Below are 374,486 nucleotides of genomic sequence, written 5' to 3' on the forward strand. Positions count from 1 at the left end.
ACGATTCTGGATGAAGCGTTAACGCATGGTCTGGATGCGATCATTTTGACCGAGCATTTTAATACGCATCGCTTTGAAGAGGTATATGGAACGCTGGATCGTCATTTGCCATGTAATGGACATTATTATGAGCGCGAAGGCTTTCGCATTTTTACAGGGATGGAGGTCGATGTTGCTGAGGGAGGGCATATACTCATTAGCGGTGCGAAGGATGCGCTATTGCAAGTTCGTCGCTCGCTGGAAGGGCATACGTCGCCAGAGCGTTTTATTTCACTGGAAGAGCTGTTCAATCTGTGCCATCCTGCCGGGTTAATGGTCATTGGGGGGCATCCGTTCCGTTCATCTAATCATCTATATCATGTAGCACCTCAGCTGCTTCGACGCTTTGATGCGTTCGATCTGAACGGTAAGGATCTGCATGAGATCGGTATTCAGGAAAATATCGCCAAAGTGCTAACGCTTGGCGAGCAGCATGATGTGCCTGTTGTGGCAGGCAGCGATGCGCACCAGATGTTTCAGGTGGGCTGCGTATGGAATGAGCTTCCGGGTAGCTATGAAACGGTTGCCGAGATTCGTGAAGCGATTCGCGCTGGCAAATGCACGCGCCATATCGCCCCATCGCTACATTTACAGGTTCGTGCAGCGAATGCGGTGAAGAAGCTGCTCAAAAAGAAAGTCGAGGTTGTCGCTTCCCTGCATGAGCAGGTGTAAGCGAAGTAGGATAGAGGTATAGAAGTAAGTTAGCAGTATAATCAGGAATAGGCAGAGGTAGAAACAGAAGATGTCCGGTATAAACGTTTTTCATGCTGTAGCAGGGAGGGGCATCGTATGGGCTTGACGTTTGATCATGTGAAGCTATCTCGCAGTCATCAGCGAGTAGCGGATTATATTTTAAAAAATATCGAAGGCATTCCGTTTATGGTCGAGGAGGATATCGCTTCCGCATGTGAGGTGAGCGTATCGACCGTCTCCCGTTTCTGGGCAGAGATCGATTGCCGGAACCTGAAGGAATTCAAGCATCGGGTGAAAAAGGAAGGGCTGGTGTCGCCATCGCTTAAATTGCAGGTTGCCTTTGAGCGGATGGAGGAGCAGGGGAGTGCGGCAGCGCAAATGCTCGATACCCTGCACTATGTACAGCAGACAGCAGAGCGGCTCGATCAGCATGAATTTGATAAAGCGGTGCGAGCACTCGTAGAAGCTGGCACGATTCATGTGTATGCGCCGGGCTCAGCACGCTCACTGGCTACCTTACTGGAATTTCGGTTGACCCGATTTGGTAATCGGATACGTATGATCGAGCATGGCGGACATGAGCTGCTGGAATCGCTTATTCATATGCGTAACGGGGATACGTTGGTGCTGTTTGGCTTTGTTGCCGAGTCGCCTGAGCTGGCTACGCTGTTCGATTATGCCCCACAGTGCGGCTGTCGTACACTACTCATCACCGATCTGGCTGTAAGTGATATGCGGCAAAAGGCGGATATTACGCTATACAGCGCCCGTGGCGAAGTATGGGAATTCCATTCTATGGCAGCACCATTAATACTGCTGGAATCGCTTATCGTCGCTGTTGGCAAATCGCAGGAGCAGCGTGCGCTACGACATAGCGAGCAGCTTCATCGTGTCCGGCGTCAGTATAGTAAATGGCTACCGAAGCGGGTTTGAAGTTTACCTTGATCACAGGTGATCGGGTAGCTCCATCAGAATAACTTGATTAGAACGAAGCGATAAGTATAGCCCGGTCTAGTTTAATTTAGTTTAAGATTTTATTTGTAACATGCTAATAAGCAAAAATAAGTACAGCGATATGTTTTATTCGTTCCACTCTACTTGTTTTATACCTATTGGATGATAAGAAATATGATCGGAAAATGTAAATAAGTAGTCATTCAGCATGTCATACAGGGTAGCACAGGCATAGATCGTATACGCCGTGTTACCCTTTATGTTGTTAAGCTGTGTACTCCAGCTCATCGGAGTGTAAGTTGTAGTATAATGGCATATCGTATACGTTTGTCGTACATAAGTTGGAGGAAGGAGAATGCAGAATGGATGAAAAGCTAACGTTGAAGCAGGCGGTTGCGCAGGTCATGGAGGCGCAGGCATTAACGGATTATGTTAAGCACTTGCCTGCACGCGATATGCGTAGTGACAAGGACAAGCTCCAGACGTTGAGTGAGCTGGGCTGGTTATTATATGCAAAGGGAGAGCATGATGCTGCCTTTCAGATTGCCAAGCCGCTGGCACAGGTTGCATTTGACGGTAATTATAATCGCTGGACATGGCTGGAGCATGCCAATGTGCTGCTCGCTCTAACTGCACCAGAAGAAGAGAAGGAAGCGGCAAGGCAGCACGCTATTCATGCGATTGAGCAGGCCGTACGTACAGGTGACAAGGATATCGTGGAGGTAAAGAAGGATGTGCATAAGCGTTTTCTAAATGGAGATACGTTAGATACGGATAGTATTCAGCGCAGTATAGACGAAGGGGATCGTGCAGGTGAAGCTGCACGACGACTGATCCTGCTGAAAAATCTATGTAAAATCGAATTGCTAGGCGGCTCGAAAGCCTATTCTGCCGAACGGGCTGCACAGGAGGCAGAAGCTCAGATTCAAGCGATTCGTGAGATTGAAGCGGAGCTTGGATTGTTCAAACTATCTCCATTTGCTTGATAGCTAGTAACAGCCAGAGTCGGAGTGATGAATTCGGAGTGATGAATAAGGTACTTGATTCGTAATCACCATGATTCGCAACTAGCAGTATACTGTATACGATCAAGAAACCGTATACGATCAAGACACCCATCTTATAATGAAAAGATAAAACGAGAAGATAATGAAAAAAGCCCTCGTTCGATGCAGAAATGATACGCATCGCGCGAGGGCTTTCATTTACTCCAGCATGTAGAAATGGCATGGAAAATATCATGCACACTGATCAAGCATGTATACTCATTCATTCAAAATGAAATATTACATCGAAGCATACTGTACGATGACCGCTTCACGCGTGTCTTCATCATAAGATACCCATAATTCATCGCCCGGCTGAACACCGTACAATGGCTCAATCGATTGCTCAATCCGGTACTGCTGTCCATCACGCTCAGCGATAATGCTGGCAAGTGGACGCTCGCCTGTCGTACCGTTATAGATCACACGCTGTACTTTTACACTGCCCTGCTTACCTTTGAGCAAACGCAATTCGCGTGCAAATTCATGTCGATTCACACTGACTGGTATTCGCATACCATTGCGCATGACGGATACCGTCTGATCTGGCACGAACAGGCTATTTACTCGTGATACATTACGATCGCCTGCATGGATCGATACATTCATCAGCATCAGCTCACGGTTGTCCGCACGTATATTCATACGCTCAAAGCTAACCAGACTGGCATCCAGTGTAATCTGATCCTGTTCGTCGTGATTATTCACGCTGCTGCCGTATCGATACAGGCGTACAACATCACCGATGCGAACTAACAGCACTGGCGTGTACGGCTCATAGGTGAAGCCAGGCGCCTGTACAACTGGAATACGATGGACTCGACCTTCAGCCTCCACATGCAGAATCAGCACATCTGCACGGCGTATCATGCCCTGGCGTTCGATTCGTTGCAGGGTAGCCTGTCGAATAATTTGTGGCTCCGCTTCACGATTGCCTGCGTTCATGCCGGGAACCTGATCATTCTCCGTAACGAAAATTGCTTTATCACGCTTCGGATCATAGCTAATCATCACCACGTCACCAACCGATGGTGCGTTCAGATAGGAGACGACCTTGGTCACATCAAGTGTACGCAGTCGACCCTCGTGTTGAAATTCAACAGTAAACTGTACAAGCGGCTGTTCATTAATGCGTGTACCTGTCTCCTTCATACGCAGAATGGTCGCATCGTATACAATACCGCGTTTTAATCGGCGTTTATGTGTACTGGAGGCGATTTTGATAATGACAAAAGGTAAAGCTAGCGTCAGAAACGGAACAAACAACCAGACAATCCAGTTGATCACGAGCGGGCCGCCCTGACGAACATAATCCCAGAAGCCGCGTAATGTTGGCGTGTGGCTGTCTGTAGCTCCGCTATGCCCGTTCAGCTGCCATGCTTTGGCGTCTACATTGCTAAGCTGTTTGGATTGCCCGGTCTGAATATTCATCCAGCCGCCAGACTTGCCCGTATACGAATAATAGACCGCAGCGCTATTGGCTTCTTTATAAAATTGCATTTGCCCACTGGTGATATCTTCAAGGCTCAAATTACGTATAAGCGCGGATACATCTGAGGCTTTCCCGGTGACCTCATTGTACACATAAGCACTGATACGTCCTTCATCTGGATTTTTGGCAGTAGAGCCTGTGATTAGTACCTCGTCTTCATTTAATAAAAATCCATTCGCTTGATACAGCGGTTTAGGGAGAGACAGTAATTTTTGCGACTGACCATCTGCTGATTGAAGATAGGGTTGCTTTGGATAATCGCCACTAATCACAACGGCAGAGCGTCCGCTACGACCGAGTTGTTTTTGGAAATATTGCTCTGCCTCATCCTCTAAGTCAAAGCTCGCCTGGTCACTGTTCGGCTTGTAATAAACGAGTAGAGCACCCTTATCGGTCAGAACGCCGCTGATATAAGCAGTTGTACTATCCGCGAGTGTTGCTTTATACATCGGTACCATCGCACCAGAACGATCCAATGTGCTCTGAATGATATCTAATCCAGTCACACGTTTGTTCTGTAGACTGGCAAGCTGATCAAGTGAGGCATGCACATATTGGCCCCCTCGAATCATCGCAATTGCAGGTGGCGTGCTACCATTCGAATTCGAAGCGTCAGCAGAAGCGAGGAGAATCTGTCCACGCCAACTTATAGCACTGCTGGTTAGAAAACCACTCTCTACTATAGACTTGTTTATAATGTTAGAGTATGTAGAATCCGGGTTGAATTGATAAGCAAGAATATGATCCTGCAAATCTTTAACTGCTATAATCGTCTTTCCTTGCTGGTAAGCGATGACCGTTTGACGAAACATATCTGAGTCTAATCGGGCTACGCCGTAATATGCTGTACCCTCGCCATTATAGATATGTACGAGCATGTCATCATCAGACGAATCATCCATCACGGTGAGCACCTTTGTACCGTCATTTGAATATAGCACCTGTTTGACATCCGACACCCCATTACCTGTGGCATCCGGGTCATACATTTTACTAAAATCAGACCAGACGGAAAAGCTGAGAATGATAGCTGGAATAAAAAAGATTAATGTAAATAGGACTAACGATTTCTTCACGTCGTACCTCCTGCTACTGGATTGAGCACAGAAAAATGTATTTATCTATTTATTACATAAACGCCATACCTGTCTATCGTAACATAGTTTAAACGAGTGACTCCAGCGGTCACCGTAAGATGTGCAGACCAGGTATCCAATCCTGGTATGGTATGTCAAATAAGCACGTAGACTTATTTCATCATCGTATACACGAAAATCCTGCAAAAGATTAGGCGTTCGCAATCGATTGTGTTAGTATTAGGGCAGAAACACACGAGCCCTGACGGGCGACAGAGAGGAACTGAACACATTGAGTAACGAAATGCACGACCAGAACGAAGAGCAACAACTGCATACCTCCCCGGAGCATGACAGCGTGGATGAAGTCGCTGTACCTGTTACAGGTGGCTATGAATTGCCTGAAAACTACAGCCAGCTGAAAAAGGATGCACATCGCCAGGCAGACTGGAAACGTCGTCTGCAAGCAGCACGTGAATTGGGACAATATTCGCAACCCCCTGTAATTGATCTGCTCCAGCATATGCTTCAGCAGGACCCGGTTACAGCTGTACGCGAGGAAGCATATACACAGCTGCGTGAGCTGGGCGTAGAGGTTGAGATGCCAGAGCGTCCGAGCACGGAGCTGTTCAACCATATGACCAAAACACTGATCCGTATCAAAAAGAGTCTGCCTGCGGATCACACGTATGAGGATTTCAAAGGTAAATTTAGTCGCATGCGTGCAGACATCTATGATGCGTATGAAGGCGAAAAGGGTGACGAGTTCGATAACTGGCTGCGTGGTCGCTGGGAATCGCTCGATCTAACGGTAAACCCTAAGCGTGACCGACCAAAATCGGCTCCACGCGCAGGTGGCAAAGCCGCTGCACCAAAGCGTCAAAAGCGGAAATAATCGCAATATGATGGACACTACTAACTATATTCCAGGCGAAAAGGAGACTATTATGGCTATTCACATTCAAGTGCAATCCACTCCCAATCCAAACGCAGTAAAAATCAATGCAGATCGTACGATCTTTGAAGGTACAGGCAGTACATCCGTTAAAGCAGGCGACACAACAGAGCACGCTATTGCTCAAGCGCTTGTGCAAATCGATGGTGTAGACAATATTTTCGGTATGCGTGACTTCGTAACCGTGAGCAAGCTGCCAGATGCAAGCTGGGATGATATTATGCCACAGGTAGAGCGCATTTTCGAAGAAGCATAATCGCCATGTCATCATGGTTGTTCAGGTAGAAACAATGAATCCGCCTTTGAACGCTGAGTCTGGTGATTGATCTACTATGCAATACGTATACGGTTATCACATAGCATGATTGGCGATAACGTATGAATAGAAGGATAACATCAGAAAATAGCCTGATCGTATATGCGGTCAGGCTATTTGTGTGCGCTCAAAACAGTATTCCTCCACGAAACTCTGATAACATGTAACGATCAATAATGATAAAAATATCAGTTTTCGCGTATTGCTTGTCTAGCAATTTCGCTGTATATCTAAGTTGGATGTGTTTTCAAGAGGTAACGAAGCGACCGATGAACAGCCAGTGTATACGATCTATTTATGCAATAAACGGGTTACACTTATCGTTTTCGCAACAGATATAGTCACAATGCATGGAGTCGATGAATCGAATCAAAACGTCGTTCAAACTATAAGGAGGAACTATGCAATATGTAGCTGCATTTATCCTATCGTTTGTATTTGTGCTGATCAGTATTCCAATGGTACGCAAGTGGGCGATTCGTATTGATTTTGTAGATAAGCCTCGTCCAGATAATGAGCGTAAGCTTCATAAAGAACCTGTACCGCTGATGGCGGGCATTGCCTTGTTTGGAGGCTTTGCGATCTCATACATATCCTTTATGAATGCAGGCACATGGAAAATGGCAGCTGTATTGATTGGTGCAGTACTTGTACTGGGAATTGGGCTGTTAGATGACTGGTACAAGGTCAGTCGTCGCGAATTCCCCGCATTGCCGAAAATGCTTGTACAGCTTGCCGCAGCACTGATCGTGTATATGGCAGGCATTCGTTTCTCCGGCTTTTCCAATCCATTTAATGATCAGTATATTTTGCTACCGGACTGGTTGCAGCTTGTGCTAACACTGCTATGGATTTTTGGAGTGACTACAGTTATTAATTTTACAGATGGAATGGATGGTCTGGCAGGAAGTCTGGCAACGATCTCCGCAGTGACGCTGTTCATCGTAGCCATGGCGCAGGGACAATCCGATTCAGCTATTATGGCGATCAGTCTGGTCGGTGTAGGCATTGGATATTTGCGTTATAATAAGCCGCCAGCAAGGGTGTATATGGGGGATTCGGGTGCGACTTTCCTCGGCTTCATTCTGGCGATTATTGCGCTGGATGGTGCGTTCAAGCAGGCGACCTTGCTGTCATTGTTTGTACCGATTCTAGCGTTGGGCGTGCCGATTTTTGATAATATTTTTGTAGTCATTCGTCGTATGCTGAGAGGGCAACCGATCTATGAAGCCGATGCGACACAGATTCATTATCGTCTGCTGTCGAGTGGGCTGAATCAGCAGCAGGTATTGCTCGTACTGTGCCTGATCAGTCTATGCCTGAGCCTGTCGTCGATTATTCTGATGCTGCTACCTGTGTAGTTGAATGATGCAATAATGTAATAAAGTAAGGCGAACCGAATCTAAAACAGTTTTGCTGCAATGCTAATCGAGAGTCTGTCTGCTCATATGCCTGATGTGGCATGCGGGTAGACAGACTCTTTTGCATATCAGGGTCAGGGATAGGAAATTCATGGAATACCTGTTACACTAAAACAGAGCAAATAGGATGCCAGTCTAGCGTATCGTACCGAAGGAGGGGCATACACAGAAGCGGTTGTTACTGAAGAAATGACTTGACCACTACATACTAAAGGAGCTGTAAATTATGGGTTTTTTTGATAAATTCCGTCGTAAAAAGCAGTCTACCGAACCAACATCATCACAGAACACCGAGCAGGAGAATGGGCATAAGCTTGCAGATGCATCAGCGACAACTAACCAGCCAAGCGCTTATGGATATTCTGCTGCCAATGCGCCCGAGCCGGCTGTAGCTGTAGAGCAGAGCAATCTGCCAGAGCCTGCAAGCATGCTGCTTGGCTTCGTATTGCTTGATCGTGCAGAGTTTAATGCTGAGCAAGTGATCACGAATATGCGTGAAGATTGGGGTATTCAGATCGAAGGGCTGGAGCCAGATGATAATATGGTGTTCCAGTTAGCCGATATGCAGATTGCGATTGCTTATATGCCAGGCCCGATTCCAGATCGTGAGGTTGAGGAAACGTGCAAATATAATGTACTGTGGCCTGAGGGTGAACAGGTAGTATCCACGCATCAAGCGAATGTAATTGTAACCGTTATGGGAATCACAGATCCGCTTATCGGTCATGCCCTGTTTACGCAACTTACTGCCAGTGTGTTGAAGCTGGATCAGGCGATCGCGTATTATGCACCACCGATGGTCATGTCGGCAGAATCCTATCTCGAAGGAGCACAGATGCTGAAAGATCAGGAGCTTCCTGTACAGCTCTGGGTGTTCCTCGGTCTGTATACCAATGAAGACAGAACAGGTAGCTGCGCGTACACCGTCGGCTTGAAAAATTTTGGTAAGGATGAGATGGAGATCATCAATTCTAAGGAAGAGCTGGGCGATGTGTTCGAGCTGATGCTCAACATCACCACCTATGTGGTGGGCAGCAATGTAGTGCTACAAGACGGCGAAACGCTGGGCTATTCGGCAGAGCACAAGCTACCACTCGAACGCTCTAAAGGCGTAGGGGTAGAAGGAGATAGTATTAAGATCGGGTATTGATGGAAATGAGTATTCGTGCATAGAACCGATAATAATGCTACAGCCTAGTATCCAGTAGTCAGCGAAGTAGCATAGCTATATTCGCAGTAGCTATTCAGTAATGGTTTAAAGTAGAATTCATATGTATAATCTCAGACCACGTCATTCTGCAATGGATGATGTGGTTTTTTACATAAAATGTCTGTATAGATAGGCTTATATAAACGATGATAGATGAAGCTATGCATAATCAGGTAAGGGAGCAAAGTTATGGTGAAATGGATAGGAAGACTGTTATGCAGCACACTTGTATTGAGTATGGTATTCACAACTAACACGCCATTAATTTACGGCGAAGGAGCAAACGTGACGCCAAGCCCAGCAACCCCTCAAACGAAGTTGGAGCAAGCGATCACATCGGTAAAGGTTGCAGATGGTAAGGGCAAATGGAGTACGGGTAGTTATCAGGTGCAGTTTGTGAAAAATTCTGAGGATTTCCCTTACATTGAATCCATATTTCCTGACCGTTCTGGCGAGCATATGATTATTACATATCTAACAGATATCACATCGTTTGAAGATGGAGTACCACTAGATGGAATGCTCAAAATGGCATCCATTCAGATAAAGGACGGTAAAAAAATATGGGATGCCTTGATAGATGATAAACCGTTATGGAATCCTATAAGCCAAGTTGAAGCGAATGGAGAAATTCTGCTATCAACTAGAGATGATAAAGGGATTTACTTGCACGCAATTGATGAAAAGACGGGACATATTACTAGAGTTATAACGCAGGCTACTGCCTTGAAAGACTCTGCTATGCGCTGGAAATACTGGCTAGTTGGAAATAATCAGCTACTGGTATCATACGCTGCGAATAATCAGTCAACACTTCGTTATTTTGATGCTAATGGTGTATTAATTAAAACACGCATCATTAAAGGGATAGCTCGTGATGCGAATCAAAACCGTATCGTAGTCACTGATGGATCGTCAGATCATTACACTTTGCGTGTACAGGATCATCATGGGCATGATGTATTTAATCACTTAATACAAAGTATCGGTTATTTCTCGCATGTCTATTTGTTGCCTGATTCATCAGTAGTATTAGAAAATCAAGGAACAAAGAATGGACGAAATCTATACCATCTGACCCAGTATAATGCCAAAGGAATACAGCAGTGGGATGATAAAATACTGGATGAGTCATTTTCTTCTTTTGTGAGCGAAAATCAGCTAGTGGGAATTTTTGAATATCAAAAGAAAATAGTTCTATTAAGTAATAAGGGCAAAGTAATTAAACAATTAATAAATAAAAATGATGCAAATACGTGGATGGTAACTAGCAATAAACAAGTGCAATTCATTGGTGAAGATCATCATATACGAATCGCTGATCTTAAAAATTTGAACTGGTTAGCTGAAATCACCTATAGTAATGATGAATCTGCAATCAATTGGCTGGATAGACAACCAGTAACATGGCTTAGCAAGCAGCAACTAGCAATTTACGATAGCCAGAATAAAATCATTTCTGTCATCCGCATTACGAGCAAATAACTAAACCATATCCCCTACCATAGTTTCCACCATCGTTAAAGCTATGAATTAATCCATATACAGCTGACAACACTCAAAGAGCCGTGTGATCCCATCTGGAAACAACACGGCTCTTTGTTATGCAACTCCAACAAGTTTAATTAATCATATATCACAGAAACGTCATTATAAGCTCCAATACCTTAAAGAGAAGCAAATCGGCTCTACAGTAATAAACCGCTTATTTCCCGGTAGCTCTGCTTTCCGCCATCTGCCCTTTAGCTTGATTACTACCAGCCTCAGCACGGCGCGAACGAAGCATTCTCCATCCCGTCAACAGTGCCGCCACCAAACAAATGCTTGCCGAAACAACAAAAACAACGTGCATTCCCGTCAGGAAAATGTCCGGTCGATCCGGAATCAATCCAGTCACACGGTAGCCAGCCTGACCGCTCATTACGCCGAATAGCGTACTCGTTGCTACGGTAATCCCAACGACCATACCAACATTACGAATAAGCGAATTCACACTGCCTGCAATGCCGAGCTGTGTTTTGGCAATACGCGACATAATGAGCGAATTGTTCGGCGATTGAAACATCCCCGTACCGATCCCGAGCATCGCCACCCATGTACCGACGATCGGAATCGGGCTGCCTTGATGCAGGCGCGCCAGTCCGAATTGAGCAACCACCATCACGATCAAACCTGCAAATGTCAAAATCTCTGAGCCGATACGATCCGATAGCGCGCCGCTCAATGGGGCGATAATCACCATCATAATCGGAAACAGCATCAGCAAAAATCCAGCCTGAAACGGCGACAGCTGCAAAATGCTTTGCGTATAAAAGGGAGCGATAATATTAAAACAAAAATTTGATACAAATACGAGAAACCCGCACAGAATACCGAGCGAAAAGAGCGGATTACGGAACAGACCCAGCTGTAATAAAGGCTCCTGCTTTCGCGCCTCTACCCACAAAAACACACCAAGCAATAGCGCTGCCACGATAAGCGAGCCGATAATACGCCCATCGCCATAACCAAGCTGCTGCCCCAGCAATAACCCTGCGAACAGAAATAAAATAAAGCCTGTAAACAGCCCCGTCCCTGCCTTATCGATCCGTGCACCTGTTTTCACCATATCAGCCGGAAGCAGCTTCCAGCCAAACGCAATCGCAATTAAGCCAATCGGTACATTCACCCAGAAGATCGATTGCCAGCCGAGTGTAGACAGCATCACACCACCCAGACTTGGTCCCGCAATACTACCAAGGGAGACAAAGGTACCGACTAACCCCAGTGCCTTACCGCGTTCGGTCGGTGGGAAAATATCGGTTACAATCCCCTGACTATTCGCCATCGTCATCGAGGCACCAATCGCCTGAATAACACGCGAGACGAGTAGGAAGGTAAGGCTCGTGCTAAAGCCACATAATAACGATCCGAGTAAAAAGATCATCATGCCTAGCTTGAAAATTCGAATTTTGCCGATGCTATCTCCGAGCTTTCCAAAAAATAAAATCGCTGCACAGATCGCCATCAAATAGCTCGTCGTTACCCATTCGGTCTGTGCTATAGGTAGCTTCAATGACTCTGAGATTGTCGGTAGCGCAATATTCACGATGCTGCCGTCCAGTGTGGACATAAAGGTAAATAAATTCATTACAATTAGAATAATCCAGCGTCTGCGCTGAATGTCTGGATTATCCTGATACGTACGTCGTTTTGCCGCTTCCTCCATCGGTAAACCACCTCATTTATAAATAGTTGCGTGCGCAACCATGTTGATAAATTGAGTATAAAGCGAAATGGTTGCGTCTGCAACTAATTTGATGTATATTTTTTGATACAATACTAGATAAGCTTATAGTTCATATATCCAGAGTTGCCGCGATCAATCATCTGACTTTGAATGTATAATGATAGCGGCGACCAGACTCTGAACGATAGCTGCATATTACCCCGGTGATATCGTCCGGTAGAGAAGGTGTACACGCATGAAAAGGGATTCGATCGGCAAGCTGATCTCGTATATTAATCGACTTAATCAGAAGCAGCTCGCGCGTAGCTTTAAACCGCATGGCATCGGTAGCGGTGGGCATCATAGCTATTTAAAAGCGATTTTGCAGCGTCCCGGTGTGAATCAGGATCAGCTAACCAATGATCTCAAATTCGACAAGGCTACGACGGCGCGCTCCGTCCGACAATTGGAGCAGGAAGGGTATATTGAGCGGCGTGTTGATCCGAATGATCGGCGTGCCTATTTGCTCTATCCGACCGAGCGTGCCAGGGCATTTGAGCCGATATTGTATCAGACACTACAGGATGCCAATGAGCGATTAACGAGCAGCCTAAGCGCTGAGGAAAAGGAGCAATTATGGCAATTGCTCAACAAAATGTACCATAGCAATAACGAGTAATTGATATCCCTTTATAAAAAGCGATTGACATGGTGTAGGGGCATCATATAATATGGCTGTATAAATAAACAACGACTAATTACAAGCGAAGCACGCTTAATGTCCTTAGGGCATTTTGCGTGCTTTTTTTGTTGTTCATGTCTATCGAAAGGAGCAAAAAGGGGTGGAGATGATGCTAAATGAAGCGGAACGACTGATCTTTGCTCGCAAGCGTAGAAAGCTGTCACAGGGTGAGCTTGCCAGACAGATCGGCTCGTATCAGACGCGTATTAGCCGACTGGAAAATGCTCAGAGTAAGCCAACCGAAGAGGAAAAGCTACTCATTCAGCAGGTACTCAATACACCGATCTGGGCACTAGCTGCTGGGGAATGAGCAGCTGTTGATCTGTCAGTCGTGAAGTAGAACCGTAAGCCATTCGCTTGAACGTCGCAGAATGTAACCGAAACGAATGGAACGTAATGGCGCCTGAAATGAGTGTAATCAGAACTTTAATCGTATACCCGTAGTCGAATGATGTTAGCAAGAACTTATAGGATCATCTAGCTATATCGCAAGTGAATTGAGCTTTAGTTAAGGAGTGTTAGCAACGTGTCCATTATTCGTTTTCGGATGAAAAATAAGATTTACGCTGGTTTGATCGGCGGCTTGATCGTAGCGATCTTATCATCGCTCGGATACATATTTCTGATCAATTATCAATCCAAGCAGCTCAAAATGATCAAGGCAGAATATGAGGTAGAGCTTACGAGCGCGCAGCAGGCATTGCAGGAGCAGCAAGCGATTTCCAGCAAAATTGTAGTGACGATCGGCGACCTGAAGGCAGGCGATATCATTAGTAGCAAGCAGCTAACGACTGCATTTGTATCTCGTCAGGGCGCACCGACCAATGCCATCGCTGATCCCAAGCAGCTGATCGGCAAAGTTATCAAAATTGATGCAGGCAAGGGCACCGCACTTACGCCAGCGATGGTATACGCGGAAGGCGCTACACCAAAGGATTTGAGGAGCCGCGAGTATAGCGTTATGGAGCTACCAGGTAAGCTGAAAAAGGGTGACTTTGTCGATGTGCGCATCGGTTTCCCAAATGGTAGTGATTATATCGTGCTATCGAAGAAAAAGGTCGAAGACCTATCCGGTACAACCGTATGGTACAACATCAATGAATCCGAGCTACTGGCGATGAGCAGTGCGATCGTGGATGCGTATTTGCAGGGTGCACGATTGTATGCCATTTCCTATGCTGATCCGTACATGCAGGAGAAAGCTATTCCGAATTATCCTGCCAATATCGATGTGATCAACCTGATCCAATCCGATCCGAATGTACTTGAAAAGGCGACACTACAGCTGAGCAAGGAAGCACGGTCTACACTGGATATGAACCTGGGTCGGATGAGTGAAGCAGACAAGGCAAAGGTCAGTGGAGCAGCGGTATCGCAGACCTCTAGCGAATCCGCAGCAGATGCTGCAAGTCGTATAAGCAATGGAAATAGTGGTACGTACACGCAGGATTCGGTCGTGTCTGAAACGCCAGCCCTGCAATCCTCACCGTCAGCTTCGTCGACCAGTCCCGTTACAGACCCAGCGGCGCAGGGCACGGATGAATCCAAGCCATCAGTTGATATTGTAACGCCGATCGAGCCCAAGGCAACGCCGGCTTCAAGTAGCTCAGCTACAAGCTCCAGCGGCAGTCATACGGATCAGAAGGCACAGGATGTATTTGAACAGCCATTAGTCAAATAAAACAGGTAACATCCACGATCCAGCCGATCGCTGATAAGGTACAGAAGGAAAATCACGATATAGCGTACAAGCGTGAAAGCGCCTGTACATTATCCAATGCTGAAGGAGGATTACTATGAAATACTCATTGTTTCTTGGCTCTGCTGATATTAGTGATTTGCTTATCTATTTGAGCAAATTCCTGCAAACGGCAGGTCGCCGGGTACTGCTGGTCGATGCCAGCACAGAAGGCTTTATTCGTTACAATACACCGATCGTTGCCAATGGCGAGGGGGTATCTGAATATGATGAATTTGATATCGGCTATGCGTTCACCACCTTTGCTGAGATGAAGCATCAGCTGGATCGGGAGCAGCAATACGATCATGTGCTTGTGTTATGCTCGCAGCCTGATTTTATTCGTATGGATGATCTGGAAAGCTTCAAACAACGATTTGTCGTGATGTCGCCAGAGCGCCGTTCGCTTGAAAGGGCGATGGAGTTAATGAGCTTGATTTTGGCTAAGCGCGATGCGACACAGCCGCGAGTGCCATTTTGCCGCTTGTTTGTTCAGCAGGTGGATAGTGGATTGGCAGAGGATTATATGGAGCAACTGCTGGGCTGTCTGCCGATCGTATTTGAAGAAAGCTCATTTACGATTCCGTTTGATGAAGCGGATTATATGCAGAAGATTGTGAATCAAAATAGCAATACGGTCAGCATTAAGCGCATCTCTCGTCCACTGCGCACCGCTATTCAGCAGATGGCAGGGAATGTGAGCGAGCTGGACAATCAGGAGCTCAAAAGCTATACGAAAAAATTATCGCGGAGGAGTCAACCGGTATGGGGAATGTAATTGCGTTCTGGGGAGCGCGTCCAGGGCAGACAGGGAATTCCTCGAATCTGGTTGCATCGGCGGCGATGCTGGCGCTCGACTATGTGAGCATCGTGCTTGCTGGACATACCCAGTATGGCGGTTCACTTGTGGAGGATGCTTTTCGCAGACAACAGCGTACACTGGATGCGATGTCGATTGCTTATTCATCGAGCGGTATCGATTCGCTTGAACGGCTGGCACGCTCCGGTCAATTGACAGGCAGTACGATGAAGGATTACACCCTTCCTGTATTTAGCGGCTCGCTCGATCTACTGCCTGGCACGAATAAGCCGGATGCCGACCTGTTTATACGTATGCATGAGGTGGCTGCTCCGATCTGTCAGGCGGCACGTAGCGCTTATGATCTGACACTGCTGGATGCGGGTAGTGGCACTGGTCATGCGCTGAATAAGGCAGTAATCGCCCATGCGGATCTGGTGGTCGTCTCACTTAGTCAAAACATAAGCCTGCTGCGCGAGTTTTTCGAGCAGACGCCCGAGCATCTGGCAGACAAGCCGTATGTGTTGGTTATCGGGCAATATGATCCTGCTTCCCAGCTAACGATTAACAATATTCGGCGATTGTTCAAGCCAAAGGCACCTCTGTTTGCTTTGCCGCATTGCACCACGTACATGGATGCTTGCAATGAACAGAAGGTGGTTGAGTTTTTCCTGAAACGTAAGCATGTGCAGCGGGATCAGCCGGATTATACGTTTATGCAATATATTCGCAAACTGAATAAGGGCTTGTTCGAAGCGCTTGAGGTAGATTCGAATATGTATGCGAAGGAGGCTTGATGATAGGTGAGTAGTATCGATCTGAGCTTGTTGATCAACCGAGCCTGCATCGGGCTTATCGTACTGATCCTATTTGTACTCGTTTATTTTAAGCTGAGCTATAAAGGTGAAGATCGCGAGCGAAAGGATAAGTCCAACAATAAATATACATTGCCTGAGATTATCGGCTATGTCAAAGCGGCACTAAATGAAATGACCTCTGCTTCGCTGGATGATCTCGGTCTGTCTGAGGAAGAATATAATCGCAGACTGAATCAGCGAGCCACATTAATCAAGTCGCTCAAGGACTGTACGCACGGTGATCTGAATGCGAAGACCTTTGTGAAAAGCACGATCTTTGATCTGTTGCTCAAGACGTATGATTTTACCGAGGACAATATGAACGGGGTGATTCCTTTTCATCATCCGCTTGCGCTGACCAGTCAGGAAAAGTTCGATATTATGCTATATCAGTATAAAGCGATGTACGGACTACAGGGATTATCGCGTCTGCTAGAAGAGCATCGATTAGCTGAGCTCAAGCATCGACCGGATGGAGGCGGCTCAGGCTCGTACGTGATCACAGCAGCCGAAATTGACGAAGCATATGATCAGTTCCGCAGTGTGCTGCATTTTGAGGATAAGCTACACATTATCGTACAACGCGTCTATCAGACATTCAAAGGATTCAGTGTAATTGATGAAATTCGCGATATGAAGATTGATGGCGTGAGCGGTGGGGTATCCGGTGTGCCGGTCAGTCAGGTGGAATATGATGATGACTTTTACGATTTTACATCGGCGATCAATGAGCAATCGATTCCATTTAGCCATGATAGTGTGTGGATTTTTTATCGTGGTAAATCGGTACATCTGGAGTTTCTTACCTTTGGCACAGAAGCTGAATTGAAGCGAGTATGTCAGAACATCTATCGGTATAATAATCCGGGGCAACTGTCCGAGGCGAATGGCTTTAAGGTCAATGAAATGAAGGATGGGAGCCGAATTGTCGTTGTACGTCCGAGCTTTGCTGAATCCTGGGCATTTTTCGTACGGAAATTCGATCCGGCTTCTGCGACACTGGATCAGCTCATTACGGATCGCATTCCGAATCATGATCTGGTCAAATCACTGCTGATCTATCTGATGAAGGGTGGGCGCATCGTAGCGGTTACCGGAGCACAGGGTTCGGGTAAAACGACGCTCTTGATGGCGCTCGTTGCCTACATTAACGAAACGTTCACATTGCGTATTCAGGAGATGTCATTCGAGCTACATCTGCGCAAAATCTACAACAAGCGTAATATTCTGACGTTCCGCGAAACTGAGACGGTAACCGGACAATCCGGGCTGGATGTGCAAAAGAAAACGGACGGAACGGTTAACATTCTGGGTGAGGTCGCAACCGATGAGGTGGCAGCCTGGATGATTCAGATGGCACAGGTCGCCAGCTTGTTTACGATTTTCACGCATCATGCGAAGACGTTTAAGGATCTGGTGTATTCGCTTCGTAACTCGTTACTCAAACAGGGTATTTTCAGCAATGAGAAGACGGCAGAGGAACAGGTTGTGCGGGTACTCAACTTTGATGTGCATTTGCGTAGAGATCCAGATGGAACGCGTTATATCGAGCGTATTACCGAATGCGTCGTGCTGGATGAAGAGGAATATCCGACCAGCTTTCGCGAGGCAAGACGCTCGGATGAACGATTTACAGCGATGATGGAGAGTATGACAACCTACTTCCAGCGCTCCACCGGACGTAAAGTCGGTGAAGGGCGCAATATTATCGAGTATCGGGATGGTCAGTATGTCGCGGTGCATCCGATCTCCGAGCTGAACCGACAGCAAATGCTGGAGATGATGGAGCCTGCCGATCAGCTTCGATTCAAGCAATTTATCGCTGAGAACTGGGGTGGCATAGCCGTTGACGCTTCTTAATGTATTAACGTATGTGTTAATCGGTTCTGCATTTGGCTTTGTCGTGCTGCTGGCTGCCTTCCAATATGTACAGCGCAAAAATCGGCAGAACGGCCATGCCGAAATGTATAAAACGTATCTCGATTATGTAGGATCAGGACGCTCCAAGCGAATTCGCCAATACAATCATTTTTTACAGCAATCCTACCAGGCCTATATGCGAGTACCGCTGCTGCGTGCCTACATTATTCGAGTTCGTAAGCGTCTGCAATCGATTCATTCGTATGATGAATTTTCTATGCGCCGTGAAACGATGAAGATTGTGTTCGTCACACTGGCGATTGTATCTCTATTTATCCTGACGCTGCTGTTTATGAATAAGGATCTTACCTTTATGTTCATGATTGCACTGACGGCGCTGGTGATGAATGGCATGCTGATCGATGCCTTTGTGAATCGGGTGGAAAATCGGCTACTCGTGCAGCTCAAGTCGGTCATGGACGATGTGCGTCACAGCTATCAGCAGCATGGCATGATCGAGGAGGCACTGCATGATGCGTCTGAAGCCTCCACCCATGAAGCCTCGCTCCATGCGAAAAAGGTATATGAGATTCTCGTAGCCGCAGAGCCGGAAAAGCAGCTACAAAGCTACTATCAGGCGGCACCAAACCGATTTTTAAAAGCATTTGCCGGAATTTCTTATCTGGTCAAGGAGTTTGGCGATAAGACGGTAGAGGATGGCTCGCTGTATTTAAGCAATATGAGCAAGCTGACAGGTGAGATTAATCTGGAGCTACTCAAGCGTACCAAGCTGAGCTATTTGCTAAAAGGCTTAACAGCGATTGCCATTGCTCCTATTTTGTTCACGAAGCCGATTGAGCTATGGGCGAAAAATAATTTCCCGATCATGGAGCAATTTTACGACAGCAAATTTGGCTTCTTTTTCAAAATCGTAATTTTTGCGGTCATTTTACTGTCGTATATTCTGCTCAAAAAGCTACAGGATCAGCAGGAGGGCATCTATCAGGCCAAGGTACGCAAAATATTATGGGAGCAAAAGCTGCTTCAGCTTCGTCCAATCGAGTGGCTGGTGCTGCGTATCATGCCAGCCAAGCGAACGACAGCTCATTTTCGGATTCGTACACTGCTCAAGGATGCGAATGCAGGGACACCGCTGGAATGGCATTATCTCCATCGGATGGTGCTGGCAACAAGTCTATTTGCGATTATGCTGTCATCGTTTCATACGATGCATTCGATTACGATTCGCAATATTCTGACCGCACCGACGCAAAATGAAACGATGTTCGGACAGCTTTCTGCCGATGAGCTGGCTAAGGCGAAAGAGCTGACCGATTTTGATACCCGGATTATTCATCGGCTGGAGGGCATTGATCCTGAGCAACTACCGGAACGAATTATGCAGGAGGTGTATACGGATAATCCGCAGGCTGGCAATAGCTCGCAATTTCTGACAGCAGTAGATCGTATCGAAGGTAAAATGCGTGTGCTGCAATCGGAATATTTTAAATGGTATGAGCTGGTGCTGGCATTGGGAATGGGCTATATCGGCTATCTGATTCCATTCTGGATTTTACTATTTCAGAAAAAGATTCGTTATATTGATATGCAAAATGAAGTGGAGCAGTTTCATACGATTATCACGATGCTGTGTCAGATTGATCGAATGTCCGTTGATATCATACTGGAGTGGATGGAGCGATTCTCGACGATTTTCAGAGAGCCGCTACATCGGGCGGTGCTCGATTTTGAGAGTGGAGCTGAGCAAGCGCTGGAAGCGCTCAAGCAGAATGCACCGTTTGTGCCATTAGCTCGCACGATCGACAAGCTTATTTTATCGGTGGAGCGCATTCCGATTCGAGAAGCCTTCGACGATCTGGAGCATGAGCGCAATTACAATTTTGAGAAGCGTAAGCAGGATTATGAGCGCATGATCGAAACGAAATCAGAATGGGGTCGCATCATCGGCTTTGCTCCGATGGCGGCACTCACATTTATTTATCTCGTCTTACCGTTCATTTATATGAGCTTTGAGCAGATGGGTGCCTATTATCAGCAGTTAAATCAATTGTAGAAATAACCAATCATAGGGCGGTATAGCATACGCAGCTGCCCAGCAATTCCAATTCAACATATTAAAGGAGCCAAACCATGAATAATGCATCAGCAGCTTTAAAAGTAGCAGCAGGACTTTTCCTTACCATCGCTTTGATCACAATCGTCGTTGTGCTGTTTATTAGCGCGCAGGAAGCAACCAAGACCGCACAGAATAATTTTTCTGGCATTCAAAAAGAGCTGGATCAAACTCAATATGCGGTGTACGACAATACGAATATTTCAGGTAGCCAGGTCGTGTCCTCGCTACGTAAGTTTAAAGATCAAGGTGGATTCGGCATCATGGTGAAAACAGGTAAAAACCCGAATGGGAATTGGTATTTTAATGAAGTGAATACGACTTCTTCTGTCGATAGTGTGGATTACGGTTCGGTGAATAAGACCAAGCCATCCGGTAGTCTGTCAGATGCAATGGATCAAGCGTCGGGTAACTACATTAACCCAACCGGAACATTCAAAAGCGAAATTATTCGCGATCGCAGTAATGTCGTTCGTGCGCTAGTATTCAGTCAGAACTGAACGTAGGAGTAGCAAGTGATCTAAGCAAACAGTAGCACTAGATGAGATGATACGAATGAAGCAGGCTAACACAATCTCGATGTATACCATGCGGGCAGTAGCATACGCTACCGTCCGCATAATCTAGTTAAAGGAAATGATGGCGCTATGGGAATTGGAGAGCATGCGAAGACCGCATTGTGGCTTGGAGCAGGCATGTTATTATTTATCATCTGTCTGTCCGCAGGCTCACGCCTATTTCAGACAACAACCGGTATTAATGCCAAAGTGTATACATTAATCAACACAACCGATAAAAACCAGCAAGCTACATTAAAAATGGAAAGTGACTACACCTGCACCGGAGCTGAGGTTGTTCAGACGCTCTATCAAATTCAAGAGCTAAATGCGACTGTTCTAGTGAATGGACAGCGATTCGACAGCAGTATGGACCCGGATGAAATGGATGTATCTCATATAGATGTGAATCGTACGTATCACCCGACCTATGTACGGGACACGCAGGGGCGATTAACGCTGCTTACCTATGACGCAAGCTGAGGGAGGAACCGAGCATGAGTAATGCAATTATGAAAATTTTTGCCGCTTTGCTAGCACTGCTGCTGATGGGCATATGGCCGATTTATACGGCATACAGCTCTCAGGATAACAGCTCGCAGATCGTGGCGCTGAATGCAGTGACTCGATTCGTGGATAGCGTGCGCGATAAAGGCTATATTACGCCGACGATGATGCAGCAGTTTAAAGACCAGTTATTTTTAACAGGCAATACCTACGATATTCAGATGGAGCATCAGCATAAGCGCTACGATCCAGTGTATGACGATGATGCTAATTTTAAAAATACATATCAGGTGCATTATGAAGGCTACTATAACAGCCAGATTGAAGCGAAGTTGTTCCCGGCTGGTAACGATAATCCAGATGATCCAGTACGAGTGTACAAGCTGAGTCAGGGAGATTTTTTCAGTGTGACTGTGAAAAATACGAATCGCACAATGGCTACCCTGATGGGAGATATGCTATTTGGTGGGGGAAATGCACCGAATGAGAAGATCGTAATTCCGTATGGAGGGATGATCTTAAATGAAGATTACTAATCTAGCAGTGATCTTCGTGCTGATCCTATTATTTGTATTTGTGAAGAATAATCTGGATCAGGAGGACAATCGCAATAATCTACAGCTACAGCTTCGGTATAACAAGGCAATCGATACAGCAACACAGGATGCAGCTCATGCGCTTATTACCAATGCGAGCCAGCTTGCGGAGAGTCAGTATCAGTCTACCAAGCAGGTACGGATCAATAAGGAAGCGGCGGCAGATACATTTTTTCATACGATGTATTTGAATTTTAATGTGGCAACTGATCCGAATGGTCAGCAGGTGTTAAACGGTTATATTCCCGCCCTGATGGTAGTTGGGTACGATGGCTACTATGTATATCAATTTGAAAAGTATCAAAATGCGGAAGGACAGACGGAGTTTCGCCATGTATGGAGTCCCAAAAAGCCGTATGCGTACAAGGACGAGCAAAATAATACCTATGCGTTCACACTGGACGACTATGTTACGATGCACCGTGCAGCAGATGGAAAGTGGCTACATGGTTTTCGCAGTGAGCTACAGGAGCAGACCAATGTGAAGCTGCTTGAGGATCCTGCTACCTTTGATGCGATGCGTCGTACAACGATTGTGAATGCACTTCAAGATGATCTGGAGCATACGATTAATCGCTACAATACCGATGCGAAGCGTTATGGGATATCCTATACCTTTACCGTTCCATATATTTCGCAGGAGGATTGGAATAATACGATTAACGATGCAGGGGTACTTGCCTTTGTACAGGGCATTCCGCTAGGTAGTCAATATTACAATAATTATGCGCTCGGAGGGGCAAAGATCGTGAAGACCGATACGTTTAATGGTGTTGTTGCGGACGGGCGTAAATATTATTTTCCAGCGCGCTCCTGCCAATCATCGTATGCGACCGAGGAAGTATTCACGTCAGCCAAAGAAGCCGCAGCGAATGGATATTTTCCTCTGAATTGTACTATTGGTAATTAACTTGATTCTTCCGATATAAAGTAAGATGCCTAGAAATTAGCGCATTATTTATTATTTGCCTATGGTAAATACATAAAACAAATAACGCATCGGAATGAAAACTACTATTAACAGGGGGATTTACAATGAAATTGAATGTACTGAAAAAAACAATGCTGTCTGTGGTGGCAAGTTCGTTTATGTTTGGCGTTTTGCCTGTCTATCATGAAGCTCATGCTACCTACAATATTACAGTTCCAACGCAGCAGGTGGAGGTATTGCTGAATGCTCGTAAAATGGCTTTCCCAGATGCGAAGCCATTTCAGGACGAGAATAGCGCTGTGATGGTGCCGATCCGCTTTATCTCGGAGAAGCTGGGGGCGAAGGTCGGATATCAACAAAGTAAAGGCAAGCAGACGGTTACGCTGAAGACGGATAAGCATAGCGTGACGTTGACTGTCGGTTCTTCAACGGCTGTCGTTGATGGAGAGAGCAAGACGTATGACAGCAAAATCATTGTGAAGCAGCAGCGGACGTATGTGCCTTTGCGGTTAGTGAGTGAAGGGTTGGGGCAGTCGGTGGATTGGGATCAGGCGGGTAAATGGGTGTGGATTGGAAGTAAGGATGTGCCGACGCTGGAGGAACTCAATTTGAAGAAGAATCCGATGTCGATGGTGACGAAGTATTTTGATCAGCGTAATGATGGTTATTTTTTGGATAACATACTCGGAGATCCTTACAAAAATGTGGTCATTTTGAAGCAATCAGATTTACCAGTCAAACTCGTTGATGGAACTTTATTTGATGTACAGCGTGTAGAAGTAGATGGGGTTCCGACTATACGAAATCGTTCTGATGAGTCAAACTTTCATATGGGCTATTTAACAAAAAAGCAAGACTATCGTAATCGTTCTGCAATTGATCAATTAAAGACTAAGAACGCAGACGGTACACGATTTAATTATTTTAAAATTGAATCTTGGTATGATTCTTATCTCGGAATTGTTGACCAGCAACCTCTAGCACCTAAAGATTTTGATTATTTCTTAATCCAATATGCAAATAATGATTCAATGGTTCTTCTTGAGAATCCATGGAAACAATAAGATGAAATATTTTACACGTTGGATACAACGTTATAAAAGTTATGTTTCTGTCGGTATGATCCTATGCATTATATGTAATCTTCTTACTCCTTCAAATTTCCTGTTAAATGCTGCTGAAGAATCTCAATCGGTTACACCTTTAAAATATTATAAAGACAAAGATCCCGATACCACAGAAGCGAACTACAGATATTTTGTTGGTATGATGTACTTCGATATGTGGAAAGGAACGACTTGGGATAATGGGCTAGCGCCACAACGGGGGGATGTAGGAGAAGCTGAACAAAATTATGCATTCAATTTTCCGAATCGCACTGTAAAGAGTATACAAGCGGTAGTCTTTAATCCTGAAGACCCTGATAATAAAGATCAATTAGCGTTGTTGCCAGATAATGTAGATCAGAAAAGTTTATTATTGGGATTTTTCGAAGGATCTCGATCAGATGATTGGAAGGATTATAGATCATATATTAGTAATACCACGTCAGATAATGCCATCAGTTTTCAACCTAGTATCTCCGGTATTGGTACAGATACAGCTAAAGTTCCTATTAAACTAAAGATTGGTCTAGATACCAAATCAGGAACAGAACAAGATATTACTTATACTTGCGGTGATCGCTGTAACAATGGTGTAAAAGGTCACCGCATCTACGCCGCCGTTCTCTTCAAAATCGAACTAGCCGCTGACCTCAGCGTCTACTACAAAACGGTGGATGGCAAGTCACTCAATGACATTTTCCCACCACGCATCGAAGAAATGAAGCCAGGTAAGCCATATACATTTGAGCCACCAACACATGAAGGCTATACATATGTAGGCTATAAAAAAACAACAGACGGTAGTGATCCATCGAAGTTTAAAGACATTTCAGAAGGCAATCCACCCAAGCTAGAACCCTACAAAGGAAATTTCGAGCAATACCGGATCTATCAATATTACGAGGTTGGACAACCCTGTCAGCCCGGCCAAACGAATGCAGACAACGAAAACTGTGATGACCCGGACTTGCCCTCGGATGGCTCAGGTGGAATGGGGGCTTGTGAGTACACCATCCTACCACCAACGCAATCACAGGAAGTAACTAAAGGACTGATGAATCCAGAAGCTGCCGGTCATATTTTAGGTGACGATCGCGCGAATGGGCGTCATTTTGATGCAACGAAAGGCATTCCAACAAGTGAGAACCTATACGCTAATGCATGGGGCTATGATTACTTATTCCAGCACAAATTCGGTGAAATGCAAGGAAAGATTAAGTACGATTGTGAAGTGAAAGTACGTTATAGTCTGAAATGGAAAGAGAAAAATAGTAAAGACCAGTGGAAGACGAAAACCGCAAGCGAATCTAAAACATATACATTTGACTTTACCCGAGATTATTCGTACTGGCAGATCAATCAACTACAAGTTTTGGGCATTGATTCTGCGAAGCTAAATAACTATGCTTTGCCAGGTGGCTCTGTCACACTACAAGTAGCCAATTATACACCACCTGCTTTGACCACAGAAGCCAGTACCGAAACGAAGGATCATGTTCGCCCGGCAAAGACGGGTGATGTTAGTTATAGCCCTGGTACAATCGATGGAGGACGAAACGGTCGCCCATCCGTACCTAATGATCGTAGTAAGCTCAAAAGTATGGCTGAAGGCAAAACAGACCAGCCTCAAGTTCGTAATGATGCGATTCAGTTTAGCTATAAGAACAAAGATACTGAAGTCATGAATGGGGATTGGGTGAAAGCAACCACAGTTGCACCTAAGGAGATTCCTGCACCAACGAAGATTCGCTCTTACAAAGATGGGGGTGAACAAGTATTGTACAAAGGTTCCCAGCTCATTAATAAGCGTCTCGTGAATAAAGCGAATACGCCATCGAGCGGAACGATTTTCTATACCATGCTAGAGAGCAATGTCAATGGCGAAGGCGACCAGAACTACACCATCAATGGCATCAATAGCGTGACCGTACATACCCCTGTCGTCGACTATGCCTCCGTTTCAGATGACAAGACGCATAACCAGAAAACTGTCCCAAGCGCGGATCGCATGGCGCTCATTCTGAATCGTCCGTTTACTGTGCGCATTCCTACCACTGGACAGCATCTGGATGTCAATGCGTATCCAGGCTACGGCAAACGAGACTATGCTAAGTATTTCAAAACGAAACAGGTCTGGTTTCCGTTCGATGTGTACAGTGCGGATCACAAAACATTCTATCCCAAGCAAACGTGGATCGATATTCCTGTCCAGCAGCTCGATACGGTATTCCAGCTCCCCGTCTGGATCGATGAAGGCAACTACACAATCGCGTTTCGCACTATCGCTGAAAATGCACCGACCAGCTTCACTGCGCAGCAGGATGCCAATACCGATCTGACTCACCATGTCGCCAAAGATACGGTCGATGTCGAGGTGATCGGACGATTGTACGATTTTCATGTGACCGATATTGCGGACTTTGCCTGGGAAACGGTATTCCGCCAGGCGGTCGGTAGTCCAGTATCAACCGGACGCTCCTACTGGGTTGGGCCAAACGGTATCGATGGCGAGCCACGTGGCAATACGCGTCCGTATGTCCTGCCGATCCTGCGCGGCAGTCATCCGCAGCCCGGCTCGAAAAACGTCACCGTCAAAACGGGCTACCATTTCAAATTCGATCTGAAAACGATGGGAAATATGTTTGGGGATCGGGATGCGATCCAGCTCACGCCGAGCTTTTACTACCAGGATCGGTCGGCAGCGACGGCACCGGAGCGTATTCCTGTCGATCTGTATTACCATTCGGACAAGCAATCGTTTATCCGCATTGGCTCTGCCGCTGATGTCGAGCGCAGACAGGTGACGCTGAATCAACGGCTGCGCAATGTACCGATGGCTGACCTCAAGCAAACCGCGACATCGATCTATGAACTAACGAGCGGCTGGATGATCTCGAAGGAGCAGTATCTGGCTCAATTCTTAAAACGAGCGGGTCAACCCACCTACACTGGGGGTTATGATATTCAGATTCTGCCGTCTCCGCTACGCACATTTATCCAGTCACCAGCGCGCCCAGCGAACGCTTCGGCGACACCTGCACGCGTGAATGCGAGTGTGCAGCAGTGGTACGGGGAATACAGCCTGCCTGCACGTGTATATGCTGTCCCGAAGGGAACCGATTTAGCCGCGTATGGACGTAGTCATGTACTGGATGAGAAATCACCGATCTTTTTGAAGCAGGGCTTTATTGTGGTCAATTTGGATATCGAGTCGATTGTAAATGGTGATACGACACGTCCGCACCTACAATACATCCATGCGCCACTGAGCAACCAGTGGTGGCAGCTGGAAGGGTATGACGGCACCGAAGGGAAACGGGATCATCTGATGACCGATCCATATGGCGTATCGTATGAAGTAGCAGATGGCGATGTATTATTTTATGATACGGATCGTAGCACATATGATGATTACACAAGCCGTGGTACTCATTAATAGAATGCAAAGCCGTATTAAGCATGGATGAGACTAAGCAGATTAACAGCATCAAGAATATTAAAAGTATTAAAGGACTAAGAGCATCAACAGAACTAAAAGCACTAAAAGCACTAAAAGCACTAAAAGCACTAAAAGCACTAAAAGCACTAAAAGCACTAAAAGCACTAAAAGCACTAAAAGCACTAAAAGCACTAAAAGCACTAAAAGCACTAAAAGCACCTATCACCTTATACGCCAAAACAGGCACTTTCTTAGGGCTAATCCCAAGAAAGTGCCTGTTTTATATCAAAAAACAAAACAACTACTTATTCGTCACCTATCCTAAATCGTGCTACCTATCACGCCTATGTCCCTCAACTATAAATCTATTCACTGTACATATTTCAACCCTATATACCTTACCTGCACCTGTACCGCACCTGTACATACTACTGCATACTTCCCTAATTATATTTCACTTACTTCCCCAGCCAGTACGCCAGCACATACAAGAAATAAATATGAGCAGGATAAAATACATAGAATAAATATTTCATATTACGACCCTTGGTACCATTATATAATGCAATTGGAATTGCGGCGAAAACCATCATCCATTGAAATTCGGCAAGCAGCTCAAAATGGCTCATCCATGCGATAAATACGGATACAGCAACGAGTGCAAGCACTTGCCACGAGCGTTTATAACGTAGCAAATGGAATAGAACGCCTAAAATAATAAATACATATCCACCTTCAACCAGTGTTGGTACGGGGATCAACAGATTGCCATACATGAACAGATTGAAAAACACGGGATTGCCAATAGCTGATGAAGTAATGAACTGCATAGCAGCCTGACTCAGAACGATAGGAAGGATAAATGCGATAATCGCTGCACCCATTTGAGCATATTTACGTGCCTTGATCGAATTAATGAACCAATCGATCACGAACATATAGAGTACAGCTAAAAATAGCGTACCAAAGATGTTGTTAATCAGCACATGTTCAGATGGAAGTTGACGCTGAATAATCATACTCATGATGCCCATTAGCACATAGCCAATATATAAATGCAGCATGTACTTCCATTTACTGCGTGTGTAATAATATCCCTCTGCACTTGCAAACAGGAAGATCGGCGCTACAATACGTCCGATCCATGTAAACCAGATGGGAACATCATTCGGGAAAAATTGATGAATGTGATCGAATACCATCAGCAGTATACCGATAAGCTTGAGCTGAAAGCTGCTCAGACGAAAAGTCGAACCCGTTAAAGCCGTTAATGTAGACATAGAAAAACCTCCATATTCGATAAATAACTAAACTCAGATCATTAGAACTCCCAACGCCGGAGTAGTTCTGTTTCATGAGCTCAGCATATCGAATACGGAGGTTGCTTCCCATCGAATCAGCTTAAAAACACCTTACAGTTCAGTAAGCTAGCGTTCGCTGTCATGTTGTTATTGTATAGCTATTGTCATCTGTGCATATCGAGTATCCTTGCTTTTTATGGCTATATTGGAATTCTACCGGATCTGATTTGCCTCGTACGATCTCCGCAGTGCATAATTTATTACGCATTACGCATTACGCATTACGCATTACGCATTACGCATTACGCATTACGCATTACGCATTACGCATTACGCATTACGCATTACGCATTACGCATTACGCAAGCAGTCTGATCTTTGGACATCAGCTGCGAGATTATTTAAACGTAATCGATTGATGCATCGCATCCCATGCATTCTGTCCAATAATCCCCAGGCGCCACAGGGCGACCCCTTTTAATTGATAGCGTTTAGCAAGTCCAATCTTAGCATTAACGCTGCTAGCATCCTCACTACTCAGGGAGATGCCGAGCATCAGCTTCGATGCGTCTGTATTTTGCAATGCCATCAGGATCGCATCATTCACTTTATCCATCGGCTCTGGACTTTTCTTATCGGTATAGTCGTACGCCATAATAATCAGGTCATCCGCCATTGCGCCCAGCTGCTTGTAATCATAGCCTGTATACGAGCTGTTGAGCGGATGCAGGGCAAGTGTAAGCTTCAATCCTGCTTGATGCGCTTTGGTCGATAGATTTTTAATAAAGGCGTTATAGTCACTGCGTGCTTTTGCCTTGTCTCCACTCCAGCCCAATCCTTCAAAATCGAGCAGAATACCTTTGAATCCTTTTGAGCTCGCCGTATCGATCATCGCTTGAATCGTACGATTTTGGAGCTCCTGATTTTCCAGATTACGAGTCAGCTCGCCGTGGCCGTCAACGGCGTATACCATCAGATACGGAGTGGTACCGTTAGCAGCGGTATTTTGAATGATCGATTCTGGTGTATCGGCTCCAGCAGCCTGAGGCCATTTGTATTCGGTGCTTGTAGTAGAGAATTCGCCATCGGTTGTAATCCGGCTCCAGCCATACGCGACCGCATTGAAATCGGGCACGAACGCACGCTCATCGTAGGACGAGATCGCATAGAAGCCCATTGTATACATATTCTTGATCGGTGAAGTGATGGCTACGGTTCGTGTGGAGGCGTTCCAGTTTACGCTGGCTCCGAATTGTTGACTAAAAAAGCTAAGAGGGATCATCGTTGTATTACTAATCGTTTGCGGAGCGACAGCAAGTGATACGTTCGCGCCATCGACAACTGCGGTTTTGCTATTCATCGTAAGTATAATGTTCTTGGTCTTATTCTGATTTGTTGCTGTAGCGGTAATCGTTTTAGCTGCCTGATTCCAGCTTACCTTTACACCAAGTGCTTCTGAGATGGCGCGGAATGGAACGAGTGTCGCTCCATTTTTAATAACGGGCGCTGTAGGAAAAGGTAATGGATAGCCGTCTAACATAATGTTCGTAGCGGGTGTAGCCGCTTCTGCGGCAGGCAAGGAGGCAGCAGGCAACGTAAACGAACCTGCACCAAGGATACAAGCGAGCGACGCAGTGAGTAACCATTTTTTCATCATAAACCTCCTGTTGATATGGGATAATAAAGAATAGAGCAATTCTCTTCCATGTTACTGTCTTTAGTTTACCAGAACGAGCACCAAGAGGAATTATACAAATCCTGATAATTATGTCATAATTGATATTTTTATGAGAAATGGAGGAGAAAAGAATCAGAGGCGATACACATCTTTTGACCTCACTTTGTATCTATACGAACCAATTTGATTTTTTTGCATACAAAATAGTTCTGAAATCGAGTACACTTATGAAGTGTTAAAAGTATGTAAACTGGTGGAAAGCTAGCCACCAGAAGGAATCGGATTGTAGGCATTTAAATTTAGAGACATATCGGTTATATTAGGATTAGGGTACACTGGTGTTCGGGCATGATGTCGATCCATGCTACTATTTGATACCAAGACGATCCGCTGATTATGAAAGTATAGATGTGGTCCCTATCTTTCGGAAAGCAGATCGTAAGGACAAACGGAAATAAAGCTTGACCCGAAACCTATCATCAATGCAACCCGGAATCTGTGCTGTCTTTCGAAAGGGTATAACCGTACTTCTGGAAAAAGAGCCGTTATGCCGGGGAATATATGGACAGATGAAGAACATGATTAGAATACTGCTACATCTGCATCCTGGTATGTACCTATCGATCATCACGATCAGACACCATACTGTTCGTGAATGAATGTTAGATGGAGTAAGACAGATCGGCTATGTGGATAGCGATCATTTCATTATAAAAGTATATTGTATTCGGTAATAATTCAGACATCGTGTATGCGCTGAGATTAGGCCGAAGCCTGGGCATGACTAAGCCCGGCTTCGGTCTATTTTTTTTACAAAGGAGGTCGACGAGATGGAATCCAAATCGATGTTATATATTGGCCAGGATCCAATCAATCTCCAACTGGTTCGTTACCTGCTCAGTAAAAAATTCCCCCATATTAAGCTGATTCAGGTAGGCAGCAGTGATGAAGCGATGTCGAAGCTAGGGGAGGATTCACCTGCACTGGTGCTGGTTGATATTCAGCTTCCGATCACGGAGGAATACACCATTCCAGATAAGCTAAAACAACAGGCTGATCATGAATCTACTCCAATCTGGGCAGTAAGTGGTTGTGTGATGGAGCAGGATATTATCCGTGCGTATCGATCAGGGTTTGACCGATATTTTACAAAACCTCTTCACCTGCTTAGCTTTACTCATCATCTGCGCCGAGAACTGGACGGATGATCTTTACAATCGATACATGTCGCAGGCGATATCGTGATTCTCTTATCCATGTCTGCTCCTGCTCATGTAAGGTTGGTCTCGAAGCAATCCGTTACGTATTCCGACTCTTTAAAATGTGGAGTGTATAAATCATTGAATGCAAAAAGTATAATCACACAAGCGACCAGCTATACTACAAAGCTATTACGCAATCGTTTTGGCAAGGGACCGGAATCGGTATCGATTCATCTGTGCAAAAATTGCGTAGTCTTTCATTTGAAAAATTTTATTAGCCCGGTGGAAAAGTTTCTAATTAGTCAGGAGGAGGAGCAGGCTTTTCGCTATACGCGTGACCTGATCATGAAATCACTACTGCCTGAACTACGAAGTTTTCTCCAGCACCAGCTTCATATGGATGTGATCGATTGGTACTATGACTGGGGGCTGCATCATGCCTCCGGTGTTATTGTAGCGCTGCTAGGTCCAGAAACTTCACCAGCTACAGACTACAAGCACAAGCAGATCATCCACCAGCAGATCATCCAGACGACAAACGCCTTACAGAAGCCGCCGGAATATATCGATTCCTGGTGGGTGAATACGCGTATGCTGTTTATTTTCCGGCGTGGAACGACGATTTTGCTGGAAAAGGAATTTATCGCCCTCGGGTATGAGCAGATGCTGCGCGTGACGAAGGACAAGCTGGAGAAAAGGCTGCTGGAAAAGCAAACCAATATCGAGCAGATTGTCGGCAAAAAAATCGCTGATCTGTATGTGGATTGGAATTTTGAGAAGGATCACAGTATGATCATTTATTTATTTGAAGACCATATGACAGCAGAGCCTGTAAGGCAGGAAGGATAACGATCATTACCTGCCACTGATATACGACTATGGTTGTAGATCAAGAGACAGCTAAGGGGTACGAATGCAACATTTTGCCTGATTCCGAGTTCCAATATCGTCAATTGACTGTTAGTAGGGTATATTGGCTATAATACATGATTCCATGCGCATCCTTAATTTCAGCATGAGACACACAGAATGTATACGATATTATAAATGGTGGTGTACTCGTTTTGAAAACTAGGGAAATGATCAGTCAGTCGACGTCTTATGTAACCAAGTTGCTTCGTAGTCGCTTTGGAAAAGGACCACAGTCCGTGAAGATTGTATTGTCAGAGCGCTGCATCGTGTTTCAGCTTCGTAATTTTATTAGTCCGGTGGAAGATTTTCTACTTGTGCACAATGAGGAGGAAACCTTTCGTTATACACGTGAGCTCGTTATGAATGCGGTACTGGAAGACTTGCAGACATTTCTGCAACAGGAGCTTGGGCTGCCGATTAGCGATATGTACTACGATTGGGGCGTACATAATGCTTCGGGTATGATTGTAGGACTACTGGAGGTTGATTCAAGCGATAAGGCTCCCAATTATGATGGAAAGGAAGCCTTAGAGCGATCGTTATCGGATATTCTGGAAGAAATCCAAAAGCGTCCAGAGCATATGGATTCCTGGTGGGTTGATGCTTCGACTCTATGTGTGTATCGCCGTGGAATCACAAAGCTGATTGAGCTGGAGCTGATCGAGCTAGGTCATTTGGATCTGCTCAAAACAGCCAAGCGTCGATTGGAAAAGCGATTGATTGCACAGCATGTAGACACTCAGAAGCATATCGGTAGATCGCAATATGAGCTTTATCTGGATTGGGATTTTGGCAGAGACGATGGTATTATTTTATACATTTTCGAATAAAGGATGGTATCAGCAGGAGCGCATGGAGCATCGATCAGCCGTAGATTGGTTGATCGAGCCATCCTATATATAGCAAAAGGCGGCGTGGATTGTTCCACACCGCCTTTTTGTTGTCATTCTATAGTTGCTAGATCAAGCTACTTGTTATGCAAACGACCTATTAAGCAAATTGCTTCGGATTGGAGCCAAAACGGTTGTCTCCTGGAGTGCCTTCCAGACACAGGAAGATAAGCAAAATAATCGAGCCAACAAATGGAACGAGCGCAATCAGAATCCACCAGCCACTGCGATCCGTATCATGCAAGCGACGAACGACAACGCCCAGACCTGGCAGCAATACAGCCAGAGAGTACAGACCGGACAGTACGCCGTTGATACCCATCAGAGATTCCAGCAAATACAGCACCAGGATGATTGGAATCGAAATCAACACATACATCCAGTATTCCTTACGTCTTGCTCTTCCTTGGAAATTCACATAATCCTTCAAAACCTTTAGATACCAGTTCACTTACTGTTCCTCCTACAATATATGTATTTAATTAAAGCACTACATTTATACCATACAAATCCAGTAAAGTGAATGTTTATTTAGGTTGATATTACTTTTATTTACAATAAATCTGGTATACAAATAAAATCAGTTATTTGGTCCTACATCGTATTTGCATAGAAAAGTAAGGCAGCCACGGATTTTGAGGCTGTTCTAGTACGGAAGACATCCAGCTACCACGACTGATTCCTAGCGAAGTCAAATGCTTGCATTTTCGTTTGTAATTAACGCTGGTCAAAGCCTATTTTCGTGATACAATACTTAAAGTCTATGCACGACCATGTGAATCAGGAAGGATCGTACAACCTATGAATCAACCCCCGTTTATTGCCGTTGAAGGCCCGATTGGTGCGGGTAAAACAACGCTGTCCACGATGCTATCGCAGGAGCTTGGACTGCCGATTCTCAAGGAAATCGTAGAGGAAAATCCGTTTCTCGGTAAGTTTTATGAAAATATCGACGAATGGAGCTTTCAGCTTGAGATGTTTTTCCTGTGTAATCGTTACAAGCAGCTCGAAGATACAGGCATCCAGTATATTGCCAACAATCAGCCGGTCATTTCCGATTATCATATCTATAAAAATATGATTTTTGCCCAGCGTACATTAAAAGGTGTCAAACGCGAAAAGTATCGCCAAATCTACCATCTGTTAACCGATGATCTGCCGAAGCCGGATGTGATCGTCTATATCCGTGCGAGTCTGGATACATTGCTACGACGGATTGCCAAGCGTCAGCGCTCATTTGAGCAAGGCATGGATACCGCTTATTTGGAGCAATTGATCCTTGATTATGATGAGGCGATGGCCGCCATTGCCGAGCGTGAGCCAGATACGACGATTATTACGATCGATGGCGACACGATTGATTTTGTGGAAAACAGGGAGCAATTCGATGAGATTGCTACCCGCTTAAAGGAGCTTATACATGAACGAATACAACATACCTGAAAATGCGCTGATCACGATTGCTGGTACGGTAGGCGTCGGCAAATCGACACTCACGTCAGCGCTGGCAGAACGCCTGAATTTTAAAACATCGCTAGAAAAGGTCGATCATAATCCATATCTGGAGAAGTTTTATCATGATTTTGAGCGTTGGAGCTTTCACCTGCAAATTTATTTTCTAGCTGAGCGCTTCAAGGAGCAAAAGCAGATTTTTGAAGCAGGCGGCGGCTTTGTACAGGATCGGTCGATCTATGAGGACACTGGTATTTTTGCCAAAATGCACGCGGACAAAGGTACGATGTCGGTTACCGACTATGAGACGTACACGAGCCTGTTCGAGGCGATGGTGATGACCCCATACTTCCCGCATCCTGATGTGCTGGTGTATCTGGAAGGTAGCTTGCCGTCCATTCTGAACCGCATTCAGCTGCGTGGACGTCAGATGGAAATTGATACTGATCGCTCCTACTGGGAGCAGATGCATGGACGTTATGCAAAATGGATCAATGAATTTACTGCTTGTCCGATTCTGCGTCTGAATATTGACGAATATGATGTGAATGATCCTGCTTCGATGGATGAGATTCTGCGCCAGATCAGCGTTGTGATTGCAGATGTGCGTGCGGAGAAGAAGCTGCATGTGACAGGCTGAGTGAGCCGATAAGCGATGAAGTGAATAAACGATTAAGGTATAGACCATTAGTAGCGTACAGCGCTGCAATGGTCTATTTTTATTGTACATAAAAATGAAATAACAAGACTAATTTACCGCTTATTATAGATTTATCCAATTTAGTGTATAGTTCCAAAGTCATGAATATTTATATATGTAATATTTATGTATTGATTTATATAGCAAGCAAATGATAGGATGCAGAGGTCTAAACGGCTTGTGAACCCAGTATCATAGGACGAGCTGTTGTAAGACCAACGAGGAAATAGAATAGGGGTAGTACCGTACACACGGTACTAGGAAGGAAGGTATCCATTGAAATTTGCCAAAAAGTTTGCCCTCGCAGGGGCAGTAGTCTGGATGATGATCGGCATAACATCTGCCTATGCATCCGACAGTAGCAGTACACAGACCGAGAGTACATACAACTGGGTAGCAGGTCCAAAGAAAGTAGAAATGGATGATATTGCTTCGCTGGATTTGAGTAAGGAGTTTTACTTTTTAAATGGTGATGATACTAAGAAGATGACGATCGATTCTAATGATGTTCCGAGCGGTCAGGAGATCGGTAGTGTATTTCCAGCGAATGATAGTCAGAGCTGGTGGGTACTGTTTGAGTACAACGATTCCGGTCATATCGCCGACGATGAGAAAAATGATATTGATGCTGATGATCTGCTGGATAGCTATCGTCGCGGCACGGAAGAAAACAATAAACAAGTGCCAGCAGAAAATCAGCTCCAGGTCATTGGTTGGGATCAAGCACCAAAATATGATGAGGCTACACGTAATCTGACCTGGTCACTGAAGCTACAGAATTATCAGAATCAGCCTATTATTAACTATAATTCTCGTATTCTGACACGTACCGGGTACATTTCCGTGATTCTAGTTACTGACCCGGGTAATATGGCTGCGGATCGTCAGATTCTGGAACAGCAAATTTTGCCCAAGCTAACTATAAAAAGTGGCAATACATATACAGACTTTGATCAGTCGATTGATCACGTATCTGAAATGGGATTGACCGGATTGATTGTAGGTGGCGCCGGACTGGTTGCTGCTAAAAAATTAGGTCTGCTGCTTTTGTTGAAAAAATTCTGGTATGTGATTGCAGCTCTAGTTGTAGCTGCTTTCGGTTGGGTAAAGCGTCTGTTTACGCGTTCACGTGAACGCAAGCAGGACTCGCCTTATCATTCTTCCGATCCGGGCAATAGCCCTTCGGATAATGGAGGAAACAACAACAATACTTCGCCGACGGTCAATTTGCATAAAGATGCTACAGAGCATGAGCGCAATGATCGTAACGACCGTATGAATGGTTAACACGAGCATCTAGAATTCAAATGCTTTGAATAACGGGCTTGAATAAAATAGCTGGAATCAAAAGGTACGTCAATTCAACCACAGTATCGTCTCTTCATATAGAGACTGTACTGTGGTTTTTGTTTATGTTCCCATTTAACAATCGAAAAGCTGGAGTTAAGTCGTGTTAACAAGCGATAGCGTTTCAATATTGAAAGCGTCATCCATCCAGTACATTCTTCCCTTGAAAAGCGTATACGGTGGCTATAGAATACAATGATCACCGTACGAAGGAATAAATGGAGCACTATTCTGCATCGATTGATCTAGGAAAGAATAAACATTCATTATGTATTTTACACTTGCATCGTATATCGAATGGAGGACACGTATGGAGAATTTAGCTGATATTTGCTGGCAAGTATGCTCGCCAGAGCTACAAGCTGTATTAGTAGACCCGCAGGCTTGTGTAGTGGAAACGCTGGTACCTGGCTTTGAAGCGCAGGTATTTAAGCTATCTGTGCAGGGGCAGCATTATGTGCTCAAGCTGTGGAACGAGCAGTCTAATCCAGATATTAAGCGGCAATACGATGTACTATCGATGTTATACCAGCATAAGCTAGCTGTATCCTGTGTATACGGGTATGGTACATATCATAATCAGGCTGTACTACTTACAAGCTATGATGGAGAACCGATTCGTAAAATAACGACCCCTCATCTGTCACTGCTGGCGCGTGAGCTTGCCCATTTGCATGAAATTCGTATCGATGCGATGCAAGGCGTAGCTATCCCAACATACGGGCAGAACAGTTATTTTTATAGTGGAATAGATAAGCATTCCGAGTTATCCGCTCTACTTCATACGCTGATTCAGCATATTGAGTGGCGAGAGCCATCGATCATTCATGCTGATTATCATCCCGGCAATCTCGTATATGATGGTGAGCGGTATACGATTATCGATTGGACGAATATCCAGCTACTGGATGCACGTCTGGATCTCGCATGGACGCTGCTCATGTTGAGATTATATGTTTCAGCACGCTATGAGCGTGTGTTTCGTCAGGCTTATCTGGAAGTGCGCCCACAGGCGGAGGATCAACTGGATGCTTTTACAGCGTTAGCCTTTTTACGCTGGCTTATGCAGTATGAGAAAGGCCATACCCCGAAGCTGCCTGCCGCACGCAAGCGAGCGCAGGAGCTGGTGCAGGACAATGAATGGCTACAGCCGCATAGCGCCTTAATTGCCAGATGGATAACAACGTAGATACAGGTATAAATTATAGAGAAGAATAGCTCACAATAATCGCAACTGGAGGCGACGATATGACAATTTTTGATCCCCTGTATTATCCTTATCCTTCTCAACGCAATGCGGTATACGCAAAGCATGGTATGGTAGCGACTTCGCAACCGCTGGCGGCGCAGGCAGGTCTTGATATTTTGAAAAAAGGTGGCAATGCTGTCGATGCAGCGATTGCTACGGCTGCATGTCTAACGGTCGTAGAACCAACGTCCAATGGCATTGGCGGTGATGCGTTCGCACTGGTATGGATGAAGGATGAGCTGCACGGTCTGAATGCGAATGGGCCAGCTCCACAATCGATCTCCGTTGAAGCTGTTCAGGCAGCAGGTCATCAGCAGATGCCTACGTATGGCTGGACACCTGTGACTGTACCCGGTACGCCAGCCGCCTGGAACGAGCTATCCCGTCGATTCGGACGTTTGCCGCTGACAGAGGTGCTGGCGCCTGCGATTCATTATGCAGAGCATGGCTTTCCGATCTCGCCAACGCTGGGCTATTATTGGGAGCTGACATTCAAGCGATTCAAGGAGACGTTGCAGGATGAAGCTTATCAGGGCTGGTTTGATACCTTTGCTCCAGATGGACGAGCACCGCATATTGGAGAATTATGGCGTTCGCCTGGACATGCTGCGACGCTGCGAAGTATTGCCGAGAGTGGGGCGGCTTCTTTTTATACGGGCGAGCTGGCAGAGCAGATCGATGCTCATTCCCGACAATATGGGGGCTATTTACGAAAAGAAGACCTGGCTGCCTTTCAACCTGAATGGGTAAAGCCGATCTCGGTTGAGTATAAAGGCTATGAGGTCTGGGAGATTCCACCAGCAGGGCAAGGCTTGATCGCACTGATGGCGCTGAATATATTAAAAGGCTATTCGTTCGCCGAGCGGGATACGGTGCAGACGCATCATCGGCAATGGGAAGCGATGAAACTCGCTTTTACCGATGGACTGAAATACATCACGCAGGAGGATAAAATGACCGTGCTTGCCGCCGATCTGCTATCCGAGTCGTATGCGCAAGAGCGGCGCTCGCTGATCGGTGAAGAAGCACTACAGCCAGAGCCAGGCAAGCCGTCTGCCGGTGGCACAGTCTATCTGGCAACAGCGGATAATGAAGGCAATATGGTGTCGTACATTCAGAGCAACTATATGGGCTTTGGTTCCGGGATCGTAATTCCAGGTACAGGTATCAGTATGCAAAATCGAGGACATTCCTTCTCGCTGGATGCGGCACATGATAATCGACTGGAGCCGGGCAAGAAGACATACCATACGATTATTCCAGGCTTTTTGACTCGACACAGTCGCGCCGTCGGTCCCTTTGGCGTCATGGGTGGCTTTATGCAGCCACAGGGACATGTGCAGGTTGTGATGAATATGATCGATTTTGGATTGAATCCGCAGGCGGCACTGGATGCGCCGCGCTGGCAATGGCTGGAGGGCAAGACGATCGAGGTAGAGCCATCCTTCCCCGACCATCTCGCTCAAAGCTTGATGCGTAAAGGTCATATCATTCGACGCGCCAATAACTCGGGTGGATTCGGACGTGGACAGATCATTATACGGGATGAACAAAATGGCGTGTTGATTGGCGGCACCGAATCACGTACAGATGGCGCTATCGCTGCATGGTAGCAGGAGAGCTGTATAGGAATAGGATAGAGAATACGCTAATTTTCATACATGTTGATCCGTTTAAATAAGAACAGCTTCGATGGAAATCGAGGAAGGATTACTATTTTCTAGTCACGAAATTTATAAAGGCTTCTGTATGATTCAGTACAAACCAAGCTCAAAGCAAGCACAGTCAGGACGTAGCGCCTTCTCCATGCTTGCTCATCCAGCTATCCAGCTGTTTGGCCAGCCATAGTCCAGCACCAAGGAAGCAGACAACCGGTAATAGAAGCCATGGATGCTCGATATAGCTGTCCAGATCCGAGCCGATATACGAAACGGCAAAGATCATCACCGCGCGTCCGGTTGCGGAAGCGATGAGAAACGAACGTAGCGAGATTCCGCTCAAGCCAGCGGCAGCATGCATCACGGTGAAGGGACCAAACGGCAGCAGACTGAATAAAAATAAGTACCAGAAGCCATTCTTTTCGATCCACCCCAGACTTTTACGCATACTTTTACGTTCAGCAATACGCTGAATGAATGACCAGTGCGATAGCTTACGTACAAGCACAAATACGGTTACAATGCCGAGCATGACACCGATCCAGGAAAAGATGAAGCCGTACCATAGCCCGTTGGCAGCGGCATTCACACCGATGACGGCAAGGGTGGGCAATGGTGGAATGAATGACAATAGAAATGCCATGGCAATACTGATAAGCGGCCCGAAGGAACGATATTGCTCCACCCAGTCTGCCATGTTGATCTCTGCTGTCGGTGTTAACGTTGCGAGTAGGTTCATATCCATTGCGGCGTTCTCCTTTTCATAATATATAGCCCTATTACCCGTTCAGGACGAACACGATAGCAGAAGGAAGCATCGAAATAAAAGAGATGACTAGCATAAGCTGTGATGATGCTAACCAAATGAAAAGGAGCAGCTCATAGAGTCTGCTCCTTTTCACTGAAAAAGGCTTCGATTTTGCGGCTAATGATCAGGCAAACGACGATAAAGAGTACCACTAATGCGATATACCACGGCTTTTCCCAGTATAGCTCCAGATCGGCACCGATAAATGAAACAGCGAACACCATCAAGCCGCGTCCGAACAATATCGCGATCAAAAACGAGCGGAACCGAATGCCACTCAGCCCAGCCGCTATATTGAGCATCGTAAATGGCCCGACTGGAAACAGACTGAGCAGAAATACGTACGTAAATCCATGCTCTCTGATCCAATGGCGAGTGCGCTCGACTCGCGGCTTATTCACAATGCGTTGAAGCAGATGATGCTCGGATAGCTTGCGTATGATCAGAAAAGCGACCAGAGAACCTGTAATAATGCCGATGTACGAATACAAAAAGCCTAACCATAGCCCATATACAGCAGCATTCACACCGAGCACTACAATAGTAGGCATCGGGGGAATAAATGATTTAAGAAACGGAATCAATATACTAATCAGCGGCCCGAGTGACCGATAATCATTCATCCACCGTTTTAAATTGTCCTCGTTAATATAAGATAGCCATTCCGATATTGAAAGCTCCATTCTTTTCTGTACTCCTTCATTCAGCATTCTGGCTTCTGCCATAGGGGGATATCGTGTACAATTGCTCTTATTATAGCTGATTTGACGTTTGCCGAGACGATAGAGAATGGGCGAACTTGAGGCAATTTGAGTGAGGGACGGTTGGACTGCGATAACAGCAACAGGCAATGGACAATATACAAAAGGAATGATTGAACATGCATATTATTATTCAGTTGTCGCGTCGGCTAATAAGGATGCGCAAGTCTGTGCTTGCCTTTACAGCGTTGCTATTCATTATGCTTAGCTCTGGTATTGCTTATGCATTAGAGCCGAATACATTTGGACACTGGTTCAATGCGCTCTACTGGGTGCTAACGACGATGGCTACTGTGGGCTATGGCGATTATTTTATGGAAAGTATACCGGGGAAGCTATTTACCATTTTTCTGTATATTTTCGGAATTGGCTTACTGAGCTTGATTATCGGTAAAATTATCGATTCGATGGGTGAATATAATCGCAGAAGGGATGCGGGCAAATTGAGTTATAGTGGTCAGGGGCATATCATTATCATTAACTGGAGCAAAAAAGCACATTATGCGATCGATGAGCTATTTTCCAGTAATCCAAAGCTGGATATTTTGATTATCGATCAGCTGGAGAAGCATCCGTATGATCATCCACAGGTGCATTATGTGAAGGGCGATCCGACCAGAGAAGAAACATTGCTTCAGGCAAGCATTGCCACCGCACAGTCGGCGATTATTTTCGCAGATTCACGGATTGATGATGCTTCACTTGTAGATGGAAAATCGCTGCTTGTTGCTTCCAGCATTGAACGCACCGCTCCACAAGTACATACAACCGTTGAAATCATGCTGGAAAATCATATTCAAAACTTCCGCCATGTGCATATTAATGAATTTGTGTTATCCCATGATGCGATCTCACGGCTCGCCGTACGATCAGCTCTGCATGAGGGCAACAATGATATTATTAATCAGCTACTGAATCGTCGCTATGGAGAGGATCTGTTTCAGGTGGAGGTGCGTCCGCAGTGGCATACGTATGGAGATGCCTTTCATGCGCTACTGGCGGAAGGAGCTACGCTCATTAGTGACCGTAACGATATGACGATTAACCGCAAGCTGGATCGGCCGATTCCAGCAGAGGCGAAGCTATTCGTGCTTTGCGATGATGCGACCCATTTGAGAATTAAGGTAAATTACGCGAATGAGCTGCAATAATATCAGATCAGAAACATCGAGTAAGAGCAATTTTATTATTTTAGCTATTTACGAATAACGTTGAAGCAAGTATACTTTAGGAAATCAATACTTCGTGAGGAAGCACCTCGCAAAAGGACGATATGTCTTTTTTGCGGGGTGCTTTTTTGCGTTCCACTACAGTCGGGGAGTGAGCAGGTTGAGGAATAAGGAGGAGAACGATTGAAGCATATGATCAATAAAATGATAGCGACGACGCTTAGCATAAGTATGATATCCGGCCTACTGCCCTTATCATCCGCACTGGCATCAACTGCACCCCAATTCACAGCAACGTATCGTACAGGCGATCATGTGAAGCTGGAATGGTCAGCAACGATGGCAGATGCCGATGTGATCACACAGTCTGGATTTGAGAATCAGAATGAATTTGACGTGAAGGCTGGTGGGAGTGGTACAGCAGGCGGGCAAAGTCAGACGAGTGAGGATAAATTCAGCGGCAACTATTCGCTCAAGGTAGCGGATACGCTGGGCAAAGGAAATGCCTACTGGTATCCTTCTACCTCGGCAGATAGCTCGCGTGTGTATCTGGGAAGAAAATACGGCATTCCGCGCGGAACACCGCTATCAATCACCTTTAAGGCGAAGGCGCTGGGGACGAATGGATGGATTCAACCCTTTATGGCAGGCGGCCCGGGTAAAAGTACCTATCCATTGAATCATTTTCCACAGTATTATCCCGATATCAAAACACCGATTCACTTTACTGCACCTGTACGAGCAGGAGATACGTCGTTTACGGTGGATCGTATTGACGAGCTGAATAAAGAGTTTCTTAGACGGCAGTCTCAAAATTCATTAATGACGCTGGCAGATCGCTCCTCGACGAATTATGGCATTGGAGCGACCTACATTCAGCGGGTGGATGTTGCGAACAAACGAGTATATTTATACCCGAATCTACCGTTTCGTTCCAGCTTTGCCGCAGGAGATGATGTTGTATCGATGTACTGGGAGGATAATGCCTTTATCGGGCGCTCGCTGATTGCTAACGAAGGCTGGAAAACGTACAGTACGAACGTTATCGTCTCGACCGATACCGACATGGAGTATGAGACACGGGGAATGGATGCGATCTTTGATACAGTCGCACCAGGCACGGTATATCTGGATGAGTTTAAATTTGGCTATGCACAGCTAGTTGAATTGTATCGAGATGGTCAATCGCTGTATAAAGGATATTTGTCCGATTATGAGGATACTGGAGCTGTAGACCGGGCTGCACCGCAAGTACCGGAGCATATAGCTGCCACACCCAATAAGCAGACTCGCCAGCTGGAGCTGTCATGGAATATGGTGTCTGATATCGGCACCACGTATAGCTATCAACTGAAAGGCTATCCTCGCAATGAAAGTGCTACAGTACTGTCTACAGCACAGACGATTACCGTTACTTCTGGCATCAAAGGCTATTCGGTAGTTGTCGATACGAATCCAACGACACAGCCCTCAGGTCAAGTCACAACGACAGCAAATCGTTGGTCAACCGCGATGCCGTCTATACGCTCTTATGTTCATATTGCCGCTGTGGATCAGCAAGGAAATGTATCGCCTGCTGTCCATCTTCCGATTGTAGATGAAGATCAGCCTGTATTAACGGTCACGCCTTCTGTATCTGGCTGGACGACAGGCAATGTGGAGCTGCGTGCAGTGGCGGATGATGCGACAACATGGGTTCGTCAGGTGAGCACACCGGATCGCATCGTGTCCGGTTCAGCCGCTTCTTTTACAGCTACAACGAATGGTAGCTACACCTTTTCTGCGGAGGATTCATTTGGTAATTCTACGCAAACGACCTACACGGTGAGTAATATTGATCGGCAAGCGCCGGAGATTTTGTTTACACCGGGCAGGAGAGAGTGGTCGGCAGAGCCTGCTGAGGTAAAGGTGAATATAAGCGATACGCAGTCAGGTATTGATCCGGATCGCATTCGATATTCGTGGAGTCAAAATAAGAATATCGACGATGAGGAGCGAGAATGGCATACGTCATCGTCAAGCTCATTTACCGTCCCGATTACAGAGGAGGGCGAATGGTATTTGACCGTGCAGGCATCGGATCGAATGGGCAATAACGTGACGATGAGTACCGATCATATACGTTTGCAGCAAATGCCGACTACGCCACTATTAAACGGACGCACTCTTAGCAGCAAGCAGATCGAGCTGGAGTGGCAACAACCAGCTATGGGCTGGACAGATGGACTTCGATATGAGCTGGTCAATGAAACGACAGGTCAGCGACAGGAGCTGGAATATCCAACAGCTAGCTATATCGAGTCCGAATTAACACCAGGCACAAGGCAAAGCTATCGTATTCGTGCGCTCAACCATACAGGGACAAGCGACTGGTCAGAGCCGACCGTATTGTATACACGTCCAGATTTACCGGAGCAGGTCAGTGTCAGTCTGCAAGGAAAAGACTTTACACGCGCGCAGGTGAATATTCAGTCGGTAGCATCTGCGGATGCATATCATATTACATTTACAGATAGGACGACGGGGACAATTACCGCACAACAGACGGTAACGGGTACTACTTATGCCAGTGTAGGGCCTCTCGCGCCAAACACGCTCTATGATGTGGCGGTAACGGCTGTGAATGCAGGTGGAGAAGGCATGGCGAAGCATGCAAGCTACCTATCCTTGCCAGCGGCGCCATTTGGATTCGATAGAGTAGCCGCTTATGAACATGAGATTGAATTAAAATGGACAACGGTGACTGGAGCGGTATATGCAGACTTGCAGCGCAATGGACAATCGGTCAGCAACAATACGTATCTGTCAGGTGAGCTGGAGCAATATCGAGATATAGAGCTGCCTTCTGGCACCTTATTCAACTATGAGCTAGCACTGGCGAATACGACGGGATTTGGCTATTTTACGTATTTACCAGGCGTATGGACGTTACCGGGTCGCGTCGAAGCACTCCATTCCAGCGAAGCATCGGATACAAGCCAAACGCTACAATGGCAACCTACACGCGGTGCAACTGGATATCGATTATATGTAGATGGACGCTATAGCGATACCGTAACAGACACAACGTATACGTATCGCGAGCTTGATCCTGGCAAAGTATATACCTACACAGTCGAGGCAATCAATGCTAGTGGTACAGGTACGGCGGCGATACTCACAGCTACTACACGACCTGCTATACCAGACGGAATTCGTATCACAGATCAGACGGAACACGGCTTCAATGTGCATATGGAGCCTGTCCGCGGTGCGAATAGCTACCGTTTGCAGCTCAATCAGCAGACGTATCATAGTTCCAACGGAACATTTGCGATTACAGGCTTGCAGGCAGGCAATGCATATAGATTCCATGTACAGGCAGGCAATGATGCTGGTTATTCTAAAGCGGTATCGTTACAAACCATCACCTTACCACCTGCTGTAGAGGGTGCCCGTGTGAAGTCTAACGAAGCTGGTCAAATTGTACTCGATTGGCAGCCTGTTCAGGGTGCGAGCTATTATGAGATCAGTGATATGACAGGTAAGCTTCAGGGCATCGTTAGTCAGCCAGGCTATCATGTAAAGCTACAGCCGGGTGAATGGGCACGCACGACGATCACACCTGTAAATGATAGTGGACGTGGTCAAGCTATCACAGTGGATTATCGTGCAATACCGGACGCAGGAGATATCCTCCCCGAGCAGCTTGTGCAGATTGGACAGCGCGGTGTAGAGGATGTATTGATTCACTGGGATACAATTCCTGGTGCTGATGAATATCATCTGTATGCACCGGATGGGGGGAAGGTAGCTACAGTAAGCGGCAGCACATATGCGCTGTTGACTGGTTTAGATAGTGCAACTCGGTATACCAACTATACGCTTCGAGCTGCCAATAACGGCGGCGAAAGTCGTAGCTATCCCGTGCCCGTATTCGTCACTCGCCCTGATCCGAGCTTTACCCTTTCAACATCGGATAGTCGGCATCGTGCGACGATCACACTGACAGCGAAGGATGGCGCAGAGCAGTATGCGATATCGTCAGCCACAGGTAAGCTATTGTTCAAGGGCAAGCAGAGACAATGGGAGATTCAATCACTTCGTGCAGATACGAATTATACATTCCTTGTATGGAGCGAAAATGAAGCTGGTGATCGCTCGGCGCCTGTTCCGGTTCGCATACACACCAGTCGGGATGGACAGATTCCCGGACAGCTTGGACTTGTATCTCCACATAACGCTGGCTCATTAACTTCAGATCATAGTAATTTAGACAACAAGGCAGATGTTGTAGTCGATATGTATAAGCAAAATGTGGATACCGAGCCAGCGGAAACGACAGGAACGATTGATTTTGCAGAGGCTTCACCCGTTCGTAGCGATTTTACGGATACGCGTAACCATTTTGCTCAATTTGAAATTGATCAATTGGCAGCGCTCGGTATTTTAAAAGGGAAAACATCAACGACCTTCGCACCGGAGCTGGGTGTTACACGGTCAGAGTTCATGTCGATGCTCGTGCGGTTAGTTTATTCTGCTGATCAAATGAAAGCCGAAGCTCATAATGAAGTGGCATCGCTACCTTTCCGTGATGTACATGCTCAGGACTGGTATGTACCAGAGCTAGCTATTGCTTATGCGAATGGCTGGATTAGCGGAGTGAGTAAGACTCAATTCGCCCCGGATCAGATTATCACTCGCGAACAGGCTGCCAAAATCCTGGCACATGCGTTGCAAACGGTAGGAGCATCTGGTGAAGTAGAGTCTGCTGCCTCATCCGTTCTACTAGCTACGACAGTAGCCGATGATTATACAGATAGCGAGCATATTGCGGATTGGGCAATGATTCCGGTTCAGCAGCTTACAGCGGCACATTTACTGCAAGGCTATCCGACAGGCACATTCCAGCCACGTAAGTCGCTCAATCGTGCAGAAGCGGCATTGATGCTATATCGTTCGATGAATGGATTGCTTCATAGCCGTTCCTAAATCGTTATTTCTAGACGGAAATAGAACTAACGCTATGATTATGTAATAAACAACGAGGTATGAATACGCTGAATATGCGTAAAAAATCAGCTCCTATACAATAAGCAAATAGAAATAAACGCATAAGAGATATATTTTCAATACATTGCATATGACCGTTATGCAGTCATACACATAATAAGGCTTCTAAAGCGATCCCCGATTCCTTGCTGATCCTGAGAAACGCAATCTTCCATATTAGATATGGGAGATTGTGGCTCTGAATTAGTAAAGGGATGTGGGGATTTTGTATATGACTCGCAGGTGTTGCCATTCTCAACCAGCTGAATAACGGGTATACTAGGTTCAACAAGCATGAGCCAGGCCCCTGTCCAGTGAACAAGTATAGGCGACACCTGCTTTTCCTTTACATAGTTGATTGTCTGTCTCCTTACTATTCGCATTATTACATGCGACTAGCTGCGCTATGTATTCATCATGCGCAAGCATAGGGTAACGTCTTGCTCGCTCCGTCCTATTCGTTGTTGAAGCAAGCAGCCGATCAGGTCTGCCTGAACTCATTTGCAAATCATTGTTGAAAAGGAGCTTGTCCCATGACGAACGAATTCAAGCCTGTTATCGTAAAACACGTTGTCATCGGCGAAGGCGCGCCTAAAGTGTGTGTACCGCTGGTTGGCCGGACGACCGAGCAATTGCAGGAGGAAGCACGCTTTTTACAAACGGCTGATCTGGATGTAGTGGAATGGCGCGTTGACTTTTTTGAGCATGTTCATCATATTGAGCGTGTGCGTGCAGCATTACTGGAGATTCGTGCCTATTTGCCATCTGTGCCGTTGATTTTCACCTTCCGTACGAAGCAGGAAGGCGGCGAAACGGATATGGCGATAGATGAATATGTGCAGCTCAATCAATCGCTGGCTGCTTCCGGTCAGGTGGATATGATTGATGTGGAGCTCTTCATCGGCGATGAGCATGTGCGCGCCATTGTAGACAAAGCACATCAGCATCACGTACCGGTAATTATTTCAAATCATGATTTTGTAGCTACACCACCTAAAGAGGAGATTATTGCACGTTTACGCCAAGCACAGGAGCTGGGTGGCGATCTGTTAAAGCTAGCTGCGATGCCTCAATCGCCTGCGGATGTACTCGCTCTGATGGATGCGACCTATACGATGAAGGAGCAGTACGCGAAACGTCCGCTGATTACGATGTCGATGGCAGGGCAGGGCGTAATCAGCCGATTGGCTGGTGAATTGTTCGGTTCCGCCCTTACATTTGGGGCAGCAAAGCGCGCATCCGCTCCCGGTCAAATCCCGGTATCCGAGCTACGCAATGTGCTGAATTTATTGCATAATCAGCTGTGATGTAACAAGGCTATGGATAGTCATATGTACCAATCAAAGCCCTCACAACAGGAATCAGAATCGTCATAGCTTTCCTGTAATATCATGCCTCGTATCCTCCATACTATACATGTCTTATATCCTCCACACCTATACTGTGGAGGATTTTCCTTATTTCGGCATGTATAATACAAATAAACCAGCACGACTCTAGCTCAAATGAAGGTCTCAAGTCAAAGTTTCAAGTCACGCTTTGAATTAAAACCTCAAGTTAAAATCTCGAATCAAAGTTTAAAATTAACGTTGGAACGCCTCAAATTAACATCTGAATGTCTTGAATTAACGTCATAAGGAGATGAGATTGCTCTTATCATTCAACAAGTGTCATTCAATGGTTCCAGCTGAGAAAGGAAGGTGAATCATGTATATTGTGTCTTCGTACAAGCAGGTGTGTATAGTAGAAGAGCTAGACGCATGGGAGCAGCAGTATAATGTGAAGTTGCCGCAGTCGTATCGTGAATTTTTATTGGGATATGGTCAGGGAACGTATACTAATCTATGGCATATAGAGATGCCTGATGCCGAACGGTTAAAAGAATTTGCGGAATATGGGCTATGGGAGTATGAGCAGGAGAGTCCGATTACAGCAAGTCAGCTGACTGAATGTATCGTCATCGGCAGCACAATTGACGGGGACATGCTGGCACTACATCGTGATGTGGAAGGAGGGTTCTGGCTACCGCGTCACTCCGAGCAGATTACGGCTGTATCGTGGCAGCAGTTGCCGTGGGAGGATTTTATGAAGCAGGAGCTACGGCGGTTATATGGAGACGCTTATGATTCAGCTGCTCATAAAGCCTATTTTGAGCCGTGGAATGGACGACAGCAGCATGAATTTTTGATGCTACGTAGTGAGCATGTCATGGAGCAGGATGCATCTGCGATTGAATTTGCCAATACGCTAGAAGGCAAGCAGGCCTATTTGCGCAAGATTGCAGCGAAGCTTGCTGAGCAGTATGTGCCTGACTTGAACATCCAGACGCCGTATACGGGCAAATTATTTTATCGAGCGCTAGAGGGTTATGTTCGCTTTAACTATGCGCATGGAAATGAAGTTGCCTTATTTTACGAGCCATCTCCAGTTGATGCAGCAAACGGTACATTCCTAGATCAACTTCGTCAGCAGCTCCATGCCGCAGGAATCGAATAATTAGACTTTAAAAATAAGAACAAATGTTCTATAATGAATGTATATTACGTTGTGAATGAGCAGATACACGAATGAGAAGGAGGTCATCTTATCGTTTTGCTTCCTTCTGCGTCGTTTGCTTTCCATCTGTCCTATACATCTTATGCTGGATATGCCGTATGTGTCCTGTAGACCCTGTTACACATGCTGTAGTCGGATGATCATATTCTGGCTTTAGACCTAATGAACAGCACGAACCTATACTTAGCCTGATGTATGATTAATTCGTCCGCAGCCTCATCTGTATATACACAAAGGAGGCTTCATCTGATGGCAATTACGATTGATGATCAATACATAGACAGTCTTGCTCCTAATGCAGCAGCGGCGAAAAATGGTCGAGGCTTATTACAAAAAAAGAAATTGGTAGCGCTCTATCGTACAGCCGATGATACGTTAATTTTTGGCGAATGTGCGGGTAGCGGAAAAAGTAATTATCAATGCTCCGTCGATTTTATTCAGCAGGATAAGCCTGTATCTCGTTGCACCTGTCCAAGTCGCCAGTTTCCATGTAAGCACGCGCTGGCGATTATGTATGCGTATGCGGCAGGAGAGACCTTTAATGAGGCGCCAATTCCTGAGGATATCGCGAGTAAGCGTGAAAAGTTAGAAAAGCGTGAAGAGAAAAAGGAAGAACGCGAGCAATCGGCATCCACACCAGCCGAATCAGCACGTAAAAAAACCGCCAGTAAAAATGCGCTGAAAAAGAAAATTCAAGCGCAGCTGGACGGACTCGATTTATTGGAAAAGTTAACGTTATCGCTTGTACGAAGCGGTCTGGGTACAGCAGATAAGCAGGTCATCAAAAATATTAATGATCATGTAAAGCAGATGGGCAACTATTATTTGTCTGGTGCGCAAAATGAACTTCGTCGTCTATCTCTACTGCTAGCAGATAAATCCGATCCAGAACAGCGCTATACGGCTGAAGTAGAACAGCTGAGTCGTATTCAAGCCCTTGTGCAAAAGGGGCGTGCTCATTTGCAAGCACGTTTGGAAGACCCGGAGCTAGCGCTCGATACCGATTCACCTATCGAGGAATGGCTCGGACATACATGGCAGCTAGCTGAGCTGGAGCAGTACGGCTTGAAGCAGGAAGCTGCGGAGCTGGTACAGCTTGCTTTTGTAAGTTATGACGATGCTGGACGACAGGAATTTGTTGATCTGGGCTACTGGATGGAGCCGGATAAGGATACGATCTGGCGTACGTTCAATTATCGTCCTTATCGTGCAGTGAAGCATTTGCGTGAAGAGGACAGCTACACCGGTAGTGTGCAAGTGAACGAATGGTATCGTTATCCAGGTGATCTGAATCCGCGTATTCGCTGGGAAGGTGAAATTCCGAATAGTCTACATGCAGACCTGCTTGCACGCGTTCGTCAGCAGGCCAAGCGTAGCTATGCCGATGCCATCAAAACGGTGAAGAATCAATTGAAGAATCCACTCGCCGATGCACATCCTGCCATGCTGCTGCATGTGAAGTCAACGTATAAGGGAAACAATGGCGAGCTATATATTACAGATGAGCAGGATCAGCAATTACTGCTTGGGAATGTGCAGGATCATAGCTTTCCGATACCAGGCACCACCGCGCTCTTACCTTATATCGCGCAGGATGGATTGCACGATGCCGTTTGGCTAGGTGTATTCCAGCATCATGTGGATACGGGACAGCTACTCTTTCAGCCCTTATCGATGATTGGCGAGCAGGAGGTCATTCGCCTGCTGTACTGAACCATTTGGCTTGAGCGGTTGTGAAGCTGATTTTCCCATAATCGATTGTGAGTAGGAGAATCAACAGGATTAGGCTAGAGCATGCATGACCGCATGACCCTTCCATTTCAAATTTGATCAGGCTGTTCATTGATCGACATGTTGAATACCAATAGATGAGTACGATACTAAGGATACGGAATGCACAAGGAGGAAAGGCTATGAGTACAGCATTACTTCAAGAGGTGTATCAGGAGACTCGACGTTTATATATAGCAGGCAGCGATCTAGCAAAGGATGATTTTAGATTGAATCGGCTGCTGCCTAGATTACAGCAGTTGGGTGAACGTTCACCTGTATTTAAGCGAATCGGTGATGGAGTGGCGACATTACTGGCAGGCTCCTCTACGTCAGAAGGTGAGGACTCCGCGACGCAATTACAGCGCCTTACCCTGCTCGTGTTATCTGTACTGCGTACACAGGGCAGTGCAGCGAGTACATCGGAGCAGGCAGAGCCTCTATCAAGTGAGGACATTACACTGCGCACTCGATTGACGTATCGTCAGCTTGCTCCCGTGCAGCAGGCATTGACGACAACAGGTGGCGGTCGCTATGAGATTGTGAAGCATGCGTGGAAGGAAAGATATTTTGAGGATGTGCGCCTACTACCGCTTGCTGTTGACGCACTGGCTGATCCGTATTCGGATATTGCTGAGTTAGCAATGAACAGCATATTGCCGGGTTATGGGAAGCCTGTTTTGCCGTATTTGATGGATGGCTTTGACCCGCAGGGCGGCAAGCTGGAAGTACGTAAAATGAAGGCGATTCAGGCGATTGCAGGTGCGGAGTATGCAGACTTTTATTTTCAAACGGCTGAAACGACCAAAGGCGATATGAAAGCTACCGCGATTGCTGGATTGGCAGGACTGGAGCAATATTTGCCTCATCTGCTGGAATGGAGTAAGGATAAGAAGAAGGAAGTGCGTGCTGTAGCGTATACTGCGCTCGCTCAGATCAGTGCGCCTGAGGCACAGGAGGTACTATTTACTAATTTCTCCGACGCAAGTCGTGATCTGGATCTAGTCGTAGATGCGTTACTCGTAAACATGCAGCCCGAACTGGCAAAACGTCTACATGCTGCGGCATGGGAAGCGCTGGAGGCAGTAGCATCGCACCCACCGAAAGATGAAGCGGTACAGCATTACAATAATGAATTAGCGGCGCATTTTCGCGTCTGGAATCATCATGATCAAGAAGCACTGCTGGAAATGTATCGGTTTATGGTAAAGCATCCTAAGCCGTTCCAAAGTATGGTGAGAGCGGATAGTTATCATAAAACCACCTTGCTTGATGAGGCTGCTGCTACGCTTGCACATAGTGGAAATAATGATGATGTAGAGTTGCTTTATCAACTGGAAAAGGTATATCCGCATTATATTCTCCGTGTAGCTAACGCTGTACATCGTCATCGTTCACCACAGGAATTTTATGAGCATTTTAGTCAGGGGCTTGGTGCTGCTAGTCACCGTGGAGGAAGACATGCGACGCCTAATAGCGCGCGTATCTTTGAATGGATGGAAGAGCAATTGGTGAAGCACGAGGATAGCGAGGTCGAACTACTATACAGTGATGGCGAGACGCATCGTTATGATCTGTGGTTTCATACATTTTTACCGCTGGAAGAAATGGAAGCAAAGTGGGATCCGCGCTGGTTAGATATTATGCTAGCTCATCATCAGACGGTGCTTGTCGCAGCGTTCGCAAGACCGGGCGTACAAGAGGTAGAGGAGCTGCTCAAGGCAGCACTGATTGAACGTGGTGATTTAACTCATCGCGATGCAAGTTTATATTTTCGTGCATTGCATCGTTTAGGCATGTCCACTAATGAACTGCGGAAGCTTTTCTGGGATGTGATGGAAAGTAAAAAGGGTAGTGCAAGTAACACGGTCGATCCATTTATTATGCGTCTGATCAGTCAATTCCCAGCGGAAGATATTGAGCGTTTGGAACAGCTCATTCCAGATAGCGATGAGAAAATTAGAGGCAAATTCCGTTATACAGCAGCTTCACAGCTACGCGCAGTCATTCAACAAATGAAGGAGATGAAGGCATGAGCAACACGGAGGCTTGGAATCAGGTACTAAGACAACCGGCAGAGCAGCTATATGCACACGAGCTAGAGGCATTGAAAAAAGCAGATAAAGGACATGTGCCACCCGGCTGGAGCATGTCGCCCCAATCCGTACTCACCTTTATTACCGGAGGAAAAGCGGGCAAGGTCGATATTACACCGAAATATATCGGGAACCGCCGTTTGGTGGAAATGGCGATTGCGACATTGGTAACGGATCGTGCGCTATTACTTATCGGCGAGCCGGGTACAGCCAAGTCATGGTTATCCGAAAATCTAACGGCTGCGATCTATGGACATTCTGGACTGGTCGTGCAGGGAACTGCGGGAACAAGTGAGGAGCATGTGCGGTATTCATGGAACTACGCAATGCTGCTGGCTAATGGCCCAACCCAGCAGGCGCTCGTGCAAAGTCCAATTATGCGTGCGATGGAAGCTGGTGGCATCGCTCGCTTTGAAGAAATTTCGCGCTGTGCGTCAGAGGTGCAGGATGCGTTAATCTCGATTTTGTCCGAAAAGACGATCTCCGTGCCGGAGCTTGGTCAGGAAATGCAGGCACGTAAAGGCTTCTCCATCATTGCGACCGCAAATACGCGTGACCGTGGTGTGAATGAGATGTCGGCGGCACTCAAGCGTCGTTTTAACATTATCGTATTGCCTGCACCGGATAGTCTGGATACTGAGGTGGAGATTGTGAAGAAGCGGGTCGCTGAGATTGCTTCTGCTTATGAGCTACAGGCAGCGGTGCCGACAGATGATGCGTTACATAAAGTCGTTACGATTTTCAGAGAGCTACGTCAGGGTATGACGCTGGATCGCAAGGATAAAGTTAAATCGCCAGCAGGTGTGATTTCTACGGCAGAGGCGATCTCGCTTCTGACCAACAGTATGTCGCTCGCAGCGAGCTTTGGCGGTGGAGAGATGACGGATGAGGATCTGGCAGCCGGTCTACAGGGGGCAATCGTCAAGGACGATGATAAGGATCGGGTCGTATGGCAGGAATATCTGGATCATGTAATGAAAAAGCGCGGTGCAGAATGGCGCGGGCTATATCAAGCCTGCAAGGAGCTGAACGGGTGAGTACGACGACGGTAGCGGATGTGCATGTATTTGGTGTGCGCCATCTGTCCCCGGGCGGTGCTTACCATCTACTACAAACGCTAGATCGTATACGTCCAACGGCTGTATTGATTGAAGGGCCAGCAGATGCGACCTCCGAAATTCGGCATCTGGTCGCAAAAGGCACCAAGCCACCGGTAGCGATTCTCGCATTTACCGATGAGCTACCGGTTCGCACGGCAATGTGGCCACTCGCGTCGTATTCACCAGAATATCAAGCTATGCAATGGGCAGCAAAAAATGGCGCTGAAGCGGAATTTATCGATCTACCCTCCTCGATTATGATCGCTATGGATGAACAATATGAGCATGGAGATCGACGTGACAATAGCTTGGGAAATCCCGATAATTTGGATGCTGATGCTGATGCTGATGCTGATGCTGATGCTGATGCTGATGCTGATGCTGTGACAGCAGATGCAGAATTGACGAATCCAGCCGATCGAGAGCAAACCGAGCCTTCTAAGTTGCCAACCGAGACAGAGCAGCATCGATCCGAAGAACCGGACGGAGGACTCGATAAAGTACAAGGTGATAATACGGAGCATCCACTGGATGCGATGTACGAACGCATTGCCGAGCTGTCTGGCGAGCCTGATTATGATTCCTACTGGGAGCGTTATTATGAGCACCAGCTAGGTGCGGATTCGTATGCGAGCTCGATTGAGCTGTTTTCAACAGAGCTTCGTCAATGGTCAGAAGAGGATGAGCGTCCCTTTGCCAAACGTGCCTTTGCTTATCATGCGGTCAGAGAAGCGTATATGCGGCGACGGATTATGGAAACGATAGAGGCAGGGCATGATCCTACACGTATCGTTGTCGTATGCGGCTCGTATCATGCGTCTGCGCTGCAAATTAGCGAACAGCTACCACCGATGAGTGATGATGAGCTGAAACGGCTACCCCAGCGCTCAACTCGTCTCACGCTCATGCCCTATTCCTATTATCGCCTGTCCTCATTATCTGGTTATGGTGCAGGGAATCACGCCCCGCATTATTATGAGCTGATGTGGAACATGATGCAAAAGGAAGCACTGCATGAGCTTCCGCATTATTATCTATCTGGTGTAGCTCGTGAGTTACGCGAGATGGGCACCTATCGCTCGACTGCCGAGGTCATCGAAGCTGTACGTATGGCGCAATCGCTAGCATCGCTACGTGGTGGAGCACAGCCCGTGCTGGGCGATCTACAGGATGCTGCACGTACATTGCTGGGTCAGGGTGAATTATCTGTTGTGGCTGAGCCGCTAGCGAGGCTGAATGTAGGCACATCGATCGGACAGCTTGCAGAGGGAGTGAGCCAAACGCCGATTCAGGATGACCTCAATCGGCTGCTCAAGCAATTAAAGCTTACACGCTACAAAACAGCGGTCGCAGCAGAGCTTGCGCTTGATCTGCGTGAAAATCGCCGTGCTAGCTCGGAAGCGTCTGCATTTCTTGATCTGCGCCGTTCCTTTTTACTGCATCGCTTGCGTCTGTTAGGTATCGACTTTGCTAAAAAAGCAGTCACACGTCAGGAGCAGGCGACATGGGCAGAGCAATGGGTATTACAGTGGTCGCCGGAGGTTGAAATTCAGGTTATTGAATCAACGCTGCTCGGTGAGACGGTAGAGGTTGCCGCAGGCTATCGTTTTCAACAGCGATTGGATGAATGTAGCACATTAGAAGAAGCCTCCAAGCTGATCGCGATTGCGATTCAATGCGGTATGATCGCTCAGCTTGAGCCGGCAAGACGTGTGCTACAGCGGCTCGCTGTTGATAATCGAGATGTATTGCAGATCGCAGCCGCCGCAGGCGAGTTATCCCGTATGATCCGATATGGCGATGTGCGGCGTGTGGATACGTCTCCGCTAGTGCCGCTGCTGGAACAGCTCTTTTTCCGTGGCTGTCTATTCTTGACCGATAATTGCAATTGTAAGGATGAGGTTGCTACATCGATGATGGGAGCGATTCATGAGCTAAATGTGATCAGTCAGGAGCATGACGAAGAGGTAGATGGAGCGCTCTGGCTACAGGAGCTGGGCGAGCTGATGCGGCGTGATGATCTCAACGCGCGTCTGTCAGGCTTTGCGTGTGCGGTGCTTATGGAGCGGTCAGCGATTGATCAGCAGGATATCGCTTCGGAAATGGCACGTCGTTTGTCACCGGGTGTACCAGCAGAGCTGGGAGCGGGCTGGTTTGAGGGTCTGTCCGGACGTAATCGCTATATGCTATTGTCGCGTCTGAGCTTATGGCAGCAGCTGAGCGACTATATGGATGGACTGGAAGATGAGCACTTTATGCGTGCGCTCGTATTTTTGCGTCGTGCGTTCAGTACATTCTCGGCTGCGGAAAAGTCGCAGGTGGCAGAGCTACTTGGTGAGGTATGGGGCATTCATGCTGAACAGGTAGCAGAGCTATTGACTGGTGAGCTGGAGGAAAAAGAAGAGCAGATGCTGGATGATCTGAATGAGTTTGATTTTGATGATTTTTAAGTGAGATGAACACAACGAGTTCTCATTTGTAAATATATATTGTGAATGCTATGAATAGATGCACGCCTAAGCTTATCCGCCTAAAGCATAACTGCTTACGAATGCTAAACGGAAAGGAGTTGAACACATCGTGAAACGAATCGGTTATACAGCAGCTGTAGAGAGTCAATTGATCCAGCCTCGATTATCGGAGGATGATGGAACAGTTGCTGGGTCATCAGGCGAGCGTATATCTACACAGGCATCGTCCGCATCAACCGAATCTAGCTCATCACCGGATTCCCCTGTATCACTCCCATCAGAGTCATCTCAGGATTCTGCTGTATCCACGCAATCAGGGTCATCGCAGTACTCCAATATGGCTCCAACTGAAGCAGCCACAAAACGATTGGCTCGCTGGCGCTTGATTCTAGGCACAGCGGCTGAAGAGGAGTTGAATACATTACGGCAATGTGTATCGCCGGATAACCCCTTATTATCTGGTGATGAACGTGTGATGGATGCAGCACTGGCGGCTATTTATGATGAGACAGGCGGCACAGTTGCAGCTGGGCAGTCCAATAGCTCGCATACGACGTCCAGAGGAGCAGGTAGTGGTGCTTCGGCTCCAGTATTATCACGCTGGCTTGGCGATGTGCGGACATTTTTCCCGGACGATGTCGTATCGATTATTCAGCAGGATGCGATGGAGCGTAAAGGCTGGAAGCAGCTTTTGTTTGAGCCTGAGGTGCTTGCGCATGTGAAGCCTGATATTGCAATGGTCGGTACACTGATGGCGCTCAAGGGCAAAATTCCGGAGCGAACGAAGGAAACGGCACGTCAGCTGATCGGTGCGGTCGTAGAGGATTTGAAAAAACGGATGGAGAGTAATCTGCGACGTGCCGTGACGGGTGCGCTGAATCGTCGCCAGCATTCTCCTTTACCTTCGCTGAGTGGGATTGACTGGAAACGCACAATCCAGCGTAATCTCAAGCATTATGATGTAGAGCATAAGCGGATCATTCCTGAAAAGTTTTATTATTTTGACCGTGCGCAGCGTAGTAACGAGTGGAAGGTCATTATCGATATTGATCAGAGTGGCTCGATGGCGGATTCGATCATCTGGGCATCGGTCGTCGCGGCGATCTTTGCCAGCCTGCCATCACTGGATACGCGGGTCGTTGCCTTTGATACATCGGTCGTCGATCTGACGGAGCAATGCAATAATGATCCAGTCGATATGCTGTTTGGTATTCAGCTAGGCGGTGGTACAGATATCGACAAATCCGTTTCCTATTGCCAGCAATTCATTGAAGAACCGAAGAAAACATTGTTTATTCTGATCTCCGATCTGTACGAAGGTGGCAATCAGAGTCGGCTTGTGCGGCGGATGCGCGAAATGCGCGAATCCGGTGTGAAAACGCTCTGTCTGCTGGCGCTATCGGATGATGGAAAGCCCTTTTACGATGCAAATATAGCGAAGCGTTTTACCCGTGATGGCACGCCAAGCTTTGCCTGCACGCCGAATCTTTTACCCGCGCTAGTAGAGGGGGCGCTCAAAAATCAGAACCTGTCGGAACTCGTGCAGCGTCTTGGCGTGAAGCTGGACAGCTAAGCTCCTTTTGTTTACGAATGCTCCAAATCGTGTAACCAATGGGTAGAGCTGCTTTTCGAGGAATGATCGGTTCCCGGCAAAGCACAGCATGAAACTACACTTTGGAAACGATGAAGGAGGCAGCATTATGTACCCGGATCTGGCAGGCAAAACAGTAGTCATTACAGGCGCAGCAACTGGTATCGGTCAGGCGATTGCGCTTCGTTTTGGACAGGAAAAAGCAAATGTGGTCATTAATTATCATAGTAACCATGATGGTGTAGAGGAGACGATTGCCAAGATTAAGGAAGCTGGCGGTCAGGCGATCGATGTGCAGGGAGATATGTCGAATGAAGAGGATGCACAGCGCATCGTTCAGACGGCACATGATACCTTTGGCAGCATGGATATTATGATCAATAATGCAGGGATGGAAAATGAAGTGCCTTCCCATGAGCTGTCCGTGGACGATTGGAACAAGGTTATCAATGTGAATCTGACCGGTGCTTTTCTCGGTAGTCGTGAAGCGCTTCGGTATATGCTGAAGCATCAGATTAAGGGCAGCATTATCAATATGTCGAGTGTGCATGAGATTATTCCGTGGCCGCACTTTGTGCACTACACTGCCAGTAAGGGCGGTGTGAAAATGATGACGCAAACGCTGGCGATGGAATATGCACCGCATGGCATACGAGTGAACGGTATCGCACCAGGCGCGATCAATACCCCTATCAATGCGGAGAAGTTCAAAGATCCGGAGAAAAAGGAAGCGGTGACCAAGCTGATTCCAATGGGCTATATTGGTGAACCGGAAGAAATCGCTGCTGTCGCTGTATGGCTGGCATCCTCCGAAGCAAGCTATGTGACCGGGATTACATTGTTCGCGGATGGCGGTATGACGAAGTATCCTTCCTTCCAGGGCGGAAACGGCTAAATCGGAGGTGCGATCATCATGAAGCATGAAGTCGATGTGCAGGATAAGAGTACAGCGCAGGAGCAGCCATCGATTCACTGGTATCCCGACCCAGAGGAGGTACTGGACAATCCAGCGCTCTCCTGCTATTTTCTACCGCTCGTCTCCTTTGATTATGAGCATCTGCAAAATGGGCAGATGTACCGGATTCACCTATTCGGTATAGAAGGATTACCGTGTGTTGCACCCGATCGGTATGGTGAGCCGCATGTATGGGGCTTTGCCTATAATGATGGCAAATATCGCTGGCTCGGCGATACCGCCGTATTTGGTGGTATGAATGTGCCTGAAGTCTATGCGTGGCTATTACAGGACTTTGACCGCAACTGTGAATATTATATGCATGAGCGGATGAGTGCAGATGATTATGTCACAGGTGCGCAGACCGCGCTTGCGAGTATTGCGAACTTTGATGCTCATGCCTATGCGCATAGCGTATACAGCTACATGTACACACGTATTCATTACCAGCGGACAGGGCAATTTCGGCATATGGATGAGCTAACCGGTCAGCGACCAGCTAGCTTCGGACTTCGCTCAGAGCGCTGGCTTTTAGATCATCTGGAGGCACAGCAGCTGGGCAGCTCGGTACTGGCTGGTTTGACTACAGTGGAGCGTAATCGCTATGAGCTGGAAGCGTCGATGATTGTAGGTGGAGCGGAACGGTTTCATTTTATGGATAGCAGTCAGGGTGCGGTAGTAGCTGCACTTGATACCGAACGCCAGCATGTCTATCTGTTGCAATAAAAGCATGAACAAAGGATAGAGTTGCCTTCATGATTATGCTATGATGATGCTGAGGTGAGTGCATTGACGACAGAACAAAATCAACCATCGTCCACTGAGGAAGCAAGTCAGTCCAAGAAGCTGAGTCAGGCTGAAGCAGCCAAGCGTCTGCTGGCACAAAAGAAGCAAAACCAGGGTAAAGGTGCAGGTGGTCTACAATCAACAGGTACGAAAAAGATGACCAGCCAGATGACCAAAAAAGTAAACAATCAACGCAAAAAGATGGGGACGTAATTGCTCATTCCATTTTGCGTTTGCCGAATATCGTATTCGGATAAGCTGTACACATAAGGCAGTACACAAAGACCCTTTGCAGCGCTCACTGGAGCCGAAAGGGTCTTTTTATCTGTTTACCTGTTTTGTCATGACTGTTATGTTTGTTATGTTTGCCATGGCGAAAAGGTGATTTTATCTATATAGCGAGGTCATCATGGTATGATGATACGAGTGGCTACACCTACACAATGAACACGAAAGCAGGGGACGCTAGCGTATGAAAAATATACTGGTTACGGGCTACCGGGCGCATGAGCTGAATATTTTCAACCAGAAGCATGAAGGTATCCCATATATCCGGCAGGCGATTCGAAGCAAGCTCGTTCCGCTGCTGGAGGAAGGCCTGGAATGGGTGATCACGCCGGGACAATACGGTGTCGATCTGTGGGCATGTGAGGAAGCGATCGAGCTGAAAAAAGACTATCCGCAATTACGGATTTCGATCCTATCTGCATTTGCCAGTCCAGAGGAACGCTGGAGCGATGATAAGAAGGAATATTATGAGGGCATTTTGAAGCAGATTGATTTTCATGGTGTGGTGAGTAATCGCCCCTATGAAGGCATCTGGCAATTCAAAGCACGGGACGAGCTATTATTTCGTAAAACCGATGGTCTTATTCTGGTATACGATGAGGATGCAGGGGAAGGAAGTCCGCGCTTCTTCAAGCAGGAGGCACTACGCAGACAGCAGGAAAATGGATACCGCTATATTAGTATCAGCTCTGAGGATATTCAAAGCCTTGCGGACGAGCAGCGAATGGAGGAGCAATTTGATGAGCCGGAGCAAAATGCTGAATATAGTGTGGAAGGCTTTACCGATGAGATGGTGAGCAAGGAGGAATAGAAATGATCGGAATTAGTGCATGTCTGATCGGTACACCTTGTCGATATGATGGAGGCAGCAATCTAGTTCAGGCGCTGGAAGAATTGCTATCTACCGGACAGGCTGTCGTCTTTTGCCCGGAGGTGCTTGGCGGTCTGTCCACACCACGCGAGCCAGCTGAGATCGTAGGCGGAACCGCAGACGATGTATGGGCAGGAATAGCACGCGTTGTGACGACTACTGGTGTCGAGGTGACCGAAGCATTCAAGCAAGGCGCCTATATCGCACTGGAACAAGCACAGCAAGCGGGTGTAACTGTAGCTGTGCTGAAAGCGAATAGTCCTTCCTGTGGCAGTCGGATGGTGTACGATGGTACCTTTAGCGGAAATAAGATCGATGGAGCGGGTTTAACAGCAGCACTATTTCGTCGCCATGGCATACGTGTGCTGGATGAAGGTGAGCTTGCTTTGGAGCCGACGCTTTTAGCTGGAAGCTAACACAAACGAGTGAACTATTGCGCGTCTGTACCGCCTCCTATCAATAGTCACGATTTGTTCAATTTTAAAATAAACAGGGACAGAGGTCGAAATAGACTCTGTCTTTTATTTTCGTTGTTATATGAATTTTAAAGGTAAAAACATAACTAAAAGTGGAAAAGTAAGGTGATCTAGATCACATCACCTCCCATTGTGCAGCAGTATACTAAACATATAAAAAGCTCCAATTTTAGATATTAAAGATTGTGAAATATATAACGTAGTTGTGGGATATTTATAGATGCTTCGACGCTTTGAACACAGAATGAACCACATTATAGAACAAGCCACAATGTAGATCAATTACAACACCACTATAAACGCAATGGGGGAATTGCAATGACAGCAACACGCGAACGACTCGTCCTGATCGGTAATGGTATGGCAGGGGTAGCGACACTGGAACAGATCATCAAGCTGGGAGGCAACTACGAGATTACCATTATCGGTAGTGAGCCGCATCCAAACTATAACCGGATCATGTTGTCTTATGTACTGGAAGGCAGCCAGACGATTGATGATATCGTACTGAATAGCCGCGAATGGTATGCAGAGAATGGCATTACCCTGCATACTGGTGTCACCGTGACTGCGATCGATGCGGACAATCACTGCATCATCACGGATAAAGGTGACCCAATTCCATATGACAAAGTCATTATCGCTACCGGTTCTAGCTCGCTGATTCTACCTATTCCGGGTCATGATAAACAGGGCGTAGTCGGATTCCGTGATATTGCAGATTGTCATCAGATGATGGAAGCCGCTGCGACTTATCCGAAAGCCGCAGTGATCGGTGGCGGATTGCTCGGTCTGGAAGCTGCAAAAGGTCTGGTCAGTCTGGGTATGGATGTTACGGTTGTGCACCTGATGAATGATCTGATGGAGCGCCAGCTGGATTCGGTCGCTGCTGTGATGCTGAAAAAGGAACTGGAATCACAGGGCATCCAATTCAAAATGGGTGCACAGACTGCTGAGCTACAAGGTGGCGAGCGCGTAGAGCGTCTGCTGTTCAACGATGGTACTACACTGGAAGCGGACTTTGTCGTGATGGCAGCAGGGATTCGTCCGAATACGGCAGTAGCGCGCAATAGTGGAATCGAAACGGAGCGCGGCATTCTCGTGAACGACTATTTGCAAACATCGATGCCTAACGTCTATGCTGTCGGCGAATGTGTACAGCATCGCGGCAATTGCTACGGGTTGGTTGCTCCATTGTTTGAACAGGGCATGGTGCTGGCAAAGCATATTTGCGGATTGGATACACAGCCGTATGAAGGCTCGACTGTATCGACCAAGCTGAAAATCTCCGGTGTTGATGTGTTCTCGGCAGGTGTGTTTATTGAAAATGAACAGCAATCGGTTATTACCGCTCGCGATGATTGGAAGAAGACGTACAAAAAAATTATTTTACAGGATAACATCATCGTCGGCGCAGTATTGTTTGGCGATATTAACGATTCGGCACAGCTGCAAAAGTTAATTCGTGATGGTGCGCCGATGACAGACGAGCTATATGCGGAGCTAATGGGCACAGGTGGTTGCAGTCATGGTAAGAAAAAAGCATCGGTCGAAACGATGGCAGATGATGAAATTGTCTGCGGCTGTAACGGTGTCACCAAGCTAGATATCGTCAGTGCAATTCAGGATAAAGGGCTAACGAGCGTAGACGAGATTAAAGCATGTACGGGTGCGACTCGCTCATGTGGTGGCTGTAAACCAGTGGTAGAGCAGATTCTGCAATTCGTACTTGGTGACGGTGCAACTGTAGCTTCAAGTCAGGGCATCTGCGGGTGCACAACTCATAGTCGCGACGAGATCGTTGCTGCCATTCGCGACAAGGGCTTAAAAACGATCAAAGAAGTCATGAATGTGATGGAATGGAAAAATCCAGAGGGCTGCTCGAAATGCCGTCCAGCTATTAACTACTACCTCGGTATGATCCATCCGGTAGAATATCAGGATGAAAAGGAATCGCGCTTCGTAAACGAGCGTATGAACGCCAATATCCAGAAGGACGGTACGTATACCGTTGTTCCACGGATGTATGGTGGCGTAACGACACCGGAAGACTTGAAAAAGATCGCCGATGTATCGGTCAAATATAATGTGAAAGCTGTGAAAATGACAGGCGGACAGCGGATCGACCTGATCGGTGTGCAAAAAGAAGACCTGCCGCTCGTCTGGGCAGAGCTGGATATGCCATCAGGCTATGCATATGCCAAATCGCTACGTACCGTTAAAACCTGCGTTGGTTCGCAGTTCTGCCGCTTCGGTACACAGGATTCGATGGGCATGGGCGCATCGCTGGAACAGCGATTTGAACGTCTCGACTTCCCTGCCAAATTCAAAATGGCAGTCAACGGCTGTCCACGTAACTGCGCTGAATCGTGCACCAAGGATATCGGTATCGTTGGTAACGATGGCGGCTGGGAGATCTTTATCGGTGGTAACGGTGGGATCAAAGCACGTCTGGCTGATTCGTTCTGCAAGGTTAAAACTGATGAAGAGCTGATCGATCTGTGCGGCGCGATCATTCAATACTACCGCGAAACTGGTAAATACCTCGAACGCACCTCGGAATGGGTCGAACGTATGGGACTGGATCAGATCAAGGCTGCTATTCTGGATGATACGGATAACCGTCAACAATTAATCGAACGCGTCAATATCGCATTGGCTCAGCTTGAAGACCCATGGCAAAAAGTGCTGCATGATGAACCAACACGGACAGCGCTATTTGGAACGAAAACAAACGTATAACGCAAAAGGAGGCTGAACACTATGAACATGACCCAAACATTTTATCAAGCAGGCACACTGGATGAATTCCTGAGTCGAATCGGACGCGTAATCATTCTGGAAGGACGGGAAATCGCTGTATTCCGCACCTCTGATGATCATGTCTTTGCACTCGAAAATCGTAACCCTCATCCGAAAGGTGGCCCTATCGCCGAAGGTATCGTATCCGGTCACATTCTGTACGATCCGCTATATGATTGGCAAATTGATCTGAGTACTGGAATGGTACAGGCGCCTGATGAGGGACAAGTTCGGACGTTTCCGGTCAAGGTTGAGCAAGGAATGGTTTGGATTGGATTGTAAGGTTGGATGAATAGGTACACGTATTAAAATGTTCGTCGCAGCAACCACTCCAGGCAGAGAACATGCCAACGACCTCCGGTTAAGCCGGGATACTCCGAATAGGAAGAAAGCAGATGAAACGGTAAGATATTTTGCTTTGCAAAAATCCCTTTTCATGGAACCCCGTGTTAGAAGATCACTAACACTAGGCATCCCGGCTTAAAGGTCGGTCTTTTGACATCGTTCTCTGCCTTCCGTTCTGTGCAAGGATCGATTGCTGATTGTGGTTAGTTACTTCATTTTTTTAGTGTCAGCGCATAGAGTGAGTAACAGTTATTTTATAAGATTCGAATAGCATGTTTAGTTATAGCAATCTTATAACAAATGTAACTGAAGCTAAAAAAACTAATGTTTACTGCTAGTTTTACAACTTCTCGATGCGAAAAGCACTGAACGGAGGGGAGGAAATAAGGGGAAAGGACGACTTACCGTGTTAGCGACTTCCTAACACAGGATTCAATGAAAAAGTGAGTTTTGCAAAGCAAAATATCTTACCGCTTTTGGAGCTCAGGAATCTACATTTTACTCCTACTCCGTAGATTTCTGTGCGAGACCAGAGTCCGTCCCCTTATTCCTTCCCGGAAGTGATGTATGCCAACGCACCATAGTTAATAAACAAAAGAACAAGTAACACAATAACCCGGACGCAAGCTGCTTTATCCCTCAGGGACATAGCAGCCTGCGTCTTTTCTATTTCTCTGATCCAGTTCTCTGATCAAGCCAAGCCCTCGCTAAAAATTTTCACATCATCCCTCCGAACGATTCTCCTCAGCAGTACCTCGGACAATCTTCATCATCCCTTCACCAACTAAACCACCGAAAATTAGTGACACAGCAGATCACTTTGCTTATAATGTAGCAGGAGTGTAGGCTATAACAGATATGATAAAATAGTAATACACTTTGACGGGATGCCACATCATTTGATATACAGTAGCAATGGACGGCAGGAATAGCACCTCATCGGTCCGGGTTGAGGCAGAGGAGGGAGAGCGAATGATTACGCTGGAAGGCGTGAGTAAATATTTTGGTTCGGTTGGTGTAGGGCAGGCAGCGGTGCAGGAGATCGATCTGCATATCGAGGCTGGCGGCATTCATGGCATTGTAGGCAGTAGTGGTGCCGGGAAGTCGACGCTGCTGCGCATGATCAATATGCTGGAGCGACCAGATGCAGGACGCGTTATCGTCGCTGGTCAAGAGCTGACGGCATTATCAGAGCGGAAGCTACGGGAAGTACGGCAAGGGATCGGTATGATTTTTCAGCAATTCAATCTGGTGCATAATCGCAATGTTAGCGGCAATGTAGCCGCGCCGTTAGAGCTTGCTGGTATGAAGGGAATCGAGCGTAAGCTCCGTGTTCATGAATGTCTGGAGCAGGTAGGCTTGCAAGATCGGCTGAATGCGTATCCAGCGCAGCTGAGTGGTGGGCAACGTCAGCGGGTAGCGATTGCTCGTGCGATTGCGAATCGTCCGCAGGTACTGCTATGCGATGAGCCTACCTCCGCACTCGATCCAGCGACAACAGCAGGCATTTTGCAGCTGTTAAAGCAGATCAATGAGGAGCTGGGCGTTACGATTGTGATCGTTACACATGAGATGGATGTGGTCAAAAGTATCTGCCACACGGTGTCCGTCATGGAGCACGGACGCATTACGGAGAGCTATTCGCGTGCACAGCATGGCTTTGCACCTGCACCTGACTATACATTGTCATATCGCGAACAGCTACTCGGTCAATCGGAGTCTACCGAGCAGGGCGGTGAACCAACATGAGTGGATCACGAACACTTGGAGAAATGCTGGAACGGTATCAGCATGAAATCTGGCGTGCAATCGGGGAAACGTTTACGATGGTCGGCATTTCGCTTGCCGCGGCGATATTGATCGGTTTGCCACTTGGCACACTGCTGTATCTGACCAAAAAAGGACAGCTGTATGAGCAACCTGTACTGGCAGGTGTGCTGAACACCTTTGTTAATGTGGTGCGCTCGTTTCCATTTTTATTGCTCGTTGTCTTTTTGATTCCGTTTACCCGGCTTGTCGTCGGTACGTCGATCGGTACAGAAGCGGCATCTGTGCCGTTGTCTATTATTGCGATTGCGTACTATTCTCGTCTGGTAGAGCAGGCTCTACTGGATGTGCCGCGCGGGATTGTCGAATCGGCGCGAGCGATGGGAGCGTCACCACTACAGATTGTTTTTAAATTTCTATATGTGGAAGCACGTTCTGGTCTGGTGCTTGGACTAACGACATCGGCGATCAGCTTTATCTCGTATTCAACGGTTGTTGGTATCGTGGGTGGCGGCGGCATTGGTGATTTTGCGATTCGTTACGGCTACCAGCGCTTTGAAACGGATGTAATGGTCTACATGATTATACTGATGATCATTCTCGTGCAGGGCGTTCAGTTTATCGGTAGCCTGTTAGCACGTGTATTGGATAAGCGTTGATGCATGGATACGCGGCCTATTAGATTCGACGTAACGAATAACAAGCTTTTTGATTTTAATGATAACAGTGTCACCTTCTGGATCTACTCACTGGTGACTAATCTCAACTAACGGAGGAACAACATGAAAAACAAACAGGCACTATGGATGGTGCTCATCGCGATGATGCTATTATTAGCCGCATGTGGCGGTCAATCTAGCTCTACTACGAATGAGGCTGCAAGCTCTAGCGAAGCAACAGGTACAACGGAAACTACGCTCAAGGTGGCAAGTCTGATCCCGCCGATGACCGATATGCTCGATATTGTAAAACCATTACTGAAAAAAGACGGCATCAATCTGGAAGTTGTCGTGTTGTCGGATAATGTACAGCCTAACGATGCGCTGGCGAATAAAGAGGTCGATGCGAACTTCTTCCAGCACGTACCGTATATGAACCAGTACAACCAGAGTAAAGGTGCGAATCTAGTTGCGATTCAGCCTGTATACGATGCAATCTATGGCGCCTATTCCAAAAAGTATAAGAGCATTGACGAGCTGCCAGAAGGTGCGGTAATCGCTATTGCGAACGATCCATCCAACATCGGTCGTTCCCTGCAAATGCTGGCACAGGCAGGCATGATCAAGCTCAAAGACGGCGTGGGCATGAATGCGACTCAAGCCGATATTACCTCCAATCCGAAAAACTACAGCTTCAAGGAAGTCGATCTGCTCATGCTGGCACGTATGTACGATGAAGCGGATCTGGTAGCGATGACACCTGCGTATGCGAAGCCGCTTAATCTGACTCCAGTTAAGGATGCACTCGTTACTGAAAAAGCGGATTCGACCTTTGCGATCACACTGGTGGCGCGTGAAGATAATAAGGATGCTGAGCCTATTCAAAAGCTAAAGCAGCATCTCGCAGGCCCAGAAGTGAAGAAGTTCTTGCAGGATAACTATGCCGATATTGCTGTACCTGCTTTTTAAAATTGTTCCTGTACGCCTGATCCGTCAGGTAGCACTCTATTGAAAACTCAACCTCAAAAAACCTGTCTGACCCTCATAGGGAACGGCAGGTTTTTTTGGTATGCTCTGCGTTATGTTCTACGCCATGCTGATGCCTATCTCGCGCTATCCTTCTGTATTTTTACACAAATCGTGATTGGAATTTGAAGAGAGTTTGTGCTGATTCGTTAAGCTAAAGCGATAAAACCAAGCATCATACAGAAAGGATGGGAATCGACGATGAACGATATGCACATTCATTATATGCACTTCGTTAGTCAGCTGGAGCGTCAGTGGCAGGAGCAGATGAACAACAAGCCGCAGCAGTGGAAAGTATCAGAGGGGCTAGCTGCCAAAATTAAAGAGGATGGAACGATGAATGACTTTTACGGATATACCACCGTTATTCCACTCAGTGCTTCAGATCGGCAGCGTTGTGAGCAGGCACAGCAGATTTTGCTTGAACGGCTACCTGATCGATTCGTAGCGCTGTTGCCAGAGACATTTCATCTAACGATTCATGCGCTGAGCAATGAACGAAATACGAGCGGAGGCGTAGAGCTCGTACGGCAGCGTATGAACAGGGATCAACCACAGATCGAGCAGACATTTCGTGAGATCGCGGAGCGTTATGCTGGTCGCCATATTGCGATGCGCGCGCTGGGTGTAAGTACGAATACACGCGATGTAGTGAGTATCAAATATGCACCCGAGGCTGCTGACGATTATGCACTGCTGATTGATCTGTACGAGCGCATCCGTGAGTTATCACCGGAGCGGAGCATGTATTCGCCACATGTATCGCTATGCTACTTCCGGCTGGACGGCTTACAGTCATCGGAGATTGATCTACTGTACGAGACGATGGCTGAGATCAATCGCAGCATCAAGCTGGATATCGTGCTGGAGGTCGATCAGCTAGTGTATCAAATGCATCGGCATATGAACGATTTTCCAGCGATCTTTGCTGTGCACGATTTTGTGGAATAATAGATCTACCTGGGATTGCCTAAAGATCGAGTACGCTTCACAACTCCACGTTGACTACTGCTATCGCTACGAGAACAGACTACGAGAATATGTTGTTTATGAGAGCGGCTGTGCCTACTGTACAGCCGCTTTGTTGCGACTCATGTATTACTCTTGTGCACTATTCACGTGCACTACTCACGTATTCGCTACATCCCCGTTGAATTGTTCTTATGAAGCTGTGGCCGTTGACGCAAATGGAACGGGCGTTTATCAAGCAGGTATCCAGCTTCGCAGCAACGGAGTCATGCGCGCTGCGAGTTGAAGCGGCGTTTCACGTGATTCTTTTGGCTCGCTGCTCCATTGCAAGGTTGCACCATACAGTGACCAGCTGATCATAGTAGACAATGTGACTTGTTGTGCAGCATCCTGTTCTGGCAGATGAGCTGTTAATTGTTCCAACATGTATTGCTGAATTTGAAGCTTCATATTCGTTTCGACTAGCGAACGAAGGGAAGCAATATTTTTCGGACATTTGGTACCAGAATACTCGTGAAATTGACATAGTGCGCAGATCAGCGTCGTCAGCGCTTCCGAAGTCAGCGCTTCCGAAGTCAGTGCATTTTGCGGGTCGATGCCTTTATAAAGTAGCTGGATGAGATGGGTAGATATCATATAATCCAGCAGCTCGTATTTGTCGGTGTAGTGCGTGTAAAAGGTAACCCGATTGATCGTCGCGTGACGTGTAATATCACTCACCGTAATCTCATGAAATTCTTTGGTTTGAAGCAATTCCACAAAAGCCTGATGAATCAATTGGCGAGTACGCCTTACACGCGGATCGTGCGGATTGGGTTTAGCAGAAAGGGACATCCTACATACCTCCTGTATGAACTAAAATGGCAGAACCAAGCGATAAACGACAGATTCTAGAATATGAGACTTAAACGACACATTGGAGATTTTGTTGGTTGTATCCATAAGTTCACGCCTGTACAATCAGGCATATACCTCACCCGGTAGCATGCACCGGGGAAGGAATTGTTTTATCTCATAACTTACTTTTATATATTTATTTCCTAAAGATAATGAATATAGTATAACCGAAAACATCATTGGAGGTTACGATAAATATGAATTTCACTGAAAATAATATGCAATCCCAACCAAAGCAAGATGTAGCACCATTGTTCCAATCGCTCAAGCTAGGCAAGCTGGAGCTATCCAGCCGAATTGTGATGTCACCGATGGCGCGCGGATTCTCGCCAGATGGTGTACCCGGCCCGGAGGTGGCGGATTATTATCGTCGTCGTGCGGAGCAATATGTAGGTCTGATCATTACAGAAAATGTCTCGATTCCGCATCCTACCGCCAATCAGGACCCGGCAAACAGCCCCGACTTTAATAGTGAAGCTGCACGGGCAGGCTGGAAGCATGTCGTGGATGAGGTGCATCGGGTTGGCGGTAAAATTATACCTCAGCTCATTCATGCAGGGATCGCTAGAGAGAATGTTCCGCAGCCCGCAGGTGCAGCGCCATCGATCAGCCCATCCGGTCTGGATGTGTATGGTGAGGTAAAAGGGGAGCCGATGACGCTCCAGCAGATTCGTGAAGTGGTGCAGGCGTTTGCCGATGCAGCGCTACAGGCGCAGCAGCTTGGCTTCGATGGTATCGAGCTGCACGGGGCACACGGTTATCTGATTGACCAGTTCCTATGGGAAACGACCAATCAGCGGACGGACGAGTATGGTGGAAGTATCGCCAATCGTGTTCGTTTTGCAGTGGAGATCGTGGAAGCGTGTCGCCGTGCAGTCGGTCCAGACTTCCCGATCGTATTCCGATTCTCGCAATGGAAGTACCCGGTGTATACGGCGAAGCTGGCATATGATGCAGAACAGCTGGCAGAAGTGCTGCAACCGTTGGCAGCGGCAGGTGTGGACATTTTCCATGCTTCCACACGTCGCTTCTGGGAGCCAGCCTTTGAAGGATCACCGCTCAGTCTGGCAGGCTGGGCCAAACATATCACAGGCAAAGCGGTTATTACCGTCGGTTCGGTCGGCTTGAAGCAGGATTTTACCGAATTCTTCGCGGCTGGTGCCAGTGCGGACCAACAGGGGAGTATGAGTGTGCTGACAGAACGATTGCAAAGCCACGAATTCGATCTGGTCGCTGTGGGTCGCGCCTTGCTCGCTGATCCAGAATGGGCAGCCAAAATACACGATGGTCGATTAGATGAGCTCAAGCCATTTCAGGCAGAGGCGGTCGGCAAGCTATATTAATACTGATCGAGCAGGGATGACATGGATCGCTGATGGATATAAGGGGTGGATAGTGAAGTGTTATCATTCACCACTCACATCGTTGCATAATGATGAATGTAAATAAAACGTCCTAACTGCAATAGTATTATAAAAAATCTCTGTACTATAATAGTCACTGCAATATAAAAGCGTCTGTACTATAAAAATCTCTATATTATAAAAATAACTACACTACAACAATCTCTACACCACAGCAGTCACTACATTATAAAAGCCGCTATGTCCCTTACCCATATAGGAGAGGACATAGCGGCTTGATTGCATAATAGATCTATTTTTATTTGGCATAATTCCTGCTATAGCGGCGAAGCATTCTGTGCCTCTTGCACCGATACAATAGCCCTCCGCCTGCGGCGCTTCCGCTTATTACCACCGCCAAGCTTCCACTCCGATACGACCACACCAGCCAGCACCAGACCGGCTCCAATATATCCTTTGACTGACAGCATCTCATGCTCGAACCAGTAAGCAAATAACGCGGCAAATACCGGCTCCAGGGAGAAGATGAGCCCTGTCCGGGTTGGTGTTGTGTATTTCTGAGCGATCGGCTGTACGACAAAGCCAAATGCGCTGCATACGACGCTTAAAGCCAGCACTGCCAGCCACCCGTCACCTGTATGGGGCAAGGTAGGGGTCTCGAAGATCAGAGAGAAGATCAAGCCGTACAATCCAGCAAAGCCAAGCTGCATAATGCCCAGATTCAGCGTGCTTCTCGTCAATCTCGCCGCTGCGCCAGTGATCAAAATATAGCCCGCATAGCAAAGCGCCGCCAGAATACAGAGCGCATCGCCGGGATGAATCGCAAGCTGTCCGTTCAGCGTTAACAGTCCAATACCCACTACGGCAAACAGCACACCGACAATCTGCTTGCCAGCCAGTGCACGGCGAAAGAGTAGCCAGTACAAAATTGGCACAAAAATCACGGTCAGGCTAACGAGAAAGCCCGCGTTTGAAGTTGAGGTCGTTTGCAGACCGAACATAATAAACGCAAACACACCAAACAGGCATAGTCCAAGCAGCGCGCCATATCCAGTCGTGCGCCAGTCCAAATGCCGTAGCTGACGAAAGAAGATTAGAGCCGTTAAAATAAATGCCAATCCAAAGCGCAGCGCGATCAGATTGTATGGGCTGAGCGAGTCCATCCCCATTTTCATAAATAAATACGAGGAGCCCCAGCAGAGCGTGACCGTGAAAATCAGTAGGTCGGCTCGTGATTGCTTCATGTTGAATCCATCCTTTACGATCGCATCCTATTCAAGATACCTGTATGCTCCGGATTCATACTGGTATCAAGATCATGAAATCAGTATAGTACAATATAGATACAAGAATATTGAATGTTTGTAATGGAATACATGAGGAAATGTAATGCAAATGAACCATCATGAGAGTGAGCTACGATAAGAGTGAGCGATTAGAAGTGAGATAAGGAAATACAGTGTTAATTAGAAAAGTACAATATGCGATTGGAGCTGTGAGGCAAAGGCTGTACGGCAAGATTGAAAGCATACTGAGGAGAGTGCAACGGTTGAGTATTCATAAATATGAAGTATTGCTCAAAGTGGTCGAGCTGGGCAGCCTAACACGAGCCGCAGAGGAGCTTGGATTCACTCAGTCCGGGGTTAGCCATATTATTCACGGGCTGGAGCGTGAATTCGGCTTTCCCTTATTGCTGCGAGATCGCTCCGGTGTTCGCCTGACGACCAATGGAGAACGGGTGCTGCCACCGATGCGCGAAACGGTGAACTGGAATGAGCAGCTCAAGCAGGTGGTATCCTCGATTCATGGATTAACGTCCGGTGTGATTCGCATCGGTACATTTACAAGTGTGTCTGTACACTGGTTGCCAGGCATGATCAAGGATTTTCAGCGCGATTATCCGGGCATTAGCTTTCGACTTGTAGAGGGTGACTATGAGGAGATTGAGGATTGGCTCGCTGCTGGAGAGATCGATTGCGGATTTATGACATTGCCAGCTAGAGGGAGCTTTGAGATTGTACCGTTGCGACAGGATCGGATGCTGGTCATCGTGCCACCGGATCATCCGCTGCGGCAAGCTGCACACTTTCCATTAGAGCGTATTGGAGAAGAAGCGTTCATTATGCCACGCGAAGGCTCGGATTATGATGTGAGGCGTGTACTGGAGCATACCGGCATCACGCCTGATGTACATTTTGTGCTGGGTGATGATTATGCGATTATTGCTATGGTCGAAAATGGACTCGGCATTAGCATTTTACCGGAGCTCGTATTACAGGGGCGTGACCACAACGCCGGGATGCTGGAGCTGGAGCAGCCAGCTTTTCGCTCGCTGGGTCTGGCGGTACAGTCGATGTCCAAGGCATCTCCGGCGACCCGGCGCTTTTTGCAGTATGTAGAGGACTGGGTACAGAGTACAGACAAAGAAAGCCGAAATGAATGAATCGTAATGGTTGAGGGTACGATGGTTACGAGCGAGCTGAGCTATGTTGTAACGAGCATAGCTCGGCGTATTTCATGTAGCGTGTATTTCAGTGTAGGCTCGCATGGGCACATATGAACAATGGGCTTGATGACGATGTTACATAGTAATGTTAGATTATCACGTTCATGATAAACTCCATTTCCGACCGTTCGACTGCGTTTATTTGGTCATAAACTATGTTATAATGGAGTCCGACTTCCAATGTAAGCGTTATTTTAAAAAAGGTATGTAACGATGACCTGCTATTGGCATCAGGGTACATATTATCGGTTATGCAGGTGATCTGTTGATCAAAAACGTATTTTGCAGGAGGTATAACGATGGCTCTTGGAACAAGCATGATTATGCGTTTACAAATGGACAAAACACAGGTGAGCTTTGGTGAAGTGGCAGGTGCGATTGGTCAAAACGGCGGCGATGTGGTTGCTATTGACGTGATCCATGCCAGTCCAGAGAGCACAACACGCGACCTGACAATTAATTTACCGGAAAATGTACGCGAAAGCATGCTACAGGCAGTTGGAGCGCTGCCAGGAGTCAAGGTCGTCAACGTATCAGATCGGACGTTTCTAGCGCATCTGGGCGGTAAGATCGAGGTTCAGCCGAAGTCTCCCGTCAAAAACCGGGAGGATCTGTCCCATGTGTATACACCGGGCGTAGCGAAGGTGTGCATGGCGATTCATGAGGATCGGCAAAAGGCATTTTCATTGACCGTTAAACGTAATATGGTAGCGGTCGTATCCGATGGTACAGCGGTGCTTGGACTGGGCGATATCGGCCCTGAAGCAGCAATGCCTGTTATGGAAGGTAAAGCGATGCTGTTCAAGCAATTTGGTGAAGTGGATGCTTTCCCGATCTGCCTGAACACGAAGGATACGGAAGAGATTATTCAAGCGGTAAAATGGCTGGCGCCTGCCTTTGGCGGCATCAACCTGGAGGATATTAGCTCACCACGCTGCTTTGAGATTGAGCGCAGATTGAGCGAGGAGCTGGACATTCCTGTATTCCACGATGATCAGCACGGAACGGCTGTTGTAGTGCTGGCAGGTTTGCTGAATGCACTGCGTATCGTTGGTAAAGAGCTAGAGACAGCAAAAATTGTCGTACTTGGTATCGGTGCAGCCGGTGCAGCTTGCGTGCGAATGCTGCTGTCAGCAGGCGCGAAAAACTTGATCGCCGTTGACAAAGAAGGCGCGCTTGTACGCGATGAAGAATATGCACACGAGATGTGGAACTGGATTGCAGCCAATAGTAATCCGCAACAGGAACGTGGTAGTCTGAGCGATGTGATCCGCGATGCAGACGTATTCGTGGGCGTATCCCGTCCAGGTCTGCTGACCGTCGATCATCTGCATACGATGGCAGATGATCGTATCGTATTCGCGATGGCGAATCCTGATCCTGAGATCGATCCAGAGCTGGCAGAGCCACATGTACGTGTACTGGCAACCGGACGCAGTGATTATCCGAACCAGATTAACAATGTACTGTGCTTCCCTGGCATTTTCCGCGGTGCGCTGGATTGCCGCGCATCGACGATCAATGAAGAAATGAAGGTTGCTGCTGCACGCGCGATTGCATCGGTCGTTAAGGAAGATGAGCTGAATGAGCTGTACATCATTCCAGGTGTGTTTAACGAGCAGGTCGTACAGGAAGTAAGAAAAGGCGTCATCGAAGCTGCGATTAAAACAGGCGTAGCCCGTCGTACACCGCCAGAGTTCCGTTAATCGCATTCTCTATTTAGCGCAGGTAAGTATGGATCACAAGTAGTGATCATAGAGGATAAAAGAAATAGCCGCTATCTGTTGTTATACAGCAGGTAGCGGCTATTGTTTTGGGTAGAGTAAAGCTGATTGGATCGGCAAGCAGAAGCAGTGACATGGTCATACTCACCAAGCGGATTGATATTGTAATGAATTCTATAAGAGCAGGTATACGTATTTGAATGGAAGCCGAATGAGCTATACTTATTTGTTAATTAGCTTGCTCAAATCGTACGTCACAGTACGTTTACCTGAATCGAATAGTGGATTATATGTGAAATATAGCGTGTTCCCAACACGCTTTTCGTAGGTTAGTCCGTCGCCGCTACCCATCGGGCCACCACCAGAATCGATGTCGACGTTTTGCTGCTCTGCGGATGATAGCACTTCCTTATACAGTACAACACTTCGACCGCTACTGCGATCAACGGCAGCCAACTGATAGTCATGACTGTTACGGATGAGCATCATATCATCGTCCATCGCTTCGATACTATATTGCTGATCCGCGCCTTTGTTACCTAGCTTGGTCAGATCGAGCGTCTCCGCGACATTGCCTGTACCATCCTCAATCAAGCGTAGCTTTTTGCCATCATTCATTAGAATCTGACCATTGTACGTATCAATCAGGTCGGATCTCCCCCAACCGAAATCAGCATGATTCTGACGAATGAGCTTACCCTCCTTGAACAGTAACTGATACGTCTCACTATTAATATGTGGCTCGCCATAGGAATTACTTATACTGAACAGCACCAGCCCTTTGGGTGTCGAACGAATTTTAAAATCCACCCAGTCCAGATCGCCTTGAAGCGAGGCGATTTTAACAGGCTTGCCTTTGCCATCCCAGGAAAATACATTACCGCCGCCTTTTTCAATCGCATAGGTCATACCATCGTAGGAGGTAGAGACAACATCGTATTTTTTTAGATTTTTTGCTGTAACCACTTTCGTTTTGGCATTGTAACCGACATACGTACCGCCCAGTGCTTCTACAGCGAATTTGAATGGAACATAGACGCCAGGTTCTTTACTATCCTTTTCTTTTTTAAAATAAGCAGACTGGCTCATCGTTACGATTTTGCCGTCGACTACTGCTGTTTTACTGCCATCGCGTACGCCTATTTTCTTCAACCAGCCATTGAAGCCAGCGCGCTTGCCCGTAGCATCAAAATTAGATTCCAGTCCATAATTACTGGCAAGATAGTTGAGCTGTACATATAATGTGCCATTGCGCATATAGGCAGAATCTTGATATACACTTGAATATTGATCTGTTTTTGTAATGATCTTGAATTGGTAGCTGCTACCTGCTGCTGCTTGAGCTTGAGGTGCTGCCAGTGGAGAAAACAACAATGTAGCGGAGAGTAGAAGAGCTGTGTAAGATTTTTTGTTCATCATTAGAATCAGATCCTTTCTTGTAAAATAGTATCGTATGCACTGAAATCGAGTGGTTACTTTAGTTGGTTAAGATCATACGTGACGGTTCGTGGCGGATCGCCATTTGGTGAAGCAAAGGTAAAATAAAGCGTGTGGCCTACGCGTTTTTTGAATGTTAAACGGTCAGCACTCATAAATTGAAGGGCATCGGGAAGCGACTCTTCGACGACTTTCTGTTCGTTTGCGGATAACACTTGCTTGTACAAGAGAGCGCTATGCTCGGTATGAATATTCGCTATACTAAGCTCAAAATCATGTGCGTTACGGATTAGCAGCATATCGTCATCCATCGCTTCGATACTATATTGCTGATCTGCACCTTTGTTACCAAGCTTGGTCAGATCGATCGTTTGTACTACATCGCCACTACCATCCTCAATGAAACGTAGGATGTGACTATCGTTCATCATGATCTTGCCTTTATACCTGTCCATAACATCGGTATTGCCCGGACTATAGTCTGCATGGTTTTGACGAATGAGCGCTCCATTTTTGTAAAGGAACTGATAGACTTCACTATTGAGATGGGGCTCACCGTAGGAGTTACCGATCGTGATCAATAATAATCCGCCTGGTGTTGTCTCCACATCGATGCCCGATGCATCCAGATTAGTATGTAAAGAGAGAATCTGGACGGGTTTGTTCTTGCCATCCCATTTGTATACAGCACCATCGTTTTTATCGGCGCCGTACATGATGCCATGATGCGTAGTATAGATGAAATGAGGTTCCTGCAAATTTTTGGCTGTTACTGCTTTTGTTTTGGCATTGTAGCCTGTATATGTACCACCTAAGGCTTCGATTGCAAATTGAAATGGAACATAGACGCCAGGCTGCTTGCTATCTTTTTCTTTTTTGAAATAAGCGGGTTTGGCCATCATTACGACTTTACCGTCGACAATTGCTTTTTTACTGCCATCACGTATTCCTATTTTCTTTAACCAGCCATTAAAGCCAGCGCGCTTGCCCGTAGAGTCGAAGCTGGCTTGAATCCAGTAACTGTCTGCTAGAGAATTGAGCTGTACATAAAGGGTGCCATTTTTCATATACACACTGTCTTGTTGAAAATACGTTGATGGTTGACCTGCTACATGAATCTCGTAATGATAATCGCTTGTAGGAGCGGCATGGACTCCATGTATGGCAAGCGGTGAGACGAATAGCGCTGATGCTAACAGGAAGGAAGCGCAGGATTTTTTATATACCAATACACTCGACCTCTTTTCTACAATTCTTATGAATATATCTATATTTCTAGTACAGCCTGCTTTATTATGGACGAAAGAATATTTAAAAAGTTGCAAAATATGGAAGAATGAAGGGAGGACACTATCATGACTATCCGACGACCAGAGCCAGCTGATATTCATGCAAGGCTGGAAGCACAAGCACCTGGTGAGCCCTCTGCAAGCCAGCGTTCCATCCCTTCCCTATACACTTCACAAGCCAATAGACAGCATTATTCTAATACGTTAAAAACAGAAACAGAACCGTCCACAATCATCGCTAGCGTATATGGAAGCCAGCTAGCAGATAGCGGCTATCGTCCGCAATTTTACGCGTATTACTATAAGCAGTGGCAACATTATGAAATGGACTATCATCGGCATCACTCGACAGAGATTATGTATATGATTTCTGGCACCTGCCGAATCGAGTTATTACCAGCGGATGCTGAGTTAAAGGCGCAGGATACTGCACAACCCGAGGTGGTAGAGCTACAGCGTGGTCAATTTATCGTAATTGATGCGGATGTGCCGCATCGATTGATCGTAGGCGAGCAGGCCTGCCGAATGCTAAATCTGGAATTTGGATTGCGGCTGCAAGCTATACAACCGTCCTCACAATCGCCATCGGACACGACTATTTTGCAGCAGCTCGTTCGTCAGGAGGAGGAGCTTGCAGCATGGATCGGTCAGCCACAGCAGCACAGCGTATTATCGGATCCTGAAGAGGTCTATTACACGCTCAAGGCACTTGTACTGGAGCTGGATCAGCGCAGTATGACCTCTATGCTCAGCGAGCTACTCTTTGCACAGCTGCTTGTACGTATCGCCAGACTATGGCGTGAGCATGAGCAAAGCCGTCTATCGCAAGGAGAGCGCTATGTGCGTCAAAGCATCGAATTCATGCGACAAAATTATGATCGTAGCATCCGAATGGAGCAGATTGCCGCCGCCGTTAACGTGCATCCAGGCTATCTGCATCGCGTATTTCGCAAGCACACCGGTACAACACCGACCGATTATTTGAATACGCTTCGTATGGAGAAGGCTATGATGCTACTCGGTAGCACCGATATTCCGATTGCCGAAATCGCCGATTATGTGGGCGTATCGAGTCGGCAATATTTTCACCTGCTGTTCAAAAAGCATACGGGTCAGACACCTGCGGATTACCGCACCCATATGGAGCGCACGAGATGGAATATGGTGTCGCAGGAGCAACCGGAAGTATAGCTTTTGTATAGCTAGTCCTGCTCCCAGCTCCAGATATGTAGGCTGTATGACATAGAGCATTGAGCAGACATGGGCTAAAGCTTGAAAATATTGAATTTATACCGAAAAAGCACCGAGCAGGCATGACGCATGCAGTGGTGCTTTTTTGTTGCTTGTGGCTGCTAGAGTATAAAATTTACGAGGCACTTTTGAATCAAGGTTAGGATTTTGGACAGCTATGCTAGCAACTGGTGATGATATTGATAACGCTTTACTTTTGATCGCTATTACAATAAAAGCAATCCCATGCTAGCTGCATATGCTGGATAGCAAGCGATATCCGCTCCACTCAGTGTATTGAAAAATGTGGATGCCCAGCGATTCACACAGCATTGTCTCGACGAACGAGAATGGATCAGTACGGCATAGGGTTGAGCATATTACACGCTGGATCAAAATGATAACCCATAATGGAGGGGACACAAGATGTCATTTAAAGTAGCTTTTGTCGGTGCAGGAAGTATCGGTTTTACACGCGGTCTGTTACGCGATCTACTCGCTGTGCCCGAATTTGCTCATATTGAAATCGCATTTACAGATATTGCTCCGCACAATCTCGATATGGTCACCCAGCTATGTCAGCGCGATATTGTGGAAAATGGGCTAGATATCACAATTCAATCGACCACAGATCGCCGCGAAGCTCTGCGGGATGCGAAATATGTTATCTGTACATTTCGCGTAGGAGGTCTGGAGGCATTTGCAACGGATATCGATATTCCGCTCAAGTACGGTGTCGATCAATGTGTCGGTGATACGTTATCTGCGGGTGGAATTATGTATGGTCAGCGCGGCATTGCTGAGATACTGAATGTATGCCGTGATATTCGCGAGGTGGCTGCACCGGATGTACTCCTGCTCAACTATTCGAATCCGATGGCGATGCTCACCTGGGCGTGCAATACCTATGGAGGCGTGCGTACGATAGGGCTCTGTCATGGCGTACAGCATGGTCATCATCAGATTGCTGAGGTATATGGTCTGGATAAAAAGGATGTCGATATTATCTGTGCAGGCATTAACCATCAGACCTGGTATATCCAGGCGTCTCACGAAGGTCGCGATCTCACAGCAGGATTGCTGGAAGCCTTTGAACAGCATCCCGAATACAGTCGTACTGAGAAGGTACGTATTGATATGCTACGTCGTTTTGGTTATTACAGCACAGAGTCGAATGGTCATCTGAGTGAATATGTATCGTGGTATCGTAAGCGTCCAGAGGAAATTGTTGATTGGATCGATATGAATAGCTGGATCAACGGTGAGACGGGTGGCTATCTGCGTGTATGCACGGAGGGACGGAACTGGTTTGAGACGGATTTCCCGAACTGGATGAAGGAGGAGCCGAAGCGCTTTGTCGCAGAGGAGCGCAGTGAGGAGCATGGCTCGTATATTATCGAAGCCTTAGAAACAGGGCGTGTCTATCGTGGACATTTTAATACGGTCAATCGCGGTATTATTAGTAACCTGCCTGACGATGCCATCATCGAAGCGCCGGGCTATGTGGATCGAAACGGCATCTCCATGCCTGTTGTAGGCGCACTGCCGCTCGGCCCGGCAGCAGTGTGCAATGTGAGCATCTCGGTTCAGCGTCTGGCTGTAGAAGCAGCGGTGCATGGAGACGACCAGCTGCTGCGTCAGGCATTTATGATGGATCCACTCGTGGGCGCGGTATGCAATCCACCGGAAATCTGGCAAATGGTGGACGAGATGCTGGTAGCTGGTGAAGCATGGCTGCCACAATATACCGATGCGATTGCAGCAGCCAAACAGCGTCTACAGGAAGGCCCATTGCTGACTACTCGTGAATATACAGGTAATACACGTCTACAGGTCAAAACCGTTGAGGAAATGCAGCAGGATCGCGAAGCAGCTAACCGTAATGCAGGTGAGGCAGATAAAGGGAAAGAACGCGAGAAGATTCAGCATTAAAACGTGAGAAGGTTTTTAAGAAGGTTCATCATTCATGCATATAGTCAGAATGAAATTCAAATGAAGTATCATATGAAAGAAGATAGTTTCAAGCAGCCCCAAACGAGAGCGGTCGGTGAGGTTATCGCATGAACGACAATTCATCGGGATACTACCTACAGCCTTTCGATGGGGCGTTATTTCTATCCCCTCCATAATGGATGTTCAATGCGAACCATCTATTTCCTCTAAGACAGCAAGAGTAGAAAAGGTAACTATCATCTCTAAATAGGTGCATCAATCGCTCCATTGTGAGTGGAGGATGCGCCTATTTATAATGCAGCGCAAATATATGATATAACCGATCAGAATAATGCTATACACCTGCGGCTAGAATCGTTACGCTTGATAAGTAGGTAGAATGGTGAAATAGATAGAGTAGTGGCAATCCTAGAGCAGATCGGTCAGATTAGGGTATAATGATGGGATACAGCTCGGTTTCATTCAGCTGTAAGCGTTCTACCCTGATGTTAGATTTGTTCTCGATTCAGCCCGTACAAGATGAATTTCGACAGGAGGTTATGCAATATGTCTCAACCGAATGAACGCAAGCTAAAATGGGGTGTGGTCGGAACCGGCGGCATCTCTAACAAATTTATCGCGGATTTACCTTTTACGAGCAATGGTGTTGCTTATGCAGCCAGCTCTCGTAGTATGGAAAGTGCGGAAGCCTTTGTACAAAAATACAATATGACCCGCGCGTATGATGATTACGACAAAATGCTGGAAGACCCGGAGCTAGATGCTGTCTATGTGGGGACTCCGCATCCGTTACATAAAGAAAATGTGCTCAAAGCGCTGCATGCAGGTAAACATGTACTGTGCGAAAAGCCATTTACGATTAATGCCGGTGAACTGGAAGAAATGATCGCCCTTGCTCGTGAAAAGAAGCTGTTCCTGATGGAAGGCATGTGGACACGCTTCCTGCCGCCACTGCGCAAGGTACGCGAATGGATTCGTGATGGACGAATCGGCGAGGTGCTGCTCACTAAGGCAGAGTTTGGCTTCCGCATGCCATGGGAACCGGAGCATCGCCTGCTAAATCCTGAACTGGGCGGCGGTGCATTACTCGATACCGGTATCTATCCGGTATCGTTCGCATCGATGATCTTCGGCGCGCAGCCCGAAAAAATTGTTAGTACCGCGCATATGGGAGAAACGGGTGTAGACGAGCAATTCTCGATCATCCTTGGCTATTCCGGTGGACGTACGGCGACATTAAACGGCTCGATCCGTATCCTATTACCGAATGAAGCGTATATTCACGGCACCGAGGGATATATTCATATCCCGCAATTCCTGTTCAGCCGTGAAGCTTCGCTATATGTAGAAGGCGAAGAAGTCGAAACATTCACCGACGACCGTGAATGCGAGGGCTATGCCTTCGAAGCCGAAGAAGCCGGTCGCCTTATTCTGGAGGGCAAGCTCGAAAGCGACGTCATGCCACTTGATGAATCGCTGGCGATTATGCGTATCCTCGACGAGGTGCGCGCTCAGTGGGGCTTCAAATACTCATGGGAATAACATAGAACTATACCAAGCAGCCTGCCATTAGCAGGCTGCTTTTTCGTAGACATAAAAATGCACGCCACAACAATATGCAGGTGAGAAATATAAATAACCTCATGCATGAAAAAAAGTCGGCATTAGCACAGAGCGAAGGCAAGGCAATAAGGGAAAAGGACTCCTTACCGTGTTAGCGATTTCCTAACACGAGGTTCAATGAAAAGTGATTTTTGCGAAGCAAAATATCTTACCTCTTCAGAGGGACGGGAATCTACATTCCTTCCTAATCCAGTAGATTCCCGCGGCTCCACCCGAGTCCGTTCCCTTATTCCTTGCCTGAGCGGTTGCAGCATCCCAGACCATTCACTGCCCTTCTTCATATTTTCACTACAAAAAAATCCAACAGAATATGTACATTTTTTGATACACCCTCTCTAAATCGGTTGATATACATAGTAGACTCTGTATGGCTTAACATTGCTCTAACCTAAATTTACAAACTCAGGCATTTTACCATGGCATCTCCAGCGAGCATGTAACAGGTATCGTTCAGCTTGCCAGAAGGTGCCAGAGCAATCATTCCATTCAGTAGACGACAATCGATTATTCAGAGTGAGGTGTATCAACATGACATTAGTGAACAATAACATGTACAAATGGATTAGCTGGCTGCTCGTAATGGCGGCAATTGCGGTGTACGTTCTGTTTCAGACGAGGGGAGCAGTACTGTCAGGCATGGCGCTATTGATGGCTGGGATTGTGATCGGACTGTTGACCTTGCCACGCCCACAGCGTATTTCGTTTACGATGTTTTATGTAGTGGCCGTGCCGATCATTTATTTTATTCGTGCATTTATGTAAGCGATCCACAAATAATGGGATTTTTTTAATTGATAATCGTTCTCATTTTAAAATAAAGATGCTATACTATTCCCGTACAGAAGCGGCGCTGAATAAACAGTCCATGCTATAATCGACTGTTCATTCAGCGCTGCTGTGTGTCTGAGCCTGATTACCGAGTCGGCTCAAGCCGTTTAACCGCTCGTATTCAAGCTGGAGTAATACAGCGGTAGAAGAGGGGGAATCATACATATGCTACGTCGTTTTTTTGCTTATTACAGGCCGTATAGAGGACTGTTTATACTGGATTTTGGCTGCGCAGTCGTGGCGGCGCTACTGGAGCTAGCTTTTCCGATTGCCGTACAGCGAGTGATCGATGATCTGCTGCCTGGTGGAGACTGGTCGATTATTTTGTGGGCGTGTGCAGGCTTGTTCGGTATTTTTTTAGTTAGCTCGATTTTGCAATATATCGTGACGTACTGGGGGCATAAGCTGGGAATTAATATTGAGACGGATATGCGCAAGAAGCTGTTTGATCATATTCAGCGTCTGCCATTTCGCTTCTTCGATAATGCCAAGACCGGGCATCTTGTCTCGCGTATGACGAGTGATCTGATGGATATCGGGGAGATTGCGCATCACGGGCCAGAGGATCTGTTTATTGCGATTATGACGCTGATCGGTGCCTTTATTTTGATGGCCAATCTGAATCTGGAGCTGGCGATTCTCACATTTATCGTCATTCCATTTATGATCTATCTATCGATCTTTTTCGGTAGTAAAATGTCGCGTGCCTTTAACAAACTATTCGGCGATATCGCTAACTTTAACGCTCGTGTAGAGAACAATGTGAGCGGTATGCGTGTCGTGCAGGCTTTCGCTAATGAGGAGCATGAGATTGCTCAGTTCGCTACAGATAACGGAAGCTTCCGTCGCACGAAGCTGCTTGCCTATCGGATTATGGCGTGGAACTCGTCGATCAGCTATATTTTGATCAAGTTTGTATCGTTATTCTCGCTCGTATGTGGGACATGGTTCGTGCTGGAGCGTGGTATGACGTATGGTGACTTTATCGCGTTTGTATTGCTGTCGAATGTATTTTTGACACCTATCAAGCAATTGAACTCGGTCATTGAGACATATCCGAAAGGGATTGCTGGCTTCCGTCGCTATGAGGAGCTGCTTAATACAGATACTGAGATTCATGATCTGCCGGGTGCTGTGCCTGCTCCTCCGCTCAAGGGAGCGATTCGCTATCGTGGCGTGACCTTCGGCTATGAAGGCAAGGAGCCTATTTTAAACAATATTAATCTGGATATTATTGCAGGTGAAACGGTCGCGCTGGTGGGGCCATCCGGTGCGGGGAAAACGACGTTATGCAGTCTATTACCACGCTTCTATGATATTCAGAGCGGAGAGATTAGCATCGACGGTATGGATGTGCGGCAGATGACCTTATCCTCACTACGGACGCAGATTGGTATCGTACAGCAGGATGTGTTCCTGTTTGACGGCACGATTCGGGAAAATATCTCGTATGGTAAGCTGAATGCGACCGAGGAGGAGGTCTGGCAGGCAGCACGCCGTGCACAGCTAGAAACCTTGATCCAATCGTATCCAGAAGGGCTGGATACGATCATCGGTGAGCGTGGTGTGAAGCTGTCGGGTGGACAGAAGCAGCGTCTGTCGATTGCACGTATGTTCCTGAAAAATCCGCCGATTCTCATTCTGGATGAAGCCACTTCAGCGCTCGATACGGAAACCGAAGCAGCGATCCAGCAGTCGCTGAACGAGCTGGCTGTTGGGCGCACCACGTTAATCATCGCGCATCGTCTGGCTACGATTAAGAACGCCGACCGCATTATCGTCGTGACACCGGAAGGCATTGCGGAGCAAGGCGCACACGATGAGCTGATCAGCGCAGGCGGCGCGTATGCACGATTACATGCGGCACAGTTTGGAGCTTGAGCTGGAAGGGTAGCATCACAGAATAGATGATCTAAACAGCCTTGCTAATTCGATTGGAGTTAGCAAGGCTGTTTTTGAAGGGAGTTTTATGAAAAAGCGCTGGTGGATCATGATTGTAGTTCTAATAGTAGTGATGATTTCTTTTGCAGGCATACAGCTGAAAATCAACCACTTAAAAGAAGACTTAACCAACTATTTAATTCAGCAGCAAAACGTAGAAGCGTCCAACATTTTAAGTATAGATACGAAAATAGGCAAGCTACCGACATTTCCGATGTATGTAACGTTTAAGGATGAACCTGACCGAACCTACACCTACACGGATCGCGGCGTGGGGCAGTGGACTCAAATTTTCCCGAATGAGGATGTGATCCAAAAAGGAGGACAGTTTAAGCATTGGGAAGGGGTAAGCAAATAACATCGCTCTATTTTATAGTAAATAATCAAAAAACCTGTATCCGTTGAGTAGCAAACGAATGCAGGTTTTTTGGTTTGAATGAGTACATATACATAGCCAAATACACAGCCACATATAGTAACCTATAGCAGCATATAGCCGCATACACAGCGATATACTCAGCTAGATGCTGATTTAGCCTTTTAGCGTGGCAGATGCCTTAGAAAATTCTCATGCGCGAATCCACGTACCTGTTCCTCACTATAATGCTTGAGCAACTCATCGATCACACGCTGCGATTGTCCAGCGTGCTCCAGATCCTGAACATGGTAAGCAATGCCGTCAAAGTCTGAGCCTAGACCGATATGCTTTACTCCACCTAGCGAACAAAAGTGATCAATATGCCGCAGCAGATCAGTGATACTTACAGACTCCTGCTCACTAATGAAATATGGACAGTACACCACATGAATCATCGCGTCACGCTGGAACATCGCCTGTGCCTGTGTATCCGTGAGATTACGCGGATGATCCAGAATCGCACGTGCATTGGAATGGGAGGCAAAAGGATACTTCGCTACCTCCAGCACATCCCAGAAGGCACGCTCGCATAGATGGCTCACATCGGTCAGTATCTGATTGCGGTTGAACATGGTCACCAGCTCGCGCCCAAATGCAGTCAGCCCGGCTCCACGCTCCTCAAGCGCCCCATCTGCCGCTAGATTGGCAAAGTTCCATGTCAGACCAACCGAGCGTACTCCGAGTCGATACAGAATATTCATCTTTTTCAGATCATTACCGATCGGGTCAACCCCTTCTAATGTTAACAGGGCACCGATCTGTCCCGGCTGTAGCGCGGCAATATCAGACCACTTGGTAATATGTACCATATTCGGATGCTTGTCTAGCACTTCGTCATAGAAATAATGCACCTGATCGAGCGCATTTTGGAAGCGAAGCGGATCAGGTAGCTCCGGGTCAACGAAAATTGCAAAGCCCTGCATCCGTACCTCACCTTCCTGTAGCCGTGCATAGTTCGTATCCAGCTCCGGTGCATCGCTATAGCTAAGCGTACCTCTGGACTCCACGATTTTGTATAGAGCATCACAATGAAGATCGAAAATATGCATCATCATTGCTCCTTTCGTTATGAATTTGCATCTTATGTAGGTACCACACTAAAATTACTTTACATCATACGCCACTCGATAGATAAAGTACAGGCGAGTAGTGGGTAATCATACAGCAGGTAAGTTATTTCAAGCTATTTTAAAAGCAATGTCTGTCTGCTGGAAATGTCTATATTTCTAGCGGCAGGCTGCCATACGATTGAGGTGTACGATGGAAAAGAAAAAGGGACGTATACGGTCATTTTTGCAAAAGGTATTCGACCGTGATCAGGATGGACGTATTCAGTGGGCAGAGGTATATCTGGCGGTTGCAGGTGTGTTTCACCGTGCGCTAGTCGAAGTGCCCCGTAGACGTGCTGCTGTACGACAACAGAAGGAGGATCTGCCTGTATCCCGTATTCGCGAAATTCCGTTGCTCGCAGGCGATATCATTTACACGCCAAGCTCGGAATCGACGTATTATGCAGGTCATATGGGAATCCTCGGAACGGATGGACGTGTATATCATGTGCATCCATTTGGCCCGGTATTCTCGGATACGGTGGAATGGTATGTGAAGCGATTTTATGCAGGTGATCGTTTTATTGTGTTTCGTGCACAGGATGAGGGTGTTGGAGCGGAGGCAGCGGCATGGGCAGAGCAGCATGTGCACACAGTAACCGCCTATCGTTTGAATACCGGAATGGACGATATCGAGCATAATTATTGCTCCAAATTTATCGACCAAGCCTATCGGTTCACATCCGGGACGGATATCTGGGGGAAAGGGAAGCGCAAATTACGTCATGGTTACCTGTATCCCTTTCAGATCGTCAAGTCCAGGCAGCTTCATATGGTAGGGAGCTATTATCGTGAATAGCTGTTCTATCGACGATCTATTATCTTCAAATGAATAGCTCGGTAGGGATCGCATCATGCATCGTGTAAGGAAGCTAGATCCTATAACTAAAAAAGGTGCATAAGATCGCCGAGTATAAGCGATCTTATGCACCTTTTCGTTATAATTCATTGATACCCATACATTCATTCCATATAGGTATGACGATGATCTACAGCCCATGCTGCACAATATGTCATCTATAAAAAAGCAACCTGATTTTTCCCAAGTGCCTTCGCTTGCATTAATGCTTCCTCACCGCGCAGGATCAGGTCCGTCGGATGCACCAGTGGATCTGGCATCATCATCACGCCACCTACACTGACCGTGATAAATCCGCTGTTCGACGAGCTTCCGGTAGGAATTTGTAATTCCACCACACTGCTGCGAATATCCTCTGCGAGCTGGACGACACTATCTTTATCTTTCCCACGAACCTGTAGCATGAATGTACCGCCACTGAAGCGAGCAATCTCTGCGTCACAGCGTGAACTGGTCACATTCAGTACGTCTGCTACCCATTGCACGCATAGATCGCCACCATTGAGTCCGTGGATCGCATTATATTCACGCAGATCGTCAATATCGATGAGCAGTAGGGACACCAGCTGTTCTTCCTGGATCGCGGTATACCAGTTATCCATCAATATTTTCTCGAATGCCATCCGGTTCGGCATATCGGTCAGCGGATCGGTTGCCATATAGCTTTGGAGCTGATCACTCATCACGGTATAGGCTTCGGAGACGCCGATATCCTGCGTCGATTCACGTGCAATGATCATCACGGAAGGCTTACCGCCGTAGCTGATTGCTGCCAGCGTAATCTCCAGCTTGAGCGAGTCGCCGGATGTGTTTTTGAAGCAGGAATTGTTGGAGATCATATGAATCAGATTTTGCTCCAGCTGATTCAGGTAGTGGATCATATCGTCCTTGAACTCATCCTGCACGAATTGCAGGAAATCAAGCCCGGTGAGCTGCTCACTGGATTCCATGCCCAGCAATACCGCTGCCTCATGATTGCAATAGATGATATTGCGATGCGTTAGGGTGAAAAAGGCTACCGGTGACATTTCCATCAGCTGAATATAACGCTGTTCATTGCGGCGTAGGGTGCGAGCATCCTGTAGCGCCTGCTCCTCCATTTCGCGCAACTGATTTTCCGTTTGACGATGCACGATTGCTTTTAGCTCTGGCAAAATATTCAGTTCCTTCGGCTGCCATGGCAATGACGTGGACTGCACAACCTGACGCCACTTTTCAAATGATTTGCGTGGAGACAGACGGAACCCATCGTTTTCCTGAATGACGGCTTTGGCTGGATCGCCTGCCCATTCTACAATTTGTAGCACTTCGGGACGGAACCAGATGATATAATTGTGAAGTCCTGGCGAGATAGCAAGATAGAGCGCCCCGGATGCTTTTGCCTTATAGGCTTTGGCGGGTTCATATTCCAGACTGAGTCTGGAGGACGAATAGATGTAGTCGCGTGAACGACTGCCCATCCAGCCTGCTAGCTCACGTACCTGTCCAGGCTCTGGCGTTACTCCATATAGCAGTAGCTTATCCTGATAGCTCACAGCCGCACCGGAGGCGCTCATCAGCGCAAGCAGGCTATGTTCCTCATCATGCAGCTGCTCGGCAACACGGATCGAGTTCATACTGCCGGTGAAGATGCTGGCAATACGCAGAGCCGTTTTACGAAGCTGACGCTCGGATTCATAATCGTCGAGCTGCTGTCGCTGATACAGCTCGTTCGAGAAGAAGGCACCGAGGAAGTTGCACAGATTGCGTTTACGATGCGAAATATATTTAGGTGAATAATGGTGACATGTAATGAGTCCCCATAGCTGATTGTTATGAATAAGCGAAATGGTCATCGTTGCGCCCACACCCATATTGTGCAAATACTCAATATGCAGTGGGGAGACGCTACGCAGAACCGATAAACTCAGGTTCAGCGGCTTGCCAGTCAGCGGCTGTGTTGTTGGAACAACCTCTACCGGCGTATAGTTCACATCGACGATCAGACGTAGCCAGTTCCGCAAATATAGCTCACGCGCTTGCTTCGGAATGTCAGATGCCGGATAGTGATGTCCGAGAAATGGCTCCAGCCCTGCCTGCTTCGCTTCAGCGATAACTTTACCATTCCATTGACTATCGAATTCATAGACCATGACCCGATCATAGCCGAGCATGTCACGAATCTGATCGGCGGCAGCCTGGCTCGCTTCCGCACGACTTGTCGTTTGCTTCACACGACCGAAGAACGTCTGAATCCATTCAAATTCATTGCTGATCATCGATTCGTCCTCAGCCGGGCATTCCATTTCAATAATGATCAAGCCTTCGCTCTCATGCAGTACCGCATAGAACTCAACCATCTCACCATTCACTTCCACATTGATTTCAATATATTGAAGATCAGACGTCGCTTCTGCTGTCAGATCACCGCTCATTAGCGAAAATAATTGCTCTTCACCAATGACCGATTCTAGCGGTTGTCCGAGTAGCTCGTTAGAAGGGCGACCGAGCAGCTGATCGGTATTCGTGCTACACTGAACGATCTTATGCTCGCTATCTCGAGTAACGGCAAGCAATACGCCATGTGGCTGAATACGTCCGGGAATATGAATCGGTTCTTTATCGCAATTCGTCAGATCGATTGGTTCGCTTGTAATGAAGTTTCCATCTGTCAGCAGTGTACGATTAAGACGCTGGTTGTTATTACTTGCATCAGACATATAAGATGGGCCTCCATTCTCATGTTATGCGTTACATTAGGCATTAATCCATTGCTGGAGCAGATCGAATGTCTCGCGTGCAGAATGAACAATCTCATGTCGACTAGCATCCGATTGACCGTATTTTAAAATAAGCTCGCGGAAGCTCAGCCATTGATCTCGTGTCTGCTGACCATAGCCATTAAAATAAGAGATGCCCGCTTCCGGCTCTACTGGCAGGAACTTCATCAATTGCTTCGTAATAATCTGGCCGCCAAGTGTAGAGCCCTCGATCACATAGAAAGAGCCGATCAATCGCTCTGCTGTTGAGATGTCAGGCAGATTAGTACATAGAGGAAGCTCGGATAGCTGCGCTGAGGTTAGACCGAGATGCAGCAGATCACTTTCTAGCAACGCGGTTTTGCCGCGAATATCCATATCCAGTCCAAGCTCGGTTGGCAATCCAGAATGAATTGCACGTTGCTCCAGCGGCTTCAAAAAGCCATAAAACAACTGTAAATATTGTGTATACTGTGGCAACGTCATGCTCTTGTCCATCATGGAGCGAGCATAGCTGTTATTTTCAATCTGTTGATGGGAATCCGCGGTATCTACACGCAGACGCTCCAAAATATCGGTGCTCATGGTTTATCCATCCTTTACTGATCAGGGTTGTTCATTTCAATTAAACCGTCTTCACATCGATACGTATGACGCCAATGACAAAAAGGGCTGTATTCTATTTTATCACGCGAACAGAGCTGGGTAGTAGTATAGTTTTTAAATATCTCACCTACTGCTCTATTCAGATACATAAGGAACTACTATAAATTGGATGAAAAGAGTAGTCAATACGGTGTGTGTAGCAGAACGTACCATATAATGAAAGCAAACGCAAATGATTGGAAATGTATTACTTGTTTGAACAACTCTCGATGAAAGTGAAGAGAGAGTAATGCTAAAAGTAAAACTGGAACAACCAGCGCAAAACTGAACTAATGCTAAAATCCAAAGAAGCCCCACATTATGCTGCTCGTAGACGGATCGTATCCGACTCGAAGCAGTATAGCGCGGGGCTGATTGGCATGTATATAGCATGTGTGTAGCTTGCGAGCGCTACTCGTCTATGGTTTACATAGGCTTCAGGAGATTCGAAGGTAGCGTACACCTCGTATAAGCACCTTTTCTATGATGAAGGAGATATCAGGCCTGCTGACCTGGTCAGTGCTGGAGCAGAATCGCGAATGAGCACATGCGTCTGCATATGAGCTGTGTAATAGGGCTGCTGCGGATGACGAATGCGGGAGAGCAGCATTTCCGCTGCACGCACGCCCATATCACTGCTATAAATATGCACTGTGGTCAGATGCGGCTCAACGATGCGCGATTCAGTGGCATCATCGAAGCCGGTAATACCAATATCGCGTGGTAGTGATAATCCGCGTGCCTTGAGCGCCTTCATCAGCCGTACAGCGATAAAGTCGTTGGCACATACAAATGCCTGCGGCCATTGCTCCAGCTGTTCCAATCGGTGTTCCATCCAATCAGTTTCGAAAATAAAATAGCGATCATCATCCAGAATACATAGCGCTGGATCAAACTCAATCTCCTGTTCGAGCAGCGCCCGGCGATAACCGAGCCAGCGCTCGTAGAAGCTTTTGCAATGATAGCGATCGCCGACAAAGCCGATACGCTGGTAGCCGTTATCTAATAGCTGCTTGGTCAGTCGGTAAATGCTATGTTCATTTTCCATCAAAAGAACATCGGCCTGGAAGCTGGAATAATCGGTAGTAGCAGCGCAATCGATAAAGATCGCTGGAATGCCGAGTCTGGTGATCATCTCACTGTAAGCGGCATCAAAAAGCTCGATACATACGATTCCATCCACAGCGGTGCTGTCAAAGTTGTTAGGCAGCTTGCCTGCATCGCGCTCATCGTCGCGCACGATATGAATGGATAGATTATAGCCTTCGGAGCTAATTCGTTTCTCCAGTCCGCTGATCAGCGCGGAGCCAAAATGGGAGGTGTTGGGCATATTAGTGGTTAACAGCGCAATATTTCCTGTCTGCCGAGGAAGTAGATTGTCTGTTTCCATATAAGCGAATTGCTTGTATTTCAGCTCGATTGCTTTTTGAATCACCTTTTGCCGGGTGTCAGCAGGAATTGAGGGATGGTCATTGAGTGCCTTGGAGGCGGTATTGCGCGAAATGCCCAGTGCATCGGCAATATGCTGAATGGTTGTTTTTTCTCGAGTCATCGTCCGTATCCACCTTTGTATTGTTGGGATGGGCAAGCAGGGATCAGGCTATTCCGCTCATCTCATTGCATAGTTTGAATATAAAGCAGTTTACACACAAAAGCAATTATAGATGCACAAATGTAAACTTAATTTATACAAATGCACACTTATAAGTTGTATTTTCGTCTCTTTATTTTTACATTTTATATTGACATATGAACAATTAATTTGTTAAATTGTAAATGAAAAAAGCGACAAATGAATGCTGACTATTGTAAAGGTAGCCGTTTGCTGTAGCATGGGCTATTGCTGAAGCAATTATGTAAGCGATTACTTTAATTCGTAGGCAAGGCTACTTTGACGACATTGGCACGCATCGCGTCATTCATCACAATGAAATGGGGGAACATGAATGGAAAGCTCCGCCAAAGTAGGGAAACGGCATACCGGGCAGACACTACTACATGAGCGTCGCACTAGTAGGGGAGTGTGGGCACAGCTGAAGAAAAATCGATTTCTGTATTTGCTTCTTACGCCTGCACTCCTGCTAACACTGATTTTTAAATACGGCCCAATGTACGGGGCGGTTATCGCATTTAAGGATTTTAGCCCGATTCGGGGAATTTGGAATAGCGAATGGGTCGGGTTCAAACACTTCGAGAAATTTCTTACTTCACCCAACTTTGAGACGATTTTTATGAATACGCTTAAATTGAGTGCTTACGGGCTCATCTGCGGCTTTCCGATTCCGATTTTGCTAGCGCTGATGCTCAATCAGATTCGCCGCCGCGGCATCAAGAAGAATATTCAGCTGTTTCTGTATGCACCTAATTTTGTATCGGTCATCGTCATTGCCGGAATGCTCTTCATTTTCCTATCGCCCACAGGTCCGATTAATCAGGTGGTGAGCTGGATTACCGGATCGCCGATGATGTTTATGACCGATCCGGAATATTTTCGCTGGGTGTACATTTTATCGGATATCTGGGCAACGGCTGGCTGGGCATCGATCATCTATGTAGCTGCCCTTGCCAATGTGGATCCAGAGCTGCACAATGCCGCCAGTCTGGATGGAGCTAGCCTGTTGCGACGTATCTGGCATATCGACTTGCCTACCATCAAGCCCATCATGGCAATCGTGTTCATCTTAGCAGCGGGTGGCATTATGTCGATCGGCTTTGAAAAGGCATATCTGCTACAAACGTCGATGAACCTGCCTGCATCGGAGATCATTGCAACATATGTGTACAAGATCGGTCTACAATCTGGCGATTATGCGTATTCTGCCGCGGTTGGGCTGTTCAACTCGCTAATTAATGTCGTGCTGCTGATCGGCGTGAATATGATCGTGAAGAAGCTGAATGACAATCAGGGGCTGTATTAATTGCAGCCGGATTTATTCATGAAGGGAAGGAATGCGTATGCTCATTCAAAATTCGCCGTTTGATCGGTTTATGCTGGTATGCATGAAGCTGTTTCTGCTACTCGCGGTGCTGGTGGTCGTTGTTCCATTTGGCTATATTATCGTCGCTTCGTTTATGGATCCGACGGTGCTGCTGAATCGTGGGCTGTCATTTCATCCAGGCGATTGGAGTCTGGAGGGATATCGTAAAATTTTGAGCAATGAAGCGATGATTCGCGGATTTTTCAATTCGGTCTGGTATGCCGCGGCATTCTCGATCATTACGGTACTCGTATCGATCGGTGCAGGCTATGCGCTGGCAGACGACTCACTCGTTGGGCGTCGTACCGTCATGACACTGCTGATCATTACGCTCTTTTTCGGGGGTGGCTTGATTCCTACGTACCTGCTGATCCGCGAACTGGGAATGCTCAATACACCGTGGGCGCTACTCATTCCGGGGGCGGTCAATGTGTGGAATATCATTCTCGCACGTACCTTTTTCAAAGGCATCTCACGTGAGCTAAAGGAAGCGGCGAATGTGGATGGTGCGTCTGACCGGATTATTTTCACCAGAATCGTACTGCCGCTGTCCAAGCCGATTATGTTCGTGCTGGCGCTGTATGCCTTTGTTGGGCAGTGGAATTCGTACTTTGACGCAATGATCTATCTGGAGGATTCCAGGCTGTTTCCACTCCAGCTCGTGCTACGCTCGATTCTGATCCAGAATCAGGCAGCACCGGGCATGATCGGCGATCAGCAGGCGATGGCTGAGCTCAAACGTCTATCTGAAATGATCAAATACTCATCGATTGTTATTTCAAGCTTACCGCTCATCGTGATGTATCCATTCTTTCAGAAGTATTTTGAAAAAGGCGTGATGGTCGGCTCGCTCAAATAAGCGTTGGTCTAAACCATACAAAATAGGCACTTCATAATATGCCGGTATGACCGGAGGAGGCTACGATCCATGAAAAGAGTCACATCCAGCAAACGAATCTACAGCGCTATCGGTATTCCCGTTCTTGCACTGGCATTACTCGTTACGGGTTGCGGAGGGGAAGCAGCTCAGCCGCAGAAGACAGCGGACGGCAAGCCGATTTTGCATATTCTCACGTCCAGTTCTCCACTGGCACCTGCTGATCCGAACGATAAGCTGGTCGTGCAGCGTCTGGAAAAGAAGACAGGCGTGCATGTGGAGTGGACGAGCTATACAAGCGACGTATTTGCCGAAAAGCGCAATCTGATGATTGCGAGCGGTGATCTGCCCGATGCGATCTTTGCAGCAGAATATAGCGATTATGATCTGCTCAAGCTGGCAAAGGACGGTGCCATTGTACCGCTCGAGGATTTGATCGATCAGTATATGCCTAATTTTAAAAAGGTACTCGCAGAGCGACCGGAATATCGGACAATGATCACTGCGCCGGATGGACATATTTATTCGTTCCCGTGGATCGAGGAGCTAGGTAAGGATAAGGAGCGCATCCAATCGGTGGATGATATGCCGTGGATCAACAAGGAATGGCTAAACAAGCTGAATTTGAAGATGCCTACGACAACAGACGAATTGAAGCAAGTGCTGACTGCCTTCAAAACGCAGGACCCGAACGGCAATGGCAAGGCAGATGAGATTCCACTTTCGTTTATCGACAAGCCGGGCGGCGAGAATCTGACCTTTCTGTTCGCTTCCTTCGGACTGGGTGACAATCCCGATCATACCGTTGTGACCAATGATCATAAAGTGCTGTTCACTGGTAATCAGGACGGCTACCGACAGGCGATCAATTATATTCATGATCTGTACAAGAGTGGCTTGATCGATATTGAATCGTTCCAGCAGGATTGGAATACGTATCTTGCCAAAGGCAAGGATGATCGGTACGGCTTGTATTTTACATGGGACAAGGCAAATATCACTGGAATGAATGATAAATACGATCTGATGCCGCCGCTTGCAGGGCCAGATGGCAATGTGAATGTAACGCGCAACAATGCACTGGGCTTTTTCCGTGGCAGCATGGTCGTGACCAGCAGTAACCAGCAGCTCGAGCAAACCGCCAAATGGGTGGATCAGCTGTACGAGCCGCTCCAATCCGTACAGGATAACTGGGGAACGTATGGCGATACGACCCAGCAAAATATTTTCCAGCTGGATGAGCAAAAGCAGATGCTGAAGCATCTTCCGCTAGAAGGCTCGGCACCAGTAGAGGTGCGCCAGAAGACAAGTATCGGTGGCCCGCTGGCGATATTGAGTAATTATTTTGGCAAATATACAACGATGCCAGACGATGCCAAATGGCGGATGGATCTGATGAAAAAAGTGCTGGTGCCTCATATGAAGGCAGATTATACGTATCCTAATGTGTTTTTCAGTATCGATGAGCTGGATCGTCTATCTACTATTGAAGCTGATCTGTTCCCGTATATGCTACGCAAACGGACAGAATGGTATCAGAACGGTAAGGCAGATCAGGAATGGAACGAGTATACTCAGGAGCTGGATCGTTTAGGATTACAGGAGTGGCTCAAAATTAGACAGGACGGATACAACCGCAGTCTACAACAGAATGGAGAGTGATTATATGTCTTTGCAGCTACAAAATGATTACCGGGGTGCGTATCATTTCTCACCTGCTCGCGGCTGGATGAATGATCCGAATGGCATGGTGTACTGGGACGGCGAATATCATTTATTTTTTCAATATCATCCATTTGGTAAAACATGGGGACCGATGCACTGGGGACATGCCGTATCGCGCAATCTGGTGCACTGGCAGGAGCTTCCGGTGGCGCTGGAGCCAGATGAGCTGGGGACGATCTTTTCCGGTAGTGCGGTTGTCGATTGGAAGAATACGACCGGGTTCTTTCCAGAGGAGCCGGGTCTGGTAGCGATCTTCACCCATCATAGTGAATTGCCCGGACAATCGGTATGCCAGAGTCAGAGCCTCGCTTACAGTCATGATCGCGGAAGAACATGGCATAAGTATCCAGGCAATCCCGTGCTAACGCATGAGAGCAGACCGGATTTTCGCGATCCTAAAGTATTCTGGTATGAGCCAGATCACTGCTGGGTAATGATTTTAGCCTGCGGACAGACGGTATCTTTGTATCGTTCACCGGATATGCTGCAATGGACAGAAAGTAGTGAATTTGGTGAAGGGATTGGCTGTCATGATGGGGTATGGGAATGTCCGGACTTATTTCCGTTGCCCGTGCAAAATGGTGCAGAAGGAGAACAAAGCTGGGTGATGCTTGTGAGTATCGGCGATGATGGCATCCATCCAGAAGGCTCGCGCACACAGTATTTTACCGGGCAGTTTGATGGTACATCCTTTATACCGGATAAAGCTTCACAGCAGGTGCGCTGGCTGGATTATGGACGGGATAACTATGCAGGTGTGAACTGGTCGGACATTCCAGCGGAGGATGGACGGCGGCTATATATTGGCTGGATGAGCAACTGGCGCTATGCCAATATGACTCCAACAGGCGATTGGCGCGGAGCGATGACGATCACGCGTGAATTATTGCTGGAATATACAAAGGATGGACAATTGCAGCTACTTCAGCGTCCTGTGACCGAATTGGAAGCCTGTCGCCAGCCATTATTACAATTCGATCACGCCAGACTGGAAGAGGTAGAGGCAGCACTAACCTCCTTACATTTACGCAGCTATGAACTGCATATCATCTTACCGGCTATCAGCTCAGCACAATGGGAGGTATTGTCGGATGGGCAACATCGCACTGTGATCGGTGTGGATGCAGACAGAGGTATAGTATTTATCGATCGTACCATGTCCGGTGATGGGACTTTTCATGAGCATTTTGCTGGACGACATGAAGCCGCTTTGTCGACTACAGAGGATGTCCGTGAGCTACGTATCTTTGTAGATCGTGGCTCAGTGGAGGTATTCGCTGATGGAGGGCGCACCGTACTGACGGATCTCGTATTCCCACCTGCTGGTGCAGACCGCTTGGGTTTAATGCGTGCCACCAATGAACCGAATCCGCCTGCCTGGATGTCGGTTGCCGTCTATGATTTGTCGATAGATAGGTAGCGGCAGCACAACCCGACAAAATAACAGCAAGCATCACACTACTGCTTCACGTAGACTTACGATGATATACAAGTCCATGAACGTAGACCATGCTTCAGGGAGGCGGAAACTTGGATAGCGAACAGCGCAAGATAGGTCATGCTAGCAGGAACGATGCCAATGGCAGAACGCAACCCCGTACCGGTGTCTTATTAGCAAATAAAAACATCTCATCTAAGAAGAGCAGCATCGCTATACGCAAATTGTGGACATTGCTATTCGCCATCGGTTTGTATAGTGGCATGATGGCTACAGCAGATGCGGCGGACTTACCGCAGTCAGGAGCGAACACCATGACACCTACGCATTCGTCGACATTAGCGGCAGCTATGGCTCCCGAGGGTGAAACGGCGACATGGAATTATAATTTAACAGGTGAATATACGGTAGGCGATGCCACATGGGCATTGGATCGACGTGGAATGAGAGGTACAGTATCAACGGGAGGTATGGGCGGTATGCGATTATACGCCCAGCCGACCGGGCAAGATATGGTGCTGATGACGGATCTGATACCGGTGGACGATCCCACACCTATGCAGGCAGGCGTAATGCTTCGTACTGATGAGCAAGGACAACAGGGTTATCAAGTGCTTCTTATTCGTAATGCTAACCGCGTCACTGCACGCTTGCAGCAGCCAGATGGAACAGTAATCCAGCAATCACAGCAGAGCTATCCGAGCGAATCCGGTGTGAAGCATCGACTGGAGCTGCATGTGAAGGGGAGCCATTTGCAGCTGTATGTCGATGGCTATGCACAGCCAGCGCTGGATACACAGCAGCTAACAGCAGGCGCGGATGCGGGGCTGGCAGGCATTGTGGTATTAAGCGGCTCCGCTTCGTTTCAAGATACGTACCGGATGACGCCAGCGCAATTTTACGGCGAAGATTATCGTCCAGCGTATCATTATTCTGCTCTACGTGGGTGGGCAAGCGATCCGAATGGATTGATCTATGATCAAGGGGAATATCATCTATTCCATCAGGATGGTGGACGATGGGCGCATGCAGTGAGCACTGATCTACTCCACTGGAGAAACCTACCCTTTGCGTTGGAATGGAATCAGCTTGGACACATCTGGTCTGGCTCGGCAATTGCCGATGAGCATAATGTATCCGGTCTATTTGACGATGCTAATGGTGGCTTGATCGCCTATTATACGTCGTATACACCGTCATCGCATAATGGCAATCAGAAAATTGGAATCGCTTACAGTTCAGATCGTGGTCGCACCTGGCGTTACCCGGCAGATCGCCCGATCGTCATCGATAATCCCGGCAAAAGCGCTACCGATCCGGGTGGATGGGATTTCCGCGATCCCAAGGTCGTTCGCGACGAAGCCAATCATCGCTGGGTGATGGTCGTATCCGGTGGAGATCATGTGCGTCTGTTCGTATCAACCAATCTGCTCGATTGGACATTGACTGACAATTTTGGCTATGCCAATTATATTCGCGGCGGCGTGTGGGAATGTCCTGATCTATTTCCCTTACAGGCAGCAGACGGTAAGGTGAAATGGGTGCTGATGATCAGTACAGGTGCGAATCCGAATACCGAAGGCTCGGATGCAGAATATTTTATCGGTCAGCTTAGCCCGGAGGGCAAATTTATGAATGATAATCCCGCAGGCAAAGTGCTGAAGACAGACTGGGGCAAAGAATTCTATGCTTCAATGTCATTTGCCGGACTACCACAGCAGCAGCGCATCGTCATGGCATGGATGACCAACTGGGATTATGCGTTCGAGCAGCCAACCGGAGATTGGAAGGGCGTGCTCACCATTCCGCGCCAGCTGTCGCTCGTATCGACACCAGACGGATGGCGTCTATCCCAGCAGCCATTACAGCAGTTGAACGCATTACGCAGTCCTATGCTGCACACGGAAGCTACAGAGCTACAGCCGAGCAGCCCCAATCTGCTAGCCGGTCTGTCGGAAGCGAGCTACGAGATTGAGGCAAAGCTACGCTTGCCAGAGCAGCAGCCTGCGCATTCATTCGGCTTCCGTTTGCTTGAAAACGATGCAGGCACGCAGTTTACCAAGGTTGGCTATACGGTTGCAGACCACCAGCTGTTTATCGACCGTTCGCAATCCGGTATGACGGACTTCTCACCGCTATTTCGCACGCTCCAGCAAACGACATTGCAGCAGCCAAACGGGACAGACGGCATCATCCGACTGCGGATTCTGGTAGATCGCTCGACAGTAGAGGTGTTTGCCGATCATGGACAGACGGTATTCAGCAGCATCGTATTTCCCGATGCCGCCAGTCGTCGGATGAGTCTTTATACGGAGGGTGGTAATGTAGAGGTCGTATCCTTGAAGGTTAATCGACTGAATAGTGTATGGGAATAAGATCGCATGCCTTCCGCGGGAAATGAAGCGAGTTACACTGTATTTTAGAAGAATTGCACGGCATGTAATGGATTTGGGGGATTTGTAATGCATGTGGAGATGGTTGGCTAGGATGAAGTAGAGGCACTATACTATGCAGAAATGAGCGTCTGCTCACAGTGTGGAGTTAGCCTGCTTCTTCCAGAGACGAGAACGATAATGCACCGTGGCGAGAGACAGATACAGCGCACCAAGCAATACATTCCAGCCCGTATGCAGACAGAGGAAATTCACAATCATCAGAAAAATAATAATACCAGCTAGCTTTGTATAATAACGGTCAATCCATTGAAGCATGTATTCATCCACCTTATATAAAATAGTATAGTTCACGTTCATGATGCGGCTTCGCCTGTTTACCATTAATATCGGATGAAATGCATAAAGATGAAGATCAATACAAAAAAAGCACATCTTTCCAACACGGGAGAGATGTGCTTTGTATGATTTCTAGTATAATTTTCAACGCCAACGCCAACGCCAACGCCAACGCCAACGCCAACGCCAACGAAAGCATGAAGGTACTACCAGCATTATATAAACAATCCTTAACTGCGAGCGTCAACGTGTCTATATCGATATCAAAACAAGCAAACGTTCGCAGAAATCTTTATACCACGTCACATGATATGCAACGTCAATATTAGCTCTGTCCAGCCATCTTCTTCTGTTGCCCACGAACAAGCACCAGGAAGAACAATACCGCCAGCAGCTCAGCTCCGAAAATTACAACACTCATCGATACTGTGGTCGTACCGCCTCCCAGACTAACAAGCGGCGAAGCGAGTGCGCCTAGCGTTAGTGGCAGTAGGCCGAGCAGCGCAGATGCGCTTCCAGCGGAGTGGCTCTGACTTTGCATCGCGAGTGACACAGAGGTAGCACCTACCGAACCGACACAAGCCACGATCAGGAACAGCATGCTTGCGATAGCGAATAATCCACCCCCAGCAAGGGAAATAAGCAGCAACAACAGCGATGCGGTAAATGCGATCCCAAGACTGAGCTTGAGCAGACGATATTCGCCAAAGCGTCCAGACAATCGTCCAGCTAGCTGTGAGAAAATAATAATTCCTACTCCATTAATCGCAAAAAAGATACTAAACCCTTGCGCCGATACACCGAAAATGTTCTGAATGACAAACGGTGAGCCTGCAATGTATGAAAACATCGCTGCCATGACAAACGCCTGAGATAGAGCAAAGCCGATAAAGCTACGATCTCGAATCAATCGTGCAAAGGTACGTAATGTCGTTCCGAGTCCACCTGCCGCTTTACGATCAGCTGTTAACGTTTCGGGTAGGCCGAATAAAACGGAGAAGAGCATGATCGCTCCAATCGCAGCTAGAACGACGAATATCCCCTGCCACGGTACAACCTTGAGCAGTAAGCCGCCGACAACCGGCGCGGCGATCGGTGCGACTCCATTAATGAGCATGAGTAGCGAGAAGAATCGAGTTAATTCGGTGCCAGAATACAGATCACGTACAATGGCACGCGAGATAACGATACCTGCTGCTCCCGTAACCCCCTGAATAAAACGAAGCAGGATCAATACCCAGATGTTGCCTGTCAAAGCGCATAATAATGAAGAAATAGCGTACAATACTAGCGAAATGAGCAGCGGCATTCGGCGCCCCTTCACATCGCTGAGCGGCCCTACAACAAGCTGCCCGAACGCTAAGCCGAGCAGACAGGCAGTCAGACTGAGCTGAGCAAGAGAGGCATTCGTATGCAGATGATCTGCAAGCGTGGGAAGCGCAGGCAGATACATATCAATCGATAGCGGCGCAAAAGCAGAGAGCGAGCCAAGGATGAGCGCGATGCCAAGACGGCGCGAGCGAGTCATCGAGGACGCGGACAATGTGCCCTTGGATTGAAGCTTATTGGACATAGCTGGCAATTTCCTTTCCGTTATCCTGCGGTGCTATACAGCCATACAGGTCATTTTTACACATGATTTAGTGTAAACGATTATACAAAACCGATAAAGCAAAGATTTCAGCGCTATTCATTTCATGCTATAATAAATCCCAATGATTTATATATCCAAGTGTTAGCGATTTCCTAACACGAGGTTCAATGAAAAAGGATTTTTGCAGGGCAAAATATCGTACTGCTCAAGTGTTAGCGATCTCCTAACACGAGGTTCAATGAAAAAAGGATTTTTGCAGGGCAAAATATCGTACTGCTCAAGTGTTAGTGATTTCCTAACACGAGGTTCAATGAAAAAGGATTTTTGCGCAGCAAAATATCCATACTATCACAGTGTTAGCGAACTCCTAACACGAGGTTCAATGAAAAAGGATTTTTGCGTAGCAAAATATCCATACTATCTATTGAGGAAGGTAGGTCAAGCATCTTGTCTACAAAAGCTAAGCAACCGAAGCCCGAATGGATCAAAATCAAGATGACCAACAACGAAAACTATCAGGAAATCAAAAGCATGATGCGCTCCAAAACATTGCATACCGTATGTGAGGAAGCGCGCTGCCCGAACATCTATGAGTGCTGGGCGAACCGTACTGCAACCTTTATGATACTGGGCGACATCTGTACGCGTGCATGTCGTTTCTGTGCGGTCAATACGGGGATGCCAACGGAGCTTGATTTGCAGGAGCCAGAACGGGTGGCGGAAGCAGCTGAACAGATGGGCCTGAATCATTGTGTTATTACAAGCGTAGCCCGTGACGATTTGAAGGATGGCGGAGCAACGATCTTTGCCGAGACAATTCGTGCGATGCGTCGCCGCCTGCCACTGTGCAGTGTGGAAGTACTCATCCCTGACTTTATGGGTGATATCGAATCGCTCAAAATCGTTATGGATGCCAAGCCGGATATTTTAAACCATAACATTGAAACTGTTGAACGCATGTCCGATCGCGTAAGAGCGAGAGCGAAGTATCCGCGTTCAATGGAACTGCTGCGCAATTCCAAAACGCTGCAACCGAACATTCCAACCAAGTCCAGTATTATGCTGGGTGTAGGCGAAGAATGGGATGAAATTTTACAGGCAATGGATGACCTGCGTGCCGTGGATTGCGATATTCTGACGCTGGGGCAATATTTGCAGCCAAGTCCGAAGCATCTGAACGTAGCTAAATATTACACACCGGAAGAGTTTGCAATTCTGAAGGAAGAAGGATTGAAGCGCGGATTCAGCCACGTCGAATCCGGCCCGCTCGTTCGCAGCTCCTACCATGCGCATGAACAGGTGAAATCCGCATCCAAGTCGAAGGAGACTTCGACCGTTTAATTGCTGAAAGGCGGGAAGACCTTGATTCATATTGGCGGCAAAACCTATGAACTGATCAAAGAACACCGGAATGGCTGGAATCAGGAGATTTTCCGTGAACGCTTTAGCGAGGTACTGGATCGGTATGATTATATTCTTGGAGACTGGGGCTATAACCAGCTTCGTCTCAAAGGCTTTTACCGGGACGGTCACCCCAAAGCGGCAAAGGATAGCTCACTGTCCAGCATGACCGAATATATTAATGAATATTGCAATTTCGGCTGTGCCTACTTTGTGCTGCAAAAGACAAAGGATGGCCCGGCTGAACCAAAAAACAGCGAAGCTAGCGAACCGCGTGAGCCACGCGAACCTCGCGAAAAGCCGCAACGCTCCAGCCGCAATCACAACAAACGTGATCGTCAGGACAAGGGTAATGGCGGCAATAAGCAGGGCAAGCAGCAGGCTAACGCGCAAGCAAACGGCAATGCATCTGCTGGTGCGACAGAATCCGCTGCCCCAGCCCGAGCGAAGCAGCAAGCATCTTCTGCTTCGCCAAATCCAAAAGCATCCAACCCGGCAGTTGAAGCTCCCAAAGCTGAAAATGCTCCAAAAGTAGAAACGGTCAAGGTCGAAGCTGCTAAAATGGACACGCCGAAACCGGAAGTCCCTAAAGTGGATGCTCCTAAGTCGGAAGCACCTAAAGTAGAATCCCCTAAATCGGAAGCACCACCCAAAGCGCAACCGGCTAAAGTGGATTCTCCGAAAACGGAATCGGGCGAAACGAAAGATTCGTCCCATTCATAAAGCGATAGTAGACGATAACACGATAACAAAAAGCCCTCATCCGCCTGTTAGGCATACGATGAGGGCTTTTTGTTATCGCTTATACGGTAACTACATACGTAGTTGCCAGCCTTGCACAGTTCTTATTCTTTGCTTCTACTACCTATCTGCTTAAACGTTATTCAAAGGTATTCAATCAGCCAAGAAAGGACTGACGCACACGGTTCCAGAATGGATATGGACGATAGCGTGCAAAGCTTACACGCACATTAGACACCTGGCAGCGAATCGAGATCAGATCATCAATCGGAATGTTCAGATGATCGATCGTTAATTGCAACCGCTGTTGCTTGCGTGAATGAATATCGCAATGATGATGCTTGGGCAGCATCAGTGATGAGCCAAGTGTGCGATAGACACGGTTATTAATCGAAGCAATCTCAGCAATTTGCAGTGCTTCAATCGTAGGGTGAACCATTGCGCCACCAAGCGCCTTGTTGTAGGCGGTGCTACCTGATGGAGTCGAGATACAAATCCCGTCACCACGGAACATCTCGAAAATCTCATCATTAATGTCCACCTGCGCGACAATGGTCGTGCCATCCAGACCTTTTAGTGTAAATTCGTTCAATGCGGTATAACGGGACACACCGCTTTTCGCTTGAATCTCCAGATCGACCAGCGGATATTTGACAATTTTCGGATTGTTATCGTCACTGTCATCAATCTCGCCTGCCATGAACTTGACCAGTTCCTCCAGCTCATCTGCTTTCCAGTCTGCATAAAAGCCCAGATGACCGGTATGAATACCGACAAAGGCAAGATCAGGGATATGGTCGATAAACGTATGAAAAGCGTGTAGCATCGTGCCGTCTCCACCGATGGATACGACGATCTCCGGTGATTGTGCATCCAGCTCGAAGCCATAACCGGCGGCCAGCTTATGAAACCGTTCACTCAGTTCGATCGATAATTGATCTCCGCGATCCAGTACATAGTATCTCAAGTTAGGAAAGCTCCTTTATCCAGAATCGTTAACCTGCTCCCTTTTGATGATAATCAATTCTGTGAGCGAACACAATCTTTTTGCCTGTAATTGCTAAGCAATCCACTTCTTACATCCCATGATAGATCAGAAACGTCCAGAGTTATGTCTACGAAACATAAACGCAATAAAATGAGGTTTTGTAAAGAGCCTGTAATCTAATTGTTAAAGTAAACGCTTACAAAAATGGTTTTATTTCCGATATAATATGATAAAATAAAGACAGAAGTAATCGTCGGAAGTCAAAAAACAAAGTCAATAACACATTTGAGAATTGGAGTGATCATGATGGGTATTAGTATTATTTCTGGACTTCTTGTGTGTGGTTTTGTATATGTCATCCGATCCTCTTTTGCACAACCGGGGGAAGAAGACGGCAGCATGTACTAAGCGTCACACATGCTCATACGGATCGATATCCGTACTGCTGCGCTAACAACAGCAAGTCTAATCCAAAACAAGTCGCATTTTCTTACGTTGATACGAAGTTGATTTTATAGAACGAATACAGCATATTTGCTATGTAGCATGAGGCTAATCGTAGGAGAGGCTGTTTCTATAGTCCGAATCTGGACTGTGGAAGCAGTCTTTTTTGTTCGATAATTTGCCGGGATGGATGACCAACCTACCCCTATGAGATGAAGCTATACAGCTATCCAAAATTAAGCAACTGGCGAGGCATAACCGGTTCAACTATGGTATACTTTTGGCAATGACGTAAGGAAAGTTGGCGATTTCAGTTGAATTATCGTGCATCCCTGTATGAATTGCTCGGCGGTGACGAAGGAATCCGTCGTTTAGTAGAGGCGTTTTATCCTAAAGTACAAAAGGACCCGTTGATCGGGCCGTTATTTCCGGACAATATTGAGCCGGTTATGGAAAAGCAGTATATGTTTTTATCGCAATTTTTTGGTGGGCCATCACTCTTCTCCGATCAGCATGGTCATCCGATGATGCGTGCCAGACATATGCCATTTCCTATTACGCATGAGAAGGCAGATGCGTGGCTTGCTTGTATGAATGAAGCATTAATCGAGGTCGGTGTGGAGGATGAACTCCGATTGTTTGTTATTGAGCGTCTGTCTGGTCCGGCTCATCACTTTGTGAATACCGATTAAATGAAATGCCGGCTCGTCCGGCTAGGATAAATTTATAGTGGGGGAAGAATGCCAGATGGAAGATTCTATACAGTTAGAGCCGCTGTATCAAATTAAAGTAAACTGTCCGCAATGCGAAGAGGATTTTCAGACAAGTCGTGTCCGGCAGAGTCTTAAGCGTGTGTCTCGTCGAGATTCGGACTTTTGTGCGTATTACCAGCATGAAAATCCTGACTTTTATGTCGTTCGTGTATGTCCGCACTGTGGATTTGCATCGACTGAGAATTCGATGGCAAAGCTCAGTCCGGCACATAAGCAAAAATATATGAGCGAGATTGGTCGCCGTGTAGCGAAACGCGATATGGGCGGGCATCGCAGCCGGGAGCAGGCATTAGAGACGTATAAGCTTGCCCTGATGTGTGCGCAAACGATCGGTGATCGTGAACGTATCGTCGCTAGCTTTCTGCATCATATTGCCTGGCTGTATCGCTATAATGGTGAAAATGAGCAGGAACAGCGGTTTCTACGCTACTGCCTGGAATCCTATATTCGTGTATACGAGCTAGAAAGTGTGGGCGGTAGCGATGCACGTCTGATGTTCCTGATCGGCGAACTGCATCGTCGTCTGGGCGAATTCAATAATGCGGTCAAATGGTTCTCGCGTGTCATCAACGATCAACGTATTACCGATTCAGCGATGATTCGTGCTTCGCGTGAACAATGGGTCGTACTTCGTGAGCAGATGCTTGCCAAAAATCATGAGCTGCCGGATGAGATGAAGGAAGAGAAATAATTAAGCCTGTCATTTTATGGAGCATTGCCGAATAAAACGACAGCAAGCATCCTATCGATGATCATCTCCCAATCCTATATAACCGTATCTGTTCGGCTTATTCGCCGTTCCAGATACGGTTATTTTTATAAGCATCTCTACATAAATCATAGTATGTTGAAGCCTTTTCCAGACAGGTCAGAATGTCGACTAATCCGCGATAATCATAGACCTGAATCGTATGGAAATGATTGCTATATAAATATTTATTATCTTTAATTTGTAGTATAAATGAATGTTCTCGCCCTGCCGATATACTTCAATATATGAGGTAAAAGACAAAGGAGAATACCCTATGCCAAGATATCTGCGTAATCGAAGTCTGGTTTTCACGAGTTCAGCCTTAATTGCTATTATTTTGCTTGCTTTGATTGTGGGTATGAGTATTCTTAATTTTAAACAAAGCCAGAAGGCGTACTATGAAGAGATTCAGCAGGTTGGACAGGCACTTTCGAGCCAGCTTCAATTAAGTCACAGTGAGATTCAGCAGTCTCTGCAACAGCTTCAAGCCAGTGATCGCCCGACCTCACAGGAGCTGAACAATCTGAAACAACAGCTAGATGCGATGGTGGGAACGGCATCCATTGCGAATGCGTATATGTTTCCGACAGATATTACAGAGCGTGATGGCAAGCAGTATTTAAAAGAACTGCAAGCGAATCAGGCACTGCATGATATGGAAATGGTACCCGGTGTAGAGTATGAAATCCCGTCCATTGTGCAAGGCGCGTATGCACAGTTGTTTCAACAAGGAACGGCATTAACAGAGCCTTATAAGGATAGTGCAGGCACATGGGTAACGTATTTGCATATGATTAAGGACGATAACGGTCGTCCGCTCGCTATCTTCGGCCTGGATCTGGATGCTGCCAAAGTACAACAGGATCAGAGAAATATGCTGTTATATAGCCTTGGGATTGGATTTATTATTGCAGCGGTGTTGATCGGCGCCTTGATCATTCTGGCACGTATCGTACTCCAGCCACTGCAAAAGCTCGCTTCCGTATCCAAACTAGCGGCAGATGGCGATCTGACGGTCAACCTGACAGTGAAAAGTAAAAATGAGATTGGGCACACGGCTCAAGCATTTAATCATATGATTAGTAGCCTACAACAGCTAATCAAGGGTATTCAGTCCACGTCCGCCAATGTGACGCGTTCTGCTTCCGATCTGCAAATCAGCGCAGAGAAAACGACCGAAGCTTCACAGGAAATCACAGAGTCCATGCTAGAAGTATCCTCCGGTGCAGAGATGCAGAAAAAAGCAACGCTGGAGTGTCAGACCTCCATTAATGAGATGGTTATTGGTATTCGGCGCATCGCAGAATCGACGCAGGTCGTCGCTGAGCTTGCTTCCGATACGACATCGCGTGCAAGTGTAGGCGAGGTCGAGATTGTAACGATGGTCGAGCAAATGCAGAAAATTGAAGTGAATATGTCCGGTACTGTTACCGTGCTGCATGAGCTGCAAAAGTTAAATACGAGCATTCAGGGCATCATGTCATTTATTCGTGAAATTGCGGAGCAAACGAACCTATTGGCGCTGAATGCTTCAATCGAGGCAGCCAGAGCAGGTGATGCTGGTAAAGGCTTTGCCGTCGTTGCACAGGAAATTCACAAGCTGGCAGGTCGTTCCAAGGACTCTTCCGACCAGATTGATTTGATCCTGAAAGGCATTCTCACCCATACGGAGCAGGCGGTGCTATCTATTGAGGAATCGGTAGATGTAGCGAAAAAGGGCGCAGCAACATCCGACGTTGCCGCTTCAACCTTCCGTCAGATCGTAGCCTCGATCCAAAAGGTATCCGGTCAAGTGTATGAAGTGTCCGCAGCCTCCGAGCAAATGTCGGCTAGCAGTGATCAGATTGCCGCTTCACTTACCCAGCTGAGCTCGGTCGCTTCCAATTCATCAGCCAATGCTGGCAAGGCGCGTTCTTCATCAGAGGAGCAGCTTGCATTGATGGAAGAGGTGTCCAGTCTGTCTCAAGAGCTGCGCAGTCTGGCACTTGAGCTGAATCAGGTCATCCAGCGCTTCCAGGTGTGATAGGGATATAAGACCATTCATGTATCTATCAAAATAAAACAGGCTGGGTACACGTCAGTAACGTGTCCCAGCCTATTTTTTCATTATCGCAATACCGCATCTGTAAGCAGATAATCGCTATCGCTATCCAGCAGCGTGACCCGATTGCTACAGCAAGGAAAGACGAGCAGCTTCTTTTTGCCACTGTGGATGGTTGCCAGCTCCTTGGGACGAATCGGCAGCAATACATTGCCTGTCCCGCAAAATGGACATTCCTGTACATATACATCATTCATTACAATATCGTAAGGCCAAGCCTGGTTAAACGGAATCATTCGGACGCGCCGTCCTTGGATTCTTCTTTTGCCAGTTCAGCGAGCTTTTGCATCAAAATGTGCTGAGGCATATGCATAAGCTGCTCCAGCGGAACATTTAATTTTTCGGCGAGCTTGAGAGCTGTATCGGCCGAGATTTGCAGTGGGCGCATGTCAGACTCCCTCCTTATTACCAAAATAGTCTTGAATTAGAGTATACTATAGTTATAAACGCTTGGCGATGCATGATCTTCGCAGGCGACTCATCTGGCGTGAAGGATCATTTATCCTTCGGTCTGGCTTGAATTTGCAGCTACATACATTGTGTCACAAACAGGGCTGCTAGATCATTAGTAGCCTTCTACATTTACCCAGAAAGGTGTTGCTCATCATCATGAATCATCCGCTGAATCAAACCTGGAATCTGGAACCGATCTTTGCTGGTGGCTCGACTTCGGAGGAGCTACATACGTACCTGCAACATGTAACGAAGGATATCGCTGCTCTGGTCGAGCGGCTCGGTCAATTATCCGCACCAGCTACGGTAGAAGAAACGACTGGCTTTGACGAGCTATTGGAAAGCTTACAGGATGTGCGTATTCGTCTACGCGAAGCAGGTGCTTTTGCCGGATGTCTAACCGCACAGGATCAGAGTGATAAGCAGGCGGTGCGTCTATCCGCTTCGCTATCCGATTTGTCCGCGAAGCTACAGGGGCTGTTTGTTCAGTTTCAAAGCCTGCTGCTGCATACGAATGACGATGTATTTCAAGGCTGGATGCAGCGTCCTGAGGTAGCACCTGTCTCCTTTTATCTGAGTGAGATTCGTGCATTGGCTGGTGAGAAAATGTCGCCTGAGCTGGAAAGCCTCGCACTTGGACTGGCTGTCGACGGCTATCATGGCTGGAGTGATTTTTACGATACAATCGTCAGTCATGTGCGTATTCCATATGAGCAAGATGGAGAAACAATCATGTTGTCAGCAGGACAGGCTGCCAATAAAATGAGTGATACGAATCGCGAGCTACGCGAGCAGATGTTCCAGAAATGGGAAGATGCGTGGACAGGCGTAGAGGACTTCTGTGCCGATACACTGAACCATATTGCTGGCTTCCGTATTAAGCTGTATGACAGCCGTGGCTGGGATAGTGTGCTCAAGGAGCCGCTTGCGATTAACCGCATGTCAGAGCAGACGCTGCAAACGATGTGGGATGTGATCGTGAAGAATAAGCCGGTATTCGTATCGTATCTGGAGCGTAAGGCACAGGTGCTTGGTGTAGACCGCTTGAGCTGGAACGATGTGGATGCTCCGCTCGGTACAGTAGATAGTCAGGTGAGCTATGATGATGCAGCGGATCTGATCGTAGAGCAGTTCCGTAAGTTTAATCCAGAGATGGCAGACTTCGCTGTCAAAGCCTTCGAGCAGCGCTGGATCGAGGCAGAGGATCGTGCTGGCAAGCGTCCAGGCGGCTTCTGTACATCGCTGCCACGTAGCAAGGAAACGCGTATTTTTATGACTTATAGCGGTACAGCATCCAATGTATCTACGCTGGCGCATGAGCTGGGACATGGCTATCATCAGCATGTGATGAATGATCTGCCTGCGTTCAGCCAGCAATATGCGATGAACGTAGCGGAGACAGCATCTACATTTGCAGAGATGATCGTAGCAGATTCGCTCGTGAAGGGTGCTTCCAATGCAGAGGAGAAGCTATCTCTGCTGGAGGATAAAATTCAGCGTAGCATCGCCTTCTTTATGAATATTCACGCACGCTTCCTGTTCGAAACACGCTTCTATGAGCAGCGTCGTTCCGGTATGGTAGGCAGTGAGCAATTGAATGAGCTGATGGAGCAGGCACAGCGCGAAGCCTTCTGTGATACGCTGTCCTCCTATCATCCGCATTTCTGGGCATCCAAGCTGCATTTCTATAAAACAGGTGTGCCTTTTTATAACTTCCCGTATACATTCGGCTATCTGTTCAGTACAGGCATCTATGCGCTGGCTCAGCAGGAAGGGGCTAGCTTTGCAGCACGTTACGATGCACTGCTACAGGATACTGGTCGCATGACAGTGGAGGAGCTGGCGCAGAAGCATCTGGGTGTTGATCTGACACAGCCAGAGTTCTGGCAGGGCGCTGTCGATGTGAGCATTGCCGATGTGAAGCTGTTCCTGGAAATGACAGAGGAGCACGCTCGTTCTTAAACGGTCGTTTTTCTGAAAAGAGAAAAGAAGAAAGAGGCTGTAGCAGTTCATTCTCCGTATAGGCGGAGTTCTTGATTCATATTCGTGTACGGCCATAGGATAACTCATATGATCAGCAACCAACCATGAATGAACAATAACGAATCATCCAAGCGGTGTGGTATACAGATCAAAATGAATAGTACAGCAGAGAGGAAGGCGCGTGAGCGTCTTCCTTTTTAGTTCGGAAAAGACGTAAAAAAGTTAATATAACCACCTCGAATGGACAGAAGTAGAACCTTTGAAACAGATAGAAAGGACATCTACAGGCGAATTTATAATTGTAATCCATATTCAGAGAAAAGCAAAAACTGCATAAATTCGACTTGTAAAATAAGACTATTTGCGCATTTATGCAAATAATAAATCGCTGAATTAGCTTAGTAACTGCACTGAAAATTAGATTTTTCAGTACAAATAAGCGAAGAATATTGTCGAATATTAGGTATTATTACCTATTTATGATGAATAGTATTGCTAGAAGTTTACAATCACCATATAATGAGTCCGAAGTCCTGATTTTACATGATTTACAGAGAAAGGAAGGGGAACAAATGCCTAAAAACGATTTGCTATCTTTATCCAGGCAGCTTGATATCGTCTTTAAGGAATTAGAAAAGGAGCTGGCTCATCTCGATTCAGGTACCGTATTTGTGCAAATACGTAATAACATGATTGGCAAATTCGGAATCCGTCACAACCCGATTAGCGGGCGCAATGGAGAATGGGCAGGTGTAGAGGAAGGGCTGACTGCAATGCAGATCAAATCGTTCCGCCAAATGGCAATTGAATCGCTAAAATTCAAAAACCACTGGACACACGGCGAGATCAGCTATGAGTTTGCTGTTCGCAAAGGCTTGATTATGGTTGACACGGTCATTGAATCCAACTATAACATGGCTAACCACATGATTCGATATCCAAGAGCTACATACAGCGAAGTGAGCGCAGAATAAGAGTACATGCTAGAATAAACGATCCTGTAGACCTGTCTAAAAAATAGGGTCGAGCAGGTAAGCGAGTGAGTAAAAAGCAAGGCAATCAGCAACTGAGCAAGCGAATAAAGGAGCAAGTCAGCTAAGTAGAATTAATTTAGTAGATAGCGGAACGAGCACTTTTGCAGCAATACTCTATCCAACACTCCAACCGAACAGACATTATGTTTCATGCCATTTTATTTTATTCTTTTATCATTTTATTATTTCGGCTTGTTATCAAGCCATATACCCGATGTACTGAAACGGACACATGGAGTGAAAAAGCGACTACCTATCTGGTAGTCGCTTTTTTGTATGAGCTGGTCTTTAAGACGCTTTGGCTGGAAGTGTAAAGCGGAACAATTACAAGCGAATCAGAGTTAATTAGAGATAACGAGAGCTAAAAAAGTATAAACGAATAACTAAAAGACAATACGAGCCGATACAAATGAATAAAAGAGACTTAAAGTGTAGCATAGTGAGAATAGTCTGTTACACAGTGATCGTACGAAGTGTCACCCGATTATTGCTTACCGATGTTAGTAGCATAGGCAGTGAGCGCTGCAATAAGCTGAGTGGCTTCGGCTGTAGATACCGTTTTAGCAGGCTCTAGCTTGTCTGACGTACCTGGTAGTATATTCAGTGACTTTACAGCAAGTGTCGCTGTATACGCCCAGTGCTGTGAGGGTACATCCGTGTATCCTGCGATTGTGCTAGCAGGTTGTTGACCGGGTTCTGTCTGCTTGAGCCAAGCTGCTGCGATAACGGCTAGCTGTGCTCGTGTCACGGCTGCATCAGGGGCAAACTGCTCTTTGCCTACACCACGCATCAAGCCAGCCGCAGTTACAGCCTGGATAGCCTCCTTCTGTGGGATGTTGGCAATATCCGTATAGCGTGCAGATGCAGAAGCTGGAGTCGTATCTCCCATGGCTATATAGATTAGAGCCGCAAGCTCTGCTCTAGTGATTGGTGTACTGTTTATTGGTGTAGAGGATGAATCGCCAGCAGGTGTATTGCTGGAGCCGACTGGTGTGGTGCCGCCTGTTTTGTGTTGAGCAAATAACCAATCGATCATGCTCTGATCGTTAAAGGCAGGCACCCACGACCAGTGCTTCATCGCCCCATAGAAGCGCTGGCTATCCATAAAGGCATCGCTGTACAGTGTTTCCTTCACCTGTGTCGATCCAAGCTCTTTTAGTGCCTGATACGCCAGCTTGCTTGTACGACTATCGGTGATTGGATCATTTTCGGCGTGTACGATCCAGATTGGTGTATGCACAAGTGATTGAAGCGCAGTCTTGAAAGCATCCACCGAGCCTTTATAATCAGCAACGGTATCCTTCGCAGCGATCACGATTGCGCCAGCGAATAGATCAGGATATTGCATCAGGAAGCGGAAGGCACCGCCGCCACCGCTGGACACGCCAGCAACATAGATGCGATTCGGATCGACCTTACCTTCGGCGACAAGCTGCTGGATGAATTGCTCCTGCATCGTAAAATACTGCTGCATTTTAGCTAGCTGATCCGGTTTGTCATAGATGGCCCAGTCATAGTTTTGTGGATAATGTACAGCCAGTACAGAGGTATCCTTGCCGGACTCTGTCCATGTGGTCGCACCGCGATTCTCGGTCAGCTGCTTGATATTGTCTGCGCCTACCTCGCCACCGCCATGGAGCCATACGACGAGTGGACGAGGGCCATCGGAGGAGCTAAGCTTTAAGCGATACGGTAATGATTCACCATCACTAGTGGTGAGCACACCAGGTTTAAAATCATCTACTGTTCGTATGGATAGCTGGCTCACCCTATCCGCTGCAAAGGACAACTCTGGAAATTTATGATTTGTCACAGCAAACTTTTCGATCGAGCCACCTTTATAAAGAAACGGTTTAAAATCTAGATGAATGGACTGTCCCTGCATCGATACATTTAATTCATCATTGGCGTAATTGTCCTGTACAACCTCACCCTTCGCATTAAGTGGATAGCCATCATAATTGCCTGTAATATCAAAATCGCCAGCTTTCAAATCCGCATAACGCGCAGGATCGCTCACCTCAATATCGAACGATTTTACCATCGTTCCTGCGTCGCCTACATAGGCTTGTCCGGTAATGCGAACTCCTAAAGTATCGTCGGCAGCAGCTGCGGAATACGCCGAGCTGCTAGCTCCCAGTGCTGTGGTTATAACAGCAATCATTCCTTTTTTCGCCCAATTCATATCGATTACAGCCTCCTTCTCGGGAAAGAACGACAAAAAAGCGGGCTTCCTCCTAACAAATGGTCAAGCTTCACGCAGCACACTTTGCATCGCAAAGCGCTTCGTAAAAGAACCATATGTCAGGTTTTGCCCGCTTTCGCCGTTACAATCCTGTTATGTATAGCTTTACCTTAAACAAAAATGATAACGCTGTCAATGATAACTGTGTGTCTATATCTTGCATATGACAGTGATGATATAGTGCTTGCTCGGAGGATGTCGAGCGGTCTACCTATACAACAAAGCCCCCCTTTTAAGATAACGAAGGAGGGCAAGATCAAATGTTCATTTTAACGCAACAGATCGTAAAGCATAGAATCATAAAGCATGTAAGTTCGAGTGATCCAGCTTTAATCATGTAGATAAATCATATGAATATGTGGTGCAATATACTATTATTTTAGTGGAACATCCTGTAGCTCAAATCCTTTGATTCAGCATATCGTTCACTTGTATAAGAATATCGTTCACTTCAACAGTTGTGATTAAAGTTTTACAGCATAGTGTACTTTTCAATCACATCAAGCTGTAAGCTCAGCTCTACCGGAACACCTGGCTCCAGCTCAATCAAGCCGGTAAATTCGCGTGGATGCGTCGAGTTAGGTGCATCTGGCAAGCAGGTATACGGCTCGATGCACAGGAATTGGTCACTCTCACCCTTTGTATAGAGCACCCAGTATTTAAAATAATCTGGATCAGCGGAATAACGCAGACCGTAGCCATCATCGCGTCGCAGCTCAGCGCTAACAGGGCGCTTGTCACCGATACGCAGCAGATTATCCCAATTCCGATGAGCCATGTTCATACCGGTATTCAGCTCTTCCCATTCATGAAGAGGGATGACCTCGCCTGTCGGAATCTGCTCCTCGTCCTGCACGAGCTGATCACTGACTGGAATCTTCAATGTCCAGCGCGAAGGCTCGCCATCGAGCAGGAACCACGTATGTAGGCCAAAGCCAAACGGTGCAGCATGCTCGCCCAGATTGGTGATTTTTAGACGTTGCATCAGTGAAGTGCCTTGAAGCTGTAAGCTCATTTCGAGCTTGAGCGGTGTAGGATACTGACGCATCCAGTTCGCATCATCTGCTGTCAGCAGCTCGGTTACAATCTGGCAGCCCGTTTCATTTTCATCAATATCGGCGACACGCCATGACTGGTTGCGGTGTAAGCCGTGAATATGGTTGTCGTTAGCCGTATTTTGGTCAAACTGGTATTCGACACCATCATATTCAAAATGACCACGCCGGATACGTCCTGGCGGCATCAACATCGGCATACCGAAGTGGTATGGCTTTTGCATATAGAAGTCCTTGTCGCTCTCTTCCGGGCGGCGCAGGATATCGCGATTTTCCTGCAAATCCCGAATCCCGATTACGTTATTGCCCAGCTTTGGTAGCAGTGTGACTTCGAGCTGCTTGCTTTTCAAAATATAGGTTTCATATCCATTCCAGGTTCCTTTGCTAACTGTCATTGCGTTGCTCCTTCCTGATTATCCAGCACAAATGCAGTACAATATATTAATATTTATCATACCAGATATTCACTGAAAATGGCGATTTCGCATTTGACATTCATCTGGTTTGGCATTAAGATAGGCTCAAGTTTGAAGCGAAAGTATATCTTAACACGATGACAGAGAGTAGTAGGCATGGACAGCCTTTTACAGAAAGCCGGTGGTTGATGCGAACCGGTGAAGACGCTGTGCTGAATGGACTCTGGAGTGCTGAGCAGAAACGGATATTTGGTAGAAAATGTCCATAGTATGCAGGCCGGCAACCCGCCGTTAACGGGAACCAGAGATTAGACGAATCGTCCGGTCTATTGCGGCGTATACCGCCATGTAGCCTTATAGCTATACGGTGTGAAGCTAGTAGTAGAATGGCTGACTGATGCTTATCGATCTGTTAGAGGACAGGGTAGCTTGTAGAGATCAGGCTGTTCTGTAGGTTCACACAGAGAAGAGAGGGCATGAAGGCAGTGGAACGAGGTAGCGTAAGCGCCAGTGGTCTAATGAATAAGGGTGGTACCACGGTCACACGTCCCTTTTAGGGTGTGGCCTTTTTTGCGTTCAATTTTAGTATCTAAATCAGGAGGAAAACACGATGAAAACCGTACTATCTGGCATTCAACCGAGTGGCTTGCTCACAATTGGCAACTACATCGGAGCGATCAAAAACTTTGTCCAGCTGCAAAACGAATACAACTGCTACTTTATGGTGGTCGATCTGCACGCGATCACGGTAGCACAGGAGCCAGAAGCGTTGCGTGAAGCGTCTGAATCGGTCGCTGCTCTGTATCTTGCTGCGGGTCTTGATCCAAGCAAGGCGAACATTTTCCTGCAATCCCATGTACCACAGCACGCAGAGCTGGGATGGATTATGACGACACTCGCATCGATGGGCGAGCTGGAGCGTATGACACAGTTCAAGGATAAATCCGCAGGTAAAGAAAATGTTGGTGCCGGTCTGTTCGTGTATCCTGCGCTGATGGCAGCAGACATCCTGCTCTACAATGCCGATCTCGTGCCGGTAGGCGATGATCAGAAGCAGCATCTGGAGCTGACACGCGATCTGGCAGCCCGCTTTAATCACCGTTTTGGCGACTATTTTACACAGCCGGATCCATTTATCCCTGAAGTGGGCGCACGTATTATGTCGCTGGATGATGGCACGAAAAAAATGAGCAAAAGTAATCCGAACACAGGCAGCTATATCGCACTGCTCGACCCACCGGATGTGATTCGCAAAAAAATCAGCCGTGCGACAACCGATTCCGGTCGTGAAGTACAATACGATCCAGCGAACAAGCCGGAAGTGAGCAACCTGATGACGATCTATTCACAATTCTCAGGAATGACGCTCGCCGAGGTGGCAAGCAAATTCGAAGGTCAGATGTACGGAGGATTCAAAAAGGAGCTGGCAGAAGTCGTTGTCGCTGGTCTGGAGCCAATGCAACAGCGTTACCACGATATTCGCAAATCCGGTGAAGTCCGCGACATCCTCCGCCAGGGCGCACAAAACGCACAAGCCAAAGCGGAGAACATACTGGCGGAGGTCAAACAACGTATGGGCTTCCTGCCTGCTTCATTTTAAGCAAAGTAATTTTGAAGCAAGCTGATTTCCCTGGCAAAAAAGTAGAGTTAGACGGTGTTGCCTTGACGACGATTCTGGCGAGCCTTGATTACAAAGCCCCAGCCAATATTCGCTACACCTAGCACACCAAGCAAAATAGCGAGCCATGCAGAATACGAGATCGCGATCGCACACAACAGCAACAATACAATAGATGAAACAGCAAACCAGGCGGACAGCATTTTACTCATCGAAATCGGGACCTCCTGAATCGAAACAGCCAGCAGGGCAAGCCTTACCCGCCCTGCCACTGTTCGTATCGTTTAGAATGGATAGATTCATTAACAAAACGTTCATTAAGCAAAATCATGCACGAATATAGTGGACTAGCATCATGCACTTCTTTTTCCTACTATATGAATGACAAAGATTCACCACAGGAGCGATGTAAGCGTAAAACATCACTCCTATTTCTATTGTGCCCGACATCGTTTAGACGGTCAAGCCGAGAGTATGAATGTATAGGCTATATTCGTTGAGTTTTTAAAGTAAGCAGTTGTATAAGTGAAAGTAATCAATACATAAGCACAGCTGGCATTTTGACGTCATTAGCATTTTGGTACTATTAATGCACTCAAAGCACTGAAGGCACTGAATGCTTTTAATGCACTTCATGCCTTTAATACCTTTAATACCTTTAATACCACCCCAGTTGGCTACGTGTGTATTTAACTTTTGCTGCAAGCAGCACGGAACGCAGGCAAGGAAATAAGGGGAAAGGACTCCTTTGGAGGGGCGGGAATCTTCATTCCTTCCCATTCCAAAAGATTCCCGCGGCTCCACCCGAGTCCGTCCCCTTATTCCTTGCCGGAGTGGACCCTGCTCCCAGCACCCTACAATCACACTGTATACAAACCCATCAAATGAAGTATAATGACTACATTGCAATGATAATGATTATCAATCATAAGCAGAAAGGAAGCGGCAGCATTTGGTGCATAGATACAATCGAACACTAAAGTTAACAGGCTGGTTTGTCGCCGCGACTGCCGGACTGCTGCTGTCTGTCTTTTTTGCTGTTTCGTATGGAGCGAAGGAATTGACATTGCCGGCAGTCTGGTCGGCGGTATTTCATTATGATGCAGCCTCAACAGCGGATCAGATCATCTATAATCTGCGCTTGCCTCGTGTGCTCGGAGCGGTACTAACAGGGATGGCATTTGCTGTAGCTGGCGCGATCATGCAGGGCGTGACACGCAACCCGATGGCAGATACCGGTATTCTAGGCATCAATGCAGGCTCATCGCTCGTGGTAGCATTAAGCTTTGCCTTTTTGCCAGCACTGTCGTATACCGGTTTGATGACATTGTCGTTTGTCGGTGCAGCGCTAGCCACATTACTCATCGTAGTGCTGGGTGCTGCAACGCCAGGTGGTCTTAGCTCGATGAAGCTAACGGTAGCCGGAGCGATTATTGCGGCAATGCTGCATTCACTCAGTACAGGCGTGGCGCTTTACTATGATTTGAGTCAGGATCTCGCGTTCTGGTATGCAGGTGGAGTTGGCGGAATTGGTTGGAATCAGCTCAAGCTGCTGGCACCGATTATTCTCCTAACGATTCTGTGGACGATTACGCTGGGTAGACCGATCACCTTTTTATCACTTGGAGAAGAGTCAGCGGTGAATCTGGGTGTGCGCGTGCGTCTGATTAAGGTGCTGGCGATGACAGCTGTCGTGATTTTAGCAGGCGTATCGGTGTCAGCGGCAGGGGCGATCAGCTTTATCGGACTTGTTGTGCCGCATATGGCAAGGCGTCTGGTTGGCGTGGATTACCGCGTCGTTATTCCCTTTTCCGCGCTGCTTGGAGCGATATTGCTCGTCTGGGCAGATTTAGCTTCACGCATGGTGCAGCCGCCGCGTGAATTTGCTATTGGAGCGATGGTAGCGATTGTGGGCGTGCCGTTTTTCCTGGTGCTCGCACGCCGTGAAGGGAGGGAGCTATGATGGATATTCATCGTGTGCAGGCGGGAAAAATTCGTCGCGCCTGGCTCGTCAGTCTGTTGCTCCTTGTCGTCGCGGTGATCGTAATGCTGATTAGCTTGAATACCGGCACGATTCGGTTATCACCGCTGCGCGTACTGTATACACTGTTTGGCATGGGGACAAGGCAGGAGCAGCTTATCCTGTTCGATTATCGGTTACCGCGTATTTTGATCACAATGCTGGCAGGGATCGGGATTGGTGTGGCAGGAGCAGTGCTACAGGGAACCTCACGCAATTCGCTGGCTGATCCGGGTGTGCTTGGTATCCATGCAGGAGCTGGCTTGGGGCTAATCGTGTACGTTTCGTTTTTTCGTACATTAGAGGGCTCTTCTGCGATCTGGATTCCTGTGTTTACCTTTGTCGGTGGAGTCGTGACAGCAACGATCATTTTCCTGCTCGCCTATGATCGTCGACGAGGCTTGCTGCCGATTCGGCTTATTCTAGTCGGGATCGCCATTGCGGCAGGAATCAGCGCGATCACACTGCTGCTCTCGCTACGATTGGATGAGGACACGTACACCTTTACCGCAACCTGGCTGGCAGGAAGTGTATGGGCGAGAGATTGGCTGCATGTGTGGGCGTTGTTGCCGTGGATCGTACTGCTCGTCCCATGGGTCTACTGGCGTTCGCCCAAGCTTGATCTTTTCGCGCTTGGCGATGAGCTGGCGCTTGGTGTAGGTGGGTATGTGAATCGGAGTCGCATCGAGCTCATGCTGCTGGCTGTTGCGTTATCCTGCGCCAGTGTCGCGATGGTCGGCTCGATCGGATTTATTGGGCTGGCAGCACCACATATCGCTCGCCGTTTGACGGGTGCGAAGCATCAGTATTTTTTACCAGCAGCAGCGCTATTAGGGCTAGTTATTTTACTCGGTGCAGATACGATTGGACGCTCGATTTTTCAGCCCAACTTTATTCCAGCCGGGGTCGTAGTTTCGGCGATTGGTGGGCCATACTTTTTGTATTTGCTGCTGAAAAGCCGTTTTTGAATGAAGAGCATCGCGCATAATACAACGTCATCATGCCTAATACAACGTCATCATGCCTAATACACCGTAGAGATGAATTTGAGCCGCTAATAATGGGGTCTAATTGATCCATGATGGCGATGTGAACACTGTAATCCTAATGATTAACATGTTAATCATGAACACTAGATAATATAGAAGCAACACTGGATAGTGTGCTTGAGAAGGAGTAGAACGATGTTTAAACGATGGAATACAGTCATTATACTGGGGCTGCTAGTTGTGCTGCTGGCTGCTTGCGGTCAATCAGGTGGAGCAGGTACAACTGCTGCGGAAGGTCAGACCAGTACTAAGGTTAAAGTAGAAAATGGTACGATCACGCATACATCAGACGCTCGTATCGCGTCTATGTCCATTCATATTACGAACAACCTGCTCGCGCTGGGCATTCAGCCAGCAGGCTCGGTCATTGGCGGCGATGTGAAGGACTTCCTGCCGCATGTAGCAGATCGTTTGCAAGGCACGACCAAGCTGGGTGCAGTAACTGATCCAGATATGGAAGCACTGCTTGCACTACAGCCTGATGTGATCTATATCGATAAATCGCAGTCTGGCAAAGACCTCGCCAAATTCGAAGCGATTGCACCAACGATTGTGATCGATATGGATGAGGGCACATGGCAGGAGCAGCTCCAGCAGGTTGCGAGCCATGTCGGTCTGGAGAGCAAAGCAGATGAATTTATTAAGCAATATACAGCGAAAGCTGACGAAGTAAGCCAGCTTATTCATAAGAAGCTAGGCGATAATGCTAAAGTCATGGCAATCCGTGCTACGGCAAAAGAACTGCGTGTGATGAGTACAGGTCGTCCACTTGGTCCCATTCTGTACAATGATCTGAAGCTGCAAGCGCCAGAAGGTGTGAAGCAAATCCCGGCAACAGAGCCATTTGCGGTTATTTCCAAAGAAGTGTTGCCCGATTACGATGCTGATGCGATCTTCGTGATTATCAGCAAGGGCAAGCAGGCTAAAGCAACCTTTGACGAGCTGGAGCAAAATCCAGTCTGGACGAATTTGAAGGCTGTAAAAGCGAAGCATGTCTACGTGCTGGATGGTCAGAAGTGGCTGGATTATTCTTCCCTCGGTCACAGCATGGCGCTGGATGATGCACAGCAGCTATTTTCCAAATAAATAAATGCTTTCTATAATAGATTGCTATATGAGGAAGTAAGGATGGGCTCATCGCCAGATCGTAACCGTCCATCGAAACAGTAGGCTGTAACTATATGGCATAAAAAAGACTGACTCTCCGCTGCTTGAAGCAGGCTGGAAGTCAGTCTTTTTGGTGTGCAGGTGTAGCTAGCTGCATGATACAGCTCATGTACCGTTGTACAGAGTCTAGCTCATATGCAGACTAATTCGTTCATTCATTTTATCTGGGCTTAGCCAGCCGACATACGAGTCGATGGTGTTAAACTGGCGATCCATCACCACTACAGCGACGAACGGATACTGACGACGATGACGATAGCGTACATCTGCCCAGCGTACAATATAACCGGTCGATGTCTGCTCCACCTCGGAGATCGTATAGGAGGAGAAGTACAGCAATGCGCGAATATCGCGATGCTTACGTGAAGCTTCAATCGCTGGATGCTCCATCGAGTGGACGGAGTCAATCCAGATCAGCTTATCCGGGCTGTACCAGCCGATACGATAGCCGCCATCTTTTTTCGCGTGCACTACATGCCAGCGACGCAGCGAAATGGTCGGAATGAGTACATAATGACCATCCGGTGCAGGCGAGCGACCGTCTTCAATATCCATACGCTCTACCTTGCGGGTTAAATACCAGTGTGTCAGTGTGCGCCATATATAGTACACGCCGATCATACTGTACAGGGTGATAAAGATCGGTGCAGTAGGCACCAGCCCTGTCATCCACAGCAATAGCGCGGCAATATGCGTACCAAAAATAAACGGGTCAAAAATATTAATGATATTCCACGAAATCCATTTTTCACTGAATGGACGTACCGCCTGTGTACCATACGTATTAAACAAATCGGTAAACACATGCAGCACAACCGCAATCGCTGTCCACAGTAAAATATGCCAGAAGCCTTCGCGATGAAGCAGCAGCGATGTGCCGCCACCGATCAATGCAATCCAAAGCGCCATAAAAGGCAGGGAGTGCGTAATACCGCGGTGGTTTCGTACATAAGTAGCATTATCCTTTAAACGTAAAACGGTATCAAAATCCGGTGCCTGCGATCCAAGAATCGTTGCGACCATAACGGCGATCGCTAGCCCGGGGTCAGAAGCAACAACAGGATCGACGTATGCAAGTCCAGCAAGTCCAAACCCCATGGCAAAATGGGTAGCAGTATCCATTGACTATTCTCTCCTTACTTCATTCAAAAATAAGCATGCAGTGTATCCATGGTGCTTGAATGACTTAGAAGCAGGGGGCATCGATGATATGATACTCCAGGTTCCTGTATTCATTGGTGATACGTTGTGTCCATTGTAGGGGTAGATGATGTTGTTTTGACATGATCTACGGCATAGACGCACACAACTATTGCATGTAGTTTACCATAACCAGCTAACTAAAACGTGAAACGGGTATTAAATTTGTAGCTTGTCAAAAAATTGTCATAATCACAATCGCTGGCGCCCCTAATCGCAAAGACTTTCAGGTATAGTTATGATAAAGTTTATAGAGCGATTTTGTTTCGTGGTACGGTATTTTTCACTTTTTCAGTAGGTCGGTGATGTCCGAGCAACTGGCGAGAAGTGAATTTTTTTATGATCAGGTGTCCCTGATTTACTCATCGGCTTTCTGTTGCCAAATATGAAGGAGGAACGTTGTTCACGTGGATAAACAACTTGGTTATCCGGCTTCGGCGGATTCTTCGCCTTATTCAGGTTCTTCTCCACAGGAGAGCGGAGTGACCTTGAAGGATTTTGTCGCCCTCACGAAGCCCGGTATTTTAAGATCGAATCTGATTGCAACTTTTGGCGGCTTCTGGCTCGCATCGGGCTGGCATATTGCCTGGCTGCCTATGCTGTGGACACTGCTAGGCACGATGCTCGTCATGGCATCCTCATGTGTGTTCAATAATTATTTTGATCGGGATCTGGATACAAAAATGATTCGTACGCGCGAACGCGTGCTAGCTACACGTCGCCTGTCACCGAATGTTGTGCTGTGGTATGCGATTGCACTGGGCGTGCTTGGTCTTGGCGTACTGGCTGTCTTTTCTGGTATGCTTGCCGCTGCACTTGGTGCGCTCGGTATGTTCGTGTATGTGATCATCTATACACTGTGGCTCAAGCGCCATTCAACCTGGAGCACCTCCATCGGTGGTATTTCTGGGGCGATGCCGCCAGTCATCGGCTACGTGGCAGTCAGCCAGCAGATCGATCTGGGCGCATGGCTGCTGTTCGCTATGCTATTCCTGTGGCAACCGCCTCATTTCTGGGCACTCGGCATTCGTCGCGTCGAAGAATACCGCGCAGCAGGCTACCCACTACTACCTGTGGTTAAAGGCATTCAACGTACCAAATATCAAATGCTCCCATACATCGCCCTGCTCATCCCAGTACCGATCCTCATGTATACCTACGGCTACACCGGACTAATCTATACCATCGCATCCGTCCTGCTGTCCGTCGTCTGGCTAGGAATGGCGATTGCCGGTTTCAAAAAACAAGACACCGACAAATGGGCAAAAACCGCATTCATCTTCTCCATCAATTACCTAACACTAAGCTTCATCCTAATGATCATCGACACCGTTCACCGCTAATCATAAACGGAACATTCATGACAACAACTGCCGCAGGAAATTTCCTTGCGGCAGTTGTTGTATAAATTAAAAGTACAAACGCATTGCTAACCAACCTCGATACTACGACATATGCACAAATAACTAAACGAACATTCATACAACCAATTCACATTTATGCTTAAAATAACTACAAGTAACTACGCCTTTTAGTTCATTTAAGATCAAAATAAGGTTGATAATGTCGCAAAATTTAATTCAAAAACCCTAATTTTCTATATCCACTCTTCTAAGCTTTTGTTTTGATTTTCCCATAGGTTTTCCCTACTACCTCCCAGGCGGAGAGATGTTTGCGCCAATTACGGAACGGAGGGAAGGAAATAAGGGGAAAGGACGACTTACCGTGTTAGCGATCTCCTAACACGGGGTTCAATGAAAAGTGATTTTTGCGCAGCAAAATATCTTACTGCTTTTGAGCACGGGAATCTACAATTCTCTCCTACTCCGTAGATTCCTGTGCGAGACCCGAGTCCGTCCCCTTATTCCTTCCCGCAGTGGTGTAATCCCCAGCGCAACACCCCCACGCCCATTATTCAAATGGAGGCGGAGGATAGATGATGTACTCCTCCAGCCCCGCCTTCTCCAGCTGCAACGTCACATATTCATCCGGCGTACCCTCAACCCCTGCATAGCCACGACGTGTGTACATATGCGTAGCATCTGGAAAAGCATCACTTAGAACCGCACGTATTTTGCGACCGGAGGAATCGTTATCCATAAACAGATACACCTCATCACGCCCAACCTGCTTGCGCAGCTTCTCAAGCTTTTGCGAATTAAGCGTGCCAAAGGTGCATAGAATTTCAACTTCTGGCTGTAATAGCCGACGTAGCTTACTACGATCATTTTTACCTTCTACAATAATATGAAGCACGGTCATCACCTCTGTATGTGTATTGTAATGGAAGGGCATAGTCGATGCAAAAGACACCGGTCAGGCGAATGCTGACATAATCGCTATACTTCGAGTATAATTCGGTTATAATATAGACTGGCTTGCTAGATCAGGCGTGTAGAAAGCCTGTATAGCCCCTGTGAAAGCTATTGTCTATATCGATGTATTGAACACAATGAGCAAGCTTGAAACAAAGTACGCCTATCAAATGATAATGACTACACGCACACACGTCATCTACGAACCCAGGTCATTATCCTATAGAACGAAGTATGGAGGTGAGACAGATGGATTGGCAGGTATGGAGTGAGTTTTTCAGGCAAAACTGGCTAATCATTCTGATCGCCCTGATTATATTATTTCTCGTGATCAATCTGGTCAAAACGGTCATCCGTTGGCTGATTGTGATCGTTATTATTCTCGCCGTATTTATTTATAGCGGCATATCGCTTGACCAGATCAAGCAGACGGTAACGAGTGTGACCGATCAGACGGTCGGTGCGGTTCGTGATCAGGCACTGAATGTGATGAAGGATGAGGCAAAGGATGCTCGCTTTATTCAAAATGCCGACGGGACGTATACGATCAAGTCTGACAATATCGAGCTGAACGGTAAGCCCGGTGCAGGCAAGGTGAGCGTGACGTTCCGTGGTGTACCGCTCGGAGAATGGGATGTGAATGACACCATTCAGTCTGTTATCACACAGGCAAAGCAGAATACGGCTGCGGGAGGCTCTGGTTCTTGATCCGTTCAAGAGTCGTGATGGATACGAAGGAGGACGTGAATGGAAGTTAAGGATATCGCAGCCTGGTTTGATAGTAGTCTGGTGTCCTGTTTGTTATATGTAATTGTACTGATTTCGGTATTGCAAGGTGTACGAAGTGGAGCTAGTCGCTCAGCAGGTCGTCTGTTTTCGTGGGCAGGTCGCACGTTGATGACGATTCTAGCATTGGCGTTGGCTGGGCCGTTTGCCATGTTTGCTTCTCCGTATGTCAAGTCATGGGCGGAAAAGGTATCCACCTCGGTTCCCGAGGGTGATCTACAGTGGTGGAAGGAAATGTATTACTCCGCTGTATATCTGATCTCGGAGTTTTCACTGCTACGTTTTGCCGTTGTATTTATGCTTAGCTATGTTGTGGCGAGTATGGCGTTTTCGCTACTGGCTGCATTATTAGTACCGGAAAAATGGCGTGCCGGATATGTCTCTACAGAGCAGCGTCGCTCCTCCTGGCTGAGCCGGATGGTCGGCGGTCTGGTAGGACTGCTGAATGGATTGCTGCGTAGTGCAGTGATTATTCTGGTGCTATTCATCGTCGTTAGCCTATATCCGAACAATAAGCTGTCCTCGTATGTGGAAGCCTCCTCTTTGTATAATGGCGCAGTCAAGTCGGTAGTACAACCCTTAACCGGTTCCTTTATTAAGGATCGCTTACCCGTCTTTACCAGCGCGGCGCTACAGGAACTGACCGGGATTTTCCAGCGTAAATACGATGTGGTGGATCGCAGTATCCCTGCTAATATTGAACAGGCAGCAGCTGAGATTGTTGGCAAAACGACCAATACGGAAGAAAAGGCGCGTCTGTTATATGACTGGGTAGGCTCAAGAATTAGTTATGATTATGGCAAGGTAGACGATTATGAGCAGCGCGGCGTATGGCATGAGCAAACGCCAGAGGATACGTTTAAAACGCGGTTAGGTGTATGTATCGATTATGCGCGCTTGTATGCAGTGATGGCACGCTCGCAGGGGATTGATGTGCGAGTTGTCACGGGTCTTGGTTATAATGGACAGGGTGGCTATGGTGCACATGCATGGAATCAGGTGTATCTACCGGAAGCCAAGGAATGGATTCCACTTGATCCAACATGGGCTTCGGCAGGTAACTGGTTTAATCCACCAAAATTCGCTGAGACGCATATCGAGCAAAGTGTACTGTAAGTAAGCGAAGATTGTTTGTGCTGTATGATGTGAATAGCTGACGGTCCGGTGGAGAAGCGCGCCGGACCTTTTCGCGAAATTTCTCAACACACTTCATCGTGTGATAATATAGTTCTGTTGGCGTTGTCCTGTCCAAAAGTAAAGGTAGATCGTGCTGATCTGCCACAAGCAAACACATATTGAACGATTCAGGCATCATCATGCAATGCCGCAAGAGAAGGGAATAGGTCAAGCAATGAAAAAATCGGGTATTGATGAGTCGTCCAAGCGCGAACTCAGAAATCAGCGTCAATTCTCTATCCGTCTGAATGTCTTCTTTTTTGCTACGTTTATGGTCTTCACTGTACTGATTGTCCGGCTGGCGATTTTGCAGTTCGTCGAGGGGCCGACGCTACGTGAGAAGGAAGCGAGTATTTCTACGAAAAGCACGCCAATTCCGCCGATTCGCGGGAATATTTTGGATGCTTCCGGTAAGGCACGTATCGCGTACTCCACGTCTTCACAGTCGCTCTACTTCACTATGACTAAAAACTACACGTTGCCACAAAACAAAGCAGAGCTGTACGAAATCGTTGGTAAGCTGAAAAATGTATTTAATAAGTACGGCGATCCGAACGAGAAAATGACGGCCGATCAGATTATTAAAGCGATGGACATCGAATCGAAGGTTCAATTCGGTTATACGCCGCGCCGCATCAAAAAGAATCTGACCAATGCCGAGATTGCTCACTTTTTGGAGCATAAGGATCAGTTTAAAGGCATTGAAGTTGTAGAGGAAAGTGTTCGTCACTACGATCCTGATCAGGTAGCGACCCAGACGGTCGGATACCTACGTCAATTCAGTGGTGTAAGCACAACGATGGATCATTATATTAACAAGTCACGAGTGACGGAAGCAGGCGAGAAATATTTGTCAACCGAGTATGTTGGTGTAGACGGTATTGAGTACGCGTATCAGGATGATCTGCGCGGAAAGAACGGACTGAAAACAACACCGGTTAACGCACTGAACCGTCCGATTGGTCGCTCGGAATTAACCGCTCCGAAAAAAGGAAATAACGTCTGGCTGACTATCGACAAAAATATGCAGATGGTTACTCAAAAAGCGATTACCGATCAGCTCTCTTATCTGCAATCCTATCGCAGTGGTAAAGCCTATGCACGTAATGCGCAAACTGGCTATGCCGTAGCGATGGATGTACAGACCGGCGGTGTCATAGCGATGGCAAGTATGCCAGACTATGATACAAATGTCTGGGAGAATATGACAGCTGATAAATACAAGGAAATTCAGAATCACATTGCTAACGGTACAATCAAGGAAGTATACCGTGAAGGTCATGCTTCATCAATGGTACTGCTTGGCTCGGTTATTAAACCTTTAACCGTACTAATTGGCTTGAATGAAGGCGTAATTACGCCGTATAGTCATTATCAGGATATCGGTTATGCCGAATTTGGTAAGGAAGGTCATGAAACCAGAATTCGAAACTCTGGCAGTCACCCTTATGGAGACCTTACACCAGAAGAAGCTATTCACCATTCCTCGAATACCTTTATGATCGATAAAGTTGGCTTACCACTTTATCGTAAGTATGGAGCAGATTCCGTCAATGTGTGGGATAAATATATGAAGGAATTCGGTCTAGGTGTATCTACGAAGAGCGGTCTACCTGGCGAAAGCGCAGGCTCTGGTGAGTATCTGAACACTAAAGCCGCAGGTAGTACGCAGGCAGCAATGGCGTTTGCATCGTTCGGTCAGCAGGGTAAATATACGACTCTGCAGCTCGCTCAATATGTAACGACAATTGCGAATAAAGGTAAGCGTCTCAAGCCACAGCTTGTAAGCAAAATTACTGACTCAGAAGGGAACGTAGTGAAGCAATTCAAGCCACAGGTCGTGAACACGATCAATTTCCCAGAGCAATACTGGGATACTGTAATTAAAGGTATGAGAACTGATGTACCGGCATTTAAAGATTTCCCGTACCCGATTGCCCGCAAAACAGGTACATCTGAGCAATCGATCTACGGACATACTGTAGATAACGGGGTATTCATCGCTTTCGCGCCACGAGATAATCCAAAGCTGGCGGTAGCGGTCGTTATTCCAGAAGGTGGATTCGGTGCACAGAGCGCGGCGCCAGTCGCACGTAAAATTTTCGATGCGTATGATCAGGAGTTTGGTCTGGATGGTGTTCCGAAGAAGCCAGCAGATTCAAGTGCGAGCACAGACGGAACAGATAGCACATCGACGAATCAGTGATCGATTAGTAATAGTTTTGAACTACTTTGTAGTCGTCTTATAAAGATAAAAGAAGCAGGCAACCCAGCCTGCTTCTTTTTTTGTACCTTTTTCCGTAATCCTTCACATTTAGCTTGTGGCGAGTGAAGAGGCGTAGGGTAATATGGTATCAGGGTCAGCAGTCCTGTTTTGTTCCACTTCGACTGTATGCTAAAATGAAGAAACGACTACATATTTTGGAATAGATAGCAAGCATTCATGGGACGAATGATTCATTCACGAGCGGCTGCGCTGGGCTTGCAGCAAGAGTACAACAATATTCAGGGGGGTTGTCCAGTCGATGAAAAAATGGAATTCGACCGAAACGGAAGAGTTTGAAGAGAGTAACCGACGTCAGTTTTCGATCCGGTTGAATATTTTTTTCTTTGCTACATTTTTTATTTTTAGTGTGCTGGTTGTCCGATTGGCAATTTTGCAGTTTGTGGAAGGACCAACGCTAACGGAAGCAGAATCGAGCATTGTGAATAACGAAACACCGATTTTACCGAGTCGTGGGATGATTCTTGATGCATCGGGTAGCAGGATTGCTTACTCACTGTCCACGCAATCGCTTTATTTTACACTGAATAAGGACTATCGTCGTGAGGACAATCAAGCAGAGTTTCTAAAGATTGTCGGCGATCTGAAGCAGGTATTCAATACGTACGGTGATCCGAATAAGAAGATGACGGCCGATCAGATCATTGAAGCGATGGACATCGAATATAAAAAGAACTATGGCTACACCCCACGTCGCATCAAGCGTGACCTGAGCAACAAGGAGATTGCTTATTTCCTGGAGCATAAGGATCAATATCAAGGCATTGAAGTGCGCGAGGAAAGTGTGCGCGAATACAGCCCGGATCATGTGGCGGTTCAGGCGGTTGGCTATCTAAAAGGCTTTTCCGGCGTGAGCACAACGATGAATAAATACAAAAATCGTGCTCGCCTGACAGGATCGGCTGAACGGTATATCGATAATGAGCTGGTCGGTGTCGATGGTCTGGAGTATACCTTCCAGGATGAGTTGCGCGGTAAAAATGGCGTACGTAGCACGCCAATCAATGCACTGAATCGTGTCGACGGACGTTCCGAGCTGACTCCACCGCAAAAGGGTTATAATCTTTGGATGACGATCGATAAAAATGTACAGCTGGCTGCACAGCAGGCGATTACGGATCAGATTGCTTTTCTGCGTTCTTATCGTAGTGGCAACGCGTATGCACGCAATGCACTAACCGGCTATGCAGTGGCGATGGAAGTGGATACAGGGAATGTCGTAGCGATGGCAAGTATGCCGGATTATGATCCGAATATCTGGTCGCAGTCGCCAACAAGTGAACAGCTCAAAGCGATCGAGTCGTATTATCCGAACGGTACGATCCGTGAGATTTATAATGGTAAACGGGCGTCTTCACTCGTACTGATGGGCTCGGTTATTAAACCACTTACCGTGCTGATCGGGATGAAGGAAGGCTTGTTCGGCCCCTATGCAGGCTACTATGACCGCGGTTATGCCCAGTTCGGTCGTGCAGGCTATGAGACAAGAGTTCGAAATGCACTCGGAGAAGTGCTTGGCTCGCTAAGCCCGTCTACCGCTATTCAAAAATCGTCCAACGCATTCATGATCGATATGATCGGTAAGCCGCTATACAGCAAGTATGGTAATGAAGCGGTGAATGTGTGGGATAAGTACATGAAGGAGTTCGGGCTTGGCGTATCGACCAAGAGCGGTTTGCCGTACGAAAATGAAGGTCGCGGCGAGTATACGAACATCAAGGCAGCAGGTAGTGCGCAGGCAGCAATGGCGTACGCTTCGTTCGGACAGCAGGGTCGCTATACGACACTACAGCTTGCCCAGTATGTTACAACGATTGCCAATCGTGGTGAACGGTTGAAGCCGCAGTTTGTGAGCAAGATTACAGATGCTCAAGGCAATACGGTTAAAACATTTAAGCGTGAAGTCATCAATACGATCGATTTCCCGGCAGAGGATTGGAACGTCGTGATTAACGGGATGCGTAGTAAGGTGGCTGTACTGGAAGGATATCGCTATGATGTGGCTCGTAAAACAGGTACATCTCAGCAATCCGTATACGGCAAAATCGTCGATAACGGGGTATTCATCGCTTTTGCACCACGTCAGAATCCTAAGCTGGCGGTGGCAGTTGTCATTCCAGAGGGCGGCTTCGGTTCGCGTAGTGCGGCACCCGTTGCAGTGAAAATCCTGGATGCCTACGATCAGGAATACGGTCTGGATGGTGTACCAAAGAAACAGCAGTCTCAGACAGATACAGGCAACGCCGAAACTGAGCAATAATGGGGACTGGATCATTAGAGACTGGATGAGGTGAGCTATTGAGAGTTACAAGCTAGTCTCAATATGTAGAAACAATATATACAATCAATCTGTAGCTTTAACCTAAATACCAGAGCCTTTCGCTTAAAGATCAGATGCTAGCCACTCTAGCGATCTCAAGCGAAGGGCTTTTTTTGTGTTCGATAAAAGTCTGGTCGAGCTGTGTGCTGGATAGAGCGGTAAGAGCAGTAAGAGCGGTAAGAGCGGTATATTGTATGTCAAAACATAGCAGGATAAGAATACCTACTGCTCGTTCCCTTCATTACTTTTTTCTCTTGGAATCTATGCTGTATACCTCCAACTCCATACGCCGCCATTCCTATAACCATCCTTTATTCTATATTTGCCTTTAAGCCACAACACGACACTACATACTCTCTATCCTCCCATTTCAAAAAGTCTAAGCCATAAAAAAGCCCACACTATGTTGAAAATTACATTCTTGTTTTTTCTTTCCCTGCACCTTAAAATTTGCACCAAGGAAACAAATATAGCCTTTGCTAAAAAAACGTCGATGACGAAACTTTAGAAATAAAGATCAAAAGGTTAAGTGGAACGAAATGTAACCCAGTGTAGAACAGTGTAATGCAATCTAACGCAGCCTAATACAATGCTCGTTCGACACATTCAGAATCTAACCAGAGGAGGACATACCCATTAATGAAGATCAAGCGAAGTCTCTCATGTACACAATATAAGAAGCAGCATGTCAATCGTCTCTCACGCTGGCAAACATATAGCACAATCGCTGGCATTTTACTGTTATTACTCATTCTACCTGGCTGCACAGGTGAACATGCATCCGGTCAAGCGAACGATGAGCGACTACACATCACAGCCACAACAGGTATGATCGCCGATGCAGCGAAGCAGATTGGTGGCTCCCACGTTCAGATAACCGGTCTTATGGGGCCTGGTGTCGACCCTCATATGTACAAGGCTTCTCAGGGTGATATTCGCAAGCTGGATGATGCGGATCTGGTGCTATACAACGGTCTACATCTGGAAGGAAGTATGACCAAGATACTGGATAAAATGAGTCGTTCCAGGCATGTCGTTGCTGTCACGGAACGGATCGATCCTGCCCTACTGCGGCAAAGTGATGAATATGCCAATGAGCATGATCCCCACATCTGGTTTGATGTGAGTCTGTGGAGTCAGGCGGTAGAGCGTACGCGCGATGCGATCATCGAGGCAGACTCGGAGCATGAAGCGGTATATCGCAGCAATGCAGAGACATATTTAAAACAGCTGGATGCACTGCATCGCGAGGTGCAACAGCAGATTGCTACGATACCAGCGTCAGGTCGAGTGCTAATCACAGCGCATGATGCATTTGGCTATTATGGAGAGGCGTATGGTCTGGAAGTTCGTGGTCTACAGGGGCTAAGTACCGCTTCGGAATATGGCTCACGCGATGTGGCGGAGCTACGTAATATGCTAGTAGAGCGTCAGATCAAAGCCGTATTCGCTGAAAGTAGCATTCCGGCACGTGCTATGGAAGCTGTGATTGCCGGAGCTGCGGGGCAAGGTCATACGGTTAAGCTTGGCGGTGAACTGTATTCTGATGCACTGGGCGCACCGGACGGCGAGGCAGGCACCTATATCAATATGGTACGGCATAACACGAATACGATTGTCGAAGCGCTTCGTTAACCGGATCTTTTGCTAGATCAGCGAATACGTGGACAGCTACAGGCAATAGGGCACCCAAACGGAATACGACAAGCAGAATGACCAAAGGAGGAATTATTGATGAAATCATTCACTACTACTCATTCCAGCGATCCCATGTCTGCACCACAATCGTTAGACAACGGGAAGCAGCCCCAAAATAAATTACAACAGCATCATAAACTGTCTACGAATATAGAGGATAGCCCTTTACATGTGCAGGACTTAACTGTTACGTACCAGCATCAGCCCGTCGTGCAGCAGGTATCCTTTTCGCTGGCAGAAGGGCGCTTGATCGGCTTACTCGGACCCAACGGAGCAGGGAAATCCACATTGTTGAAAGCTATTCTTGGCTTGATCCCATCGCTTTCTGGACAGGTAAAGGTATTCGGTAAGCCGTATGAGAGCCAGCGTCGTCGCATCGGTTATGTGCCGCAACGTGAGTCGGTCGATTGGGATTTTCCAACCGATGCGCTTGATGTCGTACTGATGGGTACTTACGGACGACTGGGTCTGTTCCGTCGCCCCGGCAAAAACGAACGCCAGACCGCATTGCATTGTTTGGATCAGGTAGGTATGGCCGATTATGCAGGCCGACAGATCAGTCAGCTATCTGGCGGACAGCAGCAGCGTGTATTTCTAGCACGCGCGCTTGCCCAGCAGGCGGATCTGTATTTGATGGATGAGCCGTTCGCTGGCGTGGATGCCCTAACAGAGAAAGCGATCATCACCTTATTAGAACAAATGAAGCAGCAGGGGAAAACAGTGCTCGTCGTGCATCATGATCTATCCACTGTGCAAGCATACTTCGATGATGTGCTGCTGCTCAATCGCCAGCTGATTGCGGCAGGGGCGGTAGAGCAGACATTTACACCTGAGCTGTTACAGCAGACGTATGGTGGCAAAATGGCATTTTTGCAAGGAAATGATCAGCAGGGCATCTTACTGGCTGGAAAATAACGATACCGTGTAGCAATAGCTACATTCATATCACGAAACAGGAGGACTGGCGATGGATGCACTATGGATGATATGGACAGACCCGAATATGCGCTGGATCGTTGCTGGCTGTATGTTGCTTGGTCTGAGTAGTGGGCTGATCGGTAGCTATATGCTGCTGCAAAAGCGCAGCCTGATCGGCGATGCGCTGGCACATGCTGCATTACCGGGAATTTGTATTGCGTTTATGCTCACTGGTGTCAAATCTACGGTTGGTTTTCTGCTCGGCGCGCTAATCGCTGGTTCGATCGCAACCTTCGGTATTCGCTGGATTGCCGCCCATTCGCGTATTAAGCAGGATGCAGCGATGGGCATCGTACTATCGTTATTTTTTGGGATCGGAGTCATGCTGCTAACACGTATTCAGCATAGTGGAGATGGCGGTCAAAGTGGGCTGGATAAGTTCCTGTTCGGTCAGGCGGCATCGATGATGCGTGAGGATGTGTATATGCTTGCAGGTATTAGCAGTCTGCTGCTTCTATTATGCCTGTTGCTGTATAAGCCATTTAAGCTGATTAGCTTCGATCCGGGCTTTGCTCGTGGACTCGGCTGGCCTGTCGCTCGATTGGAGCAATTGATGCTGCTATTGACGGTGCTTGTCGTTGTTGCAGGTATTCAGGCGGTGGGCGTGGTGCTCATGTCCGCGCTACTGATCACCCCGGCGGTGGCGGCGCGTTACTGGACAGATAAGCTATCTGTCATGCTGCTGCTTGCTGGTATATTTGGTGCATGTAGCGGATTCAGTGGCACCTTCTGGAGCAGTATGGTGACTGGACTACCTACCGGGCCAGTGACGGTGTTGTCTGCCACGATCGTGTTCGCTGTCTCCGCATTGCTGGCACCGCAGCGCGGCTGGGTAGGGAAAAGTCTGCGTCAGCGGCGTGCGCGTCAGCAATGGCAGCAGGGAGGTACAGCTCATGAGTAGTGACTTTTGGATTTTACTCACAGCGATCTTAATGTCAGCTAGCTGTGGTTTGTTAGGCTGCTTTTTGATTTTGCGTAAAATGGCATTGATCGGTGATGCGATTAGCCATGCCGTTTTGCCGGGTATCGCAATTGCCTTTTTATTTAGCGGTGGACGTGATTCAGTCGCGATGATGATCGGTGCGACACTGCTGGGCTTGCTGTCTGTATTTCTGATTCAGTGGCTTCGCAGCTCAGGTGTACAATCGGATGCGTCGATCGGGATTATTTTCACAGCCCTGTTTGCGGTTGGCGTGATTATCGTTAGTTTGAATGCACGGAATATCGATCTGGATCTGGACTGTGTATTATTTGGAGAAATTGCTTATGTGCAGTGGGATACATGGACATGGAACGGGACAGATATGGGGCCGCGCTCGGTGTGGATGCTTGGCTTTGCACTGGTAGCGGTAGTGGCATTACTGATGCTATTTTATAAGCAATTTAAGCTTACCGCCTTCGATCCAGCGCTGGCGGCGGCATGTGGCATTCCGGTGATGCTATTTCACTATATGCTGATGGGGCTCGTATCGATGACATCGGTTGCTTCGTTTGAAAGTGTCGGTGCGATTCTAGTTGTAGGGATGCTGATTATTCCAGCAGCGACAGCTTATTTATGGACAGATCGACTGGGCATGATGCTTCTGTATAGTGTTGTCGCAGGAATCGCAAGCTCGGTGCTTGGGTATGGAGCTGCTTATGTATGGAACGCCTCGATTGGTGGTAGCATCGTTACGACAGCAGGTGTACTGTTTGTACTGACATTTCTATTGTCTCCACGGCATGGTCTGTTGCTTCGCAAATGGCGTCAGCGTCGTCTGGCAGCTTAATTTCAGTAAGGGTGTGGTTGGTGTCATGCGGATTGAATGAAAGCCTCAAAACTTCATCTACAGTTTACAAAAACTTTTGAGAGGCTAAAGAATAGTATGCTACACTTATGCTCATATGGATGAATATGCTTAGCGACTCTTTTTTGTATATGTACAAGCTGGAACGGGTTACAGAAGGAAGGAGCCAGGCAAGCTATGCATAAGCCACAGGTAGAGACAAAGCATCGGGCGAGATCGACCCGAATGGATGGAGGAGAAGCACGACAATGACAACTCGTAAATACAAATTACTTGCACTGGATATGGATGGAACACTACTCAATGATGATCATGAAATCTCGCTAGAGACAAGCAAATGGATTCATAAAGCGATGGACGAAGGTATTCATGTCTGCCTGTCGACTGGACGCGCTGCCAGCAGTGCACTGCCTTACGGACAGGAGCTTGGACTGGAAACACCGATGGTGACAGTAAACGGTAGCGAAGTGTGGAAATCTCCCCGTGAGCTGTATCGCCGTACATTGCTTGATCCTGCTGCTGTGCGTCGTATGCACGAGCTGGCTGTCGAAAAGGAAGTCTGGTTCTGGGCATACTCTGTGGAGCGTCTGTACAATCGGGATCAATGGTTGCAGGAGGAGCAGGCATTTGAAGATATCGAATGGCTGAAATTTGGCTATAATACAAAGGATCATGAGCTTCGTCATGATATTCTGATGGAGTTACAGCAGATGGGCGGTCTGGAGGTATCCAACTCCTCACCTGATAATCTGGAGATCAATCCACTCGGCATTAACAAAGCGACAGGTATCGCTGAAGTGTGCAAGCTGCTCGATATTGATATGTCTGAGGTCGTGGCCGTTGGCGATAGCCTGAACGATCTGGCAGTCATTCAAGCGGTAGGTCTGGGCGTGGCGATGGGCAATGCGCAGGATACGGTAAAGCAGGAGGCTGACCTCGTAGTAGCCAGCAACAATGAGGATGGAATCGTCGAAGTGATTCGCGATCATATTCTGGTTTGATCGAAAATGATCGAGAGTGTGCAGTAGATGGGTACGATCGATCCAGGCACCATAGATCACATCGATTGCCGATCGTACTCACCATAAATCGCATTGATTGCTAATAACACTCACCATAGATCAGATCGGCGATCGCCATCGCAGACAGGTTAAATGAAACGAGCCGACATCATCGTTAACGTATCTATATTCGTACAAACCATGTTTTTGAAACGAATGTGTCACCTGAGCAGTATATAGGTATACAAAGATTACATCTTGCTTCTAAGATGAACATTCGTCAGGTGCATTTTGCTGTACCTATACAAGGAGAGACAATTCATGGTGCTTGAAATTGTAGGTTGGACGCTGGTCATTGCCCTGTTTATTATCGGGATGATCGGTACCGTATATCCGGTGCTGCCCTCGGTGGTCGCGATCTATTTTGCCTTTTTCGTATATGGGTGGTTTTTCACGTTTGATCGTTATGATGTATGGTTCTGGATTATTCAGACGCTCATTGTAGTTGTGCTGGTAGTAGCTGATTATCTGGTCGGTGCCTACGGAACGAAGAAATTCGGTGGCTCGCGCTTGGCGATTATTTTATCCGTTGTTGGTCTGATTGTAGGGCCGTGGGTAATCCCCGCATTTGGTCTAATTCTCGGCCCATTGATCGGTGCGGTAGCTGCTGAGCTGATTCAAGGGCGTGATGTGAACAGTGCACTGCGTGTAGGCTGGGGAACGGTGCTAGGCTTGTTCGCCAGTGCAGTTGTTAAAATCATTTTACAGATCGCGATGATCGGGATCTGGATTTTCTGGATTACTTGGATCGGGATTCAATAATAGCTAAGCGAGTCCTTTTCATATGTCGCATTGCGAAGCATACCAATCCATGTCTATAATAGAAATGCTGACGTAACAACACGACCGGAAGGCCAATCAGCCTTCCGGTTTTTTGGCATGATCCGCTGGTCACAGTGGGCTGTACATACGGATTCATCTGGCTGTACCATGCGAAGTTATGATCATCTTCGTTTGATGATCCATGAAGTGTGAGAGAAGGGGAATTATTTTGTCTAAAGGCGAATCATTCATTAAAGGTACGATTATTCTGGCAGCCGCTGCGCTGGTAGCGCGTGTGCTTGGCCTTGTCCAGCGGGTGCCGCTGGAGCATATGCTCGGCTTCTCTGGGGACGCTTCGTTTACACTTGCCAACAACGTTTATCTGATGCTACTGGCGGTAGCGACTGCGGGAATACCGAGCACATTGAGTAAAATGGTGTCCGAGCGCTATGCACTGGGACGTCCACATGAAGCGCAGCGCATTTACTATGCGGCGCTGTTATTTGCCGGTGGAGCAGGGATTGTAATGACATTGCTGATGTATATTGGTGCGCCGTATTATGCAGCACTGGCCAAAGAGCCTACTGCAGCATTGTCACTTCAGGCAATTGCGCCATCCCTGCTACTGTTCCCGGCGATTGCGATGATGCGTGGATATTTCCAGGGACGTAATATGATGTCCGCTGGTGGTATTTCGCAGATTATCGAGCAATTTGCACGTGTATTTACAGCGATTGTGCTCGCTTATGTGCTATTACGTATTGGATATGGCGATACAGAGGTGGCGGCAGGCGCGTCGTTTGGTAGCGTACTTGGTAGTGTAGGGGCATTTCTCGTGATGGTCTATTACACATTGAAGCTGCGCAAGCAGGATGCGGCGAACCGCATGGGGATAGAACGTACAGGCTCTGAAACGATTATCCCGCTTCGTCAAATTTACGGCGATATTTTCAAATTATCGATTCCGATCGTGATCTCGTCTCTGACGATTCCAGCGGTCAATTTTATCGACGGAACGCTTATCAAGCCTTTATTGATCGGCAATGTAGGCGATGCAGCCGCAACAGCCGCACTCGGTATTCTCGGTACGCGCGCACAAAGTATTGCAGGTATTCCGCCAATTCTAGCGATTGCACTCAGTACATCGCTCATTCCGGTCATTTCCGCAGCATATGCACGGAAGGAAGAGGATAATCTGAAACGCCAGATTTCACTCGCACTGCGCATTTCGGTGCTGACAGGTATTCCGATCGTGCTCATGCTCACGACAGCGGCGTATTCGATTAACGGTCTGTTGTTTAGTAACACAGAGGGCGCAGGCATTATCGCATTGCTGACGCTCGGCACGATTTTCCAGATTACGATGATGACGACGAACTCGATGCTGATCGGGATTAATAAAGTCAATCTGTCGATGGTACATGTACTATGTGGGATTGCTGTGAAGCTGCTACTAAGCGTACTGCTGGCGCCACTGCTCGGTATCTACGGTATCATCACTGCAACAGGTCTCTGTTTCCTGCTGATCACGATACTTAATCTGCGTTCACTGCGTCAGGTCGTTGCGTTCTCCGTACTTGGCAATCGCTGGATCGGCTTCCTTGTGACGATTGCGGTGCTGACTGTAGCAGGCTTGTTGTGTAACGAAGCAGGCATCGCGCTGACTGCATGGATGAACCACAGGGTTGCATTTTTCATCGGTTGTTGTATGGTAGGAGTAGCGACACTGGTTATCTATCCAGTCTTGCTCGTTCTGCTGCGTGTAGTACGCTCGGAGGAGCTGTCCTCCTATCCACGTCCACTGCGTAGAGTACTGGCGCCGTTAATGCGACTCCAGCGTGGCTGAATATCTTGATCAAAGGGATCGAATGGTTGGGATGTCTGTCGATATGGATATAGCGTAATACAACAAAAGGCAGATAGAACGTTTGAAATAGGGCATTGGTATTTGTAAAACGAATATCTGTGAATGACCACTGTCCCTTAGCGATTCATTCATATTTCTTATGAGGAGGAAAAGATATGCAAACTATTAATACAAGCGAAAGCTTCCATACAACCATTGCTTCACCTGAGCTGACGATTGCGGTATTCAAAGCCGACTGGTGTGTCGATTGTAAATTTATTGATCCATTCATGCCAGAGGTGGAGCAGCAATACAGCAACCGCCTGCGTCTCGTTGAAGTGGATGTGGACGGTGTCGGCGATGTGAGTCAGGAACAAAATATTCTGGGCATTCCAAGCTTTGTCGCTTATGCGAATGGTAAGGAACTGATCCGTTTCGTAAACAAAGCCCGCAAATCGCGCCAGGAGATTGAACAGTTCCTGGATCGTGCGGTTGAGGTGTATGGGGCGTTGAATGCACAAGCGGCAGAGTAAAGTGTGCAATAACAATACGATGTAGAACAATGAAAAGAATGGTCTCTGAGCAAATCGGAGATCATTCTTTTTTCATTTAGAAGGTAATGGGAAGCCGAACGTCCAGCTCCACTGCGACTACGCTTCTAACGCCAGATATTATGCTGCAAGATTATCTACTTTCTATATTTATCCCTGTGTATCTCGTCTCATTAACTACAATATATACAGGCTGTAATTGGGAACGTTATACAATCGCTACAACGCCTCAAAATGGTTATAAATAGATCAACGATTTGTCACAAACCCGATGGTAGTAATGACGCTAGATTCGCTATAATGAATAGTGACTTCACATGAACGTCACTACTAATTTAATAGCGGGTGATTTTAATTATGGCACGTAAGCCACTGATAACGATTCAGCATTTGAAATGGTTAAGCTATATAACCTGTTTGGCTATGTTTCTCGCAACAATGGGCGGTCTGGTCGTGACCAAGACTGGATCAGGACTGGGCTGTGGGCGCGAATGGCCGCTTTGTCATGGTCAATTCATCCCTGCATATACGATCTCATCCTTGATTGAGTATACGCACCGAATGGTTAGTGGTTTTGCAGGTTTGACAGCACTATTTTCATTCATCGGTTTTATCTTTTTTAACAAAAATAAAGAATTACGTCTTTATGCGGTACTAACTCTAATCTTTGTCGTATTGCAAGCGATTATGGGCGCATTGGCTGTAGTATTTTCTCAGTCCTCAGCAATCATGGCATTGCACTTCGGCTTCTCCATGATCGCTTTCTCCAGCTCCATGCTGATGGCGTTCACAGCACGCAGATTGCATAAATATCAGCGTACACATACCTACGAGAACCAGCCACCTGTTAGCAAAGGCTTCCGTAACCTGACATGGTTCTCAACCATCTTTACGTATATCGTCGTATACACAGGTGCATTCGTAACGCACACCGATTCACGAGGCGGCTGCTCCGGCTTCCCGCTCTGTAACGGTGCCGTTATCCCTGAGCTATCCGGCGGCGTTGGCGTAGCCTTCCTGCACCGCGCAGCAGCACTTGCACTGGTCATCGTGATCGCCATTCTCGGTCACTACGCCTATCGTCACCACCCAAATAACCCGAGTATCCGTAAAATGGGTATCGTTGCTGTCGTATTCATCCTACTGCAATTCGTAAGCGGCGCAGTTAACATCTTCACCATGGACGTGCCAGAAGTCTACTTCTTCGCAACGATGGCACACACTCTGCTCATCCAGTTCCTGTTCGGTATCCTCTGCTACATGAGCCTCCGAACCTGGCAACTAAGCCGCAAATCATACGCCGAATCCAACGTACACCAACAAAAACCCAACAACCCCGGCGTCCCTGTAACTCGTTAATTTAAAAGAGTATAAATGTAAACGAGCCAATATAATAAGCCTTCTCCAAAGCTGTGCTTCGACGTTCTCATGCGCCGAAGTACAGCTTTTTTACAACTCAACATCTCCATACTCAATCTATCCCCATAGACGATTTTACAATCTAGCAACCTAGTAACTTAACAAACTACCTACTTACCCACTCCCCTCTTATAAAGCTGGTTTGTACACCACCCTACCGCTATTGCATGAGCTCTACCCGCACACGCACAGAACGAAGGGAAGGAAATAAGGGGAAAGGACGATTTTGGAGGGGCGGGAATCTACAGTAAATTCCTAATCCGTAGATTCCCGCGGCTCCACTGAGTCCGTCCCCTTATTCCTTCCCGAAGTGGTTGCTGCCAAACAACCACATGCCCCCTCCGTCTACTCCCCCCAGCTTAATCCCAAAATGAACATTTGCAGAAATTAATGAAAAATCCCCATTTTCCACTTTACAAAGATTGTGAAGTTCAATATACTGAGTAAAGATTTTCATTCGATGTTTTCATATTTTCTTATCGAGAGTGGTGGAGGGACTGGCCCGATGAAGCCCGGCAACCGATTTTGAGAATGGCAGCTTGCCTTTTCAAAATGACATGGTGCTAAATCCTACAAAATGACGGCTGTACAGCAATGGAACAGTCTGTGATTTTGGCAGATGAGAAGGCAATATCTTACGGATAGAGAGCCCTTTTCTGCAGAAAATGGGCTCTTTTTGTGTATAAAAAAGAACCGGCTGAAAATAGATTGAACGAAATCGCATGCAGACCGACAACCGGGAGGAGGACCTCAAGCTTGATTCGTCTTGAACATGTAACCAAAGTTTATGGTAAAGGTAAAAATACAACGCCCGCACTGAGCGATCTGGATCTATCCATTGAAAAAGGTGAGATTTTCGGAGTGATCGGACATTCAGGAGCAGGTAAAAGTACACTAATTCGCTGTATTAATCTGCTAGAACGTCCAACATCAGGTCATATCTGGATCGATGGTGTAGATTTGACTAAGCTGGGCAAGGGAGCATTGCAGACGCGCCGCCGCAAGATCGGCATGATCTTTCAGCATTTTAATCTGCTATCATCGGCAACGGTCTACGATAACATTGCTTTCCCACTTCGTCTGGCTAAGACACCAGAAAAGAACATTCGTACTCGGGTTGATGAATTATTGAAGCTCGTTGGACTGGAAGCACATGCACAGAAATATCCAGCCCAGCTGTCTGGTGGACAAAAGCAGCGTGTCGGTATCGCTCGCGCACTATCGAGTGACCCGGATGTACTGCTCTGTGATGAAGCGACATCTGCGCTTGATCCACAGACTACGGATTCCATCTTGAAGCTGCTGCTTGATATTAATCAGCGCTTCAACCTGACGATTGTACTGATCACACACGAGATGAATGTTATTCAAAGCATTTGTGATCGTGTCGCGGTTATTCATCAGGGTGGCATTGTAGAGCAGGGACCTGTCGCTGAGGTGTTTTTGAAGCCGCAGCATCCGATCACACGTGATTTTATCACTCGTGAATCCAGCCATAGTGAGCTGCTAGATGCTGTGCTTGCTGGGCCACACAGTGAATCATCGCTGGCTGTGAAGATTTCCTTCCTCGGCGATAAGACGTATGAATCCATCATGTCACGTACCGTACGTGAGACTGGCGTAGACTTTGCCATCTTGCAGGGAACGATATCCACACTCAAAAGTGTGCCATACGGTCAATTGATCGTACGCTTTGACGGAGCACCAGCTGCCATCCAGCAGACGCTGGACAAGTTGACGGCAAAAGGTCTGAATGTGGAGGTGATGGAATCATGAGTAATTTTGGTGAACTGGATTTTTCCCAGATTGACTGGAATGAATTTGGTACGGCAACGATTGAAACACTACAAATGATCGGTGCCTCTGGATTGTTTACCCTACTGATCGGATTGCCACTCGGTATCATGCTATTTATGACATCGCGCTCGACTTCGCCGGTGCTCAAAGGTGTGTACTCCGTGATCTCAGTCATTGTGAACATCCTGCGCTCGGTGCCCTTCATCATCCTGATCGTAGCCTTGCTGCCGCTGACGGATCTGCTCGTCGGTACAACGATTGGTGTATTAGGAACCATTCCGCCGCTTGTTATTGCCGCTGCGCCGTTCTTTGCACGACTGGTTGAGACTGCATTGCGTGAAGTTGATCGTGGTGTGATCGAGGCGGCGTATGCGATGGGAGCATCCACCGGACAGGTCATTGGTCGCGTACTGCTACGCGAAGCGATGCCGGGTCTGCTGGCAGGCTTGACGGTAACCGTTGTTGCGCTTGTGTCGAATACCGCAATGGCAGGTATGATAGGGGCTGGCGGCTTAGGTACGCTGGCAATTAACTACGGTTATTATCGCTACGATATGGGCGTTATGCTGGTAGCAGTCGTGCTGATGGTCATTATCGTACAGGCGCTGCAAATGCTGGGTGATCGTCTTGTTATTCATTTTTCACGCCGATAATCCAGTTATCGGGTAGGAATAATGTGTTTATGGAATTATTATCATATATAAAATAGAAGCGAAAAGGGGAACTTACAATGAAAAAATGGTTGCTTGCACTCGTTAGCATTATGCTCGTAGCGGTTGTCGCTGCTTGCGGAAACAAAGCGGATAATTCCAATGCTGCTTCTGGTACAGACAGTAATGGAGCGGTAACACTGCGCGTTGGCGCTACAGCTGTACCGCATGCAGAAATCCTGAACCACCTGAAGCCTGAGCTGGCAAAAGAAGGCGTAAACCTGGATGTTGTTGAGTTCACAGACTACATTCAGCCGAACGTACAGCTGAACGACAAAAAGCTGGATGCGAACTACTTCCAAACGAAGCCTTACCTGGATGAGCAAAATAAATCCCGTGGCATGAATCTGGTTATCGTACAGGGCGTACACATCGAGCCATTCGGTGGTTATTCCAAAAAGTACACTTCACTGGATCAGCTGCCTGAAGGCGCAACAATCGCGATTCCAAATGAAGTATCCAACGGCGCACGCGCACTGATTCTGCTCGCTAACAACGGCCTGATCGAGCTGAAAGACAAAACAAATATCACTTCTACAACGAAAGACATCACCTCCAATCCGAAAAACCTGCAATTTAAAGAAATGGATGCAGCGATGCTGACTCGTCAGCTAGATCAAGTAGACATGGCGATGATCAACATGAACTATGTGCTGGAAGCAAAAATCGATCCAAAATCCGCACTGGTTGTAGAAGATAGCAGCGCACCATATGCCAACTACCTGGTAGCTCGCGAAGACAACAAAGATTCCGAAGCGATCCAAAAGCTGGCTAAAGCACTGACTTCCGATGATACCAAAAAATTCATCGAAGAACAGTACAAAGGCGCTGTCATCCCAGCATTCTAAGCTAGATATAATTAATGGCAATATGCATTGTAGCGCTAGCTAGCAGCGTTCAGTTAGTTGAGAAACCAACCCGATGAACCTTTGCAACTAGCTTCGCAAGCTACAATGGCTAAAATCAATAAAGTAGCTCAATAGAAAAAGCATCCTGACCTTTTACAGGCAGGATGCTTTTGTATTATCATCATCAAACTCACACACAAACCTCAGCAAACTGTGCTTTCACTACAGCGGCCAGTTCGTCAGGCGCAAGCTCCATTTGCATGCCAATCTTGCCTGCACTAACCACCATCTGTTCCAGTACCTCCGCACGATGATCGATAAAAGTGGGATAGAGCTTTTTCATCCCTACTGGCGAGCAGCCACCACGAATATAGCCGGTATGCGCAAGCAATTCCTTCACCGGCAACATATCCAGCTTCTTTTCCTGAGCTGCACGCGCCGCCTTTTTCAAATCCAATTCCTCCGCTACCGGAATAACAAATATATGCAGCCCATTTTTACCACGTGTCACCAGCGTTTTATGTACAATCGGAGCAGGCTTTCCAATCTTCTCAGCTACCGCTGTACCATGCACCTGTCCATCCTCAGGATCATATTCATGTACGACATAAGCGATATGCTCTTTATCCAAAATGCGCATCGCATTGGTTTTAGCTGAACTCATACTATAGCTTCCTTTCTGTGCGTATAGACTAAAATATAGATCGCAGCCTATCTATTATCCAGGACAAGAGGCACCCTTTATTTGATTAGAGCTATCCACCCGATATGCAGTAAAACTAACCATTATCCCTCTATTAATTACTTTTCTTAATGTACTTCAAATGTAAAAAAGTTTCAAACAGATTCCAGATCGGGTACATATTTTGGTAGCTAACCTGTTTGAATACAATTAAAATTGAAGCAATAAACTGTACGCTATCCATCTGAAAACAGTCATTTAACACATCCAGCGTAGCATCATATGTAAGATCATTCTTTAATCTAATTAAGGCAATAGGGCGTGTTATTAGCCCAACCATATCTTAACCTCATTCATCTTCACTGCCATTATTTTGACATCAAGGCATCCACATCAGTACACTTGAATAGCGTGGAGCCATATTTATGATAAGGAGGCACATCTTTGGAACGAAAAATAGCCCTCATTACCGGAAGTGCCAAAGGCCTGGGCAAAATGACAGCACTCACACTTGCCAGTCAAGGTCATCATATTGCTTTAAACTATGTGAATAGCAAGCACGAAGCCGCAGAGCTGCAACAGCAAATCGAGGCGATGGGTGTGCAGTGTATCGCTGTACAGGCCAATGTATCACAAGCATCCGAGATCGATCGCCTGATTGATGAGGTAGAGCAGCGTCTTGGGACGGTAGATATTCTTGTAAACAATGCAGGCCCCTTTATACGGGAGCGCCGTTTATTTATCGACTATGAGCGTGAAGAGATTATGGAGATGCTTCAGGGCAATCTGATCGGTACGATGTTACTTGATCATCGTGTACTAGCAGGGATGCGTGAGCGAAAGTGGGGTCGAATCATTCATTTCGGCTTTGGACATGCTGCGGAATCACGAGCATGGCCGCATCGTGCCGTATATGCAGCGGCAAAGGTCGGTCTCGTTTCGTTTACGAAAACGCTTGCGGTCGAGGAAGCTTCCAGTGGCATTACGGTCAATATGATCTGTCCGGGCGATATCCGTGGGGATAATAAGGAGAAGCGGATTGAGGAAGTGCTGGGCATGAGCGACGGAGAGACACCGCGCGGACGTCCGGGTAGCGGCGAAGATATTGCACGCGTAATCGCGTATCTTTGCGAGGAGGATTCAGACTTTATTACCGGTAATATTATGGATATCTCCGGCGGATTAGACCCGATCCGCCCGTATGTAAAATAAATTCTAACCAAAAAGAGGATGCCGCTCCTCCCAGAAGGGAAGCGGACATCCTCTTTATTTTGGCTACTTGCCTATGAATTAACGCATGATAAGGGACAGATTAGAATACCTGTACAACCTCTTCCACACCTTCAACTTCTTCGAAAAGGGCGCGTTCAATACCGGCTTTCAGTGTGATGGTAGAGCTTGGGCAGCTACCGCATGCACCCATCAGCTTCAGCTTAACGATACCATCTTCAACGTCTACCAGTTCCACGTCACCGCCATCGCGTTGCAGGAATGGACGCAGTTTATCCAGCACTTCAAGTACTTCATCGTACATTTGTGTTTGTACACTCTCACTCATATTGTTCAACTCCTTTCGTAAGTATATTATAATATAAAAGTAAACCAATTTCAGCAATTGCGCCACTGATTTTTATACTCATTTCAAATTAATTTTGAAAATGGACATACAGGCGCATGATTGACACCTACTGGAACACCGGAACATATACAGATTGGAGTGTTATCTATGATGAGACCGATCATCGAATTTTGCCAGAGCAATATGCATCATGGCACCGGTCGCATCCTGAAGGAGCTGGAGAGCAATCCCGATTATGATGTGATTGAATATGGCTGTCTGGGCAATTGCGGACAGTGTTATGCGATGCCTTATGCGATGGTAAACGGCGAAATTATCGCTGCTGACGATGTGGACGAGCTGCGCAAGCTCATTCAGGAAAAGATCGACGAAGCTGACGCATGGGCGAATCTGGATCTCGATTGAGTACCATGATCATGATCCCCATTCGCAGGTAAGCGGATGTGCAGGATAAACGATAGCCAGTATGGCATATCACTTACCAGAGCTGTTACTCGGAATAGATGCAGCTTGTAGTATACAAAGCCCAATGCCTTCTGATATGCGCAAACTCAACATAAAAAGCCTTCTGTTGCTGTACGCAAGCATAGCTTGTAGCAGAACAGAAGGCTTTTTTATCATTATAGATCGGCTGTAGGATCGCTCGTATCAGCGCTCCTATGACGGACTATATTGTATACGGTAAAGTCTACTTCCTGTGAAGTCGAAGCAGAAGCGATGATCTGCTCCATGCGATCGTATACCTTATTACATCTATATTGCAATGTACAGTATGCGCATGCGACGGCAGTCTATAGCGCAAGCACTTAGTTTAGTATATCCCCAATATCTCATTCAGCCATTAGCCAAAATGGTGCTTGGACATCCAGAGCACGCCACTTTTCAGCAAGCGCGGTACACGTCCGGTAACGGAGCTTTTGCCTTTCGCGCCAAAGCCAAAGCTGAATCCAGAGCCGAAGCCATCGTGCTTACCGAGCGAGCCGAGTGTACCTTTCAGCTTGAGCGGCTGTACTTTTGGTGTTTCATTTTTCCAGCCAGCTACGACGACATTGGCGATCTGCTCTGCCTGTGCTTGAGCCGCCTGTGCACTTGCTGCGAAAGGAAGGGATGCGCAGTCACCACACACGAATACCTCTGGACGACCCGGGATGCGATACAGCTCATCCAAAATGACGCGACCGGAGTTATCCTGATTCACGTTCAGCTCATCGATCAGCGGTACTGGACGAATCCCTGCGGTCCAGATTGTAATATCAGCGGAGATGCGCTCCTCAGGCCCGTTATATACACAATCTGGCTCTACACGGCTAATGTTAATCTTATTACGCAGCTCTACATTGTGTTCGCGGAACCATGCCTCTACATACTTGGAGAGACGAGCAGGTGAGGAGGAGAGTAGACGCTCACCACGGTCTAGAATGCGTACATTCAGATCCTCACGGCTTTCACGAATCTCGGCAGCAATCTCAATACCGCTCAGTCCGCCGCCTACAACGTTGATCGTGGAGCCTGGTGGCAGGTTATTCACGCGGCGGTAGGTCTCGCGTGTCGCTTCGAATGTCTGAATGGTGCACGTATGCTCCTCTGCACCTGGTACACCGTGGAAGTTATCGGTGCAGCCCAGAGCGATAACGAGCTGATCATATTCCAGTGTACTTTCGTCTGCGAATTCGATCATTTTCTCATCCAGCTTCACGTTCGTCACTTCACCATGACGAATAGTCAGCTTGGAATGCGCTGGATATTTGACGCGCAGCTCTACATCGGAAGATGTACCTGCTGCGAGTGCATAATACTCCGTTTTTAGTCCTTGAAATGGCATACGATCAATGAGGGTGATTTGAGTATCGGCTGGAATTTTTTGATCAAGCAGCTCGTGTAGCAGCGTAATCCCGCCGTAACCTCCGCCCAGAATGACAAAGTTTTTCATAATATCTTCTCCCTTATATGCAGTGTAGGTAACAAGGAATGCCAGAACCATTCCTGAGTAGCAATAACATAGGTGGAAACGATTATATGTGTACAGGCATCATCCGGTACAGAGGAAACTGGCAGAGGACCGGGTGAAGCCGGATCGGCCTGGAGCTTACAACGGCAACAGTATGTACCGCATCAAAAGGCAGGCGGATAAACGGGCTTTACTCAAGGAGAGCGCAGATTCACATGGTCTCATCTATGAAGTAAAGCCCGGTATAGGGCAAAAGCAAAGCAGCACGGGCGCAGGGGAACGGCGGCAGTCGCAAGAACTGTCGCCGGTCTGCTTATTCGTATACTTTGATTTCGTTATAGAAGGTATCCCGTTCAACCGGAATGCGGCCAGCGCCCTTCACGAGCCATACAAGCTCTTTACGGGTCAAGCCTTCCGGTGTGAGTGCTCCCGCAGCGTGACTAATCTTCTCCTTCAGAATCGTGCCATGCACGTCTGAAGCGCCAAAAGTCAGAGCCATCTGAGTCAGCTGGGTACCGATGTTAATGAAGTAAGCTTTGATATGATCAATATTGTCAAGCATCAGGCGACTAATCGCAATCGTCTTGAGGTCTTCGTAAGCCGAGTTACGACGCATAATGCTAGCATTTTTACTTTTCGGCTGCATGGACAGTGGAATGAATACCTGGAAGCCATTCGTTTCATCCTGTAGCTCGCGAATCTGGATCATATGGTTTACACGGTCCTCATACGTTTCAATCGAGCCGTACAGCATAGTCGTATGCGTGCGCATACCCAGCTCATGTGCAGTGCGGTGAACCTCCAGATAGCGGTCAACATTGGCTTTATTTACACGCATTTTTTTGCGGTATTCGTCAGACAGAATTTCTGCACCGCCGCCTGTTAGAGATTGCAAACCTGCTTCACGCAGCTTCATCAGTACCTCTCTAACATTCATTCCGCTAATACGAGTGAAGAAGTCGATCTCTGCGGCTGTGTAGGCCTTGAGCGTTACTTCTGGGAAGGCTTCATTCAATGCTTTGAGTGAATCTACATAGTATTGGAACGGTACATGGTTGTTATGTCCGCCGACGATATGGAACTCGCGTACACCTGGATGAATATGCTGCTTCACGTATTCGACCATTTCCGGGCCGCTTAGCGTGTAAGAACCTTCTTCGCCCTCATCCTTACGGAAGTTACAGAATGCGCAATGTGCTTCACATACATTCGTAAAGTACAGGCTCATATTTTCGATAAAATAAACTTTTTTGCCATTTTTGCGAAGATTCGCTTCATTGGCAAGCTGGCCAATGGTCAAAATATCTTCACTTTCATATAAATAAACGCCGTCTTCAAGTGACAAACGTTCACCGGAACGCACCTTATGAATAATTTCTGCCATACGTGTGTCTGTATGCGGTGTAATAATGGTGGACATGCTAGATTCCTCCTGTTCTCCTTGACGCCTCTATCTTACTTCTGTATGTGGTATTCTTCTGTATGTGGTATTTCAATCGTAGAAGACACTCTTGTCCTGTCTTACACCAATTTGAGCAAATTGAATAATAGAACGGCTATATAGGGCATCGATTGATCTGTGATTCGTTACAGTTTTCGACACAGTTACATAAATTTGAAATAACGTCCATTATCCAATATACAACAATATACATAAGAAGTCATCCATATCAGCAATAAAATGTGAAAAAAGTTACAACGATAAATAAGGCTAAAATAGTAATTGTTTATGACAGAAATTCGACATTTCATGTCATTGTTCACTTACCCATTATAAACCTCTACTGAGACACGGGCAACACAATTGCTTAAAAAATGGGGCATTTTCGGTTCGTTTAGAGCCTTGAGCAGCTTTCATGATAGGAGTATAATGAGAAGGGAAAAGGAGGGAATCGAAATGATTACAATTAGCGAGTCAGCAGCTGAACGAATGAAGGATATTATGGCTGCGCAGGATATTCCCGGTCTGTTTGTCCGCGTCGGTGTGAATGCTGGCGGATGCAGCGGATTTTCATATGCAATGGGCTTTGACAGTGAGGAAACCGATCAGGATGTATATATGACAATTCAAGATATGAAGGTTGTAATGGCCAAGGATGATATGAAATATCTGAATGGCGTTGAGATCGATTATGAGGAATCCGGTCTGTCTGGCGGCTTCACCATCTTCAACCCGAATGCACTCGTAACCTGCGGTTGTGGCGCGTCCTTCCGTACACGTGAGGAAGATGAAGCACTGGCACAGCCTTGTGAGGATTGAGTGTAAGTTTTGATTTTATTAATATTTTGAAAATACACAAGAAAAACCTCTATATTTTAAATTGTAGAGGTTTTTCTTGTGTAAATTATTAAATCTTATAAATTATAATTACAATCATGAGTAAAAACAAAGCGCAGAACATGGTGGCGAATTGCCGAGGTCTGCGCTTTGTTTTTTATATGGTGTTGAATTGAACTGGGCTGAATTAAAATAAATCATACTAAACCAAATTAAACTGAATGGTCTATTTACAGTCTGCTTATTTATTTACAAATATCGTTTGCTCTCGCTGGTAGAAGGTCAGATCTCCTGTTTCATTGCGAAGGGCTATGTAGTCGTGACCAATACGCTCGATAACGCCATGCTCTACACTAAAGCCAGGCTGCCAGGCATACACACGTGTTTGAAACAGCGCGGCTGCGAAGAAATGGACATTGGTCGTTAATTTTCGTTCTGTACTTCCGTTCATGTGTGCCTCCTTGACGGTATATCGTATTAAACGGTGACTCATTACTTACTATTTTAAAGCAAAAGGAGCTTCAATTACAAATCTACATTACAGCAGACTAGTATTGCCCTATGGTGATGGAGCTTGAATGTATTCAAAAAGCAGTATAGCTTCATAGCTTCCATACAGAAATCATTCAGGCTGGACGTACCGAATAGGCAATTCCATTCGTTACATCGAGCGCATTCAACTGACCACCATATACAGCACCACCATCAATACCGATGATACGATTAATGCCATAATAGATGTCAAAGCGCGTATTATCCTTGTGCAGGTAAAAGGTTGGTGTATGACCGAACACAACGAGCTTCTCGCCATCATAGTCGTTATGAAACGCTTCACGAATCCAGATCAATTGTCTTCTGGAGCATTCGGAGACAGGCTTGCCCGGCTCTACACCTGCATGGACAAAGAGATAGTCCTCTGTCTCATAATACAGCTTCAGGCTGCGAATAAAGTCCAGATGCCGATCCAGCGTCTCGCAGTGCAGATCAGGCAATTCAAAATCCTCCCCGGACAGCGTAATAAGCTGCTCGGACGTAAAACCATAGCTTTGCAGCGTAGCAAGACCGCCATTGACCTTGAGCCAGCGGTTCCAGTCCGACTCACGACCGCTTGTAAGCGCCGTTAGCATCAGATCCTCATGATTGCCAAGCAATGCCACCGCACCTTCATGAACAAGCCCAATGACTCGCTCCAGCGTTTCTCTTGCATCCTGTCCACGATCTACATAATCCCCCAGCAGCACAAGCTGATCGTGCTCAGGCGTATAGCCCGTTTCATCCAGCAGCCGATTCAGCAAATCGACCTCGCCGTGAATATCGCTAATAGCCAGAGTGCGTCTTTTCATGGAAGATTCCTCCTTCAACGTGAACAGTTAGAGTACATAGTGTGTTCTGTCTATCATATCACAACTTTTGCTTCATTTTTCGCAGAAAGTGTTCATGCTTTGTTCATCCGAACTGGGTATGATTTATTTATACACCTGATCGTGAAGTAATGACACACCGCTGGATAGAGATGGCGCGCCAGATGATAAATGGAGCTGATCCAGAGCAGCGTACTTTATAATGTCTTATAATAAAGCCTCATAAAACAGCGTAAAAAAACCAGCCGCTCGCGTGATATGCGAGCGGCTGGTTCTGCTGTTTATTGAAATGCTGGAAGTGCCTATACGATCTGAAATCAACTGATAGCAGAACTCATTTGTGCTATAGCTGTACAGAGATTACACTTCTATGTTATTCAATCGCTAATTAAGAGCCAGACGATTCCGAAGAGCTGGATGCTCCCGATGTTCCTGTGCTAGAAGACGAGGAATTGGAAGAATCAGCTGGTGGAGTCGGAGGTGCTGGTGGCGCATCTGTGCCTGTTGGTGGCGCTGGTGGAGCTTCACCTGGTGCTGGAGGTGCCGGTGGTGTTTGTCCATCAGCTGGAGGTGTAGGTGGCGTATGCACTTCGATCTCCACTACATTTTGCGTATTTTGCTCCAGATTGATACCGATATCATCGCCTACCTGTAAATCGGACAGGGAGAGCGTCTTTTCAGTTCTGCCTGTTTCCGGGCTATGGCTAACCTTTACGATTTTTGTTGAGCTACTGATTGTAAAACTCACCGTTTGACCATACGTATTTTGAGCAACAGAGGTGCTAGCCTGGCTGTTGGAATAAGTGTCACCCTCGACTGTACCACGTTTGCTTGTTTTTTTACCTTTCACACCGTCCGGGCCTGGGCCTTCACCTGGTGCTGGTGGCTTCTCGATTGTAATCGTGTTACCGCTGATCGCTGTGATTTTGCCATGTGCATGATCATAGCCATCTTGCGGTGGGGTAGGAGGTGCTGGCGGTGCAGGGCGTTCGCCTGCTCCTGGTCCACCTGCTGGAGGAGCTGGAGGCTGGGCTACTGTACCGTTAGCAGTTCCCTGATTCGATTGTCCATTCGGGCTCAATGTCGTTGTACCTTGCTGTGTGGTGCGTCCGTTTGTCGTCTCGTCACTTGCTGCGTCTGCGAATACATGCGTTGATGCTGTGATCGTACCCGCCAACAATACAGCTGAGAATGCAGTGCTAGAGAGCACTTTCCAAGTGTTTTTCATAAAAAACATTCCTCCTTTAATACGTACCTTTGCTGAACAGTTCCTGTTTGTCTGTTCGATTGCGAGTTTAGACATCTAATATGAACTCTATATGAACAAATTATTAAAAAACTTAAATTTTGACGCGCGTTAATCCCTTTTTATCTGCTGTAATCCGCGTCGTTGTGCGGTATTCAAAGAAATTAAAAAATAAAAAAAATTTTGAATAAAATGAAATAAAGAGCTACCGATGTGAAGCGTTCGGTAGCTCTTTATCATGTTCAATTTTATATTATTTGCTGGCAGTCGCTGCTTTGGCTGTGGGCTGTGCTGCCATAAGCTCAATTCGGCTAATCTGAGAAGTACTGCCGGAAGCGAGTGTAACAAATACAATATCGCCCGCCTTCAGCGAAGCTAGGGATTTCTTCGTTTCAGTCGCTTTCGTTGAACCAGCAGCATGGGTAACACTTACAACCGTCGTCGCGCTTGTTGTGGTCAATGTCGTTGCAGATGAGCTGAAGCTCATCGTTGGAGGCTGTCCACCTGCATTGGTCTTAGCTGTACCATCCGCAGGAGGAGTAGGTGCCTGTCCGGTCGGCGGTGCTTCGCCTGCTTTGGGAACGGTTGAGCCTTCTGCGCCAGCCGGGATATCTGGCTGGGTGCTAGATTTGTAGATCACCAGCTTGCCACTACCGACCGATTTGATTTTGCCGATGATCACATTCGTATTGTTTGCAGCGGTTTTGCCAGTGGCTGTTGCAGTCTTCGTCGTTGTTGTTTTCGCTGTAGCCGCCTGTGCGGTAGCGAATGAGGCGGTAAGCGAGCCTGTCAGCAAAGCGGCGGAAAGAGCGATACCTGTTACGATTTTGAAAGTTTTCATTATCAAATTCCTCCTGAAATGGGTAGTGTTTAGCTAATGGTAGGGGCCCTACGAGTTACAGTATAGTAGCGCTACATGAACTCTCTGTGAATAAAGCAAGTTACCTTTAGAAGACAGCAAAAAGCCCTCAGACGGACTGCAATGTTTGCAGCTCACTGAGGGCTAGCTTTTATCCGATTCAGTGTTAGTGCTCTCCTAACACGATGTGCAATAAAAAGTGATTTTTGCGAAGCAAAATAGTTTACTGCTTATGCTGCTGACCTGATAGCTAACAGCCATGTGAATGGAAAAAATCAATCTGTTTGAAACATCGTTACATCGCGACTGTACAGGCTTTTCGTTCCGGATTGCAGATTACGCACACGTACATACTTGTTTGTGTAGGCTTCTACGTAGCCACGCCCGATTTCACAATAGACGCCAGCAGGATCTTCCTGCCAGACTGTAATAAGATTACCCGACAACCCGGCAGTAAAAAAATGAATGTCTTCAGTGAGCGTGTGTTTTTTGTTCGATTTCATGGAGGAGCCCCTTCCTATATTTAAAACCGCCTTCGCCCGGCGGAATTGTTCCGGTAAAGATTATACTCCATGCGTATCTATCTGGCGATAGCTTTTTAAACAAAAAAACGAAAAAGTAGACAAATGTTCATCTTCATTCCAATTGAAGCCGTTATCATCGCAACCTAATTATAGATAACCGTACCGTATTCCCTGTACAATCAAGGCAATAATCGCTAAATGTGCCGGGTAAAAGGCTCTCCATAGCCAGGATGGTGCCCGTGGCAAGCGCATCGTTTCTGGAGCCGATTGCTGAATCGCGATCAGCAGTGTAGCGACAATGCTAAAGCCCTGAAGCGAGCTATTCAGTCCGCCTAGCTGGAACAAGATATTCAGCACCAGATGAAGCAGTACCGCCCAATAGCCCGGTGCATAACGGAAAATGAGAATTAGCGCAATGCCGTATGCACCATAATCCGTATGTAGCACCTCGGCACCCAGCGCAACCGCAACGGCAAGCAGAATAGAAAGGATCATCCATTGGCGTGGTATACGATCCATCGCAATCATGAGCAGCAGCCCAAACAACAACGTGAATACCACATTAAGATTCGAAATGTTGAACGCATACATAAACGGAAATTGCGACAGCACTGCAATCAATAGTAGCCGCACCGTATACTTCTGCACATTGCGAGTACGCTGATAGCCGACGACTAGCAAGTAGCAGTAGATCGGAAAAGCGATGCGTCCAATGACACGCAAATAGCGTTCATCACTAAAAAAGGCATATCCGAGATGATCGATCAGCATCGTGATCATAGCAAGCCATTGCAATGGGCTGCACCTCCAGTAGACTCATTCAGCTAAAGTTAAGCAGAATCCCGCGAATGGCCAGCGAGATGACGAGCAAGCCGAAAATAATAAAGCCAATTGCAGCGCCTTTTCTCGCTTCTTTGAAAAATTTTCTGCCCAGTACGACCATCATCGCACCGATCACCATCAGAATGAGCGAAATAATCAGGCGGATTGCAAAATAAAAGCCAATACTCAAGGGGGTAACCTCCTTTTGAAATAAACGATCCATTTATTAGGATTAGCAACAGATTATGCCGCCAGCACTAAAATGGTTCGGATGAAGTCCATATGAAAAGTGATGTTTGTAATAGCTAAATGAGATCATTTAGCTCACTTCTTTTTACTATACGATAAAAATATCCTTCTTTAACGCATAAAAGTTGAACAATTTGGCAACTTCGGCGGCGCATATATCGCGTTATACATAACCCTCTACCATCGTACACCAATCACCTCAAGCAGAAAGAAGGGACAGGCCTGATATCGCATAAAAGATAACGTATAAAATGTACCGCATAAAAAAAGCACCCGAGCTGCTGGTCACATGGGATCATACAGCTCAGATGCATCGGGTCGATCAGAAGGGCGGCTGCATTCATCCATTCAGAATGATGGCTTGCCGCTCCTTTCCCAACAGGGAAGTGAGATTACATTTTCAAGTTACTGCTATGTCCTGGGGACAGCTTGGCGTCTGGATCCACATATACTTTCGCATTGTTGATCGCTGTTGGTGCTTCACCAAAGCCAACCGCAATCAGCTTCAGCTTGCCCGGGTAGGTTGTGATGTCGCCAGCTGCGAAGATTCCTTCCACATTCGTCTCCATGCGAGAGTCGACGATGATGGAGTTCTTCTCGATGTTAATGCCCCATTCTGCGATTGGGCCGAGGGAGGAGAGGAAGCCAAAGTTTACGATCACATCGTCTACTTCGATCTCCTGCGTTTCCTTCGTTTTCACATCGCTCAGTGTCACGCGTTCAATCTGCTCACCACCATGCAGCTCGGTGATCTCTGTTGGCGTAATGATTTTTACATTGGAAGCCATCAGATTTTCTACACTGTGCTCATGCGCGCGGAATTTATCGCGGCGGTGAATCAGGGTTACTTCTTTGGCAATCGGCTCCAGCATCAATGCCCAGTCGACCGCAGAATCGCCACCGCCACTGATCAATACCTTACGATCAGCAAAACGGCTCAGGTCGTTCACAAAGTAGTGCAGGTTCTGCTTCTCATATTGAGCAGCATTTTCCAGCTCCAGACGACGCGGCTCAAATGCGCCTACACCAGCCGTAATGATCACCGCTTTGCCTTCATGTACGCCTTTGTCCGTCGTCACGACAAAATGACGATCGCCTTTTTTCTCTACATTGAGTACCTTCTCTTCCAGCAGAATATCGGTATCAAAATGGTTCATCTGCTGATGCAGATTGTTCACCAGCTCCTGAGCAGTAACTTTCGGGAAGCCGGCTACATCATAAATGTATTTTTCAGGATACAGCGCAGCAAGCTGTCCGCCAAGCTGCGGCATGCTCTCAATCAATTTCACGGACGCCTGACGCATACCGCCATAAAAAGCAGCAAACATGCCCGCAGGTCCTCCGCCAATAATAATAATATCCGTACGTTCTCCGGTGGTTGTAGATGTCACCGTGGTACACCTCCAAAGTGTGATGGTTGCAATATGCAAGCAGCGTAATCGCGAACATGCTGTATTGTCTTTTTTTGAATATAACTAGATCCATTGCATTGCGTTACGAGTGTGGCACCAGTCAGTATTCATTATACGTGTAGCTAATTATATTTTCAAAGTAAGAAAATTTGGAGAAAAAACGAAACAATTCACCATAACTACATCATAAATATAGAAAAATCATTAAAAACGAACATTATGTGATGACATATTTATCCATAATTCAAAACAGGAGCTACCTTAACGATTATGATGTAGATTATACGTTCATCTAAATATCTATCTTCCATACCCACATTCTCCAACTAAAACATTCCAATCCAATAAAGAGTATCTTCTAAACTCATATAAAAGTGCGAACCCCAAGCCCCCATCAAATCCCCAGCAGGTTCGCACCCCTTGCTACATAAGGGCTTATAGGAATTTTATTGTCTTTTCTCACTATTTTCAGTAGTCTAAAAAAGAGGTTCGCGATTTTGTGGCATTTTCCCCTTACTACATCAGGGCTGAAAGTAGGTACAGTCATCTCTCCGTGCGAGAGTGTGGATTGAAATTCTTGCAAGAGATTAATGCCGTAGTCGTGAGGAACGTCACTCTCCATGCGAGAGTGTGGATTGAAATAGGCTGCCCGACAAGGTGCCGAGCGTATCACGGGTCACTCTCCATGCTAGAGTGTGGATTGAAATCGTATAGTTCCGTTGACGCTCCAAAGACACGGATGTCACTCTCCATGAGAGAGTGTGGATTGAAATAGCCAGACGCGTAATCGATGCTTTGGCAAAGCTTGTCACTACTCCGTGCACATTATTAGCAATAAGCACAGAACGCAGGGAGGGAAATAAGGGGAAAGGACGACTTTGGAGGTGCGGGAATCTTCAAGTATTTCAAATTCCAAAAGATTCCCGCGGCTCCACCCGAGTCCGTCCCCTTATTCCTTCCCGAAGTGGTGTACCTCACCACCCTCCAAAAATGTCATCCCCAACCTACACACATCCAAGCCCCATCCCCACCATTACGATCCACGCATGATCCGCAACGCACACTATACACTCCCACCAAAGTCATGAAGCATTCGAACACCAGATCACATTTCCACCCCGTAAGCGCTTCCCACAAAAAACATCGCTATTTTCCGCTCACAACACCAATTAAAGTTGTTTTACCCCTTGATCTTTTAGATAATTATCGCTATCATTTCAGATGTGTCGATATTGGTTTGTGACAGAAAACGAACATTTTCTTGAAAAAAAACAAAATTTTTTTGAAAAAATCAGCAATAAAGGTTACAATGTTATGTGAGATATAACATAGAATCTTTGTTGGCGCGCATATCTTTGTCCCTTGTTGTGTATATTTTCACAATAAGAAGAGGCGCCTGATGAACCGGAATACAGCCTGTACTTCGCTGATTTCCGGAGTTTTTGCAAGCCGGTATCGGAAGTATGGTTAATAAGGATTAGATATACTTTGCCTTGCGCTTGACGGCGACGTGCCGTTGCCGGTGAGCGTGTGTCATTTTATGCGTCATCAATAGTAGATTCAGCATTTCTAAATGCTTAATTGAACAAAACTGGAAGGGGAAAACCGACATGAGTAGCATTCCAAAAATCGTCATTCTGGGCGCCGGCTACGGCGGCATTATGACAGCACAACGTCTTCAAAAAGAACTGAACTATAATGAGGCTGACGTAACACTGGTTAACCGTCACGACTATCATTACTTCACAACTCACCTGCATATGCCAGCAGCAGGTACAGATGCACTGGATAATGCACAAGTATCCATCTCCAAACTGGTTGATGAATTCAAAATCGACCTCGTAAAATCCAACATCCAAAAAATCGTACCAGAAGAGAAGAAAGTAATCCTGGAGGACGGCACACTGTCCTACGATTATCTTGTAATCTCCCTCGGCGGCGAGCCAGAAACATTCGGCATCCCGGGTATGATGGAAAATGCAATGATGATTCGCAGCATTAACTCGGTTCGCAAAATTCGCGAGCATATCGAAGGTCAATTTGCAGCGTACAAACAAGATCAGAAGCCTGAGCGTCTGAGCTTTGTTGTAGGTGGCGCGGGCTTCACAGGTATCGAGTTCGTAGCTGAGCTGGCGGATCGTATTCCTGAGCTGTGCCGCAAGCACGGTATCGATCGTTCCCTCGTAAAAATCTACAACGTTGAAGCAGCTCCAACTGCACTGCCAGGCTTCGATCCTGAGCTGGTTGAGTATGCAATGAACGTACTGAAAAATAAAGGCGTTACGTTCAAAATCGGTATCGCTATTAAAGAATGTCAGGCTGACGGCGTTATCGTTGGCGAAGACCTGGAAAAAATCCCTGCGAATACAGTGGTATGGACAGGTGGTATCCGTGGTAACCGTCTGGTGGAAGAAGCTGGCTTCGAAAACATGCGCGGTCGCGTTAAAATCGACGAGTTCCTGCGTGCACCAGGTCACGAAGATATCTACATCATTGGCGATAGCGCTCTGATGTTCAACCCAGAAGGTCGTCCATACCCTCCAACTGCACAGATCGCTATGCAGCAGGGTCCAGTTGTAGCACAAAACATTCTGGCTTCGATCCGTGGTCAACAGCCGAAGAAATTCGTCTTCCACAACAAAGGTACAGTTGCATCCCTTGGTAAAGGTGAAGCAGTAGGTATCGTTGGCGATCGTAAGCTGAAAGGCTTTGTAGCTGCTCAACTGAAAAAAGTAATCGATATTCGCTGGCTGTTCATCATCGGCGGCGTATCGCTGGCACTGAAAAAAGGTAAATTCCTGTAAGATGAGACATTGCAGCGTTCAGGTGCGCGGTCTGCTCACACGTGATGAGCTAGATCGTTATAATGGCTTGATGGAGGTTGGCGGATTTCTGGAGGATGCGGGTCGTTATGATCTCGCCTATACCGTTCAGAAGGAAGTAGACATTCTAATCCTGCCTGCTATTGAGCGGCTCAAGGATAAAAGCCGCACACGCGATCGGGAAGAGCAGGAATTCCTCGCTTCCCGCGAGCAGGACGATTCTTTACCTTCTGCCGAGTAAGGTAGTCGGTCAGAAAATGCAAGCTCTACAGGGAGTTATGTACGAACAGAATTGAAAGGAATAGATACAGCTTCCATTTGATTGAAGCTGTATCGTTCTTAATAGAAAGGCGCTCCGAATGTATATTCGGAGCGCCTTTTTGTGTAGAACCTATATTCGATAGGAATAGATAGGAAGAGATAGTGATGATATATAACAGATCGTTTTACCATTTTAGAAGACAAGGAAAGCTACTCTTCTAAGCGGATAGGGCAAGAGCCGATCATCCGAATATTATGCAGAGCGGCGTTTCTTTTTATTTTTAAGCGGTGCTGCTGATGCAGCTTCAGGTGTAATCGGTGTTACTGTAGCGACTTCATCTGTAGCAGGTGTTTCCGCACCGTCTACTTTAAACTGACTGATCTCTTGTAGCAATACATCTGCACTTACGGTCAGGTTTTTGGACGAATCGGAAATGCTACTAATCGCTTCCGTCTGCTCCATCGTTGAAGATGCAGCTTGCTGCGTTGCAGCAGCACTTTCTTCCGATACGGCAGCAAGTCCTGTAATCACGTCAGACACACGTGCTGCACTATGCTGTACATTGCCAATGCCAGACAGAACAAGTGAGATGCGAGAAATAATGCCATCCACCGATTCGCGAATTTCTTCAAAGGAATGGCGCGTATCCTGCATGGAAGCTTGTTGATGCTGATTTGTTTCACGGAATGAGGTAAGCACTTCAGCACTTTGTTTGCCTGCTTCTTGTAGCTCTACCAGCAAGCGATTAATATCTTCTGCGGAACGAGAAGACTGCTCTGCCAGCTTCTGTACTTCACTGGCGACAACCGCGAAACCACGTCCATGTTCCCCTGCACGAGCTGCTTCAATCGAAGCATTTAGAGACAGTAGATTCGTCTGGCTACTAATATCGCGGATCGCTTTCGTAATCGTTGCAATCTCATCCAGCTTTTGAATCAGCAGTGTATTGGATGCTTCGACGCGATGTGTTGCTTGTTGACTGGATTCTGCCAGTCCACTTTGACGGGAGATCGCATCTGTACCACGAGTCATCGCATCATTTACCTGTTCAATCATACCGGAAGCTTCACCAGCACGACTGGACACTTGCTCCAGTGAAGAGGTCATGTCCGACACAAGCTCTGCACCGCCTTGAATCGACTCGGCTTGCTCGTTGGCACCGCGGGCAATCTCCTCGATGACGGTTGAGATCTGATGTGCAATATCGCCAGAGTTAGACGCGTTTTTATACATATTACGGGAGGCATCATTCACATTCACTGCCGAATTAGAGACAGTAACGATCAGATTGCGCAGGGAGGCAGACATTTTGTTAAATGCGGTTGCAAGTTGCGCAATTTCATCTTTGCCGCGAACTTTCGCATGAACAGTCAGATCACCTTCAGCCAGGCGCTGTGCATTTTCTTTCAGTTGAACTAACGGTTTTACAATACGAGAAGCAATAATTGCTGCAACAACGATACAAATAATGGTGAGCGCAATAATAATTAGAGCGATATTGTTGCGAAGTGTCACATAGTCAGCGAAAGCAGACTTTTCCGAAATGGAAGTGGCGATTGTCCAACCAGTATCGGGAAGCTTTTGATAGTACATTAATTGTGGATCGCCTTTGTACGTATAGCTAACGATACCGGAATCATTGGCTAACATGGTAGGTGCAACACTGCTATAAGCCGATTGCTCGCCTAGTAGTTTGTTTACGATAGCTGTATCGGGGTGAGCAAGTATGGTTCCTTTTTTATCAAGTAATAGCGTGAAACCACCTGGTGTTTTGATTTTATCAATATAGTCTGTAATGGTAGATAAGTAGATATCTTCTGCCAGAATACCAGCAAAATCACCATTTGCGTCTTTCATTGGCATCGTGATAGGAACTGAATACTTTTTACTCGTGAGGTCAAAGTAAGGCTCGTTCACACTTAATTTGTTCGCCTCTTTACCACTTGTGTACCATGGACGAACACGCAGATCATAACCGGCATCAGGAATCCAGCCGCTACCATCGACCATTTTATTGTTTTTCAATCCAAGATAGAGGTCAGAAATGTTACCACCATTATATTCATTTTTGTATACGGACAATTGTTTAGCAGTCACTTCATCGATTGGAATATTGTCTTGAATGAAGCTTCCCATCGTTTCGATTACTTTTTTATTCGTATTGATCCAACCTTGAGTCTGATTGACGGCTTTTTCTACCGTATTCTTTAACTCATTATTCACCGACTGCGTAGCTTCCCCCTTGATCGCATACAGCGCGATTCCCCCAACGGGTACTGCAATCAATATGACCGCACATACTACCAGCAAAATAAGTTTAATTTTTAACGACATCATGATCCCCTGCTTTCTATCATTGGCTAAATTACTGATCATGTCTGGTTGTGCGGGTATGTAGTATCAGCTTTAATTTTATATCGTCTAAATGTGCTAAATTGTTAACTGTTTTGATGGAATGTAAATAAGTATTTACCAATTTTAACTCGTTTTTTATTTATAATATCGGACAGATAATTGGACGAGGTGTGATCAAAAATGAACGTTGCTTAATCAACATAGAACCAATACGGCTGAATGGGATCAGTCGTATTGGTTCATGGAGGAAGCGGGATTATGCGGAACGACGAGTTGATTTTGATTTAGGATGAGATGGATCGGAAGGGGCAGTAGTGGAAGCATCAGGTGTAGCTGTGTCCGTTGTCTGTGTAGCAGGGCCGTCTACTTTAAATTGACCAATTTCTTGCAGGAGTGCATCAGCGCTAACCGTCAGATTTTTGGATGAATCGGAAATGCTTACAATCGACCCGGATTGCTCCATCGTCGAGGATGCTGCCTGCTCGGTTGCCGCTGCACTTTCTTCGGCGACAGCAGCCAGTCCAGTGATCACATCCGATACACGCGCAGCTCCGGTTTGTACATCATCAATACCGGATAGTACGAGCGAGATACGGGAGATAATGCCGTCGACCGACTCACGAATCTCTTCAAAAGAGTGACGGGTATCCTGCATAGAAGCTTGCTGATGCTGGTTCGTTTCGCGGAAGGAGGATAATACCTCGGAGCTTTGTTTACCAGCTTCCTGTAGCTCGATCAGCAGACGATTGATATCTTCGGCAGAGCGAGCGGATTGATCGGCGAGCTTTTGTACTTCGCTTGCTACCACGGCGAATCCACGTCCATGCTCACCTGCACGCGCCGCTTCGATCGAAGCGTTCAGAGACAGCAGGTTCGTTTGACTGCTAATATCACGAATGGCTTTGGTAATTACAGCGATCTCATCCAGCTTCTGAATGAGCAGGGTGTTGGAGGATTCGACTCGGTGAGTCGCCTGCTGACTGGATTCTGCCAGTCCATTCTGACGGGAGATCGCATCGGTACCACGAGTCATTGCTTCGTTCACCTGATCAATCATGCCGGACGCTTCGCCTGCACGACGGGAAACCTGCTCCAGGGAAGATGTCATATCCGATACTAGCTCTGCACCGCCTTGAATCGACTCAGCTTGCTCGTTAGCACCACGGGCAATTTCTTCGATCACGGTAGAAATCTGACGAGCGATATCGCCGGAATTGGCAGCATGCTTGTACATTTCACGAGAAGCATCGTTCACGTTTACCGCCGAATCGGAGACGGTGAGAATCAGGTTGCGTAAGGAAGCAGACATTTTATTAAAGGCTGTACCCAATTGAGCAATCTCGTCTTTGCCGCGTACGTTAGCTTGTACGGTCAAATCGCCTTCAGCGAGCAGTTGTGCATTTTGCTTGAGCTGGATGAGTGGTTTGACGATACGGGAAGCGATAATGGTAGCAATGACGATACAGATTACGGTAAGGGCAATAATAATCAATGCGATATTGTTACGCAGGGATACATAATCAGCGAAAGCATATTTTTCAGAAATGGAGGTGGCAATTGTCCAGCCACTGTTAGGAAGCTTTTGGAAATAGAGTATTTGTGGATCACCGTTGTACGTGTATGTCAATTGACCGGAATCATTGGCAAGCATATTGGATGCAATGCTGCTGTAATCCTTTTGCTCGCCAATAGGCTTGTTGACCAGCTTCGTATTCGCATGGGCGAGAATCGTTCCTTTATTATCAAGCAAAAAGCTAAAGCCGCCCGGTGTTTTGATTTGATTAATATATTTGGTGATGGTGGACAGATGAATATCTTCTCCGAGAATACCAGCAAAGTTACCATTCTCATCCTTCATTGGCATGGTGATTGGAACGGAGTATTGATTCGTGCTTGGATCAAGATAAGGATCATTAATGGTTAGCTTATTCGCTGCTTTGCCGCTAATGTACCACGGACGCTGGAACAGATCATAGCCCGCATAAGGCACCCAGCCACTGCCATCGATGAGACGCTTTCCTTTTTCCAGACCCATATACAGATCGGAAATGTTGCCGCCATTGTAGTCGCTTTTGTAGACCGAAAGCTGCTTGGTCGTCACTTGATCCAGGGGAATATTATCCTGAATATAAGCTCCCATCGTTTCGATGACTTTCTGGTTCGTATTGATCCAGCCCTGTGTTTGGCTGACGGCGGTTTGGACGGTATTTTTAAGCTCATTGTTGACCGATTGCGTAGCTTCACCTTTAATCGCGTATAGAGCGATTCCGCCTACAGGTACGGCAATTAGAATCACTGCACAGACTACAAGTAAAATCAATTTGATTTTTAATGACATCATGATTCCCTACTTTCTATCATCGGCTAAGTTGCTGATCAGGTCTGTGTATGAGAGGTCGATTTCAGCTTGATTTTATTATCGTCAGTAATCGCTAAAATATTAGTATTTTCGACAATATTATGAACAAAATGTACAGTTTATGATTTCTTTACAATTTATATAAAAAAAAGCACAATGAAGACTCCTAAACAAAAACGAAGGTCAATGAGTTATTATCTGAATTTAGCTATAGGGTAGGGATATCATCGGTTATAAAAAGATTGTTTTTTAGAGTGTAGAGCTTCCATTCATAACAAAAAAGGACTTGCCCTATACGGACAAATCCTTTTCATTTGAGCACCAATGAATCGATGCTTTTGTTAAGACATCGCTGATGATATTATGCTTGCCATTACTTACTTTTATTTGATATCAGATAGTTTTATTCGTACTAATCTCGTTACAGCTTCAGCATCTCGTCGATCTTCTCGCTATTCAGCAGGCTACCCACGTAGAAGGCGCCAAATTCGCCAAAGCGTGCGCTCGCTTCATCGAAGCGCATTTCGTAGACGAGCTTTTTAAATTGCAAAGCATCATCGGAGAACAGGGTAACGCCCCATTCCCAATCATCCAGACCGACCGAGCCGGTAATAATCTGTTTTACTTTGCCTGCATAGCTGCGTCCGATCAGACCGTGGCTGCGAATCATTTCGCGGCGCTCCTCCATCGGCAACATGTACCAGTTGTCCGACAGATTACGTGTTTTGTTCATCGGGTAGAAGCACACATAACGGGAGCCTGGCAAAGCAGGCTTCAGACGTGCAACGACATGCGGATTTTGCATCGGATCTTCGTCGCTATTGCCAGCCATATAGCTGCTTAGCTCGACAACGCTCACATAAGAATACGCTTTTTGCGTGAAACGGGCAAAGGTTGTTTTGTTAAATTCCACTTCGATCGCGTTCAGGTCTTCCAGCGTCTCGCGGAAATGCATCATCACAAAGTCGGCTTTTTGTCCGACAATGGTATAGGTAGCCGTACTGCCTGTCCCAGCTTCACTCACGCTGTTCCATTCATCCAGTAGTGCGTTCAGGTCTTCTAGCGCACCTGCTCGTTCTTCATCATCGGCTGCTTTCCAGGCCGTCCAGTCAATTGTACGGAAGTCATGCAGGGCATACCAGCCCTCCAGTGTAGCTACAGCTTCGTTCATAATTAGGGATCACTCCTGTACGTAATATAGATATCCGGCAAGCCGGAGTCCTGCGTGTATTTAATCGAAAAGGTCTGTGTCAGTGATCATCATTACGCGATCATACTAGCCAAAATAACTGATGAGCATCAGACCGATCGTGCTCATTCTGACTGTTTTATTGTACCGCAAGCACATGGGCAGAGCAATTGACTTCACACTCTGTTCATGGTTGCTTCATAGAATAGATCGCAATATATGAAGAGATCGGCAGACAAAACCGGATCATCGATGCGTTCAATCAGCATCTGTAAAATAAAAAAACGGGCGATCTGGCGTAAGGCGGCAAACGACCGATGCTCAGCAAGTGAGGTGCAGATTGTGACGGGAATTTGGACTTCTTTTCTCGCTTGAACGAGCTGAATTTGTGGTAGAATAGAATTCCGCATATTGGGCGCAAACAAAAAAGGGGGCGGATTATGCGCATCAAAAATTTGCTTCATTTTACAGAAAATCATCGCTACTGCGTGTACCGCGAGTTTGGTCTCGGTCATCTGGATGAACGGATGCTGAGTCTGGTATACCAGCCGCTGACCGGAGCGTTTGCGATCAGTCTATATCGGTTGCTGTGTGAGCAAGTGGATGCACGCCGTGTAGGTTATTCTGCTGTCGAGCAGCAACGTGGCTTGTTCCTTACACTCGGTCTTGAGCCAGGGGAGCGTGGACGCAAGCAGCTGATGGAGCAGGCATCACTGCTTGAAGCGGTTGGACTACTCCAGACGAGTCGTGTGTATTTCCCGGAGCAGGATGATTATATATATGAATATGAGCTACAGCCACCGCTGTCGCCGGGTGAGTTTTTCCGAACACAGCATTTGACGCTGCTGCTACGTGATAAAGTAGGGAAGTTCGCTGTGCTGTCACTGCGTGAGCAATTTTTTGCCCCACAGCCAGAGGAATGGGAGCATCCATCCGTACAGCGGGAAAATATTTCGCAGCCGTTTTATGATATTTTCGAGCTGAATACGCATGTGATTGACTATGAGCTAGAGCAGGCACTGACAGAGGTGAGTGCACAGCCGCGTGCTCGTCAGCCTAAGGTGAGCGAAGAAGATCTGATTAACTACGCGGATATTATTCGCTATTTCCCGCGTGGCTCACGCAATCGTCCATTTGTCGAGAAGCTGCGCTTTCAGCCAGAACAGATGAATATACTGAGCTATATTGCGTACAAGTATAAGCTGGACATTCAGGATATTTGCCGTATGCTGGATGAGGATGGTGTGTTCACTGCGAATGGTGAGCTAGCGGAGGAAGAGATTCAGCGTCGTGCGAATTTGCAGTTCCGTCAGGGCAAGAAGCGTACCGAGGAACGGCAAATTTATGAGGCCAAGGTCGTGTCCTTACGCAAGCAGCAGGAAGCAGAGCACCGAGCAGCAGAGGCACCGGAGACACAGGCAGAGGATTCATCAGATACACCAGTGGAGCATGCGGTTGAGATGGAATTTTTCCTGGATGTACCACGTCAGTTTACTGGCAAATGCGATACAAGTCAGTACAATATGATGCTGCGTAATCAGCCGTATACACGGGTGCTGGAGATGTTCTACCCGGGCAGTGTGCCCAATAGTATTCATGATATTTTCGAGCATATCGATATTAATTATAAGCTGCCTGAGGAAGTAATGAATGTACTGATTCACTACTTGCTGGCGGTGAAGATGTCCCAGCCAGGTGAGCGCCTGAGCAGCAAATTCGTCGACTGGATCGTGACGAATATGCTCAATCAGCAGGTGACGACGTATGAAAAGGCTGTACGTTATGTACGTGAGCAGCAGAAGCTGGATCAACAGCTAAGTGATCCGGCACAGGGACGTGCGGCAGCAGGTGCAGGTGGTAAGCGCGGAGCTCGTACGTACAATCGTAATGCTCGTCCAAAACCAGAAATTCCGATCGTCGAAAATACAAAAGGCAAAGCATCAGGCATTTCGGAGGATGAGCTGGCAGAGGTTATGCGTCTGGCAGAGCAGCTTCAATCGGGCAAGCAAGGCTTATAGTTGTGTATTAACGTAGAGGATATACAAGCTATACCTATTATGTATAGAAGATAGAAGATCAAACCATATCGTATACAGTCGATTACGATACGGTATGTTAATCGTGGGAAGGGGTCAACCACCATGGAATCCATTGGTGATCTGCTGCGGCAGATGAAAAATTCCCGCTTTCGGGAACAATCGAATAAGCTTGCCGCACAGCTTCTAAGTGATCCGCTGGTGCTGGAACTGCGTAGCAAGCATCCCGAGCTAACCGATCGGGAGCTAATGACCAATCTGAGTAAGCTTTATCAATATATTGGCGATCGCCGCCATTGCGATAATTGTCCGGGTCTGGATCGCTGTCCGAATGATTTTCAAGGACATTATACGAATCTGGTCGTACAGCCATCCGAGGAAGGAACACGACTGCACGAACGCAAAACGCCCTGTCAAAAGCAGCTTGTAAGGCAGCATGAGCTACAGGTACGCGAGCGTATACAGAGCTTTTATGTGGATGATCGTGCGCTGAATGAAGGCTATAATGCAGTCGAGATCGTTTCAAAGGATATGGAGCGCGTACCGGCAGTTAAGCAGATTTTCCATTATATCAATCAGGTGAAGCAAAATGGACTCACTGCCAAGGGGCTGTATCTGGTTGGACATTTTGGCACCGGAAAAACGTTCCTCATGTCATACATGCTGCACGAGCTTGCCAAGGTAGGCTATACTGGCGTTATTGTGTACATGCCAGAGTTTGTTGAGGATCTAAAATCCATGCTTCAAGACAACAACCGTCTCAAACAGACGATTGAAATGATGAAAAATACCGACTTACTCGTCTTTGATGACATCGGTGCAGAGAATCTTAATCCATGGGTACGCGATCATGTACTCGGCGCGATTCTAAATTATCGAATGGAGCGTAAGCCTACCTTTTACACGTCCAATTATTCGATGGATGCTCTGCTCCAGCATCTAAGCTTCACAAACAAGGATGGCGAGGAACGCTATAAAGGCGAGCGCCTGCTCAATCGGATTGCTCCATTTGTCGATGTGGTCAGTGTAAGCGGAGAAAATAAACGCGGTGGCATGGACGACATGGCATCCAAGTAAATATATAATCTGACTTGAGAACGTGATTAAGGTTCTAATTCAATAAATGTTGCAATTACATGCAATACATGTTGCAATTGCACAGAACGTAGAAAAGGAAATAAGGGAAAAGGACGCCTTACAGTGTTAGCGACTTCCTAACACGATGTTCAATAAAGAGTGATTTTTGCGAAGCAAAATATCTTACTGCTTTGGAGCCCGGGAATCTACATTCTCTCCTAATCCAGTAGATTCCTGGGCTCCACCTAAGGACGTTCCCTTATTCCTTTCCGAAGTGGTGTCTGCCTCTTACCAAGAGTAATAGTAAGCTCTGACGCACCAACACCAATTAATGAGTTTCTGATGAAGAATATTCCATTTTCAAAAGAAATGATTATAATAGAAACAGATGAGGTTGATTCCAAAACGGAAAATACTTACTAAATTAAAGTTAGATATTAAAAATTCGTATTTGCTGTTTCGGAATTCGCTCTTCTGTGTTATAATAAGGTTGTATGAACCTCATTCGTTGTTTAAATAATGAATAATTCAAATAAATGTATCTGAGGAGGCTATTTCCATGGCAATCGTTAATGTATCTGATCAAACGTTCGCAAATGAAGTAGAAGAGCAAGGCACAGTACTGGTAGACTTCTGGGCACCTTGGTGTGGCCCTTGTAAAATGCTTGCTCCAATCCTGGACGAGCTGGCAACTGAAGTTGGCGACAGCGTGAAAATCGCTAAAGTCAATGTAGACGAAAACCCTGAATCGGCTTCCCGTTTCGGCGTAATGAGTATCCCTACAATGATCTTCTTCAAAGACGGTCAACCAGTGGATAAAGTAGTGGGTCTGAACTCTAAAGATTCCCTGAAATCCATCCTGGCAAAACATCAATAATTGTATGACATACGATCTAGAGCACACCTTGCAAAAAGGAATGTGACAGATCATCGAAACCTCCGGCAGCTTGCCGGAGGTTTTTGTTATGATTGCGGCAGGGTAATGGATTCGAAGGGGGATTTTGTTTTATAATAGAACATATGTTGCCTTTTACAAATGTAGGGCGACGACATCGAAAGGAGAGCGCCATGGACTCGCATATCGAAACGATCCGGGAGCAGGAGCAGGCGATGGACAATATTCGCAATAAGCTCGCACTGCTGCCCGATCTGCCCGGCTGCTATCTGATGAAAAACCGAGAAGGCACAATTATTTATGTCGGTAAAGCAAAAATACTCAAAAACCGCGTGCGTTCTTACTTTTCAGGCAGTCATGATGGCAAAACCCAGCGATTGGTCGCGGATATCCGCGATTTTGAATATATTGTAACGGGAAGTAATATGGAAGCTCTCATTTTGGAGTGTAACCTGATCAAGACGCATCAGCCAAAGTACAATGTACTGCTCAAGGATGATAAGACCTTTCCATATATCAAAATTACGAATGAGGAGCATCCACGTCTGGAAGTGACACGGCGTGTGCTCAAAGATAAGGCGAAGTATTTTGGTCCATATCCGAATGCATTTGCAGCACAGCAGACGAAAAAGCTGCTGGATCGTATGTATCCGCTGCGTAAATGTAAAGTGATGCCGAAGGAGGTCTGCCTGTATTACCATATGGGGCAGTGTCTGGCGCCATGTGAATACGAGGTGCCAGAGAAATCATATGAGGATATTCGGCAGGAGATTACACGTTTTCTAAGCGGTGGACATGAGGAGATCAAAAAGGATTTACAGCGGAAAATGGAAGAAGCGGCAGAGGATTTGTATTTTGAGCGTGCTAAGGAGCTACGTGACCAGATTCGCCATATTGATGCACTGATGGAAAAGCAGAAAATTACGATGGCAGATGCCAAAGACCGCGATATTTTCGGCTTTGCAGTAGATAAGGGCTGGATGTGCGTGCAGATTCTGTATGTGCGCCAGGGTAAAATGATCGAGCGTCACGCCTCGGTCTTTCCATTTTACGGAGAGCCTTACAATGACTTTATGTCCTATGTGACGCAGTATTATAGCGAGAATCCAGCGATGCCACAGGAGATCATGCTGCCTGCGGAGGAAATCATCGTCGAGCTGGATAGCGCTGATGAGGAATCATTAGCGGCTGCTGAGCAGGAAGGGCTGGATCGTCCAGATGTGGATGGGAATGACCAGTCTGCTGGTGCAGACGAAGCGGCTGAGATGGTAGGTAGAGTAGCGGAAGCGTCCGCAACGTATGAGGCTTTGCCCGATTCTGCCGATGCGTCTCTTGATATTGCAGCACGGATTCGCTTGCAGCGTGTGAACGCAGAACAGCTCGCTGCTGCTGATCAAGATGATGAAGATGACTCACAATCGGCTGACCCTACTGAGGTGGCAGGCTCAGCGAGTGCTGATCGGAAGGAAGCGAAAGAGACGAAGGAAACGCTGGACGCTGTTAGCAGTGCAGCTTTATTGCAGCAATGGCTCAGTGTGAAGGTGCATATCCCACGTCGCGGCTTGAAGCGTCAGCTCGTTACGATGGCACAGGATAATGCGCGTGTGTCGCTGGATGAGAAATTCCGTTTGATCGAGCGTGATGAAGAACGCACATCGAAGGCTGCCGAAAATCTCGGTCAGGCGATCGGTCTGCAAAATCTCCATCGCGTTGAAGCATTTGATAACTCGAACATTCAAGGTACGAATCCGGTATCGGCGATGGTTGTGTTTGTCGATGGCAAGCCTGCTCGCAAAGAATATCGCAAGTACAAAGTCCGTACCGTTGAAGGTGCCGATGATTATGGTACAATGCGCGAGGTCATTCGTCGTCGCTATGAGCGTGTGCTCAAGGAAAATCTGGAAATGCCTGATCTGATCGTAGTCGATGGTGGGAAGGGGCAGATTTCAGCGGCAGTCGATGTGCTAGAAAATGAACTCGGGCTGTATATTCCTGTCTGCGGTCTGGTCAAGGATGCGAAGCACCGTACCGCACAGCTCATGATCGGTGATCCGCCAGAAGCAGTGCGCCTAGCACGCGATAGTCAGGAGTTTTACTTGCTACAACGAATTCAGGATGAAGTCCACCGCTTCGCAATTACCTTCCACCGTGAACAGCGTGCCAAGTCGATGATCGTATCTCAATTGGATAGCATTCCAGGAATCGGTGAGAAACGTCGCAAGCAGCTACTCAAGCATTTTGGCTCCGTGAAGAAAATACGTGAGGCAAGTGTCGAGGATTTCCGTCCATTGTCGATTGGGGATAAGCTGGCGCAGACCATTTTAGAGGCATTGCGCGAGGAATAGAGTGGCGGAGAATGCCAGTTTAAGAAGTTGCTAAGACGAAGATGATGCGCTAGCAACGAAGTATCGTCCCTATAGCTTCATCTAGTAGCTAGCTATCTCTATTAAAAGAACATGTATAAAAGGTCATGTATCAAACCAATAAGCGTATAGATATCAAATCGTATGGATATAAAAAAGCGAAGCCCTGAGTTTTAGCGGCTTCGCTTTTTTGGTATGCAGATTTGATCCCTATTCGATCAACGAAAAAGAGGATAAAGATTAATCTTGAGGATCCTTCTTTGTATTCAATTCATTCTCAGATGAAGGTGTTGCTTGCTTTTCATCGGATTGAGATTGCTCTATTGTGTCGCTATGTGATTGCTTATGCTCTCCTGCTACTGTCGATTCATCGGAAGGATGCTGAGCGGCTTCCGATGTAGACGGTGAGGGAGTCGTCTCGTATCCGTTATGACCGAAGGAGCTATCATTCGGTATAATCGGCGTTTCATTCTCCTGTGGAGCTGATGTCTTGTTTAGATTCACGGCAGAGCCTTTGTCCTGACTTACAGCTTGAGACGATGAAGTAGGATTGGTGTCCACCTCATGCTTGAGCGCTGTCGTCTCCTGATTGGATGCCTTATGCAACGATATGGACGATGGCTGCTGTCCAGCCTGCTGTTCAGTTGATGGCTGCACAGGATTTCCATATGAATCGAACGATGGAGCAGTACCTGTAGGCTCGGATCGATCTGTACCTTGAGCAGGTCGCTGCGCCGGATCGTTATACATATGGAAGCGGCGTGGATCATTAGGAATTTCATTAGGCGCTTGCCCCGGATAAGGTGGCTGTACCGGAGGTGCGGACGGTTGCTGTGATGTTGGGTAATAGCCCGGAAACGGCGGCGTCCCATATCCACCTGGCTGCATATACGGTTGCTGCGGTGCAGGCGGTACATAAGGCGGATAAGCATTCTCCACACCTTTGTTCCGTGTATAACGATAAATGATATAAGCAATAACAGCTGGCAGGATGATATATACGATACCGAGCGTAATATTTCCCCAGCCGCCCAGCGACATCAGACTTAGCGACATGAGAATGGTATCGAACATGACGTGTGCAAATACAGCTGCGATAAAGCCATAACGGATAAAGACAAGGCTGAACAGTAAGCCGATAATGAGCAGCTCGATCGGACGCGAGTAAACCGGATAGATCGGATACAAGGTATGACCGAGCGCCCAGATGATCGATGTGATCGCAGCGGCTGCAAATGTATTACGCAGCAGCTTTTTCAGCATTACGATACCGAACAGGCGATATACGCCTTCTTCGCCGATCCCTGCCATCCATGCTAGCAGGGGGAACAGTGCAGGCACGACCATATTGTAAGGCGAACTAGAATCATCGGTGGACGAAAAGACGCCGAATGCCGGTTCCATGATCAGATAGATGATCGATTGTACACCAAGCAAAATGATTGCGTACAAATAACCAACGGCTGCGCTATGCAGTACATATTTGCCATAACCAATCTCACGGGAGCGAGGCCACATATTCAGACCACGTTCACGCCATAGGCCATCCCCGCCAACAAGCGAGAAGTACAGCAGTACAGCCATCATCACATTTAGTACAAGCTGTAAAATAACAAGGAACAGCAGGGTAAGCTGTCCTGTCCAGCCCGTTTGTCCATATTCCCGTTCAAGATAAGGCCACATATTGAATACACTGATCATGGAAACGGCAGTGTACACACAGGTAAGCACGATTCCTCTTTTAAACGAGGTATGCTTACGCTTCAACGAAGCGAATACGATTGCCAGTACACCCAGTACGAGTGTGAACAAGCCGTAGCCAAGGAAGGTAAGCCATGTGGCAAGACTTGTCTGAGATTTGATGTAGCTGGTGTAGCTAGCTGGTGGTGTTAATGTTGGTGTGATGGCTGCCACCTGATCATTTTCGAAAATGATTTCAATATGCAGCGTCGACTCGCCCAGCTTAGCGTCAGGAACCAGGTAATCCAGTCCAGTTTCAATATCGGTTGTTTGTAGCTTGAGCTTGGATGTATCATAGCCGAGCTTTTGCAGCAGCGGAATGGCGAGCTTCTCTTTTTCATCTAAAATAAGTGAGCCATCATCCGACTGCGCACTGATCGAGCTAACAGACTCTGTGGGACGAAGATGAAATCCAAGTACATTCCCACTATTCATATGTACATCAACATCTACGGCGTATTTATAGCTCTGGTAATGAACACGGAACACATCATAAGGCGCCCATTTCTCGATGTTACGTGTATATTCGGTACTTAGCTTTTCACGTGCAATATAGCCACTTAGCTCTGGATCGGTCACATAGGTAATTGTGGGATTATTCAGTGCTGTTCGATCACTGGCATCAATCGGCAGATTGGCTTTGAATGTGTTGGCACTTTCAATTGCTTGCTGCTCTGTAATGGATGCCGTTTGTTGAGCTTCTAGCGTATCAGAGGCAGTGATCGGAAAGACCTGCGTGAACAGGAATACGAGCAGTGCAATGACGGCGAGTATACCGAGCCATTTATAATTCGGTTTGATGTGTACAGGTTGGCCTACAGGATTCATGGCTTCCTCCCTATCTTCTATTAATAATGATGTACTGGCACGAGCCAGACAGAGATATTGCAAGTGTAACGTAATCACACAGGGTTTGCAAAAGACAGCAGGCTGTTAGCAAAGGCAAGGTTTGCCTTCATCTGTCGCTCATGCCATTGTACTGAATGTTATGCCTGTCTTGATGGGACAAAGAGAGCAACCTGCCAGTGTGTACTCTCCATTAAACGATTACTACAGGTGGCTAATCAATCTTAAAGCTATTATCGCGTTCAGACGGCCATTGTTCATTTTCCAGTACAGGCGGATTGTCCTCGACACGGATATTGGCATCTCGTATCATCGGTTTGCGGCTTTTAAAGCCAGCGGTCGTATCGGCAATCCATTGTCTTGCCGCTGTGCCCAGATCGGCTGCTTCGTTATAAATGAGGCAGGTAGTCCGGCGTGTCTGCTCCAGCTCTGGAATGTGTAGCGATACTAGCTCATTGCTCGACAATAGCTGCTCACCGATATACGAACGTGGTAGCAATGCAGCCGCCATACAGATCGGCAGCAGTCGCACAATCGCTTCAAAGGAATCGATCTCCATCCGCAGATCAGGCATGACCATATAACGATGGAACACATCATCGATCAGCTTACGATACCAGGTGCCCTTGGAGAACATGATCATCGGCAAGCCTTGCAGCTGCTGCATGCCGGGCTGCTTTTTCTCCGCTAATGGATGTGCCTTGGGGACAACTAGCTCCAGATGATCATCAAATAATGGAACGCACACCAGACCAGACTCATGAATCGATGAAGCGACAATACCGATATCGGCTTTTTTGTCACGAATGTCATTGACAATCTCGTGCGTCTTACCTGTAATGAGCTTCACTTCGGCATACGGATGCTTTTCGGTAAAGCTACGTACGAGCGGCGGCATCGTCGTTTGCAGTGTCGTCAGACTGGCGCCAAACGTTACGGTCGTCTGCTCCTCAGACTTATAACGGTTCAAACTTTGCAAAAAGCGTAGCTGCTGCTGGCGCTGTTCTAATGCAAAGGTATACGTAAGCCTGCCGATCGCAGTCAGCTCCAGCCGCTTACCGTTGCGGTTAAAGAGTGCAACACCTAGCTGCTCCTCCAGCTTGGCAATTTTACGAGATAAGGCAGGCTGCGATAAGTTAAGCAAACGCGAGGCTTGATTCAAGCTAGACTGCTCCACAACGACAGCAAACACATCGAGATCTTCGATCATCAGATGAAATGCTCCTCTCTTATGCAAAAAAGTTATAACAATTAATAATTATATTGCAATTCCATTATAAGACAATTTAGAGTAACATAAAATATGACACAACTTGTTCACACTCTATGTTCTGTGACGATCCTTCAAACGAAGTGCGCACAATACGCAACATACTGGGATTCCACGCAGTCATGAACAGGTTGCAATGCTACGGAAGATGGGGAACTTCCTATGCAAGAGTGAGCGGAGGTCCGAATGTTCTGTTCATTCAAGTTTAGGCAGCATTATCTATGCTTGTCACAATGAAAACGCTCTTATTATGAAAGGGGAACGTCATTCATGAAAGGCTTCTACGCCAGAAGGCTGCACTCGTTGCTCGGGATCATTCCATTGGGTCTGTTTTTTATCGAGCACATGATCACCAACTTTTCCGCTTATGAAGGAGGAAAGGAATCATTTGACCAGGGCGTTGCCTTTTTGAACGGTCTGCCACTGGTGCTGTTTCTGGAGATTGTATTTATCTTCTTGCCGTTACTGTACCATGGCATCTACGGTCTGTATATCGCATACCAGGCCAAGCCGAACAACAATCACTTTGGCAATGAGCGCAACTGGCGTTATACGCTACAGCGTGTAACGGGTGTGCTCACGTTTATCTATGTTGCATGGCACGTATATGATACTCGTTTCCAGGTTGCACTAGGTAATGTTACACACGAACAGCTGGGCGGCATCATGCACAATATTATGACCAATCCGGTGACTTTTGTGCTATACGCGATTGGTGTTGTCTCGGCATGTTTCCACTTTTCCAATGGACTCTGGTCCTTCCTCGTTACATGGGGAATCACCGTTGGTCCGCGCGCGCAGCGTGTGTCCAGCTACATCTGTATGACGATCTTCGTGGTCGTAGCCGTAATGTTTATTCTGTCCATGGTAGCCTTCCGTAATGTGGAGTTCCAGGACCCGACTGTTGCATTGGAAAGTATTCGTGCGCTGGTAGCATAAATTCGCGGTGTGGCAGTCTTTAGGATTCGTTTAGCGGATCTAAAGTTGTCCCCGGAGCAAGCAGGTTAAAGGGGAGGGTAATTTCTTATGGCAACATCCAATATTATTATCGTGGGCGGCGGTCTGGCTGGTCTGATGGCTACGGTCAAGGCAGCAGAGGCTGGCGTACACGTGCATCTATTCTCACTCGTACCCGTGAAGCGCTCGCACTCCGTATGTGCGCAGGGCGGCATTAACGGTGCGGTTAATACAAAAGGGGAAGGTGACTCGCCTTGGCTGCATTTTGACGATACAGTCTATGGTGGTGACTTCCTGGCGAATCAGCCGCCTGTTAAGGCGATGTGTGATGCCGCACCAGGTATCATTCACTTGATGGACCGGATGGGCGTTATGTTCAACCGTACTCCTGAGGGTCTGCTCGACTTCCGCCGTTTCGGCGGTACGAAGCATCACCGTACAGCATTTGCCGGTGCAACAACTGGACAACAATTGCTGTATGCACTTGATGAGCAAGCGCGTCGCTGGGAAACCGCGGGCCTCGTAACCAAATACGAGAACTGGGAATTCCTCGGTGCAATTGTTGATGACGAGGGCGTTTGTCGTGGTGTTAACGCGCAAAACCTGCGTTCGATGGAAATTTCCAGCTTTGCTGCTGATGCTGTTATTCTGGCGAGTGGTGGCCCGGGTATCATTTTCGGTAAAACGACTAACTCTGTTATCAATACGGGTACAGCAGCCAGTGCGGTATATCAGCAGGGCGTAAACTATGCGAACGGTGAGTTCATTCAGATTCACCCGACAGCGATTCCAGGCGATGATAAGCTGCGTCTGATGTCCGAGTCGGCGCGTGGTGAAGGTGGAAGAATCTGGACGTACAAAGATGGTAAGCCTTGGTACTTCCTTGAGGAAAAATATCCAGCGTACGGTAACCTCGTACCTCGTGATATCGCAACTCGCGAAATCTTCGATGTATGTGTTAACCAGAAGCTGGGTGTGAATGCCGAAAACATGGTCTACCTCGATCTGTCCCACAAGGATCCGAAAGAGCTGGACGTGAAGCTGGGCGGTATTATCGAAATCTATGAAAAATTCATGGGTGACGACCCGCGCAAAATTCCGATGAAAATCTTCCCTGCGGTTCACTATTCAATGGGCGGCATGTGGGTTGATTATAATCAGATGACGAATATTCCGGGGCTGTTCGCAGCCGGTGAATGTGAGTACCAGTATCACGGTGCAAACCGTCTGGGCGCGAACTCTTTGCTGTCAGCTATCTACGGTGGTATGGTAGCCGGTCCGAAGGCAGTAGAATATGTGAAAGGTCTGAAAAAATCGGCTGCGGATCTGCCGCAATCGTTGTTCGACCAATCGCGTAAGCAGCATGAAGAAAAATACGAGCGTCTGCTTGGTATGGATGGTAGCGAAAATGCTTATGTCATCCACCGTGAGCTGGGCGAATGGATGACCGACAACATGACGGTTGTTCGTTACAACGACAAGCTGCAAGCAACGATCAACAAAATCAAGGAATTGAAGCAGCGTTACACTAAAATTGATGTGAATGATGCTTCTCGCTGGAACAACCAGGGTGTAGCCTTCACTCGTCAATTGTGGAATATGCTGGAGCTTGCCGAAGCGATGACGCTGGGCGCGCTGATGCGTAACGAGAGTCGTGGTGCGCATTACAAGCCAGACTTCCCAGAGCGTAACGATGAAGAGTTCCTGAAAACGACGATTGCGTCGTGGACAGCAGACGGTCCTAAGATTTCGTATGACGAAGTTGATGTATCGCTGATCCCACCTCGTATTCGTGACTATTCCAAAAGCTGATTAAGCCGCGGGATAGGAATTTCTTTTCACACTTATAGTCAGGCACGGTATGTGCCGATATGAATACAAGGCTCAACAAAAAGGTTTTACAAAGAAACAGACGTACAGGTCGGGTTATCGCTTGGAGATAGCCTGACTTTTCACTCGGTTGGTAGTCAAGTAAGCATTTAGCCTATGAAATGAAGGGGGCATTACCATGGCGGAAGCAGTTTCAACCGGAAATCCGGCCGTACAGCAGACAGCCAAGAAAGTGAAGTTCGTCATCACCCGTCAGGACAAGCCAGAAGGCCCATCCTATACAGAGGAATTTGAAATTCCGTATCGTCCGGGTATGAACGTGATCAGCGCATTGATGGAGATTCAGCGCAATCCGAGAAACAGCAGCGGCAAAGACACTGCGCCAGTATGCTGGGAATCGAACTGTCTGGAGGAAGTCTGTGGTGCCTGCTCGATGGTGATCAACGGTAAGCCGCGTCAGGCTTGTTCATCTCTCGTCGACAAGCTGGAGCAGCCGATCACCGTAGCACCAATGAAAACATTCCCGGTTGTGCGTGACCTCGTTATCGATCGCAGCCGTATGTTCAGCGCCTTGAAAAAGGTTAAAGCATGGATTCCGATCGACGGTACGTACGATCTGGGCCCAGGCCCACGTATGGCAGAGACGAAACGCCAATGGGCGTATGAGCTGTCCAAATGTATGACATGTGGCGTATGTCTGGAAGCTTGCCCGAACGTAAACGAGAAAACGGACTTTATCGGTCCTGCTCCTCTGTCTCAGGTGCGTCTGTTCAATGCTCACCCTACAGGTGAAATGAACAAAGAAGAGCGTCTGGATGCGATTATGGGCGAAGGCGGTATTGAGGCTTGCGGTAACTCGCAAAACTGTGTGCGTTCATGTCCGAAGGGCATCCCGCTCACAACGTCTATTGCTGACCTGAATAAGGAAACGAATAAGCGTATGTTTAAACGTTGGTTGAGTGTATAATCAGTATCAACCGGCAATATAGTGAATCGAGTATGGTTCGGTCCGAGTAGTAGTGAGGGAACCATTTCGGCAAAGGCGGGTTGCGCATATCCAGTGCGACCCGCTTTTTATTATTTTGTAGGAGCTTTTCACATCAAAGTCGCAGCACACCATGGAGGAAGTTATATGATCACGGAAAAACCAATTAGCTTTACGCAGCTCAAAACAGAATTTGCCGCACTCGGAGTACAGCCGGGTATGAGTATTCTTCTACATTCTTCACTTAAAAGTATAGGCGGCTGGATTCCCGGCGGAGCGGAAACGGTCATTCTCGCCTTAGAGGATGTGCTTGGTTCAGAGGGCACATTAATGATGCCAACGCAGACGTCGCAGTTGACCGATCCGAAGCTGTGGCGTTATCCACCTGCTGATCCGCGCTGGTGGGACCTGATTCGAGAAAGTATGCCACCATATGATCCAGATTTTACAGTCACAAGCGGCATGGGCATTATCGCAGAAACGTTCCGCAAGCAGCGTGGTGTGTTACGTAGTCTGCATCCGCATGTATCCTTTGCGGTATGGGGCAAGCATGCGCAGGCATGGACGGAAAAGCATGAGCTGGATTACGGACTTGGCAACGGTTCACCGCTCCAGCATCTGTATGATGCTAAAGGCTATGTACTCATGCTAGGCACCGAATATGTGACCAACACATCCATCCATCTGGCAGAATATCATGCGGAATGGAATGATAAAAAAACGATTATGATGGATGCGCCTGTGATGACGGATAAAGGCAAGCAATGGGTTCGTTTTCGCGATTTGAATTTTAATTCGGATGATTTTGATGATATTGGTGCGAATCTGGAAGCGGATTGTCCACATCTCGTTGTCAGCGGTACCGTTGGCAATGCCAGAGCACGCTTGATCTCACAGCCAGCACTGGTCGATTATGCAGCAGGCTGGTTGGAAACGAATCGCTAAGGCTATATAAATAGAAACAGACGCGTGCGCTGGAGTCATAATTTTAGCTAGCGCTACGGTCTGTGATGTGTTCTACATAGGTCGGTGTATGATAGGCACGATGCCGATTGGCTATCGCCATCCTCATCTATTCATTACAGCATCATTCTACTTTTATTCGCCAAAGGAGGCATTTCCTTATGATCTGGAGAGAAAGAGAGCATTCGTTTATTATGATTCGTCAGCATGACCATGCGCGTGTGTCCGGTGAATTTTCCCGAAGTCTGCATGCCGGGCCGACTCGCGATGAGAAGCGCTGGGACGAGGTATTGCTTGGCTGTGAGCAGCATGATCGCGGCTGGATTCCACTAGATCGGATTCCGATCTGGAATGATGCGAAGCAGCGTCCATTTTCGTTTCTGGACTTTCCTGAGCCAGCGAAGCTGGTATTTTATCGCTATGGCATTGATCAAATGGAGGAAATGAGTCCGTATGCTGCGATGCTAGCAAGCCTGCATTATTGTGCGCTGATCAGTCATTATGGCGCAGAAGATCCATTTTGCCGGGCATTTCTGGAGGAAGAGCAGGAGCGTCAGGAGCGCATCAAGGCGCTCACGTCCCCTGGAGAAGACGAGCTACGCTTCCATCGCGCTGTATTAGAGCTATGTGACGATCTATCCCTGTATGCGTGTCTGAATGAGCCAGGCGTGGATAAGGCGCATGAGCTGGACTGGTGGAAGGACGGCTTCGATGTAGGGAAGAAGATGGAGGCTGCTAACTATGAGACGATCATGCCAAGATGGCTGGACGAGCGTTATGTGGAGCTTGACCCCTTCCCGTTCCAGCAGCCTGTGGAAGTGACAATTGTATACCGTGAGGTGTCTAAGTCGTCGATCGCTGAACAGGGGCTAGCAGAGGCGTATGAGGCTTCAGAGGAGTGTCTCCAGCGTATCGTGTTCAAGGGCAAGCAGCCGCAGGCTTGAGCAAGAGAGCCTGGTACCCAGAACCAGACCAGTAATAACAGAGCAACAAGGACATTCTGTTGAACGGAATACAGAAAAAGAGATCGCTAGAATGATGCAGTGTAGCCATAGGGCGTATATAGAGTGAAGACATTAACCTGGCAGTATGACCAGTATGACCGCTTAATATGTTTCTTCAAAAAATTGTTCTTGAAGAAGCGGTAGGACTTATCATAAGGTATATGGCCTATCGGAACTGTTTATCGACTCGCAGCAATATACTGCCAGTCGTATCATCTATGTTAAAAATAATCGTACAGCACAGCAATCCTCTTGCATATCTGCGGTATATTTGACGACAGTAATCGTATTGCGCCAAAATAGTCAATAAATATATCGCAGCCGGAGCCTGAACGGTATGCCGGTGTGCCCCCGACTGGATCACGTGGATTCGGTCAGGAAACGGAGGGAACGTACCTGAAGTATCGCAAGCAAGTAACCTATACAGATAAAGGAGCGGCGCCAGCATGGATAGGTCTGCATCGACTCCACTTCCGGCAACCGCTCCTTACGGGTCTAAACATAATTAGCAATAGGCATACGAATCATCCAGCCATGTTCACGTTAGGCGATGAACCGAATCCAGATCCAGCGTTATCGTCTGATCCAACCAAGCCAGCTACATCCGCAGCTAAGCGCAGCAAGCGCGGTATCACGCGCAGACAATTTCTAAAAGGTAGTGCAGCGGTTGGCGTCGCACTGGGTACAGGCGGCTTAGGATATACATGGTTCGGCGAACCGAACTGGCTGGAGAAAATTTATATTCGATTGGAGCTACCTGATCTGCCTGCAAGCTTGAATGGAATGCGGCTCGTTCAGTTCAGTGATATGCATCTCGGTATGGGCAAAAACACAAACGATCTGGAGCAGCTCGTTGACGTGATCAATAAGGAAAAGCCGGATATGATCTGTTTTACAGGCGATATCGTGGATGAGTATGCCCAGGAGCTAGCCGCTGGTGTAGCGGCGCTACAGCGTCTACAGGCGCCGCTGGGCAAGTATGCCGTATTGGGTAACCATGATTATCTGGACGATGTGGTGGCGGTTACGAGGCTACTCCAGCAGGGCGACTTTGACGTGCTGATCAATGAGCATCGTCTCGTTCGTCGTCCGGACGGCATTCTGGCGATAGCAGGCCTGGATGATCAGCTGCTCGGCAATCCTGATGTGCAAAAGGCAGCGCGTGGCATTCCAGAGCAAGCCTGTCGTCTACTGCTCATGCACGAGCCAGATTATGCCGATCGAGTGCCTGAAGAGCTCCAGTTCCGCTTGCAGCTATCCGGTCACAGTCATGGCGGACAGATTCGATTACCGCTATTCGGTGCGATCATTACACCAAAGGGCTCGCGCAAATACATTATGGGCGGTTATCGTGCAGGGAAAGGCGGGCATTTGCCATTGTACGTCAATCGCGGTATTGGGATGTCACAGCTGCCGATACGATTTATGTGCCGACCGGAGCTGACGATTTTTACATTTTATCGAAAAGAGCAATCATGAATAACGCATGTAGCTGGCGATGAAATATGAACGTGCAAGTTAAAATAGATGAGCAACAGCAAGCAATATTCAGCAAAAGATGATGAATACCGGCAAACGGTCAAGATGGGGGATTTTTCATGGAACGCATTGCACTTGTATCTGATATTCATGGCAATTATCCAGCATGGCAGGCTGTGCTGGACGATATCAACAGCCGCGGAATCAAGCGCATCTTTTGCCTTGGTGATCTGGTCGGCAAAGGGCCGGATTCGATTCGGATTACCGATAGTGTACAGGAGCGCTGCGAGGTTGTACTGCGCGGCAACTGGGAAGAGCTCATTGTACGAATGAGCGAGAAGGATGAGCTATTCGGCTGGCATGCGAGACGTCTTGGTGCAGAGCGGCTGGCTTATCTCGATTCCCTGCCACTGCGGTATGATTTTACACTGAGTGGACGTTTGATCTCGCTCGTTCATGCTTCACCGGAAAGTGTATTTCAGCGCGTACAGCCATGGGATGCGATGGAGGCACGATTAGGTATGTTCACGGCGGTTGAAGTAGGGAGTCCATTTGCAGTAGAAAGCAGTCCCTTCTATTCACGTCTGCCCGATATTGTCGGTTATGGGGACATTCACAATGCCTATATGCAGCATCTGGATGGACATGTGTTATTTAATGTAGGTAGTATTGGCAATCCGCTCGACGGGAAGGGCGCTTCCTATGTTATTCTGGAAGGAGAAGCAGACGCGACAGAGCTGGTTCCGTATTCGATACAATTTATGCGTATTCCTTATGACGTGGAGCAGGCGGTTCAGGATGCACAGGATGCCGGTATTCCGGCGCTTGATTTTTATATTAAAGAACTGCGCACCGGTATTTACCGGGGATTGCAGACGTAAGCGACTGGAGGAGCGACCATGCTGAATAAAGAGGATTTGAAAAAAGGAGTACCTGATCTGTATACCGAGCGTCTATCGCTTCGTCGGTTGACTGCCGAGTATATTGAACGCTGGTGGGACTGTGCTAGCGATCCGCAGGTGATCACCTATTTATACGGTACACCGGAGATGAAGGAGTATCAGGTACTGCAACCGGATCGGCTGGGGCGACGTGTAGAGGAAGCCTTTCGCAGCATGAGCTCGATTCATTTTGCGATTATGTCTGCGGCAGGCGATCAGATGTATGGCGTATGCTCCTTCCAGCGCTGGGATGAGCGCGCTGCTCGCGCAGAGATCGGCTTTGCGCTCAGTAAACGGTTCTGGGGCAAGGGCTATGCGACCGAAGCGGTAGGTCGACTGGTCGAATTCGGATTTCAGGACATGGATCTGTCTCATATCGTTGGACGCTGCCATATTAAAAATGATCTGTCTATTCGCGTACTGGAGAAAAACGGCATGCGCCAGCAGCCGCCATCCAATTCCGGCATTCGTAGCTACTGGCAGGAGATGGGCATCGTTGTATATTCGGTTGCGAACAGTGAGTTCGCGCTGCGTAAGGAGCGGGCGGCGATGCATGCACAGCTATTAGATCATAGCGGAGAGTCCTTTTCCTCATGACGACTGAACGCTGGTTCACCAGTACCACCGGTATTATCGTAAGCTCAGTAGCTGCAACGATCCTATGGGGCAGTGCGCTGCCCTTTATCAAGCTGAGCTATCATCATCTGGGTATTGCCCCCAATGACTTGTTTGCTCAGTGGCTGTTCGCAGGCTATCGCTTTGTGCTAGCAGGGCTACTTCTGATGGTACTGGCTCGCCTGCTACAGCGGAAGGGGACGAAGCCGAATCGGGTCAGGGCATCTTCTCTTCTCGTGCTTGCACTGCTGCAAACCTTTCTGCAATATGTGTTTGTATATGCAGCACTCGGACAGGGCTCTGGCATGACGATGTCGATCATCGCAGGCTCTGTATCGCTCTTTCAGCTGTTAGCCGTGCGCTGGATGATGAAGACGGAGCAGCTCTCCCTGCGTAAATGGATGGGGCTACTGCTCGGCTTTGGCGGTATTGCGGTGATGGGCATGGCATCTGGCAATCAATTGCATGTTACATTTGGCATAGCAGAGCTACTGATGCTATTATCCGCGTTATCCGGTGGAGTCGGTAATGTGCTGGCACGCCGCGAGGCAGCGATCGAGCCAGTCATTAGTCTAACCGGAAGGCAAATGTTCTGGGGTGGATTGGGCTTGGTGATGATCGGTTGCGCGTCAGGTCATCCGTTTCCATTTGCATGGGATGGTGTAGGGCTGCTTATGCTACTGTACCTGGCGTTGCTGTCGGCAGGTGCCTTTGCGCTCTGGAATACCGTGATGAAATATAATGAGGTGGGTCGTGTATCGATGTATCTCTTTTTGACCCCACCTTTTGGTGTGATACTCTCTGCCGTCTGGCTTGGCGAACGCGCTTCGATCTGGTCGCTGGTTGCGCTGGTACTTGTTACCGCAAGCATTGTGCTTGTAAATCGTGGACGACGTGCAGGACAGGTGGCTAGTGGTAGTAATAAGCCTGTTCGTAAACAGGCTTGATTCACTCGTCAGTCGCTTTGATCTAGAGATCGTACAGGATTTGGTAGTGATTGTTATACAACTGCAACATAGCTGCAATGCAATCCTAACAAGCTTGCTTTATGATACATAGCAAGACCCCCTTTTTGATACATGCAAAAGGACCTGTCCCCTGTGGGCAGGTCTTCTTTTTGGATAGAAGGACAGTGTGGATGTAACGAAAAAACTATAACGTAGAGCCCTTGGCATGATATAGTTGGTATATCCAAACTTTACCAGTATGAATGACCAATTCAGGATGTAGGGGGCGAATTGATGAAAAAGATGCTGCTTAATCTCATATCCTCTTTTATTACCGGTTTATTGGTGTTTTATTTGCTAGAAAGAAAAATCACATGGCAAATTGTGCTTGTCTGTCTAGCCTGTGTTGCTATCGTGGCTTGTGGCTACGGCATTGGTTATGGCATCAGAAAATTCCGCAAACGACATAGTTAATGTGTGAAACGATAAAATAAACACCGTTCCAGCTCTACCACATATAGCAGATGGAACGGTGTTTATTTGTGAATCATAATATGGATTACCTCTGTCTTACGGACATTCCAATTCTATATCGCTGATCACTTGTCTATGATAGAGCTTCTTAGCAAGCCTTGTATTACAGCGCAACGACCTGGCGCTGCTTTTGCTTGTAATACACCCATTCCGTATAGCCAATCTCACGCAGCTTATTCGCTACGAGCTCGAAGTCATCGCCTACACGCTCCGGTACATGAGAGTCGGAACCAAAGGAAATTTCTACGCCAAAATGGAAGGCGCGTTCCAGCATCGAATCGATCGGATGCCATAGTCCGCACAGTTTAATTTTGCCGGACGTGTTCACTTCGATGGCTACGCCGGAATCAGCGATTGTGCGTAGCATATCGTCCAGCGCTTCCGGTGCTTCAATATCGCTGAATTCTGGATACCTGCTTTTCATCGCATCAATGTGACCAAGGATGTGGAACATGCCACTTTTAGCGGATTCCCCGATCATACGGAAATATTCCGACTTGGTCGCGACCTTTTCCTGCTCGCTGAGTCCATCCCAGCGTGTCGGGTCAAAGATGCTATAGCCGCCGCTAAAATGAACGGAGCCGATAATATAATCAAATGGATACGAATCCAGTGCTGCTTTGTATAAATGGGCATGATGTGGAAAATAGTCGGATTCGATTCCGAGCAATACATCAATTTTGCCCGCATATTCCTTTTTCAGATCAAGAACTTCCTGAACGTAATCAGCAAGCTGGCTTTTGCCCATTGCTGTATTCGGAAACGCCTGATCCTCCTCAAAGCCAAAATAAGGGGTATGATCGGAAATACCGATCACTTGCAAACCGGCGCTAATACCTGCTTCAATATAATCACGGATATTCCCATCCGCGTGTCCACAGCGATAATGGTGAGTATGAAGATCAAATTTCATGGGCTCGCTCCTTTGCTTCTTCTGGTCGTGATGGGTCTTATCTGGCGTCTATAACTTGAATCGTCTGAATCGTAGACCTGTTCTGGCATCATAGAACCTGCTAGGACAATCTAAACCGGATCAAGTACGTATTATTCTGGGCTAAGAAAATGGTCGGCAGGCATCCCTTTCAGATCATCGAGAAATTGCCGCATCGCCGAGTTCAGATAGCGACCGGATTTGTAAATCAAGCCGACTGGATGGCTCACCTCGAACTCAGGCATCGGGATCATAACGAGTGTGCCATGGCGTAGCTCGCTACTGATCGACTGGCGCGAAATAATCGCAGCACCCAGATCGATCTCAACCATCCGTTTTACTTCCTCACTACTGGATAGCTCCATAATAATCTCCGGCACAACGCCATGCTGCTTGAAAACCTCATCGACAAAACGGCGTCCGACCGTATCTGGAGAAAGCATAATAAGTGGTAGATGCTGCAAATCCTGAATCGTCGCCTTGCGTGTACGTGCCAGCGGATGCTGGGGCGAGACGACCAGCTCAAACATATCATAGTACAGAATGGACGTTTCCAGATTCGGGTTCCGTTCAATCAGGTAACCGATTCCAACATCGACCAGACCATGTTCAACACTATTATAGATTTGAGAGGAAGGCATCGAATGAATCATCGTTTTAATCAGTGGAAATTGATTTTGAAAATACGCCAGCACTCTGGGTAAAATCTGAATCGCGATCGAGGTCGTCGTTCCAAGTAGAATCCGCCCTTGTGGCGTTTCGTCCAGATCAGCGAGGCGCTGCTTTAATTGTTCAACAACCGATAAAATCTGCTCTGCATGCTCCAGAAATACCCTTCCCTGGTCAGTCAGCGTTACCGGCTGATTCCGGTTAACAAGCACCGTCTTGAATTCATCCTCCAGGCTTTTGATCTGGGCGGATACCGCAGGCTGGGTGAGATTCAGCAGTTCACCTGCCTTACGGAAGCTCATGGTGCGCGAAATGGTCAATAATGTTTCCAGTTGACTGATATTCATGAGTTCCTCCTTATGTACACCTGTTAATAAATTATAGTGGATTGCCGAAAAACCAGCAATGCGGCTGAAAATACATTTCTGCAATTTCGTACGCTTTCGCAACTTTATGGAAGAGCGATTGAAGAAATTTTACAAAAAAACCAACTCATTTTGAGCAATTTAGTGAACAATAGTATACATAAAATCGCTACATTATCCGATAATAGTAAAAAGTCGTCGAATAGACCTAGAAAAACCGACGAAATCAGCATCTTTATACCTAAAAAAGATGCGGAATATTCATTCCAGCAACATACTCCAAAAAAAAATTAAATATTTTGGGATATGGGTAGGTTTCTGGATGAATTGTACTAGGTTATAAGGTATAATGAATCTACTATTTATAGGTCATAAGTTTCATTTAAAATATCAACCCATTAGCGGAGGGGAGTATTAAAGTATGAAGGCGGAAGTAATTAATCCTTTTTTGGAAGCAGCGAGACTAGTAATCGGACAGGTTGTGCAGGTCTCTCCTTCCACCGGAAGTCTCGGTATCAAGGATATCGAACTGGTGGATGATCATATTTGGATTCAAATTGGTATGACCGGACAAATGAGTGGCGATATCATTTTCGGTATTCACGAAAGTGTAGCGCTGCGTATGGTATCGGCAATGATGGGCGGTTTTGTATTAACTGAGATGGACGAAATGGGTCAAAGTGCCATTTCCGAGCTGGGGAATATGATTAGTGGTAATGCAAGTACCATTTTATCCAATCAAGGCGTAACGGTGGATATTACACCTCCAAAGGTGATGAAAACAAGCTCAGTTACAGGCTTCATGTCTGCAAAAGCATTGACGATTCCACTGATCATGGATGGAATTGGCGAATTGGACATTCAGGTGATGGTTTCCTGATTTCCGGACCGAATACGGCAATATTTGCTGACTCGTACCGATAACGGTGGCAAGTCAGACCTCCGTAAATGGCCTTGACCCTATGAACCGTTTGAGAACGAACAGAAGCTGTTTCCCCTGTAAAAGGGAGAGACAGCTTTTTTTGTATTTCGATTCAGCAAACAGGATACCAATAATGCTGGATATCAGACCGAGCATCCCCTAAAATGAAACTAGACTAGGGGGGCTTATTGTGACACTTGCCAATAAAATCATACTCATCACCGGTGCATCCAGTGGACTGGGCGCACGGACGGCTGAACTTCTTGCAGAAAAAGGAGCTATTCCCATCCTGACCGCACGCTCCAAGTCAAAGCTAGAACAGCTTTCGCAGCAGTTACATGGAGAGCACCGCGTCTTTGTTATGGATGTCCAGCAGCAGCAGGACATTGAGCATGTCGTTGCCAGAATCATTGACGAATACGGACGCATCGATATTTTGCTCAACAATGCAGGGTACGGACAATTTACTGCTATTCTGGATACCGAGCTAACCGAATACGAGCAGATGATGGATGTAAATTATATGGGCACCGTACGCTGCACCCGCGCTGTGCTGCCTCATATGCTACAAGCTGGAGGAGGCCAGATTTTGAACGTCGCTTCGATCGCAGGCAAGTTCGCCACCGCCAAATCCACATCCTACACAGCAACCAAATTCGCCGTACTCGGCTTCACCAACTCCCTGCGCCAGGAGCTACGCGGTACCGGCATCACCGTATCTGCCATGAATCCCGGCCCAATCAACACCGCCTTCTTCGAACGAGCCGACCCCACCGGCGCATACGTTAGCAACGTGAGCGGCTTCATGCTATCGACCGACAAAGTATGCCGCGAGCTCGTCCGCATGATGGAAAAACGCCGTGAGGAAATCGATCTACCACGGTACGCAGGCATTGCCATGCGCCTGTACAACTTATTCCCACGCCTGATCGACCGTCTAACGTATTCGTTTTTTGATCGGAAGTAGGCAACTAAAGAAGCAAAGTAAGAAGTGAATTTGATCGGAATTAAGAAGTGAAGCTGTTAAGAAATAAAGCCATTAAGAAGTACAGAAGTACAGAAGTACAGAAGTGCAGAAGTAAAACGGAAAGTATTTGCTAGGCGTGTAAGCAAACGTATATGATGCGAGAAATACGGAACGGAGGGAAGGAAATAAGGGGAAAGGACGACCTTTGAGCACGGGAATCTACATTTACTCTACATTCGTAGATTCCTGTGCGATACCCGAGTCCGTCCCCTTATTCCTTCCCGCAGTGGTGTATACCCAAGCACACAAGTCTGCCTAAGCGCTCTAAAAATGCAAGATTAGCGCCAGCACGTGCGCAGACCAAGCGAATACTGATATAATGATACATGCTGCAATGACACAGACCTATCGCACCCGAGCAGGTGCGAGCAATTGTGACGATGACGCCATACTATGGATATATAAAGGATGAATACAATGGAAACAAATACGAATTTTATTGGGCTTGGCATGGATGAGAGCTTGAATGATGCACTGTCCCGTTATGGTATTACAACACCTTCCCCTGTACAGGCAGAGACGATTCCGCTGATGCTGGAAGGACGCGATGTACTGGCACAATCGCAGACAGGTAGCGGCAAAACGCTCGCTTATCTGTTGCCAATTTTGCAAAAGATTGATCCCGAGCAAAAGGAGCTGCAAGCGCTGATCCTCGCGCCTACGCAGGAGCTGGCGATGCAGATCGTACGTGAATGCGAGCGTTATGGCGAAGAATGCGGAGTTACTTCACTTGGATTGATCGGAGGCGCAGCAATCAAGCGTCAGATCGAAAAGCTGCGCCGTCACCCGCATATCGCGGTGGGTACACCGGGACGCATCAATGAGCTGATCGGTCTGCGTAAGCTGAAAATGCATCAGACCAACGTAATTGTAGTCGACGAGGTTGATCAGGTGCTTGGACTGGGCGGCGGTACCGATGTACAGCGTATTATTAAAAGCGCACGCCGTGATCGTCAGCTTGTGTTCCTGTCCGCAACAATTAATGAAGAGATTCACCAGATCGCCAACCGTGAAATGAAGGATCATGCGATTGTCGGTATTGAACCAGGTCAACATACAGCGTCTGCAATTGAGCATGTGTACTTTGTAGCAGAAGAGCGCGATAAGCTGGACATGCTGCGCCGTGTGCTACGTCATTACAAAGCAACCCGTGCCATCGTGTTTGTGAATCAAACTGAGCAGATTGCCGAGGTTGAATCGAAGCTTGAGTATATGGGCTTCAAAGCACGTGCCATTTATGGAGATGCGGACAAGGTAACCCGTAGCACCGTGCTGTCCCAATTCCGTTCCGGTAAGCTGGAAGTGCTCGTTGCTACCGATGTAGCCGCACGCGGTCTCGATATCGAGGACTTGAATCTGGTCGTGAGCTTAGATCCGGCATTTGATGCGGAATTCTATGTACACCGTAGTGGTCGTACTGGACGTATGGGTAAAAAGGGTGTAGCCGCTTCGATCATTACAGAGCGCGAGCGTTTTATTATGCGTAAATTCTCGGATACACTGCATATCCGTTTGCAGGAAATGGTACTGCGTGGCGGTGAGACGGTAAGTGCACCGGCTGGTAAGCGCGCATCGGCTCGTCGTACAGAGCGTACTGATAGCAAGCCGAAGACGACGGCATCCTCACCAGCTGAGTCTAACTCGACAGCAAACGATGACCAGCAAGCAGTAGCTTCAACTGAGCCTGTAGTACGTAAGCCTGCTAGCAGCAAGCCAGCTTCGAATGGTAAGCGTGATAACAAGCCAAAAGCACGTCATGTAGACAAAAAAAGCAAGGGAGCGCCGAAGTGGCTGAAAGCCAAACGTGCTGGCTCCCCGGATGAAAAGTGAGGGAATGAGGATGGAACAGGTACCTGTACTTCAGGTGGACCGTCTGACCGGCGGCTACAGTCTTGGCAAGCCTGTCCTGCACGATATTAGTTTTCAGGTGGGCAAGGGCGAGATGATCGGCTTGATCGGTCTGAACGGAGCGGGCAAGAGTACGACGATGAAGCATATTCTTGGTCTGATGACACCGCAGGGTGGTGAGGTGCATATTCAGGGAACAACGCTACGTAAGGCTCCCGAGCAATATCGTTCCTCACTCGCATTTGTACCCGAGGCACCTCAGCTATATGAAGAAATGACGGTACGCGAGCATCTGGAATTTACCGCTCGTGCATACGGTGTGGAGCCAGCGGATTATGAGCGCCGCGCTGCGCGCTTGATCGATCTTTTTAATATGAAGGAAAAAGAAGATAGCCTGTCGATGCATCTGTCCAAAGGGATGAAGCAGAAGGTTATGATTATGTGTGCCTTTGTTGCGGCGCCACCTCTCTACATTATTGATGAGCCGTTTCTCGGTCTGGATCCGCTCGGTATTCGATCATTGCTTGATTTTATGGTTGAAACGAAGCAGGGTGGATCATCGATCCTGCTCAGCTCGCATATTTTATCGACGATTGAGAATTATTGCGATCGTTTTATCGTGCTGCATCGTGGACGGATTATTGTGCAGGGCACACTGGAGCAGATTCGTGAGCAGACGGGTCAGCAGGGCACACCACTGGAGCAGATTTTCTATGATCTGGTTCAGGACTCCACCTGGACGGTGAGCAATGATTAATTTGCCAGAGCTGCGGCAGAAGCGCCGTGGTGAATTTTGGGCACAGATTTTGCCGTATACGCAGTATATTATTCAGAGTGGTGTGGCGGTATTGACCTTCTTTCTGCTCATTGCCTTTGCCGCCTGGTATACGACCTTTGTTCAGAATATACCGGCAGGCTTGCCCGTATACTGGATTATGCTCGTATTGTTAACGCCGCTCACCGTATACGGTTCTGTGCGTACGTATATGCGTCCAGCAGATGTAGTATTTATGCTACCTGTGGAGACACAGATGAAGGCTTATTTTGCATCGGCATGGCGCGGGGGAATGATCGGCAAGTCGTTCTGGTTAATTTTACTGGCGATTGTAGCATGGCCATTTTATGTACGTGCCGCGATCGAACCGAAGCCGCTGCTCGTATTGCTCCTATGTATTTTGCTACTCAAGGGTGTTAGTAATTATGGCAGCTGGCAGGAAATGCGGATGGAAGGACAGCGCGCACGGGTAGGGTATCGTGTACTGCGCTATATCGCGATTATCGGATTGCTTGGTGCTGTACTCTGGCTGCCGCTTACCATGGCGATAATTACACTTGCTGCGGGTATTGTCGTTTATGTGATTTGCCTGCGATTACCGGGTAAGGTCGCTGTGCCGTGGGAACGATTAATTGCTGCGGAGAAAAATCATGCGGCTTCGGTGATGCGGATGCTGGGCTGGTTTGTCGATGTACCGACAGGCGAGCGCAAGGTGAATCATCGACGCTGGCTGTCCTTTATCGGTAAACGATTGCCGTGGAAGCAGGAGCAAGCGTTTCGCTTTTTGCTGACTCGTACGTTTATTCGAACCGAGCTATTACCGACATTAAGTCGCTTTGTCGTGTTTGGCATCATTCTGATCGTGCTGGCGCGTGAATCGTGGTTTGGCATTGCCGTGTATCTGCTATTTATTATTCTGGCGGGTATGCAGCTCACCATGCTACGCAAGCAACATACGGATACGCTGTGGTTATCGATCTATCCGCTTCCACCTGCTGCACGTAGGCTGGAAACGATTCGTCTTATTACCATTGTTCAGCTTGTCGTCGCGATTGTGCTATGGATACCGATTGCAATCACAGGCAATATCGCCTGGCTGGTAGGTGCGCTCATCGCTGGATTGCTGATCGTCTGGATTCAGCGTGCATCTCTCAATCGTAAATGGCTACGCGAGCTTCAACTGGAAGAGGAATTCGAATAATCGGTACGGCACAGCTACACAGTCGGTGAGCGAGGGATGAAGCATGAGTAAAATCAATGAAAGTGAAGTCGATAGTCTGCAAACGCTGGCGGAGCTTATTAGCGAGGTGATGGGCAGTCCAGTTACGATCGAGGACGAAGCCCATCGCTTGCTCGCCTATAGTATGCACGATCCAAATACTGACCCTGCACGCATCGCTACGATTATTGGACGACGTGTACCTGAGCATGTGCAGCGTGCGCTGTACGAATCGGGAGCGATGCAGCGACTACAGGATAGCGCGGAGCCCCAGCATATTGAGCAATTAAGCGAGGTCGGATTAAGCCGTCGGATGGCGATTTCTGTGCGTCATTATGATGAGATTGTCGGCTATATCTGGCTACTGGAATACGACGGCTCGTATACAGACGAGCAGCTGGAGCAATTCCGTCAGGGCGCACGCATCGCTGCTGGACAAATTATGCAGCAGCAACGCCGTCAGCAGCATATCGATCTGCTACGTCGTCTGCTGAGTGGACGATTTCAATCGGAGCAGGAGGCAGCCCAGCAAGCACGCGAAAGTGGGGTGGAGCTTCCTGCCCATCATTATGTATTATTGCTGGAGCATGATCATCAACCCGATATGAGCGGCTGGTCAGAGCGAATCGTTCAGGCCGCCAATGAGTTCGCCATTCGTGTTACCCTGCATATGCAGGAGCCCAGCCGAATCGTACTGCTATGTGGCTTCGGAATAGCGGCTATTCAAGCTCGGAATGCCAACTCCGACCCTGTTGCTCTGATCCGTTCCATGATCACAAGAGCACGCGAGCTATTGCCTCAGCATGAAGAGCTATATATGGCTGCTGGCGAGCAGGTCGGCTCTGCCCTGCATATTCAGCGTAGTTACCGTCAGGCGCGTGAATTGGTGCTGCTACACCGTCAATTACCAGAAACGAGAACGATTCACTATTATCCAGAGGCTGGCTTTTATCGCTATCTACCCGCGATGCACCGCGAAGCCGAGCAATTCCCAGTCACCTGGGGACCATTGGATCGACTGGCAGCCTATGACCAGGAGCATAATAGCAATCTGCTACAGACGCTTGCCGTATTCCTCGACCTGGATAGCGATACCAAACGCGCTGCCACCCAGCTGCACGTACACAGCAACACACTCAACTACCGTCTCAAACGAATCACCGAGGTAGGCGGCATCGACCTAACCAGCATGTCTGAAAAAGTAACACTCTATCTTGAGCTCAAGCTATTATGGTTCGATAGCAGTGGTTAATACAGACGGATTTCAATAAAAATGAACGAATCTCTTTACCTCAAAGACAAAAGATATCATTCATACCGGTATAGCACCAAGTGTACAGATATGAAGCAAATAGCCTTTATCATGAATAATCCATATAGACAATGTGTATGTCGTTATCGGGCAGATACAACAGGCACATTGTCTATATGGGAGCGCTCATGATATAAGGCTATTTTCTTATGTGCACACCTGCAATACATAACTGCCTACGGATCAAGAGTTTACTTGGTCAACGAAGAGAACTTTATCAAAGGTTTTTAAATGAGGTTTAAAGTAAGCCGTGTGATACTTATGACGTCTAACTTGCTGATCCCTTCCCATCATTTGCGGGTAATAACACGATAAATGCAATTATAATTCACACTACCTCGCAGTCTTATTTACTCCTATATCTAATTATCACTCTAATTATGTTAAATAACCTACCATAAAATTCAGCCTTTTGTGTATTTCAACAATTCATTTTATTCAAATTTGGAAAATCAAACGATTACATGATATTTTCACTATCCTATAATAAGTGTACAAATCAGATTCGCCTATTGAAGGAGGAAATAACATGAGAATTGGAGTCCCAAAAGAGATTAAAAACAACGAAAACCGTGTAGCGATCACCCCGGCTGGTGTGGCTACACTCACAGCTGCTGGCCATGAGGTGTATGTAGAGAGCGGAGCAGGTACAGGCAGCGGGTTTAGTGATGAATCTTATGCAGCTACAGGGGCGAATATTCTGGCAGCGGCGGCAGATGTATGGGCAACTGCGGACATGATCCTGAAGGTAAAAGAGCCGCTTCCGTCCGAATATGGTTATTTCCGTGAAGGCTTGATTCTGTTTACGTACCTTCATCTGGCTGCGGCACCAGAGCTTGCGGCGGCATTGCTGGAGAAAAAGGTAATCGGAATTGCATACGAAACTGTAGAAGTAAATCATACCTTGCCACTGCTCACACCGATGAGCGAGGTTGCTGGACGAATGGCAGTACAGATCGGTGCTCAATTTTTGGAGCGACCACATGGTGGCAAGGGGATTTTATTAAGTGGTGTACCGGGTGTCAAACGAGGCAAAGTAACTGTTATTGGCGGTGGCGTCGTCGGCACGAATGCAGCGAAGGTTGCCGCAGGTATGGGTGCGGATGTCACGATCATCGATCTGAGTCCAGATCGCCTGCGTCAGCTGGATGACATCTTCGGTTCCTCTGTGCAAACACTCATGTCCAATCCGTACAATATTGCTGAAGCGGTAGCATCCTCTGATCTGGTTGTCGGGGCAGTGCTGATTCCAGGTGCAAAAGCACCGAAGCTAGTTACCGAAGATATGGTGAAAAGTATGGAAGCTCACTCAGTAATCGTAGACGTTGCTATCGATCAGGGTGGAATCGTAGAAACGATCGATCGCATTACTACCCATAATGATCCAACCTACGAAAAGCATGGCGTTGTTCATTATGCTGTAGCGAATATGCCAGGTGCTGTACCGAAAACGTCAACGATGGCATTAACGAATGCAACGATGCCATACGTGTCCTTGATTGCCAATCTGGGTCTGCGTGCCGCGCTGGAACGAAGCGATGCACTCAAGCTGGGTGTGAATACAGCAGCAGGTACGATGACTTACGCCGCCGTAGCACGCGATCTAGGCTATACTCATGTGCCAGTAGAGCAAGCATTGGAGCGTACTTTTGCAGCGATGAGCTAAGGACGAGTTGGTAAAACAAAGCTGCGCAAGTCGATCGACATGATCCGCTAAAGGATGATGATCGATTGGCTTACGCAGCTTTATGTACCGCCTTCTATGTATAGGTAGTTCTCTTATAGATGATGGGCGGCGTTAAAAGCGCAGTTGATTGGTTTTCGATGTATAGATGCATAGAAACATAGATTCATAGCGGGATGAATTGAATGCATTAAATGAATTGAATACAATAAAGGAATACAAGCTTAAACGAATTCATTATTAATAAGCGATCAACTGTACTACAGTACAAGACTGTAAGAGTAATAGACCGACACTTCACTGCTGTCGGTCTATTTGCGTTGTCTGGATAGGATGAATGAAACGATGAATAGGATGATTTCATAGAGATGGCTACAACGATAAGTATAAAAAGAAACAAGAAAGTGCGTATTGAACAATATGATAAATATTATTTATGACCGTGATAAAAATATCAAAATATATATGTTAACTAATATAACATTAAAAGCGATTTAAATTCTAATCTAAAACCTATAAAAAACTACAGAAACCTACAACTACCTAACGATCAATTCTTTATAAAATGCATAAATATTTACTTTATACACATAAATTACGATGAAAACGAATTTTAAAGTCAATAATCAAGCTAAATATTCGGATTTTTGAAATATTAATTCATAATATATTCCAATATATGAAAATAAGATTTAAAATTTAGCGTTGCCGTATGTATATTTTGTATGTATACTTTGAACTAGATATTGTATCAATTTGTGTTACATAAGTTAACATTAAAAGGGGGATTTATACGTATGAAATGGAAATGGAACGGTTTGGTGGCAGCAACGCTGATCATGGGACTACTTGCTGGTTGTGGTAATGGTGGTACATCAACAACGGGTGCATCAGGTAGTGGAGGTAGCAGTAGCGGAAAAGTAATTAAAATCGCTACGCAGTCTCCATTATCCGGTGGTAGCTCCATTCAAGGTGAAGCGATTCGTCTCGGCGCTCAAATGTCGCTGGAGGATCACAAAGAAGAGTTTACCAAGCTGGGCTATTCTCTTGAGCTCGTGCCTTACGATGATCAGGGTGATCCGAAAAAAGGCGTTGCCAACGCAGAGCAGATCGGTGCCGATCAGGCAGTGCTCGGCGTTATCGGTCACTTGAACTCCGGCGTATCCATTCCTTCCTCAGTCGTATATGAAAAATACAATATTCCAATGATCTCCCCGGCGAGTACAGCGACTGAATTTACAGATCGCAAGCTGAAGGTTGCTAACCGTGTCGTAGCACGGGATGACTTCCAGGGCCCAGCAGCTGCCAACTATGCAGTGAAAACGGTCGGTGCCAAGAAAATTTTCGTTATTCAGGATAAAACAGCATACGGTCAAGGTTTGGCTGAGGCATTCCGCGATGAAGCGCAGAAGCTGGGCGCAACGATCGTCGGTTATGAAGGGATTACGGTCGGCGAGAAGGATTTCAATGGTGTTCTCAATATCGCCGCTACGCAAAATCCAGACTTTATCTTCTTCGGTGGTCTGTATGCAGAAGGTGGTCTGATTATCAAGCAGGCTCGTGATAAAGGCATTACCGCTCCGATCATGGGTGGTGACGCACTGGATTCCTCCGGTCTTGTCGAAGTAGCAGGCCCGGATGTGAAGGGCGCACTGTACAGCTCCGTTGCAGGCGAGATTGCCAAGATGGAGGGCGGCCCAGAATGGGGAGCGCGTTATCAGAAGGCATTTGGTAAAGCGCCAGAAGGCTATTCTGCTTATGCGTATGATTCCATGACGATCATGCTGGATGCGATCAAAAAGACCGTTGAAAGCAATAAGGGTGAAATGCCGACACGTGAAGCGGTACGCGATGCTGTCCGCGCAACGAAGGATTTTAAAGGTATTGCAACCGAGGTGACGTTTGATGATAAAGGCGACAACTCTTTTGCCAAAGTCTACATTTACGAATTTAAGGGCGACACGTATCCAGGTGAGCTGGTATCCGAAGTGAGCCAATAATGACGGGAAGTTAGCATGCGGCCAAAGGGTATGTGCAGGTTGACGCCATACCTTTTGGCTCTTGTTTTATTCCTTATGAAAGGGGTACGTTCATGTTCGCAACTATTTTACAAACGTTGCCACAGGTGCTGATCGACGGTCTGGCACTGGGTGCCATTTATGCGGTAGTCGCACTGGGCTACACGATGGTATACGGCATTTTGGAACTGATCAACTTTGCGCACGGCGAGATTTTTATGACAGGTGCTTTTGTAGGGACAGCCGTGCTGTTTTTATTTCAAGGGATGGGCTTGACCGGTGGGCTGCCGCCATGGATATCTTACGTACTGATTTTGTTTGTCGCGATGATGGTCACGGGGGCGCTAGGGGTCGGTATTGAACGAGTTGCCTATCGTCCACTGCGCAAGGCACCCAAGCTGATCTCCTTAATCTCGGCCTTTGGTGTATCGTTCGTATTACAGGATCTGGTTCGCTTTATCGCGGAGCTGAAAACAGGTAATTATATCGTCAGCGTACCGCAGCTGTTTGAAGGACGCTTTAGTCTGAGCTTCTCCTCCATGTCAGCAGCGCTCGGCAATGCAACGGTGAAAACGAACACGGTATTTATTTTTATCGTGGCGATCGTTTTGATGGTTGGATTGGACATTTTCGTCAACCGGACCAAATGGGGCGGCGCGATGCGTGCGGTTGCACAGGATCGGGAGACGGCTTCACTGATGTCGATTAACGTCAACAAGGTTATTTTGCTAACGTTCTTTATCGGCTCTGCACTGGGTGGCTCTACAGGCGTATTGTTTGCCCAGCAGTACGGAACGATTGATCCGTATATTGGATTTATTCTAGGCTTGAAGGCATTCACAGCTGCTGTACTCGGCGGGATCGGTAATATCCGCGGGGCGATGTTTGGCGGCGTGGTCATCGGCGTACTGGAAATGTTCGCTTCGGCCAATCTCGGTCTGATGACCGGAGGCAACTTTGGAGCGGAGTATAAGGATGTATTTGCCTTTGCGATTCTAATCGTTGTTCTCATTTTCAAACCAGAGGGCTTGTTCGGTAAAGCCGTCAAAGAGAAAGTGTAGGTGAATGGAATGGGAAAACTGGCTAATCTAAGGGCTTCACTGCAAGGGAGCAAACTCGCACAGGGCATTTTGCTTATCGCCTTTACACTCGTCACCGCAGGTGCGGTCTACCTGATGGATCGCTCGGTTACTGCCTTTTTGCTGCTGCTCGCATCGCTATTGCTGCTCTACTACACGTCATTTACGAATGGGATCAAATGGATCATTGCACTGGTGCTGCTCATCATCGTCATTCCGTTTGCGACCTCCGGCGGCTCATCGTATGAATCGTATATGGAGGTGGCAACACAGTGCGGCATCTATGTCGCGATGGCGCTCGGTTTGAATATTGTGGTCGGCTTTGCAGGCCTGCTCGATATGGGCTTTGTTGCTTTCTTCGCGGTCGGGGCGTACACATACGGTATTTTTGCTACCGGACAGGCGAACAATTTTATCTCCGGTGATCTGTTTCCGTTATCCGGTGGGACATTCTGGATTTTCATTTTGCTGGGCGGCTTTATGGCAGGAATTTTCGGCATTTTGCTCGGCTTGCCTGTATTGCGGGTCAAGGGCGATTATCTAGCGATCGTCACGCTGGGCTTCGGGGAGATCATTCGAATTATTTTCAACAATCTGGAGAAGCCGGTCAATATTACGAACGGCGCGATGGGGCTGTCCTCGATTCAGCCGCCTGACCTGTTCGGGTACGATTTTACATTTCCGCATCAGTTTTACTTTATCGTCATTGGTATTTTGCTTATCGTGATCTTCGCCGTTCGCCGACTGGAGCATTCACGACTTGGACGTTCGTGGAAGGCGGTACGTGAAAATGAGATCGCCGCACAGTCGATGGGCATCCCGCTTATTCGTACCAAGCTGATCGCTTTTGCGATTGGGGCATCCTTTTCCGGGATGATGGGTGTCGTGTTCGCAGCCAAGCAGACCTTTATCGATCCGACCAGCTTTACGCTGATTGAGTCGACAACGATTCTGGTCATGGTCGTACTGGGAGGGATGGGCAGTGTACCGGGCGTTATTCTGGGTGCAAGTCTTGTGACCATCCTGAATCTACAGGTGCTTACTGAAGTGACAAACTGGCTGAATCAGCTCTCTATGCAGGGCATAATCAATGTACCAACCGCATTATCGCCATCCAAGATGCAGCGCTTTATTTTCGGCATGATCCTGATTCTCGTTGCGATCTTCCGTCCGAATGGACTGATTGCCGCTAAAAATCGCAAAATACCGAAGGAGGTTGTTACAGGTGATGAAAGCTCCAATTCTAAAACCACTACTTCTGCTCTTCGTAAAGTCCGTTCGGAATAAACAGCTCTGGAAATCCGGCTATGTGCATCTGACGGGAACAATTATCGCACGCTACACACCGGATGTGATCGTGCCTGTCCCGGAAGCACGGGACACCAGAGCATCTCGTTAAAGGCTTACTGCATAAGGAGGATAAAGCGATGAGCATTCTAAAGGTGAGCCAGCTGACTAAGCGCTTTGGTGGACTGACCGCGGTGAGCGGCGTGGATTTCGAATTTCCGCGTGGGCAGATTTCCGCTGTGATCGGGCCGAACGGGGCGGGCAAAACGACCTTTTTTAATATGATTACCGGTATTTATGTGCCGGATGAAGGCAAGATTGAGTTGGATGGTGAATCGATCGTCAATGTGAAGCCGGATCGTATTACGGGCAAAGGCATTGCACGAACATTTCAAAATATCCGTCTGTTCGGCAGCATGACTGTACTGGAAAATGTACAGGTCGGTATGCATATTCATCTAAAAACAGGGGTGGTCGGTACGCTGCTCAATCTGCCACGCGTACGGCATGAGGAGCATCATTCCCAGCGCGAAGCATATCGCTTACTGGAATATGTAGGTCTGGCGGAATGGTACAATGCCGAAGCGAGTAGTCTGTCATATGGTGCGCAGCGGCGTCTGGAGATCGCGCGTGCACTGGCAGCCAAGCCAAAGGTGCTGCTATTGGATGAGCCAGCAGCAGGGATGAATCCGCGTGAGACGGTCGACCTGACTGGACTGATTCGACGCATTCAACAGGAGCTGGATATTTCAATTATTCTGATCGAGCACGATATGAAGCTCGTCATGGAGTTATCGCATCATATTCTTGTACTGGATCATGGTGTGAAGATCGCAGAGGGCGAGCCAGCCGATATTCGCTCCAATCCGAAGGTGATCGAGGCTTATCTTGGTAAAAGTGCGGTCGAAGAGGGAGTGATGGCAGAATGAGTCTATTGCAGCTCAAGCAGGTCGAAGCCTACTATGGCGCGATTCAGGCACTGCGTGGTGTGGATATCGAAGTAAACGAAGGCGAGATCGTCACCTTGATCGGCTCCAATGGTGCAGGCAAATCGACAACGCTCAAGTCGATCTGTGGACAGGTGAAGATGAAAGGAGAAATCTGGTTTAATGGTATGAATATTACCGCACAGCCGCCTCATCTGACCGCGCTCGGCGGTATTGCCCATGTGCCGGAAGGACGCCGTATTTTCCCACGTTTGACCGTAAAGGAGAATTTGGAGATGGGTGCCTTTTCAGTGAAAAGTAAGGCGGTCATCAAGGAGCGTACGGAAAAAGCATTTGCTTATTTTCCAAGATTGAAGGAACGTTATCATCAGGTAGGCGGTACGATGAGCGGCGGCGAACAGCAGATGCTCGCGATTGCACGCGGACTGATGATGGGACCCAAGATTTTGCTGCTGGATGAGCCCTCGATGGGACTGGCACCGGTTATTGTGGATCAGATTTTCGAGATTATTCAGGAGCTGAATGAGACGGGCATGACCATTTTGCTGGTCGAGCAGAACGCATATCAGGCACTACAAATTGCTCATCGCGGGTATGTGATTCAGACGGGCGAGATTACGCTACAGGATGCAGCGGCGGAGTTGCTGCGGAATGATCAGGTGAAGGAAGCGTATCTGGCTTAGATTGTATTGAATTTAAGTTGTCTGGTTGATGTGGTATACAGCTGGAATCAGGCTATTCACGGCCTTTAGTTTTAGTGAGTTTTTCTTTAGATTCTAAAAGTAAACTATAAATAAACCTCAACCCGATAAAGAGTGCCTAATTCTGTCTAGCAGAGCCAGGCACTCTTTATTTTATTAGTATAGTATGCTCTTCATTCATACTGGAAATGTTCTAATTTTATAAAAAAAGTAAAAAAATCTGAATGTAGTAGCTAGCTGGATTAAAGCCTATCATGATGCTGATGCCAAGATTTTGTACGTCAGCTATTACATAGAAAGTGGTTGCTCGCCTGTTTGATCTTACTTTTGAATCATGTATACAATGGTACCGATTTACAAAATAATTCCATTAGGAGGAATAATTATGATTACTAAAAAAATCGCACTATCTGTAATGTCCGTTGCCTGTTCCTTTGGAATTGCAGCTGCCGCAACTCCGGTACAGGCTCAGGCATCGACGATGCAAGCAACTGAAAATCAAAATATGACTGTTCAAGGCGTAGCTTTGCAAGTGATAGATTCCAAAACAGGCAAGCTATTAAATCAAAACCAGTGGGGATACTATGGCAGTCCTACAGGCTCGATCGTAATTTGTGAAGGGTCTCCCGATTTTGGTGCAGTCGTAGGTAGATATTATACGAATGCTGGAATTACAAATATGACGCAAGGCTCGCATAGTGGAGTGAATTATGTAAAAGTATGGGTAGATTCCAGTAAAGAGCAGTATTCCAGCTCTTCTACCATTCCGGGATACACGTTCTCGAGTGATTATCTAGAAGACTTGTAAGCTAAATGGGTATAGGGATGCTTCTTTAAACGGATGATAAAAATAAATCAAGCAGCCTTCTTATTTAAGAGGCTGCTTGATTTTATAAATGGCATTTGTAAGCTATAGTGACAGGTACGGAGTTTATGAAAGCTGATACCACCACGGAGCAAGAGCTGTTTTCAATTCCTCCAAAACAGCTATCTTTTCACTTGTTGCTGCGCCGGCAGGTAGGGCTTGCTGATGAGCAAGTGCGGCTTTTAGTGCAGTCGTATCCTGTAGTGTCGCCGTATTCGGATTGCTTTCTGCTGCAATGGTATCCTCTGCGTCAGCCGCTGCATCGCTAAGCCATTCATCCAGCGTAGGCACATGCACGAGCATATCGCCATTGGCTTTCAAATGATCCAGTTCAAAATTAACTTTTACCTTAAAGGTTAATTCATCTGCACTATCATTATAACGTAGCAGCTTGATCGTTTCAGATTGCGCGGTTGGTTGCAGATAAGCATCGGCAGTCACCGTTGTTCCTGAACTGGCAGGGGCGGCTTCAATTGCGCTTACCATTTGCTTAACGCCAGGATCACTTGATTCGTTGGGCATAAGATCAAGTCCATTATTCAGGCTGGTCGTGTACGGCAAGTATAGATCCGCTGGTAAACGGTCTACTTGATCCTGTAAACGTCCTTCTAACTCGGCTTCGTCATCTACGTTTCCGAAATACTGATATGGAGGTTCCGTTGCCCACAAATTGTTATAATCTAAAAATTGAAGTTTACCATCGATAACATTTAGATCAAATACACGCCAAAAAAGTTCATTACCGCTACTTGGTGGCAACGTGTACGATTTGACCGGAGCACTTGCATCACCAATGTATACCTGCACTGTAGCAGCCGACTTACCTAATGATCCAAGATTGTTAGCATGATAATTTTTGACATAATACATATAAGTTCCGTTCAGACGTTTGTTAATCGTAACAATCTCAGGGCCAAAGCCATTCATAGCATCTTTATCGATTGAGGCATATACTTCATTGCGATACGAATAACTCTCATTACGATAAGGTAAGATATGAAAGCCATAGCCGTTCACTGTCGGCCCATACAAATGAGCGTCCAGATCCTCGGGAAGCGCTGACCAGGTGAGCACAATTCGAATCTGATCCTGTTTAGCTGTAGCGATAGCTGTTGAATCTGTTTGAATATATTCGCTTGCTAATACAGGCGCGTTCAAGTAGGTGATCAGATAGCCGTCTTTTTGTAATTCACCCGTATAGGAGCCAGGTGGTAAATTAGTATAGTAATAACCGTCCACATCAGTTGAAGTAGTGAGCACAATCGGACCTGTTTTTACATCGGTTCCACGACGGAATGAAATTTGCATATCGGATACTGGATTGCCCTGAGCATCTGTGATTTGTCCATAAGCTCCAGTCATTTGGAAGCTACCGACAAAGCGATCTTTAAGCAAAGAAGAAGCGCTGGATGGTTCAACCGTCATCTGGATTGTCTTCCCGTAATTCGAAGGTTTAACATACAACGGAGTGAACTCAATCGCTCGCGTTTCACTATTAAAACGTAGTGAGCTTAACAAATGAGGAGCAGGCTGACCATCTAATGTTACGGTAATCTTCATATCACTCATATTAAGTCCGGCATAATTAGCATGATCAGGCAAAATTGCCTGTCCGTTGTTGATGCCTAGAAGATAAGTAGTTTGGGATGGGTTAGGGATGCCAGGTGTAACTGGCTGCGTCGTGCCTGCTGAAGAATTATCTTTTTTATCATCCTTCTTCACATTCGTCTCCGTCTGTGGTGCACCAATCGTACGACCCTCGATTCTAGCTGTAATCCCCGAGCTTACCGTTGTCTGTGTCACGCGTGGTGTGATCGTCACATCGGACGATTGGATAATCGCTCGATTGATCGTGCCATCTCCGTTAACGGTTGTTGGTGCATTCGCTGTGAACACATTGATCGATGATGCAGGATTCAAGGTGATTCGGTTATTGGTTGCGCCTGCGGCAACAGCGAATTGATCAATGGAGCCTGTAGTCAGACTCAGCATGGCACTGGATGAGCTCACATCAACAGCATCATAATTGCCTTTCATGCTAACCGATGCACCGGATGGAAGCTGGGACGTTAGCAATACATTATGGAAGCCGGCAGCGGTTGGTTGTTCTTCTTCCAGAATGGCAGCCGTTTGTAACGTCGTCTGCTGGATGCTGGTCGAACCAGAGGACACGATGCGAACGGTACCATTGGGTTTATTTACGAGCATATTTGCCAGTGAAGAATCCTTAATATGAACGCTATGACTACCGCCACCATTGACGATGGTTGTTCCTTTAACAGTAATTCCGCTCAGCAGTACATCACCTTCACCAATGCCTGCGCCGAGGATCAGATCCCCATCGATGGCGACATTGCGCAGCGTACTTCCAGCGGCATTCAGATATACATTGCCATGCAGGGGCTGGGAACCACTTTCCGGGCCATATACACCAGCCGAATTATACACGGTTGATGCGGCAGAGGCACCTTGCATCGAGCGATCCAGCACCGTTACGGCTTCGGCACGGGTTGTAATGTCTCGTGGACGAAAGCCCTTTTCGTCACCTTTCATCAGACCGCTGTCCAGTACGGCACCGATTGAGCCTTTACTCCATTGCGGACTATTTTGAGTATCGAACATATTATTAGCAGAGCTAGAAGACTTGAGCTTTTTGAGCGTTGTTAAAATAACAGCCAGCTCCTGACGGCTGACCTGCTTGTTCGGCTGGAAGGTGGAATCCTTGTAGCCTTCCATATATCCTTCTGCTCTTGCGATCGCGACGTCGTTATAATACCAGTCCGATGTCTGCACATCGGTATAATGAATCGATGTTGGACGTGTAAAGCCATATGCTTTGTTGATCAGTACAGCGAGCTGCGAACGCGTTACACTTTGATCAGGCTTGAGACTTCCGTCAGCAAAGCCGTTGATAAAGCCTTTTGTTTGCCATTCATTTAGCACATTACGTGCCCAGTGATTCTGTGTGTCTGATGCGGCGTGCACCGCTGTTGGTTGTGTCAGCCCTGCGAGAGGCAGCACCAAAGAAGCGCTCAGTACCAGCGCAGTCCATGTCTGTTTTTTTAATTTGAACATTCCTATGAGTCCCCCAGTGAATTGATATAAATGAAGCCATCCAGATGTACAGCTTATGACCTATAATGATCTTTCTATCTAGAACTATAGGGGAAGCTATGTAGGTATATAGATTCATCATACTACACAGAATGGGGTTTGGAAATGTATTTTCCTTTACTGGTAGGAGGTGGGTATAGAGGGAATCGTAAGCGGTAGTCTGGCTTGTAATATAGCAGGGGATATTCGCATAGATATGCAACGAAAAAAGGATGCGCCTGCATCATCAGGCACATCCTTTTTGAAAATTAAAAATGAAAGAGAACGTTGTAGTTAGAATTTTATAGTAGAAATTCACATTAGCATTCTATCTCTTCTGTTTGTACTAACAAGCTATGCTCAATCATTGATCAAAAGAGCTTAACCCTGCTTTACTTCCAGCACAGCCCGGTGAATCAGATCATACAGATCCTCCAGATAGGCTTCCTCGATGCAGGAGAATGCCACACGCAGATCGTGCTCGCCCAGTGCGATCGTACCGACTTCATATTCATTCAGCAGGTGCTGACGAACAGCTTCTGCCGATACATCATTCAGCTTGAGGCACATGAAGTAGCCGGAGTTGAACGGATAGTATTCCCATACATCGCCGTATTTGCCACTATCGAGCAGGTCTTTTACCTTGTTGGCACGACCCTTCATGATCTGGAATTTCTCTGCTTTTTGCGCATCAAATTCTGGCGATTGCAGGGCGTTCAGGACGAATGTCTGGGATGGATGTGCACCGCTGGAAATTGTCGAGCGAATAATACCGAGTGTCTTTTGCTCCAGCACATTCAATGCGGTATTGCTGTCTGCGCCATACGTAATAAAGCCGACGCGGAAGCCCCATACATATTCTTCCTTCGTTGCGCCATCGACCTTGATCGGCAGAATGCGTGGATGCAGACCAGCTAGCTCACCGAACAGGGATTCATGCATCGAATCCTCGAAGAAGAGTCCAAAGTATGCGTCATCCGTCACGACCACAACATTGATACCTGCTACTGCCGCTTCATTAATCGCTGCAACAATGCGGTGTCCGTCTTCCACATTCGGTGTATAGCCTGTCGGATTGTTCGGGAAGTTCAATACGACAATTGCTTTGCCTTTATCTTTTTGTGCCAGCAGCGCCTCGCGCAGACCGTCACTATTGAATTTCATATCACTTGTGAACAGGGGATAGTTCACGATCTCTGCACCGCGGCGTACGCCAAAGGTCAGCTCGTAGTTTTCCCAGTTTTTGTCCGGATAAATGACCACGTCACCAGCTTCCGCGAACAGATCGGCAACGATACTCAGTCCATGCGTCAGCGCGTTCGTTGCGATCGGATTACCAAAAGTCTTGTCAGCCATCGACGGGTTATCCTTGATCATCTTCTCCCGCCATGCTTTACGCAGCTCCGGCTTACCTGCTGGTGGTGCATAAGGATACAGGTCTTTTGGCTGAAATGCGGATAAGGAGTCCTGAATGACCTTCAGATGCATCGGCTTTCCATTTTCGGTTGCAATTCCAATCGTCGCGTTATACTTCTTCGCCTGGCTCGATGCTTCTGCCGATTGGCTCAATATGCCTTCCTTTGGAAAATACAGTTCCTTGCCGAGTGTAGACAGCATGTCATAAATAAATGGGCTGTCCGCTTTGAGGGAATCATTCAATTGTCCTGCCAGTGGGTTCATCTTGTTCATCCTTCCGAGTCTGTTTAAATGATAACCAGGCGAGTAGCTTGAAGGTTGGATTGGGAGTTTCCGCCTGATTTCGCTGCATCATAGTATAGCATTGTTGGGGGCAAGGTGTCACGGTGCGACTGGTGAATTTTACGAGCATAGATGTGAACGAATCGTAAACAAAAGAAAGACTATGCTCTTCTTACCACTGCTATCGATGTATATCATTATGTTGTAACTGTAGAAGCTGCGTTATTCATTCGCAATCTACTTCAATCGGACGCAGACGAGAACAATACGATTGACGTGACGGTTAGCGGTCAGTCGATGGATTATGCTGCTCGGTACGGGGTCAATATTGATGCAGTCCGGACTGTCATATCTTCATACCGCATACATTATCTCGCTCGTCATCATTCTGCTCCGCGATGATACGGACAATACTTTTCCATCAGACGCTGTGTTTCCAGATCATCTGGCAATGCGCGCTGTTCCAATCCTTCCATAATACGCTGGCGCTCTGGCTCACGTACATTTTGTCCAAACTTGAACTTGGCACTCCATTCCTCGGGTACGATCTTAATGAGCGCAACCGCCTTCAGCTGGGAGACATAGCGAGGATCTTCTGTGGTGATCGGATCATAGCCACCTTCTGGCTGGAGCTTCCGCATAAACAGGCTAAAGCCTTCAGCTTTCTCATCCAGATCCTTGATCATCTCTGCATGACCACGTACGGTTATACTTTTAAAATAAGCGGTTGCCGGACATGCCATATGATCATCTGTAAAGTAGGATGGTAATAGTGCATACTCGCGTGCTGCTGAGAAGGTGACACGGGTATTCTTTTTGAGCAGCTTCATCTTCTCGCCAGCCCGGCTACCGTGTACATAAAAGACACCATTTCCATAAGCAAAATTCAGTGGCACCACCCGCGGCCAGCCATCCTCGCTCGCCAGACCGAGAAAGCCAAAGGTCACTTCCTCCAAAAACTCCGCCATTTCCTGCTCTTCTGCAATCGAAAATTCTTTTCTACGCATATCGTTTCTCTCCCATTCCATGCTTTTCGTTATAGGCCTGAATTAGCGGCTCAAGATCGTAGACAGGATGCTTACGCGCATCAGCGTATCTCCAATTCACCGTGATTAATTGATCCATTCCTTCGCTTGACCGCTCGGTTATTCCAGCTTATGCTGAATATTGACAGGTTAAAAGAGCCAATATCGACTAAAATGATTAGTCCAATTTGTAGCATCCGCATCGTATTGAACATCCAACAAAGCATACATAGAGCAGCTCAGACAATAACTACAGTCAGTTAGAAAATAACTACCGCCCGATCAATCTAGTAGAAAAGAGGAAGCGAGATGCAGGAGATTACGATTGCTTATCAGCGACTACTGGAGCAGCATGGATATAAATATGTAGCCCTGTATCATGCTCTGCGTGAGGGCATCCTGAATGGTACACTGCCTGCACGTAGCCGTTTGCCTTCCACGCGGAGTATGGCAGAGATGTATGGAGTATCGCGAGGCATTGTGGCGGAAGCCTATGACCTTCTGCTCGCCGAAGGGTATGTAGAGGCTACGGTCGGTAAAGGAACCTATGTATCGGAGCAGGTAGTCGTAGAGCACTCGCATCGAAACGATAAGCAAGCTTATAAAACGGACGGCGAAGCAAAAGGAAAAGCTAGCATAGACCAACAGAGTAATGATCGCTCTACGCCTACCCTATCTCGCTGGGGACAGCGCATTGTGCAATTGGATGCGAGGCAGTCTGTAGGGCCGCCGAATAGACGGGCTTTGGAGCAAGAGAAGGTACAGCTAGAGTCACAGCTCAACTCTTTTCCAGCTTACGCACCGATCTCCTTTTGTCCGCAGGATCTGGTGCTGCAAGGCAATTCGCTAGCCGATTGGAAAACAGCACTGACTGGCGCGTCGCAGGACATGCAATCTGCTGCTTTTACAGAGGAGATGAGTACGATTGGAGATATGCGGCTGCGGGAAGCAATCTGTACGCATGTGGGACGTACACGAGGGATTCGCGCGCGTCCAGAGCAGGTTATGTTATACAGTGGTTCACAGGAGGCGCTTGTGCTGCTCTGTCAATTGCTCATCAATGAGCAGGAGCCTGTCGTAGTGGAAGACCCCTGTTATACCGGAATTCAAAAAGCAGTTGGCGCAGCAGGAGGCAAGCTCATTGGCGCACCGCTGGATCGACAGGGCATCATTCCAGCCGATTGGTCGGCACGATTGTTGTTCGTTACACCGGGTCGCCAATTTCCGACCGGTGCGGTCTTGCCGTTAGCGCGTAGGCAGCAGCTGCTACAATGGGCAGATCGACAGAACGCATGGATTGTAGAGGATGATTATGATAGTGAGTTTCGCTGGGGCGGGCGCCCATTAGAGCCGCTCAAGGCACTTGATCATTCTGAGCAGGTGATCTATGTCGGTTCCTTTTCCAAAAGTATGTTCTCTGCCCTACGTATTGGCTATGCGATCGTACCACCAGCGCTTATTGCACCGCTAATCGCTGCGAAAAGTCTTTACGCGCCCTTGCCCTCATCGCCGCTGGAGCAACGTGCACTGGCACGCTTTATGCAGCGCGGAGATTACATGCGGCATCTGCGCAGAATGACCCGGTTATATCGTCCACGCTTTCAGGAGCTACATCGCTTATTAAATGGACGTTTATCAGAGCTATTTGATTGGATCGATACCGACTCTGGTTTACATATTTATGGAAGCTGGCGGCTGGAGCACTCACAATATGAGCGGTTTCGTAAGCAAGCGCTGGAGCTCGGTGTACAATGGAAGGATGCTTCGCTGTATCAGATCGCTGCTGGAGCACCAGCGGTATGTTTTAGCTTTGCCCATACAGATGAGCAGCAGATGCAGCAGGGAATGAAGCGTCTGGAGATAGCATGGCGGCGCACGCTGGAATAGATAGGATGACACGCAAGTATACTAATCATCGTGAAGCGATAAAGGAGCGAAGTGACATGGAGACGTGTAACAGTCTGGATGAGGTTCGTGGACATATCGATCGTTTGGATCAGCAGATTATTGGATTACTAAGTGAGCGCAGCCAGTATGTGAAACAGGCGGCCACTTTTAAACAGGATACCGATGCAGTGAAGGCACCTGCACGAGTCGAAGCGGTTATTACGAAGGTACGTGAGCTAGCGAGCGCGAATGAGCTGAATCCACTCGTGGCAGAGCAGGTGTATCGTGCGATGATTGCTGCCTTTATCGAGGATGAGCTGCAGGAGCATGCACGCTTGCAGCAGATGCCGAAGCCAGCTGCGGATTCGGATGCTCAAGCCTGAACGCAGAACAGGTAACTGATATGCAAATTGCATGTCGGGCATTGACGAATGGTTACTTTTTGCGCAATATAAGCCCATAGAAGCTTTTTATCATGGTGCGATGTTGGTGAGTCATCGTCCTTCATCTCAACAGTAGTGGGAAAGCTATAAAATAATATTTTGAATTTTAGATGTTAGGCATGTATCTTAAATCGCATGTGTAGCTTGGAACGTTATAAGGCTTGCTGTGATGGATAGAAAAGGATACCGAGGAGCCTATTGGTGTTGTATATAGAAAAAGGGGGGAATCCGATGCTTGAAGTATCGCCATCTTCATTTGTACTTAAACCGGCTTTTGCCAAAATCTTCTGTGAACCGGAGTGGCGCTGGCCAAAGCGTGAAAAACCGATGCCCAACTATGATCTGTTTTATGTATGGAGCGGAGAGGGAGAGCTGATTTTGAATGGCGAGCCTTATCCGATCAGTAAAGGAAGCTGCTTTCTGTTCCGTCCAGGGGATGAGACGACTGCCACGCATAATCCGCAAAAGCCGCTCGTGCTCACTTATATCCATTTTGATGTAGACGAGCCGGTGAGCCGTGTACCGATTCGGTATCGCATGCTGGATGAGACGATTGATTTTGAATATATGCTGGTGCGCTACGTAAGACTACTGCTGGAGCATGCCTTTGCAGCAGAGGATGAAGCACGCCTGATCTTGAAGCAGCTTATGATTCATCTGTTGCGCGAGGAACAGCGCAAGCCGGTGCCGCGCAAAGTGAGCAATCAGCTGAATGAGACGATTCAGGAGGTTGCCAACTATATTCGTCAGCATCCCAGTCTGGCGCACCGGGTAGAGGATCTAGCTGCAAGAGCAGGCTTATCGCCGCGCTACTTCTCGATCAAATTCAAGGAGCTAATCGGCGCATCCGTGCAGTCGTATATTATTCGGATGCGAATTGAGCGTGCCGAGCATCTGCTGGTGTATACGGGAATGAATGTGACCGAGGTGGCGGATGCACTGGGCTATCGCGATATTTTCTTTTTCAGTCGTCAATTCAAGCAGTATACAGGGAAAAGTCCATCCGAGATTCGCTAGGGGAAGGAGCTTTTAGCGGATTGCGGAATGGAAACGAGAAACACGAAACACATCCTTGTTCACACAGACACGCAGACAAGTGAGCATATAAAAGCCAAGCGCAAAGTAACCAAGCACAATATAAAGAAGCCCGGACATTGGAGCTAACTCCTGTCCGGGCTTTTCGCTAATTTAGAGGTCAGCATCCTTGATGCGCTGATACGGGCGTGTCGCTTCCAGATCGAGCAATGTGCCGAGCTTTTCGCCCATTTTCACACGGCTGCCGACGGCAAGCTGCGCATCCGGCTCAAAGGTGTGCTTCTGCATGAGCAGCACCACCGTAGAACCAAATTCAAAATAAGCGAGCTCATCGCCCTTATTCCAGGATGTGCGTGCATCATCAGCATAGCGAATACTGCTCACATTCAGCGCGCCGACCTTGGCTATAGCGACCTCACCATAATGGTGAGAAATATACGTGATCTGACGCTCATTGCGGCTCAGTACGGAACGCATATTCACCATGCTGCGGTCGTTAACCGGATAAACCTTGCCAGGGATATACTCGCGCTCGGTTTGTCTACCCGTAACGGGCGCATGAATGCGGTGATAATCGCGTGGGCTGAGATAGAGCACGAACATATACCCGTCTCGATACGATTCCAGACGCGGAGAGTGATTGAGCAGCTCGTCCAGCGTATAGTCCTGTCCTTTTACATTCGGAATTAATTGGTCATCGAGCGGTCCCATCGCAGTAATCAGTGCATCTACCGGACTGATCAATGACATCGGGTCAGCATCAACCGGGCGTGCGCTAGGCTGAAGACGACGCGTGAAAAAATCGTTCAATGTATGATAATCCTGTAACGGTTTTTCTGCTTCTTCTGCCGGGATGCGATAAGCCTGAATGAACTTCGGGATTAACGCGCGGCTGGCCCGTGATTTGGCAAAGCTGCCTGTAAGCCGGGATACCCATTTGCGAGAGGATAGCTCGGTGAGCAGGCGAAACATCGTGTTGGCCATGATCCAGGTGATCTCCTTTCCAAAATAAGGAAAAATAGTACGTACACTCGTTTGCTTCGTTATATTGACACAACTGAGGCATATACGCAAGCGACAAAACCATCGAGCCGGTCAAAGACGAATGCGTAATCAGGCGACTGATATCCAAAAACATGGTAAAATAAAGAGAATTAGCGGGTATCCTGCCTGTTCATAAAGCATAATTGTATACCGTTTGCACATAAAAGTCACTGTATAATCTAACGTATAAAACGACGAAATGAAGGGAATGGAGGCAATAACATGACGACTTTCGGCTTAATCCGGCATGGAAGCACGATATGGAACAAGGAAGGCCGTGCTCAGGGCAGCTCCGATATCCCATTAAATGAAAATGGCTGGCAGCAGGCACGTCTACTCGGCGAGCGTATTGCTGGTGAGCAGTGGGATCGCATTTATGCAAGCGATCTCAAGCGTGCTCAGCAAACCGCACAGGCGATTGCTGAAGCGAGCGGCTTGACGATTACGCTGGATGCACGTTTGCGCGAATTGGACGGTGGTCTGATCGAAGGTACGACACAGGCGGAGCGGATCGAGCGCTGGGGTGAGGATTGGAAGGAGCAAGACCTCGGTCTGGAAACCCCCGAATCAGGTGCCAAGCGAGGCTTAGCCTGCTTGCAGGAGCTGGCAGCGCATTATCCAGATGAGCATATTTTAATTGTAAGTCATGGCGTGCTACTGAATCATGTGTTGAATGTAATTTTGCAGCAGGAGCCGCCTAAGTGGCATTCCCTTGATAATATGTCCATTACGGTCGTGGAATGCGATGCTGACCGTGAATGGGATTGCGCATTGTACAATTGTACGAACCATCTGCTACCATATGAGGCGAACAAGGCAGAATAATTGCCGTAAGCGACCAGGGAAAGGGTGGAGGGTGTGCAATTAAAATGGTTGGAATGGGCAAAGCAAATTCAGGCGATTAGCCAGGCAGGTCTGGAATATTCGCGGGATGTGTATGATATCGATCGGTTTCAGCAATTGCGTGAGCTGAGCATTGAGATTATGCAGCAATATACCGATGTGGAAGCCGAGCAGATTCGCGAGCTATTTGCCGCGGAGACAGGCTATGCTACGCCCAAGGTCGACGTGCGTGGAGTCGTGTTCCGGGATGGACGCATCCTGATGGTCAAGGAGAAGATCGACGGTCACTGGTCATTGCCGGGTGGCTGGGCAGATATCGGATTATCTCCGAAGGAAATTGCGGTCAAAGAGGTACGCGAGGAGTCCGGCTATATCGTAGAGCCGATGCGATTAATTGGCGTAGTGGACAAGAAGTTCCATGCCCATCCACCTTCTCCATGGCATGTGTACAAAATGTTTATCCTGTGTGAGTTGATCGGTGGAGAAGCAAGCACGGATACAACGGAGACGACCGAGGTTGGCTTTTTCGCTGAGGACGAGCTGCCGCCACTATCGGTAGAGCGCAATACCGAGCAGCAGATTCAGACGTTATTTCAACATATGCGCGATCCACAATTGCCGGTATTTTGCGATTAGATGGATAGAAGTATATCACTCGATATGGATCTGTTTGAGTTACTTTTACATGCTGTTAACCGCTCTATTCTCAGTGAGAAAGAGCGGTTGTTTTTATGGCAATTTTTTGTTTGTGAATCGACAAGTGGTTAGGAGGAGGCTGGCGTGTATGTATATTAGGTATGGATATAAACACCATAAACACCATATTCGCCTCATCCAATTTACCGACTAGAAATAAAGACCTTCATCCCTCAATACGATCCTCTAGCTTCTTACATCCTCCTAAACGTTCCGATTCTGTACCATAAGCCACTACTGTAACCCTAGCAATAAGGCGGGCAATGTAACAATCGAGCCCAGCGTCGTCCACAGGATACAGCGAGATACGAGCCGCGGCGCTGCGCCAAATTGTTGTGCGAGAATGACCGCATTGACAGCCGTCGGCATCGAAGTGAGAACGAGTAACACGCTGAACAGCGTACCTTCTACTCCAAGCAGTACAAGTAATACCCACGATACCAGTGGAGCAGCGACCATCCGTAGCCCCATCCCTGCCCAGAAAGCGCGTGGTGATGCTGCATCATCTGAGGTGGATGAGCTGGAGCCTACATTAATCATCTGCGCGCCGAGCACAGCAAGCGCCAGTGGCGAATAGGCAGCAGCCAGCATCGCAAAGCCATCATCAAGTGCAGTAGGTAAGGACAAGCCAGACAGACGCAGGATCGAAGCTAATATAGCGGCGTATACGGCAGGCAAACGGAATACCGCATAAAAAGCCTGTTTGATCGAAAAATGCGAGCGTGCTGCGAAAAATACACCGACCGTGTTCACGATAATCATTTGCCCGATGACAAAGACGGACGCTTTATCCAGTCCGAGCTGCCCGAATGCCAGTAATACAAGCGGCAAGCCATAGTTCACACAGTTGGTGAACATGGAGATGAGCGTTAACCCTGCCTGTTCTTGCTGAGGAAGTCGTAGCAGACGTCCAAGCCCAACCGCCAGTAGCCACATTACCACAAGGCTGATGAGTGAAAAGATGATCGTTACACTCACATCAGACATCGATAATTCCGCATGGAGTAATGTATGAAATACGATCGAAGGTGTGAGAATATATAGCGATACCGTCGCAATCGGACGCGTATCCAGACCACGAAAACGTCGCAGCAACACACCACCAATTACAGGCAGCGAAATAGGCAGAAAAATCTGGTACATTGTAGACAGCAATTGAAGCAGCATCACGTTCATCCTTTCTGTTTGGGGCAACCCTACCTATGTAGACGAAGGAGTGCACGAGTTGAAGATGCTGTTCACTTTACTATGATGGTGGCAGACAATCCAATATTTGATTCCTATTCACTTATAGATAAAAACTATTTATATAATATTATCTTATTGATTTTGGTTATAAAAGAGGAGTGTAAAGGAGCGGAAAAGCATATACAGGTGTATATTAAAAATGGATCTATGCTTGTTATTTTGCTGTAGGATTGCTGCGGAATTTTGCTTCTAATTGTAATCAACCACCAACAACACCTCTCCTTCTACCCGTGTATAGCCAGGTAGTGGAAAGGTGCTGTGCGTTATTCCTATTCGGTTGTGCCTAATGACTGTTATTAGCAATCTCCTAAAATTAGGATGGCAGCCCATCACAGCTACTTCACAATCAGCTTTGTTGTTTTGATCATGTATGGATAGAACTCATGGATAAAGCTGCAATATCGCCGTTTACACTGATACGTACCATACTCCAATTCCAACTCTATCCGTTCTAACCCCGATGCTGCAATCAGAACATCGTATTATTGTTCGCCGATTTTTCCGGTACTTCCTGTACGACATCCCAGTGCTCTACGATTTTCAGCTTGCCGTTGATCGTTTTCACACGGAACATGTCCATTACAGCTGCACCGCGGTCGTCCTTGTTATTTTGACCGTGTACATGCAGGGCAACGATATCACCTTCGGCGATAACGCGTACGATGTTGTTGCGGCTATCCGGGTTGCTTTTTAGCATTGGGATAAACGATTCCAATGGTTTACGTCCTGTTGGAACACTCGGATTATGCTGGATATAGTTTTCATCTACGTATTTTTTCAGAGCATCGCCATCTTTTTTGTTAAAGAAGTCGTTATAGAAGGTCGTTACAAGCTTCACATTGGCAGCTACCTGCTTAGAACTAGCTGGTGTCACCTGAACCGGAGTGCCTGGCAGTGGGAACATCGTATTGCTGTTAGCAGACTTTTCCGGTACTTGCTGAGCGATATCCCAGTGCTCCTTGATGATCGGCTTGCCGTTCACACGCTCCAGACGGAAAATATCGACAACCGCCATGCCACGATCTGATTTGTTCGTCTTAGCAAGGCTATGCACCAGCACCAGATCGCCTTGAGCGATAATGCGCTTCACCTCTACATTGTATTGTGGATTCTGCTTCACAAATGGAGCGAAGAAATTCACAAATGCCTCACGTCCGTTACCTGCAAGCGGATTATGCTGGATATAGTCATCAGCGATATACTTGCTTGCTGTGTCCAGCTTATGATCGGTGAAAATATCCTTAAACATATTCAGCACAAATTGCTTGTTCTCAGCGAGCTTCTTCTGATTGGCTTTCTCCGCGCTTTGCTGCGAGGATGCAGTCGTTGTCGCAGCCTTTGCAGTTTTAGCTTTGACAGAAGCAGTAGACGTAGTGGAGGTGCCGCATTCAGAAGCAGCAGCGCCTGCAACTCCAGCTGTAGATAGGGCAAGTGCAGAAGCAAGGGTCATGGACAATAAAGCATAGCTTTTTTTCGGCATAATATCACTCCTCTAATGATGTGCAAGCAGCACGCACTGCTCGAATACAACGATTGTAACCTGTAACATTAAGAGTTTCAACTTTACCGAAATATCCCTTGCTACACCTGTATGAAAACATGCAGAAGCAAGCTTTTAACCAGTCTAAACAGGCATTCTCAATACACAATTACAGCCCTAAACCTCCCATACTCCACAAAAATAAGGCAGAAGCCCCCCTATTTCATGCAATCTTCATCCAAGCCTCTATCTCATTACGAAACAAGTCACACCTCAGCTAACGAAAAGTGAGTATTTAGACTTATTTCACCAAAACCCATAACCAATACATGCTCATATAAAAGCCGCTCCACCATACACGGAGCGGCTCAAATTTATAGTTGATAAAACGCATTTGCGTCATTACACTTTATACAGAAGTGTAGAAGTGTAGAAGTGTAGAAGTGTAGAAGTGTAGAAGTGTAGAAGTGTAGAAGTGTAGAAGTGTAGAAGTGTAGAAGTGTAGAAGTGTAGAAGTGTAAAGCAGAACCCTCCACCTCTATCAAAAAACTGCCCACTCCCCCACAGACTCTATTCATTAGAAAACCACAGTACATCCCACGCCAGATCTTTTAAATTGCATCCGCACGAAACGGAGGGAAGGAAATAAGGGGAAAGGACGACTTTGGAGGGGCGGGAATCTTCATTCTATCCTATTCCAAAAGATTCCCGCGGCTCCACCCGAGTCCGTCCCCTTATTCCTTCCCGGAGTGTTCCCACAAGCAAGCTCAAAACCCCCACCTGCGCTGTTTTCTAACGAATAGCGTCAAACCCCAAAGGATACTCACGCACCCCAAACACAAACGCACTCTGAATCGGCTGCAATTCCGCCCCAGCTTCCAGCTTCATGTTCCGCATCTTCGCGAGCAATGTCTCCAGCACAATTCGCCCCTCCAGGCGAGCCAGCGGCGCACCGAGACAAAAGTGAATACCAAACCCAAAGCCCATATGCTGATTCGGCTTACGATCCGGTACAAACTGTTCTGATTGTGCGAATTTGCGCTCATCTCGATTCGCTGCACCAACCCAGGAGATCACCTGCTGTCCAGCCTGAATGGTCTGGCCTTGCAGCACTACATCCTCACTCGCTACCCGTCCAATTGCCACGATAGGGGGATAGTAGCGCAATGTCTCCTCGACTGTCGTTGGAATTAATGTCGGCTGCTCAGCAATCCGCTGCTGAAGCTCGGGCTGCTCACACAGAATGCGTACCGCGTTGGTGATCAGATTGGTCGTTGTCTCATTCCCAGCTACCAGAAGTAGAATGCAGAAGCGTACAATTTCCAGATCACTCAGCTTCTGTCCTTCAATCTCAGCTTCGATCAGCAAGGAAACAAGATCATCCTGCAATGCCTGGCGACGCTCATTCACGATATTCGTAAAATACTGCTCTAGCTCCTCATGCGCCTGCGCCTTTTCATCCATCAGCTCCTGAAAAGCTTCCTCGCTATCATCGCGTGCCCCTTTAACGAGCAGGTCGGACAGATGCTTGAATGTATGACGATCGGTTGTCGGTACGCCGATTAACTCAGCGATCACGATAACAGGTAGTGGGCCTGCCAGCTCATGCACCAGATCGATGCGTCCATTTGCCAGATGGGGGCCTAGCAGATCCTCCGCAATTTCACGAATATGGGGAGCGAGCTGTTCAATCTTTTTCGGTGTAAATGCCTGGTTAACCAGATCGCGCAATTGCTTGTGCTTCGGCGGGTCCATATAGAGAAGGCTCTGGTTACTGCGATTGCGCTGCGACGAGAACAGCTTTGGATTTTTCAATACATATTGCACATCTTCATAACGGAATACATCCCAACATTTGCGATTTTCGTCATACCGAACCGGGGTCTGCTCCAAAAGCTCGTTATAGGCATCAAACGGATACAGCTGTTTGTCCACCGTATTTAGCTCACGCATTGGGATATAGTTAGCATACTTGGTTGTCTGATTCATACATATCCTCCTTGACGGATTGAATTGTCATCTCAAAACATAGGTTGCTTCCATTCAGCTTAGATAGCTTATATATATTTATTTACATATATGAACTCTATTATACCGTTTTAGAATCGAATATACAAATTTTGGATGTTTTCACCCGGCTGCTATGTGTAGCTGTGTAACTGTTGAAGTATGCTATCTATACGCTGATCACTTTTCGTATGCTGTATATTGTCTGAGCGGGGTCTTTTCTGATAAAAGAATCATAAAGCTATAATAGTTTGCATCAGACGGGCATGCTATAGTGAGTGGGTAATACATACATAATGAACACGGCTATCGTAAACATGAATTTTGACATCCAAGCAATGCAGGAGAGGAGCAACAACAATGGAACAGCATACACTCGTTATGCGTGAAGCGAAGCAAGAGGATATTCCGAGACTGGTCGTGTTAATGGATCAGCTGGGTTATCCCGTAACAGAGGAGGATTTCCGTACGCGCTTTGCACCTATACAGGAGCACTCCGATTATCAGACCTATGTAGCTGAGTCTGATGGAGAAGTCGTTGGCATGATCGGTTTGATTAAGGAGATGCGATTTGAGCGTGATGGGATACATGTGCGCGTAGGATCGCTAGTTGTCGATGATCGTTATCGTGGAAGCGGTATTGGACGCGCGCTGCTGCTTGCTGCCGAGGGCTGGGCAGGTACGGTTGGCGCTCATGCGTTAGCGCTAAATAGCGGCAATCGTGAGGAACGAACAGGGGCGCATGCGTTCTATCGTCATCTCGGCTTTACAGGTACATCGACTGGCTTTGTGAAGCTGCTGCAATAGTTTGATTCAACTATAAATAAAGGGCGGTTAACGTGTAGAATGGTTGCACGTTAACCGCCCTTTGTAGGTACATGGATCATTGCGATATGAATAAATGTACATTGGTACTACACATCATTTTTGATGAGAATAAATTGAATACGTTAAGCCGCTCCTCTTATGAGGAAGCCGCATCTTTTGGCGCTATGGATCGAGGCTGACCACTGCGTGATGCATTCGTTCCCATACGCAGCAGCTTTTCCACCGGGCCATACGAGTAATGACGCAGATAGATTGGACTGAGCAGCCATTGTAATACATAAATCCCCAGTGCAATAACCGCTCCCATCGCTACACCGAGCTGACCGAACCAGCCAAACCCGTAGCCATAAAATAGCGTTGTTGCGATAATGCTCTGTAGCAAATAGTTAGTTAAAGACAGTTTCCCCACTGCTGCAAAGCGAGTCATCCAGCGCCGCTCGCCCACGCTCACATACACCCATGCAAAGGCAAACACATATCCAATCGCTAACACGGGGCCTCCAAAAAGAACGGCTAGCGTTTCCCATTCCAGTATCGGTAGGAGCAGTGGAGTGAGCTTGAGCGCAAGTCCAAACGGAACGAATATGAGCGTACCTCGCATATAGAGCGCGCGCTTCGTATGGGCTTGCTCGAACGTGCCCTTTTTCGCCAAATACATGCCCAGCCAGAACAGAGGAATATACAGCATCGATGTCGTAAGAAGCAGCAAGAACATAAGCACAAAGCTAAAGGCAAAGGAGCCAAAAGGCGTTTCCATATTACGATGCAACAAAATATCCAGATAACTGCCCTGACTGTATACCGTTAGCATATTCATCAGATAGGATGGGTCTGCTGAGCCATCTCCCGAATCAGGAATAAACAGGCTTGCTAGCCCAATAAGCAGCAATACTCCAAAGCCCAGCGCTGTCCAGACAAGCAGCGTATTCGGACGACAACGCATATACAGCAGCAAGCCAAAGCCGAATGCGCCGTAATACGTTAAAATATCACCGTCCCAGATGAAAAAGGCATGAATCATCCCGATCAGCATCAGCAGGGCAAATCGTCTGCTCAGATGTGTATAGGGTGACAGTTGCCTTCGCTCCAGACTCTCCTTCATTTTCATCATCCCAAATCCAAACAACAGCGCAAAGATCGGCATAAAGCTGCCCACAACGAGCACTTCCAGCAGTCCATTTACGATATGATCGGCGCTTGAAAAAGATTTCGCCTGAATATCGATCAATCCCCAGCTTCCGTATTGAAAAATGAGCATATTTGCTAGAATGATGCCCAGCAGGGAAAAGCCGCGCATTGCATCAATGATCTGTAATCGTGTAACGGGTCTATTCATATGTATTCCTCCATTTCATAAGTCGAGCCTATTGGATGGTGCTAATCGAACGATCAGGATGAAGTATAGCGTGTGTGACATGGGATGATGGTATAGAGGTAGTACGAAGGTTATGCCGATCCGTTACGCTTATTTTCCATCCGCATCCATTTTTGTCTATAAGCTCTCTTTATTTTTTCTGAAAAAAAGGGAGGAATCGGTAGAAGCAGACAGAAGCTCTTCATTGTGAAACAGTATATGGAAAAGGATGCAGTCCATGCTTTAATGTTGGCTTGTCATCTACTGATTTTACTGATAGCATGGGGATATTGAGCTTTCGCTCCGGTATGTTGCGGCTGTGAGGGTTTATTTTGGAGTAAAGAGGGAATACGATGAATTGGATCAAATCGAACTTCAGAGTGTCCGATTTTGTAGGCTGGTATGTGATTATGGCCGTGCTGCTTGTCGTGCTGGAGTTTCGCAATAACCCGGGTACAGTCGGCGTAGGAAGTATATTGTTGACATTGGTCGTCGCGATCGTGCCATCGGCTATTTTTAGCTTCTGCTTCCGTATGATTACGGGCTGGATCGTCAAGCTGAACAAGTAACCGTCGCCCGATATTAGATAGGCGGCAAGGGGAATAAAGGGCGGGATAGCTTGTGCAACATACAGGCTACTCGCCCTTCCTTACATAATCTCGTTATGTCACAATCGACCTGAAGCGCGTTGATCAAAGAACCTGATTTTGCCTGTAGTCGTGATACCGTTCACCTGTGGCAAAATAACAAAGGAGTCTGGATAATGATGATTAGTAATGCGATTGCACGCCGAATGCGTGATCTGGAGCAGTATGCTCCAATGTTGACTGCACCGTCCGATCTGGATGAGTTCTGGAGCCGTACGCTGGAGCGTTTTAAAGATAAGCCATTGCATAGTACCATTGAGCCGGAGACGACACCAATGCGTACCGTTGAGGTGCACAGGGTAACCTATGAAGGCTTTGATGATACGCCATTGTCAGGCTGGTATATTCGTCCTGCGAATGTGCAGGGAGAGCGCTTGCCCTGTATCGTGATGTATCACGGCTACACGGGCAGCAAGGGTTATCCAGAGGAATATGCGCAATGGACCGCACTGGGCTATGCTGTATTTGCCATGGATGTGCGTGGACAGGGTGGAGAGACAGGCAATCATCTAGCGTCTGAATTTGGTATGAGTGCAGGCTGGCTGTCACAGAATATTCTGGATAAGGAAAAGTTCTATTATTTAGCGATTACAATCGATGCTTTGAAAGCGGTTCAATGGGTAGCAGAGCGTGAGGATGTGGATACTCAGCGTATTGCCGTGTATGGAGCCAGTCAGGGTGGTGGTCTGGCGCTGATTACAGCGGCATTAAGTGATATTCCAGCGGTAGCAGTCGCGAATATTCCGAATATGTGTCATATGGACTTTGGCATTCTGAATTCGGAAAGCTCGCTCAAGGAAGCGGCACAGTTTGTGAGTCGTTATCCACAGCATTTGCAGCAGGTGCTCCAGACGCTTAGCTATTTTGACATCATGAATCTGGGGGATCGCATTCGGATTCCGCTTCTCGCTTCCTGTGGATTGAAGGATATGGTATGTCTGCCGGAAACGATTTTTGCAGCGTACAATCGGATTCGTGCGGATAAGCAGATTGCTGTGTATCCGTTTGATGGACATTATGTAGGGCCGTATCATACGCGCCGGACGATGGAGTTTTTGCAGCAGCATTTTGGATGAATAGCATGTAAACCTGTAGGGGAAAGTGTACGGGTATGTATAGATCGATAGTGGTGAAGCAGCAGATCTATCATTTAGTGAATCATTTCAGCGAATAAAAAGTAGAATCCACATGTAGACTATCTATCCACCGATCCGTTCTTTTCAAGGGCGGATTGGTGGATTTTTTGATTAAAGGTCAAAAAAGGTCAAATAATAAGAAAGTATAAAATATTTTATGAAAATCGCCTTTTATCGCCTCTAATCGCTATAAATGAGCGAAAATCGATTTTGTTGAATGAGGAGGTCAGAACTATAATAAAGTCACAAGGTCAGTGAAGGTCAAACAAGCGCCAGACATAAGCAATCATCAATCAAAGGTGCTTTGCATGGTCAGATCGATTCACTGTTCAGGATGGATTGCAAATGACTGCGTGTCTACATTGACCGGACACTGATCGCTACTAATTATTAATCACTAAAGGAGGATGCTTTATGTTTGATCTGGTTCCATTTGGTAAACGTCGTGAGGATGCATTTGGTCAGTTGATGAAGTCCTTCAGTGATGCGTTTAATGATGATTTCTTCGCTCCGCTCAAATCGAGCACCCTGTCGTTCAAAACCGATATTCGGGAAACCGAACAGGCGTATCATGTGGAAGCCGAGCTGCCGGGCTTTACGAAGGAAAATATCAATATTGACTATGCCGCTCCTTATTTGACGATCAAAGCTGTTCATCAGGAGGAAAATAATACCGAGGATACAGAAAAAGGACACTTTGTCCGTAAAGAACGTCGTTATGGTGAATATGTGCGTCGCTTCTATGTCGAAGATATTGATGCCGATGCGATCGACGCTTCGCTCAAGGACGGTCTGCTAAAACTTGAAATTCCAAAACGTCAGCGTCCAGAAGGTCGGCGTATTGAGATTCAATCCGGAGAATAAGCCGAGTCGATTGTTTGAACGGCTAGTCAATTGGCTTAAAAATAAGTAAAATAAGGATTGATATGCTAGGCAATTCGGATGTGGAGGATATGTACCATTCGGATAATTAGAATGGCAGCAATGAGCGCAGGAGGGACAGCCCTCCTTTTCCATGAAACAGTTCTGTAGTGCAACACGTATAACTATACATCCGATTCGTTTTGCAGAGAAATGATATGGCAAAGCGATCATACACGGTTCTAACAGACCATCTGAGGTGCATTGTAGATATGAAGGCTATAATGCACCTTTGTTATATATGTAGCGCAAAGTGATGAAGTGATATGGAATACCATCGATGTGAAAGGAGGGAGAATATGCCCCGTAACTATTATGATGTGCTGGGTGTTCCAGCTACAGCCTCCGCACAGGAGATTAAAAAGGCATACCAGAAGCTTGCCAAGCAGTGGCATCCAGACGTAAACAAGGCGGAGGAGGCCGAGTCGCGCTTTAAGGAGGTTGCTGAAGCGTATGAGACGCTTGGCAACGAGCGCCGTCGTGGACAATATGATGAGCTGCTCAAGCACGAGCAAGCAAGGCGTGCTTATGAAAATGGTGGTGCCGCATCGTCGTCAGGCTCTCGCTCTTCTGCGGGCGGTGGTACACGCTATGAGTACCGTACGAATACAAGCTATAGCGACGAGGATCTATTCGATATGTTTTTTGGTGAACGAATGAATGGATTTGACTTTTTCGGCGATTCGGCAGGTGCATTTACCAATTCATATATGGGAACCGATACTGGCGCACGCACGACCAGAGCGACGATGAATATTACGCTGGAGCAGGCTTATCGTGGTGATCAATTGCCGATTAAGCTAGGCGATTCCAATATTCATGTAAAAATCCCAGAACGCATTCAGACCGATCGTACGATTCGTATTCGTGGAACAGGCAGCAATGGCATTCGTGCTAATGAGGAGCTGCTCATTACGCTGCATATTCTCCCTCATGCCATGTTCCGTTTGGATGGAAAGCATCTGCATGGTACCTTGCAAATTGCTCCGTGGGAAGCGGTATTTGGAACACAGTCACAGATTCAACTTCCTGATCTATCCCGAGTGAAGGTCAAGGTGCCAGAGGGGATACAGGCTGGACAACAGCTACGGATTCCCGGCAAAGGAATGAAGGATGATGATCACGGCTATGGTGATCTGATGCTGGAGATCGAAGTGATCGTGCCAGAGATATTGAGTGACCGCGAGCGTGAGCTATACCGCGAGTTGTCTCGTACGAACGGCTATCGCGCGCGAATGAAGCGAAAGTCTTAACCTATAAATAATGAAGCCGAAATAGACACCATTGGACTCTATCCATTATTTATTTGGATCGTTCAGGAGGGAGAGAAGCATGGATTATACTAAATTAACGAATAAGCTACAGCAGGCAGTCGCCTCAGCACAATCGCTGGCGACTGGAATGGGACATCAGGAAGTGACAACGTCTCATTTGCTTAAAGCGCTATTGGAGCAGGATGCAGGCTTATTGCCCCGTTTACTGCAAAAAATGAATATTTCTCCAGATGTGATTGCACGTCAGAATGAAGAGCTGCTGCGGCGCAAGGCGAGCATTAGCGGCTCATCAGCGGTCAGTCGGTATGCATCGGCAGGTCTGCTACAGGTGCTGAATCAAGCGGAGAAGGAAGCGGCGGAGATGAAGGACGAATTCGTCGCTGTTGAGCATGCCTTGCTGGCACTCTTATCGAGCGATGAGCCGGGCAATCGGGAGGTACGTCAGCTGCTTAATCAGCACGGGATGAAGCGAGATACCGTGCTGGAGGCGTTGACCGAGATTCGCGGACATCAGCGTATTACGAGCAAAGACCCGGAAGCGACATATGAAGTATTGGAAAAGTACGGACGTGATCTGGTCGCTGAGGTACGCGCAGGCAAAGTCGATCCGGTGATCGGTCGAGATGATGAGATTCGCCGCGTGATCCGCATTCTGTCGCGGAAAACGAAAAACAATCCAGTGCTTATTGGTGAACCGGGCGTTGGTAAAACGGCCATTGTCGAAGGGCTGGCTCATCGGATTGTGCGTAAGGACGTACCGGAAGGACTCAAGGATAAAATGATCTTTTCACTCGATATGAGTGCGCTTGTCGCAGGTGCGAAATACCGCGGTGAGTTCGAGGAGCGTCTGCAAGCGGTGCTGCGTGAGGTGAAGGAGAGCAACGGGCAGATTATATTGTTTATCGACGAGCTGCATACGATTGTCGGCGCGGGCAAGACCGAGGGTGCGATGGACGCAGGGAATATGCTCAAGCCGATGCTTGCACGCGGTGAGCTGCATTGTATCGGTGCTACGACACTCGATGAATACCGAACCTATATTGAAAAAGACCCTGCATTGGAACGCCGCTTCCAGCAGGTGCTCGTAAGTGAGCCAGATGTAGAGGATACCATCTCCATTTTGCGTGGTTTAAAGGAACGGTTTGAAGTTCACCACGGGGTGAAAATTCACGATAATGCGATTGTAGCGGCTGGCGTTCTGTCGGATCGCTATATTTCCGATCGCTTTTTACCAGATAAAGCGATCGATCTGATCGATGAAGCATGTGCGATGATCCGTACCGAGATCGACTCGATGCCAGGCGAGATGGATGAGGTCACACGCCGCATCATGAAGCTGGAGATCGAAGAGGCTGCTCTGAAAAAGGAAACCGATGACCTGAGCCGCTCACGTCTGGAAGCCTTGCAACGCGAGCTTGCCGATCTCAAGGAAAAGCAATTAGAGATGAAGGCACGCTGGGATAAGGAAAAAGAAGGCATCGAGCGTGTCAACGAGCTGAAAAAGCGACTGGAGCAAGCGCGTGTCGATCTGGAAAATGCGCAGGAGGAATACGATCTGAATCGTTCTGCCGAGCTGAGCTATGGCATCATTCCCGATCTGGAGCGTCAGCTCAAGCAAGCGGAGGAGGAAGCACAGCAGGATCATGAGGGAAGATTGCTGCGTGAAGCGGTGACAGAGGAGGAGATCGCAGATATCGTCTCACGCTGGACAGGTATTCCGGTCAGTCGCCTTGTCGAAGGCGAGCGTGAGAAGCTACTGCGTCTCGAAGAGGTGCTGCATGAACGTGTTGTAGGACAGGATGAGGCGGTACAGCTTGTTGCGGATGCGGTCATTCGCTCACGCGCAGGTATCAAGGACCCGAATCGTCCGATCGGTTCATTCCTGTTCCTCGGCCCGACTGGAGTAGGTAAGACCGAGCTAGCGAAGGCGATTGCTGCCTCTTTATTTGACCGTGAGGAAAATATGATTCGGATCGACATGTCCGAATATATGGAAAAGCATAGCGTATCTCGCCTTGTCGGTGCACCTCCAGGCTATATCGGCTATGAAGAAGGTGGACAGCTCACCGAAGCGGTACGCCGCCAGCCATATTCCGTTATTTTGCTGGATGAAGTCGAGAAGGCACATCCAGACGTATTCAACCTGCTCCTGCAATTGTTGGACGATGGACGCCTGACCGATTCACAGGGACGGAATGTTGATTTTAAAAATACAATCGTCATCATGACCTCGAATATCGGCTCCGTGCATCTACTGCAAGCGATGGAGCGCGATGGTGAGATTAACGAATCAGTACGTCAAACGGTCATGCGCGAGCTGAACAGCCATTTCCGTCCTGAATTCCTAAATCGTGTCGACGATATCGTCATCTTCAAGCCACTAAGCCTGAACGAAATTCAACAAATCGTACTCAAGCTAGCTGACGGCTTACGCACACGTCTTGCCGACCGCCAAATCAGCTTAAACATCAGCGACGATGCAGCCCGCCTGATTGCCGACGAGGGCTTCGACCCTGCCTACGGCGCACGCCCATTGAAGCGATTCATCCAACGCGCCCTGGAAACCAAAGTCGCCCGAGCCCTAATCGCCGGCGAAGCAACCCCAGGCTCCACCGTAGAAGTCACCGCAAACGAAGGCGACCTGCAAGTCCACATCCATTCCGGCTCATCCGGCGCAGGCGAAATGCCTGAACCCGTAACAGCCCAATGATGGAGCAACTATGATATGAATGAATCATCACTATCGATAACCGTCAATCGATATCTATAGATCAATGTCTATAAATCAATCAATGTCTGTAGATCGATGATGGCAGAAAACACTTCTGCCCCTATATCATGCATTCGCTACATCCATTATCAAATATACACCCAGCATATTCAGTAGACATCCACAAAACACCCTACTATCCAATCTATTGCCCACATGGTGAAGAGGTCATCCCAGTCCATAGGATGACCTTTTTTTCAATTGTATCTATCACACACATTTAAAAATTTCATTCAACCATTCATTATTTAACACATTTAACGCATTAATCAATAAAACTAAGACCAGCTTCAAAATGATCTGAGTAGCAATAACCTGATCCCTATCATTTTCACTAAAACTGCCTCTCCCTCCCTTGAGAGTAGTTGGTTTGATGCTATTAGCTATACAAAAAGGTTGCCACAAGCACAGAACGAAGGGAAGGAAATAAGGGGAAAGGACGACTTACAGTGTTAGTTCTTTTCTAACACGGGGTTCAATGAGAGAGTGATTTTTGCAAAGCAAAATATCTTACCCTTTCCGAGGGGCGGGAATCTACAATTTGATCCTACTCCGTAGATTCCTGTGCGATACCGGAGTCCGTCCCCTTATTCCTTCCCGAAGTGGTGTATGCCCAAGCCCTCCAGTACGCACAAGGCGCTTAAAACCAACCCCTCTCACCTCACCACTTCAGATGGACTCTTCCCCGTAACCATCTTAAACACCTGACTAAAATAAGTCGCATTACGAAACCCCGTCATCTCACTCACCTCATACACCATATACTGACCCGACTCCAATAACGCCAGCGCCCGTTCAATCCGATACTGATTCAAATAACTCACAAAATTCTCACCCGTCATCCGCTTAAAAAGCTGACTCAAATACTTCGGATGCACATACAGCGACCGGGCAATCGCCTCAAAGCTAATCTCCTCCGCATAATGCTGCTCTACATACTGCCTCACCTGAGCGACGAGACGATTGCTCTTTTTCTCCGCTTGCTCGCGCTGAATATGCTCCAGCCAGTGATGGATCAGCTCATCCATCCAGCCTGTTAGCTCTGTTAGTGCATACTTGGATTGAATATCTCGTAAAAATTCGCTCATCGATAAGGGCGGCTCCAGTCGTGGATATCGCCGATTCCAGCTATGAATAAGCGTGTCGAACAGACTAACCGCGACGACCTGTACATCCTGTAGCAAGCAATGCCCGCTTTCCAGTTGGCTTCGTAGCGTATGCCAGATATCCAGTGCCGCGTCGGTACGCATATCATTCCACGCATCATTCCATTGCCGTAGCGCAGCCGAATGATCCGGCACAGGCGACTGCTTCAGCGTATCGTGTTCATAGCAATAGATACGACTGCCTCCTTGAAACTCTGCGTTTTCTAGCGCTTCACAGCTTTCCAGATACGAGTCCATCAGCTCACACAGATCCGATTTGCACAAGCCGATGCCAGCACTGACCTCAATTTTCAAGTATGTGAAAATTTGCTGAATGATACGCTCTAATAATACATGCAACGTATCCAGCGCACTATGCTGTTCCAGCACGACAAGGACAAATACACGATCTGAATAATCGACCAGCTCCGCCTGTCCCTGTCCATGCTGCTGGGCATAGAGCGCAGCATTTTCCTGAATAATATCGGCTGCCCCGTAGCGTAGCAATTGCCAATCGCGCTCCTTCATCCGGGTGACAAATTTGGGACGATTCAGCTGTAGGCTAACAGCTCGCACCTGATCCCGATGCTGGATACCGATATAATCCATCCGCTCACGAGACAATTGCTCGGGACGATAGCGTGTCGTGAGCAGCTCCTTCATAAACTGCTTGCGTAGATAAGGAAGTACACGACCGACCTCCTGTCGATACGATAGCTCTAACTGCTCATGCCGCTCTCTGACATCGTATTCCAGCATGACCTCCTGTAGCACACTGGTGATCTCGTCGACCTCAGCCGGCTTCAGCAGAAAATGGCTCACTCCCCAGCGCATCGCCGCACGCGCATTCTCGAATTCATCGTAACCGCTCAAAATAATAATCGGTAGATTCGGATAGTCACCACGTAGCTTACGGGTTAGCTCCAATCCATTCATACCGGGCAAATATACATCGGTCATCAATAGATCGGGCTGTAGATTATAGAACAGCTCCAGTGCCTCTGTACCGCTAGCCGCTGTTCCAGCTACATGCAGATCAAGGGCTGCCCAGTTAATATGCTCGCTTAGTGCACGAATAATATGCGGATCATCATCGACGAGTAGAATACTTTTCATGCGCTTTCGCCTCCTAGCCAGAATTGGAGCTGCTCCTCATTATCGATTCGCGGTAATGTAATCGTCACAATCGTTCCACCATGTGCGCTATTGGTAAGTTGTACGCCATATTGATTGCCACAATAGAGCCGAATACGCTGCTGTACATTATGAATGCCGATGCCAGAGCATTGATCCTCGCGCCAATCATCCGGTAGTCCCTGTCCGTTATCAGTAATGCGAATGACGATACCTGCTGGCTGATCGAGCGCTTGAGCCGGGGCTGATGATATAAGACCTGGTTCATGAAGTGGCTGGATATCGACTCCAACGCGTAGCACACCATCTTCGGGACAGGCGTGCATAACGGCATTTTCGATAAATGGTTGTAAAATGATTTTCGGAATATACGAGCCGCGTAGTAGAGGATGCACATGTTCCTCATAAGCGATGGCAAAGGGCAAACGCTCTGCCTGAATGCTCACATAACAGCGCGCATGTTCCAGCTCATCGCGCACGCAGATGAATAATCGACCACCACTCAAGCCAATGCGTAATAGCTTACTCAGCTGCACGATCATTCGGCTAATATCACGCGCTTCATAATCAAGTGCACGCCAGTGAATCATATCCAGTGTATTGTATAAAAAATGGGGCTTGATCTGTGCTTCGAGTAATCCCGTCTGCGCTTCACGCTTGGCGCGGCTCTCCTCACGTACACGATCCATCAGCTCCGTCAGACGCGAAGCCATATGGTTAAAGCCGTAAGCCAACCTTGCATATTCCTCTGTAAAGGATAGCGTAATTCTCGTATCAAATTGCCCTTCCTCCAGTCGCTTCATATGCTGAATGAGCTGCTGTAACGGACGTACAATGCGCCGTACAAACCAGTAGGCCAGCAGCACCGAGCAGAGCAATCCAAGCACAGCAACCCCGATAATCTGCCAGCCGGCTGTCTGTACTGGAGCGAGTAGCGTATGAACTGGAATCGTCTGCACCAATCGCCATTGCAACGTGCCTGGACGCGAGTAGAGGACGAGCTGTTTATTGCCACTGGCATCGGTTACGACTTCATAGCCATCTTCGCCTAGCCGCGTGTGCTGTTCCATCCATTCCGGGTCAATCGTCATTCCCTCTGTAGCTGCTGCTCGTGATCGTAGGCTAGCAGCATTCGGATTGCTATCCTGCTCAGCAATCGCTGTACCCTTGCTACCAATTCGCATAATCGTATGCCCGGCTGTATCGATCAGCAGCACCTGACCATCCTGAAGCAGGGGCAGATCGGCAAAGCGCTGTACGATATCGTCACGACTCAAGCGAATAAGCACATAAGCGACCGTTTCACCATGACTGTCAAAAATACGCTGTGCATAGCCGATCAGCGAATGACCGGACGACTGCTCCTGTAGAGGAACCCAGGCAGCATCTGCCTGCCGTAGCGTCTGAAACCAGTTCTCATCTGTAATTTGCTGTACCGGATAGATATGATCGGCAATCGTCACCGGTACAGCATCAAACGCATTCGTATACAGCTCAATCGAGCTGATCCGGTCATTCACCACGAGCGTATGCTCAATCATACGTGACACCTCACGGCGCTGATGAATCTGAGCAAGGGGACGTGCGTTACTAGTATGTAGCAGTGTGGCTAGCTCGCGGTTGCTGGCAAGCGAATAGGCAGTGCCAGATACTCCAGTAATAAAGTCGAAGCCGCGACGGGTGCTTTCGTTGAGCAGCGCGAGCCTTGCCTTGCTAATCTCCGCAAAGGTGACCGCAGAGAACGACTGATAGGCGAGCCATACAATCGCCGACACAAGCAGTAGATTAAACGCAATAAAGCAAGTCACCATCAATGTGGTGAGCTTGCTTTGTTGCAGCTTATGTCGGATGCGGATGGAAAGACTTGCTTTCGTCATACGTCATCACTCACTTTATCATGAGATGTTCGGATTCAATCGTCGATTATCCTTTCAAACCCGATGTAGCGATGCCCTCGACAAAGTATTTTTGACAGACGATGAAAATGATAAAGCATGGAATGAGCGACAGCACCGACATCGCGAACATCGGTCCCCAATCCGATTGTGAGCTGGAATCGAGGAACAGACGCAAGCCGAGTGGAACCGTGTACTTGCTCACATCGCTCAAATAAATGAGCTGGCTGAAAAAGTCATCCCATGTCCACAGAAAGGTGAAGATCATCGTCGTGACAAGTGCTGGAAAGGCGAGCGGCACAATAATTTTTAAGTAAATGCGCACCGGACCACAGCCATCAATCGTTGCTGCTTCATCCAGCTCCTTCGGTAAGCCACGGAAAAACTGCACCATCAAAAAGATAAAGAAGGCGTCCGTTGCCAGCCATTTCGGCACGATTAAGGGTAAGTACGTGTTAATCCATTCCAGATGATTAAACAAAATATACTGCGGAATTAGTGTCACATGATGCGGTAGCATAATCGTCATCAGCATTAATGCAAAGCCAAAGGCTTTAAAGCGAAAATCGAGCCGTGCGAACGCATACGCTGCCATCGAGCATGAGATCACATTACCGAGCACCGCGCCCAGCGATAGCACAATCGAGTTGAGCAAAAAGCGTGCAAATGGGTTGCCCTGAATCCCTTCCCAGCCACTGCGGTAATTGCCCCAGTTCCATTCGCTCGGCCAGAACCAAATTTCCGAGAAGATTAGATGTCCCGGCTTGAACGAGCTACCGAACATCCAGAGCACCGGATACAGCATCACAAACGCAATCCCAGAGATCACCAGATGCTTCATCACAATCCATGCGGTCGAGCTACGTTGTCCGATCATCATTTACCACCATCCTCATAATGCACCCACAGCTTACTGCTACGGAATACAAGTAGTGTGAACAGTCCGATCAGAATGACGAGTATCCATGCCATCGCTGACGCATAGCCCATCTGGAAAAAGGCAAAGCCTTTTTTGTATAGATAGAGTGAGTACATCAGCGTGGAATTGACGGGCCCGCCGGAGCCGTTACTAATGATGAATGCCTGGGTGAACGACTGAAATGACGTGATCAGCTGCATGACCAGATTGAAGAAAATAACCGGTGACAGAATCGGCAGGGTAATGTGGAAAAAGCGTCGCACCGCACCAGCGCCATCTACCGCAGCCGCTTCATCGTATTCCGGTGGAATCTGCTTTAGCCCGGCAAGGAAGATGATCATCGACGAGCCGAATTGCCATACGGATAGCAGCACGATTGAGTAGAGCGCATAGTTAGGATTCGCCACCCAATCCGGTGCCTTAATACCGATCATGGCGAGCAGACCGTTCAGCAGTCCGTCACCACCGAGCATTTTACGCCAGAGCATCGCAATTGCCACACTGCCACCGAGCAGGGTAGGAATATAATAGATCGTCCGGTAAATGCCCAGCCCTCGAATACCGCGGTTAAGCAGCATCGCCACGAGCAGGGCGAAGATCAGCTTGACCGGAACCGAGACGCCCACATACGTGAATGTAACTTTTAATGATTTGATAAATAATGGATCACCAGTAAACATCGTAATATAGTTCTGCAAGCCGACCCATACCGGTGGGTTCAGAATTGTATAATTCGTAAATGAAATGTAGAGCGACGTCAGCATCGGGCCGAGTGTGAGCAGCACCAGTCCCACTAACCATGGTGCTAGAAATAGCAGTGCGATACGATTATGCGCATACCGCCGTTTGACGGTGCGTGCAGCCTTCTGCCCGGTGCGGGTGCGGCTGAGCGTTGTCGTTATCATTTTCACAGTAGCAACCTCCCGTTTGGATCAAAGTCAGTCGTCGTGACCATTTCAGTGTGCATAGTGAACCGAGCGCTATAGATGCCAGTCACATGATGCAGCAAACGCTACAGCTCGATAAACGTCAATGCTACTGTCCACTTGCTAACGCAGCATTCGCATTATCGATAAATTGCTGAATCACATCAGCAGGGCTGCCCTGACCGAAGGCGATTTGCTCACTAGCGGTCTTAAAGCTGGTATCGACTTCTGAATATCCTTGTGGGTAAGGTGGATTGATCGGGCTGGAATGCTTGGCAACCACATCGATAAATTGGAAGATCGCTTTCTCTGAATCGGGCAGCTTGCTCTGCATCTGCTCACGGACGCTGGAGTTCACAGGTACACCGCGCTCAGAGCCGAGAATCGCTGTTGCTTCCGGGTCATTGACCATAAAGTCGATAAACATCGCGACTTCCTTTGGATGCTTTGTTTTGGAATAGCCGGACATGAATTGTCCTGGTTTCAGGTATTCGCCGCTTTTCTTCTCGTCGACTCCGTGTGGAATGACTTGAATGGCAAGCTTGTGATCCTGATTTTTGTTCACCTGCTGGAATGTCAGCAGCTGATTCGACCAAGCAAAGTCCATTGCTGCCGTACCGAGTGAGATCGGTCTGGTTTCGATTGCATTCGTTGTCGAGGCAGTGACCTCGGCTGGCGTTACGCCGCCATTTGCCCGTAAGGCTGCCCACATATCAAACCATTGCTGTAGCTGCTCGTTCGTAGCTGCCAATTTACCATTTTCGAATAAGCCGATCCCGCTCTGGCGTAAAAACACTTCAAACATATTGGTCATACCAGAAATATCAGCGGAGCCGTAGAAGCCCTGACCTTTAGCGGCTGCAATCTTAGCAGACATCTCGCTAAAGTCTTTCCATGTCCAGCTTTCCTGTGGCGCTTCGATGCCCAGCTGTTGTAGTAGTGTTGCATCGTAGATCACGCCCGGTGCATTCACACCCAGTGTGATCGCGTAGAGCTTGCCATCAATGGAGCCTGCATCGATCATGCTTTTATCATGCTTGGAAATATCCAGCTCGCTGCTCTGTGTATAAGGGGTGAGATCCAGCAGTGCACCGCGACGAGCGAAGTCGCTCAGAAACGCATAGTCCATTTGCAGCAGATCGGGTGCGTTGGAGCCAGCGACCTGAGTCGTTAGCTTATCCATATAACCGTCCCAGCCGGAGTATTCAGGTTTGATCGTGATGTTAGGATGCTTTTCTTCGAATAGCTTGATGACCTTGGTCGTTAGATCATGCCGTGTCTGTGAGCCCCACCATGTCATACGCAGCTCAATTTTGCCAGAAGCATCGGCCTCACTATTGCCACTGCCGGAAGAAGCCGTATTGGAAGTGCCGCCACCACAGGCGGTTGTGAACAATAACAGGGTTAGTGTTAGTAGTACGCCCCACTTTTTCATCGTCCCTTGCATCATCAATAAAACCCTCCCCAACCATTTTGTAATCGCTTACAAATAATATTGTATAGGGTGGAGCGCGGTGATGACATAAACAAAAGTAAGCTATCCTTTTAAAAAAGTAAGCATTTGCTTGTAGATGCTTTTTTTGGATGTTATTGGATTGGCTTGCGAGTGAGCGCATGTATTCTGATAACAATAAAGAAAGTCTTCTCTGTTTGAGACGCTGTAGGCAAGCATAATTGTACATAAGCACAACAGAACAGTACACGAGCATAGAAGTACATTAATCACATAGGTACACAAGCACATAAGGATAAAAGCACATAGGCATTGAAGCAGGAGAGGTTGCACGCTTGGCGGCAACCTCTTTTATCCTGTTCATATGAAAGGAGATTAGCATGTACAATGGATCGTTACAGTAAAGGGATGACTACGACAAAGAAAGGTTGAGGATTAAGATAAAACGCCGTCCGATACGGCGATTTTTTGACCGAGGTGTTGCTTCATGCGTGCGACCTCGGTGCCAGCTAGCATCATAATGCCGATCCCATGGTTGTCGTTCGTTACTGTGCGCAGGTCTTGATCATAATATTCGGCGGTGAAGGCGTAGCGAGAGCCACTGCACACGCCGTGTACATTACCCTGACGATCAATCGCAAGTCGGGTGAGTGCGTTCCATGCCTTGCGAGCGGCGGCAGCATAGCGATCCGGTTGTCGTAGCCAGCCCATGCGCACACCGCGGGCGAAGCCGTAGGCGAACATGGCGGTGCAGGACGCTTCCTCGTAGGTACCTGGCTCATTCAGCACCTGATGCCATAGTCCGCTATTGCTTTGCAGGGTGGCATAGCCTTCGCACAGCTCATTAAAAAAGTCGACCAGGGCGGCGCGATGCTCATGCTGCTCGGGTAACGCTTCCAGCACCTCGGACAGCGAGAATAATGTCCAGCCATTGCCGCGTCCCCACGGAATTTGAGTGGCCTGACCGTATTTGAAATCATACACATGCGACATGATCTGGTATTCCGGAATGAACAGATAGTTACGGAACAGCAGGAATTGGCGTGCGGCTTCGTCTAATGCGGCAGGATGATTACGTATTCTGGCATAGCGTACGAGGAACGGTGTACTCATATACAGATCATCTGCCCACATCGTGTTCGCCGCATACTCGCCCTCACACGTACGGTAAAAGGCACCGTCTGGCTGACGTTCCAGACGATTCAGCATAAAGTCAGCGATTCGATCGGCGATCTCTAGAAAGGTCGGTTCATGGCATTCTTCATACGCTTCCAGCATCGCAGAGCCAAAGGAGCCACAGTTGTCCAGCATTTTCAGCATCACGAGCTGCTGATTAATGGAAGGGAAGCCATACTGCTCGCGATCCCAGAGCGAATATCGATACATCGTCGTACACGCTTGTACATGCTCAGCCGCATATTGTGTAATATCTGGGCGCTGTAGATAGCGTCCTGTTTTGAGCAGACCATATACTGTCACACCGAGCGGATAGTCCCAGCGCCCATAGTTGGTTACCTGTCCAACCGTCCACTTGTTGCTGAGCATCGCATTTTCATAATACGGACGAATCCAAGTCTCCGGGCGATCAAGCCGCCAGTACGTATGAGCAGTGGGTGGAGCTGAGGCTTGTCCCGATGAAGATTGATTCGGTGCACTTGAACTAGCGCTTGCTTCAGTAGGGTAGAGTCGATTCATCGTGTACATATCCGCAGGGTCGGGAGCATTTCCTTTAGGAAACGGGCCTGCATACATCCAGCTCTGATCATATGCACCACGAATGCGCCATGGTAGCTCCTGAGCCAGCATGCGTTCACCGCAGGTTGCCTGTACCGAATAATCCCATGCTGCGCCATCTGCTGTGCATTCGCTGTATACGAGCAGATCATTGGGGCCAAAATCGGCTTCGACATCGACGTTATAGTTGCCTGCTTCTGTGAGCGATACGACAAGCTGCTGCTGCAACCAGATACGCAGTGGCCCTTGACTATGCCCACTCAAGCGAATGGTCGATTGCTGCGTGTCCTCCTGCTGGATACGTGTCCAGGCATACGCACTGTGACCGGCAAGCTTGCCATACATTCTTTCCAATGACGGCAATGTCTGCTGATCAGACGACCAAGCTGGTGCTGGCAGCCATGTCAGTCCGCTTTGCTGTTCGCTGCCAAGCAGTGCGGCATGAAGCTGCTCAATACGGTCCGGTCGCTCGGTGTGTGACTGCTGAGCTGAAGCATGGCCAGCAGACGCAGTAGCCATCGTTAGCTGTTCACCTGTGGTGTTGGTACTTCCAGCTACATTGGTATTGCTCGCAATGATGTTACCGCTTACAGAAGCGGGTGAAGCTTGAGCGGCTAATCCGAGTCCTTTACTCGTTGTATCCCGATGCAGCAGTGGTGAATATACCCAGCCAGCCTGACCCTCGCGCTCACCGAATGGCGCTAGCACATTCAGAATCCGTACTTTTCCTTCATCCGCCCCAAGCTGACAGCCGAAGCCTGCGGGTGTGTATCGGCATTCCAGCAGCATCGTATTCCAGCCCGGCTGAATATCGATCGGCAGCTTCACCTCGGCATGCTGAGCCAGCTCATCGATCACGGTCGAGCGATAGATCAATTCACCGTTAAAATAAAGCCGTACCGGGCCCTGACAGCGTGCCAGCAGATCGAGATTCCGCTGCTCATCACCCCAGACCAATCCAGCAGCCCACACATAGTCGCCCTTTGTCGCTTCTGGAAAGCGCTTACCAAAATCAAATTCATATAAGCCTTCTGCATTCTGGAGAATACCGGAACGCTGAAAAGCACGATATACAAAATCCGCCTGCGCATTTGCTCCAATATAACGTTCAGCCAGTACTTTCAGCACCTGGGATTGATCTTCACCAAAACGATAATGCATACTTTGTGGTTCATCAAAATGACGGGTTACCAAGGGGCTTCACTTTCCTTTCACAATCTGAAATGGAGTCTGTGTCATACGGATGGAGGTATAGATTCACGGTGTTGGTCTGTGGTAGATCATGAGCACAGAAGAGTAAGTTTTGCTAAAGTGTTGAATAAGTGTTGAGGTTTGTTTATTCAAGTATACCTGACGGAGTAGATGGATGCCAAGATTTTTTGATTGCGTTTACATAGATAATGAAATCGAATAGATCTGCTACCCTCGAGCTATTAGTTACAGATGTGTTCGAGAGTAGCAGGTCTGTAGCGATGCGAGCTATTGTTCAACAGGCTCAGGTAAAAATAGCTCCTGTGCTGTGCGGATGAACAATCTCGTTGCCAGTGATGCCTGCTCCATCGAAAGGGTCGCAATACCGATCTGGCGATGAATGATCGGATAGACGGGCTTCAACGTCAGCTCATGCGGGAACATCGATAGGGCAAGATCCGATACGATCCCGATGCCGAGCCCCTGACGAACCATCTGCACCAGCGTACTCACATTATGCGTGGTGAAGCGGATGTGAAGCTGACTCTTTTCCCGTTCAAATGCGTCCAGAATCGCTACCTCATGACCGCCTTTACATAAAATCATATCCTGACCGTGCAAATGTCGAATCGTAATCTGCTCCAGCTGTTGGAAAGGATGCTGCTCTGGCAGCAGTAATACCATCTGATCGCTATATAACGGAATCGTTTCGACCAGTGGATCAGGTAGCAGGATCAGTCCGGAATCAATTCGTCTGCTGTGTACCCATTCTTTCACTTCGTTCGTCGAGCCTTCATGCAGATCGAACACAAGATTCGGATACTGCTGCTGAATACGATGAATGATCGGTGGTAGAAAATAAGCAGAGGCGGAGGGGAAGGCACCGACTGTGATCGTTCCAATGTCTAGCCCCTTTTCAGCAGCGACATGCTGTTCTACACGATTCATGCTCTGCAATATACTTCGAAATTCACGTACGACACGCTGCCCGATATCGGTGAGCAGTACGCCCTTTTTCCGATCACGCAGCAATAGCTTCACATCTAGCTCATTTTCGATACTGGCAATCGCATGGCTGACCGCAGGTTGTGTCATATGCAGTTCCTGTGCAGCCTGTGTAAAATTCAACGTCTCGGCAACACGTACGAAAATCATAATCTGTGTGATTGTCATAACAGAAATGTTATCTCCTTTATGCAAAAGATTCATTTTATTTATGATAGCAGAAGAGATACGCTAGAGCTATCCAATAGATCAAAATGAACATATAGATAGGAGAGATGATCATGAAACTATATCGATCCGGTAACCATCGGAATGATAATATACATGCTGGATTAGATGAAGCGTCACCGCATACATGGCAGGGTCACACAGAACCAGTACAAACGATACCAGCTGTAGCTGCAACAGAGGTGGAGCACCAGCAAGAGCAGGGGAAAAAGCACCATTATCAAGCTAGACAGACGATGAATCAAAGCAAACAAGCTAAACAAGCTAAACTTACTCCCCTAACTACTTTACTACTGGTACTGTTTCTCGTGACGATCTGGGGAATCAACTGGCCGCTAACCAAGCTGGCACTGCCATCTGTGCCACCTATTTTATTTTCGGGCTTGCGCACCTTCATTGGGGGGCTGCTGTTACTTGCGATTGCCTGGCGTAGTCGCTCTGCTCTACAGTGGAAGCGCAACTGGCGTGTATATGTAATACTAGCGATTTTCAACATTATCGGGTACTACGGCTTGCAAACGGTCGGAATCGGTTATTTGCCTGCTGGATTATTTTCAACGATTGTATTTTTACAGCCGGTATTGTTGGGCTTGTTCTCATGGCTGTGGCTTGGAGAAAGCATGACGGTAATGAAGGCGGCGGGCTTGTTATTCGGCTTTGCTGGTGTGGCAGTGATTAGCTCTGGCGGTCTGGAAGGGCATCTGTCCCCACTGGGCATTATCCTCGCGATCGCCTCCGCACTATGCTGGGCAATCGGTACCATTTGTATGAAAAAGCATAGTCATCGCATCGATTCGCTCTGGGCATTAACCGTGCAATTGCTGCTCGGTGGCATCGTATTGCTGGCACTAGGAAGTGGAACGGAAAGCTGGTCAGATATCCACTGGAGTGTATCATTTGTGGAAATACTGATGTTCATCTCCGTGTTCGTTATCGCTGGCGGCTGGCTGGTGTACTTCAAACTGCTGAATAGCGGCGAAGCAAGTACCGTCGGTTCGTACACCTTTGCGATTCCCGTGCTGTCGAATATATTTAGTATTTTCATGCTGGGTGAGATGGTCACAATGACGCTGTTTGCTGGCTTGATTATGATTGCAATTGGAATTGGGCTGGTGAATAAGAAGCGGAAACAGCAGAGTCATGTGCAGATGCAAGAGCGAGAAGATCGCATAGTAGTCGCTAATTCAGGTGCGCCTGTACAGACGAATTGCCGCTCGTAAGTAGAAGGCGTCAATAGTCATGGACATGGACATAGACATAGACATAGACATGGATATGTCCATGCATATGTATAATGAAGATAAACCTGCACATGAACGTAAACATAGATATAGAAACCAAAATCTAGCATGAACAAGTAAAATCAAAACAAAATAATATGCCCGCTGCATCCATAGCTCTTTTGTTAGATGAGAGCTGTGGACATAGCGGGCATATTTTTAATTTAGCATATAAGGTAGTATTGCTTCATTTAGCTTACTTTTATAGAAAAATAGGAACAGGTAATGGCTATCCGTTAAGAGGCATTCAATTTCGACTCACTGTGTAATTTATTAGAAGACACAGAGCGACAGAGGAACAGTCCGAAAAATGCTACTATTAATAGAAGTGTAATAATGGCGATCGCATACGATGCGCCGATCGATGCAATTAATGGTGTGAATAAGCTTAATAAACATAAACGTATGAGCAGGCTAATACTGCTGAAAAAGCTATTCACTCTACCTATATGCGATTTGGGAACGAGCTGCATCATAATGGTATTGCTTGCGACCTTTGTGCCTGAATTACCAGCACCGCGCAGAATCTGTGCCCAGAGAAAGATCGCAGTAACTGGAAATACAAGAGTAAGAATCGTTCCAATCAAATAAATAAATGAAGTCAAAATGACAGTTTTGTAGGAACCTATTTTATTCATCATAAATGAAACGGTTACTCCAATAACAATCGCACCAATGGTATACATAATATTGGAAAAGCCAAGTACTTCTGCGTTTTCCTGTAGCACCGAAGCCACGTAAATCGGATTGATATAATTGCCTACAAGTACTGAAATGAACGGCATGGTCGAGAAGAGGAAAAACAAAATGATGATTTTATTTTTCGTAATATACTGGAAGCCTTCGTATAAATCTGCCAAAAAGGTAATCTCTTTTGTATGCGAACGAGCAACGAATGAATAAGGGATCAAAGCAAGCGAAGCAATACAAATCAAATATGTAAAAAAGTCTATGATCAAAATCGTATTTAGCGATACACGTTCTATTAAAAAGCTTGCTAAAGCTGCACTAAGCATAGAGGCAACCTGACTCTGTGTTTCCAAAATGCTGTTTAAATACTTAAATTGTGAACCATCGAACAGCTCCTGTACAAAAGCAATTCGAGCAGGAATATGCGTAGCATAATACAAGGAACCTAAAAATTGTAGCAGGATAATCTGCCAGATTAACAAGGTATGATGGAAAAATCCATAAATACAGCAGATTCCAGTTAATACTAATCCAATCACCTCAATAGCGATCAAAAACCGCTTACGCGAAAACTTATCAATCCACACCCCAATAAACGGAGACATCAAAAACAAAAACAACGTTGTAAAAATCATCGTATAGCCTAGTATCTGCTCACCCTGATCATAATTCTTAATCAACGTCCATGGAATTGCAATCCCTGTAATACCCACTCCGATCGCAGAAGTAATATTGCCTACCAAAAGCCTGTATAAATTCGGATCCTTCTTGATGCTGTGCTCCATAACATGTCTCCTTCAATCTTATCTTCGTATGTACTTCAGTCGCCCCTACTCCCTAATATCAGAAGAACAGACATCTAAAACAAAACACAATTTATCATGCTTTTCCTAAAAATACAATTGCTTATTGATATAGGAGTTAGTTTACAAATTGCGATATACGAATTGTGATAATAGTAAACTTCTACATATAAGGCTTCAAGAAAAGGGTTTTGCCGAAGCAAAATGGCGTACTATTAATCCACCACTATAGATAAACAGTCCCATCCACCAGCTCTTCACTTTCGATACATATAAACACGTAATAAAAACATGAGAATCACCCTGTCAACGAATCAGCCCTGTGAAAAGAAAGAGACTATATGATTAAATTCTATCCTCTCCAATAAACAAATATTTACATATAAAAATTAGTTTGAATCCTCTTATTTGCAATTGAAACAATAAAAATTATCGTTTTTTCATACTATACGACTAGGTTGATCGAACCTTTCTCATTTCAAACCATAGCCTTAACCGTTTTCAGTCAATTTAACGAAATTTGTCGAAATCACTTCAATTGCACCAGGAATGAATGCTGAATATCCTTTTATTGGTAAAAAAACTTCATATTACGTAAGATGTACTATAAGTAACTATCTATATTTTCCTTTTATTAGGAAGACGGCTCTATTTACCCCCTGCCATCAATCAGACACAATTGTATACGAAAAGCATAACTTATCGACCAATCAGTAATTTAAGAATCATACGAAATACATGTATAGCTTCATCGCTCTATAGTCATACCATTTCCTTTTGAATAAAAGGGTACATCAGAACACAGAACGTTAAGAACGCAGAAAGGCAGAACGTAGATTGAATGAAAAGCAAGCAGACGCTGACATCTGAGCATGCAGTACAGGCGAATCCAGCCTGAAGCGGGGGGATCTATAGTGACAATTGAATATGCGATCGAGCTGCCCTTTTGGATTCTACTATTGATCTGTATCGTGATGGATTGCTGGAAACGTATCATTCCAGATGCGATCACCTTGCCCGGAACGCTTTATTTTATCATCGTTCATGCGATCACAGGCACACTTGCATGGTGGCAGCCGCTGGTGGGAGCGATTGGATTAGGCGCTATCGCTTTACTGCTTGCCATCATTAGTAGGGGAAAGCTTGGGGGTGGCGATATTAAGCTATTTGCTATGGTAGGCGCCTATCTGGGCTGGTCGGCAGGTATCTGGGCATTGCTCTTTACCTTTCCGATCGCAGCCTTAATCGCCTGCCCGGTACTACTGATGAAGAAAATAGCACCGCCAACGATTAAGCTGCCAGAGGAGCTTCCACTGGCACCGTTTATAGCAACAAGCACCATACTACTTATAGCATTATTACAGAAGGTGGCCGAGACTCATGTTTGAATCGAAAAAACGAGCATTTGTATTTATGCTGCTGGCAATCGTGCTGGGAGCGGTAGCTGTGATCCTGTTTTCGACCTATATGCAGGAAACGCGTGCCAGTCTGGGTGAGTTTGTTACCGTGCAGGTTGCGGCGGAGGACATTCCTGCTGGTACGGTCATTCAACCGTCACTATTGACGGATCAGGAGGTTCCACGTAAGTACATACTGGACTCCCTGATCACCTCTCCACAGCAGCTGGAGAATAAAATTTCGGTTGTTCCGATTACGAAAGGTTCCGTCATTACGACATCGGTACTGCGAAATAATACGTTTGTAAAAGGCGACTACAGACAGGTCATGCTGAGAGCGCCGATGGCTGTATTTGATGAACAGATTGATGCATACGATAAAGTGGACATTTTATATTCTTATGATTCTAATGCCAATGATTCCAAAGGGAATAAGGGTGATAAGCGCGTAACCGATGTGCTACTCAAAAATGTCACCGTTAACAGCGTACAGAAGACGGGCAATGATATTACTGCCATCGGAGTACTCGTTAAGCTAAGCGATTCCAAATCGGTGATCTGGGCGCTGAATTATGCCAAAGAGGTTCGTTTACTCAAGAGCGGCAGCAGCAAGGATGTTGGTAGCGACAGCGCAGCTACGACTGGAGATGGCGCAGCCACCGATTCTGCTACGAGTAGCACAGGCAGCGCTGCAGGTAATATGGGCAGTACAGACGCAGCCAAAGATAAAGCCCCAGCAAGCCAGGGCTCGACAACGAATCCATCCAGTGCCAATGCAGCCAAGTCGAATCAAGAGCAGAATGCGAATGGCTCGCAGGCGCCAGCGGCATCTGGCAGCAAATAGTCTAACGCTAGCACCACCTTGTCCGGTTCAGGATCGAATATTGCTCCAACTGATGTTAGGAGTTAGGAAGCACACATCCATACGCATAGCAGATCAAGCATTACGGAATCAAAGGAGGGACTCACTTGTCTACGGTAAAGGTCACGATCATTTCGAGTAATGAGCGTCTCACCCAGCAGCTTGTGCAAAGTATTCATTTTTACAACATGCAGACGGGTGAGGTAATTGAGAAGCCGCGAGAAGCCTATATGCATATTCATCCGCGTGAACCGCGCATTATTTTATTCGCGGAGCCAGAAGAGACGATGGAGCTGGCACCGATTGTGATGCAGCTCAAAAAGGTGAATGCAGGCGCGCCAGTCATTTTCCTCAGTCGCACTGGAGATTTTGAACGTATTCGGGAAATGTATCGTGCAGGAGCGGCGGACATCCTGCGCATTCCTGATGAGCTGGAGCAATTGGAGCAGGTACTGACCAAGGCGGCGCAGCTTGCTCTACGCGGAGCCGATCAGCGTCCACATGCACAGCAGGGAGCCACAGGTGGCAAAATCATTTCGGTCTACAGTAGTAAAGGCGGATCTGGAGCGACGACGATTGCGGTAAACGTCGCCCAGGCAATGGCATTGCAAAATCAAGATGCACGCGTGCTGTTGGTTGACCTGAATTTACAATTTGGTGGCATTCAGCATTATTTAGACATTGCGTTTGAACGGAATCTAGGAGATTTGAAGTCCGTACTGCACGAGCTTACCTTTAGCCAGCTCAGTAGTGTGCTATATCGGGTCGATTCGTCCAATCTGAACTTGCTGCTATCGCCTGCTCACCCGCAGGAAGCAGAGAATTTCACGAGTGACGATATGGAGCTACTATTCAGCGTCTGTCGTCAGAATTTTGACTATATCATTCTGGATTTGCCGCATGAGATGAATGAAGTGTCGATTAGTGCGATTAGTCAAACCGATCAGCTTGCCTACGTGCTGAATCTGGATCGTGCGTCGATCCTGAGTCTGAAAAGTGTACTGAATATTCTGGATCGCTATCATCTGATTGATACTAGTCAGATCGCGCTGATCCTTAACAAGCATAGTCGTCGCTCCGATGTGACACGCGACGATCTGGAGAAGATTATTAATCTGCCTGTGCTCGGCTCGATCTCCGAGGATCTGAAGGGACAGCTACAGACCAGTGCGAATCTGGGGCTTCCTCTCATTATGGAGCGTCAGGAAAAGCTAAAAAGCCTGAAAGGTCCCATCAAGCAGTTCATTGAACTGCAATCAGCGCTGACCGGACGGGAAGGAGGCGAACGCCGTGTCGATCTTCCGCAAGCTCAGCAGCAGGCTTGATGAACAGCAGGTCGAGGAGCAGAAGCCGCTCGATTATATTGACTATCTGTTCAATCATTACAAGGGGCGGCTACTCAAGGAAACGAATCTCGATCAGCTGATCAAGCTGCCCAATTATCAGAAGCGGCGTGCGATTGAGAAGCTGATCACCGAGATGATGGATCAGGAAAAGGTCATCATTACCCAGATGGACAAAACGCGCCTGCTCGATATGATTCTCGATGATTCCGTCGGCTTCGGCCCGTTAGAGCCGCTGCTGCATGATGATGATATTACCGAGATTATGGTCAACGGCCCGAACGAAGTATATATCGAGCGTCAGGGACAGATCACCTTATCCGAGATCAATTTCAAAAATGATGAGCATATCCGTAATATTATCGATCGGATCGTCGCACCGATTGGACGCCGGATCGACGAAAGCTCACCACTTGTCGATGGACGTCTGGAGGATGGCAGTCGTGTCAATGCCGCTATTCCACCGATTGCCCTGCATGGCCCGGTCATTACAATTCGTAAATTTAAAAAAGATCCGTACACGATCGATCATCTAATGGGCTTTCGTACCTTAACATCGAAGATGTCTGATTTTATCGAAGCCGCGGTTGGTTCCAAAATGAACATTATCATCTCCGGTGGTACAGGTAGTGGTAAGACGACATTGCTCAACGTCGTATCCGCAGCCATTCCAATCGGTGAGCGTATCATCACGATTGAGGATATGGCAGAGCTACGCTTGAATCGGAAAAATGTCGTATCGCTGGAAGCGCGCCCTGCCAATATGGAGGGGGCTGGTGAAATCACCATTCGTCAGCTCGTGAAAAATGCACTGCGTATGCGTCCTGACCGCATCATTGTCGGTGAGGTGCGCGGCGGTGAAGCGCTGGATATGCTACAGGCGATGAATACCGGTCATGAAGGCTCTCTAACGACGATTCACGCTAACAGTGCACAGGATGCGATGTCCCGGCTGGAAGCGATGATTCTGATGAACAATGCTTCAATGACTGCCGAGGTCGTTCGTCCGTTTATCTCGTCTGCGATTCAGCTTGTCATTCAGACGCTTCGCTTATCGGATGGTACGCGGAAGGTCGTGTCGATTGCTGAAGCGGTCAGCGAGAATGACGAAATTCAGCTGCACGACATTTTCCGATTCCGCCGTCTATCGACAGATACGAATGGACGTATCCGGGGTGGCTTTGTCACGACAGGCTATGTACCGCGTTGTGCGGAGAAGCTATCTGTATTCGGCTACGAGCTAGGAGAAGACTTTTTCGCTCCAGCAGAGGAGGCGGTTACTCATGACGGTTGAGACAGGTTTTCTAATCGTACTGTTTCTAACTGTAGTTGCAGGTGCACTGGCTGTATTTGAATTATCCGGTGTACGCAAAAAGAGCAAGCAGCTCGGCAAACGCTTAGCGGAGCTGCACACCGATGAAGTGAAAAGCCGCAAAAATATGTACCTGCGTCTGGCAACTCGCTTTCATGGCTCTGACTATGGGAAGGAATGGGAGCAGAAGCTCATGGGTGCCGATGTACGCATGTCGGGCTTCAATTATGTATTGCTGCAATGTGTACTCTTATTCGTGATCACGTATCTGCTCAATGTACTGCTGGGCTTGCGTTTTCCGATGGATATGATCGTTGCCTATTTTGTTGTCACGATCGGTTCCTCGCGCTGGCTCAAGGCAAGACGGCGTAAATTCGCCGCTCAGATTGATCGTCAGCTGCCAGAAGTATGCCGTATGCTCGGCAGCTCCATTCGCGCCGGCATGAGTATCCAGCAGGCGATTGGCATGGTAGCCAGTGAGCTGAAAGCACCGGCTGGCCCGCTCTTTCAGGAGATGTCGCGTCAGCTCAAGCTCGGTAGCAATATCGACACCGTACTGAGCGAGCTAGGCGAACGATTGCAAAGTCGAGATATCCGTCTACTCATCCAGACCGTCACTATTCAGCGACAGGCGGGTGGTAATCTGGCGAAAGCGATGGATCAGCTGGCTCGCACGCTGGAAGAACGCGAGCGTATGAACAAGGAGCTGAGCAACCAGACCGCAGAATCGCGTTATATCGCGCTCACACTCGCGCTGATGCCTGTCTTTCTCGTCGTTGCTTTTAATATCGTGTTCAAAGGCTTTATTACACCATTATTTACGATTCCCGGTCTGATCCTGCTCGTCGTCGTTGTCATCCTGATGCTGATCGGCTTCCTGGCGATTCGCAGAGTAACCAATATAAAGGCGTGAATACATCATGATATGGATGAATACATTTTTGTATACAGCGCTGCTATCGTGGGGAGCTGCCGTCTTTTTCTACTGGCGCTATCAATTAAAACGGCTGAACCTGCGCAAAAAGCTCGGCATGGTTCAGGAAAAGAAAGAAAAGGTCACCCTGAGCGAGCGCTTCAAAAAAAGAATTTTCTCCTGGTCAGAAAAGCTCATTCCGCTCGGTCTACGATTCCGCTTGTTCACCAATCCTACACGGATTGAGCGACAGATCGAGCTCGCCGGACATCCCGGCGGCTTGCGACTGGATTCCTTTTATGGCTTTCGCTTTCTGTGTGTGTTTGCTGGCCTATTATTCGGAACACTGCTTGTCTGGCTCGGCTTCGGCAACGGATTGGTGCTCATCCTGTTCATTCTAGCAGGGCTGGTCTTCCCATCCCTCTGGCTAAGCGGAGCTGCAAAGGAACGTCAGGAACGACTCGGATTGGACTTGCCAGACTTTATGGATGCGATGAGCGTATCGCTACAAGCCGGTGTTCCGATGGAACCAGCAATGCGCCAGATCATCTCCCATATGGAAGGTCCACTCAAGGAAGAACTGGTTCGTTTCCAGCAGGAGCTAGATATCGGCGTAGCAAGAGACGACGCCTACGTCCGTCTGATGAACCGCAACCAGAGCCGCGAGCTAGAAACACTCGTCACTTCCTTAGTCCAGGGAAGCCGACTCGGCGTACCGATCTCACAAACATTCCAGCTCCTATCCACCGACATGCGTGAGACACGAATCGGCTCCATGAAAGAACGAGCAGCCAAAGCCGGCCCAAAAGTCACCCTGATCACCAGCTTCTTAATCCTACCCGCCGTCCTACTCTGCATCGTCGGCCTGCTCGTCCTCAACTTCATCTACAACCCAGAAGGCATCGGCATCTCCTGGGACGCGTTGCAGTAAGGATAGAGATGTAATACTAATACATTGCCATAAAAGTGCATAAGAATATGGTTGCAAAACAGTGGTCTATATACGGCACTATAAAGAAGCATTTCAAGTAAATAGTAATTGAATTCCTATGAAGTAACTTAAATATTTGAAGTAAATGTTTAAAGCACTTGCCTTAATCCCTTCACTGCTAACCCACCACAATGTGGCGCCAGCACAGAACGAAGGGGAGGAAATAAGGGAAAAGGACGACTTTGGAGGGGCGGGAATCTTCATTTACACCTCATCCAAAAGATTCCCGCGGCTCCACCCGAGTCCGTTCCCTTATTCCTCCCCGAAGTGGTCTCTGCTATGCCGCCACAACCAACCATTTGAAAGGGGGTGAACCCAAATGATGAACAAAGTATGCTCCTACCTGTATGCAAAAGCTTCGACAATCGGTCAATACACACGTAACGAAAAAGGTGCACAAGCGATTGAGTACGTTGGCGTTGCAGCGGTTGTTGTCGTGCTGATCATTGCACTGATGAGTCTGTTTGGTAAAGAAAGCGGAGGTATTGCTTCCACGCTGGTAGATAAAGTAAAAGAGGCAATCGACAAAATTAAAATTGGTGGCTGATTCCAAATGAGAATCAAAACAAAGATCCAACATGGCGTACAGATCGTCCGGCAACATCTGGGCAATGAACGGGGCGCGCAGGCGATTGAGTTCGTCGGTGTGCTACCGTTGTTCTTTTTAATGGTATTGATCGTCTTTCAATTCGCCTCGGCAGCAATTACCGCCGTCACCGTGAAGCAGGCAGTTATGGAGGGCGCACGCGCCGCGATGGTTGAGCAATCTGGTGAATCTGGCTACCAGACAGCTGTGCGTAATTTTGCAGGGAATTATAAGATTGCCGAGATGAGCAAGTCCGAATACTCCTCTGGCGGCGATACATACGTCACCGTCAAGGTCACACTGGAATCGCCGATGCTATCGAGCAATCTGTTCGATACATCCGGGCTGTCGATTCCAATCTCGTCCAGTGCAACGGTACGAAAAGAAGAATTACCCGATGATAATGAATAATGCTGATTCCATCATAAGACAGGCGGAAAGGAAGTGGTTATTATCCGAAGCTTCACATCCCGAATAGGAGCGGCAGCGTTAGCTGTGCTATTCGTCTTGATGTTGATGCCAGGGTTCGTCATGGCTGCTCCAGCCGAGTCGCCGATCAATTCGCATTTGAGCGAAATGAAGATCGAGGATCGGAACCAGACGCCGCAGGATACGTCGACCGATGTGGCGATCCCACCGCCGCCGTCTCAGCAGCCATCCGGTCAGGATGGAGCTGGAAATGGAGGCAGTGGCAACGGTCAACCAGGTAATGGAAATGGGCAAAATGGTAACTCCGATTCTTCTGGAACAGGCACATTGCCCGCGAATCCGAATACAGGCAATACAGGTGGAAATGGACAGTCTGGTGGTAATAGCTCAACAGGCGTAACAACGCCAGGAACGAGTGTCATCACACCCCCTGCTGGAAATGGAACCGGCGGATCGGGTACGAATCCGAATGGCATACAGACGCCAGGCAATGATTCAAATGCAGTAACTACACCGAATAACGATCAATCTGGCAATAATCAGGATGGTGCCAATCAAGAGGGTGCGAATCAGGACAATCGTTCCTGGTGGGACAAGATCACAGATGGATTTAACCAGGCCATCTCTAACATCCAGGCCGATCCATGGGGAAGTGTAGGTAACTTCTTCAAAGGAGCAGGGGCTGGATTACTCGGTGCTGTCGTTGTGGTAGGGGCAGTTGCTCTTGTCGCGGCATTTGTACTGAGTGCACCGATATCCGTTCCTGTGCTAATCGCTGCGCTGGTCGTGGGCGCTGTGGCCGGAGGTATCTATGCCCTTGTAGCGGGTAACAATTTTGAATTTTGGGATGCTTTCAAAATCGGCGGTTTTGCAGCCGCAGCTACACTTGCGATTGGAACGTCCGGGGTCGGGGCTGCTTTTAGAGGAGCATGGAAGCTAGTCACGCAGCAAGGTATCAAAGGAGCGCTTCGCACAGCGGGAACGAGAGCTCTTACGTATTTTCGAGGACTCGGTAGTAGCTTTATGCAGGGTTTACGTTCACCAGTCAAATCTCTTCTTACGACGATCAAAGGTAGAGCATTCCGTTGGACATTTGGGATCAACTTGAGCTTTAACACGGCTACTTTTTTTATGGCTAATCCAAGGTTACCAACGTTATCTGATGCGGGTGTCATTATCGGACAAAGCTTGGCAAGCTCGCTGCTCTTTTCAAAAGTGGGTGACTTGCTAAAAGTGGGCGTCAAAAGCACACTTGGTAAAAACGTATCTGCCTTTACATCTGGACTCGTAGAATCCGTGATTACAACGTTTGCCAAGCATCAGATTGATCCGAAAACGAACAAAGATAAATCGTTGGGAGAGCAAGTTCAAGGTACCTTTATTTCAAGTCTTATGTTTACGCCAGCTTTTAGTTCAGCTTTAAAGAAATTCAGAATAAAGTTTAACATCGGTACGTCACACTTCGACCTGGAAAAATCCAAAGTGGATGTCGTTACGCGTCCGTTCTCATCAAGTCAGAGAAGTGTAACAAATCAAGGACTTATCACGCTATGGAATAATGAACAGAAGATTAAAAATCAACAAGGCTTAATGCGGATTACGCCAAGCCAGGAAGCTTTGTTGCGTCAAAATGATTTACCTGTTCAGACATTAACGCAAACGCTGGACGCGGTGAAAAAGATTGCGAATTTTGCAACGAACAATGAAGTAAATCAAATACTGGACAGAGCCTCCCAGACTCCGCAAAATGGAGGGGATATTCAGAACAAAGGTGCATCCAAGCCTTCGGCTAAATGAGGTGATGAATGATGATTCAGTCGATTAAGAATATAGATAGGAAAACGATGGACAGATGGCAGATCGCAACCCTGATCTTGTTTGTTCTGGGTTTACTTGTGATTAGTTATATTGGCGGGGATTTAAAGCTGGTTAGCTTTTCAACGGGAATCATACTATTAGGGCTTGCTTACGTGCCTAATCTGCTCGTCAGTATCGGCATCTACATTCAGGCAGATTCGCATGATAAACAGCGTTATCGTATTCAGCTCATTCTGGCAGCGGTTTTTTATACCATTGTTCTGATCTGGCGGCTATCCCAATAGGGCGAGTTTTCAGATATAACCTGAGTAAGCCAAGCGAAGATAGGGAGTGAACGAATGGAATACCGATGTGAGTCTTGCGGAGATCGTTCAAGCCGAGCTATTCATCGCAAGGAGATCACCTGTAGCAAATGCGGAGGTACTGTACTTGTAGATGAAGCCAAGCGAAAGTCGGGCAGTCGGAAGGTCGCATATTTGTCTGCGGGTCTGGCGCTTGTATTGCTTGCTCTAATCTATTATGGATATTGATGGAGCTTGTATATACTGTATCAACGATTCATACTTAAGTATGATGATTAGCTACATCCATGACACGGCAGGAAGTGAGTATGATGAACAAAAAATTATCTCTAGGACTACTACTGGTCGTCGCTTTACTTGCGGGCTGTACAGATAAGGCTGCACCACCAGCAACCAGTACGAGTGAAACGGTTACAGGACAAGAAGCAACAGGTACAGAGGAGCAAGGTACGACTACAGCTGATCCGCTGGCTGCTCCAACTCCGGTTAAGGTTGTCGTGGAAGGAGCCTCCTCCAGTGATTCTTCTCCTGCATCCCAGCTGCCTGATGATATTGGTAGCGTACCGGAAAAGCAACAGATCACGAAGTTACTGCAATCCGGCGCGGTGAAGCTGGACAATCCAGCTAGCTTTGAACCGAATCAGCCGATCACTCGCTCTGAATTCATTCGCTGGATGTATGGCTATGATAATAAGCATATCAAGCCGAAGCTGGCGAGTCAGCCAAGCTTTAGCGATGTGGATTCAAGTAATCCGGATTATGCATTGATTGAAGGCTTGCAGGCTGCTGGTGTGATTACCGGATTCCCAGATGGTACGATGCAACTGGATAAGGAGTTAACCCGTCAGGAGCTGACCCTGCTGTGGGGCTGGTATGAGCGCGAACGCGGTGTGACGAATCCGATTGTCGATTCGTCAGTGACACAGTTTGCACTCAAGAAGTACAAGGATGGAACGCAAATCTCGGATACGTATGTAGCGGCAGTTGGTTTTTATGCCAATCAGGATAAGCATCCACTGGAGCAAGTATTTGGCGTGACGAATAAGCTGGAGCCACAGCAGGCGGTTACACGTGCTCAGGCAGCGCGCTGGATCGTAGAAAATACAGTTATGGCGGAACAGCAGCAGGAGCAGAATGAAGTGACCAAAGAGTTGCAAACTGAAGCCACAGAAGCGATGGCAGCACAGCAGGCGACACAGACCGTGACCGTCAATGATATTGCCACCAGTCCGGTACAATGGCAGATCACGCGCTTGATCAGCTCCGGTATCCCTGTTCTGGATGGGCAGGGTCATTTTCAGCCGTATACGTCGATTACACGGCGTGATTTTATCCGCTGGATGTATCAGTATGATCCGAAGGAGTTAACACCAGCGGATCAGCCACCGCCAGCCTTTACCGATGTGCAGAATACCGATCCAGATTATGCGCTGGTAGATAAGCTGAGACAGGCTGACTTGCTACCTGCTGTAGATAACAATGAATTGAAGCTTGATCAGCCGCTCACTCGTGAGCAGCTTACGGTATTGTGGGCATGGTATCAGCAGATGGACAGCGTTCGTGAGCCTGTGCTTGCACTATCCACCGTGCAGGATTCACTGTTTACGATTAGCGATGCGAAGGAGATTGGTGCATCCTATAGTAATAAGGAGCCGTATATTCGTGCGGTGGCGACCTTTGCATATGGAGAGCCAACCTATCGCAATGTGTTCGGCTTCACGACGCTACTGAAACCACAGGCAGCAGTATCGCGCGCGGAAGCAGCACAGTGGCTGGTCGAATATACGGAGTCATAAACATGTAAGTAAACACGTCGGTAGTAGCAGTCGATCTGTCACCGCAGTACAGGCCAATGAGCGGTTGTTCGTTTACTGACGGGCTGCTGAACTAACCTTGTGCCGGATGACGAACAATGGAGAGGATATGTATGAACAAATGGATCACCATTTGCCGTGAACGGATGCACAATGAGCGAGGCAGTATGTCGATTTTGACGATTGCCACGCTTGCTTTTGTCATTCTAGGTAGTGCGTTCATGTTTTATTATTTCACCGTATTCATCGAGAAAAGACAGGCGCAAAATATTGCCGATGCCGCTTCACTCACCGCCATTCAGGAAGTGAAGAAGCAATACGAGCTTGGGCTGGAGGAGCGTGCTGATGAGACGCTGGAGGAGTATTTGAAGGATGCGAAGGAGCAAGCTGGTGCCGAAGCAGGTGGTGCGCTGGATGATCTGATCAAAAAGGATATCGAGACACCGGAGCTAGAAAAGGTATTGCTGGACGATGATTACGATTCGGAAAAGGATTGGCCGCTCGTAGTCAAAGAGCCACATTTTGCAGAGGAATTCACCGCCAGTAAAAATGGCGATCTGCTCTACGAGCGCATCGTACAATATTCCGGTCAAATCTCAGCAGCAGCAAGTGGAGCGATTGATGCTAACGGAGGCGACACGTCAGAGGGAAGCATGACCTTTCCAGTAGAGCGTGAGCCCAAGTTCAAGCTAACCGCTGCACGCACGCTCAGTCTGGACAGCATCGGTCTGGAGGAAAATATTATGGCTGCTTCGGCCGCAGGCATCGGCTCCAAGGATATTCCGATTGATGTGAGCACCAAGACACCGATTGTGATCCGCTGGTAGAATGGTGACTGCCAGGTGTAGAAATACAACAACAGACCGACAGATGTACGCAAGTATATGGAACTGCACACTCTATACATCCAGTTAGATATGAAAGGATAACAGCTCACAGGCTCTCTCCCCTGGGGGCTGTTTGTGTTATTGTGCGGTGCTAGTCGGACTATGATGTTACGTGCATAGCGTCTGTCGTAAAGTCTTTCATAACCTCTGTTATAACGCCCAATTTGCCATACAAAAGGCTCGTATTGCTTCCTAAATATCGCTTCCATTCGCTATCTTTTACGAGAACAGACCTTTTAAGCTTTCCTTTATTGTATTTTAAGCTGTTTTTATAGTTTGTCGGATATAGTAAAATAGGTTTTTGGAACCTATCCATGCCCGGTGTACGAACGGTTAGGTAGAAGCGATCCGGGCAGGAATTGGCAGGAGGGGAAATAACGATGCTTCAAGTCCAGCAAGTCAGCAAACATTTTGATCGGCGACGCAGTGTGGACGGAATTGATTTTGAGATGGAACGCGGTGAGATCGTTGGTTTTCTCGGTCCGAATGGTGCGGGCAAAACGACGACGATGCGCATGATTACAGGCTATTTAACACCAACCTCAGGACAAATCTGGCTCGACGGATTGCCGATGCATGAGCCATCCCGCAAGGCGCGTGGCAAAATTGGCTATTTACCGGAAACGCCGCCTCTATATCCAGACATGACCGTCATGTCTTATTTGCGTTTTGTGGCAGATTTGCGTGATGTGCCTGCACGTCAGCAGAAGCTACGCATTAGCGAAATGATCGACCGACTCGGTCTGGAAGGACGCGAGCGACAAGTTGTACGCTCCCTGTCCAAAGGGTATAAACAACGTCTCGGTCTGGCACAGGCGATTATTCACAAGCCCGATCTGCTCGTACTGGACGAGCCGACCTCTGGACTCGATCCAAGTCAGATCGTGGAGATTCGGCAATTGATTCGTGAGCTAGGCGAACAGCATACTGTATTGCTAAGTACACATATTTTGCAGGAGGTGAGTACACTGTGCAGTCGTGTGCTCATTATTAATGAAGGAAAGCTCGTAGCAGATGGCCCATCGAATCAGCTAGACAGTAGCTTGAACGATAAGTTCCAGGTTGCCCTAGAAGTAAAATCACGTCCTGCCGCATTGCATACCTTGCTGGATGGATGGGGCTGGTCAGAGACGGATTATGTACTAACCGATCCCGATGAGCAGCAGGAGCAGCTTATTCGTGTCCGTCTGCAAGGTGAAGACGGAACCGACTTCCGTGAGCGCCTATCGCTGGCGCTGGGCGAAGCACGTATTCCGATTCTGGAGCTGCGCCGAGAAAGCATGAGTCTGGAGGATGTGTTCCTGAAGCTAACAAGCGAATCAACGCCAGAGTCGGCTACAGTCGAGCTATTGTCATCCAGTGACTCGCCTGCTGCGGAATCCTCAGCGACGGAAGCAACACCCGCGAAGGATGAACTCACTCCACTCACCAAAGCTTCTAACAAAGCGTCTAATAAAATGAATAACAAGGAGGATCGCGCCTGATGAAACGAATGTGGGCGATTTGCTCCAAAGAGCTACAGCTATACTTTTTTAATCCGACCTCCTATTTTGCGATAGCCGTCTATGTGCTGCTATCCAGCATTATGTTTTATGTGAGCTTTGTCGTGTATCAGCCGAGCATCATCGATTATCGTCTTATATTAGGTGATACGATATTCATGCTGCTGATTGTCATCCCACTGCTCACGATGCGACTTATGTCGGAGGAGTTTCGGCAGGGGACCGATGAGCTACTATTGACCTCGCCTGTGACAGCAACCGAGATTGTGCTGGGCAAGTATCTCGCCTCACTCGGACTGCTGATCGTGCTTATCCTGTGTAATATGGTCTATCCGCTCACGATGTCCTTTTTCGGCAAGCTGGATATTACATTGCTGCTCTTATCCGTGCTAGGTGTCTTCCTGCTCGGTGCAGCGATGATGGCGATTGGTCTGTTCGCATCGAGTCTGTCACAGCATCAGATGGTCTCGGCAGTGATCGGCTTTGTTATTTTGCTGACATTATGGCTGATGGATTCGTTCGCCTCCGGCGCGACAGGCTCCAGCTTACAGCAATGGCTGGCTCCATTTTCATTATCCGGTCGCCTGAACAATATGATCAAAGGCGTGCTGCATGGCCCTGATCTATTGTATTACATCACACTGGCTGCGTTATTCCTTGTACTGAGCATCCAGATTGTGGAACGGAAGCGGTGGAGGTAATGAAAATGGGCAAATGGATTTCTCGTACAAACGCAACCGTCATTTCTATTGCGGCGATTGGCATTTTTATCGTATTAACCTTATTTCTAAATTCGCTGGGCACCTTTCAGGTGGACCTGACCCAAAATAGGCAAAATACATTGTCCGATCAGACGATCAGTACATTAAAAGCAATTAACGAGCCAGTGGAAGCGATGGTATTCATCAATCCACAGGATGCACAGGTATATACACGCGAAGTGACCGACCTGCTACAGGAATATCATAAAATCAACAACAAGCTGAAGGTCAAGCAATACGATCTGCTGCAAAATCCAGAGCTGGCACGTCAATATGGCGTCGCTGAAAGCACGGTTGTGCTCAAGCAAGGCGAACGCACCAAAGCGATTCAGATCTACAATATGTTCACCAGCCCGGATCAGCAGGATGGACAGGACGCTTCATCCGAAGCAAGCTCATATCAGTTTACCGGTGAGCAAAAGCTAACGTCTGGCTTACTATCACTTACATCTAGCAAGACGTACAAAGCCTACCTGCTCAACGGCCATAATGAATTCGATACCGCTACACTCAGCTTACTGGCACAGCAATTAAGCGAAGAAAATATTAATATGTCCGAGTTATCTCTTGCACAGGAGGGCGCGGTTCCGACAGATTCGAGCGTGCTGATGATCGTTGCTCCGCAGACCGATCTGAGCGATGCAGAGACAAAGGTCATTCGTGAATATATGAATAAAGGCGGCAAGTTATTCCTGTCGCTGGGCTTTAACGAAAAGGCGAAAACCGATTGGAAAAATATCGATTCGTTAATGAACGACTATGGAATCACCGATACGCATGCCGTAGCGGTCGAACCAAAGGGTCAATCGCTATATGATCCACTGACGATTGTACCGGAGTACGGCAACCACGAGATTACAGATAAGCTGGCATCCAGCAATCTGTATACGATCATGTCACTCTCGATTGCACTCAAGCAGGAGGCCAAGCAGGGTCTGACCGTCACGCCGCTATTAACGACCACCTCTAATAGCTATGGTGAAACGAATCTGAGTGGCTTGCTCGAATCGAAGACCGAGCGTGACAATAACGATCTGGCAGGACCATTTGATCTAGGCTTTGCGGTAGGAAGCTCAGATGGTAAGCCGAAGGCAGTCGTACTTGGCGGTTCCACCTTTATGATGGATCAATCGATTCAGCAGCAGGGGAATCTCGACTTTGCAGTGAACAGCATTAATTATCTGGTGGGCAACGACAGCCAGGTGACGATCCGTCCGAAGACACAGGATCAATATCAGACAGCGACACTAACGCTGCCACAGGCACGGGCAATCCTCATCTCAACCGTAATCGTCTTCCCGCTGCTGTTTGTAGCGGCAGGTGTATTCCTGTGGTGGAGACGTCGTCGTGCGTAAAGGTTGGATACAGTGGATAAACCCTGTGCTTTACGCATACGGATCGTTTGAAAGGGGAGAGCCGAATGGTTAAAAAGCTACTGCCTTCTATCATCCTGTTGCTAGTGCTGGTAGCAGGCGTGGGCTATGCGTATTCGCAGCACTTTTTTCAAAAGAAAGACGAGACTACATCTGCGGAAACGAAGCTACTGACCGTGAGTACAAATGAGCTACAGCAGATTGTCATTCATCCGTCTGCGCTTGGTACAGGGGACGACACAGCGAATAGTAACGCAGAAGCAAGCACCAGTGGTACATCGGATAAGGCGAATAGCACCGCGGATGTAACCCTAGTGCATGATAATAATCAGTGGACGATTGCACAGCCGGGAGCGTATCCTGCGAATACGTATATGATCGAGGACTGGCTAAGCACGCTAGAATCAGCGACTGTACATGGTACAGTCGAGCAGTCCCCACAGGATGTATCCAGATACGGGATGGAACAGGGACAGCCGGGCATCGTATTAACGACAAAGGACGGGCAAAAGCTCGAAATATCGTTTGGCAGCGAGACACCAGAGCGTGAATATTATTATGCAAGAGTGAACGATGGCCCGATCATTCAGGTGGCAGGACAGACGATCAATGATCTAGCGGGCGCGACTGCGTTCCATTTTATCGATACGACTCCATTCGGCTGGGATGATCAGCAGCTCAGCAAGCTGGTCTGGAAGGGCAATGCGCCAACGACTACATGGACACTGACTCACCAGCTATCCAGCGGTGGCGATCCGAATCAGGATAAATGGAGCCTGAACGACCACTCCATCACCCCATCCGAGGCAGGCTCGATCACCGATGCGATCAAAAACATCCCTACAGACGAGCTACCCGTAGCAGCAGATAAGGTCAAGAGCTATAAGCACGTGCTGACACTGGAGATGCAGCTGATGGCTACAAATGGTGACGACAATACAGGCTCAGATGCGACTTCCAGCCAATCACAATATACAGGCTGGCAAGCAGCAGATGATGCGACCCATATCTGGATTGTAGAACCAACAGGTAAATGGGCATATCGCTTGCCAGCAGATAGTATCAGTAGGGCAGCGAAGACAGCGGCGGATGTGCTGAGTGGGAAGAGTGATTGAGTGGAAATAGCTCCAAAGGCGAGGATTTTTTAAGCTGTTTTTAAATAGATAAATCCCCTCTAGGGTTGTTAGTGAACAAGATATCATTTGTGAATGGTAACTTGATGCTGCAAGCTAGAGGGGATTTTTTCTATCCTAACTAACAGAAGTAATTGGAGTGAAAAATAAATTTTGGTTATGGAAATTAAAAACTTCCATTTTTGAAAATAGTCGTTATAATCATAGTGTCGATAATGCGTCTATATAATAATATTGAATAAATAAGGATAGCCATATAATCGCGTTTTTAGTTCGTACAACAATGAATTAATAACATCAAGTATGAGGTACGAAGGCTTAACAATACATATATATTAAAAATGACTATGTCTATTGCTTGCTAGGTTGTTATGAGTTTGATTAGATGAGCTTGCATATTAATGAGAAACAGAAACCAATATAGTCAAACCAGTCATGTATACTGCGACGCAAAAAACGACATATTCCTATGGCAAAAATGGCAATCTGGTCAGTAAGCAGGTTGAGCAGGGAAATTATAGCAGTGTCGTGAATCTGCCAGCGCCTACACCGGCTCCAGAGCCAGTAACAGACCCGACATCAATCTCCCCACCAGTTTCTACACCAGCAAAAGCGGGGGTGAGGATTATGTATACCTTGGACTCCACGACATAAAGCTCGGTTTCTTCTGCCAAAGGGGTCTTACTTTTGGGGTTGGTATCTTGATCCAGTTGGTATCCAGCGTATTGATGTGTATATTGACGGAGTCTTTCATGGTCGTGCCTATATGGGAGCATCTCGTGAAGATGTATACAAAGTTTACCCCGACTATAACAATCATGTGTCCGGATTTTACGTGAATAATATCAACATCACAACAGATGGCACACCATACACGAAGAAAAATAAAAAAGGTAAGCGTGAAGTCGTACCTGGAGAATTTGTACATGGGGTTACATTAAAGGTTGTTAATCGAGCCAATATGACTACATAGATTGGAAATTCTTTAGTCGTTAATCTTAATTAATGCAAAGTTATACAGAATAACTCTATATACAACCTAAAGAATGCTCTCAAAAGCCCTACTTTTCAAAAATAAGCTTCAGAAGTGACTAAAAAAGCTGTACAAAATGCTATAGATCAAGGACAAAAATTTGTTGATAAAGTCAACCGCATAAAAAATTCCGCTTCTTAAATTATGAATGGAGTAATGAATATGGACACTAATTATAGCGATTTAAGTTTGTCTAAAATTTCTTCATTGATGGGCATTCCTGATGATGAACCAGATGAGAGAATCCCCCTTTCAATATGGATTGACAATATTAAAGATTATAAAATAAAAGAACTAACAGATGGTGACATTGCCAAGTTGATTCGTCAGGAGATTTTTTTAGATTATATCGTACCAGAAGCTATAAACAGAATAGAAAAAAATCCCTTGGCTGGTTCTCTAGGAGATGGAGAAATTCTAGAATCATTTAGTATGGTTAGTGTAGATATATGGAAATCAGAAGGACAAAAATTTTGTAAAGAATTGAAATTGCTTTTGGAAGAATTTCTTATGAAATTACAGAGTTTTAAACTCGATATTCCATATCATACTGAAAGATTTGATGATTTAGATCAAGCTGATTTAGCAAAATCTATAAAAAAAGCTATTGAAAATTTAAATTTAGCCTTACAGTAATTATGAAAGTTTAATACGTTACAATGTGTTAAAAAGTCAATAGTACGATAATGAGAACTATAAAAGCGACAAAGGGGCTTAAAAGACTTTTGTTGCTTTTATAGTTTAATTTCAAACAAGTTCAAAGCAAATATATGTAAATTGGATGAGTAAAGTAGGATTTTAAAACAAAAAATTATATATAGGTGAAATAATTAGTTGTGTACATTCTGTTTTATGTATGTAAAACGATAAATGAAGATAAGTTTTTTCCATAATTCATGGTATGCAAGCGGAAATGGAACATCTATTCAGCCAGAAGCAATGAAACAAATAACATTAGGAAAGCTAGGAGGGTGATTTTAAAAATGAGAATAACATTAGATGTAACAGGTTCTTTATTTGGCAGAATTTCTATGGAAGTGGCGTATACAGCATTCTATGCTAATTTTCACTTACCCCATACTGTGCATATGGAGATATATGGATGTCATATTATTCAAGAAGAATATCCACTTTTCAAGACAAAACCATTCGTCATTGCAGAATTGGGACCTACAATGATGCGAGAAGACATTTTTATTATAGGAAAAACAAACCTTACCATTACAGGAGTTCAGTCTGGTAATTTATCCGTCTATTTATATTATCCAGACAAAAATGAATTTCTAATGGATCATCGAAAAAAATCAGTACGTTTAAATCGTAATTGGTCATCCACTACAAATGAACATCGTGGAGCAGAATATGTTTTAGGAGGAACTTTAGAATGGCATAGAGGACAACAAGAACTGATTTTGTATGCAACAGGCCAAGCAACGATGGAATTTGATACAGAGGATTGTATTAAAGGTAGTGAATATGTAATGAATCCAGAAAAATATACATATAAATTAGAAAACGAATGGCTATCATAAAATAAAAAATATTGAAATTGAACGTGCGTATGTGATGTTCTGAAACGTTTATTGTATATCAAATGCCGTATTTTTAGACAGATGGTATGTGAAAATCTATGCCGTATATATTTGTCCGTAGCGATCGGTTTTTGTTAAAGAAAGAAGCCGCCTGATAGTAATACTTTATATTATTATCTGTATAAATGGGTGTGAAGATGGTATCGGTATTCTTTACGATAATAGTACCTACTCACCTTAGACATTAACATACAGTTATGGTAAGCCTGTTGCAAAAGGTTCCATAACCATAGGAGGGGAATGAAATTAAACCTAATGAGCTATTAGCAACTTATAATTTGCATGACAGTAGTATAGAAGATATCAAGTATGTAACAGATAAAAACGAAGTTTTAATTAGAATTGAACTATGTCAGTGGAAGCAAGCCGATTATGATGAATCTCAACCTGAACGGCAAGAAGGAATATTATTTTTTACACAGGTAGAATTATTCAAGATTGAACCTGCTTCCTTTCAAATAGATAGTAATGAAATTCTGGAGATTAGACTTAATAATGAAACTAAAAATTTAGAATTTATTCTAACAGGTGTTGATGATATTGGTAAAGTGAGCATTGTTTCAAACCATGTGGATTGGAGAGAAATTAACTAATGAAGTCCAATATGAAAAGAATTCAATGTCCTTGTTGTCAATATTTCACAATTGAAAGTGATGATGAAGTTATTGTAGACATTTGCGATGTATGTTTTTGGCAGTTTGATTATACAGCTCATTTGAAACCTGACGAAGAGAGTGGAGCTAATAAAATATCATTGAATCAAGCCATCGAGAATTATAAAAAATTTGGTGTTAGTAAACTACAACGTAAACATTTAGTTAGGGCTCCATTGCAAGAAGAATTACCTGAAAACAATTTATAGTACGAGTTAAATAACCATGATTGGTATGGAGCCTCTCAAGGTTATTTTTATTATTTTACTCAGCAATATTAAAAAGCTGTATACAAAGATCATAAAAATATTGCTTACTTACCAAGCCGACAGCAACAATAATCAGACGCAAATGAACTATAATGCGTGTGATCTTACAAAGCAAGCGGTGGATCGTAATGGAATAATTGCAACGTATACCTGTTGTATGAATCAAGATCACGTAGAGATGGTATTGAGAAGCGATAGAGTGTTATTTCGCCTTGGAAAGGACAATACATTGTTAGGTATAGATTTAATCGATATAAGTAAGGAAGAGCATCAGATGCTCAAAATAGCTTTAGAATGAACATATCTATCCAATCATAGGAGCGTAGATGAATTGATGAATTATGAAGCCATATACTATTTAAAAGATATTGATAGGCTGAATGATGCTGAACTTTCACAGTTATTGTCCTTATTTAAAAAAGAAAATGATATATTACTATTCGCTATACTTGAGGAAAACCTTAAATATGAATCAGAAGAGACAAGTAGATATTTGTGTTCTTTAAAGTATTATATGGGGGATGATTGGATATTCCCTCATTTAAAGCCCAGCTTTTTAGAATTTAAAAAAATACTGTGGTATAGAACTGACACTACTAAATTTATCCAAAAAGTAGTCAGTTTAGATCATCTGTTTAGAAGTGTTGTATTGGAAAATGGGGATTCAATTGAGAATGCAAAATATGTTTTTTATGTTATTGAAACCATCGATTCAAAAGTGCTATGTATTGCTGCGAAATCGATAGAAGATTTTAATACATGTATTTTGCCTAAAATTACTAAGTTCGATCAATCTCTCCCAATATTAAATCAACTATAAAATGTTTGATTTAGTTCTTCAAATGGAAGATTTCTGAAGAAGAAATAAATGATGCGATCAGAGATTCAAAAGAGAAATTAAGAAGTGCTCCTGATACTATTCAAAATGCTACTACAATAAGATTTACAACAAATAGCAGCAACAATCTTCCTACTGTTAGTGATGTTCAGAGTATAAATAATTATGTATTCAGGATAAGTGCGGATAATCCAGCTTTAAGAACGGCGGTTCAAAATCAGACTAATCAACTTTAGATTAAATATCCGAGTTATAACTTTTCAGCTCGATTCGGAGGTTCTTAATGTCAGTTAGCATATTTAGAATGAATAAAGCAGATGATCTATTTGAATCAGGGTTTGAAATACCGGTGGCACGAGAAGAATTTTTTATAGAATTTTGGCAAACTGCAATCGAGGAATTGAAAATCAAGCGACTAAGAAATGGTATAGAATTAAAGAAAGAAGATTTGCAATCTATTCTTGATGAGTTAGAACAATTAAGACATTGGGCAAAGCTTCATTTACAACATAATGATTTGGATTATATGTTTTCCAGAATTGATTTACTAATTAAAGAGCTACCATCAGCATTTAAAACAGAAGATACTATTTTGTGGATGGGATAATACCATACTAAAAATAATTCAGTCAAAAATAAGAGAATAAAGAGGATTTTAGATAAGAGGATGATGTTACTGCTAAGTTTTGTGTAAATGTGGAACAACACGTTCTCATTCAGAATTTCAGAATCAACAAATGATGTGAGAGAGTTCATAATTTGCTGTTAATACAGTTATAAAAAATTAGATTGCTGAAATGTAACATTCAAGTCAAACGAAACCACATAAGAGTTTAGCAAATCGTTGTGGTTTTCGTTTGACTCTCGATGTTAAGGATTAATCTCTTGAGATTGGAATTTAACAAAAAAATTACGAATCGCTACAATGTTTTGTAATACAATATTGTAATTTAAGCAGCGGATAGTACAACGAATTTGGATACGCTGTATGAATAGTCGTTATAGGAGAAGAATGCAAAGTAGGAGGCAAATCATTGGACTATGCTAAAAACAATCTAACTGTTAGAAAACTAAGACAACTACAAGGAGACATTGCCGAGGTTGTTTCAGACGACATTGCTCCCCTATCTGTTTGGTATGCAAGAATTCAAGATATAAGACTCGTAGATCTGGATGATGGAAATATAGCCAAATTAATTAGGCAAAATCTTATCTTAGAATTTGCTATCCCAGAGGCAATCCAAAGGTTAAATCAATCGCCCACAGCTGGGGGAATTTATGTGGGTGAGTTGATGAACTCATTCAACTCTATAAAACGTACATTTTGGATTCAAAATGTAATATTCACTAAAGAATCATATGCGTTTCTCAAAAATCTTAAAAACCATCCTTTGCTTATTCATTTTGAATGGGAACTAGAAGAAGAAAAGCAGGATTATTTTAGGGATTTGGAAACAATGATATCCAAATTAGAAGAAGTCATGAAACAGATCTAAAGCTTTATCATTTGTAGGAGGAATAGGGATGGAATTTCTTGAAATTGTATTTGACTTCAAAACGAAATATTTAGATGAATTACTTTTTCATGAGTTTAAACTTAAACCTGATCATATTAAATCTTCGCACTTCTACGACACGGATAAAGAAATAGATATAGAATTTCATGAAATAACTAGCTTCTCTAATTTCTTCGCAAAACAAGGAACAGGTACAATTGTCGTAAAAGAAATTTGTTTGGGCATGATCATGGAAGAAGTATTCATTTTATTCTCATTTGATGGAGAGTCAGGTACGATTGACATTAGCTTTCCAGAATCAGAATTAATTGAAGACAAGATTTTTAACAAAGAAAAAGGTTTGCAGTTAATAGAATATTTCTCGTCATTCATGAAGCGTTATGAGTTAAAGTCTGTGAGATTTGGTTATGAACCTGCAACTGATGATGATACTTGCTTGATTGAGCTTAAAGAAGGTATGACTCAAATGAAAGACCTTGTGAATAACTTATAATTCTCATTTACCTGGTAACTAGCGGCTAGCATGCATTCAAATCCTAATTGCCATGATGTCTTTTCATAAAATGAAAAAATATCACTTTTAATAAGAAATTTGATGGATACTTCAAGTTGAGGTGAGATCGATGGAAACGGAATCCTCTATTAACATGTTTTTGTTATCAACAAGGAACTTTCAGGATCGGCAATTCGCTAAAAAAATAATTAGTATGATGAATCAACATCCATATTTTATACCTACACTTTATGATTCTGTTACACCATTGAAGGAACTATTTAATATAGAAAATATAGATGAAATGGTCGATACTTGGATGAACACCGAGATGAATGAGCGGTCGCATGATCAAAATTATGCTTCTGGCCATTTTATTGCTAGAGGGAAGAAGGCTAGACGGAAGAAGAAATGTACAATTTCTTATTTTGCATCATGGATAAAAAATCAGCAGGTTAACTTTAATCTTTTGTCCATCAGATGGCATGCAGAAGAGATAATAGAACAAGAACTGTTTGATCAAGTTATGTTGGTCTGTGAGAATTTTATGAATGAAGTGGAATCCGTCTATGGTGCAATTGGTATTGAACACAATCATAGTAAGAAAAATGATCCTATTGATTTAAGAGTCAGATATCCAGAACTGAAATGGATTTCATTATTTGGAAAGCCGTATATTGAATTATTCGGGCGAGATCAATTGCTATCGGCTCCATGTTACAAAGTACATGAATTTGGTGCAAATCTCATTGGGCTTCAATTAACGGAATCTATTGTTGATGATATCCCGTTTGAAGTTCGATCCGCAGTCAAAAAGCATCTTGGTGAAGAAGCCTTTGTTGAAGAGGGAAAAGGCATACGTCGTCATCAAGTAGGTTTGGTTCCCCAATTTGATTTTTCTGAGGTTCTATTTGATCCATCCAAACCGATAGTAGAGCCACAGATTCTTAAACGAAAAAGATAGGTTTGCCTTCAGTTGCTTCATACCGCTGAAGAAATTTTAAAAAGACTTTCCTATCCAATTGATTTTATTGCAGGTAACGATGATACTCATTCAGCAGTAACCAAATATGAAAAGAATAATGAGGATGTTGAAAGTTTTGGATTGTTTGTTACCAGACGAACTATACCTAATCTCAAAGCTTATTATTCTTCTCCAATTTGTAATGCCTATGTCAATTTAATGCATGTTAGTTTTGGTTTATATCCCTCATTACTTAATTGTACAAACAGGATTAAGGAAGAGTAGCCTAAGTAAGTATTACATATGGATGGGATGTTTGACTTGAAGACAGTGTTCTTAACAAAGAAAAACATTTAAAATTAATAAATTATTTCTCTTCATTTATGCAATATTATGATGTGAAGTCTGTAAGTTCAGATTATGAATCTGCAATTGATGATACTTGCTCGATTTACCCCGAAGGGTTTTTCCTTTGGGGTTTCTTCGCAGGAGTATTTTTTGAAAAAGATGGGGATTAATTGAGGTGATGACAGAATTGTATCTGAAAATTAGTTATTATGGGGAGCTATCATACTATAAAATATATTCAGACAATACAGGAACGCAGAGATTTGATATGGACGGAAATTGATTGGAATAAAAATCGAGGTGAAGCATGGATACAATTGAAAATAAAATTATTTTGCTATTTGAGGAGCTAAATTTCAAACGAGAAATAATCAATGATTCTGTTGTGTATGAACGTGAAGGAAAGTATCTAAAGCTGACTTTTATTCATATGTTAAAGTCATATGTTATTGAATATGCCGATAGTTATGATGAAGCTAACAAGAATCTTTTTGAAGATGGAGATTTATATCATATAACAATGGAGGAAGATGAATTAATTTCTAATATACGTAACGAAATAACTAACTCGTTATTATAATCGGCGGACAGCTGATAGTTAAACTTTAATTGCCTGTATACCCGTCTATGGTGCAATTGGTATTGAACACAATCATAGTAAGAAAAATGAACTTATTGATTTAAGGGTTAGCTATCCTGAACTGAAATGGATTTCATTATTTGGAAAGCCGTATATTGAACTATTCGGGCGAGATCGATTGCTATCAGCTCCATGTTACAAAGTACATGAATTTGGTGCAAATCTCATTAGACTTCAATTAACGGAATCCATTGTTGACGATATCCCGTTTGAAGTTCGATCCGCAGTCAAAAAGCATCTTGGTGAATAAGCCTTTGTTGAAGATGGAAAAGGCATACGTCGTTATCAAGTAGGACTGGTTCCAAAATGCAACAGTCGACTAAAAATACGTTATCCCTACTCTCAATTAGAATATTATCTAAAGGAAGATAGCTACATCACAAAGATATACTAGTGGTGCAAAAAGGTCATTTACTCCGTAAGACAAGAAGGTGTTCTCATGGATAAAATAATAGACTTCTATACAGGTTACGAAGGTGAGCCGGAAATCATATTCTATTTTGAAAATGCAGAAGACAAACATGTTCAGCTTAAAGTCTGGATAGGGCATTTTGATGCTATCATGGTGGCTATAGAGCCGACCCCAAATGGGTGGAATGGGCTTTCTCGGTACTATCACACAGACACTGGATGGGTTGAAGAGAGTCCGTGGAAAATACCTGATCTAGATGAGGCATTACACAATATTCAACATGCAGACAACGCTAAATTGGATCATACTGCATTGCTCGTCTATCATAACCTGTGTGAACTACTTCATCAGGCAAAAATAATGAATCAGAACGTTTGGATTGAATATAGTTAGATTTTAAATTATAAACAGGTTGATCAATCATTTATGTTTGATGCAATCATTACATATGAAATAGGTGATATCAATGTATGAATTCCATGGATGGGCTGCTATTCGCGAAACAGTTAATGAAATTGATGAAGACCATTTGAATATAATCGTTGAAAATATACAACATTTTATTTCTAACTTAAATTGGAGTAATGGTCTTTTAAAGCTATATCCTGCTAACGGTAATTATTACCTTAGTCTGGGCGGATTTTTAAATCGGAAAACTGCCGAAGCAACTGAGATCATGGAGCTATATCAATTTATTGCAGATCAAGCTCCTGGTTCATATGGATTGCTATATACTTTTGATGATGAAGATACAGAAGGGTATGACAATAGATTCAAAGTATTCGTTCTTGCTCGTGGAAAGATAACACAAAAAGAAGATATATTTTTATCACCATTTGTCCCAGTCGTTGAAGATGAATAGGAGGACGAAGTAATTGTAGATATTTGCGATGTGTGTTTTTGGCAATTTGATCTGTTAGCTCACATGAAACCGGATAGAAACATAGGAGCAAACAAAATTTCATTGAATCAAGCCATTGAGAACTATAAACAATTTGGCGTAAGCAAACCACAGCACAAACATTTAGTGAGAGAACCTTTAGAAGAAGAACTGCCAGAAAATAACTTGGAGTAGTGTATATGATTAATAGAACAGCACGGCCCACCATTCTATGCTGATATGGATTCCATCGAATTAATAGAAAAATTATCATCTGTTCGTTCAGATTTATTGTCAATATATCAGGATAAATTGAATAAAATGATTCACCATATTGAACAGAATCAATTAATCCATTCAGCAAATATTTGGATGTGTGATGAACAGAAAAGGACGTATCGCAGCTATATTAATATAATAAAAAATAAAATTCGTTGATGAGGAACGGAGCTATGGTATGAACAATATATCCAGAGAACATGCTGTGCAATTTATAAGCTCATTGCGTAATCTGATTGAGAAAGAAATGAATATATTAACGCATATTGAAGACTTGCCAGAAGTGAATTTGGGAATGGATAAAGACGTTTTTAAAGGTGTTAGCAACGGATTTCTGTCAGAAGTTATTTATACTATGACGGGACGCAAAGTTGAAGTTATTGGTGAAGTAGAGAATTTATTTCCATGTCCTTGCTGTGGCTTCAAAACATTAACCGAGCGTTATAATAAAGACGCTGGAACAGGCTATGATATTTGCCCTTATTGCACATGGGAAGATGATGGAACTATAGATCCATATGCTTACAGATCTATTAATAAAGGAAGTATGATAGATTATCGAAACGAAATGGCTAGCAACCCTAATAGATATCATACGAATAAGTGGATAAAAGCGAAAAGCAATGAGTAGTCTTTATTGTTGCATAAGTGCTGTATTGATGTTGTGCTAAACTATTATCCAGAAAAACCATAACAGTAACTTACTGGTTGCGAAAATTGTGAAGAACTTACTTCGTATTAAGACGATCTCCGCAGTTTCATTAAAGCAGTTGTCTTTAACCAGTATGTACCAGAAAATATAATGACTCATTAAAATGCCCCTTGAAAGACTTAAAATCTTTCAAAGGGCATTTTAATTAAAGTATAAATATAGCAAAAGCTGTAGCTGTTACATACCGTATCCATCTAAGCTGATTATGAGGCAGTAAAGCCTTCCAACCTTACCCCTCTAACAAAAATTTCCTTCAACCCCATATCCCCATCCAACACCAGCACATCCGCCTGCTTCCCAACCTCCAAGCTCCCAGTCCGCTCATACAATCCAAGCTGACGCGCCGGATTGCCGCTGGCAGCTTCCGAAGCACGTTGTACCGACAATCCAGCCTTCTCGATCAAGAAGCGGAACCCTTCAATCATCGTCAATCTACTACCTGCCAGTGTACCGCTATCCTCTGGCAATGTGGCTACACCGTTGATGACCTTCACCGGCTGATCGCCCAGCATATAATCCCCATCCCCCAGTCCAGCAGCGGACATTGCATCCGTGATCAGAATCAGGTTATGCTGCTGCTTGAGCTGCGCAAGCAGCGCAACCGCGGCAGGATGCACATGAATACCATCCGCAATAATCTCTGCACAGATTGCAGGCGTACCCAGCACTGCACCAGCCGTTCCCGGCTTCCGATGATGCAGCGGGGTCATCGCATTAAATGTATGCACCGCATGGTTCAGTCCCGCTTCGACCGCTTCCATGATCTGTTCATAGGTCGCATCTGTATGACCAGCCGCAGCGGTAATATCATGCGCACGCAGCCAGCGAATGACTTCCAGTGCACCTTCACGTTCCGGTGCCAGTGTGAGCTGCTTGATTAGCCCCGGATAAGCAGCATGCCATTCTTCCAGCCATTGCACATTGGGTAGCACAATATGTCCCGGATTTTGCGCGCCAGGCCATTTCGGGCTGATAAATGGGCCTTCCAGATGCACACCGACGACCTGTGCGCCAGGCATGTCGCCTTTCTCCATATAGGCATGTACCTGCTCCAGCACATGATCGATAGCCACACGCGGTGCAGTCATCGTCGTAGCAAGAATGGACGTAGTTCCCTGACTCGCATGAAAACGAGTGATCGTATCCAGTACCTCAGTGCTTGCATCCATAAAGTCCTGTCCCATCCCGCCATGCACATGGATGTCGATAAAGCCGGGCAGGACGAGTCCACCTCTGGCATCGTATTGTACAATATTCTGGCGAAAGGCAGGCTGGACGGCGTTCCCTGTGGAGGACGCTGGATTTGGCTTATTCGCAATAGTTGCATGAGCTGCATTGTCGTATTCGAGACTGGAGTGGCTAGCATCGTCATTATCGGCAGAAATAGTAGCAGAATCGCCAGCTTTTTCATTGTCCATGGAATGAACAGTCCAATTGCCAGTATGAGCAACAACAGCGCCATGATCCGAACCGATATACTGAATCACGCCATGCTCTACAATTAATGTACCTTGCTCTACGATTCCTTCTGGTGTCACGATGCGTCCATTCACAATGCGAAATGACGTAGGTGTACCTTCTGTTGGATGTGTCATTGCTGAAATAACCTCCCAGCCTCCGCGTCCATCAGCACGGTTACGTTTGGATGCAATTGTAGCAGCGATGCAGGGCAGAGCGTGGTGATCGGGCCGGTTAGTGCACGATGAATGATCTCTGCTTTGTCTGCGCCGCGTACCATAAGCAGAATCTGGCGCGCCTTCATAATCGTACCCACGCCCATTGTGATCGCGCGCTGTGGTACTTCGTCGATGGAGTTAAAATAGCGTGCATTCGCTTCGCGAGTCTGTGGCAACAGCTCCACAACATGAGTGCCCGGTGTGAGCTGATCGTCGGGCTCGTTAAAGCCGATATGTCCGTTATGCCCGATGCCAAGTACCTGCAAGTCGATTACGGCCTCAGACAGCATTTCATCATATCGCTTGCACTCCTGATCGAGATCGTCGGCCTGTCCGTTTGGTACATGTGTATTTTCTGGCAAAATGTCGATATGGTTAAACAGATGCTGATTCATAAAGGTGCGATACGAAGCCGGATGATCGCTTGGCAATCCAACATATTCATCCAGATTGTACGTTTTTACCTTTTCAAAGGTGATCACGCCCTGATTGTAAATCTCGATCAGTTCTTTATACAAACCGACCGGTGTTCCGCCTGTGGCGAGTCCGAGCACACAGCGTGGAGAGGTCTGCACCAGACTGGACACAATGTACGCGGCAACCTTGCCAAAATCTTTCTCATTTCCTACCTTGACCAAATTAACCATGAATCATAACCCTCCTGAGTCTTTGCGGTAACGCCGCACATTTTTATAAGACAGCTCCAGCTTTTTGACAGAATCATTGAACTGAGCGCTGATCATACCAGTGAATAAAATATCGATAATATGAAGCTGAGCGATGCGAGATGCCATATCGCCGCGGCGAATCCCTTTTTCAAGCGATGAGGAAAAGAGGGCGATATCCGCGATATCTGCCAGCGGATTGGAGCTGTACTGGGTGAGCGATAGCGTTGTAGCGCCATTTTCCTTTGCACAGGTAAGCGCATCGATCGTTTCCTTCGTTTCACCTGAATAGGAGATGGCGATGGCGACATCCTCTGACGATAGAGTGGAGGCGGAGGTGATCTGCATATGAGAGTCGGCAAAGGCGGTGCAATTTTTGCCGATGCGAATCAGCTTCTGGTAGAAGTCCTGCGCCACAATCGAGGACGTGGCGATGCCGTACAGATCGATGCGGCGCGCGCGGATCAAGTAACCGATCGCTTGCTCTAAGCGTGGCAGACTCAGTAGCCGGGTCGTGTCGTTGATTGAGCTCACATGATTCGATTCAATCGCCTTCACGATCTCTGACAGTGGATTACCCGCGATAATATCCTGATACGAGCCGGGAATCGATTGCTGGGCAAGCTCGGCTGCCAGCTTCATTTTAAAATCAGGAAAACCTTCAAAATGAAAAGTTTTGCAAAAGCGTGTGACCGTAGCCGGGCTAATTCCGCATTGTGTAGCTAACTGTGTAATTCCCATTCGGCTAATGGAGGAGGGCTGCTGTAAAATATAATTAGCAAGTCTGCGTTCCTGTGGAGATAGCTTACCAAGTCCTTGCTCCAGCACATGAAGAATCGGGGACAATGATATTCACTCCTTTCGAGTTCGACTGAGAGTCATGATGATCTATAACAATTAACAATATAGAGCGAATAAGTATGAAAATTAAAGCGAATAACAATGAAAATTAATTTCATAATTATATCGATTGTTTATGAGAATACTCGATAATAAACATCTCGCTATTGCAGAATTTAAAGGAGATAAAATAATTAATAGGCTACTTTACCGCATATTTACAAAGGAATAGAGAAGCGGAAATAAACCTTTTCTTCTTTCAAATGAAAGAAAATTTTTTTCTTGAGAATATACTAATTCACGGTGTATGTAATTGCAATAGCATTTCGACAAAAAGCGAAAATTTTGTAAAGGAGTTTAACAAATGTATTGATGGTGAAGCCAACAAGCCAGGTATGATGGTGTAAAATCCATAAGATAACCATCTACTCATCACAAAACAAAATAGACATCATGTTCAATACCGAGTATCATTCATCAGTTCATCAGTTCATCAGTTCATCAGTTCATCAGTTCATCAGTTCATCAGTTCATCTGGTGATCATGTCATACATCGAAATACATCACTGTATTCATCCTCCAATCACATCATTCCTCATTCACAACCCGGTCACTGTCCACCTACACGCAGATAAAACGACCAGTATACACACACTATACCGACACACAAAAAGACACCCTGCCATCGCAGAGTGCCTTAATCTTATCGTGATGAAGCCGTTGCTTTACGCTTGCTTTGATACTGCGGTAACACCAGTCTCCACAGTAAAAAGACAAGTACAATCATCTGTGGAATCAGTGTCTCCCAGGTCGGATAGACGCCGAGCCAGCTTACCGATGGCATTCCCGAAATCGTATGCGCTGGCAGATAAGCAGACACCTGAAGCGCATGAATACTTTCGCCGAGGAAACGGAAGACGAGATAATAGATCAGCACGGTCGCTGTCAGGAAGAACGGACGCACCGGCAGCTTCACACTGAACCGGATAATGAGTACCGCGATCACGATCAGAATGACGAGTGCCAGACCGATCCCCAGCAGAAGCTGAGATAACGCAATCGCTGGCGCCATCCCCACGTAGAAGATCGCTGTCTCCGCACCTTCACGCAAAATCGCTAACCCCGACACCGCAGCCAGTGAAAATAAACTACCGCGTGCCAGTGCACCACTAATCTGACCTTCAATATATTGATTCCAATTTTGCAAATTAGCCTTCTGATGTAGCCAGTTCCCGACACTGAGCATAAGCACGACAGCGACGAGTCCCGTAATACCCTCGATCAATTCGCGTGTACTGCCGCTTGTCGCCATCTGCGCAAAAGCATATACAAAAATGGAAGCGATCATACCGCTCAGTGCCAGACCTGCAAACGCACCGCCCCAGATCCACGCACCTGCCTGACGGCTACCACTGCGCTTCGCATAAGCGAGCAGTGCAGCCAGCACGAGAATTGCTTCCAGACCTTCACGGAGCAAAATAACAGCCGCATCCCAGAAGGTATACGACGTTTTAGCAGTGATCGGTGTCAGCTGATCCAGCATCGTCTGTACCGTTGTACTGGCTGCATTCCAATTCGGCGGCGTAGATACTAGATAGCCCTGCGCTTCCGCCATTTCATTTTCTACAGCTGTATAGGTAGAGGAGGAGGAAATTTGCACTTCGCCCTCTACCAGTGGCCACATGGTGATGAATTGCTGCATTTGCGTGCTTGCCTGCTCGGCTTGCTGTTGTCCGATCGAGGACTGTGTCTGCTGGAGCAACGAAACCGCATCGCTCAAATGCACATTGCCCTGCGCAGGGGCGCTATTAGCGATTTGCCCGGACGTATATTCATGGAACAGATCGATCAGCTTTTGCGTTTGCTGCTTGGCCTGATCTGCACGCGGTGGCTCTGCCTGTAAAGCAACTCGGATCATACTCATCGTCGTTTCGAGCTGGCTGTACACGGTGAAATTATCTGCACGAATCGCATTTTCAACATTTGGCCATGCGGCAACGATCTGTTTATAGCTGCTCTGAGCACCTGCCCAATCTGCTGCATTGATCTTTTGCAGGGTAGTCTGAGCAAGGGGCAAGATGGTTTGGACTGCCTTTTGACCTTCCGCAGAGGGAGCGCCCTCCGTACTCGCACTGGATGAAGCTGACGTGCCAGTACCCTTTTGCTGTGCCTCTGCATACGTATTGACTGCACGCGCCAGCTTGCCGAGTGCACTCGTTACTGCATCAGGCTGTGATTCAGCGGTCTGGAGCGCTTGCTGTGCACTCGCCAGTGCTGCATTCACATCGGCTGCCTGCTGTGGCAACGCAGAGGTATCAAGCTGTGACCAGCCGCTGGCGAATTGATTCAGCTCTGCATTCGCATCCGACCATTTCTTTTGACCAGCATCGACCAGTGCGCTACCTACAATCGTTAGTAGCTGGTTCACATCCGGCTGAGCAGCAGCAGATGCGATGGCAGTCGACCAAGGCATCGAGGAGGAGCTAGCAGCTACAGTCCCCTTGTTAGCGGATGAATCGCTCCCTCGATCAGCTGCCGTACCTCCATATGAGCCTAATCCACCTAGCAGCAATGTGCCGCCCATAACGACCACACTAACCGTGCGGCATACTGTACGTATATTCAGGAGATGGTTCCACATGACCCGCATTCCTCATTTCACTCAATAAATAGCATTCATTCACATACCGGCTACACCGAAGCTACGCAATTCCTTCTGAAAGTAACCTAACGCATGTCATACTTGCGTTATCCTATACAGAACACTGTTTCTCCTGATATAGCAGAATGGCTCAAAACAGGATAAACGCTGTATCCCCAAATAACGATTAACGGTCGAACTTACAGCAGCGTATCTCCAATATATCCACCCTGACGCACACCAGGGAAGCAGGCGAATACAGCACTTCCAATATGTTGGGTGTATTCATTTAATGCATCCATCTCAGCAAGACGTTTTTGCATCGGGATGAACTGATTTTGCAGACTACGCTGATAGCTGATGAAAAAGAGTCCAGCATCCAGTTGTCCCGTCACCTTATCCATGCCGCTGGAATACGAATACGGACGGCGTAAAATTTGCATTTTGCCATCGCCACGAGCGACCCGCATATGCGCATTCATCGGAATGACGGGCTTGCCTGATGCGTCCTTTGCTTCCATATCACCACGGTCAAATTCATGCTGTGATCCAAGCGGCGCACCACTCACCCGATAACGTCCAAACGTATTTTCCTGATCGCCCAGACTGGAGCGATCCCATACCTCGATCCGCATCCGAATGCGGCGTACTGCCATATAGCTACCGCCGGTCATCCAGCCCGCTCCATCCTGAGGCTGTACCCAGACGACTTCATTCATCATCGCGGCATCCTTGACGCTCGGATTGGCTGTGCCATCCTTGAAGCCCATCAGATTGCGCGGTGTCGCATTGTTCGGATCAGCGGCAGTACTACGCTGGAAGCCTTCCTGACTCCAGCGCAGCACTGCCGTTCCACGAGCAATGCGAATCAGATTACGCATCGCATGAAAAGCGACCTGCATATCGTCTGCACAGACCTGTACAGCTAGATCACCACCGCACCATTCGGGCTGTAGATTGTCGCCGTTGAATGGAGGCAGATCGGTAAAGCCAGCCGGGCGTTTATCCGCCAGTCCAAAGCGACTGTCAAACAAGCTCGGGCCTGCACCAAAGGTGATTGTCATGCGCGAAGGCGATAAGCCTGCTGCTTCACCCGTATCGGCAGGTGGCAAATGTGTATTTTCATTTTGTCCATCCAGCAATTGTCCCGAGGTAAGAGTTGCCGCCGCTACTGTCCATGCCTGTAGCATACGTTTCAGACTACTAGCATCTGTAGCGGTCACATCAAAGGAAGCGAAGCACATAAAGTTCTGGTTCGGTGTCACAATGCCAGCCTGATGTTCGCCATAAAAGTCATATCGATCGTTCGCAGAGCCTTCAGCGCCAGTCGTTACGTTCGCATCGCTCCCTGGCTTGTCATACGCAGGCTGTAACGAAGCTCCTGTCGCTGCCATCAGACCGAATGCACCTGTACCGCCCAGCAGTAATCCAACGCCAGACGCACCAGCAAGCCGCAGCATATCGCGACGGCTTACAGGTTTTGTAAATACAGATGGAGATGGCTCGGAATGAGATGTCTCTGTAGGAAGCTGTTCTGCTGGCGTTTGCTCTGAAGAAGGTGGAGTTAATTTATCCTTGCTCATCGTCTCACACTCCCAGAATGGTTCCCATTTGCGACAGCGGCTCGGCGAGCGCATCGAGGTTCTGACTCAGTGTGCGCACATCCTCTTTGGACAGCTTGTCATACGTTACGTATCCGCCATCCTTGGTTGCAAATGGAGCCAGTTCCTTGTTCAGCGCATCGAATTTCTCGCCGATTTGCTTTTCCAGTGATGGATCTTTAGCTGCCAGACTTGGCTTCAAAATTTCATAGATTTTCTGAGCGCCTTCCACGTTGGCTACAAAGTCATATAGATCAGTGTGAGAATAACGCTCTTCTTCACCTGTCACCTTGGAGGAGGATACTTCATTCAGCAACTCAACTGCACCCGTAACGAGCAGGCTGGCATCAATATCCACCGTTTCGACCTTAGCACGCAGCAGCTTGGCATCCTGTAGCAGACGATCTGCATATTCGCCCATTCCGTCTGTCGATTTCTTTTCCCACAGACCTTGCTCGATCCGGTGGAAACCGCGCCAATCGGCCTCGGCTACATCGCCCTGACGTGCATCGATATCCGGGTCGAGTGTACCCAGCGCTTCGGCGATCGGTTCGATGCGCTCATAATGCATCCGTGCAGGTGCATATAGCTTTTTCGCTTCATCGAGCTTGCCTGCTTTGACCGCATCCGTGAACTTCTCTGTCTGCGTAACAAAGGCATCAATTTCAGATATCGCATACGTACGATACTGTTCCACCTCGGCGGAGAAATCCGCTTTTGTCGTGGTAGAAGCAGCCTCGTTCGATGATGTCGTGTCATTGGTTGAAGCGGTAGAGGAGTCAGAAGCGGTTGCTTCTGAAGTTGCTGCTCCACTGGTAGCTGTTGCTGCTGGCTGCTGGTTACCGCATGCAGCGAACAGAACGGAGGATAGCAAGATTGTTGCAGGTAAAGTGTAGCGTGCTTTCATGAATAGAGACACTCCTTAATAATGATAATCGTTCTCAATAATGTATATATAATACGGGCGAACCTGCACGGCGTCAATCATTATTTTATGTAAAAAGAGACTGTATCATGCTGTTCATATGAGCCTGCAAATTAGACAGTTGAATGGATAGCCGCTATACTTGCTCACAAGTATGCGTTTGCAGGGAATGAGGGAGGAGTATTCTATGAATGATCAGCATTATCAATCGCTGCCTGCTGGCTGGACAGCAGAGCAGTGGAAGGTGTTAACAGAACAGCTACGCTTGACGACTACACCATCGGACGATCCGCAGCATAGTGTGTCTGTAGCGCAGCTATTAGATGAAGAAGGAGCACTGCGTTATGTGCAGCAACTAGGAGATATTTATGAAAGTGAAGACCTACCATTTATCACCTCCATGCTGGCAAAGCGCTACAGCTATATGATCGTAGCACCTGCGCTATATGCAATGACGGTATTTGGTAAAGGGATCGATGTGACGCCAGAGCACTGTACATTGGAATCCCATTTTAAAGGCGATATCTGGTTGCCGCATGTGAGACTGGACAAGCCTGAGCCGATGGCGCTACACTTGGAGCCAGAAGCTGGGCAAGTGCTGTCCGAGCAGGACTGTGGATGTGTAGATGCTGATGCCGCTCAGCGCCGACGAGAGCAGTATCTGGCGACGATTTTTGCTGGACATTTGCAGCCAGTATGGAGCAGTCTGGCGCGAGCGGCAGGAGTATCGCGTGCTATTCTATGGGAAAATGCGGCGATCTATGTCTATTATGTGTATGAGACATTGCTTGCTGATCCGAGTCATGATGCGTATCGCGAGCGAATCGAAGCTGATTTTGCTTATTTGACTCAAGAAGCACCTGCTTCACTATTCGGTGAAAAATGGAATCCACTGGCGCGTTTCAACACACCGAAGCGTCTATCCGCAGGCTCGGATCAGCCCAAGCGGATTCGCAAAACCTGCTGTCTGTATTATTTATCTGGTGAGGATGCTGGATATTGCTCTGTCTGCCCCAAGCGTGAAGCATAGGCGTATAGCTTCCAAGCGTTTGCCCACTTAGGGTCGAGGTGCGAGAAAGGCAGGATGGAGTGTATTTTCACGTCCTATGATAGGGCTTGAGATAGCATAGCTAAGCGCTTGTACATCCGTAAATCTGCAAAAATAGACAGGACTTTTTCAAATTACCGGATGCAGAGGCTGCCGTTTCGGTTTATAAATAGCTGAGAGACTTCCGGTTTGCCTGATGCAGGTGATGCCCCGATCCGCAGCGATGCGGCTCAAGGAACGAGTGGTCACTTTCGTGATAACCGATACAGAGGAGGAAGCAATGATGGCAATCAAAGCAGTAATTTTCGATCTGGATGGCGTTATTGTATCGACAGATGAGTTTCACTATGAGGCATGGAAAAAGATTAGCGATGAAGAAGGCATTCCTTTTAACCACACGATTAACAATCGACTACGCGGTGTTAGCCGTATGGAAAGTCTGAATATCATTCTGGAGCGTGCCGAGCGCGAGTACAGCCCGGAGGAAAAGCAGGAGCTCGCCGAGCGCAAAAATGAGTATTACAAGAAATCACTCGTCAACCTGACCCCGGATGATCTGCTTCCGGGTGCCAAAGATACGATCGACGAGCTGAAACGACGTAAAGTCAAAATCGCTATCGGCTCCTCCAGTAAAAATACACCTACCATTTTAAAACAAATCGGATTGGCGGACGCCTTCGACGCGATTGCCGATGGCAACGATATTACTCACAGCAAGCCAGATCCTGAGGTATTCCTGCTAGCCGCATCGAGACTGGACATTAAGCCCGAAGAATGCCTCGTTGTCGAAGATGCCGAAGCCGGCGTTCAAGCCGCTATCGCAGGTGGTATGAACGTAGCCGCTGTTGGCGATGCGGGTCTGCATTCACAGGATGCAGACTATCGTCTGGAGCGCGTGGATGAGATTCTGGATTTGATCTAAGGTAATTTTAGCTGTTGCGTATTCTATGCAGACTATTCTTTATAAAGCCCTTCTGTCACCTATGGGACTGATTCCATACGATGGAGAAGGGCTTTTTTGTCGTGTCCTTTTTGGAGCGTTAAAAATCTATGATTTGTCCCCTTTACGTCGATTCGTCGCGCACCCTCTGAGTCCGTTGCTTTATTCCTTGCTGGAGCGGTGTTATTTCACTAGAATCATTTTCCGCTATATCCGCTATATCAGTCTAAAACATAATCGCTCCTACAAAAGAATATCTCCGCGCAATTGACTATTCCTACCGGAATTAAGCCACTTGCCCCCTCTGGCAAACATGTTATGATGGATATATTCTTGATTTCATTTTGGGATTAAGCAGTATCGTATTCAGCTTAGACTTCGACCTACTCAACCTATCGCTTGCCAGATGAAATCTCACTGCATAACGATGAAATGCACCAAAACAAACGATATAACGATGCGTAGGGCAGTAGACTATCCAATCAACGTCACCTGCGCACAGAAGTGGAGGCAACACAATGGACTATACAGAACAATTTGATCATCCGCCACAGCGGACAGGCACGAACTCGGAGAAATGGGATAAGCTACAGCATCTATTTGGCACGGAAGAGGCTTTGCCACTGTGGGTAGCGGATATGGACTTTGCTGTACCTCAGCCGGTACAGGATGCACTCAAGCAAAGCGCCGAACATGGCGTAATCGGCTATTCTTTCCAATCGGATGCCTACTACGAAGCTTTACAGAGTTGGATGCGTAGTAAGCACGGCTGGGAGATTCAAAAGGATTGGGTCGTGTTCACACCGGGGGTTGTCGCTTCGCTTAATTTTGCTGTGCATACCTTTACCGAGCCGGGCGACCGTGTAATGATTCAGACGCCAGTATATCCACCATTTTATAGTGTTATTACAGGTCATGGACGCGAAGTGGTAGAGAATCCACTGCAACGCGATGAGGCTGGACGTTATACGATGGATTTCGAGCATCTGGAGCGTACGCTGGATCGCAGCATCAAAATGTTCATTCTGTGTAGTCCCCACAATCCGATCGGACGTGTATGGACTCGCGAAGAGCTGGAACGTCTGGAGGAGCTGTGCGCGAAGCATGATATTCTTGTCGTTTCTGATGAGATTCATGGTGATCTTGTATACGGTGAAGAGCCACATATTCCGTTTGCGATGCTGTCCGAGCGTGCACGCAATCGTAGCATCATCTGCACCGCTCCAAGTAAAACATTTAACATTGCCGGGTTGAATACGTCGAATATTATTATTCCGAATGAAGAGCTACGCAACGCCTTTGCCTTGCAGGTGAACAAATTCGGTACCGGTCATATTAGCCAGTTTGGTGTAGTGGCCACACAGGCAGCCTACAATGGCGGCAAAGAATGGCTCGACCAGTGTCTTGCCTATACACGCAGCAATATGGAATATGTTCAGCAGTATATTGCGGAGCATTTGCCAGAGGTGAAGGTGTGGATGCCAGAAGCGACGTATCTGCTCTGGCTCGACTTCGGTCGTCTCGGTATGGAGCAAACCGATCTGGTGCACTTCATGCTGCACGAAGCCAAGGTAGCACTCAACGATGGTCGTGCCTTTGGCACAACGGGAGAAGGCTTCCTGCGTATGAATGTAGCTTGCTCGCGTCAGCTGCTGGAAGAAGCGATGAATCGGATTCATAATGCCATCGCGAAGCGTCGTCAGCATGAAAATGGTGAGCTGGTAGAGGCATCGTCGAATAATTAAGTCGATTGCGGATAGATTAAGGATACGTTAAAGGTAGCTTGGAGAAGCGGCGAAAAGATAGTCGAATAGAGCATGGTGCGATTATAGCCGTATCCAGCTTAAACGCTATGATAGATACCGTGAACCCTGAGCAGCTACCTCTTCAATTTTCACTATTCCAATCTGCTCTGTATATGTAAAAGACCTTGATATTACGTTCATATTCAATGTTATTAAACATGAAAAAGTGCCCTTCGTTTCGTATATTAGAATGAAGGGCACTTAGGTGTAAGGAAACAGCAAAAAGCATGCCAGTGTGAGAATGATATGTGCTCACACTGGCATGCTTTTTATACATTGGAACAGTATAACAACAGCGATAGATACTTACTCCACGCTATTCAGGAATTCCACGATCGTTAGCAGACCTTTATCAAAGTTCTCCAGATTGAAATGCTCGTTCGGTGCGTGCAGGTTTTCGTCTGGCAAGCCGAAGCCCATCAGGACAACGGTTGGAGCGATCACACGGGAGAATTCCTCCACGATTGGGATCGAGCCGCCATCCTTGGTGAACAATGCGCGTGTACCGTAAACAGAAGTGTACGCATCTGCTGCTTTTTGCAACAGTTCATTTTCGGACGGATCGATATTGAAAGCACGTGCTTTCTCGCCTGGTGTAATGGTCAGCTTGGCACCGTTTGGCTTCACAGCTTCCAGATGGGTGATAATTTTATCCATTACATCCTGTGGATTCTGGTCAGCAACAAGGCGGCAGGTGATTTTGGCATGAGCTTCTTTTGGAATAACGGTTTTGCTGCCTTCGCCCTGGAAGCCGCCGTATACGCCGTTCAGCTCCAGTGTTGGACGAGCACCGATACGCTCCACGAAGGAATAGCCTTCCTCGCCGTGCAGTGCAGTCAAATCGAGATCCTGTTGCAGCTTTTGCTCGTTAAAGCCTTGCTTTTCGAACTCCGCGCGCATCTCATCGGATAGTGGCAATACATCGTCATAGAAGCCTTCGACGAGCACCTTACCATCACGATCATGCAGTGTTGCCAGTAGCTCCACCATTGCATGCAGCGCATTCGGTACGCCGCCACCAAAGGAACCGGAGTGCAGATCGGTATTAGCTGTATGGATCGCAACCTCAAGTGAGCACAGACCGCGCAAACCTGTGCTGATCGCTGGCTTGCCGCGCTCTAATAGCGAGGTGTCAGACACGAGTACCGCGTCCGCAGCGAGCTGCTCACGATTCGCTTCCAGGAATGCTGGAAGGTGAGCACTGGAAATCTCCTCTTCACCCTCGATGCAGAACTTGATGTTAACAGGCAGCTTGCCTTCCTGCTTGAGGATCGCTTCAACCGCCTTCACATGCAGGAACACCTGGCCTTTATCATCAGTTGCGCCACGGGCAAATAGCTTGTCCCCACGTACTTCCGGTTCAAAAGGTGGCGACTGCCACAGATGCAGCGGATCAACCGGCTGTACATCGTAGTGACCGTACACGAGAATCGTTGGTTTGCCTGGTGCATGTAGATGATCCGCAGTAACGATCGGATGACCGTTCGTTGGATTGATTTTTACATTTTCAAGTCCAGCCGCAGTCAGCTTGTCTGCAAGCCATTCAGCTGCACGCTGCATATCCGGCTTGTGCTCAGACAGCGCGGAAATACTCGGAATGGACAACCATTCCTTCAGCTCGGCGAGCTGCTGCTCGCGGTTCTCCTGAAAATATGTAGCATAATTAGTCATGTTTGAATTCCTCCTCAACTGATCATGGCAATGATCCATACAAGACGATAAGTATCGCTTGCAACGTTATGGATTCCATTGTACACCTTTTAACCACTGGACGAAAATAAGAACACAAAATAGCGACCTCCCTGTATAGAGAAGCCGCTATTTTAGTGAATATCGGGTGTGTTGCTAATTGCGTAGAGGTGGATTTATTTGGTAGTGATCTCGACCTGTTTATCAGAACTGTTCCATTTGTAGTTAACGCCTGTTAATTCCCCGATCTTCGCCAGTGGAATATAAGTGCTCGAAAATATATTTAAATACGCACAGATGTAGCTCACTGTCACGGTGCATGAATAATGAAGCTGTAATCATGCTGAGTAGCAGGAATCGATTTGCAAGCTATATTTGTGTGTATGCGCTGTACTATAATGGTTGCAATTTATACGGTCATCCTACCGATGATGACCAACGAACAGGAGGCTATTCGATGAAGCTGGCAACGATTAACGCTCAGGGTAAGGAGCAAGTAGCCGTCGTACTGGAAGGGGAATACATATTGCTGGAGCAGATCAACCATGTCTGGGGAGAGCAGTGGGCAACAGAGATGTTCGACTTGATCAACAGATCACAGCTAGAATCGCTGGCACAGCGTCTGGCTACAGCCAGCTCGGAGCAGCTAGACCAGTTAACCGCTATACCTGCGGCAGAGATTGTGCATGCTCCATTGTATCGTCATCCACGCAAAATCTGGGGCATTGGCATGAACTATGTAGCAGATGAAGCCGAGCTACATGCGTCTGATCCAGATGAAGAACCTGTGAGCTTTATGAAGCCGGATACGACGATCATCGGGCCGGAGGATCATATCGAGCTACCACCGCAATCGGAAAAGGTGACCGCCGAGGGCGAGCTTGCTATCATTATTGGTAAAACCTGCCGTTACGTAACGGAGCAGGATGTACCTGCTTATGTGGCAGGCTTAACCGCCACACTGGATGTGACCGCAGCCGATATTCACGCACGGCATCCACGTTTTTTAGCACGAGCGAAAAGCTTTGATACTTTTTTCGGATTAGGTTCACAGCTGATTACGCTGGATGAAGTACCAGATATATTGGAACTGACGGTACAGACACATCATAATGACGAGCTGGTACATCATAGTCGCACCTATTATATGAAGTTTCGTCCTTGGTATATCGTGTCGTTTCTATCGCAGGTGATGACGCTGCTACCCGGTGACATCATTATGACTGGAACGCCGGGGGCAGTCGTCATCCGTGATGGGGAGACGGTGGGATGCTCGATTTTGGATGAAAAAGGACAGCCCTTGTTAGAGACTGTCCGTAATAAAGTTCGTTTGCAGGCTCGATAGCCGTATGGTGTGGCATGTTCACAAACGCGCTAGTCGTCTCCTTTATCGGGCATCGAGGTGGACGAATATTGATCAGTGGACTTCCTTCGTTTGTCTCAGATTCGATAAGAACAATGCACCGATCAGCACTAGAATGGCGAGTGACCAGCCGAGCGTATGCATGGCATCATCATGGTCGACGATAATGAGTCGGATGATCGCGGTAATACCGATGTAAATAAAATAACGTAATGGAAAATGGAACTTGGCTTCAAAGTATTTGATAATCAATGCCAAAAACTCAAAGTATAAAAAGAACACCAGTAATTCATCGGTAAATTGATAATAGCTAACCGTCGTATCATTCGTTAGAAAAATAAGCGAAAATATCGACCATGTCTCATAGATAAGCAATACACTTAGCACAAGTGCCATTCCGACCAGACATACATTCAGTACCATTTGCAAAACAATCGGTACATGGTGCATACGCAATTTAGTGGATAGGTCTTTAATTGTCATTGTAATCCCTCTTCACTGTTAAAAATGGTTCCAGTATAGCCCTGCATTCTTCAGTCAAACAGTTAGCATCGATAAGCTTGAAGCTCACGCGGAAACGCAATTGTTAGCCGATGCAGCAAGATCATTCCAGTGTGATCCTCTCGGTGGCTTACTGGTGAATACGGTTAGTGTAGCTTAGCGATTTGTCGCTCGTGTGTCCTTGCATTTGTTTTCTTGCTACGGGGGCATGGAGAGAATCGGGTGGCTGCTCTATTACTGCTAAACGGCGGCTGGATTGCTCATGTTGTATAATGAAGGGAAGCAATCTGTCCTGCCAGTGAATCGATGGTCATTCGCTCGTAAGGCGCAGGGAAGAAAGGAATGCAGGTATGCGTAAAACAGTCATTGTAGTCGGTGGCGGCATTCTAGGCGCTTCGACTGCGTATCAATTAAGTAAACAGGATATCGATGTGATTGTGATCGATCGGCAGCATGCAGGTCAGGCGACAGATGCAGCGGCAGGGATTATTTGCCCGTGGTTATCGCAGCGTCGCAATCAGACCTGGTATCGACTGGCAAGTGGAGGGGCGCGCTTTTATCCTGAATTAATCGCTGAGCTGGCGCAGCATGGCGAGCATAATACAGGTTATGCACGTGTAGGTGCGCTTAGCCTGCACCGTGATCATGATAAAATACTCGCTATGCAAAAACGCGCACTCAAGCGGCTCGAAGCAGCACCCGAGATCGGTGAGATTACCTTGCTCAATGAAGATGAGGTGCACGAACGATTCCCTTTACTGGATGAAGGCTATGAAGCGGTGCATGTGAGTGGTGCGGCGCGAATCGATGGACGCTTGCTACGTGATGCGCTACTGCGTGCCGCAGTGCGCAATGGAGCGACCCTACTACATGGAGAAGCCGTGCTGGAGCAGGAGGAGCAACGCGTTGTTGGTGTGAAAGTTGACGGACAGCGATATATAGCTGATGAGGTGGTCATCTGTGCTGGCGCATGGGCAGCCGAGCTGCTCGCTGGTATTGGCATTACATTTCAGATGCATTATCAGAAGGCACAGATTATGCATGTGAAGCTGGAAACGGACGACGACACAGGTAGCTGGCCTGTTGTCATGCCGCCGACCGATCAATATTTACTTGCCTTTGAGCAGCAACGAATCGTCATTGGGGCTACACATGAGAATGATGTGACTGGCTATGATACACGGGTGACACCGGGTGGAATGCAGGAGGTGCTGAATAAGGGACTGGAGCTAGCGCCACAGCTTGCCAATAGCACATTTACTGAGATGCGAGTAGGCTTCCGTCCGTTTACAGCAGACTTCTTGCCCGTATTTGGCGCGATGCCAGATTGGAGCGGCTTATTCATAGCGAATGGATTAGGCGCTTCTGGATTGACGATGGGGCCTTATATTGGATACTTACTCGCTCAGCTTGTACTTGGCGAGCAGCCAGAGCTTCCGGTGGAGGAGTATACGGTAGCGAAGGCACTTGGTTGATGACTGTATTGTGCATTTCATCCACCTTATTCAGCTCAGAATCTGAATATCCGTATACATGCTTCTTTATACATGCTGTGATCTGATTAAAGGACGTTTCCCATTGTTAAGCGGGAAGCGTCTTTTTCTCATTTCATCATCATAAATATAAAATGATATATACAAAATCTGTAATAACGGTTAATCAAAAAGAGGATCGATCTCCACCCTCTATAACTTGCCAAACACCATAAAAATTACCCGTTGACAAATAAGTTTCCCTGAGGCAAAATATGGGCAGAAACAATTTTATGTATATTTTGATGCAAATCGTGATGATGAATCGACATACGAACAACATAGACGCAATGACACCATTATAGAAACATAGAGACAGAAATGAGGGAGAGAACATGAATTCTGAAGTAGAGCTGGAACCTACCTCCGGTATCAAAAAGAATAGCTGGCTACGTAGCAGCTCATCGATCAGTCTGGAGGAAGTGAATAATACAGTCAAAATTCCGCAAAATGCTGGATTCTGGCGCAAATTTTTTGCCTTTGCTGGCCCTGGCGCGCTCGTAGCGGTTGGCTACGTCGATCCGGGGAACTGGGCAACCTCGATTGCTGGTGGTTCACGATTTGGCTATACACTGCTATCGGTCGTGCTCATCTCCAGCCTGGTAGCGATGCTACTGCAAACACTCGCTGCCAAGCTCGGGATCGTTACAGGGAAGGATCTAGCACAGGCTACACGGGATGCAACTGGCCCTAAGACCGCTGTATTTCTGTGGATTTTGACCGAGCTTGCGATTATTGCCACCGATCTAGCGGAAGTGATCGGTTCAGCGATTGCACTGAATCTGTTATTCGGTATTCCGCTATTATGGGGCATTCTGATTACCACCTTTGATGTATTGCTGCTGCTGTTATTGCAGAAAAAAGGCTTTCGGATTATTGAATCGATCGTTATCGTACTGATGGCTACGATCTTTGTGATCTTTGGCTTTGAAATGATCGCTGCACGTCCTGATGTAGCAGCGCTGTTTGGCGGATATATTCCCAAGCTTGAGGTTGTGACCAACTCGTCGATGCTATTCGTAGCGCTGGGTATTCTCGGTGCAACGGTGATGCCGCACAATCTGTATCTACATTCCTCGATCATCCAATCGCGTCAATATAAACGCACACTGGAAGGAAAGAAGGAAGCTGTCAAATTTGCCAGACTCGATTCAGTTGCCTCACTTACAGTGGCATTTCTGATCAACTCGGCTATTTTGATTCTTGGAGCCGCTGCTTTTTATGGTAGTGGATTGCAGGTTACTGAGATTGAAGCGGCGTACCAGCTGCTCAGTCCAACGGTCGGTGTCGGCATTGCCAGCACATTGTTCGCTGTTGCCCTGCTCGCTTCGGGTCAGAACTCAACCATTACGGGTACACTGGCAGGACAGATCGTGATGGAGGGCTTTGTACGACTGCGCATATCGCCTGTACTGCGTCGTGTAATCACACGTCTGCTGGCGGTTGTACCAGCCTTCATCGTTACGTGGCTGTATGGTTCGAGCGGTACAGGGAATCTGTTGCTCTGGAGTCAGGTCGTACTGAGCTTGCAGCTTCCATTTGCGATTATTCCACTCGTACGCTTTACCAGTGATAAGGGGAAAATGGGTAGCTTTGCGAACTCACGCGCTACCAAATGGCTGGCATGGACAGCGACGGGTGTGATCGTTGCACTAAATCTGTTCCTGATCGGTTATCTGTTCTTAACAGGTGAGCAATTAGGGTAAATAAATGTGATATAAAATTCATTGTTTTATAGGAAGACCGCTCTGGCATATGTACAGAGCGGTCTTTTTGCTATACCTGAATAGCGCTTGTAGAGACATGCGGAAAAAATATAAAATGCAATTGACTGTAAGCGCTTTTAGTAATAGTATTTAATCATATTATAATCAAAAGTTAATCATTATTTTACCAATATACTCATTTATCGAGGGCAAGGGGGACGGATATGACAGCACAAAGCATTCACTGGGGGATTGCGCCGATTGGCTGGCGTAATGATGATGTACCTGAGATCGGGGCAGGGAACACATTGTCGCATCTATTGAGCGATATTGTCGTAGCTGGCTTTGAAGGAACAGAGGTAGGCGGCTTCTTCCCATCGGCAGAGGTGTTAAAGCGTGAGCTGAAGCTGCGTAAGCTTCGTATCGCCGGGCAATGGTTTAGCAGTTATCTGATCCGTGATGGATTGGAGCAGGTGCTGCCTGCATTTCGTGCGCAATGCCTGTATTTGCAGGATGTGGAAGCGAGTGTAATTGTCATTTCCGAGCAGACATACAGCGTGCAAGGACTGGATCGGGATGTATTCGCGCAAAAGCCCTATTTTAACGATGAGGAATGGGATGTGCTGTGCAGCGGTCTGAATGAGCTGGGCAAGGTAGCCGAGGAATATGGACTGAAGCTTGTATATCATCATCATATGGGTACCGGTGTGCAGACCGCACAGGAGATCGATCGTCTGATGGCAGGTACGGATGCGGCGCATGTGCATTTGTTATATGATACCGGGCATATTTATGTATCGGATGGCGAATATATGTCTGTTCTGCGCAAGCATATTGATCGTGTGCGTCATGTGCATTTTAAAGATGCACGGTTGCAGGTGCTGTCGGATTGTCGGGAGCAGGGCAGATCGTTCCGCGATTGCTTTTTAAGTGGCATGTTCACCGTGCCTGGAGATGGCTGTATTGATTTTAGTGAAGCCTATGACTTTTTAATAGAGCATGGGTATAGCGGCTGGATCGTGATTGAAGCGGAGCAGGACCCGGATGTAGCACATCCGCTGGAGTATGCGCTGATCGCGCGGCGGTATATTGATGAGCAATTGTTACGCTCAGCAGCACCTCATTGAGGATCATGCAGCACTAATCGTGGTTATTATGGACCAGAGTCGTTCGATATGAATACAGACAGAATACAATGATATCGAAAGTATGCCTGTAGGATACAGAACGAATGGAGCGTATAAAAAGCATACATTTAATAAGCGACAGATAGCCTGTAGCAAGATGGAGCTGCTTCGGCAGACACAAAGTTGTACACCCCAGGCCAATTTTATTCAGGAGGCAAGCAAAATGACATTACGTATTGGAGTTATCGGAACAGGCGCGATTGGACGGGATCATATCCGCCGGATTACATGCAATTTGAGCGGAGCGGAGATTGTCGCAGTAACCGATGTGAATGCAGACGCAGCCGCGCTGGCGATCGAAAGCTATGGCTTAACCGACGCGAAAATTTATCCAGATGATCTGTCACTTATCGCTGCACCCGAGGTAGACGCGATCCTCGTAGCAAGCTGGGGACCGGCTCACCAGCAGAGCGTACTGGCAGGTATTGCGGCAGGCAAATACGTATTTTGTGAAAAGCCGCTCGCAACGACAGCAGCCGGCTGTCGCGAGATTGTCGAAGCAGAGATCAAGCATGGCAAAAAGCTCGTTCAGGTCGGCTTTATGCGCCGTTACGATAGCGGCTATATTCAGCTCAAGCAGGCGGTCGAATCCGGCTTTATCGGCGAACCGCTAATGATTCGCTGCGCCCATCGCAACCCTTCCTCAGCAGACTTGTACACAACTGATATGGCAGTGACCGATACCTTTATCCATGAGATCGATGTGCTACACTGGCTCGTCAACGACGACTATGTATCCGCACGCGTCGCTTTCCCGAAAAAGACCCGCAACGCGCTACCCCATCTGCGCGACCCACAGGTGATCACACTGGAAACACGCGGCGGCATCCTGATCACAACCGAAATCTTCGTCAACTGTAAATACGGCTACGATATCCAATGCGAGATCATCGGCGAAGAAGGCATCGTACGCCTGCCCGAGGTGGCAGGCATCACCTACCGCAAAGATGCCCAGCTCGGCATGAACCTGCTCATGGACTGGAAAGACCGCTTTATCGATTCCTACGACCGTGAACTGCAAGACTTCATCGACTGCATCAACCAGAACCGCGACCTACAAGGCCCAACCTCATGGGACGGCTACGTCGCAGCCGTTACCGCCGACGCCTGTGTACGCGCCCAGGAATCCGGCCAAGAGGAAGCGATCGAGCTAGACGAAAAACCAGAATTTTACGGTGGTGTCGCACTACGTAGTGTGTAAAATAGGGAAATTACGCATTCCAAACCCCACATACTACGCAGTAAAACAACAGGCATTATACATGAACCAAGACAGCATCTAGTAGATCGTGATGCTTGGTATATAAACTAAATTCAATTGTCATTTTAAAAAACGATAAAATAATACTAATGAATAACAGAAGAACAAAAACAAGAATGAAGAATAAAAAAGAAAAAGAAGAAAACAGAAGAATAACAAAAAAACAGCCTGTTGAGCAGGGATCACTTCCCTTAACTCCAACAGGCTGTTTTTATTTAACTACAAAAAGAAAAATTATAAACAACCACAGTCAAAATTAAACTCAAAACAACCCACAATCAAAGTAATCATTCTATTCAAACTAATAATTAAATGCAAAGTAATGATGGAATGCAAACTAATAATTGAATATAAGCATCAACTGAACTCCAAGTACCCAAAGCTTTTCCTGCCGCTACGCGCCCTTAGGCGCGTCAATACTGCTATTGCGATCAGTACGCACGGAGCGAAGGGAAGGAAATAAGGGGAAAAGACGACTTACAGTGTTAGTGATTTCCTAACACACGGTTCAATGAAAAGTGATTTTTGCGCAGCAAAATATCTTACCGCTTTGGAGGGGCGGGAATCTACATTTAATTCCTAATCCAGTAGATTCCCGCGGCTCCACCCGAGTCCGTCCCCTTATTCCTTCCCGCAGCGGCTTACTGCCCAGCAAAAAAAGTTTGCGAGCCCCCCTTTAAGGGTAACGTAGCTCAATTCCATGCCTCGAGCAAAACTCCGCATACTGCTCATCCGGCGATTCAGACGAGATCAAAATATCCACATCCTCCAGCGGCGCATAAGTCAGCAGCGTCGATTTGCCAAATTTACTACTGTCCGCCAGCGCAATCAGCTTCTGCGCTTTGCTCGCAATCGACTTTTTGATCTCGTATTCCAGCAGATCCGAGTTGGTCAAGCCATGACTAATACTCACCCCGGTCGCTGCCATAAACGCCTTGGTCACATTGTATTTTTGCAACGAGAGCGGATTATCCATGCCGACAAAGGAGCGCGTATTCGCCTTGTACGTATTGCCGATCACAAGCAGACTCACATGCGGCATATCGGCGACCGAATTGATCACATCCAGACTATTGGTCAAAATGGTCAGCCGTAGCTCGGGATTCAGATGCTCGGCGATCGTACGTGTAGTCGTACCGGAATCGATATATACCAGATCATCCTCATCGATACAGGCAGCAGCTAGACGAGCGATATCGTTCTTTTTTGTCTGATTACGGGTGGTACGATTTTCAAAGGGTACCAGCTCGTTGGTGGAGGTCACACCACCGTATACCTTTTCAATGGAGCCTTTGCCAACGATCTGATTAATATCGCGACGAATTGTATTTTTGGATACATCAAAATAGTCACACAGCTCATCCAGTGTGACATTTTTCCGAGCATGGATGTACGCCTCGATATCCTGTAGCCGTCTCGCCTTCATACACATTCTCCTATAACTTATGATGCATCTAATATAAAATATAACCAAAATATAATCAATATATGATTAAAAAATTGAATAGAATGGTTAAGTATTCAGCTCTGAATCCATGAAAATATGAAAAATAACGCTAATTTTGCTACAGCAAACTTCATTTATTTGCTTATACATCAATGTTTTTCAGCGATTTTCATGAGAAAACTAACGAAAGGGCTTGTTTTACATCTATAACAGGGTTGACGTTAAAATGTTTATTATATATCATACGAATATAACCAAAATATAACCAAATGATGATTCGTGAAGCTGATGCAGCGATGCACAGCAACATTTCAAATTTGCAATGTTGAGAGGAGCCAGGAAGTATGAGTACACTGACAGGCACGGCGAGAAAGCTGAAGAACTATATCGGCGGCAAATGGGTAGAGAGCAATACTACTGTATATGAAGACGTTTACAATCCGGCAACAAAGGAATTGATTTGTCAGGTACCGATCTCGACCCGCGAGGACATTGAGCATGCCGCTGAGGTAGCCAAGGCAGCTTTTGAGAAATGGAAGCAAGTCGCTGTGCCAAGACGCGCACGCATCCTGTTCAATTTTCAGCAATTGCTCAGTCAGCATCGTGAAGAGCTGGCACGTCTAATCACGATTGAAAACGGTAAAAACTTAACCGAAGCACTGGGCGAGGTTGGACGCGGCATTGAAAATGTCGAGTTCGCAGCCGGCGCGCCCACATTGATGATGGGCGATTCGCTCGCATCGATCGCAACGGATGTGGAAGCGGCGAATTATCGCTATCCAATTGGCGTTGTAGGCGGCATCGCGCCATTTAACTTCCCGATGATGGTGCCATGCTGGATGTTCCCGATGGCGATTGCACTTGGTAATACATTTATCCTCAAGCCATCTGAGCGTACACCGCTATTGACCGAGAAGCTGGCAGAGCTATTCTCGGAAGCAGGCTTGCCAGACGGCGTGTTCAATATGGTATATGGCGCCCATGATGTAGTAAATGGCATTCTGGAGCATCCTGAGATCAAAGCGATTTCGTTTGTCGGCTCCAAGCCAGTCGGAGAATATGTATTCAAAAAAGGCAGTGAAAACCTCAAGCGCGTCCAAGCACTGACGGGTGCAAAGAACCATACGATCGTACTGAACGATGCCCATATGGAGGATACACTGACGAATGTCGTATCTGCAGCCTTTGGTTCGGCTGGTGAACGCTGTATGGCATGTGCAGTGGTGACGGTAGAAGAGGGCATTGCAGATGAGTTTATCGCTCGTCTGAAGGAAAAGGCTGTACAGGTGCAGATCGGTAACGGTCTGGATGATGGTGTCTTCCTTGGCCCGGTCATTCGTGAAGATAATAAGAAGCGTACCGTAAGCTATATTGAAAAGGGCATCGAGGAAGGGGCAAGCCTGCTGCTCGATGGACGTGAACGGATGACGGATGATGGCTACTTTATCGGCCCAACGATCTTTGAAGATGTTACACCGGATATGACGATCTGGAAGGATGAGATTTTCGCGCCAGTATTGTCGGTTATTCGAGTGAAGAACCTGAAGGAAGCGATCGAGATTGCGAACCAGTCCGAATTTGCGAATGGAGCCTGCCTGTTCACCTCTAACGCGAATGCGATCCGTTATTTCCGTGAAAATATCGATGCAGGTATGCTCGGCATCAATCTAGGTGTCCCTGCACCGATGGCATTCTTCCCATTCTCAGGCTGGAAATCGTCCTTTTATGGCACGCTGCATGCGAACGGCAAGGATAGCGTTGACTTCTACACGCGCAAAAAGGTGGTAACCGCACGTTACCCAGAACCTGACTTTCAATAATCCGATAGACCATCATCCTACGGGAACGATACAGGAGGAACCCAAGTGACCAGTCATCTGCTGCGCAAACCCCAATCTCAACCGATCGGCGAAGGCATCACCTTAGTTCAGGAGGTGTTAACCTCCGATTCGCCGCTAGAATATGTAGGCTTCAAGCTGATCGACCTTGCTGTCGGTGCTGTATATGAACAGACATTGGAGCAGGATGAATGCTGTATTGTCGCATTAACGGGCAAGATCACCGTGGCCGAGGGCGAGCATCGCTTTGAAGGCATCGGTACACGGGAAAGTGTATTTGAGAAAAAGCCGACGGACAGCGTCTTTGTATCCGGTGGTGCTAGCTTTACCGTTGAAGCCGTAACGACTGCAACAGTAGCGTTATGCTATTCTCCAGCTGTCGAGTCTAGACCGACCAAGCTATTGCCAGCTTCGGGCGTAGGAGTGGTGCATCGCGGTAAATACAATAACCAGCGCATGGTACATGACATTTTGCCGGATAGTGATCCGTCTGCAAGTAGTTTGCTTGTGGTCGAGGTGTATACAGAAGGTGGCAATTTCTCTAGTTATCCGCCGCACAAGCATGATCGTGATCTGCTACCTGAGGAATCACTGCTGGAGGAAACGTATTATCATGAACTAGCACCAAAGCAGGGCTTTGTGTTCCAGCGCGTGTATACGGATGATCGTAGCATTGATGAGACGATGGCAGTTGAGCATCGCAATGTCGTGATTGTGCCTGCTGGCTATCATCCGGTAGGTGTGCCAGACGGCTATACATCGTACTACCTGAACGTAATGGCTGGACCGAAGCGTATATGGAAATTTTATAATGAGCCGGATCACGAGTGGATTTTGAATCGCGACTGAGCCGTAGGAACAAGCGGTGCTATAGTGGCTCAGTGTAGCCGCGGCACCGCTATTCGCCTGCCAGACTGCCAATCGATAAAGGAGCGTTGAAGCAAATGATGGATACACCCAGCAGCACACCGCGTTTTGAACTCGTGACTCTCGGACGTGCTTGTATTGATCTGAACGCAGTAGAGTACAACCGACCGATGGAAGAAACGATGACCTTTTCCAAATATGTAGGTGGATCACCTGCCAATATTGCGATTGGTGCAGCACGACTCGGATTGACGACTGGCTTCATCGGTAAAATTGCAGATGACCAGCATGGACGCTTTATTCGTAGCTATATGGAGCGTGCAGGTGTGGACGCAGGTCATTTTATCGTGGATACGGAAGGACATAAGACAGGCCTTGCATTTACCGAGATCAAAAGTCCAGAGGAATGCAGCATTTTGATGTATCGTGATGATGTGGCTGATCTATACTTACGCCCGGAGGAGATCGAAGAAAGCTATATTCGTGATGCAGGGCTACTGCTCATTTCCGGTACGGCACTTGCGCAAAGTCCATCTCGTGAAGCGGCATTACAGGCGATTCACTATGCGCGCCGTAACGGTGTGAAGATCGCGTTCGAGCTGGACTATCGTCCGTACACATGGACATCTCCTGCGGAGACATCTGTATATTATTCGCTCGTAGCAGCACAATGCGATATCGTGATCGGTACACGTGATGAATACGATGTGATGGAGAATCGAATGAACGGCTCGAATGAAGAAACGACAGCTACCCTGTTCGCAGCCGGTGCCAGTCTGGTTGTGATCAAGCATGGTGTAGAAGGTTCCTATGCGTATACTCATACAGGGGAAACGTATCGTGGACATGCCTACCGAACGAAAGTGCTGAAAACATTTGGTGCAGGTGATTCCTATGCAGCGGCATTCCTGTATGCCACGATTCGTGGCAAGGATATCGGTACGGCACTGCAATATGGAAGCGCTGCCGCTTCGATCGTTGTGAGCAAGCATAGCTCCTCGGATGCTATGCCAACTGTAGATGAGATTGAGACGCTGATCGGACAGCAACCGGTGATTCCGTCCTGAGCAGCCCCTATATTCTAACCGAAGGTGGAGACTCCTAATGGGAAATAAAATCAGACTGACAACCGCGCAGGCGCTGATCCGCTTTTTGAATCAGCAGTATATCGAAGTGGATGGTGTAGAAACGCCTTTTGTAGAAGGAATTTTCAGCGTATTCGGCCATGGTAATGTGCTTGGGATCGGGCAAGCGCTGGAGCAGGACGCCGGACATTTGAAAGTTTTTCAGGGGAAAAACGAGCAGGGGATGGCGCATGCCGCAATTGCCTATAGCAAGGAAATGCTACGCCGTAAAATTTTCGCGGTGACCTCATCCTCGGGCCCTGGCTCCGCCAATCTGGTGACGGCTGCCGGTACAGCGTTGGCTAATAACATTCCTGTGCTGCTACTACCTGCGGATACCTTTGCCAGCCGCCAACCGGATCCGGTGCTACAGCAGATCGAGCAGGATTACAGTCCAGCTGTAACGACCAATGATGCGCTCAAGCCAGTATCGCGTTACTGGGATCGGATCACCCGTCCAGAGCAGCTGATGAGCAGCTTAATCCGCGCCTTTGAGGTGCTGACTGATCCAGCAAAGGGCGGCCCGGTCACACTGTGCATCTGTCAGGATACCGAAGGTGAAGCCTATGATTATGATGAAGCCTTTTTCCAGAAGCGTGTTCATTATCTGGATCGTGCAGAGCCGAATGAGCGTGAGCTGACCGCAGCAGAGCAATTAATTCGCAGCAGTAAAAAGCCGCTGATCGTCGTAGGTGGCGGCGCGAAGTATTCCGGTGCCCGCGAAGAGCTGATTCACATTTCGGAGACGTACGGTATTCCACTCGTCGAGACACAGGCTGGAAAGTCGACAGTAGAATACAGCTTCCCGCACAATCTGGGTGGTCTGGGTGTGACAGGTACACTATCTGCCAACAAAGCAGCACGTGAAGCGGATTTGATCATTGGAGTGGGTACGCGTTATACAGACTTTGCAACCTCCTCCAAAACAGCATTCGATCCTGAAAACACTCGTTTTCTAAACATTAACGTAAGCCGTGTGCAGGCGTACAAGCTGGATGCGGTGACCGTCGTTGCGGATGCCAAGCAAGCGATTCAGCGCTTGCAGGAGCGTCTGGCTGGATATCGCAGTGAATGGGGTGGACAGATTGGACAGTGGCGTCAGGAATGGGCGTCAGAGCGCCAGCGTCTAGCAGAGATTCGCTTCCAGCGCGAAGGATTTGATCCAGAGATCAAGGGGCATTTTACACAGGAGCGCTTGAACGAATATGCAGATGCCTTACAAACGGAGCTCGCACAGACGACCGCACTTGCGATGGTCAACGAAGCGGTTGATAGCGATAGCATTGTGATCGCAGCAGCAGGCTCGTTGCCTGGCGATATGCAGCGAATGTGGCAGGCAGATTCGCCGAATACGTATCATTTGGAGTATGGCTATTCATGTATGGGCTATGAGATTGCTGGCGCACTCGGTGCCAAGATCGCTCATCCCGATCGTGAAGTATATGCACTCGTTGGGGATGGTAGCTTCCTGATGCTGCATACCGAGCTAATTACAGCGATGCAGTACAATTACAAAATTAACATTGTACTATTCGATAATTCAGGCTTCGGCTGTATTAACAACTTGCAGATGGATAACGGTGGCGGCAGCTTCTATTGCGAATTCCGCGATACGAGCAATCGCATTATGAATATCGATTATGCCAAAGTGGCGGAGGGGTATGGAGCGAAAGTCTATCGTGCCAATACGCCAGACGAGATTCGTGCTGCGATTGAGGATGCGAAAGGTCATGATGGCTGTACGCTGATCGAAATGAAGGTTCTGCCGAAAACGATGACCGATGGCTACGAGAGCTGGTGGCATGTCGGTGTAGCCGCCGTGTCTGAGCGTGAAAGTATTCAAGCAGCGCATGCCAGCAAGCAGCAAATGCTGGAGAAGGCGAAGCAGTACTAAATAGTATCAAGCGAATAACACATGCATACCAGATATTAGGAGTGTTATAGCTAGTTCCAGTATTCCAGCTATTGTTGTTCTAGCGATTGTAATGAAGGCAAGCGACAAATTCATTTTAAATAAACAAATAAGCAAACGAGACAGGCGCACGGTAATTCTTACCTGCGCCTGTTCTATAAAGAGGAGGCTCACGCATGACGCTGGTATCCATGAAGGAAATGCTGCAACAGGCACGCGAGCACCAGTATGCAGTTGGTCAATTTAATGTCAACGGATTGTCGTGGGTACATGCGATATTGGATGCGGCACAGGCAGAACAGGCGCCAGTCATTGTAGCGGCATCGGATCGCCTGATCGACTTTCTTGGCGGTTATCGCACGATTGCCACACTTGTTCGTGTACTGGTGGAGGAAAAGGGGGTAACTGTACCGGTTGCCTTACATCTGGATCATGGCAAATCGGTCGAAAGCTGCCTGCGCGCGATCGATGCTGGCTTCACCTCGGTCATGTTCGACGGCTCACATGGCCCGATTGATGAAAATATCAAGCAGACCCGTCAGGTCGTTGAATATGCTGCACCGCATGGAATCTCTGTCGAAGCGGAGGTTGGCACCGTAGGTGGTGTAGAGGACGGATTGATTGGTGGCATCCAATATGCCAATCTGCACGAATGCGTACGAATCGTTGAGGAAACAGGTATCGATGCACTTGCCGCTGCACTTGGCTCAGTTCACGGTAAATATATCGGCGAACCGAAGCTCGGCTTTACCGAAATGGAAGCCATTTCGCAGGCTATTGGTATCCCGCTCGTGCTGCATGGCGCATCCGGTATCCCGCTACATCAGCTCACGCGTGCAATCGAGCTTGGTCATGCCAAGGTGAATATCAATACCGAAAGTGTCACTGCCTGGTCACTACAACTACGACAAACACTGGTAGACCATCCCGATACGACCGAACCACGCACGATTCTTACTCCAGCGCGTCAAGCGATCGAGGATAGCGTTCGCGCCAAAATTCGCGAGTTCCGCTCCAGCGGTAAAGCCGCCATATCCACTCAGCTTGTGGAGTGAATGAAACGAACGAATGATGCTTATACATCCCATTGGATAATGGATGAAGTTCACCTGACTATATCTATAGTAGACATGGGACGCAAAACCAGCAGAATTTTCAATTTAATCTGAAAATCCTTCAATCTCGTTCGCCACTTCCTTCTATATAATGAGCCGTAAAGCCGTCGCCGCAGAGCGATTCACCGCCCATCCAATGGCTGTGGATGTGCTCTGTGGCGATGCTGCATTTATATGAAGAAACGCGGTGATGAATGATGAAGGAAACGATACATGAGCAACCATCTCAGCTACATGCAGTAACAGATGAAGCGACCGCTCATCTAACAAAAGCGATACCCGAACGTCCAACCGTGACCCCGGGCATCGATAGCTTATTACGCATGGAGCTGCTCCCACGCCTGCGTAATGATGTGCAGGTGCGTTATGAAGGCAGTATTGATAAGCAGGGCTTTAATGCGGATTGGGATTGGTGGCTATATAAGGAAGGCAAGGAATGGGTGATCTTTGACGTGGATGGGCCAGGCTGTATTTACAATCTGGTGCAGCATCGATATCCAGACAGTGAGGAGCCGACCTTTTTCTTCTATTTTGATGGAGAGGAACAGCCTCGTTTTCAGATTCGGCATTCGGAGTTTGGACAGAAGGCTCCGTTGATCGCGCCGCTGGCTGATCAGTATATGGGACCGGATGATCATGGCAGGGGCCCGATTCGAGTCGTGCGTAGCTTTGTACCGATGCCATTTGCGCGGTCGTGTCGGATTACGACGGATATTCGTTTGAAGGGGGCTGCCAAGGGAGACGGTGGCTGGGGACATGTGATGTACCATACGTATACCAGTGCAATCGGCATTCATACTTTTACCGGACAGGAAGATTATAGCGAGCTGCTGAATCAGTGGAGAGCTGTAGAGGATGATCCGAAGCCAGAGGTGGAAGGGAAGATCGTAGCGCTAGAACAGCTACAGCTAGAAGCTGGACAAAGTACGACACTGCTCCAGCAGAGTGAACCGGGCAGTATCGTATCGATCAAAGCACGCTGGCATCATGATTCGACACTGGAGATTCCGCGCTCTTTGCTGCACGACATCTGGATTGTGGCGCATTGGGATAGTCATGAGCAGCCAGATGTGGAATGTCCGCTGGGGGCTTTTTTCGGTAATGAACTCGGCTATAATCGGATCGGAATTCTATCGCATGGACAGCGTCAGGATGGACAGTGGTATCACTATTTACCGATGCCATATTGGAGCGCAGCACATATTCGGCTGGAAAATCGGGGAGCTAATGCGGTGGAGTTTGCACAGTGGGAGATTCGCTACACTACATTAAATGAATCGTTGTATCCACAGCATGATACTGGATATTTCCGTACGTCTACGTATTATCCATTGCAAGCGACACATGGGGCAGACAGTATCATCGGGCGTATTACGGGGCGTGGACATCTGGTCGCCGGGCAGGTGACTGCATTCGCACGTACACCGGGCATCATTAGCTGTGAAGGGGATGTGCGCGTCTATATTGATGATAATGCTACACCGCAGGTAGAGAGCGATGGCTCAGAGAGCTGGGTGAATTATGGCTGGGGCTTTCCGACACCACCAGAGATGAATCCAGCTACTGCCTATGATGGCTTGCCTGATAATCCGTGGTCAATGGTACGGCTATGCAGTGGTGATTGTTATCCGTTTCGCAAGGAATTGATATTTGGCATCGAAGCAGGAGAATACAACAATCAATACTTGCGACATTCGGGCATTTTGTTTTATTACGGTCAGGATGAAGAGGGCATGGTGCTCACCGATGAGCTGGATGTGGGGAATTCGGCATCCGAAGGCATCCATACGTATCATACGCAGGGCAGTCGAGGATATTATACGCTGGAGTCAAGCTACGAAGGCGATGCGGATGATGTGCTGATTACAGATAAAGGGCATGAGACCGAAGGCTGGAGTCAATTTACAGTATCCGTATCGCCAGACCATTCCGGTGTACGGCTACGCCGACGCTCTGACCAGATCACCGGGCGACAACGAGCGATGGTATATGTAGACGATCAGCTGGTGCAGGAGCGTAGCTGGTATGTCGCGGATCGCAATCCGTATAAACGCTGGTTAGATGATGAGTTTGACATTCCGATTGCCTATACAGCAGGCAAGGAGCAGTTAACGATTCGACTGGAATACGTGCAGGAGGGCGAGTCCCGAGTTTGGAATGAATTTTACTACTGGATCTACAGTCTGAAGTGACCGACAAGCCGGAGCAATATGAATGGATGTTTTAAACGATGTGTTGTAAAAGATAGGTCTAACCCCAGCGGTTGGAGGCTAGACCACCATTTCCACATACAATGGCACTATGAATAAAGCTACGATAATCTACCGTATCCAAAATCGGGGTAGATTATCGTAGCTTTATGCGCTTCTAGCCTCGTATCCTTCTTCAAGTTAGCCCATATTGGAGCTTCCTTGATCCCGGAATGTAACTATTCCGTGTAAGCATTCATAGTAGAATTAAAACTAAAAATGAAAATAAAGCTGAGAGTAAAAGTAGAAATAAAACTACGAATAGAACTACGAATAGAACTACGAATAGAACTACGAATAGAACTGTTAATTACACTCTACTGCTTTACGGGGTGACAATCACAATTCCATGCTGCCCTGCATACTGCCTATACTCCTCGCTCGGCTCACTATTCGTGATCAAATAATCAATATCACTCAGCGCACAATACGTCGTGAGTGCGTATTTGTCGAATTTGCTATCATCGATCATGAGCAGCACATTGGAGCTCTTTTTCACGACTGTACTTTTAATATCCGTTTCCAGCGGCGATGAGTTGGTCACTCCATTCATAATCGAGATGCCAGTTGAAGCGAGAAATGCCTTGTTGATATTATACTTACTCAGCAGCTCCACACTCTGAAATCCCACAAACGAATCGGTACGACGCTCAAACATCCCACCTGTCGAAAAGATCGTCAGATTCGGATACGGCTTTGCACCGTGAATAAAGTCAAAATTGTTAGTCACGATGGTCACCTGACGCTCACGAATATACGGTAACAGCTCCAGCGTAGTCGTACCAGAATCGACGAAAATCACATCGCCATCCTCGACAAAGCGTGCAGCCAGCTGTCCGATCTCCTGCTTTTTGGTCAGATTGCGATCCTTGCGCTCGTTGAAGCCGACCAGAGTCGAATGATTGACGGATACGCCGCCATATACTTTATTTAAAATGCCTGATTCGACGAGCGTCCGCACATCACGGCGAATCGTGTTTTTCGATACACCAAAATGCTCTACCAGCTCTTCCAGCGAAACGGACTCATGCTCGAATACATATTCCTTGATCTGATTAATACGTTGCGATTTGATCATCTGTTGATTCTCCTATGGTCAAAGTGACGATATCGAATAAGTAATGCTGTCCGCTATTATTGTAAACGTTATTTGGTAAATGGCAAAGATTATCATCTTCTAGGCGTACAGGGCGTTACATGCTCATTATAGGTAGGATATGACCTATATGTATATTTCAATATAGGAAATCATCGATCTGGTATAGGAAACTGCCGTAAGATTAAGCATTATCTCGATAAAGCCACTCATTCCGCGGCATTTCCGGATATTTCTCAGTATATACCGTTCTCTAATCTGCTCTTGATCATATATAGTCCATGATCACCTCCCACCTCATTCAAGCACTAGGACCTATATTAGATGCTGTAATCTACTAATTACGGCGAATGAGTCCGTTTATTTCCTACTCGAACTCTCTATAGTCGATGAATCTCCTACATTTCTCTGCAGAATGAACCAGGAGCGCCGATTTCATCCCTAAACCTCCGTGTATGAGCAGCAAAATCCACCTTTTTAGCAAAAAATCCAGATGGCGATTACCCGTCATTTGCATAAAAATAATAACGTTTTTGCGAAATGTCGAAAAAGAGAGAAAGTGAGTAGTACCCCCACAGCTCTAAATTGAAGAAAATAATCGACATTATTCTGCCGCTAAAAGTGAACCTAAATTAAAAAAATTACGAAAATATGAATAAATTCCCTTATAATTGGCTAATTTCACAGTACGGTCGTACGTAAAATAAGCCTGTTCCTTGCCTGAAAAGCGCTGAAATCGATTGATTTCACTCATGCTGGTTATAAATATAGTAATAACGCAAACGCGCTGCGAAGGAAAAAGGTAGGATAAGGCAGCTTGATTACTATTAAGTATTAAGAACCATTTCCTATTGTAGAAACTATGGTTCCAGAGGCATACTTAAGTCACAAACAAAAACACGATTCGCCAAATAAATTGTCGGAAAAAGACGAAAAAGAGGAAGAAGCTATAAAGAATATCTAATATTTTCCGATAAAGTATAGTAACAAGCACATGACGAGACAAGTAAAGTGATGATCTGACACCTGACTATCAACAATATAAAATGATGCCAATCAAGGGGGCTAACCTTATGAATTATAATCAATTGACTGACGTGAAAATTATGGAGAAAGCAAAACCGGTTTCTGGTGGTTGGTTCCGCTTTGTAGAAAGCACTGAAACAACGAAAGGTCAAAACGAGCAAGAGCAATGGGCTGCTATCTACCACAAAGAGAATGACAAATATATCGTAACGAATGATTTTCTGAATGTAGGTCTGAACGATCCTGCTGGCCGTGTATCTCTGGTTGGCTACGGTGAAAACCTTGACGGCATCATGTTTGTGATCTGGGAGCACCAAAAAGAGATGGGTAAGGAATACACTATCCTCGATCAAATTCGTGAAATCAAAAGCGAAGAGATGGAGAAAGCAAGCCAAAAAATGTGGAGCTGGGAAGACAAGTCCGCAGATACAACGTACTTCAAGCACGAAATGTTCAATCCTTGGGAAGAAAGCTATTGATTGATCGTTACCTGAGCTATAACGAACCCTTTCGCTGCGGCAGTCTGCATCTGTAGACTGTGCAACGGAGGGGTTTTTGTGTAACATACGGCATAGATGCAAATATGGAACACGCCGTTTGGAATACACGAGCGATATACATAATCAACTTGATCGTATGGAGGCTACCTACAATGCAATTACCTGAAATTACAAAGCTGGATGACGATATCATTCAGGTGAAAATCGCGATGTCCTATCCACTGCGCTGGGTGAACAGCTACCTGATCGGTGGTACAACCGGATGGACGATTGTTGATCCGGGGCCGCGTAATCCAGAAAATGAGCTAGCCTGGGAGCAGGTGCTACAGGAGCTGAACATTCCCTGGTCTGCGCTGGAATCGATTGTACTTACGCATCATCACCCGGATCATGCTGGCTTATCGGGCTGGTTTCAGGAACGTACGGGCATTCCTGTCTGGATATCTAAGGTAGCATGGAGTGAATTTTTGCGTTCATGGGGAGCTGGCAATACCGCATCGGCTGATCTGGTAGAGATGTTCGGGAATAATGGAATGCCACAGGATATTACTGATCTATTACCTGCGCATCTGGATAGCTTTTTGTCGCAGGTGACACCACCGCCCGTACCTTCCTTTATCCTGCCTGGACAAGCTGTAATGATGGGTGGACGAAGCTGGCAGGCGATTGAAACGTCCGGTCATGCGGCAGGGCATGTGTCGTTATATGATCCACAGCATAAGCTGATGCTGTGTGGAGACGCGGTTCTCCCGCAAATCTCACCCAATATTAGCCTTGTACCTGAAAGTGATCCCAAGCCGCTTGCCTCGTATTTGGAAGGGTTACGCCAATTGGGAAGCTATGAGGTGGAGCAAGCATTGCCTGGTCATCGTCGTCCATTTGGTGGTTTCCGTGAACGCACGATCAAGCTGCTTGAGCATCATGAGGAGCGTTTGAATGCAATGCTGGGCAGATTGGAAGAGCAGCCGCGTACAGGCTATGACATTTGCATGAGTATATTTAGTAGCAAGCTGACGCTGCATCAGCTTCGTTTTGCGATGTCGGAGACACTGGCACATCTGGTCGAGCTAGAGCAAACCGGGCGCGCTATTGCTATAGAGCGTGATGGCATTATTTATTATGAGTCTGCGAAGCATTAATGAAGCTATCCACTGATTACGGGTCTAGGCTGATGTTGCCGCTGTGAAGCGCAATAGTGGCAAGTTGAATTTCATTGTACTGAATGATAGACTGCAAACAGTGCTTGTTTTACGAATGGATGTTGGGACAAGTGGAACGGGATTTAACTGGAATTAACACCAATTTCATCAGAGATTAAGCTAATGGTTTTATAATAAGGTTAATTCGTAGCCGACGTTTGTTTTATTTTAGCCCGAGGATGAAAGGGGCCTTCATCATGAACAATGCAGACAGCACATGGATCGATATTACCATACAAGGCGTCCGTCTAATCGCGTACCTGTCGCTCCTGATCAGTGCCATTATTGGTTTGTTTGGCGGTCTGGCGATGCTGCAAGAAAACCGGCGTCCATTGTGGTATCGAACACGTACACTTCTTGTGTATTGTGGTGTGATGCTTACTGTACTGCAGGGGATTGTTAGTGTACTTAATATTGCCTATTATCAGGGGTGGTCGGCGGCGTTAATTCCGTTCACTACCTATGCAGGAAGGCTGAGTAATGGCTTTGCCCTGATTGCTTTTTATACCACGCTTGCGTATATCGTGCCGACATTATTATTTAGTCGTAATCGTGCAGGCTTGTCGCCGCGCTTTTTATCGGCGTTGCTAATTCCAACACTGGCGCTGCTGCTCCTGTCCGGCTTGCTGACTCGCAGCTATGAGGGTCTGTTGCCGCTACTGCTTATCTATGTATTTACAGGTGTGTGTCTGGTCTGGCTGACCGTGCTGCGCTGGCTGGCAAGTGATGATACAGAGCAGGAGCGTCAACGCAGTCGCTTCAATCTGCGTAGTCCAGATATCCGACTGACCGGTCGTGAAAATGAAGAGCATGAGACGCATGAGGAAGAATCGCGTCCGTTGCCACGCTGATTGCATATGTGGATAGGTTTATTGAACGTATAATTAGTACGTAGAGTATGAAGAAGGTATCGCTATATTGTCGATATCTTCTTTATTTTTATGATGAAAAAAGCCCGATTCTATCGCTATAGGAAGCGAGGAGAATTGGGCTTTTTCAGTTGGTTTTATAATGATTCGCGTACCATCGTCACACATCTGTACATCGTGCAGCGCATGATCGAGCCGCTAATACAATTTCTAATGAAATGAACAGCGAATAGTTAGCGAGTATTCCGCATAACGATAACGGTGTAGCGTGATCCTTTAACAATGTAATGTTGAGTAGCGTAGCTCCATTGAGACTCCATGCAGACAGTATAGCAAGGTATAACGACTTAACAGCTATGCCTTACTTAGCTTCATCATCCTCAGGCAATTCCATATCCGAGCTATCTGCCTGCTGCTCCTGATCCAGTCTGCGTCCATGAGCGATGCGGCTACTTGCTGCCGCGGCGATCGCACCGACAATATCGTCAAAAAACGTATGAATAGGACCTAAACTTTTATCATTTAATCGACCAAGTACACCGGGCTTTAATTTATCGACATATCCATAGTTCGTAAATCCAATGCTGCCGTACACATTAACGATGGCAAATGCAAGAATTTCATCGACCCCGTATAGACCTTCATCATTTTCGATCATTTCCTGAAGGGGAGAGATGAGTTGGCGCTGCTCGGCAAGAATATCCAGCTGCACACCGGTCAGCAATGCGTTTTGTACCTCGCGCTTCATCAGCACCTTTTCCACGCTGGCTTCGCATTCCTCAATCGTCAGATTTGGAAAATAGCTTTGCTGTAGAAATAGCACCAGCTCTGCGATTTCTCGAATGGTGACACCACGCTTTTCAAGCCATTCGCGGGTAGCTTGCTCTACGTTCAGACTGCTCAGACTGTACGGCACTTTTTCCGGTTGATTATGCTCCATGCTTGAACACCTCTTTTTCGGATAAACTGCTAATGCTGGGTAAAGCGGCTAGAACGAGCCGTACTCTTATTTAACCCGACAACCGTCCAGGTTATCAAGCAGTAGGAAGCCAATTTGCGGTTTAGGGTGCTTTTGCAAGGGAGGTTTGTTAGAATAAGAATGCGAATACGAAGCAGGAGGCATACAACCATGAGAATCAACGGACGGCAGACGAATGAGCTGCGCCCCTTGAAAATAACCCCAAATGTGAATAAATACGCAGAAGGTTCTGTCTATATCGAGGTCGGTGACACGAAGGTTATGTGTACGGTATCGGTCGAAGAACGCGTGCCGCATTTTATGAAAGGACAGGGTAAAGGCTGGGTAACAGCCGAATATTCCATGTTGCCACGCGCCACTCAAACGCGTAATCAGCGTGAAGCAGCAAAAGGTAAGCTGGGCGGACGCACGATGGAAATTCAGCGTCTGATCGGACGCGCACTGCGCTCAGTTGTCGATCTGCAAGCACTGGGCGAGCGTACGATTACCGTCGATTGTGATGTGATTCAAGCGGATGGTGGTACACGTACCACATCGATTACCGGTTCATTTGTCGCACTGGCGATTGCAATGGATAAGATTGCGTTACAGCATAAGCTGGCTCGTTTCCCAATTACGGATTATCTGGCATCTGTCAGCGTCGGGGTCGTAGGTGACCGTGCTGTACTGGATCTGAACTATGAAGAGGATTCCAAGGCAAAGGTCGATATGAATATCGTCATGACGGGCAAAGGTGAATTTGTCGAGCTGCAAGGCACCGGTGAAGAGCGTCCATTCAACCGCAAGGAGCTGGATGAAATGCTGGAGCTGGGCGAACAGGGCGTACTGCGCATGATTGAGCTGCAAAAGGAAGTGCTCGGACCGATCGCACTGAAAATTGCTAGCGGACAGGCCGGAGCACAGGTATGAGTGTACTGACCGGCAATATCGTGATCGTGGCGACCAAAAATAAAGGCAAGGTGAAGGAGTTCGCGCACGCGTTCGCCGCACTTGGTCTTGAGGTTCGTAGCATGTTCGATTATCCGGAGCTACCGGATATTGTGGAGGATGGAACCACCTTTGCCGAGAATGCATTTAAAAAAGCGAAAACGGTAGCCGACGCGCTTGGCGTACCCGTACTCGCTGATGACTCCGGTCTATGCGTGGATCGACTGGATGGCGCACCAGGTGTCTATTCGGCGCGTTATGCTGGAGAAGGCGCTACGGATGCGGACAATAACGCTAAGCTGCTACGCGAGCTAAGTGAGCTACAGCTGGGCGAGGATACCGAACAGCCGCTGCTCAGTACAGCACGCTTTGTATGCAGTCTGGCTCTGTATGATCCAGCTACTGAGCATATCTGGACAGCAGAAGGTGCAGTAGAAGGCTGGATTACTGCTACACCTTCCGGTGCAGGTGGCTTTGGATATGATCCACTATTTTATTTGCCGAATGAACAGCAGACGATGGCGAATCTGACCATTGAGCAAAAGCAGGCAATTAGTCATCGTGGCGAAGCACTGCGCAAGCTGATCGCTTCCCTGCAAGCAGGCTGAATCGGTACAGAATACGGAACAGCTTGTCTTCACAGTATTAGCCAATAGCATCATACCATCGTCACTAATCCTATAAGATAAGATGACGAGTTGGACAAGACAAGCATCATGAGTGGTCGATATAGAAGCATGATCTATAGCGTACAGAGGTCATACGATCCTGTGTAGCTGTTGATGGATATCACTGCTGTAAGCTGTATAGCGAGCAGACGGATCAACCCATCGATAGTGTCACAGATCGTATGGCTTTTTTGCTGTTAATTTGGCTGTTATGTCACTATTGATGTAAAGTTTGTAAGCCCTGTCGAGTACATAAGAAAAAGGGCATAAAAACGCAGTGTAATCGGTCTATAGGCTTTTGCTTTGGGCTATAGACGTGTTGTAAAATATACATAGAGTAACCATAACTGCCCGCGATGTCGGGTAACAGGGAGGTATACATAATGACAGAAGTAAGACTTGAGATTGGCTATGAGGAACACGAGGATGGAAAGACGTTAACACCATTAATTGAGCAGCTTGTGGCAGACGAAGAGAAAAGTCAGGCGCTGACCAGCCTCATCATTGGAGATTGGGGCGGTGCGTATGAAGATACACCGGATGAATTTTTGCCTGTTTTGATCGCTGCGGCACCGAAATTTCCGAATTTGCGCCATATATTTATCGGCGATATGGACTCGGAGCAATGTGAAATATCGTGGATTAGACAAACCAATCTAGGGCCGCTACTATCCGCTTATCCGCAGATTGAATCGTTTTATATTAAAGGCGGGGTCGATCTGGAGCTGGAGCCATTGGAGCATGAGAATTTACAGGAGCTTATTATCATCAGTGGTGGCTTATCCTCTGTTCTATTGCAATCGATTCAAAAGGCAAAGTTGCCCAATCTGCGCCACTTAGAGCTGTATATAGGTGTAGACGATTATGGATTTGATGGCAATCTGGAAGATGATATTTTGCCGTTTTTGTACAATAATCCGTTCCCTAAGCTCGTGGCACTCGGCTTAAAGGATAGCGACCTTCAGGATGAGATTGCGGTGGCAGCAGCGAAAGCTCCGGTACTAGCACAGCTGGAAGAGCTGGATTTGTCTGAAGGAACCTTATCGGATACCGGAGCAGAGGCGCTACTGAATAGTGAAGGCGTGCGTAAGCTCAAGCGTTTGAATTTGAATTATCATTATATGTCGGATGACATGATGAATAAGCTACGTCAGTTCTCGCAGGAAACGGGCATTACGATCACGATGGATGAGCAGCAGGATCTGGAAGAAGAATGGCGCTATCCATCAGTGACTGAGTAATAACAGTGATCGATTCGCACTCAGCTACGATCACATCGATTCTGATCGGTAACCCGGGCAATAAACGTACATTGGGTTGGCAACAGGCATTGCGGTCACAGGGACAGCGGAGTGCACTGGAGCTGTCGTACGCTCGTCTGCTACATGCGATTCGCGCGGGAGAACAATTGCCCGAGGTGCTGGATAGCATGTACAGACGGAGTCAGCATCAGCAGTCGCTTGAAGCAGTAGACATTACAGCTATACGGCGAAGTAGTGTAGCAGTACCAGATCTATTATCCGGCTACAAATGGATAGCTAGCCAGCCTGTTCTGCTGAGGCTGGATGCGCCTGGTGAGAATGCAGCAGTCGAGCGAGGCTTAATCGCACTCGGTGCAGTCGATGCAGTGAACGCGCATGACGATTCGCTGCTACCGCTGGCTGCTTATACGAATCAGGGTGATCTAACGTATACAGCGGCGCGTCGTTTGGAAGGACAATATGGTCGCATTTTGTATCCAGCACAATGGTTTCGTGGGTACTGTCGTCTGTTATCATGGCTTCATGCACAGGTCGAGCAATATTTGCCGCAGGCGCAGTGGATGAATGCTCCAGCAGAGATTGCGCTGATGTTTGATAAAAGAGCTTGCTCGCTGCATCTACATGCAGCGGGCATTGCTGTTCCAGCGACCTTATCGCAAACGGCAGCTACGTATACGCCAATCCGTAGTTATGCGGAGCTACGAAAGCAGATGGAGGCGCAGCGGGTGCATCGTGTCTTTGTAAAGTTATTTTGCGGTTCGGCAGCTTCGGGTGTGATCGCGTATCAGTATCAGCCTCGTACCGGGGCAGAGATTGCGATGACGACGATCGGTAAGGAGCAGATTGGCGGCGAGACGATCTTTTACAATTCAGGTCGGCTTATTCGCTATACAGAGACTGCGGATATTGAGCAGCTTGTAGACTGGGTGGCTGGTGAAGGAATGCATGTGGAGCGCTGGGTGAGTAAGGCATCGCTGGATGGACAGGCATATGATGTGCGCCAGCTTGTCTGCCGCGAGCAGGCAGGTCATGCCGTGCTGCGCCTGAGTCGCACACCGATCACGAATTTGCATTTGCGTAATAAGCGTTTGCTACTAGCAGAAGCTGGATTATCCCAAGCTGTATGTGCCTCGATCCGTAGTACGTCACAGCATGCACTGGAAGCTTTTCCCGATTCCTTTTGCGCGGGATTGGATGTGCTGGTGCCTCGAAGTGGAAAAGAACCTCTCATTATGGATGTGAATCCATTTGGAGATTTGCTGTATCATGTCCAGCATGAAGGGCTTGGCACGTATGAGTGGGAGCTATCGCGCTGGCTGGAGCAATGGAGAAAGGAAATGACGGATGTCGATTAATATGAATGAAGTGGTAGGCAGTCATGATATCGTGATGATTACGCTGGATACACTGCGCTATGATGCTGCCGTGCTGGAGGAAGCGAATTGTCCGAATCTATGCGGCACTGGCTCCTGGGAGAAGCGCCATACACCAGGCAGCTTTACCTATGCGGCGCATCATGCCTTTTTTGGCGGATTCCTGCCGACACCTGCAAATACGGATAAGTCCTCTCATGTGCGTCTGTTCCATGGTAAGCATAGTGGACTGCGTACCCATCCGCATACATGGTTGTTTGATGCACCAGATATAGTTACCGGACTTGCACAGGAGGGCTACCGGACGATTTGCATCGGTGGTGTCATCTTTTTTACGAAGAAAAATAAGCTGTCTCGCGTTCTACCCGGTTATTTTCAGCAGAGCTACTGGCGGATGAACTTTGGCGTAACGAATCCGAATTCGACTGCGAATCAGGTTAATCATGCATTGCGGTTACTGGATGAGATCGAGGAGCAGGAGCGATTGTTTTTATTTATGAATGTATCGGCGATTCATGGGCCGAATCATTATTTTATTCCGGGTAATCATCGTGATTCGGTGGATAGTCAGCGAGCGGCATTACGCTATGTGGATGGGGAACTGGGACGTTTATTTGAAGCGTTGCGGCAGCGAGAGCGTCCGGTGTTTTGCCTTGTGTTTTCAGATCATGGCACCGCGTATGGTGAGGATGGCTATGAGGGGCATCGTCTTGCTCATGAGGTCGTTTGGAATGTGCCGTATCGGGAATTTTTCTTATAAATAGGATGGGGAGCTGAAATGTAAGCTGATAGGGATCCCACCATTATGATAATGAGCAGTTACACAATGAGGTATACGATATTGAAATGAAGGAGTGAGCACTCATGATGCAAAAGCAGGCACATTTGCCGCTACACGCGCTACCACCAGAAGAATGGACACCCGAGCTGCGGACATGGGAGCAGGAGCTAACGGCAGCGCCGTATCGCTCTTATCTCTATTCGTATCCGCACAAGACCGCGTATCGTGAGCTGAATCCTCCACTTCCATTAGAATCATTATGGGCGCAGGAGCAGCTGGAAAGCTATTTTCTCTATATGCATATTCCGTTTTGTGCGGCGCGCTGTGGATTTTGTAATTTGTTTACGTTACCGGATAAAAGATTAGATGTACATAAAGAATACGTAGACGCACTGGAGCGTCAGGCAGAGCAGTGGGCACCATTTATGCAGGATACGCCATTTTCGAGATTTGCCATCGGTGGTGGTACACCGACACTGCTAGCACCGGATCAATTGGAGCGCTTATTCACGATTGCGGAGCGCGTGATGGGGGCGAAGCTGGATCAGACCTCGATCTCAGTAGAGACGTCACCGGATACTGTAACACATGATCGATTGGACATTTTAAAAGCACATGGTGTGGATCGAGTGAGTATGGGCATTCAGAGCTTTATCGAAGCGGAAAGCAAGGCGATCTATCGTCCGCAAAATCCGGATCTGGCGCGGCAAGCGCTGGAGCTGCTCAAGCAGTACGATTTTCCTCTGCTTAATGTCGATCTGATCTACGGATTACCCGGGCAAACGGTCAATTCATGGCTGTATTCCTTGCAGGAGGCACTGGCATACGATCCGGGCGAAATTTTCATTTATCCACTGTATGTACGTGAAAATACGATCCTCAAGCCCGGTAAAACTGGACTGGAGCATGATATTCGTATGGAGCTATACGAAGCAGCTCGCGATCGATTAGTAGAAGCAGGCTATATACAGTATTCGATGCGTCGTTTTGCCAAGCCATTCCATTCGGACAAATCACTTCTGCCGTATAGCTGTCAGGAGGAAGGGATGGTCGGACTCGGCTGTGGGGCACGCTCGTATACACGGAATGTGCATTATGCCTCACGCTATGGCGTCAGCGCAGCAGCTACACGTAGTATCATCGCCGATTATGTGAGTGCCGAGCGTCATGATCTAGCGGATTATGGATTTGTATTAAATGAGCAGGAAAGCCGTCGTCGATTCGTGCTCAAGGCACTGCTGCACCGAGAAGGGCTGGAGCAGTCAGCCTATGTCGAGCGATTCGGCACGCATCCGCTAGCTGATCTGCCACAGCTCAAGCAGCTGATCTGGACAGGTATGGCTACACTTGTACCTGATGATGAAAGGGTAGAACCATCTATTTATGAACCAAACCTTTCTGATGAAACTCGGGCTACCGATGTACTTCGTCTGACAGCTCGCGGATTCGCATTATCCGATAGTATCGGGGATTGGTTGATCTCGCCAGAGGTGTATACGCTGATGGAAGGATATCAGGGCGTATGAACATAAATATGCCAGCAAAGGTATCGCTATACTATCGAGGCAGTCTATCCTCGTGTAACTATGCCTGTCCGTATTGTCCATTTAGCAAAACAGTAGATAGCCGCGAAACGCTGGAGCGAGATCGTCAGCAGCTGGATCGCTTTATGGGCTGGGTACGTGAGCAAGCGGATAAGCCCTATCGACTGTCGATTTTCTTCAATCCGTATGGAGAAGCGCTTGTGCATGGCTGGTATCGACGTGCGATGGTGGAGCTGTCTCATTTGCCCCATGTAGATAAGGTCGCAGTGCAGACCAATCTATCGGTCAAGCTGGATTGGACGGCAGAGCTGAACCGAGACAAGGTTGCCTTCTGGGCGACGTATCATCCCGGGCAGACAAGTGAAGCGCAGTTTGTCAGCCAGTGTAGGACATTATATGAACGAGGAATACATTTTAGCGCGGGTACAGTCGGATTGCGAGAATCGTTTGCAGCGATTCGTTCATTACGGGAGCAGCTGCCGGAGGATGTGTACGTATGGATTAATGCGTTTAAGGATCGACCAGCGTATTATACACCGGACGAGGTTAATGAGTTAGAGACGATTGATCCGTATTTTCGTTATAATTTGACCGATTATGCAAGCCTTGGGCAATCCTGTCTGGCAGGAGAGTCGGTCTTTTATGTGCAGGGCAATGGGATGGTCAAGCGCTGTTATCAGGATAAACGAGTGATCGGTAATATTTATCGACACCAGCTTGAAGACATTGCTGCCGAGCGTCCCTGCGGCATGAAGCAGTGTGGGTGCTATATCGGCTATATTCATATGCCCGACCAGCCATTTGCTCATCAGTATGGTGATCGGTTGCTGGAGCGTATTCCGCTACAATATCAAACGTATGAGCAGCGGAGTTTTTTCGGGGTATAGACGTGTAGCAAGTCGATGGATCAATTAGAATGTATCCATCGACAAGGAGAGGTAACGCTGTGTAATGGAGCTCAGGTTTACTTTGGAGCCTCGTTAACATTCCTGATCAAAATTATAATCAATACGCTCAATCAACCAGCATGAGCAACAAGCTAAAACAAAAAGCCAAATCAAAAAGCCTGTATGTCAGCGACAATCGCTATCATACAGGCTTTTATTATCATGATGACCAGCCGAAACGACGGGTAATATAAACATCTACTATATACGTCTACTCAGTTGATGGTTTTCATCTCATCCTACAGTCGCACCCTGCTCACAAGGATCAAGCTCGACCACTTACGGATGGATGTAATGCCTGTCGGCTCTTCATAAATTCAGCATCGAATAGCTGATCCTTCATCGTCTCAAACACATGATGGCGATGGTCGCCGATAATAATGTATCCATTATATAGCTTACGTACATACACATGCTGCTTCGCTTCCAGTACACAGCGAGCATTAGCATCACTACCTACCATACCCGCTACAATGCGATCTTCGGCTTGCAAGCGCGAGCCACGGCATACCGAGTTTTCCAGCAGGAAGGCAATACTACCTGCGGAGTACAGATCACTTTGCACAACCCCTTCGCGTGTGATCATAATATCACCGTTTGACTTGATCTCGCTGGATTGACAGCGGGCAAGCTCGACATGAACCTCAACCTCCTGCATGCTGCATACGCTGGCATACAGCCCTTCCAGTAAGGTGCGAGCTGCGGACAGCTTTTCTTCATCCAGCCGCTCTAAGATTGTAGTCGAATTCAGAAAATGATGCAGTAGCTCCTTCAATTGCTCCGATTCTCGGCTCTCTACATGCTGGATGCTGGCGAACACCTGTAGTAATTCACGAGCCAGCTCAGGCACATTACGGAATTTACGCTCGATCAGCAGCATAATCATCTGACTGTAACGAACCGTTTGCTGCCGGGCAGCCACTTCCTCGGCAAGCTTGTACGCTGCCATATCCAGTTGACGAATCTCATGGCTCAGCTGCTTGGAGGCTGCATACATCCGGTTGAACATCACGCCAAAATAACCAGAATAGATTTTACCACTAATGATCGTACCGTCGATCGAGATGCTGCCAGTCGCGGTAATCGTAGCATTGTATACATTACCATGCACATATACATTACCAAGCGATTCGATAATCATATGCTCCTGCACATCACCATTCACAATTACATCACCCGCGAAGACGATATTGCCTGTACGCAGATCAACATTGCCATCCACGATAAATGCATTGGAAATGTCAATCTGACGCCGATTCCCTTTACCCGTCATCCGAGGTCGACCAGGACGAAGTGCCACAATTTGACCGAGTGGATTCATCTCTGTAAATTCACCAGCTGTCACCTCTAAATCCTGTGCTACACGAGGTAACAGTTCATTACCGAATACATCAAAGCCCGGGATGCCTTCCACAGGCTCATGCTTTGTAGCAATAACTTCTCCTTCATGAACAGAAGGAATACGGCGATGGCTCCGATAATCGACCACGCCGCCAGCTTCATGAAATATCGTCTCAATCTGTTCCGGGAAAAATAGCTCCAAGCGTGCATCCGTACCCGGCACCGATGCCTGACCACGCGCAATCACGATCGGCTGATGCGTAGGGGATTCCAGCTCATTCAGAATCGCAGCCTTATCAATATTTTTGTAAATACCACGGTGTTCCAGCGCATTGATCACATGCTTGAATTGCACTGTATCTACTACACGATCGCGATTAGGCACAGCGCGTACAGTCATCGTAGAGGATGCCGGAGCATCGACTAGATTCCATTCAAACCGCTCACGTGTGTGTAAGATCAAATAGGCTTCCATCTGATCTGGGGATACACTGATTTCGAACATCGGTGTATGCTCAAGCTCCCACGAAACCGTATCCTCTTCACTCACATTGGCCTTACCGGAAATAATATTCTGGTTTACGATCAGTGAGACGGGAGGTAGGGCGTGAATAGAAGCCATTCTACCTCCCGATTTAGGAGAGAATACATGAATCTTATTGTCCTTTATTTTGATCCAGCCATCTTTGCCATCTACGAATGATTGCTCATTTGGTTGTCGTCGTTGGCTATCGATGTCATTGACGTCAGCGTTTTGAATCATGCGTCCCAATTCCTCGTCGGAGATGGGCCTAGACATTGCGTATCCCTCCAATTGGTATCATTTTTTGATAAATTTGTTAAAACGAGCATAGGATTTTCTATATTTTACTGTAGGTTGTAGTAAAGTGAAATGGTTCGGCTTGCCTGAATCGCTTCGACTTTTTATGGTGGGCACGCTTACAATGATGTAGGCCAAAACCAATCAAGCGGACTATGTAAATTAGTTAAATGGATATAGGAATAATATAATACACATTTTCCCATTTTAAACTTATATTTGGATGGAAAACACTAATTTTTTTAGAAAGCTTAGTAAAATAGTTTTATGTGCTCTGTTATCGTAACCGTTTGCAAGATGGATGTCCAGATATTTCTAGGTCTTTTAGCCTGATTCGTAAAATAAAATCCTATTTGAAAAATGAATGAGTTGATGTATAATATCTTTTGTTGTTCTAAGCTTGTTTTTACATATGTATCGCACGTCTTCAGGAATATGTCCCAGTAGCTCAGCAGGATAGAGCAACGGCCTTCTAAGCCGTCGGTCGGGGGTTCGAATCCCTCCTGGGACGTCAAAGCAAAACACCTTCATATCATATGAAGGTGTTTTTTGTGTGTGCTGTGCCTTGCGGCTATAGGGATCTTATGGATGAATAAAGCTCTGGCTGTCCAATTAGCTGTTGGAAATCAGATATGTGACATTGCATACATTACCACTGCCGCCGATTACCTGAATATTGTAGGCAGGGGAGCTACTTTGCGCGGAGAATCCGTCAGAGCCAACAAATGGATTATCAAAGTACAGGCTGACTTCGCCCTGTGGGAGCTTGTAATAGATGGTTCCTTCTGCACCCGTTGCAAAGCCATCTGAATCTGCTTGGAATGTAGCAGGTTTGGCATTGTTCGGAACATTCGTTGGGGAAACTACCCATTCTCCATGAGCAAGATTTGTTTTGCTCTCCAGTACCATTTCACTATCCGTTACATTAATGACAGAAATATGAACTTCACGTTGGGACATTGACCAATCACTCCTTGATTTATATTTGCTTACACGCCCAGTTTAATCCAGATAGAATAATAAGTATATATAAGAAAATAAAACTATAAATTACAATATATAACATTTTTAGTTGGGTAAATAGTCACCCCAATCTCATATCCATAATTAGGTACAAAGCAACCATAAACGAATAAATGGAAATTTTTCATTCTACCACTATCTTCTATTAAATAGTGCTCGCAGATCATACAGTATAACAATAATGCACTCGCCTATTTCTTGCGGTCAAAAACAGCATTTCATTGCAGCATTTTTTAGTAAAATGTATACTTTAGTCACTTCAATTATTTCCATATCTAAACGCTATGAAAAGGGGAAACCGACGACATGAATCCGTGGATGCGCTATGTGTACAAAATTCCAACCTTCCTGCAAGCAATCCTCAATGTGACGCTCGCTCTAGTTGCACTGACACTATGCTTTTTTCTCCTTAAAGAAACATGGCACATTTTCAGCTTCATCTTTCTGGAGGAGTCGGATGTAACGGCTTATGAGCTGGCTGCGCGCTTGCTTGTATTTTTTCTGTATTTTGAGTTTATTGCCCTCATCATTAAATATTTCAAAAGTGGATTTCATTTCCCTTTACGTTATTTTATCTACATTGGTATTACCGCGATTATTCGGCTTATTATTGTCGATTATGATAATGCGACGAATACGGTTATGTGGTCGCTGTCGATTTTGATTTTGCTTGGTGCTTTATTTCTGGCGAATTCGCGTCCAACGCGAGATCATGATTAAAGGTAAACAGGATCAAATAAGCATGAAGAGGATTTTATTCATTTATTTACGAAGACGGAGGCAGCAAAATGACACCATCTAACGTTAAAATTTCACAGCGTAGCGCGATGCTAATTGAACGCCTGCGCGGTGAAGGTATGACAAATGAACAGCTCCTACAAGCGATACAGGAACGCAGTACCGAACCACTGGCAGGCTCAGCAACGGCTGCGGGAATTAATCTAGATGAATGGATTGACTATGCGGCTGAGCATGGAGAGCAGCTTGCCGATGCGATACGAGCGGGATACCGTATGACATTTACTACGGTGCCAGGAGCAGGCAACTGGCTGCGCTTTGCACTGGGCTTAGGGGAAGGGCAGCATTATACGGTCCCGGAGGAAGGTCGGATGGATGGCTTGCAGCTGGACGAAGTGCAATTCCAGCGCATTGCGGATGCGATGGCAATGAACTGGGTGCTGGTACGTCAGCCAGATGGCAGTGCTTCCTTGATGTTGAAGTCTCTGCAATAATCGGCGAGTGGACTGGAAAATGATCTGTCACTGGCGATCATGATGTATAGTGCATGCAATCGTAGAAGCTTTTAGGAGCATAATGACATGAAAGATCATAGAGAACATCATGAAAAATCATACAGAACATCGGTGATTCCAAATTAGTGATACGAACGAAAAGCGGCTGGGCTTAGGCACCCGGTCGCTTTTGTTATGATATGCCGCGTGACCGCTTTATCTACTCATGAATCATAGTAAAGCTTGATCATCACACAGCTTATTCATTGAACAGCTGCGCGCCTTTATTTGCGTTCTTTTGCAGACTGCCGATATTCACGCGGACTCACATGACAAAGCTGCTTGAATATTTTGCCAAAATGAGAAAAGTTACCGAAGCCAGTAGCTGCTGCCACGTCGATAATTTTCATATCGGTATCTCGTAATAGCTGCTGGGCAGCCTGCACCCGTACCGTGTTCACATACTCGGTCAAATGAAACCCAGTGGTGCGCTTGAATGTACGGCTAAGATGCGCTGAACTAAGATGCACATGGGCTGCCAGCTTGGGCAGCGATAGATCGGTAGGATAATGCTCCTTAATATAACGAGCCGCTTCAGTAATCTGCTCCTGTGCGGCGTGCTGCAACGTAGAGACTGGAGTCGCCGTACGACCTGGCAAACGTGCGCAGTGAAGCAGCAATGTAACGGCAAGCTGCTCTACCATCAGCATATAGCCCTCAGGTTGTAGAGTAAGCTCACGAACAAGCTGTTGAATGATGCTGGAGATGATCGAATCCTTGCTATCCTTACTGCTAGTATGTAATACCGGATAAGTCTGGCTGAACAAAGCGAGTAGCCAGTCGCGATGCTGACCGAATTGGCGCTCCGCAAACCCATCACCAAAATAAAGCACAATTCGTTCATGCTCGGGTAGCTTGCCGGGTAAGGTACGATGCAGCTCATGCTTGCCGATAAACACAATATCACCGGCATGCATTTCATATACCCGATCTCGTACAAAATAGCTGCGTTCTCCAGACAACAATATATACAGCTCATAGTGAGGATGCAGATGATCGCTCGGCATTGCAAAATAATCGCTGCGCGATGTATGCTCAGCGATCAGTTTATCTGGCATCCGTTGATCCGTTAGATTACTTGGCGTATGCTTAGTCTCCATAGCCGCTATACGTATGTCCGTACTAAAGAAGGTTACAGAATCAATAACAGAACGATCGGATGACATCGCAGCAGCTCCTTTTCTGTAAGCGTTATCTTTTATTCAGTATATCATGACAAAATAAGCGGGGTTAATAAAAGAAAGCAAGAATAGCGGCGAATGATCCCGCTTTTTTTATTATGCTGAAAAAGAATGAGACGAAGCGGAGGGAGCAGACATATGGAACGCAAACGGTATGTGTTAGTCGGTACAGGTGGACGTGCAGAATTTTTTTATGGAGCGATGGTACGAGATTTTGGAGCAACGGCAGAGCTGGTCGCCTTTTGCGATCTGAATGAAACGCGCGCGTGGTATGCGAATCGCTTAATAGAGGAAAAGTATGGCGGTACAGCTGTTGATCTGTACAAGGCGTCCGACTTTGAGCAGATGATTAACGACAAGCAGCCAGATACCGTCATCGTGACCAGTGTGGATCGTACGCATCATCATTATATTATTCGCGCGCTGGAGCTTGGCTGTGATGTGATTACCGAAAAGCCGATGACCGTGGATGAAGAGAAATGTCAGCAGATTCTGGATGCTGTGGAGCATACGGGGCAGAAGGTACGTGTGACCTTTAATTATCGCTATGCGCCCCATCATACGAAGGCACGGGAACTGATTCGTGACGGTGCGATTGGTAAGGTGACGTCCGTACATTTTGAATGGCTGCTCAATACGGAGCATGGTGCAGACTACTTCCGTCGCTGGCATCGGGATAAACGCAATAGCGGTGGACTGCTCGTACACAAATCAACCCACCATTTTGATCTGGTTAATTTTTGGATCGATTCGCAGCCGGATACGGTATTTGCGTTTGGCGATCTGCTCTTTTATGGACGAGAAAATGCTGAGCAGCGTGGACAGACCGACTTTTACAATCGTGCAACTGGAAATGCGAATGCACAGCATGATCCGTTTGCCCTGCATCTGGATCGCAATCCGAATCTAAAGGCGATGTATCTCGATGCCGAGCATGAGGATGGTTACCAGCGCGATCAAAGTGTATTTGGCGACGGAATTAGCATTGAGGATACGATGAGTGTCGTAGTGCGCTACAAAAATAAAGCGATGCTCACTTATTCGCTCAATGCATATATGCCGTGGGAAGGATATCGGATTGCTTTTAACGGCACAGCTGGACGGATTGAAATGGAGATTGTGGAGAAGTCTTATGTGAATGCGGGTGGCGAAAAGGCAGATGAAGGCGCGCTTGAGGGGAAACGGATTACCGTCTACCCGATGTTCGGCAAACCGTATGAAGTCCAGGTGGAGGAACGTGAAGGCGGTCATGGCGGTGGTGATCCGGTGCTGCTGAATGATCTGTTCGGAGAGCCAGAAGAAGACCCCTTTCATCGTGCAGCCGATCATACGGATGGAGCACGTTCAATTTTAACAGGGATTGCTGCCAATCAGTCGATTCGCACAGGATTGCCAGTGAAGGTGGATCAGCTGGTGCATTTTTATAATAGAGGTAAGTGACAGGACAGGAGGATGTAAGTGAGATATTAAAAGCCATACATTAAATGAGGCATTAAAGAATTGGATGATTAAGGAATTGCACAGTGGCAAAGGACTGAACTATAGGAATAGAACTCTGAAAATGATGTGAAGATGAATGTCTGCTGAATGAAGCTGACAATCGGGTATATAGGAAGAACAGGAGCATGGCTGTATCGGATAGGTTGGAAACGATCATCTAATGTCGATGCGCTGGGCGATGCATATAAATGTTGAAATACGTACCGGCATAAATACACACTGTAATTAGCATCGGCAGACATCGATGAAGCACGATCAGGATGGAGCACGAATAGAAATATAGCATAAAAAAATGCAAAAACAGGGTGAATAATAATGTACAGTGCGATCACTAGTCTGATTATAAAACACCCTGTACTACGCCATTATTCCGTGACCTGACCTGCTCGTCATCCAACACCTACAGCGATTGTTCCCTAGTCCGATCACATAGGAGGCACTCATCCATGACCGAGCATCATTCGCGATCACAAGCAGATCCTATTTCCAGTGGCTCAAACGAACAGGAGCAGTCTACGCTCCATCCACATAGCATCACATCATCAGCAAACGTCTCTTCCAATTCAGAGCTAGCGGAGAATGGGAAAGTGACATCGAAAGCTGAGCATCTAGAAAGCGTACAAGAATCGGAAACTCCCTATTATGCTGGCTTATCTTTAAGCGAAATCCAGCAATTTCAACAGCAAGGCAAGTGGCAGGATGAAGGGGATCGATTGCTACTTCCTGTACCTGCCGAATTCAGCTTTGCGATGAATGTGGACTTTTTACGAAGCTCACCTAATGAATGCCTATTTGTCGTACACAAGCAGGAAATATACAAGGCGCTAGCAGTCGGTCATTCCCGTCCACTATTGCGTATTACACAGAAGGAGCCTAGTAAGATCGAGGTGGAATTTCTCGGCGATAGTGCACCAGAGAATGATCTAGAGCGTGTCGCAGTAGCGGCTTATGTGAGTGACTGGTTTGATCTGGGGATTGATCTATTGCCCTTTTACAAGCTAGCCAGCAGTGATGCCTTGCTTGGACATGCGGTAGAGTCCTTTTATGGCTTACGCAATATGGGCATACCGGATTTGTTTGAAACCTTATGCTGGGGCATATTGGGTCAGCAGATTAACCTAGGTTATGCGCATACGCTCAAATGCCGATTGACCGAAGCATTTGGCGAGTACGTCGATTATGAAGGAGAGCGCTATTGGATATTTCCAACAGCCGAACGCATTGCAGCCCTGACGATGTCGGATCTGGAATTGATGCATATGACCGTAAAAAAATGCGAATACATCCTCGACGCCGCCCGATTAGTTGCCAGTGGCGAGCTGAGCAAAGAAAAGCTGCTTGCCGCAGGTGGCTACAAAGAAGCCGAAAAGATGCTTACCCGTATTCGCGGCATCGGCCCATGGACAGCTAACTATGTACTCATGCGCTGCTTACGCATCCCGACAGCATTTCCCATCGATGACGTAGGTCTGCACAATGTAATCCGCCACCTGACCGGCTCAACAGCCAAGCCTACTCGAGAAGAATTATTAAAGCTTGCCGCAGGCTGGAGCAACTGGGAGTCGTACGCAACCTTCTATTTATGGCGTGTGCTGTACTGATGATAGCGCGCAATCGGCACTACTTCTCAAGTCTGTTATTAGAAAATAGTAATTACAAACGAGGACATTTCTTGTGCCCGACAAGCCATATGTATCTAAATTTATCTATACGTGTAAGATCAAAACATATGACCTACAAGCTCAAGTAAAGCTCAAGTAAATAAGGTAGTCGAAGAAGAATTACGAAGATACGAATTAATAAAAGATAAGCAGTATAAAAATAGAAGAGGCAAGAAAAAGAAAAAAAGCATCTCCACCAGGTGGAAATGCTTTTTTGTGTGACGTCCCAGGAGGGATTCGAACCCCCGACCGACGGCTTAGAAGGCCGTTGCTCTATCCTGCTGAGCTACTGGGACAAATTAAAATTACCATTTCGAGCGCAACAAAAATATTTTAGCATGTACGCAAAAAGAAAGCAAGCTCTTTTTGCCCAAATCAGCTTTTGTCATTCTTAAACATCTACCATGATGCTAAACAACATAGTAGAGATAACGCCAAAATGACGTAAGTGACACGACCGATTCAGGTAGAGTGCGACGGATTAAAAGAGGTTATCTTACCGAGATGATGGCTTTGAAATTTTTGTAGTGCTTGTATACGCTACAACATGTATAAACTTATATACTCATACTGCGCATAACTACGCATGCGAAGATACGGTTTTTAATCTTCAATAGCTATTACTTGGCTGTGTATTCTATCGATTCTGATTTGAAAATGACCATCTTCATCCATCATCTCTATGCATCCATCCAGCTTCACGTTTCAACGCCAATGCGCGTGTTAATTAAAAGGTAAATAAAACCATACCGCACGAACATTCCCCAATGGCTGTCAGCAACGAACAGCTGTGCTATAATCATGAAGTCACGCGCAAGAAGTGATGAATTAGGAGGTGCCGTTATCGCTGATTCAACCCATTCACATACAGGGCAGAACCGCAATGTTGTTCTGTTTCCCAAGACGCTCGACTTTTATCAGATTGAGCTAACGCGTATGCTAGAGACCGAACGCTATCATGAAGCGATCGAATTGCTTGAATTTTTACTGCAATGCCAGGGGCAGGATGAGCGCCAGCTTGAAGAGTGGCAATCATTGCTCGGCTGGCTGCGAACGACGTTTCCAGAAGCAGCGTACAATGACCGCGAGGCTGCTGAGCTAGGCGACGAGGTAGAGCTGGACGAACCGACTCACACGCAGGAGCATATGATGCGTGATAAGGTGCGCTTGAAGCAAGCCGAGGATCGCGACTACGAGGAGAAGCTACTACGCACAGCGATGGAGCGCCCCGTATCGGAGCGTACATTGCTTGCATTAGAGCAACTTGCGTATTTGGAGCAGCCTGAGATCGATGAGCAGATCATCGAATGGCTCCAAACGGACACAGAGCTTCATCCGCTGATTCAGTTCCGAATTTTACAGACGTTACGTCGACGTGGATATCGTGGAAATGTACATTATATGCACCAGCAGGAGCGTATTGATGTAGAAGTAGAAACGGTACCGCTTGATCCGACTGAATTTCCGATTCCATTTATTCAGATTCTGGAGCGTGTGGCAGATAAGGCAGAGGTGACTGCGCCGAATCTATTCTACTTTGCCCAGGAGCTGTGGTCGCAGTTCATCATGAGCATCTATGGTACGCAAAATTATCTCTGGATCTCCCGCGGTGATGATGCGGAGATCGATATCTGGGCAGCAGCGCTGCACCAGACTGTTGCCATGACGCTGGAGGGCACAGCAGATGAAGAAGAGATACGCGGATTGTACGGTGTGACCGACAGCATTCGTTTTCGCTATGAGCAGGCGCATCGCGCGTTGCAGCAGTTCGTTTCTGGACAGATGCCACGCTAATTCTGCCCAGTAGCATTGCGGCGATCAAAGAAGCTGTGTTTACCTTTTATTAAGGCAAGAGGGTTACCATAATGCGGAATAAAGCAACGAACGACAGTCGCTTGTTTGCTTCATTTCTCGCTTGATCTGGTAGCTATTTTCGTTGTACGTAGCAGATAAAGAAACGAACTTGATAAAAAGCGAATAGTTGTATATACTATAGTGGTTATTCTGCACGTGAAAACGATACAACTTCATCGAAATCATTCATGTTAATATTTTTTGGAGGGGAATTCTCGAAATGACAGCAAAATGGGAAAAAACAGAAAAGAACCTTGGCGTTCTTGAAGTAGAAGTAGCTGCAGAGCGTGTAAGCGCAGCGCTTGATAAAGCATTCAACAAAGTAGCAAAAACATTGAACGTACCAGGCTTCCGTAAAGGTAAAGTACCTCGTTCGATCTTCGAAGCACGCTTCGGTATCGAAAGCCTGTACAATGATGCAATCGACATCCTGCTGCCGGAAGCATACTCCGAAGCAATCGATGAGACTGACATCTTCCCGGTTGATCGTCCTGAGATCGAAATCGAGCAATTCGAAAAAGGTCAACCATTCAAATTCAAAGCAAAAGTAACTGTAAAACCAGAAGTTAAACTGGGTGAATACAAAGGCGTAGAGGTTCCTGTATCCGCGGTTGAAGTTTCTGAAGAAGACATCAACAGCGAGCTGGAGCGTCTGCAACAGCGTCACGCTGAGCTGTCCGTAATCGAAGAGGGTGCTGCTGAAAACGGCGACACAGTATCGATCGATTTCGAAGGCTTTGTTGATGGCGAAGCATTTGAAGGTGGACAAGCAGAGCGTTACTCCCTGGAGCTGGGCTCTAACTCCTTCATCCCAGGTTTTGAAGATCAAGTAGTTGGCATGGCCACTGGCGACTTCAAAGACGTAACGGTAACATTCCCAGAAACATACCATGCAACTGAACTGGCTGGTAAAGAAGCAGTATTCAAAGTAAAACTGCACGAAATCAAACGCAAAAATCTGCCAGCACTGGACGATGAGTTTGCGAAGGATGTTAGCGAATTCGACACACTGGACGAATTCAAAGCAGACCTGAAACAACAAATCGCTTCCCGTAAAGAAAACGAAGTAAAAGCTGCAAAAGAAGCTGCTGCTGTAGAAAAAGCGGCTGAAAATGCAGAAATCGAAATTCCAGATGCAATGGTGAACTCCGAAACCGAAAACATGGTTCGTGACTTCGACAACCGTCTGCGTCAACAAGGTATGAACCTGGAAATGTACACTAGCTTCTCCGGTCAAACAACAGATGACCTGAAAGAGCAAATGAAAGAAGAAGCTGCAAAACGTGTACGTAACAACCTCGTTCTGGAGCAAATCGCAAAAGAAGAAAACATCGAAGTTTCTGAAGACGAAGTAAGTGCAGAGCTGGAGAAAATGGCTTCCCAATTCCAGCGCAGTGCAGAGGAAGTTCGCAGCATTCTGGCAGCGAACGGTTCCCTTGCAAGCCTGTCCGAAGAAATCAAACTGCGTAAAACAATCGATCTGCTGGTTGATAACAGCAAAGAAGTTGAAGCAGTGGCTGAAAAAGCTGAGTAATTTCAAACTTCATAATCCGGTAGCGTCTTTTGCTACCATTTGGAATAAGGCACGTATTACTTGCGTGCCTTATTTTTACCTATATACGGACATAAAACGTAGCGCATAATCCGTATCTTCATCGCGTTCCTTCATTTATTCATTAATATTTTCCAAATCTTTACCTTTGAAAAAATGACATGGGACAGTGTACATGTTAAAATAGGAACTGCATCGTATTTTAAAGTACTATCTGTCGTCATATTCCTGGATAAGAAAGAGGTTGGTTGTATGAGTCTGGTACCTATGGTTGTTGAACAAACCAGTAGAGGTGAACGATCTTACGATATTTACTCAAGATTACTCAAGGACCGTATTATTTTCCTGAATACGGCAATCGATGATCATGTAGCCAATCTTGTTATTGCACAATTACTATTTCTCGCTGCCGAAGATCCGGAGAAGGATATTCATTTGTATATCAACTCGCCGGGTGGTTCTGTTACGGCAGGGATGGGTATTTACGATACAATGCAATTTGTGAAGCCAGATGTCTCCACGATTTGCATGGGGATGGCTGCAAGTATGGGCTCGCTCCTGCTCACAGCAGGTGCACCAGGCAAGCGTTTTGCGTTGCCTAACAGCGAAGTTATGATTCACCAGCCGCTTGGCGGCATCAGTGGACAGGCGTCCGACATGAAGATTCATGCAGAATGGATCATCAAGACGCGTCAGAAGCTGAACCAGATTTACGTGGAGCGCACAGGCCAGTCGCTGGACAAAATCGAACGTGATACCGATCGCGACTACTTCCTTGATGCAGAGGATGCAAAAGCATACGGCTTGATCGATCAGGTGATTACCCGTCCGCTCACAAGCTAAAAAGGGGTGTAAACATGTTTAAATTCAACGATGAAAAAGGACAGTTGAAATGTTCCTTTTGCGGCAAATCTCAGGATCAAGTCCGCAAACTGGTAGCAGGTCCTGGTGTATATATATGCGATGAGTGTATTGAACTGTGCACAGAGATCGTAGAGGAGGAGCTCGGTCACGAAGAAGAGCTCGATCTGAAGGATATTCCGAAGCCACAGGAAATTCGCTCCATTCTTGACCAGTACGTTATCGGTCAGGATCAAGCGAAAAAATCCTTGTCCGTAGCGGTATACAACCACTACAAACGTGTGAACACACAGAGCAAGATCGAAGATGTTGAGCTGCAAAAAAGTAACATTATGCTCGTAGGACCGACAGGTTCCGGTAAAACGCTGCTTGCACAAACAATGGCTCGCATTTTGAATGTTCCGTTTGCAATTGCAGATGCAACTTCCCTGACAGAAGCCGGCTATGTCGGTGAAGACGTGGAAAACATCCTGCTCAAGCTCATTCAAGCTGCTGACTATGATGTGGAAAAAGCAGAACGCGGCATTATTTATATTGATGAAATTGATAAAGTTGCACGCAAATCCGAGAATCCGTCCATTACACGTGACGTATCCGGTGAAGGCGTACAGCAAGCCCTGCTGAAAATTCTGGAAGGTACAGTTGCTTCTGTTCCGCCACAAGGTGGACGTAAGCACCCGCATCAAGAATTTATTCAGATCGATACAACTAATATTCTGTTCATCGTTGGCGGTGCGTTTGACGGACTGGAGCAGTACATCAAACGTCGTATCGGTAAAAAAGTTATCGGCTTTAGCTCGGATAACCAGGGTCAAAAAGACCTGAAACCAGGTGAGTACCTGAGCATGGTACTGCCAGAAGATTTGCTGAAATTCGGTCTGATTCCGGAGTTCGTAGGTCGTCTGCCAGTGATCTCCGCTCTGGAGCCACTGGATGAAGAAACGCTGGTACGTATCCTGTCCGAGCCGAAAAATGCGCTGACCAAACAGTATTCCAAAATGCTGGAAATGGACAATGTAGAGCTCGTATTCGAACCAGGTGCGCTGCAAGCGATCGCTCGCGAAGCAATCAAGCGTAACACAGGTGCGCGTGGTCTGCGTGCGATCATTGAAGGCATTATGCTGGACGTGATGTACGAAGTGCCATCCCGTGACGATGTAACTCGCTGTGTGATCACAGAGCAGGTTGTGGAGAGCAAGGTTGTACCTGAGCTCCAGACCGGCAAAGATAAAAAACAAGAAGAAAGCGCCTAAGCATATACGGCATCGTGGGATATAGTGTTCATAACGGTATGAACGGACTCATGATGCCGCCGCTTTGTGCGGCTCTTCTGTATGTATAGACGTATACAACATTGCGCCGGCCTTTTTCCTTTTGCAGGATAAAGGCTGGTTTGCAATTAAGCCCACATGCAAGGGAGAAGAAACCATGTTTTTGAGAGAAAACACGAGACCTGTCAAAGTTGGCGACCTGACGATTGGTGGCAACAATGAAGTTATCATCCAGAGTATGTGTACGACCAAAACGGCAGATGTCGAGGCAACTGTAGCCGAAATTTTGCGTTTGGAAGAAGCAGGCTGTCAGGTTGTCCGCGTAACGGTCAACAATGAAGAAGCTGCTGCTGCAATCAAGGAAATTAAGAAGCGCATTCATATTCCACTCGTAGCGGATATTCATTTCAACTACAAGCTGGCATTGATGGCGATCGAAAACGGTATCGATAAAGTTCGGATTAACCCGGGTAATATTGGTAAACGTGAAAAGGTCGAAGCGGTTGTGCGTGCATGTAAAGAGAAAAATATTCCGATTCGTATCGGTGTGAATGCAGGTTCGCTCGAAAACCATTTGCTGGAGAAATACGGCTATCCAACACCAGAAGCAATGGTTGAAAGTGCGCTGTATCATATCGGTATTCTGGAAGAGCTGGACTTCCACGATATTATCGTATCGTTGAAAGCATCTGATGTACCAATGGCGATTGCTGCCTACAGCAAAGCAGCCGAAGTGATCAAGTACCCACTGCATCTTGGTATTACCGAAGCAGGTACACTGCATTCCGGTACAATCAAGAGCGCTGCGGGTATCGGTGCACTGCTATCTATGGGTATCGGTTCAACCGTTCGTATCTCGCTGAGTGCCGATCCGGTAGAAGAAGTGAAGGTAGCGCGTGAGTTGCTGAAAACCTTCGGTCTGATCTCTAACGCAGCTACACTCGTCTCCTGCCCAACCTGCGGACGTTTGGATATCGATCTGTTCTCGATTGCAAATGAAGTCGAGGAGTATATCTCCAAGCTGAAAGTACCGATCAAAGTATCTGTACTCGGCTGTGCGGTTAACGGTCCAGGCGAAGCAAAAGAAGCGGACATCGGTATCGCCGGTGCACGTGGTGAAGGCTTGCTGTTCCGTTACGGTAAAATGATCCGTAAAGTACCGGAGGCGGACATGGTACAGGAGCTGAAAAAGGAAATCGACGCGATCGTTGAGGCATTTGAAGCAACCGGTAAAATTCCAGGTCGCGAAGAACGTCATCAACCCGCTGTGCAATCCTAATTAAAAGATCAAAATTGGATTACTTAAATTGGTTGTATCAAGTGTTAGCGATCTTCTAACACGGGGTGAAATAAAAAGTGATTTTTGCCTAGCAAAATATCTTACTGCTCCAGTGTTAGTGATCTCCTAACACGAGGTTCAATGAAGAATGATTTTTGCGAAGCAAAATATCTTACCGATCTAGTGTTAGCGATCTTCTAACACAGGGTACAATGAAAAGTGATTTTTGCAAAGCAAAATATCTTACCGATCTAGTGTTAGCGATCTCCTAACACGGGGTACAATGAAAAGTGATTTTTGCAAAGCAAAATATCGTACCGATCTAGTGTTAGCGATCTCCTAACACGAGGTTCAATGAAAAGTGATTTTTGCAAAGCAAAATATCGTACCGATCTAGTGTTAGTGATCTCCTAACACGAGGTTCAATGAAAAATGATTTTTGCAAAGCAAAATATCGTATAAATTTCTATTTAATGCGTCATCAAAGGATACTGATGAATACTTGTTCATCAGTATCCTTTTTATATGGACAAGTTTAAAGTAGCAAGCGTATCGAGTTCATAACGCAAGCGATACTGTACGAGTGTAACTGGATGGCGAATAAGAGAAGCGGATCCGCGTTTGCTTTTTCCTCAATGATTGGTGTTTCGATGGGATATTTGATAAACTAGGGCTTATACGCAAACTCATGAAATGGTCTGATGAAACCTTCATTATACTCAGATCATTTGAAGAGCATATTGCTGTCTGCGTGCGCACATACGTATGCTGCGAGTAAGTAGGAACAAAGACTGTTCCCTCATTCCTGAACGAGTGCTTGAAGCTCTATCGCATCTAGCTGCATATACGCTAAACATACAAGCAAGTACGATACGCACATTACAGGAGGTAAGAAAGCGATGGGACCACATAAAAATAAGGCGCGTCGTTTTCCTTTGCTGCCTTTAAGAGGACTGCTCGTCTATCCAAGCATGGTGCTTCATCTGGATGTCGGGCGAGATAAATCCGTAAAGGCTCTAGAAAAGGCGATGGTGGATGATAATCTGATTCTGCTCTGCTCTCAGTCTGAAGTGAATATTGAGGAACCGAGTGAGGATGAGATTTTCAGAATCGGTACGATAGCTAAAGTCAGACAGATGCTCAAGCTGCCTAACGGTACGATTCGAGTGCTGGTTGAAGGCTTGGAGCGTGCTGAGATTCTGGAATATACAGAGAATGATGAGTTTTACGAGGTTCAGGCGCGTGAGCTGTCCGAGGTAGAGACGAACGACCCTGAGGTCTTTGCCCTGATGCGCACCGTATTGAATGAGTTTGAGCATTATATCAATCTGTCGAAAAAGGTAACGCCAGAGACGATGGCTGCTGTGTCTGATATCGAGGAGCCTGGACGCCTTGCGGATGTGATCACAAGTCATCTGGTGATCAAGATCAAGGATAAGCAGCATATTTTAGAAGCGATTGAGGTACGTACTCGATTGGAACGTCTGCTGGACATTTTGCATAGTGAGCGCGAAGTGCTGGAGCTGGAACGCAAAATTAGCCAGCGCGTGAAAAAGCAAATGGAAAAGACGCAGCGTGAGTATTATCTGCGTGAGCAGATGAAAGCGATCCAGAAGGAGCTTGGCGAGAAGGAAGGGCGTGCTGGCGAAGCGGAGGAGCTGCGTGCGCAGTTAGCTGAGCTGACCGTACCGGATAAGGTGCTGGAGAAGATCGAGAAAGAAATCGATCGTCTAGAAAAAACGCCTGCCAATTCTGCGGAGGGCGGGATTATTCGCAACTATCTGGATTGGCTGCTTAGTCTGCCATGGGATCAGCGCACAACGGATGATCTGGATTTGAAGCATGCAGAGGATATTTTGAATGCGGATCATTATGGTCTGGATAAGCCCAAGGAGCGCGTGCTTGAATATCTGGCAGTACAAAAGCTGGTTAAGAAGCTGAAAGGCCCGATTCTCTGTCTCGTTGGCCCTCCGGGTGTCGGTAAAACGTCGCTGGCGCGCTCGATTGCTAAGTCACTGGGACGTGAATTTGTTCGTATCTCACTGGGCGGCGTACGGGATGAAGCGGAAATTCGCGGTCACCGTCGCACGTATGTAGGTGCGATGCCAGGGCGTATCATTCAAGGTATGCGGAATGCGGGCAGTATGAACCCGGTCTTCCTGCTCGATGAGATCGATAAAATGGCGTCTGACTTCCGCGGCGATCCATCTGCGGCATTGCTTGAAGTGCTTGATCCAGAGCAAAACAATACATTTAGCGATCATTTTGTCGAAGTGCCGTTCGATCTGTCTAATGTGATGTTTGTAACGACAGCGAATAGCGTACAGAGTATTCCAAGACCGCTACTCGATCGGATGGAAATGCTGTACATTCCGGGCTACACGGAGCTGGAGAAGCTACAGATTGGTAAGCAGTATTTACTGCCAAAGCAGACAGAAGAGCATGGCTTGACTGAGGAACAGCTTGAAGTAGGCGAAGATACACTGCTCAAGGTAATCCGTGAATATACGCGTGAATCTGGTGTGCGTAATCTGGAGCAACAGATTGCGGCGCTCTGCCGTAAGGCTGCCCGTGCAATCGTTGGAGAAGAGAAGGACAAAGTCGTGATCACTCCAGACGATGTGAAGGATTTCCTCGGCACGCCAAAATTCCGTTATGGTCTGATCGAAAAGGAAAATCAGATCGGTAGTGTAACCGGGCTGGCATGGACAGAGGTTGGCGGTGAGACGCTGACTATTGAAGTGACCGTCGTACCGGGGAGCGGCAAGCTAATGCTGACGGGTAAGCTGGGCGATGTGATGAAGGAGTCCGCACAGGCGGCATTCAGCTACACACGTTCCAAAGCCGCAGAGCTAGGTATTGCAACTGATTTCCATGAGAAAAATGATATTCATATCCATATTCCTGAAGGCGCGATCCCTAAGGATGGGCCATCAGCAGGAATTACGATTGCAACAGCATTGATCTCTGCCTTAACGGGTCGTCACGTATCCAAAGAAGTAGCGATGACAGGTGAGATTACGTTGCGTGGACGCGTGCTGCCGATTGGCGGCTTGAAGGAAAAGACGCTTGCAGCGCACCGTGCAGGCTACAAAAAGATTCTGCTACCGCAGGATAACGAACGTGATTTGAAGGATATTCCGGCAAGCATCAAGGATGAACTGACCCTTGTGCCGGTAGCTCATATGGATCAGGTGCTGGAGCACGCGCTGGTTCAGAAAAGCGGACTGCATTAGTGGAAGCCCGGCTGTTAGCTGGGAACGCGCCACGTAGAATAGGAAGGAAATGAATCGAATGAAAGTTAATCAAGCAGAATTTATTATTAGTGCCGTCAGACCGGATCAATATCCAGAAGACGGCTTGCCGGAAGTAGCACTGGCGGGACGATCCAATGTAGGTAAGTCCTCGCTAACGAATCGGATGATCAATCGCAAAAATCTGGCGCGTACCAGTTCAACACCGGGTAAAACACAGCATTTGAACTACTATAAAATCAATGAGATGATGTATTTCGTCGACTTCCCGGGCTATGGCTACGCCAAAGTGTCCAAGTCCCAACGCGAAGCATGGGGCAAAATGATCGAACGCTACCTGCTCGAGCGCGAACCGCTCAAGCTCGTTCTGCTCGTCATCGATCTGCGCCACGAGCCGTCCAAGGACGACATCCTCATGTACGACTGGCTCAAGCACTACGATTGCAATATTTGCGTCGTAGCTACCAAAGCCGACAAAATCCCACGCAGCAAATGGGCAAAGCACGTCAAAATCGTCAAACAAGCACTCGGCTTCGTCCCTGAAGACGACTTCGTGATGTTCTCCTCAGAAACAGGCTTGGGCAAAGACGAGCTGTGGGCAATCATCGAACGCCACGCGTTTGGCAACGATGAAGAGGAATATGAAGACGATCAGGATGCCCAGTTGGACGAAGAGTCAGTTGAAGGTGAAGACATCGCTGATGGTGAAGATGAGCTGAATGATAAAGCAGAGAAATCTGCCGATCAATAAGCGAGTCATATTGTACAGTTAAGCGTTCACTACGTGTTATGATTATTAAAAATAAGCGGTCAGGGTACTATTCCCTCGACCGCTTATTTTTAAGGTATTGATCAAGTTGGAGTTTTAAATATTCGTAATAACATAATCATAAAATAAATGCTGTAAAACTAAGATATGTTGATTTAAATTTTAAGGTGAGTTAGCAGCTGATTTTGTGAAATAGATAAAGAAAAAGATGATTTAGAAATAATGTTGCTAATTCAACTATCCAAGAATAAGTATGTTGCAACCCGCACAGAACGGAGGAAAGGAAATAAGGGAAAAGGACGACTTACAGTGTTAGTGATCTTCTAACACGAAGTTCAATAAAAAGTGATTTTTGCGAAGCAAAATATCTTACCTCTTTGGAGCAGAGGAATCTACACTAACTTCTAATTCGTAGATTTCTCTGCTCCACCTGAGGACGTTCCCTTATTCCTTACCGTAAGTGGTGGTTGCCTCAGCATCTAAGTGGTCATCACACCCTCTACATATAAAATATGAATGTGAAGTGGTACGATTACAGTTAGGTTGCCCCAACGCTCAATCTTGCCCCCTATATGATTCTGAATATCCAGTGAAGTTTTCCCTCAAATGGTTTACCTTCAAATTGAATATGTTAAAATAAGAAAAAAGCATCTGATCGCGTCATTAATCGACGAATGGATGCTTTTTTTTCGGCAGTCCCTCTGTTCTATTCATCTCTACGTGCCGATATAAGTAGCAAATAAGTCATATTCGGGTACGTATAGAATGGGTGTGACGAACTGATGGCATTTTATAAATCTGCATCTGGATTTCATAAACATTTCATAAAAACGCCGAAATTGGGCAAATCAATGTGATATAATTAACGTATTGTTAAAACGTGAGAAGATGTAGTTACAACTTTTAGACTAGGCAGGTGAACTTGCAATGCACATTGTTGTTGTCGGACTCAACTACCGCACAGCACCGATTGAGGTACGAGAACGGTTTGCCATTGCGGATGAGGATTTACCGGAAGCTCTCCGGCAGCTGAAAAGCACGCAAAGTGTATTGGAAGGCACCATCGTCGCAACGTGCAATCGTACAGAAATCTATGTTGTTCTGGATCGTTTGCATATGTGCGGTCATTATATCCGTAATTTCATGGAGCAATGGTTCGGTATTTCCCGTGAGGAATTTACCCAGCATTTGTATATATATGAAGATGAGCAGGCGATTGAACATTTGTTCCGTGTGACCTGTGGACTGGACTCTATGGTGATCGGCGAGACTCAGATTCTGGGTCAGGTGAAGCGTGCATTCCAGCTCGCGCAAGAGAATAAGGCGACTGGAACATGGTTCAATATGCTGTTCAAGCAAGCGGTGACGCTGGGCAAACGTGCTCATGCGGAGACGATGATTGGCGAGAGCGCAGTATCGATTAGCTATGCAGCTGTCGAGCTGGGCAAGCGGATTTTTGGTGCTTTTCATAATAAAACGATTATGATTCTGGGCGCAGGCAAAATGAGCGAGCTGACCGTGAAGCATCTGTATGCAAACGGTGCGGCAGAGGTTATTGTGGCGAATCGTACAATTGGTCGCGCACAGGAGCTGGCGCACAAGTTCGATGGTACAGCATGTACGATCGAGGAAGGCTTGCAGCGTCTGCACGAAGTAGATATTTTGATCAGCTCGACGGGAGCGCAGGGCTATGTACTGGGGCAGAATGTGATCTCCAGCAGTATGAAGCAGCGCAAATCGCGTCCGCTGTTTATGATTGATATTGCTGTACCACGTGATATTCATCCATCGGTAGCTGAAGTATCCAATGTATTCCTGTATGATATCGATGATCTGGAAGGCATCGTGGAGAGCAATATGGCGATGCGTCGTGCAGAAGCGATCAAGATTGAACGTATGATCCGTGAAGAGATCGAGGTGTTCCAGCAATGGTTGAAAACACTCGGTGTGAAGCCGGTCATTCGTGCCTTGCAGGAGCGTGGAGCACGTATTCACGAGGATACACTGGAAAGCTTGTTTAACAAGCTGCCTGAGCTGGACGAGCGTCAGCGTAAGGTGATCAGCCGTCTGACCAAGAGCATCGTGAACCAGATGAATCACGATCCGATTAACCGGATCAAAGAGATGGCAGCCGAGAAAAACGGCGCCGATACCCTTGAACTTTTCACCCGTATGTTTGCGCTTGAGGATGAGGTAGAGACTGCATCCGAGCCAGCTACGGAGCTTAAGGCAGTGCCAAAACGTGCACCGATTTCTTCCCATCCACCGGTTGTTGAAGGAAGCCTGGCTTACTTTGCTTCCGCAACCCTGTAGGCAGGTGATTCGTGTTGACACTGTTCAACCTGTTATATGATGTGATTATCTACCTATACGCCCTGAGCCTTCTGTTTTATTTCTCGGATTGCATTCGTCGCAATCCGAGGGCGAAGCGGATCGGCACAGGGTTTCTTATTATGGTAAGTGCGATTCAAGCGATCAGTATTACGATTCGCACGATAGATGAACGGACATTGCCGCTATTTTCAACGTATGACTTTTTCTTTTTCTTAACGTTTATTTTGATTCTGATCTCCTTTTTTATCGAAAAGGTGCTCAAGACCGAATATGCGGTGTTATTACTAAATGTGATCGGCTTTTGTGCGATGGTGCAAAACCGACTGCACTCTCCTGGTGAAGGCGCATTGCCGTCCGGCTGGGATACGGTGCACGGCTTGCTCATTTTGCATGTTGTACTGGCGAATTTGAGCTTTGCCTTTTATACAGTGTCTGCGGTGTTTGCGGCAATGTATTTATTTTTACATCGCAAGCTCAAGCGGAAAAAGTGGGATAATACCGTACGCAGATTGCCAAGCCTGGAAAGTATGGAAAAGTACACCTACACCTCGATGCTGATCGGTACACCGCTGTTGATCGTATCACTGATCGTGGCGTTAATGTCTATTTTCTCGGAAGGGCGGTATATTTTGCTGCTTGATTTGAAGGTTGTATTTACACTGCTGGCATTGTGTGTGTATATTGCCTATTTTGCAACACGCCGATTGCGTAGTTACTCGCCTGTCATTATGGCACGCTGGGCAATTGCAGGCTATATCGTATTTATTTTAAACTTTGTCGCCAATTCGTGGTCAGCGTTTCATCAGTGGGTGGGCTCATGAGTGAATATGTACCATATTTGCCGATTATGCTGGATTGCCGCGCCCGACCTATACTGGTCATTGGCGGGGGCAGGGTAGCCGAACGCAAAATTATCCATATGCTTGAGGCGAAGGCGATCGTCATCGTCATCAGCCCGGAAGTGACTGCTGTGGTGAAGGAACTCGCTGAAAGAGGCAAATTGCACTGGTTGCAGCGTACGTATATAGCAGGTGATTTGAGCGCTAGCTTGAGTGCGGTGCATAGCAGTGGAATAGATAGAAATTCAAACACAGTTACCCATTCAAATACAGATACAGATTTCACCACAGCAGAGCCATCCCAGACAGTCACGGACTCATCGAATCGACTGCAGCGGTATCTGCTTGTGTATGCCGCTACTTCACGACCAGATGTGAACCAACGCATAGCCGAAGAGGCGCAGCGCTGTGGAATTCCGGTCAATGTAGCCGATCGCCATGAGCTGGGCACATTTATTAACCCGGCTGTCATTCGGCGTGGACGATTGGTTGCTTCGGTATCGACTTCGGGTGCAGGGCCTGCGATTAGTCGCCGGATTGTGAGCGAGTTGGAAAACTATTTTGACGAGGATTATGAGCTGTATATGGAGTTCATGTATCATCTGCGTCACCATATTAAACAGGTGGTGCATGATCCGCAGGAGCGCAGACGCTTACTTGAACAGGCGGCGACACTTGATGTGCTGGCTCAAATCCGACATAAGCAATTTGTATGGTGGGATGAAGAACAGATCGAGCAATGGATCATACAATATCGGGGGAGATAACGTCATGCGCAAAATTATCGTAGGAAGTCGACAGAGTGCTCTTGCACTGACCCAGACAGGGCATGTAATTGATGCGCTACAGCAGATTGCTGCTAGTCAGGGGCTGGAGGTCGAATTTGAAGTTAAAAAGATCGTCACCAAGGGCGACCGCATTCTGGATGTAACCTTGTCCAAGGTCGGTGGTAAAGGTCTGTTCGTGAAGGAGATTGAGCAGGCGCTGATCGATGGCGAGATCGATATGGCTGTACACAGCATGAAGGACATGCCATCTGAATTGCCAGAAGGTCTGGTGAATGGTGCAATTCCAAAGCGTGTAGACCCACGTGATTGTATTATTACACGTGGAGATAAAGGCTTGGACGACTTGCCGCAGGGAGCTAAGATCGGCACCAGCAGCTTGAGACGTGCGAGCCAGCTCAAGGCCTATCGTCCGGATTTCGATATTCAATCGATTCGTGGTAATATCGACTCGCGTTTGCGTAAGCTGGAAACGGAAGGCTTTGACGCTATTATGCTTGCTGCGGCAGGCTTAGAGCGGATGGGCTGGACCGATCGTATTAGTGCGTATTTGCCAGCCGATATTTGTTTGCCAGCGGTCGGTCAGGGCGCGCTCGGTATTGAATGCCGCGGTGATGATCTGGAGTTGCTCGGGTTGTTGTCACTGTATAATGATGATCTTACAGCAACAACGGTTATCGCGGAACGTACCTTTTTGGCGGAGTTAAACGGTGGCTGTCAGGTTCCAATCGGAGCCTATGCAGTACGTCTGCATCCTTCCCATTCCGGTCAGGACGAAAACGTTATACAATTAACGGGAATGGTAGCCTCACCTGATGGAATAACGATGCTCAAGGAGACATTACAAGGACATGATCCTGTACAGCTTGGTATAGCTGTAGCTGATGAGCTGAAGCGTCGCGGGGCGGATCAGATTCTGGCAGAAGTTAGGGGATGAAGGAATGACCGGCAAGGTGTATCTGGTAGGCGCAGGTCCAGGAGCTTTGAAGCTGATTACACTGCGTGGCTGGGAATGTATCGCATTGGCAGATGCGATCGTATATGATCGACTGGCAAGTCCTCGTTTGCTCAAGCAGGCGAAGCCGGGGGCGGAGAAGATTTATGTCGGTAAGCTGCCTGATCGTCATACGATGAAGCAGGAGGAGATTAATCAGCTGCTGGTCGATCTGGCGCTGCAAGGTAAGGTGGTTGTCCGGCTGAAGGGCGGCGACCCGACCATTTTCGGGCGCGTAGCTGAAGAAGCGGAGCTTTTGCGACAGCACGATATTCCTTATGAGATCGTCCCTGGCATCACATCTTCGATTGCTGTGCCTGCGTATGCGGGTATTCCCGTTACGCATCGGGACTGGGCTTCATCCGTGTCCATTATTACCGGACATGAAAGCCCGGATAAGCTGGATCACAGTATTCATTGGGACAAGGTTACGCATGCGACAGGCACACTCGTATTTATGATGGGTGTGGCAAAGATCGGTTATATTAGCGAGCAGTTGATTCGCTACGGCCGTCCAGAGGATACGCCAGTCGCGCTTGTACGCTGGGGGACACGTGCCGAACAGGAGACACTTGTCGGCACGCTCAAGGATATTGCTGCCAAGGTTGAAGCGGCGAACTTTAAACCACCTGCGGTCATTGTTGTTGGCGAGGTGGTGAACCTGCGTGAGCGACTGCACTGGGCAGAGCAATTGCCTTTATTCGGTAAACGAATTCTCGTTACCCGTGCTCGCAGTCAGGCGAGCGAGCTGGTAGATCGAATTGATGAGCTAGGCGGAGAGCCTTACGAATATCCAGTTATCGAAACGGTCATGCCGACTTCTTCGGAAAAGCTCGTACAGATTCAGCAGGCGTTGAATGAGCTGGAGCAATATGATTGGGTCTTTTTCACAAGCGTTAATGGAGTCGAGTACTTCTTCCGTCATCTGGAGCAGCAAGGTCAAGATATTCGTGCGCTACATCGTGCTCGAATCGCAGCTGTTGGCCCGGCAACAAGAGATGCACTGCGCAGCCACGGCATTGTGGCTACCGCCTTACCGCAAAAGTTTCATGCTGAGGGCTTGCTTGAGCATCTGCAAGGTGAATTATCTGCCGGGCAAAAGGTGCTGCTCCCTCGTGGCGATCTAGCGCGTGTCTGGTTACCACAGGAGCTAGCGAAGATGGGTTTAGATGTTACCGAGATTGATACGTACGAAACCGTGCTTGTAGGTGAAGAGGACATGGAGCTGAAAAAGCTGCTAGAGGAAAAGGCGATTCATGCTGTAACCTTTACCAGCTCATCTACAGTGACCAATCTGATTACAGCGCTACGCAAGCTGGGCTTTGAGGATCCAGTGGCTGCACTTGCTCATAGCACGATTGCATGCATCGGCCCTCAGACGGCACGAACGGCTGAGGAGCAGGGACTCAAGGTAGACCTGCTAGCTGAATCTTCTACGATTGACGGCTTGATCGATGTGCTATGCCGCTGGAATAAAGATAGCTTGCCATCGATATACTAAGAATTGCGATTAGTATGATCAGCTTTGAAAAAAGTTGAGTGATACGCTATAACCAACAGGAACGATGTTGATGATCGACATCCTCGTATGCCGACCAGAGCGATAAGCAGGTCGGCCTTCTTTTTCGTGATCGATCATCTAAAAATAGAATGAACATGGAGGAATAAAGTTATGAGTCAATCTTTTGCAAGACACCGTCGTCTACGTAAAACCCCTGCTATTCGCGGCATGGTTAGAGAAACACAATTACACAAAAACGATTTTATTCAGCCTGTATTCGTAACGTACGGAACAGACGTGAAGCTGGAAATTTCCTCAATGCCGGGCGTATTCAATTTCTCACTGGATCGTCTGGGCGAAGAAATTGATGAGATCGTAAGTTTGGGTATCCCATCCGTGATGGTATTTGGTGTACCAGAAACCGAAGCGAAGGACAGCCTGGGAACAGGTGCTTATTCCGATCAAGGAATCGTGCAGCAAGCGATTCGGATGATCAAAGAAAACTATCCAGAGCTGGTTGTGATTGCAGATACCTGTCTGTGCGAATTTACCGATCATGGACACTGTGGTGTGGTGCACACGCATGAGCATGATGGTCATATTCATGCGGATGTGGACAATGATGAATCGCTCGTCCTGCTCGCGCAGACAGCCGTATCACAGGCCCAAGCAGGTGCTGACATTATTGCACCCTCCAATATGATGGACGGATTCGTTCAGGTGATCCGTGAAGCGCTAGATGAAGCAGGCTTTGAAGACGTGCCAATTATGTCGTATGCAGTGAAATATGCGTCTGCTTTCTACGGTCCATTCCGTGAAGCTGCACAATCGGCACCACAATTTGGCGATCGCAAATCCTATCAAATGGACCCGGCCAATGTGCGTGAAGCTCTGCGCGAAGCTGAGAGTGATGTACAGCAGGGTGCAGATATGCTGATGGTAAAGCCAGCACTGGCGTATATGGATGTTCTGCGTGTAGTGCGTGACAACTTCGATCTGCCACTCGTGGCGTATAATGTGAGCGGTGAATACGCGATGGTCAAAGCAGCTGCACAGCAAGGCTGGATCAATGAGCGCGGCATTGTAACTGAAATGATGCTCGGTCTGAAACGTGCCGGTGCTGACATGATTATCACGTATTTCTCCAAGGATGTTGTACGTTGGCTGCGTGAGGAATGGGTGTAAGTTCTAGCTGTGATATCCAACAATTAAGCTAGAAGCATATTGATCGATAGCAAATGATCGATAGCGCTCGGCTGGTTTTATCAGCTAATTTTCACCCATGATGCAAACGAGAAAAAGCGGTGCCTTTATGAGGTAAAGGCGCCGCATTACATACCACTTGAGCCGATTCGCATTAGATTCGCGTAGCTGCTAATCAGCTTCTGTACTAATCCATTGTGCAGAAGTGTCAGGAATCGGGTAAAGGTAAAGATGAGCGCAGATTGCCAGCTGCGATTGGCGTTGGAATAGCTGGCTACCGTCTGTGTGCTTTGCAGACAAGCGGCATGCTTTAACCCCGATTTGACTTCACATTCGATTTACTTATGAAACTATAATGACTGGCAATGATAACTATGTTCTGGAGGTGCTTGTGCAATGAATCAAATGAAATCTGTACGCCGTGATGAACTTTCACGCGAAGCGTTTGAGGAAGCAAAACATTATATTCCCGGTGGTGTAAATAGTCCGGTACGTGCATTTAAAACGGTAGGGCTGACGCCTGTCTATGCTGAACGTGGCGAAGGCTCGCGTCTATACGATATTGATGGTAATTCGTTTATCGATTATGTCGGTTCATGGGGACCACTCATTATGGGTCATGCGCATCCGAAGGTCGTTCAGGCGTTGCAAGAAACAGCAGCACGCGGAACAAGCTTTGGTGCACCGACTAAGATCGAAACGGAGATGGCCAAGCTCGTCGTAGAGCGTGTACCATCGATTGATATTGTACGCATGGTCAATTCGGGTACAGAAGCAACGATGAGCGCGATTCGCCTTGCTCGTGGTTACACCAAGCGTAATAAAATTTTAAAATTTGAAGGCTCCTATCATGGGCATGGCGATAGCTTGCTGATCAAAGCAGGCTCTGGCGTTGCAACACTGGGATTGCCAGACAGCCCCGGTGTACCGGAATCGATCGCATCGAATACAATTACCGTTCCTTACAACGATCTGGAAGCGGTCAAGCTCGCATTTGAACGATTCGGTGAAGACATTTCCTGTGTGATCGTTGAACCCGTTGCTGGTAATATGGGCGTTGTTCCACCACAGGATGGCTTTTTGCAGGGACTGCGTGATGTGACTACACAATACGGCGCTTTGCTCATTTTCGATGAGGTTATGACTGGCTTCCGTGTACACATGAACTGTGCACAGGGACGTTACGGTGTAACACCAGATTTGACCTGTCTGGGTAAAGTAATCGGCGGTGGCTTGCCTGTAGGAGCGTATGGCGGTAAACGTGAAATTATGGAGCAGATCGCGCCAACAGGCCCAATTTACCAGGCAGGTACACTGAGCGGGAATCCGCTGGCCATGGTTGCTGGTTTTACGACACTGAGCCTGCTCACACCGGAAGTATATGATCGTCTGGAAACGGCTGCGGCACGGCTGCAAGCTGGTTTTGAACAAAATGCAAAAGAAGCAGGAATTCCGCTCACGATCAATCGTGTAGGCTCGATGGTGTGCCCATTCCTGACTGAAGGGCCGGTAACGAACTACGATACAGCCAAGCTGAGTGATATGGAGCGCTTTAAGAGCTACTTTGGCGGCATGCTGAACCACGGCATTAGTGTTGCTCCATCTCCATTTGAAGGCATGTTCATCTCGGCTGTACACAGTGACGAGGATATTGATGCAACAATCGCGGCTCATCGTGAAGTGATGAAGTCGCTCTAATGGAGGACGATGAAAATGACGGATGCAGATCAAAATAAACCTGCGAAAGAAGCAGTATCATCCGTAGCTGGACATCCACCACAGGAAGAGGCAGTGACACCCACTGCCTCTTTCCAGCGTTCGGATCAAATAAAGCCTGTCGCTACACATCGTCCTAAGCAATGGCTACCGACTGAGCATGCGGTTCGCCGCGGAGAGTGGCTGGAGATCATACCAGATCGTAGCCTTGATCTCGAACGGCCAGAGGGTCGACATGTACGGATGATGGAATGGCTTAAAAGCGAAGCATTTCCAGCTAAAATTGTTGGATTGCTGCAATCACGTGGTGAAATTCAGCTACAGGGTGATCATATCCGCTTGCGCGTATTTCCTAATACTCCGTACGGTTTCCAGCCGGATTATAGCTATAATCTTGAAGTGCTATACGAGGATGATTATGTACTCGTTGTCCACAAGCCAGCCGGTATGAATGTGCATCCATCCGATGCCAATGACGCAACGATTACGCTCGCCCACGCAGTTGCAGCCTACTACGAACAAACAGGTCAATCCTGTGCCGTTCGTCATGTACATCGACTAGATGAGGATACAACAGGCCCCGTCCTATATGCCAAAAACGAGCTTGCACTCTACCTGCTCGATGAACAAATGCGCAGCAAATCCATCCATCGTCGCTATGTCGCACTGGTGCATGGCAAAGTAAATGAACGCTTAAACGTGATTGATGAATTGATCGGCAAAGACCGTCATCACAAGCAACGCCGCCGCGTCTCACCTGGCGGACAGGCAGCGATCACACATGTCCAATGCTTACGTACAACTCCTAAAGCCAGTCTTGTTCAACTCGAGCTTGAAACCGGCCGCACACACCAGATCCGAGTGCATATGAGCTATGTGGGTCACCCTCTAATCGGCGACACACTGTACGGCGGCAAACCTGACCTGCTCCCACGTCAGGCACTGCACGGCGAACAGCTTGGCTTCACCCATCCATGGACAGGCGAGCCGTTGAGCATCAACGACCCGTGGCCTGCTGATCTGGAACAAGCGGCAAGGGGATTGAAATTGCTGTAAAGGTAGCTCAAGAAATAGGTATAGGAACTTCTTTCATTGATATATCTATTCATAAGAGCTGCACTTCACTGCGAGAAGGACACAAGCATCCGTATTCATGTTAGCTTTATATTGACTTTCCACGGTTACCAAGTTATGATGTTGAGTGAAATTATTGCACCATATAGCTTGATCAATCATACAGACTATGAACGGGAATAGTAGATGTTATCGGCCTCTAGAGAGCGGAACTGCTGCGCTGAAAGGTTCTGCAGGATACGAGACGTCGAAGTCGCCCGGAAGTCGTTTATTTGAATCCCGTCCTTGTTCCTGCATAGTCAAATGGCTGGCGACAGACGGAGCTAGAATAGACCGGTAGCAGCCGTTATCTGCCTTCGAGTGTCGTTACCACGCGTATAGCGATCCATATGGGTCAGGCTATAATTGCACTGCCCTTCAGCAGGTAACGAAACAAAGGTGGTACCACGAGAGCAATGCCTTTCGTCCTTTGAGACGAAGGGCTTTTTTTATTTTATGCGCCGAAAGGGTATGAATACACGCTTGTCCAATACTAATGATCGAAACTTGATGGAGGGATCTGCATGACAGAGACGAACAACACAGCAACAACCTCGATGCCAACGACGTACGACCCGAAAGCGGCCGAACGCAAATGGTACGATTACTGGATGGAAAATGAGTTTTTCAAAGCGGGTCAGCGCCCGGATGCTACACCATATACGATCGTAATTCCACCGCCAAACGTAACCGGTATGCTGCATATTGGTCATGCGCTTGATTTTACACTGCAAGATATTATGATTCGTACGAAGCGTATGCAGGGCTATGACGCACTCTGGCTGCCAGGCTCTGACCATGCAGGGATTGCGACACAGACTAAGGTTGAGCAAAATCTGCGTGCCGAAGGCATCACACGTCATGATCTGGGACGCGAGAAGTTTTTGGAGAAGGTATGGGAATGGAAGGATAAATACGCCGAGACGATCCATGAGCAATGGGCGAAAATGGGCTTCTCGCTGGACTATTCCCGTGAGCGTTTTACACTGGATGAAGGTCTGTCCAAAGCGGTTCGCCACGTATTCGTAACCCTATATGAAAAAGGGCTGATCTACCGTGGCAAACGCATCATCAACTGGGATCCGCAGGCGCGTACTGCCCTGTCGGATATTGAGGTTGAATACAAAGAAGTGAACGGTCATCTGTACCATCTGGAGTATCCGCTCCAAGACGGCAGTGGCTCCATTGTTGTAGCAACGACTCGTCCAGAAACGATGCTGGGCGATGCAGCGGTTGCTGTTCATCCGAAGGATGAGCGTTATAGCGACATGATCGGCAAAATGCTCGTACTGCCAATTACGGGCCGCGAGATTCCGATTATTGCTGACGATTATGTAGACCGTGAATTTGGTAGTGGTGCAGTCAAGATCACACCAGCTCACGATCCAAACGACTTTGAAATGGGTCAGCGTCATGATCTGCAACAGATCGTTGTGATGGACGAAGGCGGCATCATGAACGAAAATGCGGATAAATATCAGGGCATGGATCGCAGTGATGCACGTAAGCAGCTCGTCAAAGACCTGCAAGAAGCTGGCGTATTGATCAAAATCGAAGATCACCTGCATCAGGTAGGTCATAGCGAGCGTACAGGCGCTGTAGTTGAGCCGTATCTGTCCACACAATGGTTCGTTAAAATGAAACCACTGGCAGATAAAGCGATCGAAGCACAACGCAGTGGCAATGGCACGAACTTCGTACCGGATCGTTTTGAGAAAACGTATCTGAACTGGATCGAAAATGTACGCGACTGGTGTATTTCCCGTCAGCTCTGGTGGGGACATCGTATCCCGGCATGGTACTGTGAGGAAACTGGCGAAATTATCGTTTCGGCTGAAGACCCAACAGGCTTGCCAGAGCATGCAGGCAAAACGCTGCGCCAGGATGATGATGTACTGGATACATGGTTCAGCTCTGCGCTATGGCCATTTTCCACACTGGGCTGGCCAGATCAAACGGAAGACCTGAAACGCTACTATCCGACCGATCTGCTCGTAACCGGCTATGACATTATCTATTTCTGGGTTGCGCGTATGATCTTTACCGGATTGGAGTTTACCGATCAGATTCCGTTTAAGGATGTACTCATGCATGGTCTCGTTCGTGCAGCTGACGGTCAGAAGATGTCCAAGTCGCTGGGCAACGGTGTGGATCCGCTCGACGTGATCGAGCAATATGGCGCGGATGCAATGCGGTATATGATTTCGACGGGCAGCACGCCAGGTCAGGATCTTCGTTTCCGCTGGGAGCGTGTAGAGCAATCCCGTAACTTTGCGAATAAAATTTGGAATGCCTCCCGTTTTGCATTGATGAACATGGAAGGCTTCACCTTTGAAGATATCGATCTGTCCGGCAACTTGAGCACTGCGGATCGCTGGATTTTGCATCGCTTGAATGAAACAGCACGCGATATTACGCGTCTGATCGATTCCTATGAATTTGGCGAAACCGGACGTTTGCTGTATAACTTCATCTGGGATGATCTGTGTGACTGGTATATCGAGATTGCCAAGCTGTCTCTATACGGAGAAGATGCAGCAGCGAAGAAAACGACGCAATCCGTACTCGCCTATGTACTGGATCGCACGATGCGCATGATCCATCCATTTATGCCGTTTATTTCGGAGGAAATCTGGCAGCATCTGCCGCACGAAGGTAATACCATTACACTGGCAGCATGGCCAACCTTCGATCCAGCACTGGAAAATAAAGCAGCAGAAGAAGAAATGACACTGCTGATCGAGATCATTCGCTCGGTTCGTAACATCCGTGCTGAAGTGAACGTACCGATGAGCAAAAAGATCGAATTACTTGTAAAAGCAGGCGATCAGCGTATTCTGGATATCATCTCGTCGAACGAGCACTATATCCGTCGCTTCTGTAACACATCTGAATATGCAGCAGGACTCGATATCGCAGCACCGGATAAAGCGATGTCTGCGGTTGTTACAGGTGTAGAGCTGTACTTGCCACTGGCAGGTCTGCTCGATATTAGTCAGGAAATCGCTCGTCTGGAAAAAGAAGTGGCGACGCTGAACAGCGAAGTGGAGCGCGTGGAGAAGAAGCTGTCCAATCAAGGCTTCGTATCCAAAGCACCAGCTAAAGTCATCGAGGAAGAACGCGCCAAGCAGGCTGACTATTCCGACAAGCGTGACAAGGTTCTTGCCCGTATTGCCGAACTGAAAGGTTAAGGGTGATTACGATGACATATGATTCTGCGGAGGGGCAGCTTGCCCCTCTACATACGTATGATGAGGCAGTAGAATGGATTAATGGACTGATTCCATTTGGTATTAGACCGGGATTGGAGCGGATCGAGCGGCTGATGGAGCTGCTCGGTCATCCGCACCGCAGACTGAAGTTTGTCCATGTCGCAGGTACGAATGGTAAAGGCAGTACTTGCGCTTTTCTGACAAGTGCGTTACTCTCTTGCGGATATGATGTAGGCACATTCACTTCACCGTATATTACGAAGTTTACGAATCGGTTTCAGTACAATGGGCAGGATATCGAGGAGGAGACGTTGCTTCAGCTATCCAACCGCTTGAAGCCGCTAGTCGAAGAGATTGCCGCAACCGAGCTTGGTTCACCAACGATGTTCGAGGTGGCAACCGCACTGGCAATTCTGTATTATGCAGAAGTATGCTATCCCGATGTGGTCGTCTGGGAAACCGGTCTTGGTGGACGTATGGATGTGACCAACATTGTGCATCCCGTCGTATCGGTGATTACGAATGTAGGCTACGATCATACTGACATTCTTGGCGATACACTGGAGAAGATTGCGTTCGAAAAGGCGGGCATTATTAAGCCAGGTGTTCCTGTCGTTACCAGTGTAGATCAACCTGAAGTCATCGAGGTTATGGCTGGGCGCGCAGACCAATGCCGTAGCCGTATGTATTTGGCAAATCGTGATTATCGTGCGACTCGCGTATCCGGTGATGAGCACAGCCAGCGTTTCCATTTTGAAGGCCCGTTTCGTGAAATGGAGCTGGAGATTGGTATGCAGGGTGAGCATCAATGTGCCAATGCTGGACTGGCGATGATGACATTGGAGGTGCTGCGTCAGTATATGGCGTTTGTGCTGGATGATGAACCGCTACAGCAAGGCTTTCGTCATACCTTCTGGGCAGGGCGACTGGAAACGGTGCGTATCGAGCCGCATATCGTGCTGGACGGTGCGCATAATCCCGAGGGTGCTGCATCGCTCGTGAAGAGCATTCCGCAGACCTATACCTATAACAAATTGCATTTCCTTGCCGGAATGCTTGAAAATAAACAGCATGAGCCGGTATTCCGCCAGCTGCTATCCATTGCAGATAGTATTATTTTGACGGAGCCGGATTTCCGCCGTAAAATGTCGGCTGAGGAGCTGGCGGTGCTAGTGCGCCGTCTGGCAGCAGACATGGGCAGAACACACGTACAAATTACAGTAGAACCCGACTGGAAGCAGGCAATCAAGCTGCTACAGTCGCAGACAGAACGGGAAGATCTAGGGGTCGTTACCGGAACACTGTATTTAATTTCAGATGTAAGAGCGACTCTTTTGCATCAAACCGATTCTGAAAAGGGCTGGTGAGACACGATGAATAAAACACAACATATACATTTTATCGGTATTGGTGGATACGGCATGAGCGCGATCGCCAAGGTGCTGCTGGAAATGGGATATAAAGTTACCGGTTCCGATGTAGCGATGAGCGCACTGGCGCAAAAGCTACAGCAACAAGGGGCAGAGGTGCATATTGGGCATTCGCCGGAAATGGTGCATGGTGCAGACCTGCTCGTCTATTCCTCTGCTGTAGCGCAGGATGATGTAGAGCTCGTTGAAGCGCGCAAGCTGAACATTCCCGTGCTGCATCGCTCGGAAATGCTAGCACGTCTGCTTAATGAACGTAAGGGTGTCGCTGTTGCAGGCGCACATGGTAAAACAACAACATCTTCGATGATTGCACTCGTACTGGAAGAATGTGCAACCGATCCGACCTATATTATCGGCGGTGAGATCGTCAATCTGGGCACCAATGCCAAGGCAGGTAAAAGCGACTATGTTGTTGCCGAAGCGGATGAGAGTGACGGTACATTCCTGCAATATCATCCAGCGATTGCCGTTGTAACGAATATTGAAGCGGATCATCTAGAAAACTATGATGGTGATTTTGCTAATATCAAGGCAGCCTATGTGCAATTTTTGAGTCAATTGCAGCCAGGTGGTAAAGCGATCGTCAATGCAGATGACGAAAATATTCGTGAGCTGCTACCGAATATCGAAGGGGATACGATCACATTCGGTATAGACGAGAATGCGGATTATACAGCAACTGATATCGAGCCTGGCGATCGTCGCATTTCATTTGTCATGCATCATGGGGGAGAGCAGCTTGGTACAGTACATCTATCTGTACCTGGTATTCACAATGTGTACAATGCGATGGCAACGATTATCGCTTGTCTGCAAACTGGACTTTCCTTTACCGAGGCAGCGGCAGCGATTGTACGCTTTCAAGGTGCGAAGCGCCGCTTTCAGGTGATGGGCGAGGCACGCGATATTTTGATCGTGGACGATTATGCTCACCATCCGACAGAGATTGAAGTGACCTTGCAGGCAGCACGTGCGACCGGCAAGCGCATTATTGCGATTTTCCAGCCACAGCGCTATTCACGTACGTATTTCTTACTCGATGAATTCAGCCGTGCCTTTAGCGAAGCGGATGAAGTCATCATTACGGATATTTACGCGCCAGCAGGTGAAAAGCAGATCGAGGGTGTGCATTCATCGGTGCTGGTCGATTTGATCCGCAAGCATAGCAATGAAAATGCCGTCTATGTGGCGGATAAGCAGACCGTGATCGATGATCTGTCTACCCGCATGACATCGGGCGATCTGATCATTACGATGGGCGCAGGTGACATCTGGAAAGTAGCCAAATCACTCGCTGATCAGCTGCAATCTACAGAAACGATCGATTGATTCGTAACGGATCAAGCAGCTATTCATAAGCTAATATGTGCACAATAGGAACGGATATGCGAAAAAGACTGTCGTCTGGCAGTCTTTTTCACTGCGTATTCGCTTATAAGTGCCAGCTTTCTTTTTTGTTTGTATTGCCGCTGGAATCAACGTATAATAATGTGGTGTCAAATTAAAGGCAGGGGAATCCTCGTATGAAAAAGAATGCAGGAACGCTGATTTTATTTTTATTGCTTGGCTGGCTGCTAGGCACGTGGGTGTCTACATTGCTGGAACCCGTAACGATGTTATCTTTTTTGACCAAATCGACGACAATCGATTGGTCTCCCAGTGCGAATTTGAACATTATTCGTTACAATATCGATCTTCATTTGAAAATGAGCCTGCTCAGTCTGATTGGCGTTATCGTCTCGATCTGGCTGTATCGTAAGCTCTGATGACAGATGAAGCATGAATGCTTGAATAACTTACTGACATGGTAAAAGGAGAGGGCCTTTCTTATGAGCAGACAACCTTCACGTCGCACGATTGTACTGGCGTCCGCGTCTCCAAGGAGAAAGGAATTGATGGCCTCTTTGCAATTGGAGTTTGAGGTATTGCCCAGCGATGCGGACGAATCCGTTCCATCCGAGTGGTCGCCCCAGCAGGTGGTGACAGAGCTTGCTGTACGTAAGGCAGAAGCCGTTCGGCAACAGGCGCTTGAACGCTGGCCGGATGCGCTGATTATCGGTAGCGATACGATTGTCGTGCTGGATGGGCGAATTTTTGGTAAGCCAGTGAATGAAGCCGATTCCGAAGATATGCTGAAGACGCTTCAAGGTCGGACGCATCATGTGTATACAGGCATTGCCTGTGTAGACGCAGCAACTGGACATACACGTACTGAATACAGTCGTACCGCCGTACATATGAAGTCTCTTACGCCTGAGCGAATCAACGCTTACGTGCGTAGTGGGGAGCCTGCCGACAAAGCGGGATCGTATGCTATTCAAGGATTAGGTTCTACCCTAGTTGAGCGGATTGAAGGCTGTTATTTCACTGTGGTCGGATTGCCTGTACCTGTATTAAGCGATATGCTGGAGGAATTTGGCGTATCTGTACTTGAAGCTTGATTCCTTAAAGAGAAGAGGACCGCGCATGGAGTCGCCACAATATCTTTTGCGCGATATTCCCCTTGAAGATCGTCCGCGTGAGCGTATGATGAGCTATGGGGAGGAATCGCTAAGTCACGCCGAGCTGCTGGCGATTTTGCTTCGAACCGGTACGAGGGACGAGTCTGCTGTTCATCTCGCTGCGCGCATTTTGCAGCAGGTCGGTAGTATACGTCAATTGGTCGATATGAGCATTGAGGAGCTGACCGCCATACGTGGCATCGGTACTGCCAAAGCGATTCAGATCAAGGCTGGTATTGAGCTGGGAAGACGGATTGCCCGTACTGGACGCGAGGAAGCACGTATTGTACGCTCGCCGAAGGATGCGGCAGATTTTCTAATGGAACAGATGCGTTATTTGCAAAAAGAACATTTTGTATGCCTATTTCTAAACACGAAGAATCATATTATTTCCCAGGAAACGTTATCGATGGGCAGCCTGAATGCGTCGATTGTTCATCCACGTGAAGTATTTCGTGCTGCGATCAAATGCAGCAGCGCGTCCGTGATTTGTGCGCACAATCATCCAAGTGGTGATCCAACGCCAAGCCCGGAGGATGTTGCACTGACTCGTAGACTCGTGGAAGCGGGACAATTGATCGGTATTGAAGTGCTAGATCATCTCGTAATCGGGGACACAAGATTCGTAAGTTTGAAGGAACAGGGCCTAATGTAATATAATAGTCGAGATTCAGAGGAAAGGGAGTTAAAAGTTATGTTTGGGAGCTTTACAAAATATCTGGGGATTGACCTCGGAACCGCGAATACACTCGTATATGCAAAAGGAAAAGGAATTATTGTTAGGGAGCCTTCGGTTGTAGCCATTCGTACCGATACGAATACGATTGAAGCTGTTGGTGAGTCTGCTAAAAAAATGATCGGTCGTACACCGGGTAACATTCGTGCGATTCGTCCGATGAAGGATGGCGTTATCGCTGACTTCGATACAACAGCGACGATGATCAAATATTTCATTCGTCAAGCTCAAAAGCAGCGTTCGATGTTCCCGCAACATCCATACGTGATGGTTTGTGTGCCTTCCGGCATTACAGCTGTTGAACAACGTGCTGTTGAGGATGCAACCAAGCAAGCTGGTGCGCGTGAAGCGTACACGATCGAAGAGCCGTTTGCAGCAGCAATTGGTGCAGACCTGCCAGTATGGGAACCGACAGGTAGCATGGTCGTTGACATCGGTGGCGGTACAACCGAAGTTGCGGTAATCTCCCTTGGCGGTATCGTAACAAGCCGCTCTGTGCGTGTAGCTGGTGATGAGATGGATGAAGCGATTATCCAGTACATCAAGCGTCAGTACAATCTGATGATCGGTGAGCGTACAGCCGAGCAACTCAAAATGGACATTGGCTCTGCCACTCCATTTGAAAAAGTGGAAACACTTGAGATTCGCGGTCGTGACCTCGTAACAGGTCTGCCAAAAACACTGACCATTACCTCTGACGAAATTGCAGAAGCGCTGTCTGATACGGTTACTGCAATTGTAGAAGCGGTCAAAGTTACACTGGAAAAATGTCCGCCAGAACTGGCAGCCGACATTATGGATCGTGGTATTGTATTGACAGGTGGCGGCGCATTGCTGCGTAACCTGGACAAGCTGCTTGCAGGTGAAACAGGCATGCCGGTTATCGTCGCTGAAAATCCGCTGGATTGCGTAGCGATCGGTACAGGTAAGGCGCTTGAAAATATCGACATGTTGAAAGCTCGCAGCAGCTCGGCCGTCCGTTCCAAACGATAATTTACGGCCATTATGGTCAACCCCTACCAGGGAAGAATAACCGTTAATTAAGAGGGTGTTGAAACTGTTTAAGCTGCTGGGTAACAAGAAACTGTTTATCCTGCTGGTAGGACTGATTTTATTCATCGCGTTAATGGGATATACGTTGACCAACCGCGGCTCGATATCCTGGCCGGAGAAATTCACCCGGGATACCGTCGGTTTTGTGCAAGGTGTATTTTACAAGCCCGCTTCTTACATAGCGGGCTTCTTTGAAGATATCAGCGACCTGAGCGGAGTATATGAGGAGAATCAGCAATTAAAGCTGACGGCTGCACAATACATGATGCAGCAAGCCAACTATAGCCGTCTGGTGCAGGAGAATGAACGCTATAAGGAGCAGCTGAAGTTTACACAAAGTCAGCTCGCTCAAAACAAATTTGATCTACACATTGCTAATGTAACTAGTGTGGACAATGATGAAGATACCGGTACGATTGTGATCGATCTGGGCAGCAAGGATGGCGTGCGTAAAGATATGCCGGTCATCTCGCTGCAAGGTATGGTCGGTATCGTAAGTCAGACGAGCAATTACCATGCGACGGTTAAGCTACTAACTACACTGGATCCACTCGATCCGAACTCCAAGGCGATTGCTGCAACCGCAGTCGGCAAAGAGAACGAATCGTTCGGTATGGTAGAGAGCTATGACAAGGCGACAGGTATGCTCACAATGACGCAGATCAAGGAAAATGATCCGCTCGCCGTTGGCGATACGATCGTATCCTCCGGTAGTGGGGGCTTATTCCCACGCGGCATGATCATCGGTAAGGTCGTCAGCCGTCAGGTGGGTGACTTCGGTCTAACTAACACAGCTACGATTGATCCTTCGGCAGACTTTAAGGATTGGAAAGAAGTGTTTGTCGTTTATACGAAGGAGGCGCAGGAATAATGGTGCGCCGTATTGTGTTGCTGCTGCTGTTATTCTTCGTCTTTATCTGGGAGGGCACGATCGTGCCCTGGCTTATTCCAGATGCGATGCATGGACGTCTGATTCCACATCTGGCGTACATTTTGATTTTGTTTGTTTCGATCTATTATCATCGTCATACTGCACTTGTACTCGGCTTAATCTTCGGCTTGCTGCACGATGTAGTCTTTTACGGTGATATGATCGGGGCTTATGCATTTGCGATGGGGTTGTCGGCTTATGTGCTTGGACTACTCTTTCAATCCACCAAAGCCCCGTATCCGCTGATGATGACAGTCGTTCTGATCGGCAGCCTGCTGCTGGATCATTTGCTGTACGGTATCTATCTCGTATTCGGATTGACGCGTGAACCTTATGCGTGGGCACTCGGACATTACATGTTCCCGAATCTGCTGCTGCATTTTGTATTTGCGCTTATCATTTGTGTGCCTGTGCGCCGTCAGCTCGAAGAGGTTGCAAAGCTGCGCAGACGCGCTGCCGAAGAGGAATAGGCGCGTGCGTAGCGGCCGTGGCCTATAAGGTCGCGGTCTTAATTATTGGTTCAGGCAGGATTTCCCGCCGTCAGCACGAACTGATAGTAGGTGGGGGTGAGCGATGAATGGCTGTAAGAGCTTCACGCTTTGTAACGATTAAAGGGATAAAAGATGGATTAACATTCCAATTTGATGATACATGTGATTTTGAAGACCTGGTCACCGATCTTCGCTTCAAGCTGGAGCATACACATCAGAACATTTTGACCGGGCCACTTGTGCATGTGGATATTCGTACAGGTGAACGAGAATTGACGGAAGAGCAGAAGGATATTTTGCTCGACATTTTAAGTCAGAAGGGTAATTTGCTGGTTCGCTCCTTTGAAGAGCCTGCACCAGCGGAGCCAGAGCCTGAGATTTATGATCGTAATCGCGTTCAAATCGTAACGGGCATGGTGCGATCCGGTCAGGTGCTTCAGCATGAAGGGCCTGTATTATTCCTGGGTGATGTGAATGCAGGAGGTACAATTACGAGCACAGATGACATTTACATCCTCGGAGCTCTGCGTGGAATGGCGCATGCCGGTATTAACGGCAATGAGGATGCGGTTATCGCTGCTTCATTCTTTTCACCGACACAGCTGCGTATTGCCGATCTGATCAGCCGTCCGCCGGATGAAGGCGAGAATCGTGAATCCCATATGGAATTTGCGTATTTACAGGACGGTGTGATGAAGATTGATAAAATGGCAAATATCGCTCGGCTAGGTCGGGATTTTAATGTGTTTAAAGGGGTGTAGTACATGGGAGAGGCTATTGTCGTCACTTCAGGCAAAGGCGGAGTCGGAAAGACAACCACTTCCGCAAATATAGGTACCGCGCTCGCGCTGCTCGGCAAAAAGGTGTGCCTGGTTGATACCGATATCGGCCTGCGTAATCTCGATGTCGTGATGGGCCTGGAAAACCGGATCATCTATGATCTGTGTGACGTTGCCGATGGCCGTTGCCGGCTCAATCAAGCACTTGTTAAAGACAAACGCTTTGATGAGCTGTATATGCTGCCTGCTGCACAGACCAAAGATAAAAATGCCGTTTCACCAGAGCAGGTCAAAGAAATTATCGAAGAATTAAAGAAAGATTTTGAATATATTTTAATTGATTGTCCTGCTGGGATCGAGCAGGGCTTCAAAAATGCAATTGCTGGAGCTGATCAGGCGATCGTTATGACAACACCGGAGAATGCTTCGGTGCGTGATGCTGACCGCGTGATTGGTTTGCTGGAAAGCTCCCATATTACCTCACCCAAGCTAATCGTGAATCGTATTCGCCATAGCATGGTGAAGTCGGGAGATATGCTCGACATTGATGAAGTATTGCAGGTGCTGAATATCGACCTGCTTGGCGTCGTACCTGATGATGAACTGGTCATTAAGGCTGCCAATTCTGGAGAGCCGACCGTAATGAACCCTGACTCCAAAGCTGCCATTGCGTACCGTAATATCGCTCGTCGTATTTTGGGCGACACGGTTCCACTCATGCCCATGGATCAGAAGAAAAGTGCCTTTTCTCGCTTTAAGAAGTTTTTTGGAATGGGTTGATGGATTTTGCTTAACAAGTTTAAAAAGCTGGATTGGGGAATTATTGCCCTGCTCGGTGTGTTCATGGTATTTAGTACACTGCTTGTACGCAGTGCGATTGCACCTGATCCAAAGTTTGCGGGTTATGATGGACGTACGTTAATCTTTTACATTGTTGGTTTTGTCGTATTGTTTGCAACGAGCATTTTTGATTATCGTCTTTTGCTGCGTAAGCACTGGTACTGGTATGGAGTAGGCTTGCTATCCTTGCTGCTGCTGTATCCACTTGGAGCAGAGATTAATGGTGCGAAGTCCTGGTACAATTTCCCGGGCTTTCAATTCCAGCCTGCTGAAATGGTGAAGATCGTCGTCATTTTATCAACAGCCTATCTGCTTGGTAAACGTGACGGTGACCCGCTACGGTTTCGCTCGGATTTGCTGCCAACCGGCCTTGTCGTATTTATACCGTTTTTCCTCGTACTCATTCAGCCTGACCTTGGGAATGCAATCATCTACCTGATCATTCTCGTCGGTATGCTCTGGATCGGTAATACGAAATATACGCATGTTATTATCGGGCTTGGCGCGGTTATTGGTGCATTAGTGCTCATCATGGTACTGTTTACAAGCTTTAATCAGCAAATTCATGACTATCTCTATTCGCATAACAAGTATCACTGGTACGAGCGGATCAATACCTTTGTTGATCCAAGTCAGGCATCGGATGATGCGAAGCACCAGTCCAGTTATGCAAAGATCGCTGTAGGCTCAGGTGGCCTGTTCGGTGATGGCTACATGCAAGGACAGTTGAAAAACAATAAATTCGTCCCTTACCCGTATTCCGATTCTATCTTTGTCGTAATCGGGGAAGAGTTTGGCTTTGTTGGTGCATCGATCTTATTAATGCTATACTTCCTGCTCATTTATCGGATGATTCTGATAGCACTGCAATGTTATGATCGACGAGGCTCGTATATCATCGTCGGGATCGTCAGCATGTTCGTGTTCCAGATTTTTGAGAATGTGGGGATGATGATTGGTCTGATGCCGATCACGGGGATTACACTTCCGTTCATCAGCTACGGTGGTACATCGTTGTTGCTGAATATGTTCAGTATCGGGCTAGTGCTCAGCATTAAGATTTATCAGGAAAAGTATGAAGTAGAGTAGCGTGTATACAAATGCATAATAGCGCGGTGCAAGCTGTGCTATAGCAACGATATAGCGTTACGCAAAAAGATAACTGAACAGTCGGCTGCCAAGCCGGCTGTTTTTTTATACATTTATATAATAATTGTGCATCTGTGAACCGGTAGCTGCACGTGTTAGCCTTGTTTTCATTGAAACCTTTTATACACGCTATTCGTCTATTGTAAAAGGAGACAACTGTCGTCTGTAAGAAGACAGATCGATGACATTGTTATTTGAGCACGCGCCGTGTATCCTTCCGATTCTTGCTTAATATTGGCTAACCTGGCATGTGAACACAGCCTGAGAAGATAGAGGTGAACTATCCTGATGAAGCAAATGATCGTGAGCTGTGATCCCAACGAAACACGGATGGCATTACTGGATAAAGGTGAACTGGTAGAATTCGCTTCGGAGCGTTCATCTGGCAAAGGAATCGCCGGTAATTTTTATAAAGGAAAAGTAATGAATGTACTGCCTGGTATTCAGGCGGCATTTGTAGATATTGGACAGAAGAAAAATGGCTTTTTATACATTGATGATGTGCTGCACCCGCATATGGATAAGCAGCCCAGCGTGAAGCCGAATATCGCAGAGCTGATTCATCCGGGTCAGGAACTGATCGTACAGGTAACTAAAGAGCCATCTGGTAGTAAAGGCGCCAAGCTAACCACGCATTATTCCTTGCCAGGTCGCTGGCTCGTTTATATGCCCTATGCGGATTATATTGCAGTATCGAAAAAAGTAAGCACCGATCAGGAGCGGACGCGATTGCGACATCTTGGTGAGAAGCTGCGTCAGGAAGAAGAAGGGCTGATTTTGCGGACGGTTGCTGAAGGGGAGCATGACGACGCCATAGCCAGTGATTTGCTGATGCTGCGTGGTCTATGGAAGCAAATTCTTGTTCGAGCCGAGCGTCAGCGCCCACCAGCAGAGCTACATCGCGATCTCGGACTAGTAGAGCGAATGCTGCGCGATGTGTTTCATCCGGAGGAAGATCAATTTATTACCGATGATACTGCGTGTATGGAGCGTGTAAAGCAGTTTTTAGCAGGCATTACCTCTGCTGGGGAAGCAGCAAAGGTTGAGCTATACCGTGATTCCGAGCCGATTTTGCAACGCTTTGGTGTAGAAGAGAAGCTGTATCATGATTTTCAGCGCCGTATTTGGCTGGAGGGTGGCAGCTATATCGTATGGGATCAGACCGAAGCATTAACGGTAGTGGATGTGAACACCGGTAAGTTCACAGGTGGGGCTACACTAGAGGAGACGGTTACACAGACGAATATAGCGGCTGCTCAGGAGATTGCTCGCCTGCTACGGTTACGCGATACAGGCGGTATCATTATTATTGATTTTATCGATATGGATCAGGACAGTAATCGCAGACTTGTTATTGAAGCGCTGGAGAAGGTGCTTGTACAGGATCGCACCAAAGCTCATATCGTAGGCTGGACAAGGCTTGGACTACTGGAAATGACACGAAAAAAGGCTCGTGAAGAAACAGCTAGCTTTGCCTATCAGACCTGTTCCGTCTGTCATGGCACCGGGAAAATTGCATCATGGATTAGGGATTGATTTATTGAGATGGCTGTGCTACAATCATTTGGTATGTGTCGGATATAACTCCCTCACATGCTGTAACCGCTCCGATCGGGTTATAAGTTTTGTTATGTTTACATAACAGACACCTGCATTAGGCGAGTCTGAGACATGAGGAGGTGCAAGAGAATGTACGCAATTATCGAAACAGGTGGTAAACAATACAAAGTGCAAGAAGGCGACGTATTGTTCATCGAGAAACTGGAAGCTACTGACGGCGAAAGCGTAACTTTTGACCGCGTTCTGGCGGTATCCAAAGAGGACGGTCTGGTAACAGGTCTGCCACTGGTAGAAGGCGCAACCGTAACAGCGAAAGTTGAAAAACACGGTAAAGGGCACAAAATTGTAGTTTACAAATACAAGCCTAAGAAAAACTACCACAAAAAACAAGGTCATCGTCAACCTTATACTAAAGTGACTATCGAGAAAATCCAGGCGTAAGAAGGTGCGGTAATTGATTATCGTGCGTATAGAACGGCTTGAGGATGGTACAATTCAAGGTTTTTCATCACGCGGACATGCAGGCTATGCTGATCCTGGAGAAGATATTGTATGTGCAGCTGTTTCTGCCATTACGGTTGGAGCGGTGAACTCGATTGAATCTCTGACTGGTGTAGTGATGAAGTCGAAGATGAAGGATGGATTTTTAAGTGCGCGATTGCGGAATCTTTCAGAGGATGCGCCGCATGAGAAGATTCAATTGTTACTGGAATCAATGCAGGTTATGCTTGTAACTATCGAAGAGTCTTACGGTGAGTATATCAAAATAAAGCAAGTTACATTAACGGAAAAAAGGAGGTAGACAACATGTTGAAGCTTAATTTGCAATTGTTCGCTTCGAAGAAGGGTGTAGGTTCCACGAAGAACGGTCGTGATTCCCACTCCAAACGTCTGGGAGCAAAACGTGCAGATGGTCAATTCGTACTTGGTGGCAACATCCTGTACCGTCAACGCGGTACTAAAATCCACCCAGGAACAAACGTGGGCATCGGCAAAGACGACACATTGTTTGCAAAAGTTGACGGCGTCGTGAAATTCGAACGTTGGGGCCGTGACCGCAAAAAAGTGAGCGTCTACCCGGTTGACGTTGCTCCAGTAGCAGCAGCAATCGAACAATAATCCTTTCTTCGGATAGGATGAGCAAGCCTCCGGTACGTGTCAGTGCCGGAGGCTTGTTGTATTTATGGAAGCTCTATCTAGTGTAGGGTGGAGACGAGATTCGTAGTAATCTCCTTCGTTTTCCTCGTTTGACAAATCGTGGGTTGTGTTATACTTAGTGTTGAGAATAAGCACTTAACGATTGGAGCGAAACGATGAAGCATTTTGGCTGGCGTCCGGCTGTGCTTGCCGGAACGATTATTTTACCATTAGCAGCAGCATATCGCTGGAATACGCTCCCTGCTTTTATTTTGCTGGGATTATGGATCGCACTCGTCTACTGGCTTGGTTTGAAAATGGTACATGGTGAACTAGCAGAGCAGCATCGGTTAGAACGATTAGCAGCTCGGATCAAGGATGAGGAAGCTCAAACGGCATCTCTTTCTATGGCTACACCAGCAGAATCATCTGCTGATCTGGAGCAGCTTTATGAGACAGCCATTGAAGCATTCAGTCATCATCGTCATGATTGGATGAATGATTTACAGCTGTTATATGGCTATGTTCAGCTAGGTAATCGTGAACGACTCGTTGAAAATATCGAACGTATCAAGGAGCAAATGAATGCGGATAGTCGTGTTTCTCGCTTGGGAATTCCACAGCTCGTATTTTATTTGCAGACATTTACAGCCGTTAATCGTAACATTAAGCTAGAATTGGAGATCGAGGATGGAATGACGCTCGCCGCACGGCTTACGCCGGAACAGAGTGAGGCGTTGACCCGAGTGATGCAGCAGACGATCTCCGCTTATGAGCAATATGGAGGATCGTCCTGGGGTGAATGCCCCACACTGTTTATTATGATTCGTAGTAGCGACGATGGCATGGAAGTGATTTTCGAGCCAGAGGGTGAGTATCCTGATGCGGAGACACTATGGCTTGAAGTGAATCGTTATGTGCAGTCGACAGATATTCGGGCTTCTCGATTAGAGGAAGATCCGTCATCGATTACACTGCATATAGAATAGCAGGGTTCCCTTAGCGAATAGGGAAAGTATTTTGAAAATAGAGGTGCAATTATGTTTGTAGATAAAGCGAAGATTTTTGTAAAAGGTGGCGACGGAGGTAACGGAACGATTTCATTTCGTCGTGAGAAATACGTTCCAAACGGAGGACCAGCAGGTGGTGACGGTGGTCGCGGCGGCGATGTCATTTTCCGTGTAGATGAAGGTCTGCGTACGCTGATGGATTTCCGTTATCAGCGTCACTTCAAAGGACAACGCGGTGAAAAAGGACGTACGAAAAACCAGCATGGTGCAGGTGCAGACGACACAATCGTTCGTATCCCACCAGGTACAGTTATTATTGATGAGGATAGCGGCGAAGTGCTGGCTGACCTAACGCGCCACAATCAGGAGATTATCGTTGCAAAAGGTGGACGTGGAGGACGCGGGAATACTCGTTTCTCTACCCCTGCGAACCCGGCACCTTATCTGGCTGAAAATGGTGAAGAAGGCCAGGAGCGTAACATTGTGCTTGAACTGAAAGTCATGGCGGATGTAGGTCTGGTTGGATTCCCGAGCGTCGGCAAATCGACACTTCTGTCTGTTGTATCCGCAGCAGAACCAAAGATCGGTGCATATCATTTTACAACGATTACGCCAAACCTGGGTGTAGTTGCTGTAGGTGATGATCGCAGCTTTGTTATGGCGGATCTGCCAGGTCTGATTGAGGGTGCTCATGAAGGCATCGGTCTGGGTCATGAGTTTTTGCGTCACGTTGAGCGTACACGCGTTATCATTCACGTGGTAGATGTATCTGGCTCGGAAGGACGCGATCCATTTGAGGATTGGGTGAAAATCAATGAAGAGCTGAAGCTGTACAGTGCGGAGCTGGAAAAGCGTCCTCAAATTGTAGCGGCTAACAAGATGGATATGGAAGAAGCACAGCAGAATCTGGAGGAGTTCACTCGCCAGGTGCTTGAAGTAAGACCGGATATCCAGATCATTCCGATTTCTTCATTAACACGTCAGGGTATTCAGGAGCTGCTCTACAAAGCGGCGGATCAACTGGATCAAATGCCTGAAGCTGTTGCTGTTGAAGAGGTTCAGCAGGTTGCTGAGCGTAAAGTATATCGTTTGGAAAAAGAAGAAGACGAGGGCTTCAAAATCTACCGCGAGAACGAAATCTTCGTGGTGGAGAGCAAGAAGATCGAAAACCTCATGAAACGCATGCAGCTGAACTCCGAGGATGCGATTATGAAGCTGGGTCGTACGATGCGTCATATGGGCGTCGACAACGAGCTGCGTAAACGCGGTGCCAAAGACGGCACAGTCGTTCGAATTGGCGAGCTGGAATTTGAGTTCGTTGAAGGAAGCAGTTATTTCTAAGTCGATCAGCATGTATTTCTAAGATCATAAGTAAGGTGTGGCTGACTTGCTGTGACCCGTTATGTTAGCGGTCAACTTGACGATGCACGATAGATTAAATATATAGTCGTTTGATTAGCTATAGTGAATTATATTACTCAAAAGCACGATATTCTGTAATAACAGGTTGAAGAATAAACCTTCTTCACACTGTAACGCAGAGATCGTGCTTTTTATTTTATATACCGCCAGATATGCCGCTTGCCTTATTTCAGCCCCAATGTAAGCCTTATCAAGGAAAAAGTGGTTGCCTGACATGGACAGTTACTTTATAATGTCCACTATACGAAAACATGAGTCTTTGAGGAGAGGACGCTGTGAAAGAAAAATACTATCTTGTACGTGAAGATATTTTACCTGAGGCAGTGCTGAAGACGATGCGCGTGAAGGAGCTTTTAGCTTCGGGCGATACACGCACGATCAATGAAGCAGTCGAAAAGATCGGTCTCAGCCGTAGTGCTTTTTATAAATACAAGGACGGGATTCATCCGCTTAACCGTTTGGAAAAGGATCGAATCATTACCGTCTCCTTTGATCTGGATCACCGTTCTGGTATTTTGTCTCATGTGCTGGGCTTGATGGCTGAATATGGAGGAAACGTACTGACTATTCATCAGAGTATCCCTTTGCAGGGAAGAGCGAACGTTGTTCTGTCCGTAGAGACGACGCGTTTGACTGAGGATCTGGATACGATGGTAGAAGCGATGCAAAATGTAGCTGGTGTACGGCATATTCATATTATTGGTCAAGGCTGATGCAGACTGTCGCGGACTACTATACAATGGATGGAAGCACGATATCCCGTATATAACAGAGCAGACAACAAATGAGCAGAAATCGTCTCAGGAGGGGAAGGGCAAGATGAAACCAGTAAAAGTAGGCTTATTAGGATTAGGTACAGTAGGAACGGGCGTAGTACGCATCGTACAGGGAAACCAGGAAGACCTGAGCAGTCAGGTAGGTTCACCGATTACGATTGAGAAGATTGCTGTACGTAGCATCGATAAGGCGCGTAACATTGATATTGATCCAGCTTGTTTGACAACCGATCCGTGGGAAGTGATCCGCGATCCAGACATTGACGTGATCGTTGAGGTAATGGGCGGTATTGATTCGACACGTGAATATATTCTAGAAGCATTAGAGCGCGGTAAGCATGTCGTTACGGCGAATAAAGATCTGATGGCACTGCATGGTAGTGCCATTCTGGCGAAGGCGCAGGAAAAGCAGTGTGATGTATTTTATGAAGCAAGTGTTGCGGGTGGTATTCCGATCATTCGTACGTTGATTGAAGGCTTTTCCTCTGACCGCATTGTGAAGATTATGGGGATCGTCAACGGTACGACCAACTATATTTTGAGTAAAATGAGTCAGGAAGGTGCCTCGTACGCCGATGTGCTGAAGGAAGCACAGGAGCTTGGCTATGCGGAGTCCGATCCGACAAGTGATGTGGAAGGTCTGGATGCAGCACGTAAAATGGCAATTCTCGGTACGCTGGGCTTCCGTACGAACGTGGAGCTGTCCGATGTAACGGTACAGGGGATCTCTTCTATTACGAAGGAAGACATTAACTATGCCAAAAATCTAGGCTATGAAATGAAGCTGCTCGGTATCGCTACAAGTCAAAATGATCATATTACAATCAGCGTGCAGCCAACCATGATCCGGAAAAATCACCCACTCGCTTCGGTCAACGGTGTGTTCAATGCCGTATACGTGCATGGTGAATCGGTAGGAGAGACGATGTTCTACGGAGCAGGTGCAGGTGAATTGCCGACAGCGACATCGGTTGTAGCTGATCTGATCGCTGTGATCAAAAATCTCAAGCTAGGTGTCAATGGACTAAAGGCGATCGTGCCCTATAAGACGAAGAAGCTTCAATCTGACGATCAGGTTATGTACAAAAACTTTATCCTGCTGCACGTCGATGATAAAGCAGGGGTACTTGCTCAGATCACTCAGGTATTTGCCGAGTATAATGTAAGCTTAGCATCCGTTGTTCAGCAGCCCAATGCAACTAACCCGGATGCAGAGATTGTGATCATTACCCACCGTGCGAGCAAAGCCAGCTTTGACCGGGTATTGCAGCATTTCGAGAATCTCGATGTGATTCAGCGCATCAAGAGTATCTATCGGGTCGAAGATATTTAAAGGAGCAGTGTAGTGATGATGACGAATGAAGGTTTTCAAAAAGTATATACACCTCGTAAAGCAGTTCGTGTTGCTGTTCCAGCGAGTACTGCGAATCTAGGGCCGGGCTTTGATACGCTAGGTATGGCACTCGGCTTGTACTCCTGGATTGAGATGAAGGAAGCGGAGCAGACTCGTATCACATTGCTAGGTGACCAGCTATATGGTATCCCTACGGATAAAACGAATCTAATTTATAAAATGGCCCAGGCTGTTTTCCGTAAAGCAAACGTATCGATGCCGGAACTCGAAATTACCATGTATTCGGACATTCCGCTCACTCGGGGATTAGGTAGTAGCGCATCAGCACTCATCGGTGCCTTAGCCGCAGCAAATGCCTTAACAGGACATGCGCTTCCTGATGAAGAGCTGCTGAATATGGCGACAGCCTTTGAAAAGCATCCTGATAATGTGGGTGCATCTCTCTATGGTGGAATTGTAGTAGCCACATGGGATGGGCAGCAGGCAAACTGTCTGCGAATTACACCGCCAACGGAGCTACAAGCGCTGGTGATTATTCCTGATTTCCAATTGTCTACTACCAAAGCACGCGAAGTATTACCAGCCCAGCTATCCATGGCCGATGCGATCTATAATATTAGTCGTAGCTCTCTGCTGGTCGCGGCATTATTCTCAGGCAAGCTGAATCTGATTCGTGAAGCGATGCAGGATCGTCTGCATCAGCCGTATCGTGCGACTCTTGTACCGGGAATGGAGCAGATTTTAGGGCAGGCGACTGATCATGGCGCACTGGGCATTGCACTTAGTGGTGCAGGCCCTACAATGATCGCATTTGTAGATCGTCATTCGGCGAAGAAGGACCAACTGGAAGGGTATTTGATTGATACAATGAAGGCGCAAGGGATTACAGCTAGCACATTATGGCTTGAACCTGTAACTGAGGGCGTTGTATACTACTACGATACCGAAACCTATTCATTTATGGATATTGTCAAAGGAGAAGTTCGTTTATGATTCGTATTGCTGCCTTACCGTCTGGCTCCGTATCTCATGAAGCACTACTCCATATCCTGGGCGATCAACCGATCGAGATTGTACATCATAAAATGATTGCCGATGTCTTTCTGTCTACAGCTCAAGGAAAGACAGATTATAGCGTGATTCCAATCGAAAACACGATTGAAGGCTCTGTAACCCTGCATATGGATTGGCTTGTACATGAAGTGGATATTCCGATGCAATTGGAGTGGGTGTATCCATCGATTCAAAATCTGATCGGCAGACGCAGTGAATTGATTGCTGATGGAGAAGATCCGTCTCTTGTGAGTCCAGAAAGCGATCTGGACTATAGCCGCATTCGTAAAGTGTTGTCTCACCCCGTAGCGATGGCGCAATGTCATCAATTTATTCGAAGTACATTGCCAGAAGCAGAGCTGGAGCATGTCGGTAGTACGGCTGAAGCGGTGCAGATGGTTAGCCAGAACCCAGGTCAAGGACTCGCAGCGATTGGTACTTCATTGGGCGCACAAAAATACGGCCTGGATATACTCGCTGACCGTATTACAGATCACGACAATAACCATACTCGGTTTGTTCTGATCGGTAATCGCCCCATCACCGTCAAAAAAGAAGCCGATCATATGAAGACGAGTATGCTAATTACGCTGTCTGAGAACTTTGCCGGTGCACTCCATCAGGTGCTGGCTGCCTTCTCATGGCGCAAGCTCAATCTCTCTCGTATTGAATCACGTCCAACTAAGAAGAAGCTGGGTAATTACTATTTCTATATCGATGTACTGGCCTCACAGGATTCCGTACTGATCAAGGCAGCAATGGAAGAAATTCAAGCACTCGGCTGTCAGGTAAGAGTTCTTGGCTCTTACCCATGCTATGAGTACAATTTGGCAAGAGCTAAGAGCTAAGAGCTAAGAGCTAAGAGCTAAGAGCTAAGAGCTAAGAGCTAAGAGCTAAGAGCTAAGAGCTAAGAGCTAAGAGCTAAGAGCTAAGAGCTAAGAGCTAAGAGCTAAGATTGACCATATATTGGATTGAATTATATAAAGACAGAGCTTAGATCAGAACCAGCATAGCATGATGCTGTGGGTTCGTTTCTATAGCTACTGTCTTTATTTTTACAAAGCGGCCTAATATATGATCCTACCTACAATCCATGATAGAACAGTTAATCATGTCATGTCCTTCTGTGACTCCTTTGTATTGCAGCTATCATGTTAAAAGGGTAGGCATGATATTACTAAAAATATAACGAGAGCAGTACCGAATAATCAGCACCTGGATGAGTGGGTTTTTGATGATTGATTTGGGTAAATACACATTCGAAAATTAATTATAAAAAAGTGCTTGCCAAATATCTGAGGGCATGATATATTATAAAAGTTGTCACGAACGAGTGATAATAAAGAGAAAAAAGCTGGTTTTGTTTCTTAGGTAATATAAAAGAACGAAATAAAGCTTCTGACTCAACAACTTTTAAGTTTACAACCAACAAACGGTTGAAAAAAACTTCAAAAAAAGTTGTTGACAGAAAAGAAAGAAAATGATAAGATATAAGAGTTGCTGCAAGAGACAATGAGTGGCAACGAAAGAGCTTGATCTTTGAAAACTGAACAACGAGTGAGTGAAGAACTTCGGTTCTTCAACAAATAGAGAACAGCAATGTTCTCGCCAGCAACAAAATGAGCAAGTCAAACACTTTATTGGAGAGTTTGATCCTGGCTCAGGACGAACGCTGGCGGCGTGCCTAATACATGCAAGTCGAGCGGAGTCGATAGGAAGCTTGCTTTCTTGAGACTTAGCGGCGGACGGGTGAGTAACACGTAGGCAACCTGCCCTTTAGCCTGGGATAACTACCGGAA

Annotated in this window: 311 protein-coding genes, 2 tRNA genes, 1 rRNA gene, 1 riboswitch and 3 other annotated features (2 of these 318 cut by a window edge); of the genes, 238 read left to right on the forward strand and 76 right to left on the reverse strand. The window is 47.0% G+C overall.

Annotated features, from left to right (window positions below; genetic code table 11):
- The 3 genes from SK066_RS04505 to SK066_RS04515 form a co-directional block, all read left to right on the forward strand.
- A protein-coding gene (locus SK066_RS04505; protein ID WP_320543807.1) for a PHP-associated domain-containing protein crosses the window boundary here: on the forward strand, window positions 1-711 show its 3' portion. It extends 69 nt beyond the left edge of the window; the window shows 711 of its 780 coding nt (coding positions 70-780); the start codon falls outside the window, past its left edge; the stop codon is at window positions 709-711.
- Between the two features lie 117 nt (window positions 712-828).
- Window positions 829-1,665 (forward strand): MurR/RpiR family transcriptional regulator, encoded by an 837-nt coding sequence (locus SK066_RS04510; protein ID WP_320543808.1) that lies wholly within the window; start codon window positions 829-831, stop codon window positions 1,663-1,665.
- 383 nt (window positions 1,666-2,048) lie between these two features.
- Window positions 2,049-2,672 carry a DUF6707 family protein gene (locus SK066_RS04515; RefSeq protein ID WP_320543809.1) on the forward strand — a complete coding sequence of 208 codons (624 nt, stop codon included), beginning with the start codon at window positions 2,049-2,051 and terminating at the stop codon, window positions 2,670-2,672.
- 300 nt (window positions 2,673-2,972) lie between these two features.
- Here the strand turns inward: SK066_RS04515 and SK066_RS04520 are convergent, their stop codons facing one another.
- Window positions 2,973-5,300 carry a hypothetical protein gene (locus SK066_RS04520; protein WP_320543810.1) on the reverse strand — a complete coding sequence of 776 codons (2,328 nt, stop codon included), beginning with the start codon at window positions 5,298-5,300 and terminating at the stop codon, window positions 2,973-2,975.
- A 292-nt stretch (window positions 5,301-5,592) separates the two neighbouring features.
- Between SK066_RS04520 and SK066_RS04525 the strand changes: the two genes are divergently transcribed.
- From SK066_RS04525 to SK066_RS04545, 5 genes are all read left to right on the forward strand, one after another.
- Window positions 5,593-6,195 (forward strand): HEAT repeat domain-containing protein, encoded by a 603-nt coding sequence (locus tag SK066_RS04525; RefSeq protein WP_320543811.1) that lies wholly within the window; start codon window positions 5,593-5,595, stop codon window positions 6,193-6,195.
- 52 nt (window positions 6,196-6,247) lie between these two features.
- Window positions 6,248-6,511, forward strand: coding sequence for a NifU N-terminal domain-containing protein (locus tag SK066_RS04530; RefSeq protein ID WP_188776846.1), 264 nt, complete (start codon window positions 6,248-6,250; stop codon window positions 6,509-6,511).
- Window positions 6,512-6,972: 461 nt separating this feature from the next.
- On the forward strand, window positions 6,973-7,932 hold the full coding sequence (locus SK066_RS04535; RefSeq protein ID WP_320543812.1) for a glycosyltransferase family 4 protein: 960 nt from the start codon (window positions 6,973-6,975) through the stop codon (window positions 7,930-7,932).
- 286 nt (window positions 7,933-8,218) lie between these two features.
- Complete coding sequence (locus SK066_RS04540; RefSeq protein WP_320543813.1) at window positions 8,219-9,142, forward strand: DUF4261 domain-containing protein; 924 nt, start codon at window positions 8,219-8,221, stop codon at window positions 9,140-9,142.
- A 249-nt stretch (window positions 9,143-9,391) separates the two neighbouring features.
- Entirely contained in the window at window positions 9,392-10,687 is a 1,296-nt protein-coding gene (locus SK066_RS04545) for a hypothetical protein (RefSeq protein ID WP_320543814.1), read from the forward strand.
- 220 nt (window positions 10,688-10,907) lie between these two features.
- On the opposite strand, the gene SK066_RS04550 is transcribed toward SK066_RS04545, so the two are convergent.
- Window positions 10,908-12,410: an MFS transporter gene (locus SK066_RS04550; RefSeq protein WP_320543815.1), complete on the reverse strand. Its 1,503-nt coding sequence runs from the start codon at window positions 12,408-12,410 to the stop codon at window positions 10,908-10,910.
- A gap of 256 nt (window positions 12,411-12,666) precedes the next feature.
- On the opposite strand from SK066_RS04550, the gene SK066_RS04555 reads away from it, so the two are divergent.
- From SK066_RS04555 to SK066_RS04615, 13 genes are all read left to right on the forward strand, one after another.
- Window positions 12,667-13,089 (forward strand): MarR family winged helix-turn-helix transcriptional regulator, encoded by a 423-nt coding sequence (locus tag SK066_RS04555; RefSeq protein WP_188776850.1) that lies wholly within the window; start codon window positions 12,667-12,669, stop codon window positions 13,087-13,089.
- A gap of 169 nt (window positions 13,090-13,258) precedes the next feature.
- Complete coding sequence (locus tag SK066_RS04560) at window positions 13,259-13,462, forward strand: helix-turn-helix transcriptional regulator (protein WP_320544800.1); 204 nt, start codon at window positions 13,259-13,261, stop codon at window positions 13,460-13,462.
- A gap of 216 nt (window positions 13,463-13,678) precedes the next feature.
- A complete protein-coding gene (locus tag SK066_RS04565; RefSeq protein WP_320543816.1) occupies window positions 13,679-14,833 on the forward strand; it encodes an SAF domain-containing protein in 1,155 nt (384 codons plus the stop codon).
- 115 nt (window positions 14,834-14,948) lie between these two features.
- A complete protein-coding gene (locus SK066_RS04570; RefSeq protein ID WP_320543817.1) occupies window positions 14,949-15,668 on the forward strand; it encodes a hypothetical protein in 720 nt (239 codons plus the stop codon).
- Window positions 15,656-16,486: a CpaE/TadZ family protein gene (locus SK066_RS04575; RefSeq protein ID WP_320543818.1), complete on the forward strand. Its 831-nt coding sequence runs from the start codon at window positions 15,656-15,658 to the stop codon at window positions 16,484-16,486. Before SK066_RS04570 ends, SK066_RS04575 begins: the two co-directional genes overlap by 13 nt.
- Window positions 16,487-16,501: 15 nt before the next feature.
- Window positions 16,502-18,406 carry an ATPase, T2SS/T4P/T4SS family gene (locus SK066_RS04580; protein ID WP_320544801.1) on the forward strand — a complete coding sequence of 635 codons (1,905 nt, stop codon included), beginning with the start codon at window positions 16,502-16,504 and terminating at the stop codon, window positions 18,404-18,406.
- A complete protein-coding gene (locus tag SK066_RS04585; protein ID WP_320543819.1) occupies window positions 18,393-20,480 on the forward strand; it encodes a hypothetical protein in 2,088 nt (695 codons plus the stop codon). The genes SK066_RS04580 and SK066_RS04585 overlap by 14 nt, the downstream gene beginning before the upstream one ends.
- Before the next feature lie 77 nt (window positions 20,481-20,557).
- Entirely contained in the window at window positions 20,558-21,040 is a 483-nt protein-coding gene (locus SK066_RS04590) for an ABC transporter permease (RefSeq protein WP_320543820.1), read from the forward strand.
- Window positions 21,041-21,187: 147 nt separating this feature from the next.
- Complete coding sequence (locus SK066_RS04595) at window positions 21,188-21,580, forward strand: hypothetical protein (protein ID WP_320543821.1); 393 nt, start codon at window positions 21,188-21,190, stop codon at window positions 21,578-21,580.
- 14 nt (window positions 21,581-21,594) lie between these two features.
- Window positions 21,595-22,140 (forward strand): hypothetical protein, encoded by a 546-nt coding sequence (locus SK066_RS04600; protein ID WP_188776858.1) that lies wholly within the window; start codon window positions 21,595-21,597, stop codon window positions 22,138-22,140.
- The gene (locus SK066_RS04605; protein WP_320543822.1) at window positions 22,127-23,110 is read left to right on the forward strand and encodes a hypothetical protein; all 984 of its coding nucleotides are present in this window, start codon (window positions 22,127-22,129) and stop codon (window positions 23,108-23,110) included. Before SK066_RS04600 ends, SK066_RS04605 begins: the two co-directional genes overlap by 14 nt.
- A 125-nt stretch (window positions 23,111-23,235) precedes the next feature.
- Entirely contained in the window at window positions 23,236-24,195 is a 960-nt protein-coding gene (locus SK066_RS04610) for a copper amine oxidase N-terminal domain-containing protein (protein WP_320543823.1), read from the forward strand.
- A 712-nt stretch (window positions 24,196-24,907) separates the two neighbouring features.
- Window positions 24,908-27,673 carry a DUF5704 domain-containing protein gene (locus tag SK066_RS04615; RefSeq protein WP_320543824.1) on the forward strand — a complete coding sequence of 922 codons (2,766 nt, stop codon included), beginning with the start codon at window positions 24,908-24,910 and terminating at the stop codon, window positions 27,671-27,673.
- 461 nt (window positions 27,674-28,134) lie between these two features.
- On the opposite strand, the gene SK066_RS04620 is transcribed toward SK066_RS04615, so the two are convergent.
- Both SK066_RS04620 and SK066_RS04625 read right to left on the reverse strand, forming a co-directional pair.
- On the reverse strand, window positions 28,135-28,956 hold the full coding sequence (locus SK066_RS04620) for a TraX family protein (protein ID WP_320543825.1): 822 nt from the start codon (window positions 28,954-28,956) through the stop codon (window positions 28,135-28,137).
- A 418-nt stretch (window positions 28,957-29,374) separates the two neighbouring features.
- Window positions 29,375-30,631 carry a stalk domain-containing protein gene (locus tag SK066_RS04625; RefSeq protein ID WP_320544802.1) on the reverse strand — a complete coding sequence of 419 codons (1,257 nt, stop codon included), beginning with the start codon at window positions 30,629-30,631 and terminating at the stop codon, window positions 29,375-29,377.
- An 854-nt stretch (window positions 30,632-31,485) separates the two neighbouring features.
- Between SK066_RS04625 and SK066_RS04630 the strand changes: the two genes are divergently transcribed.
- The 3 genes from SK066_RS04630 (at window position 31,486) to SK066_RS04640 (ending at window position 33,599) form a co-directional block, all read left to right on the forward strand.
- Complete coding sequence (locus SK066_RS04630) at window positions 31,486-31,863, forward strand: response regulator (RefSeq protein ID WP_320543826.1); 378 nt, start codon at window positions 31,486-31,488, stop codon at window positions 31,861-31,863.
- A gap of 132 nt (window positions 31,864-31,995) precedes the next feature.
- A complete protein-coding gene (locus tag SK066_RS04635; RefSeq protein WP_320543827.1) occupies window positions 31,996-32,706 on the forward strand; it encodes a Na-translocating system protein MpsC family protein in 711 nt (236 codons plus the stop codon).
- A 215-nt stretch (window positions 32,707-32,921) separates the two neighbouring features.
- Complete coding sequence (locus tag SK066_RS04640; protein ID WP_320543828.1) at window positions 32,922-33,599, forward strand: Na-translocating system protein MpsC family protein; 678 nt, start codon at window positions 32,922-32,924, stop codon at window positions 33,597-33,599.
- Window positions 33,600-33,759: 160 nt separating this feature from the next.
- Here SK066_RS04640 and SK066_RS04645 read toward each other — a convergent pair whose 3' ends face one another.
- Entirely contained in the window at window positions 33,760-34,110 is a 351-nt protein-coding gene (locus SK066_RS04645; protein WP_250344029.1) for a DUF805 domain-containing protein, read from the reverse strand.
- 350 nt (window positions 34,111-34,460) lie between these two features.
- On the opposite strand from SK066_RS04645, the gene SK066_RS04650 reads away from it, so the two are divergent.
- The 5 genes from SK066_RS04650 to SK066_RS04670 all read left to right on the forward strand — a co-directional run bounded on the left by SK066_RS04650 (window position 34,461) and on the right by SK066_RS04670 (window position 40,020).
- A complete protein-coding gene (locus SK066_RS04650) occupies window positions 34,461-35,102 on the forward strand; it encodes a deoxynucleoside kinase (protein ID WP_188776867.1) in 642 nt (213 codons plus the stop codon).
- The gene (locus tag SK066_RS04655) at window positions 35,080-35,751 is read left to right on the forward strand and encodes a deoxynucleoside kinase (RefSeq protein ID WP_320543829.1); all 672 of its coding nucleotides are present in this window, start codon (window positions 35,080-35,082) and stop codon (window positions 35,749-35,751) included. The genes SK066_RS04650 and SK066_RS04655 overlap by 23 nt, the downstream gene beginning before the upstream one ends.
- Window positions 35,752-36,087: 336 nt before the next feature.
- Complete coding sequence (locus tag SK066_RS04660) at window positions 36,088-37,098, forward strand: DUF2167 domain-containing protein (RefSeq protein ID WP_320543830.1); 1,011 nt, start codon at window positions 36,088-36,090, stop codon at window positions 37,096-37,098.
- Between the two features lie 370 nt (window positions 37,099-37,468).
- Complete coding sequence (locus SK066_RS04665; RefSeq protein WP_320543831.1) at window positions 37,469-38,347, forward strand: phosphotransferase; 879 nt, start codon at window positions 37,469-37,471, stop codon at window positions 38,345-38,347.
- Between the two features lie 59 nt (window positions 38,348-38,406).
- The gene (locus tag SK066_RS04670; RefSeq protein ID WP_320543832.1) at window positions 38,407-40,020 is read left to right on the forward strand and encodes a gamma-glutamyltransferase family protein; all 1,614 of its coding nucleotides are present in this window, start codon (window positions 38,407-38,409) and stop codon (window positions 40,018-40,020) included.
- A gap of 172 nt (window positions 40,021-40,192) precedes the next feature.
- On the opposite strand, the gene SK066_RS04675 is transcribed toward SK066_RS04670, so the two are convergent.
- The gene (locus tag SK066_RS04675; protein ID WP_229685901.1) at window positions 40,193-40,810 is read right to left on the reverse strand and encodes a TVP38/TMEM64 family protein; all 618 of its coding nucleotides are present in this window, start codon (window positions 40,808-40,810) and stop codon (window positions 40,193-40,195) included.
- Between the two features lie 134 nt (window positions 40,811-40,944).
- Window positions 40,945-41,556 (reverse strand): TVP38/TMEM64 family protein, encoded by a 612-nt coding sequence (locus SK066_RS04680; RefSeq protein WP_320543833.1) that lies wholly within the window; start codon window positions 41,554-41,556, stop codon window positions 40,945-40,947.
- A gap of 197 nt (window positions 41,557-41,753) precedes the next feature.
- Between SK066_RS04680 and SK066_RS04685 the strand changes: the two genes are divergently transcribed.
- The 20 genes from SK066_RS04685 to SK066_RS04780 all read left to right on the forward strand — a co-directional run bounded on the left by SK066_RS04685 (window position 41,754) and on the right by SK066_RS04780 (window position 70,344).
- Complete coding sequence (locus SK066_RS04685; protein ID WP_320543834.1) at window positions 41,754-42,785, forward strand: potassium channel family protein; 1,032 nt, start codon at window positions 41,754-41,756, stop codon at window positions 42,783-42,785.
- A 210-nt stretch (window positions 42,786-42,995) separates the two neighbouring features.
- Complete coding sequence (locus SK066_RS04690; protein ID WP_320544803.1) at window positions 42,996-47,774, forward strand: fibronectin type III domain-containing protein; 4,779 nt, start codon at window positions 42,996-42,998, stop codon at window positions 47,772-47,774.
- 593 nt (window positions 47,775-48,367) lie between these two features.
- Complete coding sequence (gene aroD, locus SK066_RS04695) at window positions 48,368-49,141, forward strand: type I 3-dehydroquinate dehydratase (RefSeq protein ID WP_320543835.1); 774 nt, start codon at window positions 48,368-48,370, stop codon at window positions 49,139-49,141.
- Between the two features lie 400 nt (window positions 49,142-49,541).
- Window positions 49,542-50,330, forward strand: a complete 789-nt coding sequence (locus SK066_RS04700; RefSeq protein WP_320543836.1) for an SMI1/KNR4 family protein — start codon at window positions 49,542-49,544, stop codon at window positions 50,328-50,330.
- 309 nt (window positions 50,331-50,639) lie between these two features.
- Window positions 50,640-52,103 carry an SWIM zinc finger family protein gene (locus tag SK066_RS04705; protein WP_320543837.1) on the forward strand — a complete coding sequence of 488 codons (1,464 nt, stop codon included), beginning with the start codon at window positions 50,640-50,642 and terminating at the stop codon, window positions 52,101-52,103.
- A gap of 200 nt (window positions 52,104-52,303) precedes the next feature.
- Entirely contained in the window at window positions 52,304-54,196 is a 1,893-nt protein-coding gene (locus tag SK066_RS04710) for a hypothetical protein (protein WP_320543838.1), read from the forward strand.
- Window positions 54,193-55,293: an AAA family ATPase gene (locus SK066_RS04715; protein WP_188776879.1), complete on the forward strand. Its 1,101-nt coding sequence runs from the start codon at window positions 54,193-54,195 to the stop codon at window positions 55,291-55,293. The genes SK066_RS04710 and SK066_RS04715 overlap by 4 nt, the downstream gene beginning before the upstream one ends.
- Window positions 55,251-57,806 (forward strand): DUF5682 family protein, encoded by a 2,556-nt coding sequence (locus tag SK066_RS04720; protein ID WP_320543839.1) that lies wholly within the window; start codon window positions 55,251-55,253, stop codon window positions 57,804-57,806. Before SK066_RS04715 ends, SK066_RS04720 begins: the two co-directional genes overlap by 43 nt.
- A 358-nt stretch (window positions 57,807-58,164) precedes the next feature.
- A complete protein-coding gene (locus SK066_RS04725) occupies window positions 58,165-59,400 on the forward strand; it encodes a VWA domain-containing protein (protein ID WP_320544804.1) in 1,236 nt (411 codons plus the stop codon).
- A 127-nt stretch (window positions 59,401-59,527) separates the two neighbouring features.
- The gene (locus SK066_RS04730) at window positions 59,528-60,313 is read left to right on the forward strand and encodes a glucose-1-dehydrogenase (protein WP_320543840.1); all 786 of its coding nucleotides are present in this window, start codon (window positions 59,528-59,530) and stop codon (window positions 60,311-60,313) included.
- 18 nt (window positions 60,314-60,331) lie between these two features.
- Window positions 60,332-61,099 (forward strand): hypothetical protein, encoded by a 768-nt coding sequence (locus SK066_RS04735; protein WP_320543841.1) that lies wholly within the window; start codon window positions 60,332-60,334, stop codon window positions 61,097-61,099.
- A gap of 54 nt (window positions 61,100-61,153) precedes the next feature.
- Window positions 61,154-61,372, forward strand: a complete 219-nt coding sequence (locus tag SK066_RS04740; protein ID WP_371834061.1) for a hypothetical protein — start codon at window positions 61,154-61,156, stop codon at window positions 61,370-61,372.
- Window positions 61,373-61,631: 259 nt separating this feature from the next.
- Window positions 61,632-62,258 (forward strand): SLOG family protein, encoded by a 627-nt coding sequence (locus SK066_RS04745; protein WP_320543842.1) that lies wholly within the window; start codon window positions 61,632-61,634, stop codon window positions 62,256-62,258.
- 2 nt (window positions 62,259-62,260) lie between these two features.
- Window positions 62,261-62,734 (forward strand): 2-thiouracil desulfurase family protein, encoded by a 474-nt coding sequence (locus SK066_RS04750; RefSeq protein WP_320543843.1) that lies wholly within the window; start codon window positions 62,261-62,263, stop codon window positions 62,732-62,734.
- 378 nt (window positions 62,735-63,112) lie between these two features.
- Window positions 63,113-65,536 carry a nitrite reductase large subunit NirB gene (gene nirB / locus SK066_RS04755; protein ID WP_320543844.1) on the forward strand — a complete coding sequence of 808 codons (2,424 nt, stop codon included), beginning with the start codon at window positions 63,113-63,115 and terminating at the stop codon, window positions 65,534-65,536.
- A gap of 21 nt (window positions 65,537-65,557) precedes the next feature.
- A complete protein-coding gene (nirD, locus tag SK066_RS04760) occupies window positions 65,558-65,878 on the forward strand; it encodes a nitrite reductase small subunit NirD (RefSeq protein WP_320543845.1) in 321 nt (106 codons plus the stop codon).
- Between the two features lie 1,035 nt (window positions 65,879-66,913).
- Window positions 66,914-67,690, forward strand: coding sequence for a methionine ABC transporter ATP-binding protein (locus tag SK066_RS04765; RefSeq protein WP_320543846.1), 777 nt, complete (start codon window positions 66,914-66,916; stop codon window positions 67,688-67,690).
- Entirely contained in the window at window positions 67,687-68,367 is a 681-nt protein-coding gene (locus tag SK066_RS04770) for a methionine ABC transporter permease (protein WP_320543847.1), read from the forward strand. The genes SK066_RS04765 and SK066_RS04770 overlap by 4 nt, the downstream gene beginning before the upstream one ends.
- Window positions 68,368-68,490: 123 nt before the next feature.
- Window positions 68,491-69,336: a MetQ/NlpA family ABC transporter substrate-binding protein gene (locus tag SK066_RS04775; RefSeq protein WP_320543848.1), complete on the forward strand. Its 846-nt coding sequence runs from the start codon at window positions 68,491-68,493 to the stop codon at window positions 69,334-69,336.
- A 258-nt stretch (window positions 69,337-69,594) separates the two neighbouring features.
- A complete protein-coding gene (locus SK066_RS04780; RefSeq protein ID WP_320543849.1) occupies window positions 69,595-70,344 on the forward strand; it encodes a 2'-5' RNA ligase family protein in 750 nt (249 codons plus the stop codon).
- A 252-nt stretch (window positions 70,345-70,596) separates the two neighbouring features.
- Here SK066_RS04780 and SK066_RS04785 read toward each other — a convergent pair whose 3' ends face one another.
- The gene (locus tag SK066_RS04785) at window positions 70,597-71,196 is read right to left on the reverse strand and encodes a TetR family transcriptional regulator (protein ID WP_320543850.1); all 600 of its coding nucleotides are present in this window, start codon (window positions 71,194-71,196) and stop codon (window positions 70,597-70,599) included.
- Between the two features lie 260 nt (window positions 71,197-71,456).
- On the opposite strand from SK066_RS04785, the gene SK066_RS04790 reads away from it, so the two are divergent.
- Complete coding sequence (locus tag SK066_RS04790; RefSeq protein ID WP_320543851.1) at window positions 71,457-72,602, forward strand: NADH:flavin oxidoreductase; 1,146 nt, start codon at window positions 71,457-71,459, stop codon at window positions 72,600-72,602.
- Window positions 72,603-72,940: 338 nt separating this feature from the next.
- On the opposite strand, the gene SK066_RS04795 is transcribed toward SK066_RS04790, so the two are convergent.
- Window positions 72,941-73,867 (reverse strand): DMT family transporter, encoded by a 927-nt coding sequence (locus tag SK066_RS04795; protein ID WP_320543852.1) that lies wholly within the window; start codon window positions 73,865-73,867, stop codon window positions 72,941-72,943.
- Window positions 73,868-74,172: 305 nt separating this feature from the next.
- On the opposite strand from SK066_RS04795, the gene SK066_RS04800 reads away from it, so the two are divergent.
- Window positions 74,173-75,066 (forward strand): LysR family transcriptional regulator, encoded by an 894-nt coding sequence (locus SK066_RS04800; protein ID WP_320543853.1) that lies wholly within the window; start codon window positions 74,173-74,175, stop codon window positions 75,064-75,066.
- A gap of 362 nt (window positions 75,067-75,428) precedes the next feature.
- Window positions 75,429-76,835 carry an NAD-dependent malic enzyme gene (locus SK066_RS04805; RefSeq protein WP_320543854.1) on the forward strand — a complete coding sequence of 469 codons (1,407 nt, stop codon included), beginning with the start codon at window positions 75,429-75,431 and terminating at the stop codon, window positions 76,833-76,835.
- 240 nt (window positions 76,836-77,075) lie between these two features.
- On the opposite strand, the gene SK066_RS04810 is transcribed toward SK066_RS04805, so the two are convergent.
- Window positions 77,076-78,272: a copper amine oxidase N-terminal domain-containing protein gene (locus SK066_RS04810; protein ID WP_320543855.1), complete on the reverse strand. Its 1,197-nt coding sequence runs from the start codon at window positions 78,270-78,272 to the stop codon at window positions 77,076-77,078.
- A 53-nt stretch (window positions 78,273-78,325) separates the two neighbouring features.
- The gene (locus SK066_RS04815) at window positions 78,326-79,519 is read right to left on the reverse strand and encodes a stalk domain-containing protein (RefSeq protein WP_320543856.1); all 1,194 of its coding nucleotides are present in this window, start codon (window positions 79,517-79,519) and stop codon (window positions 78,326-78,328) included.
- A 291-nt stretch (window positions 79,520-79,810) separates the two neighbouring features.
- On the opposite strand from SK066_RS04815, the gene SK066_RS04820 reads away from it, so the two are divergent.
- The 6 genes from SK066_RS04820 (at window position 79,811) to SK066_RS04845 (ending at window position 87,512) form a co-directional block, all read left to right on the forward strand.
- Window positions 79,811-80,770 carry a helix-turn-helix transcriptional regulator gene (locus tag SK066_RS04820; RefSeq protein WP_320544805.1) on the forward strand — a complete coding sequence of 320 codons (960 nt, stop codon included), beginning with the start codon at window positions 79,811-79,813 and terminating at the stop codon, window positions 80,768-80,770.
- Between the two features lie 465 nt (window positions 80,771-81,235).
- On the forward strand, window positions 81,236-82,741 hold the full coding sequence (melA, locus tag SK066_RS04825) for an alpha-glucosidase/alpha-galactosidase (RefSeq protein ID WP_320543857.1): 1,506 nt from the start codon (window positions 81,236-81,238) through the stop codon (window positions 82,739-82,741).
- A 567-nt stretch (window positions 82,742-83,308) separates the two neighbouring features.
- Window positions 83,309-84,304: a Gfo/Idh/MocA family protein gene (locus SK066_RS04830; RefSeq protein ID WP_320543858.1), complete on the forward strand. Its 996-nt coding sequence runs from the start codon at window positions 83,309-83,311 to the stop codon at window positions 84,302-84,304.
- A gap of 609 nt (window positions 84,305-84,913) precedes the next feature.
- Window positions 84,914-85,147, forward strand: a complete 234-nt coding sequence (locus SK066_RS04835; protein ID WP_320543859.1) for a hypothetical protein — start codon at window positions 84,914-84,916, stop codon at window positions 85,145-85,147.
- 231 nt (window positions 85,148-85,378) lie between these two features.
- Window positions 85,379-87,094, forward strand: coding sequence for an ABC transporter ATP-binding protein (locus SK066_RS04840; RefSeq protein ID WP_320543860.1), 1,716 nt, complete (start codon window positions 85,379-85,381; stop codon window positions 87,092-87,094).
- Between the two features lie 88 nt (window positions 87,095-87,182).
- Window positions 87,183-87,512, forward strand: a complete 330-nt coding sequence (locus tag SK066_RS04845; protein ID WP_320543861.1) for a DUF3139 domain-containing protein — start codon at window positions 87,183-87,185, stop codon at window positions 87,510-87,512.
- A 182-nt stretch (window positions 87,513-87,694) separates the two neighbouring features.
- On the opposite strand, the gene SK066_RS04850 is transcribed toward SK066_RS04845, so the two are convergent.
- Window positions 87,695-88,621 carry a dipeptidase gene (locus tag SK066_RS04850; RefSeq protein WP_320544806.1) on the reverse strand — a complete coding sequence of 309 codons (927 nt, stop codon included), beginning with the start codon at window positions 88,619-88,621 and terminating at the stop codon, window positions 87,695-87,697.
- A gap of 211 nt (window positions 88,622-88,832) precedes the next feature.
- On the opposite strand from SK066_RS04850, the gene SK066_RS04855 reads away from it, so the two are divergent.
- Window positions 88,833-89,480: a hypothetical protein gene (locus SK066_RS04855; protein WP_320543862.1), complete on the forward strand. Its 648-nt coding sequence runs from the start codon at window positions 88,833-88,835 to the stop codon at window positions 89,478-89,480.
- Between the two features lie 218 nt (window positions 89,481-89,698).
- Here SK066_RS04855 and SK066_RS04860 read toward each other — a convergent pair whose 3' ends face one another.
- From SK066_RS04860 to SK066_RS04870, 3 genes are all read right to left on the reverse strand, one after another.
- Window positions 89,699-92,239, reverse strand: a complete 2,541-nt coding sequence (locus SK066_RS04860) for a diguanylate cyclase domain-containing protein (protein ID WP_320543863.1) — start codon at window positions 92,237-92,239, stop codon at window positions 89,699-89,701.
- Window positions 92,240-92,275: 36 nt separating this feature from the next.
- Window positions 92,276-92,863 (reverse strand): biliverdin-producing heme oxygenase, encoded by a 588-nt coding sequence (locus SK066_RS04865; protein ID WP_250344059.1) that lies wholly within the window; start codon window positions 92,861-92,863, stop codon window positions 92,276-92,278.
- Window positions 92,864-93,404: 541 nt separating this feature from the next.
- Window positions 93,405-94,475, reverse strand: coding sequence for a LacI family DNA-binding transcriptional regulator (locus SK066_RS04870; protein WP_320543864.1), 1,071 nt, complete (start codon window positions 94,473-94,475; stop codon window positions 93,405-93,407).
- Between the two features lie 394 nt (window positions 94,476-94,869).
- On the opposite strand from SK066_RS04870, the gene SK066_RS04875 reads away from it, so the two are divergent.
- From SK066_RS04875 to SK066_RS04895, 5 genes are all read left to right on the forward strand, one after another.
- The gene (locus SK066_RS04875) at window positions 94,870-95,841 is read left to right on the forward strand and encodes an ABC transporter permease (protein ID WP_320543865.1); all 972 of its coding nucleotides are present in this window, start codon (window positions 94,870-94,872) and stop codon (window positions 95,839-95,841) included.
- Between the two features lie 37 nt (window positions 95,842-95,878).
- Entirely contained in the window at window positions 95,879-96,760 is an 882-nt protein-coding gene (locus SK066_RS04880) for a carbohydrate ABC transporter permease (RefSeq protein ID WP_320543866.1), read from the forward strand.
- 69 nt (window positions 96,761-96,829) lie between these two features.
- The gene (locus SK066_RS04885; RefSeq protein ID WP_320543867.1) at window positions 96,830-98,440 is read left to right on the forward strand and encodes an extracellular solute-binding protein; all 1,611 of its coding nucleotides are present in this window, start codon (window positions 96,830-96,832) and stop codon (window positions 98,438-98,440) included.
- Between the two features lie 4 nt (window positions 98,441-98,444).
- A complete protein-coding gene (locus SK066_RS04890) occupies window positions 98,445-99,923 on the forward strand; it encodes a glycoside hydrolase family 32 protein (RefSeq protein ID WP_320543868.1) in 1,479 nt (492 codons plus the stop codon).
- Between the two features lie 332 nt (window positions 99,924-100,255).
- Entirely contained in the window at window positions 100,256-102,316 is a 2,061-nt protein-coding gene (locus SK066_RS04895; protein WP_320543869.1) for a glycoside hydrolase family 32 protein, read from the forward strand.
- 153 nt (window positions 102,317-102,469) lie between these two features.
- On the opposite strand, the gene SK066_RS04900 is transcribed toward SK066_RS04895, so the two are convergent.
- Window positions 102,470-102,652 carry a hypothetical protein gene (locus SK066_RS04900; protein ID WP_188776913.1) on the reverse strand — a complete coding sequence of 61 codons (183 nt, stop codon included), beginning with the start codon at window positions 102,650-102,652 and terminating at the stop codon, window positions 102,470-102,472.
- A gap of 346 nt (window positions 102,653-102,998) precedes the next feature.
- The gene (locus tag SK066_RS04905) at window positions 102,999-104,246 is read right to left on the reverse strand and encodes a multidrug effflux MFS transporter (RefSeq protein WP_320543870.1); all 1,248 of its coding nucleotides are present in this window, start codon (window positions 104,244-104,246) and stop codon (window positions 102,999-103,001) included.
- 468 nt (window positions 104,247-104,714) lie between these two features.
- Here SK066_RS04905 and lipA point away from each other — a divergent pair, with 468 nt between their 5' ends.
- Complete coding sequence (gene lipA / locus SK066_RS04910) at window positions 104,715-105,608, forward strand: lipoyl synthase (protein ID WP_188776915.1); 894 nt, start codon at window positions 104,715-104,717, stop codon at window positions 105,606-105,608.
- Window positions 105,609-105,629: 21 nt separating this feature from the next.
- On the forward strand, window positions 105,630-106,391 hold the full coding sequence (locus tag SK066_RS04915; protein ID WP_320543871.1) for a YutD family protein: 762 nt from the start codon (window positions 105,630-105,632) through the stop codon (window positions 106,389-106,391).
- Window positions 106,392-106,566: 175 nt separating this feature from the next.
- Here the strand turns inward: SK066_RS04915 and SK066_RS04920 are convergent, their stop codons facing one another.
- Complete coding sequence (locus SK066_RS04920; protein WP_188776916.1) at window positions 106,567-107,376, reverse strand: NAD kinase; 810 nt, start codon at window positions 107,374-107,376, stop codon at window positions 106,567-106,569.
- A 779-nt stretch (window positions 107,377-108,155) separates the two neighbouring features.
- Between SK066_RS04920 and SK066_RS04925 the strand changes: the two genes are divergently transcribed.
- The 3 genes from SK066_RS04925 (at window position 108,156) to SK066_RS04935 (ending at window position 111,388) form a co-directional block, all read left to right on the forward strand.
- Complete coding sequence (locus tag SK066_RS04925; RefSeq protein WP_250344068.1) at window positions 108,156-108,533, forward strand: globin domain-containing protein; 378 nt, start codon at window positions 108,156-108,158, stop codon at window positions 108,531-108,533.
- Between the two features lie 55 nt (window positions 108,534-108,588).
- Window positions 108,589-109,305, forward strand: a complete 717-nt coding sequence (locus SK066_RS04930) for a DUF2225 domain-containing protein (RefSeq protein WP_188776918.1) — start codon at window positions 108,589-108,591, stop codon at window positions 109,303-109,305.
- 334 nt (window positions 109,306-109,639) lie between these two features.
- Window positions 109,640-111,388 carry a methyl-accepting chemotaxis protein gene (locus SK066_RS04935; RefSeq protein ID WP_320543872.1) on the forward strand — a complete coding sequence of 583 codons (1,749 nt, stop codon included), beginning with the start codon at window positions 109,640-109,642 and terminating at the stop codon, window positions 111,386-111,388.
- A gap of 83 nt (window positions 111,389-111,471) precedes the next feature.
- On the opposite strand, the gene SK066_RS04940 is transcribed toward SK066_RS04935, so the two are convergent.
- Window positions 111,472-111,702, reverse strand: a complete 231-nt coding sequence (locus tag SK066_RS04940) for a hypothetical protein (protein ID WP_188776920.1) — start codon at window positions 111,700-111,702, stop codon at window positions 111,472-111,474.
- Complete coding sequence (locus tag SK066_RS04945) at window positions 111,699-111,854, reverse strand: YycC family protein (protein ID WP_250344070.1); 156 nt, start codon at window positions 111,852-111,854, stop codon at window positions 111,699-111,701. The genes SK066_RS04940 and SK066_RS04945 overlap by 4 nt, the downstream gene beginning before the upstream one ends.
- A 221-nt stretch (window positions 111,855-112,075) precedes the next feature.
- Here SK066_RS04945 and SK066_RS04950 point away from each other — a divergent pair, with 221 nt between their 5' ends.
- Both SK066_RS04950 and SK066_RS04955 read left to right on the forward strand, forming a co-directional pair.
- The gene (locus SK066_RS04950) at window positions 112,076-113,881 is read left to right on the forward strand and encodes a M3 family oligoendopeptidase (RefSeq protein WP_320543873.1); all 1,806 of its coding nucleotides are present in this window, start codon (window positions 112,076-112,078) and stop codon (window positions 113,879-113,881) included.
- A gap of 593 nt (window positions 113,882-114,474) precedes the next feature.
- Window positions 114,475-114,876, forward strand: a complete 402-nt coding sequence (locus SK066_RS04955; protein WP_188776923.1) for an O-methyltransferase — start codon at window positions 114,475-114,477, stop codon at window positions 114,874-114,876.
- Between the two features lie 544 nt (window positions 114,877-115,420).
- On the opposite strand, the gene SK066_RS04960 is transcribed toward SK066_RS04955, so the two are convergent.
- The gene (locus SK066_RS04960; RefSeq protein ID WP_320543874.1) at window positions 115,421-117,121 is read right to left on the reverse strand and encodes an S-layer homology domain-containing protein; all 1,701 of its coding nucleotides are present in this window, start codon (window positions 117,119-117,121) and stop codon (window positions 115,421-115,423) included.
- A gap of 532 nt (window positions 117,122-117,653) precedes the next feature.
- On the reverse strand, window positions 117,654-118,631 hold the full coding sequence (locus SK066_RS04965) for an aldose 1-epimerase (RefSeq protein ID WP_250344073.1): 978 nt from the start codon (window positions 118,629-118,631) through the stop codon (window positions 117,654-117,656).
- Window positions 118,632-118,780: 149 nt separating this feature from the next.
- Window positions 118,781-119,207, forward strand: a binding site (T-box leader).
- A 55-nt stretch (window positions 119,208-119,262) separates the two neighbouring features.
- On the opposite strand from SK066_RS04965, the gene trpS reads away from it, so the two are divergent.
- Entirely contained in the window at window positions 119,263-120,252 is a 990-nt protein-coding gene (trpS, locus tag SK066_RS04970; protein ID WP_188776926.1) for a tryptophan--tRNA ligase, read from the forward strand.
- A gap of 47 nt (window positions 120,253-120,299) precedes the next feature.
- Here trpS and SK066_RS04975 read toward each other — a convergent pair whose 3' ends face one another.
- On the reverse strand, window positions 120,300-120,482 hold the full coding sequence (locus tag SK066_RS04975; RefSeq protein WP_250344074.1) for a hypothetical protein: 183 nt from the start codon (window positions 120,480-120,482) through the stop codon (window positions 120,300-120,302).
- Between the two features lie 740 nt (window positions 120,483-121,222).
- On the opposite strand from SK066_RS04975, the gene SK066_RS04980 reads away from it, so the two are divergent.
- The 3 genes from SK066_RS04980 (at window position 121,223) to SK066_RS04990 (ending at window position 124,425) form a co-directional block, all read left to right on the forward strand.
- On the forward strand, window positions 121,223-122,233 hold the full coding sequence (locus SK066_RS04980) for a FecCD family ABC transporter permease (RefSeq protein ID WP_407673744.1): 1,011 nt from the start codon (window positions 121,223-121,225) through the stop codon (window positions 122,231-122,233).
- Window positions 122,233-123,258 carry a FecCD family ABC transporter permease gene (locus SK066_RS04985; protein WP_320544808.1) on the forward strand — a complete coding sequence of 342 codons (1,026 nt, stop codon included), beginning with the start codon at window positions 122,233-122,235 and terminating at the stop codon, window positions 123,256-123,258. The genes SK066_RS04980 and SK066_RS04985 overlap by 1 nt, the downstream gene beginning before the upstream one ends.
- A gap of 216 nt (window positions 123,259-123,474) precedes the next feature.
- Window positions 123,475-124,425: an ABC transporter substrate-binding protein gene (locus SK066_RS04990; protein ID WP_320543875.1), complete on the forward strand. Its 951-nt coding sequence runs from the start codon at window positions 123,475-123,477 to the stop codon at window positions 124,423-124,425.
- A gap of 207 nt (window positions 124,426-124,632) precedes the next feature.
- Here SK066_RS04990 and SK066_RS04995 read toward each other — a convergent pair whose 3' ends face one another.
- The gene (locus tag SK066_RS04995; RefSeq protein ID WP_320543876.1) at window positions 124,633-125,628 is read right to left on the reverse strand and encodes a metal-dependent hydrolase; all 996 of its coding nucleotides are present in this window, start codon (window positions 125,626-125,628) and stop codon (window positions 124,633-124,635) included.
- A gap of 485 nt (window positions 125,629-126,113) precedes the next feature.
- Between SK066_RS04995 and cyoE the strand changes: the two genes are divergently transcribed.
- Window positions 126,114-127,049, forward strand: coding sequence for a heme o synthase (gene cyoE / locus SK066_RS05000; protein ID WP_320543877.1), 936 nt, complete (start codon window positions 126,114-126,116; stop codon window positions 127,047-127,049).
- 568 nt (window positions 127,050-127,617) lie between these two features.
- Here cyoE and SK066_RS05005 read toward each other — a convergent pair.
- Entirely contained in the window at window positions 127,618-127,962 is a 345-nt protein-coding gene (locus SK066_RS05005) for a toprim domain-containing protein (RefSeq protein ID WP_407673745.1), read from the reverse strand.
- A gap of 308 nt (window positions 127,963-128,270) precedes the next feature.
- On the opposite strand from SK066_RS05005, the gene SK066_RS05010 reads away from it, so the two are divergent.
- The 16 genes from SK066_RS05010 to SK066_RS05085 all read left to right on the forward strand — a co-directional run bounded on the left by SK066_RS05010 (window position 128,271) and on the right by SK066_RS05085 (window position 148,044).
- A complete protein-coding gene (locus SK066_RS05010) occupies window positions 128,271-128,729 on the forward strand; it encodes an ATPase (RefSeq protein ID WP_320543878.1) in 459 nt (152 codons plus the stop codon).
- Between the two features lie 39 nt (window positions 128,730-128,768).
- Window positions 128,769-129,923: a transglutaminase-like domain-containing protein gene (locus SK066_RS05015; protein ID WP_320543879.1), complete on the forward strand. Its 1,155-nt coding sequence runs from the start codon at window positions 128,769-128,771 to the stop codon at window positions 129,921-129,923.
- Between the two features lie 235 nt (window positions 129,924-130,158).
- On the forward strand, window positions 130,159-132,189 hold the full coding sequence (locus tag SK066_RS05020; RefSeq protein ID WP_320543880.1) for a peptidoglycan D,D-transpeptidase FtsI family protein: 2,031 nt from the start codon (window positions 130,159-130,161) through the stop codon (window positions 132,187-132,189).
- 319 nt (window positions 132,190-132,508) lie between these two features.
- Window positions 132,509-134,527: a peptidoglycan D,D-transpeptidase FtsI family protein gene (locus SK066_RS05025; RefSeq protein ID WP_320543881.1), complete on the forward strand. Its 2,019-nt coding sequence runs from the start codon at window positions 132,509-132,511 to the stop codon at window positions 134,525-134,527.
- Between the two features lie 699 nt (window positions 134,528-135,226).
- Complete coding sequence (locus SK066_RS05030) at window positions 135,227-136,222, forward strand: metal ABC transporter solute-binding protein, Zn/Mn family (RefSeq protein ID WP_320543882.1); 996 nt, start codon at window positions 135,227-135,229, stop codon at window positions 136,220-136,222.
- A 99-nt stretch (window positions 136,223-136,321) separates the two neighbouring features.
- Complete coding sequence (locus tag SK066_RS05035) at window positions 136,322-137,200, forward strand: metal ABC transporter ATP-binding protein (protein WP_407673746.1); 879 nt, start codon at window positions 136,322-136,324, stop codon at window positions 137,198-137,200.
- A gap of 52 nt (window positions 137,201-137,252) precedes the next feature.
- Window positions 137,253-138,164, forward strand: coding sequence for a metal ABC transporter permease (locus SK066_RS05040; RefSeq protein ID WP_320543883.1), 912 nt, complete (start codon window positions 137,253-137,255; stop codon window positions 138,162-138,164).
- Window positions 138,157-139,032 carry a metal ABC transporter permease gene (locus SK066_RS05045; RefSeq protein WP_320543884.1) on the forward strand — a complete coding sequence of 292 codons (876 nt, stop codon included), beginning with the start codon at window positions 138,157-138,159 and terminating at the stop codon, window positions 139,030-139,032. Before SK066_RS05040 ends, SK066_RS05045 begins: the two co-directional genes overlap by 8 nt.
- Before the next feature lie 266 nt (window positions 139,033-139,298).
- A complete protein-coding gene (locus SK066_RS05050) occupies window positions 139,299-140,051 on the forward strand; it encodes a Cof-type HAD-IIB family hydrolase (RefSeq protein ID WP_188776939.1) in 753 nt (250 codons plus the stop codon).
- 321 nt (window positions 140,052-140,372) lie between these two features.
- A complete protein-coding gene (locus SK066_RS05055) occupies window positions 140,373-140,873 on the forward strand; it encodes a DUF456 domain-containing protein (RefSeq protein WP_320543885.1) in 501 nt (166 codons plus the stop codon).
- 229 nt (window positions 140,874-141,102) lie between these two features.
- Window positions 141,103-142,719: a putative polysaccharide biosynthesis protein gene (locus SK066_RS05060; protein ID WP_320543886.1), complete on the forward strand. Its 1,617-nt coding sequence runs from the start codon at window positions 141,103-141,105 to the stop codon at window positions 142,717-142,719.
- A 176-nt stretch (window positions 142,720-142,895) separates the two neighbouring features.
- Window positions 142,896-143,252, forward strand: a complete 357-nt coding sequence (locus SK066_RS05065; RefSeq protein ID WP_320543887.1) for a thioredoxin family protein — start codon at window positions 142,896-142,898, stop codon at window positions 143,250-143,252.
- 375 nt (window positions 143,253-143,627) lie between these two features.
- Window positions 143,628-144,629: a COX15/CtaA family protein gene (locus tag SK066_RS05070; protein ID WP_320543888.1), complete on the forward strand. Its 1,002-nt coding sequence runs from the start codon at window positions 143,628-143,630 to the stop codon at window positions 144,627-144,629.
- 533 nt (window positions 144,630-145,162) lie between these two features.
- A riboswitch (SAM riboswitch) is annotated at window positions 145,163-145,315 on the forward strand.
- 130 nt (window positions 145,316-145,445) lie between these two features.
- The gene (locus tag SK066_RS05075; protein ID WP_320543889.1) at window positions 145,446-146,465 is read left to right on the forward strand and encodes a methionine ABC transporter ATP-binding protein; all 1,020 of its coding nucleotides are present in this window, start codon (window positions 145,446-145,448) and stop codon (window positions 146,463-146,465) included.
- The gene (locus SK066_RS05080; RefSeq protein ID WP_188776945.1) at window positions 146,462-147,139 is read left to right on the forward strand and encodes a methionine ABC transporter permease; all 678 of its coding nucleotides are present in this window, start codon (window positions 146,462-146,464) and stop codon (window positions 147,137-147,139) included. Before SK066_RS05075 ends, SK066_RS05080 begins: the two co-directional genes overlap by 4 nt.
- Before the next feature lie 77 nt (window positions 147,140-147,216).
- The gene (locus SK066_RS05085) at window positions 147,217-148,044 is read left to right on the forward strand and encodes a MetQ/NlpA family ABC transporter substrate-binding protein (RefSeq protein ID WP_188776946.1); all 828 of its coding nucleotides are present in this window, start codon (window positions 147,217-147,219) and stop codon (window positions 148,042-148,044) included.
- A gap of 190 nt (window positions 148,045-148,234) precedes the next feature.
- Here the strand turns inward: SK066_RS05085 and ybaK are convergent, their stop codons facing one another.
- The gene (gene ybaK / locus SK066_RS05090) at window positions 148,235-148,708 is read right to left on the reverse strand and encodes a Cys-tRNA(Pro) deacylase (protein WP_320543890.1); all 474 of its coding nucleotides are present in this window, start codon (window positions 148,706-148,708) and stop codon (window positions 148,235-148,237) included.
- A gap of 462 nt (window positions 148,709-149,170) precedes the next feature.
- Here ybaK and SK066_RS05095 point away from each other — a divergent pair, with 462 nt between their 5' ends.
- On the forward strand, window positions 149,171-149,938 hold the full coding sequence (locus tag SK066_RS05095) for an SDR family oxidoreductase (protein WP_188776948.1): 768 nt from the start codon (window positions 149,171-149,173) through the stop codon (window positions 149,936-149,938).
- A 100-nt stretch (window positions 149,939-150,038) separates the two neighbouring features.
- On the opposite strand, the gene SK066_RS05100 is transcribed toward SK066_RS05095, so the two are convergent.
- Complete coding sequence (locus SK066_RS05100) at window positions 150,039-150,284, reverse strand: NifU family protein (protein WP_188776949.1); 246 nt, start codon at window positions 150,282-150,284, stop codon at window positions 150,039-150,041.
- A 168-nt stretch (window positions 150,285-150,452) separates the two neighbouring features.
- On the opposite strand from SK066_RS05100, the gene SK066_RS05105 reads away from it, so the two are divergent.
- Entirely contained in the window at window positions 150,453-150,710 is a 258-nt protein-coding gene (locus tag SK066_RS05105) for a YuzB family protein (RefSeq protein ID WP_188776950.1), read from the forward strand.
- A 436-nt stretch (window positions 150,711-151,146) separates the two neighbouring features.
- Here the strand turns inward: SK066_RS05105 and SK066_RS05110 are convergent, their stop codons facing one another.
- Complete coding sequence (locus SK066_RS05110) at window positions 151,147-152,235, reverse strand: NAD(P)/FAD-dependent oxidoreductase (RefSeq protein WP_320543891.1); 1,089 nt, start codon at window positions 152,233-152,235, stop codon at window positions 151,147-151,149.
- 72 nt (window positions 152,236-152,307) lie between these two features.
- On the opposite strand from SK066_RS05110, the gene SK066_RS05115 reads away from it, so the two are divergent.
- Window positions 152,308-152,436, forward strand: a complete 129-nt coding sequence (locus SK066_RS05115; protein ID WP_309807178.1) for a hypothetical protein — start codon at window positions 152,308-152,310, stop codon at window positions 152,434-152,436.
- Between the two features lie 130 nt (window positions 152,437-152,566).
- Here the strand turns inward: SK066_RS05115 and mqnE are convergent, their stop codons facing one another.
- The gene (mqnE, locus tag SK066_RS05120) at window positions 152,567-153,673 is read right to left on the reverse strand and encodes an aminofutalosine synthase MqnE (protein ID WP_188776952.1); all 1,107 of its coding nucleotides are present in this window, start codon (window positions 153,671-153,673) and stop codon (window positions 152,567-152,569) included.
- 477 nt (window positions 153,674-154,150) lie between these two features.
- Between mqnE and SK066_RS05125 the strand changes: the two genes are divergently transcribed.
- Window positions 154,151-154,513, forward strand: a complete 363-nt coding sequence (locus SK066_RS05125) for a HesB/IscA family protein (protein WP_188776953.1) — start codon at window positions 154,151-154,153, stop codon at window positions 154,511-154,513.
- Between the two features lie 259 nt (window positions 154,514-154,772).
- Here the strand turns inward: SK066_RS05125 and SK066_RS05130 are convergent, their stop codons facing one another.
- From SK066_RS05130 to SK066_RS05165, 8 genes are all read right to left on the reverse strand, one after another.
- Window positions 154,773-154,982, reverse strand: coding sequence for a hypothetical protein (locus tag SK066_RS05130; protein WP_188776954.1), 210 nt, complete (start codon window positions 154,980-154,982; stop codon window positions 154,773-154,775).
- A 175-nt stretch (window positions 154,983-155,157) separates the two neighbouring features.
- Complete coding sequence (locus SK066_RS05135) at window positions 155,158-155,874, reverse strand: metallophosphoesterase family protein (RefSeq protein ID WP_320543892.1); 717 nt, start codon at window positions 155,872-155,874, stop codon at window positions 155,158-155,160.
- A gap of 406 nt (window positions 155,875-156,280) precedes the next feature.
- Window positions 156,281-157,120, reverse strand: a complete 840-nt coding sequence (locus SK066_RS05140) for a hypothetical protein (protein WP_320543893.1) — start codon at window positions 157,118-157,120, stop codon at window positions 156,281-156,283.
- Window positions 157,121-157,391: 271 nt separating this feature from the next.
- A complete protein-coding gene (locus SK066_RS05145) occupies window positions 157,392-157,979 on the reverse strand; it encodes a hypothetical protein (RefSeq protein ID WP_320543894.1) in 588 nt (195 codons plus the stop codon).
- Window positions 157,980-158,272: 293 nt separating this feature from the next.
- Window positions 158,273-158,500 (reverse strand): hypothetical protein, encoded by a 228-nt coding sequence (locus SK066_RS05150; RefSeq protein WP_188776958.1) that lies wholly within the window; start codon window positions 158,498-158,500, stop codon window positions 158,273-158,275.
- A gap of 168 nt (window positions 158,501-158,668) precedes the next feature.
- Window positions 158,669-159,316 carry a TraX family protein gene (locus tag SK066_RS05155; RefSeq protein ID WP_320543895.1) on the reverse strand — a complete coding sequence of 216 codons (648 nt, stop codon included), beginning with the start codon at window positions 159,314-159,316 and terminating at the stop codon, window positions 158,669-158,671.
- Window positions 159,317-159,341: 25 nt separating this feature from the next.
- Window positions 159,342-159,533, reverse strand: a complete 192-nt coding sequence (locus SK066_RS05160) for a hypothetical protein (protein ID WP_188776960.1) — start codon at window positions 159,531-159,533, stop codon at window positions 159,342-159,344.
- A gap of 451 nt (window positions 159,534-159,984) precedes the next feature.
- Window positions 159,985-160,983 carry an NAD(P)/FAD-dependent oxidoreductase gene (locus SK066_RS05165; RefSeq protein WP_320543896.1) on the reverse strand — a complete coding sequence of 333 codons (999 nt, stop codon included), beginning with the start codon at window positions 160,981-160,983 and terminating at the stop codon, window positions 159,985-159,987.
- Between the two features lie 1,631 nt (window positions 160,984-162,614).
- On the opposite strand from SK066_RS05165, the gene SK066_RS05170 reads away from it, so the two are divergent.
- Both SK066_RS05170 and SK066_RS05175 read left to right on the forward strand, forming a co-directional pair.
- Entirely contained in the window at window positions 162,615-163,808 is a 1,194-nt protein-coding gene (locus SK066_RS05170) for an NAD(P)/FAD-dependent oxidoreductase (RefSeq protein WP_188776962.1), read from the forward strand.
- A gap of 1 nt (window position 163,809) precedes the next feature.
- Entirely contained in the window at window positions 163,810-164,067 is a 258-nt protein-coding gene (locus tag SK066_RS05175; RefSeq protein WP_250344096.1) for a hypothetical protein, read from the forward strand.
- A gap of 273 nt (window positions 164,068-164,340) precedes the next feature.
- Here SK066_RS05175 and SK066_RS05180 read toward each other — a convergent pair whose 3' ends face one another.
- The 3 genes from SK066_RS05180 to hemQ form a co-directional block, all read right to left on the reverse strand.
- Window positions 164,341-166,425, reverse strand: coding sequence for a methyl-accepting chemotaxis protein (locus tag SK066_RS05180; RefSeq protein ID WP_320543897.1), 2,085 nt, complete (start codon window positions 166,423-166,425; stop codon window positions 164,341-164,343).
- Window positions 166,426-166,699: 274 nt separating this feature from the next.
- The gene (locus tag SK066_RS05185; RefSeq protein WP_320543898.1) at window positions 166,700-168,784 is read right to left on the reverse strand and encodes a methyl-accepting chemotaxis protein; all 2,085 of its coding nucleotides are present in this window, start codon (window positions 168,782-168,784) and stop codon (window positions 166,700-166,702) included.
- Between the two features lie 439 nt (window positions 168,785-169,223).
- Window positions 169,224-169,973 carry a hydrogen peroxide-dependent heme synthase gene (gene hemQ / locus SK066_RS05190; protein WP_188776967.1) on the reverse strand — a complete coding sequence of 250 codons (750 nt, stop codon included), beginning with the start codon at window positions 169,971-169,973 and terminating at the stop codon, window positions 169,224-169,226.
- A 458-nt stretch (window positions 169,974-170,431) separates the two neighbouring features.
- On the opposite strand from hemQ, the gene SK066_RS05195 reads away from it, so the two are divergent.
- The 4 genes from SK066_RS05195 to uvrC all read left to right on the forward strand — a co-directional run bounded on the left by SK066_RS05195 (window position 170,432) and on the right by uvrC (window position 176,344).
- Window positions 170,432-172,009 (forward strand): replication initiation and membrane attachment family protein, encoded by a 1,578-nt coding sequence (locus tag SK066_RS05195; protein ID WP_320543899.1) that lies wholly within the window; start codon window positions 170,432-170,434, stop codon window positions 172,007-172,009.
- Between the two features lie 123 nt (window positions 172,010-172,132).
- A complete protein-coding gene (dnaI, locus tag SK066_RS05200; protein ID WP_188776969.1) occupies window positions 172,133-173,104 on the forward strand; it encodes a primosomal protein DnaI in 972 nt (323 codons plus the stop codon).
- Between the two features lie 559 nt (window positions 173,105-173,663).
- Complete coding sequence (gene trxA / locus SK066_RS05205) at window positions 173,664-173,981, forward strand: thioredoxin (protein WP_188776970.1); 318 nt, start codon at window positions 173,664-173,666, stop codon at window positions 173,979-173,981.
- Between the two features lie 191 nt (window positions 173,982-174,172).
- A complete protein-coding gene (uvrC, locus tag SK066_RS05210; protein WP_320543900.1) occupies window positions 174,173-176,344 on the forward strand; it encodes an excinuclease ABC subunit UvrC in 2,172 nt (723 codons plus the stop codon).
- A gap of 258 nt (window positions 176,345-176,602) precedes the next feature.
- Here uvrC and SK066_RS05215 read toward each other — a convergent pair whose 3' ends face one another.
- Both SK066_RS05215 and SK066_RS05220 read right to left on the reverse strand, forming a co-directional pair.
- Window positions 176,603-178,930: a CPBP family glutamic-type intramembrane protease gene (locus SK066_RS05215; protein ID WP_320543901.1), complete on the reverse strand. Its 2,328-nt coding sequence runs from the start codon at window positions 178,928-178,930 to the stop codon at window positions 176,603-176,605.
- A gap of 232 nt (window positions 178,931-179,162) precedes the next feature.
- The gene (locus tag SK066_RS05220) at window positions 179,163-180,158 is read right to left on the reverse strand and encodes a LysR family transcriptional regulator (protein ID WP_188776973.1); all 996 of its coding nucleotides are present in this window, start codon (window positions 180,156-180,158) and stop codon (window positions 179,163-179,165) included.
- 330 nt (window positions 180,159-180,488) lie between these two features.
- On the opposite strand from SK066_RS05220, the gene SK066_RS05225 reads away from it, so the two are divergent.
- The 10 genes from SK066_RS05225 (at window position 180,489) to SK066_RS05270 (ending at window position 190,413) form a co-directional block, all read left to right on the forward strand.
- Window positions 180,489-181,157, forward strand: coding sequence for a succinate dehydrogenase cytochrome b558 subunit (locus SK066_RS05225; RefSeq protein ID WP_320543902.1), 669 nt, complete (start codon window positions 180,489-180,491; stop codon window positions 181,155-181,157).
- Window positions 181,158-181,244: 87 nt separating this feature from the next.
- Window positions 181,245-182,987: a succinate dehydrogenase flavoprotein subunit gene (gene sdhA, locus SK066_RS05230; RefSeq protein WP_188776975.1), complete on the forward strand. Its 1,743-nt coding sequence runs from the start codon at window positions 181,245-181,247 to the stop codon at window positions 182,985-182,987.
- 196 nt (window positions 182,988-183,183) lie between these two features.
- Window positions 183,184-183,972, forward strand: coding sequence for a succinate dehydrogenase iron-sulfur subunit (gene sdhB, locus SK066_RS05235; protein WP_188776976.1), 789 nt, complete (start codon window positions 183,184-183,186; stop codon window positions 183,970-183,972).
- 165 nt (window positions 183,973-184,137) lie between these two features.
- Window positions 184,138-184,935 (forward strand): AAC(3) family N-acetyltransferase, encoded by a 798-nt coding sequence (locus tag SK066_RS05240; protein ID WP_320543903.1) that lies wholly within the window; start codon window positions 184,138-184,140, stop codon window positions 184,933-184,935.
- A 179-nt stretch (window positions 184,936-185,114) separates the two neighbouring features.
- Window positions 185,115-185,897 carry a DUF3891 family protein gene (locus tag SK066_RS05245; RefSeq protein ID WP_320543904.1) on the forward strand — a complete coding sequence of 261 codons (783 nt, stop codon included), beginning with the start codon at window positions 185,115-185,117 and terminating at the stop codon, window positions 185,895-185,897.
- A 405-nt stretch (window positions 185,898-186,302) separates the two neighbouring features.
- Complete coding sequence (locus SK066_RS05250; protein WP_320543905.1) at window positions 186,303-187,436, forward strand: metallophosphoesterase; 1,134 nt, start codon at window positions 186,303-186,305, stop codon at window positions 187,434-187,436.
- Window positions 187,437-187,555: 119 nt separating this feature from the next.
- The gene (locus SK066_RS05255; protein WP_320543906.1) at window positions 187,556-188,317 is read left to right on the forward strand and encodes a metallophosphoesterase family protein; all 762 of its coding nucleotides are present in this window, start codon (window positions 187,556-187,558) and stop codon (window positions 188,315-188,317) included.
- Window positions 188,318-188,335: 18 nt separating this feature from the next.
- On the forward strand, window positions 188,336-188,974 hold the full coding sequence (locus SK066_RS05260) for a GNAT family N-acetyltransferase (RefSeq protein ID WP_320543907.1): 639 nt from the start codon (window positions 188,336-188,338) through the stop codon (window positions 188,972-188,974).
- Window positions 188,971-189,939, forward strand: coding sequence for a DMT family transporter (locus tag SK066_RS05265; protein ID WP_320543908.1), 969 nt, complete (start codon window positions 188,971-188,973; stop codon window positions 189,937-189,939). The genes SK066_RS05260 and SK066_RS05265 overlap by 4 nt, the downstream gene beginning before the upstream one ends.
- A gap of 294 nt (window positions 189,940-190,233) precedes the next feature.
- Window positions 190,234-190,413, forward strand: coding sequence for a hypothetical protein (locus SK066_RS05270; RefSeq protein ID WP_188776983.1), 180 nt, complete (start codon window positions 190,234-190,236; stop codon window positions 190,411-190,413).
- Window positions 190,414-190,576: 163 nt separating this feature from the next.
- Here the strand turns inward: SK066_RS05270 and SK066_RS05275 are convergent, their stop codons facing one another.
- Together SK066_RS05275 and SK066_RS05280 are read right to left on the reverse strand one after the other, a co-directional pair.
- Window positions 190,577-191,386: a histidinol-phosphatase gene (locus SK066_RS05275; protein WP_320543909.1), complete on the reverse strand. Its 810-nt coding sequence runs from the start codon at window positions 191,384-191,386 to the stop codon at window positions 190,577-190,579.
- A 131-nt stretch (window positions 191,387-191,517) separates the two neighbouring features.
- A complete protein-coding gene (locus SK066_RS05280; protein ID WP_188776985.1) occupies window positions 191,518-192,420 on the reverse strand; it encodes a LysR family transcriptional regulator in 903 nt (300 codons plus the stop codon).
- Window positions 192,421-192,859: 439 nt separating this feature from the next.
- Between SK066_RS05280 and SK066_RS05285 the strand changes: the two genes are divergently transcribed.
- From SK066_RS05285 to SK066_RS05345, 13 genes are all read left to right on the forward strand, one after another.
- Complete coding sequence (locus SK066_RS05285; RefSeq protein WP_188776986.1) at window positions 192,860-193,318, forward strand: chemotaxis protein CheX; 459 nt, start codon at window positions 192,860-192,862, stop codon at window positions 193,316-193,318.
- 229 nt (window positions 193,319-193,547) lie between these two features.
- On the forward strand, window positions 193,548-194,327 hold the full coding sequence (locus SK066_RS05290) for an SDR family NAD(P)-dependent oxidoreductase (protein ID WP_320544811.1): 780 nt from the start codon (window positions 193,548-193,550) through the stop codon (window positions 194,325-194,327).
- A gap of 477 nt (window positions 194,328-194,804) precedes the next feature.
- Window positions 194,805-196,217 (forward strand): DEAD/DEAH box helicase, encoded by a 1,413-nt coding sequence (locus SK066_RS05295; RefSeq protein WP_320543910.1) that lies wholly within the window; start codon window positions 194,805-194,807, stop codon window positions 196,215-196,217.
- A 10-nt stretch (window positions 196,218-196,227) separates the two neighbouring features.
- Window positions 196,228-196,992 (forward strand): ABC transporter ATP-binding protein, encoded by a 765-nt coding sequence (locus SK066_RS05300; protein WP_320543911.1) that lies wholly within the window; start codon window positions 196,228-196,230, stop codon window positions 196,990-196,992.
- A complete protein-coding gene (locus tag SK066_RS05305) occupies window positions 196,985-198,211 on the forward strand; it encodes an ABC transporter permease (RefSeq protein ID WP_320543912.1) in 1,227 nt (408 codons plus the stop codon). Before SK066_RS05300 ends, SK066_RS05305 begins: the two co-directional genes overlap by 8 nt.
- A 43-nt stretch (window positions 198,212-198,254) precedes the next feature.
- Window positions 198,255-199,481, forward strand: coding sequence for a PucR family transcriptional regulator (locus tag SK066_RS05310; protein WP_320543913.1), 1,227 nt, complete (start codon window positions 198,255-198,257; stop codon window positions 199,479-199,481).
- A gap of 589 nt (window positions 199,482-200,070) precedes the next feature.
- Window positions 200,071-201,207, forward strand: a complete 1,137-nt coding sequence (ald, locus tag SK066_RS05315) for an alanine dehydrogenase (protein WP_320543914.1) — start codon at window positions 200,071-200,073, stop codon at window positions 201,205-201,207.
- Between the two features lie 815 nt (window positions 201,208-202,022).
- Window positions 202,023-203,225: a branched-chain amino acid ABC transporter substrate-binding protein gene (locus SK066_RS05320; RefSeq protein WP_320543915.1), complete on the forward strand. Its 1,203-nt coding sequence runs from the start codon at window positions 202,023-202,025 to the stop codon at window positions 203,223-203,225.
- A 92-nt stretch (window positions 203,226-203,317) separates the two neighbouring features.
- On the forward strand, window positions 203,318-204,304 hold the full coding sequence (locus tag SK066_RS05325; RefSeq protein WP_188776993.1) for a branched-chain amino acid ABC transporter permease: 987 nt from the start codon (window positions 203,318-203,320) through the stop codon (window positions 204,302-204,304).
- Between the two features lie 9 nt (window positions 204,305-204,313).
- Window positions 204,314-205,609: a branched-chain amino acid ABC transporter permease gene (locus tag SK066_RS05330; RefSeq protein ID WP_320543916.1), complete on the forward strand. Its 1,296-nt coding sequence runs from the start codon at window positions 204,314-204,316 to the stop codon at window positions 205,607-205,609.
- Window positions 205,610-205,749: 140 nt separating this feature from the next.
- On the forward strand, window positions 205,750-206,538 hold the full coding sequence (locus tag SK066_RS05335) for an ABC transporter ATP-binding protein (RefSeq protein WP_320543917.1): 789 nt from the start codon (window positions 205,750-205,752) through the stop codon (window positions 206,536-206,538).
- Window positions 206,535-207,239 (forward strand): ABC transporter ATP-binding protein, encoded by a 705-nt coding sequence (locus tag SK066_RS05340; protein WP_320543918.1) that lies wholly within the window; start codon window positions 206,535-206,537, stop codon window positions 207,237-207,239. The genes SK066_RS05335 and SK066_RS05340 overlap by 4 nt, the downstream gene beginning before the upstream one ends.
- A gap of 403 nt (window positions 207,240-207,642) precedes the next feature.
- Window positions 207,643-208,065, forward strand: coding sequence for a hypothetical protein (locus tag SK066_RS05345; protein WP_320543919.1), 423 nt, complete (start codon window positions 207,643-207,645; stop codon window positions 208,063-208,065).
- Window positions 208,066-208,188: 123 nt separating this feature from the next.
- On the opposite strand, the gene SK066_RS05350 is transcribed toward SK066_RS05345, so the two are convergent.
- From SK066_RS05350 to SK066_RS05360, 3 genes are all read right to left on the reverse strand, one after another.
- Window positions 208,189-211,197 (reverse strand): S-layer homology domain-containing protein, encoded by a 3,009-nt coding sequence (locus tag SK066_RS05350; protein ID WP_320543920.1) that lies wholly within the window; start codon window positions 211,195-211,197, stop codon window positions 208,189-208,191.
- Window positions 211,198-211,596: 399 nt separating this feature from the next.
- Window positions 211,597-212,895 carry an aminotransferase class I/II-fold pyridoxal phosphate-dependent enzyme gene (locus SK066_RS05355; RefSeq protein ID WP_320543921.1) on the reverse strand — a complete coding sequence of 433 codons (1,299 nt, stop codon included), beginning with the start codon at window positions 212,893-212,895 and terminating at the stop codon, window positions 211,597-211,599.
- A 401-nt stretch (window positions 212,896-213,296) separates the two neighbouring features.
- Window positions 213,297-213,920, reverse strand: a complete 624-nt coding sequence (locus tag SK066_RS05360) for a pyridoxamine 5'-phosphate oxidase family protein (protein ID WP_320543922.1) — start codon at window positions 213,918-213,920, stop codon at window positions 213,297-213,299.
- Window positions 213,921-214,247: 327 nt separating this feature from the next.
- Between SK066_RS05360 and SK066_RS05365 the strand changes: the two genes are divergently transcribed.
- The 3 genes from SK066_RS05365 to SK066_RS05375 all read left to right on the forward strand — a co-directional run bounded on the left by SK066_RS05365 (window position 214,248) and on the right by SK066_RS05375 (window position 217,285).
- A complete protein-coding gene (locus SK066_RS05365; protein WP_320543923.1) occupies window positions 214,248-215,825 on the forward strand; it encodes an aminotransferase-like domain-containing protein in 1,578 nt (525 codons plus the stop codon).
- A 56-nt stretch (window positions 215,826-215,881) separates the two neighbouring features.
- Window positions 215,882-216,208, forward strand: a complete 327-nt coding sequence (locus tag SK066_RS05370; RefSeq protein WP_320543924.1) for a chorismate mutase — start codon at window positions 215,882-215,884, stop codon at window positions 216,206-216,208.
- Window positions 216,209-216,499: 291 nt separating this feature from the next.
- Complete coding sequence (locus tag SK066_RS05375; RefSeq protein ID WP_250344120.1) at window positions 216,500-217,285, forward strand: helix-turn-helix domain-containing protein; 786 nt, start codon at window positions 216,500-216,502, stop codon at window positions 217,283-217,285.
- A gap of 12 nt (window positions 217,286-217,297) precedes the next feature.
- Here the strand turns inward: SK066_RS05375 and SK066_RS05380 are convergent, their stop codons facing one another.
- A complete protein-coding gene (locus tag SK066_RS05380; protein WP_320543925.1) occupies window positions 217,298-217,423 on the reverse strand; it encodes a hypothetical protein in 126 nt (41 codons plus the stop codon).
- 33 nt (window positions 217,424-217,456) lie between these two features.
- The gene (gene asd / locus SK066_RS05385; RefSeq protein ID WP_320543926.1) at window positions 217,457-218,287 is read right to left on the reverse strand and encodes an archaetidylserine decarboxylase; all 831 of its coding nucleotides are present in this window, start codon (window positions 218,285-218,287) and stop codon (window positions 217,457-217,459) included.
- Between the two features lie 282 nt (window positions 218,288-218,569).
- Between asd and SK066_RS05390 the strand changes: the two genes are divergently transcribed.
- Both SK066_RS05390 and SK066_RS05395 read left to right on the forward strand, forming a co-directional pair.
- Window positions 218,570-219,172, forward strand: coding sequence for a histidine phosphatase family protein (locus SK066_RS05390; protein WP_320543927.1), 603 nt, complete (start codon window positions 218,570-218,572; stop codon window positions 219,170-219,172).
- 33 nt (window positions 219,173-219,205) lie between these two features.
- Window positions 219,206-219,826 (forward strand): NUDIX hydrolase, encoded by a 621-nt coding sequence (locus SK066_RS05395; protein WP_320543928.1) that lies wholly within the window; start codon window positions 219,206-219,208, stop codon window positions 219,824-219,826.
- Between the two features lie 294 nt (window positions 219,827-220,120).
- Here SK066_RS05395 and SK066_RS05400 read toward each other — a convergent pair whose 3' ends face one another.
- The 3 genes from SK066_RS05400 to SK066_RS05410 all read right to left on the reverse strand — a co-directional run bounded on the left by SK066_RS05400 (window position 220,121) and on the right by SK066_RS05410 (window position 224,603).
- Window positions 220,121-221,053, reverse strand: coding sequence for an AEC family transporter (locus SK066_RS05400; protein WP_320543929.1), 933 nt, complete (start codon window positions 221,051-221,053; stop codon window positions 220,121-220,123).
- 550 nt (window positions 221,054-221,603) lie between these two features.
- Window positions 221,604-222,614: a nuclear transport factor 2 family protein gene (locus SK066_RS05405; protein ID WP_320543930.1), complete on the reverse strand. Its 1,011-nt coding sequence runs from the start codon at window positions 222,612-222,614 to the stop codon at window positions 221,604-221,606.
- Between the two features lie 792 nt (window positions 222,615-223,406).
- Window positions 223,407-224,603, reverse strand: a complete 1,197-nt coding sequence (locus SK066_RS05410) for a cytochrome P450 (RefSeq protein ID WP_320543931.1) — start codon at window positions 224,601-224,603, stop codon at window positions 223,407-223,409.
- Window positions 224,604-224,981: 378 nt separating this feature from the next.
- Here SK066_RS05410 and SK066_RS05415 point away from each other — a divergent pair, with 378 nt between their 5' ends.
- The gene (locus tag SK066_RS05415) at window positions 224,982-225,428 is read left to right on the forward strand and encodes a GNAT family N-acetyltransferase (RefSeq protein ID WP_188777012.1); all 447 of its coding nucleotides are present in this window, start codon (window positions 224,982-224,984) and stop codon (window positions 225,426-225,428) included.
- Window positions 225,429-225,585: 157 nt separating this feature from the next.
- Here SK066_RS05415 and SK066_RS05420 read toward each other — a convergent pair whose 3' ends face one another.
- On the reverse strand, window positions 225,586-226,785 hold the full coding sequence (locus SK066_RS05420) for a DUF418 domain-containing protein (RefSeq protein WP_320543932.1): 1,200 nt from the start codon (window positions 226,783-226,785) through the stop codon (window positions 225,586-225,588).
- Window positions 226,786-227,156: 371 nt separating this feature from the next.
- On the opposite strand from SK066_RS05420, the gene SK066_RS05425 reads away from it, so the two are divergent.
- The 5 genes from SK066_RS05425 (at window position 227,157) to clpB (ending at window position 233,491) form a co-directional block, all read left to right on the forward strand.
- A complete protein-coding gene (locus tag SK066_RS05425; protein WP_188777014.1) occupies window positions 227,157-227,372 on the forward strand; it encodes a hypothetical protein in 216 nt (71 codons plus the stop codon).
- Window positions 227,373-227,569: 197 nt separating this feature from the next.
- Window positions 227,570-228,526 (forward strand): acetylxylan esterase, encoded by a 957-nt coding sequence (locus tag SK066_RS05430; protein WP_320544812.1) that lies wholly within the window; start codon window positions 227,570-227,572, stop codon window positions 228,524-228,526.
- Window positions 228,527-229,000: 474 nt separating this feature from the next.
- Complete coding sequence (locus SK066_RS05435; RefSeq protein ID WP_320543933.1) at window positions 229,001-229,450, forward strand: Hsp20/alpha crystallin family protein; 450 nt, start codon at window positions 229,001-229,003, stop codon at window positions 229,448-229,450.
- Window positions 229,451-229,806: 356 nt separating this feature from the next.
- Window positions 229,807-230,760, forward strand: a complete 954-nt coding sequence (locus SK066_RS05440) for a DnaJ C-terminal domain-containing protein (RefSeq protein WP_320543934.1) — start codon at window positions 229,807-229,809, stop codon at window positions 230,758-230,760.
- Window positions 230,761-230,839: 79 nt separating this feature from the next.
- Complete coding sequence (clpB, locus tag SK066_RS05445; protein WP_320543935.1) at window positions 230,840-233,491, forward strand: ATP-dependent chaperone ClpB; 2,652 nt, start codon at window positions 230,840-230,842, stop codon at window positions 233,489-233,491.
- Window positions 233,492-234,207: 716 nt separating this feature from the next.
- On the opposite strand, the gene SK066_RS05450 is transcribed toward clpB, so the two are convergent.
- The 7 genes from SK066_RS05450 to SK066_RS05480 all read right to left on the reverse strand — a co-directional run bounded on the left by SK066_RS05450 (window position 234,208) and on the right by SK066_RS05480 (window position 245,121).
- Window positions 234,208-235,812 (reverse strand): response regulator, encoded by a 1,605-nt coding sequence (locus tag SK066_RS05450; RefSeq protein WP_320543936.1) that lies wholly within the window; start codon window positions 235,810-235,812, stop codon window positions 234,208-234,210.
- Complete coding sequence (locus tag SK066_RS05455; protein WP_320543937.1) at window positions 235,809-237,707, reverse strand: sensor histidine kinase; 1,899 nt, start codon at window positions 237,705-237,707, stop codon at window positions 235,809-235,811. Before SK066_RS05455 ends, SK066_RS05450 begins: the two co-directional genes overlap by 4 nt.
- Window positions 237,708-237,753: 46 nt before the next feature.
- On the reverse strand, window positions 237,754-238,602 hold the full coding sequence (locus SK066_RS05460) for a carbohydrate ABC transporter permease (protein ID WP_320544813.1): 849 nt from the start codon (window positions 238,600-238,602) through the stop codon (window positions 237,754-237,756).
- Window positions 238,602-239,549 (reverse strand): carbohydrate ABC transporter permease, encoded by a 948-nt coding sequence (locus SK066_RS05465; RefSeq protein WP_320544814.1) that lies wholly within the window; start codon window positions 239,547-239,549, stop codon window positions 238,602-238,604. The genes SK066_RS05460 and SK066_RS05465 overlap by 1 nt, the downstream gene beginning before the upstream one ends.
- A gap of 130 nt (window positions 239,550-239,679) precedes the next feature.
- Entirely contained in the window at window positions 239,680-241,020 is a 1,341-nt protein-coding gene (locus tag SK066_RS05470) for an ABC transporter substrate-binding protein (RefSeq protein ID WP_250344132.1), read from the reverse strand.
- A 438-nt stretch (window positions 241,021-241,458) separates the two neighbouring features.
- Complete coding sequence (locus SK066_RS05475) at window positions 241,459-243,951, reverse strand: glycoside hydrolase family 88/105 protein (RefSeq protein WP_320543938.1); 2,493 nt, start codon at window positions 243,949-243,951, stop codon at window positions 241,459-241,461.
- Window positions 243,952-244,236: 285 nt separating this feature from the next.
- A complete protein-coding gene (locus SK066_RS05480) occupies window positions 244,237-245,121 on the reverse strand; it encodes a LysR family transcriptional regulator (protein WP_320543939.1) in 885 nt (294 codons plus the stop codon).
- Window positions 245,122-245,417: 296 nt separating this feature from the next.
- Here SK066_RS05480 and SK066_RS05485 point away from each other — a divergent pair, with 296 nt between their 5' ends.
- Complete coding sequence (locus SK066_RS05485) at window positions 245,418-246,401, forward strand: DMT family transporter (RefSeq protein WP_320544815.1); 984 nt, start codon at window positions 245,418-245,420, stop codon at window positions 246,399-246,401.
- Window positions 246,402-246,697: 296 nt separating this feature from the next.
- On the opposite strand, the gene SK066_RS05490 is transcribed toward SK066_RS05485, so the two are convergent.
- Window positions 246,698-247,936 (reverse strand): MFS transporter, encoded by a 1,239-nt coding sequence (locus SK066_RS05490; protein WP_320543940.1) that lies wholly within the window; start codon window positions 247,934-247,936, stop codon window positions 246,698-246,700.
- Window positions 247,937-248,868: 932 nt separating this feature from the next.
- On the opposite strand from SK066_RS05490, the gene SK066_RS05495 reads away from it, so the two are divergent.
- The 33 genes from SK066_RS05495 to SK066_RS05655 all read left to right on the forward strand — a co-directional run bounded on the left by SK066_RS05495 (window position 248,869) and on the right by SK066_RS05655 (window position 275,926).
- Window positions 248,869-249,342, forward strand: coding sequence for an A24 family peptidase (locus SK066_RS05495; RefSeq protein WP_320543941.1), 474 nt, complete (start codon window positions 248,869-248,871; stop codon window positions 249,340-249,342).
- Window positions 249,335-250,195 (forward strand): Flp pilus assembly protein CpaB, encoded by an 861-nt coding sequence (cpaB, locus tag SK066_RS05500; protein ID WP_320543942.1) that lies wholly within the window; start codon window positions 249,335-249,337, stop codon window positions 250,193-250,195. The genes SK066_RS05495 and cpaB overlap by 8 nt, the downstream gene beginning before the upstream one ends.
- Window positions 250,196-250,320: 125 nt before the next feature.
- Entirely contained in the window at window positions 250,321-251,538 is a 1,218-nt protein-coding gene (locus SK066_RS05505) for a CpaE/TadZ family protein (RefSeq protein ID WP_320543943.1), read from the forward strand.
- Complete coding sequence (locus SK066_RS05510) at window positions 251,504-252,850, forward strand: TadA family conjugal transfer-associated ATPase (RefSeq protein ID WP_320543944.1); 1,347 nt, start codon at window positions 251,504-251,506, stop codon at window positions 252,848-252,850. Before SK066_RS05505 ends, SK066_RS05510 begins: the two co-directional genes overlap by 35 nt.
- A complete protein-coding gene (locus SK066_RS05515) occupies window positions 252,840-253,781 on the forward strand; it encodes a type II secretion system F family protein (protein ID WP_320543945.1) in 942 nt (313 codons plus the stop codon). The genes SK066_RS05510 and SK066_RS05515 overlap by 11 nt, the downstream gene beginning before the upstream one ends.
- Window positions 253,782-253,788: 7 nt before the next feature.
- Window positions 253,789-254,712 (forward strand): type II secretion system F family protein, encoded by a 924-nt coding sequence (locus tag SK066_RS05520; RefSeq protein WP_188777032.1) that lies wholly within the window; start codon window positions 253,789-253,791, stop codon window positions 254,710-254,712.
- A 379-nt stretch (window positions 254,713-255,091) separates the two neighbouring features.
- Entirely contained in the window at window positions 255,092-255,319 is a 228-nt protein-coding gene (locus SK066_RS05525; RefSeq protein WP_188777033.1) for a hypothetical protein, read from the forward strand.
- 6 nt (window positions 255,320-255,325) lie between these two features.
- Window positions 255,326-255,769: a TadE/TadG family type IV pilus assembly protein gene (locus SK066_RS05530; protein WP_320543946.1), complete on the forward strand. Its 444-nt coding sequence runs from the start codon at window positions 255,326-255,328 to the stop codon at window positions 255,767-255,769.
- Window positions 255,770-255,802: 33 nt separating this feature from the next.
- The gene (locus SK066_RS05535; protein ID WP_320543947.1) at window positions 255,803-257,584 is read left to right on the forward strand and encodes a hypothetical protein; all 1,782 of its coding nucleotides are present in this window, start codon (window positions 255,803-255,805) and stop codon (window positions 257,582-257,584) included.
- Between the two features lie 47 nt (window positions 257,585-257,631).
- The gene (locus SK066_RS05540) at window positions 257,632-257,889 is read left to right on the forward strand and encodes a hypothetical protein (protein WP_320543948.1); all 258 of its coding nucleotides are present in this window, start codon (window positions 257,632-257,634) and stop codon (window positions 257,887-257,889) included.
- Window positions 257,890-257,943: 54 nt separating this feature from the next.
- Window positions 257,944-258,135 (forward strand): hypothetical protein, encoded by a 192-nt coding sequence (locus tag SK066_RS05545; protein ID WP_320543949.1) that lies wholly within the window; start codon window positions 257,944-257,946, stop codon window positions 258,133-258,135.
- Between the two features lie 80 nt (window positions 258,136-258,215).
- The gene (locus SK066_RS05550; protein ID WP_320543950.1) at window positions 258,216-259,703 is read left to right on the forward strand and encodes an S-layer homology domain-containing protein; all 1,488 of its coding nucleotides are present in this window, start codon (window positions 258,216-258,218) and stop codon (window positions 259,701-259,703) included.
- Window positions 259,704-259,834: 131 nt separating this feature from the next.
- The gene (locus SK066_RS05555; RefSeq protein WP_320543951.1) at window positions 259,835-260,548 is read left to right on the forward strand and encodes a Tad domain-containing protein; all 714 of its coding nucleotides are present in this window, start codon (window positions 259,835-259,837) and stop codon (window positions 260,546-260,548) included.
- 440 nt (window positions 260,549-260,988) lie between these two features.
- Window positions 260,989-262,092, forward strand: coding sequence for an ABC transporter ATP-binding protein (locus tag SK066_RS05560; protein ID WP_320543952.1), 1,104 nt, complete (start codon window positions 260,989-260,991; stop codon window positions 262,090-262,092).
- Window positions 262,092-262,811, forward strand: a complete 720-nt coding sequence (locus tag SK066_RS05565; protein ID WP_188777041.1) for an ABC transporter permease subunit — start codon at window positions 262,092-262,094, stop codon at window positions 262,809-262,811. Before SK066_RS05560 ends, SK066_RS05565 begins: the two co-directional genes overlap by 1 nt.
- Window positions 262,812-262,816: 5 nt before the next feature.
- A complete protein-coding gene (locus SK066_RS05570) occupies window positions 262,817-264,226 on the forward strand; it encodes a GldG family protein (protein ID WP_320543953.1) in 1,410 nt (469 codons plus the stop codon).
- 65 nt (window positions 264,227-264,291) lie between these two features.
- Window positions 264,292-265,359, forward strand: coding sequence for a DUF4340 domain-containing protein (locus tag SK066_RS05575; RefSeq protein ID WP_320543954.1), 1,068 nt, complete (start codon window positions 264,292-264,294; stop codon window positions 265,357-265,359).
- 453 nt (window positions 265,360-265,812) lie between these two features.
- Entirely contained in the window at window positions 265,813-266,031 is a 219-nt protein-coding gene (locus tag SK066_RS05580) for a hypothetical protein (RefSeq protein WP_320543955.1), read from the forward strand.
- 541 nt (window positions 266,032-266,572) lie between these two features.
- Window positions 266,573-267,046, forward strand: coding sequence for a contact-dependent growth inhibition system immunity protein (locus SK066_RS05585; protein WP_320543956.1), 474 nt, complete (start codon window positions 266,573-266,575; stop codon window positions 267,044-267,046).
- A 347-nt stretch (window positions 267,047-267,393) separates the two neighbouring features.
- Window positions 267,394-267,942, forward strand: coding sequence for a hypothetical protein (locus SK066_RS05590; RefSeq protein ID WP_320543957.1), 549 nt, complete (start codon window positions 267,394-267,396; stop codon window positions 267,940-267,942).
- Between the two features lie 338 nt (window positions 267,943-268,280).
- Window positions 268,281-268,595 (forward strand): hypothetical protein, encoded by a 315-nt coding sequence (locus SK066_RS05595; protein WP_320543958.1) that lies wholly within the window; start codon window positions 268,281-268,283, stop codon window positions 268,593-268,595.
- Window positions 268,595-268,864: a CPCC family cysteine-rich protein gene (locus tag SK066_RS05600; protein ID WP_320543959.1), complete on the forward strand. Its 270-nt coding sequence runs from the start codon at window positions 268,595-268,597 to the stop codon at window positions 268,862-268,864. Before SK066_RS05595 ends, SK066_RS05600 begins: the two co-directional genes overlap by 1 nt.
- A gap of 16 nt (window positions 268,865-268,880) precedes the next feature.
- Window positions 268,881-269,222: a hypothetical protein gene (locus SK066_RS05605; RefSeq protein WP_320543960.1), complete on the forward strand. Its 342-nt coding sequence runs from the start codon at window positions 268,881-268,883 to the stop codon at window positions 269,220-269,222.
- A 36-nt stretch (window positions 269,223-269,258) separates the two neighbouring features.
- Window positions 269,259-269,744, forward strand: a complete 486-nt coding sequence (locus SK066_RS05610) for a hypothetical protein (RefSeq protein ID WP_320543961.1) — start codon at window positions 269,259-269,261, stop codon at window positions 269,742-269,744.
- A gap of 301 nt (window positions 269,745-270,045) precedes the next feature.
- Window positions 270,046-270,369, forward strand: coding sequence for a hypothetical protein (locus tag SK066_RS05615; RefSeq protein ID WP_320543962.1), 324 nt, complete (start codon window positions 270,046-270,048; stop codon window positions 270,367-270,369).
- Between the two features lie 427 nt (window positions 270,370-270,796).
- A complete protein-coding gene (locus tag SK066_RS05620) occupies window positions 270,797-271,258 on the forward strand; it encodes a contact-dependent growth inhibition system immunity protein (protein ID WP_320543963.1) in 462 nt (153 codons plus the stop codon).
- 28 nt (window positions 271,259-271,286) lie between these two features.
- Window positions 271,287-271,772, forward strand: a complete 486-nt coding sequence (locus SK066_RS05625; protein WP_320543964.1) for a hypothetical protein — start codon at window positions 271,287-271,289, stop codon at window positions 271,770-271,772.
- A 130-nt stretch (window positions 271,773-271,902) separates the two neighbouring features.
- A complete protein-coding gene (locus SK066_RS05630; RefSeq protein WP_320543965.1) occupies window positions 271,903-272,736 on the forward strand; it encodes a hypothetical protein in 834 nt (277 codons plus the stop codon).
- 655 nt (window positions 272,737-273,391) lie between these two features.
- On the forward strand, window positions 273,392-273,664 hold the full coding sequence (locus SK066_RS05635) for a hypothetical protein (protein WP_320543966.1): 273 nt from the start codon (window positions 273,392-273,394) through the stop codon (window positions 273,662-273,664).
- 499 nt (window positions 273,665-274,163) lie between these two features.
- Window positions 274,164-274,529: a dihydroorotate dehydrogenase (quinone) gene (locus tag SK066_RS05640; RefSeq protein ID WP_320543967.1), complete on the forward strand. Its 366-nt coding sequence runs from the start codon at window positions 274,164-274,166 to the stop codon at window positions 274,527-274,529.
- Window positions 274,530-274,602: 73 nt separating this feature from the next.
- Window positions 274,603-274,998, forward strand: a complete 396-nt coding sequence (locus tag SK066_RS05645; protein WP_320543968.1) for an Imm7 family immunity protein — start codon at window positions 274,603-274,605, stop codon at window positions 274,996-274,998.
- 63 nt (window positions 274,999-275,061) lie between these two features.
- Window positions 275,062-275,211, forward strand: coding sequence for a CPCC family cysteine-rich protein (locus SK066_RS05650; RefSeq protein ID WP_320543969.1), 150 nt, complete (start codon window positions 275,062-275,064; stop codon window positions 275,209-275,211).
- Window positions 275,212-275,473: 262 nt separating this feature from the next.
- A complete protein-coding gene (locus SK066_RS05655) occupies window positions 275,474-275,926 on the forward strand; it encodes a CPCC family cysteine-rich protein (RefSeq protein ID WP_320543970.1) in 453 nt (150 codons plus the stop codon).
- Between the two features lie 284 nt (window positions 275,927-276,210).
- Here the strand turns inward: SK066_RS05655 and nagA are convergent, their stop codons facing one another.
- The 6 genes from nagA to efeO form a co-directional block, all read right to left on the reverse strand.
- A complete protein-coding gene (gene nagA, locus SK066_RS05660; RefSeq protein WP_320543971.1) occupies window positions 276,211-277,602 on the reverse strand; it encodes an N-acetylglucosamine-6-phosphate deacetylase in 1,392 nt (463 codons plus the stop codon).
- Window positions 277,599-278,330, reverse strand: coding sequence for a glucosamine-6-phosphate deaminase (nagB, locus tag SK066_RS05665; protein WP_188777047.1), 732 nt, complete (start codon window positions 278,328-278,330; stop codon window positions 277,599-277,601). Before nagB ends, nagA begins: the two co-directional genes overlap by 4 nt.
- A gap of 3 nt (window positions 278,331-278,333) precedes the next feature.
- Window positions 278,334-279,194: a MurR/RpiR family transcriptional regulator gene (locus SK066_RS05670; protein ID WP_320543972.1), complete on the reverse strand. Its 861-nt coding sequence runs from the start codon at window positions 279,192-279,194 to the stop codon at window positions 278,334-278,336.
- Between the two features lie 697 nt (window positions 279,195-279,891).
- A complete protein-coding gene (locus SK066_RS05675; RefSeq protein ID WP_320543973.1) occupies window positions 279,892-281,829 on the reverse strand; it encodes an FTR1 family iron permease in 1,938 nt (645 codons plus the stop codon).
- A gap of 200 nt (window positions 281,830-282,029) precedes the next feature.
- Entirely contained in the window at window positions 282,030-283,289 is a 1,260-nt protein-coding gene (gene efeB, locus SK066_RS05680) for an iron uptake transporter deferrochelatase/peroxidase subunit (RefSeq protein WP_320544816.1), read from the reverse strand.
- Window positions 283,290-283,416: 127 nt separating this feature from the next.
- Window positions 283,417-284,337 (reverse strand): iron uptake system protein EfeO, encoded by a 921-nt coding sequence (gene efeO / locus SK066_RS05685; RefSeq protein WP_320543974.1) that lies wholly within the window; start codon window positions 284,335-284,337, stop codon window positions 283,417-283,419.
- 205 nt (window positions 284,338-284,542) lie between these two features.
- Here efeO and SK066_RS05690 point away from each other — a divergent pair, with 205 nt between their 5' ends.
- The 3 genes from SK066_RS05690 to SK066_RS05700 all read left to right on the forward strand — a co-directional run bounded on the left by SK066_RS05690 (window position 284,543) and on the right by SK066_RS05700 (window position 288,088).
- Window positions 284,543-285,385 carry an IucA/IucC family C-terminal-domain containing protein gene (locus tag SK066_RS05690; protein ID WP_320543975.1) on the forward strand — a complete coding sequence of 281 codons (843 nt, stop codon included), beginning with the start codon at window positions 284,543-284,545 and terminating at the stop codon, window positions 285,383-285,385.
- Between the two features lie 301 nt (window positions 285,386-285,686).
- Complete coding sequence (gene pgmB, locus SK066_RS05695) at window positions 285,687-286,325, forward strand: beta-phosphoglucomutase (protein WP_250344207.1); 639 nt, start codon at window positions 285,687-285,689, stop codon at window positions 286,323-286,325.
- 536 nt (window positions 286,326-286,861) lie between these two features.
- Window positions 286,862-288,088, forward strand: a complete 1,227-nt coding sequence (locus tag SK066_RS05700; protein WP_320543976.1) for a MalY/PatB family protein — start codon at window positions 286,862-286,864, stop codon at window positions 288,086-288,088.
- 366 nt (window positions 288,089-288,454) lie between these two features.
- Here the strand turns inward: SK066_RS05700 and SK066_RS05705 are convergent, their stop codons facing one another.
- Entirely contained in the window at window positions 288,455-289,819 is a 1,365-nt protein-coding gene (locus SK066_RS05705) for a dipeptidase (protein WP_320543977.1), read from the reverse strand.
- A gap of 475 nt (window positions 289,820-290,294) precedes the next feature.
- On the opposite strand from SK066_RS05705, the gene SK066_RS05710 reads away from it, so the two are divergent.
- Entirely contained in the window at window positions 290,295-291,182 is an 888-nt protein-coding gene (locus SK066_RS05710; protein WP_320543978.1) for a fumarylacetoacetate hydrolase family protein, read from the forward strand.
- A 72-nt stretch (window positions 291,183-291,254) separates the two neighbouring features.
- Here the strand turns inward: SK066_RS05710 and psiE (SK066_RS05715) are convergent, their stop codons facing one another.
- Window positions 291,255-291,683 carry a phosphate-starvation-inducible protein PsiE gene (gene psiE, locus SK066_RS05715; RefSeq protein ID WP_320543979.1) on the reverse strand — a complete coding sequence of 143 codons (429 nt, stop codon included), beginning with the start codon at window positions 291,681-291,683 and terminating at the stop codon, window positions 291,255-291,257.
- Window positions 291,684-292,051: 368 nt separating this feature from the next.
- Here psiE (SK066_RS05715) and SK066_RS05720 point away from each other — a divergent pair, with 368 nt between their 5' ends.
- The 5 genes from SK066_RS05720 to SK066_RS05740 all read left to right on the forward strand — a co-directional run bounded on the left by SK066_RS05720 (window position 292,052) and on the right by SK066_RS05740 (window position 297,647).
- Window positions 292,052-293,176, forward strand: coding sequence for an NAD(P)/FAD-dependent oxidoreductase (locus SK066_RS05720; protein WP_320543980.1), 1,125 nt, complete (start codon window positions 292,052-292,054; stop codon window positions 293,174-293,176).
- Window positions 293,177-293,568: 392 nt separating this feature from the next.
- The gene (locus SK066_RS05725; protein ID WP_188777057.1) at window positions 293,569-294,939 is read left to right on the forward strand and encodes an Nramp family divalent metal transporter; all 1,371 of its coding nucleotides are present in this window, start codon (window positions 293,569-293,571) and stop codon (window positions 294,937-294,939) included.
- Window positions 294,940-295,163: 224 nt separating this feature from the next.
- Window positions 295,164-296,066: a myo-inosose-2 dehydratase gene (iolE, locus tag SK066_RS05730; RefSeq protein WP_320543981.1), complete on the forward strand. Its 903-nt coding sequence runs from the start codon at window positions 295,164-295,166 to the stop codon at window positions 296,064-296,066.
- A 223-nt stretch (window positions 296,067-296,289) separates the two neighbouring features.
- Window positions 296,290-297,327, forward strand: a complete 1,038-nt coding sequence (locus tag SK066_RS05735; RefSeq protein WP_250344157.1) for a bifunctional inositol 2-dehydrogenase/D-chiro-inositol 1-dehydrogenase — start codon at window positions 296,290-296,292, stop codon at window positions 297,325-297,327.
- Window positions 297,328-297,503: 176 nt separating this feature from the next.
- On the forward strand, window positions 297,504-297,647 hold the full coding sequence (locus SK066_RS05740) for a hypothetical protein (RefSeq protein WP_320543982.1): 144 nt from the start codon (window positions 297,504-297,506) through the stop codon (window positions 297,645-297,647).
- Between the two features lie 416 nt (window positions 297,648-298,063).
- On the opposite strand, the gene SK066_RS05745 is transcribed toward SK066_RS05740, so the two are convergent.
- Complete coding sequence (locus tag SK066_RS05745; protein WP_320543983.1) at window positions 298,064-298,813, reverse strand: DeoR/GlpR family DNA-binding transcription regulator; 750 nt, start codon at window positions 298,811-298,813, stop codon at window positions 298,064-298,066.
- Window positions 298,814-299,178: 365 nt separating this feature from the next.
- Here SK066_RS05745 and iolA point away from each other — a divergent pair, with 365 nt between their 5' ends.
- The 6 genes from iolA (at window position 299,179) to SK066_RS05775 (ending at window position 307,882) form a co-directional block, all read left to right on the forward strand.
- Window positions 299,179-300,654, forward strand: coding sequence for a methylmalonate-semialdehyde dehydrogenase (gene iolA / locus SK066_RS05750; protein WP_320543984.1), 1,476 nt, complete (start codon window positions 299,179-299,181; stop codon window positions 300,652-300,654).
- A 45-nt stretch (window positions 300,655-300,699) separates the two neighbouring features.
- Window positions 300,700-301,521, forward strand: coding sequence for a 5-deoxy-glucuronate isomerase (gene iolB / locus SK066_RS05755; protein ID WP_320543985.1), 822 nt, complete (start codon window positions 300,700-300,702; stop codon window positions 301,519-301,521).
- A 95-nt stretch (window positions 301,522-301,616) separates the two neighbouring features.
- Complete coding sequence (gene iolC / locus SK066_RS05760; protein WP_407673750.1) at window positions 301,617-302,606, forward strand: 5-dehydro-2-deoxygluconokinase; 990 nt, start codon at window positions 301,617-301,619, stop codon at window positions 302,604-302,606.
- A gap of 37 nt (window positions 302,607-302,643) precedes the next feature.
- Window positions 302,644-304,557, forward strand: a complete 1,914-nt coding sequence (iolD, locus tag SK066_RS05765) for a 3D-(3,5/4)-trihydroxycyclohexane-1,2-dione acylhydrolase (decyclizing) (RefSeq protein ID WP_320543986.1) — start codon at window positions 302,644-302,646, stop codon at window positions 304,555-304,557.
- 194 nt (window positions 304,558-304,751) lie between these two features.
- A complete protein-coding gene (gene fba / locus SK066_RS05770; RefSeq protein ID WP_320543987.1) occupies window positions 304,752-305,630 on the forward strand; it encodes a class II fructose-1,6-bisphosphate aldolase in 879 nt (292 codons plus the stop codon).
- A gap of 254 nt (window positions 305,631-305,884) precedes the next feature.
- Entirely contained in the window at window positions 305,885-307,882 is a 1,998-nt protein-coding gene (locus SK066_RS05775; RefSeq protein WP_320543988.1) for a DUF2961 domain-containing protein, read from the forward strand.
- A 382-nt stretch (window positions 307,883-308,264) separates the two neighbouring features.
- Here the strand turns inward: SK066_RS05775 and SK066_RS05780 are convergent, their stop codons facing one another.
- Entirely contained in the window at window positions 308,265-309,017 is a 753-nt protein-coding gene (locus SK066_RS05780; protein ID WP_320543989.1) for a DeoR/GlpR family DNA-binding transcription regulator, read from the reverse strand.
- A gap of 1,091 nt (window positions 309,018-310,108) precedes the next feature.
- On the opposite strand from SK066_RS05780, the gene SK066_RS05785 reads away from it, so the two are divergent.
- The 3 genes from SK066_RS05785 (at window position 310,109) to SK066_RS05795 (ending at window position 312,611) form a co-directional block, all read left to right on the forward strand.
- Entirely contained in the window at window positions 310,109-310,540 is a 432-nt protein-coding gene (locus SK066_RS05785) for a hypothetical protein (RefSeq protein WP_188777069.1), read from the forward strand.
- 173 nt (window positions 310,541-310,713) lie between these two features.
- Window positions 310,714-311,700 (forward strand): MBL fold metallo-hydrolase, encoded by a 987-nt coding sequence (locus SK066_RS05790; RefSeq protein ID WP_320543990.1) that lies wholly within the window; start codon window positions 310,714-310,716, stop codon window positions 311,698-311,700.
- Window positions 311,701-311,957: 257 nt separating this feature from the next.
- Complete coding sequence (locus SK066_RS05795; RefSeq protein WP_320543991.1) at window positions 311,958-312,611, forward strand: hypothetical protein; 654 nt, start codon at window positions 311,958-311,960, stop codon at window positions 312,609-312,611.
- A gap of 379 nt (window positions 312,612-312,990) precedes the next feature.
- On the opposite strand, the gene SK066_RS05800 is transcribed toward SK066_RS05795, so the two are convergent.
- Window positions 312,991-313,569 (reverse strand): phosphatidylglycerophosphatase A family protein, encoded by a 579-nt coding sequence (locus SK066_RS05800; RefSeq protein ID WP_320543992.1) that lies wholly within the window; start codon window positions 313,567-313,569, stop codon window positions 312,991-312,993.
- 189 nt (window positions 313,570-313,758) lie between these two features.
- Here SK066_RS05800 and rph point away from each other — a divergent pair, with 189 nt between their 5' ends.
- From rph to SK066_RS05835, 7 genes are all read left to right on the forward strand, one after another.
- The gene (rph, locus tag SK066_RS05805) at window positions 313,759-314,517 is read left to right on the forward strand and encodes a ribonuclease PH (protein ID WP_188777078.1); all 759 of its coding nucleotides are present in this window, start codon (window positions 313,759-313,761) and stop codon (window positions 314,515-314,517) included.
- Window positions 314,514-315,143: an XTP/dITP diphosphatase gene (locus SK066_RS05810; protein WP_320543993.1), complete on the forward strand. Its 630-nt coding sequence runs from the start codon at window positions 314,514-314,516 to the stop codon at window positions 315,141-315,143. The genes rph and SK066_RS05810 overlap by 4 nt, the downstream gene beginning before the upstream one ends.
- A 443-nt stretch (window positions 315,144-315,586) precedes the next feature.
- Entirely contained in the window at window positions 315,587-316,444 is an 858-nt protein-coding gene (locus tag SK066_RS05815) for an STM4015 family protein (RefSeq protein WP_320543994.1), read from the forward strand.
- A 5-nt stretch (window positions 316,445-316,449) separates the two neighbouring features.
- Window positions 316,450-317,820: an STM4014 family protein gene (locus SK066_RS05820; protein WP_320543995.1), complete on the forward strand. Its 1,371-nt coding sequence runs from the start codon at window positions 316,450-316,452 to the stop codon at window positions 317,818-317,820.
- Complete coding sequence (locus tag SK066_RS05825) at window positions 317,810-318,598, forward strand: STM4013/SEN3800 family hydrolase (protein WP_188777084.1); 789 nt, start codon at window positions 317,810-317,812, stop codon at window positions 318,596-318,598. The genes SK066_RS05820 and SK066_RS05825 overlap by 11 nt, the downstream gene beginning before the upstream one ends.
- A 104-nt stretch (window positions 318,599-318,702) precedes the next feature.
- On the forward strand, window positions 318,703-320,145 hold the full coding sequence (locus SK066_RS05830) for an STM4012 family radical SAM protein (RefSeq protein ID WP_320543996.1): 1,443 nt from the start codon (window positions 318,703-318,705) through the stop codon (window positions 320,143-320,145).
- On the forward strand, window positions 320,142-321,050 hold the full coding sequence (locus tag SK066_RS05835) for an STM4011 family radical SAM protein (protein ID WP_320543997.1): 909 nt from the start codon (window positions 320,142-320,144) through the stop codon (window positions 321,048-321,050). Before SK066_RS05830 ends, SK066_RS05835 begins: the two co-directional genes overlap by 4 nt.
- Window positions 321,051-321,375: 325 nt before the next feature.
- Here SK066_RS05835 and SK066_RS05840 read toward each other — a convergent pair whose 3' ends face one another.
- Window positions 321,376-323,250: a FapA family protein gene (locus SK066_RS05840; protein WP_320543998.1), complete on the reverse strand. Its 1,875-nt coding sequence runs from the start codon at window positions 323,248-323,250 to the stop codon at window positions 321,376-321,378.
- A gap of 458 nt (window positions 323,251-323,708) precedes the next feature.
- On the opposite strand from SK066_RS05840, the gene SK066_RS05845 reads away from it, so the two are divergent.
- Window positions 323,709-323,782 (forward strand) — tRNA-Arg (locus SK066_RS05845).
- Window positions 323,783-323,883: 101 nt separating this feature from the next.
- On the opposite strand, the gene SK066_RS05850 is transcribed toward SK066_RS05845, so the two are convergent.
- Entirely contained in the window at window positions 323,884-324,231 is a 348-nt protein-coding gene (locus SK066_RS05850) for an aegerolysin family protein (RefSeq protein ID WP_188777090.1), read from the reverse strand.
- Window positions 324,232-324,600: 369 nt separating this feature from the next.
- Here SK066_RS05850 and psiE (SK066_RS05855) point away from each other — a divergent pair, with 369 nt between their 5' ends.
- Both psiE (SK066_RS05855) and SK066_RS05860 read left to right on the forward strand, forming a co-directional pair.
- On the forward strand, window positions 324,601-325,014 hold the full coding sequence (gene psiE, locus SK066_RS05855) for a phosphate-starvation-inducible protein PsiE (protein ID WP_320543999.1): 414 nt from the start codon (window positions 324,601-324,603) through the stop codon (window positions 325,012-325,014).
- A gap of 68 nt (window positions 325,015-325,082) precedes the next feature.
- Complete coding sequence (locus SK066_RS05860; protein WP_320544000.1) at window positions 325,083-325,526, forward strand: hypothetical protein; 444 nt, start codon at window positions 325,083-325,085, stop codon at window positions 325,524-325,526.
- Window positions 325,527-325,810: 284 nt separating this feature from the next.
- On the opposite strand, the gene SK066_RS05865 is transcribed toward SK066_RS05860, so the two are convergent.
- Entirely contained in the window at window positions 325,811-326,752 is a 942-nt protein-coding gene (locus SK066_RS05865) for an AraC family transcriptional regulator (protein WP_320544001.1), read from the reverse strand.
- A gap of 153 nt (window positions 326,753-326,905) precedes the next feature.
- Here SK066_RS05865 and SK066_RS05870 point away from each other — a divergent pair, with 153 nt between their 5' ends.
- The gene (locus SK066_RS05870) at window positions 326,906-328,207 is read left to right on the forward strand and encodes a Gfo/Idh/MocA family protein (RefSeq protein ID WP_320544002.1); all 1,302 of its coding nucleotides are present in this window, start codon (window positions 326,906-326,908) and stop codon (window positions 328,205-328,207) included.
- A gap of 506 nt (window positions 328,208-328,713) precedes the next feature.
- Window positions 328,714-329,868 carry a DNA-3-methyladenine glycosylase family protein gene (locus SK066_RS05875; protein WP_320544003.1) on the forward strand — a complete coding sequence of 385 codons (1,155 nt, stop codon included), beginning with the start codon at window positions 328,714-328,716 and terminating at the stop codon, window positions 329,866-329,868.
- 282 nt (window positions 329,869-330,150) lie between these two features.
- On the opposite strand, the gene SK066_RS05880 is transcribed toward SK066_RS05875, so the two are convergent.
- Window positions 330,151-330,224 (reverse strand) — tRNA-Arg (locus SK066_RS05880).
- A gap of 505 nt (window positions 330,225-330,729) precedes the next feature.
- Here SK066_RS05880 and SK066_RS05885 point away from each other — a divergent pair.
- The 38 genes from SK066_RS05885 to SK066_RS06070 all read left to right on the forward strand — a co-directional run.
- Window positions 330,730-331,722: a hypothetical protein gene (locus SK066_RS05885; RefSeq protein WP_320544004.1), complete on the forward strand. Its 993-nt coding sequence runs from the start codon at window positions 330,730-330,732 to the stop codon at window positions 331,720-331,722.
- Window positions 331,723-332,002: 280 nt separating this feature from the next.
- Window positions 332,003-333,316: a trigger factor gene (gene tig / locus SK066_RS05890; RefSeq protein ID WP_188777101.1), complete on the forward strand. Its 1,314-nt coding sequence runs from the start codon at window positions 332,003-332,005 to the stop codon at window positions 333,314-333,316.
- Window positions 333,317-333,586: 270 nt separating this feature from the next.
- Window positions 333,587-334,177, forward strand: a complete 591-nt coding sequence (clpP, locus tag SK066_RS05895) for an ATP-dependent Clp endopeptidase proteolytic subunit ClpP (protein ID WP_188777103.1) — start codon at window positions 333,587-333,589, stop codon at window positions 334,175-334,177.
- A 14-nt stretch (window positions 334,178-334,191) separates the two neighbouring features.
- Complete coding sequence (gene clpX, locus SK066_RS05900; protein ID WP_188777104.1) at window positions 334,192-335,448, forward strand: ATP-dependent protease ATP-binding subunit ClpX; 1,257 nt, start codon at window positions 334,192-334,194, stop codon at window positions 335,446-335,448.
- Window positions 335,449-335,623: 175 nt separating this feature from the next.
- The gene (gene ispG, locus SK066_RS05905; RefSeq protein WP_188777106.1) at window positions 335,624-336,745 is read left to right on the forward strand and encodes a flavodoxin-dependent (E)-4-hydroxy-3-methylbut-2-enyl-diphosphate synthase; all 1,122 of its coding nucleotides are present in this window, start codon (window positions 335,624-335,626) and stop codon (window positions 336,743-336,745) included.
- Between the two features lie 899 nt (window positions 336,746-337,644).
- Window positions 337,645-339,981: an endopeptidase La gene (gene lon / locus SK066_RS05910; protein ID WP_320544005.1), complete on the forward strand. Its 2,337-nt coding sequence runs from the start codon at window positions 337,645-337,647 to the stop codon at window positions 339,979-339,981.
- Between the two features lie 58 nt (window positions 339,982-340,039).
- Window positions 340,040-340,750 carry a ribosome biogenesis GTP-binding protein YihA/YsxC gene (gene yihA / locus SK066_RS05915; protein WP_320544006.1) on the forward strand — a complete coding sequence of 237 codons (711 nt, stop codon included), beginning with the start codon at window positions 340,040-340,042 and terminating at the stop codon, window positions 340,748-340,750.
- 945 nt (window positions 340,751-341,695) lie between these two features.
- On the forward strand, window positions 341,696-343,081 hold the full coding sequence (gene hemA / locus SK066_RS05920) for a glutamyl-tRNA reductase (RefSeq protein WP_320544007.1): 1,386 nt from the start codon (window positions 341,696-341,698) through the stop codon (window positions 343,079-343,081).
- 14 nt (window positions 343,082-343,095) lie between these two features.
- Window positions 343,096-343,923, forward strand: a complete 828-nt coding sequence (gene ccsA / locus SK066_RS05925; RefSeq protein ID WP_188777113.1) for a cytochrome c biogenesis protein CcsA — start codon at window positions 343,096-343,098, stop codon at window positions 343,921-343,923.
- Window positions 343,920-344,708 carry a precorrin-2 dehydrogenase/sirohydrochlorin ferrochelatase family protein gene (locus SK066_RS05930; protein WP_320544008.1) on the forward strand — a complete coding sequence of 263 codons (789 nt, stop codon included), beginning with the start codon at window positions 343,920-343,922 and terminating at the stop codon, window positions 344,706-344,708. The genes ccsA and SK066_RS05930 overlap by 4 nt, the downstream gene beginning before the upstream one ends.
- 4 nt (window positions 344,709-344,712) lie before the next feature.
- Window positions 344,713-345,663 carry a hydroxymethylbilane synthase gene (gene hemC / locus SK066_RS05935; protein ID WP_320544009.1) on the forward strand — a complete coding sequence of 317 codons (951 nt, stop codon included), beginning with the start codon at window positions 344,713-344,715 and terminating at the stop codon, window positions 345,661-345,663.
- Between the two features lie 4 nt (window positions 345,664-345,667).
- Window positions 345,668-347,221 carry a uroporphyrinogen-III C-methyltransferase gene (gene cobA, locus SK066_RS05940; RefSeq protein WP_320544010.1) on the forward strand — a complete coding sequence of 518 codons (1,554 nt, stop codon included), beginning with the start codon at window positions 345,668-345,670 and terminating at the stop codon, window positions 347,219-347,221.
- Between the two features lie 171 nt (window positions 347,222-347,392).
- Window positions 347,393-348,406: a porphobilinogen synthase gene (gene hemB / locus SK066_RS05945; RefSeq protein ID WP_188777121.1), complete on the forward strand. Its 1,014-nt coding sequence runs from the start codon at window positions 347,393-347,395 to the stop codon at window positions 348,404-348,406.
- 414 nt (window positions 348,407-348,820) lie between these two features.
- Complete coding sequence (gene hemL, locus SK066_RS05950) at window positions 348,821-350,122, forward strand: glutamate-1-semialdehyde 2,1-aminomutase (protein ID WP_320544011.1); 1,302 nt, start codon at window positions 348,821-348,823, stop codon at window positions 350,120-350,122.
- Window positions 350,123-350,131: 9 nt separating this feature from the next.
- Complete coding sequence (locus SK066_RS05955) at window positions 350,132-351,196, forward strand: RluA family pseudouridine synthase (protein ID WP_320544012.1); 1,065 nt, start codon at window positions 350,132-350,134, stop codon at window positions 351,194-351,196.
- 178 nt (window positions 351,197-351,374) lie between these two features.
- Window positions 351,375-351,687, forward strand: a binding site (T-box leader).
- 90 nt (window positions 351,688-351,777) lie between these two features.
- The gene (locus tag SK066_RS05960; protein WP_320544013.1) at window positions 351,778-354,444 is read left to right on the forward strand and encodes a valine--tRNA ligase; all 2,667 of its coding nucleotides are present in this window, start codon (window positions 351,778-351,780) and stop codon (window positions 354,442-354,444) included.
- 11 nt (window positions 354,445-354,455) lie between these two features.
- On the forward strand, window positions 354,456-355,832 hold the full coding sequence (locus SK066_RS05965; RefSeq protein WP_320544014.1) for a bifunctional folylpolyglutamate synthase/dihydrofolate synthase: 1,377 nt from the start codon (window positions 354,456-354,458) through the stop codon (window positions 355,830-355,832).
- A 6-nt stretch (window positions 355,833-355,838) separates the two neighbouring features.
- Window positions 355,839-357,224, forward strand: coding sequence for a UDP-N-acetylmuramate--L-alanine ligase (gene murC / locus SK066_RS05970; RefSeq protein ID WP_320544015.1), 1,386 nt, complete (start codon window positions 355,839-355,841; stop codon window positions 357,222-357,224).
- Window positions 357,225-357,418: 194 nt separating this feature from the next.
- Window positions 357,419-357,661, forward strand: coding sequence for a DUF4321 domain-containing protein (locus SK066_RS05975; protein WP_188777129.1), 243 nt, complete (start codon window positions 357,419-357,421; stop codon window positions 357,659-357,661).
- Between the two features lie 63 nt (window positions 357,662-357,724).
- Window positions 357,725-358,336, forward strand: a complete 612-nt coding sequence (locus SK066_RS05980; protein WP_320544016.1) for a Maf family protein — start codon at window positions 357,725-357,727, stop codon at window positions 358,334-358,336.
- A 25-nt stretch (window positions 358,337-358,361) separates the two neighbouring features.
- Window positions 358,362-359,051 carry a RadC family protein gene (gene radC / locus SK066_RS05985; protein WP_188777133.1) on the forward strand — a complete coding sequence of 230 codons (690 nt, stop codon included), beginning with the start codon at window positions 358,362-358,364 and terminating at the stop codon, window positions 359,049-359,051.
- A 39-nt stretch (window positions 359,052-359,090) separates the two neighbouring features.
- Window positions 359,091-360,125: a rod shape-determining protein gene (locus tag SK066_RS05990; protein WP_188777135.1), complete on the forward strand. Its 1,035-nt coding sequence runs from the start codon at window positions 359,091-359,093 to the stop codon at window positions 360,123-360,125.
- A gap of 55 nt (window positions 360,126-360,180) precedes the next feature.
- Window positions 360,181-361,056, forward strand: a complete 876-nt coding sequence (gene mreC / locus SK066_RS05995) for a rod shape-determining protein MreC (protein ID WP_320544017.1) — start codon at window positions 360,181-360,183, stop codon at window positions 361,054-361,056.
- Window positions 361,056-361,586, forward strand: coding sequence for a rod shape-determining protein MreD (gene mreD / locus SK066_RS06000; protein WP_284446301.1), 531 nt, complete (start codon window positions 361,056-361,058; stop codon window positions 361,584-361,586). Before mreC ends, mreD begins: the two co-directional genes overlap by 1 nt.
- A 107-nt stretch (window positions 361,587-361,693) precedes the next feature.
- Window positions 361,694-362,368, forward strand: coding sequence for a septum site-determining protein MinC (locus SK066_RS06005; protein WP_250344185.1), 675 nt, complete (start codon window positions 361,694-361,696; stop codon window positions 362,366-362,368).
- 3 nt (window positions 362,369-362,371) lie between these two features.
- Entirely contained in the window at window positions 362,372-363,166 is a 795-nt protein-coding gene (gene minD, locus SK066_RS06010; protein ID WP_188777141.1) for a septum site-determining protein MinD, read from the forward strand.
- 6 nt (window positions 363,167-363,172) lie between these two features.
- On the forward strand, window positions 363,173-364,315 hold the full coding sequence (locus SK066_RS06015) for an FtsW/RodA/SpoVE family cell cycle protein (protein WP_320544018.1): 1,143 nt from the start codon (window positions 363,173-363,175) through the stop codon (window positions 364,313-364,315).
- 348 nt (window positions 364,316-364,663) lie between these two features.
- Window positions 364,664-365,911: an Rne/Rng family ribonuclease gene (locus tag SK066_RS06020; protein ID WP_320544019.1), complete on the forward strand. Its 1,248-nt coding sequence runs from the start codon at window positions 364,664-364,666 to the stop codon at window positions 365,909-365,911.
- Between the two features lie 54 nt (window positions 365,912-365,965).
- Window positions 365,966-366,051, forward strand: a sequence feature (ribosomal protein L21 leader region).
- A gap of 13 nt (window positions 366,052-366,064) precedes the next feature.
- Window positions 366,065-366,376, forward strand: a complete 312-nt coding sequence (gene rplU / locus SK066_RS06025) for a 50S ribosomal protein L21 (RefSeq protein WP_188777147.1) — start codon at window positions 366,065-366,067, stop codon at window positions 366,374-366,376.
- 13 nt (window positions 366,377-366,389) lie between these two features.
- Window positions 366,390-366,737 (forward strand): ribosomal-processing cysteine protease Prp, encoded by a 348-nt coding sequence (locus tag SK066_RS06030; RefSeq protein ID WP_250344187.1) that lies wholly within the window; start codon window positions 366,390-366,392, stop codon window positions 366,735-366,737.
- Window positions 366,738-366,742: 5 nt separating this feature from the next.
- Window positions 366,743-367,054, forward strand: a complete 312-nt coding sequence (rpmA, locus tag SK066_RS06035; RefSeq protein ID WP_188777152.1) for a 50S ribosomal protein L27 — start codon at window positions 366,743-366,745, stop codon at window positions 367,052-367,054.
- 194 nt (window positions 367,055-367,248) lie between these two features.
- Complete coding sequence (locus SK066_RS06040; protein WP_320544020.1) at window positions 367,249-368,061, forward strand: Spo0B domain-containing protein; 813 nt, start codon at window positions 367,249-367,251, stop codon at window positions 368,059-368,061.
- A gap of 51 nt (window positions 368,062-368,112) precedes the next feature.
- Window positions 368,113-369,423 carry a GTPase ObgE gene (gene obgE / locus SK066_RS06045; RefSeq protein ID WP_320544021.1) on the forward strand — a complete coding sequence of 437 codons (1,311 nt, stop codon included), beginning with the start codon at window positions 368,113-368,115 and terminating at the stop codon, window positions 369,421-369,423.
- Window positions 369,424-369,779: 356 nt separating this feature from the next.
- Window positions 369,780-370,217 (forward strand): ACT domain-containing protein, encoded by a 438-nt coding sequence (locus SK066_RS06050; protein ID WP_188777156.1) that lies wholly within the window; start codon window positions 369,780-369,782, stop codon window positions 370,215-370,217.
- Window positions 370,218-370,323: 106 nt separating this feature from the next.
- Window positions 370,324-371,613 (forward strand): homoserine dehydrogenase, encoded by a 1,290-nt coding sequence (locus tag SK066_RS06055; RefSeq protein WP_188777159.1) that lies wholly within the window; start codon window positions 370,324-370,326, stop codon window positions 371,611-371,613.
- A gap of 15 nt (window positions 371,614-371,628) precedes the next feature.
- Window positions 371,629-372,627 carry a homoserine kinase gene (thrB, locus tag SK066_RS06060; protein WP_320544022.1) on the forward strand — a complete coding sequence of 333 codons (999 nt, stop codon included), beginning with the start codon at window positions 371,629-371,631 and terminating at the stop codon, window positions 372,625-372,627.
- Window positions 372,624-373,535, forward strand: coding sequence for a prephenate dehydratase (pheA, locus tag SK066_RS06065; RefSeq protein ID WP_320544023.1), 912 nt, complete (start codon window positions 372,624-372,626; stop codon window positions 373,533-373,535). The genes thrB and pheA overlap by 4 nt, the downstream gene beginning before the upstream one ends.
- A gap of 789 nt (window positions 373,536-374,324) precedes the next feature.
- Window positions 374,325-374,486: ribosomal RNA gene (locus SK066_RS06070) — 16S ribosomal RNA — on the forward strand; it runs 1,391 nt beyond the window's last position.

This window comes from Paenibacillus hunanensis (genome assembly GCF_034055775.1).
In the GTDB taxonomy this organism is placed as follows: Bacteria; Bacillota; Bacilli; order Paenibacillales; family Paenibacillaceae; genus Saccharibacillus; species Saccharibacillus hunanensis.

What these genes read in the sequence shown, in the direction of transcription:
- SK066_RS04510 (WP_320543808.1), top strand. Translation starts at nt 829, where the DNA reads ATGGGCTTGACGTTTGATCATGTGAAGCTATCTCGCAGTCATCAGCGA.
- SK066_RS04515 (WP_320543809.1), top strand. Translation starts at nt 2,049, where the DNA reads ATGGATGAAAAGCTAACGTTGAAGCAGGCGGTTGCGCAGGTCATGGAG.
- SK066_RS04530 (WP_188776846.1), top strand. Translation starts at nt 6,248, where the DNA reads ATGGCTATTCACATTCAAGTGCAATCCACTCCCAATCCAAACGCAGTA.
- SK066_RS04535 (WP_320543812.1), top strand. Translation starts at nt 6,973, where the DNA reads ATGCAATATGTAGCTGCATTTATCCTATCGTTTGTATTTGTGCTGATC.
- SK066_RS04540 (WP_320543813.1), top strand. Translation starts at nt 8,219, where the DNA reads ATGGGTTTTTTTGATAAATTCCGTCGTAAAAAGCAGTCTACCGAACCA.
- SK066_RS04545 (WP_320543814.1), top strand. Translation starts at nt 9,392, where the DNA reads ATGGTGAAATGGATAGGAAGACTGTTATGCAGCACACTTGTATTGAGT.
- SK066_RS04550 (WP_320543815.1), bottom strand. Translation starts at nt 12,410, where the DNA reads ATGGAGGAAGCGGCAAAACGACGTACGTATCAGGATAATCCAGACATT.
- SK066_RS04555 (WP_188776850.1), top strand. Translation starts at nt 12,667, where the DNA reads ATGAAAAGGGATTCGATCGGCAAGCTGATCTCGTATATTAATCGACTT.
- SK066_RS04560 (WP_320544800.1), top strand. Translation starts at nt 13,259, where the DNA reads ATGATGCTAAATGAAGCGGAACGACTGATCTTTGCTCGCAAGCGTAGA.
- SK066_RS04570 (WP_320543817.1), top strand. Translation starts at nt 14,949, where the DNA reads ATGAAATACTCATTGTTTCTTGGCTCTGCTGATATTAGTGATTTGCTT.
- SK066_RS04575 (WP_320543818.1), top strand. Translation starts at nt 15,656, where the DNA reads ATGGGGAATGTAATTGCGTTCTGGGGAGCGCGTCCAGGGCAGACAGGG.
- SK066_RS04590 (WP_320543820.1), top strand. Translation starts at nt 20,558, where the DNA reads ATGAATAATGCATCAGCAGCTTTAAAAGTAGCAGCAGGACTTTTCCTT.
- SK066_RS04595 (WP_320543821.1), top strand. Translation starts at nt 21,188, where the DNA reads ATGGGAATTGGAGAGCATGCGAAGACCGCATTGTGGCTTGGAGCAGGC.
- SK066_RS04600 (WP_188776858.1), top strand. Translation starts at nt 21,595, where the DNA reads ATGAGTAATGCAATTATGAAAATTTTTGCCGCTTTGCTAGCACTGCTG.
- SK066_RS04605 (WP_320543822.1), top strand. Translation starts at nt 22,127, where the DNA reads ATGAAGATTACTAATCTAGCAGTGATCTTCGTGCTGATCCTATTATTT.
- SK066_RS04610 (WP_320543823.1), top strand. Translation starts at nt 23,236, where the DNA reads ATGAAATTGAATGTACTGAAAAAAACAATGCTGTCTGTGGTGGCAAGT.
- SK066_RS04620 (WP_320543825.1), bottom strand. Translation starts at nt 28,956, where the DNA reads ATGTCTACATTAACGGCTTTAACGGGTTCGACTTTTCGTCTGAGCAGC.
- SK066_RS04625 (WP_320544802.1), bottom strand. Translation starts at nt 30,631, where the DNA reads ATGAAAAAATGGTTACTCACTGCGTCGCTCGCTTGTATCCTTGGTGCA.
- SK066_RS04630 (WP_320543826.1), top strand. Translation starts at nt 31,486, where the DNA reads ATGGAATCCAAATCGATGTTATATATTGGCCAGGATCCAATCAATCTC.
- SK066_RS04650 (WP_188776867.1), top strand. Translation starts at nt 34,461, where the DNA reads ATGAATCAACCCCCGTTTATTGCCGTTGAAGGCCCGATTGGTGCGGGT.
- SK066_RS04655 (WP_320543829.1), top strand. Translation starts at nt 35,080, where the DNA reads ATGAACGAATACAACATACCTGAAAATGCGCTGATCACGATTGCTGGT.
- SK066_RS04665 (WP_320543831.1), top strand. Translation starts at nt 37,469, where the DNA reads ATGGAGAATTTAGCTGATATTTGCTGGCAAGTATGCTCGCCAGAGCTA.
- SK066_RS04670 (WP_320543832.1), top strand. Translation starts at nt 38,407, where the DNA reads ATGACAATTTTTGATCCCCTGTATTATCCTTATCCTTCTCAACGCAAT.
- SK066_RS04675 (WP_229685901.1), bottom strand. Translation starts at nt 40,810, where the DNA reads ATGGATATGAACCTACTCGCAACGTTAACACCGACAGCAGAGATCAAC.
- SK066_RS04680 (WP_320543833.1), bottom strand. Translation starts at nt 41,556, where the DNA reads ATGGAGCTTTCAATATCGGAATGGCTATCTTATATTAACGAGGACAAT.
- SK066_RS04685 (WP_320543834.1), top strand. Translation starts at nt 41,754, where the DNA reads ATGCATATTATTATTCAGTTGTCGCGTCGGCTAATAAGGATGCGCAAG.
- SK066_RS04690 (WP_320544803.1), top strand. Translation starts at nt 42,996, where the DNA reads ATGATCAATAAAATGATAGCGACGACGCTTAGCATAAGTATGATATCC.
- aroD (WP_320543835.1), top strand. Translation starts at nt 48,368, where the DNA reads ATGACGAACGAATTCAAGCCTGTTATCGTAAAACACGTTGTCATCGGC.
- SK066_RS04700 (WP_320543836.1), top strand. Translation starts at nt 49,542, where the DNA reads ATGTATATTGTGTCTTCGTACAAGCAGGTGTGTATAGTAGAAGAGCTA.
- SK066_RS04705 (WP_320543837.1), top strand. Translation starts at nt 50,640, where the DNA reads ATGGCAATTACGATTGATGATCAATACATAGACAGTCTTGCTCCTAAT.
- SK066_RS04710 (WP_320543838.1), top strand. Translation starts at nt 52,304, where the DNA reads ATGAGTACAGCATTACTTCAAGAGGTGTATCAGGAGACTCGACGTTTA.
- SK066_RS04715 (WP_188776879.1), top strand. Translation starts at nt 54,193, where the DNA reads ATGAGCAACACGGAGGCTTGGAATCAGGTACTAAGACAACCGGCAGAG.
- SK066_RS04720 (WP_320543839.1), top strand. Translation starts at nt 55,251, where the DNA reads ATGGCGCGGGCTATATCAAGCCTGCAAGGAGCTGAACGGGTGAGTACG.
- SK066_RS04725 (WP_320544804.1), top strand. Translation starts at nt 58,165, where the DNA reads ATGGCTCCAACTGAAGCAGCCACAAAACGATTGGCTCGCTGGCGCTTG.
- SK066_RS04730 (WP_320543840.1), top strand. Translation starts at nt 59,528, where the DNA reads ATGTACCCGGATCTGGCAGGCAAAACAGTAGTCATTACAGGCGCAGCA.
- SK066_RS04735 (WP_320543841.1), top strand. Translation starts at nt 60,332, where the DNA reads ATGAAGCATGAAGTCGATGTGCAGGATAAGAGTACAGCGCAGGAGCAG.
- SK066_RS04745 (WP_320543842.1), top strand. Translation starts at nt 61,632, where the DNA reads ATGAAAAATATACTGGTTACGGGCTACCGGGCGCATGAGCTGAATATT.
- SK066_RS04750 (WP_320543843.1), top strand. Translation starts at nt 62,261, where the DNA reads ATGATCGGAATTAGTGCATGTCTGATCGGTACACCTTGTCGATATGAT.
- nirB (WP_320543844.1), top strand. Translation starts at nt 63,113, where the DNA reads ATGACAGCAACACGCGAACGACTCGTCCTGATCGGTAATGGTATGGCA.
- nirD (WP_320543845.1), top strand. Translation starts at nt 65,558, where the DNA reads ATGAACATGACCCAAACATTTTATCAAGCAGGCACACTGGATGAATTC.
- SK066_RS04765 (WP_320543846.1), top strand. Translation starts at nt 66,914, where the DNA reads ATGATTACGCTGGAAGGCGTGAGTAAATATTTTGGTTCGGTTGGTGTA.
- SK066_RS04770 (WP_320543847.1), top strand. Translation starts at nt 67,687, where the DNA reads ATGAGTGGATCACGAACACTTGGAGAAATGCTGGAACGGTATCAGCAT.
- SK066_RS04775 (WP_320543848.1), top strand. Translation starts at nt 68,491, where the DNA reads ATGAAAAACAAACAGGCACTATGGATGGTGCTCATCGCGATGATGCTA.
- SK066_RS04780 (WP_320543849.1), top strand. Translation starts at nt 69,595, where the DNA reads ATGAACGATATGCACATTCATTATATGCACTTCGTTAGTCAGCTGGAG.
- SK066_RS04785 (WP_320543850.1), bottom strand. Translation starts at nt 71,196, where the DNA reads ATGTCCCTTTCTGCTAAACCCAATCCGCACGATCCGCGTGTAAGGCGT.
- SK066_RS04790 (WP_320543851.1), top strand. Translation starts at nt 71,457, where the DNA reads ATGAATTTCACTGAAAATAATATGCAATCCCAACCAAAGCAAGATGTA.
- SK066_RS04795 (WP_320543852.1), bottom strand. Translation starts at nt 73,867, where the DNA reads ATGAAGCAATCACGAGCCGACCTACTGATTTTCACGGTCACGCTCTGC.
- SK066_RS04805 (WP_320543854.1), top strand. Translation starts at nt 75,429, where the DNA reads ATGGCTCTTGGAACAAGCATGATTATGCGTTTACAAATGGACAAAACA.
- SK066_RS04810 (WP_320543855.1), bottom strand. Translation starts at nt 78,272, where the DNA reads ATGATGAACAAAAAATCTTACACAGCTCTTCTACTCTCCGCTACATTG.
- melA (WP_320543857.1), top strand. Translation starts at nt 81,236, where the DNA reads ATGTCATTTAAAGTAGCTTTTGTCGGTGCAGGAAGTATCGGTTTTACA.
- SK066_RS04830 (WP_320543858.1), top strand. Translation starts at nt 83,309, where the DNA reads ATGTCTCAACCGAATGAACGCAAGCTAAAATGGGGTGTGGTCGGAACC.
- SK066_RS04835 (WP_320543859.1), top strand. Translation starts at nt 84,914, where the DNA reads ATGACATTAGTGAACAATAACATGTACAAATGGATTAGCTGGCTGCTC.
- SK066_RS04840 (WP_320543860.1), top strand. Translation starts at nt 85,379, where the DNA reads ATGCTACGTCGTTTTTTTGCTTATTACAGGCCGTATAGAGGACTGTTT.
- SK066_RS04845 (WP_320543861.1), top strand. Translation starts at nt 87,183, where the DNA reads ATGAAAAAGCGCTGGTGGATCATGATTGTAGTTCTAATAGTAGTGATG.
- SK066_RS04850 (WP_320544806.1), bottom strand. Translation starts at nt 88,621, where the DNA reads ATGCATATTTTCGATCTTCATTGTGATGCTCTATACAAAATCGTGGAG.
- SK066_RS04855 (WP_320543862.1), top strand. Translation starts at nt 88,833, where the DNA reads ATGGAAAAGAAAAAGGGACGTATACGGTCATTTTTGCAAAAGGTATTC.
- SK066_RS04860 (WP_320543863.1), bottom strand. Translation starts at nt 92,239, where the DNA reads ATGTCTGATGCAAGTAATAACAACCAGCGTCTTAATCGTACACTGCTG.
- SK066_RS04865 (WP_250344059.1), bottom strand. Translation starts at nt 92,863, where the DNA reads ATGAGCACCGATATTTTGGAGCGTCTGCGTGTAGATACCGCGGATTCC.
- SK066_RS04870 (WP_320543864.1), bottom strand. Translation starts at nt 94,475, where the DNA reads ATGACTCGAGAAAAAACAACCATTCAGCATATTGCCGATGCACTGGGC.
- SK066_RS04875 (WP_320543865.1), top strand. Translation starts at nt 94,870, where the DNA reads ATGGAAAGCTCCGCCAAAGTAGGGAAACGGCATACCGGGCAGACACTA.
- SK066_RS04880 (WP_320543866.1), top strand. Translation starts at nt 95,879, where the DNA reads ATGCTCATTCAAAATTCGCCGTTTGATCGGTTTATGCTGGTATGCATG.
- SK066_RS04885 (WP_320543867.1), top strand. Translation starts at nt 96,830, where the DNA reads ATGAAAAGAGTCACATCCAGCAAACGAATCTACAGCGCTATCGGTATT.
- SK066_RS04890 (WP_320543868.1), top strand. Translation starts at nt 98,445, where the DNA reads ATGTCTTTGCAGCTACAAAATGATTACCGGGGTGCGTATCATTTCTCA.
- SK066_RS04895 (WP_320543869.1), top strand. Translation starts at nt 100,256, where the DNA reads ATGACACCTACGCATTCGTCGACATTAGCGGCAGCTATGGCTCCCGAG.
- SK066_RS04900 (WP_188776913.1), bottom strand. Translation starts at nt 102,652, where the DNA reads ATGCTTCAATGGATTGACCGTTATTATACAAAGCTAGCTGGTATTATT.
- SK066_RS04905 (WP_320543870.1), bottom strand. Translation starts at nt 104,246, where the DNA reads ATGTCCAATAAGCTTCAATCCAAGGGCACATTGTCCGCGTCCTCGATG.
- SK066_RS04930 (WP_188776918.1), top strand. Translation starts at nt 108,589, where the DNA reads ATGGAAGATTCTATACAGTTAGAGCCGCTGTATCAAATTAAAGTAAAC.
- SK066_RS04935 (WP_320543872.1), top strand. Translation starts at nt 109,640, where the DNA reads ATGCCAAGATATCTGCGTAATCGAAGTCTGGTTTTCACGAGTTCAGCC.
- SK066_RS04940 (WP_188776920.1), bottom strand. Translation starts at nt 111,702, where the DNA reads ATGATTCCGTTTAACCAGGCTTGGCCTTACGATATTGTAATGAATGAT.
- SK066_RS04945 (WP_250344070.1), bottom strand. Translation starts at nt 111,854, where the DNA reads ATGCGCCCACTGCAAATCTCGGCCGATACAGCTCTCAAGCTCGCCGAA.
- SK066_RS04950 (WP_320543873.1), top strand. Translation starts at nt 112,076, where the DNA reads ATGAATCATCCGCTGAATCAAACCTGGAATCTGGAACCGATCTTTGCT.
- SK066_RS04955 (WP_188776923.1), top strand. Translation starts at nt 114,475, where the DNA reads ATGCCTAAAAACGATTTGCTATCTTTATCCAGGCAGCTTGATATCGTC.
- SK066_RS04960 (WP_320543874.1), bottom strand. Translation starts at nt 117,121, where the DNA reads ATGAATTGGGCGAAAAAAGGAATGATTGCTGTTATAACCACAGCACTG.
- SK066_RS04965 (WP_250344073.1), bottom strand. Translation starts at nt 118,631, where the DNA reads ATGACAGTTAGCAAAGGAACCTGGAATGGATATGAAACCTATATTTTG.
- trpS (WP_188776926.1), top strand. Translation starts at nt 119,263, where the DNA reads ATGAAAACCGTACTATCTGGCATTCAACCGAGTGGCTTGCTCACAATT.
- SK066_RS04975 (WP_250344074.1), bottom strand. Translation starts at nt 120,482, where the DNA reads ATGAGTAAAATGCTGTCCGCCTGGTTTGCTGTTTCATCTATTGTATTG.
- SK066_RS04985 (WP_320544808.1), top strand. Translation starts at nt 122,233, where the DNA reads ATGGATATTCATCGTGTGCAGGCGGGAAAAATTCGTCGCGCCTGGCTC.
- SK066_RS04990 (WP_320543875.1), top strand. Translation starts at nt 123,475, where the DNA reads ATGTTTAAACGATGGAATACAGTCATTATACTGGGGCTGCTAGTTGTG.
- SK066_RS04995 (WP_320543876.1), bottom strand. Translation starts at nt 125,628, where the DNA reads ATGGATACTGCTACCCATTTTGCCATGGGGTTTGGACTTGCTGGACTT.
- SK066_RS05010 (WP_320543878.1), top strand. Translation starts at nt 128,271, where the DNA reads ATGGATTGGCAGGTATGGAGTGAGTTTTTCAGGCAAAACTGGCTAATC.
- SK066_RS05015 (WP_320543879.1), top strand. Translation starts at nt 128,769, where the DNA reads ATGGAAGTTAAGGATATCGCAGCCTGGTTTGATAGTAGTCTGGTGTCC.
- SK066_RS05020 (WP_320543880.1), top strand. Translation starts at nt 130,159, where the DNA reads ATGAAAAAATCGGGTATTGATGAGTCGTCCAAGCGCGAACTCAGAAAT.
- SK066_RS05025 (WP_320543881.1), top strand. Translation starts at nt 132,509, where the DNA reads ATGAAAAAATGGAATTCGACCGAAACGGAAGAGTTTGAAGAGAGTAAC.
- SK066_RS05030 (WP_320543882.1), top strand. Translation starts at nt 135,227, where the DNA reads ATGAAGATCAAGCGAAGTCTCTCATGTACACAATATAAGAAGCAGCAT.
- SK066_RS05035 (WP_407673746.1), top strand. Translation starts at nt 136,322, where the DNA reads ATGAAATCATTCACTACTACTCATTCCAGCGATCCCATGTCTGCACCA.
- SK066_RS05040 (WP_320543883.1), top strand. Translation starts at nt 137,253, where the DNA reads ATGGATGCACTATGGATGATATGGACAGACCCGAATATGCGCTGGATC.
- SK066_RS05045 (WP_320543884.1), top strand. Translation starts at nt 138,157, where the DNA reads ATGAGTAGTGACTTTTGGATTTTACTCACAGCGATCTTAATGTCAGCT.
- SK066_RS05050 (WP_188776939.1), top strand. Translation starts at nt 139,299, where the DNA reads ATGACAACTCGTAAATACAAATTACTTGCACTGGATATGGATGGAACA.
- SK066_RS05055 (WP_320543885.1), top strand. Translation starts at nt 140,373, where the DNA reads ATGGTGCTTGAAATTGTAGGTTGGACGCTGGTCATTGCCCTGTTTATT.
- SK066_RS05065 (WP_320543887.1), top strand. Translation starts at nt 142,896, where the DNA reads ATGCAAACTATTAATACAAGCGAAAGCTTCCATACAACCATTGCTTCA.
- SK066_RS05070 (WP_320543888.1), top strand. Translation starts at nt 143,628, where the DNA reads ATGGCACGTAAGCCACTGATAACGATTCAGCATTTGAAATGGTTAAGC.
- SK066_RS05080 (WP_188776945.1), top strand. Translation starts at nt 146,462, where the DNA reads ATGAGTAATTTTGGTGAACTGGATTTTTCCCAGATTGACTGGAATGAA.
- SK066_RS05085 (WP_188776946.1), top strand. Translation starts at nt 147,217, where the DNA reads ATGAAAAAATGGTTGCTTGCACTCGTTAGCATTATGCTCGTAGCGGTT.
- ybaK (WP_320543890.1), bottom strand. Translation starts at nt 148,708, where the DNA reads ATGAGTTCAGCTAAAACCAATGCGATGCGCATTTTGGATAAAGAGCAT.
- SK066_RS05100 (WP_188776949.1), bottom strand. Translation starts at nt 150,284, where the DNA reads ATGAGTGAGAGTGTACAAACACAAATGTACGATGAAGTACTTGAAGTG.
- SK066_RS05105 (WP_188776950.1), top strand. Translation starts at nt 150,453, where the DNA reads ATGATGAGACCGATCATCGAATTTTGCCAGAGCAATATGCATCATGGC.
- SK066_RS05110 (WP_320543891.1), bottom strand. Translation starts at nt 152,235, where the DNA reads ATGAAAAACTTTGTCATTCTGGGCGGAGGTTACGGCGGGATTACGCTG.
- mqnE (WP_188776952.1), bottom strand. Translation starts at nt 153,673, where the DNA reads ATGTCCACCATTATTACACCGCATACAGACACACGTATGGCAGAAATT.
- SK066_RS05125 (WP_188776953.1), top strand. Translation starts at nt 154,151, where the DNA reads ATGATTACAATTAGCGAGTCAGCAGCTGAACGAATGAAGGATATTATG.
- SK066_RS05130 (WP_188776954.1), bottom strand. Translation starts at nt 154,982, where the DNA reads ATGAACGGAAGTACAGAACGAAAATTAACGACCAATGTCCATTTCTTC.
- SK066_RS05135 (WP_320543892.1), bottom strand. Translation starts at nt 155,874, where the DNA reads ATGAAAAGACGCACTCTGGCTATTAGCGATATTCACGGCGAGGTCGAT.
- SK066_RS05140 (WP_320543893.1), bottom strand. Translation starts at nt 157,120, where the DNA reads ATGAAAAACACTTGGAAAGTGCTCTCTAGCACTGCATTCTCAGCTGTA.
- SK066_RS05145 (WP_320543894.1), bottom strand. Translation starts at nt 157,979, where the DNA reads ATGAAAACTTTCAAAATCGTAACAGGTATCGCTCTTTCCGCCGCTTTG.
- SK066_RS05150 (WP_188776958.1), bottom strand. Translation starts at nt 158,500, where the DNA reads ATGAAATCGAACAAAAAACACACGCTCACTGAAGACATTCATTTTTTT.
- SK066_RS05170 (WP_188776962.1), top strand. Translation starts at nt 162,615, where the DNA reads ATGAGTAGCATTCCAAAAATCGTCATTCTGGGCGCCGGCTACGGCGGC.
- SK066_RS05175 (WP_250344096.1), top strand. Translation starts at nt 163,810, where the DNA reads ATGAGACATTGCAGCGTTCAGGTGCGCGGTCTGCTCACACGTGATGAG.
- SK066_RS05180 (WP_320543897.1), bottom strand. Translation starts at nt 166,425, where the DNA reads ATGATGTCGTTAAAAATTAAACTTATTTTGCTGGTAGTATGTGCGGTC.
- SK066_RS05185 (WP_320543898.1), bottom strand. Translation starts at nt 168,784, where the DNA reads ATGATGTCATTAAAAATCAAATTGATTTTACTTGTAGTCTGTGCAGTG.
- hemQ (WP_188776967.1), bottom strand. Translation starts at nt 169,973, where the DNA reads ATGAACGAAGCTGTAGCTACACTGGAGGGCTGGTATGCCCTGCATGAC.
- SK066_RS05195 (WP_320543899.1), top strand. Translation starts at nt 170,432, where the DNA reads ATGCGCATCAAAAATTTGCTTCATTTTACAGAAAATCATCGCTACTGC.
- dnaI (WP_188776969.1), top strand. Translation starts at nt 172,133, where the DNA reads ATGGAATCCATTGGTGATCTGCTGCGGCAGATGAAAAATTCCCGCTTT.
- trxA (WP_188776970.1), top strand. Translation starts at nt 173,664, where the DNA reads ATGGCAATCGTTAATGTATCTGATCAAACGTTCGCAAATGAAGTAGAA.
- uvrC (WP_320543900.1), top strand. Translation starts at nt 174,173, where the DNA reads ATGGACTCGCATATCGAAACGATCCGGGAGCAGGAGCAGGCGATGGAC.
- SK066_RS05215 (WP_320543901.1), bottom strand. Translation starts at nt 178,930, where the DNA reads ATGAATCCTGTAGGCCAACCTGTACACATCAAACCGAATTATAAATGG.
- SK066_RS05220 (WP_188776973.1), bottom strand. Translation starts at nt 180,158, where the DNA reads ATGATCGAAGATCTCGATGTGTTTGCTGTCGTTGTGGAGCAGTCTAGC.
- SK066_RS05225 (WP_320543902.1), top strand. Translation starts at nt 180,489, where the DNA reads ATGAAAGGCTTCTACGCCAGAAGGCTGCACTCGTTGCTCGGGATCATT.
- sdhA (WP_188776975.1), top strand. Translation starts at nt 181,245, where the DNA reads ATGGCAACATCCAATATTATTATCGTGGGCGGCGGTCTGGCTGGTCTG.
- sdhB (WP_188776976.1), top strand. Translation starts at nt 183,184, where the DNA reads ATGGCGGAAGCAGTTTCAACCGGAAATCCGGCCGTACAGCAGACAGCC.
- SK066_RS05240 (WP_320543903.1), top strand. Translation starts at nt 184,138, where the DNA reads ATGATCACGGAAAAACCAATTAGCTTTACGCAGCTCAAAACAGAATTT.
- SK066_RS05245 (WP_320543904.1), top strand. Translation starts at nt 185,115, where the DNA reads ATGATCTGGAGAGAAAGAGAGCATTCGTTTATTATGATTCGTCAGCAT.
- SK066_RS05255 (WP_320543906.1), top strand. Translation starts at nt 187,556, where the DNA reads ATGGAACGCATTGCACTTGTATCTGATATTCATGGCAATTATCCAGCA.
- SK066_RS05260 (WP_320543907.1), top strand. Translation starts at nt 188,336, where the DNA reads ATGCTGAATAAAGAGGATTTGAAAAAAGGAGTACCTGATCTGTATACC.
- SK066_RS05265 (WP_320543908.1), top strand. Translation starts at nt 188,971, where the DNA reads ATGACGACTGAACGCTGGTTCACCAGTACCACCGGTATTATCGTAAGC.
- SK066_RS05270 (WP_188776983.1), top strand. Translation starts at nt 190,234, where the DNA reads ATGAAAAAGATGCTGCTTAATCTCATATCCTCTTTTATTACCGGTTTA.
- SK066_RS05275 (WP_320543909.1), bottom strand. Translation starts at nt 191,386, where the DNA reads ATGAAATTTGATCTTCATACTCACCATTATCGCTGTGGACACGCGGAT.
- SK066_RS05280 (WP_188776985.1), bottom strand. Translation starts at nt 192,420, where the DNA reads ATGAATATCAGTCAACTGGAAACATTATTGACCATTTCGCGCACCATG.
- SK066_RS05285 (WP_188776986.1), top strand. Translation starts at nt 192,860, where the DNA reads ATGAAGGCGGAAGTAATTAATCCTTTTTTGGAAGCAGCGAGACTAGTA.
- SK066_RS05295 (WP_320543910.1), top strand. Translation starts at nt 194,805, where the DNA reads ATGGAAACAAATACGAATTTTATTGGGCTTGGCATGGATGAGAGCTTG.
- SK066_RS05300 (WP_320543911.1), top strand. Translation starts at nt 196,228, where the DNA reads ATGGAACAGGTACCTGTACTTCAGGTGGACCGTCTGACCGGCGGCTAC.
- SK066_RS05305 (WP_320543912.1), top strand. Translation starts at nt 196,985, where the DNA reads ATGATTAATTTGCCAGAGCTGCGGCAGAAGCGCCGTGGTGAATTTTGG.
- SK066_RS05310 (WP_320543913.1), top strand. Translation starts at nt 198,255, where the DNA reads ATGAGTAAAATCAATGAAAGTGAAGTCGATAGTCTGCAAACGCTGGCG.
- ald (WP_320543914.1), top strand. Translation starts at nt 200,071, where the DNA reads ATGAGAATTGGAGTCCCAAAAGAGATTAAAAACAACGAAAACCGTGTA.
- SK066_RS05320 (WP_320543915.1), top strand. Translation starts at nt 202,023, where the DNA reads ATGAAATGGAAATGGAACGGTTTGGTGGCAGCAACGCTGATCATGGGA.
- SK066_RS05325 (WP_188776993.1), top strand. Translation starts at nt 203,318, where the DNA reads ATGTTCGCAACTATTTTACAAACGTTGCCACAGGTGCTGATCGACGGT.
- SK066_RS05330 (WP_320543916.1), top strand. Translation starts at nt 204,314, where the DNA reads ATGGGAAAACTGGCTAATCTAAGGGCTTCACTGCAAGGGAGCAAACTC.
- SK066_RS05335 (WP_320543917.1), top strand. Translation starts at nt 205,750, where the DNA reads ATGAGCATTCTAAAGGTGAGCCAGCTGACTAAGCGCTTTGGTGGACTG.
- SK066_RS05340 (WP_320543918.1), top strand. Translation starts at nt 206,535, where the DNA reads ATGAGTCTATTGCAGCTCAAGCAGGTCGAAGCCTACTATGGCGCGATT.
- SK066_RS05345 (WP_320543919.1), top strand. Translation starts at nt 207,643, where the DNA reads ATGATTACTAAAAAAATCGCACTATCTGTAATGTCCGTTGCCTGTTCC.
- SK066_RS05350 (WP_320543920.1), bottom strand. Translation starts at nt 211,197, where the DNA reads ATGTTCAAATTAAAAAAACAGACATGGACTGCGCTGGTACTGAGCGCT.
- SK066_RS05355 (WP_320543921.1), bottom strand. Translation starts at nt 212,895, where the DNA reads ATGAACCCACTGGCAGGACAATTGAATGATTCCCTCAAAGCGGACAGC.
- SK066_RS05360 (WP_320543922.1), bottom strand. Translation starts at nt 213,920, where the DNA reads ATGCGTAGAAAAGAATTTTCGATTGCAGAAGAGCAGGAAATGGCGGAG.
- SK066_RS05365 (WP_320543923.1), top strand. Translation starts at nt 214,248, where the DNA reads ATGCAGGAGATTACGATTGCTTATCAGCGACTACTGGAGCAGCATGGA.
- SK066_RS05370 (WP_320543924.1), top strand. Translation starts at nt 215,882, where the DNA reads ATGGAGACGTGTAACAGTCTGGATGAGGTTCGTGGACATATCGATCGT.
- SK066_RS05375 (WP_250344120.1), top strand. Translation starts at nt 216,500, where the DNA reads ATGCTTGAAGTATCGCCATCTTCATTTGTACTTAAACCGGCTTTTGCC.
- SK066_RS05380 (WP_320543925.1), bottom strand. Translation starts at nt 217,423, where the DNA reads ATGTCCGGGCTTCTTTATATTGTGCTTGGTTACTTTGCGCTTGGCTTT.
- asd (WP_320543926.1), bottom strand. Translation starts at nt 218,287, where the DNA reads ATGGCCAACACGATGTTTCGCCTGCTCACCGAGCTATCCTCTCGCAAA.
- SK066_RS05390 (WP_320543927.1), top strand. Translation starts at nt 218,570, where the DNA reads ATGACGACTTTCGGCTTAATCCGGCATGGAAGCACGATATGGAACAAG.
- SK066_RS05400 (WP_320543929.1), bottom strand. Translation starts at nt 221,053, where the DNA reads ATGCTGCTTCAATTGCTGTCTACAATGTACCAGATTTTTCTGCCTATT.
- SK066_RS05405 (WP_320543930.1), bottom strand. Translation starts at nt 222,614, where the DNA reads ATGCCGAAAAAAAGCTATGCTTTATTGTCCATGACCCTTGCTTCTGCA.
- SK066_RS05410 (WP_320543931.1), bottom strand. Translation starts at nt 224,603, where the DNA reads ATGAATCAGACAACCAAGTATGCTAACTATATCCCAATGCGTGAGCTA.
- SK066_RS05415 (WP_188777012.1), top strand. Translation starts at nt 224,982, where the DNA reads ATGGAACAGCATACACTCGTTATGCGTGAAGCGAAGCAAGAGGATATT.
- SK066_RS05420 (WP_320543932.1), bottom strand. Translation starts at nt 226,785, where the DNA reads ATGAATAGACCCGTTACACGATTACAGATCATTGATGCAATGCGCGGC.
- SK066_RS05425 (WP_188777014.1), top strand. Translation starts at nt 227,157, where the DNA reads ATGAATTGGATCAAATCGAACTTCAGAGTGTCCGATTTTGTAGGCTGG.
- SK066_RS05430 (WP_320544812.1), top strand. Translation starts at nt 227,570, where the DNA reads ATGATTAGTAATGCGATTGCACGCCGAATGCGTGATCTGGAGCAGTAT.
- SK066_RS05435 (WP_320543933.1), top strand. Translation starts at nt 229,001, where the DNA reads ATGTTTGATCTGGTTCCATTTGGTAAACGTCGTGAGGATGCATTTGGT.
- SK066_RS05440 (WP_320543934.1), top strand. Translation starts at nt 229,807, where the DNA reads ATGCCCCGTAACTATTATGATGTGCTGGGTGTTCCAGCTACAGCCTCC.
- clpB (WP_320543935.1), top strand. Translation starts at nt 230,840, where the DNA reads ATGGATTATACTAAATTAACGAATAAGCTACAGCAGGCAGTCGCCTCA.
- SK066_RS05450 (WP_320543936.1), bottom strand. Translation starts at nt 235,812, where the DNA reads ATGAAAAGTATTCTACTCGTCGATGATGATCCGCATATTATTCGTGCA.
- SK066_RS05455 (WP_320543937.1), bottom strand. Translation starts at nt 237,707, where the DNA reads ATGACGAAAGCAAGTCTTTCCATCCGCATCCGACATAAGCTGCAACAA.
- SK066_RS05460 (WP_320544813.1), bottom strand. Translation starts at nt 238,602, where the DNA reads ATGATCGGACAACGTAGCTCGACCGCATGGATTGTGATGAAGCATCTG.
- SK066_RS05465 (WP_320544814.1), bottom strand. Translation starts at nt 239,549, where the DNA reads ATGATAACGACAACGCTCAGCCGCACCCGCACCGGGCAGAAGGCTGCA.
- SK066_RS05470 (WP_250344132.1), bottom strand. Translation starts at nt 241,020, where the DNA reads ATGATGCAAGGGACGATGAAAAAGTGGGGCGTACTACTAACACTAACC.
- SK066_RS05480 (WP_320543939.1), bottom strand. Translation starts at nt 245,121, where the DNA reads ATGACAATCACACAGATTATGATTTTCGTACGTGTTGCCGAGACGTTG.
- SK066_RS05485 (WP_320544815.1), top strand. Translation starts at nt 245,418, where the DNA reads ATGAATCAAAGCAAACAAGCTAAACAAGCTAAACTTACTCCCCTAACT.
- SK066_RS05490 (WP_320543940.1), bottom strand. Translation starts at nt 247,936, where the DNA reads ATGGAGCACAGCATCAAGAAGGATCCGAATTTATACAGGCTTTTGGTA.
- cpaB (WP_320543942.1), top strand. Translation starts at nt 249,335, where the DNA reads ATGTTTGAATCGAAAAAACGAGCATTTGTATTTATGCTGCTGGCAATC.
- SK066_RS05515 (WP_320543945.1), top strand. Translation starts at nt 252,840, where the DNA reads ATGACGGTTGAGACAGGTTTTCTAATCGTACTGTTTCTAACTGTAGTT.
- SK066_RS05520 (WP_188777032.1), top strand. Translation starts at nt 253,789, where the DNA reads ATGATATGGATGAATACATTTTTGTATACAGCGCTGCTATCGTGGGGA.
- SK066_RS05525 (WP_188777033.1), top strand. Translation starts at nt 255,092, where the DNA reads ATGATGAACAAAGTATGCTCCTACCTGTATGCAAAAGCTTCGACAATC.
- SK066_RS05530 (WP_320543946.1), top strand. Translation starts at nt 255,326, where the DNA reads ATGAGAATCAAAACAAAGATCCAACATGGCGTACAGATCGTCCGGCAA.
- SK066_RS05540 (WP_320543948.1), top strand. Translation starts at nt 257,632, where the DNA reads ATGGACAGATGGCAGATCGCAACCCTGATCTTGTTTGTTCTGGGTTTA.
- SK066_RS05545 (WP_320543949.1), top strand. Translation starts at nt 257,944, where the DNA reads ATGGAATACCGATGTGAGTCTTGCGGAGATCGTTCAAGCCGAGCTATT.
- SK066_RS05550 (WP_320543950.1), top strand. Translation starts at nt 258,216, where the DNA reads ATGATGAACAAAAAATTATCTCTAGGACTACTACTGGTCGTCGCTTTA.
- SK066_RS05555 (WP_320543951.1), top strand. Translation starts at nt 259,835, where the DNA reads ATGAACAAATGGATCACCATTTGCCGTGAACGGATGCACAATGAGCGA.
- SK066_RS05560 (WP_320543952.1), top strand. Translation starts at nt 260,989, where the DNA reads ATGCTTCAAGTCCAGCAAGTCAGCAAACATTTTGATCGGCGACGCAGT.
- SK066_RS05565 (WP_188777041.1), top strand. Translation starts at nt 262,092, where the DNA reads ATGAAACGAATGTGGGCGATTTGCTCCAAAGAGCTACAGCTATACTTT.
- SK066_RS05570 (WP_320543953.1), top strand. Translation starts at nt 262,817, where the DNA reads ATGGGCAAATGGATTTCTCGTACAAACGCAACCGTCATTTCTATTGCG.
- SK066_RS05575 (WP_320543954.1), top strand. Translation starts at nt 264,292, where the DNA reads ATGGTTAAAAAGCTACTGCCTTCTATCATCCTGTTGCTAGTGCTGGTA.
- SK066_RS05580 (WP_320543955.1), top strand. Translation starts at nt 265,813, where the DNA reads ATGTATACTGCGACGCAAAAAACGACATATTCCTATGGCAAAAATGGC.
- SK066_RS05585 (WP_320543956.1), top strand. Translation starts at nt 266,573, where the DNA reads ATGGACACTAATTATAGCGATTTAAGTTTGTCTAAAATTTCTTCATTG.
- SK066_RS05590 (WP_320543957.1), top strand. Translation starts at nt 267,394, where the DNA reads ATGAGAATAACATTAGATGTAACAGGTTCTTTATTTGGCAGAATTTCT.
- SK066_RS05600 (WP_320543959.1), top strand. Translation starts at nt 268,595, where the DNA reads ATGAAGTCCAATATGAAAAGAATTCAATGTCCTTGTTGTCAATATTTC.
- SK066_RS05605 (WP_320543960.1), top strand. Translation starts at nt 268,881, where the DNA reads ATGATTGGTATGGAGCCTCTCAAGGTTATTTTTATTATTTTACTCAGC.
- SK066_RS05610 (WP_320543961.1), top strand. Translation starts at nt 269,259, where the DNA reads ATGAATTATGAAGCCATATACTATTTAAAAGATATTGATAGGCTGAAT.
- SK066_RS05615 (WP_320543962.1), top strand. Translation starts at nt 270,046, where the DNA reads ATGTCAGTTAGCATATTTAGAATGAATAAAGCAGATGATCTATTTGAA.
- SK066_RS05625 (WP_320543964.1), top strand. Translation starts at nt 271,287, where the DNA reads ATGGAATTTCTTGAAATTGTATTTGACTTCAAAACGAAATATTTAGAT.
- SK066_RS05630 (WP_320543965.1), top strand. Translation starts at nt 271,903, where the DNA reads ATGGAAACGGAATCCTCTATTAACATGTTTTTGTTATCAACAAGGAAC.
- SK066_RS05635 (WP_320543966.1), top strand. Translation starts at nt 273,392, where the DNA reads ATGGATACAATTGAAAATAAAATTATTTTGCTATTTGAGGAGCTAAAT.
- SK066_RS05640 (WP_320543967.1), top strand. Translation starts at nt 274,164, where the DNA reads ATGGATAAAATAATAGACTTCTATACAGGTTACGAAGGTGAGCCGGAA.
- SK066_RS05645 (WP_320543968.1), top strand. Translation starts at nt 274,603, where the DNA reads ATGTATGAATTCCATGGATGGGCTGCTATTCGCGAAACAGTTAATGAA.
- SK066_RS05650 (WP_320543969.1), top strand. Translation starts at nt 275,062, where the DNA reads ATGAAACCGGATAGAAACATAGGAGCAAACAAAATTTCATTGAATCAA.
- SK066_RS05655 (WP_320543970.1), top strand. Translation starts at nt 275,474, where the DNA reads ATGAACAATATATCCAGAGAACATGCTGTGCAATTTATAAGCTCATTG.
- nagA (WP_320543971.1), bottom strand. Translation starts at nt 277,602, where the DNA reads ATGACACATCCAACAGAAGGTACACCTACGTCATTTCGCATTGTGAAT.
- nagB (WP_188777047.1), bottom strand. Translation starts at nt 278,330, where the DNA reads ATGGTTAATTTGGTCAAGGTAGGAAATGAGAAAGATTTTGGCAAGGTT.
- SK066_RS05675 (WP_320543973.1), bottom strand. Translation starts at nt 281,829, where the DNA reads ATGTGGAACCATCTCCTGAATATACGTACAGTATGCCGCACGGTTAGT.
- efeB (WP_320544816.1), bottom strand. Translation starts at nt 283,289, where the DNA reads ATGCTGCGGCTTGCTGGTGCGTCTGGCGTTGGATTACTGCTGGGCGGT.
- efeO (WP_320543974.1), bottom strand. Translation starts at nt 284,337, where the DNA reads ATGAAAGCACGCTACACTTTACCTGCAACAATCTTGCTATCCTCCGTT.
- SK066_RS05690 (WP_320543975.1), top strand. Translation starts at nt 284,543, where the DNA reads ATGAATGATCAGCATTATCAATCGCTGCCTGCTGGCTGGACAGCAGAG.
- pgmB (WP_250344207.1), top strand. Translation starts at nt 285,687, where the DNA reads ATGGCAATCAAAGCAGTAATTTTCGATCTGGATGGCGTTATTGTATCG.
- SK066_RS05700 (WP_320543976.1), top strand. Translation starts at nt 286,862, where the DNA reads ATGGACTATACAGAACAATTTGATCATCCGCCACAGCGGACAGGCACG.
- SK066_RS05705 (WP_320543977.1), bottom strand. Translation starts at nt 289,819, where the DNA reads ATGACTAATTATGCTACATATTTTCAGGAGAACCGCGAGCAGCAGCTC.
- SK066_RS05710 (WP_320543978.1), top strand. Translation starts at nt 290,295, where the DNA reads ATGAAGCTGGCAACGATTAACGCTCAGGGTAAGGAGCAAGTAGCCGTC.
- psiE (WP_320543979.1), bottom strand. Translation starts at nt 291,683, where the DNA reads ATGACAATTAAAGACCTATCCACTAAATTGCGTATGCACCATGTACCG.
- SK066_RS05720 (WP_320543980.1), top strand. Translation starts at nt 292,052, where the DNA reads ATGCGTAAAACAGTCATTGTAGTCGGTGGCGGCATTCTAGGCGCTTCG.
- SK066_RS05725 (WP_188777057.1), top strand. Translation starts at nt 293,569, where the DNA reads ATGAATTCTGAAGTAGAGCTGGAACCTACCTCCGGTATCAAAAAGAAT.
- iolE (WP_320543981.1), top strand. Translation starts at nt 295,164, where the DNA reads ATGACAGCACAAAGCATTCACTGGGGGATTGCGCCGATTGGCTGGCGT.
- SK066_RS05735 (WP_250344157.1), top strand. Translation starts at nt 296,290, where the DNA reads ATGACATTACGTATTGGAGTTATCGGAACAGGCGCGATTGGACGGGAT.
- SK066_RS05740 (WP_320543982.1), top strand. Translation starts at nt 297,504, where the DNA reads ATGAAGAATAAAAAAGAAAAAGAAGAAAACAGAAGAATAACAAAAAAA.
- SK066_RS05745 (WP_320543983.1), bottom strand. Translation starts at nt 298,813, where the DNA reads ATGAAGGCGAGACGGCTACAGGATATCGAGGCGTACATCCATGCTCGG.
- iolA (WP_320543984.1), top strand. Translation starts at nt 299,179, where the DNA reads ATGAGTACACTGACAGGCACGGCGAGAAAGCTGAAGAACTATATCGGC.
- iolC (WP_407673750.1), top strand. Translation starts at nt 301,617, where the DNA reads ATGATGGATACACCCAGCAGCACACCGCGTTTTGAACTCGTGACTCTC.
- iolD (WP_320543986.1), top strand. Translation starts at nt 302,644, where the DNA reads ATGGGAAATAAAATCAGACTGACAACCGCGCAGGCGCTGATCCGCTTT.
- fba (WP_320543987.1), top strand. Translation starts at nt 304,752, where the DNA reads ATGACGCTGGTATCCATGAAGGAAATGCTGCAACAGGCACGCGAGCAC.
- SK066_RS05775 (WP_320543988.1), top strand. Translation starts at nt 305,885, where the DNA reads ATGATGAAGGAAACGATACATGAGCAACCATCTCAGCTACATGCAGTA.
- SK066_RS05780 (WP_320543989.1), bottom strand. Translation starts at nt 309,017, where the DNA reads ATGATCAAATCGCAACGTATTAATCAGATCAAGGAATATGTATTCGAG.
- SK066_RS05785 (WP_188777069.1), top strand. Translation starts at nt 310,109, where the DNA reads ATGAATTATAATCAATTGACTGACGTGAAAATTATGGAGAAAGCAAAA.
- SK066_RS05790 (WP_320543990.1), top strand. Translation starts at nt 310,714, where the DNA reads ATGCAATTACCTGAAATTACAAAGCTGGATGACGATATCATTCAGGTG.
- SK066_RS05795 (WP_320543991.1), top strand. Translation starts at nt 311,958, where the DNA reads ATGAACAATGCAGACAGCACATGGATCGATATTACCATACAAGGCGTC.
- SK066_RS05800 (WP_320543992.1), bottom strand. Translation starts at nt 313,569, where the DNA reads ATGGAGCATAATCAACCGGAAAAAGTGCCGTACAGTCTGAGCAGTCTG.
- rph (WP_188777078.1), top strand. Translation starts at nt 313,759, where the DNA reads ATGAGAATCAACGGACGGCAGACGAATGAGCTGCGCCCCTTGAAAATA.
- SK066_RS05810 (WP_320543993.1), top strand. Translation starts at nt 314,514, where the DNA reads ATGAGTGTACTGACCGGCAATATCGTGATCGTGGCGACCAAAAATAAA.
- SK066_RS05815 (WP_320543994.1), top strand. Translation starts at nt 315,587, where the DNA reads ATGACAGAAGTAAGACTTGAGATTGGCTATGAGGAACACGAGGATGGA.
- SK066_RS05825 (WP_188777084.1), top strand. Translation starts at nt 317,810, where the DNA reads ATGTCGATTAATATGAATGAAGTGGTAGGCAGTCATGATATCGTGATG.
- SK066_RS05830 (WP_320543996.1), top strand. Translation starts at nt 318,703, where the DNA reads ATGATGCAAAAGCAGGCACATTTGCCGCTACACGCGCTACCACCAGAA.
- SK066_RS05835 (WP_320543997.1), top strand. Translation starts at nt 320,142, where the DNA reads ATGAACATAAATATGCCAGCAAAGGTATCGCTATACTATCGAGGCAGT.
- SK066_RS05840 (WP_320543998.1), bottom strand. Translation starts at nt 323,250, where the DNA reads ATGTCTAGGCCCATCTCCGACGAGGAATTGGGACGCATGATTCAAAAC.
- SK066_RS05850 (WP_188777090.1), bottom strand. Translation starts at nt 324,231, where the DNA reads ATGTCCCAACGTGAAGTTCATATTTCTGTCATTAATGTAACGGATAGT.
- psiE (WP_320543999.1), top strand. Translation starts at nt 324,601, where the DNA reads ATGAATCCGTGGATGCGCTATGTGTACAAAATTCCAACCTTCCTGCAA.
- SK066_RS05860 (WP_320544000.1), top strand. Translation starts at nt 325,083, where the DNA reads ATGACACCATCTAACGTTAAAATTTCACAGCGTAGCGCGATGCTAATT.
- SK066_RS05865 (WP_320544001.1), bottom strand. Translation starts at nt 326,752, where the DNA reads ATGTCATCCGATCGTTCTGTTATTGATTCTGTAACCTTCTTTAGTACG.
- SK066_RS05870 (WP_320544002.1), top strand. Translation starts at nt 326,906, where the DNA reads ATGGAACGCAAACGGTATGTGTTAGTCGGTACAGGTGGACGTGCAGAA.
- SK066_RS05875 (WP_320544003.1), top strand. Translation starts at nt 328,714, where the DNA reads ATGACCGAGCATCATTCGCGATCACAAGCAGATCCTATTTCCAGTGGC.
- SK066_RS05885 (WP_320544004.1), top strand. Translation starts at nt 330,730, where the DNA reads ATGAAGTCACGCGCAAGAAGTGATGAATTAGGAGGTGCCGTTATCGCT.
- tig (WP_188777101.1), top strand. Translation starts at nt 332,003, where the DNA reads ATGACAGCAAAATGGGAAAAAACAGAAAAGAACCTTGGCGTTCTTGAA.
- clpP (WP_188777103.1), top strand. Translation starts at nt 333,587, where the DNA reads ATGAGTCTGGTACCTATGGTTGTTGAACAAACCAGTAGAGGTGAACGA.
- clpX (WP_188777104.1), top strand. Translation starts at nt 334,192, where the DNA reads ATGTTTAAATTCAACGATGAAAAAGGACAGTTGAAATGTTCCTTTTGC.
- ispG (WP_188777106.1), top strand. Translation starts at nt 335,624, where the DNA reads ATGTTTTTGAGAGAAAACACGAGACCTGTCAAAGTTGGCGACCTGACG.
- lon (WP_320544005.1), top strand. Translation starts at nt 337,645, where the DNA reads ATGGGACCACATAAAAATAAGGCGCGTCGTTTTCCTTTGCTGCCTTTA.
- yihA (WP_320544006.1), top strand. Translation starts at nt 340,040, where the DNA reads ATGAAAGTTAATCAAGCAGAATTTATTATTAGTGCCGTCAGACCGGAT.
- hemA (WP_320544007.1), top strand. Translation starts at nt 341,696, where the DNA reads ATGCACATTGTTGTTGTCGGACTCAACTACCGCACAGCACCGATTGAG.
- SK066_RS05930 (WP_320544008.1), top strand. Translation starts at nt 343,920, where the DNA reads ATGAGTGAATATGTACCATATTTGCCGATTATGCTGGATTGCCGCGCC.
- hemC (WP_320544009.1), top strand. Translation starts at nt 344,713, where the DNA reads ATGCGCAAAATTATCGTAGGAAGTCGACAGAGTGCTCTTGCACTGACC.
- cobA (WP_320544010.1), top strand. Translation starts at nt 345,668, where the DNA reads ATGACCGGCAAGGTGTATCTGGTAGGCGCAGGTCCAGGAGCTTTGAAG.
- hemB (WP_188777121.1), top strand. Translation starts at nt 347,393, where the DNA reads ATGAGTCAATCTTTTGCAAGACACCGTCGTCTACGTAAAACCCCTGCT.
- hemL (WP_320544011.1), top strand. Translation starts at nt 348,821, where the DNA reads ATGAATCAAATGAAATCTGTACGCCGTGATGAACTTTCACGCGAAGCG.
- SK066_RS05955 (WP_320544012.1), top strand. Translation starts at nt 350,132, where the DNA reads ATGAAAATGACGGATGCAGATCAAAATAAACCTGCGAAAGAAGCAGTA.
- SK066_RS05960 (WP_320544013.1), top strand. Translation starts at nt 351,778, where the DNA reads ATGACAGAGACGAACAACACAGCAACAACCTCGATGCCAACGACGTAC.
- SK066_RS05965 (WP_320544014.1), top strand. Translation starts at nt 354,456, where the DNA reads ATGACATATGATTCTGCGGAGGGGCAGCTTGCCCCTCTACATACGTAT.
- murC (WP_320544015.1), top strand. Translation starts at nt 355,839, where the DNA reads ATGAATAAAACACAACATATACATTTTATCGGTATTGGTGGATACGGC.
- SK066_RS05975 (WP_188777129.1), top strand. Translation starts at nt 357,419, where the DNA reads ATGAAAAAGAATGCAGGAACGCTGATTTTATTTTTATTGCTTGGCTGG.
- SK066_RS05980 (WP_320544016.1), top strand. Translation starts at nt 357,725, where the DNA reads ATGAGCAGACAACCTTCACGTCGCACGATTGTACTGGCGTCCGCGTCT.
- radC (WP_188777133.1), top strand. Translation starts at nt 358,362, where the DNA reads ATGGAGTCGCCACAATATCTTTTGCGCGATATTCCCCTTGAAGATCGT.
- SK066_RS05990 (WP_188777135.1), top strand. Translation starts at nt 359,091, where the DNA reads ATGTTTGGGAGCTTTACAAAATATCTGGGGATTGACCTCGGAACCGCG.
- mreD (WP_284446301.1), top strand. Translation starts at nt 361,056, where the DNA reads ATGGTGCGCCGTATTGTGTTGCTGCTGCTGTTATTCTTCGTCTTTATC.
- SK066_RS06005 (WP_250344185.1), top strand. Translation starts at nt 361,694, where the DNA reads ATGGCTGTAAGAGCTTCACGCTTTGTAACGATTAAAGGGATAAAAGAT.
- minD (WP_188777141.1), top strand. Translation starts at nt 362,372, where the DNA reads ATGGGAGAGGCTATTGTCGTCACTTCAGGCAAAGGCGGAGTCGGAAAG.
- SK066_RS06020 (WP_320544019.1), top strand. Translation starts at nt 364,664, where the DNA reads ATGAAGCAAATGATCGTGAGCTGTGATCCCAACGAAACACGGATGGCA.
- rplU (WP_188777147.1), top strand. Translation starts at nt 366,065, where the DNA reads ATGTACGCAATTATCGAAACAGGTGGTAAACAATACAAAGTGCAAGAA.
- rpmA (WP_188777152.1), top strand. Translation starts at nt 366,743, where the DNA reads ATGTTGAAGCTTAATTTGCAATTGTTCGCTTCGAAGAAGGGTGTAGGT.
- SK066_RS06040 (WP_320544020.1), top strand. Translation starts at nt 367,249, where the DNA reads ATGAAGCATTTTGGCTGGCGTCCGGCTGTGCTTGCCGGAACGATTATT.
- obgE (WP_320544021.1), top strand. Translation starts at nt 368,113, where the DNA reads ATGTTTGTAGATAAAGCGAAGATTTTTGTAAAAGGTGGCGACGGAGGT.
- SK066_RS06055 (WP_188777159.1), top strand. Translation starts at nt 370,324, where the DNA reads ATGAAACCAGTAAAAGTAGGCTTATTAGGATTAGGTACAGTAGGAACG.
- thrB (WP_320544022.1), top strand. Translation starts at nt 371,629, where the DNA reads ATGATGACGAATGAAGGTTTTCAAAAAGTATATACACCTCGTAAAGCA.
- pheA (WP_320544023.1), top strand. Translation starts at nt 372,624, where the DNA reads ATGATTCGTATTGCTGCCTTACCGTCTGGCTCCGTATCTCATGAAGCA.